Below are 461373 nucleotides of genomic sequence, written 5' to 3' on the forward strand. Positions count from 1 at the left end.
TGGCGCAGGGGCTGAAGAGCGAGGTCACCGTTCTGCTCGACGGGCAGGAGATCGTCTTCACGGTGTCCGTGCCCGGGCGGCACTACGCCCACAACGCCGTCGCCGCGCTCGCGGCCGGTGTCGCGCTCGGTGTACCGGCGGACGCGCTGGCGCCCGCGCTGGCGGCGTACACCGGCGTGAAGCGGCGCCTGCAGCTGAAGGGCGAGGCGCGGGGCGTACAGGTCATCGACTCCTACGCGCACCACCCGACCGAGATGACCGCCGACCTGGAGGCCATGCGGGCCGCCGCCGGGGACGCGCGGATCCTGGTCGTCTTCCAGCCGCACCTGTTCTCCCGCACCCAGGAACTGGGTACCGAGATGGGGCAGTCCCTGGCGCTCGCGGACGCGTCGGTCGTCCTCGACATCTACCCGGCCCGCGAGGACCCGATCCCGGGGGTCACCAGCGAGCTGATCATCGACGCGGCCCGGACCGCGGGCGCGAACGTCACCGCCCTGCACGACAAGGCCGAGGTGCCCGCCGCGATCGCGGGAATGGCGAGGCCCGGTGATCTCGTTCTCACCATGGGCGCGGGTGATGTGACGGACCTGGGCCCGCGGATCCTGGACCGTCTTTCGAGCTGAGGGGCTGAGGTGCATGTCGTACGACGTCGAGAAGCCGGACGAGCAGTGGCGTGCGGAGTTGACGCCGGCCGAGTACGCCGTGCTGCGGCAGGCCGGCACGGAGCCCGCGTTCGTCGGTGAGTACACCGACACCAAGACCAAGGGCGTCTACTCCTGTCGCGCCTGCGGTGCCGAACTCTTCACCTCCGACACGAAGTTCGAGTCGCACTGCGGCTGGCCGTCCTTCTACGACCCGAAGGACAGCGACGCGGTGGAGCTGCTGCAGGACCGGTCGCACGGGATGGTGCGCACGGAGGTGCGGTGCGCCCGGTGCGGGTCGCACCTCGGGCACGTCTTCGAGGGCGAGGGGTACGCCACCCCCACCGACCAGCGGTACTGCATCAACAGCATCTCGCTGAGGCTGACCGCCGACGAGAGCTGATCGTCGGCGGGAGCCGGGGTTGACTACGTGACTACTGTGTGAAGGGTGTTGACACGAGAGGTCTCTCGGACCGAGCCGGGGGGCCTGCCGTGAACGGACTGGTGTACTTTCTGGCGGCCGCCACCCTGTGGACCGGCTTCGCCGCCCAGATGCCCGGCCTGTGGCGCGACCGGCGAGATCCGATGAAACGCGCGCTCTGCGCCGTGATCTTCCTGGCCGGGTTCTGCTTCGCCCTCGGCGCCCCGCCCACCGTCGGCTTCGTCAACCGTGTCGTCGGCGTTCCCAACGCCGCCGCCTGCCTCGCCTACGGCGCGGTGAACGCCTTCTCCGCCGCGTCCCTCGTACTGATCGTGCACTGGCGCGGTGCCGACGACCCCGCCCGGCTGCGACGGGTCTCCCGCCGGTGGCTGCTCGCCTACGACGTGGTCATCGCGGCGCAGACGGCGCTCTTCGTCGTCGGGGACGCGCCCGTCGAGCGCCTCGCCGACTTCGACACGTACTACGCGGACACGCCGTTCATCCGCGAGATGATCGTCCTCTATCTGGTGGCCCATCTGGTGGCCGCCCTCACCACCACGTTCCTGTGCTGGCGCTGGACCTTCCAGCTCAGCGGCTGGACACGACGGGCTCTGGCCGTGCTGGCCGTCGGGTGGCTGTGCACCAGCGCGTACGGCGTGCTCAAGATGGTGGCCGTCGTGGGCCGCTGGACCGGGCAGCACTGGGACCCGCTGAGCACGCGGCTCGCGCCGATGCTGGTCACCGTGGGCGCGGTCCTCACCTCGGTCGGCTATGTCCTGCCGCTGCTCGGACCGCGCGTCGACAGCCTGGTCGCCTTCCTGCGGCTCGGGCCGCTGTTCCGGCTCGTCGGCTCCGGGAGCGCCGGCCGCATCGGACGGAACGTGCTGCTGTCCTGGCGTTCCCTCGGCGACGTCGAACTGCGGCTGACGCACCGGACGACGGCCATACGGGACGGACTGCGGGACGTGTCCGTCCACTTCGACGAGGCGGTCCGTGAGCGGGCCTACCGGCAGGCGCTGTCCCTCGGCTCCAGTGCGGGTGAGGCGGAGGCCATCGGGGACGCGGCGATGGTGGCCGTGGCCGTGATGTCGGGGACGCGGGAGCGGGTCGGGGGCCGCGGCAGGGAGGCATACAGGGGGCTTGGATTTCGCCGCTCTGGAGGTGCTCGTGGGGATCGCTGGGGGCACGTGGGGCCTGCGGGGGCGAGTGCGGGTGCGGGTTCGATGGCCGGGGGCAGGGGCTGGACACCGGGCAGTCGGCGTTGATCCGGATGTCTCGGGCGGTGCGGGCGGGGTTGTGGAGGGGCGGTACGCGCGGAGCGAAGGGCTGGTAGAGAACTGTTCTTCGGCTGCGGGCCGGAGGGGCTTCTCGCGCCCACGCGGCGGAGCCGCATGTCGATACAGCCCCGCGCCGCTCAAGGGGCGCGTCTGTTGAGGTTGTCCAGGATGCTCCGTTCTTCTGGGGTGAGCGGAGGGCCCGACAGCGGGGGGACGAGCGGACCCAGGGCCGTGGACAGCAGGAGGGTGGGGTGGAGCAGGTGGAGGGCGTCCGCCTGGAGGGTGGTCACTCTGCACATCGCCGCCGAGACCCGGTACGAGCCGGTGGCCACGCGCGTCATGCGGCCGGTGTAGGCGGACAGCAGACGGTCGGCGAGCGTGGGGGACTTGCCCCGCACCCCCGGGAACCACTGGTCCTGGCCGACCGACATGGTCCACGCCGCGTTCACCACCTTCGCGGCGGCCCGCTGTACCCGCCGGGCCAGACCGGCGGCCCCGACACCGGTCCGGTCCAGCTCCCGGCGCAGCTCGCGCGCGCCCAGCGCGGCCACCGACATGCCCTGCCCGTAGACCGGGTTGTAGGTGGCGACGGCGTCCCCGAGTGCCACCAGCCCCTCGGGCCACCGCTCGGACTTCTCGAGGTAGCGGCGTTCGTTGCGGGTGCTGCGGCTGAGGGTCACGTCGGTCAGGGGTTCGGCGCCCGCGATCAGCCGGCCCACGAGGGGGTGGCGCAGGCCCAGGGCGAAGGGGACGAAGTCCTGCGGTGCGGCGGTGGGTTCGCCGCCCCGCGTGCCGGCGAGGCTGACCAGCCAGCGGTCGCCCTCGATCGGCAGGAGAAGTCCCGACCGGCCGGGCCGGCCGCCCGTCGGGTCCGCCGTCACCTGCGCCGGGGGGAAGTCCGCCGCGGCGACGGGGGTGCGGTAGAGGCGGGTCGCGTAGACGAGCCCGGAGTCGACCACGTCCTTGCGGATGCCCGTGATGCCGAGGTCCGCGAGCCAGTGCTCGACACGGGTGCCGCGTCCGCTCGCGTCGACGACCAGGTCCGCGCGCAGACGCTCCTCGGGCGCGCCCGCCCGCGCGCCCTCGCCCCGCTCTCCCCCGGCCGTGAACCGGACGCCGGTGACGCGCTCGGCGGTGCCGAGGAGGCCGGTGGCCGAGGCGCGCCGCACGCTGACGCGGGCGGTGCTCGCGAGAACGGCCTCCCGTACGGTCCGGTCGATCAGGTCGCGGCCGGCGATGAGCAGGGGGTGGGTGTCGTGGTGGCGGGAGCGGCGGTACCAGCCCTGCGGGCCCAGGGTGACCAGGCCGGAGGTGAGACCGCGCTCCCGGGCGCCCGCCGCCAGCAGCCGTTCGCGGACCTTGCCGCCCGGCACGAGTTCGTCGATGGCGTCACGGCCGCTGGGCAGGAGGAGGTGGGCGTGGCGACCCTGCGGAAGCCCTCTGCGCGGTCGGGGTTCGTCCGGAAGCTCGTCGCGCTCCAGCACGATCACCTCGTCGACGGACCGGGCCAGAGCCGCGGCGGCGAGCATGCCGCCCATGCTCGCCCCGATGACGACCGCGGTACGCGGCATGGGGTCCCCCTGCGCTCGACTGTGCCTGCCCGCACTCGACGAAAGCCCCCAGCGGGCGTCCGTGGCGCTGCGGACCCTAGAAGATCAGTCCAACCGTGCCCCGCACAAGGGGAGTTGATGTGCGGCAGGGCCCGCCCGCGGGTGCCCGTGGGCGGGCCCTCGTTCTGCGGGCCTGGCTCTTCCGCTCGTCAGGCGGTGGCGCGTACCGCCGCGCGGATCACCGCCGCGACCTCCTTGGGGCGGGAGACCGCCACGGCGTGCGAGGCGCCTCCAGTTCGGTGACGGTGGCGCCGGCGCGCTTGGCGCCGAAGCGCTCACGTCGGGGTTGATGGCCTCGTCCGCGTCGGCGACGACGGCCCAGGACGGCTTGGTCCGCCAGGCGGCGGTGGCGGCCGTCTCGGTGAACACCGAGGTCGAGAGCGGGCGTTGGGAGACCGCGAGGATCTCGGTGACCTCGGCCGGGACGTCGGCGGCGAAGATACCCGGGAAGGCCTCGGGCGCCCAGACGATCTGCTGACCGGCCCCACCGCAGGGCGCGCCCGGCACCCGCTCCCGGGCGCGCCCGCCCCTCCGCTCCGGGCCGACGGGAGCGGGGGAGCGGAGGGACGAGGGCGCGATCAGGGTGCCGCCGCGTAACAGCGGACGGCCACCGTCTGGTCCGGGCCCCACCGCTGTTCGACCGTGGCCAGCAGTCGCCGGCCGAGCCGTTCGTACAGGGCCGCCGTCGCGGTGTCGGACGCCACCACGTCGAGCACCGGGTGCAGTCCGCGCTCCCGCGCCTCGGAGGCCGCGCGGGTGAGGAGAGTCGCCCCGAGCCCTGGCCACGGGCCGACGGCGCGACGAAGAGGCGGCTGATCACGGCGATCCGGTCGGCTCCCGTCCCCGTCCGGGCACTCCCCAGCCCTGGCGCGGCATCGCCCGCGTCGCTCCGGGACAGACCGACGTGACCGGCGATCCGGCCGCCCTGTTCCACCACCCAGGAGGCGACGAGCGAGGGCGGCGACAGCCACTCGTCGGGTCGTTCGGGCCAGTTCACCGGATAGCCGTCGCGAGCGTGGACCTCCGCGAGCACACGGACACAGTCCCCCAGGTCGCCACCGTTGCGAGGCCGCACATGCCGGTCCGGATTCCCGGGGAGCGCGTCGGCGCCGGACGCGTTCTCGGCGGGTGCGTCGGCGCTGGGCGTGCTCTCGGCGGATGCGTCGGCGCCGGACGCGTTCGCGGTCAGTCGGTCGGCGCCGGGGGCGTCGTCACCGGACACGTTTCCGTCGGCCGCGTCGGCCTCGCCACCCCCACCGGCGTCCCCAGGTCTCGCCCGCCCAGCTACCCACCGGCCTCCCTCAGGCCCCTCCCGACGCGCCCGCACCGCTCGTCATCCAGCCTCGCGGGCAATCTTGACGTCGGTGATGTTACCGGTAACACTGCCAGTGGCCCAGTCACGGAGAGGCGGAGTCCCGCGTGCCCGACACACCGACCGCGCGAGAGGTGAAGTACATCCGACCGGCCCCGGAGACGAGGGTGTTCAGCTCTGCCGCCGTGGTCGCGTCCTGTGTCGGCTTCGTCCTCATCGGCGCGCTGCAGGCGCTGTACGGCCCCGCCATCCCCGCCTTCCGCGACGCCCACGACCTGTCGCCGTCGGCTGCCGGGCTGGGGCTGAGCGCCCACTTCGTCGGCGGTGTCGTCGGCGTGCTGCTCTTCGACCGGCTCTTCGGCCGCATGGGCAACCGCCGGATCCTCGGCGCCTCCTACCTGCTGATGGCCCTCGGCGCGGCGGGCTTCGCACTCGCCCCGAACTGGCCCGCCGGACTGGTGGCCGCCCTGCTCGCCGGACTCGGGTTCGGCGGCATCGACTACGGCCTCAACCAGCTCTTCGCCGTCGGCTTCGGCCACCGTTCGACCGCCATGCTGAACATCCTCAACGCCCACTTCGGCATCGGCGCGGTCCTCGGCCCCGCCCTGATCGCCGCCGTCGGCGCCGAGCACTACCCGGCGCTCTTCCTCGCCTTCGCCGCCGCCAACCTGCCCCTCCTGCTCTGCCTGCGGGGCGTACGCGACCAGGTGCCCCCGCCCGCCTCCGCCGCACCCGCCACGACCGCCGCACCCGCCGCGGCCCGCGCTCCGGCACGGTGGCGGGCGGCTCGGTGCTCGGCCGCAGCCTCGGCTCGGTGCTCGCGGTGTTCGTCACCCTCTACGTCCTGCACGTCGGCATCGAGGCGGGCGTCGGCGGCTGGGAACCCACCCACCTGGAGACGGTCGGATACGGCGCCGGGGCCGCCGCGACCGCCACCTCCGTGTACTGGCTGATGCTGACGGTCGGCCGTTTCCTGGTCGCCCCCATCGCCCTGCGCCACTCCCCGCAGACGATCATCACCGTCTCCTGCGCCGGTATGACGGTCTGCCTGCTGCTGGCCTCGGTGCCCTCACTCGCCCCCTACGCCTACGCCGGCGTCGGCCTGTTCATCGCGCCGATCTTCCCCACCGGCCTGCCCTGGCTGAACGCTGCCGCACCCCGCGCCCGCCGGGCCGGAGCGCTCGTCATCGCGGCCTCCATGATCGGCGGAGTGGCGGCGGGCCCGGCGCTCGGCAAGGCCATCGAGTGGTCCGGCGTCCGCGCGGTCCCCCTGCTGCTCGGCGCGGTCTCGGCCGTGTGCCTGGCGGCCACCCTCTGGCTCATCCGGGCCACCCGCTCCAGCTCCGGTTCGCCGTAGCCCAGTCGCTTCCCACCATCCTGCCCGTACGTCCCAGCCGAAGGGAAACAGCCTTGCGCTCGCCCGCTCTGACCACGTCGTCCGACGGTTTCCTCCTCGACGGTGAACCGTTCCGGATCATCTCCGGCGCGATGCACTACTTCCGCATCCACCCCGACCTGTGGGCGGACCGGCTGCGCAAGGCCCGCCTGATGGGCCTCAACACCGTGGAGACGTACGTCCCCTGGAACCTCCACCAGCCCGACCCCGACAGTGCCCTCGTCCTGGACGGCCTGCTGGACCTGCCCCGTTATCTGCGGCTCGCCCGCGAGGAGGGCCTGCACGTCCTGCTGCGCCCCGGCCCGTACATCTGCGCCGAGTGGGACGGCGGCGGTCTGCCCTCGTGGCTCACCTCGGACACCGACATCCGGCTGCGCTCCAGCGACCCCCGCTTCACCGACGCCCTCGACCGCTACCTCGACATCCTGCTGCCCCCGCTGCTGCCGTACATGGCCGCGAACGGCGGCCCGGTCATCGCCGTCCAGGTCGAGAACGAGTACGGGGCGTACGGCGACGACACCGCCTACCTCAAGCACGTGCACCAGGCGCTGCGGTCGCGCGGGGTCGAGGAACTGCTGTTCACGTGTGACCAGGCGGGCTCCGCCCACCACCTGGCCGCCGGGAGCCTGCCCGGCGTCCTGTCCACCGCCACCTTCGGCGGCAGGATCGACGAGAACCTCAAGGCGCTGCGGGCCCACATGCCCGAAGGGCCGCTGATGTGCTCGGAGTTCTGGATCGGCTGGTTCGACCACTGGGGCGAGGAGCACCACGTGCGGGACGCGGAGAGCGCCGCCGCCGACCTCGACAAGCTGCTGGCCGCCGGGGCCTCCGTCAACATCTACATGTTCCACGGCGGCACCAACTTCGGCTTCACCAACGGCGCCAACCACGACCAGTGCTACGCCCCGATCGTCACCTCCTACGACTACGACGCCGCCCTCACCGAGTCCGGCGACCCGGGCCGCAAGTACCACGCCTTCCGCGAGGTGATCTCCCGCCACGCGCCGGTCCCGGACGAGCCGGTCCCGGCACCCGCGCCCAGACTCTCCGGCCTCACCGTGGAGCTGGACCGCCGGGCACCCCTGCTGCCGTACGCGACCACCCTCGCGGGCGCCGCCGTGGCGCGCAGCGAACACCCGCTCACCATGGAGGAGTTCGGCCAGCGCTCCGGTTACGCCCTGTACCGCACCACGCTCCCCGAGGCGGGCGACGGCCTGCTGCACTTCGCCGGCGGGGTCGGCGACCGTGCCCAGGTCTTCGTGGACGGCGCCCCCGTCGGCGTACTGGAACGCGAACGCCACGACGAGACGCTGCCGCTGCGCGTCCCGCGCCCCGGCGCCACGCTCGACGTGCTGGTCGAGAACATGGGCGGCGTCAACTACGGCCCCCGCATCGGCGCCGCCAAGGGACTCCTCGGCCCGGTCACCTTCAACGGCACCGCCCTGCTCGGCTGGGACACCTACCGCCTCCCGCTGGCCGACCTGTCCACGGTCCCCTTCGCGGCCGCCGACGCGACCCCGGTCACCGTCCCCGCCTTCCACCACGGCACCTTCGACGTCGACACCCCCGCCGACACCTTCCTGTCGCTGCCCGGCTGGACCAAGGGCCAGGCCTGGATCAACGGCTTCCACCTCGGCCGCTACTGGAACCGGGGCCCCCAGCGCACCCTGTACGTCCCCGGCCCGGTCCTGCGCCCGGGCAGCAACGACCTGGTCCTGCTGGAGCTCAACGCCACGACCAGCACACGAGCGGAGTTCACGGACACGCCCGACCTGGGCCCGGTGAAGCCCTGATGACGCGGCCGCACCGCGTGCGCCTCCGAGGGAGCGGCGCCCCCTCGCGGCGGGGCCACCTGCCCTTCGCCGACGCGCCCGGCGTGCCCGACCCCATCGAGGTCGGCAGCCGGGTGCTCACGCGGGGCGGCCGCCCCTGGTTCCCCGTCTCCGGCGAGTTCCACTACTCGCGCTACCCGGCGGGGGAGTGGGAGGAGGAACTGCTGAAGATGAAGGCGGGCGGGGTGACGGTCGTCGCCGCGTACGTCATCTGGATCCACCACGAGGAGCGCGAGGGCCGCGTCCGCTTCGACGGCGACCGTGACCTGCGCCGCTTCGCCGAACTCTGCGCCCGCCACGGCCTGGACTTCGTCCCCCGTATCGGCCCGTGGGTGCACGCCGAGGTACGCGACGGAGGCCTGCCCGACTGGGTGCTGGCCCGCACGGACTCCCCGCGCACCGACGATCCTGCCTACCTCGCCCCCGTCCGCACCTGGTACGCGGCCGTCGCCGAGCAGCTCCGCGGCCTGGGCCGGGCCGACGGCGGCCCGATCGTCGCGATCCAGATCGAGAACGAGCTGTACGACCAGCCGGACCATCTGCTCACCCTGAAACGCATGGCCCAGGAGGCCGGTCTGGCGGCACCCCTGTGGACGTCGACCGCCTGGGGCGGGGTGCGGCTGCCGCCGGACGAACTCGTCCCCCTCTACGGCGGCTATCCCGAGGCCTTCTGGACCGAGGCGGACGGCGGCTGGCCCGACACCTGCCGCAAGCACTTCTTCTTCACCCACCAGCGGGACGACGAGGGCATCGGCGCGGACCTGCGCCCGACGACGGCGCGGGGCGGCGACCCGGAGGTGCCGACGGATCGATTCCCCTGGGCCACCTGCGAGTTGGGCGGCGGCATGGCGGTGGCGTACCACCGTCGTCCGCGTGTCGAGGCCGCCGACGTCGGCGCCCTCGGCCTCACCAAGATCGGCTGCGGCTCGGTCTGGCAGGGCTACTACATGTTCCACGGCGGCACCAACCCGCCGGGCGACCTCACCCCCCTTCAGGAATCCCACGTCACCGGCTACCCCAACGACCTCCCCCGCCTCAGCTACGACTTCCAGGCCCCCCTCGGCGAGTACGGCCAGTACCGCCCCTCCTACGACGAACTCCGCCTCCAGCACCTGATGCTGGCGGACTTCGGCGCGCTGATCGCCCCCATGGAGTCCGTCCTGCCCGAGTCGCTCCCCGTGGGCCAGGACGACCGGGGGACACTGCGCTGGGCGGTCCGCGCCGACGACCGCTCCGGCTTCCTCTTCGTCAACAACCACCAGCCGCACGAGCCGCTGCCGGACCACCCGGACACGTCCTTCGAGGTGGAGTTCCCCGGGGACGGTGAGGTGCTGTCGCTGCCGAGCGCACCCGTCACCATCCCCCAAGGAGCCTATTTCTGCTGGCCGTTGCGGCTGGAGGTGGCTGGGCTGCGGCTCGACTGGGCCACCGCGCAACCCGTCTGCACGGTCGACGACGGCCGCGGCCGTACGATCCTGGTCCTGGCCGCGACCGACGGCATCGCCCCCGAACTCGCCCTGGACCTGCGCACCGTGACGACCGTGGCCGCGCCGCCGGGCGCCGAGGTCACGACCGCGGGCGACCGGGCCCTGGTGACGGGGCTGCGCCCCGGCACGGACGCGCTGGTGGAGGTCGACACCGCCGACGGCCGCCGGGTCGGCCTGCTGGTCCTGGACGCGGCGACGGCCCGCACCGCCTACCGGGGGCCCGCCTGGGGTGCCGAGCGGCTGGTCCTGCCGGCTGACGGCGGTGTGGTCTTCGACGCCCACGCGGACGAGGTACGCCTCCACTCCGCGGCCGGGGAGCCGTCGTTCGCCGTCCTGCCCGCACCGGAGCGGGCGCCGGTGATGACCGGGGCGACGGTGAAGGAGGCGGTGGAGGGGGTGTTCGTCCGCTACACGCTGGTGGTGGCGGCGGCGGAGGAGGAGGACGGGCGACGCGGCTCCGGTGGGTCGGACGGTGCGCTGCCCGTCACGCTGGTCCGCCCTCCCGGTGAGGCACCTCCGGTCACGACGGGTGTGCTGGGGCGGGCGAGCGTGCCGGCCGACGAGTATTTCGACACGGTGGCCGCCGAGTACGAGGTCGTCCTGCCGGACGATCCGCGGCCCGGCGCCCTCCTTCGGCTGCACTGGACCGGTGATGTGGCGCGGGCGTACGCGGGGGAGCGTCTTGTCGCCGACCAGTTCTTCTCGGGGCGGGTCTGGGAGATCGGTCTCGATCGGTTGCCCGCGGGGGTGTTGCGGCTGCGGGTGCTGCCGCTGGCGGGCGGGGCGCCGGTGTATGTGCCCGGCCGGGCGGGTGCTTCGCCGATTCCGGCGGAGGTCCTGCGGGCGGAGTACACGACGGTCCGAACCTGGCCCCTCCGGCCGGGCTGACCCCACGGCTCCCCTCGCCCCCGCCGCCCCTACCCGTCCCATCCTCAGGGGCTGCGCCCTTCGACCCCGACGTCCGCCCGGTGGGGCTTCTCGCGCAGTTCCCCGCGCCCCTCAAAAGCAGGGGCTGCGCCCCGTGCTTCTTGACGAAGGGCCGAAGGCCCTTCAGGGGCGCGGGGAACTGCGCGACCAGCCCCCACCGGACCCGCACAGGGGGTCATGGGGGCGCAGCCCCTTGAGGATGGGACGGGTAGGGGCGGCGGGGCGAAACCCTCGGACCTATCCTGTGGCCCCAAACCCCACCCCACCCCACCCCACCCCACCCCACCCCACCCCGCCCAACCCCCACCCCCGTCGAAAGGAAGCAGCCGCATGCCACCAGGCACCACGGACGGCGGTGCGGCCGGAGGCCCCGGCGGAGCCCGCCGCAGCCGCCGTAACTTCGCCGGCTCCCGCCCGGTGATGGACGACGTCGCCCGTCTCGCCGGTGTCTCCAAACAGACCGTCTCCCGCGTCCTCAACGACAACCCGGCGGTCCGGGCGGAGACCCGCGAGGCCGTGCTGGAGGCCATGCGGACGCTCGGCTACCGCCCCAGCCGCAGTGCCCGTTCACTGGCCAGCGGCCGCACCCGAATGCTCGGCGTGATCTCCTTCGACGCGGCCCGCTTCGGCCCCGCCTCCACCCTGACCGCGATCAACACGGCCGCCCAGAGGGCGGGGTACCTCGTCAGCTCCATCGCCCTCGACACGGCCGACCGGGACACCGTCGTGCAGGCGGTGGACCGGCTGTCGGCCGAGGGCGCGGACGGGATCATCGTCATCGCCCCCCAGCGGCCCGTCGCCACCGCGCTCGCGCGGGCCCGCCCGGACACCCCGCTGGTGATGCTGGACAACGGCCTCGGCGACGGCACCCCCGTGGTCTCCTCGGACTTCACGGCGGGCGCCCGGCTGGCGACCCGGCATCTGCTGGACCTCGGCCACCGCACCGTCTGGCACATCGCGGGCCCCACCGGCTGGACGTCCGCCGACCGACGCGCCGCGAGCTGGCGCGAGACCCTGCGGGACGCCGGCGCACGCGTCCACGAGCCCCTGGTCGGGGACTGGAGCGCCGACTCCGGCTACGTGCTGGGCCGGAGCCTCGCGGCCCGCCCGGACGTCACGGCCGTGTTCGTCTCCAACGACCAGATGGCGCTGGGTCTGCTGCGCGCCCTGCACGAGGCGGGACGCCGGGTGCCGGACGACGTGAGCGTGGTCGGCTACGACGACATCCCGGAGGCGGCGCACCTGTCGCCGCCGCTGACGACGATCCGTACGGACTTCTCCGAGATCGGCAGGCGGGCGCTGCGGCTGCTGCTGGCGCAGTTGGACGATCCGGAGGACGTGGGGGAGGGGTTGGAGAGGGAACCGGTGATTCCGGTCGAGCTGATCGTTCGTGACAGTACGGGGACGGCGGGGTAGGTTCCGGGCGCCCACGGGGCTGCCATGGTGGGGTTTCGGGCGACCGCGGGTTCGGTGGGGGCTGGTCGCGCAGTTCCCCGCGCCCCGTCTGGGGCCCCTGGCGGGCCCCAGACGGTCGCGCCCCCGGCCCGGCGTCGAGAAGCAGGGTCAGGGGCACGCCGTCCTAGCTCACGGCTTTCTCGCGATCGCGCCGTACATCGCGATGTCCTCGTCGCGGATGTTCTGCTCGCCCGTGCCGTCCGGGTGCCACTTGTGGACCTGGACGATGCCCGGCTCGACGAGTTCCAGGCCCTCGAAGAACTCGTGGGCCTCGTCGATGGTGCGCAGCCGCATCGGCATGTCGCGGGCCGCGTACTCGCGGGCGACCCGGCCCACCTCCTCGGGGGCGAACTCGGCGGTGCCGATGGTCATCGCCAGGTAGCTGCCCGAGGGGAGGGGTTCGAGGAGCCGGCGGACGATGCCGACCGCGTCGTCCTCGTCCAGCACGAAGTGGACGATCGCGATCACGGTGAGCGCGACCGGCTCGTTCAGGTCGAGGGTCTCCCGGAACTCGGGAGAGCCGAGGACGGTCTCCGGATCCTGGAAGTCCGCCTCGATGTACGCGGTCCTGCCCTCGGGGGTGCTGGCCAGTAACCCCTGGGACAGCGTGAGGACGATCGGGTCGTTGTCCACGTAGACGACCCGGGACTCGGGGGCCACCGACTGGGCTATCTCGTGGAGGTTGGGGGAGGTCGGGATGCCGGTTCCGATGTCGAGGAACTGGCGCATGCCCGCCTTCTCGGCGAGCCAGCGCACCGCGCGGTTCATCCAGTCGCGGTTGGCGCGCATGTGGACCGGCAGCGCCGGCCACTCGTGCGCCATCGCGTCACCGGCCTCCTTGTCGGCCGGGTAGTAGTCCTTGCCGCCGAGGATGTAGTCGTAGATACGCGCGGAGTGCGCGTGCTCGGTGTCGATCCGGTCGGCCGGCCATCCGTTGTCGGGCAACGCCGTCCCTCCCATCAAGTCGTTCTGTCCAGGTGCACGATCGGGCAGGCCCCGGGGGTTCGACAAGTGCCGGAACCCCCGGATCCACAAACAGGTGGTGCGTCAACGAGGCGTGAGAGCAAGCAGGTTGTGCGGTTCAGAGCAGGAAGTCGGCCTCGCCCGCTTTCACGCCGGCCAGGAAGGTGGTCATCTCACGGGGGGTGAAGAGCAGCGCGGGGCCGTCCGGGTCGGTCGACTGGCGTACGGCGACCCGGCCGTCGGCGAGCTTCTTCACCTCGACGCAGGCGCCGCCCGCGTCGTCGCTCCACGGCCGGTGCCAGTCCTGGGCGCCGAGGTCGCGGGCGGGCATGCCGTTGCGGACGTCGTGGTGTACTCCGGGGGTCGTTGCCTGGGATATGCGGTGGTGCACGTCAGAGCTCCTTGCGTAGCGCGCCGAGAAGGGCCTCGGTCTTGCGGGCGGGCGCCGACTGGGCGCCCAGCCGGTCCATGGCCTCGCGGTAGACGACGACGTCGTCCCCCTTGTCGAGATACACCGCGCCCACCAGACCGCTGAGGTAGACGATGTCGGGCAACTCGGGAGCCCTGAACCGGAAGAGATGGAACGCACCGGCCCGCATCGCCGGGTGCGGGCCGTTGTGGAACGGCATGAGCTGGACCGTGACATGCGGCAGCCGGTTCAGCTCGATCAGATGGTCGATCTGGGCGCGCATCACGTCCGGTCCGCCGACCGGCCATCTGAGCACCGTCTCGTCCATCACCACCCACAGCCGGGGCGGCCCCGCACGGGTGAGCAGTTCCTGTCGGCGCATCCGCAGCGCCACCCGCCGTTCGGTGTCCTCCGTCGCCGCGTGCGGGTTGCCGGCGCCGAGCAGGGCACGGGCGTACTCCTCGGTCTGGAGCAGGCCGTGCACGAACTGTGCCTCGTACGCGCGGATCTGGAGCGCGGCCTGCTCCAGGCTGAGGTAGGCGGCGAACCAGTCGGGCAGGACGTCGCGGTAGGTGTGCCACCAGCCGCGTTTGTTGGCCTCGCGGACCGACTTCAGGAAGGTCTCGATCTCCTGCTGGTCCCGTACCCCGTAGACCTGGAGCAGCTTCTCGACATCCGGCAGGCGCAACCGGGCGACCTTGGCGGACTCCAGACGGCGGATCGTGGAATGGCTGACACCGATCGCCTCACCCGCCTGCTCGAAGGTCAGGCCGGCGCGCGTGCGCAACTCCTCCAGCTGTCTGCCGAGGATCATGCGCAGGACGGAGGGGGCGCCGCCCCAGTCCGTTTCCGCGGTCACGCCCACCACCCCTCATACCGTGCCACAGAGGTCATGTCGAACTCGATTACGGGTCCTGCGCGCTTTCGTTCAAAGAATGCGCGTTGTTGTGCGAGTCGCTTCGAGAGCGCAGTCTGACACGATCTTGGCTCGATCGGGGGCAACATGCGACCCGCAACTTGCAAATTTCAACTTGCTGGTTGCGAGGTGTTGTTCACGGATGCCACAGTGGACGTACCGTCACGGCCTTGGCGAACACTCGGGCCGCGCGGCCAGGTTGGGGGAGATGTGGCCGCAACTCAGCGCTGTTCGACGCGAGTTGCCAGAGCTCGTGCCGAGCGGCGAGACGGCCGTGGCACCGGCACCCCACCGGTGCGAAGGGCCAACGAAAGGCATACGGCGATGGCTCCGCCCACCCTCCCCAGTCCCCGGACCGGTTAGCCCCGACCATGTACCCACCCCTTGGCACAGAGGCGTACGAACCCCACCGCGCGGGTGTGTTCGGACTGCCCGCGGTGCCCGCCTCCGCGGGCGAGGCGCGCAGAACCGTGCGCGAGCTGCTCGACGAGTGGGAGGTGCGTCCGGAGACCCGTGAGGACGCGCTCCTGATCACCTCCGAGCTGGTCACCAACGCGTTGACCCACACGGACAGCGAGTGGATCGTGTGCCGGCTGCACTTCACCGGCCGTCGGCTGCGGATCGAGGTGGAGGACCAGAACAGCGGTCACGCACAGCCTGCCCGGCGCCGTCCGGGCCCCGACGACCAGAATGGGCGCGGACTCATGCTGGTCGGCATGCTCAGCAGCGACTGGGGGGTGCGCGACACCCCACAACGGTCCGGTCGTGTCGTCTGGGCGGAACTGCCGTCGGAGGGCCGGGAAACCGCCGAGCCCGCCCCTCCGACGGCCTCGCACGAGAGCGGAGGGTTTCCGTTGACCGACCCGTCCTGGACGTAGACGCTCCGCCGGGAGAGCCGGATACGGCGCCCGGGGCCCGCCGAGGCACGCCGTTCGGGCTAGCTGCCACGCGTCCGCCGATGCGTGCTGTGTCGGTGGGCGGCCGCGGCGCCGACGTGGCTGGTCGCGCAGTTCCCCGCGCCCTGGCGGAGCTCGCTGTCCCGTGTTCGCCGATACACGCTGTGTCGTCGTTCGTGTGTGGCGTCGTCGTGGCCGGTCGCGCAGTTCCCCGCGCCCCTTTCGGGGCGCGGGAGTCCTTCGGACGTACGCTGCCTCCACGTCAGACCGTCGTCGCTGGAGGCGCCGTGCGCAGCGAGTCCGAGATCGATGTTCTTGTGCTGGGCGGGGCGGGCGTGGACACCATCGTCTACGTGCCCGAGCTGCCGCTCCCGTTCGCCGACAGCCATCTGGTGTCGGACATCGAGACCCGGGCCGGACAGACCGGCGACCTCATGGCGGTGGCCACGCACGCGCTCGGGCTGCGCACGCACCACTTCGACCTGCTCGGTGACGACCTCCCCCAGTTCTCGACTGCGCTCGAACCGGGGGGACCCCCCCATGGAGACCTGGTCCGCGCCCTCCACCGCGACCGGGGCATCCCGCTCACCGAGGCGCCCCTGCCGGGCGGCACCCGGCGCGCGGTGAACCTGGTCGGCCCGGACGGACGCCGCTGCTCGCTCTACGACGGCAGCCGCAGCCAGGAGGTGGACGAGCTGCCCCCGGACACGGTCCGCGCGCTGGCCGGGGCCAGCCACCACGTCCACGTCTCCATCAGCCGGCTGTGCGCGGCTTCGCTGCCCGTTCTGCGCGAGCTGGGGGCACCGTCTCGACGGATCTGCACGACTGGGACGGCGTCAACCCGTACCACGAGCCGTTCGCCCTCGCCGCCGACCTCGTCTTCCTGTCGGCGGCCGCGCTCCCCGACCCGGAGAAGACCATGCGCCGCGTCAGCGAGCGGGGCCGGGCCCGGACCGTCGTCGCCACGGACGGGGCACGGGGCGCGTACCACCTCGTCGACGGCGAGCTGAGCCATGTTCCGTCGGTGGCCCCGCCGACGCCGGTCGTGGACTCCGACGGGGCGGGCGACGCCTTCGCGGCGGGTTACCTCTTCGGCCGCCTCACCGGCGAACCACCGAGTCGGTGCGCCCTCTTCGGGGCCATCGCGGGCGCGTACGCCTGCACCGTCCCCTCGACCCGCACCGACGCATCCGCCGGTCCGAACTCTTGACCAGGGCAGCCGAGTTGACCGCCTGACCCGCCGTGCGGGGCCTCAGCCCGGGCGGAGCCCCGCCGCCACCAGGCGGGCCTCCATCCTGCGGCGGGCCGCGCCGAGCACCGCCAGCAGGAGTTCCTTGCTGGAGTGGCGCTGCCGTACGTCGCAGAGCAGGACCGGGACCTCGGGCGACAGGTCGAGCGCCTGGCGGACCTGTTCGACGTCCACCTCACGCTTCCCGTCGAAGCAGTTGACGCCGACCGCGAAGGGGACGTCGCGGGACTCGAAGAAGTCGACCGCGGGGAAACAGGCGTCGAGCTTACGGGTGTCGGCGAGGACGACGGCCCCGAGGGCACCGCTGCACAGGTCGTCCCACATGAACCAGAAGCGGTCCTGTCCCGGCGTGCCGAAGAGATACAGCACCAGCTCGGGGGAGAACGTGATGCGTCCGAAGTCCAGGGCGACGGTGGTCGAGACCTTCTTCTCGACGCCCCTCATGTCGTCCACGCGTCTGCCCGCCGCGGTGATGTGCTCCTCGGTCGCCAGCGGGGTCACCTCGCTCACCGAGCCGACCATCGTGGTCTTGCCGACGCCGAAACCGCCCGCGATGAGGATCTTCAGGGCGGTGGGTACGACCGGCCCGGAGCTGACGGACACCATCCATCACCCTTTCGACGAGTTCCAGGCCCGGCCGCTCGCGCGGCTCACGCGTCCTGCACGTAACCGGAGGAGGTTTCCGAACGGGGCGCCGCGCTCAGGTACTTGCCGACCTGTTTGACCAAGGTGCCCATCTCGAAGGCCATCATGCCGACGTCCACCTCCTCCGAGGCGATCGCGGCGAGCCGCGCGCCCCGCCCCGCGGCGGTGACGAAGAGGAACGCCCGCTCCATCTGGATGACGGTCTGCTGGACCTCGCCGCCCTGGAAGTGACGGGCCACGCCCCTGGCCAGACTGTGCATGCCCGAGCCGACGGCCGACAGGTGCTCCGCGTCGTCGAACCGGATGTCCTTCGACTTGCCGATGAGAAGGCCGTCCCCGGAGAGCACGATGGCACAGTGGATCTCGGGTATGCGTTCCACGAGTCCGTCCAGCAGCCAGTCCAGTTGGGGACCGGGTCGTTCCTGCTCAGTCATGTCGTGCGTGTTCCTCACGGTCGGTCGGCGCCAGGGGCGGCGCCGGGTCGTCGGGGCGCCTGGGGCAGCGCCCGTCAGGAGGCCTCGGGACCTGGTCGGGGTGCCGGTCGGCCGTCGGTGCTGTGGGTGCCGTGGTCGTCGCGCGGTTCGGCGAGCCGGGCCCGTGTCGAGCCCCGCTGGATCGCCACCATGACGCGGGCCAGGTCCTCGGGGCTGAGCGTGTCCTCGGCGTCGTCGCCGTCGGCCGCGGAGGTGGCCTCGGGTGCGTTCTCGCGGGACCGTGGCACGGGCGGGGCGTTCCGGGCCCGCCGGGGCAGGCCCTGCGGGAGGGGCGCGGCGCCGGTCCCGCCGCGGGGCGTGTCACCGCTCATCGGGGCCGCCGGCTCGCAGCGCGTGTGGTGCTGCCGGTGGGGGTCCCGCCGCGCGACGCGGTGTGAGCGCGGGGGAGGGTGCCTGGCATCTGATTCCTCGTACGACAGTGAACGTCCGACGGCGGTGGGGGTGCGCCCGCCAGCCGCCCGGCATCCTCTGTGCCCGGCTTGACACACCGTCGGCCGAAGTCGGCGGGCGACGGAACGGTATCAGGACCCGGGGCCCGTCGTCAGCACTTGTCCGGTCCCGGACCCGCTCGACGGCCCGACCGTAACTCGTCGCCGGGCGGGCGCACTTGGCGCGGGCCTTGAGACGGCCGGAGGGTGCCGGGGGCGGAGCGGCGGAGCGGAAGGTTCCGGAGGGCTCGGGGAAAGGGGCTCAGGGAAAACTGACTTGTCGACACAGCAGCCTCGCAGGAACGGCACTTCGTGGCCACAACCATCCTCCCGGGGGGTGGCTTGAAATCTATGATGACCTGCTCAAACCCCCGCACGGGGCGCCGCGGTTTGGTATTTGGCGGTGCACAGCGTGAACACACCTTGTGTCGTCCGGGGTTTGGCTGGTCGCCAGGTCCGCCGTCGCCTGGTCCGGAGTTGAGGCAGTCGTGCAAGTTCGGCTCGGAAAGTATCAAAATGTGGACATCGCCGTACTCGTATCTCACATTTGGGCTCATAATTCAACTGTCAATGTTTCGGCCAAACCCCCTAAACGATCTTGGCGTAAGAGGTTGATTTGTAGACCATGTTCCAGTCGGTCAGACTCCCAACCGAACCATGATCGGCGCACAGCCACCGCGTCTCCCCCGGGCGCGGGTAAACGCCTAGAAGGGCTTGGCGTGGAACACGTCTTCACAACCCAGGATCACGAAGATCTGCGGCAACGCGTACGCGAGTTCGCCGAGCGGGTGGTACGCCCCCTGATACCCGAGATGGAGGCATCCCGCACCGCGCTGGTGGGGCTCTCCCGTCTGATCGCCCAACAGGGCTGGATCGGTGCCACGATCGACCCCGTTCACGGCGGCATGGGCGCGGGCCACCTCGCCAAGACCATCATCATCGAGGAACTGTCCCGGGTGAGCGGCGCGATGGGGGCCATGGTCCAGGCCTCCCAGTTGGGCGTCGCCAAGATCATCCACTTCGGCGACGACAGCCAGAAGCGGCACTGGCTGCCGAAGATCGCCGCGGGAGAGGTGCTGCCCACCATCGCCGTCACCGAGCCGGGGTCGGGGGGCCATGTGGCCGGTATGGAGAGCAGCGCGGTACGGGACGGCGACGACTACATCCTCAACGGCCGCAAGGTCTTCGTCGGCAACAGCCATGTGGGCGACGTGCACGGGGTCGTGGTGCGCACCGGACCGGGCTCGAAGGGCATGACGGCCTTCCTCGTGGAGTCCGACCGTCCCGGCTTCTCCCTGGCGCCCCAGGTGCCCTCCATGGGCCTGCACGGGTTCAGCTTCGGGGAGCTCGTCTTCGACAACTGCCGGGTGCCGGCCGCCAACCGGCTCGGCGAGGAGGGCGAGGGGCTGGCCGTCGCCTACTCCTCGTCGGTGCTCTACGGCCGCCTCAACCTGACCGCGGTGTCCCTGGGCATCCACCAGGCGGTGTTCGAGGAGACCGCGCGGTACTGCGGGGAGACCCGGCGCTACGGCAAGCCGCTCGGTCACCTGCCCAACATCAAGATCGAGCTGGGGCGGATGCTGCAACGCCTCACTCTCGCCCGGCAGAGCGCCTATCTCGCCGCGCACCTGCTGGACAACGGGCGGCCCTGCGACGTCGAGTTGATGTCCGCGAAGCTCTACAACGTCGAGGCGTCCATCGAGTCGGCCCAGGAGTCCGTCAAGATGCACGCCGCGTGCGGCCTGTTCACCGACCGCCCGTTGGAGCGCTATCTGCGCGACGCCTTCCACATCTACGCGCCCGCCGGCACCTCCGAGATCCAGGGCCTGCGGCTGGGCGAGTTCGCGCTCGGCGAGAACAAGGGCGAGTGGTCCGAACGGCTCGCCGAGCTGGTCCGTACGCCGCAGGTCGATGAGCGGCAACAGGAACCGGTCCCGGTCGGAGAACTGGTCTGAGAACCGGCCGAAACGGTTTCCGCGGGTCCGGGCGCGGCACCGCGCCCCGCGAGGGGCGCGGGGAACTGCGCGAGAGGCTCCACCGGCCCGCAGGTCGTGACGGCGCGTCACCCGGCGTGGGGAAACGCAGAGAACCGCGGACACGACGACGTGTCCGCGGTTCTCTGCGTTTCCCGGGGCCGGAACACCCCCCGGCCCGTCTCCCCTCGACCGGGACGGACCGGCGGCGCCGGATCGGCCTCAGCGGCCGCCGGCGATGGCCTGGATCCGGTCGGACATCTCCTGGGCCATGTGCTTGATGATCTCCAGTCGCTGCCGTCCCCACGTACGGGAGTCGGTGTCGACGACGCAGATCGTGCCGAGGTTCATGCCGCCCAGCGTGTCGACCAGCGGCGCCCCCATGTAGGAGCGGATGCCGATCTCGTCGACGACCGGGTTGCCCGCGAACCGCGGGTAGTCGCAGACGTCGTCGAGCACCAGGGCCGCCGTCCGCTTGACGGTGTGCGGGCAGAAACCGTGGTCCAGGCGCATCTCCCGGCTCATCGAGGTCTCGGCCGCCTGCCCCTGCGCGATGTTCACGGGGCCGGCGTCCGGCGTGTAGAGCCCGGCGAAGAACTGACGCCGGTCGTCGACGAAGTTGACCATCGCGTACGGCGCGTCCAGCTCCAGGGCCAGCCGGCGCGCGAACGCGTCGAACTCGGCCCGGGGGGTGTCGGCGAGCCCCAGCTGGGCGAGCCGCGCGGCACGCTGCGGCGCCCCCGGATCCTCGGGGGTGAGGAGCAGGCGGTCGAGCGGTGGCTCATAGGCGGAATAGGGGCTGTTCATCAGAACTCCGTTCGAGATCGGCCGAGTTGAGCTGGTGTCAACGCAGCGCGGGCGGCTGGTGCGAAGCCACGGGTGGGGTCATGGCGAGCAGATGCTGCACGAGTTCGACGAGCACGCCCGTACCGGAGCTGCAGTGCCGGGCGTCGCAGAACACGATCGGTGCGTGGGACTTCAGGCCGATGGCGTCCCGGACCTCCTCGACGGAGTACTGGTAGGCGCCGTCGAACTCGTTCACCCCCACGACGAACGGGATGCCGCGCACCTCGAAGAAGTCCACCGCGGGGAAGCACGCGTCGAGCCGACGGGTGTCGGCGAGCACCACCGCGCCCAGCGCCCCGTCGGAGAGCTCGTCCCACATGAACCAGAACCGTTCCTGCCCCGGCGTGCCGAACAGGTACAGGACATGGTCCGAGCCGAGGGTGATCCGGCCGAAGTCGAGGGCCACCGTGGTGGTGGACTTCTCCTCGATCCCGGCGAGGCTGTCCGTGCCGGCGCTGGCCGTGGTGATGACCTCCTCGGTGCTCAGCGGCGCGATCTCGCTGACCGCCCCCACGAAGGTCGTCTTGCCCACCCCGAATCCGCCCGCCACGAGGATCTTCAGGGCGGTCGGGAACGGGTCAGAGTCGTGCGCGTAGGCCATCAAGCACCGCCTCCAGAACTTCTCGGTTGGCGGCGGAGGCCGCCTCTACGGCACGGGGCGCCCGTGCGGTGAGCGCCTCGTGCTGCACCAGGTCGGACAACAGGACTTTGGTGACCGCGATCGGCAGGTTCATCCGCGCGGCCACCTCGACCACCGGCACCGGCCTGACGCACAGCCCGAGCACCATGTCGTGATCGGGGCCGAGGTCTGCGAGCGGCCGGACACCGGTGGCCATCACCAGAGTGAGCAGGTCGAAGGATGTCGAGGGTCGAGTGCGCCCGTTGCTGACGGTGAACGGCCGGACTAAGCGTCCGGCCTCCTCGTCCAGGAACAGCTCGTCCGTCATCGCGTCACATCCCCGCGCCGGACGGCGCGATGGTCGAGCGGCGGGCAGGCGTGGCCAGGAACGGCTGCACGGCCCGGATGAGCATGCCCATCTCGTAGCCGAGCGTCTCGGTGTGCGTCGACGCGTCCGCGGTGACCGCCAGCACGGCGCCGTGGCCCGCGGAGGCCACGATGAGGATGCCGTTGTGCAGCTCCACGATGACCTGGCGCACGGTGCCGCCGTTGCCCAGCACCCTGTCGTGACCGAAGGAACGGCCCAGGGAGTTGAGCCCGGAGGCTATCGCGGCCAGCCGGTCGGCGTCGTCGGTGCTCAGATCCACATGTGCCTTGCTCAAGCCGTCGGACGAGAGCAACAGGACCTGCCGGGTACCGGGAACGGTCTTCTTGAGGTTGTCCAGCAGCCAGTCGATGTTCTGCCCGGTGGGGTGGCTATCGCTCACCATGGTGGGGTTCTTCTCCTTGCGGTTGGGGCGAGGCCCAGCGCGCGTCGTCGACGGGGATCGCGTCGGAGGTCGCGCCGGCGAGACCGAAGCCTCGATTGATTCCGGCCAGGAGGCCGGGGCTGAAGTTCAGCTCCTGCTCGGTGGTGTCGGGACGTGGCAGGGGGCCCTGGCGGAGTTCGGGCGCCAGGTGCTCCATCGCACGCCGCTTGGGCAGGTTCGGCCTGCCGGACGCGCCGGATCCGTGCGGGGCGGCCGTCGGGCGGTCGTACCCGGAGGGGCGGTACTCCGACCGTACGTCGGAGACGGGCTGGGCCTGCTCGTGCCGGGCGGCCGCCGGGGCGCGCGGGCGCGGCCGAACGCTGCGGTATGCCCGGCGGGGACCGGGGTGGGAGGCGGTGCGGGCCGGGGAGCCGCGTGCGCGTGCGACGGTGCGGCGGCCGGGGAGCCGCGTGCGGTGAGGGCTGCCAGGCGGGCGGGGCGTCTGCGCCGGCCGGGGCGGCGGGCGGCCGTGCCTGGACCGGGGCCTGCACGGGGGCCTGCCCCTCCTCGTCGCCCAGCAGACCCTGCGGAAGCACCAGGATCGCCTGCACACCGCCGTAGATGTTGCCCTGCAGCTGGACCGCGATGCCGTGCCGACGGGCCAGCGAGGAGACCACGAACAAACCGATCCGGCCGTCGGCGAGCAGCTTGGCGACGTCGATGCGGGCCGGGTCGGCGAGCAGGGTGTTGATCCGGTCCTGGTCCTCCTGGGGTATGCCCAGGCCGCGGTCCTCCACCTCGATGGCGATGCCGGCGGTCACCCGGCGGGAGCGCAGGAGGATCTGGGTGTCGGGGTGGGAGAACATCGTGGCGTTCTCGACCAGCTCGGCCAGCAGGTGGATGACGTCGGCGACCGCGTGGCCGCGCAGCGTGCCCTCGATGGGCGGCACCAGTTTGACGCGGGAGTACTGCTCGACCTCGGCGATGGAGGAGCGCAGCACCTCGGTCAGGGTCACCGGGTTCGTCCACTGGCGCCGGGAGACCGCCCCGCCGAGCACCGCGAGGTTCTCGGCGTGCCGGCGTATTCGGGTGGCCAGGTGGTCGATGCCGAAGATCCGGCGGAGCAGGTCCGGGTCCTCGACCTGGTTCTCCAGGTCGTCCAGTTCACGGATGGTGCGGTGCACCAGCGACTGGAGCCGGCGGGCCAGGTTGACGAAGACCTCGACCTTGTCGCTGTTGTCGTCGGAGGCCGCCTGGAAGTAGCTCGCCGCCCAGACGAGGGCCTCCCGGGCCCGGTGCTGGGCCTCGGTGACGTCGTACTCCAGCTTCTGGTACGGGTCCTCGCCGCGTGGGGCCTGGTAGGCGAAGCCGCGCGAGAGCAGCTGTTCGCCGCGCTTGAGGCGGGTCAGGTCCTCGTCGAGCGCCCAGTTGCCGTTGGTGATGGCCTGGCGCAGCGACTCGGCGCGCCGCGCGTCCGACCTCGCCCGCTTCCTGGCCGACAGCACGGCTCCGGCCAGACAGCCGCAGCCCAGGACCGCACCGCCCGCCAGCACTCCCCAGGTGGCGGCGTCGGCCGTGCCGTCCTGGAGCCGCAGGACCGTGCCCGTGACGGCGGTGGATATTCCGGCCATGAATGCGGCCGGGAGAACGGCGAGCCGTGTCAGTCGGGACTGTGCTGCGGAGGAGTTCGCGGAATCCGACACCCCGGGCTTTCCGTGCCGGTGACGGGACGGGGGAGTGGTGGTGTCCCGCCGACCGTGATCCGGGGTCGTTGCGAAGGGTGGGGGTTCAGGCATCGGAGTCCTCTCGATCAGCCAGTACGCGACAGAGTAGCGAAGAACGTCAACTATCTGACCAGCGGTCCTAGACGCTCAGGGGAGGTCTGTCACCTGAGGTGCCGTCAGCGCGGCAAGGGTCTGCGACGCCTTTCTACCGTCTCCGCGCAAGGCGGCGCCGGTGCAGTTCTTCACACCTCCGTCACGGCGTCGCGCCGACTGTGAAAGAGGGGCTGCCGGGAGGGGGGTCACCTGCGGATTCGGCCGTTCCGGGCGTCGTTCCCGGCCGTGGCGAACGCATGATTCTCGCCATCAGGCGGTGCGTTGCCTCGTGTCAACGACCGCCCGGACGAGCGGAGTCGGGTGCGAACGAGGCGAGGTCGCACACCGTGGGCACGACGCGCTCCAGGAACATTCACACCACGAGGGCCGGAAAGCGGCCAGGGGTCGATCGTCGGCCATGCTTTGATCAAAATTTAGACTTCATCGGAACGATACGGCAGTCCGGTGTGAGAACCTACTCACAGGTGGCTCCAGTTGTCCTGATCCCGCCCGAACTCCCTGGTCATCAGGCGGAGTTGCGTCAGCGTATGCTCTGTCGCATCTCCCGGGGGCTGACGCCGTAGCGTCGCCGGAAGGCCGTGCTCAAGGCGCTCGCCGAGGAGAATCCCGCGGCGTAGGCGAGGTCGGTGATCGTCAGGTGCTCGCACTCCGCGCACAGCAAGCGGTCCCGGACCAGGCGCAGCCGCTCCTCCCGGATCAGCTCACGGGGCGTGGTGCCCGCTTGCTGCAGGGCCAGTTGGATCTGGCGCAGCGACCAGCCGAGGGCGCGCGCCACCGCCGTACCCGTGAGATTCGGATCCGCCGCGTGGTCGCGCACATAGCGGCGGACCATCGCCTCCACCTCGCCCAGCTGCCCGGGGACGTCGGGGCGGTCGTCGCCGGCGGCCAGCATGCACACCAGCTCCACCACCCGGTCGGAGACGGCGTTGAACTCCGGGTCGGTGAGGTGCTCGCGCTCCTCGTGCAACCCCGTCAGCATCGAGCCGACGATACGGCCGAGACCGGTCGCGAGGTTCAGTCCGCTGGCCACCGGTGACCTGGTGTTGAGCCGGCCGTCCACCTCGCGGGCCGGGATGGTGAAGATGAACGCGTCGATGGCGTCGCTCTGCAGGCACTGGAACGGTGAGGCGAAGGTGACCAGCGCGGCCGTGCCCGGGGTCAGCCGGGCCTCCTCGCCCTCCTGCCGCAGCACGATCTCACCGCTCATCGGCAGCAGCAGCCGGTAGTCCTCGTCGGGATCCTGGCGTACCTGACGCATCGTGCGGGTGTACTCGATCTCGTCGGACCGGTACTTCACCAACTGATACGTGTCGGTGCGCTGCCGGAGCGTCTCGCCGCGGAAGTTCTCCGCCCGCGCGTATCTGAAGCCCATCCGGGACTGGTACGAGCCGATCTGCTCGGTCCAGAAGTCGGCCCGCTCGCGCGGGGCCAGCTCCTCGGTGGTCAGCGCCTCGACGCTGTAACTTCCCGCGGGCAACGCTCTCCCTCCTTGGTGCGGGCCCCCGACGATGTCCTCGTTGTCTTGTACGGTCCCCCGTACGAGAATCTTCAACTTCTGCTTGATCAAAGACAGTTACCGTCCGGTCGGACACGGAGGGCACCCTAGCGTGGCAAGCGGTTGCCGTGCCGCCCGGCCGAGTGGCTGAATATGCCTTTGGGAACCTCTCCCTTCGCGTCACGCCCCTTGCGCCACTCCTGCGCCCTGTGACAACTTCCCTGCGCGTCACGGAAAGTGCCCGTGCGGTGGCGCCGCTAGCGTCGTGCGCTCCGTCAACTCCCGCCGGCGTCCCGGGACCCTCCGACGCCGGGGGACTTGAGGACGTTAGGACTCGTACTTCATGACCGAACCGATATCGCAGGCGGTGATCTGGGCCCTCGCGGCAGCCCTGTTCGCCACCGCCGTACTCCTGCTGCGCCAGCACGGGATCACCAGGCGACAGCGCGGAAGGAACGCCGATCTGGCCGATGACGTGCGGGCCCGGGACGAGGAGCTGCGCCATCTGGTCACGGTCCGCCTGCCGGCCCTCGCCGACCACCCCGGCCAGAGCGTGCCCGGCGTCGGACCGCTCGACGGCCGTCTGGCCGGTACGGACTTCGGCAAGGGCCTCGACGAGGTGCTCGCCCGCTTCTCCGGCGCCGTCGAGCACGCGCAGCACCGGGCCGACCAGTCCGCCAAGGCCGCGCTCAAGGCGTCCATGCGCTCCATCCAGGCCCTCGCCAACGAGCAGCAGATGTCCATCTCCGAGATGCAGGAGCGGCACGACGACCCCGACGTGCTGCGCGACCTCCTCGAAGTCGACCACACCAACGCCCAGTTCGGGCGGCGCGCCCAGGCCATCGCCGTCCTCTGCGGCTCCTGGCCGGGCCGGCAGCGGGCCACCTCCCCGCTCGTCGAGGTCGCCCGGGGCGCCACCTCGCGCATCCGCGACTACCGGCGCGTCCGCGTCCACGGCCAGGTCGACCTCGCGGTGGAGAGCCGCGCCGTGGAACCGGTCGTCCTCGTGCTCGCCGAGCTCCTCGACAACGCCGCCCGGCACTCCCAGCCCAACACCACCGTCGAGGTCAACGTCCAGACCGTGCACAACGGCGCCTGCGTGATCGTCGACGACGCCGGTGTCGGTATGGACGCCCACGGCGTGCGGCGCGCCACCCTGCTGCTCTCCGGCGACGCCGAGGTGGACGTCACCCGCCTCGACGACCCGCCCCAGTTCGGCTTCGCCGTCATCGGGATGCTCGCCCGGCGCTACGGATTCACCGTCTCCGTGGACACGCGCTCCCCGTACGGCGGTGTCCGCGCCGTCGCCTTCCTGCCCACCGCGCTGCTCACCCACGTGGACCCCGCCGCCCCGGAGCCGCGACTCGCCCGTACGCCCGTGACCGAGGCCGCCCCCGGCCCCCGCCCGGCGACCGTCGAGACCGCCCCCGCCGCGACCACCGAGGGCGGACTGCCCAAGCGCCGTCGACGCACCCCCAGGCGGACCGGCGCCCCGGAACCGGAGCCCGTGGCACGGGCCGAGGAGCCCCCCGGCCGCTCTCCCGAGGAGAACGCCCGCCTCATGGGCGCCTTCGCCCGCGGCACCCGGTTCGGCCGCGCGGCGGGACGCATCCTCGACGAGGAGGAGTACGTGCCGAACCGCGACGGTGACCGCGACCGCGACCGCGACCGCGACGGTGACCGTGACGGTGATCGCGCCGCGGCGCCCACCCCCCACCAGAACGAAGGGACCCCCCACGCATGATCGAGCCCACGAACAACGAGCTGGGCTGGATGCTCGACGACGTGCTGAAGGTCCCCGAGGCGCGGCACGCCATCCTGCTCTCCGCCGACGGCATGCTTCGCGCCCACTCCGCCGACATCGACCGCGACGACGCCGAGCGCCTCGCCGCCGGGCTCTCGGGGCTGCAGTCCATCAGCCGCAGCACCTCCGAGTTCTGCGGCCCCGCCGACCGCCCGTGGCGACAGACCCTGATCGAGTTCGGACACGGCTTCGTCTTCCTCGTCGCGGCCGGCGAGGGCGCCTATCTCGCGGTCTCCACCGGCGACGAGGTCGACATGGAGGCGGTGACGTACCGCATGCACAAGCTCGTCGACCGCCTCGGCAAGGAACTGACCAGCCCGGCACGGCTGGACACGGGCAGCAGGGCATGACCCCCCGCCGGCCACGGGGGCGACTGGTGCGGTCGTACGTCGTCACCGACGGCCGCGCCCACCCGACCCGCAACACCCTGGACCTGGTCACGCTGCTGGTCGCCGCGACCGATCTGCCGCTGACCGGGCTCAGTCCGGAGAAGCGCCGGATGATGGACCTGTGCCGGCCCGGCTCGCTCTCCCTGGCCGAGGTGGCGAGCCGTCTGGAACTGCCGGTCAGCGTGACCAAGGTGCTGGTCGCCGACCTCATGGACAGCGGCCACATCGTCACCCGCGCCTCGTCCCCCGCGCTCGAACAGGCTCGCGCGGGTGCCTCCCTCCCGGCCGCCCGGCCGTCCGACGCGAACATCCTCCAGGAGGTCCTCGATGGGCTCCGCGCCCGCCTCTGACGACGTCTATCTGCGGCCCACGGTGAGAACGGCGGCCAAGCTGCTGGTCGTCGGTCACTTCGCGGTCGGCAAGACCACGTTCGTCGGCACGCTCTCCGAGATCCGGCCGCTGCGCACCGAGGAGGTCATGACCGAGGCCGGCGCGCTCGTCGACGACCTCGCCGGCACCCGTGACAAGACCACCACCACGGTCGCCATGGACTTCGGGCGGCTCACCCTCGACGACTCCCTGGTGCTCTACCTGTTCGGCACCCCCGGACAGCAGCGCTTCACCAGGCTCTGGCAGGACATGACCCGCGGCGCCCTCGGCGCGCTGGTCCTCGCCGACACCCGCAGGCTGTCCCACTCCTTCGAGGTGATGGGCGTCCTGGAGGAGCTCGACCTGCCGTACGCCGTCGCCGTCAACGACTTCGACGGCGCGCCCGTGCACGGCCTGGACGAGGTGCGCGAAGCGCTCGACCTGCTGGACGAGACGCCGCTGGTGCGCTGCGACGCCCGTGACCCGGACTCCTCCACCCGGGCGCTGATCGCCCTCGTCGCATACCTCCTGGACCGCAAGACCGAACTGGAGCCCGCGTGACCCCCGCACCGCAGTCCGGTCCCTCCGACCCTCTCGGTCCATCCGGCACATCCGACACATCCGGCCCGTCAGGTCCATCCGGTCCGCCGCCGGGTTGTCCGGCCCACCAGCCCATGTACGGGCCGGAGTTCGCCGCCGACCCGGCCGCGTTCTACAGGAGGGTGCGCGCGACCGGCCCGACCGCACCCGTCGAGCTGGCCCCCGGCGTACGGGCCACGCTGGTCACCTCCTACGACGCCGCCCTGCACGTGCTGCGCAGCACGGAGACCTTCTCCAAGGACCCACGCCGCTGGAACGACCTCGCGGACGGAACCGTCCCCCCGGACAGCCCTGTCGTCCCGATGATGATGTACCGGCCCAACGCCCTGTTCTCCGACGGGGAGGAGCACCGGCGGCTGCGCGGTGCCATCACCGACAGCATCGCCCGCGTCGAGCCCAACACCCTGCGCGGCTATGTCGAACGCAGCGCCGACACCCTCATCGACCGGTTCGCGCCCATGGGCGAGGCGGACCTCCTGGGGGAGTACGCCCAGGTGGTGCCCCTGCTGGTCTTCAACCACCTCTTCGGCTGTCCGGCCGAGCTGGGGCTGAAGCTGGTCGAGGGCATGTCCGGCATCTTCGACGGGGTGGACGCCGAGCGCGCGAACGAGCTGCTCACCACCACGCTCTTCGAGCTGGTCATGCTCAAGCGGAAGCAGCCCGGGGCCGACGTGACGTCCTGGCTCACCCTGCACCCGGCGGGACTCACCGACGAGGAGATGATCCACACCCTCGTCGTGCTCATGGGCGCGGGCACCGAGCCGCAGCAGAACCTCATCGCCAACGCGCTGCGGCTGCTGCTCTCCGACGACCGGTTCGCCGGTGATCTGTCCGGGGGCAGCCTCCCCGTGGAGGACGCGCTCGACGAGGTGCTGTGGACCGATCCGCCGATGGCCAACTACGCCGTGCACTACCCGAAGCGGGACGTGGTGTACGAGGGCGCGCTGCTGAGGGCCGGCGATCCGCTGGTCGTCTCGCTGGCGGCGGCCAACACCGACCCGGCCCTGACGAGCGATCAGCGGACGGGCAACCGGGCCCACTTGGCGTGGAGCGCGGGCCCGCACAACTGCCCCGCGCAGAGCGAGGCCCGGCTGATCGCGTCGGTGGCGGTGGAGAAGCTCCTGGACCGGCTGCCCGACGTCGATCTCGCCGTGCCCGTGGAGGCGTTGGAATGGCGCCCGGGCCCCTTCCACCGGGCCCTGGCGGCACTGCCGGTGACCTTCCCGCCGACGACGACGGTGGTCACGCAGCCCCCACGCCCCAGGCCGGCCACCCCGAACCGCCCCCAGGGCCCGAACGGCACCCCGGCCCCCGCCCCGCCCGCCCGAGAAACGGCTGGTCCCGCCTACTGGCCTGGTGGCGCGGAGAGTAGGGGGCCGCGCCCCCGGCGGTGGCAACCCGGGCCGGGAAGAGGCGGCAGGGCCGGCGCCGGGCTTCGTCAGGTGCGGCGGACCGGTAGGTGGCGGTGACCGTTGGAGATGAAGGACTCCACGTGACCCAACTGGTCCTCCGTGGCCACCAGTTCCAGTGCCGGGAAGCGGGCGAAGAGTGCCGGGAGTGCGATGCGGGCCTCCAGGCGGCCGAGCGGCGCGCCCAGGCAGTGGTGGACCCCGTGGCCGAAGGCGAGGTGTTCCTTGTCGGCCCGGGTGACGTCGAAGGCGTCGGCCTCCTTCCCGTGCCGCTCGGGGTCGCGTCCGGCGGCGGCGTACGCGGCCAGGATCGGCTCACCCTTGGCGATCACCACCCCCTCGGGCCCGCCCAGCTCGGCGAGGGCGAGGTCCTCCACGGCGTAGCGCAGCGGCAGGCTCGCCACCGGCGCCTGCGTCCGTAGCGTCTCCTCGATCACGTCGTCCCAGGTCGCCCGGCCCTCCCGGACATGGGCGAGCTGCTCGGGGTGGGTCAGCAGGGCGTGGACGGCCTGGTCGAGGAGGTTGACGGTGGTCTCGTGCCCGGCACTGATCATCAGCACCAGCGTGTCGATGAGTTCTTGCTCGCTGAGCCGGGTCTCGTCCTCGTCGCGGGCGGAGATCAGCCCGGAGGTGAGGTCGTCGCCGGGCGACTCCCGCTTGGCGGCGACGAGTTCGGCCAGCACGGCCTGCAACCGCCCGAACGCGGCGGTCATCTCACCGGGATCGGCGGAGGTGTCGAAGATCCTGTCCACCAACTCCCGCAGTTCCAGACCCCGTTCCTCGGGCAGCCCGAAGAGTTCGGTGATCACCTGGATCGGCAGCGGATAGCAGAACTCCTCCCGCAGATCGACGGTCCCGGCGCGCCCGAAGCCCTCCTCGATCCGGTCCAGCAGCCCTTTGGTGATCTCCTCGATACGCGGCTGGAGGGCGTTGGTGCGGCGCGCGGTGAACGCCTTGGCGACCAGCGTGCGCAGCCGTTTGTGGTCCCCGCCGTACGCGGTGAACATGTTCTGCACGGCGACCCAGGTGAACAGCGGCCACTCCGGCGTGATCTCACCGGCGGCGAACCGCGGCCAGTGCTGTCGCGCGTCCTTCGACACCCGGGGGTCGGTGAGCAGCCGCTTGAGCAGCTCGGGGCTGCTGACGGCCCAGGCCTCGACGGCCGGCGGCCCCGGCAGCACGACCCGGGTCGCCGGACCCGTCTCGCGGATGCGGGCGGCCTCGCCGTGGATGTCACGGCCGGTCGGGTCGATCACTAAGGGGCTCGGGTGGCCCATGGGGGTCCTCCTGGGTCGAAGACGGTCCAACAGCGCAACGTGCAAGCCCGGTCACGCTACGGCTCGACGGCACGGCCGGGCGAGATCGTGTCCCGCGCGCTGCGTACGACGGCAACTTCCCTGCGCGTACTCGCAAGTCGGCCGCGGAGACCGCTCCTAGGATCGGGCCCACCCCCCCCATGAAGAGCCGGTGAGTTCCATGATGGTCAGCAGGGCCCCGCGCTGGATGTGTGCCTACAGTCCCGAAGTACGCACCGTGCCCGCCGGGCGGTGGTGGAACGCCGTACGGGTGCCGGTGGCCCTCGGCGCGCCGGCCCTCGCGTCCCTCGGGGACGAGAGCGGCGCCGTCATCAAGGACGGCTACGGCGGCATCATGTACTGGCTGGTCCCGCCGGGCGACGCGTCCGCCTGGCACCTGCCCGACGTCCAGGTCCTCGGCCGGGGCAGTCACGTGGCCGTCCCGCCGCTACGCCGTACCGCCGGCCCCGGCCTCTACTGGCGCGTCCCGCTCACCCACGACACCTACTGGACGAACACGGCCCGGCTGCACCGGGCGCTGACGACAGCGTCGGCTCCCCTGTGAACGCCGAACCCCGCACCCCCCAGGGGCACGGGGAACCGCGCGAACCACCACAACGGCCGGTACCCGCCGAACAACCGCGACTACCCGAGCTCTGCGGCATGCTTCTCCGACTTCTCCGAAGCCCGCGCCGCCTTCTCCGCCCGCTTCGCCGACCGCTTCTGCCGGGGTTCCTGATCGGGCAGCCAGCCGAAGGCCAGCGTGCTGCCCACCGCCCCCATCAGCAGTCCGACGACGAACCCGCCGATGTTGGACGTGAGCCACGTGCCCAGCGAGAGCATGATCCCGAGGATGGAGTAGAACAGGCGCTGAGCGGGATTGAAGATGATCAGCAACCCGCACACGATCATCAGCGAGGGCAGGAGATAGCCCGCCAGCCCCTGCATGCCGATCTTCAGGATGACCGGGAGCGGCGCCTTCATCGTCAGCAGGATCTCGGCGCCGCCCAACGCCAGCAGCAGACCACCGGCGAACGGTCGGTGACCTCTCCATTCCCGGAAGTCGCTCACTAGTCGCAGCCCTCGCTCCGGAAGTTCATGTGCAGGTCGGGGAGCTTGAAGACGGCAGCCGTGGCGGCGTAGTTGTGCTGGTACAGGTCGGTGATCGTGACCGTGTCGGCCTGCTGGCCGTAGACACCGGGCTGACCCTTCTGGTCCACCTTGTCGAACGTGCTGGAGTCACGGCCGATCTCGATGTTGTTGAACGAGGCGTCACCCGAGATGTCGTCGGAGTCGATCGCCAGGTTCTTCACGCTCACCGGCGTGCCCTTGTTGCCGGCGGTGAGGACCAGCTGGATGCCGCCGAGGTCCACGCTCTGGCAGAGGTTCGTCAGCTTGCCGTTCTTCACGACCGAGGTCACGACCAGCACCTGACCGCCGGTGTCACCCTCGTTCGGGCTGTTCTCGATCATGTGGTCCAGCGCGCCGAACTGGGCGAAGCCCTCGCCGTCGAGCTTGTCGGCGGTGACGACGAACGGCATGCCCGAGATGGCGAACTGGACACCCAGAGCGCCCTGCGCGGTCATGATCATCAGACCGGCGGCGACCGCCGTGGCCGGCACCGCCATCACCGCGGCGCGCTTCAGACGGACCCGCCCGCGTCTGCCGGACGCTTCGGGACCCTCGGGTCTTTCGTTGGTGGACGCCGTGGCGTCCGAGGACGAGGCCATGTGTGCTCCCTGGACTTCCAAGTCATTGCAGTTGGGGCAACGGCACGTTGTCCTGGCGCGGACAGCGGTTGCGGCGCACGCCCGAGAGCACCTCCCGTGGTGCAAGGGCTTACTTGCTACGCCGCAGTAGCCATTCGGGAAGTTACCGGTGGTTACTTTCAAGGGTCAAGGTGCTTGTGGCAAAAGGATGTTGGTTGTGCCGCCCCTGTGAAAGATGAACATCTCTCACCTTCGGTTTTGTCTCCGGAGGCCACTGATCTCGGCCAACTCCGAAGCCCTGCTTGGCCATCAACTTGCTTGCGATGCCTTGACGTTGACTCTTCTTCAGGTCTACAACTCTCCCGGGTTTCCCCCACGGATCCGTGGCGCCGGATCCGACGCGCAGCGCCTGTCACCGTCCCGAACGCCCCGTCGCCGACGGGGCGTGGTGACCCACCTGAACGTGCTGCGCGGCCCACGCAGCACCACCCCTCGCCGCGGTGCCGGGCACGGTCGCCTTCCCTCCACTGGGCCGTGTCCCGGTCCCCGGCTGTCGCTGCCGGTCCGTCACGTACGGAGAAGGCGTGCCACGGATCGGCGGCGACCGTACGGCGCCGTGCGGCATCGCCGCGTTCCCCCGCGCGAACGGTGACCACTCGCGCGCCATCACCGCAGTCCACGCACCGTCGAGGGCTGTCACCCGCACTTGCCGAGGGCCCGACCGGCCCTCGCTTCCCGAGAAGAGGCACCCCCATGCGTACGCGATCCCTCCTTGCCCTCGCCGCCGGCACCGCCGCCCTGCTGGTGTCGGCCGTCAGCCCCGCCTCCGCCGCGGACACCGTGCTCACCACCGGCGGCCCCGCCGGTGACGCGGTCGCGGTCGGCGACGTCCTGAGCGCCTCGCTGGCCTCCGGCACGGCCGCCACGTTCCGCTCCAGCGCGACCGGGACGAGCGGCGTCTCCTGTGCCGCGTCGACCTTCACCGCCACGGTCACCGACAACCCGGCGGCGCCCGGCACGGCCACCGAGGCCGTGGACGCCCACACCTTCGGCAGCTGCACCAGCAACGTCTTCGGTGTGACCGGCGTCACCAGTGTCACCGTCAACAACCTGCCCTACACCACCTCCGTGACCTCCGACGGCGTCGTCACGGTCAGCCCGGCCTCGGGCTCGGTCATCCAGACCACCGTCGTGCTGCGCACGCTGCTGGGCACCATCAACTGCGTCTACCAGGCGCCCAGCATCACCGGCACCTCCAACAACACCGACAACAGCATCAACTTCACCGCCCAGGCCTTCACCAAGACCTCGGGCTCCTCGCTGTGCTTCGCCAACGGCTACTTCACGGCGAAGTACGCGCCCGTCACGGACACCGCCCAGGGCGGCGCGACGGTCTTCACCAACTGACCGCACCAGCAGGTCGGTCACCGGTCCGGCGGTCGGTGACCGGCCCGAGGCGCTGACCGGTCGTCCGGCCGGCGCCTCGATCGGCGGCCCGGTCGCTTGCCCGATCAGCCGTCGACGCGAGAGCGGCGCCCTCGTCCGCGGAGGAGGAGGGCGGCGCCCACGGTGAGCACCAGGACCGTGGCGCCGCCCGCCACCAGCGGTACGGAGGTGCCGCTTTCGTCGGTCGTGGAGGCGACGGGACTGCCGACGTCGGCCGCCCGCGCCTCGCCCCCGGCGTCGTCGGGGCCGGCGGCCGGTGCCTCGGTGGACGGTGTCGGCGTCGGCGCTGTCGTCGCGGGCCGGGGCTTCTCCTCGCTCGCCTTCCCGGTGGCCGGCTTCCCGGCCGCGGTCTCCTCGTCCTCGGCCAGTGTCCCGTCCGAACTCCCGCCGTCCGAACCGGAGTCGGCCTGTTTCGCCTTCGGGAACACCACGTCCGAGCACGAGTAGTAGGTGTCGACCGTGCTCGTGTTCTGCCAGATCGTGTAGAGCACATGGTGCCCGGCCCGATCGGCCGGCAGCTTCGCCGAGAACCGGTACGAGCCGTTCCGCAGCGGCGGGTCGGTGAGCGAGGCGAACGGCTCCTCGGGCAGATCGGACCACTTCAGCGGCTTCGTGGGGTCGTACCCCGGCTTCGTCAGGAACAGCTTGAAGGTGCCGGTGTGCGGGATCGTCGACCGGTACGTCAGATCCAGCGTGGCCCCGGGGGAGAGGCGGGTCGAGGGCCAGTCGGCGCGGGCCAGGTCGAGCCCCTGGTAGGCCGCGAGCCCTCCGCTGCACAGCCGTCCGTCGGGGACGACCTCCCGGTCCCGCCCGTACACACCGGCGATCCGCATGTTGTCCCACGCGGTGAAGGGCGCCCCGTTCGCGGCGACGGCGGCCTCGCACGCCGCCGTGCCCTGACTGTCCCCCTCCGGCGAGCACGCCGAGACCCGGCTCACCGGATCCGTCGGCGCACCGTGCGCAAAAGCTGGTCCGGCGGCGCCCACGGTGAGAAGCAGAGGGGCCACCGCGGTGGCCGCGGCGGCCATGACGACGGCGCGGCGGCCGGTGCCACGACGGGCGGTCGCGCGGTGGGCGGACAAGCGGTACATCCGTACGTCCGATCCATGGAGGTCGAGGGCTGACGGTCGGTGCACCGTGTCGTACGGGACCCATGAGCGCCGCGTTCAACGCCCCGAGCCTGTTCGACCGGCCGGATCCGGCCGGCGGGCCGTGCGGCGGCAGAGCGACGGCAAAACCGGCGAAGCGGCACATCGAGCCCCGACTCCCGGGCGGCGTAGGGGAGTTCCCCGGGGGTCGAGGGTTTTCCCCGTATCCGCATGACCTGGGCTTTGCCTAATGTCATCGCACAGCCGAACCATAGGTAACCCCTGGTGGGACGGCCCGCGCTTGGCCGGTTTCTGCGCCAACCCTTTCCGGACCCCCCGCCGCTTCGATGAAGAAGCGCTTCACCGCCGGCTCCTCCCCTGACATGAGCAGGCCACGAAAGGCGAAGCCCTTGCGTACTTCCCCCTCTCGTACCGCAGGACGGAAGCTCATCTCCGTCGCCGCGGTCTCCGTCACCCTGGTGGCGGGCATGACCTCCTCGGTCGCCGTCGCCCAGGCCCCGTCCGTGAAGGCGGACGCCGCCGCCCCCGCCGTGGCCGGTGCCACCGAGGCCGCGCCCGGCACTGTCGCCGAGCGCCTGATCGTCGGCTACAAGTCCGGCGCCGCCGAGGCCACTTCGAACAAGGCTGCCGACGCCGATGCCGTCGCCAAGGGCAAGAAGGCCGGCGAGAGCCTCGACTTCCAGCGCCGGCTCGGCAGCGGTGCCGCCCTGGTCGACCTGGGCGACGACCTCACCAAGACGGACGTCGCCGACGTCATCTCCGAGTACCAGGCCGACCCGCAGGTCGCCTATGTCGTCCCGGACCGCCTGAACAAGGCGCTGGCCACCCCGAACGACACCGAGTACACCAAGCAGTGGGACCTCTACGAGTCCACGGCTGGCATGAACCTGCCAGGCGCCTGGAACAAGACCACCGGTTCCGGTGTGACGGTCGCCGTCATCGACACCGGTTACGTCGCCCACTCGGACCTCGCCGCGAACATCGTCGGCGGCTACGACTTCATCGCCGACACCAGCGTCGCCAACGACGGCAACGGCCGCGACAGCAACCCGGCCGACCCGGGCGACTGGACCGCGGCGGGCGAGTGCGCCGCGGGCGAGCCTGCCAGCACCTCCTCCTGGCACGGCACCCACGTCGCCGGCACCATCGCCGCCGTCACCAACAACAGCAAGGGCGTGGCCGGTGTCGCCTACGGCGCCAAGGTCTCCCCGGTGCGGGTCCTCGGCAAGTGCGGCGGCTACGACTCCGACATCATCGACGCCATCACCTGGGCGTCCGGCGGCACCGTCTCCGGCGTGCCCGCCAACACCAACGTCGCCAAGGTCATCAACATGAGCCTCGGAGGGGGCGGCGCCTGCACCTCCGCGACCCAGACCGCGATCAACGCCGCCGTCAACCGCGGCACCACGGTCGTCGTCGCGGCGGGCAACAGCAACGCCAACGCGGCCAACTACTCGCCGGCCAGCTGCAACAACGTGATCTCGGTGGCGGCCACCAACCGCGCCGGCTCCCGCTCGTACTACTCCAACTACGGCTCGGTCGTCGACATCGCGGCCCCCGGCGGCGAGACCCGCACCGTCGAGACCGGCGGCATCCTGTCCACGCTGAACGCGGGCGCCTCGACCCCCGGCAGCGAGTCGTACGACTACTACCAGGGCACCAGCATGGCCGCCCCGCACATCGCGGGCCTCGCCGCGCTGGTGAAGTCGGCGAGCTCCGCGCTGACCCCGGCCCAGATCGAGTCCGCGATCAAGACCAACTCGCGTGCTCTGCCGGGTACTTGCTCGGGCGGCTGCGGCGCCGGCCTCGCCGACGCGGCCAAGACGGTGCAGGCGGTGACCGGTGGAGGTTCCACGGGGGGCACCACCTTCACCAACACCACGTCCCTGTCCATCCCGGACAACGGCGCGGCGGTCGAGTCCTCGATCTCCGTCACCGGCCGCACGGGCAACGCCCCCTCGGCCCTCCAGGTCGGCGTGGACATCACCCACACCTACCGCGGTGACCTGGTCCTGGACCTGGTGGCCCCCGACGGCTCGACCTACCGTCTGAAGAACTCCAGCTCGGACTCCGCGGACAACCTGGTCACCACCTACTCGGTGAACGCCTCCAGCGAGGTCGCCAACGGCACCTGGAAGCTGCGCGTCCAGGACGTCGCCGCAGTGGACACCGGCCGGCTGAACAGCTGGCAGCTGACCTTCTGAGTCCCGGGCCGTCAGGCCCGTGATTCCGGCCGAACGGCCGGACCCGATGGACCGCCACCCCCCACTGCCGGCGGCCGACCGATGCGAGCGGGCATCGGTCGGCCGCCGGCGCATGTACGCCGGGCGTTAGCGTATGCGCATGGCGACAGAGAAGTCCGAGGAAGCGAAGCACGCGCCGGCCGGGGGATTCGGTGCGGCCCCGGTCATGACGGTGTGCCCCCGCTGCGGCGCCTCGGGGCCGTCGGTGCGCACGGTTCCCGATGCCTGCGCCGCCCCCGACTCCCCGGGCTCCGGCCTCTCCGACCGGCTGGCGAAGGCCCCGGGCGTGGAGTCGAGGTTCGACAGCTTCACGCACTTCCTGGAAGGCATGGTCCTGGCCTTCGTCTGCGCGGGCCTCGCCCGGCACGGAGTCCAGAACGACAAACCCCTCTTCACGATCGGCGGCGCCGCCCTCGCCGTCCTCCTCTTCGTCGGCACCCTCTGGGTGGTCCGGGGCGAGGCCCGCGAACGCGCCACCGTCGCCGCGGGCAGGCCCCGCGCCGAGGAGCTCTGGACCGCCGCCTGCCACTGCGCGTCCTGCGAGTCCGTCTTCTACTCCACCGGCAGCCCGTGGCCGGGTCCGCTGACGACGGACCAGTTCCGCAAGTACGTCTGGACCGAGGCCGGCTTCACCAAGCAACTCGACGAGAAGCTGAAGCAGGTGGAACTGCCGCCCACACCCGCCGGCCCCACCGCCCCCTGAGGGAGCCCACGGCCATGCCTGACACCCCGCCCCGCCCCGGTCGTCCGCGGCGACGACCCGGCCTCCTTCCCGCACAGCGTCCTCGCCGAACGGCACCCCGCCCTCATCCGCAAGGTCCAGGACGCCACGCCCTACGGTCCACAACAGCGCCGCGCGCTGGACGAGTTGCTGCACGACACGCTCCACGGCACCGTCGCGCCACCGGCCGCCGACGACTGGTGGGACACCTGGGACGCCCGCCGCTATGCCGGCCGCTCCTGGTTCTCCCTCCCCTTCCTGGCCGCCGAGAGCTGCTTCTACCGCCAACTCCTCGGCGCCGTCGGCTACTTCGACCCCGGCCCCTGGCAGGGAGTCGACCCGTTCCGCCCCTTCAAACTGGCCGAACTGGAGACCCCCGAGGCCGCCGCCGAACTCACCGCCCTCGGCCCCCTGGCGGAACGCCCCCTGCCCGACCAGCTCGACGCCCTCCTCCACGGCTCCCTCTGGGGCAACCGGGCGGACCTCGGCTTCCGTCTCCAGAGCACTGAGGAGAAGGCCACCGACTCCCCGTTGGTCGCGGACGACAGCGACGCTCTCCTCTCCCTGCTGTCCGGCTCCGCCGGCCGCACGCTCTGCCTGGTGGCCGACAACGCGGGCCGCGAACTCATCCCCGACCTGCTGCTCGTCGACCACATCCTCACCCACGGCCACTTCGACCGCGCCCTGCTGCACCTGAAGCCGTACCCGTACTTCGTCTCGGACGCCACCACCGCCGACACCCTGGACGCGGTGCGCCACCTGATCGCGGCGAAGACGGACGCCGGGCATCGACTGCACGCGGCGCTCCGCGAAGGCCGCCTGGTCCTGCGCGCCCACCCCTTCTCCTGCGCCCCGCTGCCCTACGCGGACATGCCCGCCGACCTGCGCGCGGACTTCGCCTCCGCCGACCTGACCGTGATGAAGGGCGACCTCAACTACCGCCGCCTGGTGGGCGACCGCCTCTGGCCCCCACCACCCCTTCGCGGAGGTCACTTCCTATTCCCGGCCCCCGTGGCGGCCCTGCGCACCCTCAAGTCGGACGTCATCACAGGCCTGACCCCAGAAACGGAAACCGCCCTCACGACAACGGAGGGCCACCACTGGCGCACGAGCGGCACGAGGGCCGTGATCCAGCTGAGCACCTGAACCCCGAGGAGCGGAGCTCCTCAAGGGGCGCGGGAAACTGCGCGACCAGCCCCCACCGGACGGACGTCTGGGGGTCGCAGGGGCGAAACCCCTGAAGGATGGGACGGGTAGGGGCGGCGGGGGGCGAGAAACCCCCCAGGTTCACGCGATGGTGTGATCATGTGTCCCCATCCGGATGCCAGCCGGAGGCCACGGGTAGGGCCCGCCCATGACGCAGCCCTTCGAACTCCCGCACTTCTACCTGCCGTATCCCGCACGGCTGAACCCCCACCTCGAAGAGGCCCGCACACATTCCTCCGCGTGGGCCCGGCAGATGGGCATGCTGGAGGGCTCCGGCGTCTGGTGCCAGGCGGACCTCGACGCGCACGACTACGGTCTGCTGTGCGCGTACACCCACCCCGACTGCGACGGTCCGGCGCTCTCGCTCATCACCGACTGGTACGTGTGGGTCTTCTTCTTCGACGACCACTTCCTGGAGCTGTTCAAACGGTCCCAGGACCGCCCCGGCGGCAAGGCCCACCTCGACCGGCTCCCGCTCTTCATGCCGCTGGACCTCGCGACTCCCGTACCGGAGCCGCGGAACCCCGTGGAGGCGGGCCTCGCCGACCTCTGGGCGCGGACGGTGCCGTCGATGTCGATGGACTGGCGCCGCCGGTTCGCCGTCGCCACCGAGCACCTGCTCAACGAGTCTCTGTGGGAGTTGTCCAACATCAACGAGGGCCGGATCGCGAACCCGGTCGAGTACATCGAGATGCGCCGCAAGGTCGGCGGCGCGCCCTGGTCGGCCGGTCTCGTCGAGTACGCGACCGCCGAGGTCCCGGCGTCGGTCGCGGGATCGAGGCCGCTCAGGGTCCTGATGGAGACCTTCTCCGACGCCGTCCACCTGCGCAACGACCTGTTCTCGTACCAGCGCGAGGTCGAGGACGAGGGCGAGAACAGCAACGGCGTCCTCGTCCTGGAGACCTTCTTCGGCTGTGACACCCAGCAGGCCGCCGAGACCGTCAACGACATCCTGACCTCCCGGCTCCACCAGTTCGAGAACACCGCACTCACCGAAGTCCCCGCCCTGGCCCTGGAGAAGGACCTCACCCCGGCCGAGGTCGCCGCCGTCGCGGCGTACACGAAGGGGCTCCAGGACTGGCAGTCCGGCGGCCACGAATGGCACATGCGGTCCAGCCGGTACATGAACCAGGGTGCCGAGTCCGCGCGCGGCCCGCTCGACCTCGGCGGCGCGGTCCTCTCCGGCCCCGCCCTCCTCGCCCAGCCCGGCTTCGGCACGTCCGCCGCCGACGTCGGCGCCCTGCTGGCGACCGCCGCCGCGGAACGGCTGCGCGCCCACACCCATGTGCCGTACCAGAAGGTCGGGCCCTCACGACTGCCCGACTTCCAGCTGCCGTTCCAGGTCGAGCTCTGCCCGCACCTGGACGGCGCCCGCCCCCGCCTCACCGCGTGGACGCACGCGATGGGCATGCTGAGCGAGGGCGTCTGGGACGAGGAACGGCTCGCCGCGGCCGACCTGCCACTCTGCTCGGCCGGCCTCGACCCGGACGCCACCCCCGAGCAACTCGACCTCAGCTCCGCCTGGCTGGCCTGGGGCACCTACGGCGACGACTACTACCCCCTCGTCTTCGGCCACCGCCGCGACCTCGCCGCCGCCCGTCTGACCACGGCCCGGCTCTCCGACTGCATGCCCGTCGACGGGGAGCCGGTCCCCGTCCCGGTCAACGGCATGGAACGGGGCCTCATCGACCTCTGGGCCCGTACGACGGCGACGATGACCCCCGACGAGCGGCGCGGCCTGAAGGAGTCCGTCGACAAGATGACGGAGAGCTGGGTGTGGGAGGTGTTCAACCAGATCCAGAACCGCGTCCCCGACCCCGTCGACTACCTGGAGATGCGGCGCGCCACCTTCGGCTCCGACCTGACCCTCAGCATGTGCCGGATGGGCCACGGCCCGCAGATTCCGCCCGAGGTGTACCGCAGCGGCCCCGTCCGCTCCCTGGAGAACGCGGCCATCGACTACGGCTGCCTCATCAACGACGTCTTCTCGTACCAGAAGGAGATCGAGTACGAGGGCGAGGTCCACAACGCGATCCTCGTCGTGCAGAACTTCTTCGGCTGCGACTATCCGACCGCGCTCGGCGTGATCCATGACCTGATGACCCAGCGGATGCGGCAGTTCCAGCATGTCGTCGCCCATGAACTCCCGGTCGTCTACGACGACTTCGCGCTCTCGCGGGAAGCACGCGCCATCATGGACGGCTATGTGGCCGACCTGAGGAACTGGCTGGCCGGCATCCTCAACTGGCACCGTCAGGTCGACCGCTACAAGCCCGAGTTCCTCTCCCGCCGGGCCCACGGCTTCGTCCCGGACCGGCCACCGGTTCTCTCCTTCACCCCGGCTCACGCGGGCTGACGCGCCGCCGCCCTGGTCGCGTGTTCGACCGCGGCCCGGGCGAACGCGCGCACGATCGGGTGCGGGCGGCTGCCGTCGCCGGCCAGCTCCGGCTGGAAGAGCGTCGCCAGGAAGAAGGGGTGACCGGGGAGTTCGGCGATCCGGACGTGCCCGTCCTCGTCGTGCCCGGAGAACCGCAGACCGTGGGCGCGCAGGGTGTCGAGGTGACGGGTCGGGCCGTACGCGCAGAAGTACCGCTCGACCGACCGCTCGGCGTTCATCACGGACTGCGCGAGCGAGCCGGGTTCGATGACGACCGTCCCCTCGTGCCCGACCAGGGAGCAGGCGAGCGGCTCGATCAGGAAGTCCTCGGCGTCCGGCTCGCTCTCGGCGTGCGCGACCCGGGTGAGCCCGCACACGTTCCGGGCGTACTCCAGCAGCGCGTGCTGGAAGCCACCGCACGTGCCGAGGAACGGGATGCCCTCCTCCCGCGCGGTACGGATGGTCAAGAGCACCCCGGCCTCACTGCGGTAGGGGCTGCCCGGCACCACCCACACCGCGTCGAACCCCCGTACGGCCGCCGCGTCGGCGGCGGCGTCCTCGGAGGGGATCCAGTACGCGTCGAGGACCAGCCGGTCCTGGCCGGTGAGGGCGTCGAGGAGGAGCGGGATCCGGCTGTGCGAGACGACGTCGGGGGACCGGTCGCCGACGACGGCCAGCCGGGCGGGCGGGGCGGTTCGGGAGGGCGGGCTGCGGCGCGTTGTTCGTCATGCACGTCATCCTGGGCGCGGCCCCGACTTCACGTCCAACGATGATTTCTGCATCCCCGATAAGCAGTCCTGATGAGCGGTCCTGACAGTCCTGACGAGGGCCGCCGACGGACCCGCGGCCGGCCGGTGCGCGATCCTGTCCGCCATGGACCCGCATCTGCTGCGTACGTACGTCACCGTGGCCCGACTCGCCTCCTTCTCCGAGGCCGCGCGTGAGCTGGGCTACACCCAGTCCGCGGTGTCCCAGCACATCGCCGCGCTGGAGCAGGACCTCGGTGCCCCGCTGCTGACCCGGCGCCCCGTGCTGCCCACGGCGGCGGGCGAGCGGCTCCTCGAACACGCCGGACCCCTGCTGCTGCGTCTGGAGGCGGCCCGCGCCGACGTCGTCCGGATCGCGTCCGCACCCGAGCACGGGCTCACCCTCGCGGTGACCCCGACGGCTCTCGGCCCCCGTGTCCTCGCCGCGCTGCCCGCAGCCGGCGTGACCCTGCGGACCCTCGCCCGCGACGAGATCCCGGCGGCCGTCGCCACGGGCGCCGCCGACCTCGGTCTGGTCGACGGGCTCGCCGCCCCAGTGACCCTCCGACTCCCCGACGTGGCACCCCTGACCACCCGGGGCGTCGGCGAGGAACCCGTCTGCGTCCTGCTGCCCGCCGACCACCCCTTCGCACGCCGTCCCGGCCTCCGCCTCACCGACCTCGTCGACGCCCGCTGGCTCGACGCCCCCGGCGCCGGCCTCCCGCTGGACCGGCTCCGCACCGCGAGCGGCACCGGCGGTGTCCGCACCGCCCTCCGGTACGAGGGCACCGACCTGCGCACCCTCACCACCCTCGCCGCCGCCGGACACGGACTGACCGTCCTGCCGCGCGGCTTCGCCGTCGACGTCCCCGGCGCGGTCGCCGTGCCCCTCGTCACACCACGCCTCGTGCACCGTACGGAGATCGTCCACGGCGGAACGCCCGGCGGGGCGGCGGCGGCACTGGTGCGGGAGCTGACCGGTGCCAAGCAGCTCTAGAAGGCTCATGAAGATCTTGGGTTTTGGCCCTGCCGCGTCAGCGGCAGGGCCAGACTCGTCTTGTGGCGATGGGCGAGTGGGTCGGCGAGACCGTCGGGCCGGACGTGTGGGAAACCTGCCGGGATCTGATCCCGGCCGGGAGCGTGTTCGCGTTCCTGGCCGAGCATCGCGGCGAGTTGTTCCCGGCTGAGATGTTCGCGGACATGTACCCGTCGGTGAACGGACGGCCGAGCATGCCGCCACAAATCCTGGCCGCCGCGATCACCTTGCAGGCCCTGCACGGGCTGTCGGACTTCGAGACGGTCCAGGAACTGCGGTGCGACCTGCGCTGGAAGGCCGCATGCGGCCTGGGACTTCACGACATGGCATTCGACCCGTCGCTGCTGGCCTACTTCCGCCGCCGCTGTCCCGCTCCGCCCGCCCGAACCGGATCTTCGACGCCGTGCGCGAGGTCGTGAAAGCCACCGGCGTCCTCAAGGGCAAGCACCGCCGGGCACTGGACTCCACCGTGCTGGACGACGCGGTCGCCACCCAGGACACCGTCACCCAGATCATCGCCGCCGTCCGCGCGGTGATCCGCGAGGTCCCCGGCGCCGACGCAGTCGCCGCTGCCCAGTGCACCGCGCACGACTACACCGACCCCGGCAAGCCCCGCATCGCCTGGAACGACGAGCAGGCCCGCGCCGAACTGGTCGACGCCCTGGTCACAGACGCGCTGCGGCTGCTGGGCCACCTGCCCGAACAGCAACTCTCGGAGAAAGCCGCGAACGCGGTGGGCATTCTGGCCCTGGTCGCCGGCCAGGACGTCGAGCCCGCCGAGGACTCCGACGGCCGCGACGGACGCTGGCGCATCACCCGGGGCACCGCCCCCAACCGGATGGTCTCCACCACCGATCCAGAAGCCCGGCACGTCCACAAGACGCGCAGCCACCAGCAGGACGGCTTCAAGGCCCACCTGGCCATCGAGCCCGAGACCGGCTTATACACCGCGGTCGCCCTGCGGCCCGGCTCCGGAGCCGAACACCACGAGGCCGCCGTCGGTCTGGACCTGCTTGCCGACGAGGACAACCCGCTGGACGTCTTCGGCGACACCGCCTACTCCACCGGCGATGTCCGCCAGACCCTCCACGAGGCCGGGCACCAGCTGTTCCTCAAACCCGCCCCGCTGCGGCCTGCCGTCCCCGGCGGCTTCACCCTCGACGACTTCGCCATCGACACCGAAACGGCCGTCGTGACCTGCCCGGCCGGACACACCGTCGCCCTGTCCGACCCCGGCGGGCAGCACCACCAACGCAAAGCCTCTTTCGGGGACCTATGCGCCGGATGCCACCTGCGCGAGCGGTGCACCAAAGCCAGGGCCGGACGCATCCTGACCATCCGGCCCCACCACAACCTCCAGACAGCCGCTCGCCGCCAGGCCGCCACCGACCCCGGCTGGCAGGCCGACTACCGCCGCTGGCGGCCCCCGGTCGAACGCGCCGTCGCCTGGCTCGTCCACCACGGCAACCGGCGCCTGCGCTACCGCGGCACCATCAAGAACGACACCTGGCTCCACACCCGAGCCGCCGCCCTCAACCTCCGCCGACTGATCAACCTCGGACTCACCCACACCAGTGGCACCTGGCACATCGCACCGGCCACTACATGACCACAGGGGTTGTCCGGCCTGGCGGCCGGACAACCCTCACCAAGATCTTCATCGAACTTCTAGTAGGGCTCCGTTACGTCTGTCTGTCGGTCCTGTTTGGGGGGAACGCTGAAGGTGTGGACGCACATGAAGTGAACCGGGCTCGGGCGACGTTGGCGTTATTCGTGGCTGACGTGTTCGCGTCGGTGCCGCGTAAGGATCAGCGGGCGAAGGGCGACTGCTACCTGCGGGGACTGATGCTGGACGGACGGCGGAAGTCGATCCAGCCGATGGCGGAACGGCTGCCCGACGGCAACGAGCAGAACCTGCAGCAGTTCGTGAACCAGTCGACGTGGGATCCGGTGCCGGTGCGGCGGCGGATCGCCCAGCGGATGGTGCCGAGAATCGGCCCGGAGGCGTGGGCGGTCGATGACGTGTCGTTCCCCAAGGACGGGAAGATGTCGGTGGCGGTCGCGCGCCAGTACTGCGGGGCGCTGGGCAAGCGGGCCAACTGCCAGGTCGCGGTGAGTGTGCACGCGGTCTCCGACACCGCGTCCTGTCCGCTGCAGTGGCGGCTGTTCGTGCCCGAGGAGTGGGCGGACGATGCGGTGCGGCGGCAGAAGACCGGGATACCGCAGGAGGTCGGGCACCGGGAGAAGTGGCGTCTGGCCCTGGACATCCTCGATGAGCTGGCCGGGTGGGGTCTGGTGCCGCCGGTGGTGGTGGCCGACGCCGGCTACGGGCAGAACGCCGACTTCCGCGACGGTCTGAGCGAGCGGGGCATCGGCTATGTCGTGGCGGTCCGTTCGGACGTGACGGTCCACCCGCACGACGTGCGGCCCACCGCCCCGGCCTGGTCCGGGAACGGTCGCAGGCCGCAGCCCCGCTACCGGGACAAGCCGTCCTCGGTGGCAGCGCTGGCTCAGGAGCACGGACGGCAGGCGTTCACCGAGGTGACCTGGCGTGAAGGCTCCCGCGGGCCGATGCACTCACGCTTTCTGGCGCTGCGGGTGCGGCCGGCCGGGGTGAGGGCCCGCCGTCTGGCCCAAGCCGCCGCCACTGCCGAGCACGGCCACTGGGACGGTGTCCTGCCCGAGGTGACGCTGCTGGTCGAATGGCCCCAGGACGCCGAAGCACCCACCGACTACTGGCTGTCCAACCTGCCCGCCGACACACCGATCACCGAACTGGTCCGCCTGTCCAAGATCCGCTGGCGCATCGAGCACGATTACCGGGAACTCAAGCACGGCCTCGGCCTGGACCACTTCGAGGGCCGCTCCTGGAACGGCTGGCACCACCACGTCACCCTGGTCACCGCCGCCCACGCCTTCCTCACCGAACAGCGCCTGTCCCCAAAAGCCGATACAGCGGACTCACCCTCTACCAGATCCTCGACGCCATCCAGGACCTGCTGAACTGCTGGACCGGCACCTGCACCACCTGCCACCGCCCGCTGCCCAGAACATCCACCACCAGCCAGAACCCAAGAGCCAGAGCAACCTAACGGAGCCCTACTAGGGCGTGTTTCGGAAGTCCCTTCTGCTCTGCGACGCCCGGCACGCTCCCCCGGTCTCGGCTGGCGCTCGACCGGGAGGTACCCCCACCGCCGTACCGGACGAAAGGCCAAGTACACCCAGTACGAGGCCTTTCGTCCGGCGCGCCGAGAGCACGCACCGGACGCCGCAGAGCCGCCCTTCGGGCGACGAAGGGACTTCCGAAACGCGCCCTAGACGCCTGCTGCGACTGATGTGACGGGGCGTCAGTCTCACTCGTTCGTGGCTCGTCGTGCCATGGCGCCCCGGGTAGGTCTCCGGCCGGAGGTGGCCACCATGGAACAGACAGCGTTGCGGCCCAAACCCATGCCGGGCGGGGAGCCCTGCGGCGATCGCCCGTCCGGCCCGACCCGGCGTCCGCATGCCGCGCCCCGCCGCGCCCGGCAGCGACTCGTCACCCTGCTGCTCGCCCTGGCCGCCTGCGTCGCCCTCGTCCTGTCGGGCGTCGGGCTGGGCACGATGGGCGCCACGGTGATCGGCATGAGCAGACTTGCCGAGCTGCGGGAGCGGGCCGCGGGCGAGCGAGGAGCCGTCGGCCGCCCCGACGCCGACGCCGACGACCGGGCGCGGGGCGGCCTGCCCAAGTCGGCGCCGGGGCAGGGGAGTTCGGTGTCACCCGGCATCGGCGCGCCCACCCGCCCCACGCTCGGCGTCGAAGCCGTCGATGCTCCTGCGCCCGTGCCCGCAGCCGCACCCTCCACCGCAGCCACACCCTCGACCGCTCCCACGTCCGCGGGGGCGGCGGGTCGCGGCGCGCTCGTCGTCGGTGTCCACATCCCCGGCCCCGGCCACGCGGCCGGCCTGGTCCGCGGTGACACCGTCCTCGCCCTGGGCGGCACCCGGACCGGCTCGGCCTCCGACCTGGCGCGGGCCGTCGCCGCCGCGCGCCCCGGGGTGGCCCTGAAACTCCTCGTGCGCCACGCGAACGGCACCCGGCAGTACCTGGTCGCCGTCCCGGGCGTCGTGACCTGAGCGGCCCCGCCGCTTCCTACGCGGCCACCCTGAAGTGACTGGTCAGCCGCCCCTCGTCGTCCAGGACATGGAAGGCGAGCCCGGGCGGTGCCTCCCGGTCCGCGACCGTGTCGCCCTCCCAGGGCAGCCGCAGCGTCCAGGTGACCCCGGGTCCTACGACCAGCGGACGCCCGGCGAAGGTGGTCGCTGCCGGTGTGTGGGCGTGACCGGTGATGATCCCCGCGATCTCCGGCCGGCGTTCCAGCAGCCGGCCGAGCTTCGCGGACCGGCCCAGCCGGTACCGGTCCGGGAGCGGGTGGTGGAGCGCCACCGGCGGGTGGTGGAAGGCGAGCAGGGCGGGCCGGTCGCCGTCGAGCCCGTCCAGGGTCTCCTCGATCCAGGCGTGGGTCTGCGCGTCCAGTGCGCCCTCGTCCTGCCCCGGGATGCTGGTGTCGCACATCAGGACGGCCGCGTCCGGGAAGACGTGCACGCTGTTGACCGGCCCGTCGGTCGGCGGCTCCCCGAGCAGCGCCTTGCGGTAGGGGGCCCGGCTGTCGTGGTTGCCCGGACAGGTCAGCACCGGGAAGGGCGCCCCGCCCCCGCGCAGCCCCAGCAGACGGGCCGCCTCCTCGTACTCGGCCTCCGTGCCGTGGTCCGCGATGTCCCCCGTCACCAGCAGCGCGTCCACCGGGCCCGGCAGCCCCCACAGCAGATCCCGCACCCGCTCGGCCCGCCGGCCGGCCCGGTCGCTCCCGTCCAGATGCAGATCACTGATGTGCGCGAGTACGAGCATCGTCGTACGCCTCCCTCGGGCGTCGCCTTAATGGAACACTTGAATCCAAGCATTAGTGCTAATGGGAAGGCAACACGCAAGCATTAGCGAGGGTTGGTGGGGGAGAGCTCGGCGGCGGTGTGGAACGCACTGGCCGGAGCCGCCGCGCGGGCCGTACGACAGTTGACGCCACGTGCCAATCGGCTCGCGTGCGGTGCGGCGGAGGGGCAGGATGCTGCCCGTAGCCCCAGGGAACTCCGAGCACGCGGAGGCATGGATGAGCGCCCCCTTCACCACCGACGACCACCGGGCCCGGATGCGGCGCGCGGCGCGGGCCGCGGCGGACGCCGGGCTCGACGGGCTGCTGGTCGCGCCCGGCCCGGACCTGGTGTGGCTGACGGGGCACCGGCCGCCCGAGACCGAGCGGCTGACGATGCTGGTGCTGCGCGACGGCGAGGACCCGGTGCTGGTGGTCCCCACCCTGGAGGCCCCCGACGCCGCCGGGGCACCCGGCGGACCCGCGCTGACCCTGCGCGACTGGACCGACGGCCAGGACCCCTACGAGGCGGCTGTCTCCGCCCTCGGCCCCCGCGGCCGCTTCGGCGTCAGCGACAACGCCTGGGCCCTGCACCTGCTGGGCCTTCAGCGTCGGCTGCCGGGCACGGCGTTCGTCGCGCTCACCGAGGCGCTGCCCATGCTCCGGGCCGTGAAGGACGCGGCGGAGCTGGAGCTGATGGCGGCGGCCGGCGCGGCGGCCGACCGGGCGTACGACGAGATCCGGCAGGTGCCCTTCGCCGGGCGCCGCGAGAGCGACGTCGCCGCCGACCTCGCCGACCTGCTGCGGCGGTTCGGGCACTCCCAGGTGGACTTCACCATCGTCGCCTCGGGCCCGAACGGCGCCAACCCGCACCACGAGGCGGGCGACCGGGTCATCGGGCACGGCGACATGGTCGTCCTCGACTTCGGCGGCCTCAAGGACGGCTACGGCTCCGACACCTCCCGCACGGTCCACGTCGGCGAACCGGCCGCCGAGGAACGCGAGGTGCACGACCTCGTGCGGGCTGCCCAGGAGGCGGGGTTCAGGGCCGTGCGTCCCGGCGCGGCCTGCCAGGACGTCGACCGGGCCGCCCGCGCGGTCATCGCCGAGGCCGGGTACGGCGACCGCTTCATCCACCGCACCGGGCACGGCATCGGCGTCACCACCCACGAGCCGCCGTACATGATCGAGGGGGAGGAACGGCCCCTGGTGCCCGGCATGTGCTTCTCGGTCGAACCCGGTGTCTATCTGCCGGGCCGTTTCGGCGTCCGCATCGAGGACATCGTGACGGTCACGGAGGACGGCGGCCGGCGCCTCAACAACACATCGCGGGAGATGGCGGTGGTCGAGTGACCCTTCCCGTACCGTTCCTGGGGACTGAGTATGAGTGAGTCCGCCCAGCCGCACGCCCCGAACGGTCTTGGGCGTTCCCCCACTGCCTCAAGGGCGTGGGAGGTACCCCCAGGTCCCCGGCGTACTCAACCCCGGGGCGGCGACACGCATCCTGTACGTGGTCCGTCCCGGGAGGCCGGTTCCCTCACGACCTGGCCAGGTGGGTACGGACAGAGGGCGACGGAGAGGCCCGGGACCTTCTCTCCGGAGGAAAGGGGGCTCCGCACGCCGGCTCCGTTCCCGGTGTCCCGGATCGCCCGCTCACCGTAGCCCGAACAGCCCACACCGTCGCAAGCCCGGAAGTCGATCATCACACGATCGAGCTCATCCACCCTCGTACGCACTCCCCGGCAAGCAGCTGGCAACCCCCGCTCCCCTGACCCCCGGACGACGGCGCGACCATGACCCAGGCACCGACACCCACCGCGGACAGCGTCCGCAGGCTGGTCCGTTCCCTGCTGAAGAACGGGGCGGGCAGGCCCGGCGGCAAGGGCGCGGGCGGCCCCGACGTGCGACCCGTCGCCGGGGACGACACGCACGGCACCTGGTGGGTCGGCACCCGCCATGTCCTTCGCCTCGTGACCGACCGGCACGGCGTCGGGCCGCAACGACGCGAACTGCGGCTGCGGGACCTGGTCCGCCCGCACATCGGCGTCGCCGTGCCGGTGAGCGTCGCGCACGGCGAGTGGTCCGGAGGGCTCACCTACACACTGGACACGCGGCTGGCCGGGGGCACGGCCGAGGAGCACGAGGTGTCCGCCGTGGGCGAGGCCGACCTGGCGGCGCTCCTCACGGGGCTGCGCGAGGTGCCGCCGCGGCAGGCCGAGGCGCTCGGGGTGCCGCGGCTCGCCCCGCGCCCGCTGGAGGCGCTGCGGGCGGCGGCGGGACGGGCGGCGCGCCTGCTCGCCGAGGCCGACGAGTTCGACGCGCGGCGGCTCGGGCAGCTGACGTCGGCGACGGCGGCGCAGCTGACGGCGCCGACCGCCGTCCTGGTTCACCACGGGCTCACCGGCGACCACCTCGTCGTCAGCGCCGACGGCCGGGTCCGGGGGGTGCTCGGCTGGACCGACGCGGCCGTCGGCGACCCCGCCGAGGACATCGCCGGCCTCGCCGCGGCCGTCGGCTCACCGGCCGCCGTCCGTGCCGCGACGCTGGCCGGCTACGGCGTCCGCCCCTGTCTGCGCGGACTCTGGCTGGCCCGCTGCGACACGGTCGTCATCCTCGCGGAGGGCCTTCAGGGGCGCGCCGCCGTGCCCCTCCCCGTCCTCCGTCACCGGCTGCGTCGCGCGTGGGAGCCGATCCTGCTGGAGAGGGTGACGGATCTGCGCGGTGAGGACTGACGAAGCAGCGCCTCAGGGCTCGGGGGCGCGCGGCACAGGGCGACCGCGGGTCGGACGTGGCTGATCGCGCGGTTCCCCGCGCCCCTGAAGGGGCCTGCGGCCCCTGGTCGCCTCACGCCACCGTCAGCACCACGCACGACTCCCCGCCCAGGGTCAGCACCCCGTCGGCCCCCGGCGCCTCCACCGGATCCCACGCCGCGAGGACGCGCGCGTGGGGCACCCCGACCGGGACCTCGGCCGTCTCCTTGCCCAGGTTCAGTGCCACGAGGACATCGCCCCGGCGGAAGCCGAACCACCGGGCCTCCTCGTCGAAGGCGACCTTGACGTCGGAGAGATCGGGGTCGGAGAGATCGGGCAGGGAGTGGCGCAGGGCGATGAGAACGCGGTACCAGGACAGCATCCGGGCGTGGGGCTCGCGCGCGGGCTCCGACCAGTCGAGGCAGGAGCGGTCGCGCGTCGCGGGATCCTGGGGGTCGGGGACGTCCTCCTCGGCCCAGCCGTGCTCGGCGAACTCCCGGCGCCGGCCCCGCCGTACGGCCTCCGCGAGCTCCGGATCGGTGTGGTCGGTGAAGAACTGCCAGGGCGTGGACGCGGCCCATTCCTCGCCCATGAAGAGCATGGGCGTGAAGGGGCCGGTGAGGACGAGCGCCGCCGCGCAGGCCAGCAGGCCGGGGGAGAGGGTCGCCGCGAGCCGGTCGCCCTGGGCGCGGTTGCCGATCTGGTCGTGGGTCTGGGTGTAGCCCAGCAGCCGGTGCGCTGAGACGCTCGTACGGTCCAGGGGGCGGCCGTGGCGGCGCTCCCGGAAGGACGAGTATGTGCCGTCGTGGAAGAAGCCACCCGTCAGGGTCTTCGCCAGGCCCGCCGGGCCCGCGTGCGCGAAGTCCGCGTAGTAGCCCTGGGACTCCCCGGTCAGCGTGGTGTGCAGGGCGTGGTGGAAGTCGTCGTTCCACTGGGCGTGCAGGCCCAGTCCGCCGTGTGCGCGCGGGGTGATGAGGCGCGGGTCGTTGAGGTCCGACTCGGCGATCAGGAACAGCGGCCGACGCACTTCCTCGGCGAGCGCGTCCACCGCCGTCGTCAGCTCCTCCAGGAAGTGCAGGGCCCGGGTGTCCTTGAGCGCGTGGACCGCGTCCAGCCGCAGCCCGTCGAGACGGTGGTCGCGCAGCCAGGCCAGCGCGCTCTCCCGGAAGTACGCCCGCACCTCGTCCGAGCCCGGCGCGTCCAGATTCACCGCCGCGCCCCACGGCGTGTGGTGCCGCTCGGTGAAGTACGGCCCGAAGACGGGCAGGTAGTTGCCGGAGGGGCCCAGATGGTTGTGCACGACGTCGAGCACCACCCCGAGGCCCAGTCCGTGGGCCGCGTCCACGAACCGCTTCAGCGCCTCGGGACCGCCGTACGGTTCGTGCACGGCCCACGGCGAGACGCCCTCGTAACCCCAGCCGTGCGTCCCGGGGAAGGGGCACAGCGGCATCAACTCGACGTGGGTGACGCCCAGTTCGGCGAGGTGCCCGAGACGTTCGGCCGCCGCGTCCAGGGTGCCCTCGGGTGTGTACGTGCCGACGTGCAGCTCGTAGAGGACCGCGCCCGGCAGCCCGCGTCCGGGCCACTCCGAGCGCCAGGTGTACCGCCCCTGGTCGACGACCGCGCTCAGTCCGTCGGGGCCGTCCGGCTGCCGGCGCGAGCGCGGGTCGGGGCGCACCGGACCGTCGTCGACGGCGAAACCGTAGCGCGTGCCGTCCGGCGCCTCCGCCTCGGCCGTCCACCAGCCCGGCCGCTCCGGATCGCGCTCCATGGCGTGCGTGGTGCCCGCCCGGTGGAGGGTCAGACGGTCGGCCTGCGGTGCCCACACCTCGAACTGCACGGAACGGTTCTCCCTCGGCTGCCGGTCGTGGTCCTGGGTAGTCAGGGGGTTGCTCGTCCATCGTGGAGCAAACGAGATCGTCGCGCGCCGGGATCGGTGCTTTTGTTCTCGCGAGTCGTACCGTCCTCCCGCATGTCCGCGGATGGTCACCGTTTACGGGTTGTCTGGACACCTCCCGCCTCGCTGACCGACAATCACACGCGTGACGTCGTCCTTCGAGTTCCACACGTACCCCGCGCGGCTGTCGGACGCGGAGCGCGACCGCGCGCTGAGGGTGCTCCGTGACGGCGTCGCACTCGGCCGTCTGTCGCACGACACGTTCATCCGGCGGATGGAGCTGGCCCTCACCGCCCGCCGCTCCGACGAACTCGTCGCGCTCACCGCCGACCTGCCCGTCGAGAACCGCTGGTCCCGGCTGGTGCTCGGCACCGTGGGCGCGGTCTCCGGCTTCGGTGTGAAACTGCGCAGGGCCTGGCAGGCCGAGCGGCTCCCCAAGCTCCAGCTGCCGCACCCGGCGGGCGGCCACGCCCTGCGCATAGGCCGCGACCCGGCGAACGGGCTCCGGCTCAGCCACGAGACGGTCTCCCGGGTGCACGCCGAACTGAGCCGGCAGGGCGGCATGTGGATCCTGCGCGACCTCGGCTCCACCAACGGCACCACCGTCAACGGCCGTCGGGTGATCGGCGCGGCCGTCGTCCGCGACGGCGACCAGGTGAGTTTCGGCCGGATGGTCTTCCGCCTCTCCTCCGAATGACCTTGTGACCGACCCCACGGCAAAGCTCTGGCCTGGGATTTACGCAGCGAGTTTGTCAACTGCCCTCCCGTTCCAGGGTGTTGACGTGCGTTCTCAGCCATGACTGACTGTGCTTACACCATGCACACCAGGTGAACCGACGTCACCACATTCGTGGAGGTGTGCCCTGCCGCCACCCCTCCGCTACCCGACCGTCGACGAGTTGTCCGCCCGCGCCGCCGCCCTCGTAGCCCGCCATCCGCACCGCGCCCGACTCCGCCGCGTGGGCACCTCACGGGCGGGCACCCCGATGTGGCTGCTCTCCGTCGGACACGGCAGCCGCCACACCCTGATCGTCGCCGGCCCGCACGCCAACGAGCCCGTGGGCGGCGCCACCGTCCTCCGGCTCGCCGAACGGGCCCTGGCCGACCCCCGGTTGAGCGACGCCGCCGACACCACCTGGAACCTGCTGCTGAGCCTCGACCCCGACGGCTCCCGCCGCAACGAGGGCTGGCTCCGCGGCCCGTACACCCTCGGCCACCACTTCCGGCACTTCTTCCGCCCCGGCTTCCTGGAACAGCCCGAATGGCTGCCCGACGGCGCGGCCGGCGCCGTGCTGCCGGAGACCCGCGCCCTGCTCGACCTCCAGGACGAACTGCGGCCCTTCTTCCAGTGCTCGCTGCACGGCGTCGACGTCGGCGGCGGATTCGTCGAACTCACCCGGGACCTGCCGGGGCTCGCCGAGCGCGTCGCCCGCATCGCCGCCCGCCTCGGCATCCCCCGCGAGCTGAGACCGTACGACACCCTGTACTGGCCCTGCCTCGGCCCCGCCGTCTACCGCATCCCGCCCCCGCGCCGGGGCGACCTGGCCGCCGCCATCACCGAGGCGGCCGTCGAGTCCACCTGGTTCCACCCGCACCGCCACGGCACGGCCACCGCCGTCGTCGAGGCGCCGATGTGGGGCGTGGCCGCCGTCGAGGACGCCTCCCCGGCGCCGGACGCCGACGCCGTACTGCGCACCGTCAGCCGTGCCCTGCGCCAGGACACCCGGCTCCTGGAGGACCTCCTCACCCGCGTCCGCCCCTCGGTGAGCGGCACCCCGGACGCGGCCCGGCTGCTCGCCCCGGTCGACGACTACGTCCTGGTCGGGCCGGGCGTCGCCGACTCCTGGGACCCCGACGTCCACACCACCGCCCGGCCGCTGCCCCCGCTCGACACCGCCCGGCTCACCACCCTCGCCCTCTCCGGCCGCCGGGTCGCCCTGCGCACCGCCGGGCTGCTGCACCAGCTGGTGACCCGTGCCGGTCACGACCCGGCCGGCGTGCTGCCCGAGCTGGACCGCCTGATCGACGAGTGGTGCGCCGACTACCGCGACGGATACGGGGCCCGCTGGATCCCCGTGGCCCACCAGGCGGAGTACCAGGCCCGCGTGGTTCTCGCCGCGTTCGAGCTGGCGGCCGGGCGCCCGCACCAGCCGGGGCCCGCCCCGCTGGGGCCCTGCCCGGACTCCCGTGCGGACTCCCGTGCGGATTCCCATTCGGGTGAGCAGGGATGGAGTTCCGAGCCCGCCGTGCCGATGCACCGGGAATGACGCACCCCACCCACGCGGTACGCGGCTGCCTGCTCGCCGCCCTCGCCCTCCTCACCCTCGGCGCCTCGGCCCCCGACCGGACGAGCGCCGTCCAGAGCGACTGGCTCTACGTCACCCTCACCCGGGGCGACGCCCGCTCCTCCGACACCCGCGGCACCCTCCTCCTCTGCGACCCGCCGCAGGGCCACGGCCGGGCCGCAGAGGCGTGCGCGGAACTCCGCCGGACCGACGGCGACATCACCCGCATCCCTCACCGGAACGCCATCTGCACCGAGATCTACGCCCCCGTGCGGGCCTCGGCGGAGGGCCAGTGGGGCGGCAGACCGGTCACCTACGAGCAGACGTTCGCGAACGCGTGCGTGATGGCGGCGCGCACGGGGGCGGTGTTCGCCTTGTCGGACTGATGACCACCGGCTCTTCGAGGGGCGCGGAGAACTGCGCGACCAGCCACGACGAACCCGCACCCGCCCGACGGCACAACGCGGCACCCCAGTAGGCGAACCCGGCGCCCTCAGTCCCCGGCGCCCACCCCACCCGCGCACACGCCGCCGCCGCCAACACCGTCCGCACCTGGTGCTCGACCTGGTCGCCCACCGGCACCCACCGCGCACGGAACCGCTCGGTGAAGGACTCGCACCACTCGGCGACGAGCGCTTCCAGGAGCGGCACCCCCGGGTCGTCGGCCTCCCTCAGCACCCGCAGCAGCATCGCCGCCGCCCGCAGCGGAAGTCGCCGCCCGAACGCTTCCACACTGCCCACGTACGCCGTCGACAGATCCGCCGGCGGACCGTCCCTCCAGTCCCGGGCCAGCCCCGGTACCAGCGCCAGCGCCCACCGGGCGGCCCGCAGCAGCGGCCCCTCGGGTCCCGGCAGCCGGGGCAGCGCCTCGGCGAGGACCCCTTCCACCCGGCCCGCGTCCGTCAGCAGCCGCCGGGACAGGTGCCGCAGCGCCGCCGCCGGGGCCGGGTGCGGGGCGATGTCGTCCACCAGGTCGCTCGCCCACATCGGCACCTCCACGACCGCCGTCAGACCGCCGTACCGGTGGGCGTGGTACCAGGTGCTGTGCCGGGCGTCGTCCGGCATGCTCGGGTACGCCGCGAGGCCGCCGGGCCGGGGCATCACGAACACCCCGGGCCCGGACACGGGCCAGCCGGCGGCGTCCGACGCGCCCCTCTCCACCGGTATCCCCAGCTCGGCCGCGGACTTGGCGAACGGCTCGGCGAGCCCCGGCACGTCCTTCGTCAACTGCACCCAGCTGCCGCCCAGATCGGTGCCGTGCAGGGTCACCTGGAGGTAGGGCCGCAACTCGTCCAGCACACCCATCAGGGCGTACGTCTCGGGTGGCAGCCGTTCCGGCGGCAGCACGGACGGCGACCACTCCGGCTGCTCGGGACCGGCCGGCCGGAAGAACCCGAGGTGGTAGTCGAGCAGGGTGCGCGGCAGGGGAGTGGTGTGCAGGCTCGCCCCGTCCGGGTCCGCGCAGAGCACGAAGTGCCAGGACACACCGGACCGCAATCGCCCGTCCCGCGCCACCCGTTCGGCCAGGGCGAGCACCGTGGAGCCGCCGGTCGGCTCATTGGCGTGGGCGCCCGCGACGACCAGGACGGCGCGTCTCGCGCGCCCTACGGACAGCAGACGCAGCGGGCGGCCGGCACGCGAGGAGCCGATGCTCCGCAGTGCGCACAGCGTCGGCCGACGGGCCGTCAGGGCTCGCGCCGCCGACTCCAGTTCAGCCACCGTGGGATAACCGAGCTCCGACAGCAGACCCACCCCCGTCCCGTCCGCCTGACACCCAAGTCCGCGCGCCCGACCGGGCCGGGCGGGGGACATACCCAGTGTCCCCGCATGGCAGGGGCGGCTCCCAGGGGCGCCCAGTCGCATTCACCGTCACCCGGTACGAGGTTCACCGCTACCCGGCACGGGGTCCCCACCGAACCCGACCCGGACCCACCGAACCCGGTCCGGGTCGACCGCAACCCGGTCCGGAGTCGCCGTAGCGGGTTCGGGTCCGCCGTCGCCTGGTTCGGAGTCGCCGTAGCCGGTTCGGGCCCACCCGCCATCCGGTACGCAGCGTCACGCGCCGACCCGCTCCAGCAGCGCGACCGGCAGGGCTTCGAAGAGTTCCGCCAGCCGCACCTCGCCCGAGAACTCCCGCTCCCCGCCGAGCACTTCGCCCCACCGGCCCTCGGGCAGCGTCAGCCGGGTGTCGCCCCAGCCCCCGGCCTGGGCCAGCCGCAGCGACAAGCGGGTCACCGCCGTGACCACCTCGCCCGAGCGGCTGAAGGCGACACAGTGGCCGGCGCCCGCCCCCTCCGCCGCCAGCGGCACGTACGTCGCCGTCTCCCCGAAGACCTCCGGCCGCCGCCCGCGCAGCCGCAGCGCCGCCCCGGTGAGCCGGAACTTCTCCGACCCCTCCTCGTGCGGAGCGAAGGCCCGCCGGTTGTCCGGGTCCACCAGGGCCCGGTACTCGGCCTCCGTCCCCTGGTACACATCCGGCACCCCCGGCATCGTCAGCTGCACCAGGGCCGCGCCGAGAGCGTTCGCCCGCACGTGGGGCGCCAACTCCTCGCGCAGCGCGGCGACCCGGGCGTCCAGGGCCGGTCCCCGCGCGACGAACTCCGCCACATCCTGCTCGTAGGCCGCGTTCTGCTCGGTCCAGGAGGTGTGCAGCCCCGCCTCCCGCACATGCTTCAGCAGGGCCCCCTGAAGTCGCTCCTCGGCGTCGGGGCCGAGCCCGAACGCCGTCTGCCAGGCCGCCCACGCCAGCTGCGGATCCGGGACCCCCGGGCCGTCCCGCGTCACCTCCGCCAGCAGTTCGGCCCACCGCCCGGGGCACTCCGCGAGCACCGCGATCGCCGCCCGTACGTCCGCGCTGCGCTTGGTGTCGTGGGTCGACAGCACGGTCCCCGTGGCCGGCCAGTCGCGCTGCACCCGCGCGCAGTAGGCGTGGAAGTCCTGGGGCGACACGGCCGGGCTCCCCGGATCGCCCCCCACCTCGTTCGCCGACAGCAGCGGCACATAGCGGTAGAACGCCGTGTCCTCCACCGACTTCGCCCGCAGCGCCGACGAGGTCTGCGCGAACCGCGCCCGGAACTCCACCTCGTCCGGCCCGTCCCCCCGGCCCAGCACCAGGTCCCGTACGGCGTCCACCGACCGGGCCTCCTCGGGCACCACGAACAGCGCGCGCGCCTCGGCCGCGGCCTCCTCGGTGACGACGAGGGAGGCGTCCTCGGAGGTGTACGGCCGGTACACCTCCATCCGTGCGAGCAGCTCGCACAGCGCGGTGCGCAGCGCCCACGGCGCCTGGTCGCGCAGTGAGAGGTCCAGGGAGCGCTCGCACACCCGGTGCGCCACCCGGGTGAGCCGCTCCACCTCCGCGACCAGCTCGTGCGTGAGCACCCGGTACGCGGCCCGCCGCACGGTCGCGTCCCACTTCCCGCCCCGGTCGGACTGCGCGGCCGTGAACCGCCGGTACTGACCCAGCAGTTCACCGGCCCCCGCCGGATCGGTGAACAGCCCGTCGATGTGCCGCAGCGCGTCGTAGCCGGTGGTTCCCGCGACCGGCCAGGCCCCGGGCAGCGCCTCCCCGTCGGCCAGGATCTTCTCGACGACGGTCCACCGTCCGCCGGTCGCCTCGTGCAGCCGCCGCAGATAGGCGTCGGGATCGGCGAGCCCGTCGGGGTGGTCGACCCGCAGCCCGTCGACGACCCCCTCGTCCAGCAGCCGCAGGACCTTCGCATGGGTCGCGTCGAAGACCTCCGGCTCCTCGACCCGCACCCCGATCAGCTCGGAGATGCTGAAGAACCGCCGGTAGTTCAGCTCCGTACGGGCCAGCCGCCACCACACCGGCCGGTACCACTGCGCGTCCAGCAGCTGCGGCAGCGGCAGCTTCTCGGTGCCCTCCCGCAGCGGAAACACATGGTCGTAGTACCGCAGCTCCCGCCCGTCCACCACGAACTGCTCGATCTCCGCGCCCAGCGGCCCGCCGAGCACCGGCAGCAGCACCCGGCCGCCCTGCGCCTCCCAGTCGATGTCGAACCACCGCGCGTACGCCGATTCCGGCCCCTCCCGCAGCACCTCCCACAGGGCCCGGTTGTGCCGGGGCGCCATGGCCATGTGGTTCGGGACGATGTCCAGGACGAGCCCGAGCCCGTGGGCGCGCGCGGTCCGGGCCAGCTCCCGCAGCCCCTCCTCGCCCCCGAGCTCCTCCCGCACCCGCCCGTGATCGACCACGTCGTACCCGTGCGACGACCCCGGTACGGCCTCCAGCACAGGGGAGAGGTGCAGATGCGACACACCGAGCGAGGCGATGTACGGCACGGCGGCCGCTGCGGCGGAGAAGGGAAAGCCGGGCTGAAGCTGAAGCCGGTAGGTGGCGGCAGGCACGACAGAGGTCATGGGTTCCTACGTACCCGCCACACCGGACTTGGAGCACCCTGACACGCGAGGACGCCATGCTTTTGAGGGGCGCGGGGCTGTATCCATGTGCGGCTCCGCCGCGTGGGCGCGATCCACGCACGACCCTGTTGTCGGCAACGGTGATCAACCCCTACGGCGAATCCCCCTACGCCGGCCTCCGGAACACCACCAGACTCCGGTCCACCAACTCCACCCGCTCCCCGGCCGCCACCTTCGGCCCGTCCACCGGCACCGCGTCCTCCCGCCCCGTGTCCACCACCATCTGCCACTGCGGCCCGTGGTTCACCGGCACCACGAACTCCAGCGGCTGCGCGGACGCGTTGACCATCAACAGGAACGAGTCGTCGCTGATCCGCTCGCCTCGCGGACCCGGCTCGGAGATCGCGTTCCCGTTCAGGAACACGCTCAGCGCCCCCGCCTGCGAGGAGTCCCAGTCCCGCTGCACCATCTCCCGCCCCTCGGGCGTGAACCAGGCGATGTCCGACAGCTCGTCGTGCGTGCCCTCCACCGGCCGTCCGTGGAAGAACCGCCGCCGCCGGAAGACGGGGTGGTCCTTCCGCAGCCACACCATCGCCCGGGTGAACTCCAGCAGATCCCCGAAGACCCCACCGTCACCGTCACCCTCGTCCCCGTCCGCACCGGAGGGCCACGGCACCCAGGACACCTCGTTGTCCTGGCAGTACGCGTTGTTGTTGCCGCCCTGGGTCCGCGCGAACTCGTCGCCGTGACTGAGCATCGGCACCCCCTGCGACAGCATCAGCGTCGCGATGAGGTTCCGCACCTGCCGGACCCGCAGGGCCGTCACCCCGGGGTCGTCCGTCTCGCCCTCGGCCCCGCAGTTCCAGGACCGGTTGTGGCTCTCCCCGTCCCGGTTGTCCTCGCCGTTCGCGTCGTTGTGCTTCTCGTTGTAGGAGACGAGGTCCCGCATGGTGAACCCGTCGTGGCAGGTCACGAAGTTGATCGAGGCCAGCGGGCGGCGCCCGTCGTCCTGGTAGAGGTCGGAGGAGCCGGTCAGCCGGGACGCGAACTCCGCGAGCGTACGCGGCTCGCCCCGCCACAGGTCGCGCACCGTGTCCCGGTACTTGCCGTTCCACTCGGTCCACAGCGGCGGGAAGTTCCCCACCTGGTAGCCGCCCTCGCCGACGTCCCAGGGCTCGGCGATCAGCTTCACCTGGGAGACCACCGGGTCCTGCTGGACGAGGTCGAAGAACGACGACAGCCGGTCCACCTCGTGGAACTGCCGGGCCAGGGTCGCCGCGAGGTCGAAGCGGAACCCGTCGACGTGCATCTCGGTGACCCAGTACCGCAACGAGTCCATGATCAGCTGCAGCACGTGCGGGGACCGCATGAGCAGGGAGTTGCCCGTGCCCGTCGTGTCCATGTAGTAGCGGGGGTCGTCCGTCAGCCGGTAGTAGGACGGGTTGTCGAGGCCCTTGAAGGAGAGCGTGGGACCCAGGTGGTTGCCCTCGGCGGTGTGGTTGTAGACCACGTCGAGGATGACCTCGATGCCGGCCTCGTGCAGGGCCCGGACCGCCGACTTGAACTCCAGCACCTGCTGACCCCGGTCGCCCCAGGAGGCGTAGGCGTTGTGCGGGGCGAAGAAGCCGATGGTGTTGTAGCCCCAGTAGTTGCTGAGGCCCAGGTCGGCCAGCCGGTGGTCGTTCACGAACTGGTGTACGGGCATCAGCTCCAGCGCCGTGACGCCCAGTTCGGTCAGGTGTTCGATGATCGCCGGGTGGGCGAGCGCCGCGTAGGTGCCGCGCAGCTCCTCGGGCAGCCCCGGGTGCCGCATGGTGAGGCCCTTCACATGGGCCTCGTAGATCACCGTGTGGTGGTACTCGGTCCGGGGCCGCCGGTCGTCGCCCCAGTCGAAGTACGGGTTGACCACGACCGAGGTCAGCATGTGCGGTGCCGAGTCGAGGTCGTTGCGCTTCTCGGGCGCCCCGAAGTGATAGCCGTACACCTCCTCCCCCCACGTGACCGAGCCGCTGATGGCACGTGCGTACGGGTCGAGCAGCAGCTTCGCGGAGTTGCAGCGCAGCCCCCGCTCCGGCGCGTACGGGCCGTGCGCACGGAAGCCGTACCGTTGCCCCGGCATCACGCCGGGCAGGTACGCGTGCCGCACGAACGCGTCCGTCTCGCGCAGTTCCACCGCCGTCTCGGAGCCGTCGTCGTCCAGCAGACACAGCTCTACTCGGTGCGCGGCCTCCGAGAAGACCGCGAAGTTGGTACCGGCGCCGTCGTACGTGGCGCCGAGCGGATACGCCTGTCCAGGCCAGACCTGCATGGATACGACTCTTCCAGTTGTCGCGCGCCGCTGGGGGCGACTCCGGATGGAGTCTCCCCCAATCTGATGGAACCTCCTAGGACATACGTCCTTCCTGCCCGGAGTGGACACATCGTGACGCCCCGAGGGGCCCCCGGAGTCGCGTCCCGGTGGCCCGATCGCTATGAATCGGCTCACTCCCCGCGCGGTAGCGCCCCGGAACGACCAAGTCACGTGCGGTAGTTGAGAAACGACCTGTCCATCCGGCTGTATCGTCACCCGCTACCGGAGTACCCTTCCTTGATCGTTGCGTAGGGGTGAGCTCGGGGGAGCGGAAGGCGGTGCGTGGGTGGGCTCGGGAGGGCTGGAGTTGCCTCCTGGTGGCGCGGGCGACACGGGTCACGAGGGGGACCCCACGGATGTCCCACCCGGCGCGGTGTCCCTGGCGCGGCCGATGGAGCGGGGCTCCATCGGCCCGGAACTGGACTGGAACGCCGACGCCTGGCTCGAAGTGCGTACGCGCGCCCAGCGGGCCGGCCGCGCCTACATCTGGCTGAACCTCGTCGAGCAGCGGCTGCGCGCCGTGGTGGCCGCCGTGCTGCGGCCCATCTACGAGCCCGTCCACGGCGACGACTGGGTGGTCGCCGCCGCCGGACCCGCCGGACAGGAGTGGGTGCAGCGAGCCGTGGCGGTCCGCGAGGTCAGCCGCCGCAAGGGCTATCTGCTCGACCCGGCCGACGACAACGTGCTGAGCTTCCTCACCCTGCCGCAGCTGCGTGAGCTGATGGTGCAGCACTGGCCCTGCTTCGAGCCGTACGTCGACGAGCGGCGCGACGTGGAACTGGCCCTGGACGAGCTGGAGGTCACCCGCAACGTCGTCTCCCGCAACCGGGCCCTGTCCGAGGCCGTCCTCGCCCAGGCCGAGCGTGCCTCCGCGAAGCTGCTGGAGATCCTGGGCGCCGGCAGCGACGTGCCCTCCGCGCGTCGGCTGCCCGTCGACGCGGTCGAGGACCTCGTCGGCGACCGGTACGCGGACGTCGTCGGCGTCCACCCCGACCGGGTGCGGCTGCTGCGGCAGTTCCCCGCCGAGGACCTCTTCGGCGGGGCCCGCCGCCTGGACGCCATCGGCATAGGCCTGAACCTCCTCGTGCAGAACTTCTCCGGGCGGCGGCTGGTCCGGCTCGCCGAGTCCGGCTGCCGCGTGCGGTTGCTCTTCCTCAACCCCGCCTCCAGCGCCGTGAAGCGGCGTGAGCGTGAACTCGGCATAAAGCGCGGCGAGTTGAGTCGTGCCGTGGAGATGAACATCCTCCATATGCGCCGGGTCCGCTCCCGGCTGCGCGACCCCGGCGCCTTCGAGATCCAGGTCTTCGACGAGACCCCGCGCTTCACCGCGTACCTCGTCGACGGCGACGGCACGGACGGGGTCGCGGTCGTCCAGACCTATCTGCGGCGCACCCGGGGCATGGAGGCGCCCGTCCTCGTCCTGCGCGGCGGCAACCGGGTCCTCAAGGCGGACGAGAACGGCGAAGTCGGCCTTTTCGATACATACCGCGAGGAGTTCGAAGTGGCGTGGGCGGACTCCCGACCGGTGTCGTGACGGCCGCGACAGAGGTCGTGCGCAGGGCCGCGACGCAGTGCCCGCACGCCTGGGGCACGGCGAAGCGGAATGTGCGCCTCGGATTGTCAGTGGCCCGTGCGATGGTGGTGGTCACTGGGGGAAAGCACCACCAAGGAGGGGGGCCAGCATGGGTTGGCACCGGCAGCTGCTGATCGGCTTCGACCTGGAGACCACCGGGACGGACCCGCGCGAGGCGCGCATCGTCACGGGCGCGGTCATCGAGGTCGAGGACGGGGAGCCGGTCGGACACCGGGAATGGCTCGCCGACCCGGGCATGGAGATCCCGGAGGAGGCGGTGGCGGTGCACGGCATCACCAACGCCCGTGCGACGGCCGAGGGCAGACCCGCCGACCAGGTCGCCGACGCCATCGCCGACGTCCTCGTCTCCTACTGGAGGACGGGCGTCCCGGTCGTCGCGTACAACGCGGCCTTCGACCTGACCCTGCTCTCCGCCGAACTGCGCCGGTACGCCCTGCCGTCCCTGCGCGACAGGCTCGGCGGACTCGACCCGGCGCCCGTCGTCGACCCCTACACGATCGACCGCTCCGTCGAGCGCTACCGCCGGGGCAAACGCAACCTCGAAGCGGTCTGCGGCGAGTACGGCGTCCCCCTGGACGCCGCGCACAACGCCTGCGCCGACGCCCTGGCCGCCGCCCGCCTCGCCCGTGCGATAGCCCAGCGCCACCCGAAGGTCGCCGCCCTCGGCCCGGCCGAGCTGCACCGCCGCCAGATCGAGTGGTACGCGGAGCGGGCCGCCGACTTCCAGGCGTTCCTCCGCCGCAAGGGCAACCCGGAAGCGGTCGTGGACGCGCTCTGGCCGCTGGGCGAACTGGAGGACGAAACGGTATGAACGCCGACGAGATCTCCCTGCGCGAAGTACGCGACAGCGACCTGCCGTTCTTCTGGAGCCACGCCCGTGACCCCGAGGCACAGCGGATCGCCGCCTTCACCGGGGAGTACCACTCCGACCGGGAGTTGTTCGACGGTCACTGGGCGAAGATCCGCGCCAACCCCGACATCCTGGCCCGCACGGTGGTCGCCGGCGGCGAGGTCGTCGGCAACGCGGCGGTCTACGGCCCGCCGGACGAACGCGAGGTCACCTACTGGATCGACCGCGCCCACTGGGGCCGAGGTATCGCCACCGCCGCCCTCGCCGCGCTGATCGCCCTCGACCCGACCCGTCCGCTGTACGCCCGCGCCGCCGCCGACAACACGGGCTCGGTCCGCGTCCTGGAGAAGTGCGGCTTCGTCGTCACCGGCCACGACCGGGGCTTCGCCCTGGCCCGCGACGCCGAGATCGACGAGGTGACGCTCATACTCCGGGCCGGCTAGGCACCGTGCGGGGTCAGGAAGGACACCGGCGGCCCGTTCAGGTCCCGCCCGGGTCAGAACGGATACCAGCGAACTGTCTCGTCCCCGTCGCGCAGCGAGGCGACGCGGCGTTCGAACTCGGCCAGCGCCTTGGGGTTGCTCGGCGCGTGCTGCGCGACCCAGGCGCAGCTGGCCGTCTCACGGGCACCCCGCAGCACCGAGCAGCCGTCCCACTCCCGTACGTCCCAGCCGTACGCGGCCGTGAAGGCGTCGTACTCCCGCGTCGGCAGGCCGTAGCGGTCGTGGGAGAGGGCCATGACGACGAGGTCGTGCTCGCGGAGGTCACCGGAGAAGGTCTCCAGATCGACGAGGACCGGGCCGTCCGGGCCGATGTGCACGTTGCGGGGGAGCGCGTCGCCGTGGATCGGGCCCCGGGGCAGACGCGGGGTGAGAGCGGCCGCGGCCGCTTCGAAGCCGTCCCGGCGTTCCCGGAGATACGCCGCGTCCGCCGGGTCGATCGCGTCACCGGCGAGCCGCAGCCAGCGCTCCACACCGCCCAGCAGTTCACGGCGGGGAAGGGCGAAGGAGGTGGGAAGGGCGTGGACCGGGCGAAGGAGTTCAGCCAAATCACGCGGCTCCGCGGGGCGTACGGGATCGGGCAGGCGATGCCACACCGTCACCGGGTGCCCCTCCACGAGCAGGGCATCCGGCTCGGCGGGCCGCACCGCCGGGACACCCTGCGCGGCCAGCCACTCCGCGATGCGCACCTCGCGCCGGGCCCGGTCGAGGAGTTCGGCGTCACGGCCCACCTTCACCACCAGGTCACCGGCGGCGAACACCGCGTTCTCGCCCAGCCCGAGCAGCCGCGCCTTCCCGGCCGCACCGGGCAGCACGCCGGCCGCGACCACCACACCCCGGGCCCGAGCCTCGTCCATCCGTCGCCTCCCTGTCCGTAGCGCCGACACGCGCTCGTGGCGTCGGCTTCACGCCATCCGACGGCCAGTCTCGCATTCGCACAGGTCGGACCGTGTGCGCGGTGTCTTGACGCCCTGTCATGCCCTCAGCACCATGACGGACATGAGCTTGGCGACCGCGAAGCCGCAACGCCCGCGACCGGCCAAGCGGCGCACCCCGGCGGACGGCCGGGACCGGCGCCTGATCGACCACGGTGCCTGGTTCCTGGTGCTGCCCGCGCTGATCCCCATCCTGGTGCTGAGCGTCGGACCGCTGCTGTACGGGATCGCGCTGGCGTTCACCGACGCCCAGTCCGGCCGGACCGAGCCCACCCGGTGGATCGGCACCCTCAACTTCCAGGACCTGCTGCACGACACCCTCTTCTGGGACTCGTTCCGCATCGGCCTGCTCTGGGCGGTCGGCGTCACCGTCCCGCAGTTCCTGCTGGCCCTCGGCCTCGCGCTCCTCCTGAACCAGCCCCTGCGGCTGCGCTGGCTGGCCCGCGCGCTGGCGATCATCCCCTGGGCCATGCCCGAGGTGGTCGTCGGGATCATGTGGCGGCTCGTCTACAACGCCGACGCGGGCATCCTCAACGAGACCGTCCGGGACCTGGGCCTCGGGGACGGCCGCGACTGGCTGAGCGGACTGGCCACCGCCCTCCCCGCCGTCATACTGGTCGGGATCTGGGCGGGCATGCCGCAGACGACCGTCGCCCTGCTCGCCGGGCTGCAGAACACCCCGCGCGAACTGCACGAGGCCGCCGCGATGGACGGCGCGGGCGCCTGGCGCCGCTTCCGCACGGTCACCTGGCCCGCCATCAGACCCATCGCCCTGGCCGTCTCGGCGCTCAACCTGATCTGGAACTTCAACTCCTTCGCCCTGGTGTACGTCCTGACCAACGGCGGACCGGGCGGCCGTACCCGCCTGCCGATGCTCTTCGCCTACGAGGAGGCCTTCCGCTACGGGCAGTTCGGGTACGCCGCGGCGATGGGCTGCGTGCTGGTCGCGGTGATCTCGACCGTCCTGGCGTTCGTGCTGGTCGGCCGGCTGCGGCGGGGGGAGGACTCATGAGGACCGGCAGGGCGGCACGCACCGGGCAGTACCTGGCCCTGGTCGCGTATCTCGGCTTCCTCGCGTTCCCCTTCCTCTGGCTGGTCTCCACCGCCTTCAAACCGGCCCGCGAACTGGGCAGCCTCCACCCGACCTGGATCCCGAAGGACCCGACCCTCGCCAACTTCCGGCAGGCCTTCGACGAGCAGCCCCTGTTCGAGGCCGCGCTCAACTCGCTGGTCGCGGCGGTCGGCGCGGCCGTCGTCGCCGTACTGATCGCGACCCCGATGGCCTACGTCATGGCCCGGCACCGCACGACGCTGTCGCGGATGGCGACCGGCTGGGTGGTGGTCAGCCAGGCGTTCCCGTTCGTGCTGGTGATCATTCCGCTCTTCCTGGTGCTGAAGAACCTCCGGCTGATCAACTCCGTGCCCGGACTGATCACGGTGTACGTGGTGTGGGCGCTGCCGTTCGCGCTGTGGATGCTCGTCGGCTACGTCCGGGCGGTGCCCGCCGAGCTGGAGGAGGCGGCCGCGGTCGACGGGGCCGGGAGGCTGCGCACCCTGGTGTCGGTGACGGCGCCGTTGCTGGCGCCCGGCATCGTGGCGACGGCGCTGTTCGCGTTCGTCACCGCATGGAACGAGTTCTTCTTCGCGCTGGTCCTGCTGAAGACACCGGAGAAACAGACGCTGCCGGTCGTCCTCACCCACTTCATCGGCGCCGAGGGTGTGGCCGACCTGGGCCCGCTGGCTGCGGCGGCCTTCCTGGCGACGCTCCCTTCCCTGGTCGTCTTCGCGGTCATCCAGAAACGGATCACGGGCGGCATGCTCGCCGGGGCGGTGAAGAACTGATGCGCGCACCTCGGCTCGTCGCGGCTCTGCTGCTCTGCCTCCTCGCCGCCGGCTGCACCGACGGCGGGGCGACCTCCGACGACGGCCGGATCACCCTCCGCTTCCAGTCCCTGGCCTGGCAGGAGGAGTCCGTCGCCGTCAACAAGAAGCTGGTGCGGGAGTGGAACGCCGCCCATCCCGACGTCCAGGTCGAGTACGTCCAGGGCAGTTGGGACAGCGTCCACGACCAACTCCTCACCTCCTTCGAGGGCGGTGAGGCGCCGGACATCGTCCACGACGCCTCCGACGACCTCGCGGACTTCGCGTACGGCGGCTACCTCGCCGATCTGCGCGAGCTGCTGCCCGAACGGCTCAGGAAGGACATCCCGCGGCACAGCTGGGAGACGACGACCTTCGGCGAGGGCGTCTACGGGGTGCCGTTCCTCCAGGAACCCCGGGTCCTCATCGCCAACGCCACCTGGTTGCGTGAGTCCGGTGTGCGGCTGCCGACCCCCGAGGACCCGTGGACCTGGGCCGAGTTCCGCGAGGTGGCGAAGGAGCTGAGCGGCGCCGGGAAGTACGGCGTGGCCTGGCCGTTGAAGGAACCGGTGTCGGCCACGCTGAACCTCTCCCTCTCGGCAGGCGGACAACTGTTCCACCGGAGCGACGGCAAGGTCGAGGTCCGGTTCGAGGGCGCCGACGCGGTCGTCCCGAGGACCGTGCGCGACACGGTGAACGCCGACGGGAGCGCGCCCGCCAGCACCCTCGGCATGGGCGGCTCCGACACGTTGCCCGGCTTTTTCGGCGGCCGGTACGCGATGGTGCCGCTCGGCTTCTCCTACCGTCAGCAGATCGTCCAGCAGGCGCCGAAGGGCTTCGACTGGCAGGTGCTGCCCGCTCCCGTCGGCGCCGGCGGGCTCACCCAGGGCGTCAGCCCGCAGACGCTCTCCGTCGCCGAGGACAGCCCGCACAAGGAGCAGGCCGCCGCGTTCGTCGACTTTCTGCTGCGTCCCGAGAACATGGTCCGTCTCGCCCTCGGCGACTGGATGCTCCCGACCGGCACGGAGGCCCTCCGGGATCCCGCACTGCGCACCACCGAGCACGACTGGGCCACGGGGACCGCGCTCGCCGGGTACCTCCGGCCGGCGCCGGCGCAGTCCGTGCGGGGCTATCCGGAGTGGAAGGACAAGGTGGCCACCCCCGCGTACCAGGAGTACTACAGCGGTGCGATCGGCCTGGGTGAGCTGCGGGAGCGGTTGGAGGACGACGGGAACCGGGTGCTGGCGCGCTATCAGCGGTGAGGGGGTGGGTGGTGGCTCGGGTGCGGGTGGGTGGGCTTCGCGCAGTTCCCCGCGGCCCTGAAAGCAGGCTGCGCCCCGTGCTTTTCAGGGCGCCGCCGGTCGCCCTTCAGGGCCGCGGAGGCCTGGTCTTTTAGGGGCGCGGGGAACTGCGCGAGAAGCCCCACCCACCCGCACCCGACAACGCACCCCCCCAACGGCCACCGAAAGGAAGTTGCACGAGACGTATCGTCTCGCGTACGGTCGGGCTCATGACCTCCCACATCGCCATGTTCTCCATCGCCGCCCACGGCCACGTGAACCCGAGCCTCGAAGTGGTCCGCGAGCTGGTGGCCCGCGGTCACCGGGTCACGTACGCGATCCCGCCGGCCTTCGCGGAGAAGGTCGCCGAGACCGGTGCCGAGCCGAAGCCCTGGCACTCCACGCTGCCCGGCCCCGACGCCGACCCGGAGGCGTGGGGGAGCGCGCTCCTCGACAACGTCGAGCCCTTCCTTGAGGACGCGATCCAGGCCCAGCCGCAGCTCGTCGCGGCCTACGAGGGCGACGAGCCCGACCTCGTGCTGCACGACATCACCTCGTACCCGGCACGCGTCCTCGCCCACCGCTGGGGCGTCAAGGCGATCTCCCTCTCCCCGAACCTGGTCGCCTGGGACGGCTACGAGGAGGAGGTCGCCGAGCCCATGTGGGCCGAACCCAGGAAGACGGAACGCGGCAAGGCGTACTACGCCCGGTTCCGGGCCTGGCTGGAGGAGAACGGGATCACCGAGCACCCCGACCCGTTCGTCGGCAGGCCCGCCCGCTCCCTCGTCCTCATCCCGAAGGTGCTCCAGCCGAACGCCGACCGGGTCGACGAGAGCCGCCACACCTTCGTCGGCGCCTGCCAGGGCGACCGCTCGGCGCAGGGTGAGTGGCAGCGGCCGGCCGGCGCGGAGAAGGTGTTGCTCGTCTCGCTCGGGTCGGCCTTCACCAAGCAGCCGGACTTCTACCGCGCGTGCGTGCGGGCCTTCGGTGAGCTGCCCGGCTGGCACATGGTGCTCCAGGTCGGCCGGCACGTCGACCCGGCGGAACTGGGGGAGATCCCGGACCGGGTGGAGGTGCGGGACTGGGTGCCGCAGTTGGCGGTCCTCCGGCAGGCCGACGCGTTCATCACCCACGCGGGTGCCGGTGGCAGCCAGGAAGGGCTCGCCACCGCCACCCCGATGGTCGCCGTGCCGCAGGCCGTCGACCAGTTCGGCAACGCCGAGATGCTCCAGTCCTTGGGTGTCGCCCGCCATCTGCCCAGGGAGGAGGCGACCGCCGAGGCCCTGCGCGAGGCGGTCCTCTCCCTCGTCGACGACCCCGACGTGGCGCGCCGACTCAAGGAGATCCAGCGGGAGATGGCGGGCGAGGGCGGCACCCGACGGGCCGCCGACATCATCGAGGCGGAACTCGGAACCTCGTGACGGGGGCTGCAGAAACCCCTGATAGCCGGGCAAGCCCGTTGGTTCCACGCCTGTCGTGAAATCACGGCACTTATTAGGTCACGATCAGGTCACTCAGTAACGCTCGGATAACGTCCGGTCCGCGCGGAACGCGCACTGACTCTGTTACCGGGTTCGACCGTTACCCCCTCCGAAAGGTTGTGTTCGGCGCTTCTTGTGCCTCGGGTGAACGACTTCCAAGCTGATGATGAACTCATTTCGAACGCCAGGAAGTTGACCCATGCGCCGAGACATACCCGACCTCGCGGAAGTGCGCCGCGTCACCCAGAAGAAGCGGGACGCCTGGTGGACCGTGCTGCTCGTGGACCCGGTCGCCACCCCCCTGGTGCGGCTGACCGCGAAGTACACGAGGATCACGCCCAACCAGCTGACGTGGGGCGCCTTCCTGCTGGGTCTGGTCTCGGCCGCCTTCTTCGCGCTGGGCGACTGGCGCTGGCTGATCGCCGGCGCCGTCGTCTACCACCTGAGCTTCATCCTCGACTGCATGGACGGCAAGGTAGCCCGGCTCACCGGCCAGGGATCCGTGTTCGGTGCCTGGCTCGACTTCGTCTTCGACCGCGTCCGGGTCGCGGCGTGCTCGGTGGCCCTGATGGCCGGGCAGTACCAGCGCACGGGGGAGACCTTCTACATCTGGCTCGCCGCCGCCGTCATCGGCTGCGACGCGCTCCGCTACATCAACTCCCTGGAGACCTTCAAGGTCCGCCACACCATGCGCAAGCAGATCAAGGCCCGGCTCCGCGAGGCCCGCCGTGCCGAGAACGAGCGGGAACTCGCCTTCATGGAGGACCTGCTGCGCGAGAACCCCGAGGCCGACATCGAACAGGACCTGCGCACGGCCGCCGCGGAGGTCACCCAGGCGGCCCCGCAAACCCAGGTCGTCGACCTGCACCAGGAGTTCCGTCGCCGCTTTCCCTTCTATCTGCGCGTCCGGTCCTTCCTGCTGCGCCACCGGGTCCGCCCGCATCTGATCAGCGGCATCGAGTTCCAGATGGGCGTCTTCATGATCGGCCCGATCGTCGACTCGGTGATGACGGCGACCGTCGTCTCCGGTGTCCTGCTGCTCGTCTTCGAACTGGCCATCGTCTACAAGCTGTTGCTCTCCACCCGCGACTTCACCCGGACCCTCGACTCCTTCGACCGGGGTGACGTCGCCACGGCGGCCTGAGTCACCGGGCACGAACAGGTGCACAGACAGGTGCACGGACACGGTCGTGGGCCGGGGCGGCGATGCCACCCCGGCCCACGACCGCGCTCAGGACCCGATCAGACCCGTACCCGCTGGTCCCGGGCCGGCGGGGTCGACTCCGGCCCCGTTCCCGTTCCCGGCTCCGGGGACTCGTCGTGGGTGAGGTCCGGCAGCCGGTTCAGCCACGTCGGCAGGTACCAGTTGCGCTCGCCCAGCAGGGCCATCACGGCCGGCAGGAGCACGCCGCGGATGACCGTCGCGTCGATGAGGACGGCGGCCGCGAGGCCCACACCCATCTGCTTCATCGACTGCATGGACAGCGTCCCGAAGATCGAGAAGACGGCGACCATGATGACGGCCGCGCTGGTCACGACCCCGGCCGTGGTGACCACTCCGTGCCGGATCGCCTCCTTCGTCGTACGACCGCGCAGCCGCGCCTCACGGATCCGCGAGACCACGAACACGTGGTAGTCCATCGACAGCCCGAACAGGATCACGAACAGGAACAGCGGCAGCCAGGTGATGATGGCGCCCACACCCTCCGCGCCCACCAGCGAGGCACCCCAGCCGTGCTGGAAGACCGCGACGAGGATGCCGTACGCGGCGCCCACCGACAGCAGGTTGAGCACGATCGACGTCGCCGCGATCGTCAGCGAGCGGAACGACAGCAGCATCAGCAGGAAGGCGAAGACCACGACGAAGGCGAAGACCGGGACCACGGAACCGACCAGCTGGTCGTTGAAGTCCTGGTTGCCCGCGACCTGTCCGGTGACGGGCGCTTCGACGCCCTCGACCTTGCCGAGCGTGGCGGGCCGTACCTCGTCGCGCAGCTTGTCCAGGCTGGCGCCCGCCTTGTCCTGGTCGGAGCCGCCGACCAGCGGCACGTACACGAACGCCACGTTCCGCTCGTCGTGCACCTCGATCTCTACCGGGCCGCGCGAGGCACCCGAGGCGACGGCCTTCGCCTTGAAGTCGGCCAGTGCCGCCCGCACTTCGGGAGCGTTGATGTCCTTCGCCCTGACGACCACCTCGGCCGGCTCGGAACCGCCGGGGAAGGCCTCGTTGACCCGGTTGTAGGTCTGCACGATCGGCAGCGAGTCGCCGAACTCCTGGTCCAGGGTCAGGTTCTGCGTCTTCATCCCGAGCGCGGGCGCGGCCACGGCGAGCAGCGCGCCGGTCGCCACGACCAGCGACAGCGCCGGCTTGGCGAGCACGACCCGCAGGACGGCGTTCCAGAAGCGGCTCTCCGCACCACCCCCGGAGCGGCCGCTCTTGCGCCGCTTGTCCGGGTGCAGGAACGGGATACGGCCCTTCTCGACCCGCCCGCCCAGCAGTGACAGCAGCGCGGGCAGCACCGTGACCGAACCGGCCATCGCGACGGCCACGACCATCAGGGACGCCAGGCCCATCGCCTCGAACTCGGCGAGCCCGGTGAACAGCATGCCCGCCATGGCCACGCACACCGTGACACCGGAGACGATGATGGCGCGGCCACTGGTCGCGGCGGCCACCCGCAGCGCGGTCCGCGCGTCCCGGCCCGCCGCCCGCTCCTCGCGTTCACGGCGCAGATAGAACAGGCAGTAGTCGACACCGACGGCCAGACCCACCAGCAGCATCACGGAGTTGGCGGTGTCGCTCATCGGGATCACATGGCTGACGATGGCCATCAGCCCCATCGTCGCGATGATCGCGGTGATCGCCAGCGCCACCGGCACCAGCGCCGCCACGACCGCGCCGAACGCGATCAGCAGGATGCCGAGCGCCACCGGTACGGCCGAGTACTCGGCCTTCTGGAAGTCGTCCCCGAAGGCGTCGTCGAACGTCTTCATCATCGAGGCGCCGCCGATCTCCTCGATCCGCAGCGTCCCGTGCTCCTTCTGGACGTCCGCGACGGCCTTCAGCACCGGCTCGATCCGTTCGCCCGCCGTGTCCGACGCGCCCCGCACGTCGAACTGCACCAGCGCGCTGCGGCCGTCCTTCGAGATGGTCCCCGTGTCGTACGGCGAGGTCACGTCGGCGACCTCACCGGTCTTCCCGACGGCCTTCATCACGTCGTCGACGGCGGCCCGGAACGCGGGGTCCGTGGCCCGGGTACGGTCGTCCTTCGCCTGGATCAGGACCGTCTCGCCGGCGGGCTCCTCGATGCCCGCCTCCTCGACGATGTGCGCCGCCGTGCTGGTCTCCCCCTTGAGCTGATCGCTGTCCTTGACCTCGACCGAGCCCATCGCCGAGCCGATCCCCATGGTCAGCACCACGAACAGCAGCCAGATCCCGACGGCCGCCCAGCGGTGTTGGGCGCTCCAGCCGCCCGCCCGGGCGGCGATTCCCCGCACCCGTACCTCTCCGTTCGCCATGACGGGCCAGCCCCCTCGTATGCGATGACGACCCCCTGCCGCCACCTTTCGATTCGAAGGTATGAGCTGGATAAGGGCATCTCGTCGTGCTCTCCGGCGAACCCCATCGCCCCCGGGTCCTCCGCTCGGACCCCGCTCCCTCCCCATCAGGGAGGACAGTGGCCCCTTACACCCATCCCGGGTTCTCGGGGCCGCTGCTCAGGGTGTCACGCCGTACGGTGCTTAGGGTGAGCCCATGACGACGTACGCGGCGCTTCTGCGCGGGATCAACGTGGGCGGCAGCAAGAAGGTCCCGATGGCCGACCTCCGCACCCTGCTGACCGGCCTCGGCCACGAGGGGGTGGCCACCTACCTCCAGAGCGGCAACGCGGTCTTCACCAGCGACCACGGCGACGAGGAGTCCCTGGCCACCGAGATCACGACCGCCATCGAGGGACACTTCGGCTTCACCGTGGACGTCCTGGTACGCGACCACACGTATCTGGAGGCCGTCCGGGAGGCGTGCCCGTTCCCGGCGGCGGAGCTGGAGGGCAAGCAGCTCCATGTGACGTATCTGTCGGAGACGGTGGACGCGGGCCGCTTCGAGGGGATCGACCAACCGGCCTTCCTGCCCGAGGAGTTCAGGATCGGGGAGCGGGTGCTGTACCTGTACGCCCCCGAGGGCCTCGGCCGCTCCAAGCTCGCGGAGACCCTGTCGAAGCCCCGCCTCCTGAAGGGCCTGACCGCCACGACCCGCAACTGGAACACGGTGGTGAAACTGGCGGAGCTGACACGGGCCGGCTGACGACGCCGGCTCAGGCGGCGGTGAGCTGCCCCTGCCGGAGCGCCTCCGCGTACCGGCGCAGCAGCAGCGCGGCCAGTTCGGGGGCGGGGCCGAGCACCTCGGACAGGACGTCCGCGCCCGCCGCGTCCGCGCCGGCGGCGATCCGGTCGGGCAGCCGTCCCGGCGCGATGACGTACGGCGCCACGGCCACCCGTGCGCAGCCGAGCGCCCGCAGCTCCCGTACGGCGTCCTCCGTGCGAGGGAGGGACGCGGAGGCGAACGCGGGTCGCACGGCGCACCAGCCGGTGTGCCGCCACTCCCGCGCGATTGCTGCGATCACCGCGATCGCCTCCGGGTCGGTGGACCCCGCCGAGGCCAGCACGACCCCGGTCGAGGACTTGTCGGCGGGGCTCAGGCCCGCCTCGTACAGCCGGCGTTCGAGGGCCGACAGCAGCAGCGGCGACGGGCCGAGCACCTCCGCCTGGCGGACACGCAGGGACGGCGGCGCCTCGCGCAGGACCGCCGGGATGTCGGCCTTGGCGTGGAAGGCACGGGTCAGCAGCAGCGGCAGGGCCACCACGTCCCGTACACCCTCCGCCGCGAGCGACTCCAGCACCCCGTGGACCGAGGGGAGGTTGAAGTCCAGGAAGCCGGTCTCCACCCGCAGCCCGGGGCGCAGCGCCCGCACCCGCCGCACCAGGGCGTGCACGGTCGCGGCGTGCCGCGGGTCGCGGCTGCCGTGGGCGACGACGAGGAGGACCGGCTTCCTGACCATGTGGATCAGCTCTTCACCAGCAGGCCGCGGCCGCGCAGGACCCGCCGCTCCAGCGGGCTGAAGAGCAGCAGGTCGATGGCGATACCGACCAGCAGGATCAGGAAGATGGCGAGGAACACGGTGGCCATGTCGATGTTGGTGCGGCCGTTCTCCAGCAACTGGCCGAGACCGACCCCGAGATCGGGGTGGCTGGCGATGATCTCCGCCGCCATCAGTGAACGCCACGAGAACGCCCAGCCCTGCTTCAGACCGGCCAGATAGCCGGGCAGCGCGGCCGGCATCACGATGTGCCAGGCGCCCTGCAGTCCGGTGGCGCCCATGGTGCGGCCCGCCCGCAGATACAGCGGGGGCACCTGGTCGATGCCGGAGACCAGCCCGTTGGCGATCGAGGGGACCGCACCGAGCAGGATCACCGCGTACATCATCCCGTCGGTCAGACCCAGCCAGACCACGGCCGGCGGCACCCACGCCACCGACGGCAGCGACTGCAGCCCCGAGAGGATCGGACCGATCGCCGACCGAACGAACCGCACCCGGGCGACCAGGATGCCGAGCGGCGTGCCGATCGCCAGTGCGATCAGGAAGCCGAACAGGCCGCGCGAGACACTCGTCCAGACGTAGCCGAGCAGCTTGCCTTCCAGCCAGGCCTGCTCCGCCGCGTCCCACACGGCGGACGGCGGGGGCAGCTTGCCCGGGTCGGTGACGACGCCGAACGACACCAGTCCCTGCCACACCGCGAGCACCAGCACGACCGCGGTGATCGGCGGCACGATCTTCTGCCGGAACGTCTGGCTGAACGGAGGCCGGCCGGCGCCGGGCGTCTCCAGGGCGTCGAGGCCCGCCTCCACCGCCCCGAGCCGGTCCTTGTCGGCGACCGGGGCGTCGATCGTGTCCGTCGCCCTCGTCTCACTGCTGGCCATGACGGCGGATCTCCTCACGAAGGACATCGGTGATCTCCAAGGACAGCTCCGCCACCGGAGCGTCCTCGATACGGCGGGGCTGGGGGATGTCGACCCGCCACTCCCGGGCGATCCGCCCCGGGCGCGAGGACAGCAGCACCACGCGCTGCGCGAGCCGCACCGCCTCGCGCACGTTGTGCGTGACGAACAGGACGGAGAGCTGGGTCTCCTCCCAGATCCGGGTCAGCTCGTCGTGCAGCACGTCCCGGGTGATGGCGTCGAGCGCCGCGAACGGCTCGTCCATCAGCAGGAGCTTGCTCTCCTGGCCGAGGGCCCGCGCCAGCGCCACCCGCTGCCGCATACCGCCGGACAGCTCGTGCACCCGCTTGCCGTACGCACCCTTCAGCCGGACCAGGGAGAGCAGGTCCTCGGCGCGCTCGCGCCGTTCGTTCTTCGGAACTCCCCTGAGCTTCAGGGCGAGTTCGATGTTCTTGCCCGCGGTCAGCCACGGGAACAGGGCGTGCTCCTGGAACATCAGAGCGGGGCGCCCGTCGGTCGAGATGCTGCCCTGGGACGGGGCGTCGAGCCCCGCCACCAGGTTCAGCAGGGTGGACTTGCCACAGCCCGAGGCCCCCAGGAGGGTGACGAACTCGCCCGGAGCGACATCGAGCGTGATGTCGTCGAGCACGAGCTGCTGCCCGGTCGGTCCGGCGAAGGACTTCGATACATGCTCGATGCGGGCTGCGTGCTCCACTGCCTCGGTGTCCTCGGCCTTGGCGAGGGTGGTGGCCATGGTCGTCACCTCCTGGGGACTCGTCGGTCTACCGCGTTACTTGGCGCCGAGACCGGCGTCGTCGACCTCGGACTCGCCCTCGGACTTCAGGACCTTGTTGAGGATCGACAGGTCGTAGATGCCGTCGAGCAGCGGGTCCTTGAGCAGACCGGCCTTGACCGCGTGGTCCGCCTCGGTCTGCAGGGTGGACGCCAGCGGGTCGTCGGTGAACTGGATGGACGTCCACGCCGGGTCGAGGACCTTGGCGTCCAGTGCCTTGCCGGAGTCCTCCTTCAGCCGGGCGTTGGCCGCCTCCTTCGCCTTCTCCGTGTCGGAGTTGATGAAGGCGTTCGTCCTGACCGCGCCCCGCAGCACGGCCTCGACGACCTTGGGGTGCTCCTTCAGGAAGTCCTGCCGCACGATGATGTTCGTGATCACGAACTTCTTGTCGGGCCACAGGTCGGCCTCGTCCAGCAGCACCTTCGCGCCCTCGGCGACCAGCTTGGACGCGGTCGGCTCCGGCACCCAGGCACCGTCGATCGAGCCCGACTTGTAGGCGTCCGGGACGATCTTGTTGTCCGTGCGGACCACGGAGACGTCGCCCTTGCCGCTCTCGGCGTCGACCTTCCAGCCCTGCTCGGCGATCCAGTTGAGGAACGCCACGTCCTGCGTGTTGCCCAGCTGCGGCGTCGCGATGTTCTTGCCCTTGATGTCCTTGAGGGACTTGATCTTGTCCGGGTCGACGACGAGCTTCACACCACCGGAGGCCGAACCGCCGATGATGCGCAGGCCCTTGCCGGCGGACTTGGTGTAGCCGTTGATCGCCGGGGAGGGGCCGATCCAGCCGATGTCGATCGACTTCGAGTTCAGCGCCTCGATCTCGGAGGGGCCGGCGTTGAAGACCGCGTACTCGGCCTTGGTGGCGCCGAGCTCCTTCTGGAAGATGCCCTCCTGCCGCCCGACCAGGGCGGTGGCGTGCGTGAGGTTGCCGAAGTAGCCGATCTTGACGGTGTCGAGGCCCTCGATCTTCTTGGCGCCGGCGGCGACCTGGGCGGTCTCGTCGTCCTTGGCCTGGGAGCCGTAACCGCAGGCGGCGAGCGCCAGCAGGGGCAGCGCGGCGGCCACGGCGACGCCACGGCGGAGAAGAGCTGAGCGGTGTGCAGGCACGGGAGGTGGTCCTCTCGGAGGCCCGGCGGTCACGAACTCGACGGTCGTGGCCGGGAAATCAGGAAAAGGGTCTTCGTCGCAACCGGGACGTCGGGTGGGAGGACGGGGCGCGCATGCGGTGCGCGTACGTCATCGCACACATCGCGCCACGCCGCCCTGCCCGCTCCCGAGGGCGCCGCTGCCCACACGGCCGCCCTCCTTCGCGAACGTCGCGTAGAAGTCCGGGGGGTTCATGTCAGAAGTCCCACCCGTCGTCCTCGGCCTCGTCCTTGACGGGCTCCGGGGAGGCGAACGACTCGCCGACCATGCCGGCCGTCAGGGTCGTGCCGTCTGCGGGGTCGATCAGGATGAACGAGCCGGTGCGGCGGGAGTCGGCGTAGGAGTCGACCGGCAGCGCCTCGGCCGTGCGGACCTTCACCCGGCCGATGTCGTTGGCGACGAGCTGTCCCGGGTGCGGGTGCAGGGACAGGTCGTCGAGCGTCAGCCGGGACGGGATGTCCTTGACGATCGCCTTGACCGTACGGGTGCCGTGCTTGAGCAGCACCCGGTGGCCCACCGTGAGCGGCTGGTCGGCCACGTGGCAGACGGTCGCCTCGATGTCCTGCGTGGTCGCGGGGGCGTCCTTGCTGGGCACCAGCAGGTCGCCGCGCGAGATGTCGATGTCGTCCGCCAGCAGCAGGGTCACCGACTGCGGGGTGTGGGCCGAGTCGACCGGCTTGCCGAGCAGGTCGATGCCGGTGACCTTCGTGGTCCGGCCGGACGGCAGCACCGTCACCGAGTCGCCGACGCGGAAGGTGCCGGCCGCGATCTGGCCCGCGTACCCCCGGTAGTCCGGGTGCTCGGCGGTCTGCGGACGGATCACGTACTGCACGGGCAGCCGGGCGTGGCAGTGCGCCAGGTCGTGGCTGACCGGCACGGTCTCCAGGTGCTCCAGGACCGTGGGGCCGCCGTACCAGTCCATGTTCGCGGACGGCTCCACCACGTTGTCGCCGGCGAGCGCCGAGATCGGGATCGCGGTGATCTCCGGGACACCCAGCTCGGACGCGTACGCCGTGAACTCCTCGGCGATCCGCGCGAAGACCTGCTCCTCGTAGGCGACGAGGTCCATCTTGTTCACCGCGAGGACCACGTGCGGGACTCGCAGGAGCGCGGCGATCGCGGCGTGCCGGCGGGTCTGCTCGACGACGCCGTTGCGCGCGTCGACGAGGATCACCGTCAGTTCGGCGGTGGAGGCGCCGGTGACCATGTTGCGGGTGTACTGCACGTGGCCGGGGGTGTCGGCGAGGATGAAGCGGCGGCGGGTGGTGGCGAAGTAGCGGTAGGCGACGTCGATGGTGATGCCCTGTTCCCGTTCGGCGCGCAGGCCGTCGGTGAGGAGGGCGAGGTCGGGGCCTTCCTGGCCGCGGCTCGCGGAGACCCGTTCCACGGCTTCCAGTTGGTCGGTGAGGATCGACTTGGAGTCGTGCAGCAGGCGGCCCACCAGGGTGGACTTGCCGTCGTCGACGGAACCGGCGGTCGCGAACCGCAGCAGCGTGGTGGCCGAGAGCTCCTCGGCGGTGATCGTGCTCATGCCTAGAAGTACCCCTCACGCTTGCGGTCTTCCATCGCGGCCTCGGACATCTTGTCGTCGGCGCGGGTCGCGCCCCGCTCGGTGAGCCGGGAGGCGGCGATCTCGGTGATCACGGCGTCCAGCGTGGTCGCGTCGGAATCGACCGCGCCCGTGCAGGACATGTCGCCGACGGTGCGGTAGCGGACGAGGCGCTTCTCGACGGTCTCGCCGTCCTTGGGGCCGCCCCACTCGCCGGCGGTCAGCCACATCCCGGCCCGCTGGAACACCTCACGCTCGTGCGCGAAGTAGATCTCCGGGAGTTCGATGCCTTCGCGGGCGATGTACTGCCAGACGTCCAGCTCGGTCCAGTTGGAGAGCGGGAAGACGCGGACGTGTTCGCCGGGCGCGTGGCGGCCGTTGTAGAGGTTCCACAGCTCGGGGCGCTGGCGGCGCGGGTCCCACTGGGAGAACTCGTCGCGCAGCGAGAACACCCGCTCCTTGGCCCGTGCCTTCTCCTCGTCGCGGCGGCCGCCGCCGAAGACGGCGTCGAACTTCTCCGCCTGGATCCTCTCGGTGAGCGGCACGGTCTGCAGGGGGTTGCGGGTGCCGTCGGGGCGTTCGCGCAACACTCCGCGGTCGATGTAGTCCTGGACGGAGGCCACGTGCAGCCGCAGGCCGTGGCGGGCCACGGTGCGGTCGCGGTACTCCAGCACCTCGGGGAAGTTGTGTCCGGTGTCGACGTGCAGCAGGGAGAAGGGGACCGCGGCGGGCGCGAAGGCCTTCAGCGCCAGGTGCAGCATGACGATGGAGTCCTTGCCGCCGGAGAAGAGGATCACCGGCCGCTCGAACTCCCCCGCGACCTCACGGAAGATGTGGACCGCCTCGGACTCCAGCGCGTCCAGGTGCGACAGCGTGTACGGGGTGCCGGTCTCCCCGGAGACGGCGGCGACGGTCGTCGTCATGCCAGACCCCTCTCCGTGAGCAGCTTGTGGACCAGCGCCGCGGACTCCTGGACCGTCTGGTCCTGCGACTCGATGCGCAGGTCCGGGGTCTCGGGAGCCTCGTACGGGTCGTCGACACCGGTCAGCCCGGAGATCTCACCGGCCGCCTGCTTGGCGTACAGACCCTTCACATCGCGTTCGGAGCACACCTCGACCGGCGTCGCCACATGCACCTCGACGTACGCGGCTCCGCTCGCCGCGTGGCGCCCCCGGACCGCCTCGCGGCTGTCGGCGTAGGGCGCGATGACCGGCACGAGCGCCTTGACGCCGTTCCGGGCGAGCAACTCGGCGAGGAAGCCGATGCGCTGCACGTTGGTGTGGCGGTCGGCGCGGGTGAAGCCGAGGTCAGCGGTGAGGAACTCGCGGATCTCGTCGCCGTCGAGGACCTCCACGAGGTGGCCCTCCTCGCGCAGGCGGCCCGCGAGTTCGTAGGCGATGGTGGTCTTGCCGGCACTCGGCAGACCCGTGAGCCAGACGGTGGCTCCGGTCGTCACTGGGTTCTCCTGGTTCGTCGCGGGAGCACGGCCCGTCCCGGGGCCGGCGTTCCCGACGGTGTCGGCGGTCTCGGTCACAGGTGCAGCCCGCACTCGGTCTTGGCGTTGCCGGCCCAGCGGCCGGCCCGCGCGTCCTCGCCGGGGGCGACCCGCCGGGTGCAGGGGGCGCAGCCCACCGAGGTGTAGCCGTCCATCAGCAGGGGGTTGGTGAGCACGCCGTGCTCGGCCACGTACGCGTCCACGTCGTCCTGCGTCCAGCGGGCGATCGGGGAGACCTTGACCTTGCCGCGCTTCTCGTCCCAGCCGACGACCGGGGTGTCGGCCCGGCTCGCGGACTCGTCGCGGCGCAGTCCGGTCGCCCAGGCGTCGAAGCGGGTCAGGCCCGCTTCGAGCGGCTTGACCTTCCGCAGGAAGCAGCACAGGTCGGGGTCGCGGTCGTGCAGCTTCGGGCCGTACTCGGCGTCCTGCTCGGCGACCGTCTGCCGCGGGGTGATCGTGATGACGTTGACGTCCATCACGGCCTCGACGGCGTCCCGGGTGCCGATGGTCTCCGGGAAGTGGTAGCCGGTGTCCAGGAACACGACGTCGACGCCGGGCCTGGCGCGGGAGGCGAGGTGCGCGACGACCGCGTCCTCCATGGAGGAGGTCACGCAGAAGCGGTTGCCGAAGGTGTCCACGGCCCACTGGAGGATCTCCAGGGCCGAGGCGTCCTCCAGATCGCGGCCGGCCTGCTCGGCGAGCGCCTTGAGCTCGGCGCGCTTCGCCGCGTCCAGGTCGGTCGCCTCCTGGTCGGCCGCGTCCGCCCGGGACGCGGATGTGTCGGAATCCGCCTTGACGGCAGTCATATGTGATCCCCTCCGCTATCGGCTCGCCGAAGGCTGCTTTCTTCAAGAGCGTGAGCCGAGGGAGCGCGGCTCACGCCCCGGGTCAACAACCCGAGGAACTTCAACTGGAAGGCTCGATTGCAGGCTCCGCATTCCCAGGCCCCGTGACCTTCCTCGTTGGGGCGCAGATCCTCGTCACCGCAGTAGGGGCAGTAGAAGGGGGCGGCTCGCTCGCTCACGAGAGGGCCTCCTCGCCGGCGCGGGCGACCCACGTGGCGAAGCGCTCGCCCTCCTCGCGCTCCTCCTGGAAGCGCTTGAGCACGCGCTCGACGTAGTCGGGGAGGTCGTCGGCGGTGACCTTCAGACCGCGCACCTTGCGGCCGAAGCCGGCCTCCAGGCCGAGCGCGCCGCCCAGGTGCACCTGGTAGCCCTCGACCTGCTCGCCCGCGTCGTTGAGGACCAGCTGGCCCTTGAGACCGATGTCCGCCACCTGGATACGCGCACAGGCGTTCGGGCAGCCGTTGATGTTGATGGTGATCGGCTCGTCGAACTCCGGGATCCGGCGCTCCAGTTCGTCGATCAACAGGGAGCCGCGCGCCTTCGTCTCGACGATGGCGAGCTTGCAGTACTCGATGCCGGTGCAGGCCATCGTGCCGCGCCGGAACGGCGAGGGGTTCACCGTGAGGTCCAGGGCCTCCAGGCCCGCGACCAGCGAGTCGACCTGCTCCTCGGTGACGTCGAGCACGATCATCTTCTGCTCGACGGTGGTCCGGACCCGGCCGGAGCCGTGCGCCTCGGCAAGGTCGGCGATCTTCGTCAGCGTGGTGCCGTCCACCCGGCCCACGCGCGGGGCGAACCCGACGTAGTAGCGGCCGTCCTTCTGCTGGTGGACGCCCACGTGGTCGCGCCAGCGGGCCACCGGCTGGTCCGGCGCCGGGCCGTCGATCAGCTTGCGCTTGAGGTACTCGTCCTCCAGCACCTGGCGGAACTTCTCCGTGCCCCAGTCGGCGAGCAGGAACTTCAGCCGGGCGCGGGTGCGCAGCCGCCGGTAGCCGTAGTCACGGAAGATCGAGATGACGCCCTCGTACACGTCCGCGACCTCGTCCAGCGGCACCCAGGCTCCGAGCCGCTGCCCGATCTTGGGGTTGGTGGACAGGCCGCCGCCGACCCAGAGGTCGAAGCCGGGGCCGTGCTCGGGGTGGCGGACACCGACGAAGGCGATGTCGTTGATCTCGTGCGCCACGTCGAGCAGCGGCGAGCCGGAGATCGCGGACTTGAACTTGCGGGGCAGGTTCGAGAAGTCAGGGTTGCCGATGATCCGCCGGCCGATCTCCTCCATCGCGGGCGTGCCGTCGATGATCTCGTCGGCGGCGATCCCGGCGACGGGTGAGCCGATGATCACACGGGGGGTGTCACCGCACGCCTCGGTGGTGGACAGGCCGACGGCCTCCAGCCGCTCCCAGATCTCGGGCACGTCCTCGACGCGGATCCAGTGGTACTGCACGTTCTGCCGGTCGGTGATGTCGGCCGTGCCCCGCGCGAACTCCTGCGAGATCTCGCCGATCACCCGCAGCTGCTGGGTGGTCAGGCGTCCGCCGTCGATCCGCACCCGCAGCATGAAGTACTTGTCGTCCAGCTCCTCCGGCTCCAGGATCGCGGTCTTGCCGCCGTCGATCCCGGGCTTGCGCTGGGTGTAGAGGCCCCACCAGCGCATGCGGCCGCGCAGGTCGTTGGGGTCGATCGAGTCGAAGCCACGCTTGGAGTAGATCGTCTCAATGCGTGTCCGTACATTGAGACCGTCGTCGTCCTTCTTGAACTGCTCGTTGCCGTTCAGCGGGGTGAAGTGACCCGCGGCCCACTGTCCCTCGCCACGGTGACGGCTCACCTTGCGGCGGGGCGTGGCAGGGTTCTGCGGGGTGGCGGCCATGGTGTGTATGTCCTTCGGGAAAGGCGTGGGAATCGGCTCTGACCCGCGCTTGCGCGCACATGCGGGCACACGCGGGCAGCGTGTGCGACGCCTGCGCGTCCTTGCGCGGGCCGAAACAGAGGAGGGTGTGCGGCGCTGTCGCCCGGGGTCGTCCAACCCCTCGCGGTCGGGCTCAGCTCACCGGACAGATGGCGCTGGACATGCGGCCGAGGTCGACGTGCCGCCGACTCACCAAGGCAATTCCAGTTCCAGACATGACGGAAGCGTGGCACGCCTCTTTAGACCGAGTCCACCGTCATCCATATTCCGGACAAGGATGTCTCGCATCGTGAGACAATGTGATGTGGGTCATGGTGTGGACGGGGTCGCGCCGGGCCAGGGCCCCGGCGCCGCGGCGTCGGCCTCCTCGGTCACTTTGGTGTCGAACAGGGTGAAACCGCGCCGCAGATAGTTCGCCATCGCGTGCTCGCCGTCCCGGGAGCAGGTGTGCAGCCAGACCCGCTTGGTGGGCGGCAGCCCCGGCCACCGCTCCGCGAGGTCCCAGGCCCGGGCCGTGCCGTACGACAGCAGGTGCCCGCCGATGCGCCGCCCCCGGAACCCGGGGATCAGCCCGAAGTAGACGATCTCCGCGACCCCGCCGTCCTGCGGCTCCAGCTCCACGTAACCGGCGGGCGTACCCCGGTCGTAGGCGACCCAGGTCTCCACGCCCGGCCGCTCCAGGTGCTCCTGCCACCGCGCGTACGACCACGACAGCCGGTCGATCCACAGGACGTCCCCGCCGACGGAGGCGTACAGGAATCGGCTGAACTCGGGGGAGGGGACCTCGGCGCGCACGATACGCACGTCGTCGCCCTCGGGCGCCGCGGCGGGAAGCAGGTCGCTCGGCGAGGTCTGCTCCAGGGACCAGGTGGTGACGGGGCTGCTGCTCATGGGCCCAGGGAATCACGTGCCCCGACCCACCTCCAAGGCCGGGCCGGGTCCCCGCGAGGAAGGGGCCCGGCCTCTGGGGGGCGCGCCCTAGTCGAGCGTGCCGGTGACGTCCGACAGTCTCACCGCGTACAGCACCCGCTCCGGGATGGGGTCGGTCAGGGTCCAGAGTTCGTCGCTCTCCGGCGAGTAGGAGAGGGAGGCGGTGTGCCGTCCCCAGCAGGCGTACGACCGGATGCCCGACTTCTCGTCGGCCCCGTCCGCCGCGCACCTCGCCGCCTCGGCGCCTTCGTCGTCCTGCCGCCAGAGCGTGCCGTGGCCCTCGCGCTTCTCGGCCGCCTGGTCGACGTACCAGTCGCCCTGGTGGGAGAGGACACCCCGGACACCGGAGGCCTCGGTCTCGTACGCCTCGGTGGGGACGGCCTTGCTCGCGCGTCCCGTGGCCGGCAGGCCGGTGCGGTCGCCGGTGATGTCGAGGGCGTAGCGCCAGACCCGGGTGGGCCGTGCACCGCCCGGCGCGGGCCGCTCGCTCGCGACGACGCCGGGCGGGGTCGACGTCCGGTCGAGGGAGAGCGAGCCCAAGCAGGGCACGCCGTCGTCGTCCCGCGCGTCGCAGCCGCGGCCCCTCGGCGGGCTGTACGAGGCGATCGCCGGCAGCGCGTACCGGTAGTGATGGGCCGACCAGCCGTCGCCGGACCTGCCGATCGTCTCGCTGTCGGTCACGTCGGCGCGGAGGAAGCGGGCCAGGTCGAACACGTACAGGGAGTCGTCCTGCCCGCCCCGGCTGCGCGGGCCCCGTGCGGTGACGATCAGCTTGTCCTCGTACCAGGCCATGCCGCCGAGCCTGGCGCGCACCCCCTCGAAGCCCCGCTCGTCGGTGGTCGGCACGACCAGCAGGACCCAGCGGTACCTGAGGTTCGACGGATCACTGGCGTCGACGAACGCGACCCTGGCGAGCCCCTCGTCGTCGGCCCCGCCGGTGCGCGTGCCGGCGCCGGACGCGGAGCCGGCGGGTGTGACGCGCTCGGCGCCGCTGTGCGTCCAGCCGGACGCGATCACCTCGTTGTCCCGGGACGTGGTGACCGAGCGGGGGACCCACCGGTCGTCGACCGCGTCACCGGGCTCCCAGCAGTACGCCCGCGCGGCGACCGGCTCGACGGGCAGATTGTCCTTCTCGGTGCTGAAGCAGTCGGGCTCGCCGCGCATCACGTGGTTCGCGCTGCCCAGCACCTGGTCCAGACCGACCGCGCCGCCCATCTGCGCGGTGAGGGCGCGCAGCCCGGTGCCGTCGGTCAGGGTCTCCCGGAGCTGGAGGGCCCGCAGCTCACCGGCCGAGGTGATCGAGGTGAGGGCACCCGGCGTCTCGCCGCCCGCCGCCTGCGACGTGCTGATCAGGGTGGCCGCCGCCGTGAGCGCCAGCGCGGTGCCCGCCAGGGACGCGCGGAGCGCACGCCCCCTTCTGCGTCGTCGGTGCCTGCCGCGGTGCTTCATCAAACCTCCCGGGGACGGCCAACTGCCTACCGAGAACTAGATCTTGACGGAGAGGCAGGTGGGGCGGCCTGGCAGCGATGCTACGCCAGTGGGACACGTGTCACGCCGAGGTCCCGGGAAATACAGGGAGATCCCTCACCCCAGGGCCATGATCCGTTCACCGGTACGAGGGTCGGGGTGTTCGGTGGGGGCTCAGGAGTTCGGCCCGGCCCGCTCGTGCCCCGACGGCCCGTCCGTCCGGAGGACGCCACCCGGCGCACCACCCCGCGACCGCATCACCCCCGGCGCCACCGAGTGCGGCAACAGATCCAACGGGGTCTCGGGAAGCAGGACTTCGACGTCGGCACGCTCGGTGAAACGGTACGGCCGGTGGTCGAGGAAGGCACCGAGATAGCGGCGCACCCGGGACATCTCGGCGCGGACCGTGACGGTGCGCGCGGGGTCGCCGAACATGTCGTCGGCGAGTGCGGAGGCGCTGCGTCCGCCCCGGTGGAGGGCGAGCAGGTACAGGAGTTCGGCGTGGCGGGGCGTGAGCTCGTGGGTCCAGGAGCCCGCGCTGCCGGTGACGGTCACGGTCCAGCCGCGCGGGTGGGAGACGTCGAGCGTGATGTGCGTGGTGGTCGGGGCGGACGCGGGCTCCGCCACGGGCCGTATCAACCAGCCCGCCGGCAGCGGCTCGACGACGCACGCGCCGAGCGCCGGCAGCCGACAGCGGCCGGGGGAGAGGCACTTCGGCAGCGCGACCCGGCTGGTGTACGGCATCCCGGTGACGGCGGCCGTCCAGCCGTCCCGGTCCACGGCGATCGCGCGGCCGCCGATCCGGGCCAGCACCGGAGCCGCCACCGCGCGCAGCTGTTCGAGCGAGGCGAGGTGCAGTTCCCGCAGGTGCGCCTGGGCGAGTTTGGCGACCGAGTCGACCAGCGCGAGCGTGGACGGGTGCAGGGTCTCCAGGGGGCCGCTGATGTCGACCGCGCCGAGCAGCCGGCCGTCGCGCGGATCGATGACGGGGGCGCCGGTGCAGGTCCAGGGGTGCAGGGCGCGCACGAAGTGCTCGGCGGAGAACACCTGGACGGCACGGCGGGAGACCAGGGGCGTGCCGACACCGTTGGTGCCGACGATCTCCTCGCGCCAGTCCGAGCCGATCCCGAGTCCCTGCCCGTCCGCCTTGCGGAGCACGGCCGCGCTGCCCTCGCGCCACAGCACCCGGGCGTCCGCGTCCGCGACCATCATGATGTGCTGCGTGGTGTCCGCCAGGGAGAGCAGCCCTTCGCGGAGCACCGGCAGCACATGGCGCAGCCGCGAGGTCCGACGACGGCGCTCGACCTCGTCGCGGCCCAGCAGATCGGACCGGAAGTCGTGGTCGGGGTCCACGCCACCGCGCGCCGTGCGGCCCCAGGACTCCCGGATCACGGGGCGCGGGGCGGGTTTCGAGGTCCGCCCGTCGAGGGTGGCGGCGCGCACCTCGCCGAGGACCCGGGCCGCCCGGGCGGCGTCCGTGGCGGTCAGCCGCGTGACTTCCATCGGCAAGTGCGTCACACGTTCCTCCCCGGCAGGCCGTCCGCTCCGCGGCCCCTGGTGGCCGTGGAAGTCCGGATCCGCGCGACGGCGTCGACTGCGGGTCTCCCAGTGTGCCGTTCTTCGGCCACGGAGGGGCGGCCTCCGGCCACAGAGAGGTCGAGTTGCAACCCTCTGCAACCCTGGCGGACCGGCCCGTGCTCCTTGAAACTTGTTCAACGTCGCCCGGTGCGGCGTCTGCGCTCCGTTCCGAGGGGCCACAGAAGCGGGGGTGGTGCCGTGTCGGCGCAGCACCACCCCCGCCTCGGACGGCCCGGCCGCACCACTCGAAAGAGGGGGCGCCCGAGGTGAGAACGGGCGTACTCCGTACGGCTGCGGCTCAGCCCACCGGCCGCGCCCGGTCCACCACCGAGGCCAGATCCAGGGTGTGCGGCAGCGTGCCGAACGCCGAGCCCCAGTCCCCGCCGAGCCGGGAGGCACAGAAGGCGTCGGCGACCGCAGGGGGCGCGTACCGCGTGAGCAACGCCCCCTGGAGGACGAGCGCGAGCCGCTCCACGAGCCGGCGGGCGCGGGCCTCGATGCCGTCCAGATCGGCGAGTTCGGTCAACAGGCCCTTGATCGCGCCGTCGAGACGGTGGTCGGCGCCGCGCGCCCGGCCCACCTCCCGCAAGTAGGCGTCGAGGGCCCGCGGTTCGCGCTGCAGGGCCCGCAGCACATCGAGCGCCTGTACGTTCCCGGCGCCCTCCCAGATGGAGTTGAGCGGGGACTCGCGCAGCAGGCGCGGCATCCCGGACTCCTCGACGTAGCCGTTCCCGCCCAGACACTCGGACGCCTCCACCACCAGCGGGGCGCACCGCTTGGTGATCCAGTACTTGGCGACCGGCACCGCGAGCCGCAAGAACGAACGTTCGCTCTCGTCGCCCGCCTCGGCCGCGTCGTACGCCGAGGCCAGCCGCATCGCCAGCGTCGTCGCCGCCTCCGACTCCAGCGCCAGATCGGCCAGCACATTGCGCATCAGCGGCTTGTCCACCAACCGCCCGCCGAACGCCTCCCGGTACGTGCAGTGATGCACCGCCTGTGCGACCGCCTGCCGCATCAACGAGGCCGCGCCCAGCGCGCAGTCCAGCCGGGTGGCCGCCACCATCCCGATGATCGTGCGCACCCCCGCACCCTCGTCGCCGACCCGGCGCGCCCACGTTCCGTCGAACTCGACCTCGGCGGAGGCGTTCGACCGGTTGCCCAGCTTCTCCTTCAGCCGCTGGATGCGGAACACGTTCCGTGAACCGTCCGCCAGCACCCGGGGCACCAGGAAGCACGTCAGCCCGCCGGGCGCCCGCGCGAGCACCAGGAACCCGTCCGACATCGGCGCCGAGCAGAACCACTTGTGGCCCGTCAGCTCGTACGTCCCGTCCTCCGCCAGCGGTCGCGCCGCGGTCGTGTTCGCGCGTACGTCGCTGCCGCCCTGCTTCTCGGTCATGCCCATCCCGAAGAGGGCGCCGGCCTTCTGGTCGGCGGGCCGCAGGTCCCAGTCGTAGAGCTGCGACGTGAGCCGCGGCTCCCACTCCGCGGCGAGCGCCGGGTCCGTCCGCAGGGCGGGCACCGCCGCGTGCGTCATGGACAGCGGGCAGCCGTTGCCGGCCTCGACCTGGGTCCACACGACGAACGCCGCCGCCCGCCGTACATGACCGCCGGGCCGGGTCCAGGCCGCCGTCAGCCCCGCCGAGACCCCCTTGCCGAGCAGCCGGTGCCAGGACGGATGGAACTCGACCTCGTCCACGCGGTTCCCGTACCGGTCGTACGCCCGCAGCTTCGGCGGGTTCTCGTTCGCGAGCCGCCCCCACTCCTGCACCTGCGCGGAGCCCGCCGTACGGCCGAACCCCGTCAGTTCGTCCCGCGCCTCCTGAAGAACCTCCGGCGCCAGATGCCGCTCGACCGCCTCGGTCAGGACCTGGTCGGCGGCGAAGACGTCGTAGTCCACCAAGGGCGGAGCCTGATTGGTCACTTCGTGGGTGCTGGATGCCATATCCGGAACCTACCCGTCGGTGTCCCGTCGTCACGGCGACAGCCAGGGGTGTCCCGCGGCGGGTGCCCGGCGACGAGCTGAACCGGTCGGCGCCGGGCACCCGGAGGCCGGCTCAGACGGGCGCCGCCAGCTCGCCCGTCCCCAGGTCGCCCGCTCCGAACTCCTCCTCCGGGTCGAGCACGGCCTCGCCGTACTGCTCCAGCGGCCAGCCCGGCCGGTAGACGGTGTCCAGGTAGCGTTCGCCGAGGTCGGGCGAGATCGCCACCGCCGTGGTGTCGGGCGAGCCGTTGCGGGCCAGCCACTCACCGGCGCCGCTGACGACCGTGCCCGTGGAGCCCCCGAAGAGGAAGCCCCGGCGGGCCAGGCGGTGGCAGGTCCGTACGGTGTCGACCTCCTCCACCCGGACGACGTCGTCGACGTACGACGCGTCGAGGAGTGCCGGCGTCACGCTCGTGCCGAGCCCCGGGATCATCCGGCGTCCCGGCGCCCCGCCGAACGCGACCGACCCCACACTGTCCACGGCCACGATCCGCACCCGGCGCCGCCGCTCCCAGAACCACTGGGCGCAGCCCATCAGCGTCCCGGAGGTGCCGACCCCCACGAACAGCACGTCCAGGCGCGGGAACTGCCGGGCGATCGCGGGCGCGGTGGTGCGGTAGTGCGCCCGCCGGTTCGCCTCGTTGGTGTACTGGTCGAGCCACACGTACCGAGGATCGGTGGCGCACAGCGCGCGGACGTACGAGATCCGCGCCCCCAGGAAACCGCCGTGCGGGTCCGGCTCGGAGATGACGTGCACCCGGCTGCCCAGCGCCTCGATCACGCGCCGGGTCTGCGGATTGCACCGGGAATCGGTCACGCACAGGAACCGGTAGCCCCGGCTCGCCGCGATCATGCTCAGCGCGACGCCCAGATTGCCGGACGACGACTCCACGAGCGTCGAGCCCGGCTCGAGACGCCCCTCCCGTTCGGCGGCCCGCACCATCTCGGACGCGGCCTTGAGCTTGATCGAGCCGGCGAAGTTGAACCCCTCGCACTTCAGGAAGAGCTGCTGCCCGACGACCTGGCGCAGATCGACGTACAGCTCCTCCTCGTTGAAGTCCGTGGGAACGGATATGACTGGCACCGCTGCCCCCCTGGTTGTGCATGTCGTACTCGCTGCGCCCGGCGGTCAGCCGTGGCGGCGCAGCTCGTGGAAGAAGTCGTCCACGATCCGCAGTCCGCCGGAGCGGGCAACCTCCTCGTGGACCTGAGCGCCGACCGCGAGGTCCAGGACCCCGAGGCCGAAGGGTGAGAAGACCACCGGACGGTCCGCCGGCACGGTCGCCCGACCGGTGAGGACGTCGTGGAGCGTCCCGTCGAGGAAGTCCCGCGCTCCGGTGAGCTGTTCGGTCAGATGCGGTGACGTGTTCGCCTTGAGGCAGTGCTCGACGTCGTCGACGAAGTTCGCCGACGCGAGGATCACCTCGGGCGCGAGATCGCGCAGCGACACGTGCAGCACCAGCGGATCGTGGGCGAACCACTTCGGTTCACGGATGTGCGGCTCGCCCGCGATCGTCGCGAAGACCACCAGGTCGCTCGCCCGGATCACGTCCTCGGCGCCGTCGTACACGGTCACCCGCCCGGCCGCGCCGGACCGCTCCAGGTACCCCCGGAAGCCGGCCGCGCTGTCCGCGGCCAGGTCGCGCACCCCCACCTCCTCGAACGCGAAGCCGGTCGCCGCGAGGAACGTGTGGATGTGCCGGGCGATCAGCCCCGTGCCGACGAAGCCGACCCGCGTCGGACGCGGCGCCCCCCGGCGCGCGGCGCTCAGCCGGTCGGCCGCCAGCGCCGCCGAGGCCGCCGTCCGGGTCGCGCTGATGACCGAGGCCTCCAGACACGCGAACGGATAGCCGGTGGCGTGGTCGTTGAGGATCAGCACGGCGGAGGCGCGCGGCAGCCCGGACGCCGTGTTCTCCGGAAAGCTGGAGATCCATTTCAACCCGTCGACCTGGAACTTCCCGCCCAGCGAGGCGGGCAGCGCGATGATCCGCGAGGAGGGGCGGTCGGGGAAGCGGAGGAAGTACGACGGCGGGTTGACCGTGTCGCCCGTCCTCCCGTCGCCGTGCAACAGATAGGCGGACTCGACCAGTTCGACGATCTCCCGTTCCCGGCCCCGCAGGGCCTGCTGCACCTGGGCGCCGGAGATCACGGCGAAACCCGGAACCCCGGCCATCGGAACCTCGGTCGGCGGAACCTCGGTCATCGGAAGCTCACCTCGTCCTTCGCGTCGAACCGTTGGCAGGGGATTGCGGCAGCCGTACCGGATCGGCCAGGCCCACCAGCACCTCGCGCGGCCCCTCGAAGGGCTCACGGCTGTGGGCGCAGCGGATGTTGTCGACGAGCAGCAGGTCGCCCGCTCGCCACGGGGTGCGGACGGTGTGCCTCTCGTAGACCTCGTTGAGCGTCTCGATGACATCCGCGCCGATCGGATCGCCGCCGCCGTAGCGGGTGTTGAAGGGCAGCCCGGCGGGCCCGTACAGGTCCACCAGGTACTCGCGGACCTCGGGGTCCATGGTCCATTCGCTGAGGAACGCGATCTGGTTGAACCAGCAGCGGCGGCCGGTCACCGGATGCCGGAGCACGGCGGCCCGCCGCTGCCGGGTGTGCAGCGAGCCGTCGGGGTGCCAGGCGAACTCGATGGAGTGCGCTCGGCAGTACGCCTCGACGACCGTCCGGTCGGCGGTGCCGAACGCCTCGGCGACCGACGCACCGATCTCGTCGTTGTACGAACGCGTGAGCAGCCAGCCCTCCCGCTCGAACCGCTCGGTCACCTCGCGCGGCAGCGACGCGTGTACGGCCTCGGCGTCCGCGATCCCGGTCGCCCCGCCCCGCTCGGCCGCCTGCAGACAGGCGAAGAGCAGCAGGCCGGGGAACTCCAGCGCATAGCTCGACTCGTGGTGCATGCACATCGGCTGGTTCGACGGCCAGGTTGTCGAGGAGTGCACGCCGTCCACGTACGACCGGCGCGGCGCGAAGGCCTCCCGCTCGGCCGTCAGGGTGTCGGCCAGCTCGTGGAAGACCGCGCCGGTCTCGGCCGCGTCCCGCAGCCCGAGGCCGCGCACCAGCAGCGAGCCGTGCTCGGCGATGGCGGCCCGCAGGGCACCGCGGTGAACGGCGGCCCAGTGGGCGGCGGGTTCGGCGGGGGAGACGGTGAGGAGCGGCGGCTTGTCGGTGGAGAGTTCGATGTCCGGCAGGGCGATGGCAGCCGGGGACGGCGTCGGCGTCGATGCGTTCTCCGTCTCAGTCTCCGTGTCCCCGCGGCCGCGGCGCCCTCCGCCGCGTCGACGGCTCAGAAAGCTCATGACGACCTCCCCGTGGTGTCGGCGGCGGAGCGGGGCGCGGAGTGTGGCGTCCCGTCGACGGTGTCGGCCCCGGTCCTCGTGTCGAGCAGCCCGGCCAGCCCGGCCAGGGTCGGATGGGCGGCCACGTCCTTGGGGGACACCGCCCGGTCCACGGCGATCGCCAGCTTCACCGCCGACAGCGAGGTGCCGCCCCGGTCGAAGAAGTGGTCGTGCCGGCCGATCCGGTCCCGCGGCACCCCGAGTACCTCGGCCCACACGGCGGCCAGCCGCTGCTCGGTCGAGGTGAACGGAGGCTCGCCCGACCCGCCGCGCGCCGTGTCGAGTTCCTCGGCCAGCGCGGTCAGCGTCCGCCGGTCGGTCTTGCCGTTGGCGGTCAGCGGCAGGCTCTCCCGCCGGTGGAACACCGTCGGAACCATGTACGCCGGCAGCGTCGCCGCCAGCCGGTCCCGCAGCTCCTCGGCCGCGAGCGGCCGGCCCGAGTGGAAGGCGACCAGGTGCGCGCCCCTGGCGACCACCACCGCGCCGTCCCGGACGCCCGCCACCTTGAGCAGCGCGTTCTCCACCTCACCGATCTCGATGCGGAACCCCCGCACCTTGACCTGGGTGTCCCGGCGGCCCAGGAACTCCAGCTTGCCGTCGGGCCGCCAGCGACCGTGGTCCCCGCTGCGGTAGAGCCGCTCACCGGGCCGGTACGGATCGGTGGTGAAGGCCCGCGCGGTGCGCTCGGGGTCGTTGACGTACCCGCGCCCCACGCACACCCCGGAGAAGACGATCTCCCCGGGGGCGCCCAGCGGCACGAGGGAGAGGTGCTCGTCGACGACGTACACGCGGACGTTGCGGACGGGACGGCCCAGCGGCACCCGGTCCCCCTCCGGAGCGCGGTCCATCACCTCGTGGTTGGTGTCGTCCGAGGTCTCGGTCAGCCCGTAGGCGTTGACCAGCGGTATCCCCGGCTCGGTGGCGAACCAGCGCTGCGCCAGCTCCTTCTTCAGCGCCTCGCCGGTGACCGACACCCGGCGCAGGTCGGGCAGTTCACGGGGATGCTGCGCCAGATGGGCGAGGACCGCTTCGAGGTACGACGGCACCACCTGGACCACGTTCGCCCGGCCGCTCGCGATCCGGTCGACGAACCGCCCGACGTCCAGGATCACCTCCTGCTCCACGAGCAGGGTCCGCCCGCCGGCCAGGGGAGCGGCCAGCAGCTGCCACAGGGAGATGTCGAAGCACTGGGGCGCGGTCTGCGCGACCACGTTCCCCTCGCGGACGTCGAGGTCGTCGAGCTTGGCGTGGAGGTGGTTGACCATCCCGGCGTGCTCGCACATCGCGCCCTTCGGCTCGCCCGTGGAACCGGACGTGAAGTAGATGTACGCCAGCCGGTCCGGCCCGATGTCCAGGCCGAGGTCGGAGTCCGGGTGGGCCTCGTCGTAGGCGTCCTCGACCAGCAGCCGCCGCACGCCGGGCAGGCCGGCCAGGGCCCGGTCCAGCGTGTCCGTGCTGCCCCGTTCGGTGAGCACCAGCTCGCAGCCGGCGCGGGCGAGGACGGTGGCGACGCGTTCGGCGGGGAAGTGCGGTTCGACGGGCAGATAGGCGCCGCCCGCCTTGAACACCGCGAGGACGGCCGCCATCCAGTCCAGGTTGCGTTCGGTCACCACGGCGACGACGCCCTCGTGACCGAGGCCCCGGACCAGCAGGGCCCGACTGAGCTGGTTGGCGCGGGAGTTGAGCTCGCGGTAGGTCCAGCGCCGGTCGCCGTGGACGGCGGCGACCGCGTCCGGGTGCGCCACCACCCGCTGCTCGAACAGCTCGTGCACCCGGCGGTCGGGCAGTTCGCGTCGCGGACCGGCCAATCCGTCGCGCTGGAAGCGGAGTTCGTCGTCCGCCACCAGGCTCCGCCGCCCGTGCTCGGCGTCCGGTTCGGTGGCGAGCCGGGTGAGCGCGGTGACGTGGTACCCGGCGATCCGGGCGGCGGCCTCCTCGTCGAGCACGTCCGTGCGGTACCGCAGCCGCAGCGCGGGACCGTCGTCCCGGTGCACCAGCCCGACCCGGAGGACCACGTCCCCGGCGAGGTCGCCGTCGCCCCCGCTCGTGTCGAGCACGGTCTCGAACGGCGGTTCGTCGAGGCCGAGTTCGTGTCGCAGGGCGGCCACCGGGAAGGCGGCGTGCGTCAGCAGCTCGGTGGTGGTCCGGTGGGTGTGCGCCAGCAGGGCCCGCCAGGTGTCGCCGGGTGCGACGGTGAGCCGGCAGGGCAGCAGCCGGCCGTCCTCCAGCCAGCCGGTGGTGATCTCGACCTCGCCCGACAGCGTGGCGAGCACCCTGGCGTGCGCGGCGAGCAGTGCGGCCGTGCCGTCCGCAGCGGTCAACAGCCCATCCGCAAGGGGTACTTCGTAGGCGGCGACCCTCTTCGCCGGGTCGGTGCTCCACTGCGGTATCGCGGTCCGCCCCCCGGCGGTGAGCACCTCGTGCCAGTACTTCCGGGCAGCGTCGCCCGGCTCCGACCGTTCCATGTTCTTCCCCCGATTACCGTGTTCCGGTGGTCTCCGTCGCCGGGTTCCCGCCCCAGCGCGCGTGCGGCGGCACCTCCTCGCCCTTCATCAGGAAGGAGTCGGGTGCCAGCACGGCCCCCTCGCCCAGCGTCACGCCGTAGTGGACGAACGCCTGGACCTCCAGCGTGGTGCCGGCGCCGATGGTGATGTGGTCGGACTTGTAGGTGCCGTCCTCCTGCGAGTGCGCCTGGATCTTGCTGCCGGCGGCGAGGGTGCAGTCGTCCCCGATCTCCGTCAGCGTCCGTTCGGTGATGTACGCCCCGTCGTCGAACACCCGGCGTCCGATGCGGACCCCGAGCAGCCGCCAGACGAGGTTCTTGTACGGGGTGCCGTTGAGGATCTCCAGATGCCGGTCGGGCAGCTTCCACAGCCGCTCCTGCCGCCAGAAGACGGGGTCGTAGATGGAGCACAGCCGGGGGCGCAGCGGGCGGAAGCCGGTCAGGGTCCGTTCGACCAGCGCGTAGTAGAGGGCGTTGAAGACCAGTGCCGTCAGGGGCAGCGCGGCGAGGGCGAGCGGTGCAGCCGGGCCGTCCACGTGGCCGTACAGGTCGAAGGCCGCGAAGCCGAGGACGGTGAGCGCGAAGGTGTGCAGCCAGCGCAGGAACAGGAACAGTGCCATCGAGCGCAGGTTGAAGCGGTTCTTCGCGGCGAGCCGGCGCCGCAGCTCCGCGCCCTCGCGCAGATGGTCGAAGCGGCTGTCGCGCTCGACCGTGCGGGGTATCTCGAAGGGCGGTGAGCCGAGCAGCCCGACCCCTTCGCGGACCTCGCCGTCGAGGGGCACCAGCACCTTGGTCGCCAGCAGACAGTTCTCGCCGGTCCGGCCGCCGACCGGGTAGGCGATGGCGTTGCCCAGGAAGTTGTGCCCGCCGATCGCCGTCCGGGAGACCCGGAACGAGGTGCTGGAGTAGTCCGCGTTCATGACAGAGAGGCCGTCGGCGACCATCGTGCCGCTGCCGACCTTCACCAGGTACGGCGTCTCGTGCTGCATCGCGGTGCCGAAGTTGGACCCGGTCTGTTCGACCCGCGAGAGGTCGTATCCGAGGGCCTTGAGGTAGGGGACGATGTACGAGCTGTCGCCGCACAGCCACGTGAAGAACCTGAGGTTGGTCAGGCGGGTGATCGCGCGGTGCGTGGAGTAGTGGAAGCCGTACAGCGGATAGACGCGGTCGGGTTTCACCAGCGGGCGCAGCAGCCTCGGCACGACGAACACCAGGACGGCCCCGGCGAGGATCGAGCCCGCGAACAGCGCGAGTGACAGGGCCATCGCCTCGACGTAGAAGCGGGCCGAGGTGGCGTGCAGTGCCGCCGGGTCGAGCAGGGTGTCCAGCTCGGGCGCGGTGGTGAGCAGCAGATAGGTGCCGCCGACGGTCAGCGGCACGTACAGCAGCAGGGTCTGGAGCAGCGCGCCGAGTGCGTAGCCGGCCCGGCGCAGGGGCGGTGGGGGCGGGGGACCCGGATGTGGTCCACGTCCGTGGGGCGGGCCGGTGAGCCGTGCCAGCTCTCTCCGGCCGGGACGGACTCGCCGGCCCGCAGCGCGGAGGAGTGGCCGAGCTGGGAGCCGTCGCCGAGGGCGGTGCCGATGTCGAGGACGGTGTGCTCGCCGACGAAGGCGTCCCGGCCGAGGGTGACGGTGCCGGTGCGGATGCGCCCGGCGCGCGCCCGGTAGCAGAGGAAGTAGGAGTCCTTGCGGATGACGGTGCCCGCGCCGATGGTCAGCAGGTCGGTGCAGACCGGCAGGGTGCGGCTGAGGATGGTGACGCCCGGTCCGATGCGGGCGCCGAGGGCCCGCAGATACAGCACGTACAGCGGGTTGCCGACGAACAGGGCCATCGGGCTGGTGCGCAGCAGGGTCCTGACGAGCCAGAACCGCAGGTACGCCGGGCCCCACACGGGGAACTCCCGGGGCTTCCACCGCCCGATCAGCAGCCACTTGGCGGCGACCGGCAGGATGCACAGGGCGAGGAAGGCGAGCGCCCCGAAGACGGCCGAACGCACATAGATCTCGACCACTCCGGAGGCGTCCGCCACCCACTCGTATCCCTGTGCGTATCCGGAGGCGGCGAGCAGGCAGTAGCCGCCGAAGAGGAGCAACTGCAGCACGCCGCACAGGACGTAGCGGAACGTGCTGCCCGGGTGCACGGGCTCGGCGGGCTCGGGCGGGGCGGCCGGCGGGGCCGGTGCTTCGGTCAGCGCGGCGGCGAGGCCGCGGATCGTCGGGTGGCCGTAGACGTCCCGGATGGACACCGACGGCAGATCGGGGTGCTTCCTGACGCGGGCACAGAAATGGGCCATCGTCAGCGAGTTGGCACCGAGGTCGTCGAAGAAATGGCTTTCTGCGGGCACGTGTTCGATGTGTGCGACTCCGGCGAGAATTTCGGTGAGGAGTCGCTCGACGGCGGTGTACGATTCCGCCGCGTCCGGCTCGGCCCCCTGGACCTCGCCCGGTATTTCCGCCACGGGTCGTGGCGCTGGCAATGTCATTGAATTTCTCCGCGACAGGTATTGCGATGGAAGGCGCCCGGGGGTGAACGGGACGGCGCGCGGAATGACAGAAGGAGGGGGGAGAGTTGCAGGAACGGAGAGCGGTGACGGCTGTGGCGGAATAGATCAGGCCTGGCCGGAGCTTTGGCTGGGCCCCCGGTGTGCGCTGTGCCGGCATCTGGTCCGGAGGGGCGCAGCGGAATGCAATCCGGATTCTTTCGGTACATTCACGAACAGGTCAAGGGAGGTCGGGTAATTGACGCTTTCCCGCCCCTTCTCCGATCTCGTCCGACCTGTCGGGTCCTGGTCCCCGCCCTGTTCCAGCGGGGAACTTTCTAAAGGGGCGGTACAAACACACCCGCGCGTTCCACTTCCGTCCCCTCATCGATTCAGCCAGCACGTTCATGACAGAAAAGGAGATTCGGAATCATCTTTGATTTCTGTTGGGTTTCCCTTTGTTTGCTGCCCCGTGACGCGACCGGAGGGGGCCGTGCGCCGCACGCGCACCGTGGCGCGGCAGGCGGCACCGGGAGGTGAGGGCGGCACGCGCAGGCGGATACCGTTAGGGCGTGCAGCCAGCAAGTCAGTCACCCCCACCGCCGGAGAGCCCCCAGGGGCGTCTCCACCGCGCCCGTGCCCTCTACCGGGACGTCTCCAAGCGCAGGACCGCCTGGCTGCTCCTGAAGGACACCGTCAACTCCTGCATCGAGTACCGCATCCTGGGCCTCGCGGCCGAGGCGGCGTTCTTCACGCTGCTCTCCGTGCCGCCGCTGCTGCTCAGCATGATCGGCCTGCTCGGCTACGTCGACGACTGGACCGGCGCCGACACCATCGCCAGCCTGGAGCTCAACCTCCTGGAGGCGTCGCGCACCGTCCTGTCCGAGAAGGGCGTCACGCAGATCGCGCAGCCCATCCTGGACGACGTGATGAAGGGCGGTCGACCCGACGTCATCTCCATAGGCTTCCTGTTCGCCCTGTGGTCCGGCTCCCGCGCGGTCAATGTCTTCATCGACACCATCACCGTCATGTACGGCCTCGACGGCGTCCGCGGCATCGTCAAGACCCGGCTCATGGCGTTCCTGCTCTTCCTCGTGGCGCTGCTGATCGGCTCGATCGCGCTCCCGCTGATGGTGGCCGGCCCCGACGCCGTCGTCCGGATCGTCCCGTGGTCGGCGACCGTCGTCCAGGTCCTCTACTGGCCCGTTGTGATCGTCCTGTCCATCGTCTTCCTGACGACGCTCTACCACGTGTCGGTGCCGGTCCGTTCCCCCTGGGTGGAGGACGTCCCCGGCGCCCTGGTCGCCCTCGGCATGTGGGTGCTGGGCAGCTTCCTGCTCCGCATCTACCTGACGAACACGGTCGAGGGGGCGACGATCTACGGCTCCCTGGCGGCCGCCGTCGCCGTCCTCCTGTGGATCGGCGTGGGCGCCTTCGCCGTCCTGGTCGGCGCCGCCGTCAACGCCGCGATCGACCGTGTCTGGCCCGCCGCGGCCACGGCCGCCGCCCGCGCCGCGAACGAGCGCCTCCGCGAGGAACAGGCCGCCGAGTACGTCGCCCGCGCGGCCGCCGCCCGCTCCCACGACCCGGAGGACCCCGACATGCCCTCCGAGTTCCCCGAACGCTGGTCCCGCTTCCTTCCACCGGAGGACGTGACGTCGCGTTTGCGGTCGCCGGCGAAGAAGGGGGAGGAATAGGGCCGCGGCAGGGGGCCGTGGCCGGGCGTGGGCAGGCGGTGCGTCGTCAAGCGCCGGGTGACCCCAGGCTTTCCAGGGGCGCGGGGAACTGCGCGGGCAACCCAGCACGGTCCGCAGTCCGCAACGGTCCGCAGCCCCGTGACGGTCCGCCCCGCCCGTGACGGTCCGCAGCCCGCGACCGGCCGTGGGGCTTCGTTGGGGCCGAGGCGCTCAGACATCCGCGGGCCGGCCGTGGTTCCTCGCGCAGTTCCCCGCGCCCCCGGGCCGGCCGGGCGTAGCCCTTGGCCACAGGGCTAGCCTCTTCGTTGTGTATGTCGAAAGGGCCTCTCGGCTGGGTGGGGCCGTGGTGTGGACCGACAGCCCGAGTCGGCCGAGTCGGCCGGGCGCGGGGCGGGTGCTGCCCGACGGGTGCATGGACCTGCTCTGGAACGAGGGGCGGCTGATGGTCGCCGGCCCCGACACCCGGGCGTACGTCACCGAAGGGGCGTCCGACAGGTGGGCGGGGCTCCGGTTCTTCCCCGGCCAGGCGCCCGGCTTTCTGGGGGTGCCCGCCCACGAGTTGCGGGACCGACGGGTGGACCTGGCCGAGCTGTGGTCGCCGGCGGTCGTGCGGCGGCTCACGGCCCGGGTGAACGCGGCGCACGATCCGGCGAGCGGCCTCGAAGAGGTGGTCCTGGAACGGGCGGCAGAGGTGGGCCCGCCCGATCCGGTGCTGCGGCAGCTCGTCGGCGCCCTTGGTGCGGGCCGGTCGGTCGCGGCGACCGCCGACGAACTCGGGCTCGGGGCACGGCAGTTGCACCGAAAGTCGCTCGCCGCCTTCGGGTACGGACCCAAGACGCTGGCCCGGGTGCTGCGGCTGCAGCGGGCGCTCGCGCTGGCCCGGGACGGCGTGCCCTTCGCCGAGACGGCGGCCCGGGCCGGCTACGCCGACCAGGCGCATCTCGCCCGCGACGTAAGGGATTTGGCGGGGCTGCCCCTCGGCGAACTGCTCGGCGGGCGGTAGCCGCGACGGGCGGCCGCCCGTCGGTGGGAGGCCACCCGTGGGTGGGAGGCCACCCGTTCGCGGAAGGCCACCCGTTCGCGGGAGGCTACCCGTCGGTGGGCGTCGGCAGGGGCGCGAAGAGGTCGACGCCGTTGCCGTCGGGGTCCAGCACCACGGCGTAGCGCTGGCCCCACACCGCGTCCCACGGCTTGAGTTCGCCGTGGTACCCGGCGCCGGTCAACTCCTCGTACACCGAGTCGACTTCGGCGGGGCTGTCGCACAGCAGAGCGAGCCCGGCACCGCCGCCCGTCCCCGGGCGGTACGCCGGATGGAAGGAGCGGACGGTTTCCTCGGTGTCGAGCAACAGCCGTAGCCCGCCCGGCAGTCGGGCCTCGGCGTGCGGCAGGTTCTCGGCACCCTCGGGGAAGTCGAAACCGAGCCGGCGGTAGAAGGTGACGGAGGCGGCCATGTCCGAGGCCACCATCCCGATCGCGTCGAGTCGTGGAGTCATGCGGCCACCGTAGGGTGAGGGGCGACGCCCGGTCTTGAAGGAATCGGACACGTGCGCAAGCGCTCTCACGGAACGGAGCCTTTGGCTCACCTGTGGAACATCTGTGCGGCAGGATGGTGGGCATGTCCATGCTCCGTACCGCGCGGGTTCTGGTGCCGCTGGCGCTTCTGCCGACGCTGCTCACCGCCTGCGGGACCGAGGAGGTCGTGGTCGGGGACAGGGAGCCCCTGAAGCCGCTCCCCGACCGGGCCGAACTGCACGCCCGTGCCGAGGCGCTGGGCCTCGCGCCGGGGCTCGTCTACGTCACCGAGTCCCCCGGGTTCACGCTGGCCCGCCAGTCCGTCGGCGTGTACGGCGACGACGGGTTCTCCGCCGCCTACTGGTCCCACGAGAACAGCGCCCAGCTCCTGCTCCTCGTCGACCGGGGCAGGATGACCGCCGCCGGCTGTCCCGAGGAGCCGGTGGGCCAGGGCACGGGCGAGGCGGTCCACTGCGAGCGGGACGGGGACGCCTGGTACCGCACCTCGGCGGGACAGCACGAGTACGCCGCACCGGAGGACGGGAACCTCCTTCGGATCAGCGCCGCCGAGACCGCCGTCGACCGCGACGCCCTGCGGGCAGCCGCGCTCGCCGCCCACCGCCCCACCGACGCGGAACTGGCCTTCCTCCTCCCACACCGCCACCGCGACAGGCCCCGCCCCACGGCAGGCCGGTCGAACGCGGAGACCTGCCCCCGGCGGGCGACGGGGCCCCGCGCGAGGACGCGGGCGCCTCGGGCTGAGCCCCCGCCGACACGGGATGCCCGCCGGGCCCTGCCCGGTGTGGGGGGCCGACCGCCCGGCGGCGTGGGCCTCAACCCCCGGGGCCGCTGTTCGGGCGGATCGGCCTTCCGGAGGGGCCTCAATCCCGGGGCCGACCTGGCGGATCGGCCCTCCGGCGTGGTGCGTCGGCGATCAGGGCGTGCCGCCCGGCTGCTGCGGCCCGAACGCCGTCATGAAGCGGTCACGGAACTTGTCCATCCGCCAGGTCGGCGTGGCGTCGGCGGGCTTGAGCCCGTCCGTCCAGCCCCAGTCGGAGATCTTCTCCAGCACTACGGGGTCCTTGGCGACGACCGACACCGGTACGTCGTGGCTGGGGTTGTCGCCGGTGACCGTCTTGTTGGGCTGGTGGTCGCCGAGGAAGACCAGCACGGTGTCCTCGGAGCCGTACTTCGCGACGAAGTCGACGAGGCTGGTCACCGAGTACTGGATGGACTTGCGGTACTCGTCCCGAACGGCCAGCGGATCCTTCCAGACCTCCGTCGGGTTCTTGCCCTCGGCCTTCTGGAGGGAGTGGTAGACCGAGCCGTCACCGATCCGCTCCTCGGGGATCGTGCTCGGGATCGGTGCCCACGGGTTGTGGCTGGAGGTCAGGATGATCTCCGCCATCATCGGCTCCCGGTCCTCCTTGCCGTGCTCCAGCTCCTGGAAGGCCTTCAGCGTGTACTGGTCGGGCATCGTGGACCAGCTGAACTTCGGCCCCTGGTAGCCCAGTTGGTCGGAATCGTAGATGTGGTCCAGCCCGAAGTACTTGCCCTCGGGCCATGTCTTCTGGGTGCCGGGCACGATGCCGACCGTGCGCCAGGCACCGGTGCGGCGGAACGCCTCGGTGAGGGTGAGCCGGTCGCTCGCGACGAGGTGGTTGTACCGCGACTGGTTCTTGATCCACAGACCGGACAGGAACGTGGAGTGCCCCAGCCAGCTGCCGGCGCCCGTGATCGGGGAGCGCAGCCAGCCGCTCTGCGAGGCGTATCCGGCGTCCTTCAGCTCCTGTGTCTTCTGCGCGAGGGTCTCACCGAGCGGTTCGCCCATCCGCGGGTCGTCGATCGCGGAACGGCCGTAGCTCTCGATGAACGTGATCAGTACGTCCTTGCCGCGCAGCCCCGTCAGCAACTGGTCCGGCGGTACGTCGGCGAAGGCGTCCACCGCGGCCTGCTTGCGGAACGCCTCGCCGTCCTTCAGGCCGTTGCTGACCGCCTCGATCCGGTTCTCGACGAGGGTGGCCGCGCTGTGCGAGGCGACGGGGACGTCGGATATCTCCAGCGTCAGCGTCGAGCACGTGATCCACGCGGTCCCCAGGACGAGGAGCGTACGGCTCGCCGTGTGCCGGTTGCGCACCATCAGCCGGCTCAGTCGTACGACCGCGAGCGTCATCAGCACGGGCAGCGCCAGCGCGAGCGCGATCACGCCGACGGTCGCGGCCTGGGCGGCGGCCCCACCGAGCGAGTCCTTCATGAACGACAGCGCGTCGTCCAGCAGGATCCAGTCCAGCACCAGGTCGAAGGGGCGGTCCAGGGTCCAGTACGAGCCCATGTCCAGCACCTTGACGATGGTCAGCAGGCCGAGCACCACGCCGACCACCACGACCGCCACGCGGCGCGCCTTCGCGGGGAGGACGAGCAGCAGGCCCGCCACGAGGATGCCCTCCGCCGGGATCCGCAGGAACCGGCCGGGGTCGAGCTCGGTGATGTCGTTCGGCACGACGAGCGCGAACAGCACGAGCACGAGGGCCAGCCCCGTGGCGGCCCAGGCGAGCCACGCGCGGCCCGGGCGCCGCACGCGCCAGCCGGGGAGGGGCGGGTCCGCACCGGGGTCCGAGTCCGAGTCCGCGTCCGGGTCCGCGTCGGGAGTGGCTGTCTCGGGTGCGGAGGCGTCCGCCGCGGGTGCGGTGGTGTCCGTGTCGGGTGCGGTGGTGTCCGTCTTGGGCTCGGCGGTGGCCTCCGAGTGCTCCCGATCTGCCTTGGGGGTGGGCGCGGACTCCTCGGGTGCCTCCGCCCTCTCCGCCTTGTCAGTCGGCGTCTCCGCCTTGTCGGCCGGTGTCTCCGCCCGCGTCCCCGCCGTCGGCTCGGTCTCCGCGACCGCGTCCCGCTGCGGAGGGGCGGCGTCCTCCGGGGCCTTGTCGTCGTCCGGTGTCGGCGTCGGTCCCGGAAGCTGCGGAGAGCGTATGTGCGACAACCCGAAGGTCCTTCCCTGTGGAGCATGTGGAGCTCGGTGCTGGTGGAGCGGAGTGGCCGGGGCCTCGGGACCGCCGGGACACCCGGTTGGCCATCCCTATCCGTACGGTCCCACGACGCCCACCGTTCACCCGAACCGAGGTCCCCCGCAACCACTTGGCCGAACCGCGACGCACCCCGCCCCACAGGCTCAGACCGAGCGCGGCGCCCCCGTACTGGCCCGCTCCACCAGCCGCGTCGACAACTCGGTGCGGGTGCCCTCCGGTTGGTGGCCCTCCATCATCCGCACCAGCAGCCGTAGCGCGGTCTGGGCCATCTCCGAGAGCGGCTGGCGGACGGTGGTCAGGCGTGGGGACGCCCAGCGGGCCTCGGGAAGGTCGTCGAATCCGACCACGCTGATGTCGTCCGGCACCCGCAGCCCCCGCTCGGCCAGTGCCTCGTAGACGCCGAGGGCCATCTTGTCCGAGCAGACGAAGACGGCGGTCGGGGGCTCGGGAAGGTCGAGCAGCTGGAGCATCCGGTGCCGGGCGGTGGTCTCCATGAAGTTGCCGTAGCGGACGTACTCCGGCCGGTACGGCAGACCCGCGGCCGTGAGTGCCGAGCGGTAGCCCGCGACCCGGGCGCTGCTGCACATCTTGCGCCGGTAGCCGGCGATCACGGCGATCCGCTCGTGACCCAGGGACAGCAGATGGTCGGTGGCGGTGGTCCCGCCCTGCCAGTTGGCGGCGCCCACGGACAGGACGCCGGGCGGTGGTTCCAGAACCGGGTCGATCAGCACGAACGGGATGTGGTGCTGGGTGAGCCAGGAGTACTGGGCGGGGGACAGTTCGGCCAGGTTGAAGAGCACGCCGGCGGAGCCGCGGGCGGTCAGCTTGTCGAACCAGCCGCGTTCGGGGCGGGCGCCCCGGGTGCGCGTCAGGCCGGCCGAGACGACGACCTCCAGGCCGGCGTCGTGGGCGGCCTGTTCGACGCCGTGCAGTACGGCGCCCGACCAGGAGCTCTCCAGGGAGTGCACCACCAGGTCGACCATGCGGGGCGGCTTGGACGCCTCGAACCGGGGTCTGCGGACATAGCCGAGCCGGTCCAAGGCCTCGGTGACCCGGCGCCTGGTCTCGGGGGCCACGTCCTCACGGCCGTTGACCACCTTCGAGGCCGTGGGCACGGACACCCCGGCCTCGCGCGCCACGACCGCCAGCGTCGGCCCGGCCGTCGCGCTCCCGCCACGCACCATCGCGACTCCACCTCTCAGGGCCCCGTCCCGAGGGCCGGTGAAATTTTCGAACAGGGCTGCTCCGCGCACGGCCGATCCCGAGCCGTGTAGCAAGCGCTCTCTACGTTAAGCCCAACTCAACACGGCGGGAAGAAGCGGGAATTCGGAGGACCACCTCAACCAAAACTTTCGAAACCTCGAACAAGCGGGCAGGCCAGTGGGCCACGCGGTGGCGGAGGAGAAGGGAATCGGCCGGGTGCGCTGCGCCGGTCCTATGTGGTGCCGTCGCCCCTCCTCGCCACCGGACGTCCGTCGGGTTCGTAGTCACCGTGGGACGCCGATGTACGCCAGGTAGCCGCCGCCCCGCCCACCAGCGGTCGCCCCGGCGCGGCCGCCGTCGCCCGAACGGCCGCTCAGGACCCCGCACGACCGGAATACCGCGAAGGGATGTGGTGCTCTGAGGGGGACGACGTTCACGAGCGGGCGGCGTGAGGAGCTGGTGCGCGATGACGGCAGACCGGCAGGGCCCCGTGGTCAGGACGCCGTACGGGGACGTACGCGGCATGTACGAGTACGGGGGCGGGGACGGTCGCGGGGACCCGATCGCGGTGTTCCGGGGCGTCCCGTACGCGGCCCGCCCTTCGGCCCCGCCGGTTCCTCCCGCCCTCCCCGCCCGAGCCCTGGTCGGGGTGCGGGACGCCCTCGTCTTCGGGCCGACGCCTCCGAAACCGCCGTACTCGGAGGCGTTTGCCCGCTATCTGTCGGACCCCGTCGTCCCGGGCGACGACTGCCTCAACCTGAACGTGTGGACACCTGAGCCGGGCCCCGGGGCGCGGCTGCCGGTTCTGGTCTGGCTCCACGGCGGCGCCCTCACCCGGGGTTCGTCGGCGGTCCCGGTCTACGACGGCGCCGCCTTCGCCCGGGACGGGGTGGTGCTGGTCTCCCTCAACTACCGCCTGGGCGTGGAGGGTTACGGCCTCTTCCCGGACGCCCCGGCCAACCTCGGGCTGCGTGACCAGCTGGCCGCGCTGGAGTGGGTGCGGGACGCGATCGCGGCGTTCGGCGGTGATCCGGACCGGGTGACCCTGGCCGGCCAGTCGGCGGGCGCCATCAGCGTCGGCGCGCTGCTGGCGATGCCCCGCGCCCGGGGCCTGTTCCGGAGGGCGGTGCTGCAGAGCGGGCCGCCGGAGGCCCTGGACCGCGACAAGGTGCGCCGGATGGTCCGCCGGATGGCGAACCGGCTCAAGGTGCCGGCGACCGCCGCGGCCTTCGCCGCCGTGGACCGGACCGCGCTCGCCGAGGCGCAGGCCGAGGTCGGCCGCCTCAGCAGCCCGGTGCTCGGCGGCCCCGCCTTCGGCATCGTCGTCGACGGCGACCTGCTGCCCACCGACCCGCTCCAGGCGCTGACCGAGCACGGCGCGGCTCCGGGCATCGACCTCCTCATGGGCTGGACCCGCGACGAGCACCGCCTCTGGCTCGTCCCCGGCGGCCTCCAGGAACGCGTCGACCGCCTCGGGACGGTCGCGCTGGCCGGCGCCCGCGCCCGCTGCCACTGCGGCCCCGAGGTCCCGCGCGCCTACCGCGACCTCCACCCTGACAAGGGCACCGCCGACCTGGTGGGTCAGCTGGTCACCGACCACCTGCTCCGGGTCCCCCTGCACCGGGTGGCGGACGCCCGCGTCGACCACGCCCGGTCCTACGTCTACGAGTTCGCCTGGTCCTCCGGCATCCCCGCCCTCGGCTCCTGCCACGCCCTCGAACTCGGCTTCGTCTTCGACACCGGCGACATCGCCGCCTCCGCCAAGCTCGCCGGCGAGCACGCCCCCCGCGACCTCGCCACCGCCCTGCACGGCGCCTGGGTCCGCTTCGCGACGGCGGGCGACCCGGCCTGGCCGGTCTGGGACCACACCCATCCGGTCCGTGTCTTCGACTCCCCGGAGGCCGGGACCGTCGTCCACGGCCCCTACGACCCCGAGCTCGTCCTCTGGGCCGCGGACGCGGGGCGGCCGCGCAGGATCCAGGGCGCCGGCACCTTCGTCACTTCCGGCGGAGGTCCGCTGCCGGCCCTGCGCCGCTTCCGGCGCAGCCCCTGAGACCGGCCCCGTCCGCGGACGGCCGGCCGCCGCTACCCGTGGTCCGCGGCCGGTTCGGCGGTGCCGTCCGTGGACGTCCGGGGTTTGGTGTGCAGGATCTCGCGGGCCTGCTCGGCGGCGCGGGTGGTGTTCTCGCTGACGAAGTCGAGAAAGCGGGCGACGTTCTCCAGACGGGCGCCGGCGGGAGTGCCGGGGCCGAGGACGCCGACCCCCTGGCGGGCGGTCTCGACGACCTGGGCGATGCCGCGGGCGCTGGCGATCATCGACTGGTACCAGACGTCGTCGTCGACGATGTAGCGCTCCCGGCGGCGTTCGCCCTGCTCCCGGCGGACCATGCCCTGGCTGTCGAGGAACGCGATCGCCTTCGAGATGGAGGCCGGGCTGACCTGGAGCCGCTGGGCCAGTTCTGCCGCGGTGAGGCTGCCGCTGTCGGTGAGGGTGAGGCAGGCCATCACCCGGGCCATCATCGTGGGCATGCCCGAGGCCATCATGACGTGGGTGAACGTCTCCTCGTACTCGCGTACGGCCTCGGTGTCGCGGCCGGGAACCTGCTCGGGGGTCTGTGCGGCCCGGGGCGTGGTCCGGCGGCGCCGGTGGGCGCCGCGTTCGGTGGCGCGGTGGGCCAGGTCGGCGCGGTAGGCGGTGGGGCCGCCGTTGCGCATCACCTCACGCGTGATCGTCGAGGTGGGGCGCTCCAGGCGTCGGGCGATCTCCGCGTAGGCGAGGCCGTCGGCTAGCCCTAGAGCGATCTGCTGGCGTTCCTGCTGGGTGAGCCTGCCTCCCGGCATCGCTGTCTCCTTCGTGCTGCGTGGTGCGCCGACGCCGACTATAGCGTTCACGCCCAATTCATTGCAACGCTTCGAGTGGGGATGTTGCGTTACTCGCGAGCCCGTTGCAACGAAATTGCTACTTTGACCTGCAGAAAAGGCATATCTGTGCAACAAGAGTGTTGCTGGAACTTCGAACGCAACGTAGCTTTTCTGTTGTCGGAAACGAAGCGCGAACGGCGAGAGCCGAAGAGCAGAGTCGAAGAGCAAGAGCCGAAGCGCGACAGCTGAAGGAGAGCACCATGCAGAAGTTCGAGACCCCCGCCCCGATCTCCGCCGTCCTGAACATCCCCGCCGGGCGCGTGCGGCTCATCGCCGCCGACCGGGCCGACACCACCGTCGACGTCCGGCCCGCCGACGCCGCCAAGGGCCGGGACGTCAGGGCCGCCGAACGGACCACGGTCGACTACCGCGACGGAGTGCTGCGGATCCAGGCCCCGGCGGCGAAGAACGAACTCCTCGGCCCCTCCGGAAGTCTGGAGGTGACCGTCCAACTGCCCGCCGGCTCCCATGTCGAGGCCAAGGCGGCCGCCGCCGAGTTCCGCGGCGTCGGGCGGCTGGGCGACGTCGCCATCGACGGCGCGCACGGCCAGGTCAAGCTCGACGAGGCGGCCAGCGCCCGCCTGAACATCCTGGCCGGTGACGCACTGGTCGGCCGCCTGGACGGCTCCGCCGACATCACCAGCGGCAAGGGCGACCTGCGCATCACCGAGGCCGCCGGCGGCACCGTCACCCTGCACACCGGGTACGGCGAGATCTCCGTCGGCGCCGCCACCGGCGCCTCGGCCTCCCTGGACGCCGGCACCTCCTACGGCCGTATCCACAACTCGCTCCGGAACAGCGGGGGCACCGGCGCCCGCCTCGACATCCACGCGACCACCGGCTACGGCGACATCACCGCCCGCAGCCTCTGACGACCCCGGAAAGGGCGACACCCACCATGACGAACCAGGCCATCGCGGCACGCGGGCTGCGCAAGGCGTACGGCGAGAAGACCGTCCTCGACGGTGTCGACCTGACCGTCCCCGAGGGAACGATCTTCTCCCTGCTCGGCCCGAACGGCGCCGGCAAGACCACCGCCGTCAAGATCCTCTCCACGCTCGTCACCCCGGACGCCGGCGAGATCCGGGTCGGCGGCCACCAGCACCCCCAGGCCATCCGCTCCGTGATCGGGGTGACCGGACAGTTCTCCGCCGTCGACGGGCTGATCACCGGTGAGGAGAACATGCTCCTCATGGCGGACCTGCACCACCTGTCCAGGAAGGAGGGAGGCCGGGTCGCCGCCGATCTGCTGGAGCGCTTCGACCTCACCGAGGCCGCGCGCAAGCCCGCCTCCACCTACTCGGGCGGCATGAAGCGCCGGCTCGACATCGCCATGACCCTGGTCGGCGGCCCGCGGATCATCTTCCTCGACGAGCCGACCACCGGCCTCGACCCACGCAGCCGCCACACCATGTGGCAGATCATCCGCGAGCTGGTCTCCGACGGCGTCACCGTCTTCCTCACCACCCAGTACCTGGAGGAGGCCGACGAACTCGCCGACCGCATCGCGGTGTTGAACGGCGGTCGGATCGTGGCCGAGGGCACCGCCGACGAACTGAAGCGGCAGATACCCGGGGGCCACGTCCGCCTCCGCTTCGCCGACCCGGCCGCCTACCGCTCCGCCGCCTCCGCGCTGCGCGAGGTCACCCGGGACGACGAGGCTCTCGCCCTGCAGCTCCCCAGCGGCGGCACCCAGCGCGAACTGCGCGCCGTGCTGGACCGGTTGGACGCCGCAGGCGTCGAGGCCGACGAACTCACCGTGCACACCCCCGACCTCGACGACGTGTTCTTCGCCCTGACCGGCACCGGCGTCCCCACCCCGCAGAACCAGTCCAAGGAGACCGTCCGATGAGCGCCCCGCCCCCCGCCCGCCCGAACCCCGCCGCCCTCGCCGTCCGTGACTCCTCGACGATGCTGCGCCGCAACCTCCTGCACGCGCGGCGCTACCCCTCCCTCACGCTCAACCTGCTGCTGACCCCGATCATGCTGCTGCTGCTCTTCGTCTACATCTTCGGCGACGTGATGAGCGCGGGCATCGGCGGCAGCGACCGCTCCGACTACATCGCCTACATCGTCCCGGGCATCCTGATGATGACCATCGGCGGCACCGTCGTCGGGACCGCGGTGTCGGTCGCCACCGACATGAACGAGGGCATCATCGCCCGCTTCCGCACCATGGCGATCCACCGCGGTTCCGTCCTCGTCGGGCATGTCGCCGGCAGCGTGCTGCAGTGCGTCGCCAGTGTGGTGCTCGTCGGTGGCGTGGGTGTCGCCATCGGCTTCCGTTCCGTCGACGCCTCGGTCCTGGAGTGGCTGGCGGCGTTCGGGCTGCTCGCGCTGTTCTCCCTGGCGCTCACCTGGATCGCGGTCGGTATGGGTCTGTCCAGCCCGAACGCGGAGGCGGCCGCCAACAGCGCGCAGCCGCTGGTCCTGCTGCCGCTGATCTCCAGCGCGTTCATCCCGGCCGACACGATGCCGGGCTGGTTCCGGCCGATCGCCGAGTACCAGCCCTTCACTCCCGCCATCGAGACCCTGCGCGGACTGCTCCTCGGCACCGAGATCGGCCACAACGGCTGGCTCGCCGTGGCCTGGTGCCTGGGCCTCGCGGTTCTCGGCTACTTCTGGTCGACCTCGAAGTACGGCAGCGAGGCGAAGTAGACCCCGGAGCCCGGCCGCCCCGCGCCCCCCAGGGGCGCGGGGAACTGCGCGTTCAGCCCCCACACACCCCCTACGCACCCACGCACCCACACGCGGCCACGCACGGCGGACGCCCCGGCCGGTCAGCCCAGGGACTTCGCGATGGCCGCGATCGCTTCGGGACCCACCCGGCAGCACCCGCCGATCAGCCGGGCCCCGGCCGCCCGCCACGCCTCCACCTGCTCGGTCGTGAACGTCGACCGCCCGGTCCAGGCCCTGGTCGACGCGTCCCAGGTCTCGCCGCTGTTCGGGTACACCACCACCGGCTTGCCGGTGACCCGCGCGGCCGTCTCGATCGCGCCGTCCACATCGTCGGGCGAGCAGCAGTTCACGCCCACGGCGACGATCTCCTCGGCGTCGGCGGCGAGCGCGAAGGCCTCCTCCAGCGGCTGACCGGCGCGGGTGCGGTCACCGGCGACGGTGTACGACAGCCAGGCGGGCACGTCCAGACCCCGGACCGCCCGCAGCAGCGCCTCGGCCTCGTCGGTGTCCGGGATCGTCTCCAGCGCGAGGACGTCAGGGTGGGTGGTGGCCAGCGCCTCCAGCCGGGGCCGGTGGAACCGCTCCAGCTCGGCCACGCTCAGCCCGTACCGTCCCCGGTACTCGGAGCCGTCCGCCAGCATCGCCCCGTACGGGCCGACCGAGGCGGCTGTCAGCAGCGGGCGCGTGATGCCCCGCGCCTGCGCCTCCACCGCCGCGTCGACGGCCAACTCGACGCTCAGCGCCATGAGTTCGGCAGCCCGCTCGCGCCCGATGCCACGCCCCGCGAAACCCTCGAAGGTGGCCTGGTAGCTGGAGGTGATCGCCACGCTCGCGCCCGCCTCGAAGTAGGCGAGATGGGCCTCGGTGATCGCCTCCGGCCGCTCCGCGAGCAGCCGCGCCGACCACAGCGCGTCGCTCAGGTCGTGCCCGGCCGACTCCAACTGGTTGGACATGCCGCCGTCCAGGACGAGGACGTCGGCGGCGAGGGCCGAGGCGAAGGGGCCGACGCGGGGACCGGGGACGTGGGAGAAGCTGCCGGGTGCGTTGCTGGTCATGCCGTCGACGGTAGTCGAGGTGCCTGGACCGCCCCGAGTGTGTCCAGTACATGAACAGATTGACCACCATGTGGACCACGGCGGTACGATCACGCCCTCCCCGTCCCCACCCCGCCCCATCCCCGGGAACCGTCATGACCACGACCAGCACCCCCGAGGCCACCGAGCCCGAACCGACCTCGACCCCGGCGCGCCCGCCGCCCCAGGCCGCAAGTTCGGCCTCGCCGCCGCCACCGCCCTCGTCATGGGCAACATCATCGGCGGCGGCATCTTCACCCTCCCCGCGGCCGTCGCCCCGTACGGCACGGTCAGCCTGCTCGCCTTCGTCATCCTCTCCGTGGCCGCCGTCCTGCTGGCGCTGCTCTTCGGCAGGCTGGCCCGCCGCAGCCCGGTCACCGGCGGTCTCTACGTCTACCCGCGCGACGCCTTCGGCCCCTTCGCGGGCTTCCTGTCGGCCTGGTCGTACTGGACGATGTGCTGGGTCAGCATCGCCGCGCTCGCCGTCGGTGTCGTCGGCTACGTCGACGTGCTGATACCGCTGGGTGACAGCAAGGCGGTCCTGGCGCTGGTGGCCCTGGCCGCCCTGTGGCTGCCGGCCGCCGCGAACTTCGCGGGCACCCGCTATGTGGGCGCCGTGCAGATCGTCTCCACCGTGCTGAAGTTCGTGCCGCTGCTGCTGGTCGCCACCGTCGGCCTGTTCTTCGTCGACACCGACAACTTCGGTCCGTTCAACGCCTCCGGCGAGAGCGCCCCCGGCGCGGTCGCCGCCGCGGCCGCGCTCCTCCTCTACAGCTTCCTGGGCGTGGAGTCGGCCGCCGTCAGCGCCGGCGAGGTCAAGGATCCCGAGCGCACCGTGGGCCGCGCCAGTGTCCTCGGCACCCTCGCTTCCGCCGTGGTCTACATCCTCGGCACGGTCGCCGTGTTCGGCCTGGTCCCGCACGAGGAACTGGTCGAGTCCGGGGCGCCCTTCGCCGATGCCGTGAACGCGATGGCGGGCGGCAGCTGGGGCGGCACGGTGATCGCGCTGGTCGCCGTGGCCTCGATCGTGGGCTGCCTCAACGGCTGGGTCCTGCTCAGCGCCCAGATGCCCTACGCCGCCGCCCGTGACGGCCTCTTCCCGAAGCCGTTCGCCCGGGTCGGCAAGGGCGGTGTCCCCGGCTTCGGCGTCCTCGCCACCGCCGTCCTCGGCACGCTGCTCATCGTCGTCAACTACGCGGACGACCCGGACACCGCGTTCCGTGTCCTCGTCCTCATCACCACGTTCACCGGCTGCGTCCCCTATCTGCTCTCCGCCGCCGCCCAGCTGTACTGGCTGGCGCGCGGCACCCGGGAGCGGGTCCGCCCCGCCGGCCTGGCCCGCGACCTGATCGTCGCCGCACTCTCCTTCGCCTTCTCCTTCTGGCTGATCGCGGGCGCCGGTTACGCGGCCGTCTACCAGGGCGCGCTGTTCCTCTTCGCGGGCATCCCGGTGTACGTGTGGCTGCGGGGGCGGCAGGAGGGGGCCGAGGAAACCGGCGGCGCCTAGACACGCCGAACCGGCGGGCCCCGCGACGGGACCCGCCGGTCACCTCCTGATCAGCAGGAGGCCTGCCAACGGTGGGAGCGGATCCTGGCGCTGAAGTCGTTGTCGTATCCGCCGTCCTGCCTGAAGCAGTAGCGGGTGCCGGTGTAGTTGGCGCCGGTGTAGAGCGCGACGTAGTTGTACGAGGACGAGGTACCGCGGTTCCAGACGGACCTGACGTTCTGGGTGTCGGACCACGAACACTGGATGCTGCCGTTCCACCAGTCGGGGTCGGCGTTGCTCCAGGCGCAGCGGCTGCCCGTCCCGTTGATGTTGCTCCAGACACACACGTTCCCGGTGCCGCACTCCCACGCCTGCGGCGCGGCGCTGGCCGAGCTGGGCGCGACCAGGCCCAACGAGGCCACGGCGGCGGTGAGGCCCACGGCCGCCAGGATCCGGCGGATCCGACGAGGCCTACGGCTCTGCTTCCGGTCATTCTCCTGCTGGTGCGAGGACATCCCCGGTCCCTTCTCCTGTCTCCTGCTGGATCGTGCCGGCGGGCACGGCTGGCGGGAATTCATGTTTCCCGCACCCCTCGGCGCTGTCATGCTCATGTGAGGTGAGTGAAAACACGCAGGTCGGAGACCGACGACCATGGGGAACGGGATGCTCCGCTTTCACTTCGGACCCGAAGACCTCACCAAGGTGCGCGTGGCGACCGAGCCCCACGCGCTCTGGGAGATCGCGGTCAGCCTGCACCGGCTCCAGACACGCGAAGGCCGCTGGGCCTACGCCTCCTGGTTCCGTGACGCGCGGGCCGCGCTGCGTCAGGCCGGGCTCGACCAGACCGTGAAGAGCTTCCTGCTGCCGCTCTTCCCGCGCGCCGGGTACTTCCCCGACTTCCTGACCCCGCCGGAGGGCACGCAGGGGCTGGACGCCGGGCTGGAAGCCGTCCTGGCGACCCCGGACGAGAGGGTGGACGGCGAGGTCGAGCTGCTCCGCCGGGCCGTCGGCGCCCCGGCGTGGACCCGCAGGCTCGGCGAGCGCGGCATGCGGCAACAACTCGTGGACGCCCTGCGCGCCTACCACCGTGCCGTGATCGCCCCGCACGAGGCGCACATCGAGCAACGGCTGCGGGCCGAACGCGCCCGGCACACGCGCGCCCTGTTCCACGCCGGGACCGAGGGGATGCTCGACCAGCTGGGCCCCACGATCCGCTGGCTGCCGCCGGTCCTGGAGATCGCCCCGTACCCGGACCACCGCGACGTGCTCCTCGCGGGCCGGGGGCTGCTCCTGATCCCCTCCCACTTCTGCTGGCACGCGCCCATCGCCCTGGCCGACGCCGGGCTCCCGCCCGTGCTGCTCTACCCCCTGCACCACCAGCCGGCGGCGCCCCGTTCCGTCGGTTCGCCGCCGCTGAACGCCCTGCTCGGCACCACCCGCGCCGCCATCCTGCGGGCCGGCGAGACCGGCTGCACCACCACGGAGGCCGCCCGCCGGGCCGGTGTGACCCCCACGACGGCCAGCCATCACACCGCCGTCCTGCGCGACGCCGGCCTGATGGCCAGTCACCGCCACGCCAACACGGTCCTGCACACCCTGACCCCGCTCGGAGCCGCCCTGCTGGAGCAGAAGCCCCGGCAGGACGGCTGAGGACAGCGGCCGCCGGGCTCAGCCGGTGGCCGCGTGCCGCCCGCCCCGGCGCCGGTTGCCCCCGAGGCGCCTGGCCACCGGCACCAGCAGCCCGACGAGACCGCCGAGGGCGAGGGCGTACGGCCACCAGCCGAAGCCGCTGTCGGCGGAGGCGCTCGCGTTCTGTGTACGGGGGTCCCGCGCCTCGGAGCCGGAGCCCGCGCCGGCGGCCTTCACGGACGGGGACGGGCTGCCCTTCACCCGCGTGAGGACGACGTCGTTCCCGTCACCGCCCTTGTACCCGATCCGGTAGGTACTGTCGGCCAGCTTCACCTCGGCGCCCTCGCGCAGACCGGTGAACGTACCGACGTTCTTGCCCTTGCCCGTGCGGTTGATCACGGTGATCTTCTCGCCGGGTCCGCCGACCGCGCCCAGGGCCGCGAAGTCCAGCCCACCGGCGAGCCTCACCGCCCCGTTCACCTTCAACGGCTTCTCGCGCAGCACCAGTTCGCCCTGCTCGGTCTGGGTGTAGCCCCCGGTCACCGTGAGGCCGGCCACGACGGCGCCCGCGTTGGTCACCAAGCCCTTCACCGTGCCCTCGCCCGCCAGCGAGTGGGTCACCCGCAGGCCGGCCGTGCCCACGTCGAGCTTCGCCCCGGTCGTCGTGAGCCGTATCGCCTGGCTGCGCGCCAGCGTCGCTCCCGAGCGGAGCGCGAGCGTGCCCTTGGTGACGGTCGTCCTGCCGGTGTACGTCACCCCGCCGCCCGTCAGGGTCGTCGTCGCGGCGCCCGACTGGGTGAGCGAGCCGCTGCCGCTCACCTTGGGCAGCGTGACGGGCTTGGAGACGTTCCGGACCACCAGCCGACCGTTGTTGACCACCTTGTACAGGTCACCCTTGGTGTGGAGCCCGCCGTCGCCGCCCGCCCTGCCGCTGCCCAGCCGCAGCACCGCGCCCTTCTCGACCGTGGTCGAGCCGTTGTAGTACTGCACGGCGGCGAAGGTGACGTCGTTGCCCTTCGTCCCCTTGATGACGATGTCCCCGGCGCCGGGAGCGGAGAGCGTGTCGTGGAACACGCCGCCGCCGATGGGGGCGCCCAGGGTGACCGGCCCGTTGTAGTCGAAGGTGAGCAGCGAACGGGACCGGGCGGCGAGGAGGTTGATGTAGACCGTCTCGGCGGTGCCCGGCATGAAGATCTTGTTCGTCGTCCCGTCGCCCCACTGGACGTTCGCGCCCTTGATGTTGGTGCCGCGCTTGTTGACGTTCTTGTGCGCGGGCGTCCAGTTCAGGGCGGGGTCGCTGAGTGAGGGGTTGGTGTCGCCGCCCCGGTCCGACCAGCTGTACTGGCCGGTGAGGACCACTTTGCTGCCCGGCCGGGACTGGACGTTGATGTCGCTGCCGTACTCGCGCTGGTAGAAGTCCATCTGCTGGGTGACGGTCCGGCCCAGTGGGGTGTCCACGGTCCAGGTGCCCTGGTTGAGGACCTTGCGGGCGTTCGGCAGCGAGGTCGCGAACTCCGGGCTTCCGGCGTTCACCTGGGTGCCGTTGTCGATGACCCCGGTGAAGGGGTGGGTACCCGACAGGTCCCAGGTGGCCCAGAGGAACCTCGGCTGGCTGACCAGGCCGGAGCCGCTGATGGTGCCCAGGTTGTATGCGACGTCCTTCAGGGCGAGCCGCAGGGTGCCGTCGACCCGGATGTTGTTCTGGTTGAGCCGGAACGCCGGGGTGCCGTACGGGTAGTGGCCGATCACCCCGGTCGAGCCGCTGTTGCCGTACTGCAGGGTCGCGCCCTTCGCGACGGTCACGGCGGGCGGGTCCGGGTGGGTGACGGTGACGTACGGGTGGTTGCCGCCGAGGACGCGCACGCGCTGCCGCTGCCGGGACTTCGGCAGGGTGAAGTCGCTGTCCCGGGTGAGGACCAGCGTCCCGGTGCCGCGCACGGTGAGGGTGCCGGTGCCGCTGAACACCCCGTCGTACGTGGTCGTCCCGGACGGCACGGTGACCACCGTGTCCCCGGCGAGCGTGACGTCCCGCCCGGCCAGGACGTCGGCGGTCGCGTCGCGCGGGCCGGCGGCGGTCGCTGTCGGGGTGCCGAGCAGCAGGGCGGTGACCGCCAGGGCTCCGGCGGCCGACGCTGTCTTGTGGATATGGGTGCGCACGTCATGGGGACGGTCCGGGGCCCGCGCCGATAACAGAAATCTCGAAGAGAAACCTCGAACAAGAATCCCGCCATCCCCCGGTTCCGTTCCTGTGAGCCTGTGTTGGTCTCGCGCAACCCGTTGACCTCCCCGTAACACGCCCTTACCTTTTCGGCGTTCGGAATGAAAGATCTTGTGCGATATGTCGAACATTTCTGTTTCCTTTTGTTCCCCCCTCCGAGAGGAAGCCACAGCCCCATGGGCCGCGACCACACCGTTCCCGAACCCCCGAACCGTCGACTGCTCCTGAAGGGTGCCCTGGCCGCCGGCGCCCTCACGGCGGTGCCCGCGACCGCCGCCCACGCGGCCGGTTCCCGGCACGCGGCGGCGCCGCCGTACGTCAACCCGCTGGTCCGCAACCGCGCCGACCCGCACATCAACCGGCACACCGACGGCTTCTACTACTTCACGGCGACCGCTCCCGAGTACGACCGGATCATCCTGCGCAGGTCCCGCACCCTGCGCGGTCTGTCGACGGCCGCCGAGTCGGTGATCTGGCGCAAGCACGCCACGGGCGTGATGGGCGCGCACATCTGGGCGCCCGAGATCCACCGCGTCGACGGCAAGTGGTACATCTACTTCGCCTCCGCGCCCGCCGAGGACATCTGGGCGATCCGCATCTGGGTGCTGGAGAACTCCCACCCGAACCCCTTCCAGGGCACCTGGGTCGAGCGCGGGCAGCTGAAGACGGCCTGGGAGACCTTCTCCCTGGACGCCACCACCTTCACCCACCGGGGCTCCCGCTATCTCGCGTGGGCGCAGCACGAGCCCGGGATGAACAACAACACGGCGGTCTGGCTGTCGAGGATGGCCGACCCGCTGACGCTGACCGGACCCCAGGTGCGCCTGACGACACCGGAGTTGGACTGGGAGGTCATCGGCTTCAAGGTCAACGAGGGTCCGTCGGTCATCAAGCGCAACGGCCGGCTCTTCATGACCTACTCGGCGAGCGCGACCGACGCGAACTACTGCATGGGCCTGCTCACCGTCGACGCGGACGCCGACCTCATGAACCCCGCCAACTGGTCGAAGTCCCCCACGCCGGTCTTCACCAGCAACGACACCACCCAGCAGTACGGTCCGGGCCACAACAGCTTCACCGTCGCCGAGGACGGCCGCACCGACGTCCTCGTCTACCACGCCCGCCAGTACAAGGACATCGTCGGCGACCCCCTCGACGACCCCAACCGCCACACCCGGATCCAGCGCCTCGACTGGAAGCCCGACGGCACCCCCGACTTCGGCGTCCCCGTGGCCGACTCACCCACCCCGAACACCCGGTAAGGAGAGCTGAGATGAGACGTGCGTACGCGATGCTCCTCGCGCTCTGTCTGGCGCTGGCCGGCGCCCTCGTGACCGCCGGCCCCGCCCAGGCGGCACCGCAGACCGTCCCCAACGGCACCCAGTTCAAGGACACCTCGGGCAACCCCCTGCACGCCCACGGCGGCGGAGTCGTCAAGGTCGGTTCGTACTACTACTGGTTCGGCGAGAACCGCAACACCGACAACAGCTTCCGGTACGTCTCGGCCTACCGCTCCACGGACCTCAAGACCTGGGAGTTCCGCAACCACGTCCTGACCGAGGCCACCGACCCCGAGCTGGCGACCGCCAACATCGAGCGGCCGAAGGTCATGTACAACGCGGCCACCGGCAAGTACGTGATGTGGATGCACAAGGAGAACGGCGTCGACTACAGCGAGGCCCGCGCGGCCGTCGCCGTCTCCGACACCGTCGACGGGAACTACACCTGGCGGGGCAGCTTCCGCCCGCTCGGCACCCACATGTCCCGTGACATCACCACCTTCGTGGACACCGACGGCACCGGCTACATGATCTCCGCCGCCCGTGAGAACTACGACCTCCAGATCTACCGGCTCACCGCCGACTACACCGGCATCGCCGCCCTCGTCGCCGACCCCTGGCACGGCGGCCACCGCGAGGCGCCGGCCCTGTTCAAGCGCGATGGCGTCTACTTCATGCTCACGTCGGGCGCCACGGGCTGGAACCCCAACCAGCAGCAGTACGCCACCGCCACGAGCATCGCGGGCCCCTGGACCGCCATGGCCAACGTCGGCGACTCCACGACCTTCGGCTCGCAGACCGCATACGTGCTGCCCGTGCAGGGCACGTCGACCACCTCGTACCTCTACCTGGGCGACCGCTGGGGCAACTCCTTCGGCGGCACGGTCAACGACTCCCGCTACGTCTGGCTGCCGCTGACCTTCCCGACCTCGACCACGATGTCCATGTCCTGGTCGCCGGAGGTCACCGTCGACACGGCCACCGGCACGATCAGCGGCACCAGCGCCACGTACAACACGCTGATCGCCCGCCACTCGTCCAAGTGCGCCGACGTCACCAGCCAGTCGCAGTGGCCGGGGGCCCAGATCAAGCAGTACACCTGCAACGGCGGCACCAACCAGAAGTACTGGTTCAAGTCCGTCGGCAGCGGCTACTACCAGCTGACGACCCGGCACAGCTCCCTGTGCGTGCAGGAGAACGCCAACACGGTCACCCAGGAGAACTGCGACTCCTCGAACACCGCCCAGCAGTTCTCGCTCACCACCACCGGCTCCTACGTGAACGTCAAGTCCCGCGCGACCGGCGAGTGCCTGGACGTCAACGGCGCGTCCACCGCGGACGGCGCCGCCGTCATCACGTACACGTGCAACGGGGGCACCAACCAGCAGTGGACGCGCGGGACATGACGATACGTCAGTCCTCTGGAAACGGTCAGCTCAGCAGGTCGATCGCGTCGATCGCCGTGCCCGCACTGAGGTAGGAGGTCGTCCCCGAACCGCTCACCACGTTGATCCGCAGCACGTTGTACCGACTCGTGTCCGTCAGCCAGGCGGACGCCGGCACGCTGTAGGTGAACGTGTGGTTGTTGCCCCGGTAGGACCCGTTCGTCAGGGAGCGGGTGTTCGGCTGGGTGGGCGGCGAGGGGATCGCCGAGGTCCAGGTGTCGTTCACGACGACCTGCGGCCGGCCGTTGGCGTAAGCCGTCGTCACCCCGATGCGCAGGGTGTGGGCGGCTGCGGCCTGCGCCGCGGTCAGCCGGAAGTAGACGAGGAGTCCGCTGTTCACGTCCTTCCAGAGGTAGCAGGGGAAGGCCGAGGTCTCGGTCCCGCTGCCGATCACCACGTTGCCGGTCCAGGCGGCGGCCCGGATGTCCGAGGGGTGCGCGTACGTCATCAGGTCGGCGTTCTTGAAGCCGCTCGGCGTGCCGTTCCAGTCGTTGATCCGCCAGATCGCGGACGCGTTCGAGGGGTCGTTGGTGGACGGGATCGCGATCGAGTTCAGTGTCGTCGTACCGCCCGCCGTGACCGTCACCGACGTCGTGTACACCGCCAGCTCACCCTTGAAGACCGTGAGGGTGTACGTCCCCGGGAGCACCCCAGGGATGGAGTAGTAGCCGTCCGACGCGCGGGCCGAACCCCAGTACTGGGCGGCCGAGTTGGCGAGACCCACCGTGTACGCGTACGCAGTGTTCCGTCCGGTGATGCCGACGCCCGCCACCCGGCCCCGGCCGCTCGCGGCGACGTACCCGGACAGGCCGAGCGAGTCCGCCCACGAGGTGGTCAGGGTGCCCGGGAACAGCGACGAGGAGGGCGCCCCGCCGTCCGTGAAGGCGATGACGTACGGACCCTGGAGGCCGAACCGCTGCCCCTCGGTCTGGTTCTGGCCGTAGTACAGGATCTCGTAGAGGCCGCCGCCGTCCGCGCTCTGGTGGCGCAGCAGCGAGCGGTAGAAGGGGCCGCCGGAGGCCTTCTCGTGGTTGCTGCGGACCATCCACAGGCCGACGCCGTTCGCCGACCAGCCGACATAGTCGTAGTCCATGACCCGGAGTCTGGAGAAGTGCTTCGAGCGGGTCTGGCCGTCGGACTTCCTGAACACGTCCGAAGCCTCGATGGTGGTGGGCGCGTAGGTGTAGGAGTCGGGCTGGTCGTTGAGGAACAGGCCCGCCTTCACACGCACGATGAAGCGGGTCGCGGAGACCGAGGTGTCGGCCTTGTTGGTCCACAGGTACACGTTGTTCTCGCCGCTGCGGGCCGCGTAGTAGTGCCTCAGCGTGCCGTGGGCGACGGAGACGAGGATCGTCGAGCCGGACTGCCTGATGGTGACGGTGGAGGTGCCGAGGCCGGACTCGATGTGCGAGTTCATGCCGCCGTAGCCCTGGTACTCCACGCCCCGGTAGACCAGCGACGACAGGTCGCCGTTGCTCTTCCTGACCTTGAACACGAGGTTCGCGCCGGTGTCGATCACATAGTTGGTGCCGTCGTCGGTGTAGCCGAAGGCCGCCGCGCGGGCGGTGCCGGCCAGCGGTCCGGCGAGGGTGGCGCCGACGGCGGTGGCTGCGGTACCGACGACGAAGCCGCGTCGGCCGAGCGTCGTGCGGTCGGGGGATCCGGACATGGGGGGTGCCTCCTCGGAGGTGCGTGGGGGGAGTGCGGGTGATTCGGAAGGGTGACAGTTGAATCGTTTTCGCGAAAGGGCTTTCGCGGTGGGGAAGTTGACAATGTGCGAAAGTGGCCGGACATCTAGAAAGCGCTTGCCAAACGATGTACCGTCCAGCCGCCGGGTCATGTCACCCCTTCGAGGAGCCGCAATGAGACGTTTCACCGTCGCCGCGCTGACGGCGGCCGCGACCCTGGGCACCGTCCTGGCGGCCGCACCGGCCGAGGCGCACCGGGGCCGCCCCGCACCGGGCCTGGAGAACTGCGCCGCGAACGCCTGCCACTTCGACGTCCCGGCCGGCACGTACGACGTGACGGTCCGCCTCGGCGGGGAGAGCGCGGCGAGCACGAAGGTCACCGGAGAGACCCGCCGCACGCTGCTCGCCGAGACGGCCACGGAGGCCGGCGAGCCCGTCTCCCGCAGCTTCACCGTGAACGTCCGCACCCCCGAGGGCGAGCCCACGGGCCACGACGGCACCCCCGGCCTCGACCTCGTCATCGGCGGTACGGCGCCCGCGCTGGCCGACATCCGGGTGACCCCGGCCAAGCGCGCCCGCCAGATCTTCCTCGTCGGCGACTCCACGGTCTGCGACCAGCCCGGCGACCCCTACTCCGGCTGGGGCCAGCAGCTCCCGCAGTACCTGCGCAAGGGCGTCTCGGTCGCCAACTACGCCGACTCCGGCGAGAGCACGGTGTCCTACCTCGCCGACTCCCGGCTCTGGGCCACCGTCCAGCCGCGGATCCGCCGGGGCGACCTGGTCCTGATCCAGCTGGCCCACAACGACAAGCAGACCGACGGGCCGACCTACCGGGCCAACCTGGAGACCCTGGTCGCGGGCGTCCGCGAGAAGGGCGGCCGGCCGGTCCTGGTCACCCCGATCGTCCGCCGCTGGTTCAACGCCGACGGCACGCTGAACAACGGCACCGCCCTGCTGGTCAACGGCCTCGGCGTCGACCATCCGGCAGTCACCCGCGAGGTCGCCGCGGCGGGCGGGGTGCCGCTGATCGACCTCACCGCCGCCACGAAGGCGCTCGTGGAGTCGCTGGGGACGGAAGGGTCCAAGGCGCTGTACCTGTACAACGAGAAGCGGGACAACACCCACACGTCCGTGCACGGGGCGACGGTCTACGCCGGCCTGGTCCGTGACGGACTCGTCGCCCAGGGGCTGGTGCCCGAGGGGCGGACCAGGGTGGGGTAGAGACGCCTGGGGCGTCCCGACCGGAACCGGGGCGCCTCAGGTCTGGGGGTGGGTGGGCGTGGGGCGCGTGGAGTGCGTCGTCGGGTGCGGGTACGTCGGGGTTGCTCGCGCAGTTCCCCGCGCCCTCAAAGACCAGCCCCGCGCCCCTGAGAAGCACAGGGCGCAGCCCACGCATTTCAGGGGCGCGGGGAACTGCGCGAGAAGCCCCCTGACCCGCACCCGCCCGACGCAGCCGTACCCCCGAGCTATCAGGCGCCCTCGGCCCACAGCAGAAAGCGCAGCGCATGCCCTCGCAGCAGCCTCACGACGACCGCACCCTCAGCCCGTACACCGGCTACACCCGCGCCCACTGGGAGGCGGCGGCCGACTCACTGCTGGCCGCCGTGGAACCGTACGCGACGGCCGACGGCGCCCTCTACGACCTGCCCGGCGACCGCACCAGCTGGTCCGGCCGGCTCTCCGACGGCCTGGAGGGCTACGCCCGCACCCTCCTGCTCGCCGCCTTCCGCCGGGACGAGACCGCGCTCGCCCGCTACGCCGACGGCCTGGCCGCGGGCGTCTCGGGCGTCTGGCCGCGCATCGAGGACCGGGGCCAGCCCCTCGTCGAGGCCGCGTCGATCGCCTTCGCGCTGCGCGTGACACGCGAGCAGCTCTGGGATCACCTCGACGACACCGTCCGCCAGCGCGCGGCGGCCTGGCTCGGCGACGCGCTCACCGCCGAACCCTGGCCCTGCAACTGGGAGTTGTTCCCGGTGACCGTCGGCGGATTCCTCGAAGAGATCGGGTACGAACCGGAGCTGTCCCGCCGGGTCGTCGAGCAGCGCCTCGACCGGATCGAGCAGTGGTACCTCGGCGAGGGCTGGTACACCGACGGCGACGGCCGCAAGTTCGACTACTACAACGGCTGGGCCATGCACCTCTACCCGGTGCTGCACGCCTGGCTCGCGCACGACGACCGCCTCCTCGCCCGCTACGGCGACCGCCTCGCGGCCCATCTCGGCGACTACGCCCGCCTGTTCGGCGGCGACGGCGCCCCGCTCCACCAGGGCCGCTCCCTCACCTACCGCTTCGCGACGACCGTCCCGCTCTGGCTGGGCGCCCTCACCGGCCGTACGCCCCTGTCGCCCGGCGAGACACGACGGCTGGCCTCGGGCGCGTTGAAGTACTTCCTCGACCGGGGCGCGGTGGACGACCGGGGCCTGCTGTCCCTGGGCTGGCACGGCCCGAACCCCGATGTCCTGCAGGGCTATTCGGGACCGGCCTCCCCGTACTGGGCCAGCAAGGGCTTCCTGGGCCTGCTCCTGCCGCCGGACCACGAGGTGTGGACGGCGACCGAGGAACCGGGCCCCGTGGAGCGCGAGGACGAGCTGCGCCCCGTGGGCCCGCCCAACTGGCTGCTGCAGTCCACACGTTCGGACGGCCTGGTCCGCCTCCACAACCACGGCAGCGAGGACGTCCGCTACGACCCCTTCTACACCCGCCTCGCGTACTCGACCGTGACGGAGCCCGTGCCCCTGGCGAAGCCGGCTGGGACATACGACAACAGCGTGATCGTCGACGGCGACGCCGGACGTGTCGACATCGAGCCGCTGGGCGTGGGGCGGGGGTGGGCCGCGTCCCGGCACGCGGTCGGCGACAGCGGTGTGCGGGTCACCAGCCTCGTGGTGGCCCGGGGTGCGGTCGAGGTGCGTGCCCATCTGGTGAGCGGCGCGGCCCCCGGCACCCCGGTGCGGGTCACGGGCTGGGCGGCGGCGAAGGGCGTACGGGCCGAACTCGCGCCCGTGTACGGCCTGGGCCCGGAGGAGGCGGACGGGTCCGGACGTGCCGGCCGGACGACGGAGGACCCCACCCTCCTCGTCGCTCTCGCCCGGCTCACCGCCGACCCCGACCCCCTGCCGCTCACGGACCTGGTGTCCGTGGCGGTGGAGGGGCCGCACGACGTGGTCGTGACGTGGGCCGACGGCGAGCGGGCGGCGTTCCGCTTCGACCGGACGGCGACGGCGTCGGACGGGCGATCCGCAGGGTCTTCGTGGTCGGTGAAGCCTCGCTGAGAGAGGTCGTGCAGGACGGGGCGCCGGGCGCGTACGCCCAGGTCGGCGTCCCGTCCTTACAAGAGGGCCGGTGCGGGCCCGTAGTGCGGTTACACCCGTTCCCGGTCGTCCCCGGGCCAGTGGGTCAGGGCCACGTGCAACGCCTCCACGGCCTTGTCCCAGGACAGGCCCACGTCCCGTGCCGCGCCGAAACCGCCGCCGGCCTCCAGGGCGCAGTAGCCGTGGAAGGTGCTGCGCAGTAGGCGTACGGCGTCGGTCAGGTCGGGTTCGTCGAGGCCGTAGGCGCGGAGCATGCCGTAGGTGATCTCGGCGGTGCGGCGCAGGGCGGGGGAGTCGGTGACGAGGACCTGGTCGACGGGGAGCTGTGTGGCCGCGTACCGGCCGGGGTGGTCGAGGGCGTACTCCCGGTAGGCCCCGGCGAAGGCGGCCAGCGCGTCCCTGCCCGCGCGCCCGGCCACGGCCTCGGCGATCCGGTCGATCATCTCGCCGCCGGCCAGCAGGGCGACCCGCGTCCGCAGGTCCTGGAGGTTCTTGACGTGCGAGTACAGACTCGCGTCCTTCACCCGGAAGTGCCGCGCCAGGGCGGACAGGGTCACCTTCTCGAACCCGATCTCGTCCGCGAGATCGGCCGCGGCCTCCACGACCCGGTCGACGGTGAGCCCGGCACGGGCCATGGAGACCACCTCTTCACCTCGGGGACCCGGAACGCCAAGGCTACCGCCCGCTGATCAAGGGTCCGGAGGGCCGTGCGACGGCTGGAGCGCAGGTCAGCCGATCGGCGCGTACAGGACGCCCAGCTTGTCGATCTCGTCGCCCGCGCGGCCGGTGAAGCCCACGATCTGCCAGCCGGACGGGGCCGTGAAGGTCTTCGTGTCCGAGGTGGCCGTGCCGGCGGCGAGGGTGCGGCCCTTGTCGGTGCCGAAGGAGGCGGAGAAGATCCGGGTACGGCCGTTCTTCTGGCCCTGCGTCAGCTTCACGGAGGTGAGGTGCTCGCCGGCGGCCAGGGTGAGTGAGGTCGCCGTGCCGCCGGTGCCGCCGTGGGTCAGCGTCGTACCGCCGTCGTGCGTGAGCGAGACCGCGTCGAGGCGGGAGGCGCCGCGCAGGGTCAGGGTGCGGGGCGAGACCGTCGAGGGCAGGTTGTCGGCGTCGTTGTACGCGGTGCCGTGCGGGCCGCCGTAGAAGTCGCTGGCCCGGAGCCTGGAGTTGAGGGTCCAGGAGAAGTCGACCGCGTGCGGGAAGTGGTCGGAGAGGTTGGCGCCCGCGGAGTCGAGGAACTTGGCCCAGTCGTTGTTGTAGCGGGTGGCGGTCAGGTCCACCACGTTGCTGTCCCGGTAGAAGACCTTGTCGACGACCTCGCAGTCGTTGGTGGGGGCGGTCGTCGGGCAGACCAGCGCGTCGGCGCCCAGAGCGGGGGCGACACCGCCCTTGACCAGCTGCACCCACGGGTCCGTGAGCCCGTTCTCCGACACGAGGGAGCGGATGTTGTCGCCGGTGCGCGTGTAGCGGGTGTTGGTGTCGCCCATGACGATCACCGCGTTGCCCGCCGAGTTCGCCTTGATGAACTCGGAGAGCTGGGTGACGTTGGCGCGGCGGGCGGCGAGGGCCGCGTCGTCGGAGTCGGCGTTGGTGTGCACGTTGTAGAGGTCGACGTAGACGCCCTCGTCGAGCCGCACCCGGGCCAGGGAGAAGCCCTTCGGGGTGAGGCAGTTGGTGCCGGTGCAGTTGTTCCACTTCACGCGCTGGAAGTCGTCGAACGCGTAGTCCGACAGCGTGTTGAGACCGTCGCCGAAGGGCACGCCGCCACTGGTGGCGGTGCGGTACGGGTGGTCGTCGCCCGCGTACAGCGCCGCGTGGTAGTTGAAGTCCTCCTGGACGTTGACGATGTCGTACGCCCCGAGGCGCGGGGAGATCAGCGGGGTGTTCGTCGCCGGCTTGCCGGAGCTCAGCCCCTCCGGGAGGCCCGCGACGTTGTAGGTGAGCACGTTGAACGTGCCGGTGGTGGCGGCCGCGGCGGGGGTCGCGCCGGTGGTCGCGAGGCCGGTGACGGCGAGCGCGGCGGCCGCGAGGGTGCCGATCAGTCTTCTCATGGGGACTCTCCGAGGGCGGGGCAGGGGTGAGGGGAAGATGAACGGTGTTCAGGTTCGACGTCAACCAGTGTGACGTGCAAGGTAAGTTGGGGAAACAGTGAGGGGCGTGGCGATTCGCCGTATCCCGGGAACCGGACGGCAACTCTCTGATCGTTTAACGTTCACTTTTCGCCTCGATCCTCCACAGACGGCGCGATCGCGTCGCGGTAGGCGGCCGCGGAAGGCAGCGGCATCCAGGAGGCGTTTCATGGGACACGGGCACGCGCACCACGGCCACGGGCATCACCACCACGGGCACGACCACGATCACGAGCACGAGGCGGCGGCCGCCCTCCCCGCCGCCTTCGACACCTCCGTGCCCGACGAGGCGCTGACCCCCGAGCAGCAGTCGCGCCGCACCCTGCTGCGCCGTGCCGGTCTGCTGGGCGCGGGCCTGACCGCCGCGAGCGTCCTCGCCCCGGCGGCGACGGCCCCCGCGTACGCCGCCCCGAACAACCGCAGGCGCGGCGGCTTCCTGTGGCTGGCCGGCGACCACCACATCCACACCCAGTACAGCAACGACGGCAAGTACCGCGTCGTCGACCAGGTCCGCCAGGGCGCCAGGCACGGCATGGACTGGCTGGTCATCACCGACCACGGCAACGAGACGCACGCCAGGATCGGTGTGGAGAAGGTCAACCCGGACATCAAGGAGGCCCGGGCCGCGTACGAGGACACCCTCGTCTTCCAGGGCCTGGAGTGGAACATCCCGGCCGCCGAGCACGGCACCGTCTTCGTGCACCCCGGCAGGAACGAGGTCTCGGTCCTCAAGCAGTTCGAGACCGACTACGACGGCGGTGTGAAGAAGGCCACCGACTCGACGCCCGCCAACGAGGCCCTCGCCATCGCGGGCCTCGACTTCCTCGCGGAGCAGGTCCGGCGGCGCAAGGTCAAGGACATCCTGATGCTCGCGAACCACCCCGCACGCAAGGGCATCGACTCACCGCACGAGATCCGAGCCTGGCGCGACGCCACGTCCGCCCGCCACCGGATCGCCGTCGGCATGGAGGGCGCGCCCGGCCACCAGGCCGCCGGCATCGAGAAGTCCGTCGGCATGGGCCGCGCCCGCGGTCTGTACGACGGCAGCCCGGGCGCCAACTCCTTCGCCGGTTATCCCCTGGAGAGCTACCGCACCTGGGGCGGCTTCGACTGGATGACCGCCACCGTCGGCGGCCTGTGGGACAGCCTCCTCGCCGAGGGCAAGCCCTGGTGGATCACCGCCAACTCCGACTCCCACAACGTCTACACGGACACCGCCGAGCGCGGCGGTCCCGACAGCGACTACACCGCCAACGGCAAGCACACCGACCCCGTCTACAGCGGCAAGATCGACCTCACCGAGGGCGACTACTGGCCCGGCCAGTACAGCCGCACCCACGTCGGCGCCGACGGCTTCACCTACGCCGCCGTCATGGAGGGCATTCGCGCCGGCCGCATCTGGGTCGACCACGGCCGGCTCATCAGCGGCCTCGACGTCCGCGTCCTGGGTGGCAGCCGCTGGGCCACCCTCGGCGGCGCCCTGCACGTCAAGAAGGGCACCAAGGTCACCCTGAGCGTCGACGTGGCGCTCGCCGGTGGCCCCAACTGGGCCGGTTTCGTCCCCAAGCTGGCTCGCGTCGACGTCATCCAGGGCGATGTGACGGGCGCGGCCGCCGACAAGGACACCTTCACAGCGCCGACCGCGAAGGTCGTGAAGTCCTACGAGGTGAACAAGTCCACCGGCACGGTCCGGCTCACCTGCGAACTCGGCAAGGTGGACCGCCCGCTCTACGTCCGGCTGCGCGGCAGCGACGGCAACCGCTCGGCCGTAGGCCTGATGGGCGCGGCCGTCGACCCGGCGGGCCCCGCGATCGACGTCGTCGGCGACGCCGACCCGTGGCGCGACCTGTGGTTCTACTCCAACCCGGTATGGGTCCTGCCCTCGTGACCATGACCATGACCATGCATGCCCTCACCGTGGACGCCGAGGTCAGGGATCTGCGCGCGGCCGATCATCTGCTCCACGCGCTGGCGGCCGAACTCGCCCTCCCCGAGGGCACGTTCGGCTGCACCCACCTGGTCCGGGGGGACCGGCCACGGGTCGCCCTGTCCCTCGCGGTGCCGTCCCGGCCGCTCCTGAGCACCGTCCGGGAGCGGCTGGCGGCCCGTGCCCACGAGGTGGCGCCCGGCCTCCCGGACGCCATGGGGCGGGCCGTGATCTACCCCGGCGTCACGGCCCTGACCGGCACCCTGACGGTCGCGGACGTCCTCGACCGCTCCGCGATCACCCGGGTGGCGGTGCTGGGCACGCCCACGCAACCGTCCCCGGACACCCCGCTGATGACACAGGACCACGTGCGCCCGTACTGGCAGGACGGCGAACTGGTCCTCACCACGATGCCCGCCGTCGGCGGCACCCTCGTTCCCTTCGAGGTCCCGGAACCGACACCGTGCTGCGCGGACCACTGACGCTCGGCGGAGCCGCCACGTACGGGTGAGGGCGGCCCGGCCGAAGCCGGGCCGCCCTCACCGGGTCGCTGCCGTTCAGCCGACCGCGGAGAACACGAAGGAGAACTCCGCCGGCCCAGCCGCCAGGTGGTACTGCGGCAGCGGGCCCGGGCCGCAGGACTGGGAGCCGATGCCCATCTGGGCGTGGTCGAGGGTGACCCAGACCGTGTCGCCCGCCTGAAGGTCCGTCAGGTGCGTGGCGGCGTCCAGCTGTTCGGTGGTCCAGCGGCGGGCCGTGAACCCGAACTCCGGGTCGCCCTCGATCCGCAGACCGCCCAGCTCCGCCCAGCGGACGTCGGGCCGGACGCCGTTCTCCTGCGGGCGCACGTACGGGGTCTGGAGGTCGTCCACGGTGGAGTGGTAACGGCTCACCATGGAGGCCGACCTGGTGTCGGGGTAGCCCTCGCCGGGGCCACCGCCGTACCACGTCACCGCGTTCGCCGCCGACAGTCCGAAGCGGATGCCGAGCCTCGGCAGCGGGACGGTCCAGTCACCGTCCGGCTCCACCGACACGGTCAGCCTCAGCCGGGTGTCGTCGGTGGTCCACCGGTACGTCGCGCGCAGGCCGACCTCCCGGGCGGCCGGCGCCACCCGCGTCCGTACCGTCAGCGCGTCGGCGCCCAACTCCACACCTTCCAGGCGGTGTTGCATGCGATGCAGGCCGAGTTCCCGCCACAGCCTGCTGTAGCAGGTGTTGCCGTTCCAGGCGCCCTCGTCGTTGTCGGTGGTCGCCCGCCACACGTCCAGCCGCAGCCCCGTCACGTCGACGCCGCCGATGGTCTTCAGCGCACCCGTGCGGACGTCGAAGGAGGCCGGGCCGAGATAGATCAGCCTCTCGCTCGCCGTAGGACCGTCACCCGGCGTCACCGACGGCAACGGCCGTTCCACCGCCGGGAGTTGGACCCACGCCACCTGGTGGTCCTTCTTCCCCCAGGCGGTGTCCTCGGCCAGCAGCGCCCGTACGGTCCACAGCGCCTCGCCCACCGGTCCGTTGGCCGGCGGCTGCGGCAGCTTCACCTCGGCGGACTCACCGGGCCGGAGGGCGGGCACGGACAGGGCGCCCGCCTCCACCGTCTTCCCGTCCACCTCGTACGCCCACTCGAAGGCCAGCGAGGACAGGTCCTGGAAGTCGTACGCGTTGCGCACCCGGACCGTACCCGCCGTGCCGTCGCCCTCGATCCGGACCGGTTCGATGACCTTCTTGAACTCGATCAGGCCGGGGGAGGGCGTCCGGTCCGGGAAGACCAGGCCGTCGCAGACGAAGTTGCCGTCGTGCAGCTCCTCGCCGAAGTCACCGCCGTAGGCGTAGCCCAGCGTCGGGTGCTTGATGCCGTGGTCGATCCACTCCCAGATGAAGCCGCCCTGGAGGCGCTCGTGCGCCTCGAAGACGCGCTGGTAGTCGGCGATGCCGCCGGGACCGTTGCCCATGGCGTGCCCGTACTCGCACTGGATGAAGGGGAGTTCGCGGCGCTTGTGGGTGCCGCCGTCCAGGCGCTTGCCGATGCGCTCGACCTCGGCGTGGTCGGCGTACATGCGGGAGTAGACGTCGGTGTCCCGGCAGTCCCAGTCGCCCTCGTAGTGCACCAGGCGCGAGCCGTCGCGGCCGTGGATCCACTCGGCCATGGCGGTCAGGCCCCGGCCGGTGCCGGCCTCGTTGCCGAGGGACCACATGACCACCGAGGGGTGGTTCTTGTCGCGCTCGACCATGCGGGCCGCGCGGTCCAGCAGGGCCGGGGTCCAGCGGTCGTCGTCGACGGGGTTGTCCCGCCAGTTCTGCTCGGTGAAGCCGTGGGTCTCCAGGTCGCACTCGTCGATCACCCAGAGGCCGTACTCGTCGCACAGGTCGAGGAAGGCGGGGTGCGGCGGGTAGTGCGAGGTGCGCACGGCGTTGAGGTTGTGCCGCTTCATCAGCAGCACGTCCTCGCGCATGGTCTCCAGGTCCAGCGCGCGGCCCTTGACGGGGTGCCACTCGTGCCGGTTGACGCCCTTGAAGAGGATCGCCTTCCCGTTGACCTTCAGCAGGCCGTCCTCCAGCACCACGGTACGGAAGCCGATCCGCAGCGGGACGCGCTCGCCCGCTGTGACCAGCTCACCGTCGTACAACCGGGGTGTCTCGGCGGTCCACGGCTCGACCGGGACCGTCACCGGCTCGCCGGTGGCGACATCGATGTCGAGGGCGGGCACGAGGACCCGGCCGTCGACGTCGGAGTCGACGCGCAGGGTCCCGATGCCGCCGACGTGGTCGTAGGAGGCGTGCACGAAGAAGTCGAGGGCGCTGCCCGCCGGGCGGTGCAGCAGGGTGACGTCCCGGAAGATGCCGGGCAGCCACCACTGGTCCTGGTCCTCCAGATAGGAGCCCGCGGACCACTGGTGGACCCGGACGGCGAGGACGTTCCCCGCCGGCTTCAGCAGATGCCCGACCGCGAACTCGTGCGGCAGCCGGGAGCCCTTGAACTCACCGATGTCCGTGCCGTTCAGCCACACCCGGGCGCACGACTCCACACCGTCGAAGCGGATCACGGCGCCACCGTCCGAAGGCCACCCGTCCGGCAGGTCGAAGTACCGCAGATGGTCACCGGTCGGGTTCTCCGACGGCACACTGGGCGGGTCCACCGGGAACGGGTACAGGTGGTTGGTGTAGATCGGCGCCCCGAAGGCACCGTCGCCCTGGAGAACCCAGTGACCCGGGACGGTCACATCGGCCCAGCCGCCGGCGTCGTACCCCTCCGCCGCGAACGAGTCGTCCTCGGCGTCGGCGGTGGGGGAGAGACGGAAGCTCCAGTCGCCGTTCAGCGACAGGGAGCGGGCGTCGGAGGACGCGTACCAGGCGCGGGGCGGCAGGGCCCCGCGGCCCGGGGACACGTCCTCGACGTACGCGACGGACGAGGTGGCGGCGGCGCCGGTGGCGCCGGTGGTGCGGACAGACATCGGTCTCCTTGCTGATTTCCTAGCCCTTGATCCCAGTCTGCGCGATGCCCTGCACCAGCCAGCGCTGTAGGAAGAGGAAGACGAACACCAGGGGCAGGATGGAAATGGCCGTTGCCATGAAGATCAGGTGGAAATTGACGGTCTGGCCGGTCATGTAGTTCGAGAGCGCGACCTGGACGGTCCACGCGCTCGGGTCCTGGCCGATGACCAAGGGCCACAGGAAGGAGTTCCATCCGCTGATGAACGTGATCGTCGCCATCGCGGCGAAGAAGTTGAGCGAGTTGGGGACGACGACCCGCCAGTACGCGCCCATGTAACCGAGCCCGTCCACCCGCGCTGCCTCCTCCAGTTCCTTGGGGAACCCCAGGAAGTACTGCCGGAACAGGAAGCAGGTGAAACCACTGAAGAGACCCGGGATGATGAGACCCCGGTAGGTGTCGATCCAGCCGAGAGACGACACCAGCACGAAGCTGGGCACGAAGGTCACGGCGGTCGGGACCATCAGGGTGCCGAGGACGGCGTAGAACACCTTGTTGGCGTGCTTGTACGGGATGCGGGCCAGGCCGTAGCCGGCCAGCGAGCAGACCAGCAGCGTGCCGACGGTGTGCAGGACACCGACAACGGCCGAGTTCCACAGCGAGCGGGCGAAGTCGACCGACGGGTCGTCGAACGGCTCGCTGATGTTGCCCCACTGGATGTCGGTGGGGAACCACTTCCATTCCTCGCCCGTGATCTCCGGGTCCGTCATCAGCGCGTTGCGGACGATCAGATAGAACGGGATGAGGAAGAGGGTCGCGGCGAGGCCGGTGGCGAGGTACAGCCCGGTCGAGCCGATCACACTGCCGGTCCGGACGCGTCGCGGCTTGGCCGATACGTCGGTCCGGTCGACGCGGTCCGCCGGAGGTGTCGTGGTGGTGGTCACTTGGACTCCTCACCCCTTCCGAATCCCAGGAACTTGCCCTGGAGCAGGGTCACGAGGCAGATCAGCACGGTGAGGATCAGTGCGCCCGCGCTGCCCGCGCCGTAGTCCTGGGCGTCGCCGAGGGCCTTGTAGTACAGCTCGACCAGGGGCGGTCTGCCCCAGGTGGTCTTGTTCAGCAGGTTGAAGAACTCGTCGAAGGCCTGGTACGCGGCCACGAGGAGCAGCAGGATCACGGCGGTGGAGGTCGCCCGCAGCTGCGGCAGGGTGATGTGCCAGAAAGTCTGCCAGCCGGGCTTGGCGCCGTCGATCGAGGCGGCCTCGTACAGCTCCTGCGGGATGTTCTGCAGGGCCGCGATGAAGAGGATCATGTAGAAGCCGGCCTGCAGCCACAGACGCACGGTCAGGATGACCAGCCAGTACCACGGCGGGTCGGGGCTGGCGAGCCACGCTGTGTTGTCGATGCCGAACAGGCCCAGGAAGGTGTTCGCGAGACCGAAGCGGACACCGTTGAAGATGGACATCTTCCAGACCAGCGAGGCGGCGACATAGCTGACCGCCGTCGGCAGGAAGAACACCGAGCGGAAGAACGCCCGCATGACGCGGAGCCGGTTCACCATCAGCGCCAGCCCCAACGAGGTGCCCCAGGTCAGCGGCACGATGAAGACGGCGAAGACCGTGAAGGTGACGAGAGAGCGGATGAACTCCTCGTCGGTCAGCATCGTCACGTAGTTGTCGAGGCCGACGAACTCGCTCGGGGTGACCGTGAAGCGGGCCTCGAAGAACGACAGGTAGAGGCTCCACAGGATCGGCAGATAGACGAAGATCGCCAGGCCGATCAGGAACGGCCCGGTGAAGAGCCAGAAGTTGAACGTGGGGGAGCCCCGCAGCCCCCGCCGCGGCTTGGCCGGGGCGGCCTTGACCGGGGCGGGGCTGGAGACGCCGTCCTTGGTGATGGTCGACATGTCGTGAGTACCTGTCCGTCGGCCTAGCCGAAGAGCTTCTTCAGTTCCTTGTTGACCTTCGCGTCGGCCTTGGTGAGTTCCTTGTCCGGGTCGCCGCCCTTGCGCACGGAGTTGGCGAGGACGTCCTCGAGGGCGGTGATGCTCGCCTGGGTCCAGCCGATGTTGTCGAAGTGGCCGAACTCGTTGAAGAGCTTGACGCCCTCAGCGGGCAGACCCGACTTCAGCTTGTCGGCCGACTCCGCGATCGAGGTGCGCGGCGGAATGTGGAAGCCGTACGAGAGCGCCCAGTCCTCCTGGTACTCCTTCTGGTCGATCCACAGCCACTTCACGTATTCCTTGGTCTCGTCGACGTTCTTGCCCTTGGCGTTGACGAACATGGACCAGCCGCCGTTGTAGACGGACTGCTTGCCGGCGCTGCCGACCTTCGGGAACGGGAAGATGCCGAGGTCGTCGCCGAGCGCCTCCTGCATCTGCGGCATCGCCCACATGCCGCACCACTGGATGGCGGTCAGACCCTGGTTGATCGCCGACGGGTCCCAGAAGTCGGTCGGGGCGTCGAGCAGCAGGTCACCGCTGGTGAACAGCTTGCGCAGCTGCTTGAAGCCGTCGACGACCGCGTCCGTGTGGTAGGCGATCTGGTTCTTCTCGTCGAGGTGCTGGGCACCGGCCGACCAGATCAGCGGGTTGACCATGGAGTGCAGGGTGTTGCCGAGGTAGGCGCCCTTGACCTTGTCCGTGGTCAGCTTGGCGGCGGCCTCGGCCAGCTCCTCCAGCGTCGTCGGGACCTCGACACCGGCCTTCTCGAACATCGACTTGCGGTAGAAGAAGAACTGCGGGTCGTCGATCATCCGGATGCCGTAGATCTTGCCGTCGACCGTGTGCGACTGGATGTCGGCCTGGTTGAAGTCGTCCTTCACCGGGTCTATCAGGTCGGTCAGGTCCGCGACCTGACCGCTCTCGATCATCTGCAGCTGCGGGTGGAACTCGAAGCAGTCGGGGGCCTTGTCCGTGAGCAGCGAGGCGAACAGCTTGCTCTCGAAGTTGGAACCGGTGATCCACTGCGTGGTCACGTTCGTTTCCTTGTAGGCCTTCGCGTACCGCTTGATGGCCTGCTCGGTGCCCGCCTCGCCGTACGCGTGGAAGTACTGCGTGAGCCCGGCGCCCCCGCCGCTGCTTCGGCCGGTGTTGCCGCCGCACGCGGCCAGTCCGCCGGCGGCGGCCAGACCCAGCGCGGCCCGCAGGGCGGTACGGCGGTCGAAGTTGCTGTTCCTGAATGCCGACATGCTGACGTCCTTGTCTCGAGTACGGCTGCGGCTCTGCGCCCATGACTCGGCGGCTCAGTGCCGAACGGCTCAGTGGCTCAAAGAGGCTTGCGGTGCGGGACGTTAACCTTCGGCTAAGGCTTCGGCAAGGGGTTGGACGAAGTCTGTTCGAAGCGTTGTATTCGGTTCGGTGGTCCGAACGTCCATGCGGCGCAAAGGGGTTGACGTGGGGGGAGAGGGCCACCGGGTCAGGGTCCGGTGGCCCTCGGCTCAGGGGTGTTGGCGCAGACTCTCGCGCTCTTCGGGCCGCCCTCGGCGGCGCGCGGCGGGCCTGCTCCGCGACGCGGCCGGCGCCGCCCGGGTGCCCGGTTTCTGTCCGACCGACTGCAGCGCGCCCTCCAGTGCGAACGTCGCCGCGCCCAGGCACGCCGGATCGCTCGGGATCGGGGAGAGCACGATCTCGGTGGCCGCCATCGGACGCGGCAGCGCGTGCCGGGCGACGGCCTCGCGCACCTCCGCGACCAGCGGCTCGCCCAGGGCGGCCGCGACCCAGCTGCTGAGCACGACGACCTCGGGGTTGAAGAGGTTGACCAGGTCGGCGATGCCCGCGCCGAGATATCGGGCGGTGTCCCGCACCACCTTGACCGCCACCGGGTCGCGCCGGGCCACGCCCCGCGCCAGGGCCGCGATGGTGGCCGTCTGATCCTCGGGGTGCAGCAGCGTGCTGCGCGGACTCAGCTCCCGGAGGTTCAGCATGATCCCCGGGGCGCCCACGTACGTCTCCACGCATCCGTGGTTGCCGCAGTGGCACAGCCGCCCGTCCAGCACGATCGTCGTGTGGCCCCACTCGCCGGCGCTGTTGCTCACTCCCCGGTGCAGCCCGCCGTCCAGGACGAGCCCGGCGCCCACGCCGGTGCCGAGGGTGATCACCGCGGCGTCCCCGTGTCCGCGGGCGGCCCCGAACCACAGCTCGGCCACCGCGACCGCGCGCAGCGGATTGTCCAGGTGCAGGGGGTAGGCGATGTGCTCGGTCAGCAGATCGAGCAGCGGCACGTCGTGCCAGTCCCAGTTGGGCGCGTACTCCGAGATGCCGGTGGCGCGGTCGACCTGGCCCGGCACGCTCACCCCGACGCCGAGCACCCGGGCGCCCTCGGTACCGGCCTGCGCGACCACGGAGCCGACCGCGGCGGCGACGTGCCCCACCATCTGCTCGGGCAGGCTCTCGCCGGGGCGGACGTTCTCCTCGGCGCGGGCCAGCACGTTCAGTGCCAGGTCGAACAGCTCGACGCGGACGTAGGTCTCCGCGATGTCGACGCCGATCAACGCGCCCCCCGACGCGTTGACGGCCACCAGTCCACGGGGGCGCCCGCCCGCCGAGTCCTCGAACCCGACCTCGGTGATCATGCGGAGGTCGAGCAGCTCGCCGACGAGCGTGGCGACCGTGGCCAGGCTCAGCCCGGTGGCCGCCGCCAGCTCCTGACGGGAGGTGGGAGACTTGGCGATGATCTGGCGCAGCACCTCGTACCGGTTCGCGGTGCGGATGTCGCGTGAGGTGCGCTTCACCGACGACACGATCCCCTCGATCCCTCCAGGCCATGACGAGGCCTGCTGCCCCGGCGCGGCGCCAAGGCTATGGCGAGGAGGGGCTTTCTACAAGGGGTTAGGAAAGGGGGTTTACGAAGTCCGCCCCGACGACCCGTACACGACTCACGCGCCGAGCACCTCCCGTACGAAGGCGTTGCGGAACTTGCCCGCCGGGTCCAGGACCTCGGCCGACGCCCGGAAATCACCCAGCCGGGGGTACAGCGCCCGCAGCTCCGCCGCCGGAACCGTGAACACCTTGCCCCAGTGCGGCCGGGCCTCGAACGGCGCGAGCACCTCCTCGACCCGCCGGACCACGGGCAGCACGGGCGCCGGGTCCGCGATCCAGGTGAAGTGGAGCGCGACCGTGTCCCGGCCGTGGGCGGGACTCAGCCACTGCTCGTCGGCGGCGACCGTACGCACCTCGCACACCTGGAGCACCGGCGCGACGACATGCCGGATCCCGTCCAGCGCCCGCAGCGCCTCCCCGGCGAACGAGCGCGGCAGCAGATACTCGGACTGCAACTCGTCCCCGCTGCTCGGCGTGAACTCGGCCCGGAAGTGCGGCAGCCGCTCGTGCCACGGGCCGGGCACCCCGAACTGCTCGGTGCAGTTCACCGCCGGCATCCCCGGCACCGGATGCATCGCCTCCGTCGCGGGCGCCGCCCACGGGAAGTCCGCGGCGGTTCCGTCCACGCGCTGCTTGACCCACGCCTGGTCGAAGCCGGAGTGCCGCCAGCGGGTGAAGAGACTGACGCTGTACGCCGCCCCCGACACGGCCGCGAAGTCCAGCCCCGCCAGCGGGAGTTCACCGTAGACCCGCTGGCCGACCTCGAAGGCCGGTTCCAGGTCGAGGGTGAGCGCGGTCACGACGCCGAGCGCCCCGAGCGAGGTCACCGCCCCGCCGAAACGGTCGTCGCCGCGCGCGAGCGTCAGCGTGGTGCCGTCCGCCGTGACCAGCTCGACCGCGCGCACCGCCGCCGCGAGCGGGCCGTTCGCGTCGCCCGAGCCGTGCGTACCGGTGGCCACCGAGCCCGCGACGGAGATGTGCGGCAGGGAGGCCATGTTGTGCAGGGCGAGACCGTGGGCGTGCACCGCGCGGGCCAGCTCCGCGTAGCGGACACCGCCGCCGACGCGTACGGTCCGGGCCGCCGTGTCCACCTCGATCTCCGGGGCCAGCCCGGTCAGGGACAGCAGCACGCCCCCGGGTCCCGGCTCCGCGATCTCGTTGAACGAGTGGCCGCTGCCCAGCACCCGCACCTTTTCGCTGCCCGCGACCAGGGCCCGCAGCGTGTCCACGGACCCGGGCCGGTGCAGTTCCCCGGCGGTGTACGTGATGTTCCCGGCCCAGTTGGTGATGGTCTCGGTCGTCATGCCTGATGTCCTCCGCCGGCCGTAGCTGTCGAGGCCATCCTCTCCGCCCCGCGCCGCTGCCGGTTCATTGACCTCCCCACGACCCCCTGCCTACCGTAGAGACCGCTTACTGTCCCCTGACCTCGCCCTCTCCCGGCCCTCCCGGCCCTCCCAGTCCGCCCAGCCCTCCCAGTCCGCCCAGCCGGAAGGTCCTTCCTTGCCCGAGCGTCCCCGCGCACTGTTCGCCATGACGGCCGAGAACGTTCCGCAGGTCTTCCCGCCGGACGTGCTGGCCCGGCTGAGGGCGACCGTGGACATCGACCCGGCCCTGATCGCCGAGGACTTCGCCGATCCCCAGGTCCGGGCGGCGCTGGCGGAGGCCGAGGTGCTGGTCACCGGCTGGGGCTGCCCCCGCATCGACGCGACGGTCCTCGACGCGGCGCCGAAGCTCCGCGCGGTGCTGCACTCGGCGGGCTCGGTGAAGGGATTCGTCACCCCGGCCGTCTGGGAACGCGGCATCACCGTCTCCACGGCCGCCACCGCCAACGCCCTGCCCGTCGCCGAATACACGCTGGCCATGATCCTGCTCGCGGGCAAGGACATCCTCGGCAGCCGCGAACGCCTGCGCGCCGAGCGCGTCTCGCCGGGCTGGGGGTTCGTCCCCGGCATCGGCAACCACGGCCGCCGCGTCGGCGTCATCGGCGCCTCCCGCATCGGCCGCCGCGTCATCGAACTGCTGCGCCCCTTCGACCTGCGGGTGAGCCTCACCGACCCCTACGTCGACGAGGCCGGGGCCACCGCCCTCGGCGTCCCCCTGCTCCCGCTCGACGACCTGCTGCGCACCTCGGACATCGTCACCGTGCACGCCCCCGACACCCCGGAGACCCACCGCCTGATCGACCGCCGCGCCCTGTCCCTGATGCCCGACGGGGCCGCCCTGATCAACACCGCGCGCGGCGCCCTCGTCGACCACGACGCCCTCGTCGACGAGCTGCGCGCCGGCCGCCTCTCCGCGATCCTCGACGTCACCGACCCCGAGCCGCTGCCCGCCGACTCGCCCCTGCTCGACCTCCCGAACGCCTTCGTCACCCCGCACCTGGCGGGCTCCCAGGGCAACGAGGTCGCCCGCCTCGGCCTCGCGGTCACGCGGGAGGCGGAACGACTGGCCGCCGGGGAGGAGTTGGCGCACGCGCTCGACCGGGCGGCGCTGGAGCGGACGGCCTGAGCGCCGGCCACGGAGGCGGCGCCGCGGCCGTCGGCCGTCGGCCGTCGGCCACAAAGCTCTCACCAGCGGCTTTCGACCCTGCTCGAAAGGGGGCGCGACCATGCCTCGTGAGTCGGCAGGCTTCGGTGCGGGACACGCACGTGCTGAGGAAAGGAACACGTCCATGAGGTTTCGATGGCTGGTCGCCACCGCCGGCCTGGCCGCCGCGCTCGGCACCACCCTCGCGGCGCCGTCCGCGTCCGCCGCGACCAACTGCTGGCGGCACGAGGACGGCATCAGGTGGTGGTGCAACAACGTCTCCGGTGCCTCGGTGTACGGATCGGTGGGCAACAACCCCCTCTACCCCAACCCGAACCAGGTCGTCGGGACCATGAACACCAACCCGAGCTGGTTCTACTGCAAGCTGGACAACCAGGCATGGGTGGGCGGACCGCACCCGACCCGCTGGCTCAGGACCGTCGCCGACAACGGCCAGTCCGGCTGGATGAAGGACACCGCCATCTACAGCGAGACGAACCCGCTGCGCGACTGCTGACCCACACGAGGCGCACCGAGCCTTCGAGCCTCCGCTCCGGTGGGGGCCTGTCGCGTAGTTCCCCGCGCCCGGAGTTTCCAGGGGCGCGGGGAACTACGCGAGCAACCACGAACCACCCCGGGGGTGAGTAGTTGAGGTACAGGAAATCCCGGTGAGATTGATCTTGCTGGGCTTCTCCTACCGGTTGTCGTTCCGGGCCTGTGCGAGCAGCTGGGCCACCATGTCGTCGGACCCGTCTTCGGCCTGGCGGGCCAGGTCGTCCAGCACGGTGTCGCCGTCGAGGACCTGCGCGGTGAGCCGTTCCATCAGCGCCGGGTCGGTGTCGCTGCCGGGCCCGGTGATGCGGGCGCGGACCGGACGGCGCGGGCCGATGACCTGTGCATCGTCGGACCTGGCGGTGTCTTCGTCCTCGGCGAGCGCCCGGTACAGCGAGGCGACCGAGGGGTGCTTGCCCGCGTTCTTGGGGTCCAGTCAAGGTGAGCCCGAGAGTCAGCCGCAGTCCGTCGGCATCGGTGATCCGTAACTGCCCCGTGCGCTTCACGAACCGCCAAGACTCTGACGCGTAAATAGGTGCAGGTCAGGGCGGTGGTGGGCAGGTCTGGGTGCCCGGTGGCCGTGCTGGCCACCGGGTGTCCGGGTTTCTTGTGTCAGGCTGCGTGCTCCCTCGGGTTGAGGGTGACGGTGTAGCCGAGTTGATTGAGCTGGTTGATCGCGCGGCGGGTGGCGCGTTCGGGGTCGCGCTGGGTGAAGTAGGTGCCGCCGAGTTCGTGGTAGGGGAGGTGGTTGGTGAGCATGTGCCAGATCGCGGTGATGATCGAGTGTTCGACGGCGACCAGGGCCCTCAGGGGGCCGCGGCGGGCGGTCAGCCGCTTGTAGCGGGCCTGGAGATAGGTGTCCTTGGTTCTGACCGCGCCGAAGGCGGCCAGGCCGAGGGCGCCCTTGAGGTAGGGGTTGCCGGGCCGGACCTTGGTGTTCTTGGTGCGGCCGGCGGACTCGTGGTGGCCGGGGCAGACGCCACCCAGGAGGCGAGGTGTTTGGCGGTGGCGAACCGGGTCATGTCGCCGCCGGTCTCCGCGATGATCACTTCGGCGACGGCCCGGTTGATCCCGGGGATGGTGTCCAGGAGGTCGAGCGCAGGACGAAAGGGGGCCATCGCCTCCTCGATCCGTGCGTCCAGCTGCCCGATCGCGTCGGTGAGCTGGTCGTAGTGGTCAAGGTGCAGCCGGGTCAGGAACGCGTGGTGGGCGCGGAAGCGTCCGGTCAGGGCTTCGGTGAGTTCGGGGATCTTGTTGCGGAGCTTGCGTTTGGCCAGCTCAGCGAGGGCCTGCGGGTCGCGTTCCCCGGCGATGAGGGCTTCGAGCATGGCCCGGCCGGAGACGCCCATGATGTCGGCGGCGACCGCGGCAAGCTTGATCCCGGTGTCCTCCAGCAGCTTTTCCAGCCGCTGCACGATCTGGCCGCGCTCGCGGGTCATCTGGGTCCGGGCCCGGGTCAGGTCCCGCAACTCGCGCACCGGCTGCGGCGGGACGAACGAGGCACGGACCAGGCCGTGGGCGCCGAGCTGGGCCAGCCAGGCCGCGTCCGAGACGTCGGTCTTGCGGCCGGGCAGGTTCTTGACCTGCCGCGCGTTGACCAGGATCACGTTCAACTCGTCGGCCAGCAGGTAGTAGAAGGGCTTCCAGTAGTCCGAGGTCGCCTCGATCACCACCAGGGTGACCTGGGCGGCGAGCAGGTGATCGCGCAGGGCGAGCACGGCGTTCGTCGTCGCGCCCCAGGTCGTGGTCTGGTTCGTGAACGACCCACGCCGTTTCGTACTCGGGGTGCGGATGCACGCCTTGGCGTCCTTCTTGCTGACGTCCACACCGGCGCAGCGTTCGTGCAGTACGTCCATGTCCAGAGCCCCTCCCTCAACGGCCGAGCGGTACGCCGTTCCGGGAGGGCCAGGGTGAATCAGGAATTCTGACGCACGTGCTCACAGCAACACTCCACGGTTCCCGCGGACGGCCCTCGGCACCATGCTGACCTGCGAGCTCACCGGCATCACAGAGACCTCGGTTTCGGCCGGAACGAACCCCACCAGCCTCCCGGACCGGCATCAGCCCACGTCAGGGCACACAAGGAGCACCTCGGCGCGCGCCACGGCATTTACCACGCCCCCGGCGCGCACCGAAGGCGCGCTGCGCTGCTGATCTGCGGTGCCCCGGAGCAGCGACGTACCGGCGTGCCGTGCGAACGCCACTCGAAGACGCGCCTTGCTGCCGTAACGGTCCCGTTCGTCATGTGTCGTGGCGAACAGGACCGTTACGGCCCGCCGACGGATGTGCCGGGGACGGAGGTGTCAGGGAGTACCGAGGTAGGTGGTGGCCTGGATGTCGTGCAGGTGTATGAGGATGTCGTAGGCCTTGCCGAGTGCGGCCGTGTATTCCACGGGGTCCGGCCATCCGGCGCCGATGTTCCAGGTGACACGCTCCTTGTCCAGCCACTCGCGCACCGGCCCGGGAGCCGTGCGCATGTCGAGGATGTAGTCGTCCTGGCGGGCCTTGTCCAGGGTCTGTTCGTTGGAGTCCGGCTTCGCGCCGTCGACGTGGTAGGTGCGGATCACGTTGTCGTCGGTGCCGAACGCTTTGAAGGAGCCCTTGTAGAACGAGAAGCCGATGCCGGCGTAGCGGCTGCCCAGTGCGTCGCGGAGAAAGGCGCCCTGCGTCTTGGGGTACCGGGCGTCGAACGAGTCGTAGGACACGTGGGTGTTGTGGGCCGACAGCAGGATCTTGTTCCGGGTGTGTCGGTGCCACCACTCGACGTTCTCAGCCATCACCTGGTCGCGGAGCCTCATCATCTGGGCGATCTGGGCCTCGTCGCCGAAGTCGAAGGCGAAGCCCCTGGCCATCTGGTGGATGGCCAGGGCGTGCCGTGTCATCCACAGGTGGTTCCGCGTGTCACCGCGACCTGGGCGCTGTGCGCGCAGGAGGTCGTACACCTTCCCGGTCCGCCGCGCCCGCTCCTTGCGCTCGGAGAGTGGCAGCTTGGCGTACTCCTCGGCGAAGGTGCCGGCGTCGGTGGTCGGGGCCAGACCGCGGTACAACTCGGTTACCTGCTTCAGCAGTCGCGGGTACTTCTGGGACACGTGGTCGATGACCCGTGCGTACAGTTCCGGGCCGGCGTAGCCCATGTCGTCTCCCATGAAGCGGACCGGGTCGCCGGGGTGCTGGAGGTTGTAGTCCCGCATCCACGTGATGAGATCGATGTAGTCCTGGTTGTTCCAGATCCGGTAGGAACCCTGGAACTCCTCACGGGCGATGTCCTTGAGGTTGCCCCTGCCCTGTACCACGTACTCGTCTATCCGTACGCCGCTGCTCCAGGGGAGTTCCAGGCTGAAGGTCCGGAAGCCCTTCTTCTCGACCAGGTAGCGGAACACCCGGTGCTTCATGCGGAAGAAGTCCCGCGAACCATGGGTGGCTTCGCCCAGTCCCACCACCTCGGCGCTCTTGAGCATACGGCCCAGTGCGTCGAGGTCCCGCAGACTGCCTGCGGGGTTCGTGGTCCGCAGAGTGTGGGAGCTGCGGTCGATGCCGGCCACGACACTCTCGCCATGCCGCCAGGCAGCGAATGCCTTCGAGGCCGGGGCCGGCGAACCGTGCGCCGTGGCGCCCATGGCAGGCGTGGTGGCCGCCAGCGCACAGAGGGAGAGGAGGACCGAGGGAATGATCACTGCCTTGCGTTGCGTCATGCCCATAGATTTCTGTGCGCACAGGGTCCGTCACCAACCCATGTGCTGCCCATCCCCAGGTATCGCAGGCACTACCTGGGGACTGGGGCCACCGCCCGTACGCCGTGGCCCTGCCGCCCGGCGAAGCGGCTCCCGGACGAGGAAGAGATGCCGCGCACGGCAAAGGGCCGGGCCCGCGATACTACCGGGCCCGGCCTGGGATCACGGCGCCGACGGCGCGCCGCACCCGCTACGGCTCGGAACGGCTGTGACGGCTCCGAAGCGGCTGCCGTCACAGCCTGATCAGCTGTTCTCACATGGTTGGTTCTCGCGCGTCAGCCGATGCTCACTTGCACAGTTCGTCGTCGATCAGGTCGTTCTGGGTCTGCTGGCTGGAGGAGTCCGAAGAACCGTCGCCGGACGCGTTCAGGACCACACCACGGCGGCCGTCGGCGCTGAATCCGTTGCGTGTCGTGTAGCCGGGGATGTCGCCGCCGTGACCGTAGTAGACACCGCCGCAGGACAGCGGGACCTCCATCAGGACGAGGCCGTAGCGCGCGCCGGCCCACCCCGGGTCCAGCTCCGGGGCCCGTACCGTCGTCCTCATCGCCGCCAGTTGCGCGGGCCGCAGCAGTCTGCCGCCCAGGAGCGGCGGTGGCGGTGTCATCGTCGGCCCCGCAGGTTCCGTACGACGAGCGTGCCCACGCACAGGACGGTGACCGCGCCGCACACCAGGTGCACCCAGGTGTCGGCGTCACCGAAGGAGGCCGCCATGTTGGCAAGCCCACTGGCCACCACCACCGTCCACAGCAGAGCGCGGGCGATGTCCCCGGAGCCGAGCCGGTCGGCGGGATCGGGGGTTGTCGTGTGCTGCATGGGCTGCTCCCGGTGTCTCGTGGGGTGGTTCCGTCGTTGTCACCGACGCTATGGATCAGCACCCCCGGTGGCCGATCCCGCAGCCCGCCCGGTTCGGGGTACAGCAGGCTGTACTTGCTCGCCGCCCGGATGACGTCGAACTCGGCGACGGCATAGGGTCGTTCGTATGATGACGGGCACGAGCGGGGCAGGCGGTGGAGCGGTGGAGCGACTCGACAGCCGCGAGAGCCTCAAGGGCATCGCGCTACGGACCCTGAGCGCCGCCGGCCAGGCGATCGCCCAGCTCGCGTCCGGGCTCAACACGGCTCTGCTCGCCCTGCTGTTGCTGCTGTGCCTGACGCTCGCCGCCGCGACCGGCGTCGTGGGTGTCGGTCTGGTGACGGCGCCCGCGCTCCTGCGCACCCTGCATGCCCTGGCGGGCCGGGAACGGGCTCGACTCGACCGCTGGGGCCCCGAGGTCGCCGCCCCGAGCCCCGCCCGAGCGGCTGCGGGCCGCGCTCGTCGACCCCACCACCCGCCGCGAACTGGGTTGGCTGGTACGGCACTCGACCGTAGGGACGCTGCTCGGACTGCTTGGCGTCGTGCTGCCGGTCCTCGCCGTGCGGGACACCGCGTTCCCGCTGTACTGGACGCTCATGCCCGACGGCGCGACCGCCACCTCCGTGGGCATCGGGAACGCGCGCACCTGGCTGGATGCCTTCGCCGTGATGCTCCTGGGCGTGGGCTGGGTCGCCATCATTCTGGGCCTGGCACCCGGTATGGCACGGCTCCAGTCGGGTTCCGGGCGGCGGCTCCTGTCAGCCGGCCCCGACGCGGACCTCTCCCTGCGTGTCGCGGAACTGACCGCCACCCGTGCCGCCGCCCTGGACGCCCACGCCACCGAACTGCGCCGCATCGAACGCACGTTGCACGACGGCGCGCAGAACCGGCTCGTCTCCGTCGCCGTACTGATCGGGGCGTCCCGTCGCATGGTGGCCCGCGACCCGGCGGGCGCCGACGAACTCCTCGAACGTGCCCAGTCCGCAGCCGAACAGGCGCTGGCCGAACTGCGTACCGTCGCCCGCGGCATCCTGCCGCCGGTGCTGGCCGACCGGGGCCTCGCGGGCGCGCTCTCCGGGCTCGCCGCGGACTGCGCTGTGCCCTGCCGGATCGACGTGGACGTGCCCGAGCGCTGCGCCGCCTCCGTCGAGGCGACCGCCTACTTCGTCGTCGCCGAGGCCCTCACCAACATCGCCAAGCACAGCGGCGCCCGGCACGCCGTCGTCACGGCACGCGGCGGCCGGGGCCGGCTCCGGCTTTCGGTCGAGGACGACGGAAAGGGCGGCGCCGGGGTCACCCCCCGGGCCGTCGGCCCCGGTGAAGAGATCGGCGGCTCCGGGCTCGCCGGCATCCGTCGCCGGGTTGCCGCTCACGACGGCGGCCTCACCGTGACCAGCCCGCCCGGTGGCCCGACCGTCCTGACTGTGGATCTTCCCTGTGGAATGTGACGGCCGAAGCCCGACCTGCGGAATCTGAGCTGTGGAGCCTGACGTGCGGATTGTGATAGCTGAGGACGACGCCCTGCTCCGCGAGGGGCTCGGCCTGCTGCTGCGTGCCGAGGGGCTCGACGTGGTGGCCACTGCGGGGAACCCCGACGAGGCGCTGGATGCCATCGACGTACACAAGCCGGACGTCGCCATCCTGGACGTACGGATGCCGCCGACCCATACCGACGAGGGGATCGTCGCCGCGGTCGAGGCCCGGCGCCGACGGCCCGACCTCGCCGTGCTCGTGCTGTCCGCGTACGTCGAGCAGAGCTTCGCCACCGAACTGCTCGGCAACGGGGTGAACGGCCTCGGCTACCTGCTCAAGGAACGTGTCGGCCGCGTCGAGGAGTTCATGGACGCGCTCCGCCGCGTCGCCGGTGGCGGCACCGCCATCGACCCGGAGGTCGTCTCCCAGCTCTTCACCCGCTCCCGCCAGGACACCCGCTTGGAACGGCTCAGCCCTCGCGAACGGGACGTACTCGCCCTGATGGCCGAAGGGCTGGGCAACTCTGCCATCGCCGAGAGGCTCGTCGTCACCGACGGCGCCGTCCACAAGCACATCCGCAGCATTTTCGCGAAACTCGACCTGTCCCCGACGGACCAGGTGGACCGCCGTGTCGCGGCCGTCCTGCGGTATCTGGAGGATCTGCGGCGGTTGGCCTGAGGAGGTGGGCGGGTACGGCCACGATGTCAACGTTCCGACTTCGGGTCGGGCCGGTAGGTCGGGGTGTACCTGGCGAGCATGGTCTGGACGGCCTGTTCGACGGCGTCGTGGATGTCGGAGGCTGCGGGGTTGCAGTCGGTCAGCAGCATGCGGGGCCACAGGACGCAGGTGGCGAACATGCCGAGGAACTGGTTCGCGGCGCTCGCCGCGTCCGGGACATCAGCGTTGCCCGCCGGTCTCCTCGGCGTCGGCGAGCGCGCGGTGGACCGAGGCGACGGAGGGATGCTGTCCGGCGTTCTTCCCGGTCTTGATCGTGAGCTTCCCCGCGATCTCGGGGCCGGGGACGCCCTTGCCGGGATTCCTGTACCTCAACTACTCGCACCCCACCCCACCCGCACCCGCCGACGCACCCCTACCCCCGAGCTGGAAGGCGCCACGCCCCGAACCACCCCCACCCCTCCGTCCGACCGCCGGAGGCCGTGGGGAATGCGCGCGGGCGACCCCCGCGCGTCGTCGGGAGCGAGGAGACAACGGGATGGATGGCAGCCGCACCGCACTGGTGGAGGACCTGATGGAGAGGTTCCCGCACGTGCCACGGGAAGCCGTCTTCAAGGAGGACCTGCTCAGGGGCGGCGTGGCCTTCGATGCCTCCGCGCTGAGCGACAACGAGAAGGGCGAGGTCAAGCCGAAGTCGTACTTCATCTTCTCCTTCGACCACGGCACCCTCCCCGAGCTCGGCGAGGCCGCCCTGCGCCGCCCGCCGGAGGAGATCATCCTCACCGGCGGCCCGTACGACCTGCGGCGCACGGTCGTCTCCGTACGGGTCAACCCGTCCTCGCCCTACCGCGTGGCGTCCGACGAGGACGGCCTCCTCGGCCTGTACCTCGACGGCAAGCGCATCGCGGACGTCGGCGTCCCGCCCATGCCGGAGTACTACAAGCACACCCTCTCCAACGGGAAGTCCGTGATGGAGGTGGCCCCGACCATCCAGTGGGGCTACCTCATCTATCTCACCGTCTTCCGCGTCTGCCAGTACTTCGGCGCCAAGGAGGAGTGCCAGTACTGCGACATCAACCACAACTGGCGCCAGCACAAGGCGGCGGGCAGGCCGTACACGGGTGTGAAGGACGTCGACGAGGTCCTCGAAGCCCTGGAGATCATCGACCGGTACGACACGGCGAAGACGTCCACCGCGTACACGCTCACCGGCGGCGCCATCACCAAGACGGTCGCGGGCCGCGACGAGGCAGACTTCTACGGCCACTACGCCAAGGCCATCGAGGAGCGCTTCCCGGACCGCTGGATCGGCAAGGTCGTCGCGCAGGCGCTGCCGCTGGACGACGTCAAGCGTTTCCACGACTACGGCGTGAAGATCTACCACCCCAACTACGAGGTGTGGGACGAGTACCTGTTCAAGATGTACTGCCCCGGCAAGGAGCGGTACGTCGGCCGCGACGAGTGGCACAAGCGGATCCTGGACTCGGCCGGTGTCTTCGGCGCGCGCAATGTGATCCCCAACTTCGTGGCGGGCGTGGAGATGGCCGAGCCCTTCGGGTTCAAGACGGTCGACGAGGCGATCGCCTCGACCACCGAGGGTCTGCGTTTCTTCATGTCGCACGGCATCACGCCCCGCTTCACCACCTGGTGCCCGGAGCCCACCACCCCGCTCGGCAAGGCCAACCCGCAGGGCGCGCCGCTGGAGTACCACATCCGGCTGCTGCAGGCCTACCGCGCCACGATGGACGAGTTCGGGCTGTCGTCGCCGCCCGGATACGGCCCGCCCGGACCCGGCCGTGCCGTCTTCTCCGTCAGCTCTTTCATGGACAGTCTCCCGGCCGTCGAGGAGGTTCCCGCCGAGTAACTACTGTTCATTCCTGCGACGGTTGAGTCGATCGGGGTCGGCGTACGTACAACTCAACAGTGTGACCGCTGGTAACCGCGTTTGAAGACGTAGCTTGTCAGTTGTGTGGGAAGCGTGAAAAGCTCTGGGGCATCGCAAGGTGGTATCCCCAATTGCCTTGGATTTAAAGGGCAGTTGACTACTTTTGCCCACTTCCCCCCTCGCTCTGTTGGATGCAGGAGACCCATGCCCGACCTGCCGAAGCCCCAGGACGCCGCCGAGGCCGCGCTGTTCTCGGAGTGCTGGGACGCGGTCCTGTCGTACGCCGACCTGTGCACGTCCGGGTCGGCCGCGGCGACCCAACTGGCCACCGAGGCCTTCACGAACGGCATGCGCGAGGCACACGCCCTGGAGCACGAGGCGGGGGCCGACCGCGGTGCCGGACGGCGTGCCCTGCGCCTGCCTCGAATACCGTTCCTCCTGACCTGGGTCAGGACCAGCGCCGCGGCCTGGGAGGCGGGCGGCCAGGGCCACCGGCTCGACCCCGAGCTGCGCCTCTGGCTCCACTCGGACAAGGCCGCCCGGTACACCGGCCCGCCGCTGTACCGGCCCCTCGCCCTGCGTGCCCTGCGGGACATGCAGGAACCCGACGCGGCCCTGCTGTGGCTCGCCGAGGTCGAGTCGCTGCCGCTGGGCTCGGTGGCTCGCCGGCTCGGCCTCGACCCGGCGGTCGCGAGCACCGAACTCGGCCAGGTGCGGGCGCTGTTCCGGGACCGCTGCCACCGCGGTCAGCTCGACGCGCCCCTGCACGCCGACTGCCGCACCTACGCCCGGCTGCTCGACGCGGTCACCCGCTCGCCCGGCACCGACACCCCCGAGGACCTCTCCCGCCACCTCGCCACCTGCGTGCAGTGCGCCGAGGCCGCGGCCTGCCTCGGCCTGCACGGCGGCGGACTGCCCGCCGCCCTCGCCAACGGTGTGATCGGCTGGAGCGGACTCGCCTACCTGGAGCGCCGCCGCCGCGCTGCCGATGCCGGACTGCTCCCCGGGCGCGCGGACGCCAGCGGCACCGACCGGGGACTCTCACCGGGCAGGGAGGCGAAGCCCCGGTTCAGCCGCAACGGAGTGCTCGTCGGAGCCGGCCTCGTCTCCGTGCTGGCGCTCGCGGTCTCCCTCATGCCGTTCGGCGACGACGAGACCGTCGCGGAGGGCTCGTCCGCCCGGGACTCGTCGGTGGTGCAGCAGGACCCGAGGTTCCCGGTGACCGGCGACCCGTCCGACGGCGGGTCGTCGGAGCTGCAGAGCACGTCGCGGCCAGGCGAGACCGGTTCCGGCGACACGGACGACGAGCAGGGCGAGGGCAAGGGCGGCGGCAACAGCAACGAGGAACCCCAGGGCGACGCCTCGACGCCCGCCCGGGTCACCCACCAGCCCGTGGACCCCGGCAAGTCCTCCGACACCACCTGCCACGTCCGCTACCAGGTCGTCAACGAATGGCCCGGCGGCTTCCAGGGCACCGTCACCGTCACCTCCACCAAGGCCCTCGACGGCTGGCACGTCGCCTGGACCTACGCGGCCGACCAGCGCGTCACCCAGATGTGGGACGGCACCTTCGACCAGGAGGGCACCAAGGTCACCGCCACCTCCGCCGACTACAACAAGACGGTCGCCGCCGGCGGCACCTTCGGCGTCGGCTTCCTCGGCATCTGGGAGGGCTACGACAACCCCGCTCCCGTGGACTTCACGCTCAACGGGAAGAAGTGCGACCGGGCGGACTGAGCGCGGAACGCGACGCACGGAGCACGAGGCACGGAGCACGAGGCACGGAACGCGGCGCGGAAATTCGATTGACGGGGGCCCACGGGCCCCCGCTAGGGTGAGATCACCGAGCACGGCGGCGGTTCCGGCCGCCGTCGCTACGACGAGTGAGACAGGAGGTGTCGACCGATGGCTGTCATTGCGATGGGCGCTGCCCGCATCCAGGAATCCATCCAGTCCACCTCCGTGGCCACCGGCTGACTTCTCTCTTCTCTCGCGTCCGCTGACGCCGCCGGGCCACCCCTGTGAAGGGTCACCCTTGTCTCTCTCCTCTTTCCCGGGCTCGTCCCTGTCGTCCTCCTCCCACCCGCTCGTCCCGTACGGCTGGGACACCTCCTGGGCGGACGCCTTCGCCCCGTACGACGCCGAGGGCCTGATCGCCGGGCGGGTCGTGCGTGTCGACCGCGGGCAGTGCGACGTCGTCACCGCGGACGGTCCGCTGCGGGCCGACACGGCGTTCGTCACCCCCCACGACCCCATGCGGGTCGTCTGCACGGGCGACTGGGTCGCCGTGGAACCCGCGGGCGACCCCCGGTACGTCCGCACCTACCTGCCGCGCCGCAGCGCCTTCGTCCGCTCCACCTCCTCCAAGCGCGCCGAGGGACAGATCCTCGCCGCCAACGTCGACCACGCGATCGTCGCGGTGTCGCTCGCCGTGGAACTCGACCTCGGCCGTGTCGAACGATTCCTCGCGCTGGCCTGGGAGTCCGGGGCCCAGCCCGTGGTCGTGCTCACCAAGGCCGACCTCGTGCCGGACGCCGTCACGCTGGGGCACCTCGTGCAGGACGTGGAGACCACCGCGCCCGGCGTCCCCGTGCTGACGGTCAGCTCCACCCACGGCGAGGGTCTCGACGTCCTCGCGGCGGTGATCTCCGGCGGCACCTCCGTGCTCCTCGGACAGTCCGGCGCCGGCAAGTCGACCCTCGCCAACGCGCTGCTCGGCGACGACGTCATGGACGTCCAGGCCATCCGCGACGTGGACGGCAAGGGACGGCACACCACGACCACCCGCAACCTGCTCGCCCTGCCCGGCGGCGGAGTCCTCATCGACACCCCCGGGCTGCGCGGGGTCGGCCTCTGGGACGCCGAGACCGGGGTCGGGCAGGTCTTCGCCGAGATCGAGGAACTGGCCGCGGACTGCCGCTTCCACGACTGCGCGCACCTCGCCGAGCCCGGCTGCGCGGTCCTCGGCGCCGTCGAGTCCGGTGAACTGCCCGAGCGGCGGCTCGACAGCTACCGCAAGCTGCTCCGTGAGAACCAGCGCATCGTCGCCAAGAGCGACGCGCGGCTGCGGGCGGAGATCCGCAAGGAGTGGAAGCGGCGGGGTGCGCAGGGGCGCGCGGCGATGGAGGCGAAGAGGGGTGGGCACCGGTGATCTTCGGCCGCGGGTGAGTGGGGGCTGATCGCGCAGTTCCCCGCGCCCCTTTGGGCGCGGGGTTCAGCGCCGTGTCCGAAATCCGCCAGCCCGGCGCCTGCGCGTCGTCGACACTTGAGGGCATGAAGGACGAGGACACCAGGTACGAGGCCGTGCGGAGCAGGGACGGCCGGTTCGACGGGGAGTTCTTCTTCGCCGTCGGGACGACCGGGATCTACTGCCGGCCGAGCTGCCCGGCGGTGACGCCGAAACGGGAGAACGTCCGCTTCTACGCGACCGCGGCCGCCGCCCAGGGCGCCGGATTCCGTGCCTGCCGACGCTGCCGGCCGGACGCCGTGCCCGGTTCGGCCGAGTGGAACGTGCGCGCGGACTCGGTGGGCCGGGCCATGCGGCTCATCGGGGACGGCGTCGTGGACCGGGAGGGCGTCGCCGGGCTGGCCGTGCGGCTGGGCTACAGCGCACGGCAGGTCCAGCGGCAGCTCACCGCCGAGGTCGGCGCCGGGCCCGTCGCCCTGGCCCGCGCCCAGCGGGCGCACACCGCCCGCGTCCTGCTGCGGACCACCACCCTCCCGGTCACCGAGATCGCCTTCGCGTCCGGCTTCGCCAGCGTGCGCCAGTTCAACGACACGATCAGGGCGGTCTACGCCATGACACCCAGCGCCCTGCGCGCCGGCGCACCCCGGCGGCCCGCCGGCCCGCGGACGGCCGGAATACCGCTCCGGCTCGCGTACCGGGGCCCGTACCAGTCCACCGCCCTCTTCGACGTCCTGGCCGCCGAAGCCGTCACCGGCGTCGAGGAGACGACCGGCGAACCAGGCCACCGCACGTACCGGCGCACCCTCCGTCTCCCGTACGGCACCGGGATCGCCGAGGTCGACGAGCGGCCGGGAGGCCGTCCCACCGGCCGTTCCGGCGGCTGGCTCGACGCCCGGCTCCATCTCACCGACCCCCGCGACCTCACCACCGCCGTGCAGCGGCTGCGGCGGCTGTTCGACCTGGACGCCGACCCGTACGCCGTGGACGAGCGCCTCGGCGAGGACCCCCGGCTCGCCCCGCTCGTCGCCGCCGGACCAGGGCTGCGCTCGCCGGGCACGGCCGACCCGGAGGAGTACGCCGTACGCGCGCTCGTGGGTCACACCGAGGCGGCACCGCTCGTACAGGCGTACGGCAAGCGGCTGGACGCCCCGCAGGGGACGCTGACGCACCTGTTCCCCGAACCCGCGGCACTGGCCGACGCGGGCGGTCCGCTCGGCGCCCTCGCCACCGCCCTCACCGACGGCACCTGCCGCCTCGACGTCGGCGCCGACCGGGACGCCACCGCGACGGCCCTGCTCGCGCTGCCGGGCCTGGACGCCCGTACCGTCGCCGCGATCCGCACCCGCGCACTCGGCGACCCCGACGTGGCACCCCCGGGCGAGACCGTGCCGGACACCTGGCGGCCCTGGCGGTCGTACGCCCTCAGACATCTTCGGACCCAGGAACAGGGAGTTCAGTCGTGAGCACCGAGCAGCGGACCTACTACACCGTCGTCGACAGTCCCGTCGGGCGACTGCTCCTCACCGCCGACGAGTCCGGCGCCCTCACCTCCCTCTCCGTACCGGAGCAGAAGGGGGGCAGGGTCCCGCTGCCGGGCTGGCTGCGCGACCCGGCCCCCTTCCGGGCGGCCGAGGAACAGCTCGCCGCCTACTTCGCCGGTGAGCGGAAGGAATTCCAGCTGGAGTTGCGCGGGGAAGGCACCGAGTTCCGGCGCCGGGTCTGGGCCGCGCTCGACGACGTCCCCTACGGCGCGACCATCACGTACGGGGCCGTCGCCGCCCGGATCGGCGCACCCCGCGCGGCCGTGCGGGCCGTGGGCGGCGCGATCGGCGCGAACCCCCTCCTCATCGTCCGCCCCTGCCACCGGGTGATCGGCGCGGACGGCACCCTCACCGGCTACGCCGGCGGCCTCGACCGCAAGCGTCTCCTCCTCGGTCTGGAGGGCGTGCCGGGCGTCGCGGGGCGGACGGGAATGTGACGGCAGGCCCCGGCCGCGGCGGCCCGACCCGTCGCTGCCAGGATCAGCCGGTTCAGCCGCCGAACACCGTGCCCACCCACGCCCCCGTCACCAGCAGGCAGGCGAGGAGCTCCACCAGGACGCTCGAACCGCCCGAGCGCATGGCCGTACGGGTCGCGGCCCGCGCCGCGCCGGGGTGACCCAGGCGGAGCCGCTCGGAGAGGTAGATGCCGCCGACGAAACCGGGGATCGCGCCGAGCACGGGGACCAGGACGAAACCGAGGAAGGCCCCGGCCCCCGCGTACACGCCCATCCGGGGGGTCGCGCCGCTCTCCGCCAGGCGCCGGGGCGGCAGGCCCCAGCGGACCGCCCGGGACAGGAGCAGCACGGTGGTCGCGCCCACCAGCACCCACCACGCGATGGGCCGCGGGTCCTCCAGCGCCCACCACATGACCCCGGCCCAGACGAGCCAGGACCCCGGAATCCCGGGCACCAGCACTCCGCACAGGCCGAGCAGCAGTACGACCCCGACCAGCAGGAGTTCCCACGCTCCCATCTGCCCAGGGTGCCGGACCGTGGGAGAAGGCGCAGGTCAGTGCTGTCAGTCCCGGGTCACCCAGGCCCGCTCGTACGCGTGCCAGCCCAGCTGCAGCCGGGTCGTCACCCCGGCGAGCTCCATCAGGCGCTTCACTCGGCGCTGTACCGTCCGCAGGCCCAGCTCCAGCTGTTTGGCCACGCTCGCGTCGGTCATGCCGGCCAGCAGCAGGGAGAGGATCTCCAGATCGGTGTCGTCGGGGGCGTCCGGGACATCCTCGGTGACCCGGCCGGAGCCCAGGCGCAGGGGGAGTGCCTGCCGCCAGACCGACTCGAACAGGCCCGACAGCAGCTCCAGCAGACCGCTCGCGTGGACGACGAGCGCGGCGGGCTCGGCGGTGTGCGTGGTGAGCGGGACCATGGCGAGCGTCCGGTCGGCGATGACGAGCTTCGTGGGCACCTCGTCCATGACCCGCACCTGCTCCTCCCGCCCCAGCGCGGCCGACAGCTCGGTGAGGCCGGCGTCCTCGTCCAGGACGGCCCGCTCCACCACCACGCGGTAACCGACGCCGCGACCGGTCGTCTGCTCCTCGGCGGGGTTGTTCTCCGGCCCCGAGACCGCGATGGGAGCGCCGGTGACCATCGCGCAGACCTCCTCCGTGGCCCCGAGCTGGAGTTGCAGGAAGCGCTGCGCTATGGCCGCCGAGCCGATCACCACCTCGACCAGGTCGTGCGCCGCGGGCTCCGCCGCGCTCGCCCGGTACTCCTCGGCGAGCAGCGCCGCCGTCAGTTCGGCCTTCTCCAGCTCGTGCCGCCGCTGGGTGAGCAGGGCGCCCAGGGCCACACCAGGGGGCGCGGCGACCCAGCGGCCGGCGCGCGCGGAGGACTGGGCGGCGAGACCGTGCCGCTCCAGTCGGCGCAGCGCGCGCTCGGTGTCGTGCTCCCCGAGCGTGAGCCGGCGCGCCAGGTCCGGTACGTCGGCGGCGCCCACGGACACCAGGGCCCGGTACGCCGACTCGTGGGTCTCGTCGAGACCGATCGCTCCCAGCATCCGGCGACCCCGCCCCTCACTCGCCGCGCCCCTTGGGCACACTTCCGCGTCGGCCCATCATCACCGCACCACGCGTCCCGCCGGCAGGCGGGGTCCCACAGCGGAATCCCAGCAACGTGCCGCACACCCGGGCCGATCGGCCGACGCGCCCGCACCGCGCTCCGGTCGACCCGGCGCCGCCGGGCGGTTTCTCCTGGGGGGCACCGCCCGGCGGTCCCGAACGCGAAGTGCTCCGAAGCGCGCGTGAAGTGGTCCGCGGCGCGCTCCTGGACGCCGCACTCCCCTTCGGTTCCCGCATCTCCCGCATTTCCTTTTCCTCTATCCCCCTAATGTCCCCTATCTCCCGCACTCCTCCCGACTCCCTTGTCTCGCACCGGAGTTCGGCATGTAGTCCGACACGCCGACGGGCCGTCGGCTGCGCGGCCCGATTTTCCGGATGCCCCGTTTTCATACGGCTCCCGAGGTGGACAATCAGGGGCATGAGCCAGCAGGGGGAGAGGCCGACCGGTCACGAGGACGACTGGTGGCGGCAGTTGTACGACGACGCGAGCGGGGACACGGGCCCCTCGGTGGCGGCCGATTCCCTCGACGACCGCTTCGCCTCCGCGGCGAACACGGTCGGGGACGGGATGCCGGGTTCCCCGGGTGAACCGGGTGCGTCGACGCCGACGGGTCCGCCGGACCCGTCGAGCGCCTCGGGTGCGCCGCCGAATGCGCGGGGAGCCTGGGGAGCGGTCCCGGGGACGTCGGGAGCCTGGGCGGCTGTGCCGGGCACGGCGGCTGCCAGAGGGGAGCCAGGAGGAGGCCGAGCCGGACGGCCGGGGAGTGGGCCGAGCGGGGCGGGTGGCCCGGAAGGCTCGCCGAGCAGGGCGGATGGTTCCGGAAGAGGCCAGGGGAGGGCGCCTCGGACACCGGGACGGCCCCGCCGGGCGTCTCGCACCGGTACATACGGCTCGAACCCGGTGCCGGGCGCCCTCTCGGACCGGGTGCCGCCTCAAGGCTCACCGGGCGCGCCGTCGCACCGGGTGCCGCCCAGGAGTCGCCGGGCGGCCTCGACGGGCGCGAAGGCCAAGGCCGACGCGATGCCCCGCGGGCGTGACGGTGTAGGCGGCCGGGACGGCCTGAGCGGGCGCGGTGGCCTGAGTGGGCGTGCCGATCAAGGCGGACGGGAAGCCCCGGCTGGGCGTGACGGCCAAGGCGGGCGTGACCTGAGCGGTCGGGACGCCCCGGCCTTCGGGCCGGGCACCCCTCCCGACCCCGTACCCGCACCGCCCGCAGTCTCTCCGCGCCCCTCGTCGAGCCCGGCTGCCGCATCGCCGGTGGATGCCGGCTCCCGCGGCTCGTCCGGGGCCGGTGCCGTGCCGCCCGCAGACCCTCCGCGTCCGCCGTCCGGTTCTGGGGGCGCGTCGTCTGTGGACGACGGCGGCTCACGTGGGCCGGCCGATCCCGGCGCCGGGCCGTCCGATGTTCCGCCGCGACCTGCGGCGGTTTCCGGTCCCGACGGTGCTGCTGATGCCCGGCCTCGCCCGCCGTCCGGCACCGGCTCCGCTTCCTCCGTGGGACCCCGCTCCGCTTCGTCCGCCGAGCCCCTTCCGCGGGCGTCCTTCCCCTCCGTCCCGCGTCAGCCCCTCGACCCGTCGGCCTCCGTGCCCGTGCGGGACCCCCGGCACGGTGGGCTCACTCCGCAGCCCGCGCCCTGGGAGCCGCCGTCGGTCCAGCCCTCGGGTCCCCTGACCTTCCCGTCCGTGCCCACACCACCCGGCTTCCGCGCGGCCCTGCCATGGCGCGGCCGCCCGCCCGGAGCCCCCAGCAGCCACAGCCTCAGCCGCCCATCCCCGCGCAGCCACCCTCCGGCCCCGGTGAAGGCCCTCCCCGGCTCCCGAACCGGCCGACGCCCGGCCCTCCACCCAGCTCGACCTCCCCACCCTCCAGGCGGACGAGGGTGTCGCTCGTCGGGGAGAGCGGGCGGGTGCGGGTCGAGTACGTGGGGTCCGGCCCGCCCACCTACGACGCGGAGCCGACCGCGTTGCCACCCGCGGACCCGGAGGACCTGGGGGACCTGGTGGCGGACACGGTGCTGGACGGCGCGCGCTACGGGGCGTGCACGCTGCGCGCCGCGTCGCTGCGCGGGGACTCCGCGCGCTACCGGGGCGAGCCGCGCCGCGACGCGCTCCTCACCGCCCGCTTCGGCCTCGGCGAACAGGCGCTCGTCCTGGTGGCCATGGCCACCGGTGCCCGGGCCACCCCGGGAGCCCACCGCGCGGCGGCCGAGGCGTGCCGTTGGATCGGCCGGGCCGTCGGACTGAGCCATGTGCGGCTGGTGGAGGACATCCGGGCCGCCCGGCGAGGCGATCTGAAGTCGGGGCTGCACCGCCTCACCGACCGCAGCCTCGGCAAGCTCCGCGCCAGCGCCGTGGAACAGGGGCTCGACCCGGACGAGTACACGGCGAGCCTGCGCTGTCTGCTGCTTCCGGCCGACCCGGGGTGCCGTACACGCGTGTTCTTCGGGGTGGGCGCGGGTGGCCTGTTCCGGCTGCGGGGCGGCGAGTGGCAGGACATAGAGCCCCGGGTCGCCGACACGCCCGGGGCCCCGGTGGTCGGCTTCGGCTCGCTGCCGCACGAGACCCCCGACGGCGACCGCCTCACCATGGACCTCGGCATCACGACACCCCCGAGCCCGTACGAACCCGCTCCCGCCGCGCCCCGCGAACCCTTCCGCTTCCGCGCCTCCGTGGCCCGCGAGGACGACGTCCTGCTGCTGTGCACCGGCGGTCTGGCCGAACCGTTGCGCGGGGAGCCGCCGCTCGCCGAGCATCTGGCGGCCCGCTGGACAGCCGCCGAGCCGCCCGGACTCGCCGCCTTCCTCGCCGACGCCCAGGTCAGGGTCAAGGGGTACACGGACGACCGTACGGCCGCCGCCGTGTGGGAGACCTGACGGTGTCCACCGGCGGGCCGGGAGAGGCGTCAATCAGCCGTGCCGGGCCGCGAGTTGGCCTGTACCAGCGCTCGATTCCGGCCAATCGACATCATTGAAGGGAGTGGTCCGGCCCGGCCGGGGTATACGGCGCTCCCACGCCAGTCGTGTCCCGCTGGCATCCGACTGGATCGGCAGTCCCGCATGGGCAGTTGGGGTCCATGGGCGGGGTCGCGCCGGGTTGCCCGCAGAAGGGCGGGCGCCGGGTTCGTAGGGCTGTGCGGTGGTTTCACGAGACGGGAAGCGCTGTCACACGGTACCGGCGGCTGGCTTGACTCTGTGCGTTTGAAAGCGTACGGACGGTCGTTGACGATTCGACATGAGTGCCGCGATCCGGACCGGGCATGGATCCCCGTGTACGTGTTCGAGCAGGAGGGGACCAGTCATCGGGGCGTGGGCGGGGTCATGAAGAGGCAGGCACGAGGGGGCGGTCCCACGGCGACAGGGGCCTTCTCGGCAGAGGCGGAGGAGACGGTCGGCGACGAGGCGGACAAGGCCGGCGCCGAACAGCTCAGGCACAGACTCGGGCGGGCCGACCTGAGGGCGGTGCCCGAGGCCCGCAGGGCACTGCGGGAACTGCTGCGGCAATGGGGGCGGCCGGGAAAATCGGAGATAGCGGAGCTGCTGGCGAGCGAGCTGGTCACCAACGCGATCATCCACACCGACCATGACGCGGTGCTGACCGCGACCGTCTCGTCCGACGGACTGCACGTGGAGGTACGGGACTTCGTGGGACGCAGGCCCAGGCCGAGGGTGCCGCCCGCCGACGACAGCACGAACGGCCGCGGCCTCCTTCTCGTCCAGTCCCTCGCCGACGCCTGGGGCGTACGGGCGCACGGGGTGGGCAAGGCGGTGTGGTTCGACCTCGACGGCGGGCTGACCTGACCGGACCTCGACAACGGACAGGGGCGCGGCTCGATGCCGCGCCCCTGTCCGATGTGTCGCTCGTACCGCTCGGCCGGCTCAGCCGAACTGCTGCTCCAGGTCCTTGAGCTTGCGCTCCAGGGAGTCGAGCCGCGGCAGGGCCATGGTGTCGTCCTCCGCGGTGAGGTCGACCGTGATCGACTTGTCAGCGCCGTTGCGGACCGGCTGGAGGGAGGGACGCGTACGCACGGGCAGTTGCTCGGGCGTGGATATGGCGGAGTCCGAGGCCACCTGGGCCGCCGGGACACGCTCCACCGTGGTGTCGACCTGGCGTCCGCCACCGCCGCCACCGCCGCCGCCACGACCGGGCAGACCCCGGTGGCCCCGGCTGATCGCCTTGAGGTGGGCGCGCTCCAGACGCTCCTGCTCGCGCTTGCGCGTCCTGGTCTCTTCCTTGATCCGCTTGTCCTCGCGCACCTCGTCCACGGCCTCGTCGAGGCTGCGCACGCCCTCCAGGAGCATCAGCGACCACGCCCTGTACGTCTCACGCGGGGCCCGCAGCCAGCGGACGACACGGATCTGGGGCAGCGGACGCGGTACGAGGCCCTGCTCGCGCAGCGCGGCACGGCGGGTCTGCTTCAGCGCGCGGTCGAAGAGCACCGCGGCAGACAGGGACATGCCGGCGAAGAACTGCGGGGCGCCGTCGTGGCCGAGACCCCTGGGCGCGTGCACCCAGTTGAACCAGGCGGCCGCACCGGCGAACGTCCACACGAGTATGCGGGAACCGAGGGCGGCGTCACCGTGGCTGGCCTCGCGCACCGCGAGGACCGAGCAGAACATGGCGGCACCGTCCAGGCCGAACGGAACCAGGTACTGCCACCCGTCGGTCAGGCCCAGGTTCTGCTCACCGAAGCCGACCAGGCCGCGGAAGGAGAGCGCGGCGGCGACCGCGGCACAGCAGAAGAGGAGGATGTAGGAGGCGGTGCCGTAGAGGGCCTCCTTGCGCCGGCGGCGCTCCTCGCTGCGTTCCCACGAATCCTCTGTCTTGGCGTGCTCCCCGGAGCGCTTGCCGCGCGCGAGCACCGCAACCGCCGCCAGCATGCCCAGGAGCAGTACGGCGCCCGGAAGCAGCCAGTTCAGCGATATGTCGGTCAATCTCATCAGGGGTCCCTTGCATTGGGATAGGGCGTAACGCCCGCCATAGTGGCCCAATCCTCGCGGCCCTCAGGGGGTTTCGGGGCAAGAGACCGCCAAAGAAGTGCAATGAGTGACGCAAGGCGGCATTCTGCTCGAACTACCGCGCGAGGGACGGGAGTTGAGTGCGAGTGAGATTACCCGTTCGAGTGGTTCCACGGAAAGTTCCTGCGACAAGTGAGGAATTTGTGAACTACCTGTAACCCAACGAGGCTCCCACCCGCAGTGGATCTTACGACACATGCCACGGGCGATCGCCGGGGGGGCGCCCCTCGGGGCGCCGCCCGGCGGCGGTGAGGGGCCGTCAACCGGTGGCGGCGGCCGTCAGTTTGGAGATCCGCTCCGACTCGCAGGTGCGCGGGCAGGTGACGCAGGTGTCCTCCGGGGCCAGCGTGTAGAACATGCAGCAGCTCGCCCGGTCCCGGGTGGGCAGCGACTCGCCGCCCGGACCGGTCAGTTCACGGAAGCCCGCGGCGCCCACGTACGGCCGGGTCGCGCCGGGGAGCAACAGTTCCAGCTCGCGGCGGCAGCGCTCCTGCTCGTCGGGGCCGAGGAGTTCGGCGACGTACCAGATGCCCTCGACGACCTCGTCGGTCGCCATGCCCCACAGCGCGCGCCCGCGCCGCCGCATCCGTGGGCCGAAGCCGCCGAGGACCGGCTCTATGTGCGCGGCGAACGCGGCGCGCACCTCGGCCCGCAGTGCCTCCTCGTCCGCGACCACCCGGGCGCGGGGGTCACCGGCCGCCGGATCGTCCGGCAGGCAGCTGAACGTTTCACCGCGCACCACCAGCCGGCTCTGCTCGCGCTGGAACGCCACGTGCTCGGCAGGGAAGCGCGGCACCCGGCGCTGGAGGAACCAGGGGACCGTGAAGAGCAGGCAGGCGTACCAGGAATAGCGGTGCAGTCCGAAGGTCGCCACCACGTCCGGGCGGCCCTTTCGGCCGTGGTCCCGGAGTATCTGGGCCTCGTCCCACGCCAGGAACGCGTCCAGCTCGGCTCCCGCCGCCGCGAGTCCGGCGGCGGAGACCCACCCCCCGCCCTCGGGCAATGGATCGGCGAGGGAGAGTTCTGTCACGCTGATCATGGGCAGGACCTCGGTGAGGCGTGCGTACGCCGCCGCCACGGGCGACCTGCGTGAAGTGGGTGCCGGTGCCGGTGCTGACTGGGGCATACGGGGACCGCCGTTTCACCATCGCTGCCAAGTAAGGCTTACCTTACCCGAGGTGGTCGAGGTTTGAACTGAGGGCATGTGCGCCTATGGTGCTTTACGACCGGTAACAACCCGAGTAGTGACCTAACCGCCCCCATGTACCCCGTCGGCCGCACCGCTCGGCCCACTCGACACTCGACTCGGCTCGGAGGAGGACCCGTGGAGCAGGCCGGCCCGCGCGAGGCCACGGCCGTGAGTGCGCCGGACCCCGCCGCTCGTCCGGCGTCGGCCTATCGCGTGCCCGCGCAGCCCGGAGTCGCGGACGTCGACCGGGAGCGGGGCATCGCGGCGGACGGCACGGTGGCCGCGGTGCGCGGCGACAGCGGGCCCGGCGCCGACGCCGCCCGGGGCGAGCACACGCACAGCGAGGTCCCGATCCCGCTGCCGCGCGGACAGGGGCGTCCGGTCGTCCAGCGGGCCTCCGTGCGGGGACAGATCCTCGACGCGCTGCGGGCCGCGCTCGCCGGCGGGGAGCTGAGGCCGGGTGAGGTGTACTCCGCGCCCGCACTGGGCGAGCGGTTCGGGGTCTCCGCGACCCCCGTGCGCGAGGCGATGCAGCAACTGGCCATCGAGGGCGCGGTCGAGGTCGTGCCCAACCGGGGCTTCCGGGTCGTACGGCGGGGCGCCCGGGAGCTGGCCGAACTGGCGGAGGTACGGGCGCTGCTCCAGGTGCCGGTGATCATGCGGCTCGCGCGTACCGTGCCGGCGGACCGCTGGGGTGAACTACGGCCCCTCGCCGACGAGACGGCCCGGGCGGCGTCCTCCGGGTGCCGCGCGACGTACGGCGAGGCGGACCGGGCCTTCCACCGGGGGGTCCTGGGGCTGTCCGGCAACGAGCAGCTGCTGCAGATCACGGACGACCTCCACCGGCGTACGCAGCTGCCGTTGGGCGGCGGTCACGTGGGGTCGCCGGGGGCGGTGGCCGGGTGGAGCTGATGGCGGACGCGGCGGAGCACATCGCGTTGCTGGACGCGTTGGTGGCACAGGACCTGGAAGCGGCGTGCTGTCTGGTGGAGAGGCATTTCGGGGTGGAGGGCTGAGGGGACGTCGGCGGGTACGGGTCCGGTGGGGCCTCTCGCGCAGTTCCCCGCGCCCCTAAGGGCCTACGGCCCTTCGGGCCGAAAGCACGGGGCGCAGCCCCTGCTTTTCAGGGGCGCGGGGAACTGCGTGAGCAACCACGACGGACCCGCACCCGACAACGCACCCACACGCACCCCATGCCGGTCACGGCCCGTCACGCCGTCGCCGCCGGCGGTGGGGCCAACTGCCGTGCCAGCCACGTCGGTACACCCCCCAGCAGCCGGAACAACCGTCCCGCCTCCTCCCGCAGCCGTGACGCCTCCGGCTCCGTCTCGGTCTCGGCGAGGGAGACGAGTGCCGGGGCCGTGCCCACGAGGTAACCCAGCTCCTCCCGGATGCGCAGGGATTCGGCGAAGCCGTGCCGCGCCTCGGCCAACTCCCCCTCCCGCAGCGCGAGTCCGGCGAGATGCCGCCAGGTGAAGGACAGCAGGAGCAGGTCGTCATGGGCGGTGGCACCCGCATGGGCCCGGCGGTAGGCGGCGCGCGCGGACTGCGGCGAGCGGGCGAGGTTCTCGGCGATGAGACCCCGCCGGAAGTCGAGCAGCGCCCGGCCGGGCGCGCCGGGGGCGATCAGGGCGGCCGCCCGGCCGAGCGCGGCCCGCGCCTCGTCGGAGCGGTCCCGGATCCCGAGCAGCGTGGCCGCGTACGCCAGTTGGCCGCGTTCGCAGGCCGCCGCGCCGCGCTCGTCGTCGGTGCGGGCCTGCGCCTCCGCCGTGCGCAGCGCGTCCTCGGCGTCCTCCCAGCCCTGCTCGGTGTAGAGACAGCGCTCGACGAGCAGCGCGGTCCGCTGCAGGGACGCCCGTGGGCCGTCGGGTTCGATCAGGGCGGCGGCGTCGACCCAGCAGGCGCGTGAGCGCAGCCGCCATACCGCGGTCTGGAGTGGATCGTCACCGGCTGTCGTTCCGTCACCAGACATGGCGGTATGCGCCACGTTGCCCTCCCCGAGCACGCCCTTGAGCTTTGAGTGGTGGCGGCATCTCAGCACGAATCCCGGGGCCCGGCCAAGGGGGGTGGGTGAAGGAATTCACAAAGTCATGGGGTGCGGACGGCGCACTTCGATCTTCGTCCACCACCCCCTGGCCTCAACTCATGCGCAGGGCCAGGAAGAAGTCCAGTTTGTCCTCCAGGCGGGAGAGGTCCCGGCCCGTCAACTGCTCGATGCGGCCCACCCGGTACCGCAGCGTGTTGACGTGCAGATGGAGGCGCGCGGCGCAGCGCGTCCAGGAGCCGTCGCACTCCAGGAACGCCTCCAGGGTGGGGATCAGCTCGGCGCGGTGCCGCCGGTCGTAGTCGCGCAGCGGGTCGAGGAGCCGGGCCGTGAAGGCGCGTCGCACGTCGTCGGGGACGAAGGGGAGCAGCAACACGTGCGAGGCCAGTTCCTGGTGGCCGGCCGCGCACACCCGGCCGGAGCGGGCCGCCGCCACCCGGCGGGCGTGCCGGGCCTCCTCCAGGGCGCCGCGCAGCCCCTCGGCGGAGTGCACGGCCGCGCTGACGCCCAGGGTGAGCCGGCCGTCGTCGTCGAGGCCGGCGCCCAGCGGGTTCCGTACGGCCGCGAGGAGGACGTCGGCGTGGATGCCGGCCTCGGAGCCGTCATGCTCGGAGGAGACCGCCGGGAGGGGGACGAGGGCGATGGCCTCCTCACCCGTATGGGCGACCGCGACGCGGTCGGAGGGCTCGGGGCCCGTGGACAGCGGGTCGACGAGGATCTCCTCCAGGAGCGCCTGGGTGACCGGGCCGCTGTGGACCTCGCCGCCCTCCCACTCCACCCGGGCGACGACGACCTGCCAGTGCGGCGCCGCCCCGAGGCCGGGCAGCAGCACCGGCGCGGCCACCCGCAGCCGGGCCGCGATCTCGGCCGGGGCCGCCCCCGCCTGCACCAGCTCCAGGACCTCCTGGGCGAGCCGGCGCCGTACCGTACGGGCCGCGTCGCGGCGGTCGCGCTCGACCGCGATCAGCTGGGTGACGCCGTGCAGCAGGTCGAGCCGTTCGGCGGGCCAGTCCCCGGCGTCGGCCTCGACCGCGAGGAGCCAGTCCGACAGCAGGGTCTCGCGCACGTCGCGGGCGCCGGAGTCCGTGCCCCGGCCCGTGCCGCTGATCGGGAAGAGCGAGTACGTGCTGGTGCCGACGGCCACGCGGTGCGGTCCGCGGCGCCCGGAGCGCGTCGCCGCCAGATGCTCGGCGGACAGCCGCGCGCGCAGCTCGGCGGGGAGGGCGCCCCCGGCGTCCTCGGGGCCCGCCACGAGCCGCCCGGCGGGGGAGAGCACCCAGGCGCGCAGGTCGAGGTCGGAGCCGAGCAGGTCCAGGACCACGTCCGGCCCGCCGCCCGCCGGGCCCGAGGTCATCATCCGGCGGTGCCGGTCCACCACGGCCGCGAGGTCCCCGGCGCGCTCGCCGGAGACCTGCCGTACGACGTGTTCGGTGATGGTCGCGAAGGCGACCGACTCGTTGACCGCGAAGAGCGGCAGCCGGTGGCGCGCGCAGGCCACGACGAGGTCCTCGGGGACGTTGCCCAGCTCGGCCTCCCCGGCGGCCAGCGCGGCGACCCCGGCGCCGACCAGGATCCGGACGAACGGCTCGGAGTCGGCGGCGTCGCGGCGCCAGGCGAGGCCCGTGAGCACCAGCTCGCCGCCGGAGAGATAGCGGCTGGGATCTCTGAGGTCGGTGGTCATCACACCGCGCACGACGCGGTCCAGCTCGTCCTCGCCGCCGAGCAGCCTGAGGCCCAGCGCGTCGGTGTCCAGCAGTGCGCGCAGGCGCATTCTCGTCGCCGCCGTTCCTGTGTCGAGACCTGTCGGGAACAAGGATGTTTCCGGGGGAATACCAAGAGGTTGCAGAGGGCCTCTGTTCATACGAATCTACAAGATGCGGGCCCTGGCCAGCCAACTCCTTCATGGATTCCGTGACTGACCGGGGTGGAGGAGGGCGCTGTGTACTGAGTCCCAGAACACATGAACAGCGCATGGACGAGCCGGGCCCGCCGCACACGATCTGGCTCAAACAGAACGACTCGAGACGAAGAAGAGAGCCGGTCAGATGGACTTCCTTCGCCCCGCCAGCTGGGAGGAGGCGCTCGCCGCGAAGGCCGAGCACCCCACCGCTGTGCCGATCGCCGGCGGCACCGACGTCATGGTCGAGATCAACTTCGACCACCGTCGGCCCGAGTACCTGCTCGACCTGAACCGCGTCGGCGAACTCTCCGAGTGGGAGGTCGGCGAGGAGACGGTGCGCCTGGGCGCCTCCGTCCCGTACACCCGGATCATGGAGAACCTCCGTACCGAGCTGCCCGGCCTGGCCCTGGCCTCGCACACGGTCGCCTCTCCGCAGATCCGCAACCGCGGCGGCGTCGGCGGCAACCTCGGCACCGCCTCCCCGGCCGGCGACGCCCATCCGGCCCTCCTCGCGGCGGGCGCACAGGTCGAGGCCGAGTCCGTACGGGGCTCGCGGCTCATCCCCATCGACGACTTCTACACCGGCGTCAAGCGCAACGCCCTCGCGCCGGACGAGCTGATCCGCGCGGTGCACATCGACAAGGCGGACGGGCCCCAGCAGTACTCCAAGGTCGGCACCCGCAACGCCATGGTCATCGCCGTGTGCGCCTTCGGGCTCGCCCTGCACCCGGCCTCGCGCACCGTCCGTACCGGCATCGGCTCGGCCGCGCCGACCCCCGTCCGGGCCCGGGCCGCCGAGGAGTTCCTGAACGCGGCCCTCGACGAGGGCGGCTTCTGGGACAACGGCCGGATCATCACCCCGTCGGTCGCCAAGCAGTTCGCGGACCTGTGCGCCGGCGCCTGCAACCCGATCGACGACGTACGCGGCACCGCGAGCTACCGCCGCCACGCGGTCGGCGTCATGGCCCGCCGCACGCTCATGTGGACCTGGGAGTCGTACCGCGGCACCGCCCGCGCCACGGAGGGAGTCGCGTAATGCGCGTCAGTTTCACGGTCAACGGCCGTCCGCAGGAAGCCGACGACGTGTGGGAGGGCGAGTCCCTGCTGTACGTGCTGCGGGAGCGGATGGGCCTGCCGGGCTCCAAGAACGCCTGTGAGCAGGGCGAGTGCGGGTCCTGCACGGTCCGCCTCGACGGCGTCCCGGTGTGTTCGTGCCTGGTGGCCGCCGGCCAGGTCGAGGGCCGCGAGGTCGTCACGGTCGAGGGGCTCGCGGACTTCGCCAAGCAGCGGGCGGAGCACGGCGGTTGCGCGGCCGGGGCGTGCGGTACGACCGGTACGACGGGCAAGGCCGGTACGGCGGGTACGGGCGGGACCTCGCTCGACGAGGCCAGGCGGTGGGCGGCCGGTGGCACCGACTCGCAGACCGGCGAGGGCACCGAACTCTCCCCGATCCAGCAGGCGTTCATCGACGCCGGGGCCGTCCAGTGCGGCTTCTGCACCCCGGGTCTGCTGGTCGCCGCCGACGAGATGCTGGAACGCACCCCGAACCCGAGCGACGCGGACATCCGTGAGGCGCTGTCGGGCAACCTGTGCCGCTGCACCGGCTACGAGACGATCATGGACGCGGTCCGCCTCGCGGCCGCCCGGCAGTCCGAAGGGGTCTGAACCATGGGAACCACCGGCCTGCCCACCACCCTCACCCAGGGCTCCCGTACCAAGGGCGGCATCGGCGAGTCCACGCTCCGTCCGGACGGCACCCTCAAGGTCACCGGCGAGTTCGCGTACTCCTCCGACGTGTGGCACGAGGACATGCTCTGGGGCCAGATCCTGCGCTCCCCGGTCGCCCACGCCGAGATCGTCTCCATCGACACCGGTGAGGCCCTCGCCACGCCCGGCGTGTTCGCCGTCATGACGTACGACGACCTGCCGACCGAGGTGAAGCACTACGGCCTGGAGATCCAGGACACCCCCGTCCTCGCCCACGGCAAGGTCCGCCACCACGGCGAGCCCGTCGCCATCGTCGCCGCCGACCACCCCGAGACCGCACGGCGCGCCGCCGCCAAGATCAAGGTCGAGTACCGCGAACTGCCCGTCATCTCCGACGAGGCCTCCGCGACCGCGCCGGACGCGATCCTCCTCCACGAGAACCGCACCGACCACCACGTCGGACACGTCCCGCACCCCAACATCGTCCACCGCCAGCCCGTCATCCGCGGCGACGTGGCGAAGGCACGCGAGCGCGCCGACGTGATCGTCGAGGGCGAGTACGTCTTCGGCATGCAGGACCAGGCCTTCCTCGGCCCCGAGTCCGGCCTCGCCGTCCCCGCCGAGGACGGCGGCGTCGACCTCTACATCGCCACCCAGTGGCTGCACGCCGACCTGCGCCAGATCGCCCCCGTGCTCGGCCTGCCCGAGGACAAGGTCCGCATGACCCTGGCCGGCGTCGGCGGGGCCTTCGGCGGTCGCGAGGACCTGTCGATGCAGATCCACGCCTGCCTGCTCGCCCTGCGCACGGGCAAGCCCGTCAAGATCGTCTTCAACCGCTTCGAGTCCTTCTTCGGCCATGTCCACCGTCACCCCGCGAAGCTCCACTACGAGCACGGCGCGACGAAGGACGGCAAGCTCACCCACCTCAAGGCCCGTATCGTCCTGGACGGCGGCGCCTACGCCTCCTCCTCCCCGGCCGTCGTCGGCAACGCCGCCTCCCTCGGCGCGGGCCCGTACGTCATCGAGGACGTCGACATCGAGGCCCTCGCCCTCTACACCAACAACCCGCCCTGCGGCGCGATGCGCGGCTTCGGCGCGGTCCAGGCGTGCTTCGCCTACGAGGCGCAGATGGACAAGCTGGCGGCGAAGCTCGGCATGGACCCGGTGGAGTTCAGGCGGATCAACGCCATGGAGCAGGGCACCCTCCTGCCCACCGGCCAGGCCGTCGACTCCCCGGCCCCGGTCGCCGAACTCCTGCGCCGCGTCAAGGCGATGCCCCTGCCGCCCGAGCAGCAGTGGCTCGCGGCGGGCGAGGCGGCGGACGTACGACAGCTGCCGGGCGGCCTGTCCAACACCACGCACGGCGAAGGCGTCGTCCGAGGTGTCGGTTACGCGGTCGGCATCAAGAACGTCGGCTTCTCCGAGGGCTTCGACGACTACTCGACCGCCCGCGTCCGGATGGAGGTCGTCGGCGGTGAAGCCGTCGCCACCGTCCACACAGCCATGGCGGAGGTCGGCCAGGGCGGCATCACCGTCCACGCGCAGATCGCCCGCACCGAGCTGGGCGTCAGCCAGGTGACCATCAACCCGGCCGACACCCAGGTGGGTTCGGCCGGATCGACCTCCGCGTCCCGCCAGACGTACGTCACGGGCGGCGCTGTCCGGAACAGCTGCGAGCTGGTCCGCGAGAAGGTGCTGGAGCTGGGCCGCCGCAAGTTCGGCACGTACCACCCCGCCTGGGCCACGGCCGAGTTGCTGCTGGAGGGCGGCAAGGTCGTCACCGACGCCGGCGAGGTCCTGGCCGACCTGGTGGACGTCCTCGGGGACGAGGCCGTCGAGGTCGAGGCGGAGTGGCGGCACCGGCCGACCGAGCCGTTCGACCTGCGGACCGGGCAGGGCTTCGGCCACGTCCAGTACTCCTTCGCCGCACACCGCGCCGTCGTCGAGGTCGACACCGAGCTGGGCATGGTCAAGGTCGTCGAACTGGCCTGCGCGCAGGACGTCGGCAAGGCGCTCAACCCGCTCTCCGTGGTGGGCCAGATCCAGGGCGGCACGACCCAGGGGCTGGGCATCGCGGTCATGGAGGAGATCGTCGTCGACCCGAAGACCGCGAAGGTGCGCAACCCCTCCTTCACGGACTACCTCATCCCCACGATCCTCGACACGCCGACCATCCCCGTCGACGTGCTCGAACTCGCCGACGACCACGCGCCGTACGGGCTGCGTGGGGTGGGCGAGGCACCGACCCTGTCGTCGACTCCGGCCGTGCTCGCGGCGATTCGCTCCGCGACGGGGCTGGAGCTGAACAGGACGCCGGTACGGCCGGAGCATCTGACCGGTACGGCCTAGTCTTCGCCGGGCGCCTATGAGCTCGGGGGTGCGGGATCTTTGGCGACCGCGGGTCCGGTGGGGGCTGGTCGCGCAGTTCCCCGCGCCCCTGAAAAGCAGGGGCTGCGCCCCATGCTTTTCAGGGCCCGTAGGGCCGTTGCTTTAGGGGCGCGGGGAACTGCGCGAGAAGCCCCACCCACCCGCACCCGACAACGCACCCCACAAGCACACCCACCACGTTCGCCTCGGGCCGTCCCCCGGGTCGGGCAACTTCCCAGAACCCGCCACTGCCCAGTGCAACGGCCGCGTCCCTGTGAACCTTGGGAGAACGCCCCATGACCCAGCAGTCGCTCAAGCCGAGGACGGCCCCCGACGGAACCCCCGACCAGGTCGGCCGGTCCCGTCTCGACCGGTACTTCCACATCACCCACCGAGGATCCACGCTCGCCCGAGAGGTCCGCGGCGGCGTCACCACCTTCATGGCGATGGCGTACATCCTCCTGCTCAACCCGCTCATCCTCTCCGGCCCGGACGCGGCCGGCGCCACCCTCGGCCAGAAGACCCTGATCACGGCGACCGCGCTCGCCGCGGCCGTCAGCACGCTCCTCATGGGCGTCGTCGGCCGGGTCCCGCTCGCGCTCGCCGCCGGCCTCTCCGTCTCCGGCGTCATCGCCTCGCAGGTCGTCCCGCAGATGACCTGGCCGCAGGCGATGGGCATGTGCGTGATGTACGGCGTGATCATCATGCTCCTGGTCGTCACCGGCCTCCGCGAGATGATCATGAACGCCATCCCGCTGGCCCTGAAGCACGCGATCACCATGGGGATCGGTCTGTTCGTCGCGCTGATCGGGTTCTACAAGGCCGGATTCGTGCACCAGGGCAAGGCGACCCCGGTCAGCCTCGGCCCCACCGGCGAACTCGCCGGCTGGCCCGTCCTCCTCTTCGCGGTCACCCTCCTCGCGATCTTCATGCTCCAGGCCCGGGGCGTCCCCGGCGCGATCCTGCTCGGGATCGTCGGCGGGACGGTCGTAGCCGTGCTCCTCAACGCCCTCGACGTCATCGACCCGAAGCAATGGGCGGGCGGCGCACCCGAGTTGCACGGCAGCGCGGTCTCGATGCCGGACTTCTCGCTCTTCGGGCACGTCGAGTTCGGCGGCTGGGGCGACGTCGGCGCGATGACGGTCGGCCTGATCGTCTTCACGCTCGTCCTCGCCGGGTTCTTCGACGCGATGGCCACCATCATCGGCGTCGGCACGGAGGCGGGGCTCGCCGACGACAAGGGCCGGATGCCCGGCCTGTCCAAGGCGCTGTTCATCGACGGTGCGGGCGGCGCGATCGGCGGTGTGGCCGGCGGCTCCGGCCAGACGGTGTTCGTCGAGTCGGCGACCGGGGTCGGCGAGGGCGCCCGCACGGGCCTCTCCTCCGTCGTCACCGGCCTGTTCTTCGCGGCCTGTCTGTTCTTCACCCCGCTCACGGCGATCGTGCCCGGCGAGGTCGCCGCGGCCGCGCTCGTCGTCATCGGCGCCATGATGATGATGAACGCCCGGCACGTCGACTGGTCCGACCGTGCCACCGCGATCCCGGTCTTCCTGACCGTCGTGATCATGCCGTTCACGTACTCCATCACCGCGGGCGTCGCCGCCGGTGTCGTCTCCTACGTCGCCATCAAGCTCGCCCAGGGCCGGGCGAGGGAGATCGGCGCGTTCATGTGGGGCCTGACGGCGGTGTTCGTCGTCTTCTTCGCCCTCGACCCGATCGAGAGCTGGCTGGGCGTGCACTAGGCGGACCGGGCCTCGCGGCCCACCGCCGGGTATCGTCCGCGCAACCGTTGCCTGTGAGGAGACCGAGAGATGCTGGACATCGCCGAAGAGCTGCACCGGTGGGTCGGGCAGGGGCGTGACTTCGCCGTGGCCACCGTGGTGGCCGTCGGCGGCAGCGCCCCCCGGCAGCCGGGCGCCGCCCTCGCGGTGGACGCCGACGGCACGGCGATCGGCTCGGTCTCCGGCGGCTGCGTCGAGGGCGCCGTCTACGACCTGTGCCGCCAGGCGCTGGAGGACGGCGAACCCGTCCTCGAACGCTTCGGCTACAGCGACGAGGATGCCTTCGCCGTCGGTCTCACCTGTGGCGGGATCATCGACATCCTGGTGACACCGGTGCGGGCCGGCGACCCCGTCCGCCCGGTGGCCGCCGCCGCGCTCGCCTCCGCCGCGGGCGGGGAGGCGGCGGCCCTCGCCCGGATCGTCTCCGGCCCGGCGGAACTGCGGGGCCGGGCCCTGCTGGTCCGCCCGGACGGCTCGTACGACGGCGGGTACGGGGCTCACCCCGAACTGGACCGTACGGTCGCCGCCGAGGCCCGCGCCCTGCTGGACGCCGGCCGCACCGGCACCCTGGAGATCGGAGAGCAGGGCTCACGCTGCGGAGCGCCGCTCACGGTCCTGGTGGAGTCCTCGGTGCCGCCACCCCGGATGATCGTCTTCGGCGCGATCGACTTCGCGTCGGCGCTCGTCCGGATCGGCAAGTTCCTCGGCTACCACGTGACCGTCTGCGACGCCCGCCCCGTGTTCGCCACCCGCGCCCGCTTCCCCGAGGCGGACGAGATCGTCGTCGAGTGGCCCCACCGGTACCTGGAGCGCACCTCCGTCGACGCCCGTACGGTCCTCTGCGTCCTCACCCACGACGCCAAGTTCGACGTCCCGCTCCTGCGTCTCGCCCTGCGGCTCCCCGTCGCCTACGTCGGCGCCATGGGCTCCCGCCGCACCCACCTCGACCGCAACCAACGCCTCCGCGAAGTCGGCGTCACCGAGCTGGAGTTGGCCCGGCTCAGGTCCCCGATCGGGCTCGACCTCGGCGCCCGCACGCCGGAGGAGACGGCCCTGTCGATCGCCGCCGAGATCGTCGCCGACCGGCGTGGCGGCAGCGGGGTCCCCCTGACCGGCGCGCACACCCCGATCCACCACGACGCCCCACGCGCCCTCACGGAACTGCCGAGCCTCCGCGTCTCCTGACTCCGACCCGCGCCGCCGACTTGACCCCCCGGGAGGACAGGCCCGACCGTTGCGACAGGACAACAGCGCGACGGGGGCGGACAGTTGACCACGATGACCGGTGGGGCGCCCGCACGGGGCGGGGCCGAGAGGCGGGACGGTGGACTCGCGACGGGCGCGGAGGCGGAGGTGGAGGCGGACGAGTGGGGCGGGGCGCCGCCACCGGGGCCGCCGCGGATGACGGCACGCGGTCGAGCGGCAGCACGGCTGGGAACGCCGGCATCAGGACCGCAGGGGACGGCGAGGACGGTGACGCGCCCTCAGACCGTGACGCCGGTGGCGAGGCCAGGGCCTCGAGCGGCGACGCCGATGGCGGCGCTGCCCCGAGCACGGACGGTGACGCCCACAGCGGTGACGAGGCTCGCACCGCTGATGGCGATGACGACGGGGCCGGCGGCGGCTCGGGTGGCGACGACGGCTCGGGTGGCGGCGGCTCACGTGACGACGGCTCGGGTGGCGACGGCTCAGGCGACGACGGCTCGGGTGGCGACGCCGACTCCGCCGCCCCCGGAAGCGACGGCCCCGCTGACGACCGCCGCCGACTGTCGACCGTCTCGACGGCGATCCTGGGCCTCTTCCTCCTGACCGATGTCGTCTTCGTCTGCGGAGCCCTGGTGACCCTCTGGCCGGCGGTGCTGGCGACGGTGGAGCCCGGGGCGGAGCCCACGGCCACCGCGCGCTGGTCGCCGTTCGGGCTGGGGGACTGGTCGCTGACCGCCGACACCGCGATGCTGCTGGCCGTGGTCGTGTGCAGCGCGCTCGGCAGCTTCGTCCACGCGGCCACGTCGTTCGCGACGTACGTCGGCAACCGGCGGCTCTACGCGAGCTGGCTGTGGTGGTACCTCCTGCGCGCCGGCATCGGGGTGGCCCTCGCGCTCCTGGTCTATCTCCTGCTGCGCGGTGGCCTGTTCGCCGGCAGCTCCGGGGCCGGGGCGACCAACCCGTACGGCTTCTCCGGCATCGCCGGGCTCTGCGGACTCTTCTCCAAGCAGGCCACCGACAAGCTCCGCGAGATCTGCGACACGCTCCTCAGTACGACGGGCGACGGCGACCGCGACCGCCGCGACGGCCTGTCCACGTCCCACAACGGCGACCCGGGCCCGTCCTGACGGCGGTCGGCTCATGTCTCCCGGCCTCCTCCCGGGCACCCGGTAGTTCACTCCGGCTTGCGCGCCAGCACATACGCCTGTGGGGTGTTCGCCGGTGCGCCGGGCCCGTCGGCCTCCCGCACCAGCCGCGCCGACTCCACCAACCCTGCATCGCCGAGCAGCTCGGCGATCCGATCAGGCGGGAAGCGGTACACGTCGAGGTCGAGGGGGTGACCGTAGGCGTGCGTCAGGTGGACGGACTCGTCGCCGACCTTGTAGGCCAGCGCCAGGAGGCCCCCAGGGGTGAGCACCCGCTGGAACTCCCCGAACAATTGGGGGAGTTCAGCGAGCGGGGTGTGCACCGTGGAGTACCAGGCGACGGCTCCCGCCAGGCAGCCGTCCGCGAAGTCGAGCGCGGTCATCGTGCCCACGTCGAACCGGAGGCGCGGGTGGGCCCAGCGGGCCACGGCGACCATCTGGGGCGAGAGGTCGATGCCACAGATGTCGAGCCCCAGCGAGGCCAGATGGCCGGTGATCCGCCCCGGCCCGCATCCCAGATCCGCGACGCGTCCGCCCCCGGCATCCAGCACCCGATCGGCGAACACTCCGAGCATGGCCCGCTCGAACGGGCTCTTCGCCAACTCGTCTCTCAGCAGCATCTCGTAGTCGGTGGCGACCGTGTCGGAGGACTCCCGCGTGGTGTGGTGGTCTGTGCTCATGGTTCGGACAGTAGGGGGAGGGTCTGACAGCGAGGTCCGCACCGCGGCCGACGACAGGACTGCCGGGACGGCCGACTCAGTCCGTACGCCGGCCGTCGTCCCCGAGCAGTCCGTCCATGGCGCGGCCGAACATTCGTCTAGCCGTCCACGCCAGCGGGCGGTCGAAGGGACCCGGCAGCCATCGCACCCGCAGGTCCTCGCGCCAGACCGTGCGGGAGGCGCCGTCACCGTACGGATGGACCTCGATCTCGGCCCAGCCGGTGACGAACGAACCACGCTTGACGAGGCGGCACTTCCCGGGAGCCCCGGCCTCCGGTGGCTGCCAGAGAGTGACCTCCATCGAGTCGTCGAAGGCGAGCGGCCCCACACCGCTGCGGGCCACGAAGACCGTGCCCTCTCCGGTCGGCGGAGGCGTGCGCACGGTGACGCGGGTCAGCGGTACGACGTCCGCGTGCCGGGACCAGTCGGTCAGGAGCCGCCAGGCGCGGTCCACGGGGAGCGGGGAGAGGCGTTCCAGGAGGAAGAGAACCACGAGGTGAGCGTAAGGGAACAGCCGAGGCGGAGGCGGGTGCCGGGGCACGCGGAGGGTCGCGTCGCGCCCGGATGTCCCGACGCCCAGCCGGCCCTCCCGGCGCCTTCGGCTTCGGCACCCACACCTGCGCCGACTCGCCACTCGCCCGCGAACAACTCCGCCTGACCCTGGCGGTGTTGACCGGCCGCCTGCCGGGCCTGCGCCTGGCGGACGGCCAACGGATCGCCATGCGACCAACGGATCACCATGCGATCGACCATGATCCACCGCTCCCCGGAGCGCCTCGAACTCCTCTGGTGACCCGCCGCACCTCCTGAACGGCTCGCCACGCCCGGCCGGTCGAGGGCGAGACACTCGTGCCGCCCGCCCCGCCCCGCGCCGACCGCCCGGCGCGGGCTCACACGTCCAGCAGATCCCGCGCCATCACCGGCGCCCCCGTCTCCAGCGACCGGTTCGCCGCCAGGCCCGTCACCAGGGACCGTGCCCCGTCCACCGCGTCGGCCGCCCGCCCCAGCGCGTCCGGCACACGATCCCCGAACAGGTCGGCCAGCATGCGGACATCGCCACCGCCGTGCCCTCCCTCGGCCGTCTCGACCTTCACTTCACGAGGCGGCTCCCAGAACCGGCGTACGAGCAGCTGTGTCCTGCCCGGCTCCTCGCCCGCCTCGGCGCCGTGCAGCACCGGGCTCGCCCCGGTCACGGGGACGTGCGGCCGGGTCCACGTCGACTCCTCCACCAGCAGCTCCACACGCCCCTCGCTGCCGTTGAAGGCGATGCGGTAGCCCTCCCAGGGGGAGTAGGCCGTCAGGTGGTAGGTCAGGGTGGCGCCGGACGCGTAGCGCACCAGGACCGCCATGTCGTCCTCGATGGTCACGCCGGGGCCGAAGACGTTCTGGTCGCGGTGATAGCCGTCCGCCCCCTCGGCGTCCAGGTAGAGCGCGCTGAGGACGGGGGAGTCCGCCAGACGCAACGCGAAGGGGTCGTCCTCGGCGGCGGGGGAGCCGTGGGCGCGGGCGTAGTCGCGGGCGAGGCCCCGGCGCCGGCCCGCCTCGTCGCCGTAGAAGAAGAGGCCGCCCTGGGCGAACACGCTCTCGGGGCGGGTGCCGAGCCACCAGTTGACCAGGTCGAAGTGGTGGCTCGACTTGTGGACCAGCAGCCCACCGGAGTCGGCCTTGGCGCGGTGCCAGCGGCGGAAGTAGTCCGCGCCGTGCCGTATGTCCAGCAGCCACTCGAAGTGCACCGAGCCGACCTCGCCGATCTCCCCGCTCGCGAGCAGCTCCCGCACGGCGCAGTGGACGGGGTTGTAACGGTAGTTGAAGGCCACCCGCACCTCGCGGCCCGTCCGGCGACACGCGTCCAGGACGCGGCGGGCGCGCTCGGCGTCGGTCGTCATCGGCTTCTCCGTGACGACGTCGCAGCCCGCCTCCAGGGCCCGCACGATGTAGTGGTCGTGGGTCCGGTCCACCCCACACACCACCACCAGATCGACCCGCTCGCGCCGCAGCATCTCCTCGAACTCCCCGGCGGCGTAGGCGGGTACGGGCGCGCGGCCCGGGTGGTCGGCGGCGATCCAGGCGTTGTGGACGGCCATCCGAGGCGCGTTCGGGTCGCAGAGGCCGACCAGTTCGATCCGCTCCGCGAAGCGACCCGTCAGGGCCTCGGTGAACATCCGTGCCCGGGCACCGAGACCCACCACGGCCGCACGGCGGGGTTGTAGGGAGGTGGTGCAGGGGTCTTGTTGTGACATCCGGACCTTCCCTAGGGTCACTACGGGGGGTGGAAGCGCTTTCTAGTGAAAGAGGTGACCCACTCATGCCCCGAATCAGGACGAAGGAGTCCTGGAAACCCCGTGCGGCGGCCACCGTGCTGGCGCTCTGCGCGCTGCTCACCGGCTGCTCCGGACCGGACGGGTCGGGCGGCGTCGGCGGCGAGGTCGCCCTGCGCTACACCTGGTGGGGCAACCCCGACCGGGCTGCCAGAACCCAGGCGGCCGTCGAGCTCTTCGAGAAGAAGAACCCGGGGATCGACGTCCAGACCTCCTTCGCCGGCTACGAGGCGTACAAGCAGAAACTCGCCACCCAGGCGGCCGGCGGCGACGCCCCGGACGTGATGCAACTCGACTACCGGATGATCGACCAGTACGCGTCCGGTGGCGTCCTCCTCGACCTCGCAGAACAGCGACGCGCCCTGGACACCGCCGAGTTCGAACCGGGACTGCTCGCCACCGGCAGGGTGAACGGCAGGCAGTACGCCGTACCGCAGGGCCGCGGCACCGAGACCATGGTCTACGACACCGAGAAATGGCGGGCGGCCGGACTCGCACCGCCCCGGGTCGGCTGGACCTGGGGCGAATGGGCCGACGCCATGCGGACGGTGGCCGAGAAGACGGGGGAGCCGGGCGGCACCGACCCTGGCCAGAGCGAGGACGCCTTCGAGATCTGGCTGCGCGGCCAGGGCAAGGCCCTGTACACCGAGGACCGCCGACTGGGTTTCGACGTCGATGACTTGACCCGCTGGTGGACCTTCACCGACCGACTGCGCAGAGAGGGCGCCGTCTCGCCGGCCGAGCAGACGACCCAGCTCGACGGCTCGGTCGAGAACACCCCGCTCGGCCGGGGCAAGGCCGCCTCCGACGTCAACTGGGACGCCCCGGCCAGCGGTTACCTGGCGCTCGTCCCCACCGGGATCTCCCTCGCCCCCATGCCCGCGGGCGAGGACGGCACTGCGGGCCAGTACTTCAAGCCCTCCATGTTCATGGGGGTCGCCGCCGACTCCGGCCACCCGGAGGAGTCCGCCCGGCTCGTCGACTTCCTGCTCAACGACGACGAGGCCGCGCGGATCCTCGGCGCCACCCGGGGCATCCCCGTCAACGAGACGATCCGCGAGGACATCGCGACCGACCTCAAGGACTTCGACAGAACCATCTACGAGTACCAGGCCACGGTCGAAGGAAAGCTCGACCCGCCGCCCCAGGCGCCCCCGTCGGGCGACAGCGCCCTGCAGACCACGTTCCAGCGCGACTACGACCAGGTGTCCTACGAGCGGATGTCCCCCCGCGAGGCCGCCGAGAACTACCTCATCGAGGCGAAGGCGGAGCTGAGGTCATGACCACCACACAACTGCCGACGACCGTACGGAAGAAGGGAGTTCCCCCGCCGGAACGGCCCGGACGCCCCCGTCGGCGCGAGGGCGCGGCCTGGGTCTTCCTGTCCCCCTGGGTGCTCGGGGCCTGTGTCCTGACCCTGCTCCCGATGGCCGTCTCGCTCTACCTCTCCTTCACCGACTACGACCTCTTCAGCGCCCCGAACTGGGTGGGCCTGCGCAACTACACCCAGATGTTCACCGAGGACCCGCGATATTGGCGCTCGGTGGCGACGACCCTGATGTACGTCGTCATCGCCGTCCCGCTCCAACTGGCCCTCGCCCTCCTGGTCGCCCTGGCCCTGAGGAACATGAAACGCGGACGGGGCTTCTACCGCTCCGCCTTCTACGCCCCCTCCCTGCTCGGCGCCTCCATGTCCATCGCCCTGGTCTGGCGGGCGATCTTCAACGACGGCGGCACCGTCGACAACCTCCTCGGCACCGGCGGCTGGGTCAACCGGCCGGGCTGGGCGCTGTTCGCGGTGGCCCTGCTGACGGTGTGGCAGTTCGGCGCCCCCATGGTCATCTTCCTCGCCGGACTCCAGCAGATCCCGGGGGAGTTGTACGAGGCGGCCGAGGTGGACGGCGCGAGTGCCTGGCGCCGCTTCCTGTCGATCACGGTCCCGATGCTGTCGCCCGTGATCTTCTTCAACCTGGTCCTCCAGACCATCCAGGCCTTCCAGGTCTTCACGCCGGCCTTCGCGATCAGTGCGGGCAAGGGCGGCCCCGCCGACTCCACCCTCTTCTACACGCTCTACCTCTACGACCGGGGCTTCGTCGCCTCCCACATGGGCTACGCCTCCGCCATGGCCTGGGTGCTGCTGCTCGCCATCGGCGCGGTCACCGCGATCCTCTTCCGCACCTCCCGCTCCTGGGTCTTCTACGCCTCCGAGGGGGACCGATGACCAGCACCACACCCGCAACGCCCCTGCTGCGCAAGCCCGTTGCCTGGCGGCGGGTGGCGCTGCACGCCGGCTGTCTGGCCGCGCTCCTCGTCATGCTCTACCCGCTGGCCTGGCTGCTGGCGACCTCCGTGAAGCCCGCCGACGAGGTCATCGCCAGTCTCGACCTGCTGCCCAGCCGACTTCAGTGGTCCAACTACGAGACCGCGCTCGACGGCGTCAACGACGTGTCGGTGGGCCGACTGCTCGGCAACTCCCTGCTGATCGCCGGTGGCGCGGTCGTCGGGAACGTCCTGTCGTGCTCCCTGGCCGCGTACGCCTTCGCCCGGCTGCGCTTCCGCCTCCGGGGGCCGCTCTTCGCCTTCATGATCGCGACGATCATGCTGCCGCACCACGCCGTGCTGATCCCGCAGTACATCATCTTCAACCAGCTCGGCATGGTGAACACCTACTGGCCGCTGATCCTGCCGAAGTTCCTCGCCACGGAGGCCTTCTTCGTCTTCCTCATCGTGCAGTTCATGCGCGGACTGCCGAGGGAGCTGGAGGAGGCGGCCCGTATCGACGGATGCGGCCCGTTCCGGAGTTTCCTCTCGGTGATCCTGCCCCTCACCCGGCCCGCCCTGATCACCACCGCGATCTTCACCTTCATCTGGACCTGGAACGACTTCTTCACCCAGCTGATCTATCTCTTCTCGCCCGAGAAGTTCACCCTGACCCTGGCCCTGAGGTCCTTCGTGGACGCGTCCAGCACCTCCGCGTTCGGCCCGATGTTCGCCATGTCCGTCATCGCCCTCCTCCCGATCGTGCTGTTCTTCCTCGCCTTCCAGCGGTTCCTGGTGGAGGGCATGGCCAACTCCGGGATCAAGGGGTGACGGGGGTGCGCCCCGTGCGGACGAAGAGGGAGCCGGGCGAGATCTTCGGCCCCCGGATGACGCTGTTCGCGGACGTACTGAGCCTGGGCGTCGTGGTGGCGGTGGTGAGCCTCCCGCTGGTGACCCTGCCGGTCGCGCTCTCCACCGCCTGTGCGGTCCTGCGGGGCGTACGGGAGGACCGCCCGGTCACGGCCGCCCGGTTCCTCGGGGCGCTGCGCCGGCGGCTGCGGCTGGGCGACCTGGCCGCCGGGTTCCTCGCCCTCGCGGGCCTGGCCCTCGCCCTGGTCGACCTGGCCCTGGCCGGTGCCGGGCTCCCCGGTGGCCGGACCTTCGCCCTCCTCGCCGCCGCGCTCGGCACCGGCGCCGCCGTGATCGGTCTGCGGGCCTGCGCCCGTTCCGAGTCGGTCGACGACTGGCCCGGGGCGGTACGGGGCGCGGCCCGCGACGCGGTGCGCGATCCGGGCGGCAGCGCCCTGGTCGTCCTCGCCGTGGCGACGGCCGTGGCGAGCGCCTGGATGCTGCTGCCGCTCGTGTTCCTCGTACCGGGACTGCTGGCGCTGGCGCTCACGGCCGTCGACGTACGTGGAGAGGTACAAGGAGAGGTGCACGGACCAGTCGACGGGCGCGAAAAAGCGGTCGCCACACGGGAGGGCGTGTGATGGGCTGACCCCCTTGACGGGCCGATGCCGTGCGACGTGCCGACGCCCCGGACACGCCGAGAAGGGACAGGGCGACGGTGAACAGACGGCGGCGGAAGAAACTGTCGAGCCGGCTGGTGTCGGCCGCGACGTTCGGCGACACCGCCGCCGTCGACGCGTTGCTGCGCGCCGGAGCCCCCGCCGAGACGACGGACGCCGAGGGGACGACGCCGCTGTACGCGGCGGCCGTGAACGGTGCCGCCGACACGGTCCGCCGCCTGCTCGCGGCCGGGGCCGCGCCCGACACCGAGAGCGGACACGGCGCGGAGGGCACCCCGCTGTGCGGCGCCGCCTGCTGGGGACACACCGAGACGGTGCGCGAACTCCTCGCCCACGGCGCCGATCCCGACCTCCGCGAGGACCACGGTACGGGCCGCTCCCCGCTCGACTGGGCGGCCGCCGGCTTCCACACCGAGACGGCGGCCGTGCTGCTCACGGGCGGCGCCCGTCCTGACACGGAGTAGGACTCAGAACGCGTACGGCCCGAAGCGGCCCCAGGCCACCACGATCGCCAGGACCAGCAGCACCAGGCTCGGTGCCGTCTCCTTGGTCTCGCCCCGGCGGAGGTGGAAGACGACCGCGCCGAGCATCGTGACGGCCAGACCGGTCGCCGCGAGCGGGACGAACACCGTGGCCATGTCGAGGACCGCCGGAAGGATCAGCCCGATGGCGCCCAGGCCCTCCAGCGCGCCGATGGTCTTCACCATGCCCGGGGAGAAGGAGTCGACCCACGTCATGCCGGAGGCCGACAGCTTCTCCTTGGACTGGGCGGTCTTCATCAGGCCGGCGGCGAGGAAGGCGGCCGCGAGCAGGCCCGCGATGATCCAGAGAGTGACGTTCATGGCAGGTTCTTCCTCAGGAGGGACGAGAACGGGTGGGTTGAATGTTCAAGAGAAGTGGAGGCTCAAAACGTAGGCTGATCAACTTGAAGCGTCAAGTCATTCGACGGGCCGGAACGGGACTGGTCGATGGTGGCCGCACGTAGAGTGGGCGCCATGGAGACACCGCAGCAGTCGCGTTGGCTGACCGACGAGGAGATGGAGACCTGGCACGCGCTGGCGGGCGTGATGGTCAGGCTGCCGAGCGCGCTGGACGCGGAGCTGCAGCGGGACGCGGGTGTCAGTCACGTCGAGTACGTGGTGATGGCGATGCTGTCCCAGACCGAGGGGCGCACGCTGCGGATGAGCGACCTGGCCGGGTACGTCGGTTCGTCGCTGTCCCGGCTCTCCCACCTCGTGAAGCGGCTGGAGAAGAGCGACTGGGTGCGCCGCGAGCCGGATCCCTCCGACGGGCGCTACACCCTGGCCGTCCTCACGGACGCCGGACACGCCAAGCTCGTCGCGAGCGCGCCGGGCCACGCCGCCGCCGTACGCCGCTATGTGTTCGACGCGCTCACCCGGGCCCAGCAGCGGCAGCTGAGAGACATCGGCCGGCGCATCTGGCGGACCGTCGCGCCCGACGACCACTGCCTGCCGCCACCCAGCTGACGGCTCGTCACCCTGCCCCGGGCGCGTGCTCGACACCGACGAGCCCGGACGGCCTTTCAGCGGCCTACCGGCGGGCCGGCCGTTCTCTCACCGGCCGCCCGGCGGGCCCGTGGTCCCCCGGACCTCCAGCGTCGGCGTGGTGAGGACGACCTCGGCGGGGCGGGCCGGATCGGCGATGCGGTCCAGCAGGCACTGCGCGGCGGCGCGGCCCACGTCGTGGCTGGCGTTGTCCACGGTGGTGAGCCAGAGGTGGCGCAGCCGGGAGACGTACGTGTTGTCGTAGCCGACGAGGGACAGGTCGCGCGGCACCCTCAGGCCCAGTTCCTCGGCGGCGGAGAGCGCGCCCACACAGGCCATGTCGTTGAACGCCACGACGGCGGTGGGGGGTTCGGGGCGGTTCAGCAGCCGGACCGTGGCGCGGTAGCCGCCCTCCTCGGTCAGGTCGCCCCGCTCGACGGCCGCCAGTTCGCCCAGCCCGTGCTCGCGCATCACCGTCTCGAAACTGCGACGGCGCAGCGCCCCGACCACACCGTCCCCCGCGATGTGCGCGATGCGCCGGTGGCCGAGGCCGACGAGGTGCTCGGTGGCGAGACGGGCGCCCAGCTGGTCGTCCCCCGCGACGACGTCCACCTGGGGGAGCGCCGGCTCGCGGGCGCCCGCCACCACCGTCGGGACGAGCCCGGCCGCCGTGCGCAGGGCCTCGGAGGGCGGCAGGGTGCCGACCGCGATCAGCCCGTCGACCCGCAGCTCGGTGAAGGTGCGGGTGAGGTCCTCGCCGAGCCGCCGGTTGAGATGGCCGTCGGCCAGCAGCATGCGCAGACCGTTGTCGTGCAGCCGGGAGTTGAGGCCGTCGAGCAGCTCCACGAACCAGGGGTTGCGCATGTCGTTGAGGAGGACGCCGACCGTGCGGGTCCGGCGCTCGCTCAGGCTGCGCGCGGCGGCGTTCGGCCGGTAGCCCAGCTCGTCCACGGCGGCCAGCACCGCCTGCCGCTTCTCCTCGCGCACCTGCTGAGAGCCGCGCAGCACCAGCGAGACCAGCGACTTGGACACGCCGGCCCGCTCGGCGACGTCGCGGATCGTCGGGTTCGCGGGTCCGGATCTCATGGCCTGGACCGTTCCACAGCGGGGTGCCGGTGTCAAAGGGCTTGACAGTGCCGGAGCATGCCCGCAGTGTGAGCGGCGTACGCTTTTGGAACGGTCCAAAGAAGGGCAGTCATGGTGAGTGGGCTCGGTGTCGCCGTCGTGGGGTTCGGCTGGATGGGACGGGTGCACACCCAGGCCTACGCCCGGGTGACCCACCACTTCCCGCAGCTGGCCGTGCGGCCCGAGCTGGTCACCGTCGTCGAGGAGGTCCCCGGGCGCGCCGAGGAGGCGGCCCGGCAGTTCGGGTTCGCCCACACGGCCCAGGACTGGCGCGAGGTGCTCGACGACCCGCGGATCCAGGCGGTCAGCATCACCGCGCCGAACTTCCTGCACCGGGAGATCGGCGTCGCCATGGCCGAGGCAGGCAAGCACATCTGGATCGAGAAGCCGGTCGGGCTCACCGCCGCCGACGCCCGCGCCGTCGCCGACGCGGTCGCGAAGGCCGGCGTCCAGGGCACCGTCGGCTTCAACTACCGCAACGCGCCCGCCGTGGAAGCCGCCCGGGAACTGATCGCCACCGGGGAGATCGGCACGGTCACCCATGTCCGCATCCGCCTCTTCAGCGACTACGCGGCCCACCCGGAGGGTGCCCTGACCTGGCGGTACGAGCGGCAGCGCGGGGGCAGCGGGGTCCTCGGCGACCTCGCCTCGCACGGGGTGGACCTGGCCCGCTTCCTGCTCGGTGACATCGCCTCGCTCATCGCCGACACCGCGATCTTCGTCCCCGAGCGGGCCCGTCCCACCGGCGCCACCGCCGGCCACACCCGTGCCTCGGGCGGCGAACTCGGCCCCGTCGAGAACGAGGACTACGTCAACTGCCTGCTCCGTTTCACCTCCGGCGCCCGGGGGGTGCTGGAGGCATGCCGGGTCTCCGTCGGCGAGCAGAACAACTACGGCTTCGAGATCCACGGCACTGAGGGCACCCTCTTCTGGGACTTCCGCCGCATGGGAGAGCTGGGCGTCAGCAAGGGCGACGCCTACCAGGACCAGTCCGTCCACACCCTCTACGTCGGCCCCGGCCACGGCACGTACGCCGCGTTCCAGCCGGGCTCCGCCAACGCCATGGGCTACGACGACCTCAAGGTGATCGAGGCGTACAACTTCCTGAGCTCCATCGCCGACGGCACCCCGCACGGCACCACCCTCGCCGACGCGGTGCACAGTGCCACCGCGCTGGACGCGATGAGCCGCTCCGCCGAGTCGGGGGCCTGGGTGAACCTCTGAGAACCGTTGAACCGCCCCTGTCTCGACGTCAGTTGCGGACGAGCAGCTGGAAGTCGAAGGAGTAGCGGGAGGCCCGGTAGACGTGGGCGCCGTACTCGACGGCGCGCCCGGTGTCGTCGTACGCCGTGCGCTGCATGGTCAGCAGTGCGGCGCCCTCCGGCTCGCCGAGGCGGTCGGCCTCCTCGGCCGTGGCGATACGGGCGCCGACGCTCTGGTGGGCGCTGTGCAGGGTGATACCGGCGTTGCGCATCATCCGGTACAGGCCCGTCGACTCCAGGCGTTCGGTGTCCAGCTCCAGCAGCCCGGCCGGGACGAAGTTGGAGAGGAACGCCACCGGCTGACCGTGGGTGAGGCGCAGCCGCTCGAAGAGGTGCACATCGGCGCCCTCGGCGATGCCCAGGGCGGCCGCGACCTCGGCGGAGGCCGGCCGGATCTCGCTCAGCGACACCCTGGTCGTGGGCTGCTGGCCGGCCGCCTCCAGGTCGTCGTACAGGCTGCTCAGTTCCAGCGGCCGTTTGACCTGGCTGTGCACCACCTGCGTGCCGACGCCCCGGCGGCGTACGAGCAAGCCCTTGTCGACGAGCGACTGGATGGCCTGCCGTACCGTCGGCCGGGACAGGCCGAGACGGCCGGCCAGCTCGATCTCGTTGCCCAGGAGGCTGCCCGGGCCGAGCGCACCGCGCTCGATCGCCGACTCCAGCTGGCGGGCCAGCTGGTAGTACAGCGGCACCGGGCTGCTCCGGTCGACGCTGAGGCCGAGACTCCCTGTAGTCCCCGTAGTCGCGCTGGTCACGCCCATGAGGGTATCCGTCCGTCCGGATGACAGGAACCCCTGTCAACGCATTGTCCTTACATGGCCCGAGCATGCGGCTGGGGAGAAGCCGCCCCGGAGGGCGACGGCTCGGTCAGAGGTGGCGGCGCTGCTTGGCCACCTCGCGGTCGTACGTCGTGCGCGCCTCCACGGCCGCGGGCCGCGAGGCGGTCTCCGCGACCGGGACGTCCCACCAGGCCTCGGCCGGGGGAGCGGTGGGCGTCGGGTCGGTCTCGACGTACACACAGGTGGGCCGGTCCGAGGCGCGGGCCGCCGCCAGCGCGTCGCGCAGTTCCTTGACGGTCTTGGCGCGGATGACGTCCATGCCGAGGCTGGCCGCGTTGGCGGCGAGGTCCACCGGGAGCGGGGCGCCGGAGAAGGTGCCGTCGGCGGCGCGGTAGCGGTAGGCGGTGCCGAAGCGCTCGCCGCCGACCGACTCGGAGAGGCCGCCGATGGAGGCGTAGCCGTGGTTCTGGACGAGGACCAGATTGACCGGCAGGCCCTCCTGGACGGCCGTGACGATCTCCGTCGGCATCATCAGATAGGTGCCGTCCCCGACCAGCGACCAGACGGCCGTGCCGGGTGCCGCCTGCTGGACGCCGATCCCGGCGGGGATCTCGTAGCCCATGCAGGAGTAGCCGTACTCCAGGTGGTACTGGCGGGGGCTGCGGGCCCGCCACAGCTTGTGCAGGTCGCCGGGGAGCGAGCCGGCCGCGTTGATGACCACGTCCTCGTCGCCGACGACCGAGTCCAGGGCGCCGAGCACCTGGGTCTGGGTGGGCACGGCGTGCTCGTCGGCGGCGGTGCAGACGGCTTCGACGACCCGCTCCCAGCGCTCCTTGCCGGCCCGGTACTCGGCCTCGTACGCCTCGTCCACCCGGTGGCCGGCGAGCGCGTCCGTGAGCGCTGCGAGCCCCGCCCGCGCATCGCAGACCACCGTCCGGGCGGCCAGCTTGTGGGCGTCGAACGCGGCGACGTTGAGGTTGACGAAACGGACGTCCGGGTTCTGGAAGAGAGTGTGGGAGGCGGTGGTGAAGTCGGTGTACCGGGTGCCGACACCGACGATCAGGTCGGCCGTCCGGGCCAGGTCGTCGCAGACCGCCGTGCCGGTGTGGCCGATGCCGCCGAGATCGGCCGGGTGGTCGTGGCGCAGCGAGCCCTTGCCCGCCTGGGTGGAGGCGACCGGGATGCCCGTGGCGTCGACCAGTGCCTTCAACGCCTCCTCGGCCTCGCTGTGGTGGACGCCGCCGCCCGCGACGATCAGCGGCCGTCGCGCGGCACGGATCGCCCGCACCGCCTGCGCCAGCTCGACCGGGTCGGGCAGGGGGCGACGTACGTTCCACACGCGGTCGGCGAAGAACTCCTCCGGCCAGTCGTACGCCTCGGCCTGGACGTCCTGCGGCAGCGCGAGCGTGACGGCGCCGGTGTCGACGGGGTCGGCGAGCACCCGCATGGCGTTCAGGGCGGCCGGGATCAGCGCCTCGGGGCGGGTGATCCGGTCGAAGTACCGGGAGACCGGGCGCAGGGTGTCGTTGACCGAGACATCGGCCTCCGCGGGGTGCTCCAACTGCTGGAGCAGCGGGTCGGCGGTGCGGGTCGCGAAGGAGTCGCCGGGCAGCAGCAGTACGGGCAGCCGGTTGATGGTGGCGAGGGCGGCGCCGGTCACCAGGTTGGTGGCGCCGGGGCCGATGGAGGTGGTGACCGCCTGCGCGGAGAGCCGGTTCAGCTGGCGGGCGTACCCGACGGCGGCGTGCACCATGGACTGCTCGTTGCGGCCCTGGTGGAACGGCATCGTCTCCTCACCGCCCTCGAGCAGCGCCTGACCCAGGCCCGCGACGTTGCCGTGGCCGAAGATGCCCCAGGTTCCGGCGATCAGCCGGTGGCGCACACCGTCGCGCTCGGTGTACTGCGCGGACAGGAACCGCACCAGCGCCTGGGCGACGGTCAGCCGGCGGGTGGGGACTGGGGCATCGGGACCTCACGGGCTGGGGTGGTGGCGGGGATCTCGTACGGGTGGGCTCAGCTCGACACGCGCGACGGGGACGCCGGTCTGCAACGGATGGAGATCGATTCCGATACGGCCGTCGTGATCGGATCGAGGGATTCGGCGGGCTCGGGCATGCGCGTCGCTCCTCAGGTGGGGGGATGCGGGCCGGCGGAGACCCGCCGCGCGTGGGGGTGCGCACGCCCGGGTCCGGATGTATCCCAGGTTTAGGACCCGAACCGACCCCCTGTCAAGGCTTTGTACTGACATCCTGACCTGCTCGTGAAATGATGTCTTAACAAAGTCTTGACAGGGGGGTCCGGCAGGGGTTTGTATCCCGTCCCAACGAAACAGCGCAGTCGGCCTACCGGCACAATGATCCGGACTTCGAACGTCCGGGCCTGCGCGGGCATCCGCCCGACGCTGTCCCGTTCCCTTTCCCCCTGTCGCACAGTGAGGTGCAGGAAAGATGGACCGCACGTACTCCCGCTCGCGCAGAGTGGCCCCCTTCTTCGCCATGGCAGCGGCCTCCGCGCTGCTGATAGCCGGCTGCTCCAGCGACTCCGGCGGCAAGAAGGCCGAGGAGGGCGGGTCGAACGCCGCCGCGGGCAAGGCCGACACTCCCCAGATGACGGTCGCGATGGTGACCCACGCGGGGCAGGGCGACACCTTCTGGGACATCGTCCGCAAGGGTGCCCAGACGGCCGCCGACAAGGACAACGTCGAGCTCGTCTACTCGAACGACCCGAACGCGGCCAACCAGGCCAACCTCGTGCAGAACGCGATCGACCAGAAGGTCGACGGCATCGCCGTCACCCTCGCCAAGCCGGACGCGATGAAGGACGTCATCGCCAAGGCGGAGAAGGCCGGCATCCCCGTCGTGGGTCTCAACTCCGGTATGGAGGTGTGGCAGGAGCAGGGGCTGCTCTCCTTCTTCGGCCAGGACGAGCAGGTCTCGGGCGAGGCCTTCGGCAAGAAGCTCAACGAGACCGGCGCGAAGCACGCGGTCTGCGTCATCCACGAGCAGGGCAACGTCTCCCTGGAGGCGCGCTGCGCCGGCGTGAAGAAGACGTTCGAGGGCAAGACCGAGAACCTCTACGTCAACGGCACGGACATGCCGTCGGTGAAGTCGACCGTCACGGCGAAGCTCAAGCAGGACACCTCCATCGACGAGGTCGTCACGCTCGGCGCCCCGATCGCCCTGACCTCCGTGCAGTCCGTGGACGACGCGGGCAGCAAGGCGAAGGTGGCGACGTTCGACCTGAACAAGGAGCTGACGGACGCGATCAAGGCGGGTGACATCGAGTTCGCCGTGGACCAGCAGCCCTACCTCCAGGGCTACCTGGCCGTGGACTCGCTGTGGCTCTACAAGAACAACGGCAACTACAGCGGCGGTGGCGAGGCTCCCGTGCTGACCGGTCCGGCGTTTGTGGACAAGGACAACGTGGACCAGATCGCCAAGTTCGCCGCGAAGGGCACCCGGTGATCCGATCATGACCCACGCAACGGCACCGGCGACGGGTTCCTCCTCGTCGCCGGCTCCGCCGGCCGCCCAGAAGGACGGCCGTACCGCACAGCGTTCCCTGGGCCGGCGGCTGCTGGCCCGCCCCGAGGTCGGCGCGCTGATCGCCGCGATCGGTGTCTACGTGTTCTTCTTCGCCGTCGCCCCGTCCTTCCGTGAGGCGAGCTCGCTGGCGACGGTGCTGTACCAGGCCTCGGTGATGGGCATCATGGCCCTGCCGGTGGCGCTGCTGATGATCGGCGGCGAGTTCGACCTGTCCGCCGGTGTCGCGGTGACGACCTCCGCGCTGACGGCGGCGATCCTGAGCTTCCAGCTGACGGTGAACGTGTGGACCGGCGTGCTCGTCGCCCTGGTCGTCTCCCTGGCAGTCGGCGCGTTCAACGGCTGGCTGCTGATCAGGACGGGCCTGCCGAGCTTCCTGGTCACCCTGGGCTCGTTCCTGATCCTCCAGGGCTCCAACCTCGCGGTGACGAAGATCTTCACCGGCAACGTGGCCTCCGACTCGATCGCCGACATGGACGGCTTCGACCAGGCCAAGAGCGTCTTCGCCTCCGAGATCTCCATCGGCGGCGTCGACTTCAAGATCACGATCTTCTACTGGCTGGTCTTCGCCGCGATCGCGACCTGGCTGCTGCTGCGCACCAAGTTCGGCAACTGGATCTTCGCCGTCGGTGGCAACAAGGACAGTGCGCGGGCCGTCGGCGTGCCGGTGAACTTCACCAAGGTCGCCCTGTTCATGGGCGTGGGCGCGGGCGCCTGGTTCGTCGGCATGCACCTGCTGTTCTCGTTCAACACGGTGCAGTCCAACGAGGGCGTGGGCAACGAGTTCCTCTACATCATCGCCGCGGTGATCGGCGGCTGTCTGCTGACCGGCGGCTACGGCTCCGCGATCGGCCCGGTCATCGGCGCCTTCATCTTCGGCATGGTCAACCAGGGCATCGTCTACGCCAACTGGAATCCCGACTGGTTCAAGGCCTTCCTCGGCGTGATGCTCCTGATCGCCGCCCTCGTCAACTTGTGGGTCCGCGCCCAGGCCACCCGGAGGTGAACCACCCCATGACCACCAGCAACACCACCAGCACCCCCGAAGCGGCGGCCGACGACCAGGCGCCCGTGGTCGAACTGCGCGACACCGGCAAGGCCTACGGCAACGTCCGCGCCCTGCACGGGGTGAACCTCGCCGTCCACCCCGGCCGCGTCACCTGCGTCCTCGGCGACAACGGCGCCGGCAAGTCCACCCTGATCAAAATCATCTCCGGTCTGCACCAGCACACCGAGGGCGAGGTGCTCGTCGACGGGAACCCGGTGCGGTTCACCACCCCGCGCGAGGCCCTGGACGCCGGCATCGCCACCGTCTACCAGGACCTGGCGACCGTGCCCCTGATGCCGGTCTGGCGCAACTTCTTCCTCGGCTCCGAGTTCACCAAGGGCCCCTGGCCGATCCGCCGCCTCGACATCGAGAAGATGAAGAGGACCGCGGACGAGGAACTGCGGAACATGGGCATCGTCCTGGACGACCTCGACCAGCCCATCGGCACCCTCTCCGGCGGCCAGCGCCAGTGCGTGGCCATCGCCCGCGCCGTCTACTTCGGCGCCCGCGTCCTCATCCTGGACGAGCCCACCGCCGCGCTCGGGGTCAAGCAGTCCGGTGTGGTGCTGAAGTACGTCGCCGCCGCCCGCGACCGGGGCCTCGGCGTCATCTTCATCACCCACAACCCCCACCACGCCTACATGGTCGGCGACCACTTCAGCGTCCTGCGCCTGGGCACCCTCGAACTGAGTGCCCCCCGCGACCGGGTCAGCCTGGAGGAACTCACCAACCACATGGCGGGCGGCACCGAACTGGCCGCGCTCAAGCACGAGTTGGCCCAAGTCCGCGGCGTCGACGTCGAAGAACTTCCCGAGGAGGACGACCTCACCGCACCCGCGGTCTCCTCGAAGGACGGGGCTGCCTGACCCCGCCCGCTCCTCGTGAGCGGCCACGCGGCCGACGACACGGCGAGGGCGCCTCGCGAAGGCCCCCTCGCCGGTCGGCGAACGACTTCCCGCCGGTCAGCGGACTTGGCTTGCGATCGCCTTGCTGTTCGGTTACCGGGCCGTCACTATGAGGTGTGCCGCCCGGAGCCGTACGCCCGAGGAGACGACGCCTATGGACAGGTACGAGCAGCCCTTCGCCACGAGCGTGGTCAGGGACCTGCACGACACCTCACTGGACGAGGTGCCCGAGTCCGCGCAGGAGTCCGCCATGGCAAGGATGCTCGCAGGTGGCGGAGAGCCGGTGGCCGCCTTCCAGTCGTCGCTCTGACCGGCCTGGCCGGAACGACGAGGGATCGTACCGGTGACGGTGGCGGCGCGGCCCTTCCGCCAGTTTGTGATCAAGGTGCACAGCCGTTGCGATCTGGCCTGTGATCACTGCTACGTCTACCAGCACGCCGACCAGAGCTGGCGCGGGCGGCCGGTGACGATGTCCGACGAAACGTTTCGTCATGTGGCCGGGCGGATCGCCGAGCACGCGGCCGCGCACCGGCTCACCCGGGTGCACGTCGTCCTGCACGGCGGTGAGCCCCTGCTCGCCGGCCGGGAACGACTGCGTGGCTTCGCCCGCTCGCTCCGCTCGGCGCTGCACGGCGTGGCCGAACTCGACCTGCGCATGCAGACCAACGGCCTCCGTCTGGACGACGAGTTCTGCGCGATGCTCGTCGACGAGTCGATCGTCACCAGCATCTCGCTCGACGGCGACGAGGCGTCCAACGACCGCCACCGGATCAGACGGGACGGCTCAGGCTCCTACCGTGACGCGGTCCGCGCCGTACGTCTCCTCGGCACACCGCCCCACCGAGCAGCCTTCGGCGGACTGCTCTGCACCATCGACGTCGAGAACGACCCGGTGGAGGTGTACCGGGCGCTGGCCGAACTCCGCCCGCCGGCCGTCGACTTCCTGCTGCCGCACGCCACCTGGGAGTTCCCGCCGCCCCGCCCCGGCGGTGAGACCGACTACGCGGACTGGCTGATCGCCGTGCACAAGGAGTGGACCGCCGACGGCATGCCGATGCGCATCCGCATGTTCGAGTCCATCGGCCGGCTGACCCGGGGCCGCGGCAGCCTCACCGAGGCGCTGGGACCGGGCAGTTCGGACCTGCTCGTGATCGAGACCGACGGTGCCCTCGAACAGGCGGACTGGCTGAAGACGGCCTACCCGGGAGCCCCGGCGACCGGCATGCACCTCGCCACCCACCGCCTGGAGGAGGCCGCCGAGCACCGGGGCATCCAGGCCCGCCGCGCCGGACTGGACGGACTGAGCGCACAGTGCCGCGCCTGCCCCGTCGTCTCGGTCTGCGGCGGCGGTCTCTACGGACACCGCCACCGCGCCTCCAACGGGTTCGACAACCCCTCCGTCTACTGCGCCGACCTGCTGAAGATCATCGAGTACGTCCAGGCCACGGAGCGCAACGACGCCGACGTCCGCCACGGCTGGCACGGCCTGTCCTGGACCCACTTCGACGAACTGGCCGCCGGATACGGCGGCGCGGCGGCCGTCCGCTCCCTGGCGGCGGCCCAGAACAGCCAGCGCAGGGCACTGCTGGCGGCGGCCCGCCGCGCGGACACCCAGGGTCCGGATCCGGGCCGGGCCATGGCTCCCGGCCGAGGACCGGCCCCCGGCACCCGCTCCGGCCCGGGACTGACCGCCGGGCCGACTCCGGCGGATGCGGGCGTGGTTGCGGGTGTGGACGGGACCGCGAGCATGGGTGCGGGTGCGGGTGCGGGTGCGGGTGCGGGCCCGGGAATCGGCGATCCGGTCGACTCGGGACCCGGCTGGGAGGCGATCCTGGCCCTGCCCGCCGCCGCGCTGGACGTCCTGCTGGCCGACCCGTACCTGCGCGTGTGGGCCCTCGCGTGCGGGCAGCCGGTGCGCCGGCGGGCCGAGGGGCGGCCGGCGGAGGCCGCGCTGTCGGCCGTCGCGCGCGCCGGGGGTCGGCTGACCCTGTCCGTCCCGCTGCGGCACGAGCCCGAGGGGTCGGCGATCCATCTCCCGGGGCTGGGGCGGCTGTCGCTGGGTGCCGACAGTCGTCGTCGCCCCTCCGGAACGCTCACGGTGACGGCCGCCGACACCGCGCTCACCGTCGAAGGACGGACCCTGGGCCAGGAACTGCCCCCCGACGGGATGTGCTGGCAGCCCCTGCGCCATCTGTCCGCCGACGGACTGGAAGTGGCCCTCGACGACCTCGACCCCTCCCGGGACTGCTACGGCTACAAGCCCCTGCCCCGGCTGTCCGAGGCCGAATTCCGACGGTGGGAGACGATGTTCGGGGAGGCCTGGCAGTTGATCAGGACCCAGTACTCCGAGTACGCGCAGGGGATAGCCGCCGGGCTGACCACGGTGACCCCGCTCGTGCCGGCCGCGTCCGGGGACGACGTCAGCGCCACCTCCCGGCACGCCTTCGGGGCGGTCGGCATCGCGCTGCCCCGCTCGGCCGAGGACCTGGCCATGCTGATCGTCCACGAGTACCAGCACGTCAAACTGGGCGCGATGCTCGACATGTTCGACCTGCTCGACGGTCTCGACGAGCGCCGCTACCGCGTGCTGTGGCGTCCCGACGCCCGGCCCCTCGACGCCATCGTGCAGGGCGCGTACGCCCACCTCGCGGTCGCCGACATCTGGCGGCTCAGGGTCCGCCGCGGTGTGGCCGGGGTCGGCCCGGCCCTGTACGAACGCTCCCGCGTCGAGGCGGACAAGTGGCGCACGGCGGTACTGGACGCCCTCGACACGGTGGCCGGAACCGGCTCCCTGACCGCCCTGGGACACCGGTTCGTACGCGGGCTCCGGGGCGAGGCCGAGAGCCTGGGCGGAGTGGCCGAAACCGGCCCGATCGCCGTCTGATCTCCGGTCAACTCCCCTTTTGGGCACGGGTTTGGCACGGGTGTCCGGTGCAACTTGCTCGGGCCGACCCCTGGCACCCACAGCGGGTTTCGCGTTCCAATGGATCCTGGAGGAGATTCAGCTGTGATGCTCGGGGCGGGGAGACCCGAGGTGGGCGACGGGGGAGGGGAAAGGCGAGTCCATGATTCATCCGGCTTCTCAGGTGACACCGGCGTCGGATTCCTCCGATCCGTACGTGTTCTTCATGAGTTACGCACGGTTGCCGATAACGGGCACGAGGGCGAAGAAAGACCCGTCGGACGTGGCGCTGGAGCAGTTTCACGCCCACTTATGCAGCGACATCATGCAGCTGACGGATCACGATGGCGAGGAATCGCCGGGATTCCTCGACCAGAGCATCGATCTCGGCGAGGACTGGCAGAGCAGACTCAAACACGCCCTGGCCACCTGCCGCGTCTTCGTGCCCATCTACACCAGTCGGTACTTCAAGAGGGAATGGTGCGGAAAGGAATGGGACGCCTTCGCCCGGCGTCAGGAGGAACAGCTTCGGACCCGGCCGTACACGGGCAACGCGATCATTCCCGTCCTCTGGGTGGGACAGCAGCATCTGACACTGCCGCCGGTCGCGGCGAAGGTGCAGTACGCCCACCCCGTTCTGGGTAAGGACTACCTGCAGTCGGGCCTCTACGGACTGAAGCAGGCGGGCCGCCACGCCAAGTACCGCAGCTCCGTGTGGGCGCTCGCCCAGATGATCGTCAAGGTGGCCCAGCAGACCAGCCTGGAACCGTGCGACACGGAGCTGTTCAAAGACCTCCGGAACGTCTTCGAGGGGGAGTAGCAGGATGCCGATGTTCTTCATGAGCTATGCGCGGGTTCCTGTTCCCCGACACCGGGACGCCTCACAGGATCCGAATCGTCTGGTCTTCCAGTTCTTCGACGAACTGTGCGGCAAAGTGGCGCGGCGCGCGAGAGTGACGCGGGAGGAGGCCGGTTTCGTCGAACGGCCGGGGACGCCGGGGGAGAAGTCGGTCCAGGCGCTTCTCGACTGCCAGGTCTTCGTTCCGCTGTACTCCAAGCGGTACTTCAGCAATCCCCAGTGCGGCCGGCAGTGGACCGCCGTCACCCAGGGGGCCACCCCGGAGGACCGGCCGAGCATCGTGCCGGTGCTGTGGACACCGTACTCGCCCACGTCGCTGCCGAAGAAGGTCAAGGAGCAGTACCCGCAGGTGCCGGACGGCATCGGCGAGGCCGCCGAGAACTACGCGTCCATGGGGCTGCACCGGCTGCTCGACCAGGTGCTCGACCTGTCCGAACGGCCGGACCCGGAGGACGAGGGCGCGGCGGACCGGGTCTCCGCCCAGGTCGCCCAGGTGACCGACTGGCTGGCCCAGCGCATCGTCGACCTGGCGGCCACGAGGCCCACCCGGCCGCGGACGGCGGGCGGCGTGGGGAGGACGCCGCAGCCGGAGACGCTGGCGGGCCTGGACGACGCCTTCGCCGATCCGCCCTTCGCCTCTCCGCTGCACATCACCGTGCTCGCCCCGACCGAGGAGGGATTGCCGGTCGGCCGCGACAGCGCTCGCTACGGTCCGCGGGTGGACGACTGGCGCCCCTACGGCCCGGCCGTGGGACCGCTGGTCGAACTGCTGGAGGCGCTGGCCCGCAACCTGGGCTTCGAGCCCACCGTGAAGCCCTTCGACAAGTTCCAGACGGAGCTGCGGGACACCGAACTCCCCACCGCCCCCTGGATCCTGGTGGTGGACCCCTGGGCGTTGGAGAACTCCCAAATGGCTCGCGAGGCAAGGGAGTTCGACCGGGCCCGGCGTCCGTGGACGGCGGTGCTGAGTACTCTGGCGGGGGACGACCTCCAGACGAAGGAGCAGTCCGACCGGCTGCGTGGGCTGCTGGCGGCCAACTTCCCCCGGTTCATCAGCGAGGGCCGGGTGGGGAGCAGGAAGCCGTACGGGGCTGGCCGGGGCGGATGTCTTCACCCGGTGGTTCGGCGAACTGGCCGAGGCAACCAAGATCCGGTACTTGCGGTACATTCACTCACAATTACCCCGGGGTGACACTGCTCTCCGGGGCATCTCGGAAACCGGTGCGGACCTGCCCCGACGGCCCGACACCGGCCGGGGCGACGGGGCATCGAGCGACGGCAGTCGCGTGGAGGGCAGGCCATGACCGGCGAGGACGCGCGCAGGATCATCACGTTCTACTCGTACAAGGGCGGTACGGGGCGGACGATGGCGCTCGCCAACACGGCCTGGATCCTCTCCTCCGCGGGCAACCGCGTCCTGGTGGTCGACTGGGACCTCGACGCCCCCGGTCTGGACCGTTTCCTGCACCCCTTCCTGAGCGAGAGTCAGTTGCGGACCACGCCGGGTGTGCTCGAACTGGTCAGCAGATCCACCCAGTTCGCGCGCTCGATGCAGAGCAGGGGCGAGACCTTCCCGCAGTTCGAGCTGGGTTCCGACTACGCGAGCGCGTCCGACCTGGAGACGGCCGACGGGATCACCCTCAACAGCTGCCTCATCCAGGTCGACTGGAACTTCCCCTCGGGCGGTCAGCTCTACTACATGCCGGCGGGCACCAAGAACAAGGGCTATCTCTCGGCGTTCTCCCAGTTCGACTGGAAGGACTTCATGGACGGGCCCCTGGCCACCAGGTTCCTGGAAGGGCTCAAGCGCGAGTTCGTCGAGAACTTCGACTACGTCCTGATCGACAGCCGCACCGGACTCAACGACATCTCCGACATCTGCACGGTCAATCTGCCGCACACCGTGGTCACCTGCTTCACCCCGAGCAGCCAGAGCATCGAGGGCGCCGCCGGGGTCGCCGAGCGCATCGACGGAATGCTGTACGGCAACCGGGACATCCGTATCCTGCCCGTCCCCATGCGGGTGGAGAACGCCGAGGCGGACCGGCTCGACGCCGCCCGGGGACAGATCCAGTACCGCTTCGACCGCATCGTGCGCAAGCACATCCCCGACCGGGACCCGGAGAGCTACTGGGGGAGTGTGGAGATCCCCTACCGGCCCATCTACTCCTACGAGGAGACCCTCGCCCCGTTCAGGGAGAAGCCGGGGGACCCCAAGAGCCTGCTCGCTGCCTACGAGAGACTCACCGAGGTCATCACCGACGGCCAGGTCGAGTCGATGCCCCGCATCGACGAGTCGCTGCGCCACAAGACCCTCGACCGGTACACCCGCCACCGCCCCCCGCGTATCTCCGACGTGTACGTCAGCTTCGTCCCGCAGGACCGCAGTTGGGCCAACTGGGCGGGTGCCGTGCTGGAGCAGGCGGGCTTCAAGGTCCACCTGGCGCAGGAAGGCACCACGGAGAGCTCACAGGTGCGGGAGGAGATCGAACGGGGCGTCGAGTCGGCCTCGCACACCCTGGTCATCTTCTCCGAGGCCTACCTCAGGTCGTCCCGTTTCCGCACCACCTGGGAGGCGGTCTACGCGGAGAGCGACCGGCGGACGCACCAGCTGGTCTCGATGCAGGTCGACGACCAGGTGTCCCTGGAGGCCCCCTTCACGGAGCAGCTCGCCGACATGACGGGCTGCCACGACGGTGAGGCCGGCCGTGACGCCCTGCTGACCTGGTTCGGCCGGAGCGCCGATTCCCTGTCACACAGCCACTTCACCGGCGACGAGCCGAAACTGCCCCGCTTCCCGAAGACCGAGCCCTCGGTCTTCGGCGTCCCGTTGCGCACGTCGTCCTTCACGGGTCGTACGGAAATCCTGGAGAGCATCCGGGAGAAGCTCTGGAAGGGCGACACCCGGGCCCTGGTGCTCAAGGGCATGGGCGGAGTGGGAAAGACCCTGCTGGCCCAGGAGTTCGCCCACCGCTACAAGAGCGACTACGACGTGGTCTGGCACATCCAGGCCGAGCAGAAGATCCTGGCCGTCGAGCAGTACGCGGGCATGGCCGAGGCGCTGGGCCTGCCCGCGCGCACCAACCCCACCGACACGGCCAAGATGGTGTACGAGGCCCTCAACCACGGTGACCGGTACGACAGTTGGCTGCTGATCCTGGACAACGTCCCGGAGGCGGACCACCTGCCCGAGTACATGATGGACGGCCGCAGCGGCCACGTCCTGGTCACCAGCCAGCGCGCCGAGGGCTGGGGACGGTTCGTGGACACCGTGGACATCCCGGTGTTCGAGCGGAACGAGAGCATCGCCCACCTGCACAGCAGGCTGCCCGACTGCGGCTGGACGGAGGCCGACCAGATCGCGGAGGCCCTGGGCGACCTGCCGATCGCGATCGAACGGGCCGCGGCCTTCATCGAGCAGACCCGGGCCGACGTACGCGACTACATCAAGAAGCTCCAGCCGCAGGCCACCGGAGCCCCCGACGACAAGTCGGTGGGCGCGGTCGTCAAGTCCGGTACCAACACCTGGGAGTTCGGCCTGAGGCAGCTGCGGGAGAGCTTCCCGCCGGCGGTGAAGCTGCTGCAGATCTGCTCGTACTACAGCCCCGAGGAGATCTCCATGGATCTCCTGGAGGGCTACGAGGTCTCCCGCGCCCTGGGCGGGGTGCGCACGGTCTCCCGCGCCTACAAGGAACTCAGCAAGTTCTCCCTGGTCACACTGGACCGCAAGGCCCGGAGCGTGACGGTGCACCGGATGATGCAGAGCGCGATGCGGGAGGAGATGACCGCCGCCGAGCGCGACGCCGCACAGGAGGCCGTCTACCGCTCGCTGATCGCCGCCCGGCCGAGCGGCGACGACCCGGAGAACCCCAACACCTGGGAGAAGTACCGCATCATCTGGCCGCACCTCGGCACCCCCTGGGCCGAGATGGCCCCCGACGAGGGCATCAAGGAACTCTATGTGGACCGGGTCCGTCAGCTGCGCCGCCGGGGCGAGCTGAGCCAGGCCATGGACTACAGCCTGCGGCGGGTGGCCGCCTGGTCGGCGGAGGAGTCGCCCGACGAACGCTGGACGCTGCACATGCGCTTCCAGGTCGCCAACATCCTGCGCGCCCAGGGCAAGTACGAGGAGTCCCTCGCCCTGGACCAGGAGGTGCTGGAGCGGCAGCTGGAGGTGCTGGACGACATCGACGACCAGCACATCCTGATGACCACGAGCAGCATCGCCGCCGACCTGCGCGGCCTGGGCCGGCTGTCCGAGGCCCTGCAGTACGACGAGGAGACCTACCGCAGATACGACCAGAACTACGGCGAGGACAACGCGCGCACCCTCAGTGCGGCCAACAACCTCGCCGTTGCCCTGAGGCTCTCCGGCAACTACTACCGGGCCCGCGATCTCGACCGCAGAACACTGGAACTCCGTGAGGCGATCCAGCTCCACGACCACCCCCTGACCATCGAGTCGGCGGTGAACCTCGGCCGTGACCTGCGTGACTGCGGTGACTACGACGAGTCGGTCGCGCTGCTCAGGCGCGCCTACGAGCGCTGTCTGCGCAATCCCCGTCTCACCCAGGGCTCACCGACCGTGCTGAACACGGCCAAGGGGCTGGCCGGTTCCCTGCGCAGGGCGGGCCGGGCGGCGGAGGCCGAGGAGCTCGTACGGCACGTGCTCAGAAGCACACCGGACGGTGAGAAGTCGACCTCGGAGGAACTGCTGCTGGAGATGAGCCTGGCCGGTGACATGGCCGCCCAGGGCCGGGTCGACGAAGGACTCGACCTGATCCGCAGGGTTCAGGAGAACCTGAGGGACACGCTGGGGGAAGGCCACTCCCACACGGTGGCCTGCTCGGTCAACCACGCGGTGCTGCTCCTCCACGACATCGGGTCCATCCACCCGGAAGCCGCCACCGAGGCACGGGAGTTGCTCCGCGCGGCCCAGGCCAGGTTCACCGAACTCAACGGCGCGGAACACCCGTTCGCGCTCATCTGCCACGCGAACCTGGCCGTCGCCGAGGCGGCGCTCGGCCGCTGGGACGAGGCCCGCGGGATCAGCGTCGGGTCGTTCGAGATGCTCAGGGAGGTTCTCGACCCGCTGCACCCGTCGACCTTGACCTGTGCCGGGAACCTCGCCGTCGTCCTCAGCCATCTGGGCCAGGCGGAGAAGGCCCGCACCACCCATCACGACGCACTGGCCGCGCTCAGCAAGCGCATCGGCAGGGACCACCCCCGCGTGGTGGCCCTGAAGGACTGGAAACTCAGCTGTCTCGACCTGGAGCCGCACCCGATCTGACCCGCGGGGCGGGCACGACAGGCCCTAGTAGGGCTCCGTTAGGTTGCTCTGGCTCTTGTGCTTGGGCTGGTGGTGGATGTTCTGGGCAGGGGGCGGTGGCAGGTGGTGCAGGTGCCGGTCCAGCAGTTCAGCAGGTCCTGGATGGCGTCGAGGATCTGGTAGAGGGTGAGTCCGCTGTATCGGCTTTTGGGGACAGGCGCTGTTCGGTGAGGAAGGCGTGGGCGGCGGTGACCAGGGTGACGTGGTGGTGCCAGCCGTTCCAGGAGCGGCCCTCGAAGTGGTCCAGGCCGAGGCCGTGCTTGAGTTCCCGGTAATCGTGCTCGATGCGCCAGCGGATCTTGGACAGGCGGACCAGTTCGGTGATCGGTGTGTCGGCGGGCAGGTTGGACAGCCAGTAGTCGGTGGGTGCTTCGGCGTCCTGGGGCCATTCGACCAGCAGCGTCACCTCGGGCAGGACACCGTCCCAGTGGCCGTGCTCGGCAGTGGCGGCGGCTTGGGCCAGACGGCGGGCCCTCACCCCGGCCGGCCGCACCCGCAGCGCCAGAAAGCGTGAGTGCATCGGCCCGCGGGAGCCTTCACGCCAGGTCACCTCGGTGAACGCCTGCCGTCCGTGCTCCTGAGCCAGCGCTGCCACCGAGGACGGCTTGTCCCGGTAGCGGGGCTGCGGCCTGCGACCGTTCCCGGACCAGGCCGGGGCGGTGGGCCGCACGTCGTGCGGGTGGACCGTCACGTCCGAACGGACCGCCACGACATAGCCGATGCCCCGCTCGCTCAGACCGTCGCGGAAGTCGGCGTTCTGCCCGTAGCCGGCGTCGGCCACCACCACCGGCGGCACCAGACCCCACCCGGCCAGCTCATCGAGGATGTCCAGGGCCAGACGCCACTTCTCCCGGTGCCCGACCTCCTGCGGTATCCCGGTCTTCTGCCGCCGCACCGCATCGTCCGCCCACTCCTCGGGCACGAACATCCGCCACTGCAGCGGACAGGACGCGGTGTCGGAGACCGCGTGCACACTCACCGCGACCTGGCAGTTGGCCCGCTTGCCCAGCGCCCCGCAGTACTGGCGCGCGACCGCCACCGACATCTTCCCGTCCTTGGGGAACGACACGTCATCGACCGCCCACGCCTCCGGGCCGATTCTCGGCACCATCCGCTGGGCGATCCGCCGCCGCACCGGCACCGGATCCCACGTCGACTGGTTCACGAACTGCTGCAGGTTCTGCTCGTTGCCGTCGGGCAGCCGTTCCGCCATCGGCTGGATCGACTTCCGCCGTCCGTCCAGCATCAGTCCCCGCAGGTAGCAGTCGCCCTTCGCCCGCTGATCCTTGCGCGGCACCGACGCGAACACGTCAGCGACGAATAACGCCAACGTCGCCCGAGCACGGTTCACTTCATGTGCGTCCACACCTTCAGCGTTCCCCCAAACAGGACCGACAGACAGACGTAACGGAGCCCTACTAGGGGGTGTTTCGAAAGTCCCGCACAGCACCCACGGCGCCCGGCACGCACTCTCGCCGCACCGGCCGAAACCCCAAGTACGTCCAGTACGAGGGCTTTCGTCCGGCACGCCGAGAGCACGCACCGGACACCGCGGGCACCGCACAGGACTTTCGAAACACCCCCTAGGAGGGCCCGGCCTCGTCCCGGGCCCAGGCCAGCACCTGGGGCAGGGCGGGCAGCGCCGCGAAGTGCGCGGCGGAGGGCTGCAATCTGGGCGTGGCCGAGGGGATCTTCTTGGCCAGCCAGTGGAAATGGGCGACGGGAGCGAAGACGTCGTGTTCGCCGTGCCACAGCATCACGGGCACGGAACGGTCGATGTCCTTGAGATCGAATCCCCAGGGTCGCTGGAACGCGACCAGGTCGTCCACCCAGCCCATCGGCGCGCGGGGGTCGACAGCCTCCCCCTCGCCCACCGCCGACAGGTAGTTCCTGAGGAGGGCCTGGCGGATCCCGGCGTCCTCGACGATCACCCGGTCCACGCTCGGCATCTCGCCGCGGAGGGAGGCGAGGAACACGGTGGGGTCGCGCCGGATGGTCTCGGCGTTGCGGGCCAGCAGCGCACCCAACTCGGTCACATCGGGTGCGTGGCGCCGCAGCAGCTCGTAGGTCGACACATTGGACTCGGACATGTCCCTGTGCCACTCGGGCCAGTCGAGTCCGTCGGTGGCAGCGTCACCCGGGCTGTCGTCCTCGCTGTCGGGCTTCGGCGGAGCGAGCGAGACCAACGCGGCGACACTCGCCACCTGGCTGCCGATGTTCCGTGCCGCGCAGGCCAGGGCGTGGGGAGCGCCGCCCGATCTACCCACCACCGAGTACTTCTTGAGATCCAGTTTCTCGGCGATCGCCGCTACGTCCTCGGCGGCGTGGACCACTCTGCGGTGCTCATGGCGGTCGGAACCGCCGTACCCCGGTCGGTCGTACGCGATGAGGCGCACCCCGAGCTTGTGCAGGTCGAAGGTGCGCAGTCGGGGCCCGAGTCGGCTTCCGGGAGTTCCGTGCAGCAGAAACACCGGGTGTGCGTCCGGATCGCCCCAGGTCTCGAAGGCGATCGTCCGTTCGCCGAACAGCGACTTCACTGTCTTGACCACCCGATGCCCTCCCGTGCCAGCGGCTGTGGAGTGAAGCGCGGGACCCCCCAGCATTACGCATGGGAAGCCCCGCTCCTAGTAGCTGCTCAGCCGTTCTGGCTTGATGTGGCAAGAATTGGGTAAACGTGGGCCGCTCGGCTGTTCACGGCCCAAGGTAGTGCACAAGAACACGGGTCGCCGGACGAGGGGGGAATTCGTGGTGACCGAGTGAGCCATGGGGTATGCCTCCTCACCGTGCTCCCGAGGTCCTTTCCGCCCCCGCGCGCTGCCCGCACCTGGGTGAAGGAGCGACCACCCGTAAGGAGCAGTACGGACTCTGACGTTCCGGGAAGTGGTGCGACTCACGCCCCGGCGGGCGTTCTCCCGGCCTGTACCGACATGACGGGTGTCACGGGCGTGGTCCAGTACCGTGCCCGCGACCCGTTCCGGATGGTGGACGGGTACCCCGAACTGTGCGAAGGATCCCCGGGCGAGCCGGTGGTGGCCGTTCATCACCTGTCCGTGCGCGCGGCTCAGCCTTTTGTCCCCTTTAATACATTTGTCGGGTCAGAGGTCTGTCGGTGTCGCCCCCGGGATGGGTCCATGCGCATGAGTTCGAATGCCGCTCCGGTCGTCGCGCCCGTCGCCGTCCGGGCGGCCGCGCCGTCGAGGCCCGGCCCTGTGGCCGTGGTCGCCGGAGTCTTCACGCTGGCCCAACTCCTGCTCGTGCCACCGGGGATGGGGCTCGGGTGGGACGAGACGGTGTACGTCAGCCAGGTCAGCCCGCACGCGCCGGCGGCGTTCTTCAGCGCCCCGCGCACGCGGGGCGTGCCGCTGCTGGTGGCGCCGGTGGTCGTCTGGACGTCCTCCACCGTGGTGCTGAGGGTGTATCTGGCGGTGCTGTCGGGGGTGGGGCTCTACCTCGCCCTGCGCGCCTGGCGAGGACTCTTCCCGGCGCGTGCGCTGGCGCTCGCCGGGGCGCTGTTCGCCTCTCTGTGGGTGACTCTCTTCTACGGACCGCAGGCCATGCCCAACCACTGGGTCGCGATCGGCGCGCTCGGCTGTGTCGGGTGCTTCCTGCGGGCGCGGAACGATCCGGAGGACCGGGCGGCGTTGTGGGGCGCGGGCGCGGCCACGGCCCTGATGGCGTGGATGCGGCCCACCGACACGGTGTGGGTGACCCTCCCGCTGTTCACGCTGCTGGTCCTCGTACGGCGGTGGCGCCGGCCGCGGCTCCTGGGGGTGATGGCGGTCGGCCTCGCCACCGGCGCGCTCGCGTGGGTCGTGGAGGCGTACGCCCAGTTCGGCGGACCGGCCCGGCGGCTGGCCGTCGCGTCACGGATCCAGGGCGGGCTGGGCTGGAACATCGCGGTCGACGACCAGATGCGCAGCCTGGTGGGCCGTACGCTGTGCCGGCCGTGCACCGGCGATCTGCCGCACCCCGCGGTCATCGCCTGGTGGTTCGTCCTGCCGGTGCTGGCCGCTCTCGGCCTGGCCGTCGCGGTCCGGGCCGGACGGGCGACGCCCACGGTGGTCCCGTTGGTCTGCGCCGCCACGGCCGCCGTTCCGTACCTGTTCCTGATCGGGTACGCCGCCCCCCGCTTCCTGCTGCCCGCGTACGCCCTGCTGGCGATCCCGGTCGCCGACGCGCTGTGGGACCTCGTCAGAGGGCCGGGCGGGGCCTGGCGACCGGTCGTGGGGGCCGTGGTGGCGCTCGGGCTCGTCGGGCATCTGGCGGTGCAGTACGTGGTGCTGGAGCGCACCGTCACCCGCACCACGGCCTTCCACCGCGACTGGGACCGTGTCGCCGCCGAACTGCGGCGCCTCGGTGTACGGCCCCCTTGTCTGCTGACCGGCGACTATGCCATCCCCATCGCCTACTACGCGGGCTGTTCCTCCGGCCACACCAGCGGGAACAACGCCAACATCACCCGCGACGGCATCCTGCGCACCGCCGACCGCATGCCCGTGGCGGCGCTCGTCGCACCGGGCGGCGGACCACCCGAGTACGCGCGGGGGTGGTCGGCGCGCGAGGTCGCGGGGTTCCGGCTGCATGTGGCGCCGCCGGGAGGCCGGGCGCTCACGGGGTCCTGGCCACGGCGCCCGTGACGAAGCCGTCCTTGGCCGTGTCGAAGACGGGGCGGTAGGTGTCCCAGTCCAGGGCCGGGGCCGAGAGGTAGATGTCGTACTCCCGTTCGCCCTCGCGGCCGTATCCGAGGTCGATGGCGCGGAAGGCTCGGGCCCGGCCCTGGAAGGTGAACTCCCAGATGGCCGCCGGCTCCCCGCGGAAGGAGGTCCGCTGCATCCGCAGCCGCCGGTACGAGCCCGGGTAGTTGACCTTGGTGTTGGCCTCGATGTCCTCGAAGTGGGCCATGGGGTGCGAGCCGGCGGGGTCCACGATGCCGATCGTGAGTTCGGCGAGTGCGGTCTCGTCGGTGTACGTGACCGACTCGGACGTCCGCTTGCCGGCCTTCCAGCCGTCCGGGACGGGGAAGGAGATGCCGAGGGTCTCGTCCGTGACCAGGTGGAAGCCGTCGGGTACGGGCGAGACGGAGGGGACGGGGTGGCGGAGTTGCGGCCGCTCGGGGCGCAGACTGCCGGGCCGGGTCCCCGGTCACGTAGAGCGCGGCGCCGACGACCGTCGCGGCCACGGTCACCGCGACGGCGGGGTGACGAGCAGCCGACGCTTCTTCCGGCCGGAGCCCGCGGGCCGCCCACCGTCCGCGGGGCTCCCGTCGGCAGTGGGGAGGCTCTCCCGGCCGGTGTGCCGACCGCCGGTCCGGTCGCCGTCCGTGTCGTGCACACGGGTCGCGCGGACCCCGGCCTCGGCACCGCCGGTCCCGTGTTCGTCGTAGGGGCCCCCGTCGTACGCGTCCTCGCCCCGCGGGAGGCCGTACGAGCCTCCGGTGAGCGAGCCCCCGGTGGACATGCCTCCTCCGGCCAGGGCCCCGGCCCCCGGCGTCGGCAGCGCGACGGTCGGCTGGCCGGAGACCACGGCGCGGAGGGCTCGTTCGGTCTGTTCGGTGGTGGGCCGGTCGGCGGGTTCCTTGGCCAGGAGTGCCTCGATGAGGGGACCCAGGGCGCCGCCCCGCTCCAGGGGCTCCAAGGGGTCCACGGCGATGGCGTACGCGGCCTCCATCGCGGTGAGGCGGCGGAACGGCGGCCGGCCCTCGACCGCCTGGTAGAGCGTGGCGCCGAGGGCCCACAGGTCCGAGGCCGGGCCGGGCGTCTGGCCGCGGATGCGCTCCGGGGCCATGTAGTGGATGGAGCCGACCATCTCGCCGGTCTTGGTGAGGGTCGAGGCGTCCGCCGTCATCGCGATGCCGAAGTCGGTGAGGACGACCCGGCCCTCGGCCCCGAGCAGGACGTTGCCGGGTTTGACGTCGCGGTGCAGCACACCCGCGGCGTGCGCGGCGCGCAGCGCGGCGACCATGCCCAGACCGATATGGGCCGCCTCCTCGGGCGGGAGGGTCCGGCCGTCGGTGAGGAGATCGGCGAGGGTGGGCGCCGGGACGTACTCCATGACGATGCAGGGCCGGCCGTCAGCGTTCATGTCCAGGTGGTCGTCCACCACGTCATGGACGACGATCACGTTCGGGTGCGCGATCCGGGCCGCGCTGCGGGCCTCGCGGCGCGTGCGCTCGTACAGGGTGAGCAGGTCGTCCGGCGACAGATGCGGCTGCACATGCAGCCGCTTCAGCGCGACCTGACGGTCGAGGACCTCGTCCCCGGCCCGCCACACCGTGCCCATGCCGCCACGGCCTATCTGCTCCGTGAGCCGGTAGCGCCCGGCGACGAGCCGCCCTACGTCCGACACCACGTGCCCTCCACCAGCCCTGCGTACGTTCGATTCGCGACGTCACCATAACCGGACCCGGGTAAGGAGCAGGGAGGAGGACCGCGCCGGAGCGGCCGGGGCGCACGCGGGGCGGGAAGGCGTGCGGTGGGGCGTGCGCGGTTGTTCGGCGTACCGTCGTGACTGTGGACTCCACGGCTGACGGTCTCGTGGCCCGTGTCGCGCGTGAGCTCCTCCCCAGAGCGGAGGAGCTGACCGCCGAGGTGGAGCAGTGCCTGCGCCGCGAGATGCCCGACCTGTGGGCGCACCCCGACGCCATGGCGTCGGACAACGTCGCCGACCACGTCGTCGCGGTGCTGTCCGCCCTGCAGTACGGCCTCGGCCCGGGCGGCATCGAGGTGTCGTCCGCCGAACTGGAGCGCGTACGCCGTGTCGCCCGGCACGGGGTCCCCGTGAGCGCGGTCCTGCGGGCCTTCCGGCTCGGCGAGGGAATCATCCTCGACCACCTGCTGGCGGAGATGCCCCGGTTCACCGACGACGCGGCCCTGGTCAGCGAGGCCGCGCGCCGCCTGGTCGTGGCGGCGACCGGGTACGTGGACCGTACCTCCGAGCAGGGCGTCGTCGCCTACGAGCAGGAGCGGGACCGGCGGCTGCGCTGGCGGCTGTCCATGGTGAACGAGTCGAGCGTCCGCATCGGCACCACGCTGGACATCGCCCGCACCACGCAGGAGCTGGCGGACTTCGCCACCGAGCACTTCGCCGACCTCGCCACCGTCGACCTGCTCGACTCCGCTCTCGGCGCCCACGGCGCCGCGCCGGACGACCCGCCCGCGTCACCCGTGCTCCACCGGGTCGCCCAGCGGTCCCCGGCGCACCCCGGCCCGGCGCCCACGGCCGCTCCCGGACCGCCCACACCTTCCGCCCGGCTCCCCGCCGTCCCGCGCCCTGGCCACGGGCCAGCCGTCCAGGCACCGCCTCGACGGCGGCAACCGGCTGCCGTACGGGGCCGCCGGGTTCGCGGGCGAGGACGGCGCTGAGGGGGGCTGCGACGCGGTGGACGGTGTGGGCGCGGTGGAGACCGACGGTGACGGGGGCGGCGACGGCGAGGATGGCCGGCGCGGACGGGTCCACTCCACGCTGGTGGTGCCGTTGCGGGCGCGCGGTGTCACGCTCGGGGTCGCGCAGTTCTGCCGGGACCGCAACCGGGACGCCTTCGACGACGAGGACCTGCTCCTCGCGCAGGAGATCGCGGCGAGGGCGGCGATCGCCGTCGACAACGCCCGCCGGTACACCCATGCCCGCGCCACCGCCCTCACCCTGCAACGCAGCCTGCTCCCGCGTCGGACGCCGAAGCAGTCCGCCGTCGATGTCGCCTTCCGCTACCTCCCCGCCGACGCGCAGGGCGGCGTGGGCGGGGACTGGTACGACGTCATCCCCCTCTCCGGGGCCAGGGTCGCGCTCGTCGTCGGCGACGTGGTGGGGCACGGCATCCACGCCGCCGCCACCATGGGGCGCCTCAGGACCGCCGTACGCACCCTGGCCGACATCGATCTGCCACCCGACGAACTCCTCACCCACCTGGACGACGTCGTGCTCCGCCTCGCCGCCGAGGTGGACGAGAACGGCGAGAACGGCGAGAACGGCGAGAACGGCGAGAACGGCGAGAACGGCGAGAACGGCGAGAAGAGCGAGAAGGGTGAGAACGGCGCGGACGGCGCGGACGGCGAGGGCGGGACTGTCCGGGGCACGTCCGCCGGGCCCACGTCCGCCGGGCCCATGTCCCCCGGTCGGACCGAGCCAGGTCGGACCGCGCCCGCAGCCCCCGCTGCGACGGGTGCCGTCGCGGGAGGCGGGGACATCGGGGCCACCTGCCTCTACGCCGTGTACGACCCCGTATCGCGCCGCTGCACCGCCGCTCGTGCGGGGCACGTGCTGCCCGCCGTGGTCGGCCGGGACGGCACCGTCGACATCCTGGAGCTGCCACCGGGCCCGCCGCTCGGTTTGGGCGGGCTGCCGTTCGAGGCGGCGGAGTTCGAGCTGTCGGAGGGCAGTCTGCTCGCGCTCTACACCGACGGTCTGATCGAGGCACGGGACCACGACATCGACGCGGGCCTCACCCGGCTCCGTGACGCCCTCGCCCGGCCGGCCCCCTCCCTGGAGGCCACCTGCGACGCCGTGCTCGAAGCGCTGCTCCCGGCCAGGCCGCCCGACGACGTCGCCCTGCTCCTGGCCCGGACCCACGCCCTCGGCGCGGGCCAGGTCGCCACCTGGGACCTGGACGCCGAGCCCGCGGCCGTCGCCCGCGCCAGGGCGCACGTCACCCGGCAGCTGGGCGAGTGGGGCCTGGAGGAGCTGGAGTTCACCGCCGAGCTGGTGGTCAGCGAACTGGTCACCAACGCCATCCGCTACGGCCGGCCCCCCGTACGGCTGCGGCTCATCCACGACCGCACCCTCATCTGCGAGGTCTCCGACTCCGGTGGCACCACCCCGCACCTGCGCCGCGCCCGGGTCTTCGACGAGGGCGGCCGGGGCCTCCTCCTGGTCGCCCAGCTGGCCGAGCACTGGGGCACCCGCCGCGCCCGCCGGGGCAAGACGGTCTGGGCCGAACTGAACGACTCCGCGGTCCTCACCTTCCCGGAGCCGGCCGCCCTCCAGAACCGGACCGACGGCCATACCGCATGAAGCGGCCCGCCGGTCGTCGGCGGGCCGCTTCGCGGAGGTCGGGGCGCGGGGGGAAGTCACCCCGACCGGGCCTCCGGACCGGCCTGGGCGGCGACGGCGGGGTCCTTCGGGTTCCGGCCGACCAGATGGTCCGCGGCGGCACTGGTGGAGAGCGTGTTGAGCAGGGCGCGGCCTTCGCGTCGTCCGGCGCCCGGGGTATCACTCCGAGCGGGCCGGGAGGCGCAGTTCCACCTCGTGGCCGCCGTCGGCCGTCGGGCCCGACTCCAGGGTGCCGCCCAAAACGGGGTGGCGCAGTCGCACCATGTCGAGCAGATCGTCGGCCGTTCGCCGTGCCGGGGCCGCCGTCAGCTCGGCGAGGCGGCGGAAGGTCTCCTCGGCCGGGCGGGCGGGCCACTCGGGGGCAGGTGCCGGGCGGGGAGCCGGGGTCGGTGCGGATGGTCCACAGCCACTCGCTGACCAGCCGCAGCCGGGTGCCGATGGGGTCGTCGCCCGAGCCGCCCCCCGAGCCCAGGAGGGCCGTCCAGCGTTTGTCGAAGGTGACGTAGCGGGCGGCGATGCGCTCCAGGTCCCAGGTGTCGCGGATCATCAGCTCGATGTCGGTGGCCACGTTCGCCTGTGCGTGGAAGATCTTGACGTGCTCGGCGAGCCCCAGCTCGGTGACCTCCCCGGCGATGTCGACGTGCCCGGGGGCGATCCAGAGCCCGCTGTAGAGGGCGCCGAACCCCGACCAGGTCAGCCGCGAACGCAGGTCGTGCCGCTGGCGTTTCCACGAGTCGGGGAGGGAGAAGCCGAGGAGGGTCCAGGTGCCGTCCCAGTCGTCGTTGACCGCGCCCTGCCGCCAGATGCGGACGTGGCCGTCCCGCAGGACGCGCGTCGCCTGCGGGGTGAGGCCGAAGTACATCTTGCGGCCCTCGCGTTGGCGCCGCAGCAGACCGCGGTTGACCATCCGGGTCAGGGTGGACCGTACGGCCTGTTCACCGACGCCGACCCGGCCGAGCACGTCGATGACGCTGCCCGAGTACACGCACAGATCACCGTCGCCCTCCTCCAGCACGTTGTTGCCGAAGAAGGCGAGCATGAGCGACTGGGGGCGAGGCTGCGGGCCGTCCGAGGTGGCGCCGTCCGGGGTGTCGCTGTCCGGGGTGTCCAGGATGTCGTAGTCCTCCACGGGGGCAAGCGTACGGCCGCCCGCCCGTGCTCCGGCGGGCGGCCACCCCAGGTCGCGGGCGTCCCGTGAGGGATGCGGGAGCCGTGGGCGAGCTGCTCGGGCGCGGGCCGGTGGGGGGCTTCTCGCGCGGTTCCCCGGGCCCCTGCCATGCGTCATCTAGGAGGCCACCTCTTCCTTCGCGGCGCCCTTGGGCGCGGCCTCGGCCTCGCCCAGCGACTCCCGGTGCGTCTCGCGCACGAACCACACCGTCACCGCCGTGATCGCCGCGCCTCCGCAGATCAACAGCGACACCGGCGTGCTGGAACCCCCGTTCGCGGCCACCAGGCTCCCCGCGATCATCGGCGAGAACCCCGCCCCGATCAGCGTCGCGAGCTGGTAGCCGAGCGACGCTCCCGTGTAGCGGACCCGCGTCCCGAACATCTCCGTCAGCAACGCCCCCAGCGGTCCGTACATCACCGACTGCGCGATGCCGTGCCCCAGCACCACCGCCATGATCAGCAGCCCGGGTGAGCGTGAGTCCACCAGCGCCAGCACCGGAAACGCCAGTGCCGCCGAGGCCAGCGCACCCGCCAGGACCACCGGGCGGCGCCCCACCCGGTCCGACAGCGCCGACGCGCACGGCAGCACCACCAGCGCCACCGCCGCCGACACCGTCAGCGCCCTGAGCACCTCCGGCCGCGGATACCCGATCCCCGTCGCGTACGCGATCAGATAACTCGTGAGCAGCGACTGCGCGGTGAACGCGCCGATCCCCACGCACGCCGCCAGCACCAGCGCCCGCGGCCGGCGCACCACATCCAGCAACGGCAACCGCGCCCGGTCCTTCTTCACCTGGGTGAACAGCGGACTCTCCACGACCTTGAGCCGCACGAACAGCCCGACCCCCAGCAGCACCACACTCAGCAGGAACGGCACCCGCCACCCCCACGCCGCGAACTCATCCCGCGGCATCGCCACCACCAGCGTGACCACCAGCGACGACAACAGCGAACCCAGGGGCGCACCCATCTGGGTGAAGCTCGACCACAACCCGCGCCGCTTCTCCCCGGCGTGCTCGACGACCATCAGCGTCGCACCGCCCCACTCACCGCCGATCGCGATGCCCTGCAGCACCCGCAGCGCGATCAGCAGCACCGGCGCCCACACCCCGATGGTGTCGTAGGTGGGCAGCAGACCGATCAGGAAACTCGCACCGCCCATCAGCCCCATCGTCAGCAGCAGCATCGACTTGCGGCCCAGCCGGTCACCGAAGTGCCCGAACACGATCCCGCCCAGCGGCCGGGCCACGTACCCCGCCGCGAACGTGCCGAACGCGGCGATCGTGCCCACCGCCGGATCCGCGCCGGGAAAGAACAACTCGCCGAACACCAGCGCTGCGACCGTGCCGTAGACGAGGAAGTCGTAGAACTCCACAGCGGTACCCAGCAGCCCGGACAACGCCACACGGCGCAACTGCCGCGTGCGCTCCGCCTGTTCGGCCTGTTCGGTCTGCTCGGGGTTCGGGGGTGGTGGAGCGACAGGGGACGAAGGCATCGCGGTCTCCCTAGAGCGGGGGAAGGACACCGTGAACTTAGGTGCATGCCTGACTGTCGTCAATAAAGTGCACAACATTGAGCGTCGGGGACGGCTCCCGGACAGTGGGGGCCGTCAGTCCGTCACGCCAGGGAGGCACACACGTCATGACCGCCATCGCCGTCATCGGAGCCGGGCCGGGTCTCGGCGCGGCCGTCGCCCGTCGCTTCGGCCGTGAGGGGTTCGCCGCGGCGCTCGTCGCCCGCGATCCGGAGCGCACGACGGCGCTCGCCGCCGGCCTCGCCGACGAGGGTGTCACCGCGCAGGGGTTCGCCGCCGACGTGCGCGACCCGGAGGCCCTGACCGCCGTGCTCGACGCGGCGCACTCGGCGCTGGGGCCGATCGAGGTCCTCCAGTACAGCCCCCTGCCGCACCCGGACTTCATGCTGCCGGTGCTGGAGACGAGCCACACCGACCTGGTCGGCCCGATCGAGTTCTCCGTCTACGGCGCGGTCGCCGCCGTACGGCAGGTGCTGCCCGGTATGCGCGCCCTCGGCCGGGGCACGATCCTGCTCGTCAACGGCGGTACGGCCGTGGTCCCGCACCCCGACCGGGCGGGGACGTCCGTCGCGTTCGCCGCCGAGAGCGCGTACGGCCACCTGCTGCACGACACCCTCGGGGCCGAGGGCATCCATGTCGCGCAGCTGGTGGTGCCCGGCGCGATCGTCCCCGGGCACCACCGCAAGGACCCGGCCGTTCTCGCCGACACCCTCTGGGGCATCCACCGCGACCGCCACGGCTTCCGGCACTTCGCCGACGACCTGGACGCCTGACGGTCGGCGCGCGGACGCCCGGGGGCGGTGTCAGGCTGAAGGCACAGGAACGAGAACGCGAAGGGGAACCTTGTGATCACCACTGACCTGACGCCCGGCTCCCCCTGCTGGCTGGACCTCGGCGTCCGCGACCTGCCGGCCGCGGCGGCCTTCTACCGGGCGGTGCTGGGCTGGGAGTACGAGCCCATGGGTGGGGGCGGGGGCGAGGGGCGGAGACGGAGGGCTCGGGCGGAGTCTTCCGCAAGGAAGGCAAGGTGGTCGGCGGGCTCGGTGAACTCACCGAGCAGGGCGCGCGTTCGGCCTGGATGATCTACTACACGGTCACCGACGCGGACGCCACGACGCGGGCCGTGGAGAGCGCCGGCGGCACGGTGCGGGTGCCGTCGAGGGACCTCGGCGACTGGGGGCGGATGGCCCAGTACAGCGACCCGCTCGGCGGCCAGTTCGCCGTCTGGCAGCCGGGCACGAACGCGGGCTTCGAACTCGCGGACGAGCCGGGCTCGCTGACCTGGACGGAGCTTTACACGACCGACGCCTCGGCGGCCAAGGAGTTCTACGGCGGTGTCCTGGGCTGGCAGTTCGGCGAGATGCCGATGCCGGGCGACGCGGGCGCGTACACGCTCATCACGCCCGCCGGGCTTCCCGAGGAGCGGATGCAGGGCGGTCTCATGCAGCTGCGGGCCGAGGATCTCGCCCTGAACGGCGGGCGGCCGTACTGGCACCCCGTCTTCGCCGTCGCCGACTGCGACACGGCCGTGGCGGCGGTCACCGGGCACGGCGGCAGCGTGCAGATGGGCCCCGAGGACATGCCGGGCGTCGGCCGGCTCGCCGTCTGCCTCGACCCGTCGAACGCGGACTTCGTCCTCCTCGCCGCCGAGAGCTGACTCTTCGCGGCCCTTCTGCGCCTCCCACGCCACCGTCCTCGAAGCGGTGGCGTGCTCACCGTTGCGGAAATCGCGATCGGAGTCCATCATCCCATCAACAGGAATCCTGTTGATTCAATGTTGGAGCGATGGGTGGGTGCGATCATGTCGTTCGGTGCCAGAATCCAAGCCAGAGGGGTGCAGCTGCTGCTCAGCGGCGTCATGACCCGTGTCCACCAGGACCTGCGCTTCACCGACGTCCCGAAGCGGACGGAAACCCTCCGGGTGGAGACGGGCGCCGGGCCGGTCGACTGCACCGTCTACCGCCCGCCGACGACCACCCCCGCGCCCGCTCCCGTGTACGTCAACTTCCACGGCGGCGGCTTCATCGTGGCCCGCCCCGAACAGGACGACCACATCTGCCGTTACATCGCCGCCACGGCCGGCTGTGTCGTCGTCAACGTGGACTACGCCGTCGCCCCGCAGCGCGTCTTCCCCACCGCCGTCACCCAGGCCTACGACGTCGTCGAGTGGATCGCGGAGAACGGCGAGGCCCATGACTGGGACGGCTCGCGGATCGCCGTCGGCGGACACAGCGCGGGGGCCAACCTGACCGCCGGGGTCTGCCGGACGGCCCGCGCCCGGGGCACCTTCACACCCCGCCTCCAGATCATCGACTCCGCGCCGCTCGACATGGTCGCCGACCCGGCCACCAAGCGGTCCCGCATCGCCAAACCGCTGCTCAGCCCGCAGCTGATGCGGATCTTCACCGCCGCCTACGTCCCGGATCCGGCGGATCTCGCCGACCCGCTGGCCTCGCCCGGACTCGCCGACGACCTCGCCGGACTGCCGCCCGCCCTCGTCATCACCGCCGAGAACGACCGCCTGCGCGACGAGGGCGACGCCTACGCCGAGGCCCTGGCAGCCGCCGGGGTCCCGGTCACCCACCGTGTCTTCGAGGGCGTCGACCACTACTTCACCCACACCGGCCCGGTGCCGGCGGGCAAGGAGGCGATCGACCTGATGGCCACGACCCTGCGCACCGCCCTCGACGCGACGGTCCCTGACGCGGCCTGACGACGGTTCGCATGCGACGACGGTTCGCATGCGACGACGGTTCGCATGCGACGACGGTTCGCATGCGACGACGGCTCGCGCCGGACGGCGGCCGCTTCCGAGGGCCGCGCCTCCTCGGGAGCGAATCCGCTCGACTGCGCGCCCCACGGGCGGGAAACTGCTCACCACGCGGCAACCGGGCCCGCCGGCGACCCGGCCCGAACGACGGCGCCCATCCGGGACCGGCCGAACCGACGCCGAATCGACGAAAGGCATGACGTGCGGCTGCACACCCGGGAATGGGGCGCCGGTGAGCGGATCGCCCTGCTTGTTCACGGCATCATGTCCGACTCCCGCACCTGGCGCCGGGTCGCCCCGGCGCTCGCGGACCGCGGCTACCGGGTGATCGCCGTGGACCTGCGCGGCCACGGGCTGTCAGCGCGCGGCGAGTACAGTCCGCGGCTCTTCGCCGACGACCTCGTCGACACCCTGCCCCGACAGGCCGACCTGGCCCTGGGGCACTCCCTGGGCGGGCTCGCCCTCTCCCTCGCCGTCGAACGGCTGCGGCCCCGGCGGGCGGTCTACTCGGACCCCGCCTGGTCGTCGGCCGACCCCGACCGCCGCGTCGGCCCCGAGGTGTTCGCCTCCTTCAAACGCGCCACCCGCGCCCAGACGGCCGCGCTCAACCCGCGCTGGGACCCCGAGGACGTCGACATCGAGATGGCCACCCTGGCCGCCTGGGACGCCGGCTCCGCCCACTTCCTCGGCGGCCGCCCGCTCAGCGGCTTCGTCCCCGACCGCCTCGTCGTCCCCTCCCTCCTCCAACTCGCCGACCCCAGCTACCTGGTCGGCCCCGAGGACGCCGAGCGGCTCAGGTCCGACGGCTTCGCGATCCGTACGGTCCCCGGAGCGGGCCACACCATCCACCGGGACGACTTCGACGGCTTCATGACGTCCCTCGACGGCTGGATCTGACGGTCGCGCGCCCTCTCCACGGCGGCCACCGGGGCGGCCTGTGCGGTGCCGTGGCTACGGAGCGGTGCGGGCGCGCTCGTACAGGACGGGGTCGTGCGCGTTGACGACGGTCAGGTCGGCGTCGCGGCGGCGGTGCAGTTCGGCGAGGCGGGCGTGGTTGGCGCGCACCTGCTTCAGGTCGTGCGCCAGCAGGTTCTCCACGGCGCGCAGGGCACGGGGGACGGGGGCGAGTCCGTCGATCGTCCCCCGGTGAAAGAACGCGTCGCCGGCGTGCAGGATCCAGCCGCTTCCGGTGTCGACCGCGACGCAGGCGTGGCCGCGGGTGTGCCCCGGCAGGGACACCAGGACGACGCCCGGGGCGACGGCGTCGAGTTCCTTGGCGGCGGCGAAGCCGCGCCACGCCTCGCCGTCCGGCATGTGCTCGACGATCTTCGGCCCGTGGGCCCACTGCGCCGACCGGTACCGGAACCGCTCCCGCCGGGACGGGGAGACCATCGCCCCCAGGGCCTCGGCCGCGGTCGTGTGGACCTGGGCACCGGGGAAGTCGGAGATGCCGCCGATGTGGTCGTGGTCGAAGTGGGTGACGACGATGTGCCGCACGTCCTCCCGCCGGAACCCGAGGGCCTCGACCTGACGCGCCGCCGTCTCCTCGGCCCTGAGCACGGGCCTGATCAGACGCCGGGAGGGCCCCAGCCGACGGCCGGGCTCGGCGATGTCGCTCAGCCCGAACCCGGAGTCCACCAGCACCAGTCCGCCCGGTGCCTCGACCAGCAGGACGTGGCACACCAGCGCGCCGGTGAGCGGGAGCATCGTCCCGCAGTTGAGGTGGTGCACCTTCACGGCCGTACCCGCCTTCGGGGTGTCGGGGAGAGGCGAGCACGCGCGCGGGGCGCGGCTCGCTCCACGGCCTCCGGGGGAGGCCCGGCGCACAGCGTACGGGCCGCGTCCGGGTCTGCGTACGGCGAGTCCCCTGGCCGTTGACGGCCCGGCAGACGACATCGCTGCCCTGCCGGTAGGGGACCCGCGGCGCGGCGGAGCGCGGCATCGCCGGGTCCAGCCGCCCCGGGCCGGCAGCGGCCGCGGGTCCACGCCGTACGCGTCGACGACCAGGACGAGGTGGCGCAGGATGTTCGGCGCGACCGGCGCCCCCGCCCGTCGTGGCCGCGGCCGCGACGGCCTCCCCGGCCCTCACCAGCCCCCGGCCTCATCCCTCGTCGGCGGGCGGCGGGCCCCAGGCCGCCCCGGTGCGCAGGCGGTACGCGGCCACGGCGGACTCCACGGTGGGGTAGAAGTGCCGGGGGTCGATGGTGCGGGTCAGGCCGTAGCGTTCGATCTTGCGGCGTACGGGGTCCTTGAGCTCGGCGAACACCAGGTGCACATGCCGGGCGTTGAGCTCCTCGTCGAGTTCCTCCAGCACGTCGGCGGCGGTGGTGTCCACGTCGGTCATGGGCTCCGCCGCGATCACGATCCAGCTCGGCCGCGGCTCGGCGGCGGCCAGGCGTCTGACCTCGTCGCGGAAGGCCTTGGCGTTGGCGAAGAAGAGCGGCGCGTCGAACCGGTAGATCACCAGCCCCGGCAGCTGCCCGGCCCGCGGGTAGGAGCGGACGTCGTGGTAGCCCTCCAGGTCGGGCACCCGCCCCAGCACGGTGTTGTACGGCCACCAGGCGCGCCGGAAGACGTTGAGGACGGACAGCACCACGGCGACGGCGATCCCGGGCAGTACGCCCAGCAGCGCCACGCCCAGGAAGGCCGTGAGGCAGAGCAAGAACTCCGCCCGGCGCTGCCGCCACAGCCGTACCGTCCCCGGCACGTCGGCCAGGGAGAGCGACGCGGCGATGACCACGGCCGCCAGCGCCGGCTGCGGCAGATCGCGGAACAGCCCCGGGAACAGCACCAGCATGAGGACGATCAGCGCCGCGCCGACGACCCCGGTGAGCTGGCTCCTGGCCCCCGCGCGCTCCGCCACGGCCGTCCGGGACCCGCTCGTGCTGACCGGGAAGCCCTGGAAGAGGCCGGCCGCCAGATTCGCGATGCCGACCCCGGTCATCTCCTGGTTGCCGCGGACCTCCTGCCCCGTGCGGGCCGCGAAGGCCGACGCGTTGGAGATCGTGTCGGCCAGGGACACCAGGGCGATGCCCAGTGCTCCGCCGAGGAGCGGTACGAGGTCGGAGAGACGGATCTCGGGAATCGTGAACGGCGGGAAACCCTCGGGCAGTTCGCCGACCAGGCTGACGCCGCGGGCGCCGAGGTCGAAGGCCGTGGCCGCGGCGATCGCCAGGACCACCATCACGAGCACCGCGGGCACCTTCGGCAGGAAGCGCTGGAGCACCAGGATGACGGCGATCCCGCCGCAGCCGACCGCGGCGGCGGCCGGCACCACCGCCCCGTCGGCGAGTTCCCGGACGAACCCGGCGCACTCGCCGATCAGACCGTCCGCCTCCACCTTGAAGCCGAGCAGCTTGGGCAGCTGACCGATCAGGATGGTCAGCGCGAGGCCGTTCATATAGCCGATCATCGTCGGCTTGGAGATCAGGTCGGCGACGAAACCGAGCTTCGCCACCGACGCCAGGATCATGACGGCCGCCACCATGAGCGCGAGCATCGACGCCAGCGCGACGGCCCGGTCCGGATCCCCGTCCGCCGCCACGAGGGGTAGCACGGTGGCGGCGATCATCGGCCCGAGTGAGGAGTCCGGGCCCAGCACCAGGATCCGGGACGGCCCGCACACCGCGTACCCGAGCAGGCAGAGCACCGTCGTGTAGAGGCCGGTGATCGGCGGCAGGCCCGCCAGCTCGGCGTACGCCATCCCCTGGGGGACCAGCAGCGTGGTCAGGACGACCCCCGCGACCAGGTCCTTGACCAGCCACTCGCGCCGGTAGGACGCCACCGCTTCGACCCCGGGGACCGCCCGTACCCGGGCGAGCAGCCCTCGACTCTCGCGCTGCGTTGTCACAGACCGCCCCGTCCTTCCGTCCCGGCACCGCGCACAGCGTGGCACGCGAACGGCCGGGACCCCGGCGCGGACGGTGAAGTCTGCCGGACGGCGACGTCAGCCGAGGTCGAAGAGGTTCGGCAGCCGCAGGAGGTACCGGGTCCGGTCGTGGCGCTTGAGCGCCTCGAACTCGGGTGCCCGGTACAGCGGGGTGACGGTGCACCGCTCGGCGGACGAACCGATCCGGTCCAGCAGGGCGTTGACGGCCTGCCGGGCGGAGGTGTTGGCACCCTCCATGGTCGCCAGGTCGATGGGTACGGCCACGTAGTCGCCGGACAGGAAGAGGTTGGGGATCCTCGTGGCCGAACGCGGGCGGTGGTGGAAGGTCCCCGTCGGATGGATCAGCAACTGCTCCTCGTTGACCGGGTTCGGGGTGCCGAGTCCGTCCACGGCCGGGTCGAGGAACCAGGAGTGCAGCACGGAGTCCTTCAGGACCGTACGGCCGGTGTCGTTGAGCGCGGCCTTCAGCTGCGCCCACACCTCGCGGGCGACCTCGGCGCGGGTGCACTGCTTGGCCGTCTTCCCGTACAGGATGCCGGGCCGGTCCCACTCGGAGACGTCCACGGAGAGGCAGTCCGCGACCGTGCCGTCCCCGAAGTCGGCGGGGAAGTCGTGGCCCGGCCAGTGCTGTGCCTGTGCGATCGCCGTCAGCGACCAGGGGGAGTCGATGAGGTCGAGATGGCCGTGCAGGATCGGCGTGCGTTCGGTCAGATAGAACTGGATGCCGGTCATCCAGTCGGTCTGCAGCCGGTCGCACGCGGCGAGTTGGGGGTCGGCGGCGCGCACGGCCGGGTTCCAGGTGCGCCGGGCGTGCTCGACCGGCATGGCCGAGATGTAGTGGTCGGCGGTGACGGTTCGCCGGGTGCCCGCCGGATCCTCGATGGCGGCCGCGCCGATCCGGCCCCTCTCCAGGGTCAGGTCCCGTACGGTCCAGCCGATCCGGAACTCGACCCCGAGGGACCGCAGATGGGTCACCCACGGGTCGATCCAGGCCTCGTTGGTGGGCGCGTCGAGGATCCGGTCCAGCGGGCCGTCCGCGCCCCGCCCCAGCAGGTTGAAGGCGAAGGCCTCCAGCAGGGTGGCGACGGTACGGGTGCTGGCCTCCTCCGCCTTGGTGGCCACGATGTTGCGGGTGATGCCGACCGCGAGGATCCGCTGGTAGTCGTACGACATCTGCCCGGCCCGGACGAACTCCCACCAGGGTGTCCGCTCCCAGGTCTCGTCGCGGCGTTCGTCGCAGCTGGTGAGGAAGACCAGGAAGCGGTTGGCGAAGTAGAGGGCCTCGTGCAGGGGAAGTTTGAAGGCGGTGTCCAGCAACGCGGTGACGGCTCGGCGGATCTCGTCGGGGGTGAGGTCGGCGGGGCTGCTGTCCGGCCAGGGGAGCGGGATCCTGATGTCCTCGCGGCCGCCGGACCGGGCGAACAGCATCTCCTTGGGGGCGACGAGGTTGTCGTGCACGCCATGGGTGTTGCCCGGGAAGGGGATGCGGCGCATGGTGTCGGGCAGGTTGTGATAGATCCCCGGGATGAAGCGGAAGCCGTGTTCCCCGGGCAACGGGGCACGGCCGCCCGTACCGCTGCCCGGTACGTCGATGCTGCGGGCCTTGCCGCCGAGCGCCTTGCGTTCGTACACCGTCACCCGGAAGCCGCGCTCGGCGAGTTCGTGCGCCGCCGTGAGACCGGCGACGCCCCCGCCCAGGACCGCCACGGTGTGTGGAGCGGCCTCTTCCCGCGCCTCGTCCCGTGCCTCCGCCCGCGGCGCGGTGCCGAGGGCGACGGCACCACCTGCGGCCGACGCCGTACCCAGGAAACCTCTGCGTGTGGTGCCGCCCAGCGTGCCCATCGCCCACCCCTTACCGTCGGTAACCATTGGCGTACGAAGATAGGAGCGCCACAGCGATCCCGAAAGACGACCGACACCGCCGGGGCCACTTTGGCTTGATGCCGCGTCAGGCCACCGCAGCCGTCTTTCGCCAGCCCCCCGCCCGCCACCCCTTACGCGGCCGGTGTGGTGTGCGTCACCGCGGCCGGATTGAGTGGCAGGCCGGGGGCGTGCACGTACCCTCCCGAGACGCATGGGACCAGGACTGCGAGGATGGGGCGCGATGACCGCTGGGGGGTGTTCCCGCATGCTCAGGGCCGCCGTGTTCGCGGCCGTCTGCGTGTTGCTCACCTCCCTCGGGCACGTCCTGATGTCGGGGGCCGCGGTGCCCTGGTGGGCCATGGTCGCGGGGACGGCGGTGACCGGCGGCGCGGCCTGGTGGTCGGGCGCCCGGGAGCGCGGCCCGCTCCTGGTCGGCTCCGCCACGGTCGCCGCGCAGGCGTTCCTCCACACGGTGTTCTCGCTCGCCCACACGGTGGTGCGGCATCCCCGGGGCGCCACGGGCCCGGCCACGGACGCGTTCGGCCACGCGACGGGTGCCCCGCCCGTCCGGTCCGCCATGGCGACGATGGACCACACGACGGGAACCCCGCCCGCCTCACCGTCGACGGACCACCTGGTCGTGGCGGTCGCGCACGGGCTGGAGCACGTCATGGGCGGCCTGCCCTCGACGGGCATGCTCGCCGCCCATCTGCTGGCCGCGATGCTGTGCGGCCTCTGGCTCGCCCACGGTGAGCGTGCCGCCTTCCGTATCCTGCGGGCGCTCGCCGGATGGCTGACCGCACCCCTCCGCCCGCTCCTCGGACCGTCCGCGCCGGCGTACCGTCCGCCGGCCCGCGCCCGCCGCGCCCGTACGGACGGCGGGCCGCACCGCCATCTCCTCATCCACGCGATCACCTCCCGGGGGCCACCGGCCGGGGCCGCTGTCGCCGTCTGACGACAGCCGGTTTCCCGGGGCGTCCGCGAGCACGACGCGCTGTCGGCTCCACGCCCCGGACGCACGCCGCACCCCCGAGCGCGCCGATCGGCACCGGCCGATCCGCCCACGCCGGGGCTGCCCCGTGTCCCACCACGCCAACAGCCCACCCATTCAAGGGAGTTCCCCGTGCACCGCTCCACCCTGCTGCGCACCCTGCGTCGATCCGGCGCGCTCACCGCGATCGCCCTCGCGGCCGTCGTCGCCGTCGCGGGGCCCGCCGCGGCCCATGCGGACGTCGAGGCGAAGGGTGCCCGCGCCCTCGACCAGAACGTCGAACTGACCTTCTCCGCCGCGTCGGAGTCCACCACGGCCGGCATCACCAAGCTGGAGGTGATCCTGCCCGAGGGCATCGCCCCCGCCGACATCACCTACGAGAAGGGCCCCGACGGCTGGAAGCTCAGCCCCACCAGCCGGGGCTACACCGTCTCGGGCGAGAAGCAGGCGGTGGGGGAGGACGTCGAATACGTCGTCACCGTACGGCAGTTGCCCGACGCGAAGTCACTGGTCTTCAAGACCCTGCAGTCCTACAGCGACGGCAAGGTGGACCGCTGGATCGAACTGGAGGAGGAGTCCCAAGACGGCCACCACGGCCACCCGGCACCCCGTCTGGACCTGAAGGCCGCCGCGCCCGGCGCGAAGCCCGTCAGCCCCACGCCCACCCCTCCGAGGAGCCCACGACAGCGGCCCCCACGAAGGAGGCCACGAAGGAGCCGGACGCCGAGAAGTCGTCGGCGGAGCCCGCGGCGGCCGGCACGGACGGCGACGACGGTCTCTCCCCGGCCGTGCCGCTGGGCATCGGCGCGGTCGTCCTCGTCGCGGTCGGCGGCGGAGTGTGGTGGCTGCGCGGCCGCCGCGGCGGAACCGCCTGATCGCGGACCCACGCGAGCCGGGCTCCGGGGACGAGCCCGGCGTCGGGGGATCCCCGTCCGCGGGCGAGCCCCTTCCCGGAGCGGGCCGTGGCCGCGTCCGGCCGCGGACGCCCGTGGCGCCGGACGGTGAATCGGCCGGGAGGGGGTATGCGGATGTCGGTCAACAGCCGTGGGGAAAGGATCGAGGATGACCGACGACGCCTATCTGTTCCTGCTCGACGACGAGTCCGTACCGCTCGGCGTGGCCCCCGCCGCCGTCGAGGACCTCGCGTGCATGGAGACGCCCGCGGTCCGCGCGTGGCTGGACGCCCACGGGACCACGCCGACCTCCGCGCGCCTGCGCCTGCTGCCGCCGGAGGAGACGGCCGCCATCCCCGAGGGCACGGAGCGGGTGCCCGTCCCGCTGAGCGACGAGGAACTGAGCCGGGTCCGCCACCGGTTGGCGCCGGAGCCGCTGGCCCGGATCGAGGAGGAACTGCTCGCCTACCGCGACTGCGCGGACGGCCGGGACGGCCTGATCGGTCGCGCCCTGGCCGCGGGCGTGCCGCCGCACCGCATCGCCGAGCTGACGGGGATGGATCCCGCCACGGTGACGGCCGCGGCGAACGGCTGAGCCGCCGCGATGGGAACCGTGGTCCACGTCCCGCAGACGCGGGACATGATCGGGGAGGAGCTCTCCGGCGACGAGGCGCTGATCGCGCTGAGGCGCTACGGGGGCCGCCGGCTGCTCCTCGACGCGTTCGCCCGGTTCCGCTACGCGGACGGTTTCAGCCACTCCCGTTCGCTCGCGTTCCAGGTGGTGCTGGGCCTGGTGCCGTTCACCATCGCGCTGGTCGGTGTGGCCACCACCGTGCACACGGAGAGCGTGGGGCGGATCATCGAACTCACCGTGGGCCGGATCGTGCCGGGCGCCAGCGCGAGCCTGGTCGAGGACGCGCTGGACACCACCGCCCGCAGTGCCGGTTCGGGTGTCTGGAACGCCGTCGCCATGTGGCTGGGACTCGCCTTCGCCCTGCTCAACCTCGCCTCGGCGATGGGGCAGGTGGAGCGGGGCGCCAACCGTATCTACGGCATCGAACGCGACCGGCCCTTCCTCGCCAAGTACGGGCGGGCCCTGCTCCTCGCGCTCGCCGCGGGCATGCCGATGGTGCTGGGCTTCCTCGTGCTCGTCGCCGGGGACGCCGTGGGGAACGCGGTGGTGGAGGCCCTGGGCTGGTCGCGGGCGTGGCTCGGCCGGTGGGGCCCGCTCGAAGTGCCGCTGGGCGTCCTGCTCGCCTGGGTCGCGTCGGCGGTGATCTTCCGCTGGGCCCCGCGCAGGGACCAACCGGGCTACACCTGGCTCGCGTTCGGCTCGGCGGTCCACCTGGTCCTGTGGGTCACGGCCACCTGGCTGCTGGCGCTCTACGTCGCGAAGAGCGGGTCGTTCGGCGCCGTTTACGGGCCGCTGACGGCGTTCGTCGCCCTGTTGCTGTGGGCCAACCTGACGGGCGTGGCGCTCTTCCTGGGCATCGCGTTCGCCGCCCAGCTCGAAGCGGCCCGCGCCGGCATCACCGAGGCCGTACGACCGGATCCCGGGCCGGGGCCGTGATGCCCGGCCCGGGACCGGGCAGGCCCTCCGGCGGCCGAAGCGGGAGGCATGCATGGGACCATCGCGGGTACGGGCGCGTATGTGAGGGGGGAATGAGGGCGGGACACGTGGGATCGAATGCCGACGGCGACGGCTGTAGCGGGCCGGACACCTATCTGATGCGCGCCGGATACGCCTTGGGTGGCGAGGACGGCTGCATCGCCGATGCCCGCCACCACGCCCTCGCCTTCCTCGACCGTGCCCACGCCCAACACCACCTGCCCGTCTCGGCACGGGTACGGGACCTCACGCAGCTGGTGGTCAGCGAACTGGTCACCAACGCCCGCAAGTACGCCCCAGGGCCGGTGCTCCTGGAGTTGCGGGTCACCGCCGACGGCGTGGACATCGTCGTGTGGGACAGCGATCCCACGGTGCCCGCCGCACAGGCCGCCGACCCCGACCGGATCGGACAGCACGGGCTGGAGATCGTCAAGGCCGTCACCGAGGACCTCTTCGTCGAGCGGGAGCCGGTCGGCAAGCGCATCACGGCACGTATCGCCCTGGCCGATCCGTCCGGTGGCGGTCGGTAGCGCACGGGCCACGGTGGTTCGCGGAGCGGACGCCGGAGGGGCTCGGCGGACGTCAGAGGACCACGGCCATACCGACGAGTCCGATCACTATCAGCGCTGCCAGCACCAGGATCAGGGCGAGGGACATCGACCCCCACCCCTTGCGCGGTGCGGGCGGCTCCGGGTGGGAGATGCCGTAGGTCCCCCCTTCGCCCGGCGGAGTCTCACCGGGCGGCACACCACGGGGGGCGTCGGCTCCCGGCATCCGTCGGGGGCCGGGATCAGGGGTCGTCATGGCACACGCTCCTTCGGTGGACGCACTACTTGTTGGGCTTCGTGGAGCTGATGTCGCCGAGGGCCGACTCCGGGTCGCGCTCGATGGCCAGGTCCCCGAGGGAGACGATGCCCACCGCGTGCTGCTCCTCGTCGACGACCGGCATCCGGCGGACCGAGTGCTCACGCATCAGTTCCACCGCGCGGCGCACGTCGTCGTCCGGGCCGACCGTGACGAGGTCGTCGCTGCACGCGTCCGCCACGGTCGTCCGGTTCGGGTCGCCGCCCTCGGCCACCGTGCGGACCACCAGGTCGCGGTCGCTGACCAGCCCTCGCAGCCGATCGCCCTCGGTGACCAGGACGGCGCCGATGTCCTCGTCCCGCATCATCCGGGCCACGGTCGCCACCGACGTCTGCGGCTCGACGGTCACCGGGGCGCTTGTCATCAGGTCGCTGACATGCTGAGTCATGGGAACCCATCCCTCCGTGGAGTGGGACGGCACCTGCACCGCCGCTCGGTCTCGCGAGTACCCATAACCGACCAAACCCCACACGGTCGCTTCGGATGCCACCCCATGGGCACCCGTCCGTCTCAAACACCCCTGAAGTGAGCTCGACCACCCGGAAGTGAGCGAGCTGTCAGCAGAGATGTCCAATCCGCAGCAGCCGGAACAGCGGCGCAGTGACAAGGGCGGTGCCACACCGCAGGACGGCGCCGAGCTGAAGGCGCGGCAGTCGGACGCGAAGCGCGGCGGCCATGCCCACGGCACGGACAAGGGCGACAAGGGCGGAGGCAAGGGAGGGGGAGTGCCGCCGGGCCAGCAGCCCGATCACCCGTAGTCGCTGTGTGCTCCTCGGATCCCTGGGCACTCGGGTGAGGCCCGTGCACGGGTGATGCGAGTGGTGCGGGTGATATCCGAGATGCAAGCGAGACGGAGGTGACCGATGGCGGCGTTCACGTTGGTGTCGACGTCGACGCTGTTCCTCACCCCGCCGGGTGTGTACGCACCGCAGTGGGACACGGAGTTGCTCACACGCGCCCTGTGTCGTGAGGGTGTCGACTCGTCCACCGACGTGCTCGACCTGGGGACCGGCAGTGGCGCCGTCGCCGTACAGGCCGCGCGTCTGGGTGCCCGGGTGACCGCCGTCGACATCTCCTGGCTCTCCGTGTTCACGGCACGCGTCAACGCGCTGCTCGCCCGGCGGCGCGTGCGCGTCCGCCACGGTGACCTCACCACGGCGGCCACGGGGCGCAGGTACGACCTGGTGATCAGCAATCCGCCCTATGTGCCCTCGCCCGCCGACCGGATACCGCGCGGAGGCCGGGCCCGGGCATGGGAGGCCGGTCGGGACGGCCGTGTCTTCGTCGACCGCCTCTGCGCGGCGGCACCCGGGATGCTCCGCCCGGGCGGGGCTCTGCTGGTCGTCCACTCGGGCCTGTGCGGCACCGACGCCACGCTGCGAAGCCTTGAGGACGGCGGACTGCGTGCCTCGGTCGTCGACCGCGCCGAGGTGCCCTACGGCCCGGTACTGCGTTCCCGCCGCCCCTGGCTCGCCCGCCAGGGCCTGATCGGCGAGGGCGACGACCACGAGGAGCTGGTGGTCATCCGCGCGGAACGCCCCTGACCGAGCGGTACGCCCCTGGCCGGGCGGTACGCCCTTCGGCGCCCACCGGCATCCCTTCGACCCTTGACCTCTTCTTCCCTCCCCGGCTCCCGTCGCGCACGACGGGAGCCGGTCACGTCCTGTTCTGGCGCTGGTCGCTGCTGGCGCGGCGGAGCCGGTCGGTGTGGCGGGTGATGTCGTCGACGCGGGCCGCGATGTCGGGGTGGCCCGGCGTCAGATAGGTGTGCGTGTCGGCCAGGGGGGCGATGAGGGCGGCGGCGTCGTCGTCGGCGAGGGCGGCGGTGAGTTCGACGAGGGTGCGGGCGGCGGCGGGGAGGTCGGTCAGCGCGGTGATCCGCCCAGCGAGCCCGCGCAGGTCCGCGGCGTTGGCGCGGGCCCAGGTGGTGACGGTGCGGTCGGCGGCGCGGCGGTCGCGGGTGGCCTGTACGCGCTGTTCCCCGGTGGAACCGGGACGTCCGGGCCGTACCCGAAGGTACCGGCGCTCGGCCGCCTGACGGCTGGAGACGCCGAGGGGGTGGGCGAGGTCGGCCCAGCTGGCGCCCGCCTCCCGGGCCGCCTCGATCAGACCCGCTTCCCACTCGGCGAGTTGATCCCGGGCCTCGCGGAGCATCAGAAGCGCCGCGAGCGCCTGCTGCGAGCCGGCCGGGTCGGGTTCGGGCCGGTCCCCGTCCTGGGGTGTCCGGGCCGTGTGCAGGGCCTCGTGGATCGTGTCCAGGGCCGCGGCGGCAGCGAGGAAGGACGTGGGTGTGAGACCGCCGGGGCTGCCGTGGTCGCAGGCGGGCTGATCGGTGCTGTTCATGGGCCCTTCCAGTGCGGTGTCTTCCGAGGTGTCGGCTGAGGTGATCGTGCGTGATGTCGTCGTCTCGACGACTTCCCACTTGTCATCACTTGGATGACATGTTACAACGAAGGCAGGTGAAACGCATTGGCAGGAACGTGCCTGACCCGAACACTGGAGGTGTTTGACGATGTTGATGCGCACCGATCCGTTCCGTGAGCTGGACCGCCTCACCCAGCAGCTCCTGAACACGACCGGCACCTGGTCGCGCCCGTCGGCGATGCCGATGGACGCCTACCGCGAGGGCGAGGAGTATGTGATCGCCCTCGATCTGCCCGGTGTGTCCCCGGACGCGATCGATGTCGACGTCGAGCGGAACATGCTGACCGTCAAGGCCGAGCGGCGCCCCGTCACCAAGGCGGACGACGTGCAGATGGAGCTCTCCGAGAGGCCCCTGGGTGTCTTCTCCCGCCAGGTCGTACTGGCCGACACCCTGGACACCGAGCACATCAAGGCGGACTACGACGCGGGTGTGCTCACCCTGCGGATCCCGATCGCCGAGCGCGCCAAGCCCCGCAAGGTCGCCATCGGTGGCGGCACCACGCACCGGGAGATCAGCGGCTGAGCCCCCTGTCGGCGGCCCGGACGAGCACCCCGGGCCGCCCCTCGCTCGCGACCCCACCGCCTTCACCACCCTCACCCCTTGTGCCCCCTCGGACGAGAAAGGCGACCGCTTCACGATGTTCACCCTGCAAGAGCCGTGCCGGCAGACCGTGGGCATGACGTTCGAGCAGATGCTGGAGAGAGTGCGCTACGAAGGCGCGTACCCAACCCGCGCACGGGCCGAGGAGGCCGTGCGCACCGTCCTGGCCGCCTTCGGCCGCCGGCTCACCGGCGACGAGCGCGTGGAACTCGCGGCCAGGCTGCCGTACGAGGCCGCCCGCTGCTTCACGGCGGAGATCCCCGACACCGAACCCGTCACCGGCTGGGGCTTCGTCAAGGACCTGGCGACCCGTACGGGTGGAACGCCGGCCACGACCCGCTGGGACACCGGCACCGTCCTGCGGATCGTCGCCCAGCTCGCGGGCGACGACCTCCTCGACCGCATCCTCGCCCAACTCCCGCCCGGCTACGCCCTGCTCTTCGGCCGGGCCGAACTGCCCCCGGCACCCACGCCCTCCCTGGCCTCCGCAGGAGCCCCGACCGGCACGACGACCCTCTGAAGCCACGACGACCCTCCGTACAGCGGCGGGCCGGCCCCTCGTGGACGTGTGCAGGCCTCGCCGCTCTGGGAGGCTGAGGGGCATGACGGTGTTCGGAGTCGTGGAGTTGCGGCAGTTGACCTGTCCCGGCGAGGTCGGCGGTGACCTCAGGCAGGAGATCGTCGACTGCTGGGCGGAAGTGGCCAACGCGGGCGGTGCCGTGCTCGCCACCGAGTTCCCCCCGCTGCCGGTCACCGCCCGGGACGTCGCCCCCGTGGTCGACGGGCTCGTCGGCCGACTGCACCCGGGGCACGGCAGACTGCTCGTCGCCACCGTCGGCGGCACGCTCGCGGGCTGGCTGATCCTGCGCCGCGAGCCGCATCCCCTGGGCGCGCACTGCGGCACGGTCAACCACGTCCAGACGAGTCCGCGCCATCGGGGTCAGGGCATCGGCGCCGCCCTGATGCACCGCGTGCGTGACATCGCGCGGGACGATATGCGCCTGGAGCGGCTGTCGCTCTCCGCACGGGGTGGCGTGGGGCTGGAGGACTTCTACCGCAAGGTCGGCTGGGTTGAGGTCGGCCGGTGGCCCGGCGCGCTGCGGATCGCGCCGGGCGACGACCGGGACGCGATCCTGATGAGCCTCGCCCTCTGAAACCGGGCCGCCGGGTGCGCTCTTGGAGCCTCATCCTCTGAACCGGGCCTGCTGGTCGAGACCTTGCCCGCTGAACCTTGTCCGCTGAACCTCGCCCTCCGGGCCGCGCCCGAGCCGACCTACGTCGAGCCCGGTCGCGCCCTGGTCGACCAGTGCGGCCTCACCCTCGGCAGGGTCATGGAGGTCCGGCACCCGGAGACGGGACCGTACCTGGTGCGCCTCGCGATGAACGCGGGGGACGTCGGCTTGGAGGACCACGGAGTGCTCATGGACCCCTTGGTCCTGCCCCGCGACCCGGGCTCCGGCGAGGCGGCCGGCGCGGTCGCCGTCCACCTGATGGGCGACCTCTGTCTGGAGGCGGATCTGATCACCCGCCGCACCGTCTTCCTGCCCCGGCTCCCGCGCCCCGGCGACCTGCTCTCCTTCGTCAACACGGCCGGATACTGCGTGGACTTCGGTGCCACACACGCCCAACAGCAGCCCGTCGCCCGCAAGGTGGCGGTCCACCGGCAGGACGGTCGGTCGCAGGACGGTCCGTGGCGGTGGTGTCTGGACGAGGAGTACTGGCCGCTCGACCGCACGGGGCTCCGCAGGGATGAGGTACGACACCATCACCGACGCCATCGGCGACACGCCGCTGGTCCGTATCGACCCGGCCGTCCACGGCCTGCGCGACATCGACCTCTACGCCGAACTGGAGATGCTCAATCCCTTCGGCTCGCTGAAGGACCGGGCCGCGTGGAGCATGACCCGCCAGGACATCGCCGGAGCCAAGGAGCGCGGCGAGACGATCGTGGAGCTGTCCAGCGGCAACACCGCCAAGGCCCTCGCCCTCATCGCCGGCCTGCACGGACTGCCGTTCAAGAGCGTCACCAACCGGATGCGCGTACCGGAGATCAAGGACCTGCTCCTGCTGCTCGGCGCCGAGATCGAGGAACTGCCCACCGTCTGCGCCAGGTCGTCGGGCCGGAGGTACCGATCTGCCTGGACGCCGCGCAGAGCGTCGGGCACGTGCCGGTCTCGGTGGCCTAACTCGACGTGGACTTCGTGGTCTTCTCCGGCCGCAAGACGATGGCCCTGCCCGGTTCCGGCGCGGTCTGGGCGCGCGGCCGACACGGACCGCCGTTGCGGCCCGGCGGCTGGAACGGCACCCCAACACGGTCGGAGTGGCGGGGCTCGCGGCCGCGCTCGACTGGCTGACCGCCGCCGACCCGGCCCGCATCGAACGCTGGACCGTGGCGCTGACCACGCTGCTGACCGACCGCCTGGCCCGGATGGACGCCTACGAGGTGCTCGGCTGCCGGACGAGCCTCAGGGCCGACAGCGAGGTGCAGCGGCGCCGCACGCTCGTCACCTTCCGGCATCGCGGGATCGGCTCGCAGGCCCTCGGCTTCATCCTCTTCAGCCGCGGGTTCATGGTGCGCTCCGACGGCCACTGCCAGGCGGGCCGCGACCCGGAGGACGGCTCGGTACGGGTGAGCCTGCATGTGCACAACACCCCTGAAGCGATGGAAGAACTGCTCACCATCCTCGCCAGCCTGCAATGATTTCCATTAACAGGAACGGTTTCCGGAGACGGGGGCAGTGCGACAGGTATGGGTCTGAGTACGACGACGGCGGCGCGCTGGGTGGAGCGCTGGGAACGCCAGCAGCAGTTGTACGCGGTCGACCGTGAGGAACGGTTCGAGGTCATCGCGGATCTGGTCGAGCATGTGACCCGCGACCGGGCCGTGCCGCTCGTCCTCGATCTGGGCAGCGGCCCGGGGTGCCTGGCGGCGCGGCTCGCCGCCCGACTGCCGACCGCCGACGTGCTCGCCGTCGACGCGGACCCGCTCCTCCTGGAACTGGGCAGCGCCCACTACGGGCCCACTCTGCGCTACGTCAGAGCCGTGATCGGTGAACCCGGCTGGCTCGACGCGCTCGCCCTGGAGCGCCCGGTGGACGCGGTGGTGTCGACCACCGCCCTGCACTACCTCGGCACGCGGACCCTGCGGGGCGTCTACCGGGAACTCGCCGGGCTGCTGCGGCCCGGCGGCATCCTCATCAACGGCGACCACATCAGCCCCGACTCCACGAAGGTCTCCGAGCTCGCCCTGGACATCGGCCGCCGCCGGAGCGAACGCTCCGCCCTGCCCCTCGTCGAGGACTGGGACTCCTGGTGGGCCGGCGCCGCCGCCGACCCCGAACTCGCCCGGCTCCTCTCACACCGCGCGGACGCCGGACGCCCCCACTGCGAGGGCAACGACCTGACCCTCTCCGGCCACGTCGCCCTCCTGCGCGACGCGGGGTTCGAACACGTCGGGCCCGTCTGGCAGGTGGGCCCCAGCCATGTCCTGGCGGCCCTGCGGTGACGGCTGCCTAGACGGTCGCGAGGGAGACCTCCGTCGACTTGAACAGCGCGGTGACGGCGGAGCCCGCCGCCAGACCGAGTTCGGTGACCGCGTCCTTCGTGATCGCGGCGGTCAGCTCGCCGCCCTCGACCGAGACCCTCACCGCCGCCATGGCGGAGCCCGTGGTCACCTCGCGCACGGTGCCGGGGAGCCGGTTGCGGATGGACAGCCCGTCCACGGGGCCGGTGGCCAGCGACACGTCGGTGGCCTTGACCAGCGTGCGTACGGTCGTGCCCGCGGTCAGGCCGAGGCCTTCCACGGCGTCGAGGGTGATCGCGGCGGTGACCTCCTGTCCGCCGTCGAGGCGGACCCTGACGGTCGCCATGGCCTCCCCCGGGGTGACGGTGGTGATGGTGCCGTGCAGTTGATTGCGGATGCTCAGGCTCATGAGGGAACACCTCGCAGCGGGTGACGGATCCGACCGGTGTCGGACGGCCGGCCTCTGGACGGCCGTGCGGCCCACCGTAGCCCCGGGTGTCGCCTCGCGCCCGCGAGGCGACACCCGCGCCGTCCCTCGTCAGGCGGGGTAGGCGTGCGTCTGGCTCGCCTTGACCGTCGCCCAGATCTCCGTGCCCGGGTGGATGCCGAGCTCCGCCGCCGCGACGGTCGTCAGATCGACGGCCAGGGCGAGTTCACCGGCGAGGGAGGCCCGGATCTGGTCGCCGTGGGCCTCCATGCCGGTGACCTCGCAGTGCCAGAGGTTGCGGGCGCTGGAGCCGGTGGGCCGGTCCCGGTGGAGGGTGACGGCGCTGGGCGGAAAGGCGACGAACACCGGGCCGGTCAGGTTCTCCGTCGTCGTGATCGCCGGTCCGTCGGGGAGGTGGACGGTGTGGCCGCGCGCCTCACCCCGGTAGAGGTTGAGGCCGACGAGGTGGGCGATGTAGTCCGTACGGGGATGGCGGGCGATGTGGGAGGGGGTGCCCTCCTGGACGACGTGGCCGTCCTCGATGACGACGAGACGGTCCGCCAGGACCATGGCGTCCAGCGGGTCGTGGGTGACGAGCACGGCGACGGCCTCGAAGTCGGCCAGGTGGCGCCGGAGTTGGGCGCGGACGTCGAGGCGGGTGCGGGCGTCGAGGGCGGCGAGGGGCTCGTCGAGGAGGAGCAGCCGGGGCGGGTGGCCAGGGCGCGGGCGAGGGCCACGCGCTGCGCCTGGCCGCCGGAGAGCCGCCGGGGCTTGTTTCCGGCCTGGGCGGCGAGGCCCATCCGCTCCAGCCACTTCGCTGCCCGCGCCCGCGCCTCCGCCTTGCTCGCGCCGTGGCAGCGGGGGCCGAAGGCCACGTTGTCGAGGGCGGTGAGGTGCGGGAAGAGGAGATAGTCCTGGAAGACCACGCCGACCGGGCGTGACTCCGGTGGCCGGCCGTCCAGCTCGGCGCCGTCCAGTCGCAGCCGGCCACCGCCCGACAGCGGCACGAGCCCGGCGAGGGCCCGTAGCGCCGTCGTCTTGCCGGCGCCGTTGGGGCCGAGCAGCGCCACCACGTCACCGGGCGCGGCGGTCAGCGTCACATCGAGACGGAACGACGCGCCGCGTACGACCACCAGCCGGGCGTCGAGACCCTCGCCGGGGTTCCCGTCGTCGGTCATGAGGCGGTCATCCATCGGTCACGCAGCCCTCCGAGCACCGCGATCGACACGGCCAGCAGGACCAGGCTGAGGGCGATCGCCGCCTCCGGATCGTTCTGGAGGGCGAGGTAGACGGCGAGGGGCATGGTCTGGGTACGGCCGGGGAAGTTGCCGGCGAAGGTGATGGTCGCCCCGAACTCGCCCAGAGCGCGGGCCCACGCCAGTACGGCGCCCGCCGCGACCCCGGGCGCGATCAGCGGCAGCGTGACCCGGCGGAACGCCGTGAACCGGGAGGCCCCCAGCGTGGCCGCGGCCTCCTCGTACCGGGGGTCGGCTGCCCGTAGCGTGCCCTCCACGCTGATGACCAGGAACGGCATCGCCACGAACGCCTCGGCCACCACGACCCCGGCCGTGGTGAACGGCAGGGTGATCCCGAACCAGTCGTCCAGCCACTGCCCGACGACCCCGTTGCGGCCGAGCGCCATCAGCAGTGCCACACCGCCGACCACCGGGGGCAGGACGAGGGGGAGGGTGACGAGGGCCCGTACGAGACCGCGTCCGGGGAAGTCCACCCGGGCCAGCAGCCAGGCCAGCGGCACCCCGAGGACCAGACTCACGGCCGTGGCCGCCGTGGCGCACACGAGCGACAGCTTCAGCGCCTGCCACACCTCGGGGCTGGTGAGCAGGTCGGGCATGCTGCGCCAGGGCGCCCGGATCAGGAGGGCGACGAGCGGGAGGACGAGGAGGACGAGGCCGATCAGCGCGGGCAGGAGCAGGGGGAGCGGGACACCCCCGTGGCGCCCGGGGAACCCTCCGCGTCCGGGAAGCCACCCGCGTCCGGGGACGCGCCGACGCCGCGGACCCCCGCCCAGGGTGTCCGCGGTGCCGGCCCCCTGAGAGGAAGAGGCGGAAGGAGAAGGGGACGTCACGGCTCCAGGAACCCGGCCTCGGTCAGGACCTTCTGGCCCTCGGCGGACCGCACGAGCGCGATGAACGCCCTGGCGGCGTCGGTGTTCTCCGACTCCCTGAGCAGGGTGATGGGGTAGTCGGTGATGGCGTCGGCGGACTCGGGGAACTCCACACCCTCCACCTTCTCACCGGCCGCCCGCACATCGGTCTTGTAGACGACCGCCGCGTCGGCCTCCTTCAGCACCACCTTGTTGAGCGCGGACCTCACGTCCTCCTCGTACGACACCGGCGTGAGCTTCAGCTTGCTCGCGTCGAGGGCCTTCCGCGCGGCGGCGCCGCAGGGCACGGCCTCGTCGCAGAGCACGACCTTCAGATCGGAGCCGTTCAGATCCTCGAGGGAGGAGATCCTGTCGGGGTTGCCGGGGAGGGTGGCGATCTCCAGCTGGTTGCGGGCGAAGGTCTCGGGTGTGCTGGAGGCGTCACCGGCATCGGTCACGACGGCCATCGTCCTGGGGCTGGCGGAGGCGAACACGTCCGCCGGGGCGCCGCCGGTGATGCCGGCGGCGAGCGCGTCGCTGCCGCCGAAGTTGAACGTCACCTTCGTCCCGGGGTGCTCCTTCTCGAACTGCTCGCCCAGCGTCGTGAAGCTCTCCTTGAGCGAGGCGGCGGCGAAGACGGTCACCTCCCCGGACAGCTCGTCCGAGCCGGAGGAGTCCGACTTCGCGGAGGAGTCGGAGTCGGAGGAACCACAGGCGCTCAGGGCCAGCAGGGCGGCGCCACCGACCCCGACTGCCCGCAGGGTCCGCCTGGTCGTACGGGTCCGGCGTACGGCACGGGTCGTCACGGGTCCACTCCCTCTGGTCCTGCGCGGACTGCACGGACTGAACGGACTCGGCGACGGTCAACGCCCCTGATCAACTGGTCGACGCTCGCCGTCCCCGATTCCGTAGCTAGGTCTGCGCAGATGATAATGCCGCAAGTGCCAGGTGTATGCCATCAGTGTCATCGCATGAGCCGGGCCTTCTGATGCTCGGCATGGCATGTGCGTTCGCACAAGAGGACCGGGCGGCCGACGGGATCAGCGGCGGGACATGTAGAGGTCGAAGGCCTTGTGCAGGACCTTGTTGAGCGGGAAGTCCCACTCGCCGAGGTATTCGACGGCCTCGCCGCCGCTGCCGGACTTGAACCGCAGGAGTCCCAGCAGGTGGTTGCTCTCCTCCAGCGTGTCGGTGATGCCGCGGAAGTCGTAGACGCCGGCGCCGAGCGCGTGGGCGTCGGTCATCATCCGCCACTGGACGGCGTTGTTGGGCTGCACCTCGCGCTTGCGGCTGGTGGAGGCGCCGTAGGAGTACCAGGCGTGTGTGCCGACGGTCAGCATCGTGGCCGCCGCGAGTACCTCGCCCTCGTGGTGGGCGAGGTACAGGCGCATACGGTCGGTGTCCTCCGAGGTCAACGCGGTCCACATGCGCTGGAAGTACGCCAGGGGACGGGGGATGAACCGGTCCCGGCCGGCGGTCTCCACGTAGATCTCGTGGAAGGCGGGCAGATCCTCGTACGCGCCCCGCACGACCGTGACGCCTGCCTTCTCCGCCTTCTTGATGTTGCGGCGCCACTGCTGGTTGAGGCCCTGCTGGATCTCCTCCAACGACCGTCCCGAGAAAGGGACTTGGAAGACGTAGCGCGGCTGGCCGGCGGCGAAGCCGTCCTCGCCTCCGGGCTCGGCCGTCCGCCAGCCCATGCGGCGCAACCGGTCGGCGATGCCGGCGGACCCCGGCTCGTGCACGGTGGCCTCCACGTCCCCCAGCCGCCTCGCCCCCGGGTCGGCGATCGCCGCCTTGACCGCCTCGGCACTCCAGCGACGGGTCACCACCGGCGGCCCCATCTTCACCGAGAACGCGCCCTGCTCCTTCAGATAGCCGAGCATCGGCTCCAGCCAGCGCTGAAGATCCGGCGCGGTCCAGTCGATGACCGGCCCCTCGGGCAGGTAGGCGAGGTACCGCCGCAACTTCGGCAAGGGCCGCAGCAGCACCAGGCCCACGCCGACCAGTCGGTCGCTCTCGTCGAACCAGCCGAGGCTCCGCGCCCGCCAGTCCGGCTTCACATCGCCCCACGAGGGCACCTGCATGTGGCTGACCGAGGGCCGGGCCCGGACGAAGGCCAGATGATCCTCACGGGTGATCGCCTTCAGGCGCAGGCTCATACGCGGCGCTCCTTCGCTCGGCGCACCAGCCTACTTAAGGCGCGGGGCTCGACCGGGTCTGCGCACGTACGCGAGTCGCCGTCACGCCCGGGAGCAGGCACGGGCCGCCCCCGCGCGGTCACCGCCGTGCCCTCGATGTCCACCGTGGGCATGGGCCAGGGCCCTCCGGTGCGAAGGGCCCTGGGGCGGTGTCGGCGTCAGTTCTGGCAACCGCATCCCGAGGTGGTCTTGGCCTCGATCACGGTGAGGCCGGGGTCGACCGCGGTCTCGGCCGGCGTACAGCAGGCCTCGACGCCGCAGCACGCGGCACTCGACTCGGCGGCCGGACGGCCGCTTTCGGCGGTCACCGGCTTCGTGGCACGGACGATCGCGGAGTGCATGCCGTCGGCGACCGGGTGGGTCGGGGTGATCTCGACGTCGGTGAACCCGGCGGCTTCGAGTCCGGCGCGGTATTCGGCGAACGAGAGGGCGCCGGCGATGCAGCCGACGTAGTCGCCGCGCTCGGCCCGCTGGTCGGGCGTGAGGGTGTCGTCGGCGACGACGTCGGAGACGCCGATCCGGCCGCCGGGCCTGAGGATGCGGAAGGTCTCGGCGAAGACGGCGGGCTTGTCGGTGGACAGGTTGATCACACAGTTGGAGATGACGACGTCGATCGTGTTCGCGGGCAGCGGGATCGCCTCGATGGTGCCCTTGAGGAACTCGACGTTCGCCGCGCCGGCCTTCGCCGCGTTGGCGAGAGCCAGGGCGAGCATCTCCTCGGTCATGTCCAGCCCGTACGCCTTGCCGGTGGGGCCGACGCGGCGGGCGGAGAGCAGGACGTCGATGCCGCCGCCGGAACCGAGGTCCAGGACGCGTTCGCCTTCGCGGAGTTCGGCGACGGCGGTGGGGTTGCCGCAGCCGAGGGAGGCGGCCACGGCCTCGGCGGGCAGGGCGTCGCGCTCGTCGGCGGCGTAGAGGGTGGAGCCGAAGTTCTCGTCGACCTCGACGGGCTCGGGTCCGCAGCAGGTGGTGCCGCCTTCGGTGACCTTCACGACTGCGGCGGCGTACCGCCGGCGGACGGTTTCGCGCAGGTCGGTGGTGCTCTGCTCGCTCATGACTTCACTCCTGGATGACGGGCATGGCGGTGCCCGGAACGGCTTGAACGGCTTGTATTGACGTCCATTGATGCAATCTTTCGCCTTGAATCGAAAAACGTCAACATAGAGACATGTCGAAACAAGAGATTGCGGTGATCGGGGTCGGCCGGTGCAGCCGCCGGCCCCGTTGCCGTCCACCGGTCGGCAACGGGGCTGTGCGGGCGATCAGCCGCAGGTGGCCGACGGCGTCATGCCAGGCCGACAGCAGTGGCCGGAGACGTCAGTGCCCCGGTGACCCTGCCGACCAGTCCCTCGAAGGTGGCGGGCGCACGTGGAGTCTCGGTGGTCGAGAGTCGCGTTCCGGCCTCGGGCGGAGAAGCGGCTGTACGCAAGCTCGGCAAGGCGTCCGGTTACGACTGGTCGCCTAGTTCGCCGCGTCCCTGACTCGGCGTTGTTCCCGCCGTCTGCGAAGAGAAGCCCGCGCGCAGCTGCAACGGCGCCATGCCGTGCCAGCGGCGGACAGCCCGGCGCAGGGCGCGTTCGTCGGAGAAGCCCGCCTGGCGGGCCACCTCGCGGAGGGTGAGGTGAGGGCGGTGCAGGAGCAGTTCGACGCGCTCCCGGCGGACGCCCTCGACGATCGCCTCGTAGGAGGTGCCGCAGTCGGCCAGGCGGCGGCGCAGCGTCCGCTCGCTCGACGCGTGTCGGCGGGCCTGCTCGGAGAAGGAGGGGACGAACGGGAGGCTCTGCGCGACGGAGATCTCCAGGATCTCCAGCAGGTCCTGCTGGCGACGGCGGGAGGCCATCTGCCCTTCGAGGAGTTCGAGGGTCGCGGCGTAGGTGACCGGATCGCGGCCCGGCATCGGCCGGTTGATCCATGCCTGCGGTACCACCAGCCGGTTGTGGGAGGCGCCGAAGTGCAGGGGGCAGCGGAAGAGGTCGCGGAAGGGCTGGACGTCGCGCGGGGCGGCGAAGGCGAAGTGGACCTCCTGGGGTGCGAGGCCGGCGTCGGCGGCGAGGCGGCCCAGGGTGACGACGCTCGAAAACGCCTCCTCGACAAGGAAGACGGCGACGTTCGGGTCGATCATCGGGTCCGGGAGGTCGGCCCGGATCACGTAGTCGGAGCCCTCCCGGCCCGCCGACCAGACCGTCATCGCCCCGGACACGTTCTGGAAGCGGACCCCCGCCTCGATCGCGACCTGGAGGGTGTCGCTGGCGAGCATGGCGAAGCCCACCAGCCCCCAGGCGGTGAGGTGCTGCGCGGCTCCGACCCGCAGGCCCAGGTTCTCGTCCCCGGTGAGTTCGACAGCGCGCCGGATGACGGCACTGCCCTGGCGGTAGGAGACGCGCAGGGCCGCCGAGCGCATCAGGGTCTCGGTGAGACCGACCTGGGACAGTTCCGGCTGTAGGTCGACTCCGTACTCCTCGGTGATCTGGCCCAGATAGCGCAGAATGTTCGGGGAGATCGTCGCCGACGTGCTGCGGGTGGTGCTGTTCTCCGGACGGGTTGCCTCGGTCATGGCTTCTCTCCAGGGCCGTACTCGCGACCACCTTAGGCAGCTGTGTCCGGGTTCGGCCGCGCTAGCGGGTACGGATCCAGACGGTCTTCTCCCTTGTCCACTGCCCGAAGGCGTCGGTGGACCGCTCCGCCCCACCGAATCCGGACTGTTTCCAGCCACCGAAGGGGGCGGTGATGTCGCCCTCGCTGTAGCAGTTGACGGAGACCACTCCGGCCTGGATGCCGCGGGCGAGACGGAAGGCGGTGTCGAGGTCGTGGGTCCACAGTGAGGCGGCAAGGCCGTAGGGGGTGGCGTTCGCCGTCCGGATCGCCTCCCGCTTGGAGGCGAAGGTCTGGACGGTGACCACGGGGCCGAACAGTTCCTCGGTGAGGACCCCGCTGCCGTCGGGGGCGCCGACGACGACGGTGGGCGGGTAGTACGCCCCGTGCGGGTGCAGGCCCGCCGGCAACCCGGCGGTGTGGGCCACGGCTCCGGCGGCGACCGCCTCGTCCACGGCGCGGGCGACCCGGTCTCGCGCCGCAGTGCTGATCAGCGGTCCCGTGCGGGTGTCCGGCTCGGCCGGGTCGCCGATGACCAGGGCCCCGGCGGCGGCCGTGAACCGTGCGACGACCTCGGCGGCGATGTCCTCGTGGACCAGGATCCGGGAGCCGGCCGTGCAGTTCTGTCCCATCGTCAGGAACGCGGCTTCGATCATGTCGTCGATGAGGTCGACGCCGAAGTCGAGCGCGTCCGGCATCAGCACCTGGGGGCTCTTGCCGCCCATCTCCAGGAAGACCCGCTTGAAGTTGGTCTCCGCGGCGTCGGCCAGGATCCGCCGTCCGGTCGCCGTCGAGCCGGTGAACGAGAGCGCGCCGATCCCGGGGTGTCGGGCGAGCGCCCGGCCGGCTTGCGCGCCGTAGCCGGGCAGCACGGCGAGGGTGCCGTCCGGCAGCCCCGCCTCCGTCGCCAGCCGGGCCACGTGGAGGGCCGAGCGCGGGGTCGCCTCGGCAGGCTTGAGCAGCAGGCTGTTGCCCGCGGCGAGGGCGGGCCCGATCTTCCAGGCGGCCATGGCGAGCGGGTAGTTCCAGGGGAGGACGGCGGCGACCGCTCCGACGGGTTCCCGGCTCATCAGACCCAGGTGGTCGTGGCTGGTGGGGGCGGTGCGGCCGAAGACCTTGTCGGCCGCCTCCGCGAACCAGCGGATCGACTCGATCGCGCCCGGCACATCGCCGGTACGGCACTCCGTGATGGGTTTGCCCGCGTCCTCGCAGTCCAGGCGGGCCAGGATCTCGGCATCGCGTTCCATCAGCTCGGCGAGGCGCAGCAGGACCGCGGCCCGCTCCCGGGGCGGCCGGGCCGCCCACACCCCGCTGTCGAAGACGCGGTGCGCCTGGTCCACGGCCGTGTCCACCTCGCCCGCGGTGGCGGCGGGCAGGGTGTCGAGGATCTCCCCGGTGGCCGGGTTGATGACGGTGAGCAGGCGGTCGTCCGGGCGGGTGTTCGTGTCGGTGTTCATGTCGGCGTTCGTGTCGGTGTTCATGGTCATGCCTCCTGCACCAGTTCCCAGCGGCCGTCGACCTGCCGGGCCAGTCCTCTGCGCCGCAGGTCCTCCAGGTACCGGGCCAGGCCGCGTTCGCCGCGCTTGCGGAAGAGCGGGAGAAGGCTGGGGAGAAGGTTCGGCACCAGCATGGAGAAGCGGACCAGGAGCGCTTCGCCGACGCGTGGATACGCCTCGAGCCGCGGCCGGTCGAGCAGGCTCACCACCGCGGCGGCGACGTCGGACGGCTGCTGCGGGGGGTCCTGGAACTGCAGGGAGTTGCCGCCGCCGACGGCCTCCCGGCGCAGCATCGGGGTGTCGGTGGCCGACGGCAGCACCGAGCCGACGCGAATGCCCTTGGCGCCCAGGTCGAGGGCGATGGACAGCATCGCGCCGCGCAGCCCGAACTTCGACGCCGCGTAGATCGGAGTCTCCCCCTGGGGGAAGATGCCGGCGAGGGACACCGTGGTGACGACGCGGGGATCGGCGGAGGCCATCAGCAGGGGAATGGCCAGCCGGGTGGCCACCAGCGGAGAGATCATGTTGAGATCGATCTCCCGCTCGATGGTCTCCACCGGGCGCACGTCGAACCGCTCGGTGCTGGTCATACCGACGTTGTTGACCAGCACATCGAGGCGGCCGAAGGCGGCGGCGACCTGTTCGAAGAGGTCCGCGATCCCGGCCCGGTCCAGCAGGTCGCAGCCGAGGCCCAGGTGACCGGCGCCGGGCAGGGTGTCCGCGACCCGCCGCGCGCGCTCACCGTCGATGTCGACGACGACGCACACCGCGCCGCCGCTCGCGAACCGCCGACACAGCGCGCTGCCGATGCCACCCGCGCCGCCGGTCACCAGCATCACCTTGCCGGCGTAGTCGTAGCCGCTCATGCCACCGTCTCCTTGCTGCGGACCACCGGCACCGCCGGAGCGCGTCCCTCGGTGGGCCAGCCCAGGGCGGCGGCGACCTTGGTGACGTACTTGGTGTACGCGGCGCTGTCGACGTAGCCGGTGTGGCGCGGGGAGTCCACGAACCGCAGACCGCCGGTCAGGTCCGGGCGGTCGCTGCGAATCATGCGGGCGAAGCGCTCGGCGTTCGGCATGCCCCGGCGGCTGTCCTGGATAAACCCGGCGATCAACTGGGCCTGAGCGTCGAAGAGTTGGTAGGCGCCGGAGTTGGTCTCGATGAAGCCGACGCCGAACAGCCCCTCGTGCTCGCGGGAGAACGACGACAGGTACAGGTCGGGGTGCTGCTCGTCGCCGAAGTAGGCCTGCGCGACGGGCACTTTGTGCACATAGCCGGTCGCCAGCAGGATCAGGTCGAAGTCGTTGCTGCTGCCGTCGGTGAAGTGGACGGTGCGGCCCTCGGCGCGCAGGACGCCCGGCCGCGCGGTGATGTCGCCGTGCTGCAGGTGGTGCAGGAGCATCGAGTTGACCGTGGGGTGGGTCTCGAAGAGCTTGTGGTCCGGCTTCTGCAGGCCGAGGCGGGTCGGATCGCCGTTGACGATCCGCAGGAGTGCGCCGAACAGCCTCTGCTCCAGCCACTTCGGCATCCGGGGACCGACGCCTTCGAGGGTGTCCACGGGCCTGCCGAACAGGTGTTTGGGGATGAACCAGTAACCGCGGCGCATGCTGATCTCCGCGTGGTCGGCGGCACGGGCCGCGTCACAGGCGATGTCGCAGCCGGAGTTGCCCCCGCCGACCACCAGGACCCGCTTGCCGCGCAGCTCGTCGCTGCTGCGGTAGCCGACCGTGTGCCGGATCTCGCCGCTGAAGTCACCCGGGATCTCGGGGATGTTGGGGTGCCACTGCGAGCCGGTGCAGACCACCACCTGCGCGTGGCGGCTGGTGCGCCCGTCGGCACGGGTGACCGTCCAGGTGCCGTCCGCGTTCTTCGCCACGTCGCGCACGGCGGTGCCGAACTCGATGCGTTCCGAGAGCCCGTACGCGTCGGCGAACGACGTCAGATACGACAGGATCTGCCGCCGCGGCGGGTAGTCGGCGAAGTGGTCGGGCATCGGCCAGCCGCCGAAGCCCGAGAGGGTCTTGCTGGAGACGAAATGGGCCGACTCGTACATCGGGCTGCCCGGGTTGTCGATGTCCCACAGGCCGCCCGGACCGGTGTGCCGCTCGATGTGCGTGTAGGGGAGCCGTCGCTCACCGAGCGCTCGTGCCACTGCCAGCCCAGCGGGACCGGCACCGATGACACACGTGTCGAATTCGGACTCCTTCACGAGTCCACCTCCTCTCGTCGCCACTGTCGGCGTGGGAGGAACTTAGGCAGCACGCAAGCACCGGCGGACTGGCCCGTGCGGCCACAAAGGGGGCCGCAGCGGCCAGCCCACTGACCGCCCCGGCGCGCCACAGACCGATGCCCTGCCACCCGGCCGACGGCGAACCCGCCCCGTGAGACACCCCAGCCCGTCCGCTTCATGACCGTCGGGCTGTCGGGCTGTCGGCTCCCGGCCCCCAGCCCCCAGCCGTCCGTTTCCGGTCGCGCGCGCCCTCGGTACCTGGCCCTGGGCCTTTCGCTCTTGGCCATACCTCTCCTCCGTCTACGCCGCCTGGAGCGCCGCGGGCGTGGCTGCCGCGCTGCTGACGGCGGGCGCCTCCCGGCTGGGCTGGCCTGTCCAGTACGTCCTGACCGCGCACGCCGTACTCGTGGCACTCCTCGCGACGAAGGAGAGTGACCGGAGGGCCTGTCCGGGTTGCCGTGCCGGCTCCGCCCCCCACCGGGGTGGCCTGTGGGGGGATCGGCACGAGCCGGTGTCAGGCGTCAGGCGTCACGCGGTGCGCGGTGGCCGACGGGGGTCGGAACCGGCGCAGCGGACGCATGTGGTCGCCGCCGGGCGGATCTCCAGACGCTCGGGCGGAATCGTCGTCCCGCAGTTCTCGCACCGCCCGTACTCTCCACGTTCGAGGCGCTCCAGGGCCCGGTCCAGCTCCGCCAGATGCTCGCGGGCCTGCGCCATCAGGGAGGCCACATGGGCCCGCTCGAAGGCGGTGGTGCCTCCCTCGGGGTCGTGCTCGTCGTCCACCGCGACCAGGGCGTTCGCCGCGACGATCCCGTCGAAGTCGCGGCTCAGCGCGGCCGCGCGAGCGAGGGTCTCGGCACGGGCGGCCGCGAGGCGTGCGCGGGTGGCCGAGGAGGTGGACGGGCCGGGGTCGTCGGGACGGTGCTGGGATGCGTCACCCATGCTGCGAGAACGTCGATACGCGGTGCACGATTCCCAGGCGGCAGGCGGCAGGCGGCAGGCGGCAGGCGGCAGGCGGCAGGCGGCAGGCGGCAGGCGGCCTGCCAGCAGTCTTCGGCCGTCGGCCAGCAGCCGTCGGCCAGCAAGTCGCCGACAGTCCGGTCGCCAAGCCGGTCGGCCTCGCGGCCTCGCGGCCCCTCGACCACTCCGCTCGCGCGGAACCCTCCCATCCCTCCGTTCGCTCCCAATCGATCACGGTCGTCGGCGGCACCCTCTAGGATCCGAAGCATGGCGCTGACGACGCACGACGTGGATCGGTTCGAGGCGACGAGGCCCCGTCTGGAGGCGATCGCCTACCGCCTCCTCGGCTCGGCGGGCGAGGCGGAGGACGCCGTGCAGGAGACGTTCCTGCGCTGGCAGGCGGCCGACGTCGACCGGGTCGAGGTGCCCGAGGCCTGGCTGACGAAGGTGCTCACCAACCTGTGCCTCAACCAGCTCACCTCGGCCCGCGCACGCCGGGAGAGCTACGTGGGCCAGTGGCTGCCCGAGCCGCTGCTCGCCGGCGACCCGATGCTCGGTCCCGCCGACACCGTCGAGCAGCGCGAGTCCGTCTCGTACGCAGTCCTGACCCTGCTGGAGCGCCTCACCCCCAACGAGCGGGCGGTCTACGTGCTGAAGGAGGCCTTCGACTACCCGCACCGGGAGATCGCCGAGATCCTCGACATCAGCGAGGCGGCCAGCCAGCAGATCTTCCACCGCGCGAAGAAGCACGTGGCGGCGGGCAAGACCCGTACGGAGATCGACGAGGCGGCGGCCCGGCGGATCGTCGAGGAGTTCCTCGCGGCGGCCACCAGCGGGAAGACCGAACCGCTGGTGGCGCTGCTGACCTCGGACGCCATCGCGGTCGGCGACGGCGGCGGAAAGGTCCCGGCCCGCGCCAGGGCGTTCGAGGGCGCCCTCGCGGTCGCGAAGTTCATGCGGGGCCTGTTCAAGCCGGCCCCGCAGAAGCGGTCCCTGGTCGGCGGCTCGCCCGAGATCCACATCTCGACGGCCAACGGCGGCCCCGCGGTCCTCGCGGTCGTCGAGGGCCGCGTCGTCGGGGTCATCTGTCTGGAGATCGGTACGGAGGGCATCGTCGCGTTCCGCAGTCAGGTCAACCCCGACAAGCTGGAGCGCGCGACCGAGGTGTGGGCGGCCACCGACCACGGAGAGCCGCTGTTCCACGCGTTCTGAGCCTCTGCGCGCCTGCCCGCCCGCGTCGTCCTGAGCCCCCACGGCGGGTGTGACCTGCTTCACATTCCCTTTCTGTCAGGAAAACGCGGGCTGCCCGGTTCAAGGGGCGAGACCGAGCAACGGCAAGCATTGACCCGCGCAGACAGGAGCAGGAAATGCAGCAGCACCGCATCATCGTCCTCGGAGCCGGCTACACCGGAGCCTCCGCCGCCGGTCGCCTCGCCAAGCGGCTGCACCGCGCGGACGTCGCGATCACCCTCGTCAACGCCGAGCCCGACTTCGTCGAGCGCGTCCGGATGCACCAGCTCGCGGTCGGCCAGGAGCTCAAGCCCCGCCCCTTCGACGAGATGTTCGAGGGCACCGGCGTCGAGGTGAAGCTCGCCGAGGTCGCCGGTATCGACGCCGACCGCAGGACCGTCACCGTGGTCGACGCGCAGGGCGCCGCGCGGCAGGAACTGGAATACGACACCCTCGTCTACGCCCTCGGCAGCGGCTGGAACCCTCAGGGCGTCCCCGGTACCGCCGAGCACGCCCACGAGATCTCCAGCCGGCCCGGCGCGCTCCGGCTGCGCGAGCGGCTGGCCCGGCTGGACGCGGGACAGCCCGTGGTGATCGTCGGCGGCGGGCTCACCGGCGTGGAGGCCGCCACCGAGATCGCCGAGGCCCGCCCCGACCTGGATGTAGCCCTCGTGGCCCGCGGCGGCTTCGGCGACTGGCTCTCCGACAAGGGGCGAGGGCATCTGCGGAAGGTCTTCGCCGGGCTCGGCATCACCGTGCACGAGCACACCGCCGTCACCGCCGTCGAAGCCGACCGCGTCCTGACCGATGGGACGGCCGTCCCGGCCGCGGTCACCGTCTGGGCCACCGGCTTCGCCGTCCACCCGATCGCCGAGGCCAGCACCCTGGAGGTCTCCGGCACCGGCCAGATCGTGGTCGACGGGACCATGCGTTCGGTCTCGCACCCCGAGGTGTACGCCATCGGTGACGCGGCCTTGGTGATGGGCCCCGGCGACAAGCCGCTGCGGATGTCGTGCGCCTCCGGTGTTCCCACCTCGTGGCAGGCCGCCGACACCATCGCGGCCCGCCTGACCGGCGGAAAGCTCCCGAAGATCGGGATCCGCTACTACCAGCAGTGTGTCTCGCTCGGCCGCAAGGAGGGCCTGATCCAGTTCGTCACCGCGGACGACCGGGCCGTCCCGAAGGCCCTCACCGGCCGCCTCGCCGCCGTCTACAAGGAGTTCATCTGCAAGGGCGCGGCCTGGAGTGTCGCCAACCCGACGGTGGGCATGCCGGTCCGTCGCCGCCGCACGGTACAGCCGACCGGCAGGGTGGCCCGGGCGGCCCGGGCGGGCCGCACGGACGCGGGGTGCCCGGCAGGGCAGGCGGACTCGACGGAGAGGGTCGCGGCTTGAGCCGGACGGCCCGGCCCACCCGGCCGCACGACGGAACGGGGCCCTCGACCAGAGGGCCCCGTTCCGTCGTGCGGCCGGGTGGGCCGTCAGTCAGCATGTACGCGCGGCGGCGTGCGCGGTCGTGTTCCGCCTCGCGCAGGACCTCCCGGGTGACAGGGACGACCTCGCCCTGGCCGAAGAGGAAGAAGCGGAGGAAGTCGGCGAAGGGGCTCGGCGGTCAGCGCGGTCGACCAGTCGGTGACGACCTGGCCCTCGGTGACGACGTGCCACAGGCCGGCGAGCCCAGGAGGGTGAGGACGAAGAGCTTGCCCTTCCAGAACGTCAGCAGGCGTTCCGGCATCGCGATGGAGCCCACGCCCCGGGGACTCTCCTCCGCCACCCGCCGGTACACGGGAGGGCTCCCGCGAGGGTGACGACGACCAGCACGATGGTCGCGATGGGGGAGAGCAGACCGGCCGCCGGCGCGGCGATGCCGGGCTGGTAACCGGGAGTGGAGACATAGTCGACGCCCGTCAGGCGCATCACCCGCCACCAGGGCTGCCCCCGGCGCGCGGGCTCCGGCCGGGCGGGCGGTCCGGCGTGGCCGTCGCCCTTGCCCATGTCGGACAGACCCTCCAGCATCCAGGTGTGCAGGCGCCGTTGAGGGCGTTCGGTGGCGGCCATCGGCGTGCTCCCGGCGCATGGCTCCGTACGGGAAAAGCCATCACGCGGACGGCACCCCCAGCGTAAGCAGAGAGCGACGTCCGGGCCCATGGGAAGCGTGCTCCGAAGGCGTCGAAGGTCCGTCAAGACCTTCGCGCCTTCGCGCCTTCGCGCCTTCGCGCCTCCGTGCCTCCGTGCCTTCGTGCCGCCCTCAGCCGGTGCTGCTCAGAGGCTGCGGGCGGTGATGTCGCCCTGCATCGTGGTGGCGCGGATGTCGAGCTCGGCGGTGCCGTCGTTGCGGAGGGCGTTGCTGACGCGGCCGTACTCGGTGCCGGCGTCCAGGGCGGCCGAGACGTCGGCGGGGGCGCCGACCGTGATGTCCCCGGACTGGGTGAGCAGCACGACCTTGCCGCGCACGGCCTCGGCGATCAGGATGGAGCCCCGCTGCGTGCTGATGTCCGCGGGGCCGCCCAGCCGGCCGACCTCGACGTCGCCGTCGATCGCGGTGAGGCAGAGGCTCGCGACCTCGTCGACCTTGATCCGGCGGTACGCGCCCGTGAAGGCGACGTCACCGAGGCGTCCCTCGGTCCGCAACTCGGCGCTCTCGGACCTGGCCTCGACGTGCGAGCCGACGGGCAGGTGGACGGTGGCATCCAGGGCCCCTGAGAAGCCGACCAGCTTGCTGTCGGGGGCAGCGGTGATGACGTGCAGGACACCGTCGGCGTACGAGACGGTGGTGCGCTCGGCGGTCTTGACGTCGCGCCCCTTGGACGGGTCGGCGGGCAGGACCTCGACGGTGGTGCCGCCGCCGTCGGTGGCGACGAACCGCACGCGCCCGGCAGGGATGTCCAGGACGGCGGAGATGGGGGCGGGGGTCTCGAACTTCTGCATCATGCTCTCCTGTGAATCGAAGTTTCCGATGAAGGAAAAGCTACGTTGCGTTCGTAGATCTAGCAACATAGTTGTTGCGACATGACGCTCTCATTGCAGGTGAAGCTGGTGATTTCGTTGCAGTGGGCTTCGTGCTAAATGCAACGACGGCCGCAGAGGCATTGCAATGAGATGCATGTGAACGCTGCACTCGCTCACGACGCGCGAGAGCGCCGAACAGATCTGGCGCGGACCGGGCCGTATGGGTTCCGTCAAAGCCGGCGACCTGCCCGTAAGGGACCCGTCAACGGGCGGACTCTGCGGCCGAAGAGGGGCTTTCCTCTTAGTCGTCCGATCCTGTTCCTACCCTCTCCTAGGAGTTCGCGATGGCCGATGTGGCCTTCGTCGTCGTCACGGTCGCGGTGTTCGCGCTGGTGGCTCTGGTGGCCAAGGGGGTGACCCGGCTGTGAGCGTCGAGCATGCCGTCGGCCTGATCGTGGCCGTCTCCCTGCTGGGCTATCTCGTCCTCGCCCTGATCTTCCCGGAGAGGTTCTGACAGTGACATCAGCTGCTGCCGCAGCGGGGGGCATGGGGCCTGTACTCGCGGGCGTCCTCCAGTTGCTCGCCCTGATCGGCGCGCTGGCTCTCGCCCACATCCCCCTCGGCACCTACATGGCCAGGGTCTACTCCTCCGACCGACACTGGCGCGTCGAGAAGTGGATCTACCGGTGCATCGGTGCCGACCCCGACACCGAGATGCGCTGGCCAGCGTATCTGCGCGGAGTCCTGGCCTTCTCCGTGGTCGGTGTGCTCTTCCTCTATCTGCTCCAGCGGATCCAGGGCGTCCTGCCCGGCTCGCTCGGCTTCGCCTCGGTCGACCCGGCGCAGTCGTTCAACACGGCCGTGTCGTTCGTGACCAACACCAACTGGCAGTCGTACTACGGCGAACAGACCATGGGACATGTGGTCCAGGTCGCCGGGCTGGCGGTGCAGAACTTCGTCTCCGCGGCCGTCGGCATCGCGGTGGCCGTCGCTCTCGTACGCGGGTTCTCACGGTCCCGGACCGGTGAACTGGGCAACTTCTGGACGGACATGGTGCGCGGCACCGTCCGGGTCCTGGTGCCGCTGTCCGTGGTCGCCGCGATCGTGCTGGTGGCGTGCGGGGCGATCCAGAACTTCTCCGGCATCCACGAGGTCGGCCAGTTCTTCCATGGGCACAGCATGGGCGGCTCCCAGCAGTGGAAAGGCGGCGCGGTCGCCTCGACGGAGGCCATCAAGGAGATCGGCACGAACGGCGGCGGCATCTTCAACGCCAACTCCGCCCACCCGTTCGAGAATCCGACGCCGTTCACCAACCTCTTCGAGATCTTCCTGCTGCTCGTCATCCCGTTCTCCCTGACCCGCACCTTCGGTGTGATGGTCGGCAGCGTGCGGCAGGGGTACGCGATCCTCGCCACCATGGCCACCATCTGGGTCGGCTTCGTCGCCCTCATGATGTGGACCGAGTTCGCCCACCACGGCCCCGCGTTGCAGATCGCGGGCGGGGCGATGGAGGGCAAGGAGCAGCGCTTCGGGGTCGGCGCCTCGTCGATCTTCGCCGTGTCGACGACGCTGACCTCGACCGGCGCGGTGGACTCCTTCCACTCCTCCTTCACCGGACTCGGCGGCGGCCTCACCCTGCTCGGCATGCAGTTGGGCGAGATCGCGCCCGGCGGCACCGGCTCCGGCCTCTACGGCATGCTGATCATGGCGATCATCGCGGTGTTCATCGCCGGGCTGATGGTCGGCCGCACCCCCGAGTACCTGGGCAAGAAGATCGGCACCCGCGAGATCAAGTTCGCCGCCTGCTACATCCTCATCACACCGGCCCTGGTGCTGGTCCTCACCGCCGTCTCCATGGCCCTGCCGACCCCGCCGAACTCCATGCTGAACCCCGGAGCGCACGGCTTCTCCGAGGTGCTGTACGCCTTCACGTCCGCCGCCAACAACAACGGCTCGGCCTTCGCCGGGTTGAACGCCAACACCGACTGGTACAACACCATGACCGGACTCGCGATGCTGCTCGGCCGTTTCCTGCCGATGGTGTTCGTGCTCGCGCTGGCCGGGTCCCTCGGCGAGCAGCGGCCGGTCCCGGCCACGGCGGGCACGCTGCGCACCGAGAAGCCGCTGTTCACCGGTCTGTTGGTGGGCGCGATCCTGATCATCACCGGTCTGACCTACTTCCCGGCCCTCGCGCTCGGGCCGCTGGCCGAGGGGCTGGCGTCATGACCACCCGCACAGAGAAGCACGAGGACTCGATGTCCACAGCCACCCCGAACCGGGCGCCGCACCGTGATGTGCCGACCGGTCACAAGGACGAAGGACGGGTCGACGCGGGCCTGTTCGACCCGAAGCAGCTGCTCAGGTCGCTGCCGGACGCCTTCCGCAAGCTCGACCCCCGGGTGATGGTCAAGTCGCCCGTGATGTTCGTGGTCTGGATCGGCTCCGTGCTGACCACGGTCTTCTCCGTCAAGGATCCGGGCGACTGGTTCGGCTGGACCATCAGCGCCTGGCTGTGGCTGACCGTCGTCTTCGCCAACCTCGCCGAGGCCGTCGCCGAGGGCCGGGGCAAGGCGCAGGCCGACACCCTCCGCAAGGCCAAGACCGACACCGTGGCCCGGAGGCTCACCGAGGGCGGTGCCGACGGTGCCGAAGAGCGGGTACCCGGAACCGAGTTGAGGATCGGCGACCTGGTCGTGTGCGAGGCCGGCGACATCATCCCCGGCGACGGTGACGTCGTCGAGGGTGTCGCCTCGGTGGACGAATCGGCGATCACCGGCGAGTCCGCGCCCGTCATCCGGGAGTCCGGCGGCGACCGGTGCGCCGTCACCGGCGGCACCAAGGTCCTCTCCGACCGGATCGTCGTCAGGATCACCACCAAGCCGGGCGAGACCTTCATCGACCGGATGATCGCCCTGGTCGAGGGCGCGGCCCGGAAGAAGACCCCCAACGAGATCGCGCTCAACATCCTGCTGGCCTCGCTGACGATCGTGTTCCTGCTGGCGGTGGCGACCCTGCCGCCGTTCGCGGACCACGCGGGCACCCACCTCACGATGGTCGTGCTGGTCGCCCTGCTGGTGTGCCTCATCCCGACCACCATCGGCGCGCTCCTGTCCGCCATCGGTATCGCGGGCATGGACCGGCTCGTGCAGCGCAACGTCCTGGCGATGTCCGGCCGGGCGGTCGAGGCCGCCGGTGACGTCTCCACCCTGCTGCTCGACAAGACCGGCACCATCACCCTCGGCAACCGGCAGGCGGCGGAGTTCGTGCCCGTCCCCGGCACCACCGAGACCGACCTCGCCGACGCGGCCCAGCTCTCCTCACTGGCCGACGAGACCCCGGAGGGCCGCTCCGTCGTCGTCCTGGCGAAGACCGAGTACGGGCTGCGCGAGCGGAGTCAGGGCGAGCTGGCCGGTGCCGAGTGGATCGCCTTCAGCGCCCAGACCCGGATGTCGGGCGTGGACGTCGACGGGCGCAAGATCCGCAAGGGCGCCGCCGGATCGGTCATCGCCTGGGTGCGCGAGCAGGGCGGCACGGTCTCGGAGGACGCCGGCACGCTGGCCGACCGGATCTCCGAGGCCGGCGGCACGCCGCTGCTGGTGGCCGTCGAGGACAGCGACGGGGCACGGGTGCTGGGCGTCATCCACCTCAAGGACGTGGTCAAGGAGGGCATGCGCGAACGCTTCGAGGAGCTGCGGCGCATGGGCATCAAGACGGTCATGATCACGGGCGACAACCCGCTGACCGCCCGTGCGATCGCCGAGGAGGCGGGCGTCGACGACTTCCTCGCCGAGGCCACCCCCGAGGACAAGATGGCCCTCATCAAGCGTGAGCAGGCCGGCGGCAAGCTCGTCGCGATGACCGGCGACGGCACCAACGACGCCCCGGCCCTCGCCCAGGCGGACGTCGGCGTGGCCATGAACACCGGGACCTCCGCCGCCAAGGAGGCCGGGAACATGGTGGACCTCGACTCCAATCCGACCAAGCTCATCGAGATCGTCGAGATCGGCAAGCAACTGCTGATCACCAGGGGTGCGTTGACGACCTTCTCCATCGCCAACGACGTGGCGAAGTACTTCGCGATCATCCCGGCGCTGTTCGCGGCCGTCTACCCGGGCCTGGACAAGCTCAACATCATGGGCCTGTCCTCGCCGGACTCCGCGATCCTCTCGGCGGTCGTCTTCAACGCGCTGATCATCATCGCGCTGGTCCCGCTGTCCCTGAAGGGCGTGCGGTACCGGCCGGTCAGCGCGGACAGACTGCTCCGCCGCAACCTGACCGTCTACGGCCTCGGCGGGCTCGTCGCGCCGTTCATCGGCATCAAGCTCGTCGACCTGCTCATCTCTCTGATCCCCGGGATCGGGTGAAGGACATGAACAACTCCTTTGCGAACACTGCCCGGTTGCTGATCGCGGGCCTGCGGGCACTGCTCGTGCTGACCGTGCTCACCGGCATCGTCTATCCGCTGGCCGTCACAGGTGTGGCGCAGGCGCTCTTCCCCACCAAGGCGAACGGCTCCGAGGTGACGTACGACGGCAAGGTCGTCGGGTCTTCACTGATAGGCCAACAGGGATACAGCCTGGACTACTTCCAGCCCCGCCCGGCGAACGGACTGGGTGAGAACTCGCTCAACACCCGCTACAAGCTGATCCTGTCCGGCGCCACCAACCTGTCCGCGGACAACAAGGACCTCATCAAGCAGGTCGAGGACGCCAAGGCGAAGGTAGTCAAGGACAACTCGGTGCCCGGCTACACCGTCAGGCCGTCCGAGGTCCCCGCGGACGCGGTCACCTCCTCCGGCTCCGGTCTCGACCCGGACATCTCCCCGGCCTACGCCGATCTCCAGGTCCACCGCGTCGCCGAGCGGAACAGCCTGACCGTCGCCCAGGTGCGGAGGCTGGTCGACGAGCACACCCAGGGCCGCACCCTCGGCTTCATCGGCGAGCCCCGGGTCAACGTCCTCGAACTCAACATCGCGCTCAAACACCTCGCGGCGGACAAGTGATCGCCCCGACGCGACGCAGGTGGGTCGGCGGTCATGCGCCTCACCCTCACATCCCGCCCGAACCAGACAGCGCCCGGGGAGGAGAGATCTCCATCCCGGGCGCTGCCCCGGCTTCCGTCCCGGCTCAGGCCGAAGCCGCCCGTCAGGGGTGACGGCGTCGCCGCGGACGTCGAGGTGGACCTGGTGAACCTGGTCGACCTTCTGCATGCACTCGATCAGGACCCCGCCGAGATACAGGCGATCCCGCGCCTCACGACATCACCACGTGAGACATCCTCACAACTCCCTGCACCGAGAAGTTGATTTGCAGTAACGGAAGTTGATGGCGTGTCAGGCGAGAAGGGGGGTAACCGCGAAACGGAATCGCTTCCAGTGCGGTTCCATTCGATCACCCGCTTCGGAAGGACGACGCATGCGCAGATCACGCAGAGTGCTGATCCGGCTGGCCACGGGCTTGATGGCCCTCGCGGTGCTGGGAGGTGTGGCGACGCCGGCTTCCGCGGACGGGCCGGCCTCGTCGCAGACGGGAACGCGGCAGTACAGCGCGGACGACGACTACTTCGCCGTCTGGTCCCGCGCGGACGCATTGAAGCTCCGGCAGGACAAGACCAACACCGCCCCCCGCGTGTCGCCGGACTTCCCGGTGATGACCGACAAGGTGTGGGTGTGGGACACCTGGCCGCTCACCAAGCTCAACACCCGGACCGCCACCTATAAGGGCTGGCACGTCATCTTCTCGCTGACGGCTCCGCGCTCGGTGCCGTTCGGTGACCGGCACTGGTACGCGAAGATCGGCTACTTCTACTCGCGTGACGCCAAGAGCTGGAAGTACGGCGGTGATCTGTTCCAGCCCGGCACCTCGTTCGGCTCACGTGAGTGGGCCGGCTCGACGGCGCTCGTCGGCGACAAGGTGTACTCCTTCTACACCGCTTCCGGGCGCGACAACGGCGGTGTCGACCCCAACGACGCACTGCAGCGTCTGGCGCAGGCGACCGGCAAGATCCACGCGGACAGGAAGCGCGTGTGGTTCAGCGGCTTCCAGGACCACCGCGTCATCGCCGAGGCCGACGGCAAGCTGTACCAGACCTTGCAACAGTCCCAGGCGGGCCCGATCATCTACGCCTTCCGTGACCCGTTCGTCTTCCGGGACCCCCGGGACCGCAAGATCCACCTCCTGTTCGAGGGCAACACCGCCGGTGTCGCCGGCACGTACCGGTGCACCGAGCGCGACATAGGTGACGTCCCGGCCGGCCACGAGGTGCCGGAGGACGCGAAGTACTACACGGGCAACATCGGTCTGGCAACGGCTGACAGCGGAAGCATGGACAACTGGCGGCTGCGACCCCCGCTGCTCTCGGCCAACTGCGTGAACCAGCAGACCGAACGACCCCACCTCGTCATCCGCAACGGCAAGTACTACCTGTTCACCATCAGCCACAAGTTCACGTTCGCGCCGGGGCTGAGCGGCTGGGACGGCCTCTACGGCTTCGTCGGATCGTCCCTGCGCAGCGACTACAGGCCGCTCAACGGCAGCGCACTGGTCCTGGGCAACCCGGAGGACGCCCCGACGCAGCAGTACTCGCACTACGTGATGCCCAACGGGCTGGTGGAGAGCTTCATCGACACGGTTCCGACCGCCGACGGCGGGACCCGCTTCGGCGGCACCCTGGCCCGCACCCTCCTGGTGTCCCTGAAGGGCGACAAGACCAAACTCATCGCGCAGTTGGACTACGGCTTCATCCCGTGACCCACCCATAGTCGGGCAACCCGCCGCGGTCGGCCACGCCGTACATCGCCCCGCGGCGGGTGTGTCAATGCGACGGGTCCGGCGGTGGTCGGTGGTGACGCCGAGGAGCCGGCTCGCACCCGACATGCGGGGATCGGACGGCGGCACCGGAAGCGGTCGTGGGTGACAAGGCGTCAGGTGCCTTGTCACCCACGACCGCTTCCCCCGTTCTCTCACCGGCCCCACACCGCGCGGACGGTCACTTCGCGGGTTCCGGGCAGCGCGTCACACCTGCGTCACTTGGTCGACCCGAGTTGCTGCGCCCAGGGGGAGTACCAGTTCACGAAGGAGGCCGGCGGCCCCGTCACACTGTCGCTCAGGTACAGGACGTTGGCCACGTCCACCACGGGTATCCAGGGCAGCCGGTCGAACAGCCGCTCGTCGGCCTGGCCGAGCAGTGCCTCGCGCCTGCCGGTGTTCCCTTCCGCGGCAGCCCGCCGGATCAGCTCGCTCGCCGCGCTGTCCGTGAACTGCGAGTAGTTCGACGAGTCCTCCGGACTGCCCCACACCGAGTACAGCGCCTGCGGGTCGGCGACGGGGAGGCTCCACTGCGAGCCGAAGGCGTCGGCACCGGTGCTCTTCCAGCCCTTCGGACCGGAGAACAGGTCGTAGAACTGCCCGAGGGCCACGGGCTTGTAGGTCGTGTCGAGGCCGATCTTCTGCCCTGCCTCGGCGAGGGCCTGCAGGGTCTGGGTGAGGGTGTCGCTGATGGCGGGAGCTCCGGCGAGGACGATCTTCTCCTTGGGGGACCCCGCTTCCTTCACGAGCTTCTTGGCCTGGGCGATCTCGTCGGGGCTGCCTCCGGTGCCCTCGCTCCTGGTCGCTTCGACCGGCCCGTACACGTCGGCGGGGAGCAGGCTGCGGGAGGCGACCGCGCCGCCGCCGAAGGCGGTACGGGCGACCGCCGTCCGGTTCAGTGCCAGGAACAGGGCCTTGCGGATGCGCGGGTCCTGCAGCGGGCCGGTCTTCGCCGTGGGGACCAGGTAGAACGAGAGCAAGGACTTGCCGTAGTACACCTTGCCGTGGCTGCCGAGCGTGCTGAGGGCGGAGGTCGGGGGCTGGTACATGCCCTGGATCGCGCCGCCGGTGAGCGCCCGGGTCTGTGAGCTGTCGCCCTGCAGGAAGCTGAACTTCACCTGACGGGTCTTGGCCGTGACGCCGCGCCAGTACTTCTCGTTGCGCTCCAGCGTCAGCGCGGAGCCCGTCTTCCAGGACTTGAACGTGTACGGCCCGGAGCACATCGGCGGAACGGTCGGCTTCCCGTAGTCGGGATGGGCCTTGGAGTACCGAGCCTGGACCACGGAGCCGGCGAACGTCGCCATCATCTTCTGGAAGAGGAGATCGGGGTGCTTCAGATCGACGGTGACCTCGCGCGGCCCGGTCGCCCTGACGGCGGTGACGGCCTTGAAGTAATGGTCGTAGCGGGGTGCCTGCTGGGCTGGCGGGTGCCAGGCACGGGTCAGGCTGAAGGCGGCGTCGGCGCCCGTGACCGGTTGCCCGTCCCAGAAGCGGGCCTTGGCGTCGATCGCGTACACGAGCCGCTTTCCGCCGTTCTCGACCTTCAGTGACGCGAGGCCGTCACTGATCGAGAAGTCGGGGTTCAGCGTCTGCAGGCTCTCGCACATGTTGGCGAGGACGTCGTTGACCCCGTAGTTGTCCGCCTGCTGGGGGTCCAGCGTGGTGGGCTCGAGGATGAGGTTCCAGTTCACGCTGTCGAGGTTGCCGGTGGCCTGGGGGGTAGTGGTGGCCCAGTCCTTGACGGCGGGCGCTTTCTTCCCGGCGGGAGCGGGCCCGCCGCCGCAGGCGGTGGCGAGGGCGAGGCAGGCCGTCACAGCCGTGACCTGAACGGTCCGCCACCGCCGTGACGGTGTGCGTGGGCGGGCACGGAGAGAGGGAGGGAACGACAGCGACATGGAAGATCCCTTCGAGGAGGTCGGACCGGCGATGGGGGGGCGGGTTCGCCGGCCCGGATGTGGTCGCCGAGGCGTCATATTCAGCCACCCCGCGTTCATGGTCACGGGTGACGAACGGGGCGATTCTGCGGTGTGGAAGATGTGTCCGGAGGAAGAGGGGCGGTGGCGTCCGCGAAGGCACGCCCGGCGCGGCGACGGACATCGCCGGAACCGTACGGGACACGACAGCGGAGCGTGCGAGGACGCCGGGGCGTCGGCGGAGGGCGGGTCGACGGTCGGGCCTGGTGGCGTCAGACCGGCATCGCGGGGCTGTCGTCAGTGGGGCGGCGGGTGGGCTTCCAGCCCGGCCGGGGAACGGAGTCGCGCAGGAGGCGGGTGTAGGGGTGTTCCGGGTGGTCCAGAACCTCCTCGGCACGCCCCTGCTCCACCACGCGGCCGGATCGCATGACCAGCACGTCGTCGGCCACCTGCCGCACGACCGCCAGATCGTGGGTCACGAACAGATAGCTGACGTCCGTCTCCTCCTGGACGTCTGCCAGCAGGTTGAGGACCTGCGCCTGGACGAGCACGTCGAGCGCGGCGACGGCCTCGTCCAGGACGATCGCGCGGGGGTTCGTGGCGAGGGCTCGGGCGATGCACACGCGCTGCCGCTGGCCGCCCGACAGTTCGCGGGGCAGGGCGTCGAGCAGGGTGGGGCTCAGCCGTACCAGGTCGAACAGCTCGGCCGTGCGGGCTCTGGTGTCCGGGCGGCCGAGGTCGAAGTGGAGGCGCAGGACCTCGTCGACGGCGGCGCCCACGCTCTGCCGGGGATCGAGGGAGCGGTAGGGGTTCTGGAAGACCATCTGGATCACCCGGGCGTGGGCCCGCCGGTCGCGGGTCCGCAGCCGCCGGGGCCGCGTCTTGCCGAAGAACTCGACGGACCCGCTCGTCGGTGTCTCGATCCCCATGATCATTCTGGCCAGGGTGGTCTTGCCGGAGCCCGACTCACCGACGACGGCGAGCGTCGAACCGGCCGGCAGGGCGAAGGAGACGCCGTCCACCGCCACGACCGGGGCTCCGCCCTTCAGCAGCCCACGGGGCTGGAAGGTCTTGTGAAGATCCCGAACCCGTACGACGGGAGCGGTCGCGTCCCCCGGGTCGGCGACCGACCCCGGACGTCCTGGTGCTTCAGGTGACTGCTGTGACTCCTGGCTGATCACTGGGCGGCCCAGCCTTCCTCGAACGCGTCGGCCGGGACCGCCGGCAGCCGGTGCCGGCGCCGTGTGATGTCCGGGCGGCAGGCGAGCAACGCCTCGGTGTACGGGTGTGAGATCTTGCCGTCGTGCAGTTGTGCCGACGTCAGCTCCTCCACGATCCGGCCCCTGTACATCACCAGGATCCGATCGCAGAGGGCCCCGACGAGTTCGATGTCGTGCGTGATGAAGACCAACGACGTGCCGCGTTCGCGCCGCAGTTCGGCGATCAGGGCGACGACCTCGGCCTGCGTGGTGACGTCGAGTGCGGTCGTGGGCTCGTCCGCGAGCAGCAGGCGCGGATCGCGCATGAGGGCGGCGGCGATCATCACCCGCTGCAGCATGCCGCCGGAGAGTTCGTGCGGGAAACAGCCGAGGATCCGCGCAGGATCCTTGATGCGCACCTGGTGGAGCAGCTCCTGGGCGCGGGCGGTCGCGTCCCGGCGTTGTTCGCGGCCTTCCCTCCGGTAGGTCTCGGTGAGGAGGTCGCCGATGCGGTGGACCGGGTTGATCGCCGCGTGCGGGTCCTGGAACACCATGGCGACGTGGTCACGGCGCAGTCGCGTCAGCTCCCGAGGGGACATCGCGGGGACGGACCGCCCGTCGAACCGGATGTCGCCGTCGATCCTCGCGCTCGGCGGGTGCAGTGCGGCGACCGCCCGGATCGTCAGCGTCTTGCCGGAGCCCGACTCGCCGACGATCCCGACCGTTTCCCCGGCACCCACGGTGAACGAGACGCCGTGCAGAAGCTCCTGTTCCGGGCGGCCGGGGCCGCCGAGGGCGAGGCGAAGGCCGTCCACTTCGAGCAGCGGTGTCATCGTCGGCCCCCTTCGCGGCGCCCGGACAGGAGGTCACCGAGACTGATGAAGCACACGACGGCCAGGACCAGGGCGATCCCCGCGTACAGGGATTCCTGGGGGAAGCCACGGACGATGCTGCTCTGTCCCGTGTTGATCATCTTGCCCCAGTCGGCGGTCGGGTCCTGCACACCGAGACCGAGGAACGAGATGCCGGCCAGCTCGACCATCGCGTAGCCGAAGGACATGGTCACCTGGGCGACGATCACCGGCCACAGATTGGGCAGGACGTGCCGGACGCACAGCCTGACCGGTCCGAATCCCTGGGTGTACAGAGCCTGTACGTACGGCTCGTTCACCTCGCGCAGCGCGCTGGCGCGGACCAGCCGTCCGATGGCCGGGACGAAGGAGATGGAGACCGCGAGAGCGGCCGAGAACAGACCCGGGGACACGACCGTGACGAACAGCAGCGCCAGCAGCATCGACGGGAAGGAGAACACCAGGTCGAAGAGCCGGCCGACCAGGGAGTCGACCCAGCCGCGCTGCCAGGCGGCGAGGACACCGAGGGCCGTGCCCATCGACGTGGCGACCAGGACCACCACGAGCGGGCCGAGCAGCGCGGTCCGTGAGCCGGACACCAGGCGTGAGAACAGGTCACGGCCGGATGCGTCGGTGCCGAGCCAGTGCTCCGACGACGGAGCCTGCAGTACGGACAGGACGTCTCCGCTGTTCGGATCCTGCGGGGCGATCAGCGGGGCGCACACGGCGAGCAGCACCAGCAGCACGGCGAACGCGCCGAAACACCGGATCGCCACCGTCGTCGCGACCCCGGAGCCGCGCCGGAGCCGGAGCCGGGCCGTCACGAGGGCGCTCACCGGGTGTCACCCGTACGCGTGCGCGGGTCGATGAGCCCGTACAGGACGTCGACGAGGGCGTTCACCAGGAGGAACGCCGCGATGACCAGGATGCTCGTGCTCTGCACGACGGCATAGTCCTTCCGTGTGATGGCCTGGATCAGCAGGGAGCCCACCCCGTCGAGGCCGAAGGCGTTCTCGACGATCACCGTGCCGGCGATGAGACCGGCGGCGACGATGCCCGCGATGGTCGTGATCGGCAGCAGCGCGTTGCGGACGACGTGTCGGCGCAGAACGGTGCCCGGGTCGAGTCCGCGCGCGACGGCGGTGGTCACGTGGTCCCGCTGCTCCTCCTCCTTGACGGCGGCCCGCGTCACCCGGGCGATCGCGGCGCTGCTCGACAGCGCTAGCGTCACGGCGGGCAGGGTCAGGTGGTGCAGGCGTCCGAGCAGGCCGTCTCCGCTGCCGAAGACGGGAAACCAGTCGAGGTAGAGCGAGAAGACCGTGATCAGGAGGATCGCGATCACATAGGTCGGAGTTGCCAGGGCCACGGAGAGCAGGACGGAGATCCCGGTGTCGGCTGCCCGGCCCGCGCGGGCCGCTACGAGCCCCACCACGAAGCCGAACACCAGGACCAGGACACCTCCGTAGGCCACCAGCAGGGCGGTGGTGGGGATCCGCGCGGCGATCAGCGACGAGACGTTCTCCCGGAGGGTGAAGGAGGTGCCGAGGTCGCCGTGGAGAAGACCGGTGAGCCAGTGCCCGTACTGGACGAGCAGTGGCCGGTCGAAGTGGAACTGTGCGTTCAGGCGCTGGACGGCCTCCGGGTCGCCGGCCTTGGCACCCAGCATGATCTCGACCGGGTCGCCCGGCGCGAGTTGCAGTGCGGTGAAGATCAGGAAGCTCGCCACGAGGAGCGTGAGTGCCATCTGGGCGAGACGTCCCGCCGCCGCCACGAGCACTCCGGTCCACTGTCGGCCGGCGGAGCGGGGCAGGCTGTGTTCGACGATGGCCAAAGCTCCTCCTCTTGGTTGACCTGGGAACGGTTGCTGCACGATAGGTGCTTTTCGGCCATGTATTCCGGCGGGAAGGGCGCTGATTCTGCGACGCGGAATGACGACGCGTAATGACGAGACGGAGAGACGAGACGGAGAGACGCGGCGCCCCGCGGCGGGGCGTCGGCGTCAGCGGTGCCCGTACACCTGTCGGCCACCGATCCAGGTGCCGACGACCGCCGTCTCCGCGATCTCGTGCCGTGAGCCCAGGAAGGGGTCACGGTCGAGGAGCACCAGATCGGCCAGGTATCCGGGTTCGAGCCGTCCCGTCTGCCGTTCGCGGCCGTTGAGGTGGGCGACACCGTGGGTGTAGGCGTCCCACGCCACGACCAGCGGGAGGCGCTGGTGTGGGAGGAACGGCTCGGTGTCGGGCGGGGCGTGCTCGGCCGTGCGGTTGACGGCGACGTGCATGCCTTCCAGCGGACTGGCGCTGGTGACCGGCCAGTCGCTGCCGCCCGCCAGTACGGCGCCGGCGCGGTGCAGGTCCAGGAACGGGTACTGCCGGTCCGCCAGGGAGGGGTTCAGGAACGGGATGGTCAGCTCCGTCATCTGGGGATCGTGACGCGCCCAGAGAGGCTGGATGTTGGCGACCGCCCCGAGCCGGGCGAACCGCGGCACGTCCTCGGGCCGCACGATCTGAAGATGGGCCACGTGGTGGCGCAGGCCCGAGTCGCCGTTGACCTGCCGGGCGTGGGCGACCGCGTCCAGCGCGTCCGTCACCGCCTGGTCCCCGATGGCGTGGAAGTGCGCCTGGAAGCCGTGCGCGTCCACCGTCGCGACGACCTCCCGCAGCACGTCGCGGTCGATGAAACTGATTCCATGGTTGCCGGTGTCATGCCCACAGCGGTCCCGGTACGGCCGGCTCAGCGAGGCTGTGAAGCTCTCCGTGACCCCGTCGATCATGATCTTGACCGCGTCGGCCCGGAAGAGGTCGTCATGGCCCCGGACGCCGTTGCCCGGGCTGTCATGGCCCCGCGCGCGTTCCCGGCGGGCGACGAGGTCGGTGATCTGGCCGGTGCCGCGGTCGCGGTCCCACCACAGGGCGCCGTTGACCCGCGCCTTCAGAGCGCCGTCGGCCAGCACGTCCAGGTAGACGTCCATCGCGTCGAGCCCGGGGCCCAGCACACGCAGCAGTGCGTCCTGCCACTGGGTGATCCCCTGGGCCAGACAGTGTTCCTGGCCACGCAGCAGCCCTTCGACCAGCGCACGGCGGGTGGGCGCCGGTGCCACCCTGGCAACCAGCTGTACCGCGCCCTCGTGCAGCGTTCCCGCGGGGCCGCCGTCGGGGTCCCGTTCGATGCGGCCGTCCGCAGGGTCGGCCGTGGTCGCGTCGACGCCGGCGAGTGCGAGAGCGCGGGAGTTGGCCCAGGCGCCGTGGTGGTCACGGTTGCGCAGGAACACGGGCCGGTCGGGAACGACGCGGTCGAGGAGACTCCGGTGGGGGGTGCCTCTCGGGAAATGCGCCATGGACCATCCGCCGCCGAGGATCCAGGGTTCGTCCGGGTGGTCCGCGGCGTAGGCGGCGATCACGTCCAGGCACTCCTCGGCGGACGTGCAGTGGTCCAGGTGGCACTGCCCGAGCTGCAGTCCCCCCATGGTCGGGTGCATGTGCGAGTCACCGAAGGCGGGGCTGATCAGGCCGCCGCCGACATCGACGATCTCGGCGGCCGGGCCCGCCGCCTCGAGGACGTCGCTGTCGGGCCCGACGGCGATGATGCGCCCGTCCCGCACGGCCACCCCGCCGGGCCGGGTGCCGACTCCGGTGACGTACCGGCGGCCGTTGACGAAGGCGATGCTCATGGGCTCTCCTCGGCGGAAGTGGCGGAAGTGGTGAGGGGGGTGGACTGGCGGGCGCCGGGTCGCGCGGTCACCCGGAGGTCTCGCCGAGCGGCGGCGCGCTGAACCCGCCGACGCTCTCGGAGATCAGGCGGGCCGCGGCGATGGCGCTGCGGTCGCGGTACGGAGCGGCGACGACCTGCATGCCGACCGGCAGCCCGTGACGGTCGAGCCCGACGGGCGCCGAGACGGCCGGCAGACCGAGCACTCCCACCGCGCCGCACCAGCGCGTCAGCGCGGGCCGCCACGGATGGCGTTCGCCGTTCAGTTCGAAGCGCCTCGCTTGGACCGGCTCGCTGTGGTCGTGGGGGAGAGCGGTCGTCATGACCGTCGGGGTGACGACCACGTCGTAGTCCTCGAACAGCTCCCGCCACCGCCGGCGCAGGATCAGGCGCTGCCGGTGCAGGGACAGCCACTCCCGGTGGGTGAGGCCCAGGGCGCGGTGGTGCAGCTCGGCCATGGGCGACTCGGTACGCAGCCGCCCCAAGGCGCGGTGCAGCTCCTCGAAGCCCGCGTCGTCCGTGGCGCCGCCTACGTCCGCCATGAAGAGCAGCTCGAACAGCTCCCCGAGCCGGTCGAGGCCACCCGGCGGCAGCACGCCGTAGGTGACGCGGGCGCCGTCGTCCGCCAGGGAGCGGCAGGCCGTGTGCAGCACGTCGAGAGTCGCCGGGTCGACCCCGGTCACGGGGTCGTCGAACCAGGCGAGCACGCGCAGCTCCCGGTGCGTGGTGAACGGCGCCCTCGGCAGGTCCGGCCGGAGCCCGCCGCGATCGCCCCGGGGCGTGGTGAGCACGGTCAGGGCCAGGTCCAGATCATCGGCGCCCCGGGCCAGTGGACCGCACACGGCGACGTCGGGCACGGTCAGGTCCGTTCCTTCGGCTTCGTCCGGATGCGGAACCGCACCCCGCATCGGCACGACGCCCCAGGTGGGCTTCAGGCCGTGGACGCCGCACCAGGCGGCGGGGATGCGGATGGATCCGCCCATGTCGCTGCCGAGGTCGAGCGCGGTCATCCCGGCCGCCACCGCCGCGGCCGAGCCGCCCGAGGAGCCGCCGGTGGTGCGCTCGCGGTTCCAGGGGTTGCGGGTGGTGCCGTGCAGGGCGTTGTAGGCCTGCCCGTCGGAGGCGAACTCGGGCAGGTTCGAGCGGCCGAGGACGAGGGCCCCCGCACCCCGCAACCGGGCGACCGCCTCGGAGTCGTCCTCGGGCACGTGGTCCCGCAGACTCTCGGATCCGTACGTCGACAGGACACCACGGACCTTCTGGTCGTGTTTGACGGTGATCGGCAGGCCGTGCAGGGGGCCCACCGGGCCGCCCGCGCGGCGGGTCTCGTCGGCCCGGCGGGCTTCCGCGAGGGTGCGGTCCGCGTCGAGGGTCACGATCGCGTTGACCCAGGGATGGGCCGCGATCCGGTCCAGGTACGCCCGGACCAGCTCGACGCTGGAGAACTCACCGCGACGCAGGCCCGCAAGGGTCTGTGTCGCGGTCGCGGACTCGATCGGTTGCGTGTCCATGGGTCTGTCGCCTGCCTGGATGAACTTCGGGGACGTCCCCGTGCCGGATGCCCGGAACGGTGTGCCGCACAAGCGGACATGGCGTCCGAACATGTCAGTGGTATATGTCTCTGCGGTGGTGTTCCGGAGACCTGCGCCCGCGGGCGCCCGCCTCGGAGGCGTACGTCGCAGAACGGATGTATGTCTCAGAACGGATAGGGAGCGATGTCGGCCCGCGCGGTGAGCCACTGCGTCTCCGTGAACGCCTCGATGTTGGCGGCAGCGCCGCCGAACCGCGCACCGGTCCCCGAGGCCGCGACGCCCCCGAAGGGCACATGGGCCTCGTCCGCGACCGTCTGCTCGTTGATGTGGACGATCCCGCTGGGCACCGCGTCCGCCACCCGCATCGCCGCGCCGACCTCGCCGAGGATCCCCAGCGACAGTCCGTACTCGGTCGCGGCGGCGGCGGCGACCGCCTCGTCGACGTCGGAGAACGAACGTACCGGCGCCACCGGGCCGAAGATCTCCTCCGCCCATGCCCGGTTCCCGTCCTGGACGTCGGCCAGCACGGTCGGACGGTAGAAGAGGTCCTCGTACTGGCCGCCGGTGAGGAGTTCCGCGCCGGCGCAGACGCTGTCCTGCACCAGCTCGTGCACGCGGTCCCGCTGCGCGGAGTCGATGAGGGGGCCGAGGGCCACCTCGGCCGTATGAGGGTCCCCCACCGGCAGGTGCGACGCCTTGTCGGCGAGCAGCGCGAGGTACTGCTCGTACAGCGACTCGTGGACGAGGTGCCGGCCCGTGCTCATGCAGATCTGTCCCTGGTGCAGGAACGAGCCGAACGCCCCCGCCGAGGCGGCACGTTCCACGTCCGCGCCCGGGAGCACGATGAGCGCGTTGTTCCCGCCCAGTTCGAGATGGGTCCTCTTGAGGTGCTGGGCGCCCAGCGCGCCCACGCGCCGTCCGGCCGCGGTGGATCCGGTGAAGGACACCACGCGTACCGGCGCGGCGGTCACCGCCGCCTCACCGACGTCCGCGCCGCCCGGCAGGACCTGCAGCACGCCCGCCGGGAGGCCCGCCTCCTCGAGGATCCGCGCGAGGACCACACCGCCGCAGACGGCGGTGCGCGGGTCCGGCTTGAGCAGGACCGCGTTGCCCAGGGCCAGGGCGGGTGCGACCGAGCGGATCGAGAGGATCAGGGGGAAGTTGAAGGGGGAGATCACGGACACGACGCCCGCGGGCCGGCGACGGGCGAGGTTCCACCGGCCGGACGTGGACGCCAGCACCTCCCCGGCGGGATGCGTGGGCAGCGCCGCCGCCTCGTAGCACTCCTGCGCCGCCGTGTGCACTTCGAGGCCGGCCTTGACAGGTACCGAGCCGGCTTCGCGGACCAGCCACTCGGTCACCTCGGCGGCGTGGCTGGTCCACAGGTCCCCGGCCCGGCGCAGGAGCGCGGCCCTTTCCTCGGGCGGCGTCGCCGACCAGTCCCGCTGTGCCGCCGCCGCGATGCCGGCGGCGCGGTGCATGTCCTCGGGTGCGGCGAGACCCACGGTGCCGAGACTCCGTCCCGTGGCGGGCTCGGTGACGGCCGCCTTGCCGCCCCGGCCCTCGGTCCAGGTGTCGAGCCGGATGTGGGTGGACCACCGGCCGTCGTCGAGTAGTGCTGCCATGCCTGCTCCTTGCAGAGGATTCCGCCCCGAGGGAACGGGTGCACCGGGCGAGTCGCACGGAGGGCATCCTGCGCCGCCGGCCGGACGGTTCAGGCGGGAGCGCCCGGGAAGTTCTGCCCGGCAGAAAACGGTGCCCCGCCCGGCACCGGACACGGCCCCGCCGCCGTTGACTGACGCCGGTTCCCGACACCCGAGCGCTCAGGAGGCAGCGGTGCCCAGTGCGGCAGACGAGAAGAGGACGGCGCAGGTCGTCAGCGCGGGCCGGAGGTACCGGGCCGGGACCGCCCCGGTCGTGAACCCGGCGCGGACCGGCGAGATCGTCGGGACGTACACGCTGGCCGGCCCGCGCGTGGTGGACGAGGTGGTCGGCAACGCCGTGGCCGCCGCAGCCGTCTGGGGGTCCCTGAGTGGGGCGGAGCGAGGACGGCTCCTGCACGCCGCCGCCGACGTGCTGGAGCGGGACACGGAGTCGCGGGCCGAGTTGCTCACCCGTGAGCAGGGCAAGGTGCTGTGGGAGTCGCGGCTGGACGTCGGCGGCGCACCCAGGCTGCTGCGCTACTACGCCGACATCGCACCGGCCGTGGACGAGGAGACCGTCGTCCGCGACGAGCGGGGCACCACCGTCGTCCGGCGCCTGCCCATGGGCCCGACCGTGGTCATCGTGCCCTGGAACTACCCCGTCTACCTGTGCATGATGGTGCTGGCCCCGGCGCTGGCGGCGGGCAACCCGGTGATCGTCAAGCCGTCCGAGTTCGCTCCGCTCGCGCTGACCGAGACCCTGGCCCTGCTCGCCTCGACCCTCCCGGACGGCGTCGTGAACGTCGTGCCCGGCCTCGGCGGCGAGGCCGGAGCCGCCCTGGTCTCCCACCCCGGCGTCCGCAAGGTCCTGTTCACCGGCGGCACCGAGAGCGGACGGGCCGTGCTGCGCGGCGCCGCCGACAACATCACGAGCGTGAGTCTGGAACTCGGCGGCAACGACCCCGCGATCGTCCTCGACACCGCCGTCCTCGACGACCGGCTGATGCGGGAGATCCGCCGCTCGGTGTACACCTGCACGGGCCAGGTCTGCTTCAACATCAAGCGGCTGTACGTCCAGCGCGGTGTGTACGACGAGTTCGTCGACAAGTTCCGGGCGGCTGTCGACGAGATCGTCGTCGGTGACGGTCTCGACCCGGCCAGCACGATCGGGCCGCTCAACAACAGGCGGCAGTTCGAGTCGGTGACGGCTCTCCTGGAGTCCACCCGCGAGGCGGGCGCCCGGGTCGAGGTACTCGGGCGCCGGCTGGACGGCACCGGCTGGGACGACGGCTACTTCATGCTCCCGAGCGTCGTCACCGGCATTCCCCACGACTCGGCGCTCGTCTCCCGCGAACAGTTCGGCCCGACCGTGCCGGTCGTCCCGTTCGACGACGTCGAGGACGCGGTCCGGATGGCCAACGACACCGAGTTCGGCCTCGCGGCCTCCGTGTGGAGCGAGGACGCCGAGCACGCCCTGGCCGTGGGCCGTGGTGTCGCCGCGGGTTCCGTGTTCGTCAACTCCCACCGGGTCGGCAGCTCGGACATGACGATGCCCTTCGGCGGCATGAAGCGCAGCGGCCTGGGCCGCAACCACGGGATGTGGGCGATCGACGAGTGCAGTGAGCTGCAGGCACTGAGCCACCGGCCCGACACGTCCTCCTTTCCCGGACCCCCGATCCAGTAGGTCACGCGGTACCGGGCCGACGCGGCCCGGCCGTCACCCCTGGGCGATCCTGATCACCAGGACCGTCACCCGTCACCGGAGAGACCACCGAGCACAGAGCAGGAGAGCCACATGCCCCACACCGACCCGCACCGGCAGCCCGACAGCCTCACCCTGGAGAGCCTGGCCCGCCGGAACGCCCTCCTGGAGAGCCGGCTCCAGCGGCTGGAGGACATCGAGGAGATCAAGAGCCTGCACCGGCGCTACATCCGCAAGCTCGCGGACCGGGACTGGGAGGGCATGGCCGACTTCTTCACCGAGGACGCGGTCACGGACATCCGGTGGCACGGGCGCACCGAGGGGAAGAAGCAACTCGTCGAGGAGGTCTTCGACGAGTTGCACAACCTGGTGAAGAGCGCCGACGGCTACGTCCTGTCGTCGCCGGTCGTCGAGCTGTCCGCGGGCGCGGACCTGGCGTACGGGGAGTGGACCTGGCACCGTCACGTCTGCGAGTTCCGCACCACGGGCGGTCTGATGCGTGTGTGGGGCCCCTGGCTCGAAGGCAGGTACAAGTGCCACTACGAGCGGGTGAACGGCCGGTGGAAGTTCAAGGACATGTGGTTCCGTGTCGTGCTGCCGGACGCGGACCCGGAGCACGACGAGATGCGGGAGCGCATCGCCGCGAGCGGGACGGACCCGCACCGGAGCGGCGCCGGCCTCATCCGGCGCGACAAGGCGTGAGACGCCGGGCGCCGGGACCGGCGGGCGACGTAGCCTTGGGCGCGAGCGGCTCGGAGGTGACCATGACCGCGCAGCATGCGAACGCCGCGGGGATGCCGGGGCCGGACGGCGGTGAAGCCCCCGCCTACCACATAGCGTCCGTGGGGCGCGCGCTCACGTTGCTCAGCGCGTTCATCGAGCGCCCCCAGCTGACCGTGTCCGAGGCGGCCGGCCTCCTGTGCGTGGCCCCCTCGACCGCCCACCGGCTGCTGCAGATGCTGCTCCACCACCGTTTCGTGGAACAGGGCGAGCGGCGGGTCTACGTGCGGGGGCCCGCCCTGGTGTCGCTGACCGAGGCCGCCGACCGGGCGCCCGACGTGGAGTCCGTGGCGCTGCCCCACCTGCAGCGCCTCAGGGACGAGCTGCAGGGCACGGCTCATCTGCTGGCCCTGGAGGGCAACGGCGCGCGCTTCCTCACGGGGGTCGAGTGGCGTGACGAGACCCGGATCGCCTCCTCACGGGTCGGCTGGCTGCTGCCCGCGCACACCCTCGCCGGCGGCAAGGCCATGCTCGCCAGGCTGAGCCGGGCCCAGACCGAGTCGCTCTTCCCGGACGGTCTGCCCGTCACCCGCTACGCGCGGGTGCGGACACTGCCCCAGCTCCAGGCCGAACTCGCGGACATCCGGTCGCGGGGATACGCCCGCAGCCGGGAGGCCCACGAGAACGTCACGGCCATCGGCGTCGCGCTCCGGCTGCCGCCGGGCACGGGGCCGATGGCGCTGTCGGTGGCCTGGTCCGACACGCGGTTCCCGGGCAGGCAGGAGGACCACGTCGTGGATGCCCTGCAGGCAGCCGTTCAGAAGATCTCTCTCGAACTCGCCCAGCGGGGCGGCGGACATCTGCCGGGGGAGCCGCCCGGCCCACCGGAGTGAGCTCGGGCTCCCTTCGCGGCACCTGTCAGAAGCGCCCCGCGGAACGGCAGAAGTCCTCGACCGTGTCGGCGATGTCCTCGGGCAGGCAGCAGCCGCGCTCGGCCAGTCGCCACGCCTGCTCGCTCGCCAGCCGCCGCAGTCGTTCCGGGCTGCCGTAGCGGCGTGCCAGTTCCGCCGGTCCGAAGGGCTCGCGGTGCCAGGTCCCGATGGTCATCGGCCCGTCGGGCGCGCGCCGGGTCCGGGCGACGGGGAGGTCCACGTCGAGATGGCGCATGCCGCCCAGGGCGTGTCCGTCCGGATCGCGCAGGACGTACGTTCCGCTGTGGTCGAGGCCGTCCGCGTCGAGCCTGCTGCCGGGCCGGGCCATGACGGCGATCGGGTCGACCCGGGGCGCCGCCACGCCGTCCGCCCACCGCAGCAGGTTCTCCACGGCGGCGGCCAGAAGGTACCTGGAGGCTCCGTGACGCAGCGGGGGAGCCGGATCGACGCCCTCGGGCGCCTCGATGCCCCCGGAGGCGTCGGCACCCCCGGGCCCGTGGGCGCGAGCCTGTGCGTGGTCGGCGGCCCGGACCGACTCCTCCAGCAGCCCGGACTCGTGACCGCGCCCCGGAAGCTGGTAGCAGCGGTAGAGGTCGCCGGGGACGTCACTGTCGGGTCGCCGGTGCCACAGGTGATGCAGCGCCTCGTCCTCGCTCATCACTTCCATGACCGGTACCCGGGACCCGCCCACGGTCCTGCGGGCATCGTCCATCGGCAGCTGCACGAGCCGCCCTCCCACCGGCCGCAGATCGGCGTCGAAGGCCGTCTCGCCGTGCCGGTCCACGTTGACGTAGCCCATCGGTCCGAAGCCTCCGCTGGACACCCCGATGAGGAAGGCGTCCACGACCGTGCGGCCCGTCTCGGCGCAGTGCTGCTCGTGCAGTCCCTCGGACAGGTAGGTCCGCAGGAAGGACCCCGACTGCGACCAGCCCGTCGCGAGGATCCGCGCCGGCTCGCGCAGGCCGGGGAGCAGGCCGCCGCCGTGCGGCGACCGCAGCGTCGCCGCGAGGGAGCCGAGCAGGTCCCACACGGCCCCGTCGTGCGGGAACGACAGATCGCCGTACCGCTCCGGTGACATACGTCGCAGCGCCTCGACCGTGACGTTCTTGCACGTCATGCCGATGTAGACGTCACCGCGTCGGATCAGGTGACCGGCCAGGTCGGGCCAGTACATGGGGAAGTCGTGGCCGGTCGACGGATTGAGCAGCTCGACGTGCACGCGACCGCTGAAGGTCTCGTCGGCCACCGGCCGGACCACCAGCACACGCGTCGTGCAGGAGACCGCGCCGGTCGTTGCCGGGGGGCGGACCGCCCCCTCGGCGTACAGGCGGGCGTCTGCGGAGACCGCGTGCTCGAACACGTCGTATCCGTGGTCGGCGAGCCGGTCGTGCGGTTCGACGGGCCAGCGCGCCGGGGACAGGAAGGCGGCGTCGCGGGCCCCGTCCAGCGCGACCGCCCGCAGTGTGCTCAGCGACATGGGTGTCCCTCCTCCCGGTCGGTGCGGTGGCCGGCGAGGTCCTCGCCGTCGACCCAGGTCCCGTGCAGGCCGTTCCGCAGCCGCAGGGGCAGCCGGACGGTGGCGAGAGGCTCGCCGTCCACGTTCTCGGCGTCCAGGATCACCAGGTCGGACCGCATGTCCGCGTACCGGTTGATCAGGGCCATGACGTATCCCTCGCCCTCGCCGCCGGCGCCCCGGCGCGGGACGAACAGCGGTTCCTGAGTGGCGGACGTGTCGCCCACGTAGTGGGTGGTCGTCGTCCCGGTGGTGAGGTCCACCCTCCCGATCAGATCGAACCGCATGCCGCTCGCGCTCGACGGCATGGTGGGGTCCGGCACACCGCTCTGCATGCTCATGTAGCCGTACCGGTACGAGCGGATCGCGCGTCGCTCGTTGATGCGGGGGAACTCACCCGGCACGTCCGACAGCCTGGTCTGGGTGAAGTCGTCGGTCGGGCGCCGCAGGTCGAGCGTCCAGCGGGACATGTACGGTGTCGCGGCCTCGGGATCGAACGGGGCTCCGTTGATCTCGGGGAAGAAGGGGAAGACCACACTGTCGCCGACCGACATGTCGATGTGGATGCGGCCGTCCTCCTCGAAGGCGTTCATGGTGTGCGAGGCGAAGCGCGGATCGCCCACGAACCACCGCACCTCCGCAGCGGGATCCCGGCGCGGCAGCACCCCCAGACAGACCGGCTTCGACGGGTCCCATGCGAAGTGGGGGAGGCCGCCCTTGAGCCGCTGGAGATCACTGACGAGCGGCACGACGGGGAACACCACGTGGTTCTCGGTGACCGCGAAGTCGTGGACCATGCTGGCGTAGGGCGCGGTCAGCCACCGCTCGAAGACGATCGTTCCGTGCGCGTCGGCCTCGTGGTACGCGATGTCCGGGGTCGTCTCCCCCTTGGCCGCGTAGCCGAAGAAGACCAGTGTGCCGGTCTCGGCGTCGACCTTCGGATGCGCCGTCGCCGTGGCGCTCCTCAACGCGCCGTCGTAGTCCCACGGACCGATGGTCCGCAGGGTCAGCGGGTCGATCTCGACGGGGTGGCTGTCCTCCTTCAACGCCAGCATGCGGCCCGCATGCCAGAGGAGGTTGGTGTTCGCCGTACCGCGGCTGATCCCGCGCACACCCGGATCGTCCGTGAAGGGGTTCCGGTACGCCCCGAACAGCGAGCGCCCGGCCTCGCGCTCGGCCAGGAACTTCGGCGTGCGGACCCACCGGCACGTGAAGTCCACCCGGCCGTCCTCGAAGCGGAACATGCTGACCATGCCGTCGCCGTTGAGGAAGATGTCGTCACCGAGCAAAGGGGGGAACTGCGGGTCGGGCCCGACCCGGTAGAAGGCGCCGTCGAGGTCGGCAGGAACCTCGCCCTGCACCACCTCCAGGGCGCGGATGTCGGCTTCGAACCGCCCGGGGGCCTGGAAACCGCGGAACGTGGGTACGTCGGGGAATTTCATTGTCTCCGTCCTTCGGGTGACTGCGACCGCACCCTAGGCAGACCCCGGAGCGCCCCGGCCCGATCTCCCCACGCCGTTCCGCAGGCCAGAAAGCCCCGTGTGCCATGGCTGCGGCAACCCGGGCCTGTGGCTGGATACGCGGCAGCACCGCATTTGGCACAGCGTTCGCCACCGGCCGCTCCACGGGCCGGCCGCCACCGGCCGCTCACGGGCCGGACACCACGTGACATGGCGACACCCGGACCAGCACCCACAGGAGAGACGTGTCCAGTTCCCCGCCCCCGGCACCCTCGCGGCCCTCGGACGACGGCCGCTACCTGCGCATCGCGACGGAGGAGGCGTACGCGCCTCCCGCGCTGATCCACGAGTACCGTCGGCTGCTCGACACCCACGGAGGCGACGCGGGGTTCCGCAGCCTGTGGAGCTACTACCTGCTCAACCGGACGGCGCACACCGAGCTGTTCCGCTCACGCATCACCGACCTGGGGGACCGCCGGCTCTCCGACATGGCCGAGCTCGGCATCGACCACCAGGTGCTCTCGCTCACCACCCCCGGCGTGGAGCTGTTCGAGCTTCCGCTGGCGCGCGAACTCGCCGCCATGACCAACGAGCACATCGCGCAGGCATGCCGACAGCACCCGGCACGTTTCAGCGGACTGGCCGCCGTCGCCCTGCAAGACGTCGAGTTCTCGGTGAAGGAGCTTCGCCGGGCGGTCCGGGAGCTCGGGCTGAAAGGCGTGATCGTCAACTCGCACACGCGCGGCGAGTACCTGGACGCGCCGAAGTTCGAGGAGTTCTGGGCGACGGCCGCGGAACTCGACGTGCCGGTGTACCTGCACCCCAACACGCCGAGCGACGGGCTGATCGGCCCGCTGCTCGACTCGGGACTCGACGGGGCGATCTTCGGATTCGGAGTCGAGACCGGCATGCACCTGATCCGCATCATCTTCTCCGGGGTGTTCGACCGCCATCCGGGCCTGCGCCTCGTGGTGGGCCATCTCGGCGAGGCGCTGCCGTTCTGGGCGTTCCGGGTCGACCACTTCCACCAGGTCCAGGACAGGACCGGCCGCTACCCCTGGCGTCCGTCGCTGCGGCAGCCTCCGAGCCACTACCTGAAGACCAACATCTGGCTGACCACAAGCGGCATGGCCTGGGAGCCGGCGATCATGTTCGCCCGCCAGGTGGTCGGAGCCGACCGGGTCCTCTACGCCATGGACTACCCGTTCCAGGCCGCCTCCGCGGAGGTCGAGGTGCACGAGCGCCTGCCCGTCGGGGACGAGGAGAAGCGGACCCTGTTCGAGACGGCCGCCCGCGGTGTGTTCGGTCTGCCGCCGGAACTGGGTCGTTCGTGAGGCGCCCCGGCCGGCTCATCAGGGTGGCGACGAGGGCCCGTCACGTCGTCGGCCAGCCGACCCATAGCGCGCTCGGTCTGCTGGGCCTACGCCCGCGACGCCCTGTTCGTCGCACGCGGCGGCGAACGCGTCCGGCCGCGCCTGACGCGCGAAGCGATCGAGGGACGCGGCCGGCATGTTTTCGAGAACCTTGCCCGGATCGTCGAGCGCGGAGTCGATACCTATGACAGGCGCCAACTCGACTTGAGCATTGAGGTCTTCCTGCACGGCACCGAGGCTCTCCTCATGCAGGCCCGTGCCGCTGCCGGACCGGCGGACGGTCGAGTGCCCGACACAACGTCGTGAACTGACGAGCCTCGCCGCGTGCTCAGCAAGGTCCACACCGACCCGACCTGGGCGACCGCCCCGGTCAGGTCTCTGCTCGTCCTCACAAGCCGCGAAGTCTCCCGGTGGCCGACGACCTTCACCGAAGTCATCCACCCATGACCAGCACGAGCATCCCGAACCCCGCGCACACCAGACCCGTGACCAGCAATTTCACGATGCACAGTGCGCATTGAGCCGCACGGAGCCGCATCAAGGAGTACGCGTCCCCATGTCTACCCTGCATTCTTGGACAACCACCCCTGCGCCCGAGCACATCAGCCGCCAGGAACGGGACCAGCTCGTCGCCGTACAGCGAGAGGCATTCCGAGCCGAGGGGGGTGTTTCGAAAGTCCCGCACAGCACCCACGGCGCCCGGCACGCACTCTCGCCGCACCGGCCGAAACCCCAAGTACGTCCAGTACGAGGGCTTTCGTCCGGCACGCCGAGAGCACGCACCGGACACCGCGGGCACCGCACAGGACTTTCGAAACACCCCCTAGGCATTCCGCTGCGTGTCCTGATCAGCAGCGGGCAGCAGTGCTTTCACGTGCTGCCACGCCTGTTCGACGGTGAGCGTGGTGTCGCCCGTCAGCAGGGCCACGCTCAGCCCCTCCATGAGGGCGACCACTCGCTGGGTGAGCGTTTCGACTTCGTCGGTCAGCTCGTCGAGGATCCGGGCGATATCCGCGCGCCAGGCGGCGTCGAACTCGAGTTGAGCCTCGCGCAGGGCGGGCTCGTGCATCACCCGCGGCCACAGCTCGACCCAGAGCAGCCAGCGGGGGTCACCGGCGGCACGAGGGAAGTTGAGCATGCACAGGCTGTGCAGCCGCTCCTCGGCCGAGTCATCGGACTCCAGCAGAAGTGCCCGCTGCTCGGCCAGTTCTCCCTCGCTCCAGCGGAGCAGCTCCAGGAGCAGCCCGCTCTTGCTGCCGAAGTAGTAGGAGAGGTGACCGGCGCTCGTGTTCAGGCGACGCCCGAGCTCGGAGAGGCTCAGGTCAGCCAGACCGCGCTCGACGAGCAGCGCCCACGCCTCCTCCATGACCCGCTCGCGCGGACGCTCGAGTCGGCGGTGGCGCCTGAGATTTTGGTTGGTCACCTCTTGACTCTAGCCACGGGGAGCCGCACATTGGCGCGAGGCCCATTTTGAAAGCCTTTCAATCCGAGGAGTCGTTATGGCATCGCCCCCTGGCGAGATCACCGCCGAGCCTCCCGCCGAACCTCCCGCCCGGGCGTCGAGACGGCTGAAGCCGGTGCTCGGCGTGACTGCGGTGATCCTGCTGACCGTCTCGTGCATCACGCCGGCCTCCAGCCTCTTCATCATCGTTCCGGAGCTGCTGGCCACGCAGGGCTCGGGCGTCGTCATCTCGTTGCTCCTCGGCGTCGTGGTCTCGATCGCCGCCGGCGCCTGCTACGCCGAACTCGGCACGCGCACCCCGAGCTCGGGCGGCGAGTACGCGATGATCACCCACACGATCGGGCGCACGCTCGGCTGGCTGACCTTCGTGCTGACGGCCGCCCTCCTCGTGATCATCCCGCCGATCATCGCGCTCGGCACGGCGGACTACCTGAGCTCCATCGCCGACCTCGATCGGCCCACCACCGGTGCGGTGGTGATGCTGCTGGCCGCCTGCACGGCGATCCTCGATGTCCGCGCGAACGCGTTCGTGACCAGCTGTTTCCTCGCCCTGGAGGTCCTCGCGGCCGGGGTGGTCGCCTACCTCGGCTTCGCGCATGCCGAGCGCCCGGTGAGCACGTTGGTGCAGCCCGAGGCGCTGACCGACGGGATGCTTTCCCCGTTCACGCTCGGCGTCGTGGTGTCCGGGCTCGTCGTCGCGATGCTCATCGTCAACGGCTTCGGCACCGCGTCGTACCTGGCCGAGGAGATGATCGAGCCTCGCCGTGACGTGGCGCGTGCGGTCTTCGGCTCGATCTTCGTCGCTGCGACGGTCATCATCGTGCCGACAGCCGCCGTCGTCGTGGGCGTCGGGTCACTCAAGGACCTGGGGGTGCTGGGCTTCCCCGACTTCGTCGAGGCATGGGCCGGCCCCGGCGTCGCTGCCGCGGTGAGCGCCGGCATCGCGCTGGCGATCCTCAACGCCGTCATCGTGATGGTGCTGCAGAACGGCCGCGTGATGTACGCCTCGGGGCGCGACCAGGCGTGGCCTGCTCCGGTCAATGCCGCGCTCACCCGGCTGCATCCGCGCTTCAACACGCCGGTCGTGGCGACGCTGACGGTAGCGCTGCCCGGCGCCGTGTTCGCCTACTTCTTCGACATCGAGTCCCTGCTGGGGATCACCGGCGTCGTTGTCGCCGCCGTCTACCTGCTGCTGGCCGTCGGGGCGCTCGCTGCCCGTCGTACGCCGCATGCCGGTTGGAAGATGCCGCTGTGGCCGCTGGCTCCGGTGGTGGTGATCATCGCCCTGGCCTACGCCGTGTCCCAGTCGGCTCCGATGGACCTGGTCATCACCGCCGGGATCGTCGCCGCCGCGCTCGGCTACGAGGTGCTGTACCTGCGCCCTCGTCGCGCCACCCGCTTCCTGGTGGACGCGAGGGAGGACCGATGAACCATCGGGACTCGTCACCAGTCCTGGTCCTGACCGGCGGGAATGTGCACATCGTCGACCCGGCCGTGCCGCACACCGTCGAAGTCGCGGGGCGCGACAACCGGATCGCCCGGGTCGGCGACGCCGCTGAAGCGCCCGCGTAGGTCGTCAACGCGATGTTGGCCAGCCTCGACCGCGAGGGCACGAATGTCCATTGAGAATTCGCAACTGACAGGGGGCGTAGTGAAGATCAGCCAGCTCGACAGCCTCGATCCTGAGCTACGGGCACCGTTGGAAGAGCTCCTTGAGAACTTCCCCGGTGGGGTGTGTGCCATTGAGGACCTGGCGGAACGTAGGCGCATCGATGCCATGCATGCGGCAGAGATGGTCGAGGCGGTCAAGGCAGCTCAGACATGCTCCACCGAGGACGTGTGGGTGCCTGGTCCGGTGGGGTGCGCAGACGTGCCGGTACGCATCTACCGGCCCAGGCGGCTTGAGCGTGCCTCGCCCGCCGTGTTCTTCATCCACGGCGGCGGCATGTGCCTCGGTGACATCGACTACGAACACGGAGCGGCCGTAAAGATCTGCGAGGAACTCGGGGCACTCGTCCTCTCCACCGGCTACCGCAAGGCGCCTGAACATCCGCACCCGGCACAGGTCGACGACTGCTACGCCGCCCTCAGCTGGATGAGCAACAACGCGGCATCCCTGGACTTCGACCCAGCACGGTTGGCGGTCTTCGGGGGAAGCGCGGGTGGCAACCTGGCCCTTGCCACCGCCCTCAAGGCGAGAGACCTTGCAGGACCCGCGCTCTCCTATGTCATGGCCCTCTATCCGATGGTCGACCACCGCAACACCACACCGTCGGCTCACGAGGTCACGGAGATCGGGGTGTGGGACCGAAGGAACAACGTCGAGGCCTGGGAGTGGTTCCTCGCCGGTCAGAAGCCTGACGGATATGCCGCCCCGCTGCACGCGGAGGACCTGGCCGGTTTGCCGCCAACGTTCATCGACGTCGGAACCGCCGATGTCTTCCGAGACGAGGATCTCGCCTTGGCACAGCGGCTCCTCGCCGCCGGTGTCGCCACAGAGCTACACGTCTATCCCGGCGTCTATCACGCTGCGGAGCACTACGCGCCCGACGCGGAAGCGGCCCGCCACATGTGGACGGTCCGGTTCCGAGCGCTTCGCAGGGCTCTCGGTATGCAGCCCGTTCGGACCGACGCCGAATAGGAGCAGCCATGGCAATTGATCCCCGTCGGCGGCCCTGAGAGGGCGTTTGATCTAGCCTCGATCTTCCGCGCGCCCAGCAGACTGGAGGTCTTGATGTTGTAAGTGATCTTCGGTCGTAAGCTCGTTGTCGCCTGCCGGTGGAAGTCCGGTCCGGGTAGCTGCCAGGAGGCCCGGTAGCAGACTGGCGGCGTCGGGGCCCTCTCTGCCAGCCCTCAATGACATCACGCCGCAAAGGTCAACAACCATGCCTTTGGAGTCGCAGCCTGCCAGCCGACTTTCGTCCCTCGGGGCCTGGCCGGTGTATTTGACACGGGACGGACCCGCGACCCGCTGCTTTGCTACCCACTCATTTCCTGGCTCTTGCGCTGATCGATTGCAGATGTGATCTCATCCGGACGCGGTCAGTCGATGTCCGGATCATCGTCCTCTGCGAGGAGACGGGTGGCGAGGTCGTTGGCCCACTCCACGGCCCAAGCGCGAAGTGCCGTGATGGTGGTGTCATCGAGCCCATAGGCGGCGAAGGCTTCGTCGTCGGTCCACTCGGCGCCCGTGAGGTTTGCCTGGAGATCCTCGCGCTCGAAGCGGCCGCGGGCGGCGGCCGAACTCCTCGAGCTCGGCATTGGTCCAGCGGCGGGAGGCCGCGAACACGTCGATCAGGTCGCGGGGCGCTCCGCGGTCGGCGAGGGCGCGGACCTTGGTCCCGATCACGTCCTCCTCGGCGAGGACGGGCCCGTACGGGCTCTGGGTGACCGGCCGCCAGAAGATCTCCTTGAGGATGTCGACCTCGCATTCTTGCCCGGTGGCCGGGTCTGTCACGGTGCAGCGGGCGGACAGCGGGGCGGTCTCCAGCGCGTGCACCTTCCAGCCGCGGGACTCCAGGCCGGCGCGGAGCGTGGCGGCGATGTCGGCCATGGGCGCAGGGTTCTCGGTGGCGACGTCGAGGTCTTGGCTGGGGCGGTTCACGAGGCGATGTGCCCGCACGGCGTATCCACCGGTGAGAACCAGGGGATACGGGGAACCGAGCGCGATCACGTCCGCCAGGAGCCGCGTGTGCAGCTCGGGCATGTCCGTCACGCGGCTGCCCGGGTGCGGGAGCGAGCTGGGGGAAGGCGTCTTCGGTGCGCACGGTGCGGCCGACGAGGGTGCGCAGTACCGGCCACAGCTGGAGGAGCAGGTCCTGGTTGAGGTAGCGGGGCAGGTCGTCGTGCAGGCCCTCGTGCAGGACGGCGCGGTACAGGCCCATGCGCTGGCGCGGCTTGCCCAGGCCGTACGAGGTCATCCCGGACCAGGCCATGAGCAGCGGCAGATCCACCACACCGTGGGTGGCCCGTGCAACTCGTCCAGCGACTCCGGCAGACGGCGGCGGAACTTCTCCCGATACAGCGCGAGAGCCTCGGCGTCCGCGCCCGAGACGTCCCTCGGGGAGCGGGCGGGGTGCTGTGGGCTGGAGGGCATGACTCCATTGTGGCGGCCGGAGACAGTGCGAGGGTCATGATGTGTGAGCTGGTGTCCGGAGCGAGCGAGGGTGGATGCCCCGGTGAGCGGGTTGCCGCAGTCATGCTCAGCCCTGAGCAGGACGTCGGCCTTGACGCTCTGGGTGTCTGCACGACGGATGATGAGCCCGAAAACCGGCTCTGACCAGGGCTCTTCTGGGATCCTTCCAGGCCGGTGCCTCTCCGAATGCGCTCACATGGAGCGTGTTGCCATCCTCGAACCAGCCGCGAAGGGCTCGACCTGTTGTTTTGTCGGTGCGTGTTGTGTGCACTGATGCCCGGGAACGGGCAGTGCGAGAACGGACGGATATTCCGTCGCAGGACACGGTCGCCTCCGTGCCACCCGGTAGAAATGCCCTCCAGCAGTAGAGTCTGGCCGTCATCGAAGGTGGACTTCACAGGGTCCTTGGCGAACAGGTGCGGCCGAAAGTTCTCACTGTCTGCGTTTTGGCCGCAGCGGCGGTGACGTCGTGAGGTGGGCGAACAGGAAGTCATGCGGGCCACTTGTTGAGAAACCAAGACGGCGGCTGCCATTCGTTCTCCCCGGATTCTCCCCGGAGACTCCCCACGACCCTTCTTGGCCGGATCTGCAAGGGATACGCGAGCGAAATGCGAACGGCAACTGAGCGTCACGTCAGGATGCTAGAGCCAGTCCCGCCGCTTGAAAATCACATACAAACTAACGCAAACCACCCCCATCAGGCCGATCGCGAAGGGATAGCCGAAGCTCCAACCGAGCTCAGGCATGTCCTCGAAGTTCATCCCGTAAATAGTTCCTACGAGTGTCGGAGCAAACAGAATCGCCGCCCACGAAGAGATCTTCTTGATCTCCTCGTTCTGTTCGAAGCCCGCCTCCGCCAGGGCCCGCATCTCCGCGTTCTGCTGCTGCGTGACGAGGGTCGCGTTGACCGTGAGGATCTCCGTGAGGGCCTGGCGGAAGCCGTCCACGCGCTCGCTGGTGTGGGTGACGTGGTCGGCGACGTCACGGAGGTAGCGCTGGAGCTCCTCGTCCGTCTCGTACTTGGTGAAGCCGGCCATGAGGCCGTGGAGCATGCCGACCAACGGGCGCGTGGCGCGCTGGAACTCGACCATCTCGCGCGAGAGTTCGTAGATGCGGCGGGAGACCTCCGGGTCGCCGCGGAAGACCTCCGTCTCGATCTCGTCGATGTCGTTCTGCACCCCCGCGACGACGGGCGCGTACCCGTCGACCACGGCGTCGAGGATGGCGTAGAGGACCGCCTCGGGGCCCAGCTTCAGCAGTTCCGGGTCCTCCTCCATCCGGCGGCGCACGGCCGACAGGTCCGGTGCCGCCCCGTGCCGGACCGTGATGACGAAGTCCGGCCCCACGAAGACGTGCAGCTCGCCGAAGTCCACCTCCTCCAGCGCGTCGAGGTAGCGCGCGGCGCGCAGGACGACGAAGAGGGTGTCGCCGTAGCGCTCCAGCTTGGGGCGTTGATGCGCCTCCATCGCGTCCTCGACCGCCAACGGGTGCAGGTCGAACTCGGCGGCCAGGGAGAGGAGTTCGGCCTCGGTCGGACGCGCGAGGCCGATCCATGCCATGCCCGCCGGGGCCCGGCGGAGTTCGCGGAAGGTGTCCGCGAGGGTCGCCGGGGAGGAGACGCGTACTCCGTCCTGGTACAAGGCCGCCTCCACCACACTGGCCGCCCGCTCGGCCGCGGGCGGCGGCGACGGGTCCGGGCTCGGTGTCGTCGGCCCGCCGGGCGGTGTCGGCGGAGAGGGCAGCGCACGGCGCCAGACGGACTTCCGGCCGCTCTTGGATGTGGGGCCGGTGCTCTTCGGCGCCGGGCGGGCGCGTCGATCGGCCATCGCGGATGCCTCCCGAGGTGCGCGGACTGGTAGGACTGTGTGATCACCTCACCCATCAGGATACGGACGGGACTGCGGACAGGACGCGAACAGGGGGCCGGGCGTACGCGACACCGTCGCGCCCGTTGGTACCGGTGGCCGTGCCGGCGGCGGTGAAAACCGTGCGCCCTCGCCGTCGAGGACAGAAGTTGTCCGCGATGCCCGCTAGCGTGCACAGCATGACGAACAAGGCGCCCCAGGCCGCCGCTCCCCGGCTCGGTACCCTCGCTCTCAATCGCGCGACCCTGGCCCGTCAACTCCTCCTCGGCCGGGTGGAGATGTCCGCCCACGACGCCGTCGAGCACCTCCTCGGCCTCCAGGCGCAGAACGTCCAGCCGCCCTATTACGCGCTCGCGGCCCGCCTGGACGGCTTCGCGCCGGAGCAGTTGTCGGGGCTGATGGCCGACCGGGAGGTCGTCCGTATCGTCAGCATGCGGTCCACGATCCACACGCACACCGCCGAGGACTGCCTCACCCTGCGGCCGTTGGTGCAGCCGGCCCGGGAGCGGGAGCTGAACCTGTTCCGCAAGGGGCTGGTCGGCGTCGACCTCGACCGGCTGGAGGCCATCGCCCGCGAACTCGTCGAGGACGAGCCGCGCACGCTGAAGCAGTTGCGTGAGGCCCTGGTCATGGAGTGGCCCGACGCCGACCCGTTCGCCCTCGGTCTCGCCGCGCGCTGCCGGCTGCCGCTCGTCCAGGTCACCCCGCGCGGTCTGTGGCGCAGGAGCGGGCGGGGCGCCCTGACCACCGCCGAACACTGGCTCGGCCGGCCCGCCCAGGAGGCCCCGGCACCGGAGGCCGTGGTCCGGCGCTATCTCGCCGCCTTCGGGCCCGCCTCCGTGAAGGACATGCAGACCTGGGCGGGACTGACCCGGCTGCGTGCGGCGTTCGAACGGCTGCGCCCGGAGCTGGTCACCTTCCGGGACGAGCGCGGCACCGAGCTCTTCGACCTCCCGGACGCGCCCCGCCCGGACCCGGAGACACCGGCGCCTACCCGGCTGCTCCCCGAGTTCGACAATCTGCTTCTCTCGCACGCCGACCGTTCCCGGGTCGTGCCACCCGACCTCAAGGGCCGTTCCTGGCAGGGGAACCAGGCCCACCGCACCTTCCTCGTCGACGGTTTCCTGGCCGGCATCTGGAGGCTCGACGGCGACGACGCCCACGTCGTCACCCTCGAACCCTTCGGACGCCTCACCGGCCGGCAGCGGACGGAGCTGGTGGAGGAGGCCGCCCGCCTGCTCGAGACGCTGCACGGCACCGGCTCGTACGACATCCGCTTCGGCACGGTGGCAGCCACCGACCGGTGACCCGCCGTCGACCGGTGACCCGCCGCCCTCGTCGCACAAGTGGAGAGGGGGCGCCCCGAACCGCTCGTGGCAGGTTCGAGGCGCCCCCTGATATCACCCGAGGACGTGCCTCAGGAGTCCGTGGGCCGACTTCTTCCCGTCAGGAGTTGACCTGCGCGGCCACCGTGTTGGAGAAGGTCGTCAGCCGGGTGTAGACACCGGGGTACTGCGCGTCGGCGCAGCCGTAACCCCAGGAAACTATGCCTGCCAGGACGCCCCCGATCATCAGGGGACCGCCGCTGTCGCCCTGGCAGGTGTCAACGCCACCGGAGGAGTAGCCGGCGCAGACCATGGAGCTAGCGATGAACTCGGAGCCGTAGGAGCTGGAGCTGCCGCAGACCGAGTCGGCCACGACCGGCACGGTCGCCGTGCGCAGCTGGTTGGAGGAGGAACCGCCCGAGGAGGTGGTGCCCCAGCCGACGATGCGGGCGGTGGTGCCGGCCGCGTAGACGCCCGTCTGGGAGGCGCTGACGTAGGGCACCGTGGTGTACGGCTGCGCGACGGCGAGCGTCAGCACCGCCACGTCGCTGGTCATGGTGGAGCTGTTGTAGCTCGGGTGGATCCAGATCTTGCTGAGCGTGCTGACGGTGCCGTTCGTGCCGTTGCGGTAGGTGCGGCCACCGACGACACGGGTGTTGGAGGTCGTTCTGCCGACCATGCAGTGAGCAGCGGTGATCACCTTGGTGGGCGAGACGAGGGTGCCGCCACAGAACTGGCTCTGCGAGGCGTTCGTGATCTGCATGACGTACGGGTACGCGCTGGCGGTGGTGGTGGTGCCACCCACGATGGGCTGGGGAGCGGCGACGGCGCCGGGCGCGGTCAGGAGTGCGGCAGCGGCAGCGGCGGCGGTGGCAGCGGCGGCGACCATCGACTTCCTGGCGCGGTTGAACCCGAACATGGTTCTCCTCATGGGGGTTGCCGGTGGGGGACGCGCGGGTGGGGAGTGCACAGAGCCTGCGGTGCCGCCCCCGCTCGGGGGAGCCGAGCGGGGGCGGCGGGCCGGTCTGTGTGCCCTGGCGTGCGGCACGTCACAGAAACTAAGAGCCGGAGCGAGCCGCTCCCAAGGGGGGATCCCCCTAGGGGAGTTGAGGAGGGAAAACCCTCGATGACCCGGGCCTGGGTTTGAGCCTAGGCTGGAGCCGCAAGGTCGCCGCCCCGCACGGATGCCTCCACCGGATGCCTCCACAGTGCGCCCGCACGGATGTCTCCCCGGCGCGGCAGACGACACGCAGACGGGAATGTGACGCGACAGGGCCCAGGTCCCGGGAGGGGCTCGTCAGCCGGTCCCGGGGAGGTCAGTTCGTACGGTGTCCCGCCGCCAGACGCACGATGTCCACACGCGACCGGATACCCAGCTTCCGGTAGACGCGTGTGAGGGTCGCCTCGACCGTCTTCACGCTGATGTACAGCCGACCGGCGATCTCCCGGTTGGTCGCGCCCTCCATGACCAGCTCCGCGACCTGGCGTTCCGTCGCCGCGAGCACGGCGAGGGCGTCCAGCGCGGACGGGGCGATCACGGGCTGCGGCGGCGCCGGGGTGACCGAGGCCTCCTCCACCTGGCGCAGCCACGGCAGGGCGCGGCACCGGCGGAACAGCCGGGACGCCTCGTCGTACGCGCCCGGCGCGGGCGTCCCCCCTGGCCGCGCGGCACCGAGGCCCTGCGGGGCGGCGCGCAGCCCCGCCAGGGCGTACGCGGCCCGCGCCTCCTCCAGGCCGTGGCCGAGCTTGGCGAGCCGGTCCTGGGCCGACGTCAACTGCCGTACGGCGGCGTCCTGTTCACCCCGTGCCGCACGCACCAGGGCCTCGGCGCGGTCGAGCACGGCGAGCACGCTCTCCCGGCCGAGCCGCAGCGCCTGCTGCCGCGTGACGTCGATGACGTCCTGTGCCTCAGCCAACTCACCCACCCGCACCAGGGCTTCGGCGAGGTCGCCGTGCCACCGGCCGCGCGCGGGATCGTTGATCCCCAGCCCGTCCTCCAACTCCCGTACGCGACGCAAAGACTGGACCGTTCCCGGCGCGTCGCCCGCCACCAACTGGGCGTGCCCGAGGGCACCCAGGGCGCGGGAGAGGTACATCAGGTCGCCGTCCTGCTCGGCCCGGTCGGCGGCCTCGCGGGCGAGCGCCCGGGCCCGCTCCACATCGCCGCCGGCGGCCTCCGTGAGCGAGGTGAGCATGGCGGACGCGCCCTCGCCGATGCCGGAGTCCCGGGCCAGGACATAGCCCTCGCGGGCGAGGTCGAGGGCCCGGCCGCAGTGCCCGGAGCGCAGCTCGGTCTCGGCGAGGAAGCGCACGTAGTGCACCTCGCTCTCGACCATGCCGCGCCGGCGGACCTCCCGCAGCAGCGAGGTGATCGTGGCGCGGGCCTCGCCGAGCTGGTCGCTCATCAGCAGCCAGCGGAAGCGGGTCGCGCCCGCCCCGTTGTGGTGGCACGCGAGCAGCGGGTCCTGCGGCTCCTTCAGCGCCCGCTTGATCGTCATGGGCGCGTCCGGGTGGCCCATCAGCATCTCGGTCTGCGCCTGGAAGGCGAGCGCGAGCAGTTCGGTGCGCCGGTCCTCGGCGCGTCCGGCCAACTCGGCGGCGCGCGCGGCCTCCTCCCGGCTCTGCGCGAAGTCGCCCTCCAGGACCAGCGCCCGCCAGGCCAGCTGGTAGCGGACCAGCCCGAGCAGCCGCGGGTCGTCGCCCGCGTCGGCGAGGACCTGCGGGTAGACGGCGTCGACCTCGGCGAGGGACTGCCCGGCCGCGTCGATCACCACCATCCAGGCCCGGACCCGTTCGGCGGGCTCGGTGGCCCGGCTCAGCACCTCACGGGCGATGTCGCGGCCGAGGTCGTTCTCCCCGGCGGTGATCGCGTCCTCCGCCGCCTGCAGCCGCCGCTCGTCCGGGCCGGGTGTCGCGTCCGCCGGGGTGTGCCGGGCCGAGAGCAGACCCAGCTCGGCGGCGACCGACGGCGCGCCCCGGTCCCGGGCCACGGCGGCGGCCTCGCCGAGCCGTGCGGCGACCTGCGGATCGGTGCCCTGGGTGGCCAGCGCCAGGTGCCGGGCCCGCTCGATGGGGTCGACGGCGGCGGTGGACAGCGCGGCGTGGGCGGCCCGCCGCTCCTGCGCGGTCGCCTCGGCGTACAGCGCCGCCGAGACCAGAGGGTGCGCGAACCGCACGCCCGGCGCCTCCCGCTCCGGCGCGAGCAGGCCCAGCTCGACGGCCTGCGCGGTCTCCGCCTCGGCGTTCTCCCGCCCGGCGGCGCGCAGCAGCGCCACCGTGGGCCGGGCACCGGCGCTGGCGACCAGCAGGGTGCGGCGGGCCTCGGCGGAGAGCATGTCCAGCCGGTTCAGGACCAGGGTCCGCAGCGAGGTCGGCACGGGCAGCGGCTCGCCGGGGCGCGGCGGGGTCGAGCTGTCGGCGAGAGCGCGGCCCAGCTCCAGCGCGAACAGCGGGTTGCCGCCGCTGGTGCGGTGGATGTCGCGCACGGTCGAGCGGGGCAGACCGGTGTAGCCGCGGTTCTCCAGCAGCTCGGCGACGTGCGCCCGGGACAGCGGGGCGACCCGCAGGGCGAGGGTGTCGGGCGGGGACGCGCGTAGATACCTGTCCTGCTCGTGGCCGTGGGGGTCCGTCGACGTGCGTACGGCGCACAGCATGCGCACCGGCAGCTCCCCGAGCCGCCGCGCGGCGAACCCGAGCAGCTCCACACTGGCCGGATCCAGCCACTGGAGGTCGTCGGCGACGATCAGCACCGGGCCCTTGGCGGCCAGCGCGCGCAGCGTCGACAGCACGGCCAGCCGCAGGGCCAGCCCGTCACGCTGGAGCGTGGACTCGCCACGGCCGGTGAGTGCGGACTCCAGCGCGGTGCGCTGCGGCGCGGGCAGCTGGTCGGAGACCTCGTCCATGACCAGCCCGAGCAGGTCGGTCAGGGCGAGGAACGGCAGATGCGACTCGGACTCGGTGGCCGAGCAGCGCAGCACCGTCCGCGCCGATTCGTCGTATTCGGCGGCCAGGGCGCGCAGGACGGTCGATTTCCCGATGCCCGCGGAGCCGTGCACCAGCACGCTGCCGCCCCGCGAAAGCTGCTCGCGCGCCCCCGCGAACAGCTCCTCCCTGCCAATGACCAAGTCGGGGCGGGGTCTCCCAGGCTCCTTGAACTCCCGTCGCACGGGCCACCGCTCCCCTCGAGTGTCGTGTCCGGGCCAATATTAGGCGTCCTGTCTTTGAATTTCGGAACGCGGCCCGGTGTGGGAAATAACAGGAAGGGTACGGCATAGGGAATTTCACAGCCCCGTTACATGAATGCTCCCGGGACGCGACAGCCTCGCCCCGGAGGGGGCGCCCCGTCAGGGCGCGGGGAACCGCGCGACCAGCCCCCACCGGCCCTCACTGTGCACCGCACCGCACGCCGCTTCGCTATGGCAACACCCCGGCCCGGCGGGCGGCCACCACCGCCTCCCACCGCCCGTGCGCCCCGAGCTTCCGCATGGCCGACCGCAGATACGCCTTCACCGTCTCGGGGCGCAGCCCCAGACGCTCCGCCGCGACCTGGTTGCTCGCACCCGTCGCCACGCACGCCAGCACATCCGTCTCACGCGCCGTGAGGACGACCCGGGGCACACCCTCCGGCGGGGCGCTTCCCCCGCCGGTCACGCCGGCGAGGCGCCCGCACACCCGCAGCAGCTCCGCCCGCAGCTCCGGATCGTCGACGCGCGGGGCGAGCGCGCGCAGCGCCCCGTGTGCCTCCCGGACCTCCTCCCACGCCCCGGCCGTATCCCCCTCGGGCGTCGGGGCGGTCGCGGCCAGCAGGTTCCGCACCTCGTCGCGCACCACCAGCGTCTGCTCCATGTCCCGCGCCGCGTCCAGCGCGGCCGACACCGTGCGGTCGCCCAGCGGCTGTGCCGCGCGCAGGGCGCCGTACAGCACGCCGCGCACCTGACGCCGTACGACGACGGGGACCGCGAGGACGGAGCGGATGCCCTCGGCGGCGACCGCGGCGTCGTACTCGTGGCTGATCCGGCGCGACGCGGAGTAGTCGGTCACCCGGCACGGCCGGGCCAGGGCCACCGCCTTGCCGCCGAGACCGTTGCCCGAGTGCACGGCCAGACCCTGGAGCGAGGTGGTCCGGTTCCCCTGGAGTTCGCTGATGCGCAGTTGCCCGGGGCCGGGCTCGACGAGACCCGCGAAGGCGAGCGGCAGCCCGGTGGCCCGGCGCAGCCGGTGCAGTGCGCCGCGCAGGTCCGCCCGGCCCGACCAGGCCGGCCCGACGGAACCCGAGGGATCCAGTGCCACGAACTCGCCCCTTCCGCGCGGCGCACCCCCGTTCGGGGGTAGTGAGACGTGTATCACGCATTACACGATGTCAGGCAACGGTCCGGCAATGAGGAGGACACATGTCGGCGAGGACGAGCGCCACGGAGGAGTTCCGGGCGGCCCGGGACTTCTTGCTGGCCCATCGCGAGGACTACGCCACGGCCTGCAAGGGTTTCGACTGGCCCCGCCCCGAGTACTTCAACTGGGCGCTCGACTGGTTCGACGTGATCGCACGTGGGAACGACCGGACGGCCCTGCACATCGTGGAGGAGGACGGCACCGAGACCCGTCTCTCCTTCGCCGAGATGTCCGAACGTTCCTCCCGTGTCGCCAACTGGCTGCGGGACCGGGGCGTCCGCGCCGACGACCGTGTCCTCGTGATGCTGGGCAACCAGGCGGAGTTGTGGGAGACCGCCCTCGCCGCGATGAAGCTGCGCGCCGTCGTCATCCCCGCGACGCCGCTGCTCGGCCCCGCCGATCTGCGGGACCGCGTGGAGCGCGGCCGGGTCCGGCACGTGATCGCGCGGGCCGAGGAGGCGGCCAAGTTCGCGGACGTGCCCGGCCGTTACACCCGCACCACGGTCGGCGGCACGGTCGAGGGATGGCGGCCGTACGAGCAGGCCTACGCGGCCTCCGCCCGCTTCGAGCCGAACGGTGCGACCAACGCCACCGACCCGCTGATGCTGTACTTCACCTCGGGCACCACCGCCCGGCCCAAACTGGTCGAGCACACCCATGTGTCGTACCCCTTCGGCCACTTGGCCACCATGTACTGGATCGGTCTGCGCCCCGGCGACGTCCACCTCAACATCTCCTCGCCCGGCTGGGCCAAGCACGCCTGGTCCAACCTCTTCGCCCCGTGGAACGCGGAGGCGACCGTCTTCCTCCACAACTACACGCGCTTCGACGCGAACCGGCTGCTCGCGGAGATGGACCGCGCGCGCGTCACCACCTTCTGCGCCCCGCCCACCGTGTGGCGCATGCTCATCCAGGCCGACCTCGGTCAGCTGCGGACCCCGCCCCGTGAGGTCGTCGCGGCCGGTGAACCCCTCAATCCCGAGGTGATCGAGCAGGTCCGCCGCGCCTGGGGCGTCACCGTCCGGGACGGCTTCGGCCAGACCGAGACCGCCGTCCAGGTCTGCAACAGCCCTGGCCAGGAGCTGAAGACCGGCTCGATGGGCCGGCCCGCACCCGGCTACAAGGTCGTCCTCCTCGACCCCGTCACCGGCGCCCCCGACGCCGACGAGGGAGAGATCGCCCTCGACCTCTCGGGCCGCCCCGTCGGCCTCATGACCGGCTACCACGGAGATCCCGACCGTACGGCGGAGGCCATGGCCGGCGGCTACTACCGCACCGGCGACATCGGCTCCCGAGACCCCGACGGCTACCTCACCTACGTGGGCCGCGCGGACGACGTGTTCAAGGCCAGCGACTACAAGATCAGCCCCTTCGAGCTGGAGAGCGCCCTGCTGGAGCACGAGGCGGTCGCCGAGGCGGCCGTGGTCCCCGCGCCGGACGAGGTGCGGCTCGCCGTGCCGAAGGCGTACATCGTGCTCGCGGCCGGGTGGGAACCGGGCCCGGACACCGCGAAGGTGCTTTTCGAGCACTCCCGGACGGTCCTCGCCCCCTACAAGCGCCTGCGCCGCATCGAGTTCGGCGAACTCCCGAAGACCGTCTCCGGCAAGATCCGCCGTATCGCGCTGCGCGAGGCCACGGCCGTGGGCTCGGACGCGGAGTACCGCGAGGAGGACTTCCGGTGACCTCGTACGCCCACGGGACGAGCGCGACCCCGCTGCTCGGCGACACCATCGGCGCCAACCTCGACCGGGCCGTCGCCGCCTGGCCGGACCGTGAGGCGCTCGTCGACGTGCCGTCCGGGCGGCGCTGGACGTACGCGCGCTTCGCCTCGGACGTCGACGAGCTGGCGTACGCGCTGCTCGCGAGTGGTGTGGCCAAGGGCGACCGGGTGGGCATCTGGGCGGTCAACTGCCCCGAGTGGGTGCTGGTGCAGTACGCCACCGCCCGCATCGGCGCGATCATGGTGAACATCAACCCGGCCTACCGCACCCACGAGGTCGAGTACGTCCTCAAGCAGGCCGGGGTCTCGTTCCTGTTCGCCTCCCTCAGTCACAAGAGCAGCGACTACCGGGCCATGGTCGAGCAGGTGCGCCGCAACTGCCCTGAGTTGAGGGAGACCGTCTACGTCGGCGACCCGAGCTGGGACGCGCTGCTCGCGCGCGGGACACCGGTGCCGTACCCGGACCTGTCCTGCGACGAACCGATCAACATCCAGTACACCTCGGGCACCACGGGCTTCCCCAAGGGAGCGACCCTCTCCCATCACAACATCCTCAACAACGGTTACTTCGTGGGGGAGTTGCTCGGTTACGGCGAGCAGGACCGGATCTGTGTGCCCGTGCCGTTCCACCACTGCTTCGGCATGGTGATGGGCAACCTCGCGGCGACCTCGCACGGCGCCTGCGTCGTCGTCCCGTCCCCCTCCTTCGACCCGCGGGCCACCCTGGAGGCCGTCGAGCGGGAGCGCTGCACATCCCTGTACGGCGTACCGACCATGTTCATCGCCGAGTTGAACCTCCCGGACTTCGCCGCCCACGACCTCTCCTCCCTGCGCACCGGCATCATGGCGGGCTCGCCCTGCCCGGTGGAGGTCATGAAGCGGGTGGTCGCCGAGATGCACATGACGGAGGTCTCGATCTGCTACGGCATGACCGAGACCTCGCCCGTCTCCACCCAGACCCGGCGCGACGACGACCTGGCCCACCGCACCGGCACCGTGGGCCGCGTCCTGCCGCACATCGAGGTGAAGATCGTCGACCCGGCGACGGGGGCGACACAACCACGCGGCAGCGCGGGGGAGTTGTGCACCCGTGGCTACAGCGTGATGCTCGGCTACTGGGAGGAGACGGAGAAGACGGTCGAGGCCGTCGACGCGGGACGGTGGATGCACACCGGGGACCTGGCGACGATGCGCGAGGACGGGTACGTCGAGATCGTCGGCCGGATCAAGGACATGATCATCCGTGGTGGCGAGAACATCTACCCGCGCGAGATCGAGGAGTTCCTGTACGGCCACCCGAAGATCGCCGACGTCCAGGTGGTGGGCGTGCCGCACGAGCGGTACGGCGAGGAGGTGCTCGCCTGCGTCATCCCGCGCGAAGCCGCCGAACCGCCCACCCTGGAGGAGCTGCGGGCCTTCTGCGAGGGGCGGTTGGCGCACTACAAGATCCCCAGCGCGCTGCGCGTCCTGGACGCCTTCCCGATGACGGTGTCGGGGAAGGTGCGCAAGGTCGAACTGCGTGAGCGGTACGCCGCCGGATAGTCACGTAGCCCATGGCCGCGCGTTCGGTGCGGCGTGGTCGTCGCTCAGGTGCTCGCGCCGGTGGCGACCAGTTCCGTCGCCGCGCGGTTCATCGGCTGCGGGGTGCCCGTGAGATCCAGGACGAACAGGGAGACGCCCAGGCCGTCGGCGCGGTCGCGGGCGTCGTCCGCGTACCCGGCGAGGGAGAAGTACACGCAGTCGGTGGACTCGGTCATGGCGGTCAGCCACAGGCATTCGACGTCGCGCAGCGAGGCCGGGCGCACCGACGGGTCCACCTGGGCCAGGACGCCCCGCGCGGCGAGCCCGATCCCCGCGGGCTGGCGCTGGTCGGCGCGGCGGATGTCCTGGTAGCCCAGCCAGCGCAGATAGAGGGCGACGGCGGTGACCGCGTCGCGGGCCGTGCGGATGGTGACGGGGCGGAAGGCCGCCCGGGGGCCGTCGTCCGCTCCGGTCGTCTCCACGGCGTCGCCCGGGCCCAGCGGCCGCAGGGCGCCGGCCACGGGCACCCGCAGCACGGTCCCGCAGGAGCAGCCGAGCTCCGGGTGGGGCCACTGGTCGGCGCGACCGCAGTTCCCGCAGCGCACGGTGACCCAGTCCTCGTCCCAGGTGCGGTGGGTGACCGCGGTGGGGGCTGCGCGGTGGTCGAGGGCCGGGGCGACCGGGGCGCCGCACGCGCAGGGGTAGGCCGGGGCCGCGTACCGGTGCTCCCGCCCGCAGTCCGGGCACCGCACCGCCATGCTCTCGCTCATGCTCCCCACCCCACCGCCGGGCCCGTCGAAAACGCCTCCTCATCGTCCTCCAGCACGGGCTGTTCCGGCAGGGAAACACCCTGAGAGCCCCAGGTGGATTCCGCTGCCCACGCCCTTGACGCCCCCTGCCCCGGCTCCTACTCTGCTTCCAGATAGCAGAAATAATTTTCCGAATTACGGAAGTGCTCACCGCGGGGCGCGACGGGAGCGCGAGTCCGGCAGCTGAAGCAGGAGTACGCAATGGCTCGTATGACCGCTGCCCGCGCGGCAGTCGAGATCCTCAAGCGCGAGGGAGTCCGTGACGCTTTCGGGGTCCCCGGCGCCGCGATCAACCCGTTCTACGCGGCCCTGAAGGCGGCCGGCGGGATCCAGCACACCCTCGCCCGGCACGTCGAGGGCGCGTCGCACATGGCCGAGGGGTACACCCGCACCCGCCCCGGGAACATCGGGGTCTGTGTCGGCACCTCCGGGCCCGCCGGCACCGACATGATCACCGGGCTGTACTCGGCCATCGGGGACTCGATCCCCATCCTCTGCGTCACGGGCCAGGCGCCCACGGCCGTCATCCACAAGGAGGACTTCCAGGCGGTCGACATCGCCTCCATCGCGGGGCCCGTCACCAAGATGGCCGTCACCGTCCTGGAGGCCGCGCAGGTCCCCGGCGTCTTCCAGCAGGCCTTCCACCTGATGCGCTCCGGCCGACCCGGGCCCGTCCTCGTCGACCTTCCCGTCGACGTGCAGCTCACCGAGATCGAGTTCGACCCGGACACCTACGCGCCGCTGCCGGTCTACAAGCCCGCCGCCACCCGCGCCCAGATCGAGAAGGCGATCGGGATGCTGAACGCGTCGCAGCGGCCGCTGATCGTCGCCGGCGGCGGGATCATCAACGCCGACGCCTGCGAACTCCTCGTGGAATTCGCCGAGTTGACGGGTGTGCCGGTGGTTCCCACCCTCATGGGCTGGGGCGTCCTGCCCGACGACCACGAGCTGAACGCCGGCATGGTCGGCCTCCAGACCTCGCACCGCTACGGCAACGCCACCTTCCTGGAGTCCGACTTCGTCCTCGGTATCGGCAACCGCTGGGCCAACCGGCACACCGGGAAGCTGGACGTCTACACGGCCGGGCGGACGTTCGTCCACGTCGACATCGAGCCCACCCAGATCGGCAGGATCTTCGCTCCCGACTTCGGCATCGCCTCCGACGCCAAGGCCGCGCTGGAACTGTTCCTCGCGGTGGCACGGGAGCTGCGGGCGGCCGGCCGGCTGCCGGACCGCTCCGCGTGGGCGGCCGACGCGCAGGACCGCAGGGCCCGCCTCCAGCGGCGTACGCACTTCGACGACATCCCGATCAAGCCGCAGCGTGTCTACGAGGAGATGAACAGGGCCTTCGGGCCCGAGACCCGGTACGTCTCCACCATCGGCCTCTCCCAGATCGCCGGTGCCCAGATGCTGCACGTCCACCGCCCGCGCCACTGGATCAACTGCGGTCAGGCGGGCCCCCTGGGCTGGACCGTGCCGGCCGCGCTCGGCGTCGCCAAGGCCGACCCGGAGGCGTCCGTCGTCGCCCTCTCCGGCGACTACGACTTCCAGTTCATGATCGAGGAGTTGGCCGTCGGGGCGCAGCACCGCATCCCGTACGTCCACGTCCTGGTCAACAACTCCTACCTGGGCCTCATCCGGCAGGCCCAGCGCGCCTTCGACATCGACTTCCAGGTCAGCCTGGAGTTCGAGAACGTCAACTCGCCCGAGCTGGGGGTCTACGGCGTCGACCACGTCAAGGTCGCCGAGGGCCTCGGCTGCAAGGCGATCCGGGTGACGGACCCGGCCGACCTGGGCGCCGCGTTCGAGCAGGCCGAGAAGCTCGCGGCGCAGTACCGGGTGCCGGTGGTCGTCGAGGCCATCCTGGAGCGCGTCACCGACATCGCGATGTCCACGACGAACGACATCGCCAACGTGGTCGAGTTCGAGGAGATCGCGACGGAGCCGGGGCACGCGCCCACGTCGATCAGGGCCTTGCGGGGGTGAGACCGGCTCGGCCCGGGGATGCCGACGCCCCCGGAGGGCCGGGGCCCGGCCGCCGAGGTCCGCGGCGCGCCCGGAGCCGTCTCCATCACGCGTTCACGGGGTCCCGCGGCGAGCACCGCGCAACCGGTCGGCATCCCGCGAACGGGTGATGTCCCGGCCCTCCTGGCAAGGCAGGCTCCGAGGAGGCCGCAGCACCGCACACGACCGCTCGGCCGGATCCGTGACGGGGGAGGGACCAGTCGTGGGCATCTTGGTTCAGAAGTACGGAGGGAGTTCGCTGGCCGGGGCGGAGAGACTCCGCAGGATCTCCGAGCGGGTGGCTACGACCCGTCGTGCCGGACGGCGCACCGTGGTCGTCGTCTCGGCCCGCGGAGACACCACCGACGACCTCCTGGCCCTGGTCGACGAGGTCGGAGGGCGGGACGCCGCACGGCGTGCGCCCCGGGAGACCGACCAGTTGCTGGCGACGGGCGAGTACGCCTCGGCCGCGTTGCTGGCCCTGGCGCTGGAGCGGCTGGGAGTTCCGGCCGTCTCCCTCACCGGGCCGCAGGCGGGCATCCGGGCGGTGGGCCGCCACGGTGAGGGCATGATCGACACCATCGACACCGGGCGGCTGCGGGGCTGTCTGGACGAGGAGCGCGTGGTCGTCGTCGGGGGTTTCCAGGGGATCAACGACGTCGGTGACGTGGTCACCCTGGGCCGCGGTGGATCCGACACCACGGCCGTGGCCCTCGCGGCGGCCCTCGACGCGGGCAGCTGTGAGATCTACACGGACGTGGACGGCGTGTACACGGCCGATCCCCGTCTGGTGGAGTCGGCCCGCAGGCTCCCGTACGTGGCCTCGGACGTCATGGTCGAGATGGCCTTCTCGGGAGCGAAGGTCCTGCACTCCAGGTCGGCGGAACTGGCCGCGGCCAAGGGAGTCGAGTTGCACGTCAGAAGCTCTTTGGTGGAGAGGGAGGGGACCGTGGTGGGTCAGGGGGACACCGGGCTGCTGGAGACGGGAGGCGCGATCAGCGCCATCACGTCCGACACGGACGTGGCGCGCGTTCTCGTGCACTGCAAGGGCAAGGGCGATCCCGTCTCCACGATCCTCGGCATCCTGGCTGGAAACGCGGTCCCGGTCGACCTCGTCGCCCGGTCCGGTCCGCAGGAGGAGGAGTTCCGGATGGGCTTCACCGTTCGGCACAGTGATGTCGAGCGGATCAGGGAGCCGCTGGAGAGGGCCGTGGCCCCGTTGGGCGGCGGAGTCCGGGTGGACACGGATGTCGCCAAGGTGTCGCTGATCGGGATGGGCCTGCTGAACCGTCCGGAGTATCTGGCCCGTCTGACCATGGTGCTCTCCGGGGTGGGGATCGCCACCAGCTGGGTCTCCAGTTCCCAGCTGCGTGTCTCGGTGATCGTTCCCCGCCACGACCACGTGGAGACCCTGAAGCTCCTGCACACGGAGTTCGGCCTCGCCGAGGCCGCCACCGACGGGTGACGTCGACGCGTGGCGAACGGAAGTCCGACGGACGTCCGCCGGACTTGCGCAGGACGGACACGACGGCGCCACGGCCCGGGGGGCCGTGGCGCCGTCGTGTCCGTCCTGCGCGTCACTCCGCCAGGAGTGCCGACTCGGCGTCGTAGCCGTACAACCACTCCTGCGCGCGCAGGTTCTGGGCGCCGGCCAGAACCTGGTCGCGCTCGCGCTGCCCCTGTCCGTCGGAGAGATGGAAGGTACGGGCGTTCGCCCGGGACATCCGCTGGAGCTGGTCGGTGCGCGGTCGGCGCACGCGCTCGTAGCGGGTGAGCGCCTCGGGGATGCCGTCCCGCGTGACCCCGCGCAGGCAGTCGGCGAGCACGACCGCGTCCTCGATCGACTGGTTGGCACCCTGGGCCTGGAAGGGGAGCATGGGATGCGCCGCGTCCCCCACCACCGCGATCCTGCCGGTGGTCCAGCGCTGGAGCGGGTCGCGGTCGTGCAGGGCCCAGCGACCCACCCTGCCGAGCGCCTTGAGGACGGTGAGCACCTCCTCGTCCCAGCCCTGGTACGTCTGGACGAGGTCCTCGACACGGCCCTCGGCGGTCCATGACTCGACCGACCGGTTCCCGGCCGGGGCCGTGGCCCCGACACTGATCCACTTCCCCGCGCTCACCGGATAGCACACGCAGTGCTGGTCCGGCCCCAGCCACAGCCGTACCTTCGGGTCCTCCACGAGGAACGGCAGGTGATGGCCCGGCACCAACCCTCGGTACATGGACTGCCCGGAGAACCTGGGCTCGTCCAGGGCGAGGGTGTCACGCACCACCGAGTGGATGCCGTCGGCGCCGATCACCACGTCCGCCTCGTGCACCGAGCCGTCCTCGAAACGGAGCCGCACCGCCTCCGGCAGTTCCTCGACGCCCACGCATCGGCGGCCGATGTGCAGGTTGTTGTCGTCGATGCCGTACAGCAGCGCCTGATGCAGGTCGGCGCGGTGCACCGTGTAGTACGGCGCCCCGTACAGGTCCTCGCAGGTGTCTCCGAGTTCGGTGCGGCTGAGCAGCCGGCCGTCGTCCCAGCGGCGCATCTCCACCGCGGACGGGCGCACCGCCGTCGCGCTCAGCCGTCGATCGAGACCGAGACGGTGCAGCAGGCGGGTGGCGTTGGGCGCGATCTGCACGCCGGCGCCCACCTCGCGGAGGTTCTTCGTCTGTTCGAAGACCTCGCTGCGGATGCCGGCCCGCCCGAGGGCCAGGGCCACGGTGAGGCCGGCGATGCCGGCACCCACGATCGCGATGCGGCTCTCGCCGTGACTCCATGTGGGGTCTCTTCGACTCTGAATCATGATCACAACTCTCGACGAGCGGTCTCAGTAGTAGAGGACGGCCTTGTTCCAGTCCTCGTCGGGACCGAACAGACTTCGGGGCTTGACGACATCGGGCATGCCCGTGAGCACGTCCCTCGGCACCAGGCCGCCCGGCGCCGCCCCTTCGACCCGGCACTCGACGCCCAGCTCCCGGCGTACCGTCGCCGCGAGTTCGGCACATGCCGCGGCCTCGTGCGCGGCCTCGACCTCGATCTCGACCCGCAGATGGTCGGAGGCTGTCTGCGCCCGCCAGAAGAGCACGCCGTAGGCGTCCGGGAGCCGGTACACGAGGTCCTCCAGCCCGTGCTGGGTGACCAGGGTCCCGCCGATCCGGTGTCCGTAGACGGCCCGCCCGAGGACGGTGACGGTGGGCAGCACCCAGCCGCAGGGACACGGGTCGTAGGACACCTCGACGGCATCCTCCAGGTTGTAGCGCAGCAGCGGCATGGCCTCCCGGTGGAGCGGCGTCACGACGAGCTGCCCGGTGCCTTCGGTGCCGATCTCCCCGGTCTCCGGGTCCCGTACCTCGAACAGGACACGGTCGGCCCACAGATGCAGCCGACCCTCGGAACACTCCCCGGCCAGGCTTCCGGTCTCGGTGGAGCCGTACTCCTCCACCACCGGCACCCCCCACACCCGGCTGATCCGGGCCCGCCGGGCCGGGCTGAGCGGCTCGCCGCCGACGAACAGCGCGCGCAGTGCCGGGAAGTCCTCGTCGGGGCGGAGCCCCACGGCCTTGGCCGCGGCGGCCCACAGCAGGCACTCCGTGGGCATCGACCAGGTCAGCGTGACGCCGAGGTCGTGCAGCGCTCTGACCACCCGTGAGTACGGCATGGCCAGTGAACGGTTGTCGCCCGGGACCACCGTCGCACCGTGCGACCGCCCCGCCGCGTGCGCCAGATGCCCGGTGAGGAGCATGGCGTAGGGGGTGCGCACCAGCAGGGTGTCCGATGAGCCGATGGCGACCCGCTTGCGGGCGAAACGCTCGGCGAGATCGACCCAGTCGTCCTCCGTGTAGTAGGAGGGCGTCGGCCGGCCGGTGGAACCGCTGGACTCGTGGTACGTGGCCAGTTCGCTGTTGGCGACGCCCAGCATGCCGAACGGGTAGTTGTCGCGCAGGTCGGTCTTGGTGGTGGTGGGCAGTCGGCGGAAACCGGCGAGATCGTCCGGTATGCCGTCCGGGCCCAGCCGGGACCGGTAGAAGGGCGACTTGGCGGCCCGCGCCAGGACCTGGGGCAGCACCGCCCGCTGTCGCGCCGCGAGTTCGTCGTAAGTGGCCCAGTCCCCGATGCGGGGCAGCTTGTCCATCGTCGTCACTCCGTTCCCTCCAGTCCGAGAAGACGGCACGCGTTGCGCCACGCGATCTTCTGCCAGTCGTCGTCACCGATCCCCAGACGGCGGAGCTTGGTCAGCTCCACCTCCGGATGCTGCAGCGGGGCCTCGGAGCCGAACAGCACCCGGTCCGCGCCCAGTTGATCCACCGCGGCGCGGGCCACGCAGGTGTAGCCGCCCGATGTCTCCAGCAGCACGTTGCGCAGCGGAGCGATGGACTCGACCGCGTACAGGTCGATGTTCCCGATGCCCGCGTGTCCGAGGACGAAGGTGACCTCGGGGTGGCGTGCGGCGAGCGACACGAGGTCGGCGACCCTGCTGCCCGGCCGTTCCAGGCAGACCGTGTACACGCTGTGCCCGACGTCCCGAGCCACCTCGACGAGGTCGGCGGTGCGCGGGTCGTCCAGTGCGACGCCGTGCACCGCCGGGGAGATCTCCACGCCGCGGAAGTGCGCCGCGGCCCGGTGGTAGTGCTCCGGGTCCCGGTGCGGGTTGGCGAAGTAGAAGGGGATGAGCCGGCCGTCGGACGCGGCGCAGGCCCGCAGCACCGCCTCGTTGTCCGCGTCGGACTCGATGTGCCCGCCCTCCACCAGGAACCGGGAGAGCTGTGCGAGCGGCATGGTGCCGCCCGCACAGACCACCGCGCGGCCTATGCCGCACTCGTCCATGGTGGCGAGCAGACGGTCCGGCGCCCCGGCCACCGGCGCGAGCCGGACGTGGAAGTCCAGCACCGGTCGTCCGTCCGTCGCCACCGACATGACAGGACTCACTTCTCGAGGCAGAACTCGTCGATCGGGTAACCGACGTGCCGGTCCTCGGTGGGCAGGTAGCCCAGCACCTTGTCACCGGGCTTGAGTTCGGTGCTGTTGAGGACGACGCCACCGGGGCCGAGCACCCGCACGTGCCAGTCGTCCTGGAGGATGAGGTTGACCCGGCGGCCGTTCGGCGCGACCGCGTCGACGGAGATGAGCGGACGGGACTCGATCTTGACCCGGCCGACCGTCACCATCCGGGTCCGGCCCTTGATGTCGACGGCCATCACCTTGCTGCCCGCCTTGAGTTCGCTGAGGTAGCTGGTGCGCTCGTCCTTGGACAGGGTGTAGGAGTGGATGGCGCCCGCGTTGACGCGGAACGGGCGCGTCGGCATGTAGGGCAGCGGATGCGTCTCGCTGACGCACAGGATCATGCCCTTGGAGTGCGAGCCGACCAGGATGCCCTCGTCCTCGCGGAAGTAGGTGCAGGTGTCCACGCAGGCACGCTCACCCATGCCGATGTGCGCGGTCTCCACCACCTCCAGCTCCGTCAGGTCGAGGTCGGGCACGTCGGCCTGTGCAGCGGCCTTCAGCTTGGCCGCCTCCCCGACCGCCTTCGGCGCCATCATCACGCCGTCCGAACCGTGCTCCAGGACACCGAAGATGATCTCCGCCTCCTCGACGTCCTGGGCGACGGTGACCAGGCTGCCGGTCGCCCGGGCGGCCGCGGCGATGACGATCTCCAGCGGGATCTTGGTGGGGTCACGGAAGAGCAGCAGGCTCCACCGCTCCGTACGCGCCGACTCGCAGGCGTCCTCCAGGGTCGGCGCGTCGATGATCTCCACGAAACGGCCGAACTCCACCCCGGGGTGCTTGATGGCCAGTTCGGCCGGGGTCACACCGTGCCGGGCGGGGTCCACCACGACCACCGTGGCGTCGCCGAAGTCGTCGGGGAGGTCCTTGCCGTGCGGGAAGAGGATCTTGGTGACCGTGGGAGGCAGGTCCGCCAGATCCTTGGTGTCGTCCGCGACGATGCCCTCGACGCGGTGGTGCAGCGCCTCCTGCAGGATCGCCTCCTTGGCCTCGCCGAGGTCCCGCACGTCCAGCCAGCTGATCTTCATGTTCCGTACTCCCGTAGAGTTTTGGGGTGGTGGAGGGGTGGCAGATGTCGGTGCGGTGGCTCAGCCGGCGAGGGTCTGCAACTGCCCCGGGTGCGAGCCCTGCGTGGAGTGCCGGTCGCCGAAGGAGTGGTCGTGGACCTGGTGCAGGCGCTGCGCGATCTCCCGCGTCATCGCGCCCGGATCGGCGGACTGGAAGATGTTGCGGCCCATCGCGAAGCCGCTGACGCCACCGCGCAGGGCCTCGTCGACATAGGCGAGCACGTCGGGCACGGTGGTCTTGCGCGGTCCGCCCGCCACGATGACCGGAATGGCGGCGTCCTTGACCACGTCCGCCATCTCGTCCGGTGAGCCCACGTACGGCGTCTTGACGATGTCGGCGCCGAGTTCGGCGGCCACGGTGATGGCGTGCGACACGAGGGCCGGGTCCCGTGGATCGGTGACCTTCGGCCCCCTCGGGTAGATCATCGCCAGCAGCGGCACGTTCCACCGGTCGCAGAGGTCCGACACCCGGCCGAGGTCCGCGATCTGCTGCTGCTCCTCGGCCGAACCGAGGTTGACGTGGACGCTGACCCCGTCGGCGCCGTACCTCAGGGCCTCGTCGACGCCGCTCACGAGGTACTTGGCGTCCGGGTCCTGCGCGTGGATCGTGCTCGCGCTCAGATGGACGATCAGCGAGGTCCGCGAGAACCGGGCCGGGTGCACATGACGCAGTCCGCCCTTGTGCAGGACCACCGCGTCGGCGCCGTTGTCGGTGATCTGGCCGACCAGGGTGTCGAGTCCGCCGTCCCGCGTGATGATCGGCCCGTCGCTGATGGGGTGGTCCAGCGGCACGACGAGCAGTCGGTCGCCGTCGCCGCCGTACAGGCGCCTCAGCCGGAGTCTGCGGCCGAAAGAAAGATTGGTGAACATCACACATCCCCTCCCTGCGGATGTCGAGCAGGGAACCCCCGTAGTTCCTGGGTCCGCGTCACTCGGGTTTGCCGTGTTCCTTATGACGAGAATCCTTCGCCGACCGGCGGTGGCGTGACATCGCTCGTTCACGTGATCCCGCCCCCGCGTGTCACGCGACATTCGGGCCGGACGGCTCACCCGGTGCGAGTGTCCCGAGATGACCGGTGTGTGCGTGACCCGTACGGCCGTGCGGAGGGACCAGGAGCACTACATGCACTACGCATATATGTGCCACCGGGGGTCGAGAATTTCAGCCATGATCGAGCCGGGATCCACGAGAAATCCCAGCTCGCGGAACGTTCGGCAGCGGTTACGGTGGGCATCGAAAGCATGTGCCGACGACGAGCCGGGCCGGGAGAACAGGGCCCGTCGTCGGTCGATCACCACGGGGGAACGAGACAGAGCATGGTTGTGAAGAACGCGGGCCCAGCCGTCGGTCGGGACACCGAACTGGGCTTATTGCGCGAAGCGTTGCGGGCCACGGCGTCGGGCAGCGGACGGTGCCTCGTGGTGGAGGGACCGCCCGGCATCGGCAAGAGCCGACTGCTGCAGGAAGCGGCCCGCGAGGCGGAGCGGCTGGGGATGACCTTCGCCCTGGGCCGCGCCACCGAGCTCGACCGGGTGGCGCCGCTCGCGGTGTTGCTGTCCGCGCTGCGGGACAGCGTGCCTCCGGTCGTGGACCGGGCGGACATGTCGGCGCTCCGCGGCCTGGGCAGCCAGGAGGCCGACCGCTTCTGGCTGGTCAGCCGGCTCGGCGACCTCATCGAGGAGCACGCCCGCACCCGTCCGCTCGTCATAGCCCTGGACGACGCCCAGTCCATGGACGAACTCACGGCGTTCACCCTGCAGATCCTGGTGCCCAGGCTGCGCGCCTGTTCGGTGCAGTGGCTGCTGGCACGGCGCTCGCCGTCGGCCCAGGAGTCGAGATACGACGTGGTCGGTCGGCTCCTCCAGGACGGTGCGGAACATGTCGTCCTCGGACGACTCGACCCCGATGCCATCGTCCAGCTCTGTTCGCACGTGCTCGGCGCGGCGCCGAGCCCCGACCTGGCGGCTCTCGCCGCGCGCAGTGACGGCAACCCCTTCCTGCTCGAACAGTTGCTCAACGCGCTGGAGGACGACGACCGGCTGCTGCGTGTGGACGGCATGGTGGAGGTCGTCGGGAACGACGCCCTGCCCGACGACTTCCTGAGCGCGGTGGACTACCAGCTGCGCCACCTGTCCGCCCCGACACGCCGGCTCCTGGAAGCGGGTTCGGTGTTCGGGCGCCCGTTCCTGCCGAGCGAAGCGGCCGGTCTGCTCGGCGAGCGCGGCTTCGCCCTGCTGCCCCGGGTGGAGGAGGCGGTGGAGGCGCACGTCCTGGTCGACGACGGCACGGCACTCGCCTTCCGGCACGACCTCATCCGGGAGGCGGTCTACGACTCCCTCACCGGATCCGTCCGGCGGATCCTGCACCAGGAGGCCGCCACGGTCCTGGAGGCCGCGGGCAGCCCCCGCGCCGAGACCGCGCTGCACCTGATCCGCGGCGCCAGCCGCGACAACCCGCACACCATCGACGTGCTCTGCGCGGCAGCGGACGAGGTGGCCCCCACCTCCCCCAGCACGGCCGCCGACCTGGTTCTGGAGGCGCTCGGCCTGCTGTCCGCCGACGACCCCGAGGCGCCCGGCCTCATCGCGCGGGCGGTGAGTCTGCTGGCTTCGTCCGGCCGCATCACCGAGGCCCGTGACCTGGGTGCCGAGGCGCTGCACCGCAACATCAGCCGGGCACAGGAGGCCTCGGTGTACGTCGGGCTGGCCGAGGCGCTGAAGCATGCCGGCCAGGACGCGATGGCGGTCGAGTACACCCGCCGGGCCCTGACCCGGCCGGGCGTCCCGGACGCGGTCCGGGGGCAACTCCTCGCGGTCCAGTCGCACGCCCTGCTCAACGGCGACGACGTGAGAGGCGCGGAGGCCTCCGCGATCGAGGCGATGGCGGTCGGCGAGCCGGACACGGTGGTGTACGCGGGCGCGGCTCTCAGTGTCGCCGCGCGCATCCTGGGCCGGGTCGACGAGGCCATCTCGCTCGCCTCGGACGCCGTGCAGCTCGCCGACGACACAGGCGGCGACGCGCGGCACCGGCATCCCCGGCTGTGGCTGGGCCGGGCACTGGTCGCCGCCGACCGCTTCGGCGAGGCCGACGCCGTCCTGGAACTCGGGGAGAACGACACCCGAGCGCTGGGCTCCGCCTGGTCACTTCCCCTGTGGCACTACGGCCGAGCCGAACTTCGGCTCATGGCGGGCCAGTTGAGCGATGCCCAGGCCGAGGCCCTGGCCGGGAAGGCGGTGGCCGAACAGCTCAGTGCGCTGGCCATCGTTCCGTCCCTCCTCACCATTCTCGGGCAGGTGGCGATACACCGGGACGAACTGGTGCGGGCCCGCAAGCTGTTCACGGAGGCGCACCGTATGGCCGAGTCCGGTTACGGGGTCGTGCCGGAGGACATCGCCTGGCTGCAGGCCCAGTTGGCGTACGCCGAGGGGAACCCCCAAGCCGCGGTGACGGCTCTGTCGGGGGTGTACGAAAGACTCGACGAGCGCCCGCTGCTGCTGACCCAGGTCGCGTGGGCGGCGCCCGCCCTGGTGCGCTTCGCGCTCGACGCGGGGGCGTCCGAGGAGGCCCGGGCCGCGGCGGTCGCAGCCCGCAAACTCGCCGACGACACCCCGAAGACCCTCTCGCTGGCTGCCGCCGCCCACCACGCCGAAGGTCTCCTCGCCGACGATGTGGCGATGCTGCACGCGGCGGTGGACGCCTACCGTGCCGGCCCGCGCCATCTGGCGCGGGCCATCGCCCTGGAGGACGCCGCGCACGCCGAGACCCGGGCGGGGCGCCGGGGCCGCGCGGTGGCCCTGCTGGAGGAGGCCCTCGGCCGGTTCACCGACTGCGGTGCGACCCGGTCCATGGCACGGGTCCAGCGGGCACTGCGCGGCCTGGGCGTACGCCGCAAGAAGTGGCAGTCGGCGCAGCGGGCGCAGACGGGCTGGGACAGCCTCACCGGCGCCGAACTGCGTGTGGTGCGCCTGGTCGCCGAAGGGCTGACCAACCGGGCCGCCGCCGAGCGGCTGTTCCTGTCGCCGCACACGGTCGACACGCATCTGCGCCATGCCTTCGCCAAGCTGGGTGTCTCCAGCCGGGTGGAGCTGGCGCGGCAGGCGATGCTGCACGACGGAGGCGGTGAGGGGACCACCGCCTGACGCGCCGGGGCGTGACCGTCCCCGGCGGTCACGCCCCGGGCCCGACCTCGCTCCGCGAGCGAACGAGGGTGTCGACGATGGGCTGCACGATCCCGCCGAAGTAGCGTGAGGTCGACTCCACGAAGGAGCCGTCCCTCTCGCCCTTGGCCTTCCCCTCCGCCGAGAGCAGCACCCTGATCGTGAGCGTGGTCGCCCCCTGCTCGTCCCGCCCGATCTCGTTGTGGATCTCGGCCAGGTACGGGTCGTCGATCTGGTGGAAGACCATGAGCCGGCGATCGTGGAACACGACCCGCTCACGGGCCTTGGCCCGGCCCGCCACCGTGATCTCCCGCAGCAGTCCGTCCTCGTGGCGCTCCAGCACCTGGCACCCGGTGATGCCCGCGATGAACGGAACGGGATTCTCCGCCTTGCGCAGGAGGCCCTGCCAGACCTCCTCGGGGTCCAGCCGCCGTCTTCCCCCCTCGTCCTCTCCGACGACCGGAAGGGTCCAGCTCAGCTCGGTCATGGGTGCTCGCCTCCTGTGGTCCGGCAACTGGCGGACGCCGTACGCCGACTGCCACGGCCGCCCCGCCGACGAGCAGCCTCCCCCCGCGCGCCGCCCGAGAGCATCCCCGGTTCTCGTGAGCTTTTCCCGGCGTCGGGCCGCCGGTACTCCTGCCGGAGCGTCCGAGGATCACGTGAAGACGCGATGTGGCGGACGAGGCGTGGTTGACAGGCTGGTGATCCCGCCGCGGGGGCCGGTCGCAGCACGGGTCTCGAGCCGTCCATGGGCAGGCGGGACCGATATTCGATGGGGGAGCAGTACATGAGTGGGATATCGCGTCGAAGATTCCTGGTGACCTCCGCGGCGGCGGGGACCGTCGTCGGCGGTGCCCCGACGGCCCTAGCGGCCACCGCGGAGGCGCGGGAGGCGGTCGCCTACGGTCCTTTCACCGTCACACCGGCGGACCAGCAGTACGGGGACCTGGTCCGCGGGTTCAACCAGCGGTGGGTCGGCAAGCCCGACTCCGTCCGCATCGTGAGTTCGGCCGGCCAGGTGCTGAGCGCCGTCCAGGAGGCCGTGGGCGCGGGCAAGCGGATCGCCGTGCGCAGCGGCGGGCACTGCTACGAACCCTGGGTCAGCGACGGCATCAAGGTCGTCATCGACATGTCGCAGATGAACCAGGTGTACTTCGACTCCTCCCGCCAGGCGTTCGCGGTGGAGGCGGGCGCCACGATGGTGCAGATGTACAAAGCCCTGTACAAGGGATGGGGGATCGTCCTGCCCGGCGGTACCTGCCCCTCGGTCGGGGCGGGCGGCCACGTGGCAGGCGGCGGCTACGGGGCGCTCTCCCGGCGGCACGGGCTCATCGTCGACCACCTGTACGGGGTCGAGGTGGTCGTGGTGGACTCCGGCGGCAAGGCCCGGCTGGTCACGGCCACCAGGGACGCCTCGGACCCCCATCGGGACCTGTGGTGGGCGCACACCGGTGGCGGCGGCGGCAACTTCGGTGTGGTGACCCGCTATCTGTTCCGGTCCCCGAACGCCACGGGCTCCGCGCCCGAGAACCTGCTGCCCAAGCCTCCGGCCTCGCTGCTGGTCAGCTCCGTCTCCTGGTCCTGGGCCGACCTGACCGAGCAGTCGTTCGGCCGGATCCTGAAGAACTATGGGACCTGGTGCGAGCGGAACAGCTCCGCGTCCTCTCCCTACGCCGGGCTGTTCAGCCAGCTGAAGCCCGCGCCCAAGGCCGCCGGATCCTTCTCCCTGACCACGGAGATCGACGCGACTGTCTCCGGCGCGGACCGACTGCTCGACGACTTCCTCGCGGCCGTGAACCAGGGCACGGGTGTCTCCTTCCAGGTCGACGAACGCCGCACCCTGCCATGGCTGCACGGCGTCGAGTGGCCCGGCTTCACCGGCGGCGGCGACCCCACCAACCGCTTCAAGGGCAAGTCCGCCTACATGCGCAAGACCTTCACGGACGCCCATGTCGCGGCGTTCCACAGGCATCTGACGCGCTCCGACTACCCGTACCCCGGTGCCCTGGTGCTGATCAGTTCGTACGGCGGCAGGGTCAACTCCGTCTCCCCGACCGCGACCGCGGTGTCCCAGCGCGACTCCGTCATGAAGTTGATGTACGTGAACTTCTGGCGGGACGCGGCGCAGGACTCCTGGCACGAGGCCTGGATCCGCGAGTTCTACCGGGACGTGTACGGCGGCACCGGCGGTGTGCCCGTGTCGAACACCGTCACCGACGGCTGCTTCGTCAACTACGCCGACGGAGACCTCTCCGACCCGGCGTGGAACAAGTCGGGCGTGCCCTGGCACGACCTGTACTACGGCGTCAACTTCCCACGGCTGCAGCAGGCCAAGGCCAAGTGGGACCCCAAGAACGTCTTCCGGCACGCCCAGTCCGTACCACTACCGGGCTGAACCGGGCGCACGGAAGCGCTGTCACCACCTGTCATCCGCTCTGACCAAGGAGTCAACAGAGATGAGTCTCAACGGCAAGGTCGCCATCGTCACCGGCGCGTCGCGGGGCATCGGCCGTGCGACGGCCGAGCGCCTCGGCCGCGAGGGTGCCGCCGTCGTCGTCAACTACCAGAGCAACGCCGACGCGGCGCAGGAGACGGTGAAGGCCATCACCGGTGCCGGCGGCAAGGCCGTCGCCGTCCAGGCCGATGTGTCGGTCTCCGCCGACGTGGCCGCTCTGTACGACACCGCGGTCAAGGAGTTCGGTGGCGTCGACATCGTCGTCAACAACGCCGCGACCGTGGCCGCCGCACCGGTGGAGTACATCAGCGAGGAGGACTTCGACCGGCTGGTCGCGACCAACCTCAAGAGCGTCTTCCTCTCCCACCAGCAGGCCACCAAGCACCTGAGGGACGGCGGCCGGGTCATCAACCTCTCCGCCGGACTGCCGTCGGGCGCCATCGCCTTCCTCGGCGCCTACGGTGCCACCAAGGTGGGTGTCGAGGTCCTCACCCGGTCCCTCGCCCACGCGCTGGGCGAGCGCGGCATCACCGTCAACGCCGTGGCCCCGGGCCCGACCGACACCGACATGCTCGCTCCCGAGGCGCGGGCCAACCTCGACACCCTGATCGCCCAGACCCCGCTGCGCAAGCTCGGGCAGCCGGGCGACATCGCCGACGTCGTGGCGTTCCTCGCCGGTGAGGACGGGCGCTGGCTCACCGGCCAGACCATCCACGCCAACGGTGGTTTCGCGTAACCACCGCACCGACCGCGCGAATGCCGCGGTCCCGGGCCCTCTCACGGGTCCTGGACCGCGGCATTCCCGCATGTCCGCGGTTCAGGCCGCGGTCACCGTACGGGCCGCCGTGAGCCGTACGGTGTTCACCGTGGCGGCCGCCGTGTCGTAGAACAACAGGTCGTTCTCCGCGATGAAACCTGCCTCCTGCCGGCTCCGCTCCAGGCCCGCCGCGGACAGCGTGGCGGTGAACGTGAAGGTGAGCAGGCCCTCCGCGTCGACGCCGATCTCGTTGGTGATCTCGGTCAGCAGCGGGTTGTCCAGCTGGGTGAAGACGATGCGCCGCCCCCGCTCCAGAGTCACCCGCTCCCGCAGCAGTACCGAATGGTCGCCACGGAGCGCGATACGCCGCACGAAGCCGCCCTCGAACTCCTCCAGCACCTCCGCGAAGCTGATCGACGGCACGTACGAGACCGGGTTGGCCGCCTTGTGCACCAGGCTCTCCCAGAGCTGGTCGCGGTCGATCTCCGGGTGTTCGGGAAGGCTCGGGTCGTTGACGGGCAGCGTGTACTTGAAGATGATCACGGGTCGGCCTTTCGCGCGTTCCGGCGGCAAACGTTCTTGCCCTTCGCCGCAGCATGGCGCCCGCGCTCGCGTCCGGACATCACAGTTTCACGCGATCTGCCGCGGCCGCCTCTCGACCGCCCAAGTGCCCCGCGCGTCACGAAGGATGGCGTGATGACGTGATGCCCGGGGCACGGCGTCTGCCGACGATTGACCAGTGTGACCGCGCCACTGCTCACGTCGCAGCGAGCCGCAGCAGGCACCGACCCCGATGACACGACGAATGGGACACCTTCATGACCAACGACATCACGCCGAGCCGGAGCGGGGCCGTCGACGCCGGCTCCCCGGCGTCGGGGACGGCCGACAAGGGCGGCGGCCGCGGTCCCTGGGCGATGTTCTCGGTGCTGGCACTGATCGAGTTCATGTCGGTGATGGACGCCTCGGTGGTGAACATCGCGCTGCCCGCCATCAGGGACGACCTCGGCTTCTCGGCCACCGGCCTGGCCTGGGTCGTCGACGCCTATCTGCTCGGCTTCGCCGGCTTCCTGCTGCTGGCGGGCCGCGCCGCCGATGTCATCGGCCGACGGCGGCTCTTCACCGCGGGCGTGGCCCTCTTCACGCTCGCTTCGCTGGGCTGCGGACTCGCCGCCGACGACTGGCAGTTGGTCGTCGCGCGGCTGCTGCAGGGACTGGGGGCGGCGCTGGTCACCCCGGCGGCCCTCGCGTTGATCACGGACATCTTCCCGGAGGGGCCGGACCGCAACAAGGCGCTCGGCCTCTTCATGGGCATGGGCGGTGTCGCCGCGCCGGTCGGTCTGGTGCTCGGCGGACTGCTCACCACGGCCGGCTGGGAGTGGATCTTCATCATCAATGTCCCGATCGGCGTCGGCATCCTCCTGGCCAGCCTGCGGCTGCTCCCGGCCACCGGTCCCCAGACGGACGCCCGGCTCGACGTGGTCGGCGCGGTCACCGCCACCGGCGGTCTGCTGGCCCTCATCTTCGCCATCGCCCGCGGTGGTGCCGAGGGCTGGGGCTCGGCCGCGACCCTGGCCGGGTTCGCCGGCGCCGCGGTGCTGCTCGTCGCTTTCGTCGTCCGTCAGCGCACCGCCGACGATCCGGTCCTGCCGTCCGTGCTGCTGCGTATGCGTCCACTGGTCATCGGCAATGTGGCCTTCGCTCTGGTGGGCACCCTGCTGATCTCCACGTTCTTCATCATCACGATCTATCTGCAGCAGGTGCGCGGCTACGGTCCGGCGAAGGCGGGCCTGTCCTACGTGCCCATCCCGCTGGCCATGCTGGCCGGCACGCAGGTGGCCCCGCGGGTGCTGCGGTTCGGTCCGCAGAACGTCCTGATGGGAGGCGTCCTCGTCCAGGCCCTGGCTCTCGCCGCCTGGGCGGCGGTGATCGACGTCGACGCCGGCTATGTCACGGGCTTCCTGCTGCCCGCCGTGCTGTGGTCCTTCGGCCTGGGCGTCTCCATCGTCTCGTCCTTCGTGGTGTGCACGATGGGGCTCACCGGCCCGATCGCCGGTGCGGGCTCGGGCCTCGCGACCACGACGTACCAGGCGGGCGGGGCGATCGGCCTCGCCGGACTCGTCGCGATCGCCGACGCCCGCACCCATGCGGTGACGGACACCCAGGAACCGCTGGAGGCTCTCGTGTCCGGCTACCAGTTCGCCCTGTGGTGCTCGGTGGCCGTGGCCGTCGTCGCGGCCCTGCTCACCCGGTTCATCCGCTTCGACGCCCGGCCTCAGACCGGGGCCCAGCCCTCGTAGCGACCGGGATCGGGGCCCGGACCGCGACCGACGGTGCGGTGCCCCGACCCGACAGCCCGTTGCCTTCTCCCGCGCCGATCTCACAGGAGCATCCGTGCCCGACCACGCTTCCGCCCTCCCCGACAGCACACCCGTCCTGATCGTCGGCGCCGGACCGGTCGGTGCGACCCTCGCGCTGGAGCTGGCCCACCACGGCGTGCGCAGTACCGTCGTCGAGCGTTCCACGACCGTCTCGGCGCACCCCAAGATGGACTTCATCAACGGCCGCAGCATGGAGTTGCTGCGCCGTCTCGGCGTGACCGACGAGATTCGCCGGCGCGGTGTCGCCGCCGACGAGCCGTTCGACTTCCTCTGGATCACCGACCACGGGCAGCCGCCCGTCTCGGTGTGGACCTACCCGTCGGTGGCGGGGCTGCGCGAGAGGTTCGCCGAGGTCACCGACGGCTCCGCGCCGCTCGAGCCGTACCAGCGGCTCCAGGGCTCGCTGCTGGAGGACGTCCTGCGCCGGCAGGTGCGCGAGCATCCGCTGATCGACCTGTGCGAGGGCTGGGCCCTGCTGGATCTGGCCGACGACGGGGACGGGGTGTCAGCGCGCCTGTCCGACGAGGTCCGCGGCACCGAGCGGACCGTGCGAGCCGACTATCTCGTCGGGTGCGACGGGGGCGGCAGCACGGTGCGGCGCCGCGCCGGTATCGCGACCCAGCAGAACGGCCCGAGCACCCGCCACTGCGATGTGTACTTCCGCAGCGAGGACCCCGCCCTGTTCCGCCACGGACCGTCCTTCCTCACCATCACGGCCGGCGGAGCGACCCTGGTCAACCGGGACGGCGGACGTACCTGGACCGGCACGTTCGTCCTCCCCGAGGACACACCCGAGCCCGAGGAGCCGCTCGCCGTCGTCAAGGAACGCCTGGGATTCGACTTCGCGGTCGACGAGGTGCTCAACGTGGCGCACTGGTACGGACGGCTGGCCGTCACCGACTCCTACCGCAGCGGCAGGGTCTTCCTCGCGGGGGACTCGGCGCACCAGTTCTATCCGACCGGCGGGCACGGTGCGAACACCGGACTCGGCGACGCCTGCGACCTCGGATGGAAGCTCGCCGCCACGCTGAACGGCTGGGCCGGTCCGGGCCTGCTCGACTCCTACGAGGCCGAGCGCCGGCCCGTCGCCCTGTTCAATCGGGAGATGTGCGCCAACCTGCTCGCCGTGTGGATGAGGTTCCCGCAGCTGGCGGCCGCCGGGGCGTCGCGCCCCCAGCTGGCGGCGTACCTCGACAAGGAGAGCTTCCAGATCGACAACATGGGCATCCACTTCGGCTACCGCTACACCGGCTCCCCGGTCGTGCGGCACGAGGACGCCCCGGAGCCCGACTGGCAGTGGCAGTCGATCGTCCCGAGCACCTGGCCCGGTGGCCGCGCACCGAACGTGCGGCTGACGGACGGCACACCCCTGTTCGACCGGCTGAGCAGCGGGTTCACCCTGGTGGACCTCTCCGGTGAGAACCGGGGCAAGGACCTGGTGGAGCAGGCACGGCGCGGCGGCTTTCCGGTCGACCTGCTCACCGTCGACAGCGCCGCCGTACGCGCCGTGTGGGAGCGCGACCTGGTGCTCGTCCGGCCAGACCAGCACGTGGCCTGGCGCGGCGACGAGGCACCCGCGTCCCGGGAGTGGGGGGAGCTGCTGAACCAGGTCACCGGCAGCTGAACGACACAGGTAACTCAATCAACGGGGGAAGTGAATGTCAGGGATCGCCGACAGGTCCGCCACTCTGGCCGCCTGGACGGACGACCGCGCGGCCGAGGGCGTCCACAGGGACGCGGATCCGCCGCCGGCACGGCAGCAACCGGCCTGGGCGGATCGGGAGCTGCTCGTGCGGGTGAGACGCCGGCTCGCCGCCGCGCCCGCGCTGGTCAGGGTCGAGGACACCGACATGTTCCGCCGCTTGCTCGCGCGCGTCGCGGCCGGCGAACTCCAGGTGATCCAGGCCGGAGACTGCGCCGAGGTGCCGATGGAGTGCACGGCAGGGTCCGTCGCACGCAAGGCGGGCGTGCTCGACGCGCTGGCGGGAGTGATGAAGACCGCCTCGTCCAAGCCGGTGCTGCGCGTCGGCCGGATCGCGGGTCAGTTCGCCAAACCGCGCTCCCGCGCGACCGAACTGGTGAGCGATATGGAACTCCCGGTCTACCGCGGCCACATGGTGAACGATCCGCAGCCCGCCCCGCACGCCAGGCGCCACGACCCGGCCCGGATGCTGATGTGCTACCAGGCCGCGAGCGACGCGATGACGTTCCTCGGCTGGACCGGTGACGAACCGCCTCGCCCGTCCGGCACCCGGCCGGCACCGGAGCCGCCCGTCGAGCCGAAGGTGTGGACGAGCCACGAGGCCCTCGTACTGGACTACGAGGTCCCCCTGCTGCGGCGCACGGACGACGGGCGACTGCTGCTCGCTTCCACGCACTGGCCCTGGATAGGCGAACGGACCCGCCAGCTGGACGGCGCCCATGTCGCGCTCCTGGCCGACGTGGCGAACCCCGTCGCGTGCAAGGTGGGGCCGACGATGACCCACGACGAGCTGGTGGCCCTCTGCGAGCGCCTCGATCCGGCACGCGAGCCGGGCCGTCTGACGCTCATCGCGCGCATGGGCGCCGAGGCGGTGACCGCGAAACTGCCGCCGCTGGTCGAGGCGGTCCGCAGGGCGGGCCACCCGGTCGTCTGGCTGACCGATCCCATGCACGGCAACACCGTCAGCGGGCCGGACGGTCTGAAGACCCGGTTCATGGAGTCGATCCTGCACGAGGTCCGGGAGTTCCAGTCGGCGGTTCGCACGGCCGGCGGCGTCCCCGGCGGCATGCATCTGGAGACCACCCCCGACGAGGTCACCGAGTGCGTGGCCGACCACACGCGGCTCGACCAGGTCGGGGTCAAGTACACGAGTCTGTGCGATCCGAGGCTGAACCCCCGGCAGGCCATCGCGGTGGCCGCCGAGTGGCGGGGATGAGCGCAGGGTCGAATTCCGCGAACGACGAAGTCAACGGGGAGGTTCGTAGGGATGGAAGGCAGGACAGCAATCGTCACCGGCGCCGCGGGAGGAATCGGCGAAGCGGTCGTCCGGAGTCTGGGCGAGCGGGGCGTCAGGATCGCGGCGGTCGACAGGGACACCGACGGGCTCGAGGAGACGGTGGGGCGACTGACCGCGGAAGGACTCACGGTGGAGGCGTTCTCCACGGACGTGACCTCCGGCACGGCGGCCGACGCGCTGGTGGAGGCGGTGGAACACCGGGTGGGGGCGGTGGACTACCTGGTGAACGCGGCGGGAGTGCTGCGGCTCGGTGAGGCCCGGAAGCTGACCGACGAGGACTGGCTCAGCACCTTCGCCGTGAACACCACGGGCGTGTTCCACATGTCCCGGGCAGTGGTCAACCGGATGGTCGAGCGCGCCCGAGGGGCGATCGTCACCGTCGCCTCCAACGCGGCGGGCACGCCCCGCACGGACATGGCCGCCTACTGCGCGTCCAAGGCCGCCGCGACGATGTTCACCAAGTGCCTGGGCCTGGAGGTCGCCCGGCACGGGATCCGCTGCAACGTGGTCGCCCCGGGTTCCACCGAGACCCCGATGCTCACCTCCATGTGGCAGGACGAGTCCGGGCCCCGGCACACCGTCGAGGGTCGCCCCGAGGTGTTCCGCGTGGGCATCCCGCTGGGCCGGATCGCCCAGCCGTCCGCCGTGGCGGACGCGGTCGTCTTCCTCCTGTCCGACCAGGCGTCCCACGTCACGCTGCACGCCCTCACCGTCGACGGAGGCGCGGCGCTCGGCGCCTGACATCGCACGCACAGCCTTGTCCGGCCGCGCAGGCAAGTCCGGGCGGCCGGGACATCCTGATCACACGGGAGACGTTCATGTCCGGCATACCCCCTGTCCATTCCTACCCCCTGCCCACCGCGAGCGACCTGCCCGGCAACACGGCGTCCTGGGTGCCGGACGCCGGCCGCGCGGTCCTCCTCGTCCACGACATGCAGCGCTACTTCCTCAAGCCCCTTCCCGCGGACGGGGCGCTCCGCGACGAGTTGGTCGGCAGTGCCGCACGACTGCGCGAGCGCTGTGCCGCCGTCGGCGTCCCGGTGGCGTACACGGCGCAGCCCGGAGGCATGGACGAGCGGGAACGAGGACTGCTGAAGGACTTCTGGGGCCCCGGGATGCGCCCGGCCCCGGAGGACCGGCAGATCATCGACGAGCTGACGCCGGCCGCCACGGACCGGATGTTCACCAAGTGGCGATACAGCGCCTTCTTCCGCTCCGGTCTGCTCGACTGGATGCGGGAGCAAGGCCGTGACCAGCTCATCCTGTGCGGGGTGTACGCGCACGTCGGAGTGCTGATGACGGCCGTCGAGGCGTTCAGCCACGACATCGAGACGTTCCTGGTGGCCGACGCGGTCGCCGACTTCTCCGCGAGACACCACCGGATGGCGCTGGAGTACGCGGCCGAGCGCTGCGCGGTGGTCCTCACCACCGAGGCGCTCGTCAGCTCGCTCGACACGGTGGTGACCGCACCGTGACATCGCCAGGAGCAACCGCACCGCAGGATGTGCTGGACCGTGTCCTGGTTCCGCAGCCCCCGCCCTTCGCGTTGCTGCACCGGCCCGAAACGGTGGGACCGGGGCTGCTGGAGGTGGTGATCGGCGACGTCTCGGCGGTGGGCTCACTGGCCGAACTCCCCGTCCGCGCCCGGCCCGCGGGCCCGGGACGGGCGGCACACGAGGTGCTGGCGCTGCTTCCCTACCGTCAGATCGCCGAGCGCGGCTTCGCCTGCACCGACGACGGCGAACCGCTGCTGGCCATGACGGTCACCGACCAGGCCGTGATGACGGTCGCCGAGGCGGTGCGCCGTATCGCGGAGGTGCCGATCGAGGTCACCGGCAAGCACTTCGACGTGGACGACGAGACGTACGCCGAGATCGTGCGCACGGTGATCAGGGACGAGATCGGCGAGGGCGAGGGCGCCAACTTCGTCATCCACCGCTCGCTCGTCGCGGACATCACCGACTACACGCTCGCGCACGCCCTGTGCTTCTTCCGCCGGCTGCTGGAGTACGAGCAGGGCGCCTACTGGACGTACCTGGTGCACACCGGCGAGCGCACCCTGGTCGGTGCCAGCCCGGAACGGCATATCAGCCTGCACGACGGCGTCGCGGTGATGAACCCGATCAGCGGCACCTACCGCTATCCGGCGAGCGGTCCCACGCTGCCGGACGTGATGGCGTTCCTCGCCGATCCCAAGGAGACCGACGAACTGTACATGGTCGTCGACGAGGAACTGAAGATGATGGCCCGGATCTGCCCGGACGGTTGCCGTGTCACCGGGCCGTATCTGAAGGAAATGGCCCGGGTGGCGCACACCGAGTACTTCGTCGAGGGGCGTACCTCGCGCGATGTGCGCGAGATCCTGCGCGAGACCATGTTCGCGCCCACCGTCACCGGCAGTCCGCTGGAGAGCGCCTGCCGGGTGATCGGCCGTCATGAACCGCGAGGGCGCGGCTACTACAGCGGAGCGGTCGCCCTGATCGGACACGACGACGACGGCGGGCGCACCCTCGACTCCTCGATCCTCATCCGCACCGCCGACATCGGCGGCGACGGCCGGTTGCGCATCGGCGTGGGTGCCACGCTGGTACGGCACTCGGACCCGGGGTCCGAGGTCGAGGAGACCCGTGCCAAGGCCGCCGGGCTGCTCACCGCCCTGGAGAGCCACCGCCCGTCGGGTTTCGGCGCACATCCTCATATCAACGCGGCGCTGGCCCGCCGCAACGACATGATCGCGGGGTTCTGGCTCGCCGATGCCACCGAGCGCGAGCGCCCGGACTCGGCACTCGCCGGCCGCAGTGCGCTGATCGTCGACGCCGAGGACACCTTCACCTTCATGCTCGACCAGCAACTGCGGGCGCTGGGGCTGGCCGTGACCGTTCGCCGCTACGACGAGCCGTACGACCTCGACGCACACGACCTCGTCGTCATGGGACCCGGGCCGGGCGATCCGCGGGACATGGACCATCCCAAGATCGCCCACCTGGCCGCCGCGACCGGACGCCTGCTGGACGGCCGACGGCCCTTCCTGTCGGTCTGCCTCAGCCACCAGGTCCTCTCGGCCCGTCTCGGCTTCCCGCTGCGGCGACGCGAGGTGCCCAACCAGGGGGTACAGAAGGAGATCGACCTCTTCGGGAGCCGCGAACGCGTCGGCTTCTACAACGCCTTCGCCGCCTGGAGCGACGAGGAGAAGGCCGACTGTCCCGGAGTGGGCGTGGTCGAGATCAGTCGCTCGCCGGACACCGGGGAGATCCACGCCCTGCGCGGACCGCACTTCTCCTCCTTGCAGTTCCACGCCGAATCCCTGCTCACCCAGGACGGCCCACGGATCCTGCGCGAGGCGGCGACCCGCGTGCTGCTCGGCCGCGCCCGCGGCCGAGCGGGCTGATCCGGGACAGCACACGACCGTTCGGCATGAAAAAGCCGAGCGCCCGCGGACGACCCCCGACGTCCGCGGGCGCTCGACCCGCCCCTCCGACAGCGCGACCCCGTACGGACGGGCCGCTTCGTCGCGCTGTCACTCAAGGCATCCCCGTTCCCCGGTTCACCCCGATCCCGGGCCCCCGTTTCCCCGTTGGTTCCCCGTGGGCTCTTCCCCCGTACCCCCGTTTCCCCGTGGGGCCTTTCCCCGTCGAGGCCCGCCGCCCCCGTGCCGGCGGGCCTCGTGTGTCGAGAATGTGCCCTGCCCCAGGGGCAGTTGAAGCCCCCAGGCGTGCTTTCAGAGGTTGATTTGAGGGTTCCGTAGACGCTCTACGCAGCCTTGCGTAGGCAGCGGGCCCTGACGTCCGCCGGTGATCGGGGTGTCGCACCCTGATCGCGAAAGGCCCGGCACCGGCTGGGCGGTGCGCGGGCTGAGTGCACTCGACGGGTCGGATCGACGGGTCGGACCGCGGCGGCCGCGGCGGCTCCGGTCTCGCGTCCCTCACGTCGAGACGCGGGCCGGGGCCTTCACCACCGCACTGGCGCGCAGCGCCGCCGCGGTCCGTGCCCTGCCCGCGAGCGGCCGACGCTCACCCCTCATCCGGGTCGGTCGGAAACGGTCGCGGGCCGTGCGTCCGGTGGCTGGTGGGGGTCCACCAGGGACCGGACGCCGATCGGGGATGGCAGGGGATGGAGGAAGTCGATCGCCGGGGCGGGGCGCACGGCACACCCGTCGGCGACGGCCCCAGCTTCACCCCCCGTCAGGGGTCGTACGGCCGTCGAGGCGGGCTCGCCGACATCGCTCAGGAAGTCGGCGTACCCGGGACGGCGGTTCCGGCCCGCGGCGGCGCCTGGGCGCGACAGGACAGATGTCGGCGCCGCCGCGGACCGGAAGTGCGTGGGGTGACGCCTCAGACCTGGGCGCCGGAGAGGCGTTCCACGCCCCGCAGCAGGGCCGAGTGGTCGAGGCCGCCGTCACCCTGGGCGCGCAGCGAGGCGACCAGTTGGGCGACCACGGCGCCGACCGGCAGAGCGGCGCCCACGGTGCGGGCCGCGTCGGTGACGATGCCCATGTCCTTGTGGTGCAGGTCGATGCGGAAGCCCGGCTTGAAGTCCTGGTTCAGGAAGTTGTCCTTCTTGCGGGCCAGCACGGTCGATCCGGCGAGCCCGCCGCCCAGGACATCGAGGGCCGCCGTCAGGTCGACGCCCGACTTCTCCAGGAAGACCACGGCCTCGGCGCACGCCTGGATGTTGACGGCGACGATCAGCTGGTTCGCGGCCTTCACGGTCTGCCCCGCACCGTGCGGACCGCACAGCACGATCGTCCGGCCGAGCGCCTCGAACAGCGGCACGGCCTCGTCGAAGTCGGACCGGTCGCCGCCGACCATGATGGACAGCACGGCCTCGACGGCGCCCGCCTCACCACCGGAGACCGGGGCGTCGAGCACCCGGACGCCGTTCTCCTGCGCGGCCTTCGCCAGGTCGATCGAGGTCTGCGGGGTGATGGACGACATGTCGATCAGCAGGGTGCCGGGGCGGGCGTTGGCCAGGATGCCGTCGGGGCCGTACGCGACGGCCTCGACCTGCGGGGAGGCGGGCACCATCGTGATGACGACGTCGGCGTCGCGCACGGCCTCGGCGACGGAGGCCGCCGCGGTCCCGCCGGCGGCGGTCAGCCGGTCCAGCTTGTCCTGTTCCAGGGTGTGGCCGGTGACGTCGTATCCCGCCTTGATCAGGTTCTCGGACATGGGGGAGCCCATGATGCCGAGGCCTATCCACGCGACCTTGGGGAGATTGCTCATGGTGAGGGTGCCTCTCTGACTGCTCTGCTACGGCGGTGGGGTGGGCCTCATCGGCCTCAGCGAGCCGCGCGGGCCTCCCGGGGGAGCCACTCGAAGGCCTCGGAGCTCGGCCGGTCGCCCGGCTTGTACTCCAGGCCGACCATGCCCTCGTAACCGGCCTTGCCCAGCTGGTCGAGGAGGTCTTCCAAGGGGACGGCCCCGGTGCCGGGGACGCCGCGGCCGGGGTTGTCGGCGATCTGCACATGCCCGGTCCGCCCGGTGTGCTCGGCGATCACCCGCGGGAGGTCCTCGCCGTTCATGGACAGGTGGTAGAGGTCCATCAGGAAGCGCGCGTTGCCGAGGCCCGAGGCCTCGTTGACCTTGTCGACGACGCCGACGGCGGCCGGGGCCGACACCAGGGGATAGAGCGGTGACTCCACCTTGTTCAGGGCCTCGATCAGCAGGATCGCGCCGATCCGGTCGGCGGCCCGCGCGGCCAGGACCAGGTGGTGCAGGGCCAGGGCGTCCTGCTCGGCCGGGTCCACACCGGCGACGCGGTTGCCGTACAGCGCGTTGAGCGCCCCGCAGCCGACGGACTCGGCGAACTCCGCGACCACGTCGACGTTGGCGCGGAAGCGCTCCGCTTCCTCGCCCGGGATCGACAGCGCGCCGCGGTCCGGTCCCGGCAGCACCCCCGAGTAGAAGTTCAGCCCGGTCAGCCGTACACCCGCGTCCTCGAACGAGCCCCGCAGGGCGTCGAGTTCGGACCGAGGGGGAGTGGGGGAGTCGACCCAGGGCCACCACAGCTCGACCGCGGTGAAGCCGGCCGCGGCGGCGGCCGCGGGGCGCTCCGGGAGCGGGAGTTCCGTGAAGAGGATCGACAGGTTGACGGTGTAGCGCTGCTCCGCGAATCCCATGGGGCCTCGGACGCTCCCTTCCGTGCACTCTCCGAGTTCAACCGGATTATATTCCGTATGATGGAATTCAGTTTCTACCTAATGGAAGATTGCCGTCGGTGGCCGGAGCTTGTCAAGAGGGCTCGGTAGGGGCGTTCTCGGTTCGTTCTTCCGCGGTCCGGCGCCGTCAGGCGGTCAGCAACTCCACGCGGCGCATCACCTCCCGGCAGAACGCGCCCACCCCGTTCGGGTCGTCGGTGAACTGCGAGGGCTTGACGCAGAAGGTGGTGAAACCTTGGGCCATCTGCTCGGGGATGGCCTCGAGAGCCTGTGCCAGGTCGGCGCAGGAGCTGTCGTCGGGGAACACGGCGCGGGTGCCGCCGATCATCTCCAGGTCGGCGATGTCGCGGCCCGCGGCGGCCATCGCGGTCTCCAGCTTCCGCATGTGCTCGGGCGTCACCTTGCCCAGCGGGTTGAAGGCGTGGCCGTACCGGACGATCCTGCGGACCATCGCGTCGTGCATGCCCGCGCCGCCGAAGCACAGCCGGGGGCCGTCCGGACGGTGTGCCTTGGGCTCGAAGTAGACATCCTGGAAGGCGTAGTGGTCGCTCTCGTGGGACACGGGGGAAGGGCCCCACAACTTCGCCCAGATCTCCAGGTGTTCGTCGAGGAGCTTGCCACGCCGGGAGAACGGGACACCGAGTGCCGCGTACTCGTCCCGGCTCCAGCTGACGTTGGGCAGCACGATCAGACGGCCCTCGGAGAGAAGGTCGAGGGTGCCGAGCTCACGGGCCAGGAGCAGGGGATGGCGCAGGGGAGCGATGACCGCCGACGCGGCCAGACGCACGCGCTCGGTGACGGCGGCGATCGCGCTGAGCAGCATGAGCGAGTTGGGCCATGGGGTGTGGGGGTCCTGGTTGCCGGGCAGGGCGTAGTCGCGGGGGTTGCCCATCACACCGGCTGCTCCGGCGTCGGGGCCGAGCACGATGTGTTCGCTGATCATGACGGAGTCGAATCCGGCGTCCTCGGCCTCGCGGGCCCAGCGGATCACGGTCGGCAGATCCGCGCGGCCTGCGGTCATGGTCCAGTTCTCGCTCAGGACGAGCTGCATGCGGGGAGTGGTCATCGTGGCGATCCTCGGGAGGAGTGCGTGTGAGGGCAGTCGTGAGGGGCGGCCACTCGGTCGGGTTCGGGCGTCCCGGCGGCCGCCCCCTCTGGACGGCTGGGTCAGGCGGTCAAGCGGTCAAGCGGTCGGGCGGTCAGGCGAGGGTGACCTCGACCGGCAGCTTCTTGATGCCGTTGACGAAGTTGGAACGTACGCGCGGGACTTCGCCCGTCAGACGGATGTCCGCGATCCTCGGGATGAGCTCCTCGAACATGATGCGGATCTCGGTGCGGGCGAGCAGGTTGCCCAGGCACAGGTGCGGGCTGCCCTTGCCGAAGGTCACATGGTCGTTGTCGGCGCGGGTGACGTCGAAGTCGTACGGGTTGCCGAAGACCTCCTCGTCGCGGTTGCCGGAGGCGAACCACATGACGACCTTGTCGCCCTCCTTGATCCGCTTGCCGCCCAGTTCCACGTCACGGGTCGCCGTGCGGCGGAAGTGGTAGACGGGCGACGCCCAGCGCAGGAACTCCTCCACCGCCGTCGGGATGAGGGAGGGGTCCTCCTGGAGCCGGGCCAGCTGCTCGGGGTGCTGGAGCAGGGCCAGCATGGAGTGGGTGATGGTGTGGCGGGTGGTCTCGTTGCCGGCCACGACGAGGAGCAGGAAGTAGTTGTCGAAGTCCTGCGGCGAGAGCGGTACACCGTCCTTCGGGGTGGTGTTCACCAGCTTGGACACCAGGTCGGTGCCGTCGCCGCCACGCCGCTGCCGGGCCAGCTCACGGCCGTACTCGAAGACCTCCAGCGAGGCGGGCGAGCGGAACGGGAGGTGCCGGTACTGCTCGCTCTCCGCGCTGTGCAGCAGGACGTCGGCGTAGTCGGGGTCGGTGTTGCCGATGATGCGGTTGCCCCAGTCGATGAGCTGCTGGTTGTCCTCCGGGGGTACGTCGAGGAGGCGGGCGAGGACGTTGATGGGGAAGTCGGCGGAGACCTCCTTGACGAAGTCGAAGCTCCCCTTGGCGAGCGCCGCGTCCAGCGTGGTGGCGGTCAGGCCGCGCAGGAAGTCGGTGTAGCTGTTGATGACGTTCGCGCCGAACTGGCGCTGGAGCAGGCTGCGCATGGCGCGGTGGCGGACGCCGTCCAGTTCCAGGATGGAGGCCCGTGTCTTGATCTGGTCCTCGTCGACCTCTTCGAGGTTCACGAACTTCATGGAGGTGAAGGTCTCGGCGTCGCGGTCGACGCGGGCGATGTCCGCGTGCCGGGTCACCGACCAGAAGCCGGAGTTGGGGGCGTCCTCGGGCTGCCAGTGCACCGGGTCCTGGTGGCGCAGGGTGTGGAACATGCGCCAGGGGGTGATGCCGTCGGTGAAGTTGTCGAGGTCGGCGAGGTTGACGTCCGCCAGCGGCATCGGCTCGTGCACGGCGGCGGTCGGGGTCTCGGTCGTCATCGGATGGCTCCCAGTCGTCACAGGTGGTAGGCGTACTCGGTGAACTCCCAGTCGGTGACGTGCCGTTGGAAGCGTTCGATCTCGTTGCGCTTGTAGGAGAGGAAGGAGTCGGTGAAGTCCTTGCCGAGGACGTCGGTCAGTTCCGTGTCCGCTTCCAGGGCGTCCAGCGCGGCCGGCAGGCTCATGGGCAGCACGGCCGCCCTGGCGGTGTCGTAGCCGTACCCCTCCAAGGGGGCGGGGGGCTCCTCGCCGGCCAGGACCCCGAGCAGTGCGGCGGCGATCGCGCCCGCGATCAGCAGGTACGGGTTGGCGCTGGCGTCACCCAGGCGCAGTTCGAGTCGGGCGCCGGAGCCGCGCTCGGGCGGGATGCGGACCATGGCGCTGCGGTTGTCCAGGCCCCAGTCGATCAGCCAGGGCGCGAGGGTGTCCGGGCCGAAACGCTTGTAGGAGTTCACGGTCGGGTTGGCCAGTGCGGCCAGGGCCGGGGCGTGGGCGAGGACGCCGGCGACGGCGTGGCGTGCGGTGGCGGACAGCCCGTACGGCCCGGCGGGACCGTCGAAGGCGTTACCGGCGCCTGCCTCGTCGGAGCTGTCGCAGGACAGATGGAGGTGGAAACCGGAGCCGCCGGCGTCGTTGAACGGCTTGGCCATGAAGGTGGCGAGTTTCCCCTCCTTCCGGGCCAGCTCCTTGATGGCGGACTTGAAGCGGAAGGCGCGGTCCGCGGCGGACAGGGCGTCGGAGTGGGTGAGGTTGATCTCGAACTGGCCCCCGTCGAACTCGTGGTTTCCGCTGGTCACGCCGATGTTCATGTCCCGCAGCAGACGCAGCGTGCGGAGCAGGTGATTGTCGCCGTCGGCGCGCAGGCCGGCGGTGTAGACGACGCCGGCGGCGCCCGAGTAACGCTTCCAGCCGCTCGGGGAGGCCGGGTCCTCGTCGCAGAGGAAGTACTCGAGCTCGGGGCCGACCACCGGACGCAGGCCGTGTTCGGCACACCGGGCGAGGACGGTGCGCAGCAGATCGCGGGGTGACTCCGGTGCGGGCAGGCCGGTGGCCGGGTCGGTGACCTCGGCGAGGCAGGACGCGACGCCGGGTTCCCAGGGGAGAGGGACCAGGGTGTCGAGGTCCGGTCGCACGGTGACGTCGGGCAGGCCGGCGTCGAGACCGCCGGAGACGGGGACCACGTCGCCCTGGGGGCTGGTGTGGTAGACGGCCCGGCAGAAGGCCAGGCCGTGGTCACACGCCGACGGCAGGTGGTCCAGCAGGATGTCGCGTGCGCGGTCGGTGCCGATGAGATCGGGATAGGTCACGCGCACCACGTCGATGCCCTCGGCGGCGAGCCGCTGCATGTGCTGACGGAGGCTGGGGGTTGGGGCTGCGCTCACCGATGTCTCCTCGGGCGCTAGGGGTGTGGATCGTGAGGGAGTCAGAGGGCCGGTACGGGTGGGGGTGCGGCGTACGGACGGCTTGTTTGATGCCAAACGGTAAGAGTGCTGCGAACGCCCCGCAAGGGGGCAGGAAAAAAATTATCCGCATGGATAGGTATTGACCAGAGCTTGGCGGCTTCCTATGTTGTTTGAAGCCAAATGAGTAAGGGTCCGGTCAGTCGGCCGGGCTCTTGGCCGGGGCCCGGCCGACCGTGATTCGACGGCGGTCGGGCCCCTCTTCCTCCCTTCCTCCCGCCCCGACGCCCTCACCTCCAGGAGGACCGGCCATGAAGGTCGTCGTCGACATGAACAAGTGCCAGGACCACGGCCAGTGCGTCTTCGCCGCCCCCGATGTCTTCTCCATGGACGACAGCGGCCACCTGGCCTACGTCTCCGACCCCGACGACGCGCTGCGCGACGAGGTCGAGGAAGCCGCCGACGTGTGCCCGCTCCAGGCCATCCGTATCGAGGGATGACCATGACGCCGAGGAGTGCACGCATCGTCGTGGCCGGCGCCTCCATGGCCGGCCTGCGCGCGGCCGAGCAGTTGCGGGCCGCCGGCTGGACCGGAGCCATCACGCTCGTCGGTGACGAGCCGCACATGCCCTACAACCGGCCGCCCCTGTCCAAGGAGGTCCTGGCCGGCAAGGCGCCCTTCGAGTCCCTCGCCTTCCGCCCGCGGGCGAGCGTGGCCGACGCGGAGTGGCGGCTGGGCACCAGGGTCGTCGCCGCGCGGCTCGCTGAGAACATCGTCGAGTTCGACGACGGCGAGGCGCTCTCGTACGACGGACTGGTCGTCGCCACCGGAATGCGGCCCCGGCGCCTGCGCTGCCCCGGCCCGCTCGCGGGCCGGCACACGGTCCGCACCATCGACGACGCGCAGGGCCTGCGGCAGGCCCTCACCAGGCCCGGAGCCCGGGTGGTCGTCGTCGGAGGCGGCTTCATCGGCTGCGAGGTCGCGGCCACCGCCGTCGCTCTGGGCGCCCGCGAGGTGACCGTCGTCGACCCGCTGCCCCTGCCGATGGTCGGCCCCCTCGGCGAGCTCCTCGCCAAGGCCCTGCTGAAGCGCCACGAAGAGCGCGGTGTGCGCTTCGCCCTCGGCACGGGCGTGACCGGCTTCACCGGCGACGACCACGTCACCGGCGTCGCCCTCGCCGACGGCACCGTCCTGCCCGCCGACGTGGTGGTCGAGTCGGTCGGCTCGGTCGCCAACACCGAATGGCTGGACGGCAACGGCCTCGACCTGAGCGACGGCGTGCCCACCGACGAGCACCTGCGCGTCGGCGGACGGCCCGACGTGGTGGCCGTCGGCGACGTCGCCCGCTTCCCCAACGCCCGCTACGACGGCGTACCGCGCCGTGTGGAGCACTGGTGCATCCCCACGGACACCGCCAAGCACGCCGCGAAGACCCTCGTCGCCGCGTTGACCGGCGCCGGCCACGAGCTGTCCCCGTTCGCGCCGCTGCCCACCTTCTGGAGCGACCAGCACGACTTCCGCCTGCAGTCCTTCGGGGCGCCGGCACTCGGCAAGGAGGACGTGCGCGTACTGGAAGGCGACCTCGACGGTGACGTCGTCGTCGGCTACCACGCCGCCGGCCGGCTGGCCGGTGTCGTCGCCCTCGGCGGCCAGGCCGCGGCGGCCGCCGCCTCCCGCTACCGCGCCGAACTGCTCAAGCAGCCCGCCCTCTCCGCCTAAGGACCTTGCTGATCATGACCACCGTCCGTGGATTCTTCTTCCCCAAGACGGCGAGCGGAGCCTCGTCGCTGATCCCCTCACCGCCCTACCGGTACTCCGGGGACCTGCTCACCGTCGAGTACCGCACCGACCCGGCCCGCGTGCGTGAACTGCTTCCCGAGCCCCTGGAGCTCGCCGACGAGGACCCGGGCGCGGTGGCGCTGATCTGGGCCGACTGGCAGTCCTGCTCGGCGTCCGGCGAGGAACTGCTCGACCCGGTGCTCTCCCAGTACAAGGAGGCCTTCGCGGTGGTCCGCTGCAAGTACCGCGGGCAGACGTACTCGCGCTGCGTCTACATCTGGGTCGACAAGGACTTCGCGATCGCCCGCGGCCTGCACCAGGGCTACCCGAAGAAGCTCGGCTCGATCCACCAGACGCGCCCGCACCCGTACGGCCCCGCACCGCGCATCGAGGCGGGAGCCCGTTTCGGCGCCACGCTCGCCGCCGCCGACCGGCGCCTCGCCCACACCGTGGTCACCCTGCGCGAACCGTCGGAGACGAACGGCTTCGTCAACGCCCACCCGATGGCCCACCACCGCTGGCTGCCCTCCATCGAGAAGGGCAAGGGCCTCGCCCTGGACGAGCTGATCGAGTCGGGCGCCGCGTCCTTCGAGGCGGGACAGGCCTGGCGCGGCGACGCCGAGCTGGAGCTGTTCGAGGCGCCCACCGAAGAACTGGCCCGCCTGGAGATCCACGAGCCGATCGCCGCCTACTACCGCCAGGTCGGCGTCGTCTGGGACGGCGGCCGACTGCTGGAATCCGGCACCTCCGGCGCCGAGTAGACCCCACCACCTCGTGAGACCGGAGGAACAGAGCATGAGCGAACACACCATCACCGTGGCCGGGGTCACCGTCGACACCCGGCACTGGATCGGCGGCGAGCGCGTCGCCTCTACACAGACGTTCGAGGACGTCTCGCCCATCGACGGCGACACGATCGGTCACATCTCCCGGGGCACGCCCATGGAGGCGGCCGCTGCCGTGGCCGCCGCGAAGGCCGCGTTCCCCGCCTGGGCCGCCACCTCCCACGCGCAGCGCGCCCGCATCCTGCACGCGATCGCCGACGGGGTCGAGAAGCGCATCGAAGAGCTCGCCATCGTCGAGACCACCGACAACGGAGCCCTGCTGCGCTCCCACCGCCGCGGAGTGATGCCGCGGGTCGCCCACAACTTCCGCTTCTTCGCGGACTGGCTGCTCCAACTGGAGCACGAGGACTTCGACACGCGCGGCCACACCAACCACGTCAGCTGGGACCCGGCCGGGCCCTGCGTCCTGATCACCCCGTGGAACGCCCCGCTCATGCTGGCCACGTGGAAGGTCGCCCCGGCGCTGGCCGCCGGGAACACGGTGGTGCTGAAGCCGGCCGAGTGGTCGCCGCTGACCGCCTCCCTGCTGGCCGACATCGCCGCCGAGGCGGGGCTCCCGGCGGGTGTCCTGAACGTCGTCCAGGGCTACGGCTCCGAGATCGGCGACGCGCTGACCTCGCACCCGGACGTGCGCCGCATCAGCTTCACCGGCTCGGTGCCCACGGCCAAGCGCATCGCGGAGTCGGCGGCCGCGCAGCTCACGCCCCTGAGTCTCGAACTGGGCGGGAAGTCGCCGTTGCTGGTGTTCGCCGACGCGGACCTGGACCTCGCCGTCGACCTGGCGGTGGAGCAGTACGACAACGCCGGCCAGGTGTGCCTGGCGGGCACCCGGCTGCTGGTCGAGGAGGCGGTCGTGGAGGAGTTCACGCGCCGGTTCGTCGAGAAGGCGAGCGCGCTGAAGCAGGGCGATCCGCGCCACGAGACCACCGACATAGGGCCCAACATCCACCCCCGCCAGCTGGAGAAGATCGACGGGTTCGTGCAGCGGGCCGTGGCGGCCGGTGCCCGCGCCGTCATCGGCGGCCACCGGGGGGACGGCCAGTACTACGCGCCCACCCTGCTCACCGATGTCGCCCAGGACTCCGAGATCGTGCAGGAGGAGGTCTTCGGCCCTGTCCTGACGCTGCAGACCTTCACGGACGAGGAGGAGGCCGTCCGGCTCGCCAACGGCACCCGCTTCGGGCTGGCCGCCACCGTCTTCACGGGCGACCCCGAGCGCGCCGAGCGCGTCACCGCGCGCCTGGTCGCGGGCACGGTGTGGGTGAACTGCTTCTTCGTCCGCGACCTGCAGGCCCCCTTCGGCGGCTCCCGGCTCTCCGGCGTCGGCCGCGAGGGCGGCACCTGGAGCTTCGACTTCTACTGCGACGTCAAGAACACCGTGACCGCACCGAACGGATGGACAAACCATGGGTGAGATCGTCGGGGCGGGCCTCCTCGCCCACGTCCCCACCATCGTGCTGCCCGAAGAGGACCGGCTGGAGCTCAACGAGGGCAAGGAGATCACCCTCGTCACGGGCCTGAACCAGCTCCGTCAGGACGTCTTCGCCCGCGACGACTACGACACCGTCGTCGTCCTGGACTCCCACTGGGCCACCACCGTCGAGTTCGTCGTCACCGCGCAAGCCCGCCGCGCCGGCCTGTTCACCTCCGAGGAACTGCCACGCGGCATGTGCCGGATGCCGTACGACTTCCCCGGTGATCCCGAACTGGCCGGGAACATCGCGAAGTTCGCCGACCAGCACGGCACCTGGATCACCGCGATCGACGACGACTACCTGCCGATCTACTACGCCACCATCAACCTCTGGAAGTTCCTCGGCGAGGGCCTGCCCGACAAACGGTGGGTGACCATCGGCGTCTGCCAGACCGGCGACATGGAGGACCACCTGCGCCTCGGCCGCGCCCTGGCCGACGGCATCGCCGCCACCCCGGGGCGACGCGTGCTGCTGATCGCCTCCGGTGCCCTCTCGCACACGTTCTGGCCGTTGCGTGAGCTGCGCGACCACGAGTCCAGCGACCCGGTGCACATCTTCACACCCGAGGCGCGCGAGGCCGACCACGAGCGGATCGCCTGGTTCAAGGAGGGCCGTCACGACAAGGTCCTCGACACGATGGACGCGTTCTGGAGGTACAAGCCGGAGGCGAAGTTCTTCCACTACCTGATGATGGCCGGCGCCCTCGGCGAACGCGCCTGCGTCGCCAAGGCCCGTCAGTACGGCGAGTACGAGAACTCGATCGGCACCGGCCAGGTGCACCTCTGGTTCGACCGCCCCGAGGGCGGCTGGACCGCATCCCACACCCCCGTACAGGAGTCCGCTCATGCCTGAGTACCGCCGCATCCTGCTCGACGGCGCCGCCGTCCAGGTCACCGTCGACGGTGACGAGCTGGTCGCAGGGGACGGCCGCCGCGTCAAGACCGACGAGGCGCACCACCTGCCGCCGGTCGTCCCCTCCAAGGTGATCGCCGTCCACCTCAACCACCGTAGCCGCGTCGAGGAGTTCGGGATCGAGCTGCCGGCCACGCCCACCTACTTCCACAAGCCGACCTCGGCCCTCAACGCCCACAAGGGCGCGATCGTCCGGCCCGAGGGCTGCAAGTGGCTCAACTACGAGGGCGAGGTCGCCATCGTCATCGGGAAGACCGCGCGCAACATCTCCCCGGCCGAAGCGGGCGAGTACATCGCCGGCTACACCGTCGCCAACGACTACGGCCTGCACGACTTCCGTGACACCGACGCCGGCTCGATGCTCCGGGTCAAGGGCTCCGACACCCTGTGCCCGCTCGGTCCGGGACTGGTCACCGACTGGGACTTCCACGGCAAGAGCCTGCGGACGTATGTCAACGGCGAGGTCGTCCAGGACGGTTCGACCGACGAGATGCAATGGGACATGCACTACCTCGTCGCCGACATCGCCCGCACCATCACCCTGTACCCGGGCGACGTCCTGCTGTCGGGCACACCGGCCAACTCCCGGCCCGTACAGCCCGGTGACGTCGTTGAGGTCGAGGTGGAGGGCCTCGGACGGCTCACCAACCACGTCGTCACCGGCCCCACTCCCATCCGCGCCGATGTCGGCGCGCAGCCCACCGAGTCCGAGGAGGTGCTGTCCACCGCGCTCGGCGGCGACTGGGAGTTCCGCGGCATCCGCCCGCCGAAGCGCTGACGCCCCTGCGACGGTCTGCCGGCCCCGGCGTACGGGTAGGGTCGCGCTCATGAGCGATTCCTCCGACAAGCCCCCGGCCAGGCCCCGCAAGCGGGTGGACTACGGGACCGGCCGTGAGGCCCTGCTCAACGCGGCCGTGCGCGTGGTGGCCCGGGGCGGGCTGCGCAAGCTCACCTATCGCGCCGTCGCGGAGGAGGCGGGTGTCACGCACGGGCTCGTGGTGCACCACTTCGGTTCGCGGGACGCGCTGATCGAGGCAGCCCTCGAACACGCGGTGCGCACCAGCGCGAGTACGAGTTCCCTGGAGCCGGGTACGGGCGACATCGCGGACTTCGCGGCGGGACTGGCGGACATGGTCACGCGTGCGCCTGCCCTGCAGACGTTCCAGTACGAGCTCATGCTCGAGTCCCGGCGCAGGCCCGAGCTGCTGCCGCAGATTCGCGCACTGTACGACGAGTACTTCCAGGCCACGGAGAGGGAACTGTCCCGGAGCCTGCCCGAAGGCACCAGCCCTGCCCTGACCCGGCTCGTCTTCGCCGCTCTGGAGGGCCTCGTGCTGCACCAGTTGGTCTTCGACGAGCCGGACGTCACCGAGGCCGCGCTGAAGGAGCTGCGGTCACTGCTGACCCGGAAGTCTGGAGAGGCAGAGTAGCCGCCCATGTCGTTCTCCCCGCCATAACAGCAGGTCAGACCGAGTCCCCGTCGCCCGGCGACGGGGACTCGGCTGTTTCCGGCGGCGTAAAGAGTTGATTACCCGCCCGTGAGGTATTGACGAAATTATCCGAGTGGATAATTCTCGCGGTGCAGGGCCACTGGCCGCTTCCCCTTTGCCGCCTCCCCTTCGCCACTCCCGGCTTCCCTCCGCCTCGCGCCCGATACGAGGAGTGCCTCGCCATGACCGTCACCACGGCCGGACCCGTGTCCGCCACCGAGGACCTGCTGCCCTTCCGTGACCCCGGCTTCCGTGCGGACCCGTACCCGTACTACGCGCGGCTGCGGCAGGAGCACCCGGTCTACCGGCATCCGCTCGGCCTGTACGTCGTCTCCCGCTACGAGGACGTCGCCCGGCTGATCCGCAACCCCACCCTGAGCGTGCAGCAGCTCGACTTCGGGGTCGCCGACCCCATCCACCACACCATGCTCGGCAAGGACGCCCCCGACCACACGCGGCTGCGCCGGATCACCAACCGCTGGTTCACGCCCAAGGCCGTCGAGGAGTGGTCCAAGGTGATGCGCGCCTCCGTGGAGGCCGTGCTCGACGGGGTCGAGAAGGGCGACGGAACCCTGGACGCGGCCGACGGCCTCTCCCTGAAGTGCACCTTCGAGACGACCTGCCACATCTTCGGCATCGAGCCGACCGAGATGGACGCCATCCAGCGCAAGACCTACGAGATCGGGCTGAGCCTCGGCCCCGGCGGCAACGACGAGGAGGCCCGCGCCACCACGGAGGCGTTCGCCTGGTTCGCCGAGCACATCCGCCGGCTCGTCGCCGACAAGCGGGCCCACCCCGGCGAGGGACTGATCGACGCGTTCATCGCCGCGCAGGACGAGGGCGGGATGACCGAGGAAGAGGTCGTCCACACCATCTTCCTGTTCTTCGCCGTGGGCCACCTCGACGTCAAGCACCTGATCAATCACGGCATCTGGCTGATGACACAGCGGCCCGAGCTGTTCGCCGCCTACCGGGACGAGCCGGAGGCGCGGCCCGGCATCATCAACGAGATCCTGCGCATCGACACGCCCGAGTCGATGGTGGTGCGACTGACCACGCAGGACACCGTCATCGGCGACAGCACCGTGCCGGCCGGAGAGGCGCTGGCCCTGCTCATCGCCTCCGCCAACCGCGACGCCGAGGTCTTCGCCGACCCCGACACCTTCGACCGCACCCGCCCCCTCGCCGCCAGCCAGCACCTGGCCTTCGGCTCCGGCACGCACGGCTGCGCCGGCCAGGTCATGGCCCGCGCCGAGGCCGACATCGTCTTCAGCTCGATCGTCAACCGGTTCTCCGGTGTCGAGTTGGCGGGAGAACCCGCCTATGCGCACACCGAGTTCCTGCGCACGATCACCCACCTCCCCGTCCGTTTTCGCTGATCCCCGACCCCTTCGAGAGGCAGGAGCCGTCATGAAGGTCGAAGTCGACCTCGACAAGTGCCAGGACCACGGCCAGTGCGTCTACGCGGCCCCCGACCTGTTCGCGCTGGACGACGAGGGGCGCCTGTCCCTGCGGTCGCGGGCGACCGACGTCTACGTGGCCGACGTGGACGAGGCGAGCGCCGAGGAGCTGCACGAGGCCGCCGAGGTCTGTCCGCTGCAGGCCATCGCGGTGCACGAGTAGGGACGGGTGCCGAGTGGGCCCTTGCCGACCCCGTTGGGCGTCGACCGGAGGACACGGTCCTGTAAAGACCTCCGTGTCCGCAGAAGGATCTCACCGAAACCCCTTGCCAAACGGATAGTTCCAGCCCACCATGGGGCAACTCGTTTGGCCTAAAACAAAACTCCGCCCTCCCCGTTCCCCGGCAGGTGATTCGAGTGGACAGTCAGACCGCGGTCGCGACGCAGACCGCTGATGATGCATCCATAGCAGGCAGACTCAAGCCCAACTCTCTCGGTGTCCTCGGCATCCTCTTCTTCGTTCTCTCCGCCCAGGCGCCGCTGACCGGCATCGCCGGGGCCGTGCCCATCGCCATCGCCATCGGCAACGGGGCCGGCGCTCCGGCCGCCTATCTCGCGGCCGGCGTCATCGTCCTGCTGTTCTCCGTGGGCTTCGTCGCCATGGGCCGGCACGTCGTGGACGCCGGCGCCTTCTACACGTACATCGGCAAAGGGCTCGGCCGCTCGACCGGCTCCGGCAGCGCCGCCGTCGCGCTCTTCGCCTACTGCGCCGTCCAGGCCTGCATGTACGGGCTGTACGGAAGCATCATGAGCGGCCTGGTCGAGCACCATACCGGGGCCCACGTGGCGTGGTGGGTCTGGGCGCTGGTCACCATGGCGATCGTGCAGGTGCTCGGCGCCTCGGGCATCGAGATGGGCGCCAAGATCCTCGCCGTCTTCGTGCTCGCCGAGTTCAGCATCCTGATCGCCTTCGCCCTCGTGACCCTCTTCAAGGGCGGCGGCCCCGAGGGCCTGGGCTTCACGGAGAGCTTCTCTCCGTCCGCCGCGCTTCAGGGCGCTCCCGGTGTGGCGCTGATGTTCGCCGTGGCGTCGATGTTCGGCTTCGAGGCCACCGCCATCTACGGCGAGGAGGCCCGGGAACCCCGCAAGACCGTCCCCCGGGCCACCTACCTGTCCGTCGCGGTGATCACCGGCTTCTTCGCCTTCGCCTCGTGGATGCTGGTCTCCGCGCATGGCGCCTCCCAGGCCACGGCCGAGGCGGGCAAGGCGCTGGAGGGCGGTGACGGCGCGGCGTTCGTCTTCGCGCCGATCGCCGACCTGTTCGGCGGCTGGGTCAACGACGTGCTGCCGATCCTGCTCGCCACCTCCCTGTTCGCCGGCCTCCTGGCCTTCCACAACTCCGCCAACCGCTACCTGTTCTCGCTCGGCCGCGAAGGGCTCCTGCCGCACGGACTGACCGCCGTCAACCGGCGTCATTCGCCCTGGGTGGCCGGCGCCGTGCAGACCGCGATCGCGGTGCTCCTCGTGGTGCCCTTCGCCATCCTGGGCAAGGACCCGGTGCTGACCCTCTTCTCCTGGTTCAGCGGGGTCGCGGTCCTCGGCATCATGCTGCTGTACTTCCTGACCTCGGTCTCGGTCATCGTGTTCTTCCGCCGCTCCGGCGCCGACACCCGCCCCTGGAACACCCTGATCGCCCCCGTCCTGGGCGCCCTCGGCATCGCGGGTGCCATCTGGCTCATCATCGCCAACTTCACGACGCTGATCGGCGGTGACCAGACGACGGCCATATGGCTCCAGCTCACCGTTCCGGTGGTGCTGATCCTCGGCGTCGTCGCCGCCCGGCTGACGCGGTCCCGGACACAGACCGCCGACTGAACACCGCTTTGCCTCACCGATACGGCCGGAGCCTGCGCCCCGGCCGTATCCGGCCTTGTGCCGGAGCGCGTGAGTTGTTTTCGCCAAACGAAACGGATGAGACGGAGAGGGAGAGCGCGTGCTGAACGCCACCCACGAGGAACTGCTGCGCCGCGCCAAGGAACTCGACCTGCCCACGCAGCACCACATCGACGGCAGGAGCGAAGCCGGTGACGGTGGATCGTTCGCCGTGATCTCCCCGCGCGACGGCCAGAGCCTGGTCCAGGTCGCCGACGCGGGGGAGGCGGAGGTCGATCTCGCGGTCGCGGCGGCGCGCCGCGCCTTCGACACAGGGCCGTGGCCGCATCTGGCGCCCGCCGAGCGCGGCCGGGTCCTGCTGCGGATCGCCGAGCTGCTGGAGGAACGGCGCGAGGAACTGGCGCTGACCGTGAGCCTGGAGATGGGCAAACCGATCACGGACGCGTACGCCATCGAGCTGCGCGCCGCGATCAACACCTTCCGCTGGTACGGGCAGCTCGCCGACAAGCTCACCGACGAGTCCCCGCGCACCGCGCCGGACGCGCTCGCTCTCATCACCCGAGAGCCGACCGGTGTCGTCGGCGCCGTCGTGCCATGGAACTTCCCGCTCACGTTGGCGAGTTGGAAAGTCGCGCCCGCGCTCGCCGCCGGCTGCACGGTCGTCCTGAAGCCGTCGGAGTCCTCTCCGCTGTCCGCCCTCCTGCTCGGCCGCGCCGCCACCGACGCCGGACTGCCGCCGGGTGTCCTCAACGTCGTGACCGGTGACGGTCCGGTGGCCGGCCGGGCGCTCGGCCTCCACCCGGACGTCGATGTCCTGGCCTTCACCGGATCCACGGCCGTCGGCCGGCACTTCCTGCGCTACGCCGCCGACTCCAACCTCAAGCGCGTCTGGCTCGAACTCGGCGGCAAGTCACCGAACATCGTGCTGCCCGACGCCCCCGACCTGGAGAAGGCCGCGGCGACCGCGGCCTGGGGCATCTTCTTCAACCAGGGAGAGATGTGCACGGCGCCCTCCCGGCTGCTGGTCCACTCCTCCATCGCCGAACAGGTCACCGAGGCCGTCGTGGCGCGGGCGCACGAGCTGCGGGTGGGCGACCCGCTCGATCCGGCCACCGAGATGGGCGCACTGGTCGGCGACAGCCACCTCGGCAAGGTCCTGGAGCATGTCGCCTCCGGCCTGGACGAGGGCGCCCGGCTGCGCGTGGGCGGGGGCCGGACCCGGGCCGAGACCGGCGGCAGCTACCTGCGGCCCACCGTGTTCGACCGGGTCGACCCCGGCATGCGGCTGGCCCGCGAGGAGATCTTCGGCCCGGTCCTGTCCGTCCTGGCCTTCGACGACCTCGACGAGGCGGTACGGCTCGCCAACGCCACCGAGTACGGCCTCGCCGCCGGCCTGTGGACCTCCGACCTGTCCACCGCCCACAAGGTCTCGCGCGCGCTCAAGGCCGGGACGGTCTGGGTCAACTGCTACGAGGAGGGCGACCTGACCGTCCCCTTCGGCGGCATGAAGCAGTCCGGCAACGGCCGCGACAAGTCCGCCCACGCCATGGAGAAGTACACCGAACTGAAGACCACCTGGATCCAGCTGTGACCCGTACGCACCCGCGACCTCTGATCGCGATCCCGGCCCGGTTCGCCGCCACCACGTCCGCGCTCCGTTACGCCGCCGAGGTCAACGCCCGCGCGCTGGTCGAGGCCGTGTGGCGGGCCGGGGGTGAGCCGGTGAGCATCCATCCAGCCGATCCGGCCGGAGCCGACGTGGCCGAACGGCTTGCCCGCTTCGACGGCGTGCTGCTCCCGGGCGGCGGGGACCTGGCCCCGCACCGCTACGGCGCCACCGACACCCATGACAGCGTCTATGACGTCGACGACCTCCAGGACGTGTTCGACCTCGAAGTCGCCCGCCGGACACTGGACCTGGGACTGCCCCTGCTCGCGATCTGCCGTGGGCTGCAGGTGGTGAACGTCGCCCTCGGCGGCAGCCTGGAACAGGACATGGGCGGCGCGGACCGCGAGCACCGGCACATCGTCCACCCGGTCGCGATCCAGCGCGGCACGCTGCTCGAACAGGCCACCGGCGCCGAGAAGACGGAGGTCTCCTGCTACCACCATCAGCGCGTCGACCGCATCGGCGTCGGGCTCACGGTCACCGCGCGGGCCGCCGACGGCACCGTGGAGGGGCTCGAACTGCCCGGACACCCGGGGTGGTTCGCGGCGGTGCAGTGGCACCCCGAGGACACCGCGGACCAGGACCCGGCCCAGCAGGTCCTGTTCGACGCACTGGTTGACGCCGCCCACCACAGACACTGACAAGGACATGGCTCTCTTCGGCCCCAAGCGACAGGCACCCCGCCTCGCCCCCGAACTCGACGACGTTCCGCTGGGCCGCGTGCTGAGAGGCATCGTCGCCGCCCGCGGACCGGGACCGCAGGACCTCGCCGTCGCCCGGGATCGGGATCCTCGCCCAGGCCGCGCCCGCGCCGGCCCCCCGACCCGGATGGCCTGGCGCCGGCCCTGTGGTCCGAACTGGCGACCGACCCGCGGGAGGCCCCGGCGCTCTGCCGCGTCGCCGCCGATGCCCACCCCGCTGATCCGACCCCGTGGGTGGCCGCGCTGGCGGCGCTGCGGCTCCTGGGGCGGCCGAGTTCTGCACTTCCCCCGTCTGGCAGGAGATACGCGCGCTTGATCCATTACACGAACTACTTCGGGCGGGTGTAGGTACGCGGGCGGCTCTCCAGCCGCCCGGCGACGCATGGGGAGTGGGCAGGACCTTGCGCGGCCCGGCCCCCACGCCGTGCGGCACTCCTGCACGTCTCTGCTGATCGCTGCGGGGGAGTCCGTTAAGGTCGTGTCGGAGCGGCTGGGGCACACCGACGCCGCGATGACCTTGAACGTCTACAGCCATCTCTTCCCTGAGTCGGACGAGCGGGCAAGGGCGGCGGTGGACCGGGCTCTCCGTACGGTGACGGGCGAAGGCGCCCCCGCTGTGCCCTCTCCATCGGAGGGTTGAGGGAACGTGCAGGTCAGAGTGTTTGCCTTGGGGGCACAGTGCGATTGAGAGTGGAGTTCACGACCGAGCCCTTCGACCTCGACGAGGCCCCGGCGCACGCGCTCGTGGCGCGGGAGGTCATCGAGGCGGCCGACCTGGACGCGGTCGACGTCGGCCCGTTCGGCAACACGGCGGAGGGGCGGGCCGACGCCGTGCTGGCGGCCGTGGAGGCGCTGTTGCGCCGGACGCTGGAGTCCGGCGCCACTCGGATCTCGCTCCAGGTCAATGTGGTCGGGGAGGGCGGCGAGTGACCGGCGCCGACGACGAGCGTTTCGTCGCGGCGGTCAAGCCGCTGGTCGACGCCATGGGCGGTCTCATGCTCCCGCCGGACGAGGCCGGCCCCGACGACGTCGTCCTGGCCTGGGAGGGTGCGGACGTCGTCGCCGTACGGCTGCCGCAGCTCGCCGAGTCGCTGGATCACCTCCTCGCCGCGATGGAGCGCCAGAAGGGCAGGCCGCTCGCCGACCTCGACCGCAGGGCCAAGCAGGAGGTCGTACGGACCCTGGAGGCGCGCGGCGCCTTCTCGGTGCGCCACGGCGTGGAGACCGTCGCGAGCGCCCTCGGGGTCAGCCGCTTCACCGTCTACAACTACCTCAACCGTGACAAAGAGACCTGAGCCCCACGGGCGAGTGTCGTAACCGCGATTTTTCAACAAACTGTTGACGCAAGGTCGTCGCGGGGCGTTAGCTTGCCGTAGCCAGTCCAGCACCACGGCGACGGAGGCTCCCGTGACTTCGCGTTCCTCGACACCGGGCCTCGCCCGTTTCAACGCCCTGGAGGAGCACGTGGCCGCCGCCGCGCTCCACGAGGCGTGTGCCTCGGCCGCATGGGGGCGCAGACTCCTCGCCGGCCGCCCCTACGCCGCCGTCGAGGACCTCCTCGCCGCCAGTGACGCGGCCATGGCCGAACTGGGCGAGGAAGACCTGGCGCAGGCCATGGCCGGGCACCCCCCGATCGGCCGCCCGAAGCCGGGCGACCCGACCTCGGCCCGTGAGCAGCGCGGTATGGCCGGCGCCTCCGACGAGCTCAGGGCGGAGATGCTCGAACTGAACCTGGCCTACCAGGAGAAGTTCGGCCATGTCTTCCTGATCTGCGCCACCGGCCGGACCGGCGAGCAGATGCGCGACGCGGTCCGGGACCGGATCGGCAACGCGCCGGAGCGGGAACGCGAGATCGTCCGCACCGAACTGGGCAAGATCAACCGCATCCGCCTGGCCCGGCTCGTCGACGTCGAAGAGGAAGCCCGATCATGAGCACCAGCACGACCGCCTCGGTGTCCACGCACATCCTGGACACCTCCGTCGGGCGCCCCGCCCCGGGCGTCGCCGTCCACGTCGCCGCCCGCTCCGGACGGGAAGCGGACTGGCGGGCGCTCGGCGGCTCTGCGACCGACGCCGACGGCCGCTGCAAGGACCTCCCGGCCCTGCCGGAGGGCACCACACAGGTGCGACTCGACTTCGAGGTCGAGCCGTACCTCGCCCGGAACGCCGCACAGACCGTGCACAAGCAAGCCGATGCGCAGCAGGACGCCCCCGCGAATCGGGACAGCGGTGCCGTGTTCTTCCCCGAGGTCGTCATCACCTTCACGGTGACGCCCGGCGAGCACTACCACGTACCGCTGCTGCTCAACCCGTTCGGCTACTCCGTTTATCGAGGGAGCTAGCTATGCCCATCCTTGGACCCAACCAGTACGGCAAGGCAGAGAACCGCGTCGTACGCATCACGCGGGACGGCGCCACCCACCACATCAAGGACCTCAACGTCTCGGTCTCGCTGAGCGGCGACATGGACGAGGTCCACCTCTCGGGGTCGAACGCGAACGTCCTGCCGACGGACACCACCAAGAACACCGTGTACGCCTTCGCCAAGGAGCACGGCATCGAGTCCGCCGAACAGTTCGGCATCCATCTCGCCCGGCACTTCGTGACCTCCCAGCCGGCCATCCACCGGGCCCGTATCCGTATCGAGCAGTACGCCTGGGAGCGCATCGAGCACGGCGGCGAGGGCGCGCACTCCTTCGTCCGGCAGGGCCAGGAGACCCGGCTGACCCAGATCGCCCACGACGGCTCGTCGTGGGAGGTCGTCTCCGGTCTCAAGGACCTCACGGTCATGAACTCGACCGACTCTGAGTTCTGGGGTTACGTCAAGGACAAGTACACGACCCTGCCCGAGGCGCACGACCGCATCCTCGCCACCGAGGTCTCCGGCCGCTGGCGCTTCAACTGGACCGACGACGAGCAGCCGATGCCCGACTGGGAGACCTCCTACGAGCAGGTGAAGCAGCACCTGCTCCGGGCCTTCGCCGAGACGTACTCGCTCTCGCTCCAGCAGACCCTCTACCAGATGGGCGTACGGATCATCGACCACCGCGCGGAGATCGACGAGGTCCGCTTCTCCCTCCCGAACAAGCACCACTTCCTGGTGGACCTGGCCCCCTTCGGGCTGAAGAACGACAACGAGGTGTACTTCGCCGCCGACCGCCCCTACGGCCTGATCGAGGCCACCGTCCTGCGGGACGGGTGCGAGGCGAAGATCCCGGCGGACCTGACAAACCTCTGAAGGGCGCACCATGACATCAGTTCAGCGCATCGTGATCGAGAACTGTTCGATCGCGACCGTGGACGCCGACGACACCGAGTACGCCACCGGCCATCTCGTCATCGCCGGCGACCGCATCGAGTCGCTCGGCAGGGGGCGGGCCCCCGAGGACCTGGCGGACGTCGTACGCCGTATCGACGCGACAGGCCACCTCGTGACCCCCGGCCTGGTCAACACGCACCACCACTACTACCAGTGGATCACCCGGGGCCTCGCCACCGACCACAACCTCTTCGACTGGCTCGTCGCGCTCTACCCGACCTGGGCCCGCATCGACGAGCAGATGGTCCACGCGGCGGCCCAGGGCTCCCTGGCGATGATGGCCCGCGGCGGCGTCACCACCGCGATGGACCACCACTACGTCTACCCGAAGGACTCGGGCGACCTGTCGGGAGCGATCATCCGCGCCGCCCGCGAGACGGGCGTCCGCTTCACCCTGGCCCGCGGCTCCATGGACCGCAGCGAGAAGGACGGCGGCCTGCCCCCGGACTTCGCCGTCGAGAGCCTCGAAGGCGCCCTCGCGGCGACCGAGGCCACCGTCAAGGAGCACCACGACGCCTCCTTCGGCGCGATGACCCAGGTGGCCGTCGCGCCCTGCTCGCCGTTCTCGGTCTCCACCGAACTGCTGCGTGAGGGCGCGGAGTTGGCCCGTCGCCTCGGGGTGCGGCTGCACACCCACGGCTCGGAGACGGTCGAGGAGGAGAAGTTCTGCCACGAGCTGTTCGGCATGGGCCCGACCGACTACTTCGAGTCCACGGGCTGGCTCGGCGAGGACGTGTGGATGGCCCACTGCGTCCATATGAACGACTCCGACATCGAGGCCTTCGCCCGTACCAAGACGGGTGTCGCCCACTGCCCGTCGTCCAACGCCCGGCTGGCGGCGGGGATCGCCCGGGTCCCCGACATGCTGGCGGCCGGCGTCCCGGTCGGCCTCGGCGTCGACGGCACGGCCTCCAACGAGTCCGGCGAACTCCACACCGAGCTGCGCAACGCGCTCCTGATCAACCGCCTCGGCGCCCACCGCGAGGCCGCCCTCACCGCCCGCCAGGCCCTCCGGCTCGGCACGTTCGGCGGCGCCCAGGTCCTGGGCCGGGCGCGGGAGATCGGCTCCCTGGAGCCCGGCAAGCTCGCCGACCTGGTCCTCTGGAAGCTCGACACGCTCGCGCACGCCTCGATCGCCGACCCGGTGGCCGCCCTGGTCCTCGGCGCGGCGGCCCCGGTGACGGCGTCGTTCGTGAACGGCCGGCAGATCGTTGCGAACAACCGCCTGCTGCACGTCGACGAGGACGCGATCGCCCGCTCGACGCGGCAGGAGGCGCGGCGGCTGGCGCGGATCGCCGCCGGGGCCTGACCCGCTGAGCTCTGGTCGAGGGGGACGGCCCTCGGCCAGAGCCGTGGACCTCGGTGAGGTCCACGGCAGCCGTCTCCGGGGCGCTCACACGCGTGCGCGCCCCGGAACGGCGTCCCGGGCAGGCCGTCCCGGGTGGGCCGCACGCGCCGGCGGGGTCCGTCAGGAGAGGGCCGCGAGCCGGTCCCGGACCCGGGTCGCGACCGTGTACGTGTCGCCGGCCGGCTCGGTCGCGAGGGTCCCCGGGTTCCGCGCCCAGCGGTCCTCCAGGGCGAACCAGTCGATCTTCGCCGGCGTCCGGCCCGCGGCCAGCGCGGCCCTCAGCTCCTCGAAGTACGTCGACCAGCGCAACCGGTACAGCCCACCGACCAGTCCCGCCCACTCCCGGTTGGCGTAGTCCCGCAGCCCCGCGTCCGCTCCCTTCCGTGTTCCCCACACGGTCAGCAGCGACAGGTTGTCGTACGCCAGCTGGTCCCGCTCGGCGGCGTCCGCGCCCCAGGAGCGGGCCTCCGCCACCCAACGACCCAGCAGATGGCGGGAGTCGGTGGCCACCAGCTCGTCCAGCAGATCGATGAGCGACAGCCAGTCCGCGCTCGACCTCGCGAAGAGGGCGCTGTCCTCGGCGTCGTAGGCCGCCTTGATCCGCGGCAGCATCACCCGGCTGCGGTTGGCGAGGGCCTGGCGGGCCACGTCGAGGAGGTCGCGGCGATACGCCGCCGAGACCCGCAAGCCGGGCCGTACCAGCAGCAGTTCGTCCAGGGCAGGCTCGAACTCGGCGACGCTGTAGCGGAGTTGCTTCGGGGACCAGCGTCCGGCCCGTACGACGTTCAGGGCCGGCCGGGCGCCGAACAGGCCGTCGGCACCCTCGCTCCAGGAGTCGGCGCGGGTGGTGCCGTACGCGGTGCGGCGCAGGATGTCCCAGGCGGCCCCGGCGTGCGGATCGAGGGCGCCGTACCGGGCGTGCGCCCACTCGGCGAACCAGGCCTTCAGGTCCAACTCGCCCTCCCGCCAAGCGAGTTCCGAGAACAGGGTGAAGGCGGCCGGGTTGTTGTCCGCCGCCTCCGGCATCAGGGCGATCCCCTGCAGCCGGCTGCCGTCCTTCGTGCGCCACTTCTCGTACAGCGCGGCCCACTCGGGGGTGTTGGCGCCGAGCGCGGTGTGCCCGCCGAAGTTCCAGATGGAACCGAAGGCGTACGGGGTGTCGCCCCAGTCGGCCTCGCGGTCGGTGACCGTGGGGAAGCGGTCGGAGAGGCCGTCGACGACGAGCATGCGCTCCTTGTCGACGGCGTCGACGATCGCCCGCGGCGGGTTGTGCTGCCAGCCGAGGATCACCCAGGTGGCCCCCGGGTGCGCCCGCCGGAGCGCGCGCTCGACGCCCTTCGCCGCGTCGGCCACGGGGACGTCCCCCGGGTCGCCGCCCTCGTGCAGCAGATCCATCTTGTACAGCGTCGACGGACCGAACATCTCGTCCTGCACCCGGTAGAAGGCCGCCGCGACCGTGGCGAACTCGGCCCCGCGCGGGTCCAGCCAGTCGGGGCGCGCGAAGCCCATCCACTCGCCCTGCGGCACGGTCCGTGCCCCCGGGACCCGCTCCGCGAAGCCCGCCGGGACCGTCCCGAAGTAACCGGGGAACACCGGTGTCATCCCCAGCTCCCGGGCCCGGTCGGCGATCCGGCGGCCGAGGACGGCCCGCGCGTCCAGGAGCTGCCGGGAGACGGGTGAGGGGAAGGCGGAGAGGTTCTGCAGCAGCCACCACGGCTGGTGGGCCGGGCCCGGCACCCACGCCCGCAGCTCCTCCTCGCCGTACCCGAACTCCTGGAACACCCGGTGGTACAGCGCGTCCGCGCCCGCGTAGACGAGGACCTCGTTGTAGCCGTGCAGCGCCAGCACGTCCAGCTCGCGCTCCCAGTACCCCCAGTCCAGGTACGCGCCGGTGTAGCCGTCGTTGGTGTCGTTGAGGGCGAAGCGGTGGACGACGTTCGCCCGGCGGCGCACCGCCTGGTCGAGGCCCGGCAGCTCGCGCGGCAGGAGGTCCGTCTGCTCGCCCGCCCAGTTGATGTCGGCGTACGCGACGTGTTTCAAGTACCAGTTCAGGCCGGTGAGTTGCGTGGCCGGGGTGTCACCGGCGACGGTGATGCGGCCCGTGCTCCCCGATACCTGGAAGGTGTCCTTCTCCAGTCCCTCCAGGAAGGTGATCTGCCGCCAGTGGTCCGGCAGCAGCCTTCTGGCCGCCACCGAGGCCGTGCGCTGTGCCTTGTCGGTGCGGGGCGCGTCGTCCGAGGGAATCGCGCGGGCCGAGGTGCAGGCGGCGGCGGAACCGGCGGCGAACGCGGTGAGCAGGGCACGGCGGGCGAGCGGCATGGCGTCTCCGGGGTGCGGTGGGGGCGGTGGGGGCGGTGGGTGGCGGGTACGCCGTGGGAGGAGTACCCGCCGACACCCCACTTGTGCGCGGACACGCGGCCACACGGGGGAGAACCCGACGTGAACGGCTGCTTCCTACGCCAGTATGAGTAGATTTCCCGGTTCGGGAACCGCTCCTCGTGGCCGACGCGTTGTCGGGAAACAGTGATTTATCCGAATGATCGCTTCGCGTCCGGTGGGGGCCGGTGCCGACGGAGAGAACCGGTAAGTCCGGTTGTGACCGTTCGCGGAGCCGGGGGACAGAACGGGGACACACATGGTGCACCGACACCATCGCGAGACCTACTACGTCGTCAACGAGGGCCGGATCCTGGAGTTCGAGAAGGGGGCGGCGGTCGCGCGCGTGCCGAGCGCGACCGAGCAGCAGATGGCCTTCCGCTTCTCCCGGTTCGGTGAGAAGGGGGTCCAGCTCGACGAGGAACTGCTCGGCAAGCTGGCCGTGGCCATGACCACGGGCACCGGCGGCGCCGACCCGGACTCGGGGGAGCCCGGCGCGTCGATCCCGGCGGGGTTCACGTATCTCGGTCAGTTCGTCGACCACGACCTGACCCTGGACCGCACCCAGGTGGGCCTGGGCGAGCCGGTCCCGGTGGAGGACCTGGTGCAGGGGCGCAGCCCCGCCCTCGACCTGGACTCGCTCTACGGCATGGGCCCGCGCCACGCGGGCAGCGCCCGTTTCTACGAGCCCGGCGGCCGCCTGCGGATGGGCACGACGCTCGGCGTGGACTTCCCGCCCGAGTCGACGTCCAACATCGACCGCGAGGGCTTCGACCTGCCGAGGGTCGGCGAGGCGACCGGCGGCACCCGGGCCGACCAGCGCGCCCCGCTCATCCCGGACGCGCGCAACGACGAGAACCTCGCGGTCGGCCAGCTCCACCTGGCCTTCATCCGCTTCCACAACCGGGTCGTCGACCACCTCGCCGACCGCGGAGTGCCCGAGCACCGGCTGTTCCAGGCGGCCCGGGAGCTCGTCGTGAAGCACTACCAGTGGGTGCTGCGCACCGACTTCCTGCCGCGCATCGTCGACCCGGACATCGTCGAGCGGGTCTTCGAGCGCGGACGCAGGCACTTCGAGCGCCCCGGGTACGTTCGCCCCGGCGACTTCCCGACGATGCCCATCGAGTTCTCGGTGGCGGCCTACCGCCTCGGCCACAGCATGGTGCGCGGGGCCTACCAGTGGAACGGCGTGTTCCGCGCGGGCGGCCCCGGTCCGATCGCCTCGCTCGGGCTGCTGTTCCGCTTCAGCGGGACGGCGGGCAACCTCACCCCGGGACCGGACGACCTGAGCGACCTCGACGACCCGGACTCCGGCGAGAACCTGCGGCTGCCGAGCAACTGGATCGTCGACTTCCGCCGGCTGTTCGACTTCGGCGAGATCGGCCGGGACGACCTGGTCGTGCCGGAGCGCGAGTTCAACGTGGCCAAGCGGCTGGACACCCTGCTCGTCGACCCCCTGTCCACGCTGCCCACCGGCACCTTCGACGGTCGGGGCCGCCCGGCTCCGCCGCCCATCCAGCGCAACCTCGCGTTCCGCAACCTGGTGCGGGCCTCGATGGTCGAGCTGGCAACCGGGCCGCAACTGGCCGCCCAGATGGGCTTCAAGCCCCTGACGGAGGACCAGATCCTGCGCGGCAACGGCGGAGCCGCGCTGGAGGGCTTCACCGACGCCGAGCGCACCCAGCTCGTGGAGCACACCCCGCTGTGGTTCTACGTGCTGCGCGAGGCCGAGGTGAACGAAGCGCGCCCCGGCAGCCTCACCGGGGTCGGCGGCACCCTCGTCGCGGAGGTCTTCCACCGGGCGATAGAGGGCAGCCGGAGGTCGATCGTGAAGCACCCGGGCTGGCGCCCGAGCCTCCCGTCCCACCGGAAGGGCAGGTTCACCATGGCGGACCTGCTGCTCTTCGCCTTCGAGAACGACCCGGAGCTGCTGAACCCGCTGGGCTGAGCGGCCACCGGCCGTGAGTCCCCGGCGTCGTGGGCCGAGAGCTCGCGCTCACGGTCCACGACGCCGGGACCTGTCGCCTCGTCGAGCCCGGGGCGGCGACGCCGGGACCGTCGCCCTGTCGAGCCCCGGTCGGCGGGCGGTCCGTCGCCGGGCCTACAGCCCGAACAGGGTGGGGTCCGTCGCCAGGGCCCGGAAGTACTCCCGGGGGTCGGCCACCAGCTTGCGGATCCTCAGATCCATCAGCCCGCCGACGCCGGTGATCTCGGCGGCCACCGTGCCGTCCGTCCTGCGTACGGTCTGCTCGATGCGGAACGTCTTGCCCTCGCCCCACACGAACACGCACGTCACCTCGACCTCGTCACCGGCCAGCAGCTCGCGCCGGTAACGGACCGTCGTCTCCAGCGCAACGGGTCCGACCCCCTTCGCCAGCAGATCGGCCTGACGTATCCCGGCGGCCTGCAGCAGCGACCACCGCGCGTGTTCGCCGTACTGGAGGTACACGCTCTGGTTCAGGTGCCCCTGCACATCGGTCTCGTACCCGCGCACGGTCACCGGAACGGAAAACGGCTCGGCCATGACTCCCCCTACCTGAGGCGAACGGAACGCCCCCTAGCTTACTGAGCGCTTGCTCAGAACCGACCCGCCCGCCCCGACCCCCGCTTCGCCTCGCCCCGGCCCGATCCGGTGGTCGATCCGCTAGACCCGTCTCGGTGAAGCCAGCAGATAGCGCTCGCGCGTCCGGGGATCCGTGTGCTCGCCCGCGTGCCAGCCCGCCTCTTCCAGCGTCGCCCCGCAGGCCCGCAGTGCCTGCGCGTCGGGCTCCCGTACGGCGACGGCCTCGGGCTGGGGCGTGGCCCGCACGCGGTAACCGCCGCCCGCCGGGTCCGCTCCGGCGGGCGGATGGCCCGCGGCTTCCAGTGCCAGCGCGGCGGCCTGCACCAGATGCGTGCGCTCCCAGCCGCAGGGACGGTCCGTGGCGCCGCCGGTGTTCGTCATCCGGCGCAGCTCCAGAAGCCCCTGCCAGGCGCTGTGGACCTCCCGGGCCCGAGCCGGTCCGGTGGCGGCGGCCTCCTCACCGCCGACCCGCGCGGCGAAGACGTCCGTACCGGCGGGAACGGTGTCCGTCCGGGCCGGCTCCCGGGGGGTCGTCTCCGGAACCGGCGCCGTCTCCCGTAGGCGATGCCCGGCTGGGGTGAGGAAGTGGTCGTGCGGCGGGCGCGGATGCCGGAAGGCCAGGCCCCGCTTCACCAGGGCCGCGAGCTGGTGCTCCGTACCCGTCAGCCGCCCGGTCACGGGCTCGGCGGCGTCGATGATGCGCCGCTGGGCGGCGGTCGGCGGTCGTGTCACGGCACCCTCCCTCACCCGAACCGGCCATGGGTCACCCCCTGGGTACGGAGACTACGAGGGGGGTCTGACATTCCACCCCGCGAGGACCGGACGCCCGTGCTCCGTCCCCAGCCGGCAGACCGTGCCCGTGGCCAGCTGGAACAGCGCGCCGCCGGAGACGGGCAGTCCGAGATAGCGGGCGGTGAGCACGCGCAGGAAGTGACCGTGGGCCACGAGCACCACGCTGCCCTCCGTGTTCGCCAGCGCCGCGTGGGTCTTGGCCAGCATCCGGTCGGCACGGGCACCGACCTCCTCCGGGCTCTCCCCGGGGTGCTCCGGCGGCCCCGGCGCCACGCCGTCCGTGAAGAGGAACCACTCCGGCCGCGAGCGGTGGATCTCGACGGTGGTGACGCCCTCGTACCCGCCGTAGTCCCATTCGACGAGGTCGGCGTCGACGCGCGCTCCGGTGAGTCCGGCCAGGTCGGCGGTCTCCCGGGCGCGCTTGAGCGGGCTCACGAACACGGCTCCGACGCGGTGCGAGCCGAGCAGCGGGGCGAGGCCGCGTGCCTGCTCGCGGCCGTGGTCCGTCAGTGAGATGTCGGTCCAGCCGGTGTGCTGCCCGGACACCGACCACTCGGTCTCACCGTGCCGCACAAGAAGGAGATCACCCATGCCCCCAGGCTACGAGTCCGCGGCGCGCCCGACGGCGTCCCGCGCCTCACAGAGCACGGGCCCACCGCTCCAACTCCGTGAACTCCGCCTCCCGTAGCCCCCGGCGCGGATCGATCCGCAGCAGCAGCGCGGCGGTGTCGTGGTGCTCGGCCACATGCCGGACATCGAGGTCGGTGATCATGTCGTCGACCCAGACGAACGGCCGTCCCGCCGCCCACTCCAGAACCTGCCGGGTCTTCCAGTACAGCCCGTCCGGGTCCTCGGCGAAGAGGCCGGCGAACTCGATGACCGGCAGATCGCGGGGCAGCCCGATCACCGGGCCGATCATCTCGTTGGCCTCGTGCATCCAGGTCGTCGCCCACGCCAACTCGTAGGGCAGCGCGAGCAGTCGCTCGCCGTGCGCCGGATTGAGCCGGATCCGCAGGCCCCGGCGCAGCCGCCGGGAGTCCGGCTTCTGCCGGGAGGACCAGCAGGCCGGGCGCACCCGGTGGGTCACATAGCCGCGAGGACGCCACAGGCGGGCGCCGAACGGGTTCAGGGGGCCGTCGACGTCGAGGAGGAGCAGCGGGCGCTCAGTCATGGGGAAGGGATACCCATGCTGGGTGCGCGCCGATGCCCGGACGCCCGCGTACGCCGACGCCCCGGTCGGCGTACGCGACGGTGCCGTACCGCCGTCCACGGCCACTCGTACCCGCCGTCGACGGCCACCGGTTCCGGACGTCGATGACCACCGGTTCCGGCCGTCGGCTACTGCCGGTACCCGCTCAGGAAGCGGCCGATCCTGCTGATCGCCGCGTCCAGGTCGTCGGCGTGGGGGAGGGTGAGGATGCGGAAGTGGTCGGGGGTCGGCCAGTTGAAGCCGGTGCCCTGGACGACCTGGATCTTCTCGCGGAGGAGCAGGTCCAGGACGAACTTCTCGTCGTCGTGGATCTTGTGGACCTTGGGGTCGAGCCGGGGGAAGGCGTACAGGGCGCCCTTGGGCTTCACGCAGGAGACGCCGGGGATCTCGTTGAGCTTCTCCCACGCCACGTTGCGCTGCTCGTGGAGGCGGCCGCCGGGGGTGGTGAGGTCGGTGATCGACTGCCGCCCCCCGAGCGCGGCCTGGATGGCGTACTGGGCGGGCGCGTTGGCACACAGCCGCATGGAGGCCAGCATCGTCAGGCCCTCCAGGTAGTTGCGGGCGTGCTGCTTGGGGCCGGTGACGACCAGCCAGCCGGAGCGGAAGCCCGCGACGCGGTACGTCTTGGACAGACCGCAGAAGGTCAGGACGACCAGATCGGGGGCGAGCGCGGCGGCCGAGTGGTGGACGGCGTCGTCGTACAGGATCTGGTCGTAGATCTCGTCGGCGAAGACCATCAGGCCGTGACGGCGGGCGAGGTCGAGGATGCCCTCGATGATCTCCTTGGGGTAGACCGCGCCGGTGGGGTTGTTCGGGTTGATGACGACGACGGCCCTGGTGCGGTCGGTGATCTTCGACGCCATGTCGTCGAGGTCCGGGTACCAGTCGGCCTGTTCGTCGCAGAGGTAGTGGACCGCCTTGCCGCCGGCGAGGGTGGTCACGGCCGTCCACAGGGGGAAGTCGGGGGCGGGGATCAGGATCTCGTCGCCGTCCTCGATCAGCGCCTGTACGGCCATGGAGACCAGCTCGGAGACGCCGTTGCCGAGGAAGACGTCGTCCACGTCGACGTCGAGGCCCCGCTCCTGGTAGCGCTGGGCGACCGCGCGGCGGGCCGAGAGGATGCCGCGCGAGTCCGTGTAGCCGTGGGCCTGCGGGAGCATCCGGATCATGTCCTGGATGATCTCCCCCGGCGCCTCGAAGCCGAAGAGCGCGGGGTTGCCGGTGTTGAGGCGCAGGACGCTGTGCCCCGCCTCCTCCAGCGCGTTGGCGTGCTCGATCACGGGGCCGCGGATCTCGTAACAGACCTCGCTGAGCTTGCTCGACTGCCGGAACTCCATGCGCCCTCGCCCTCCGGTTCGTTGTGATGCTTGGTTTTACCAAGTAGGTGCTTGGAAAGTCCAACGACATGTCTAGACTGCGTCCCATGTCACCTCGCCGAAGCTACGACCAGTACTGTTCCGCCGCCCGGGCGCTCGACCTCGTCGGTGACCGTTGGACCCTGCTGATCGTGCGCGAACTGCTGGCCGGGCCGCGCCGCTACACGGATCTGCACGCGGACCTGCCGGGCGTCAGCACGGACGTGCTCGCGTCGCGACTGAAGGACATGGAACGGGACGGTCTGTCGACACGACGCCGGCTGCCGCCGCCGGGAGCGGCGTACGTGTACGAACTCACCGGCCGGGGGAGGGAGTTGCTGCCAGTGCTGCAGGCGCTGGGGGCGTGGGGAGTCGGCGCTCGGGGAACGCCGGGCCACGGACGCGGTACGGGCGCACTGGTTCGCGCTGCCGCTGCTGCGGGGCTGCGCGAGCTGGCCGGGGTGGTGCGGGCCTCGTCGAGGTCCGGCTGGAGGAAGGGGCGTTCCATGTGTGGGCCGGGGCGGAGGCGGAGGAGGGGCCGGTGTACGGGGACGGGCCCGCGCCCGGGGAGGCGGACGTACGGCTGACCCTCGACACGGACACCTGCGGTGCGCTCGGTCGGGGGAGTTGGGGCTGGGGATGCAGTGCGGGCGGGGCGGGTGGAGGTGGAGGGAGGGGCGCTGGCCAAGGAGTTGCAGGGAGGCGTGAGGGGCTGTCGAGCGCCGTGGGTGAGCTGAGGGTGCGTGGGGCTTCTCGCGCAGTTCCCCGCGCCCCTGAAGGATCAGGCCCGCGGGCCCGAAAGACCAGGGCCTGCGGGGGTGGGCAAGCTGCGGGTGCGTGGGGCTTCTCGCGGTTCCCGCCCCTTCAGGCCCTGCGGGCCTGAAGGGGGCGGGGCTGCCAGCTTGAACCGGCCGGGGCTTGGGGTTGAAAAGCAGGGGCGTAGCCTGCTTTCAGGGGCGCGAGGAACTGCGCGGGAAGCCCCACCGGGCCGCGGACGAGATCGATGGGGCGGCCCGGCGAACTCCCTACCGGACGGCGCGTCAGGCGCCCGGCGGTGGGACGCGACCCGGACGGCCCGGCCCCCGCGTCAGTGAGTACCCGGCGATACCCGCCAGTGCGGCCAGCACCGCCCCCAGCGCGGTCCACACCCACCGGTCGCTCCACCAGCCGGAGGCCCACCCGTCGTCGGGTTCGAGGGACGAGAGCACCGCCTCGGCCGAGGAGTCCTCGTCGTCCTCCTGCCGGGACGTCACCGCGATCCCCGGGACCAGCGGCTGGGCCAGCGACCCGTCGACCGCCGCCGACCCGCCGATGTCCTTGGAGTCGGCCTCGACCTCGGCGCCGACCGGCAGCCCCAGATCGGCGGTGGCCAGCCGGATCGTGGTGAGCCGGAGGTAGTACGTGCCCGGCAGCGGGTCGTCGGCCCACTCCTCCGACCACGCGCGGACCGTCCGCAGGGTGCAGGACAACTCGACGGAGCCCGCCCCCGCCCCGGCGGTTCGGGTCTGCGCCCCGTACTGGCAGGCCTGGCGGCGCCGCAGCCCGTCGTACACGTCGATCTGCCAGGTCGAGGAGGACTCGGCCCCCTCGGGCAGCTTGACGGTCGCCCGCACGGTGGGCCGTTGCCCCGCGTCGGCCGGGAACGACCAGTACAGGTAGTCACCGGTCGAGGCGTTCGCCGTCGCGGTCTGCCCCTGTTCGAACTCCGCGGCCGTACGGAAGGACGTGCCCGCCTCGGTGGGCGCGTCACCGCCGTCCGAGGGGCTCGCGGAGGGCGTGGAGTCCGCGACCGCCGGGGAGACGGCCAGGCCCAGCGCCAGCAGGGCCGCGCTCAACACACGTGTGATCCGCATCAGTTGGTCCTCCAGACCGCGACCCGCCAACGTGACAGCCAGCCCCACAGCACACCCGCGAGGAACCCGACGAGCACCAGCACACCGAGCAGCCACCAGCCGCGGCCGAGGCCGAAGGATGCCACGTCGGCGGCCTGGTCGGGCCCGTCCACGACGTCGACGGTGATCTCCAGCGGCAGACCGGGCGTGGTCTTCACACCGCTCGCCGGCGAGTAGGAGTGGGTCACCTGGAGACAGACGGTCTCGGCGACGTCCTCGTCCGCCGAGTCCTCCGCGTCCTCGGCCTCCGGCTTCGGGTGCCGCAGACCGGCGGAGATGACGTCGGTACGGCCGGTGCCGGCCGCCTCGCCGCGCACGATCTCGCGGTTCTTCGTGGTCACGGCGCGCAGCAGCACCCCGTAGTCCGGGTTGACGTCACGGTCCGCCGCGACGCTCACCGAGGCCCGCAGCTCCTGGCCCGGCTTCACGTCCACGCGGTACCAGCGCTGCTGCCCGAACTCCTGGCGGTCCGTGTAGAGACCGGACGTCAGCGTGGGCGCCTGCGCGCAACGCTCGGCGCCCTCCACGGCCTTCGGTACGACCACGGGGTCGGCGGCCCGGTCGACCAACTGGTTGACCCGGTCGGTGAGTTCGTCCCGGTGCTCGATCGAGGTGTACGTGCCGCCGGTCGCCTCGGCGATGCAGCTGAGCTGGACGCGCAGCTTGGCGTTCGGGACCAGGCCGAGTGTGTCGATGGTCAGGCCGATGCCCTTCGCCGCGATCTCACGGGCCACCTCGCACGGGTCGAGCGGGGCACAGGTGTCCTCGCCGTCGCTGATCAGCACGATCCGCTTGGTGCCCTCGCCGCCCTCCAGGTCGTCGGCCGCCTTCAGCAGCGCGGGGCCGATCGGGGTCCAGCCGGTCGGCGTCAGCGTCGCCACCGCCGTCTTCGCCTCCGTGCGGTTCAGCGGCCCCACCGGGTAGAGCTGCGCGGTGTCCTTGCAGCCCGTCTTCCGGTCGTCGCCCGGGTAGTTGGCGCCCAGCGTGCGGATGCCGAGCTGGACCTCCTCGGGCGTGGCGTCCAGCACCTCGTTGAACGCCTGCTTCGCCGCGGCCATGCGGGACTCGCCGTCGATGTCCTTGGCCCGCATCGAACCGCTGACGTCCAACAGGAGGTTGACCTTGGGCGCGGTGGCTGTGGTCTCGTCGGCGACGGCCGTGGACGGGACCGCGATCCCGGCCGTCAGGGCGGCGAGCAGGGCGAACACTCCTGCTGCCAGCCGTTGTCTTGTGATCATCGGCGGATCCTATTGATCCGGAGGGCCGTGCTTCAAAACGAGACCCGCTGTCGACGGGCCGTTCACCGCAGCGGACTCGGCACCTCCGCCCAGATGTCGCCGGGCCGCTCCGGCGAAAGTCGCATCAGCGTCAACGCCTTCGTCGGTACCGGGCCCTCCAGCAACGTGCCCATATCCGCGGTGCGCGGCAGCTCCCGTACGGCGGAGGCGAGCGCCTCGCGCAGGACGGGTGTCGAACCGGCCGTCGCGCCGAGCGTGCCCGTGATCAGGGCGCCGAACAGCTTGCGGCGCAGGGTCCTCTCGTCGTCCGTGACGATGCGGCCGGTCATCGCGGGCGCCGCGATGCCGTGCCGGGCGAGGCGTGCCGGGCTGACCCGGATGTCCGCGAGGTCGCGGTAGACGAGACGGCGGGGGGCACCCGACGGGGACAGGACCACCAGGAGGTTCTGGCCATGCGCCTCCAGGGCCACGCCCACGTCGAGCAGCCGGAGGGAGACCGTGAGTGCGAGACGGGTGAAGTCCGCCAGCCAGGACGGCGACCGCGGCAGCTCGGTCGTCGCCAGGGAGGCCACCGGCAGGACGCGTTCACCGGCCGCCGTGTCCGCGTACGAGTCCGGTGACTCGCGCAGCACCGCCGCGAGATCCGGCGAACCGGCGGTGACCGCGCCGAGTGTGCGCGTGACGTGCAGCAGTCCTTCGGTGCGGGCCGCGACCTCGGCCATGAAGTCCGACACGATCGCCGAGGTCTCGATCGAGTAGACCGAGATGTCCCGCACGGAGGAGGTCAGCCGGGCACTCAGCGCGGTCTTGACGTGCGGACCGCCGTCCGCGAGGGCGAGGGTGCGCAGCGACATCAGCGGATGGGCCTCGATCACCTCTCCCAACGGGCACTTGAGGACACGGGCCGCCTGCCACGGATGCACCGGGACCAGTACCCGTCCGCCGTCCCGCAGCGCGTTCGGCCACGCCCCGACGACCAGCGCGTCGTCGACGGGCGCCAGCCCCAGCGGCACCACCTGCCGGTGCTCCGGTCCGTAGGCGAGCTGGTCACCCGCCGAGAAGCCGGGCCGGGAGCGGCAGTTGGGGTGGAAGGGGTGACCGTCGACGATCGCCTGCTCCCACTCCCAGCCCGCCCTCGGGGCCGAGTACGCCAAGGGGGCGGACGGCGCACCCCGGTTGGCGCGCGACAGGGCCAACGAGGCGACGCTGTGGTCGAGTTCGGCGGCGAAGGCGGCACTGTGCGGAACGGCGAGCGCGCTCATCAGCCGTGCCGGACGGTCGTAGGGCCGCTCGTCGAACCACACCTGTTCGACCCGCGCCGCGGTGCCGTACGGGTCCACGGCCGGGCCGTGCAGCCGCCGGCCGTCGGCGAGGTGGAGCGTGACCCCGTCCGCTCCGGCCGTCTCCCGCCGCACCACCCAGGGCAGCGGTTCGTGGACGAGGCCGCGCCACAGCCGGGTCAGCACCGCCGCCCGGGCGCCGGGCAGCGCGGTCGTGTACGGCAGCGTCAGATCAGGGCGTACGGCGCCCAACTCGGCGCCGAGCGAGGCCTCGGCGTCGGCGTCGGCTTCGGTCGCGGGGGGACGGGCCACGGAGGGGGCTCCTCGGGTGCGTGTGCGGGTGCGACGAGTGCGGGCGCGGTGTCGGGCGGGTACGGGTGGCGACAGGGATGTCGGTTCGAACGTCGGCGTACGACCACTGCCCGTCCGCCTCCTCCGCGACGCATGACGGCATCGCGGGCGGACGCCTCATGGCTGCTTCGCGACGAGGCGTGAGGGGCAGACATACTGATCACGAGTGCACCGTAAGGAACGAATGGACCCCGTGGACGCCCACCCGCCCCGCGACAGCATCGGCGCCGTCGCCGACGCCCACGCCGCCGCACCCCTGCTCAACTGCCTTCTGCGGGAGGCGGGGAGTCGGCCGGTGCGCCGGAGGGGAGCCGACGGGCGCGCCGGAGGGAGGGCCGGGAGCGGGCCGGCCGGAGAGCCGGCCGGGGGTCGTCGGGCGTGACCGTGGTGCACCGCCTCAGGGGCAGCGGCCGCCTCCTGCGGGTGCGCGGCACCCGCCGCCCCATCCACCCCGAGGTGCGCACGGAGGGCGGCTGGCACGCGCTCACCCACACCGACCTCGTCAAACTCGTCGCCGAGGAACTGCGTGCCCTCACCGGCCTCGCCAACTCCGAACTGCCCGCCGAGATGCTGGACAGCCGCGAGGCCGTGGCCGCCCTCCTGGCCCGGCGCGCCCACGCGCCGGTGCCCGAGGACCCGTACCGGCGCTCCGAACAGTCCCTGATCACCGGTCATCCGTACCATCCCGCGCCCAAGGCGCGTGGCGGCGGGCCGGCCACCGCCTGGCTGCCGTACGCGCCGGAGGCGTATGTCCGGTTTCCGCTGGTCCTCCTCGGCGTCCGTGAGGACGCGGTGGTCGAGGAGGGCGACACCACCGCCCTCGACACCCTGGGCTCGGCCCCGCCCGGCTATCGGCTTCTTCCGGCCCACCCCTGGCAACTCGACCTGGTGGGCGACGAGTTGGCCGAGGCGTTCACGGACGGCCGCCTCGTACGGCTGGGCCGGACGCGGGGGGAGACGTGGCCGACGGCGGCGATCCGCACGGTGTACGTGCCCGAGGCGGGACCAGAGGCGGTACCTGAGGTCGTCGGCGGTCCCGGCTCCGACCTCTTCCTGAAGTTCAGCCTCGATGTGCGGATCACCAATGACATCCGCCGGCTGTGGCGGCACGACCTGCTCAGGCTGCGCCGCATCGACCGGGCGGTCACGGGGGCCTTCGCCGGGTCGCCGGGTGCCTGGCTGAGCGACCGCGGCTACCGCACCGCCGCCTTCGCGTTCGAGGAGCTGGCGGTGTTGGTGCGGGACGGCCTGGGCGGCCATGTGCCCCCCGGCACGACACCCGTCCTCGCCGCCGCCCTCACCGAGAGCGCCGGGGCCTTCCCGGGGAACCCGCTCCTGCGCGCCGCCGACCCCGAGGCCTGGTGGGAGGCGTATCTGCGGGTGGTCGTCCCCCCGGCCCTCGCCGCGTTCCACGGCCACGGCGTCGTGCTGGAGGCCCACCTGCAGAACACGGTCGTCGCCTGCGACGCCTCGGGCACCCCCGTCCAGGTGGTCTACCGCGACGCCGAGGGGGTGAAGCTCCTCCCGGACGTCACACGCGCGGCCGGCTGGGAACGGCTGGTCTACTGCCTCTTCGTCAACAACCTCCTGGAGATCGTGGCGGCCCTGACCGAACACCACCCGGCGCTCGACCCCCGGCCCGCCGTACGACGAGAGCTGGAGCGCCACGGCCACGTGCCGGAGGTCGCCGACCTGCTCGACTCGCCCACGCTGCCGGGCAAGACGAACCTGCTGCTCAGATGGACGGGCGCGGACGGCGCGGCCGCGCGCTACCTCCCCCTGCCCAACCCGTTCCGCCGACCGCCCGGTAGCGGCGGCCGGTGACCGCCACGTCGCGCACATGACGTCGGCGAAGCGCGCGTCGGCGTCGGCGGGTGGTTCCGGCAAGGGGGCCTCACGACGTGACCTTCGCGTGCAGTGTCGCCTCGCCCGTGACCCGTACGCCCGTCTCCTCCCCGAGCCTCACCGGCGGCTGGCCCGGGACGCGGATCTCGATGGGCGAGCCGTGGTCCGGGACGGTCACGGTGACCATGGCGTCGTGGCCGTAGTAGCGGATGTCCGTCACCTCGCCCCGGACGGCGCCCTCGGTGTCCGGGGCGGTGAGTCGGAGTTGTTCGGGGCGCAGGAGGACCGTGCCTTTTCGGATGCCGGTGGGCCGGCCGGTGAGGGGGAGGCGGCCCAGTGCCGTGTCGGCCGTGTTGTCGCCGCCGGTGGTGGCGGGGAGCAGCACCGCCTCCCCGACGAACGCCGCCACCCAGGGGTCCGCGGGCCGGCGGTAGAGGTCCTGGGGTGTGGCGCACTGGACGACCCGGCCCGCGTGGACGACCGCGACGAGGTCCGCGGTGGACAGGGCCTCCTGCTGGTCATGGGTGACCAGAACCGCCGTCGCGCCCGTTGCCCGGAGCGCCGCGCGCACATCCGCCCGCACTCCCGCCCGCAGGGCGCTGTCCAGGGCGTTGAACGGCTCGTCGAGGAGGACCAGTTGGGGGCGCGGGGCCAGGGCGCGGGCCAGGGAGACGCGTTGTTGCTGGCCGCCGGAGAGTTCATGGGGCATGCGGTCGCCGTAGCCGGCGAGGCCGACCAGGTCCAGCATCTCCTCCGTGCGGTTCCGGCGTTCGGTCCGGTCGGCGCCCTTGAGGCCGAAGGCCACGTTGCGGGCCACACTGAGGTGCGGGAACAGCGCGCCCTCCTGGGGCACGATGCCGATCCGGCGGCGCTCGGGCGGCAGGTGGACCCCGGGGCCGCCGATGACCCGGTCGCCGAGTCGTACGGTGCCCGCGTCCGCGCGCAGGTAGCCCGCGACGACCCGGAGCATGGTGGTCTTGCCGCAGCCGGAGGGGCCCAGGACCGCGACCAGGCTGGCGGACGGCACGGTGAGGTCGAGGCCGCGCAGGACGGGTGCGTCGGGGCCGTAGGACTTTGTCAGACCCTCGATCCGGAGAGCGTTCATGGGCGGTGCCTGCCAAGGAGGTAGGAGGGAACGGCCGCGAGCAGGATCAGCGTGGCCGCGTAGGGGGCCGCGGCCGCGAACGAGCCGGCGCCCGTCTCGGTCCACAGGCGGGTGGCCAGGGTGTCCATGCCCGTCGGCCGGAGAAGGAGGGTGGCCGGCAGCTCCTTCATGCAGACCACGAAGGTGAGGGCCGCCCCGGCCGCCACGCCGGGCGCGGCCAGCGGCACGGTGACCTCGCGCAGCACCTGCCAGGGGCGCCGGCCGAGCGAGCGGGCCACGTCCTCCAGCACGGGCGGAGCCTGGAGGACGGCGGCGCGGGTCGCGGCGACCGCGACGGGCAGGAAGAGGACGGCGTACGCGCCGACCAGCAGCGGCAGCTTCTGGTAAAGGGGGTAGGCGTAGCGGACCGCGAAGAAGACCAGAGACAGGGCGACCGTGATGCCGGGCAGTGCGTGGCCCGCGTAGGCCGACTGCTCCAACAGCCGTGCCCCGCGCCCCTTGTGGCGGGCCGCGATCACCCCGACCGGCAGGGCGAGGACCGTGGTGAGGGCGGCACCCGCGGCGGCGACCCCGAGGGTGGCCAGGGCGGTGTCCGTGAGCAGGGGCAGGTCCCAGGTGGCGGAGGTGCCGGCGGCCAGCCAGTAGCCGAGGGTGGCGAGCGGGAAGACGACCGCCACGGCGGCCACGGCGGCGCACCACAGCAGGGCGACCGGCCGCCACCGGCCGAGGGGGAGCGCGGCGGCCGGGCGGGCGGTCCCGCTGCCGGTCCGCGCGTGCCCGGCACGTCCGCGCGTACGGGCCTCGGCGGCGACCAGGGTCACCGTCATCACCACCAGCACGACGCTGAGCGCGGCGGCCGGGGTGCGGTCGAAGGAGGCGCGGTAGGAGGTGTGGATGGCGCGGGTGAACGTGTCGTAGCGCATGAGGGAGACCGCGCCGAAGTCGGAGAGGACGTAGAGCGCGACGAGCAGGGCGCCGCCCGCCGCCGAGGGGCGCAGCTGGGGCAGGGTGACGCGCCAGAACGTCCGCAGGGGTCCGTGTCCCAGGGAGCGGGCGGCCTCCTCCAGCGCCGGGTCCGTGCCGCGCAGCGCGGCGGCGACCGGCAGGAGGACGTACGGGAAGCTGACGAGGGTCAGGGCGAGCGCGGCGCCGCCGAAACCGGCGAGGTCGGGCTCGGCGGCCAGCCAGGCGAAGGCGGCCACGTAACTGGGCACGGCGAGCGGCAGCGTGGCCAGCACCGACCAGGCGCGGGCGCCGGGCAGCGCGGTGCGCACGGTCAGCCAGGCCAGGGAGACGCCGAGCACCAGACAGGCCGCCACGACGACGACGGTGAGGCCGAGGCTGCGGCCGAGGAGGGCGAGGGTGCGCTCGTCGGCGACGACGTCCCAGGCGAAGGCGGGCCCGCGTTCGAGGGCGCGCACGGCGAGGTAGCCGAGCGGCAGCAGCGCGAACAGCGCGGCGGCGCAGGCGGGGACGAGCAGGACGAGCGGCGGTCGGCGCCCGGCGTCGGAGGTGGCCCCCCGGGCGGCGCGGACCCGTCGGCGCCCGGCCGGAGCGTCCGCGCCGGCCGGGGGTGCCGTGGATGCGGTGGTGTTCACGAGTGTCAGACGAGCCCGACGTCCTGGAGCATCGCCAGGGTCTCCTGGAGGGAGTCCAGCTTGCCGAGGTCGATGTCGGGGGACTCCAGGGACTCGAACGGCGGCAGCCCCTCGACGGTGCTGGTGACACCCGCGGCCAGCGGGTACTCCTTCGTCTTGTCGGCGAAGTAGGTCTGCGCCTCCTCGGAGAGGAGGTAGTCGACGGCCTTCTGCGCGGCCTCGGTCTGTCCGCTGTCCTTCAGGATGCCCGCGCCCGCCACGTTGATCAGCGCGCCGGGGTCCCCGCCGGGCAGGAAGTGCAGCTTGGCGTTGACCTTGTCCTCGCCCTTCTCGGCGACCCGCTCGTACCAGTAGTAGTGGTTGACCAGGCCGAGGGAGACCTCACCGGCCTCGATCGCGTCGAGGGTGGCGAGGTTGTGGGCGTAGGTCTTCGCGCCGTTGGCCTTCAGGTCCGTCAGCCACTCACGGGTGGTGTCGTCGCCCTCCAGGACGCGCATGCCGGTGACGAAGGCCTGGAAGGAGGCGTTGGTGGGCGCGAACCCGACCTTGCCCTTCCACTGCGGCTTCATCACGTCGTGGACGCTGTCCGGAACCTGATCCTCGGTGAGGTCGTCGGGGTTGTAGGCGATCACCCGGACGCGTCCGGACAGGCCCACCCAATCGCCGTCGCCGCCGCGGTAGGCCTCGTCCACCCCGTCGAGCGAGGACTGCGGGAGCTTCGTCAGCATCCCCTCCTTGGAGAGGGCGCCCAGGGCGCCGGCGTCCTGGGAGAAGAACAGTCCCGCCTTCGTGCGTTCGCCCTCCTCCAGGATCTGGGCGGCGAGCTCCGCACTGTCGCCGTAGCGCACCTCGACCTTGGTGCCCACCGCCTTCTCCAGCTTGTCGAGCAGCGGCTTGACCAGCTTCTCGTTGCGTCCGGAGTAGATGACGAGGGTGGACTCGCCCCCCTCCCCGGCCGTGCTCGTGTCGTCGTCGGAGCCGCAGGCGGCGAGGGCGGGGAGCAGCAGGCCGGCCGCGACGAGCGCGGTGATCCGGCGAGCCAGGGGGCGTCGCATGGTGGTGTGCCTTCCTGCGGGAGCCACCGGCGAACCGCTGGGCGCGGGGTCGGTCGGCGGGTGGGGAACTGATGTTTTCAAGCCAACTGTGAACATGCTATGAATAAGGTAAACCTTGCCTAAGCGTCAAGGGGACTGTGCTCTTTGCGGACGCTGCCGCAGAAAGGTTGCGCGCCCGTGATCTCACCGCCCGAGCCCCTTCGTGCTGCCTCCCGGCCCCCGGCCGCGAGCCCTTTCTCGACTCCGATCCCCCTGTCGGCCCCGCCGGTCCGGACCTCCGCCGCACCGCGCGGAGTGGCCTTCGCGCGCCAGCTCGCCGCCCACGGCGACCGCGTCGCCTTCATCACGCCTTCGGGCGAGCTCAGCTATCGAGAGCTCGCCCGGCGGGTCAGCGCCACGGCCAAGCGCCTCGGTCCCGTCCGCCGCCTCGTCCTGTTGGCCGGCGCCAACCGCGTCGACGCCCTCGTCGTCCATCTCGCCGCCCTGTCCGCCGGGCACCCGGTCCTGCTCGTCCCCGGGGACAGCGACAGCACGATCGACGCGCTGACCGAGGCGTACGACCCGGACGTGGTGGCCCGTCAGGACGAGCGCGGCCACGTCACCCTCCACGAACGCAGGCCCGGCACCGCCCACACCCTCCACCCGGACCTCGCGCTGCTGCTGAGCACGTCGGGCTCGACCGGCTCCCCGAAGCTCGTACGCCTCTCGCACGACAACGTGCAGTCGAACGCCGCGTCCATCGCCGGGTACCTCGGCATCACCGACACCGACCGCGCGGCCACGACCCTGCCCCCGCACTACTGCTACGGCCTCTCCGTCATCCACAGCCACCTGGTGCGCGGCGCCGGGCTGATCCTCACCGACCGGTCGGTGGCGGACGCCGGTTTCTGGGAGGAGTTCCGCGCCGCCCGCGGCACCTCGCTGGCCGGCGTGCCGTACACCTTCGACCTCCTCGACCGCGTCGGGTTCGCCGACATGGAGCTGCCGCACCTGCGCCGCGTCACCCAGGCGGGCGGCCGGCTGGCGCCCGAACGGGTCGCCCGCTACGCCGAGCAGGGGCGCCGGGCGGGCTGGGAACTCTTCGTGATGTACGGGCAGACCGAGGCGACGGCCCGCATGGCCTATCTGCCGCCGCACCTCGCCGCGGCCCGCCCGGAAGCCGTCGGCGTGGCGATCCCCGGCGGCTCCTTCCGCCTGGCACCCGTCGACACGCCGACCGAACCGGACACCGCCCAGAACCCCGACGCGGACGACGTCGGCGAACTCGTCTACTCCGGCCCGAACGTCATGCTCGGCTACGCGGAGGGCCCGGCCGACCTCGCCCTCGGGCGCACGGTCCAGGAACTGCACACGGGCGACCTGGCACGACGCGCGCCCGACGGGCTCTACGAGATAGTCGGGCGCCGCAGCCGGTTCACGAAGATCTGCGGCCTGCGGATCGACCCCCAGCGTGTGGAGGCCCTGCTGGAACGGCACGGGATCACCGCGTTCTGTGTGGGCGACGGGGACGCGCTGGCGGTGGCGGCGCTGACGGACGGTGTCGAGAGCCGCTCCGACGAGACACGCGTGCGCCGCCTGGTGGCACAGGAGTGCGGGATCCCGCCGCGAGCCGTCCGGGTGCGCGTCGTTCCGGAGCTGCCCCGCCTGGCCAGCGGAAAACCCGACCACGAGGCCGTACGCCGTCTCACGCGTCCGCGATCCCCGGCGGCGGGCCCGGCGGGCCCGGCCGTCGCGGCGGGCGCGGACCTGGACGCCGCCCCGTGGAGCACCGACCCGGGAGCCGCGCTGCGGAGCCTCTACGCCGACATACTCGACCGCGACGACGTCACCGACGACAGCAGCTTCGTCGGTCTGGGCGGCGACTCGCTCTGCTACGTGGAGATGTCCCTGCGGCTGGAGGAGGCCCTGGGCACCCTCCCCACGGACTGGCCCGCGCGGCCGATTCGCGAACTCGCCTCCCTGGCAACGGAGTCGGGGGATCGGGCGGAGGACACCGGGGCGCGCGAGACCCGCTCCCGAGGTGCCCGGCGTTCCGTGGAGACCGGGATCGCGCTACGGGCGATCGGGATCGTCCTCGTCGTCGGCTCGCACATCCCCGTCTTCACGCTCCAGGGCGGCGCGCACATCCTGATGGGTGTCGCGGGCTACAACTTCGCCCGTTTCCACCTGACCGCCGCCGCCCACCGCGACCGCGTACGCCACCTGTGGCGCGGCGTCGCCCGCATAGCCCTGCCCAGCATGGTGTGGATCTCCTGCGCGGTCCTGCTGACCGGCCTGTACGACCCGGCCAACGCCCTGCTGGTCAACAGCCTCCTCGACCAGGGCACCGAGCGTCACGAGTGGCACTACTGGTTCGTGGAGGCGCTGGTCTACTTCATGGTCGTGCTGGGCGCGCTGCTGGCCGTGCCGCTGCTGGACCGGCTGGAGCGGCGCCACCCGTTCGCGGTCCCGCTGACGCTGGTGGCGATCGGCCTGGTCGGCCGCTACGACCTGCTGGGCCTGGCGCCCGCCCGCTTCCACCTGGGCCCGGCCGTGGTGTTCTGGCTGTTCGCGCTGGGCTGGGCGGCGGCGCGGGCGACGAGCGCGCGGCAACGGCTGCTGCTGACCGCGGTGCTCCTGCTCACCACGCCCGGCCTGTTCCAGGACCAGCCGCAGCGCACGCTCCTGGTCGTCGCGGGCCTGACCCTGCTGATCTGGGTGCCGACGCTGCCTAGCCTGGGTCCGCTCAACCGCGTCGCCGGCGTCCTGGCGAGCAGTTCCCTCTACATCTATCTGACCCACTTCCAGGTCTACCCCTTCCTCCGCGACGACTTCCCCGTCCTCGCCCTCCTCGCCTCCCTGGCGGTCGGCATCGGGTACGCCACGGTCGCCACCCGCGTGGTGCGCAGAATCCGACCGGCCGGCAGCCGCCCTCCCGCGAGCCGAACAAATCCTTTGAGCGGGACGGCTCCCGGTTGCTAGGTTCATGGCGGACCGTGAAGTCGTCGTAGGGAGGTGAGCCCCGTGAACCCAGTCACCCGTGGGTGCTCCCTCAACTCGTCACGGTCCGGCGGCTGACGTTCGGTGTCGCCGGGAGCGCCTGAGATCGAGGCACTCCTGGAGGGAGACTCCGATGAGAACGAAACCCCGCACCGCCGGTCCGGGCGAGAACGCCGTGATGATCACGCGCGTCGCGGACGGGCAATGGCACGCACTGGAAGACGACCTGGTGGTCGGCCGCGGGCACGCACGGCACCGGCCCGACGGACGGCTGTTCGTCAGCATCGATGCCTGGCACGACGAGCCCTTCGACCGGCTCGCCGAGGCGATGTCGGCGGACCTGCCGGCGCCGCTGCACATCGTTGTGGACGAGGCCGACGTGGAGCTGACGGCCCGCCTGCGGCGGGCCGGATTCACGATCCGGCGCCGGGAGTGGGAGTACGTCGTGCCGACCGACCCGCGGGCCACAGGGCTCGACGAGGTCCTGCCGCCTTCCGGCGTGACGATCGTCCCCGCCGGTCGGGGGGACGAGAGTCTGCTGCGGGCGGTGGACCGCGCGATCCGTGACGAGGTCGAGGCGACCGTCGGATGGCAGTCGATGCCCGCAGAGGTGGTGCACGGCCCCGACGGCGACACCGTCGTCGACCCGTCGACGTACGCGCTGGCCGCGGCGCCGGACCGCTACCTCGGGCTGATCCGGGTGGTGATCCCGATCCGGCCGCGGATCGGGCTGCTCGCGGTCCGGGCCGGCGAGCGGCGCCGGGGCATTGCGCGGGCGCTGCTCGCCCACGCGCTGGACACCCTGCACCGCGCCGGGTTCACCGAGGCGTGGACCGAGGTGCAGGAGTCCAACCACGCCGCCTCGGCGCTGCTCGAAAGCGTCGGCGCCCGGCGGGCCGGCAGCAACCTGGAGCTGGTGCGATGACGAGGAACAGGAACGTCATCGAGGTCGAGGGCAGGGTCGTCGAGTGCCTGCGCAGCGCCATGTTCACCGTGGAGCTGGAGAACGGCCACCAGGTGCTCGCCCACATCAGCGGGAAGATCCGCAAGAACTACATCAAGATCATGCTGGAGGACCGGGTACTGGTGGAACTCCCGCCGTACGACCTGACCCGCGGCCGGATCGTGTTCCGGTACCGGAACTAGCCGCGGCCGGCACCCGCCGGTAGCCGATCCCGAGCCCCGGTCACGGCGTCGCCGTGACCGGGGTCCGCCGGGCGGGCGACGGCGCCTGGTTACTATGTGCCTTCATGCCGAAGGCCGGGAGCGGAAGATGTTGAGAGAGGTCACCGCGACCCGCTACGTCGCCCCCCTGCGTGCCGGTGGCTCCGTGCCCGGCGTCGTCGAGGCCGACGACCTGGGCACCTATGTCGTCAAGTTCACGGGCTCGGCGCAGGGGCGCAAGGCGCTGGTCGCCGAGGTGATCGTCGGGGAGCTGGCGCGGGCGCTCGGGATGCGGTTCCCGGAGCTGGTCCTCGCGCGCTTCGACCCGGCGATCGCCGAGAGCGAGCCGCACCAGGAGGTGCGGGAACTGCACGCGGCGAGTGCCGGCCTCAACCTCGGCATGGACTATCTGCCGGGCGCCGCGGACTTCACCCCGGAGGTCGCGCGGGAGTTCCGCGTCGACCCGCTGGAAGCCGGCCGGATCGTCTGGCTCGACGCCCTCACGGTCAACGTCGACCGCACCGTGCACAGTTCGAACCTCATGATCTGGCCCACCCTCGGCATCGCGCCCCCGCGCCTCTGGCTGATCGACCACGGCGCGGCCCTCGTCTTCCACCACCGCTGGGACGCCTCGGACCCCACCAAGGCCTACGACTTCCGCCACCACGCCCTCGGCCACTACGCCCCGGACGTGCGCGCGGCCGACGCGGAGCTCGCGCCGAAGGTGACCGAGGACCTGCTGCGGCGCATCGTCGCGGAGGTCCCGGACGGCTGGCTGCCCGTCGAGGACGGCTTCACCTCGCCCGACGAGGTCCGCGACGCCTATGTGCGCTACCTCCACGCGCGCGTGGCCGCCTCCGCCGGCTGGCTCCCCACCGGCTTCCCCACCAGGGAGGAACTCGCCGCCGAGGAGGCCCTCCGCGCGGCGAGAACACAGCGAGGCCGACCGGACTGGCTGAAGCGGGTCCCCGACCTGCACGGCAAACCGGCGGCGGAACAGGATTGGTCGGTGCACCTGGGATGACGCGGACACAGCGGGTCGAGATCGAGTACTGCACCCAGTGCCGCTGGCTGCCCAGGGCAGCCTGGCTGGCCCAGGAACTGCTGACGACGTTCGAGACCGAACTGACGGAGCTGTCCCTCAAGCCCGGCACGGGCGGCGTCTTCGTGGTCCGGGTGGGCGACGAGGTCGTCTGGGACCGCCGTGACCAGGGCTTCCCCGAGCCCACCGCCGTGAAGCAGGCCGTACGCGACCGAGTGGCCCCGGGAAGGTCCCTGGGCCACTCGGACAGGATCGGAGGGTCGTAGCTCAGCCCTTGAGCTGCTCGTACGCCGGCAGGGTCAGGAAGTCGACGTAGTCCTCGTCGAGGGAGACCTCCAGCAGGAGGTCGTGGGCCTGCTGCCAGTGTCCGGCGGCGAACGCCTCCTCGCCCAACTCGGCCCGCAGGTTGGCGAGTTCCTCGGCGGCGACCTCGCGGGCCAGCTCCGGAGTGGCCTTCACCGTCTGTCCGTCGCGCTCGAACTCGACGCCCGCGTTGATCCACTGCCAGATCTGGGAGCGGGAGATCTCGGCGGTGGCCGCGTCCTCCATCAGGTTGAAGATGGCGACGGCGCCGAGGCCGCGCAGCCAGGCCTCGATGTAACGGATGCCGACCTGGACGGCGTTGACGAGTCCGGCGTACGTCGGCCTGGCGTCGAGGGAGTCGACGGCGATCAGATCGGCGGCCTTGACGTCGACGTCCTCGCGGAGGCGGTCCTTCTGGTGGGGCTTGTCGCCGAGGACGGCGTCGAAGGAGGCCATGGCGATCGGGACCAGGTCGGGGTGGGCCACCCAGGAGCCGTCGAAGCCGTCGTTCGCCTCACGGTCCTTGTCGGCCTTGACCTTCTCGAACGCGACCTTGTTGACCTCCTCGTCGCGCCGCGACGGGATGAAGGCGGCCATGCCGCCGATCGCGTGCGCGCCGCGCTTGTGGCAGGTGCGGACGAGGAGTTCGGTGTACGCGCGCATGAACGGGGCGGTCATCGTCACCGCGTTGCGGTCCGGGAGGACGAACTTGGCGCCGCCGTCACGGAAGTTCTTCACGATGGAGAAGAGGTAGTCCCAGCGGCCCGCGTTCAACCCCGAGGCGTGGTGGCGGAGTTCGTAGAGGATCTCCTCCATCTCGTACGCGGCCGTGATCGTCTCGATGAGGACGGTGGCGCGGACCGTGCCCTGCGGGATGCCGAGGTGGTCCTGCGCGAAGACGAACACCTCGTTCCAGAGACGGGCCTCCAGGTGGGACTCCGTCTTGGGGAGGTAGAAGTACGGGCCCTTGCCGAGGTCCAGCAGGCGCTGGGCGTTGTGGAAGAAGTACAGCCCGAAGTCGACGAGCGCGCCGGGCACCGCCCGGCCGTCGCCGGCGCTGTCGACGAGGTGGCGCTCGTCGAGATGCCAGCCGCGCGGGCGCATGACGACCGTCGCCAGCTCCTCGTCCGGGCGCAGCGCGTAGGTCTTGCCGGTGCGCTCGTCGGTGAAGTCGATGTTCCGTGTGTAGGCGTCGGCCATGTTCACCTGGCCGAGGACCACGTTCTCCCACGTGGGCGCGGAGGCGTCCTCGAAGTCCGCGAGCCAGATCCTCGCCCCCGAGTTCAGGGCGTTGATCGTCATCTTGCGGTCGGTGGGGCCGGTGATCTCGACACGGCGGTCGTTCAGGGCGGCCGGGGAGGGCGCCACCTTCCAGGAGTCGTCGGCGCGGATCGCGGCGGTCTCCGGGAGGAAGTCGAGCGTGGAGGTGCGGGCGATCTCGGCGCGCCGCTCCGCGCGGCGGGCCAGCAACTCGTCACGGCGGGGGTGAACCGGCGGTGCAGCTCGGCCACGAAGGCGAGGGCGGCGGGGTGAGGACCTCGTCCTGGCGGGGCAGGGGCTCGGCGTCGACGATGGCCAGCGGGGACGGCGCTGGTGCGGACATGAGCTGTCACTTCCTTCAGCGGGCGTGGCACCGGGTGTCAGTCGACCCGGGTCGGGCTGTGGGCGCCCCCGGATGGGCGGGACGCTTCTGAACAGTGGATAATAGTTTCCTCATGGTGGAAGTTCAATGTTTTGTTGATGTCGAGATTCTTCGGATCGAGGCAGGGTGGCGCTGAGTGTCACCCCGCTCACTCAAGGTGGACGAGGTCCGCCTCGGTGTCGATGTCGTACGGCCGTGCCACGTCCCCGCACTCGACGAGGGTGATCGTGTCGCCGTGCTCCTGCAGATAGGCGCGGGCCCCTCGGTCGCCGGTGGCGGTGGCGGCGATGCCGGCCCAGTGGTCGGCGCCGAAGAGGACGGGGTGGCCCCGCACGCCGTCGTACGCGGCCGCCACGAGCGACCCGCGCGAACCGTGCGCGGCGAGGACGCGGGCCACCGCCTCCGGCCCGATGCCCGGCTGGTCCACCAGCGACACCAGGGCGGCGTCCGCTCCCGTCCCCGTCAGTGACTCCAGTCCGGCTCGCAGCGAGGAGCCCATCCCCTCGGCCCAGTCCGGATTGTCGACCAGCACGCAGCCGGACAGGTCGGCGCGGGCACGCACGGCCGACGACTCCGCGCCGAGGACCACATGGACCCGGGTGCAGCCGCCCGCCCGCAGTACGCCGACCGCGTGTTCGACCAACGGGCGGCCGCGGTGGGTGAGCAGGGCCTTGGGACGGCCGCCGAGGCGCCGCCCGCCACCGGCGGCCAGCAGCAGGCCGACGATCACGCTCTCGGACGCCGGGCGGGCCGGGTCGGGGGCTGTGTCAGGGGCGGTGTCGCGGGACTGGTGGTGCGTCATGTCCCCTGCATACCCGACCGGGCGGGGGCGTCCCGTGAAGCCCCACGGACCGGGTGCCGTCTTTGTGATGCCCGGGGACTGAATTTCGGTCCCCGTGGTGGCGCTCGCCACACCGGTTGGCGTTTACTGGCCCGCGCCACCCCCGGCGCCCGACCGACGCCACGGGGCGGGCGGCCGTGCGCCGTCGCACGGCCATGACTCGTGCACGAAGGCGTGGGCGAGGGGGGAGAGGGCTGTGTTGCGGAGCTTGGGGCAGAGGCCAGTGACCGGCGGTGACGAGGATCCGAGAGTGGCGGAGCTGAGCTCGGCCGTGTCCCGGCTGCGTCGTGAACTGGCCGCGCATCCGGCGGAGTTCCCCGACCGGGGTATAGCGGAGGACGAGCTGGCGGCGCTCGCGGCGATGGCCGTCACCGGGATGCCGGAGGTGCCGCGGTTGCGGCGCTCGCTGTTGCTGATCGCGGGGTCGATCGGGTCGGTGAGTGCGTTGGCGAAGGGGTTGGCGGACGTGCGGACGGCGGTGGAGTTGTTCGGGGAGCCGCCTCGTCGCTGACCGTCGCGTCTTCCGCCCCCGCCGCCCCTACCCGTCCCGTCCTCAAGGGGCGGTGCCCCTTTGACCCCCAGGCGTCCGTCCGGTGGGGGCTGGTCGCGCAGTTCCCCGCGCCCCTGGAATAGCGGGGCTGCGCCCCTGCTTTCTCCCGGCCCGCAGGGGCCTTGCTTTTAGGGGTGCGGGGAACTGCGCGAGAAGCCCCACACACCCGCACCCGACAACGCAGAGGCCGACATCAAACGCCGCCCCGCCGCTCAGCTCCCCGCGCCCGAACTCGCCAGCGCCTCCGACAGTTCCACCGCCACCTGCTGCAGCACCGGCACGATCCGTTCCGTCGCCGTCTCCGTGACGCGTCCCGCAGGGCCGGAGATCGAAATGGCCGCGGCGGTGGGGGAGTCCGGGACGGAGACGGCGAGGCAGCGGACGCCGATCTCCTGTTCGTTGTCGTCGATCGCGTACCCCAGCCGGCGGACGTCCTCCAGGGCGCTCAGGAAGCCCTCGGGCGTGGTGATCGTCTTGTCCGTGGCCGCCGGCATGCCCGTACGGGCCAGCAGCGCGCGCACCTCGTCGGCCGGGAAGCCCGCGAGGAGCGCCTTGCCGACCCCCGTGGAGTGGGGGAGGACGCGGCGGCCCACCTCGGTGAACATCCGCATCGAGTGCTTGGACGGCACCTGGGCGACGTAGACGATCTCGTCGCCGTCCAGCAGCGCCATGTTCGCCGTCTCGCCGGTCTCCTCGACGAGACGTGCCAGGTACGGGCGGGCCCAGGTGCCGAGCAGCCGGGACGCGGACTCGCCGAGGCGGATCAGGCGCGGGCCGAGGGCGTAGCGCCGGTTGGACTGCTGGCGTACGTAGCCGCAGACGACCAGCGTCCGCATCAGCCGGTGGATCGTCGGCAGCGGCAGGCCACTGCTCGCGGACAGCTCGCTCAGGCCCACCTCGCCGCCGGCGTCCGCCATCCGCTCCAGCAGATCGAAGGCGCGCTCGAGGGACTGGACACCACCGGAGGACGACTTGGCGGAGTCGGTCGTGTGGGCGCTGGCGCTGGACATCGGCACGGGCGCGGTCCTTTCGAGATGGCGGGCGAGGTCGCAGCCTACCCGGCAGTTCGTTGACTACGAGCTCGTACGTCATTAAGTTCTGCTTAGTGGAATGATAATTCCGTCTTGTGAAAACAACCAGGATGCGTGGTGCGCGAGGCAGAGTGGAGGGTGTGCCCTTGACGGGGTGTGAGGCGGGGTGAAAACTTCTTCAACAGAACGTTGAATTCCGTTACGTGGAAGTAAATACCGTTACGTGGAAGTGAAGAGCGGTACGGCGAGAGGGGTCCCGGTGTCCGAGACTGAACTGGTGTTGCGCTCGACGCGCGTCATCACCCCCGACGGATCGCGCCCCGCCGCGGTCGCCGTCGCCGACGGCAGGATCACGGCCGTACTCCCCCACGACGCCGACATACCGTCGGGCGCGCGCCTGGAGGATCTCGGCGACCACGTCCTGCTGCCCGGCCTCGTCGACACCCACGTCCATGTGAACGACCCCGGACGCACCCACTGGGAGGGCTTCTGGACCGCCACCCGCGCGGCGGCGGCCGGAGGCATCACCACCCTCGTCGACATGCCTCTCAACTCCCTCCCCCCGACCACCACGGTCGACCACCTCCGTACCAAGCGCGAGGTCGCCGCCGACAAGGCCCACATCGACGTCGGCTTCTGGGGCGGCGCCCTGCCCGACAACGTCAAGGACCTGCGCCCGCTGCACGACAGCGGGGTCTTCGGCTTCAAGGCGTTCCTGTCGCCGTCGGGCGTGGAGGAGTTCCCGCACCTCGACCAGGACGGACTCGCCCGCTCCCTGGCCGAGATCGCGGGCTTCGGCGGACTGTTGACCGTCCACGCCGAGGACCCCCGCCACCTCGACGCGGCTCCCCGGCAGGGCGGCCCCCGGTACGCCGACTTCCTCGCCTCCCGCCCGCGTGACGCCGAGGACACCGCCATCGCGGCGCTCGTCGCCCAGGCCCGGCGGCTCGACGCACGCGTCCACGTGCTCCACCTCTCCTCCGGCGACGCCCTCCCGCTGATCGCCGAGGCCAAACGGGAGGGCGTACGGATCACCGTGGAGACCTGCCCGCACTACCTCACCCTCACCGCCGAGGAAGTCCCGGACGGGGCGAGCGAGTTCAAGTGCTGCCCGCCCATCCGGGAGTCCGCCAACCAGGACCTCCTCTGGCAGGCCCTCGCGGACGGCACCATCGACTGTGTGGTCACCGACCACTCCCCGTCGACCGCCGACCTCAAGACCGACGACTTCGCCACCGCCTGGGGCGGCATCTCCGGCCTGCAACTGAGCCTCTCGGCCGTCTGGACGGAGGCCCGCGGGCGCGGCCACGGCCTGGAGGACGTGGTCCGCTGGATGTCCACCCGCACGGCCGCCCTCGTCGGGCTGGACCGCAAGGGCGCCATCGAGCCCGGCCGTGACGCCGACTTCGCCGTCCTCGCCCCCGACGAGACCTTCACCGTCGACCCGGCCGCGCTCCAGCACCGCAACCGGGTCACCGCCTACGCCGGCAAGACCCTGTACGGCGTGGTCAAGTCCACCTGGCTGCGCGGTGAACGCATCGTCACCGACGGCGAGTTCACCGAACCGAAGGGACAACTCCTCACCCGCACAGCCTGATTCACCCCCACACCCGCGCGGCGGCCACCACCGAAAGGCAGACCTGATCATCGTGACGGCGCAGCACCACACCCCGCTCGCGAGCTTCACCGGCGACGCGAACCCCTACGGCGGCGGCGACCCGTACGCGGACTACCGCACCGCCGACTTCCCCTTCACCCAGTACGCCGACCTCGCCGACCGCAGGCTCGGCGCGGGTGTGATCGCCGCCAACGACGAGTTCTTCGCCCACCGGGAGAACCTGCTGGTGCCCGAGCGCGCCGAGTTCGACCCCGAGCACTTCGGGCACAAGGGCAAGGTCATGGACGGCTGGGAGACGCGCCGCCGCCGGGGTGCCTCCGCCGAGCATCCCTGGCCGGCGGCCGAGGACCACGACTGGGCGTTGATCCGCCTGGGCGCGCCCGGTGTGATCCGGGGGATCGTCGTCGACACGGCCCACTTCCGCGGCAACTACCCGCAGGCGGTGTCCGTCGAGGGCGCCTGCGTGGCCGGTTCCCCGTCGCCGGAGGAACTGCTCGCCGACGACGTGAAGTGGACGACGCTCGTCCCGCGCACCCCGGTCGGCGGCCACGCCGCCAACGGCTTCGCCGTCTCCGTCGAGCAGCGCTTCACCCACCTCCGCCTGAACCAGCACCCCGACGGCGGCATCGCCCGCCTCCGGGTCCACGGGGAGGTCGTACCGGACCCGGCCTGGCTCGCGGCTCTCGGCACCTTCGACGTGGTCGCCCTGGAGAACGGCGGCCGGGCCGAGGACGCCTCCAACCTCTTCTACTCGCCCGCCACCAACACCATCCAGCCCGGCCGCGCCCGGGTGATGCACGAGTGCTGGGAGACCCGGCGCCGCCGCGACCAGGGCAACGACTGGATCCGCTACCGCCTGGCCGCCCAGGCCGAGATCCGCGCCCTGGAGATCGACACGGCGTACCTCAAGGGCAATGCGGCCGGCTGGGCCACGGTCTCGGTGAGGGACGGGGACGACGGCGAGTGGACGGAAGTCCTCCCGCGCACCCGCCTCCAGCCCGACACCAACCACCGCTTCGTCCTCGCGGCCCCCGCCCTGGCCACCCACGCCCGCGTCGACATCTACCCCGACGGCGGCATCTCCCGCCTCCGCCTCTTCGGCTCCCTGACGGACCAGGGCGGCACCCACCTGTCGACCCGCCACCAGGAACTGGGCGGCTAGGGTCGTTTGGATCACGCCGGCCTCGGGCGACGGCGCCTGACGCCCCGCGGCCCAGGCGTGATCCAAACGGCAGGTCCGTCGGCCCCGGTTAACTCCCGGAAAACTTAACGGACGTGCCCGGAAAATCATGGAACTTGTCATTGACATGTCACTGTCTACGCGCGTCATCATGAGGCCATGCGATTCCCCCCACGAGCACCACGCATCGGAGTGGCGGCCGCCCTCCTGTCCGCACTCCTCGTCGGCGGCACCGTCACGGCCACACCGGCGGCCGCGGCGGTCGGCAGCATCTGCTACAGCGACCTGCCGTCGCAGGCGCACACCACGCTCGACCTGATCGCGCGGGGCGGCCCCTACCCGTACGCGCAGGACGGCAGCGTCTTCCAGAACCGTGAGCGCGTCCTGCCGTCGCGGTCCACCGGTTACTACCCGGCGTACAGCCCGACTCGTCTGCCGCTCCACATTTCCGCAGGTCAGAGGCCATGTTTTCTCGCTGAACAAACTGGCCGGGTCGAATCCGGGTCGAATTCGGGCCGTGTGGGTGGGTGACGGCGCGGAGATATACCGCTCGTATCGTCCATCCTGTCCTGTCGATAAGGGGTGGATAGGGCGTATGGGGCATCCGGCGGGTGCAAGATGCGGCCCCAGGTCAGTTGCCAGCGAGTTGGGACGCTTCGGGCGCCTTCGAAAGTATGGTGGGTCTTCAAAGTTGAGCGGTGCGGAGGTGTCCGCGGGCTCGGCGGGTGGTGACGCAGCGTGTGCGTAGGCGCTGGTTGGCGGCGTTGCGGAATCCGAAGGCGGCACGGGCGACAAGCTTGATCACGCGGTTGATGCCTTCGCTCTTGGCATTGCTGTGTCCGCTGTCGATGAACGCGGCGATCTCGGGCCACCAGCGGTCGACCGTGGTGGCGAGGGTGCGGACTTCCGGGATGTCTGCGTCCGCGCACCAGGTGAGGAACTTCCATCGTGCGCGGCCGACTTAGTGTCGGTCGGCGCCGGTGCGGGCCAGGGCGAGAAGGTTGCGCAGGGATTCCTTGGCGATCCACGCGGGCAGCAGGGTTCGTCCGATCTTCCCCTCGGCCAGCAGTGGGTTCCACATCTTCGCGAATTGCTCGTCGGTGAGTTTCTCGCGGTTGCGCAGGAGTCGTCGTCGGGCCTTCCACTCGGGGTCGGTGGCGCGTCCGCGCCGACCCCGGATTTCGGCGGTGGTGCGGCGCCGGACCAGCGACAGCATCTTGTTCGCGAGCTGCACGATGTGGAAATGGTCGACCACGACGACGGCGTTCGGCAGGCCGGTGCGGATTGCGGCCCGGTAGGTGGCCGACATGTCGATGGCCACGTGCCGGATGCTGTTGCGCCAGGTCAGGGGTGTGGTGGACAGCCAGGCCAGCACGTCGGCGACGGCGCGGCCCTCGACCTGGCCGAGCAGGCCACCGACACCGAGCGCATCGACGAACCCGGTGTGCCACCGGTCCCGCGTCAGCTGCCACTTGCCCGTTTCGAGGTCCTGCTCCCAGCGGGTCCTGCCGCGCCGGGTCTCGTCAATGCCCAGCACCCCGACCTCGGGCAGCGGCGCTTCGACGACCTCGTGGGCAACGGCCTTGAAGGCGTCCATCACGGTCGGCCAGGACAGATGCAGATCGCGGGCTGCCTGGGCGACTGTGGAACCGGCGTCCCGTATCCGACGTCCGGCCGTACTCCGTAGCCTGCCGGTCAGCCGGGCGCCGGCCGGGATCTGCGGGATCTGCTCGGTGAACGACTTGCGAGGGCAGGCCGGCTCGCGGCACCACCAGGGCCGCTTGTGCCAGAAGAACTCCAGCCCGCGCTCGCCGTAAGGGAGATCACGGGGCCGGGTGGTCGCGGAGCCTTTCACCCGGGACGCGAAGACCCCGCAGGCCGGGCATGCCCGGGCCGAGGCATCCGCCGTGGCCAGGTGGATCCGGCGGCCACCGTCCTCGCACCGCTCGACCCGGATGACGGACACCCCGTCGAGGTCCAACAGCAACGTCGTATCGTTGACCAAGCCCGTGGCTCCCCAGTGATCCTTCTGCGTAGAGAACAGAAATGATCACCCAGGACCACGGGCGTCCTACATCCAGGGCCGACAACCACCCCGCCCATCACGGAATGTGACGGGAAGTCAGCCCACACCAACGCCGCACCGCTCAAGTTCGAAGACCCGGTTTACGTCTCGTACGGACAGATCCTCATCCGCCCGCTGATCGCGCCCACGATGCAGCACCAGGCCTTCAACAGCCCGGCCCGCCGCGTATACATGAGCGCGACCCTCGGCGACGGCGGCGAACTCGAGCGCTCCTTCGGGCGAAGGAAGATCGAACGCATCCCCGTCCCCAAGGGCTGGGAGAGCCGGGGCACCGGGCGACGTTTCTTCCTCTTCCCCGAACTGACCAACGACCTGTCAACGGCGTCAACACCCGCACCAAGAAGGATCACGCGACAGATGCACGGACGCGCCGGATTCGACCTCCTCCGCCACCGCATCCTCCTGCCCTGACAAACACCCGGCGTCACCACCGACTACGGGCCAGAGCCGCTCTTTTGACAGACCCGGAACTCGGTGCGCTGGAACTGACCGGTGTGTTGGAGCTGACCAGCGGATCGCCGGGGTGGGGCTTCGCCCCGGGGCTATTCCTTGCGGACGGACAGCACCTGGGTGTTGGTGTACTCCAGCGCGCCTTCGACGCCGTTCTCGGTGCCGAGGCCGGAGGCTTTGTGGCCGCTGAACTGCTGCATCGGGGACAGCATCTGTTCCTGGTTGATCCACACCGTGCCGGTCTCGATCCGGGCGGCGAGTTCCTCGGCCGCCGCGAGGTCGCGGCTCCAGACGGTGCCGCCGAGCCCGTACTCGGAGTCGTTGGCGCGGCGGACCACCTCGTCGACGTCCCGGAACCGCAGCAGGGGGACGACCGGGCCGAACGGTTCCTGGGTGACGATCGCGGAGTCGTCGGCCGGGTTGTCCACCACGGTCGGGTGCACGAAGTAGCCGGGGCCGTCCGGGATCGAGCCCTCCACCAGCAGCTTGGCTCCGGAATCGACGGTCTCCTTGATCAGGCCGACGACCTTCTCGTACTGCGCGCGGTTCTGGATCGGGCCGAGCTGGACCCCTTCCTCCAGGCCGTTGCCGACCTTGACAGACCGCGCGATCTGCGCGAACCGCTCCGCGAACGCGTCGTAGACGTCCTCGTGCACATAGACGCGCTTGGCGGCGATGCAGATCTGGCCGCTGTTGCCGAAGCAGGTCCAGAAGACCCGCGGCGCGACTTCGTCCACGTCAACGTCGGGCAGCACGATCGCGGCGTCGTTGCCTCCCAGCTCCAGGGTGACCCGGGTGAGGCTGCGGGCGGCGGAGGCCATGACCTTGCGGCCGGTAGCGGTGGAGCCGGTGAAGGCGATCTTACGGATGCCCGGGTGCTCGGCGAGCCTCGGACCGAGGCTGTCGCCGCCGCTGATGACGTTGAGCACACCGGCGGGCACCACGTCGGCCAGCAGTTCGCCGATGCGCAGAGTGGTGAGCGGCGTGTACGGCGACGGCTTGACCACGATGGTGTTGCCGGTGAGCAGCGCCGGGGCGATCTTCCACGAGGCCTGGCCGACCGGGAAGTTCCAGGGCACGATGCCGGCGACGACACCGAGCGGCACATGACGCACCCGGACGCGGTGGGTTTCGGTCTCGGTGACCTCCTCGGCGGGGTAGTCCATGGCGGCGTGTCCGTCGAACCAGGCGACGACGGCCATGAGCTCAGCGCGCGCGTCGGCCAGCGGCTTGCCCTGCTCGGCGGTGAGCAGGGCGGCCAGCTCCTCGGTGTGCTCGCCGACGACGGCCGCGGCGGCGCGCAGCACGGCGCGGCGCTCCTCGACGGAGGATGCGCTCCAAGAGGCGAAGGCGCGCTCGGCGGACTCGACGGCGGCGTTCAGCTGGGCGTCGGTGGCGTCGGGGACGCGGCCGGCGATCTGTTCGGTGGCCGGGTTCAGTACGTCGAGCAGGTCGCTTTCGGCGCCGACGAAGCGGCCGTCGATGAGCATGCGGTGGGTGGGCTCAGTGTGGGCGGGCTCAGTGCGGGTCACTTTTTCACTTCCCTGAGGTGTGTGGCGTTTCCCCGAAGGGCGGGGCGGCGAGAAGGGCCTGGTGGAACCGTCTCGTCAGGCGGTCAGCACGATCCGGCCGGGGACCGCGCCCTTGGCCAGGTCGTCCAATGACGCGTTGACGCCCTCGGCGGTGAGCGGGCGGGTGATCAGCGGGGTGCGAGGGAGGCGGCCGGAGCGGGCCAGTTCCACGACCTCGCGCAGCTCGGTCAGGGTGCCGACGTAACTGCCCTGCAGGGTCAGCCGCTTGACCGGCATGAGGGCGGTGGGCAGGGTCAGCTCGCCGCCGAACAGGCCGACCTGGACGAGCTTGCCGTCCCGGCGCAGCGCGTCGAAGGCGAGCCGGGCCGTCGTACCGTTGTTGACGAAGTCGATGACGCCGACCGCGCCGCCGCCGGTGACCCGGCACAGCGCCTCCAGCGCACCCTCGGCGGAGCTGTCGACGGTGTCCGCCGCCCCCAACTCGCGTGCCATGGCGAGGCGTTCCGCGTTGACGTCGACCGCGGTGACGCGCCGATGCCCCAGTGCGCGCAGCACGGCCACGGCCATCAGCCCGACGCCGCCGGTGCCGAGGACGACGATCTCATCGTCCGGGTCGCCGCGCAGCGCCTTGGACACCGCCGCATAGGCAGTGAGGCCGGAGCAGGCGAGGGTGGCCGCCCAGCCGGTGTCGATCCCCGTGCTGTCCAGCAGGTAGCGCTCGTGCGGGATGTGGACCATCTCGGCGTAGCCGCCGTATGCGGTGACGCCGAGTGGGCGCTGGTCGGGGCAGCGATCGTCGTTCCCGGCGCGGCAGTCCTGGCACGTGCCGCAGCCGAGCCAGGGGAAGACCAGCCGTACGTCGCCCGGCTTCGTAGTGGTGACGTCCTCCCCCACGGCGACGACCTCACCGGCCATCTCGTGCCCCGCGACGACGGGGAACGGGAGGGTGAGATTGTCCCGGATGTGGACATCGCTGTGGCAGACACCGCTGTGGGTGAGCCGGAGCAGCACCTCGTGTCCGGACGGTCGAGGGGTCGCGACCGTCGACTCACGGGCGGGGCCGCCTGCTTCTTCGAAGGCGTAGATCTTCACCGTTCGCCCCTTTTCTTCTCTCGCCGCCCAGGTCGGCCGGGGTCGGCGACTGGCGGCGCAGCATTTCTTTCCGAACCAGTTGGTTCGGATAGCCTGGACAGTAATCACGAACCAGTTGGTTCGGCAAGGGGGGCGACGTAGGATTCGGTCCATGCGTCAAGCCGGACACGCCACGAGGAAGCGCCTGCTGGAGGCGGCCCGACAGGAGTTCACGGAGTACGGCGTCGCCGGGGCCCGGATCAACCGCATCGCCTCCGCCGCGCGCGCCAGCAAGGAGCGCCTCTACACGTACTTCCCCAGCAAGGAGGCTCTGTTCGCGGAGGTCATCCGGCTCTGGCTCCTCGAACTGGATGGCGTCGCCCAGCCCGCGCCGGCCGACATGCCCGGCTATGTGGGTCGCCTCTTCGACCATTTCGCGCAGAACCCACTGGACAGCCGCCTCTCGGCCTGGATGCAACTGGAGTTCGGCGACGAGGCCCCATCCGCGCACACGGATCTCTTGAGCAATGCCATCAAGGCGGTTGCCGAGGGGCAGGCGCAGGGCGCGATCGATCCGGTGTGGGATCCGTTCGACCTGGTGATGCTGCTGGTCGGCGTCGCGCACACCATGGCGACGACGGGCCTGTCGACGCGTGGGCTCGGCGTGGAGCGAAGCCAGGTCACCACCCAGCGACGGGCCGCGGCCGTCGCGGCCGCCCGACGTCTCATCGACGAGGCGCCGTCGTAGGAGCGGCAGGCGCGGCAGCCGGCCCCGGGTCGCGGCCGACGCGGATCCGGTGCCCGCTGATGTCCGCCGGCCAGTGGCAGGTCGGTACGTCGGCAGCGCTCACATGTGCCGCTCGCCGCCATGACCGACGCAGGGCAGACCGTCACCCAGCTGCGGGTGCCGGACAAGACCAGCGAGATCAGCTACTTCGCCGGCCTGCTCGCCCCGTTCGACCTGGCCGGAGCGACCGTGCCGGCCGACGCCCTGCACGCCCGGCGCGGCCACGTCCGCTTCCTCGTCGAGGACGAACAGGCGTACTACGCGCTGACGGTGAAGAAGAACCAGGCCGGATTCTACGAGAGGCTGCACTCCCTGCCCTGGAAGCAGGTGAGCACGAAGTTCCACGACCGCGTGAGGGCCACGGCCGCAAGGAGACCCGCGTGGTGCAGGCCCTGACCGTCGACGATCTCGACTTCCCGCACGTCGCCCAGGTCGCCCGCGTGGTCCGGCACCGCAGTTGCCTCAAGACCGGCAGGCGCAGGGGCGAGACGGCCTACGTCATCACCGACCTGACCAGCCGGCCGGCAGGCAGGCATCCCCGCAACGACTCACGAAGATCATCCGACCGCAGTGGACCGTCGAGAACCGACTCCGCTTCGTCCGCGACCACCACCTTCGCGAGGACGCCTCCAAGATCCACACCGGCCACGGCCCGGAGAACACGGCCACCCTCCGCAGCTTCGCGGTCAACCAACTCGGCACCGCCGGACACACGCACATCGCCGCAGGACTCCGGGAGATGTCCTACCAGCCGTTCACCCGCCCCCTGGCCCTCATCGGACTGGCCCGACCCGCGCGGACACATGATCACTCAGACTTTTAAACCGCCCTGGGAGCAGGCCCGGCGGGCCGAAGCTGACGGAGGGGAGGTCGGGCCGGCCGCAGTTCACCTGCCTCAGATCGCGTCTCTGCACGCGGGCCATGGTCGCGATGAGTTCCGCGCGGAGTTGGCCGCGACCGATCGTGACCGGGACGAGGTCGTCGGTGAGACCAGCGTGGTGCGCGCGGCCAACGAGCTGCTCGCCGAGGGCGGATATCCGGCGCCGACCATGGACAAGGCCGCGGCACGGGCGGGGGTGGGCAAGGCGACCGTGTACCGGCGCTGGAGGTCCCGCACAGAGCTTGCCGCCGAGGATCTGGGCATCCCGGGCGGGGTCACGTGGAGGGCCCGAGGCGCCGGGGGGACGGCGCAATCGCGCACTACTGGTGCGGGGACGTGAGGATGCCCTGGGAGAGAGCGAGGGTGACCGCTGCGGTGCGGTCGTTGACGCTCAGCTTGACGAACGTTCGCAGTAGGTGCGTCTTCACCGTCGCTTCGCCGATGTACAACTGCCGACCGATCTCGCTGTTGGACAGACCGCGCGCGACGAGGCCGAGTACCTGAACCTCGCGGGGGGTCAACTGCTCCCCGGACGGCGCCTGCATGTGGCTCACCAGCCGGGCGGCCACCGGCGGGGCGAGGACGGTTTCGCCGCGGGCGGCCGCCCGGATGGCGTCGGTCAGGGTGCCGATCGGGGTGTCCTTGAGCAGGTACCCGGTGGCGCCAGCCTCGATCGCCGGCAGGATGTCGGCGTCGCCCTCGTAGGTGGTCAGCACGAGCACGCGAATGCCGGGGTGCTCCTGGCGGATGCGCGCCGTCGCGGTGGCGCCGTCGGTACCCGGCATCCGCAGGTCCATCAGGACGACGTGCGGGCGCGTTGCGGCGGCGAGGACGATCGCCTCGTCGCCGGAGCCGGCCTCGCCGACGACCCGCAGGTCGTCGTAGGCTTCCAGCATGCCGCGGAGGCCGAAGCGTACGACGGGATGGTCGTCGACGATCAGGATGTGGACAGTCATCGAGCTGGTTCCGCCCGCTCAGTGGTCGGGTGTGGGGCCGAGATCATGCAGTAGCTGCAGGCTACGCGCCGCCTGCTCGGCCAGGGTCAGCGGCAGCTCGACCCGCACCGTGGTGCCTTGGCCAGGAGTCGATTGCACCGTGCAGGTTCCGCCGAGGCTGGAGGCGCGGGTGCGAATGCCGAGCAGGCCGTATCCACCCCGGATGACGGCCGGGGCGAAGCCCTGGCCGTCATCGGTCACTGCCAGTGCCACGAGGCCGTGGTAGTGGCGTAGTTCGATCCGTACTTTCGTGGCGTCGGCATGCTTGCCGACATTGGTCAGGGCCTCCTGCGCGGTGCGCAGCAGGGCGATGTCGGTGCCGGTGGGCGCGCCGGACCGCTCGCCGACTATCGACACCTCGACGTGCGTACCCGTGTCGCGGGTGTGCCGGGCGGCGAGCCGGTCCAGGGCATCCGCGAGGCCGCGGCCGGTCAGATCGACCGGGGCCAACGCGGCGATCAGTGAGCGTGCCTCCGCGAGGTTCTCGCGGGCGGTTTTCTCCAGGATGTCGAGCTGACCGTCGGCGGCTGTCGCATCACGGAACAGGGTCGTCCGCGCGGCCTGGGCGAGCATGAGGACGCTGGTGAAGCCCTGTGCCAGGGTGTCGTGGATCTCGGCGGCCAGGCGTTCACGTTCGGCATGGACGCCGGCCTCGTGGCCCGCGCGTTCCAGTGCGGCCCGGGTCCGGGTCAGTTCCTCGATCAGCTCGGCCCGTTTGCGGTTCTGCTCGCGGATGCCGGTCAGATAGGCGCCCGCGAGGATCGTCACGGTCATGGGTACCAGAACGGTCACGCCGGCCATCGCCAGCGTGTAGCGGCTGATGCCGACACGCGCGATCATGGCCCAGGCGAGTTCGGCGTAGAGGATCGACAGCAGTGGCAGGCGTACGCGCCACCTCGAGACCATCACGAACAGCTGCGGGCAGAGCGCGAACAGCAGTGCGCCACCGATCGGGGCGATGGCGAGCAGGAGCGGGAACGCAACCGCCAGGGCAGCGAAATAGACCGCGCCCCAACGCTCGTCGCGGTTCTCCATGGCCCGCGGAGCGACCAGGGCGTACCAGGCGACGATGACGGCGAGCGTGATGAGAGCGAGCATGCGTTGCCCGAGCGCCACGGTGACGTCGGCCGCGACGGCGACGGCAAGAGGTATCGCGACGGCGCCGACGAGGACATGCCATCCGACGCGGTAGCGGAACCCGAAGTCGACGGTGCTGCGCACTGCCACCTCCTGCCCACCTTCGCTCGCCGTGATCCGGCCGCCAGTCTACGAGCGCCCCTGTCCAAGGTGCCCGGCTCGGCGCCGGGGAACGTCCACGCACCGGTGGAGCCGTGCGTACGTCGATCGGTGGACAACGGGGTCCAACCAAGCGTTGTCGCGGCGGCGGCCACAGAACCGTCACGCTCGTTGTCGAGAACCCCGGTCCGCATCTGGAGGTACCCCATGAAGAAGAACTGGCTCGTCCTCGTCCTCGGCGCCCTGCTGATCTTTTTCGGCGTGACCTGGACCTTGCAGGGAATCGACGTCATGAAGGGCTCGGCGATGAGCGGCGTGACGCTGTGGGCGGTCGTCGGGCCGATCGTGGCGCTCGTCGGTCTGGTCGTGCTGGGTGTCGGCATCGCCCGGCGACGTCGGGTCGGCCGATGAGCGCCAAACAGCTGTCCGGCGCCGACGCGGAGGCTCAGGAGGCAGGTCGGCCGGCCCCGGAACGACCGCCCAAACAGTGGTACGGAGAGCTTGCCGGCGTCGCGGCCACCGCGCTCGCCCTGGGCGTCGGTGAGCTGGTGGCAGCCGCGACGGGCGGGCCCTCAGCGCCCCTCGTGGCGGTGGGTGGCGTCGCCGTGGACGCCGCGCCGACTCCCGTCAAGGAGTTCGCGGTCACGGTGTTCTACACGTACGACAAGCTGGCGCTGCAGGCGGGAATCGTGCTGGTGCTGGCGGTCTTCGCCGCGATCATCGGTGTCATGGCCATGCGTCGGCTCCGGTACGGGTTGGCCGGGGTCGCCGTGTTCGGGATGATCGGCGTACTTGCGTCAGCGACCCGCTCCAGCGCCACATGGGCGTACCCGCTGCCGTCGGTGGTCGGTGCACTGGCTGCCGCCGGCCTTCTGGCACTGCTGCGCCACACCCTGCCGCGCCGTGCGGCGGCATCGGCGCGGGACCTGAGCGACGACACCGGCCCGGACGGGGGCGGGGCGGCGCAGGAAGTCACCGCCCCCGTGCAGGGCGTCCGCTTGCCGTCGTCGGATACCGGCGTCCCGGTGGTGGACGGCGTGGGACAGCCACCGGGCCGGAGACGGTTTCTCGTGCTGGCGTACGGGGCGATCGGTGCGGCCGCGGTGGCCGTACCGGGCGGACGTCGGCTCTGGGCACAGCGTGTGGCCGCGGCCCGGGCCACGGTAGTTCTTCCGTCCCCGTCGAGCCCGGCACCGCCCTTGCCCGCCAAGGTCTCCGCTGACGTGCCCGGAGTGACGAAGTTCGTGACCGCGAATGCGGACTTCTACCGGATCGACACCGCGTTGACGGTGCCCCAGATGGAACCGAAGGACTGGCGGCTGAGGATTCATGGCCGGGTGAAACGGCCGCTGACGTTGACGTACGAGCAACTGCTGGCACGGCCGATGGTGGAGCGGTACATCACACTGACATGTGTGTCCAACGAGGTCGGTGGTGAGTTGGTCGGCAACGCGCGGTGGTTGGGGGTGTCGATCAAGGATCTGCTGGACGAAGTCGAGCCGGATGACGGGGCGGACCAGGTGGTGAGCCGTTCCGTGGACGGCTATACGGCCGGTACGCCGACGACGGCGTTGCGTGACGGGCGGGACGCGCTGCTGGCGGTCGGGATGAACGGGGAGCCACTGCCGGTCGAACACGGGTTTCCGGTCCGGATGGTGGTGCCCGGACTGTACGGATACGTATCGGCGACGAAGTGGCTGACGGAGCTGGAGCTGAGCAGCTTCTCGGACTTCAGCGCCTATTGGGTACGGCGGGATTACGCGGCGCTGGCTCCGGTGAAGACACAGTCGCGGATCGACACACCGACCGCGGGCAAGCGGCTGGAGCGGGGTCCGGTAATGGTGGCCGGAGTGGCGTGGGCGCAGCATCATGGAGTGAGCGCGGTGGAGGTCCGCGTGGATGACGGACCATGGCGGCAAGCAATGCTCGCGGCCGTGCCGTCGGTGGACACCTGGCGGCAGTGGAGCTGGCCGTGGCAGGCGACGCCCGGCAAGCATCGGCTGCAAGTACGCGCCATCGACCACACCGGCCAGGTGCAGACAGGGCAGGCACACAAGCCGCTTCCCGACGGGGCAACCGGCTGGCACACGATCAAGGTCACGGTCACCTGAGCAAGGTCCGCCGACGAACCTGCCGGATAGAGCGCGAAACCAGACTGGAGTATTAGTACTGCGTGGGGCTTCACCATTCCCGCTGGTCAGGAGCGTGGTTTCGAGCCTAGCGGGCTGACGGAGCGTCGGGGGGCAGTTCGGGTAAGGCGGCCGGTACGGCTGGAGAGGTCGCGCACGATCGCCAGGATCTTGCGACAGTCGCCGGGCGGCGCGCCCTCGTCGGCCGCGTCGCTGCGGTGCGGGATGAGCAGGACTGCCCGCCCGGCCACCTTCGCCGATACCGGAGCGGCAGCCCCGGCGTCGGCCGGGGCCTGCTCGGCCAGGCGGTTCAGCACCCGCTCTGCGATCGCCAGTTCATCCCGCTCGACCTGGACCTCCTGGAGTTGCTTGGCCAACTCCTCGGCGAGAGCGTCCAGTTTGCTCCGGCCGACGGTGATCCACTGCCGCCCCTGCATCCCCCGCGTTCTCACGGCGTGCTGACCTGCTGACGGATCGTAGGCGGGGGCCGGTCGTGGGCGCAGGCGAACCCGGCGTCCCGCCGGAGCCGGACCTGCCCGATGATCTACGCCATGGTCATCGGCCGCCGACCGGCACGAGTACCTAACTCGCCATTCACACCAGACCCGCGACCTGCGACTTCACGATGCACACCGCTCACTGGGGTCGGGCATGCCTGCTCTCTTCTCGCACTAGGACCACTTTGTATCGAGCTTATCGGCTCTGTTAGCGTCCTTCACGCGCGAACCCGGAACACGCTTGTATCGGGTTCTGAAGTGATCAACCTGATCGTGAGGTGGCGTAATGAAAGCTGTGGGTTTCACCGAGTTCGGCGGCCCGGAGGTCATGCGGGTTCTGGATCTGCCGGAGCCGCATGCCGGGCCCGGGCAGGTGCGGATCAAGGTGGCCGCCGCCGCTGTGCACCCGTCCGATGTCAACGCGCGGCTCGGGCTCGTCGCCGAGTACAGCCCCGAATGGTTTCCGCCCGCCGAGAAGTACGTGGTGGGGTGGGATGCGGCCGGGGTGATCGATGAGGTCGGCGAGGGAGTGCGCGCCGAATTAGCGGCCGGCGCCGAGGTGATCGCTCTGCTGGTGCCGAAACTGGCGCTGGGTGCGCAGGCGGAGTACGTGGTGGCATCGGCGGAATCGGTGGTCCGCGCACCGAAGGGGGCCGACCCGGCGGCGGCGTCGACCCTGCTGATGAACGCGCTGACCGCGCGGATGGCGTTGGAGGCCCTTGAGCCGGCGCCAGGAGCAACCGTCGCGGTGACCGGCGCGGCCGGTGCGGTCGGCGGTTACGCGGTGCAACTGGCCAAGGCCGCCGGGCTGACGGTGATCGCCGACGCGGCCCAGAGGGACCGGGACCTCGTCATCGGCCTGGGCGCCGATCACGTGCTCCCACGCGGGGGCCAGTTCGCCGAACGGGTCCGTGATCTGTGCCCCGGCGGCGCGGACGGGATCATCGACGGCGCGGTGATGAACGACACGGTCACCGCAGCGGTACGCGACGGCGGAAGCATCGCGACCGTGCAGGGATTCACCGGGATCGCGGACCGTGCTGTGCGCTGGTGCCCCGTTTTCGTGCACAACCGGGTCCGGGACACGGCGGCCCTGACGGAACTGCGCGACCAGGCCGAGGCCGGCATCCTCACGCTCCGCGTCGCGGCGACATTTCCCGTCGACCAGGCGGAAGCGGCGCACCGGCTCTTCGAAGCCGGCGGCGTACGCGGCCGTCCCGTTCTGATGTTCTGAGCCAGGACGAGGACTGACCGCCCCGCCCCGCTCGACTCGCTGACAGAGCTGCAGGATCAGTTGCCAGGCATCGGCATCAGGGGCCGGCAGGAACTGTGTGACCCATCCTGTCGGCCCCGCCGGCGGGATGGGTCACACCCCGGGCACCACCACAGCCGTGCGCAGCCCTCCGGCCTCCACCCTGTGCGGCACCCATCCGACCGCAGGGTTGACAGCAACCTGGCATCCACAATATGGTTGACATTGTCACTGAGTGAGGATGTCAATGATTGACAACAGCACCCACGTTTCGGAACTGGCCCCGGCGCTGATGCGACTCATGGCCGAGTTGACGAGAAAGACACGTGCACTCTTCGGGGACGGCGGTCTGGATTTGACGCCGGATCAGTTCGCGGTGCTCCACGCCCTTGCAGAGCACACCGACCTGATCACCCAGGCCCAGCTCGCCGCCGAGCTCGCTAGGGAGAAGACCGTCGTGCTGCGGCAGATCGACTCGCTTGAGAAGCGAGGACTGCTCGAACGGGTTGCCGACCCGGACGACCGGCGCAAGAGAGGCCTGGTCCTGACCGATGAAGGCCGTCGCGTCCACGCCGCAGCCAAGATCATCGTCGACCGGCTGATGACGGAGCTGGTCGGTGGCATGCCGGCCGAAGAACTCGGGGGCGTCGTCAAGTGTCTCGACGAGATTCGCGCGAAAACCCAGTCGCTCTGAACCGAATCCCGATCGGCCAGTGCCGGCAACGGCGTCGCCGGGCTCGACTCCACCTTGCTCTGCCCCCAGGGAGGTTCACGATGGAAGGAACGCCGAACCATGCCAGATCACTTAGTTGTCGTCGGGGCCGGACAGGCCGGCAGTGAACTCGCAACGACGTTGCGCCAGCGCGGCTGGAGCGGCAGCATCACCCTCGTCGGAGACGAGCTGAGCCCGCCGTACCAGCGCCCGCCACTCTCGAAGGGCTTCCTCCTCGGAAAGCTCTCCCGGCAACAGCTCTACCTCAAGCCTGCCGCGACGTACGAACGCTTCAACATCGCTCTGCGGCTGGGCACACGGGCGGAGGCGATCGACCGGACGGTGAAAGAACTCGTCGTCAGCGACGGCAGCCGCCTGCCGTACGACAGACTCGTCCTGGCGACAGGAGGCCGCGCGCGGCGCCTGACACTGCCGGGCGTGGACATGGACCAGTTCGACAACCTCTTCACGCTGCGCCGGATCGACGACGTCGACGCGCTGCGTCCGCATTTCGTTCCGGGCCGCAAACTCGTCCTCATCGGCGGTGGCTACGTCGGCCTGGAGATCGCTGCGGTGGCCACGCAGCTCGGCGTCGACGTCACCGTCGTCGAGGCGGCTGAGCGACTGCTGGCACGCGTGACCGGGCCGGAGGTGAGCGGCTTCCTTGAGGACGTCCACCGCTCCCACGGTGTCCGCTTCCGACTCGCCGCCACGGTGGCCGACGTGGCCGTGGACGCCTCAGGACGCCGGGTGACCGGGGTGGAGGTGTCGGCCTGCGGGGTCGTGGACCGGCTCGACGCCGACCTCGTACTCGTCGGGATCGGCATGGAGCCGAACACCGGCCTGGCTTCCGCAGCAGGTCTGCAGGTCGACAACGGCATCGTCGTCGACGAGTTCGCACGTACGAGCGACGCGGACATCCTCGCCATCGGCGACTGTGCCAACCAGCCCAGCGCCTACGCCGGCAGACGCATCCGGCTGGAGTCGGCACCCAACGCCATCGAGCACGCCAAGGTCGCCGCGGCGACCATCCTCGGCCGGCCACAGGCGTCCACGGCGACGCCGTGGTTCTGGTCGGAACAGTACGACCTGAAGCTCCAGATGGTGGGCCTGTCAGCCGGCCACGACCGGTGTATCACCCGCGGTGGTACGGACACGACGTTGTCCGCCTTCTACCTCACGGGCGACAGGGTTGTCGCCGCCGACGTCATCAGCCGGCCGGGCGACTTCGCCACCGCGCGGCAGCTCGTCACCAGCGGCCGTCCCGTCGACCCCGAGCGACTGGCCGACAGCGAGATCCCCCTGGCTCAGGCCGCACTCTGATCCCGGCCGCGCCCACGCCGGCGGTGACTGCTCCTGGGCCCGCCGAGGCGGCCAAAAGGGCCGCCTGTTCATGAAACACACCCACGCGAGGAGGGGGAGTTCCACCATGCCCAAGATCACCTTCATCGAGGACGACGGCACCGAGCACGCCGTCGAGGCAGGCGCCGACGCGTCTGTCATGCAGGCCGCGATGGACAACCTCGTCCCCGGCATCGTCGCCGAGTGCGGCGGTTACGCCAACTGCGCCACCTGCCACGTCTACATCGACCCGGCATGGGCCGACAAGCTGCCCGCGCCCGAGGAGGCCGAGGACGTCATGATCGAGGCCGCCTTCGACGTCCGGCCCACCAGCCGACTGTCCTGCCAGGTCCAGGTGACCGAGGACACCGACGGGCTGATCGTGAGGCTCCCTGCCTCCCAGACCGGCGCCTGACCCGCCCTTCCTTCCTGCGCCCGACCACCCTGACGAGAGAGGTGACACGATGACCACGAACTCCACGACGGACATCCCCGCGCACGTACCGGAAGACCGCGTCGTCGACTTCGACTACCTGCGGCCGGCCGGCATCGACGAGGACCTGCACCTGGCCTGGAAGAACGCGCAGGACACCCTGCCCGACATCTTCTGGACCCCCCGCAACGGCGGCCACTGGGTCGTCACACGCGCCGACGCCATCAAGGCGATCCAGCTCGACCACAAGCGCTTCTCGCACGCGCGCCTCACGATCGGAGGCCCGCACGTGCGCGAGGGAGCCGTCGTCCAGATGGACCCGCCACGGCACGGCTCGTACCGGATGCTCGTGTCTCCCGCTTTCTCCCCCAAGGCCGTAGCGGCCCTGGAGCCGGTCGTGCGGGAGACCACCGTGTCGATCGTCGAGGAACTGCGCCCCAAGGGTGAGTGCGAGTTCGTCGGCGATTTCGCCCAGATACTGCCCGTCGTCGTCTTCCTCGGCACTGTCGATCTTCCGCCGGAAGACCGCGACTACCTCCTGCCGCTCGCGGAGAAGGTCATTCGACCGCGGGATCGGCAGGAGCATCTTGAAAGCCAAACCGCCCTGGGCGAGTACGTCGCCCGAGCCCTGGCCGCACGGGCCGAGCGACCGGGCAGCGACCTCCTGAGCAAGATCGTGACGGCGAAGGTCGGTGGCGAGCCCATCACCTTCGAGGCGGCCGTGGCGCTGTCCCAGATCGTCCTGTCCGGCGGTCTGGACACCGTCGCCTCGATCCTCGGCTTCGTCGTACGGTTCCTCGCGCTGAACCCGGGACACCGCCGGCAGCTGATCGACGACCCCTCCCTCGTGCCCAACGCCGTCGAGGAGCTCATCCGCCGCCACGGGCTCATCAACACCGCGCGGCTGATCACGCAGGACACCGAGTTCCAGGGGATGCGGCTCAAGGAGGGGGAGCAGATCCTCGTCCCCAACCACCTCTACGGTCTCGACGAGCGGCAGGTCGACAACCCGCTCGTCGTCGACTTCACCCGGCCCCACCCCGAGCAGCACTACGCGGCCTTCGGCAACGGGCCCCACCGGTGTCCGGGCTCCTTCCTCGCCAAGCTCGAACTCACGGTGTTCCTCCAGGAATGGCTCGCCCGGATCCCGGACTTCGTCATCAAGCCCGGCACGACGCCCCGCATGGCATCCGGTTCCGTCAGCACCGTCCACGAACTCCACCTCGCGTGGGACACCGATCCCCGCTGATCTACCCGCCCAGCTAACCCCGCCGACAGGTCGGCACCATCACACCGGTCCTCCGGCGCCAAGACTCAGGAGCATCCATGTCCCAGATCACCTTCACCGATCGTGTTGTCGCGATCACGGGCGCCGGCCGAGGACTCGGCCGGGAACACGCCCTGGACTTCGCCCGCAGGGGAGCGGCAGTCGTCGTCAACGACCTCGGGGGCACCGGGTTCGGGGCGGGCGCCTCGAACAGCGCCGCCGACGAGGTCGTCGCCGAGATCCGGGCCGCCGGCGGGCGGGCCGTGGCGAACTACGACTCCGTCAGCACCCGATCGGGCGGCCAGGCGATCACCGAGTGCGCGATGGACAACTTCGGCCGCATCGACGCGGTCGTCAACAACGCCGGGTTCCTGCGCAACAAGGTGTTCGAGGACCTGGGGGCCGCCGAACTCGACGACATCATCGACGTGCACCTCAAGGCGGCGTTCTACGTCACTCAGCCCGCCTACCGTGTCATGCAGCGTGAGGGCTACGGACGCATAGTGTTCACGTCATCGGCCTCCGGCGCCTTCGGCAGCCCGGAGCAGACCAACTACGGCGCGGCCAAAGCCGGTCTGCTCGGCCTCACCAACTGCCTCGCCTGGGAAGGGCGCAAGCACGGCATTCTCGTCAACGCCGTGCTCCCCACCGCCGGCACCCGGCTGGCGCAGGAGATGAGCCAGCAGTGGTACGACGAGATGGTCGGAGAGGTCCACCCGGACGCGGCCGTCCTTGCACCCACCCATGATCCCTCCTACGTCACGCCCGTCGTGGTCTACCTCGCAAGCGAGCAGAACACGGCCACGCGCGGGTTCTACTCGGCCACCGGCGGGCGATTCGCCAAGGTCGTCCCCGCGGTGACACACGGCTGGTTCGGCCCGCTGGAGCGTCCGGCCACCGCGGAGGAGATCGCCGAGCACTTCACCGACATCGAGTCCGACCAGCACGGCTATGACCTTCCCGAGAACGTGATCGACGAGGGCCGCCCCGTGCTGGCGCGCAGGCTTCAGCAGACGGGCTCCGCGTCCGCCGGGGCCTGATCTCCCGTAGCAGGCCGCCATCGCGGCAGATCACAGCCTCGCAACCGGGCGCAACACCCGGCCACTACAGCTTCACCCTGCCAGGCGAGGTCCAGGGCCACCGCTCCGCTCCACCGCCAAACCCGAAACCGCCTCCACCACAATCCAGGAGGTCTCCTCAGCCGGCTCGTCCCTGCCCACGCGCTGGGCGAGCCGGTAGCCGACCTTCTCGTGCGACAGACCCACCTGGCCACCGATCTGTCGCACCCCCCATTATCTTCTTCGCGGTCCTGCAAGAGGGCTGCCCGGACGGGCAGGCGGGTCGGGCAGCTGCGGCTGGTCGCCTGAACGGGGCGTGTGCGGTGAGGTCGAGGAAGTCGGCGACGGGGCCCAGGCCGGATCCGCCCGGTACATGTGAGGTGTGGGCGGCACTGGGCGACGTCGACGGCGGCGTCCACGTCGCCGAGCGCCAGGATCTCGCGGCCTGGCTGGTCAACGGGACCGAGGGGCCCGGCACGGGCACCTGACGCAGGGCCGGTCAGGTGACGGGGATGACGTAGACGCGGGCGAAGTGGGTGCCGATCACGGCTTCGTGGAGGTGTCCGACGATGGCACGGTCGCCTTCGGCGCCCATGACGACGTGGAGGTGGGCGAAGCCGTTGCGGATCTCGCCGGTGCCGGTATCTCGCCGGGCAGGCGGTACTTGGTGATGGTGTCCTTGAGTGCGTCGCCTTCGGGACATGGTCGAGACGGTGAAGGAGTCGGCGGCCGCGATCAGGGAGACGATCGCGGCGTCGGTGATGCCGGCCTTGGCGGCCAGGCGGTTCAGCTCATCGGGGGAACCAGTTCACCCGTTCCTCGAACGTGAGTTGACGCGCGGGCGGCACGAAGCCCCAGGCGTTTCTGATCAGTCGCTTGCCGGTGGCCGCTGTACGCGTTCGTCAGAGCGAAGGCATGAGAATGCCGTCGACGATCGCTGCGATGTCGTCGTCGCTGATCTGCCGGCCGCGGACAAGCTGCCAGTGGAGCAGGAGAGCGAGGGCGGCGGAGACCGCGATCGGGTGTTCTCCTGACGGATCGGTCCGGCCAGGGGGCCGGTCGCCGCGCTCCACCGCGTGCGCCAGCACGCCCTCGACGGCTTGGTGCAGGGAGTCGATATAGCGCTGGCGGACGAGGCTGCACAGTTCCGGTTCCTGGCGAGCTGTGTCGAGCAGGGCTGAGAGCAGGTCGACGCGAGAGTGGTCCGGGCTCCGGGTGGCGCGGGTCATGGTCGCGATGAGTTCCGCGCGGAGTTGGCCGCGGCCGATCGTGACCGGGACGAGGTCGTCGGTGAGACCGGCGTGGTCCAGCGCCTCGGCGGCAAGCTCTGCGCGGGACCTCCAGCGCCGGTACACGGTCGCCTTGCCCACCCCCGCTCGTGCCGCGGCCTTGTCCATGGTCAGCGCCGGATATCCGCCCTCGGCGAGCAACTCGCTGGCCGCGCGCAGGATCTGGGCATCCCGGGCGGGGTCACGTGGAGGGCCAGAGGCGCCGGGGGGACGGCGCAGTCGCGCACTGGGGTCGGGCATGCCTGCTCTCTTCTCACACTGGGACCACTTTGTATCGAGCTTATCGGCTCTGTTAGCGTCCTTAACGAGCGAACCCGGAACGCACTTGTATCGGGTTCTGAATGATCAACTTGATCGTGAGGTGGCGTAGTGAAAGCTGTGGGTTTCACCGAGTTCGGCGGCCCGGAGGTCATGCGGGTTCTGGATCTGCCGGAGCCGCATGCCGGGCCCGGGCAGGTGCGGATCAAGGTGGCCGCCGCCGCTGTGCACCCGTCCGATGTCAACGCGCGGCTCGGGCTCGTCGCCGAGTACAGCCCCGAATGGTTTCCGCCCGCCGAGAAGTACGTGGTGGGGTGGGATGCGGCCGGGGTGATCGATGAGGTCGGCGAGGGAGTGCGCGCCGAATTAGCGGCCGGCGCCGAGGTGATCGCTCTGCTGGTGCCGAAACTGGCGCTGGGTGCGCAGGCGGAGTACGTGGTGGCACCGGCGGAATCGGTGGTCCGCGCACCGAAGGGGGCCGACCCGGCGGCGGCGTCGACCCTGCTGATGAACGCGCTGACCGCGCGGATGGCGTTGGAGGCCCTTGAGCCGGCGCCAGGAGCAACCGTCGCGGTGACCGGCGCGGCCGGTGCGGTCGGCGGTTACGCGGTGCAACTGGCCAAGGCCGCCGGGCTGACGGTGATCGCCGACGCGGCCCAGAGGGACCGGGACCTCGTCATCGGCCTGGGCGCCGATCACGTGCTCCCACGCGGGGGCCAGTTCGCCGAACGGGTCCGTGATCTGTGCCCCGGCGGCGCGGACGGGATCATCGACGGCGCGGTGATGAACGACACGGTCACCGCAGCGGTACGCGACGGCGGAAGCATCGCGACCGTGCAGGGATTCACCGGGATCGCGGACCGTGCTGTGCGCTGGTGCCCCGTTTTCGTGCACAACCGGGTCCGGGACACGGCGGCCCTGACGGAACTGCGCGACCAGGCCGAGGCCGGCATCCTCACACTCCGCGTCGCGGCGACATTTCCCGTCGACCAGGCGGAAGCGACGCACCGGCTCTTCGAAACCGGCGGCGTACGCGGCCGTCCCGTCCTACTGTTCTGAGCCAGAACGAGGACTGACAGTCAGGATGTGACGTGGCTTCTCCGACGGGTCTGACTCACGGACTGACCGACGTCTCGACTGTCTTGTTCAGGATTTGTCGATCCGCTCGGAGGAGCCGCCTCGCACGCGACCGGACGGGCGTTCGTGACCCTATAGGAGTCGACCGCTCACCTGCGGTGACGCCCCGCGGGCGTGAAAATCGGTACAGGGGCTGTCCGCCGACGCCGCTTGATGTTTGGGCCGTGAGCCCGCATAGGAGTCTGGTGAGGGAGCCACCCGAGGGGCCGCATACTGTCGCCTTGAGCACGCCCATCAGCTTCTCTGACCCCCTCAGGCTCCCCGGGCAGCCCCTACCCGAACCAGCACAATAGGGGGCATGTCATGGAGGAGTTGAGAGAAGACCACGACGACAGGACGGTCGCGCGGGTCGCGGCGATCGGCATTGCCAAGGCATCCGGGAGGCGCTGTCACGTTGGCTGAGCGGGTGGGATGATCTTCTGGTTGATCGCGTTGGAGGATGCTGTTCCGTCGGGGCCGTGGCTCCGTCGTACAAGGGGCACCGGTACCCGGTCGAGGTCATCTCCCACTGCGTGTGGCTGTATCACCGCTTCCCGCTGTCGTTCCGCGAGGTCGAGGAGCTGATGCTCGAGCGGGGGATCGTCGTCTCGTACGAGACGGTGCGCCGCTGGTGCGCCAAGTTCGGTCAGCGGTACGCCGATTCGCTGCGCCGCCGCCGGCCCCGGCCTGGTGACGAGTGGCACTTGGACGAGGTCTTCATCGAGATCAATGGGGAACAGAAGTATCTGTGGCGGGCGGTCGACCAGGACGGCAACGTCCTGGACATCCTGGTACCGAGCCGCCGGGACACCGCTGCAGCCAAACGCTTCTTCCGCCGCCTGCTGAAGAATCTTGTGAGCGGGGAGATATCTGGCCGTCCGCGGGGAAACCGCTGGCCATCAGTGGGGCCGTAAATGGCCGCCTATGGGGAGTTTTCGGTTCTGGATCACTTTCCGTGCCAGAGCCACGGAGGGTCACCACAACCGCGATCATGAACGGCCGTGGGTGATGTGTTCCTCCAGGACCTGTGGTTCCACCCGGTCGAAGGCGTTGTGCTCGAAAATGCAGTGGCCGACGGCGAGTTGGTGATCGTGCGGGCCCGCGCGTCGGCGGAGCGGGCTGCGTGTCCTGCTTGCTCGACGACGTCGGGCCGAGTGCACAGCCGATACGTACGCCGCCTCGCCGACACCGCAGTCGGCGGGCGTCACGTGGTGATCGAGTTACAGGTCCGGCGGTTCCGCTGCCGCGACCGCGCCTGCCGGCAGGCCACGTTCGCCGAGCAGGTCGACGGGCTGACCTTCCGGCACGGGAGACGAAGCGCCGGGCTGCAGACGGTGCTGCAAAAGGTGGCGGTGATGCTGGCGGGCCGGGCCGGCGCCCGCTTGGCGGACACGCTCGCGGTCCGGGCGAGCCGGTCGACGCTCCTGCGGCTGATACGCCGCCTTCCGGAGCCGGAAGCGCACACACCACGGGTGCTCGGAGTGGACGAGTTCGCCCTGCGCAAGGGACACAACTACGGCACGATCCTGGTGGACATCGACACGCGCCGTCCGGTTGACCTGTTGCCCGACCGGGCCACGGCGACGGTGGCCGCCTGGCTCACCGACCACCCCGGCGTCGAGGTGATATGCCGTGACCGGTCGACCGCCTACGCCGAGGCCGGACGGCTCGGCGCCCCGGATGCTATTCACGTCGCGGACCGGTGGCACATCTGGAAAAACCTGGCCGAGGCCGTCGAGAAGACGGTCATCCAGCACCGCGCCCTGCTGCGCGAGCCGGAGAACACTGCCCCGGTCCGCGCCGCCGAGCCCCTGGAGAACCCGGAGCCTGCGCCGCCTTCCCCGGAGGAACCACGACAGTCGGGCCGTCTGTCCGACCGGGTACGCGAGCAGCACGCGGCCGCCCATGCCCTGCTGGATGAGGGGCTCGGGCTGCGGCCGATCGCCCGCCGGCTGGGCCTGGCCCGCAACACCGTCCGCCGACTCGCGAATGCGGCTACCGCAGACGAGCTCCTCGTCGGACGGTGGACCGGCAGGACCAGCATCCTCGACCCCTACAAGCCCTACCTCCATCAGCGGTGGGCGGAGGGCTGCACCGTCGCCCGCCGCCTGTTCGAGGAAGTCCGCGAGCGCGGCTATCCCGGTGGCGAGAGCGTCGTGAAGAAGCACGTGCAGCGGCTCCGCAAAGCCTTCCCGCACGACGATCCGCCCCGCAAAGCGCCGTCCGTGCGGGACGTGACCAGCTGGATCACCCGTCGCCCCGACCGCCTCACCGACGACCAGGCCCAGCAGCTCAAGCAGATTCTCGCCCGCTGCCCCGCCCTCGGCAGAACCGCCGAACACGTTCGTCTCTTCGCCGAGTTGATGAACGACCGCCGGGGCAGCGAACTCGGTCAATGGATAGAACGCGTGCAGGCTGACGACTTGCCCGCCCTGCATGGCTTTGTCACCGGCCTCGGCCAGGATTTCGATGCCGTCGTCGCCGGGCTCAGCCTGCCCTACAGCTCTGGAGCGGTCGAGGGCCACAACAACAAGATCAAGATGCTGAAGCGGCAGATGTTCGGCCACGCCAACTTCGACCTGCTCCGCAAGCGGGTCCTCCTCGCAGCGTGAGGCCGTTCATGATCGCGGTTGTGGTGACCCTCCGTGGCTCTGGTACGGAAAGTGATCCAGAACCACGGTTCAGACGACGCCGACAAGGTGAGGACCTTGGGGGGTGATCGCCCAGTGTTTGGCATGGCGTGCAGGACGTCTCTGTAGCGGCAGGTAAGGCAGAGGAGGGCTGCGTTGTGGCGTTTGCTCTCCGCCCCGCCACGCAGGACCTCTCCTTCCTCCGGATCCACTATCCGTAATGCCGTTACGCGGTGAGATGGCATGACGGTGTGGGACAACCACATCGTGATCGGTTACTGGATCGCTTGAGGTGATGGCGCGCACATCAGGGAGAGGAGCCACCGGCCGGGCCGCCTCTTCCTGATGCCGGGTCTACAACCGGACCGTGTGGCGCACCGGGAAAACGGCGAATCCCGTGCGGTGCGCCAGCGTCCCCCACAGCCCCCGCGGCAGGTACAGCGAGACCACGATGGCCGCCGCGCCCACCACGATCAGGTACCAGACACCGCTCTGCGCGAAGTACTTGTCGAGGAGGAAGTACGCGATCGCGCCGACGACCGGGCCCTCGATCGTGCCGATGCCGCCGATGATCACCATGAAGACCATCAGGGCCGAGTACTGCACCCCGAAAATCTGCGTCGGCGACGCCACCCCCAGGCTGTTGACGCAGATCACCGCACCGGCGGCGGCACATCCGGCAGCCGCGGTGATGTAGATGATCCGCTTGCCGCGCGTGACGTTCACGCCGAGGGAACCGGCGGCGGTGTCGTCGTCGCGGATGGCCTGGAGGCTCAGGCCGAGCCGGCTGCGCAGGACGGCGTAGGTGCCGAGCACGGCCGCGGCCATGACGGCGAGCGCCAGCCAGTAGGTGAAGGCGCGCCGCAGCACCGGATCGGCGGTGACGTCCGACAGGGTGCGTCCGCTCGCCGCTCCGAGAAAGTCGAAGCGGACCACGATCAGGCGGACGACCTCGGCGATCACCCAGGTGCCGACGGCGAAGTAGCCGCCGCGCAGCCGGAAGGCGAGGTACGACACCGGCCAGGCGAGCAGCGCCACCAGAGCGGAGACGACGAGCGTGCCCGCGTAGACGCTCAGGCCGTGGTCGTTGACGATGAACAGGAGGTAGGCGCCCAGGCCGATGAACGCCTGCTGGCCCATCGACATCATGCCCGCGTACCCCGCGAGCAGGTTCCACATGGACGCGAGGGCCACCAGGTAGCAGAGCTTGACGAGTTGGGCCGTGACGCCGGATTCGACGAGGTAGGGAAGGGTCGCCATCGCCAGCAGGACGACGGCCGTGCCCGTGAGGCCGAGGACCGTGGCGCGGCCACCCCGGTGAACGGCCGGCAGCGCGGTCACCTCGGCAGCGGGGGCTGTCTGGACGGTCATGCGAGGACACTCCTGCCGAACAGGCCCTGCGGACGGAACACCAGGACCAGGAGGAAGACCACGTGCCCCGCGAGCAGGGGGAGGTCCGGGGAGATCTGGGCGCCGACGGACTGGGCCACACCGAGCACCACGCCACCCGCGAGCGTGCCCCACAGCGAGCCGAGACCGCCGATGATGACCGTCTCGAAGGCGAACAGGACGGTGAGCTGACTCTCGAAGGGGGTGACTCCGCCCTGCCGCATCGTGTACAGGACACCGGCCAGGGCCACCGTCGCGAAGGCGATGACCGAGGTCAGGGCATACACGCGGCGGTTGTCGACGCCCATGAGGCGGACCACCGCGCGGTCGTCGGACGTGGCCCGGACGATCCGGCCGGGCTGGGTGCGGTAGAGGAAGAGGTGGAGCGAGGAGAGGACCGCTACCGCCGCCGCGACCGTGATCAGCGGGAACCATCCGATGGCCAGGCCACCGCCGAGGTCGATGCTCGCGGTGCCGAGCGAGCCGATGGGCAGAGGCTGCGCGTCGCTGCTGAACACCTGGACCAGGACGTTCGGGATGATGACTGAGATGCCGAAGGTGACCAGCATCGGGGCGAGTTCGCCGATGCCCATCGCGCGGTCCAGCATGGAGCGTTGGACGAGGTAGCCGAGTGCGCCGACCGCGACCATCGACACGACGATGGTGACGGGGACCGGGACGCCGTAGTGCGCCGCGGTCACCGAGGCCACGTAGCCGCCGAGGATCATCAGATCCCCGTGGGCGAGGTTGGCGATCCGCATCACGCCGAAGACGAGGGACAGGCCCGCGGCGGCCATGGCGAAGATGCCGCCGAGCAGGACGCCCTGCAGGATTGCGTTGAGCCAGGTCATGGGGTCTTCACCTCCGGGAAGGCGCCGGTGCCGAAGTACGCGGCGGTCACCTGGTCGCGGGTGAGTTCGGCCGCCGTGCCGGTCAGCACGATCCGGCCCTCCAGGACACACGCGATGCGGTCCGCCACGGCGAACGTGCGGTTGAGGTCCTGTTCGACCAGGATCACGGTCGCGCCCTCGGCACGGATACCGGGCAGCGCCGTGTAGAGCTGGTCCACGACGAGCGGGGCCAGGCCCAGGGAGACCTCGTCGAGGAGCAGCAGCCGCGGATTGCCCATCAGCGCGCGGCCGATGGCGACGGCCTGCTGCTCACCGCCGGAGAGCCGGGCCGCCTTGCGGGTACGGCGGTCGGCGACGAGCGGCATCGCCTCGTACACCTTGGCCAGGTTCCAGGGGCCCTTGCGCCCGGTGGCGGCGCCCACCTGGAGGTTCTCCTCGACGGTGAGCGACGGGAAGAGCCGGCGGCCCTCCGGGACCAGGCAGACGCCCTTGCGGGCCCGGCGGATGTCCGGCTCGGCGGTGACGTCCTCACCGGCCAGGCCGATCGTGCCGCGGAAGGGCTTCAGGGCTCCCGCGATTGTTTTCAACAGGGTGGATTTACCTGCGCCGTTGGCACCGACCAGGGCGATCAGCTCACCTTCGGCCACTTCGAGGTCGATGCCGAACAAGGCCTGGAAGTCGCCGTATCCGGCATCGACGGAGGTGACCCGCAGGAGCGGGCTCAGGCTCGCGCTCACGCCGCCGTACCTCCCAGGTAGACCTCCGCGACCTCGTCGCTGGCCAGTACCTCGTGCGGGTCGCCGTCGACGCGGATCCGGCCGTACGCGAGGCAGACCAGCCGGTCAACGACCTGGACCAGGGCCTTGACGACATGCTCGATCCACAGGATCGTCACGCCGGACTCCTTCAGGGACAGCACGGTGGCGACGAGTTCCTCCGCCTCGGCCTCGGTGAGGCCGCCCGCGATCTCGTCGAGGAGCAGCAGATCGGGACCGGTGGCCAGCGCCCGTGCCAGCTCCAGCCGTTTGCGGCCGAGCAGGGGCAGGGAGCCGGCCGGCTTGTTGGCGAGGTGGAGCAGCCCGGCGGTCTCCAGCGCGCGCAGGGCCTGCTCGCGGGCGGGGCCGCCCCGCAGCCGGGCCCCCCGCTCGGCGCCGACCAGTGCGTTCTCGAACACGGTCAGGTCGCCGAACGGGCGCGGTATCTGGAAGGAGCGGCCGACGCCGAGCCGACATCGCTCGGCCGCGGAGCTGCGGGTGACATCGCGGCCCGCGAGCCGCACGCAGCCGGCGGTCGCGCGCTCGACGCCCGAGATCGCGCTGAGCAGGGTGGACTTGCCCGCGCCGTTCGGGCCGACGATACCGACGGCCTGCCCGCGCGGGACGGTCAGCTCGACGTCCTCCAGGACCCGCAACTCGCCGAAGTGCACGGCCAGATGGTCCACTTCGAGGAGTGGAGCGGTCACAGTTCCGCCGCCTTCGCGTCGGGCTTGACCATCGGCATCAAGCTGTTGCTGACAACCTTCAGTTCGTACGCGTCACCGCTCCCCTTGATCCACTGGGTGCCGACCATGGGGATGGTGGCGACGTTCTTGACCGGGTTGGCCGCACCGCCGCCGGTCCAGGAGAGGTGGCCGAGGACGGTGTCGAGGCTGGTCTTCCCGATCTGGGCGGCGACGGCCTCGCGGTCCTTGGGGTTCGCGTTGCGCAGGACGTGGTTGGCCACCTCGAACAGCGCGTGGTTGGGGCCGAGCCCCTGGTTCCACGTCCGGCCCTTCGCCAGCGGGGACTTCTCGTAGTCGTCGGCGAGCGCGGTGGCGGTCTGACCGGTGATCGTGGAGGTGAACGGGAACTGCGGCACCCACCAGCTCGCCGTGCACAGCCCGTTGCCGAGGTTGTTCGGCAGGGAGGCCACCGACGACTCGAAGAGGATGGCCTTGGAGATGGTGGCGACCGTGGGCTTGAAGTTCTGCTGTGCGGCCTGCGTCCAGAACGTCGAGAAGTCGGGCGGCGAGGGCACGCCGGCGAGGATCTCGACGCCCTCCTTCTTGAACTTCGCGATGATCGACGAGAAGTCCTTGGTGCCGGGCTCGTAGGAACCCGGGTCCACGAATGTGAAGCCCTTGGTCGGGGGCTGCGCGCGGTAACCGGTGGTCTTGTCCCGGAAGGCGTTGCCGTCGGAGTCGTTCGGCCACAGCACGCCGACCTTCTTGTTGGTGTCGTGCTGCCGCCACATGTCGCTCTCGACCCTGGCCAGGTGCTCGATGCCGTCGAAGAAGTGGAACGTGTACGTGAAGGTCTTCTTCGGCGTGCCGCCACGCCCGAAGAACCAGGCCTGCCAGGGCTCGATGGTCGAGACGCAGGGCACGCCCTCGCTCTCGCACTTGGCCGCCACCGGGTGGATCGTGTCCGGCGTCGCGGTGACGAGGACGAGGTCGACCTGCTGCTGGGAGATCAGCTCGTCCGCGATGGTGGCCGCCTGCTGCGGGTCCGAGCCCGTGTCGCGGTCCAGGATCTTCACGTCGTACTTCTTGCCGTCGTGGGTGATCCCCTTGGCGAAGAAGGCACGCACCTGCTCGAGAATGTAGGCGTCGGACTCGGCGAAGGCCGCGTAGGCGCCGGTGCGCGGGCTGACGTAACCGATCTTGATGGTGTCGCCGGTCGAACTGCCCGAGCCCTTGAGGCCGGAGGAACAGGCGGAAAGAATCGGGGAGGCCGCCACGGCAGAGACTCCGAGGCCTCTGAGGACGGTGCGGCGGGAGGGCTTGATCGCGGGGTGTTCCATGGCGGGCTCCGGAGGGCCTTGAGCCGCAGATCGCGGGCTGCGGCGAGTGGAGGAAGTGGCCGCGAACGTAGGCCCGCCGTCCGTGCCTGGACAGGGCACGGATTCGATATGCGAGACGGCTGGGCCGTCGGTGACCCTAATGAAACATCAGCTGTACGCAGGGGGACGTAGAGGAGATACAGCACGTCCATGACGGGGTGTGTGGAACTCCCGGAGACTTCCGCGTCCGGCGCCCTCGCGAGTCAGGGCGTCGCGCGGATCCGTTCGCGCAGGTCCCTGGTGTAAGCCTGGAACACCCCCACCAGGTCGACCTGGCCGGGATCGGCCAGCCACTGGTTCTCCAGGCCCTCCATGACAGCGACGATCTGCGTGGCCAGTAGCCCGCAGTCGAGGTCCCTGCGCAGCTCACCGTCGGCCATGCCCGCCTCCAGGGCCGTACGCACCAGCGTCCGCGCCTCCGCGAAGTGGCGTCTGCCGTGCTCGGCCGCGGGGTGGTCGCCGCCCGCCGATTCGGCGGCCAGGACGTGGGAGAGCTGTACGAGCCCGAAGCGATCGGCGTTGACCACCACGAGCCGGTCCAGCATGTCGAGCACCTGCAGGCCGCGCAGGGTGAAGATGTCCTCCACGCCCATGCCGTGCCGGTCGCGCAGGTCCCGCTCGGCCAGTACGGCCGCGAGCAGTGCCTGCTTGTTGGGGAAGTGGTGGAGCAGGCCGGGCTTGGACATGCCCGTGCGGCCGGCGATGTCCTGGAGGGACGCGCCCCAGAAGCCGCGGGCGGCGAACTCCTCCATCGCGACGTCGAGGATCCGCCGCTTGGCCGCCTCGCCCCGTGCGTACGTACTAGGCCTGCCACCGGTCCTGGTGCTCTCGCCGGTCCTCGTGCTGTTGTCGTCCGCCACCCGGCTCACTCTAGTGCGGCGGAAAAAATCATGGACGAAAACCTACCGACCGATAGGTAGCAATTGTAGAGTGCGGTCCCACCGGCGCGGCGAAGTCGTCCGTCCGGCCCCGGGGGAACGAGTCCCCGCTCCTTTCCGCTCTCCTGCGACTCTCGCTCGCTTTCTTCCGCTCTCTTCCGCGCTCTGGGAGATCCCCATGTCCGAAAGAACCACCCACGCTCCTTTCGCCTCCGCCGGTACGGCCACCCCGGCCGTCACCGCCCGCGTCGGCGCCGGATTCGTCTCGCTCTACGCACTCGCCTACTTCGGTATCTGGCTGGCGGTCCTCGCACCGGCCGTGGTGACCCTGCAGCTCAAGGTGTTGCGCCTGTACCCCGACGACGCCACCTCGGTGATCGGTGTCGTCGGCGGTGTGGGCGCGCTGTTCGCCCTCGTCGGCAACCCGTGGGCCGGGAAACTGTCCGACCGGTGCACGTCGCGCTTCGGCATGCGCCGGCCGTTCGTCCTCGGCGGCATGCTCGGCGGCACCCTGGCCACCTCGGTCATCATCTACGCGCCCAACATGGGCATGCTCATCGTGGGGTGCTCGCTGGCCCAGCTGGCCTACAACACCGCGCTGGCCGGCATCGTGGCGGTAGTCCCGGACCAGGTGCCCGAGGACCAGCGCGGCAAGTTCTCCGGCCTGCTCGGCCTCTGTCAGTTCCTGGCGCTCGGTGTCGCCGCGTACGTGGTGGACCTCGTCGCCGGGAACATGACGCTGATGTTCGGCGTACCGGCCCTGTTCGGCCTGCTGGCCGTCGTGCCGCTGCTGGTGGTGCTGCGGGACAGGGTGCGCACAGAGAAGCCGTCCACGCCGTACGGGGTCAAGGAGTTCCTCGCCAGTTTCTGGGTCAACCCGGTCGCGCAGCCGAGCTACGCCTGGGCCTGGCTGAGCCGCTTCCTCCTCGTACTCGGCTGGGCGACGCTCATGACGTACCAGGCCTTCCTGCTGATCGACCGGTTCGGCTACACGCCGGACAATGTCGGTGGTCAGGTCGGGGTCGTCCTGTCGGTGATGGTCGTCGGCATCCTGGCCGGTTCCGGTGGTGGCGGCTGGCTGTCGGACAAGCTCGGCCGGCGCAAACTCTTCGTCGGGCTCGCGGGTGTCATCGCCGCGATCGGTCTGCCCACCATCGCCGTCGCGCACAGCATGACCCTGCTGCTGGCCGGTGTGGCCGTCGTGGGTCTCGGTATCGGCGTCCACATGTCGGTCGACCTCGCGCTCGTGCTCGACGTCTTGCCGGACAAGACCAACGTGGCCAGGGACCTGGGCGTGTTCAACATCGCCAACGCGCTTCCGCAGTCCGTCGCCCCGGCGATCGCGCCGGTCTTCCTGGCCTTCGGGGCAGGGCAGAACTACACCGCCCTGTTCCTGGCCGCCGCGGGCTTCGCGGTGCTCGGCGCCCTGGCCGTACGGCCGGTGCGAGGAGCGCGCTGAGCGTCCCCGGACATCACGGTGTCGACACGCGGGCCGGTGGGGGCCGTCCGTGTGTCGACACCTTCTCCTGCCCGTGGTGGGCGCGACAACCGCACCGGCCACGGGCCCGAACGGGGGCGGGGCGCACCTGGACGCCCTGCCACCGCGACCCGAACGAAGGAGCACCAGCCATGACCGAAGGCACCCCGGTGACGAGCCACACCGTGAACGGGACGACCCCGCGGGCGGATCACAGCCGCCGGGACACGATCCCGGCGACCGCGGCGACCGCGGCGACCGCGGCGGACGATGACGAACTGTGCGCATGGGTGGTCGAGGGCGCTCTGGCCCGTATGGACCTCGACACCAAGGCCCGGCTGATCGCGGGCCAGGACATGTGGTCGTTGCCCGCCGTGCCCGCGGTCGGCCTGCGGTCCGTGGTCATGTCCGACGGCCCCATCGGAGTGCGGGGAACCCGGTGGTCCCCGGACGACCCCTCGGTCGCGTTGCCCAGTCCGACCGCCCTCGCCGCCACCTGGGACCCCGAACTCGCGCACCGGGCCGGCCGGTTGCTCGCGCACGAGGCCCGCCGCAAGGGCGTCGACGTACTGCTCGCGCCCACGGTCAACCTGCACCGCACTCCGCTGGGCGGCCGTCACTTCGAGTGCTTCTCGGAGGATCCCCTGCTCACCGGGGTCATCGGCGCTGGATACGTGCGCGGTGTGCAGGACGGCGGTGTCGGTACGACCGTCAAGCACTTCGTCGCCAACGACAGCGAGACCGAGCGGTTCACCCTCGACGCGCGAGTGGGCGAACGGGCGCTGCGCGAGCTGTACCTCGCCCCCTTCGAGCACATCGTCACCCACGCCGGGCCCTGGGGTGTCATGTCCGCCTACAACGGTGTCAATGGCGCCACCATGACCGAGAACCACCGCCTCCAGAACGAGGTCCTGCGCGGGGAGTGGGGCTTCGACGGCGTGATCGTCTCGGACTGGATGGCCGCCCGCGACACGGTACGCGCCGCCGAGGGCGGCCTGGACATCGCGATGCCGGGCCCGAAGACCGTCTACGGCGGCGCTCTCGCCGACGCCGTGCGCGACGGCCGCGTCGCCGAGCGGACACTCGATGAGGCGGTACGTCGCGTCCTGCGGCTGGCCGCACGTGTCGGCGCGCTCGACGGCGCCCCGCCCGCCGGAGCGTCAGGGGCCGAGGAGATCGACGGCAGGGCTCTGGCGCGCGAGATCGCCCGCCGCTCCTTCGTCCTGCTCAAGAACGACCCCGCTCCCGACGGCGGCGCGGTACTTCCCCTGAACCGGGACGCGCTGCGCAGGGTCGCCCTCATCGGCGACACCGCCCGCCACGCCCGCGTCATGGGCGGCGGCAGCGCCACCGTCTTCCCCGAGCACGTCGTCAGCCCGCTGGCCGGTCTGCGCCGCGCTCTTCCGCCGGCCGTCGAACTGGTCCACGCGCAGGGCGCCGACCCGCGTACCCGCCTCGCCCCGGCCGCCGAGTACTTCACCCTGCGCTCCCGCTACCGGGACGAGGACGGCAACGTCCTCGCCGAACTGCCCCAGCCCGACGGCCATGTGATGACGGTGGGCAGCCTGCCCATCGGGGTGACCGCACGGCAGCTCCACTCCGTGGAAATCACCGGCAGCTTCACCCCCGACCGGACCGGAACCCACACCTTCGGCGTCACGGGGTTCGGCAGCTACACCCTCGACGTCGCCGGTCACCGGCTGGCCGAGGACGTCTGCGTCCCCGACTCCGACGACCCCTTCCTCGCCTTCACCAACCCGTCCGAGCGGCGCTTCACCGTCGAGCTGACCGCGGCCGAGACCGTCGAGGTCGCCTTTCGCTTCGTCCCGTTCACCAAGGGCATGGACGACAACATCGCGGCTCTCGCCTTCGGCCTGGGGCACCGCCCGCCGACCGCCACGGACCGGGAACTCATCGAGGAGGCCGTCGCGGTCGCCACGGCCAGTGACGTCGCGGTGATCGTGGTGGCCACCACGGAGGAGACGGAGAGCGAGGGCTTCGACCGCGCGAGCCTGAAGCTGCCAGGCCACCAGGACGAACTCGTCCGCCGGGTGGCCGAGGCCAACCCGCGCACCGTCGTGGTCGTCAACACCGGCTCCCCGGTGGAGATGCCGTGGCGCGACGACGTCGCCGCCGTCCTGCTCGGCTGGTTCCCGGGGCAGGAGGCCGGGCACGCCCTCGCCGACGTCCTGCTCGGCGCCGAGGAACCCGGCGGAAGGCTCCCCACCACCTGGCCCGCGGCCATGACCGACTGCCCGGTCCTGGACACCGAGCCCGTCGACGGCCTCCTCACATACGACGAGGGCGTCTTCATCGGCTACCGGGCCTGGGCCCGCCAGGACACCCCGCCCGCCTACTGGTTCGGCCACGGCCTGGGATACACGGACTGGGCGTACGAAGAGGCCGAGTTCACGCCCGCGCCACCCGGCGCCCACGAGCTGGGCACACTGCGCGTGAAGCTACGCAACACCGGTGGGCGCCCGGGCCGTGAGGTCGTCCAGGTGTATCTGGAACCGGCGGACACGGCCACCGCCGACGCGGCCGAGCGCCCCCGACGCCGGCTCGCCGGTTTCGCCACCGCCCAGGCCGCCCCCGGAAGGACGACCGTGGTGGAGATACCGGTGCCTCGCAGGGCCGCGCAGATCTGGGACGCGGAGCTGGACACCTGGCACACGGTCCAGGGTCGCTACCGCCTGCGCGCCGGGCGCTCGCACCAGGATCTGCGTGTCGAGGCGGCATGCGACGCGCTCTGACGGCTTCGGGGCCGACGGCACGGTGGCCTCTCGACTGGGCGGCTTGGCGGCTTGAGGGTCTGGCGGCTTGGCAGTCTCGCGGCCTCACGGACCAGAGGACCGGCGTACCGCAGCCCCACGCCGCTTCGGGCACCCGCCGCCACCTCGCGAGAGGTGCTTGACGACGACCGACCGGGCGATCCCGGTCTCCCACCGCGCCGACGTCGTTCTCGGCGCGGTGGACGATCGCGTGCCGGTCCGGCTCAGCCCCGGACGGTGCCGACCAACGTATCTGGAGTCTCGCATTGCGAAACAGCCATGTTCATGAGCAGCGGAGAGGCCCTTATTGTCCGCCCATGCAGACCGCCCTCTCCAGGCTTGCCACCGGGACGCTCACCAGCGTCTCGCTCACCGAGGAACTCCTCGCGCGCGCAGAGCGGGCCGACGACCTGGGGGCCTTCGTCACCCTCGACGCCGACCGCGCACTCGCCGAGGCCGCGGCAGCGGACCGCGGCCCCGCTCGGGGCCCGCTGCACGGGCTGCCGATCGCCGTCAAGGACAACATCCACGTCGCCGGACTCCCCAACACCGCGGGCTGCGAGGCGCTCGCCGGATTCGTCCCGGACCGCGACGCGCAGGCGATCACCCGGCTGCGGGCGGTCGGCGCGATCGTGCTCGGCAAGACCAACATGCACGAGCTGGCCCTGGGAGCCACCACTGCGGGCGGCCCGTACGGCCCCGCCCGCAATCCGGCCGACCCCGACCGCTTCGCGGGCGGAAGCAGCGGCGGCACCGCCACGGCCGTCGCCGCCGGTCTGGCCCCGGCCGGGCTGGGCACCGACACCGGCGGCTCGGTCCGCGTCCCGGCCGCGCTCACCGGCATCGCCGGTCTTCGACCGACCACGGGCCGTTACCCCGCCGGGGGCGTGACGCCGCTGTCGCGGACGCGCGACACCATCGGCCCCATGGCCGCGACCGTCGCCGACCTCGTCCTGCTGGACACCATCCTCGCCGCCGACCGGGGCCCGGCCGAGGCACCCGACCCGCGCGAGGTCGTGCTCGCCGTCCCCGCACACCACTTCACCGAGCCGCTGCACCCGCGCACCGCCGAGGTGTGGGAGCACTCCCTGGACGTCCTGAGGACCGCCGGGGTCCGGCTCGTGCCGGTGCGGCTGCCGGAGGTCGAGACGGCCGAGGAACTGGCCGGATTCCCCATCACCCTCTACGAGGCCGCCAGGCAACTCCCCGGGTACCTGAGCGTGGCGACGGGCGGCACGGAACCAGCGGAACTCCTGGCCCGGATCACACACCCCGACGTACGCACGACGATGGAGCGGGTCGTGTTCCCGCAGGCGGTCACCGAGTCGGCGTACAAGGCCGCCCTCGAGGTCCGCGACCGTGTCCTGGTGGACGGCTACCGGCGGATCTTCCGCGAAACCGGAGCACACGCCGTGCTCTTCCCCACCACCCCCCTGCCCGCCGGACGCATCGACACCGACACCGAGCGGGTACGGCTGGACGGTGTCCTGCGTCCGACCTTCCCCACGTACATCCGCAACACGGGACCCGGCAGCGTCGCCGCTCTTCCCGGCCTCACCGTGCCCGTCCGGTCGGCGGGCCCGGGACTCCCGGTGGGTGTGGCGCTCGACGCGCCCTGGAACACCGACCGACGGCTCCTGGGCCTCGGCCTGCTGGTCGAAAAGCTCCTGGAAGCGGGAGCATGAAGAGAAGGAGACGATCGGACATGACAGAGACCACTCGCCGCTTCAAGGCCGCGGCCGTCCAGGCCGAGCCCGCCTGGCTCGACGCGGAGGCCGGGGTCGCCAAGACCGTCGACCTGATCGCGGAAGCGGCCCGGGGCGGGGCCTCGCTCATCGCCTTCCCCGAAGTATGGATCCCCGGCTACCCGCACTTCCTGTGGCTGGGAGCGGTCGCCGACCAGGTCCCCTTCGTCGGCCGCTACCACGCCGCCTCGCTCGCCCCCGACGGCGATGGGATGACCACGATCCGCCGCGCCGCCCGACAGCACGGCATCACCGTCGCGCTCGGATACAGCGAGAAGGACCACGGCAGCCTCTACATCACCCAGACCGTGATCGCCGCCGACGGCAGCGTGCTCCTGCACCGCCGCAAGCTCAAGCCGACCCATGTCGAGCGCAGCCTGTTCGGCGAGGGCGACGGCAGCGACCTCAAGGTCGTCGACAGCACGCTCGGCCGGCTCGGCGCGCTGAACTGCGCCGAGCACGTCCAGCCGCTCAGCAAGTACGCCCTGTACGCGCAGAACGAGCAGGTGCACGTGGCCAGTTGGCCGTGTTTCGGTCTCTACCGCGACCTCGCCTTCCAGCTCAGCGCCGAGGCCAACACCGCCGCGAGCCAGGTGTACGCCATCGAGGGCAGCACCTTCGTCCTGATGGCCACCCAGGTCATCTCCCCGGCCGGCATCGACGTCTTCGCGTCCACCCCCGAGCAGCGCCGCCTGCTCACCGCCGGCGGCGGCTGCTCCCGGATCTTCGGCCCCGACGGACGTACCCTCACCAAGGACCTCGACGAGGGTGAGGAGGCACTGGTGTACGCCGACATCGATCTCGACGAGATCGACCTCGCGAAGAACGCCTACGACCCGGCCGGGCACTACGCACGCGCCGACGCCACCTACCTCGTTCACCGTCGCGAACCCCGCCGACCCGTGGTCCGGGAAGGAAGCCCCGCCGAGACCGCGTTCCCGGCGCTGGACGACGAGATCCCCGAGCCATGACCCGACCTGCCGAAGACTCCCCGCCGCCGGGCCGGCCCCCCGTCCAGACCCTGGACCGGGGCCTTCGGCTGCTGGAAGTGATCGCGCTGTCGGACGTACCCCTGACGCTGGCCGAACTCAGCCAGCAGATGGGGCTGCACCGCTCGATCGTCTACCGGCTGCTGCGCACCCTCCAGGACCACCACCTGGTCGCCCACACCACCCACGGGTACGTCATCGGCACCCGCGCCCAGTCACTGGGCCGGCGCACCCTGCCCATGCTCCAGCGCATCGCCAAACCGGAGATCGCCAAGCTGGCCGCGTGCGTGGGCCTGACCTCCTTCTTCGTCGTCCGGGACGGCGAAGAAGCGGTCACGCTGGTCTCCGTCGAGGTCGAGAGCACCCGCTCGCGCACCGTCTACAGCCCCGGCGACCGGCATCCGCTGACCCTGGGCTCCCCGGGCATCGCCATGCTGTCCGCCGAGCCGCAACTGCTCGGTGAGCGACCGGAGATCAGCCGGGCCCGCGCCTGCGGCTACGCCACCACACGCAACGAGGTCGTGCGCGGCCTCGGGACGATCTCGGCGCCGGTCGTGTCGGCGCCCGGCCACGCCGTCGCCGCCGTGTCGATCGCCTTCACCGTCGAACACCCCGGCCCGCCACAGATCGAGGCAGTCCTCGACACCGCCCGCCTGATCACCGGCCGGCTGCGCGGAGAGCTGTCCACCGGAGCGGTCCTGCCCGGGGTCGAGTGACTCGTCCGCCGACTCGGCGACCGACTCACGTACGGCACGTTTCGCATAGTGAACGTGCCCGTGGCCCCCCGGGGTTGGGCGGCTTAGCGTCCAGTCCTGCCAGAAAGGGAACCCGCGATGACCACGGCCGCCCATACCAGGACCGTCAAGGAACAGACCTTCGACGTCCTGCGCCAGTACGACCTGACCACCCTCTTCAGCAACCCGGGCTCCACCGAGGTCGGCTTCCTCGCCGATCTGCCCGCCGACATCTCCTTCGTGCTTGGCCTGCACGAGGGCTCGGTCGTCGGGATGGCCTCCGGCAGCGCCCTGGCCACCGGTCGCCCTGCGCTCGTACTGCTGCACACCACCGCCGGATACGGCAACGCGGTCAGCGCCCTGGCCACCGCCCGCGCCAACCGCGCGCCCCTGGTGGTCATCGTGGGCCAGCAGGACCGTCGGCATCTGCCCCACGAGCCGTTCCTGGCCGGGCGGTTGGACGGACTGGCGGGGGAGTACCCCGTGTGGCAGCACACGCCAGCCCGTGCGCAGGACGTCCCCGGCGCCGTGGCCCGCGCCTGGCACGAGGCCCAGGAAGGCCGTGGTCCGGCGGTCGTCGTCGTCCCGATGGACGACTGGTTCGCCGAGGCCGACGACGACGTCGCCCAGGCCGCGCCGCGCGGACCGGTCGCGGTGCGAGGCTGTCGTACGGCCTCCGACGACGCCGTGGCCGCCCTCGCCACGCTGCTGACGGCCGCCGACTCGCCCTGTCTGGTGGCGGGCGCGGGAAACGACACGGCGGACGGCTGGCAGACGCTCGTCACGCTGGCCGAGCGCCTGGACTGCCCGGTCTACCAGGAGCCGTTCGGCGCCCGCGCCGGCTTCCCCCAGGACCACCGTCTCTTCGCCGGCCACCTGCCCGCCGCGCGTCCCGCACTGCGCGAGGTGCTCACGCCGTACGACACGGTCCTCACCGTCGGAGCCGCCGCGTTCCGCCAATACCCGTACGCCCCGGGCGACTTCACCGAGCCGGGCACCCGGGTCGCCGTCATCACGGACGACCCGGAGGAGGCCCACCGCAGCCCGGCGGAACTGGTGCTGCTCGCCGAACCGGCCGACACCGTACGCCGGTTGGCCCAGCTGGTGCCCGCCATCCCGCGTTCCTCGGCGCCGAACCGGCCGACCGCACCCCAGCCGCCCCTCCCCGGTGAACCCCTGCGAGCCGCTCACGTCCTGGCCGCTCTCGCCGAGCGGCTCCACCCGAAGGCCGTGGTGGTCGAGGAGACCCCCTCCAGCCGCCCGGACCTGCACCGGCTGCTGCCCGCCCGGGCGCCGCTCGGCTTCCTCAGCGCGGCCATGGGCGGACTGGGCTTCGCCATGCCGGCCGCGATCGGCGTCCGCCACGGCGCCCCGGACCGGCCCGTCGTGGCCGTGCTCGGCGACGGCTCCTCCCTCTACTCGATCCAGGCACTGTGGAGCGCCGCCCACTACGGCATCGGCGTCCTGTTCGTCGTCCTCGCCAACGGCCGCTACGCGATCATGGACCGCCTCTCCGAGCGCGAGGGCTCCGCCGCCCCGGCCTGGCCCGCCTTCACCGAGCTGAGCGTGTCGACCCTGGCCAAGGGCCTGCGCTGCCCGGCCGAACGGGTCGAGGACCACACCGCGTTGCTGTCCGTCCTGGACAAGGTCCTGCCGACACTGGCGGACCGGCGTGAGCCGCTCGTGCTCGAGGTCGCCGTCGAGGCCGACGCCCACTACTCCTCCTGACCCGCTGAACGGAAGGCACACACGTGAAGGTCGTCATCATCGGCGGCGCCGGCGGCATCGGCTCCTCCGCCGCGTTCAACCTGCTCTCCGCGCAGGGGACGTACGAGATCGTGCTCGTCGACACCCGGCCGAACATGATCACCAGCCACACCATGGACCTGGAGAACGCCCTCGGCCTCGGCGCCACCGCCGACACCGTCCGGGGCGGCACCCCCGAGGACGCGCTCGACGCGGACGTGGTCGTGCTGAGCGCCGCCGTCCCGCTGCGGCTGAACTCCTCCCGTTCCGTCTTCCTAGCCGACAACGCGCGGATCGTGACCGAGTGCCTGCGTCCCCTGCGGGAGGCGGGAGCGGACTTCGGCGGGCTGGTGCTCATGCTCACCAACCCCGTCGACCCGCTGCTGACCTGGGTGCACCGGCAGGGCTGGCTGCCGCGCGAGCGGCTGATCGGCTACACCCTCAACGACAGCCTCCGGCTGCGCACCGGCATCGCGTTCGCGCTCGGCGTGCCGCCGAAGGACGTCGACGCCTGGATGCTCGGCGAGCACGGCGAGGGCCAGGTCCCGCTGTACAGCCGGGTCAGGGTCGGCGGGGAGCCCGTCGTCCTCACCGACGAGCAGCGCGTGGCCGCCGAGGAGTACGTGGACACCTGGTACTCCAAGCACGTGGCCCTCGACTCGGGGCGCACCTCCACCTGGACCACAGGCCTGGGCACCGCCCGCCTCATCGAGGCGATCGCCACCGGTTCCGGGACGCTCGTCCCCGCCTCCGTCGTGCTGGACGGCGAGTACGGCGTGCACGGCACCAGCCTCACCGTGCCCGTCGAACTCGGGCCCGAGGGCGTACGCCGCATCGCGGCCTGGGACATGCCGGCCGAGGAAGCGGCCGGCATGGTCCGGGCCGCCGACCGTGTCGAGGCGGGCGCCTCCGAACTGACCGACCAGGCCGTGGCTCAACGGCCCTGACCACGCCCACCACGTATCACCACGTAAGAACGCGTATCAACGACGCTACGTAGCAAGGAGATCGACCTCATGGCCATCACCCGAGACCTGTACATCGCCGGAAGAGACGTGCCCGCCGCCTCCGGCCGGACCACCGACGACATCAACCCCTTCACCGGGGAGGTGTACGCCACCGTCGCCGCCGCCGGTCCCGAGGACGTCGTACGTGCCGTGGACGCGGCTGACGCGGCCTTCGAGGCATGGGCCGCGCTGGCCCCCTTCGCCCGTCGGGCGATCTTCCTCAAGGCAGCCGACCTGCTGGACGGGCGCGGCGCACAGGTCGCCGACCTGATGGCGCAGGAGGCGGGCGGCACCCGGCCGTGGGCGTTCTTCAACGTGATGCTGGCGGCGAACATCCTGCGCGAGGCGGCGGCCGCGATCACCGCCCCGCGCGGTGAGGTGCTCAGCGCGCAGGAGCAGGGCGCGCTAGGCCTGGCGGTGCGCGAACCGCTGGGCGTGGTCGCGGCGTTCGCGCCCTGGAACGCGCCGGTCATCCTGGGCGTGCGGGCGGTGGCGGCGCCGCTGGCGGCGGGCAACACGGTCGTCGTCAAGGCGAGCGAGGACGCGCCGATCGCCTGTGGGCTGCTGGTTGCCGATGTGCTGCGGGAGGCCGGGCTGCCGGACGGCGTGCTCAACGTCATCACCAACGCCCGTGAGGACGCTGTCGAGATCGCCGAGACGCTGATCGCCGATGAGCGGGTACGGGCGGTGAACTTCACCGGCTCCACCGCTGTCGGACGGATCGTCGGAGAGCTGGCGGCCCGTCACCTCAAGCCCGCGGTACTGGAGTTGGGCGGCAAGAACGCGGTGCTCGTCCTTGACGACGCGGACGTGGACTATGCCGTGGACGCCGTGACGTTCAGCGTGTTCATGAACGCCGGGCAGATCTGCATGTCCGGCGACCGGATCCTCGTCCACGAGTCCCTGGCGGAGGAGTTCACCCGGAAGTTCACCGCGAAGGCGGGTTCGCTGCCGGTCGGCGACCCCGGGGAGCCGTACACGGTCGTGGGCCCGCTGGTGAGCGCATCGGCCGCCCGGCGGGTGGCCGACCTGGTCGCGGACGCCGTGGCCAAGGGCGCGAAGGTCCTGGTCGGCGGCGGTGAACCGGACGGCGCGGTCCACCCGGCGACCGTCCTCACCGATGTCCCGAAGGACGCGGACCTGTACCACACCGAGGCGTTCGGCCCGGTCTGCGTGATCGAGACCTTCTCCGACGACGACACGGCGGTGGCCCTCGCCAACGACACCGACAACGGCCTGACCTGCGGCATCATCACGGAGAACGCCACCCATGGACTGACGGTGGTGCGCCGGATCCGTACGGGCATCGTGCACATCAACGACCAGTCGGTGGCCGACGAGCCGCAGGCCCCGTTCGGCGGAGCGAAGGCCTCCGGCTATGGGCGCTTCGGCGGCAGGTGGGGAATCGAGGCGTTCTCCAACACCCGCTGGGTGACCATCGCCACACAGCAAGCGCACTACCCCTTCTGAACTGACCTGTCGGACACTTCGCGACAGGCCGGGGAATACGCCGCCCCCGCGCCCCGGGAGTCATCGCCGATCCAGGGACAAGCCGGGGACTTTCACGAACGACCTGTCCGGCGGTGAATTCCTGCGTAGAGGGGTGCTGGAGCGTCGTGCTTGAGCCCGTGGTGGGCGGATCACCTCCGCTCGAGCGGAGGCAAACCGTATGACGGCAGCCCTTTAGCTGGGCGGAATGAGTGCTCACCGTCGAGAGCGCCTTTCTAACGGCCCGGTATGCCCGCGAAGGACGGTCAGCCTGAAGGCTGGCTCTGCACCGGTAGACGTCCTGGCCGTTGACAGCCAACGACACCGGTCATAGAGGCTCCGCCCCGACGGCCGGGGTGAAGCCTTCGCGCGTGGAAGGGGAATCCGCTGCTCTCGGGTTTGGAACCTGTCTCCCAGCTGGGAGACAGGCTGCTGCGGGAGCCGAACTTGTCCTTCCGGGAGGTGTTCGGGACGCAGGTTGGACACAAGGATCGGAAAAGACTGACAAGGGCCGAGAAGGAGTACGACGCCAAGCAGGCTCTGACCTGGGAAAACGGGGTCTTCGAAGTTGAGCGGTGCGCTGGTTCGGTTTGCTGACACGGCGTCACGCTCCGTGTTGGTTCGGGCTGCTTGGCCCTGGACGCAAGGTGCCCGTGGGCCTGCGTGATCATTTCTGTTCTCTACGCAGAACGATCATGCAGGAGCCACGGGCTTGCTCAACGATACGACGTTGCTGCTCGACCTCGACGGGGTGTCCGTCGTCCGGGTCGAGCGGCTGGCGGACGGGACACGCCGGGTCCACCTGGCCACGGCCGATGACAGGGCCCGGGCGTGCCCGGCCTGTGGGGTGTTCGCCACCAGGGTGAAGGGCTCGGCGGTGACGCGGCCCCGCGATCTGCCGTACGGCGAGAGCGGACTGGAGTTCCGCTGGCACAAGCGCCGCTGGTGGTGCCGGGAGGCCGGCTGCCCGCGCCGGTCCTTCACCGAGCAGATCCCGCAGCTACCGGCCGGCGCACGGATCACCATGCGACTGCGCGGTGCCGCCGGGCGGCGAATACGCGATGCCGCCTCCACCGTCATCCAGGCCGCCCGGGATCTGGGTCTGTCCTGGCCGACCGTGATGGACGCCTTCCGCGCCGTCGCACGCGAGGTCACCGAGGCCCCGCTGCCCGAGGTGAAGGTGCTGGGCATCGACGAGACTCGGCGCGGACGGTCGCGCTGGGAACAGGACCCCGCCACGGGCAAGTGGATGCTGACGCGCGATCGGTGGCACACGGGGTTCACCGACGCGCTCGGCACTGGCGGCCTGCTCGGCCAGGTCGAGGGCCGCACCGTCGCCGATGTGCTCGCCTGGCTCGCCGCCACCCCGCTGACCTGGAGAAAGAGCATCGAGTACGTGACCATCGACATGTCGGCCACCTACCGCGCCGCCGTCCGCACCGGTCTCCCGCAGGCCACCGTCGTGGTCAACCACTTCCACGTCGTCCAGCTCGCCAACAAGATGCTGTCCATGGTCCGGCGCCGCACCACCGCCGAGATGCGCGGCCGACGCGGACGCGCCAGTGACCCGGAATGGAAAGCCAGGCGGCGCCTGCTGCGCAACCGCGAGGACCTCACCGACGAGCAGTTCGCCACGATGTGGAACACGCTGCTGGGCGAGGGGACGATCGGCCAGACCCTGTTGACGGCATGGATCGCCAAGGAGAACCTGCGCAACCTCCTCGCCTTGGCGAGAACCGGCGCCGACCGCCACCAAGTCGGCCACGCCCGCTGGAAATTCCGCACGTGGTGCGCGGACTCCGACATCCCCGAGGTGCGGCAGCTCGCCGTCACCGTCGACCGCTGGTGGGCCGAGATCGCCGCATTCATCGACACCGGACACAGCAACGCCAAGAGCGAGGGCATCAACCGCGTGATCAAGCTCGTCGCCCGCAACGCGTTCGGCCTTCGCAATGCCGACAACCAACGGCTACGGACCCGCTGCGTCACCACCCGCCGGGCCCGCGGACACCTCCGCACCGCTCAACTTTGAAGACCCAGTATGGTCCGGGGTGTCCCTGCTGGCGGGACAGGGTGCAGGTCGGGTCTGTACGGTGAGCGGCTCTGTCCCGTAATCGGTGGTAACGACGAGTGACGGGCATCGTTGGCATGGTGTGCGAGATGTCAACGAGCTTGTGAGCGTGGTGTTTTCGGGGTTGTCGGCGCTGGTCATCGAGGGTGTGGCGGACGAGGGCGGCCTGATCCGGGTGACGGCGCGGACCCGGCACGATCTGGTGCCGTGCCCCGAGTGCGGCACGCCGACAGGGCGGGTGCACGGGTTCCACGGGCGGAGAGTCGCGGACGTGCCCATGGACGGACGGCGGGTCGTCGTCTCGGTGAGGTTGCGGCGGCTGGTGTGCCCGGTGCTCGGCTGCTCGCGGCAGACGTTCCGCGAGCAGGTTCCCGGCGTCGTGGAGCGCTACCAGCGCCGGACCAACCGTCTGGCCGACCAACTCGGCTCTGTGGTCAAGGAGTTAGCGGGCCGGGCGGGTGAACGCCTCTCACGCGTGCTGGCCTGCTGGATCTCTCGCTCGACCGCCCTGCGCATACTCATGCGCAGGGCGGTCCCGCCGCTGCGCGTCCCGCGCGTGCTCGGCGTCGACGATTTCGCCCTCAAGCGCCGGCACCGCTACGCCACCGTGATCATTGACGCCGAGACCGGCGAGCGGATCGACGTCCTGCCCGATCGCACCGCCGAGACCCTGGCGGTGTGGCTGCGCGAGCATCCCGGGGCCGAGTACGTCTGCCGGGACGGCTCCACTACCTATGGCGAGGCGATCCGCCAGGCCCTGCCCGAAGCAGTGCAGGTCAGCGACAGGTGGCATCTGTGGAGCAACCTCAGCAGCATGCAGCCCTTGCCGACGTTCTCGAAGCACGAGGCTGGCCCGGAGCCGGGCGACTGCTGGTCGAACTCCTGGCCGCCGATGCAGATCCTCTCGTCGACTGCCACATCGAGATAGCTGTGCCGGTACGCGTCGATCCCACGGCCAAGGTCACCTACCTCCACGACATCATCCTCCACGCAGGAACCGACAACGGAGGCCACAACCGTGACCGGTGACAGCGCCCCACCATCTCCCTCCGCACTCCTGCTGGCAGCCATCCGCGCCGCCGGCTCAGTCGCCACCCCCCGAAATGCAGACCTGCTCAAGGAAACCGCTGACGCCGCCCAACGAGCGGGCCGGACCGTGCTACAGCTCCGGGCCGCTGGGGAGACCAGGATGACGCTGCGGCTTGGATGGCCTGCGGGCAGCGCCCCGGACATCGAGCAACTGGGGGAGCAAGCTCCCGCCACGCTGCCCCGGATTCCCACCCTGGTCTGGGCCCTGTGTCTGAAGGCCGCATGGCCCGATCCCACTGTGCCGCACTACCCCGGGCAGCCCTTTTCCGCCCAGCTGATCGAGAACGCCGGCGTGCACCTGGGCGCGGATCGCAAGAGCGTCTCCACTGCTCTGGAGCGCGTACTGCCCGGGCACGGTCTCATCGTGGCGGTCGGCCCGTCGCTGCATCTGGGGCCCGCCGTGGCCACCCTGCCCGGTCCCACGATCGCCGCGCTCCGCAGAGGCCACCAACGGCTGCCTGACCCCCACCAGCAGCACACTGTGCACCCTTCACCCCCTTCCGTAGAGGCGCACGCTGACGATCCGGACACCGCTACCGCGCCGCACGAACTGACCCCGCCGGACGCGACTGCTCAACACAGCAGCGATCACATCACCCACAGCATCGTCACCGCCCTGGAGAGTGCGTGTGGCCCACTGCCCCCACGCAACCTGCCGGCGCTCACCGACCCGGACGTCCGTGCCCATGTCCAGACCGCCTTGGCCGACATTGGCCGCACACTCATCCGCACACCCCAGGGCACCTGGACCACCGGATACCCAGACCTGGTCGCCGAAGCACTCACCGCAGCCGGGATCGGCACGCTCAGCCCTGCCGAGCGAACCGTCCTCGCCCTGGTCCTCCTGCACACCGTGGCTCTGCCGCGAGCCCAAGGACGCCACACACACCCGCAATGGAACGCCACTCAGCATTCCGTCACCCTGCGAGAACTCGCCCGCAACCGGGCCCTGACCAAAACCACGATCCGCGAGGCCCTGCGCACCCTGACCGCGGCAGGGATGGTCGATACCGCAGGCCAGGGAAACTACGTCCCCGGCTCGTGCCTGCAGCGGCTGAGTGAAGCCAGCGTCGCCGCCTTGTGGGAGGACCTCATCCTCGCCGGCCGGCCCGATGGCCACCTCGCCAGCGCCATCGCGCGGCGTCGCCAAGCCGCCCGACCCGCCGTCCCGTCCCAGGAGCACCCGTGACCACCCCAACCGGCCTCGACAGTCATCTGTCCACCGGCATCATCGGCAGCCGGAAACTGGTCGCCGTCCAGACCTTCGCCATCGCCCGGCTCACCAGCGACCCGGTTGCACTGATTCCGGGCACCTTCATCGCCGTGACCGGTCGAGGCCCCAAGGACTCCAACGAATCAGGCAAGACCAGCTTCCTCGCCGCCGTGGCGTTGCTCCTGGGCGACCCTGAATGGCAGATCACCAGCAACGGCACAGCCAATACCGTCAACCTGCTCTTCGAACCCGTGATCGCCGGCGCCTCCACCCAGCTGGTCGATGCAGCGGACCGCGGCTATATCGCTGGCGTCTTCGCAGAATCCGACGGCAGCCGCCCGCACAGCGTCTGGCTGCAGATCAGCAACGACTCACCCCACGTCCAGGTACGCCACCACCCCGGTGTCCACCTGCTCACCGACGGTACAGACGACGAGCGTCACCGGGCAGCACCGGCCTTCTACCAACAACTCGGTGTCGAGGCACTGGGCTCCGGCGAATACGCCAACCAGCTCTACGGCCGATCGCCCAAGGTATTGGCCTACGTGGCGTCCCGCGGGCAGGTGCGCTCACGGCCCTCCCTGCTCAAGCTGGAAGCCGGCACCTACTCACCCGACCACATCGGTGATGCCCTGATCACCCTGTCCGGCCGCGCCAGCCTGCTCGAACACGACAAAGGACAACGCAAGGCACTGGAGGACAAGCGAGCCAAATACGCCAAGTCCCTTCAACGACACGACGAAGCACTCGCCAGGGAAGACACCATGCTTCGCGAAGCAGAGGCCCGAGACGAACTCCGCCGCAAGATCGGCAGCGCCGAAGCCGACCGCCACGCCGCCCTGGCCCGCACCCTGCTGGACGAGACCGCACGCCTGCGCAGCGCCGAGATCCTCCTGCCCCAGACTGCGGCCACCCACAAGACGACGACCGATCTTCTTGAACACCTGGAAGCCCAGAAGACCGCCGCCTCCAACCTCACAGAACTCGACCGCACCTGCAAAACAGCCGAACAGACCAAAGACCAATGCCTCACCGACTTGACCAACGCTCAGACCGAGGAACGCCACCTCGCAGAAGAACTCGCCAAGGCGCACAAGACGCTCGACGAGGCTCGGACCCTCAGCGCCACGCACGCCGGCGAAACCGCGGCCGCGCTTCAGGAACAGCTGACGCTACTCACCCAGCAGACGGCAGAAGCAGAGATCAACCGCGGCATCGCCCAACGTGACGCCCGCCATTACGCCGACCAACTCCGCAAAGCCGAGCAGGGACAAGCAGGTCTCGTCGGGGAGGTCCTGCATGCGCTGGCCGCAGAGGAGGACATCACCGGCGTAGGCCTGCTCGACCAGATCGACCTCGACGACCAGACCCGAGACATGTGGGAAGCCGCCCTTCACCCGTGGCGCGATGCCGTCTGCGTGGCACATGCCGATCTGCCCGCCGCTCTCAAAACACTGACCGCACTGCCTGGCGCAATCCTCATCACCGAGGACCCCAGTCGGACCGCAACCGCCACCTCACGCACTGGCCACAAGACCGCGTGGCCAGCCGGCATCCGCTCGGCGCCAGAACCGGCACGCCAGTTCCTGCACGCCCTCGCCGACCAGACCCAATGGACCGAACAGCCTCCGCACTCCAGCGTCGACGCCCTCGGCGTCCACATCGTCGGGTCCTTCCCCAACCCGACCGTCGGGCGGGCTGCCTTGTGCGCTCACCTGCGCGCCCGTCACGACGAGGCCCTGTTCGGCCAGCAGAAAGCGGAGAACCTCCTTGAGCATCTCGCACGTCGCATCACTCTCACAGAGGCTGAACTCAAGCGGGCCCAGGCTTTCGAAGCCCTACCGCAACTGCTGAAAGACCACCGCGAAGCCACCGACAGGCTTACCCGCAGGCGCAACACTCTTCCCCAGGTCGTAACACTTCTCGCAGACGCAGTGGACGCCTGGGCCATGGCCAAAGCCGCCCTCAGCGGCCGCAAGCAACGGATCGAAGAGCTGGAGCGGCGGATCCAGGAAACGAACGTCACGCTCCGAAACTGCGACGCCGAACTCCGCGAACAACAGGCGGTCATCGAAGGAGACGGCGCAAACACCGCGGCAGCCGATCTGGGGCTAGACCCGGAAGCTGCCCGTGCCTTGCTGAACTGGCCCGCGGACTGGCTACCCTCTCAGTACACGCGGCTTCTCACCGAAGCACCCATTCCACTCGCTGCACCCCATGGGGAACCGCCCCGGGAGCGGCGCTCCGCCGACCAACTCCACATGGCCGCCAACGCGACTGTCGACGGGTGCATGGTTGCCCTCTCCCTTCGGGCGAGCACCAGCGGATATCCCACTGTCGCCCTCGCTCGCGCCAGCCACACGGACGACACTGAGCCCGATGTGAAGGCAGATGCCGCGCTGCAGGCCCTGAGCGAGTGGCTCACCGACAACGAGGCCGCCGACGCTGACATCCACACCACCGTGGAGAAGGTGCGCACCGAGCGCCTTGAGGAGAACGCCTTCATCTCCCGATCGGTGGAGACCCTCGCCGAGGAACTCCGACACACTCAGGAAGTCATCACCCAACGCGTTGCCGGAGCCCTCGACAACATCACTGTGGCACTGGATCAACTGAACCGCGACGCTGGCCTTTTCGGCGCGGACCTGCACTATCAGATCGATCCGCCTACGGACACCGACCACAGCTGGCGCTGCTCCGTCACACCGCGATGGCGACGTAACCCCAACGGCCCGATGCTCGCTTATGACACCGTCACCAACACCGCCCAGGAAAAGCTTTTCTCCATCCACCTCGTTCTCGCCGCTCTTCTGGCAGCTCCTCACGCCCAAGGCCGAGTGCTCGTCCTGGACGAACTAGTAGTGCGTCGCTGCTTAGTTGTGGCGTGTCTGGTTGGGAGGCTGGTGTCTGGTGGGTTCCTCCTTCCCTTTTGCCGGACAGGACTGTCGTCATGGGTTCACAGAAGAAGCGGCCGGTCAGGTTGACACCGCAGGATCGTGAGGAGTTGGTCCGGGTGACCACCACGGGTGTTCGTGGGGCCTCGATGATCATGCGTGCGCGTGTACTGCTAGCACTGGACACCTCGGTGGGAGACGTGGATCCCAAGGCGGTGATCGCGGCCCGGCTCGGCGTCTCCGGTGAGACGTTACGGCTGGTCGCCAAGCGTTTCGCCGAGACCGGTGGCGATGTGCACGCCACGATCGCGCGGAAGAAGCGCGACCTCCCACCGGTGCCCTCGCCGGTGACCGGCGAGGTCGAAGCCCGGCTGATCGCGATGGCGTGCTCACAGCCACCCCAGGGCCATACCCGGTGGTCGCTGCGGCTGCTGGAGAAACATGTCGCGCTGGCCGAGGACATCCCCGATCTGGACCACTCCACCATCGGGCGGGTCTTAAAAAAACGGAACTGCGCCCTCACCTGAGAAAGTGCTGGACCATCCCACCCCGGGCGAACGCGGAGTTCGCGGCCCGGATGGAAGACGTGCTGGCCGTCTATGCCCGGCCCTACGACCCGGCACGTCCGGTGGTGTGCATGGACGAGAAGCCCTACCAGCTCCTCGGCGATGCCCGCGACCCACTCCCGGCCCGCCCTGGTCACGACGCCCGCCAGGACAGCGAGTACATCCGCTGCGGCACGTCCTCGATCTTCGTGTGGGTCGAACCCCTGCGCGGGTGGCGTCGCGTTCAGGCACTGTCCCGGCGGACCCGGATCGACTGGGCCGGCCAGGTCAAACAGTTACTGAGCGTGGACTACCCCGACGCCGAGACCGTGGTGCTGGTGATGGACAACCTCAACACCCACAACATCGCCTCGTTGTACGAGGCGTTCGAACCCGAAGAGGCATTCGCCCTGGCCCAACGCCTCGAGATCCACCACACGCCCAAGCACGGGTCATGGCTCAACATCGCCGAGATCGAACTCTCCGCACTGACCCGGCAATGCCTCGACCGCCGGATCAGCGACCTCGACACCCTCAACACCGAACTCTCAGCCTGGCAGAACGCCACCAACACCGACCAGCGTCAGGTGAACTGGCAGTTCACCACCCACGACGCACGCATCAAACTGCGCCACCTCTATCCCAAAAACTAGCCGCGACAGTCTACTAGGCGACTCCCTGGGCCAAGAACACCGCCGCGAAGTGCTGAGCGCGATCACCAAAGTCGCCACCGCCCACGGCATCACTGTCCTGGGCACGTGCCAAGACACACTGATGCGAGATGTAGCCCCCGTGTGCGGGCAAATCCTCTACTTCCAGTACCCGTCAAAGTCCGAGTACCTCAACCGGCCCACCCGCATGTTCGGGTACGACCCTCAAGTCGGCCGAGTGGAGCTCACCGCCGAACAACTGACCCGGCGACTGACCCGCTGAGACCGACCCGGCAGCAACACAACACTGCTGCCGTGCACAGCGAAGACCGTTCCGCCCTGCGTGGAACCAAGTCGGGCGCGCGGTCGTGCGACCCGCGCCAGAGCAACGTGATCAGGCTGATGCCTCAAGGGCGCTTCCCCGAGAGAGGCCCACGACGTCGTACAGGGAGTCGCCCCATGTAGCCCAGCGCTCCAGTTCCGTTGCACCGATCAAGTGGATCGCGTGATCATTGGCGAAGTCGCGCGCAGGTTCGGAGAAAGTGCCGTTGGTGACCATCAGAGCGATGTCGGCCTTGTGCTCAAGGCGAGCGGTTCCATTGAATGTTTGCACGTTCGTACTGGTCACAGTCTGCTTGGCAGCCCTGCTGGTCTGCTTGCACTGCACCACCACGCGTCGGCCGTCTGGCGTCTGAGAGATGACGTCCGCACCCCGGTCCCCGGTACCGCCATGCTGCCGGATCACCTTCATTCCGTCGCGCTGAGTGAGCCACGCGACGAGAACCTCGAAGTCCTTGCCATCGAACTCCCGGATGCGCCGGAGAGTGTAACTCTTCTGGCTCTGGGCGAAGATGTTCCTCCGGTCGTCGACGACTGCGAGACGTTCGATCTCTGCGAGTGCCCGGTCATTCATTGCCGCGAAGCGTTCTGTGCTGGGGGCGATCTTGTCCCACTGTTCGGCGATGGTGTTCAGCGGAGAGTCGACACGGCCGGGAGCGTAGCGCGTGGACAAGTCCTCTTCTGGCAGCGTACTGAGTTTCTCGAAGGCCAGGCCCGCTTGCCGCAAGGAGCCATCGATGAGGTCGAGTTCATCGCTCACCTTCATGATGAATGCATCGAAGAGCGAGTCAAGTTCGGCCCGAGTAAAGTCCCAGGTGCGCCCACGAAAGTGTGAGCTGTTCTTGAGGCTGTTGAGTTTTTCGAGATTCTTGCGGAGAGCATCTCTCTGCCTTCGCAGCGCGGTGCAGGCTTCGCGGCCGATCGAAACTTCCTGCACCCACAGGTACGCAGCGAGCAGGTCGGCGTCGTCGGCTTTACCCAACGCGTCGCCGATCCTGCTGCGTACGTCGCGGTCGGGGTAGCGGGGAGGGACGACGCGAGCGGTACGGTCAATGATCACCGGGGGAGCGTATACGCGGGCACTGACACCCCAAGGCGCCCTCCCGACCCACTGAGCGTTGTTCAACCTGAATTCGCTGGTCATGGGGCTGGCGTGGGCGGGGGCTGAGGTGCTTGTGCCAGTCGGGGGCGTGATCGGTAGCAGGTGATCATCCGACGCATCGCCGGTTCGCCGGAATCGCGATGCCGGGTTGGGAGTGCCTCGTAGGCTCCGAGGAGAGCCGGGTGGGAAGGGGCTGCTGGTGGCGGACGTACTGGTCTGGGTGATGCAGCGAAGGGTGGTGCTGGCCGATCGCGCCGAAAGGCTGCGCAAGGAACTCGCCGAGATCGATGCCGAGGTGGCCCGGCTGGAAGCCGCCGAGGTGGTGATCGGGCAGTTCATCGAGGCCGAGCGGAGCGGGCAGGCCGACGGCCCGGCCGCGGCTGAGGAGTTGGAGCGAGTGACGACTCCGGGTGCGGGCGGGATGCTGCTGGTCCCGCACCGAGAGCCGGGCACGGACGAATGTGCGCTGCCCGCCGACTACCAGGCGATCATGAAGATCGTGGCCGCAGTCTCGGAGCCGGTCCCGGCCAAGGACGTCAGCGTCCACCTCGGCAGGGGCACCCAGCCCGGGCAGGCAGGTCGAACCGGTACGCGACAAGCTCAGGCGCCTGGCCGACCGGGGCTGGCTGCACCGCACCCCCGCCGGCCGCTTCACCGCCCTGCCGCAGCCGCCGGTCTGACCGGACCCGGCCGGATTCGGGCGTAACACGTAGGACCCCGGCGGGAGTTGGGGATTCCATGCGAAAGAACACCAGTCCCGCCGAGGGCACTGAGGGGCTTGTCTACCAGTGCCGCCTGCCGCTGTCGAGCTCCACCCTGGACCTGGTCGCCGGCCTGGTCCGCAGCCACCTGAAGAAGATCCGCTCCCGCTGGCGCAAGCTCCCACCCGGCCGGATCGCCCTGATCGTCCTGGCCGTCCTCCGCCACGACCAGCGGCTTTCCGACATCGCGGGCGGCAACGACGTCTCCGCCTCCACCGTGCGCCGCTGGCTACTGGAAGTGATCGGGTTGCTGTCGGCCCGTGCCCAGCGCCTGGACCGTGCCCTGAAGAAAATCGCCCGGAAGGGTGGCGTCGTCGTCCTGCTCGACGGCACTCTCGTCCGTACTCGCCGACGCACCGGGGACGAGAACCGGCCGAACTATTCGGGCAAGCACAAGGCCCACGGCCCGCTGTTCCTCGCCCTGACCGACGAGACGGGCAACCTGGTCTGGATCTCGGCGGCAAAGCCTGGGCGCTCCAGCGAGATCACCACCGCCCGCCACAACAGGATCACTACCCGCCTGCGGGAGGCTGGTCTGGGCGCTCTGGCCGATCTCGGCTTCGTCCCGGGACGCTCACCCCTACTTCGCGACGACTCCGGCGAACCAGGCGATCTTCGATCTTGCAAGGGCCCCTGGGGCATGAGGGTGCGCCGGCTCTCGACCTGTACCGCCAGATCGGCGGCAACACCATCATCGACGGCACCGTGGCCGATCTTGACGGCGCCCACGTCGACCATGCCCGCGACGCCTTCCTGCAGTCGCTGACCGTCTTCGAGCGCCAAAGCCCGGCACACCGAGGCGACGTTCGCCGGGAACCGGCCATCCTGACCGACAGCCGGTTCCCGACCCAGCGCCGTTAGTGGCTGATCACGACCTTGCCGAAACGTGAGCCGTGCGCGAAGTGCTCGAATGCCTGTAGGGCCTCGGAGAAGGGGAAGACCCGATCGATCACGGGGCGGACGCGGTGCTGGGCTATGACGCGGTTCATCTCCTCCAGGTCGCTACGGCTTCCGACGCCGAGCGCGCGGAGTGTGGCGAAGCGGAGGGAGAGAGACATCAGGTCCATGCCCTGCCCGGCGCCGCCGAGGTGGCCGACCAGGGAGATGGTGCCGTGCAGGGCGAGGGCCTCCACGGACTGCGGGATGGTGGCGGCACCGCCGACTTCGACGACGATGTCGACGCCACGGTCGTCGGTGAGCTTGCGGACGACGGAGCCCCAGTCAGGGCTCTCGGCGTAGTTGACGACGTCGGAGGCGCCGAGTTCGCGCAGGCGCTCGGCCTTGGCCTCGCTGGAGGTGGTGGCGATGACTCGAGCGCCGGCCGTGCGGGCGAACTGCAACGCGAACAGCGACACGCCGCCGCTGCCTTGCACCAGCACGGTGTCGCCAGGCCCGACGCCGGCCACGGCGGACCAACCGGTCAGGGCCGCGCACGGCAGCGTCGCGGCCTCCTCGAAGCTGAGATGCTCGGGCATCGAGACCAGGACGTTCTCGTCGACGACGGCGTAGTCGGTGAGCCAACCGTCGATGTCGGTGCCGTACATCTGGCCCAACTTTCGCACCGGGCCGCCATACCATGTCGGGTTGAACGAGTTGACCACGCGGTCGCCGACCCGGAACCGGGTGGTGTCCGGCCCAACGGCCTCGATCACACCGGCGGCGTCGGAGAGCTGGATCAGGTTCGGCAGTGGCGGGAACGGATAGAGGCCGTTGGCGATCATCATGTCGCGGCCGTTCAGGGAGGTGGCCTTGACGCGGATCAGGACTTGGCCACGTCCGGGCGTGGGCATGGGGCCCTCTACCAGTTCGAGGACGCGGTCGGCGTTCAATCGGTATGACTGCATGATCTTGACGTTAGGATGCCCGGGCTGGACGACCAGTATCCTGGAGTCCAAAGTTTGCAACCGATCGTCCAGGGCCGAGGAGTCATGGATCTTGTCGACAGCGTGCTCACCACGATGAGCATGAGGCCCTCCCAGTACGCCCGGCTCGACGCCGGCGCACCGTGGGGCATCTCCGTGCGGTCGCGCGACTCCGCCCGGCTGGTGCTGGTCGCGGAGGGCTCCTGCTGGCTCGGCACGAAGTCGCTCGACGAACCGCAACTGCTCGTCGCCGGCGACTGCTGCCTGGTTCAGAGCAACGTCGAGTTCACGCTCCAGGACGCGCCTGGCCGCGCCCTCGTGGACTGCGAGTCGCTGTCCGAGGGCCACGTCACCGAGCACAGCGGCGATGGTGAGCGGACGGTGATCCTCTCCGGCCGGTTCTCCTTCGACACCGCCGCCGCGGAACCGCTCTTCGACGCTTTGCCGCCGTTGCTGCGCATCGATCTCGGCAACGCCGCCGGCCGGTCGCTTCGTGCCACCTTCGACCTGCTCGACGCCGAGGCGTCCGAGGGCGGCGTCGGCTCCGCGCTGATCGCCAGCCGGCTTGCCGATGTGCTTTTCGTGCAGGCGATGCGAGCCTGCTGCGCCTCCATCGGCAGCGGCGGCGTCAGCTGGCTCGCCGCGCTCCGCGACCCTCAGCTCTCCGCCGCCATGAACGCCATGCACGGCGACCTCACGCAGGCGTGGACCGTCGCCGAACTCGCCCGTACCGCCGGGATGTCCCGCTCCGCCTTCGCCGCCGCATTCCACGCCAAGGCCGGAGAGACGCCGCTGAGCTACCTCACCTCGTGGCGGCTCTACCGGGCCAAGACCCTGCTTCGCGACACCCCGTTGAGCGTGCAGGAGATCGCCGTGCGGGTCGGCTACGAGACCGGCACCGCCCTCAGCCGCGCCTTCACCCGCCGTGAAGGCGTCTCCCCGGGCACCTGGCGCAAAGATCGACGGCGCCCGCAGGCCGCTTGATCCAGGATCGGCCGTATGGCAGACGAAGGCTCCACCCATCCCCTGCCCGCCGCCTTCTACGACGTGCACGAGGGCGACCGGTTCGACCTCGACCCGTACATCGCCGTCGCCGCCGGACTGAACGCCCGGACCGTAGTGGCCATCGGTTGCGACATCGGGGTTGGCCCCGAAGCTCGCCGACCTCGGCCTGTCCGTCGTCGGCCTCGACCCGATCAGGTTCCCTCGACGTAGCCCAGGGCCAAGCCCGGCTCCGACCGTGTCTACTCATCACGCGACTGCACCGTGACCAGGTGACCGAGCCCATCACGCTCGCCGTCGCCCACATGAAGACGATGCCATGGGCGATCTATCGCGTGCGCCGGCTCTACTACGCGCCGGCCAACGCGATCCGGTCCGTGGAAGGCATCCTGCTCGGTGGACACCGCACTGTCCACACCGCGCTGACCGAAGTCAGCCGGCTCGTCGACATCGCGGTGACGAAGAGCGAGGAGATCGCCGGAGCGCCGGTCCGCGACGGTGATCAAGATACCCACCGCCGGCTGTGGCTCCGCAGAGGCTGCGACGGGATCTATCCGACTATTGGCAGGGGCCGATATTCAGGAATCGGAAGTAGGGCAGGTGGAACAGGCCCCCTTTGAGGATCTTGGCGGCCCTTGCCGATCAACGCTCATCGATGACGTTCCAGCAGGCAAGAGGCGGTGAGTGGTGTCGACCCTATGCAGGCTTGTCGATCTGTTCCTGTCCTTGTGGCCTCTCTATTGCCCCTGACGCTCCTTGAAAGCCCGCCCCATACAGCATACCGGACGTCGCTCCAGCTCAGCGGGCGCGGTTGAACCATGGTGCAGCGCATTCTCAATGAACTCGTTTCAACCTGAAGTTGCAGGTCCTGGGGCTGGCGTGGGTCGCGGTTGGGATGCTCGTGCCGGTCGGGGGTGATCGTCCGTCAGCGGTGGACCTCAGCGTTCGTTAGCACGAGGAGCGCCCGCAGCAGCGTGGTCGCGTGTCGGGCGTTCATGCGGACCTTGGTGAGAATCCGCCAGTTCTTCAGGTCGGCGAAGCCGTGCTCGTTCGCCGCTCGCTCGCGGCTGACCAGCCGGTTCGCCTCTTTCTGGGCGTCGGTGAGTGGATGGCCGCGGGTTGCCCGTCGGCCGGTGACGATGACCGGGTCGTCGGGGGCGTCGTCCAAGCCGACGAAGCCGAGATCGGCCAGAGCGCCCAGACCAGCCTCCCGCAGGCGGGTAGTGATCCTGTTGTGGCGGGCGGTGGTGATCTCGCTGGAGCGCCCAGGCTTTGCCGCCGAGATCCAGACCAGGTTGCCCGTCTCGTCGGTCAGGGCGAGGAACAGCGGGCCGTGGGCCTTGTGCTTGCCCGAATAGTTCGGCCGGTTCTCGTCCCCGGTGCGTCGGCGAGTACGGACGAGAGTGCCGTCGAGCAGGACGACGACGCCACCCTTCCGGGCGATTTTCTTCAGGGCACGGTCCAGGCGCTGGGCACGGGCCGACAGCAACCCGATCACTTCCAGTAGCCAGCGGCGCACGGTGGAGGCGGAGACGTCGTTGCCGCCCGCGATGTCGGAAAGCCGCTGGTCGTGGCGGAGGACGGCCAGGACGATCAGGGCGATCCGGCCGGGTGGGAGCTTGCGCCAGCGGGAGCGGATCTTCTTCAGGTGGCTGCGGACCAGGCCGGCGACCAGGTCCAGGGTGGAGCTCGACAGCGGCAGGCGGCACTGGTAGACAAGCCCCTCAGTGCCCTCGGCGGGACTGGTGTTCTTTCGCATGGAATCCCCAACTCCCGCCGGGGTCCTACGTGTTACGCCCGAATCCGGCCGGGTCCGGTCAGACCGGCGGCTGCGGCAGGGCGGTGAAGCGGCCGGCGGGGGTGCGGTGCAGCCAGCCCCGGTCGGCCAGGCGCCTGAGCTTGTCGCGTACCGGTTCGACCTGCCTGCCCGGGCTGGGTGCCCCTGCCGAGGTGGACGCTGACGTCCTTGGCCGGGACCGGCTCCGAGACTGCGGCCACGATCTTCATGATCGCCTGGTAGTCGGCGGGCAGCGCACATTCGTCCGTGCCCGGCTCTCGGTGCGGGACCAGCAGCATCCCGCCCGCACCCGGAGTCGTCACTCGCTCCAACTCCTCAGCCGCGGCCGGGCCGTCGGCCTGCCCGCTCCGCTCGGCCTCGATGAACTGCCCGATCACCACCTCGGCGGCTTCCAGCCGGGCCACCTCGGCATCGATCTCGGCGAGTTCCTTGCGCAGCCTTTCGGCGCGATCGGCCAGCACCACCCTTCGCTGCATCACCCAGACCAGTACGTCCGCCACCAGCAGCCCCTTCCCACCCGGCTCTCCTCGGAGCCTACGAGGCACTCCCAACCCGGCATCGCGATTCCGGCGAACCGGCGATGCGTCGGATGATCACCTGCTACCGATCACGCCCCCGACTGGCACAAGCACCTCAGCCCCCGCCCACGCCAGCCCCATGACCAGCGAATTCAGGTTGAACAACGCTCACTGTTGATACGTGAAGAGGATCCCCGGTATGGGACTGCAGTAGAGGCAAGTCCTCCCTTTGTCGTTCGTCGGCGTGCCGATCATGTTGCGGTCGTGTTGGTGGGCGGGCGGCTCGGCGGGTAGCCCCTTGCGCGGAGCCAGGTGTCGAGGGCGAGAGCGACGATGTCTCCATGCGGTACGCCCGTGTCGGCGTTGTAACGGCGGATCCGGCGCTGGAGTTGGAGGACTTCGGGGACGGCGTGGTTGAGCTGTCCGCGTTTGGTGTGCCGGTTTCTGATGACGTCCAAAGTGTCCGGATGCGGCATGAGAACGTCATCGGTCGGCTGGAACTCGGCGTCGAGCGCATCGGCGATTTCGCGTAGTCGGCGGGAGTAGGGGGACTGATCAGGCACGCGAGCTGCTCCGGTCGGTCTGACTAGGCTGATAGCTATCCGCCTATTGGGTTATTGGAATAGTCGCCACGGGGCGACCGCCCCCTTGAGTGAGGGTGGCCGCCCTGTGCCCTGCGGTCGGGTCAGAACCCGCGGGTGGTGAGCCACTCGTCCAGTGCCACCGAGACGATGTCGCCGATGGGCAGGTGATCGAGTTCGTTGTCCAGCGCGAAGCGCTTGAGTCGCTTTTTCAGCTTCAGCGCCGCGGGCACCGACGAGTCGAGACTCTCGCGCGCGATGATGCGCTGGTTGAGAACAACGGCGGCCTCAGGAATGTCCTTGGGACGGCCGGATCCCTGAGCCCACGCTGTCCCTTCGCTGGGCGCTTCCTGCGATTGCGCATCCTGTTCCTGGTGAGCCCGTGAAACATCGGTCCTCACCGGGAACCCATTGCCGCCTGCCGTCGGAGGAGCCGCAGGGCGAAGCGCCACCTCGGCGGCCGGGACTGCGCCAGGAGCCGCGGACGGGCCATGCTGCGGAACGGGCTCGGTCGGCTGCGTGGGCTGGACCGCATGTGCTGCGGGCTCGGGAGCCGGGAGCACATGCGGCACGTGCGTCTCCATTGGCTCCCCAGCGGATTCCATCCTCGCCTCCGGGGCGGCGACGCCCAGCTGACTGGCGTCTGGCTCCGGCACGGGGCCGCTCCGCGTGACCTCAACAGTCGGCTGGGTGGAGGGCTCCGCCGCTTCGGGCGCCGCATCGGTCCGGCCTCGCGCCGATGCCTCGGCGGGAGCGGCGGAAGGAGCGGGCTGCACCTGCGCCTCGCCCGCAGTGGGACGGCCTTCGCCCTGGGCGGCGGCCTGTTCGGCAGCGTACTGCTCGGGGTGAGCTCGGCGGCCGGGGGAGGCGGCGGGGCCGACTTCTTGGCCCCGCCCAGGGTGCGTCCCGTGCGGCGGGCCGGGGGCTTCATGCGCTCGCTCATGCCGTGAGCTCCTTCATCAGTTCGGCGTACTCGCTCAGCTCGGTCGGGATCTCGCCGAAGGCCTCCATGTAGTGCACCCAGGAGTGGATGACGGTCTCGGCGAGCGGGAACGGCTCGTCGCGGTCCGGGCCGATGCCCTCACCCTTCTCGGGCTCCAGCAGCTTGTCCTTCGCGTTGCGGGGCAGGCTGGTGCGGTCGTCGGCCTTGACGAGGACTACGTGGGCGGTGACGTCGCGCTCGTTGCGGGCGGCGGCGCGCTCGGCCTCGTCGAAGGTGGCCACGAGCTTGCGGCGCTCGATCTTGGTGGGGGCGACCGGCACGAGCAGCAGGTTCGCCTCGGTAACGGCCTCGTGGAACAGCTTCGCGCTGCCGCCGCCGGCGTCGACCACGATCGCGCCGAACTCGGCACGCTTCTCACGGATGTACTCGGCGATGTCATCGAACGGGTACCGCTCGACCACCAGGTTCTCCGGGATCTCGAAACCCTCGGCCTTGGCGACCTTGAACCAGTCATAGGCGGACTGGCTGGTCGCGTCCGCGTCCAGCAGCAGCGTCGGCAGCCCCAGGACGACGGCGTAGTAGAGCGCGATGAACCAGGCCGAGGTGGTCTTGCCGGTGCCGCCCTTGAGCATGCCGACGACGATGACGAAGGCGTCCCAGGCGCGGGCTGTGGCCGCTGCCAGGGTCTTGTGACGGGTGTTCTCGTTCACGTGTGCTTGATCTCCTGAAACTGGAAAGGATGCGTTGACTTCTGCGGGTCGGCGAGTGGGCCGACTTTCGGTGGCGGCTGCTTGCCGATGACGGAGGAGCCTGTGCTGCAGCGCTGCGTCCGGGATAGCGCACGGTCGACTTTCTGATCTGTCGGGCAAGGCGGGGGACACCCGACAGGGCGGGGGCGCTCATGACCGCTTTCTCGGTTCACGGGCTGGGCTGTGTCTGTGCCGGGGCCGCATGTGGGTGCCTGCTTGGTGCAGGAGCCGGTAGACGGTGGCGACCGAGTAGTTGCACTCCTGGGCGAGGTCCGGGACCGTGGCGCCGGCCTCGTACCGCGCCCGCAGGGACACCGCGAGCTTCCGCCGCTCAGCGGCCCGCGCTGCGGCGCGCATCCGCAGCGTCTGCTGCGTGGTGCGCACGGTGCCGCCGGCCTCGATCAACAGGAGCCGGGCAGCACGCCTCGTCCCTCCCGCCGCCGCGGCGAGCTCGGTGAGGGTGGCGCCGTGCTCCTCGTACAGTGTGCGGAGATGTGCTGCGAGTCGTTGGCGCGCTTGGGGGTCCTCGCGCATTCGGCGGGTCTGCCACGACGTGCGCATCACGGTCCCGGCCTCGTGCAGCCGGTTGAGGACCGTGCCGTAGGACAGGCCACTGGCGGCGACGAGTTCGTCGACCGTGGCACCGGACTCGTACTGTTTGCGCAGGACATTGGGCGTCATCGCCTCGCTGGTATCGGATGTGACTGGGGGCTCTGGGTTCATGCGGCGGACTCCCATTCGCTGAGGGCTTCGGCATGGGCGGCGGCCAGCTCGTCGTAACTGCGCTGGTCCGATGGGGTGATGAGGATCAGCCGGCCGTCGGTGGCCACGCGCCATTCGGCGTCAGGGCGGCCCGTGACCGGGTCGAGGACGCGCCCGCCCGGGGCGTGCCACGCAGAGGGAATCTCGTCGGGACGAGGTGCCGGGATCAGTACCTGACGGCCGTCGCGGACGATCACCATGGCCTTGCGGCGGTGCTCCGACAGCCGCTCCAACACATCCCGGTACGCCGCGCGCTCGACCGCGTGCAGCGCCTTGCGCCGGGCCGCGACGCCCGCGGTGGCGCACTGCCGGGCGACCGCGTCCCAGCCCTGTGCCGGGTACGCGGTCGGGCCAGGAACCGCATCCGGCAGGCTGGTACCGAAGCCCTCCAGCGCGCGAGGCGCGAGGCTCCAGGTCTCACCGCTGTGGTGCACCAGGCCGTGGTCAGCCAGGCGGCGCAGGGTCCGGTAGGCGGTGGCCCGGGACACCGATGCCGAGCCGACAAGCTCACCGACCGTCTGGGCCGGCCGGGCGTGCAGCGCGCCGATGATCATGAGCGCGGAGCTGCCGAGGCCGTGGTGGGCGAAGGCGTCGTGGCCCATCAGCCGGCCGACGACGGTGGAATCGATGTCGGCGGCCGACCCTGTCTCAGGGGTGGGCCACTCCTCAAGTGACGAGTCGGGGGGGTACTGAGTGGTCCGGAAACGAGACAGCGAAGCGGGGGCGTTGCCGTCGGCGAGGTACCAGGTGGAGCCCTCCCGGCCGTGGCCGACCCGCAGGCGGCGCAGCCAACCTTGCGGTTTGAGGACCGTCTCGTAGACGGCCCGCAGGGTCGTACGGGAGACGCCTGCTTCCTCGGCGGTCTGCCGCTCACTGGCGTGATGCAGGGGGCCGCCCGCGATCTCGGCGAAGTTCAGATGCGCCCGCAGCACCCGCAGCGCGGTCCGGCCCCGCTCCCCGCGCCAGGGCGTCGTCTCGATCCGGTCCCGCAGCGCGGCAAGAACCTCGTACGCATGCTGGCGCGACTCCAGCACCCGCGTGCTGGTCACCACCGCCGAGGCGCTGGCCCACACCCGGCGGATGTAGTCCAGGGCTCGCGCCTGCCCGGAGCGCAATGCGATGTGCCGGGCGTGCCGACCGCCTTCGTGGTCGGAGTGGAGCAGCAGCTGGGTCAGTTGGTCGGCGGTTCCGCCGGCGCGGGCGACGTGGCAGGCGATGGCCGCGGTGATCCGGTGCCCGTGCTCGGCTGCACCCTGCCGGTCTTCGCGCAGGACCACGCTCCTACCGTCGGAGCCGAGCCTGCTGTAACTGCCCGCCGCGTAGCGGCCGGTGAGGTCTCCGACCAGGACAAGGTCAGCCGCGGCCGGAGGCAGCCGGTGAAGCCCCAGTCGCTCGCGCGGGTGAAATGTCCGTCGGGATGGGTCTGCCTGGTGGGTGTGGTGTGGCACTGTGGGGTCGTCTCGCAAGGACGTGGACGCCACCCAGGCCCGCTAAAACCACGGGCGGTGTCCGGAACCGACCTCCAATATCGGTGCCAAGCGAAGCCTCCAGGATGGCCGTCCTGGAGGCCTTCGTATGCCTGGCTCCTCAGCGGAGGCAGGCGTCCCCATCGCGGCTCGACCGAGATCGACTCGGAGTGCCGCCAGAGGAGTCCTGACCCGTTCGACACCGCTCCGACCTCGGCCGATTCGGGGCCAAACAGAGGGCGATTGCCTCTGACTGGCTCCGAGCAGCTCGGGTCGAACCCGGGTCGAATCAGAGCGGTTTCCTCTGACTGCCTCCGATCGCCTCTGCAACCCGACCTAGCAGGTCACAACCGATCCGGCCCGCGAAAGCGCAGGTCAGAAAGGTGCTCCAGGAATACCACGAGTACACGGTGAAGACCCCCGGCTCCTCCACCCGCGGCGCCCGCCGCATCGTCACCGGTCAGGCCCACGAGGAGGACTACTGCACCGCCGACCACTACGCGTCCTTCGACCTGGTCGACCACGACCGCTGACCAGGCCGGCCCGCACCCCGCGCGACCGTCCGTCCTTCCCCCACCGGACGGACGGTCGCGCGGCCACCGGTCAACGGGACCTCCGGCTCTCCGCCGCCGCGAACAGGGCGACCGCCAGGACGATCAGCGCGACGCTCACATAGATCTCGTAGCCGTCCAGGGCGCTCCACTGTGTCACCCCCCACTTCAGCTTGCCGGTGAGTTCGTACACCAGACCGCCGGTGCCCTGCAGCAGGGCGATGAACCCGAGAAACTCCAACAGCTGCTTCATGTCCAGGATCCTCGCCCCGCGGTCCCCCCACGTTCATCGGCCGCGGGGCGAGGCCCGCGCGACCGGAGTACCGATCTCGGCGCGACGAACAGCCGAAAGTCGACGGCGCCACGACTTCGGTCGCGATCACCGCCGGAAGGGAGGTCTTGGGACCCGGCTCCCCGTAGATTTGTCGACCGTGAGCGGTGACAAGGCGGTATCCGAGCCCCCGAACTTCCCGGGACGGAGCTGGCTGCTGCCGTCGGCCCTCCTCGACTCCGGCGACGACACCGCGGACGGCCGACCCGGACGGCCGCCCAGGCGCACCGCGCGCGACTGGGCCGTCGACTTCACCTGCTTCCTGCTGGCCGTGTTCCTCGGCCTCCTGGGCGCGGACACCGTCAGGAACGAACCCGACCTGCCGTCGGCCTTCGCCACGTTCGACCAGGTGCTGGGCGCGCTCGCCTGCGCCGCCGTCTGGCTGCGCAGACGTTGGACGGTCGGCCTCGCCGTGGCGATGGTCCCCGTCTGCTTCGTGTCGAACACCGCGGGCGGCGCCGGTCTGATCGCCTTCTTCACCCTCACCGTGCACCGGCCCTTCCGGTACGTGGCCTGGACCGGCGGCGTGTCCCTGCTGCTGACCCGCTCTTCTTCTGGCTGCGCCCCGACCCCGACGTCCCCTACCCCTGGGCGGTCCTCCTCGTCTTCGTCCTCACCGCCGCGATCGTCGGCTGGGGCATGTTCGTGCGCTCCAAGCGGCAGCTCATGCTGAGCTTCCGGGACCGTGCCCGACGCGCCGAGACCGAGGCCGCGCTCCGGGCCGAACAGGCGCAACGGCTCGCCCGGGAGGCCATCGCGCGTGAGATGCACGACGTCCTGGCGCACCGGCTGACCCTGCTGAGCGTCCACGCGGGCGCGCTGGAGTTCCGGCCCGACGCGCCACGGGCCGAGATCGTCCGCGCTGCGGGCGTCATCCGGGAGAGCGCCCACGAGGCGCTTCAGGACCTGCGGGAGATCATCGGTGTGCTCCGCGCGGGCGATCCCGACGACGCGGGCCGCCCTCAGCCGACCCTGGCCGCGCTCGACACCCTCGTCTCCGAGTGCCGTGAGGCCGGGATGAAGGTCGTCCTCGACCAGCACGTCACCGACCGCGCCGCCGTCCCCACCTCCGTCGGCCGCACCGCCTACCGCATCGCCCAGGAATGCCTGACCAACGCCCGCAAGCACGCCCCCGGCGCCGAGGTCACCGTCACCGTCACGGGCGCCCCGGGCGACGGACTCACCCTCTGCGTACGCAACTGCCCGCCCCCGGGGGAGGTCCCGCCGGTGCCCGGCTCCGGTCAGGGCCTCATCGGCCTCACCGAACGCGCCACGCTGGCCGGGGGCCGCCTGGACCACGGCCCCGAGGACGACGGCGGCTTCGCGGTGCGCGCCAGCCTGCCCTGGGACTGACCCCGGGCACCACCCCGACCGGACACCACTATCGGGGTGCGCCGCACCATCTCGTGCCCCATGATGGCCAGTTGACCCGTACGACCGCCTCGGCACGTACGGCACACAGCACTGGAGCGTCCCGGCAACGGGACGGGAGGGGACAGCGGAGTGAGTTTCGGGGGACGGAATCCGTATCAGCCATCCTGGCCGCCACCGGACGACGGACCGTACCCACCGCATCCCCCTCACCTCCCGCCACATCTCCCGCATTTCCCACCGCATCCCCTACGGCCCGCCGCCCACCCTCGTGCGAAGGCTGCGCGAGGACGAATGGCCGCCGCTCAGGGAGTTCCTCAGCGGGCTCCGGCTGCACGGCTGCCTGTGGGTGCTGGCCGCGATGTGCGCGTGGCCGATGGTCGTCGGTCTGCTGGTGGGCTACCCGCTGGCCCGCTCGGCGCGCCGCCCCGCCCGGCGGATCTTCCCCTCCCGCTCACGCCACCGCCCCCCGGACGAGGACGTGACGCGGTTGCAGCGCAGACGCGCCTGGACGGCCACCCTCATATCACTGCTGATCCTGGCGGTGTACGGCAAGCCCGAGGACGTCGACCAGGCCCAGCAGCAGTTCATGATGCGGCTGACCATCAGCCCCTGGCTGCTGCTCCTGAGCGCACCCGTGGTCGTCGCGGCCCTGTTCCGCTGGTCGTCGCCCGACGCGCGCCGGGCCATGCGCGCCCCGCTGCGCACCGCCGGGAGATCCGCGCTGTGGTACGTCGGCGCCTTCACGACGGTCCCGCTCCTCTGCGGGGCGATCTACTACACCCGCGTCCACCTGGCACCCGACATGAACCTGTGGTCGCCCCTCGCCCTCCTCGTCCCGCTGCTCTGGGTGCTGCTCTTCATCGTCTTCGCCACCGGGCCCGCCGTCCGCAGCGCCTTCAACACCGTCGATGTGCACCCCGCGCTCCCCGCGCTGCTCACCGGCGCCCTGATCTGGGAGTTCTCCGCCATCAACCTGGCCGTCGGCGGACTGCCGCCGGGCCCGCCGCTGGTCCAGCTCGCAGCCCTCGTCGGCGGCCCGGCCTCGGTGACGGCCGTCGCGTGGTGGGAGATACGCCGGCTGCGCACCCGCCACGGCGTACGCCTGCGCGCCTGACGGGCGGCCCTGACGGGCGGCCCCGGCCCGGGTCACGCCGTACGCGGTACCACGCGCTGCCCCACTGACCCGTACACCCACGCCGACGCCTCGTCGATGAAGTCGCCGGGGAAGCCCAGGCGGAAGTCGGTGGTCTCCTCCAGCCGGGCCAGGACCTCCTCCGGGAGGACCAGCCGGGCGGCGCCCAGGTTGTCCATCAGCTGTTCGACGCGGCGGGCGCCCAGGACGGGGTGCACGGCGGGGGAGTGGGCCATGGTCCAGGCGATGGCCACCTGGGCCGGGGTGGCGCCGAGTTCGTCCGCGGCGGACTGCACGGCCTCCGCCACCGCCCGCTCGCGCGCGCCGATCGCCTCGGCGGACAGCCGGGTCGCCGTGCCCGGCGCCACCCCGCCCGGACGGGTGTACTTGCCGGACAGCACGCCGTTCTGCAACGGGCTCCACGCCGCGACCGACATGCCGAACGCCTCCGCCATCGGCAGCAGCTCCCGCTCGATGTCCCGGTTGAGCAGGCTGTACGGCACCTGGAGCGCCGACAGCGGCGACCAACCCCGCCACTCGGCCAGCGTGTTGGCGCGCGCCACCACCCACGCCGGGGCGTCCGAGATGCCGACGTACAGCACCTTCCCGGACCGTACGGCGTCGTCGAGGGCGCGCATCGTCTCCTCGACGGGGGTGTTGCGGTCCCAGATGTGCACCCAGTAGAGGTCGATGTAGTCCGTCCCGAGGCGCCGCAGACTCGTCTCCAGGGACAGGGCGAGGTTCTTGCGGTGGTTGCCCGCGGCGTTGGGGTCGGCGCCGTCCCGGGACACGGTGTACTTGGTGGACAGCACGAACCGGTCGCGCCGCCCCTTGAGCAGCTCACCGACGATCCGCTCGCTCTCCCCGCCCCGGTAGTTGACCGCCGTGTCGATCACATTGCCGCCGGCCTCCGCGTACACGTCGAGGATCCGCGCGCACTCCTGTGGGGGCGCCCCCACCCCGCCCTGTTCCCCGAACGTCATGGCGCCCAGGAACAGCTCGGAGACCCGCAGCCCCGTCCGGCCCAGGAGTCGGTAACGCACCCAAAACCTCCGTCAGTTGAATGCCGTACCGGCCGACACTAACGGGTCGGGCCGAGGCGACGCGGCGGTCCGGGCGAAGCGCCCTACGGTGGTGCTCCATGACCGACATCCGAACGGTGGGCCGATGACCGCGATCCGACTGCTCCTCGTCGACGACGACCCCCTCGTGCGCAGAGGCCTCTCGCTCATGCTGGGCGGCGCCGAAGACATCGAGATCGTGGGCGAGGGCGCCGACGGCGACGAGGTGGAGGCCCTCGTCGACCGTACGCGCCCCGACGTCGTCCTCATGGACATCCGGATGCCGACCCTCGACGGTCTCTCGGCCACCGAGCGGCTCCGCGCCCGCCCGGACGCGCCCGAGGTCGTCGTCCTCACCACCTTCCACGCCGACGACCAGGTCCTGCGTGCTCTGCGGGCCGGCGCGGCCGGCTTCGTCCTCAAGGACACCGCTCCGGCCGAGATCGCCGAGGCGGTACGGCGGGTCGCGGCCGGCGACCCCGTACTCTCGCCCGCCGTCACCCGCCGGCTCATGGCACATGCCGCGGGCCCCGGCCCCGACACCCGCCGCGCCACCGCCCGTTCGCGGGTCGCCGCCCTCAACGACCGGGAACGCGAGGTCGCCGTGGCCGTCGGCCGCGGCGCCTCCAACGCCGAGATCGCCGCCGAACTCTTCATGAGCGTCGCCACGGTCAAGACCCATGTCTCCCGCGTCCTCGCCAAGCTCGGCCTCAACAACCGTGTGCAGATCGCCCTGTTGACCTACGACGCCGGGCTGCTGGAGGAGGACGGGCACCCCTGACGGACGGTGGGCACCCCTGACGCACGGCGGGCACTCCTGAGCGACGGCGGGCGTTGGACGGGTGAAGGGGGAACCATGGGGCATGAGCATGCGATCGATCTCGGGGAGTACGGACCGGGGTTCACCGAGAACCCGCATCCCGTCTACGCCGAACTGCGGGCGCGCGGTCCCGTCCACCGGGTCCGGCTGCCCAAGCACGACGCGCACCACGAGGCCTGGCTCGTCGTCGGGTACGAGGAGGCGCGGGCGGCATTCGCCGACCCCCGGCTGTCGAAGGACGGCTCGACGATCGGGGTGACCTTCCTCGACGAGGAGCTGATCGGCAAGTACCTGCTGGTCGCCGACCCGCCCCAGCACACCCGGCTGCGCGGGCTGATCGCCCGGGAGTTCACCGGGCGCCGGGTCGAGCGGCTGCGGCCGAGGGTCCAGGAGATCACCGACGCGCTGCTGGACGAGATGCTGCCGCGCGGCCGCGCCGACCTGGTCGAGTCCTTCGCGTACCCGCTGCCCCTCACCGTCATCTGCGAACTGCTCGGGGTGCCCGAGATCGACCGGGCGGCCTTCCGTAAGCTGTCGACGGAGGCGGTGGCACCCACCAGCGGGGAGAGCGAGTACGCGGCCTTCGTCCAACTCGCCGCCTACCTGGAGGAGTTGGTCGAGGCCAAGCGGTGCGCACCGCCGGCCGACGATCTGCTGAGCGCGCTGATCCGGACGACCGACGAGGACGGCGACCGTCTGTCACCCGCGGAGCTGCGCGGGATGGCCTTCATCCTGCTGATCGCCGGCCACGAGACCACCGTCAACCTGATCACCGGTGCCGTTCACGCTCTCCTCACGCATCCCGGGCAACTCGCCGAGGTGCGGGGCGACATGAGCCTTGTGGACGCCGTCGTGGAGGAGACGCTGCGCCATGAGGGGCCGGTGGAGAACGCGACGTTCCGCTTCGCCGCCGAGTCGCTGGAGATAGGGGGCACGGTCATCCCGGCGGGGGACTCGGTGCTGATCGGGCTGGCCGCGGCAGATCGGGACGGCGCCCGTTACCCCGGCCCCGACCGCTTCGACATCCACCGCGACACGCGCGGTCATCTCGCCTTCGGCCATGGCATCCACTTCTGTCTCGGTGCGCCGCTCGCCCGGCTGGAGGCGCGGGTGGCGCTGCGCGCGCTGCTGGAGCGGTGTCCCGGGCTCGCGATGGACGGGGTGCCGGGGGAGTGGCTGCCGGGGATGTTGATACGGGGGGTGCGGAGCCTGCCGGTGCGCTGGTGAGGCGGTTCCTCGCCCCCGCCGCCCCTACCCGTCCCATCCTCGCAAGGGGCTGCGCCCCTTCGACCCCCAGACGTCCGTCCGGTGGGGGCTGGTCGCGCAGTTCCCCGCGCCCCTAAAAGCCCGCGGGGAACTGCGCGAGAAGCCCCACCGGGCCGACAGCCGCGACGAGACGTGAAGCTACTCCCGGCCCCCCGGGATCTCGCCCAGGTTGACCGGCCGATGCTCCTGCCGGGACAGCTCGCACGCCTCCGCCACCCGCAGAGCCTGCAGGGCCTCACGGCCGTCGCACGGGTTCGCCCGCTCCCCGCGCACCACCTCCACGAACGCGCCGATCTCGGCTTCGTACGCGGCCGCGAACCGCTCCAGGAAACCGGTCCACGGCTTGTCCGCCGGCGGCGGCCCGCTCGGCTCGGTGGACGCGACCGGCGTACGGTCGTCCAGCCCGACCACCACCGTGTCCAGTTCCCCGGCCAGCTCCAGCCGTACGTCGTACCCGGCCCCGTTCACCCGCGCCGCCGTGGCCGTGACGAGCGTGCCGTCCTCCAGCGTGAGCACGGCCACCGCCGTGTCGAGATCGTGCGCCTCCCGGAACATCGGGTGCCCGACGTCCGACCCGGTCGCGTACACCGTGCCGACCTCGCGTCCCGTCACCCACCGCACGATGTCGAAGTCGTGGATCAGACAGTCCCGGTAGATCCCGCCGGAGACCGGCAGATACTCCGGGGGCGGCGGCGTCTGATCGGCAGTCAGCGCCCGTACGGTGTGCAGCCGTCCGAGCCGGCCCGCGCGCACCGCCTCCCGCGCCGTGACATAGCCCGAGTCGAAGCGCCGCTGGAAGCCCATCTGCAGCACCGTCCCCGCCGCGTCGACCTCGGTCAGCGCGCTTAAGGTGCCCGGCAGGTCGACGGCGATGGGTTTCTCACAGAAGACCGGCAGTCCCGAGCGTGCTGCCCGACCGATCAGTTCGCCGTGGGCCGACGTCGCGGCCGTTATCACCACGGCGTCCACGCCCCAGGTGAAGATCTCGTCCACGCCCGGCGCCACCGTCTCGCCGAGGCGATCCGCGAGGTCATGGGCCCGAGCCCGGTCGACGTCAGTGATGATGAGGGAGCCGACATCACGGTGGCGGCTGAGGGTGGTCGCGTGAAACGTCCCGATGCGACCCGCCCCGATGAGTCCGATGCGCATGGGAAACAAAGTGGGGTCGTACCTGCCGCCGTGTCAATGGTTTGTCCGGACAACCGAACCACGCGGCTTCCCGTCACCCGGGACCGCGGTTACGCTCGGCCCGTGCCGAAACCAGAAGTGGATCCGACCGTGTCGCTCCAGCTCAGCGTCGACCGCAGCAGCCCGGTCCCGCTCTACTTCCAGCTGTCCCAGCAACTGGAGGCCGCGATCGAGCACGGCGAGCTGACCCCGGGCAGTCTGCTGGGCAACGAGATCGAACTGGCCGCCCGCCTGGGCCTGTCCCGGCCGACCGTTCGCCAGGCCATCCAGTCCCTGGTCGACAAGGGACTGCTCGTACGCCGCCGCGGCGTGGGCACCCAGGTCGTGCACAGCCAGGTCAAACGCCCCCTGGAACTCAGCAGCCTCTACGACGACCTGGAGGCCGCCGGCCAGCGCCCGGCCACCCGCGTCCTGGTCAACACCACCGTCACCGCCTCCGCCGAGGTGGCCGCCGCCCTGGCCGTCGCCGAGGGCGGCGAAGTCCACCGCATCGAGCGACTCCGTCTGGCCCATGGCGAGCCCATGGCCTACCTGTGCAACTACCTTCCGCCCGACCTGCTCGACCTCGACTCGCCCCAGCTGGAGGCCACCGGTCTCTACCGCCTCATGCGGACCGCCGGCATCACTCTCCACAGCGCCCGCCAGACCATCGGCGCGAGAACGGCCACCCCGGAGGAGGCCGACCGCCTCGCCGAACCCGAGGGTGCCCCCCTGCTGACCATGCAGCGCACGACGTTCGACGACACGGGCAGAGCGGTCGAATACGGCACCCACATCTACCGCGCCTCCCGCTACTCGTTCGACTTCCAGCTGCTCGTGAGGGCGTAGGAGATCTCCGTGCCGCGCCCCTGGAAAGCGCGGGGCGCAGCCCCCGCTTTCCAGGGGCGCGGGAACTGCGCGACCAGCCCCCACCGGACCCGCACCCGAAAAACAACCCATGGCACCCCCGCCCCCACGCCGCACCGAGCGGAGCGCTAAGGCAGAATCGGCCCGATGAGCACTTACCGCGACTTCACCCACCGCGGCTCCGCGCGGGCCACCGTCCTGCGGACCGTGGGAACGCGCGAGCGCCGCTCCCATCTGACGGCCCCGCGCGTCCCCACCGTCGGCATCGACATCGGCGGCACGAAGGTGATGGCGGGCGTCGTGGACGCCGACGGCAACATCCTGGAGAAGCTCCGCACGGAGACCCCGGACAAGTCGAAGAGCCCCCAGGTCGTCGAGGACACCATCACGGAACTGGTCCTGGACCTCTCCGACCGGCACGATGTGCACGCCGTCGGCATCGGCGCCGCCGGCTGGGTGGACGCGGACCGCAACCGCGTGCTGTTCGCCCCCCACCTGTCCTGGCGCAACGAGCCGCTGCGCGACCGCCTCGCCGGCCGGCTCGCGGTGCCCGTCCTGGTCGACAACGACGCCAACGCCGCCGCCTGGGCCGAGTGGCGCTTCGGCGCCGGCCGCGACGAGGACCACCTGGTCATGATCACGCTCGGCACCGGCATCGGCGGCGCGATCCTGGAGGACGGTCAGGTCAAGCGCGGCAAGTTCGGCGTCGCGGGTGAGTTCGGCCATATGCAGGTCGTGCCCGGCGGCCACCGCTGCCCGTGCGGCAACCGGGGCTGCTGGGAGCAGTACAGCTCGGGGAACGCCCTGGTCAGAGAGGCCCGCGAACTCGCGGCGGCCGACTCCCCGGTGGCGTACGGGATCATCGAGCACGTCAAGGGGAACATCGGCGACATCACCGGGCCGATGATCACCGAGCTGGCCCGCGAGGGCGACGCGATGTGCATCGAGCTGCTCCAGGACATCGGCCAGTGGCTCGGCGTCGGCATCGCCAACCTGGCCGCCGCCCTCGACCCGTCCTGCTTCGTCATCGGCGGCGGTGTCTCGGCCGCCGACGACCTGCTGATCGGCCCGGCCCGGGACGCCTTCCGCCGTCACCTCACCGGCCGCGGCTACCGCCCCGAGGCCCGGATCGCCCGCGCCCAGCTCGGGCCCGAGGCCGGCATGGTGGGCGCCGCCGACCTCGCGAGACTCGTCGCCCGCCGCTTCCGCCGCGCCAACCGGCGCCGGGTGGAACGGTACGAGCGTTACGCGCGGTACGTGGAGGCCCGCCGCACGACCCAGGACACCGCATGACCGCCGCGGTGCCCCACCAGGGCTCCTCCCCCGAGGAACCGGAGCGGCCGGCCGAGGACCGCCTTCACGTGATCCGCCGCCGGGCGATCACCCTGGCGATCATCGTGCTGCTCATCGGCGTACCGGCCGGCTATCTGGTGATCTCCGCCAACCAGAGCCGCGACAGCGGCAAGGACAAGGAGAAGAAGTACTCGGCGACCGGCCTCACCGCCCACTGGCCCTCCCGGATCCAGCAGCGCCTCTATGAGGTGCCGATCCCGCCGTACTCCAAGCACGTCGCGTACTACGAGACGAACAACTGGCGGACCAGCCGTCTCTACGTGCAGTTCTACACGAGCAACGAGGGCCTGGAGAGCTTCCTCGACCAGATCGGCGTCGGCACCGGCGACCTGGTCGAGGACAAGGCGGCGATCAACGCCCGTGACCGGGGCATCGTCGGCTGGGACTTCACCGGGACCGGCCCCTGGTACGGCCTCGTCAACGTCCAGAAGAACCCCGCGCCCACCCACAACATCGTCGTGAACCGGTCCAACCCGGACCATCCGATGGTGTACGTGGTGTCCCGAACCGTCCCCTGACCTGCCCGGACACGGTCGCGGCCGGGCCTTCGCCCGCTCGTCGCGGCCGATTGTCAGACCCCGCCCGTAGAGTCGGAGACAGCTGATCGAGTCGCATCGTCGAGCCACGTGGCCGAGCCACGTGGTCCAGTCGCACGGCCGAGTCGAGAGCGGCTGACGGGAGTCTGACCGGAGAAGGCTCATCCGACGAGGGGCGGGAGGTGACCGGAGGTATGCGGGACATGGCTGTGCCCGAGGCCGACACGTCCGTACCCGCGGGGACGTCCGTCCCCGTCCGGCTGGCCGCCGTCTTCCTCCCCGCCCCGCTGCCCCGGCACAGCAGGTTCGCCTTCTGGGACCCGGCGGGGGCGGAGCCGTCCCCGGGCGCCGCCGAGGACCTCACCGTCATACGACCTCACGGCTCCGGCGCCCGCCGGGGCACCGTCCCCGCACTGTGCCTGCCGGTCGGCGAGGCCCTTCCCCTGCTCACCCGAGCCCGCCGCGACCCCGCCGCCCACCCCGCCACGGCCTGCTGGGGCGCGGCCGCGCTGCACGCGTTGCGGCTGGTCGCGCGGGGGCGGCTGCTGCCCGGGCTGACCGCCGACGGATACGACGCCTGGCGCGCGGGACCGCTCGACCCGGACGACATCGCCCACCTCAGAGCCGTCGCCGCGGCCCTGCCGTACGAGGGCCACGCCGTCCCGCTGCCCGGCAAGGGGCCGCTCCGGCTGCCCGAGCCGGAGGCACTGATGCGGTCCTTCCTGGACGCGGTCGCCGACACCCTCCCACGCGGCCCGGCGGCGCCCTACGTCTCCGGGAAACCCTTCGCCGCGCACTCCGGACAGCGCCTGCCGCACGCGCGCGACTGGGCGGCCGAGGTCGCCGCGGGCATGGACGCGGGCGTACGGATCTCCCTGCGCCTGGACCTGTCGGCGTACGACCTCTTCGACGACGTCGAGCGGGCCCCGCGCGCGGGCGCCGCCGTCGTCCAGGTGCACAGCCTCGCCGACCCCACCCTCGTCGTCGACGCGGCGGCGCTCTGGGCGGGCGACGCGGACGCGGCGTTCGGGCCCCGCGCGCGCGTGGACGCTGCCCTCGCCGTACGCCGCGCGGCCCGGGTCTGGCCGCCCCTGGACCGCCTCTGCGAACAGGACGTCCCCGATGTCCTCGCCCTCTCCGAGGACGAACTGTCCGACCTGCTCGGGGTCGCCGCGACCCGGCTCGGCGCGGCCGGTGTCGCGGTGCACTGGCCCCGGGACCTGGCCCACGACCTCAGCGCCCGCGCCGAGGTGCGCCCCGCGCCCGGCTCCGCCACGGACGGCACCGGCTTCTTCGAGAGCGAGGAACTGCTGCGGTTCCGCTGGCAGTTGGCGATCGGCGGCGACCCGCTCACCGAGACCGAGATGGACACCCTCGCCGAGGCACACCGCCCGATCGTCCGCCTCCGCGACCAGTGGGTCCTCGTCGACCCGGCCCTCGTGCGCAAGGCCCGCAAGCGCGAACTGGGCCTGCTCGACCCGGTGGACGCCCTGTCCGTGGCCCTCACCGGCCAGGCGGAGGTCGACGGCGAGACGGTGGAGGCGGTACCGGTCGGGGCACTGGCGTCCCTCCGCGACCGCCTGACGGCCGGCCTCGGCCCGGTCGAACCGCCTCCGGGCCTCGCGGCCACCCTCCGCGACTACCAACTCCGGGGCCTGGCCTGGCTCGACCTCATGACCTCCCTCGGCCTCGGCGGCTGCCTCGCCGACGACATGGGCCTCGGCAAGACGATCACGGTCATCGCGCTGCATCTGCGCCGGGCCCGCCCCGAGCCCACGCTGGTCGTCTGCCCCGCCTCCCTGCTGGGCAACTGGCAGCGGGAGATCACCCGCTTCGCCCCCGGTGTCCCCGTGCGCCGGTACCACGGCACCGACCGTTCCCTGGACGACATCGACGGCGGTTTCGTCCTCACCACCTACGGCACCATGCGCTCGGCCGCCCCGCACCTGGCCGACCAGCGCTGGGGCATGGTCGTCGCCGACGAGGCCCAGCACGTCAAGAACCCCTACTCGGCGACGGCGAAGGCCCTGCGCACGATCCCGACGCCCGCGCGTGTGGCCCTCACCGGCACCCCGGTCGAGAACAACCTCTCCGAACTCTGGGCCCTCCTGGACTGGACGACCCCGGGGCTCCTCGGCCCGCTGAAGTCCTTCCGGGCCCGGCACGCCCGCGCCGTGGAGAACGGCGAGGACCAGGAGGCGGTCACCCGCCTTGCCCGTCTGGTCCGCCCGTTCCTCCTGCGCCGCAAGAAGTCGGATCCGGGCATCGTGCCCGAACTCCCGCCCAAGACCGAGACGGACCACCCTGTCCCCCTCACCCGCGAACAGGCCGCCCTGTACGAGGCCGTCGTCCGCGAGTCGATGCTGGCCATCGAGACCGCGGAGGGCATCGCGCGCAGGGGTCTCGTCCTGAAGCTGCTCGGTGCCCTCAAACAGATCTGCGACCACCCCGCGCTGTATCTGAAGGAGGAGGCGGGAGCCGCCGCCGGAGACCGCCTGGCCGCCCGCTCCGGCAAACTCGCCCTGCTGGACGAGCTGTTGGACACGGTGCTCGCCGAGGACGGCTCGGCGCTGGTCTTCACCCAGTACGTCGGCATGGCCCGGCTGATCACCGCCCACCTCGCCGCCCGCGCGGTCCCCGTCGAACTGCTCCACGGCGGTACACCGGTCAGGGAGCGCGAGCACATGGTGGACCGCTTCCAGAGCGGAGCGACACCGGTCCTCGTCCTGTCGCTGAAGGCGGCGGGCACCGGCCTCAACCTCACCCGCGCGGGCCATGTCGTGCACTTCGACCGCTGGTGGAACCCGGCCGTCGAGGAACAGGCGACCGACCGCGCCTACCGCATCGGCCAGACCCAGCCCGTCCAGGTCCACCGTCTGATCACCGAGGGCACGATCGAGGACCGCATCGCCGAGATGCTGGAGTCCAAGCGCGCCCTCTCCGACGCCATCCTCGGCTCCGGTGAGGCGGCCCTCACGGAACTGACCGACCGAGAACTGACCGACCTGGTGTCGCTGCGGAGGTCGTCGTGAGCGGGGGTACGGGGACGCCGGGCGGGGTGCCCGGCCGGGCCGGGGCGAGCGCGCGGAGCGGGGAAGAGGGCCGGGGAGCCGAGGTGGAGGGGACTCCTCCGGCGGAGACGGACGATGCGCCGTTGTCCGATGAGGCAGAGGTGGGAGAGCCTGCGGAGGTGGGAGAGCCGACAGGTTCGGTCGGGCCTGATTCCGGTGCCGGGCCCCGGCCTGCCGACGCGGCTCGTCGGGCGCTGCGGGCGGCACGGGTACGGGACGGGCAGGGAGCTGAGCCCGGCGACGGCCAGGGCTCGGCGGCCGCGCCCGGTACCGGCGTGGCCGGGCCGAACAGCGCGGCGGACGTCCGGACGGCGGCGAGGCCCGGCGTCCGGCCCGGAGACGTGGCACGGGAGGCCCTGCGCAGGGCTCGGTCGGCGGATGTGGAGGGGCCGACGGAGGAGTGGGGTGTGGCCGCGCTGAGCGGAGCGAGTGCCTCCGGCGCGCGGACGGCGGAAGACGCCTCGGCGCAGGCGAGCCCGTCGGACGTACCCACGCCCACGCCCACCACCGGTGAGGGCGAGGACGGTCCGTCCGGCGCAGTCCCCGGCTCGGCAAGTGCCACGGGCTCACAGCCCGGTTCGCCGGAGAGGCCGAGCGCCGTCCCCGGCGAGCCAACTGCCTTCGACGCTCACTCCGATGACGGTGCAGCCGTGCGGGCCGGCGAAGGCGATGCGGCCGGCGCCGGCCGCGGTGACGCGGGCAGGGCCGGTCGGCGGCCCGGTGACGTCGCCCGGGAGGCTTTGCGGGCGGCGCGTGATGCTGAGCGAGCCCGGGTCGAGGCGGAGGGCGTCCGGGCCGCGGGCCAGGGCGGCCGGGCCGCGCGGCGGGCGGGGCGTCGTCGGCCCGGTCGCGGGCGGACCGGGGGCGTCCCCGAGCCCCGACAGTGGTGGGATCGGCGACGGGGCGGCGAGGCAGCGGGACGCGGGCTCCGTGGGACACCCCGCGTGGCCGGGCACCCGGAGGGGTCCACGAGGAGCGCCGCTCGGGAGGCACCCCCGCAGGCCGAACCCTGCGCGACCGTACGCGCGACCTGCGCGAACTGCTCGCCGGTGCCTTCGAGTTGCCGGTCGAGGAGCCCGACCCCGGTGAGACCTCGGCCGTGGAGCCGTACACCGGCAACGGCACTGGCACCGGCGCTGACAACGACATCGACACCACCATCGGGTGGGACCGTGCGGCCGACGAGCCGGTGCCGCCGCACGAGCGCGCACCCGGCGACCGCGCGTCGCGCGCCCCGCCGCTCCGGCCCGGGGCCCGGACCTGGCCCGGGTTCCGGACCCGACCTGCCCGGGACCCCGCCCCCGGACCCCGCCCTCCCCGCGGCCCACGTCCCGGACGCCCCCACCACCCCGCGTTCCCCGCACGATGGCCGCGCCCTCACGGGACGGTGAACTGCGGCGCACCTTCCGCCCGTTCCGCCCCGCCCCTCCGCCGGGGAGGCGTTCGCGGAGAGCTGGTGGGGCAACGCGTGGGTGATGGCGCTGGAAGAGGGCGCGCTGGACACGGCACGGCTGGCGCGCGGCCGGGCGTACGCCGACAGGGGGAACGTCGACGCGATCACCGTCACGCCGGGGCTGGTGCTGGCGTATGTGCACGGCAGCAGGCCCCGGCCGTACCGGGTGCAGCTCCGGCTGCGGACGCTGGACGACGCCGAATGGGACCGCTTCCTGGACGCGGCGGCGGAACAGCCGGGCCACATCGCCGCGTTGCTGGACAAGGAACTGCCCCACACCCTGGCCGGGCCCGGGGCCCGGCCAGGAGGCGGATCCGGAGGCCGGGGCGTGCGCCTGCTGCCGGGCGCGGGCGAGCTCGAACCCCGGTGCAGCTGCCCCGACTTCGGGCACCCCTGCAAGCACGCGGCGGCGCTCTGCTACCAGACGGCGCGGCTGTTGGACGAGGACCCCTTCGTGCTGTTGCTGCTGCGCGGCCGGGGCGAGCGGGAGTTGATCGACGCGCTGTCACGGCGCAACGCGGCCCGCGCGGCGCGCGCCGCGCAGGAGCAGGAGCCCGCGCCGCTGCCGGGCGTACGGGCCCGTGACGCCCTGGCCCCGCGCGCCCTCCCGCCGTTGCCCGCCCCGGCGCCCCCACCGCCGCACCCGGAACAACCGCCGGTCTACCTGGCGCGCGGCGGCCCCGACCCGTTCGCGCTGGACCAGCTGGCCACCGACGCGGCGGCCCGCGCGCACGCGTTGCTCACCACGGGTCGGGACCCGGTGGCCGAACTGACGCTCTGGCAGGACGCGGTGCGGCTCGCCGCCGCCCGCCCCGGCTCCGGTCTCACCGCCACCACCCGCGCCCTCTACTCCTCGCTGGCCGCCGCCACCGGTCGTACCCCGGCCGACCTGGCCCGCGCGGTCGCCGCCTGGCGCCAGGGCGGTCTCGAAGGGCTGGCCGTGCTGGAGCAGCCCTGGGACCCGCCGGCCGGCCGCTTCGACCGCGCCCGCCCCTGCTGCTCGCCGCCGACTTCCCGGCCTTCCGCCCCTGGCGCAACCATCTCACCCACCCCCACGGCCACATGCAACTCCGCCTCGGCCAGGACGGCCTGTGGTACGCGTACGAGTCCGAACCGGGCCACGACGACTGGTGGCCGAGAGGCACTCCGGACCTCGACCCGGTGGGCGCCCTGACCGTCCTGGGACCGGCCGACGACGACTGACCACACCCCGCCACCGCAAGCCCGCCGACCTCCGGCAGCCACCGACGCGGCCGTGCCCCCGCCCCTCGCCCGCCCCTTCCCGCCGGGTTCGGTCGTGCGACACGCGGGGATGTTTGTTAGACCCCTGTACCGGTCGTCGCGTGGAGACGGCGTGAGCGGCGTGTGACCTGCGTTGCGGACGACGCCCCCGGTCCTGATCCTCGGGCCCTCGCTCGGCACGACCTGGCACACGTCGTAGATGCCGTCCAGGAGATATGGCGCGCGCTGAGCCTCGGCGTACAAGGACCTCATCGACCGTGGCGACTGCAGGCTGAACCACCTGGGCATCACGGTGCTGGACGAGGCCCGCCACCTTGGACCGTAACGTCGACCTGCTGGTTCGCCGCTATCGGACCGACCCCGTCGTGCAATCGGGGCCATGACTCAGCTCGGCTTCACCCGCCGCGCCCTCCCCAAGGTCGCGCCGCTGGGCATCCCCGGCTCGCTGCAGCACGCCTGCGCGATGCTCGGCACCCCCGTGACGGTCTGACCGGGTAATCAGGCACAAGCCGACATCTGACCACCGGTGTGGGCCCGACCGGTACGCCGGTCGGGCCCACACTGCGTGCAGCGGGTCCCGTCGCCGTCGCTCAGTGGTCGGAATAACTGAAGTCGCCCACGGTCCAGGCGCTGACGTCCTTGATCGCAACCCGGTACATCCCGCCTGTCTCCGGGATCCCCATAGCGCCCTGGAGGATCCGGGCGACATGGAAGTGCAGATGCGTAGGCGGCCCGTTCGTCGCGGGAGTGTTGAAGACAGCGGCGAACTCGCCCAGGCGGGCGGAATCCGTCAGTACCTCCGAGACCCTCTGTCGCCACACTGCTTCGGGAGCCAGCCGACCGGTGATGACAGCACCACCGGTGACCACGGTCAGGGACATCTGGTTGCTCTGGCCGGACTCCACCAGGGCGGCGAGGTCAACCAGCAGTTCGTCAGGCTTCGACACGAGACAGATTATATTCGCCGCCATCCGGCTGCTTGAGCGGTGACGCCACCGGGCAAGGCAGGCACTCACGGTCTTGCCGCCGGAGGCCCGGCGGGTGACCGCCGTGGCGCAGGGCATTGGTGACGAACTCGGACACGACCAGGACAACACTGGCCGCTGCGTCAGGGGCCGCGGCCGGCTGCCGCAAACCTTCGAGGAAGGCCCGCACCGTATCGCGTGCGTCGGCAAAGGCCGTTGCGGAACGAACGGCTGCGGTGTCGGCGATCACCGTGATCATCAGGGCCACCCTGGTCTCCGCGACGATGCCACCGGCTGGGCGAGCACGAGAGAGTGGCCGCGGACGAGGAGGCAGATCCTCGCTACGGCGCTGAGGCGGCAGCAGGAGCGTCGACCCGCGGATCGCGGCACCCGAGTGCACACTTCCACGAGCTGCTCGATCGTCCCGGGATCGTCGAGGGCGGCGCAGACCCGGTCGAGGCGGATTACCTCGTCTTCGAGTGCGCGAAAATCTATGTTGGCCAGAGTAGACATTGGACGGCGGTGTGGTTAAGGTTTCTCTCGTAGCCGAGATCGAGCGAGGCTGGCAGAGATGAACTGCCGGTCAGTAGTGCAGTAGTTGCAGTCGCAGGACGGTGCGGTGGTGGAGTTCCGAAGCCAGAGTGGTTGCAGGACGGCGACGGGACTGACGACCGGACCGGGTGGCCCGCAGTGATCAGGGGCCGCCATGAGCAGTACCGCAGTGGCAGTACCCGTAAGTGCAAGTTCGCAGTACCCAGCAGTGAGGTCATTGAGCAGTACCTCGGTGAAGGCGTCGGCTGCGGGCGCGCGCATCGGGAGGTTCGGCAGTGGGGTTCCAAGCCAGAGCAGACGAAGGACGGGCGACGGGGCTGGCTGCCGAAGAGTGGCGCTGTTCGAGGCCACCAGCAGTTTGCGGTACCAGCAATTCGCAGTTTCCGTCAGTGAGTAGTTGATCAAGAGGGAGAACGGAGGAGCCGAGCGCCATCAGGATCGCCCGGGCGGAAGTCTTGGACCCGGGTACCGCAGGACATCGATAGTGAGGTGGTCTCCGGTCAAGCAACCGCGATCCCCGCGTCCCCGACAGCGTCTCGGTCGGGCTTGCGGAAACAGAGGGCCGGTGCAGTATCAGGGCCGGCGGATGGTGTAGTTCCTTCGGGGCCCTGGTGCCAGTACGGCGCCAGGGCCCCTCGACGCGTTCCGCAGAGAGGTGCAATGACAGCAGACGACACGTTCGGCCGTCTCGACGACGACGATTACCCCGCCTACACCATGGGCCGGGCCGCCGAGATGCTCGGCACCACACAGGGCTTCCTCCGCGCCATCGGCGAAGCCCGCCTCATCACCCCGCTCCGCTCCGCAGGTGGCCACCGCCGCTACTCCCGCTACCAGTTGCGCATCGCCGCCCGGGCTCGGGAACTCGTCGACCACGGGACTCCCATCGAGGCCGCCTGCCGGATCATCATCCTCGAAGACCAGCTCGAGGAAGCCCAGCGCATCAACGCCGAATATCGTCGCGCCGCCGAATCAGCGAACCCGACGGCAGCGGCATGAGATGAGCGTGCCCGTCAGCCGGCGTCGGCGGGCACCGCACGCACGGTCTCGTGCGCGGCGTGATCATTCCTGTGGTGACCCGGTGTGTCGGCGTGTAACGTCTGCGTCAGCTGTCGTGGTTCGGAATTCTCTGCCCGCGCCGTTGGTGTGGGCGTTTTGCTGTGCTGTGCCGCAGGGACCAGGGCGATCACCTCCGTCTGCCACATGGAGTGGGAGGCGTTCATCGACTGGAAGGCATGAGGCATGGCAACGGGAACTGTGAAGTGGTTCAACGCGGAGAAGGGCTTCGGCTTCATCGCCCAGGACGGCGGCGGCCCGGATGTCTTCGCGCACTACTCCGCGATCAACTCCACCGGCTTTCGTGAGCTCCAGGAGGGCCAGGCCGTGACGTTCGACGTCACTCAGGGCCAGAAGGGGCCGCAGGCCGAGAACATCAACCTGGTCTGACCTCGCAGACCTGCCCGAGCGGTTGCGCACACCGCGTCAGGTGGCCGCCGCCCGTGCAGCAACGGCTCCGCGGCCCCCTGATCTGTGGAGGCCCGGGGCCGCGGTGCGGCGGCTCGTCGTGGTGACCCTGGCCGGCCTGCGTCCCCAGGGCTGACGTCCGATCGCCGTGCCGGGCGCCCGGCCCTGGTGATCGGCTCCGCCATACGCCGGTCAGTGTCCGCCACTCGATTCGACGGCGAGGCGCTTGCGGAAGGTCTTGCCGCCGTCCTTCGACTCGTGGACGCCGTCCTGGGGGGCGGCCAGGACGTGAGGTCGCCGGCCTCGATGGCCGCGTCGGTGCCGGTGCCCATGGCCAGGCCGAGGCCGGTGGTGGCCAGGGCGGCCGCGTCGTTGACGCCGTCGCCGACCATCGCGACGGAGCGCCCCTCGGTCTGCAGTCGCTTGACGACGTCCACCTTGTCCTGGGGGAGGGCCTCGGCGATGACCTCGTCGATGCCGACGGTCTTCGCCACGGACTCGGCGACGAGCTGGTTGTCGCCGGTCAGCAGGACGGGCTTCAGGCCCAGCCTGCGCAGCTCGGCGACCGCCTCGGCGCTGGTCTCCTTGATCGCGTCGGCGACGGTCAGGACGCCGCGGGCCTCGCCGTCCCAGGCGACGGCGACTGCTGTACGGCCCTCGGCCTCCGCTGCGGCCTTGGCCTCAGCCAGCTCGCGCGGCAGCTCGATCACCCTCCCCCACTCTCGACTTGGAGGCGCAGTTAAAGGGGAACCTAGCTGTGACCTGGGGAAACGATGGTTTCGGGTTCGATTTCGGGCCGTGTAACCGATGCGGAGCCGTGACCAGCGTAAGTGATGCTACACACTTGGCCCCTTACGTCGGGCGGGCAGCTGACCAACTCCTAGAAGCACCAATCCAGAGAACATGAGCGCGTTCATGCTGAAGAAGCGGACTTCCCAAGACGGGACCGGCAGCACGCCGAAATAGAACAACCCTTGCAGCACAAAAGACGTTCCCATCAAGAGTGCTCCAGCCCCGTAGACACGGGGGTGCCTGATGTGGCGGCGCGCCCACGGCAACGTCCAGCCTGTACGTATCGAGGCCACCCCCAAGGCGAAGATCAGTAGGCCCAGGAACAAGCCAACTCCAACGACCCATTCCATAGGTCCTCCTCCGAACAGCGGGCGAAAGTATCAGGGGTGCCCCGATCGGGACGCATGCATGATCACAGCACTCGTTGCGGGCAGCAATGCCAGACTCCGGCAATAATCTGCGAGCTTCACGGCGGTGGCATGGCAAGAGGCCCCCAACAGGGCCTTTGCGGTCGCCTGCTGGGGGCGTTGCCCGCACCGGACGGGGGAGGCCGGTACGGGTGTCCTGCGTGCTGCCCTTGTGCCTCGCGACACCCCGGAGCGGCAGCCATCGGGTTTGGTGCTAGCGCGCTAGACGCCCTGGGCGTCGCTCTCGCGGTACGGGTTGTCTCCCGTGGGAGTCACGCGCCAGAACGTCTCTGCCGTCGCCTTGAACTGACGATGTGTCGGATTCAGGCCCGTGTGCTTCAACGCCCACACTTCAACTGGCAAGCACTCATTGTCAGTTGGCTGAGCCTGCGCCCCGCACGTGATGCACTCGGCTGAGTAGATGCCCTGCGTAGCGCCCTGGGCGGTTTCCGGCCCTAGCGTCCATTCAGCGGCTTTGATGATCGAGCGCGTCACAGGTCCCCCCTGCTACGGCGGTTTGCTTCGGCCACAAGGGAATGCAGCCTGCCCCTGCTGCCCTTGCCCCTACAGCGCGAGCAGGCACACGGCGGATATGAGCTGGAGTAATCCGGCACGGTCGACGGCTTCACGGTGTGCTCGGCGCGTACGAGGGTCCGGGTGCCTGTCTGCGGATCGATCCGGTACACAGCGATGGTCATCACTGGACGCACCCCCAAGGGTCGCCCTGGGCGCCTGTGCGCGCATTCCTGGGCGCCTCGCCCAGTGCTGCGACATAGGGGCGCACAAGGGCGCCTGTGTGTTCCCAGTCGGCAGGCGGGAACCATTCGGCGCGCGCGTGCGGCCGGGGCTGCCATGCCTCGCCCTGGGCGCGCTCCGCGCGGTGCCTGCGAGCAATGACCAGCCTCGCGCCCAGTACGCCGGGGGCGAGCCACGTACGGGGCGGCGCCTGGGGCACATGCGCGCTGCTGTGCCTGCCGGGCGTGCGTCGCCGGAATACGGCTCTCACCCGTTCGAACGTCTGTGATAGGTAGTGCATTGTCGTCGCTCCTTCGAAGCGTCGGCCACGCCCCAGGGCCGTTCGCGCGGTCGCTGGGGTCCTTGCTGTCTGGCCATGCTGACGACTCATCAAGGACGTATCTGGCCAGGTCTGGCGACACCTGGGACGTCTCGGCGGTAGCGTGGAAGAACGCCCAAACGTCCCAGGGGGAGACTTGAATACGGCTCTAAGATCAGCTATGCAGTCCGCGAACCTGTCGCCAAGGCAACTCGCGGTTCGCGTAGGCGTTTCTGGCAAGACCGTTGAAAGGTGGGTTGCGGACGCTGAGCTAATCCCGCACGCCAGAAACCGCGAAGACGCCTGTCAGGCGTTGGGAGTTGACGAAGAAATGCTGTGGCCCAAAGCGGTTAAGGACCGGATTAAGACCGGCGGTGACCGGGAAATTGTTCGCTCGTATCCCTATCGGTCGTCCTGCCCTTCGACCGTTTGGGGCGAGCTAATCGCCGATGCCTCAAAGGAATTGTTCTTCGCGGGCTACACCAATTATTTCCTGTGGCTCGACCAGCCTGCATTCGTTTCCACCCTGCGTCAGAAACTCGACAACGGATGCCGCGTGCGCTTCCTCCTGGGCGACCCAGACGGCGAGGTAACGCGCAACCGCGAGGAAATCGAAGATGTGGCGCTAACAGTGTCCACGCGTATTCGCATCACGCTTGAACACCTGGGCAAGCTGGGTTCCCATGAGGGACTAGAGACGCGTTTCTCTGCCCCTGGGGATGCGACAAACCATGTGTCCCTGTCGGTATTCAGGTTCGACAATGAGGCGCTAGTTACTCCTCACCTCGCCCGACTGGTCGGGCATGACTCGCCCCTCCTGCACTTGAGGCAATACGAGGATGGCGGCATGTTCGCTCGATTTGCTGAGCATGCAGAGGAGTTGTGGTCAAGGGGCGTTCCGATCGAGCCTGCGACCAAGGCAGTCTGAGGCACCGCCAACGCAGAAAACGGCCCCGGTACCGCCCCGCAAACGCGAGGGATACCGGGGCCGTTTCATGGCCGAACAGGTCAGAACGTCGGTGTGACCAGACCGGTGCCCGCCACCTTTGCCATGGCGCCGGACGGATACCGCTGGAACGTGTACGCGAAATAGCTGTACGCGACCAGGAGCACGCCCAGGGAAGCGGCGGCGGGCTGTTCCGCGCGGATGAACATTGGGGCGTTCGGGTCCTCCCAAAGGTGGCATTCACGCTGCGGGACAACATAAATCTCGTCCTCATTCGTGCCCCCGCCGAAATTGGTCGCAATGTTGTTGTCCACCACGACCAGGAGCCCGGACGACAGCTTGGCGCGCACGGCAGGGCCGTACTCGTTCGTGAGCGTCAAACCGCCGGCGTTTACCGGCATTCCACCCGTCGACACAAACGGCCACGAAGAGCCGACTTGCGAAGCAAGCCAGTTCCAGCGGCGGGAATGCATCACCGCATGCGTGGCATAGCCCATGTTCAACAGCGTGGCTTCCACAGTGGACGCGCCGCCCTGAATCTTCGGCCACAATTCCGCCGCAGTCGGCGACGCGTCGGTATAGGCCGTGGCCGAAGCAACGTTCGTCAGACCGGTGGTGGCCTGATTCAACAGTGTGGAATCCAGCGTGGTCGCCACACGGTCGAAAAGGTCTTGCATTGTCACGTCGTCGATACCGGTACCGCGCTCGATTGCCTGCCTCGAAATGGTCTGCTGACCAGCCGCAGTCTGCACGGGAACGGACAACTGAGTGTCGTCCATGTTGGTTTCCGAAACGGCCGTGTTCTGCGTGGTCTGAAGCGCAGCGCTTGAAGAGGTAGTGATGCGGCTGATCTCGATGGTCATACCGGATGCGGGCAGCGGGTGAGGAGCACAGGCAGCGTCCGCGAACGGGCGCAGCGAGGCCGTACCGGGGGCGAACATTTCCGTGAGGTACTGCGGCACCGTCAGGCCCGCGAACGCGCCTGTACCGACCGCACGCGTCAGGTACTCGCCGCGCTCCACCCGCTCTTCCTGCATGTGCCGCGCCAGGCGCTCGTTCGCGCCCACATCCCCGAACATGAACTGCCGGGAGATGTCCATCAGGAAGTTGCGGCCTGCCGGGTCCTCGTCGGGCCGGTAGGTTCGCTGCTCCATCCCGATACGGGCCACACGGTCATAAGCAGGCTTGCGAACCTGCGTGGGCGTGATCTGATTCGCCCTCTGGGCGTACGTGACCTCTTCGAGCTGCACGGCGCGCAACTGTTCCAGATCACGCGCCGCATTCCGCACCTCGATAACCGCAGCGTCACGGGCTTCGGTGAACTCCTGAACGGCTCGGTCTTCCTCGGCAGTCAGGTGAGTGCGTCCGGCGCTTTGCGCAGCGTCGAGAACGCGTTCCGCCTGCTTCTGTGCCATGTCCTTGCGGTGGCGCGCGTTGTCGCGAACGCCTTCAACCTTGCGAATCTGGTCGGCGAGTGTGGGCATAATCCACCCCTTGAATAAGTGCGCGGAAGAATGGCGCGTGCCCGCTGCAAGGGGTCGGCCGTCGGGGCATCTGCCCGACCGGCCCGGACTCACCACCCACCCGGACCATCTGACCGGCGAGGGGTGCCCGTGGCACTGGGAATCCGGCTGGACCACGCCCCCAGGGATATCTACCAGGGGGGGGCGCGGTCCATGCCTGGAACCGTCTGAATTGTAAATCAATGAGCATTCATTTGTCGCTGCACCTCCGCGAGTGCAGCGTCCCAATTCTCCACTGACCCGTTTTTGGTGGAGATCCCGTACTCATTCGCCCATGCCGCAATGGCGAATATCAGCATGAGGGGGTCGGAGTTGTCCACGATCACGGCGGCGCCGGTCTCGTCTCCGGCCAGGCAGGCGCGGAGCAGAGCCGGGACAGTTGCGGGCTCAAGGGTCTTACCGTCCATGGTGACTCCTTCAAGATCATCTCAGGTACTCGGCATCGGGGAGATAAAAATTAGCTCGGGCAGGGGCTGAGAAGGGGGCAGATTTCTAAAAATCGGAGCGCTCCGGCCCGCCTCTCGCCTTGTGACGAGAGGCTTTCAGGTTCCAGCGCCCAGCATTGCCACCATGCCGTGATCTTGCTTCCTACCTTCGGCCTTTCTCTGCCCGTTCCTTGCCCTGCCGCCTGCCCTGCCTTATAGGCAGGGGCAGGGAGGCAGGGTTGCAAAGGGACATACGACCCTGCCGCGCGGCAGGGTTAAGGCAGGGTTCCGGCAGGGTCGGCAGGGTAGTGCTTATTAGCCTGGCCGACACTTTTAATGATCACCTGGGCGTGATCTATAAGCCATTCCAGCGCCCAGTCAATCTCTGCGTTTCCGCCTGTGACTCCTCGGCGTATCGCGCTCTTACTCGCCCCTGGGTTGTGTTGGACAAATCCCAGGACGGCAGTACGTAGCTTCTCCGGAGGCTCCGCCCTATATCCCTTTTCATCTGCTGGGCGTGCTGGCCATAGTTTGGCTATGGGCATAGGTTTTTCCTTGAAATCGATCACTAGGTCTGCGAAGTGCTGCGGAGTCTTGCCCGGTACGGCATGGGCCCTTACCCATGCTGGCCGGTCTTTCTCGACTCGGAGCCTGCTTTTTCCGGTTGCGCCTTTGCCTATCGGATGGACAGGGTCAAGGAGATAGGACACGCCTGTAAGGGCAGACTTTTTGTGCTGTGATCCGATGGCGCGCTTACCGTCGTGCGGCACGTGGTCGAGCACAACGACGGCCCATTGAGCGGCAGCGAACGGCTTTGTCATCTTGGAATGCCATGCCGCTACGTCCTCCGCTTTGATGCCGTCCAAGCCTTCAAGGGCCATTGCCTCTGTCATGCCGTCGAATATGGCGAGACTGCCGTCAAGAGAAACGAGCCTCCGAAACTCGCTTTCCTCGGCGTCTGTAAGCGGCCCCGTAGGGTTGCAGTAGGTGAAGAACTGGGCTATATCCTCACGGCTTGCCCCAAGCAATTTTAGTCGTCGGACAATAGAGGCTGAGTCATCTTCGAAGTCGATATAGACCACATGTCGGCGTGCCCGGATTTCCTGTACGGCTACCAGACACACTAGCCAGGACTTGCCCGCTTCCGACTCGGCATGGACGCCGTTTATCTTTCCACGGTAGAAAATACCTAGGGGCATATCGCCGGACAGGTGGCCGACGTCGGTTTGTGTCTCGCTCTCTGCCGCTTCCCATACTGAGTCAATGTCTGCCGGTGTCCATGATGGGCCCTTGCCGTTCTCCTCCAGTAGGATTCTCTTGGCCCGTTTCTTTGCCCTCTCATAACTAACTATGTCATTTGCTTTGTCTATCTCTGCCCCCTCGCGCTCAAATGCCTCGATACGTGCCTCTGTTTCGGCATCTAGGCCCCTCGTGGGCAGCTTCGATGCAACGCGTGAGACGATGCGCTGTACGTCATCGCTGAATGACTCCAGGGGTGCTGTCTGCGGATTGAGGAGCCACGCGAGGGCGAGGCGAATGTCTATCTCCGATTTGTGCAACTCTTCTGGCGTTGTCTCAGTCACTCAGCGCCTCCGCCGAGTGGGCCAGTTATGACCCCTGTCATTCCGCCTGTGGCTACGGCTGCCCGGAATGTGTCAGGAACGTCTGTGAGGGTGCCTCGCAATACCGGGCAGCTCGCATCATGACACACCGTCATGCGCCACATCCCGGACGGGTCCTTAGTGATGCCGTCAACGCTTGACCGGCAATGCGAACAACGGTATTGCCGGGCAAATTCTTTGACCGATTTCGGGGGTCCGCTCGGCGCCGGCTTCGGCTTTCTTGGTCGGTTCTTTTTGGGCATAGATATCCCTCCTGATTTCACGTAAACGGTACTTTCAATGGTCGTCAGCTCATCACCTGACCGCCTTACCGCTCTTGCACTGACGTACTCGGCGCGACGCTTCCCAGCGTGGCTACCGGCGCTCATGCTTCAACCCGTGTCTATTCGCTTCAACGGGCGCTCGGGCGTATGGAGTTGTGGGCAGGGGTGATTACTCGACCGGGGGCAGGAGTGCCCGGAGCCGTTCTATCTGTTCGGGGGTGAGGGGCGGTGCGCTTTCGACGTCACGCCTGATGCGCTCTGCAAGGGCAAGTGCCCTCAACTCGCGTTGTTCTTCGGTGACATCAGCGTCAGGGTTCTGCCGCCTGCGCCCAGCGATGCGGGCGCGAAGGTGTGCCTTCTCGGGAGAGATGGGCATGGGGGACTCCGGGATATGCCCAGTTACGGGCTAGGAGGTGAGTCCGTGCGCTGCGCGAGGCAGGCGGAAACAGCTTTATCCGGAAGGTGGCCCGAGCGCAAGAAAGCACGTGCGTGTAATTCTCCTGTACGGCCCCCAGGAACGCCGAAGCGCCCCCGTCCCAGGAAAGGGACGGGGGCGCCGTTGGCGGACCGTTACGCGGCCGTACAGCCGTTGCAGGCGGTCTTGTGCAGGTGTGCGCGGTCGGCAGGGTCAACGCGCCTGCCCGGACCAACCGGCATGATGCGCACCTCGCCCAGCACCGAGGGAGCGAGCACCATGCGCGCGACGGCACGCCGTGCCGCCACGGGGGCAGCGGCCCAGCGTCGCGCCACGTCCTTACCAGGCGTGATCATGTCGGCGAGTTGTGCGGGCGCCCGCAGCTTCTGTTCCTCGGCCCGAAGACGCTCGATGTCCTCCGTCAGGGAGTCCACGAGTCGGCCCATGGCGAGCGCCTCGCCCACCGTGGCCGTCTTCGTGCCCTCCGCCTCGCGCCGTTCGCCCTCCAGCCGCTCTCTCTCGGTGCGGATCTCCTCGGCGCGCGCCTCGTCCTCCGGGGCGGCAGTGAACGCCGCGTACACCCGGCTTTCGTCGCCCAGGAACGAAAGGATCTCGCCGGGGCTCTCCTCGGTGCCGATCAGGAGTTCATCAATGCGCGCCTGGGGAACCTGGACGCACCCGTGATCGCGGCACGCGTAACTGGGCACGCCCTTGACCTGTACGGCACGCGTGGGGCCACCGCACTTCCCGCAACGGATGATCCGGGTCAGTTCATACTGTGCGCGGCCGTCCGGGCGCCGCTTCTGGCTCTGCGTCCTGGTCGTCAGCATGCGGACCACTGCCCGGTAGTCCGCCTCTGAGACAAGCCCCTTCCACGTTCCGGGGCGCTCCATGCCATGGTGCGAGCGGATTCCGGCGTACGCGCACTTCACTGCCATGCTCCGCAGGTGCTGCGGCACGAACGGGCGCCCCGACCCGTTGCGGATGCCCCGCTCCGCGAAGTCACGGGCAATGGCGCCCATGGAGTGCCCCGCCTTGATCCGCCGGAACAGTTCACGGACCATGTCCGCCTTACTCAGCCCCGGAACGGCCTCGGTGTCGTCGGCTATCCAGTCCGTGAGCTTCCCCGTGCGCGTGTCGTGCACAGGCACGTAGCCGTAGGGGGCGCGGCCGGTCGGACGGCCGTCCGCAGCATTCGAGGCGGCATTGCGCGCGGTGCGGGTGTGGACCTTGTACGACTCGTACTGAGAGTCAACGGCGTCTTCCTGCAAGCTGCGGACATCGCGGCCGTTGCGCGGGTCGTAGGTGCGTCCATGGCTGGTCACATGAATTAGCTTGCCCTGCTCCTCGCACAACTCGATGAGATACGCCCACTCTGAGACCTTGCGGGACCCACGCGACGACTCCCAGATGATCAGAACGTCGTCGGTGAACGCGCCGGAAGTCAGGTCCTTGACCAGCCGCGCGAAGTCGCCGCGCTGCTTCCGGCTGTACTTGCTGGCCGATATGCCGTCGTCGATGTACGGGGCGGCACTGATCATGATGCGGTGCGTTTCGGCACTGCGGATGTTGTCGGCGTGCTGCTCGTCGCAGCTCTGCCCCTTCTTCTTGCTGACTCGGAGGTACTCGCGGCCGGTGATCTGCTGTGTCGTCGTCATGCATCACAGCATGCCAAAGAGGTTCCCCTTTAGCTGCGTCCCCTTCGCTCGAGCGGGGGACCCCCATGGCGAAAAGCTTCAGGCGTCCGACAAGGACGGCGTGCCCGTCGACGACTCCCTGAACGCCGAGGCCGGGGACGTTCTCGAAGTCCTCGGGCACCGGCAGGCTGCCGGCCCGCTCGATCGCTCCGGCGGCGATGGCCTGGGCGATCGGGTGCTCGGAGGCGTGCTCCAGCGAGCCCGCCAGCCGCAGCAGTTCGAGCTCGTCGACGCCTTCGGCGACGTACACGTCCTGGAGTGTCATCCGGCCGGTGGTGACGGTGCCGGTCTTGTCCAGGACGACGGTGTCGACGCGGCGGGACAAGGGCTTTGGTGAG

372 protein-coding genes and 33 pseudogenes (1 of these 405 only partly in view) are annotated in these 461373 nt (G+C 71.1%); 214 read left to right on the forward strand and 191 right to left on the reverse strand.

Annotation, left to right across the window (positions count from 1 at the left end; genetic code table 11):
- From murC to E4N62_RS07880, 3 genes are all read left to right on the forward strand, one after another.
- Positions 1 to 623, forward strand: the end of a protein-coding gene (gene murC / locus E4N62_RS07870) for a UDP-N-acetylmuramate--L-alanine ligase (protein ID WP_230213180.1). The gene continues 763 nt to the left of window position 1, outside the view; 623 of the gene's 1386 nt are visible here — the last part of the coding sequence; its start codon lies beyond the left edge, outside the window; its stop codon occupies positions 621 to 623.
- A gap of 13 nt (positions 624 to 636) precedes the next feature.
- Positions 637 to 1044 (forward strand): peptide-methionine (R)-S-oxide reductase MsrB, encoded by a 408-nt coding sequence (gene msrB, locus E4N62_RS07875; protein WP_184900575.1) that lies wholly within the window; start codon positions 637 to 639, stop codon positions 1042 to 1044.
- Positions 1045 to 1133: 89 nt separating this feature from the next.
- Complete coding sequence (locus tag E4N62_RS07880) at positions 1134 to 2327, forward strand: MAB_1171c family putative transporter (RefSeq protein ID WP_230213183.1); 1194 nt, start codon at positions 1134 to 1136, stop codon at positions 2325 to 2327.
- 149 nt (positions 2328 to 2476) lie between these two features.
- On the opposite strand, the gene E4N62_RS07885 is transcribed toward E4N62_RS07880, so the two are convergent.
- From E4N62_RS07885 to E4N62_RS49310, 3 genes and pseudogenes are all read right to left on the reverse strand, one after another.
- Positions 2477 to 3910, reverse strand: a complete 1434-nt coding sequence (locus E4N62_RS07885; protein ID WP_230213185.1) for an NAD(P)/FAD-dependent oxidoreductase — start codon at positions 3908 to 3910, stop codon at positions 2477 to 2479.
- A gap of 188 nt (positions 3911 to 4098) precedes the next feature.
- Positions 4099 to 4411 (reverse strand): annotated as a pseudogene (locus tag E4N62_RS07890) (alpha/beta fold hydrolase); the annotation flags it as partial.
- Between the two features lie 116 nt (positions 4412 to 4527).
- A pseudogene (locus E4N62_RS49310) lies at positions 4528 to 4982 on the reverse strand (GNAT family N-acetyltransferase).
- Positions 4983 to 5428: 446 nt separating this feature from the next.
- On the opposite strand from E4N62_RS49310, the pseudogene E4N62_RS07900 reads away from it, so the two are divergent.
- The 4 genes and pseudogenes from E4N62_RS07900 (at position 5429) to E4N62_RS07915 (ending at position 12319) form a co-directional block, all read left to right on the forward strand.
- Positions 5429 to 6618 (forward strand): annotated as a pseudogene (locus tag E4N62_RS07900) (sugar MFS transporter).
- Positions 6619 to 6671: 53 nt separating this feature from the next.
- Positions 6672 to 8450: a beta-galactosidase family protein gene (locus tag E4N62_RS07905; RefSeq protein WP_230213188.1), complete on the forward strand. Its 1779-nt coding sequence runs from the start codon at positions 6672 to 6674 to the stop codon at positions 8448 to 8450.
- The gene (locus E4N62_RS07910; protein ID WP_230213190.1) at positions 8450 to 10864 is read left to right on the forward strand and encodes a beta-galactosidase; all 2415 of its coding nucleotides are present in this window, start codon (positions 8450 to 8452) and stop codon (positions 10862 to 10864) included. Before E4N62_RS07905 ends, E4N62_RS07910 begins: the two co-directional genes overlap by 1 nt.
- 369 nt (positions 10865 to 11233) lie before the next feature.
- The gene (locus E4N62_RS07915) at positions 11234 to 12319 is read left to right on the forward strand and encodes a LacI family DNA-binding transcriptional regulator (RefSeq protein ID WP_230213192.1); all 1086 of its coding nucleotides are present in this window, start codon (positions 11234 to 11236) and stop codon (positions 12317 to 12319) included.
- Between the two features lie 168 nt (positions 12320 to 12487).
- Here the strand turns inward: E4N62_RS07915 and E4N62_RS07920 are convergent, their stop codons facing one another.
- The 3 genes from E4N62_RS07920 to E4N62_RS07930 form a co-directional block, all read right to left on the reverse strand.
- Positions 12488 to 13303, reverse strand: coding sequence for an SAM-dependent methyltransferase (locus E4N62_RS07920; RefSeq protein ID WP_184900595.1), 816 nt, complete (start codon positions 13301 to 13303; stop codon positions 12488 to 12490).
- Positions 13304 to 13439: 136 nt separating this feature from the next.
- Complete coding sequence (locus E4N62_RS07925; RefSeq protein WP_045559951.1) at positions 13440 to 13652, reverse strand: DUF397 domain-containing protein; 213 nt, start codon at positions 13650 to 13652, stop codon at positions 13440 to 13442.
- A 61-nt stretch (positions 13653 to 13713) separates the two neighbouring features.
- Positions 13714 to 14589, reverse strand: a complete 876-nt coding sequence (locus tag E4N62_RS07930) for a helix-turn-helix transcriptional regulator (RefSeq protein WP_230213194.1) — start codon at positions 14587 to 14589, stop codon at positions 13714 to 13716.
- A gap of 476 nt (positions 14590 to 15065) precedes the next feature.
- On the opposite strand from E4N62_RS07930, the gene E4N62_RS07935 reads away from it, so the two are divergent.
- Complete coding sequence (locus E4N62_RS07935; RefSeq protein ID WP_230213196.1) at positions 15066 to 15524, forward strand: ATP-binding protein; 459 nt, start codon at positions 15066 to 15068, stop codon at positions 15522 to 15524.
- Positions 15525 to 15829: 305 nt separating this feature from the next.
- Positions 15830 to 16778: pseudogene (locus E4N62_RS07940) on the forward strand (adenosine kinase).
- 16 nt (positions 16779 to 16794) lie between these two features.
- Here the strand turns inward: E4N62_RS07940 and E4N62_RS07945 are convergent.
- The 3 genes from E4N62_RS07945 to E4N62_RS07955 form a co-directional block, all read right to left on the reverse strand.
- Positions 16795 to 17397 (reverse strand): ATP/GTP-binding protein, encoded by a 603-nt coding sequence (locus E4N62_RS07945; RefSeq protein ID WP_230213198.1) that lies wholly within the window; start codon positions 17395 to 17397, stop codon positions 16795 to 16797.
- 44 nt (positions 17398 to 17441) lie between these two features.
- On the reverse strand, positions 17442 to 17870 hold the full coding sequence (locus tag E4N62_RS07950; protein WP_230213200.1) for a roadblock/LC7 domain-containing protein: 429 nt from the start codon (positions 17868 to 17870) through the stop codon (positions 17442 to 17444).
- A 74-nt stretch (positions 17871 to 17944) separates the two neighbouring features.
- Entirely contained in the window at positions 17945 to 18241 is a 297-nt protein-coding gene (locus E4N62_RS07955) for a hypothetical protein (RefSeq protein WP_230213203.1), read from the reverse strand.
- 836 nt (positions 18242 to 19077) lie between these two features.
- On the opposite strand from E4N62_RS07955, the gene E4N62_RS07960 reads away from it, so the two are divergent.
- Positions 19078 to 20313, forward strand: coding sequence for an acyl-CoA dehydrogenase family protein (locus E4N62_RS07960; protein ID WP_230213205.1), 1236 nt, complete (start codon positions 19078 to 19080; stop codon positions 20311 to 20313).
- A 240-nt stretch (positions 20314 to 20553) separates the two neighbouring features.
- On the opposite strand, the gene E4N62_RS07965 is transcribed toward E4N62_RS07960, so the two are convergent.
- The 6 genes from E4N62_RS07965 to E4N62_RS07990 all read right to left on the reverse strand — a co-directional run bounded on the left by E4N62_RS07965 (position 20554) and on the right by E4N62_RS07990 (position 25860).
- Entirely contained in the window at positions 20554 to 21138 is a 585-nt protein-coding gene (locus E4N62_RS07965; RefSeq protein ID WP_230213207.1) for a GAF domain-containing protein, read from the reverse strand.
- A gap of 37 nt (positions 21139 to 21175) precedes the next feature.
- The gene (locus E4N62_RS07970) at positions 21176 to 21778 is read right to left on the reverse strand and encodes an ATP/GTP-binding protein (RefSeq protein WP_184900608.1); all 603 of its coding nucleotides are present in this window, start codon (positions 21776 to 21778) and stop codon (positions 21176 to 21178) included.
- Positions 21756 to 22124, reverse strand: a complete 369-nt coding sequence (locus E4N62_RS07975; protein ID WP_033529367.1) for a DUF742 domain-containing protein — start codon at positions 22122 to 22124, stop codon at positions 21756 to 21758. Before E4N62_RS07975 ends, E4N62_RS07970 begins: the two co-directional genes overlap by 23 nt.
- Positions 22125 to 22128: 4 nt before the next feature.
- Positions 22129 to 22566, reverse strand: coding sequence for a roadblock/LC7 domain-containing protein (locus E4N62_RS07980; RefSeq protein WP_184900610.1), 438 nt, complete (start codon positions 22564 to 22566; stop codon positions 22129 to 22131).
- The gene (locus E4N62_RS48600) at positions 22560 to 24248 is read right to left on the reverse strand and encodes a sensor histidine kinase KdpD (protein WP_230213209.1); all 1689 of its coding nucleotides are present in this window, start codon (positions 24246 to 24248) and stop codon (positions 22560 to 22562) included. The genes E4N62_RS07980 and E4N62_RS48600 overlap by 7 nt, the downstream gene beginning before the upstream one ends.
- A 655-nt stretch (positions 24249 to 24903) precedes the next feature.
- A complete protein-coding gene (locus tag E4N62_RS07990; protein ID WP_230213210.1) occupies positions 24904 to 25860 on the reverse strand; it encodes an AraC family transcriptional regulator in 957 nt (318 codons plus the stop codon).
- Positions 25861 to 26221: 361 nt separating this feature from the next.
- Between E4N62_RS07990 and E4N62_RS07995 the strand changes: the two genes are divergently transcribed.
- From E4N62_RS07995 to E4N62_RS08015, 5 genes are all read left to right on the forward strand, one after another.
- Positions 26222 to 27622, forward strand: a complete 1401-nt coding sequence (locus E4N62_RS07995; RefSeq protein WP_230213213.1) for an ATP-binding protein — start codon at positions 26222 to 26224, stop codon at positions 27620 to 27622.
- Positions 27619 to 28032: a roadblock/LC7 domain-containing protein gene (locus tag E4N62_RS08000; protein ID WP_033529364.1), complete on the forward strand. Its 414-nt coding sequence runs from the start codon at positions 27619 to 27621 to the stop codon at positions 28030 to 28032. The genes E4N62_RS07995 and E4N62_RS08000 overlap by 4 nt, the downstream gene beginning before the upstream one ends.
- The gene (locus E4N62_RS08005) at positions 28029 to 28421 is read left to right on the forward strand and encodes a DUF742 domain-containing protein (protein ID WP_230213215.1); all 393 of its coding nucleotides are present in this window, start codon (positions 28029 to 28031) and stop codon (positions 28419 to 28421) included. The genes E4N62_RS08000 and E4N62_RS08005 overlap by 4 nt, the downstream gene beginning before the upstream one ends.
- Positions 28399 to 29001: an ATP/GTP-binding protein gene (locus E4N62_RS08010; protein WP_230213217.1), complete on the forward strand. Its 603-nt coding sequence runs from the start codon at positions 28399 to 28401 to the stop codon at positions 28999 to 29001. Before E4N62_RS08005 ends, E4N62_RS08010 begins: the two co-directional genes overlap by 23 nt.
- Before the next feature lie 113 nt (positions 29002 to 29114).
- Entirely contained in the window at positions 29115 to 30509 is a 1395-nt protein-coding gene (locus E4N62_RS08015) for a cytochrome P450 (RefSeq protein WP_230213219.1), read from the forward strand.
- On the opposite strand, the gene E4N62_RS08020 is transcribed toward E4N62_RS08015, so the two are convergent.
- Positions 30479 to 31726 carry a cytochrome P450 gene (locus tag E4N62_RS08020; protein ID WP_230213221.1) on the reverse strand — a complete coding sequence of 416 codons (1248 nt, stop codon included), beginning with the start codon at positions 31724 to 31726 and terminating at the stop codon, positions 30479 to 30481. The two genes, E4N62_RS08015 and E4N62_RS08020, sit on opposite strands and share 31 nt — an antisense overlap.
- 199 nt (positions 31727 to 31925) lie before the next feature.
- Here E4N62_RS08020 and E4N62_RS08025 point away from each other — a divergent pair, with 199 nt between their 5' ends.
- Positions 31926 to 32309 (forward strand): hypothetical protein, encoded by a 384-nt coding sequence (locus E4N62_RS08025; RefSeq protein ID WP_230214062.1) that lies wholly within the window; start codon positions 31926 to 31928, stop codon positions 32307 to 32309.
- An 80-nt stretch (positions 32310 to 32389) separates the two neighbouring features.
- Here E4N62_RS08025 and E4N62_RS08030 read toward each other — a convergent pair whose 3' ends face one another.
- Together E4N62_RS08030 and E4N62_RS08035 are read right to left on the reverse strand one after the other, a co-directional pair.
- Positions 32390 to 32815 carry a DUF6114 domain-containing protein gene (locus E4N62_RS08030; RefSeq protein WP_230213223.1) on the reverse strand — a complete coding sequence of 142 codons (426 nt, stop codon included), beginning with the start codon at positions 32813 to 32815 and terminating at the stop codon, positions 32390 to 32392.
- Positions 32815 to 33474 carry a DUF6230 family protein gene (locus tag E4N62_RS08035; protein WP_184900622.1) on the reverse strand — a complete coding sequence of 220 codons (660 nt, stop codon included), beginning with the start codon at positions 33472 to 33474 and terminating at the stop codon, positions 32815 to 32817. Before E4N62_RS08035 ends, E4N62_RS08030 begins: the two co-directional genes overlap by 1 nt.
- A gap of 732 nt (positions 33475 to 34206) precedes the next feature.
- Between E4N62_RS08035 and E4N62_RS08040 the strand changes: the two genes are divergently transcribed.
- Entirely contained in the window at positions 34207 to 34860 is a 654-nt protein-coding gene (locus E4N62_RS08040; RefSeq protein ID WP_230213226.1) for a Tat pathway signal sequence domain protein, read from the forward strand.
- A gap of 104 nt (positions 34861 to 34964) precedes the next feature.
- On the opposite strand, the gene E4N62_RS08045 is transcribed toward E4N62_RS08040, so the two are convergent.
- Positions 34965 to 35990, reverse strand: coding sequence for a lytic polysaccharide monooxygenase (locus E4N62_RS08045; RefSeq protein WP_374116953.1), 1026 nt, complete (start codon positions 35988 to 35990; stop codon positions 34965 to 34967).
- Positions 35991 to 36397: 407 nt separating this feature from the next.
- Here E4N62_RS08045 and E4N62_RS08050 point away from each other — a divergent pair, with 407 nt between their 5' ends.
- The 4 genes from E4N62_RS08050 (at position 36398) to cyc2 (ending at position 42534) form a co-directional block, all read left to right on the forward strand.
- Positions 36398 to 38212 (forward strand): S8 family serine peptidase, encoded by a 1815-nt coding sequence (locus E4N62_RS08050; RefSeq protein WP_230213228.1) that lies wholly within the window; start codon positions 36398 to 36400, stop codon positions 38210 to 38212.
- Between the two features lie 139 nt (positions 38213 to 38351).
- Complete coding sequence (locus tag E4N62_RS08055; protein WP_308184879.1) at positions 38352 to 38954, forward strand: hypothetical protein; 603 nt, start codon at positions 38352 to 38354, stop codon at positions 38952 to 38954.
- Positions 38955 to 38972: 18 nt separating this feature from the next.
- On the forward strand, positions 38973 to 40118 hold the full coding sequence (locus E4N62_RS08060) for a damage-control phosphatase ARMT1 family protein (RefSeq protein ID WP_230214064.1): 1146 nt from the start codon (positions 38973 to 38975) through the stop codon (positions 40116 to 40118).
- Between the two features lie 208 nt (positions 40119 to 40326).
- Entirely contained in the window at positions 40327 to 42534 is a 2208-nt protein-coding gene (cyc2, locus tag E4N62_RS08065; RefSeq protein WP_230213233.1) for a germacradienol/geosmin synthase Cyc2, read from the forward strand.
- Here the strand turns inward: cyc2 and E4N62_RS08070 are convergent.
- Positions 42522 to 43238: pseudogene (locus E4N62_RS08070) on the reverse strand (hypothetical protein); the annotation flags it as partial. The gene cyc2 and the pseudogene E4N62_RS08070 sit on opposite strands and share 13 nt — an antisense overlap.
- A 190-nt stretch (positions 43239 to 43428) precedes the next feature.
- On the opposite strand from E4N62_RS08070, the gene E4N62_RS08075 reads away from it, so the two are divergent.
- The 4 genes and pseudogenes from E4N62_RS08075 to E4N62_RS08090 all read left to right on the forward strand — a co-directional run bounded on the left by E4N62_RS08075 (position 43429) and on the right by E4N62_RS08090 (position 48450).
- Positions 43429 to 44298, forward strand: a complete 870-nt coding sequence (locus E4N62_RS08075; RefSeq protein WP_230213235.1) for a LysR family transcriptional regulator — start codon at positions 43429 to 43431, stop codon at positions 44296 to 44298.
- A 68-nt stretch (positions 44299 to 44366) separates the two neighbouring features.
- Positions 44367 to 45946, forward strand: a pseudogene (locus tag E4N62_RS08080) (IS1182 family transposase).
- A gap of 116 nt (positions 45947 to 46062) precedes the next feature.
- On the forward strand, positions 46063 to 47340 hold the full coding sequence (locus E4N62_RS08085; RefSeq protein WP_230213238.1) for an IS701 family transposase: 1278 nt from the start codon (positions 46063 to 46065) through the stop codon (positions 47338 to 47340).
- Positions 47341 to 47754: 414 nt separating this feature from the next.
- Positions 47755 to 48450 carry a PDZ domain-containing protein gene (locus E4N62_RS08090; RefSeq protein WP_230213240.1) on the forward strand — a complete coding sequence of 232 codons (696 nt, stop codon included), beginning with the start codon at positions 47755 to 47757 and terminating at the stop codon, positions 48448 to 48450.
- Positions 48451 to 48466: 16 nt separating this feature from the next.
- Here E4N62_RS08090 and E4N62_RS08095 read toward each other — a convergent pair whose 3' ends face one another.
- A complete protein-coding gene (locus tag E4N62_RS08095; RefSeq protein WP_230213242.1) occupies positions 48467 to 49222 on the reverse strand; it encodes a phosphodiesterase in 756 nt (251 codons plus the stop codon).
- Positions 49223 to 49478: 256 nt separating this feature from the next.
- Between E4N62_RS08095 and E4N62_RS08100 the strand changes: the two genes are divergently transcribed.
- Positions 49479 to 50591, forward strand: coding sequence for an aminopeptidase P family protein (locus E4N62_RS08100; protein ID WP_230213244.1), 1113 nt, complete (start codon positions 49479 to 49481; stop codon positions 50589 to 50591).
- A gap of 440 nt (positions 50592 to 51031) precedes the next feature.
- Complete coding sequence (locus E4N62_RS08105) at positions 51032 to 51970, forward strand: aminoglycoside phosphotransferase family protein (protein WP_230213246.1); 939 nt, start codon at positions 51032 to 51034, stop codon at positions 51968 to 51970.
- 112 nt (positions 51971 to 52082) lie between these two features.
- Here E4N62_RS08105 and treZ read toward each other — a convergent pair whose 3' ends face one another.
- Positions 52083 to 53828: a malto-oligosyltrehalose trehalohydrolase gene (gene treZ, locus E4N62_RS08110; RefSeq protein ID WP_230213249.1), complete on the reverse strand. Its 1746-nt coding sequence runs from the start codon at positions 53826 to 53828 to the stop codon at positions 52083 to 52085.
- 202 nt (positions 53829 to 54030) lie between these two features.
- Here treZ and E4N62_RS08115 point away from each other — a divergent pair, with 202 nt between their 5' ends.
- From E4N62_RS08115 to E4N62_RS08125, 3 genes are all read left to right on the forward strand, one after another.
- On the forward strand, positions 54031 to 54582 hold the full coding sequence (locus tag E4N62_RS08115) for a DUF1707 and FHA domain-containing protein (RefSeq protein WP_230213259.1): 552 nt from the start codon (positions 54031 to 54033) through the stop codon (positions 54580 to 54582).
- Between the two features lie 202 nt (positions 54583 to 54784).
- Positions 54785 to 56152 carry a M14 family zinc carboxypeptidase gene (locus tag E4N62_RS08120; protein ID WP_230213261.1) on the forward strand — a complete coding sequence of 456 codons (1368 nt, stop codon included), beginning with the start codon at positions 54785 to 54787 and terminating at the stop codon, positions 56150 to 56152.
- Positions 56149 to 56556, forward strand: a complete 408-nt coding sequence (locus E4N62_RS08125; protein WP_230213263.1) for an SSI family serine proteinase inhibitor — start codon at positions 56149 to 56151, stop codon at positions 56554 to 56556. The genes E4N62_RS08120 and E4N62_RS08125 overlap by 4 nt, the downstream gene beginning before the upstream one ends.
- Before the next feature lie 130 nt (positions 56557 to 56686).
- Here E4N62_RS08125 and E4N62_RS08130 read toward each other — a convergent pair.
- From E4N62_RS08130 to glgX, 3 genes and pseudogenes are all read right to left on the reverse strand, one after another.
- Positions 56687 to 57922 (reverse strand): annotated as a pseudogene (locus E4N62_RS08130) (M14 family zinc carboxypeptidase); the annotation flags it as partial.
- A 303-nt stretch (positions 57923 to 58225) separates the two neighbouring features.
- Positions 58226 to 60550 carry a malto-oligosyltrehalose synthase gene (gene treY / locus E4N62_RS08135; RefSeq protein ID WP_230213264.1) on the reverse strand — a complete coding sequence of 775 codons (2325 nt, stop codon included), beginning with the start codon at positions 60548 to 60550 and terminating at the stop codon, positions 58226 to 58228.
- A gap of 166 nt (positions 60551 to 60716) precedes the next feature.
- On the reverse strand, positions 60717 to 62858 hold the full coding sequence (gene glgX / locus E4N62_RS08140; protein WP_230213265.1) for a glycogen debranching protein GlgX: 2142 nt from the start codon (positions 62856 to 62858) through the stop codon (positions 60717 to 60719).
- 328 nt (positions 62859 to 63186) lie between these two features.
- Between glgX and E4N62_RS08145 the strand changes: the two genes are divergently transcribed.
- The 3 genes from E4N62_RS08145 (at position 63187) to E4N62_RS08155 (ending at position 65787) form a co-directional block, all read left to right on the forward strand.
- Positions 63187 to 64434 carry an SAV2148 family HEPN domain-containing protein gene (locus tag E4N62_RS08145; RefSeq protein ID WP_230213266.1) on the forward strand — a complete coding sequence of 416 codons (1248 nt, stop codon included), beginning with the start codon at positions 63187 to 63189 and terminating at the stop codon, positions 64432 to 64434.
- Between the two features lie 148 nt (positions 64435 to 64582).
- On the forward strand, positions 64583 to 65305 hold the full coding sequence (locus tag E4N62_RS08150) for a 3'-5' exonuclease (RefSeq protein ID WP_230213267.1): 723 nt from the start codon (positions 64583 to 64585) through the stop codon (positions 65303 to 65305).
- Positions 65302 to 65787: a GNAT family N-acetyltransferase gene (locus E4N62_RS08155; RefSeq protein WP_230213268.1), complete on the forward strand. Its 486-nt coding sequence runs from the start codon at positions 65302 to 65304 to the stop codon at positions 65785 to 65787. The genes E4N62_RS08150 and E4N62_RS08155 overlap by 4 nt, the downstream gene beginning before the upstream one ends.
- Positions 65788 to 65840: 53 nt before the next feature.
- Here the strand turns inward: E4N62_RS08155 and E4N62_RS08160 are convergent, their stop codons facing one another.
- Complete coding sequence (locus E4N62_RS08160; protein ID WP_230213269.1) at positions 65841 to 66701, reverse strand: phosphotransferase enzyme family protein; 861 nt, start codon at positions 66699 to 66701, stop codon at positions 65841 to 65843.
- 142 nt (positions 66702 to 66843) lie between these two features.
- Here E4N62_RS08160 and E4N62_RS08165 point away from each other — a divergent pair, with 142 nt between their 5' ends.
- The 5 genes and pseudogenes from E4N62_RS08165 to E4N62_RS08185 all read left to right on the forward strand — a co-directional run bounded on the left by E4N62_RS08165 (position 66844) and on the right by E4N62_RS08185 (position 72544).
- Positions 66844 to 67791: a carbohydrate ABC transporter permease gene (locus E4N62_RS08165; protein ID WP_230213270.1), complete on the forward strand. Its 948-nt coding sequence runs from the start codon at positions 66844 to 66846 to the stop codon at positions 67789 to 67791.
- On the forward strand, positions 67788 to 68621 hold the full coding sequence (locus E4N62_RS08170; protein ID WP_230213271.1) for a carbohydrate ABC transporter permease: 834 nt from the start codon (positions 67788 to 67790) through the stop codon (positions 68619 to 68621). Before E4N62_RS08165 ends, E4N62_RS08170 begins: the two co-directional genes overlap by 4 nt.
- Positions 68621 to 69901: an ABC transporter substrate-binding protein gene (locus tag E4N62_RS08175; protein WP_230213272.1), complete on the forward strand. Its 1281-nt coding sequence runs from the start codon at positions 68621 to 68623 to the stop codon at positions 69899 to 69901. Before E4N62_RS08170 ends, E4N62_RS08175 begins: the two co-directional genes overlap by 1 nt.
- Before the next feature lie 211 nt (positions 69902 to 70112).
- Positions 70113 to 71340 (forward strand): annotated as a pseudogene (gene mgt / locus E4N62_RS08180) (macrolide-inactivating glycosyltransferase).
- A gap of 259 nt (positions 71341 to 71599) precedes the next feature.
- Positions 71600 to 72544 (forward strand): CDP-alcohol phosphatidyltransferase family protein, encoded by a 945-nt coding sequence (locus tag E4N62_RS08185; protein ID WP_230213273.1) that lies wholly within the window; start codon positions 71600 to 71602, stop codon positions 72542 to 72544.
- A gap of 98 nt (positions 72545 to 72642) precedes the next feature.
- Here E4N62_RS08185 and E4N62_RS08190 read toward each other — a convergent pair whose 3' ends face one another.
- On the reverse strand, positions 72643 to 74919 hold the full coding sequence (locus tag E4N62_RS08190) for an MMPL family transporter (protein WP_230213274.1): 2277 nt from the start codon (positions 74917 to 74919) through the stop codon (positions 72643 to 72645).
- Between the two features lie 235 nt (positions 74920 to 75154).
- Here E4N62_RS08190 and E4N62_RS08195 point away from each other — a divergent pair, with 235 nt between their 5' ends.
- Positions 75155 to 75703, forward strand: a complete 549-nt coding sequence (locus E4N62_RS08195) for a DUF1697 domain-containing protein (RefSeq protein WP_230213275.1) — start codon at positions 75155 to 75157, stop codon at positions 75701 to 75703.
- Between the two features lie 10 nt (positions 75704 to 75713).
- On the opposite strand, the gene E4N62_RS08200 is transcribed toward E4N62_RS08195, so the two are convergent.
- The 20 genes and pseudogenes from E4N62_RS08200 to E4N62_RS08295 all read right to left on the reverse strand — a co-directional run bounded on the left by E4N62_RS08200 (position 75714) and on the right by E4N62_RS08295 (position 99411).
- Complete coding sequence (locus E4N62_RS08200; protein WP_230213276.1) at positions 75714 to 76457, reverse strand: sirohydrochlorin chelatase; 744 nt, start codon at positions 76455 to 76457, stop codon at positions 75714 to 75716.
- A 5-nt stretch (positions 76458 to 76462) separates the two neighbouring features.
- Positions 76463 to 77377, reverse strand: coding sequence for an ABC transporter permease (locus E4N62_RS08205; protein WP_230213277.1), 915 nt, complete (start codon positions 77375 to 77377; stop codon positions 76463 to 76465).
- Complete coding sequence (locus E4N62_RS08210; protein ID WP_184900681.1) at positions 77364 to 78149, reverse strand: ABC transporter ATP-binding protein; 786 nt, start codon at positions 78147 to 78149, stop codon at positions 77364 to 77366. Before E4N62_RS08210 ends, E4N62_RS08205 begins: the two co-directional genes overlap by 14 nt.
- 36 nt (positions 78150 to 78185) lie before the next feature.
- Positions 78186 to 79295, reverse strand: coding sequence for an aliphatic sulfonate ABC transporter substrate-binding protein (locus E4N62_RS08215; RefSeq protein ID WP_230213278.1), 1110 nt, complete (start codon positions 79293 to 79295; stop codon positions 78186 to 78188).
- 235 nt (positions 79296 to 79530) lie between these two features.
- Positions 79531 to 80865 (reverse strand): sulfate adenylyltransferase subunit 1, encoded by a 1335-nt coding sequence (locus tag E4N62_RS08225; RefSeq protein WP_230213280.1) that lies wholly within the window; start codon positions 80863 to 80865, stop codon positions 79531 to 79533.
- A 2-nt stretch (positions 80866 to 80867) separates the two neighbouring features.
- Positions 80868 to 81806, reverse strand: a complete 939-nt coding sequence (gene cysD / locus E4N62_RS08230) for a sulfate adenylyltransferase subunit CysD (RefSeq protein ID WP_230213281.1) — start codon at positions 81804 to 81806, stop codon at positions 80868 to 80870.
- Positions 81803 to 82339 carry an adenylyl-sulfate kinase gene (gene cysC, locus E4N62_RS08235; protein ID WP_230213282.1) on the reverse strand — a complete coding sequence of 179 codons (537 nt, stop codon included), beginning with the start codon at positions 82337 to 82339 and terminating at the stop codon, positions 81803 to 81805. The genes cysD and cysC overlap by 4 nt, the downstream gene beginning before the upstream one ends.
- Positions 82340 to 82413: 74 nt before the next feature.
- On the reverse strand, positions 82414 to 83184 hold the full coding sequence (locus E4N62_RS08240) for a phosphoadenylyl-sulfate reductase (RefSeq protein ID WP_230213283.1): 771 nt from the start codon (positions 83182 to 83184) through the stop codon (positions 82414 to 82416).
- Positions 83181 to 83402 (reverse strand): hypothetical protein, encoded by a 222-nt coding sequence (locus tag E4N62_RS08245; protein ID WP_230213284.1) that lies wholly within the window; start codon positions 83400 to 83402, stop codon positions 83181 to 83183. Before E4N62_RS08245 ends, E4N62_RS08240 begins: the two co-directional genes overlap by 4 nt.
- Positions 83399 to 85090 (reverse strand): nitrite/sulfite reductase, encoded by a 1692-nt coding sequence (locus E4N62_RS08250; RefSeq protein WP_230213285.1) that lies wholly within the window; start codon positions 85088 to 85090, stop codon positions 83399 to 83401. The genes E4N62_RS08245 and E4N62_RS08250 overlap by 4 nt, the downstream gene beginning before the upstream one ends.
- Positions 85091 to 85262: 172 nt before the next feature.
- Positions 85263 to 85346: a putative leader peptide gene (locus E4N62_RS49315; RefSeq protein ID WP_309474722.1), complete on the reverse strand. Its 84-nt coding sequence runs from the start codon at positions 85344 to 85346 to the stop codon at positions 85263 to 85265.
- Positions 85347 to 85438: 92 nt separating this feature from the next.
- Positions 85439 to 86020 carry a GNAT family N-acetyltransferase gene (locus E4N62_RS08255; protein WP_230213286.1) on the reverse strand — a complete coding sequence of 194 codons (582 nt, stop codon included), beginning with the start codon at positions 86018 to 86020 and terminating at the stop codon, positions 85439 to 85441.
- Between the two features lie 87 nt (positions 86021 to 86107).
- The gene (locus tag E4N62_RS08260; RefSeq protein ID WP_230213287.1) at positions 86108 to 87508 is read right to left on the reverse strand and encodes a hypothetical protein; all 1401 of its coding nucleotides are present in this window, start codon (positions 87506 to 87508) and stop codon (positions 86108 to 86110) included.
- 192 nt (positions 87509 to 87700) lie between these two features.
- Positions 87701 to 89029: a helix-turn-helix domain-containing protein gene (locus E4N62_RS08265; protein ID WP_230214066.1), complete on the reverse strand. Its 1329-nt coding sequence runs from the start codon at positions 89027 to 89029 to the stop codon at positions 87701 to 87703.
- Between the two features lie 373 nt (positions 89030 to 89402).
- Positions 89403 to 91046, reverse strand: a complete 1644-nt coding sequence (locus E4N62_RS08270; protein WP_230213288.1) for an acyl-CoA dehydrogenase family protein — start codon at positions 91044 to 91046, stop codon at positions 89403 to 89405.
- A 112-nt stretch (positions 91047 to 91158) separates the two neighbouring features.
- On the reverse strand, positions 91159 to 92169 hold the full coding sequence (sbnA, locus tag E4N62_RS08275; RefSeq protein WP_230213289.1) for a 2,3-diaminopropionate biosynthesis protein SbnA: 1011 nt from the start codon (positions 92167 to 92169) through the stop codon (positions 91159 to 91161).
- Positions 92170 to 92214: 45 nt separating this feature from the next.
- Positions 92215 to 93258 (reverse strand): 2,3-diaminopropionate biosynthesis protein SbnB, encoded by a 1044-nt coding sequence (sbnB, locus tag E4N62_RS08280; RefSeq protein ID WP_230214067.1) that lies wholly within the window; start codon positions 93256 to 93258, stop codon positions 92215 to 92217.
- A gap of 37 nt (positions 93259 to 93295) precedes the next feature.
- Positions 93296 to 94387, reverse strand: coding sequence for a TauD/TfdA family dioxygenase (locus E4N62_RS08285; RefSeq protein WP_230213290.1), 1092 nt, complete (start codon positions 94385 to 94387; stop codon positions 93296 to 93298).
- Positions 94384 to 96891: an amino acid adenylation domain-containing protein gene (locus tag E4N62_RS08290; protein ID WP_230213291.1), complete on the reverse strand. Its 2508-nt coding sequence runs from the start codon at positions 96889 to 96891 to the stop codon at positions 94384 to 94386. The genes E4N62_RS08285 and E4N62_RS08290 overlap by 4 nt, the downstream gene beginning before the upstream one ends.
- A gap of 13 nt (positions 96892 to 96904) precedes the next feature.
- Positions 96905 to 99411: pseudogene (locus E4N62_RS08295) on the reverse strand (Pls/PosA family non-ribosomal peptide synthetase).
- Between the two features lie 569 nt (positions 99412 to 99980).
- Here E4N62_RS08295 and E4N62_RS08300 point away from each other — a divergent pair.
- Together E4N62_RS08300 and E4N62_RS08305 are read left to right on the forward strand one after the other, a co-directional pair.
- Positions 99981 to 101105: a YihY/virulence factor BrkB family protein gene (locus tag E4N62_RS08300; protein WP_230213292.1), complete on the forward strand. Its 1125-nt coding sequence runs from the start codon at positions 99981 to 99983 to the stop codon at positions 101103 to 101105.
- A 307-nt stretch (positions 101106 to 101412) separates the two neighbouring features.
- A complete protein-coding gene (locus tag E4N62_RS08305; protein ID WP_230213293.1) occupies positions 101413 to 102108 on the forward strand; it encodes a helix-turn-helix domain-containing protein in 696 nt (231 codons plus the stop codon).
- An 85-nt stretch (positions 102109 to 102193) separates the two neighbouring features.
- Here E4N62_RS08305 and E4N62_RS08310 read toward each other — a convergent pair whose 3' ends face one another.
- From E4N62_RS08310 to E4N62_RS08325, 4 genes are all read right to left on the reverse strand, one after another.
- Positions 102194 to 102598 carry a VOC family protein gene (locus E4N62_RS08310; RefSeq protein ID WP_230213294.1) on the reverse strand — a complete coding sequence of 135 codons (405 nt, stop codon included), beginning with the start codon at positions 102596 to 102598 and terminating at the stop codon, positions 102194 to 102196.
- Between the two features lie 86 nt (positions 102599 to 102684).
- Positions 102685 to 103275, reverse strand: coding sequence for a hypothetical protein (locus E4N62_RS47860; RefSeq protein ID WP_268269142.1), 591 nt, complete (start codon positions 103273 to 103275; stop codon positions 102685 to 102687).
- A gap of 276 nt (positions 103276 to 103551) precedes the next feature.
- Positions 103552 to 105591, reverse strand: a complete 2040-nt coding sequence (locus E4N62_RS08320) for a sulfatase (RefSeq protein WP_230213295.1) — start codon at positions 105589 to 105591, stop codon at positions 103552 to 103554.
- A 189-nt stretch (positions 105592 to 105780) separates the two neighbouring features.
- Positions 105781 to 106821 carry a LacI family DNA-binding transcriptional regulator gene (locus E4N62_RS08325; protein WP_230213296.1) on the reverse strand — a complete coding sequence of 347 codons (1041 nt, stop codon included), beginning with the start codon at positions 106819 to 106821 and terminating at the stop codon, positions 105781 to 105783.
- A 485-nt stretch (positions 106822 to 107306) separates the two neighbouring features.
- Here E4N62_RS08325 and E4N62_RS08330 point away from each other — a divergent pair, with 485 nt between their 5' ends.
- Positions 107307 to 108893 carry a carboxylesterase/lipase family protein gene (locus E4N62_RS08330; protein ID WP_230213297.1) on the forward strand — a complete coding sequence of 529 codons (1587 nt, stop codon included), beginning with the start codon at positions 107307 to 107309 and terminating at the stop codon, positions 108891 to 108893.
- Positions 108894 to 108925: 32 nt separating this feature from the next.
- Here the strand turns inward: E4N62_RS08330 and E4N62_RS08335 are convergent, their stop codons facing one another.
- Positions 108926 to 109681, reverse strand: a complete 756-nt coding sequence (locus tag E4N62_RS08335) for a GbsR/MarR family transcriptional regulator (RefSeq protein WP_230213298.1) — start codon at positions 109679 to 109681, stop codon at positions 108926 to 108928.
- Positions 109682 to 109962: 281 nt separating this feature from the next.
- Here E4N62_RS08335 and E4N62_RS08340 point away from each other — a divergent pair, with 281 nt between their 5' ends.
- Genes E4N62_RS08340 through E4N62_RS08350 form a run of 3 tightly spaced genes read left to right on the forward strand, consistent with a single transcriptional unit; the run spans position 109963 to position 112420 of the window.
- Positions 109963 to 110634 (forward strand): DUF4097 family beta strand repeat-containing protein, encoded by a 672-nt coding sequence (locus E4N62_RS08340; protein ID WP_230213299.1) that lies wholly within the window; start codon positions 109963 to 109965, stop codon positions 110632 to 110634.
- A 26-nt stretch (positions 110635 to 110660) separates the two neighbouring features.
- Positions 110661 to 111614 (forward strand): ATP-binding cassette domain-containing protein, encoded by a 954-nt coding sequence (locus E4N62_RS08345; protein ID WP_230213300.1) that lies wholly within the window; start codon positions 110661 to 110663, stop codon positions 111612 to 111614.
- Complete coding sequence (locus E4N62_RS08350) at positions 111611 to 112420, forward strand: ABC transporter permease (RefSeq protein WP_230213301.1); 810 nt, start codon at positions 111611 to 111613, stop codon at positions 112418 to 112420. Before E4N62_RS08345 ends, E4N62_RS08350 begins: the two co-directional genes overlap by 4 nt.
- A 122-nt stretch (positions 112421 to 112542) precedes the next feature.
- On the opposite strand, the gene mmuM is transcribed toward E4N62_RS08350, so the two are convergent.
- On the reverse strand, positions 112543 to 113496 hold the full coding sequence (mmuM, locus tag E4N62_RS08355; RefSeq protein ID WP_230213302.1) for a homocysteine S-methyltransferase: 954 nt from the start codon (positions 113494 to 113496) through the stop codon (positions 112543 to 112545).
- Between the two features lie 70 nt (positions 113497 to 113566).
- Here mmuM and E4N62_RS08360 point away from each other — a divergent pair, with 70 nt between their 5' ends.
- The gene (locus tag E4N62_RS08360) at positions 113567 to 115021 is read left to right on the forward strand and encodes an amino acid permease (protein ID WP_230213303.1); all 1455 of its coding nucleotides are present in this window, start codon (positions 113567 to 113569) and stop codon (positions 115019 to 115021) included.
- A 50-nt stretch (positions 115022 to 115071) separates the two neighbouring features.
- Here E4N62_RS08360 and E4N62_RS08365 read toward each other — a convergent pair whose 3' ends face one another.
- Entirely contained in the window at positions 115072 to 115515 is a 444-nt protein-coding gene (locus E4N62_RS08365; RefSeq protein WP_230213304.1) for a peptidase inhibitor family I36 protein, read from the reverse strand.
- Between the two features lie 148 nt (positions 115516 to 115663).
- Here E4N62_RS08365 and E4N62_RS08370 point away from each other — a divergent pair, with 148 nt between their 5' ends.
- Positions 115664 to 116650: a helix-turn-helix transcriptional regulator gene (locus E4N62_RS08370; RefSeq protein ID WP_230213305.1), complete on the forward strand. Its 987-nt coding sequence runs from the start codon at positions 115664 to 115666 to the stop codon at positions 116648 to 116650.
- Positions 116651 to 116668: 18 nt separating this feature from the next.
- On the opposite strand, the gene E4N62_RS08375 is transcribed toward E4N62_RS08370, so the two are convergent.
- Positions 116669 to 118786, reverse strand: a complete 2118-nt coding sequence (locus tag E4N62_RS08375) for an autotransporter (protein WP_230213306.1) — start codon at positions 118784 to 118786, stop codon at positions 116669 to 116671.
- Between the two features lie 237 nt (positions 118787 to 119023).
- Here E4N62_RS08375 and E4N62_RS08380 point away from each other — a divergent pair, with 237 nt between their 5' ends.
- Together E4N62_RS08380 and E4N62_RS08385 are read left to right on the forward strand one after the other, a co-directional pair.
- Positions 119024 to 120109, forward strand: coding sequence for a family 43 glycosylhydrolase (locus E4N62_RS08380; RefSeq protein WP_230213307.1), 1086 nt, complete (start codon positions 119024 to 119026; stop codon positions 120107 to 120109).
- Between the two features lie 11 nt (positions 120110 to 120120).
- Positions 120121 to 121533, forward strand: coding sequence for an RICIN domain-containing protein (locus E4N62_RS08385; RefSeq protein ID WP_230213308.1), 1413 nt, complete (start codon positions 120121 to 120123; stop codon positions 121531 to 121533).
- Between the two features lie 25 nt (positions 121534 to 121558).
- On the opposite strand, the gene E4N62_RS08390 is transcribed toward E4N62_RS08385, so the two are convergent.
- Entirely contained in the window at positions 121559 to 123241 is a 1683-nt protein-coding gene (locus tag E4N62_RS08390; protein ID WP_230213309.1) for a rhamnogalacturonan lyase B N-terminal domain-containing protein, read from the reverse strand.
- 193 nt (positions 123242 to 123434) lie between these two features.
- Between E4N62_RS08390 and E4N62_RS08395 the strand changes: the two genes are divergently transcribed.
- Together E4N62_RS08395 and E4N62_RS08400 are read left to right on the forward strand one after the other, a co-directional pair.
- Positions 123435 to 124481, forward strand: coding sequence for a rhamnogalacturonan acetylesterase (locus E4N62_RS08395; protein WP_230213310.1), 1047 nt, complete (start codon positions 123435 to 123437; stop codon positions 124479 to 124481).
- Positions 124482 to 124765: 284 nt separating this feature from the next.
- Positions 124766 to 126532, forward strand: coding sequence for a DUF2264 domain-containing protein (locus tag E4N62_RS08400; protein WP_230213311.1), 1767 nt, complete (start codon positions 124766 to 124768; stop codon positions 126530 to 126532).
- 89 nt (positions 126533 to 126621) lie between these two features.
- Here the strand turns inward: E4N62_RS08400 and E4N62_RS08405 are convergent, their stop codons facing one another.
- Together E4N62_RS08405 and E4N62_RS08410 are read right to left on the reverse strand one after the other, a co-directional pair.
- Positions 126622 to 127206: a TetR/AcrR family transcriptional regulator gene (locus E4N62_RS08405; protein ID WP_230213312.1), complete on the reverse strand. Its 585-nt coding sequence runs from the start codon at positions 127204 to 127206 to the stop codon at positions 126622 to 126624.
- A gap of 93 nt (positions 127207 to 127299) precedes the next feature.
- Entirely contained in the window at positions 127300 to 128619 is a 1320-nt protein-coding gene (locus tag E4N62_RS08410) for a jacalin-like lectin (RefSeq protein WP_230213313.1), read from the reverse strand.
- A 247-nt stretch (positions 128620 to 128866) separates the two neighbouring features.
- Between E4N62_RS08410 and E4N62_RS08415 the strand changes: the two genes are divergently transcribed.
- The gene (locus tag E4N62_RS08415) at positions 128867 to 130585 is read left to right on the forward strand and encodes a PHP domain-containing protein (protein ID WP_230213314.1); all 1719 of its coding nucleotides are present in this window, start codon (positions 128867 to 128869) and stop codon (positions 130583 to 130585) included.
- 8 nt (positions 130586 to 130593) lie between these two features.
- Positions 130594 to 131106, forward strand: coding sequence for a hypothetical protein (locus E4N62_RS08420; protein ID WP_230214068.1), 513 nt, complete (start codon positions 130594 to 130596; stop codon positions 131104 to 131106).
- Between the two features lie 75 nt (positions 131107 to 131181).
- Here the strand turns inward: E4N62_RS08420 and E4N62_RS08425 are convergent, their stop codons facing one another.
- From E4N62_RS08425 to E4N62_RS08450, 6 genes are all read right to left on the reverse strand, one after another.
- Positions 131182 to 134073 (reverse strand): glycoside hydrolase family 2 TIM barrel-domain containing protein, encoded by a 2892-nt coding sequence (locus E4N62_RS08425; protein WP_230213315.1) that lies wholly within the window; start codon positions 134071 to 134073, stop codon positions 131182 to 131184.
- Positions 134074 to 134092: 19 nt separating this feature from the next.
- Entirely contained in the window at positions 134093 to 134995 is a 903-nt protein-coding gene (locus E4N62_RS08430) for a carbohydrate ABC transporter permease (RefSeq protein WP_230213316.1), read from the reverse strand.
- Positions 134992 to 135957 (reverse strand): carbohydrate ABC transporter permease, encoded by a 966-nt coding sequence (locus tag E4N62_RS08435; RefSeq protein ID WP_230213317.1) that lies wholly within the window; start codon positions 135955 to 135957, stop codon positions 134992 to 134994. The genes E4N62_RS08430 and E4N62_RS08435 overlap by 4 nt, the downstream gene beginning before the upstream one ends.
- A gap of 23 nt (positions 135958 to 135980) precedes the next feature.
- Positions 135981 to 137240, reverse strand: coding sequence for an ABC transporter substrate-binding protein (locus tag E4N62_RS08440; RefSeq protein WP_230213318.1), 1260 nt, complete (start codon positions 137238 to 137240; stop codon positions 135981 to 135983).
- Between the two features lie 249 nt (positions 137241 to 137489).
- Positions 137490 to 138791 (reverse strand): ROK family transcriptional regulator, encoded by a 1302-nt coding sequence (locus E4N62_RS08445; RefSeq protein ID WP_374116955.1) that lies wholly within the window; start codon positions 138789 to 138791, stop codon positions 137490 to 137492.
- Positions 138792 to 138926: 135 nt separating this feature from the next.
- Positions 138927 to 140174, reverse strand: coding sequence for an FAD-binding protein (locus E4N62_RS08450; protein WP_230213320.1), 1248 nt, complete (start codon positions 140172 to 140174; stop codon positions 138927 to 138929).
- A gap of 196 nt (positions 140175 to 140370) precedes the next feature.
- On the opposite strand from E4N62_RS08450, the gene E4N62_RS08455 reads away from it, so the two are divergent.
- Both E4N62_RS08455 and E4N62_RS08460 read left to right on the forward strand, forming a co-directional pair.
- The gene (locus tag E4N62_RS08455) at positions 140371 to 141378 is read left to right on the forward strand and encodes a hydroxyacid dehydrogenase (RefSeq protein ID WP_230213321.1); all 1008 of its coding nucleotides are present in this window, start codon (positions 140371 to 140373) and stop codon (positions 141376 to 141378) included.
- A gap of 163 nt (positions 141379 to 141541) precedes the next feature.
- Entirely contained in the window at positions 141542 to 141913 is a 372-nt protein-coding gene (locus E4N62_RS08460) for a hypothetical protein (RefSeq protein WP_230213322.1), read from the forward strand.
- Between the two features lie 177 nt (positions 141914 to 142090).
- Here E4N62_RS08460 and E4N62_RS47865 read toward each other — a convergent pair whose 3' ends face one another.
- The 6 genes and pseudogenes from E4N62_RS47865 to E4N62_RS08480 all read right to left on the reverse strand — a co-directional run bounded on the left by E4N62_RS47865 (position 142091) and on the right by E4N62_RS08480 (position 146495).
- Complete coding sequence (locus tag E4N62_RS47865; RefSeq protein ID WP_268269143.1) at positions 142091 to 142219, reverse strand: hypothetical protein; 129 nt, start codon at positions 142217 to 142219, stop codon at positions 142091 to 142093.
- A gap of 341 nt (positions 142220 to 142560) precedes the next feature.
- Entirely contained in the window at positions 142561 to 142707 is a 147-nt protein-coding gene (locus E4N62_RS49320) for a hypothetical protein (RefSeq protein ID WP_374116983.1), read from the reverse strand.
- Between the two features lie 138 nt (positions 142708 to 142845).
- A pseudogene (locus E4N62_RS08465) lies at positions 142846 to 143804 on the reverse strand (IS110 family transposase); the annotation flags it as partial.
- A 447-nt stretch (positions 143805 to 144251) separates the two neighbouring features.
- Complete coding sequence (locus E4N62_RS08470; protein ID WP_230213323.1) at positions 144252 to 145640, reverse strand: erythromycin esterase family protein; 1389 nt, start codon at positions 145638 to 145640, stop codon at positions 144252 to 144254.
- A 325-nt stretch (positions 145641 to 145965) separates the two neighbouring features.
- Positions 145966 to 146286, reverse strand: coding sequence for a hypothetical protein (locus tag E4N62_RS08475; protein ID WP_230213324.1), 321 nt, complete (start codon positions 146284 to 146286; stop codon positions 145966 to 145968).
- A complete protein-coding gene (locus E4N62_RS08480) occupies positions 146283 to 146495 on the reverse strand; it encodes a hypothetical protein (protein ID WP_184900817.1) in 213 nt (70 codons plus the stop codon). The genes E4N62_RS08475 and E4N62_RS08480 overlap by 4 nt, the downstream gene beginning before the upstream one ends.
- A 169-nt stretch (positions 146496 to 146664) precedes the next feature.
- Between E4N62_RS08480 and E4N62_RS08485 the strand changes: the two are divergent.
- Both E4N62_RS08485 and E4N62_RS08490 read left to right on the forward strand, forming a co-directional pair.
- Positions 146665 to 147982, forward strand: a pseudogene (locus E4N62_RS08485) (sensor histidine kinase).
- Positions 147983 to 148025: 43 nt separating this feature from the next.
- Positions 148026 to 148685, forward strand: coding sequence for a response regulator transcription factor (locus E4N62_RS08490; RefSeq protein WP_230213325.1), 660 nt, complete (start codon positions 148026 to 148028; stop codon positions 148683 to 148685).
- A 26-nt stretch (positions 148686 to 148711) separates the two neighbouring features.
- On the opposite strand, the gene E4N62_RS08495 is transcribed toward E4N62_RS08490, so the two are convergent.
- Together E4N62_RS08495 and E4N62_RS08500 are read right to left on the reverse strand one after the other, a co-directional pair.
- Positions 148712 to 148864 carry a TetR/AcrR family transcriptional regulator C-terminal domain-containing protein gene (locus E4N62_RS08495; protein ID WP_230213326.1) on the reverse strand — a complete coding sequence of 51 codons (153 nt, stop codon included), beginning with the start codon at positions 148862 to 148864 and terminating at the stop codon, positions 148712 to 148714.
- A 40-nt stretch (positions 148865 to 148904) separates the two neighbouring features.
- Positions 148905 to 149057 (reverse strand): hypothetical protein, encoded by a 153-nt coding sequence (locus E4N62_RS08500; protein WP_230213327.1) that lies wholly within the window; start codon positions 149055 to 149057, stop codon positions 148905 to 148907.
- Between the two features lie 163 nt (positions 149058 to 149220).
- On the opposite strand from E4N62_RS08500, the gene E4N62_RS08505 reads away from it, so the two are divergent.
- The 5 genes from E4N62_RS08505 (at position 149221) to E4N62_RS08525 (ending at position 155732) form a co-directional block, all read left to right on the forward strand.
- Positions 149221 to 150546, forward strand: coding sequence for a radical SAM protein (locus tag E4N62_RS08505; protein WP_230213328.1), 1326 nt, complete (start codon positions 149221 to 149223; stop codon positions 150544 to 150546).
- 225 nt (positions 150547 to 150771) lie between these two features.
- Complete coding sequence (locus E4N62_RS08510; RefSeq protein ID WP_230213329.1) at positions 150772 to 152304, forward strand: cellulose-binding domain-containing protein; 1533 nt, start codon at positions 150772 to 150774, stop codon at positions 152302 to 152304.
- A gap of 298 nt (positions 152305 to 152602) precedes the next feature.
- Positions 152603 to 153718 (forward strand): ribosome small subunit-dependent GTPase A, encoded by a 1116-nt coding sequence (gene rsgA / locus E4N62_RS08515; RefSeq protein WP_230213330.1) that lies wholly within the window; start codon positions 152603 to 152605, stop codon positions 153716 to 153718.
- 122 nt (positions 153719 to 153840) lie between these two features.
- A complete protein-coding gene (locus tag E4N62_RS08520) occupies positions 153841 to 155217 on the forward strand; it encodes a bifunctional transcriptional activator/DNA repair enzyme AdaA (protein ID WP_230213331.1) in 1377 nt (458 codons plus the stop codon).
- Positions 155214 to 155732: a methylated-DNA--[protein]-cysteine S-methyltransferase gene (locus E4N62_RS08525; protein WP_230213332.1), complete on the forward strand. Its 519-nt coding sequence runs from the start codon at positions 155214 to 155216 to the stop codon at positions 155730 to 155732. Before E4N62_RS08520 ends, E4N62_RS08525 begins: the two co-directional genes overlap by 4 nt.
- 52 nt (positions 155733 to 155784) lie before the next feature.
- Here the strand turns inward: E4N62_RS08525 and E4N62_RS08530 are convergent, their stop codons facing one another.
- From E4N62_RS08530 to E4N62_RS08540, 3 genes are all read right to left on the reverse strand, one after another.
- On the reverse strand, positions 155785 to 156267 hold the full coding sequence (locus tag E4N62_RS08530; protein WP_230213333.1) for a DUF456 domain-containing protein: 483 nt from the start codon (positions 156265 to 156267) through the stop codon (positions 155785 to 155787).
- Between the two features lie 45 nt (positions 156268 to 156312).
- Positions 156313 to 157296 (reverse strand): LuxR family transcriptional regulator, encoded by a 984-nt coding sequence (locus tag E4N62_RS08535; RefSeq protein ID WP_230213334.1) that lies wholly within the window; start codon positions 157294 to 157296, stop codon positions 156313 to 156315.
- 508 nt (positions 157297 to 157804) lie between these two features.
- Positions 157805 to 158071 (reverse strand): hypothetical protein, encoded by a 267-nt coding sequence (locus E4N62_RS08540; protein WP_230213335.1) that lies wholly within the window; start codon positions 158069 to 158071, stop codon positions 157805 to 157807.
- A gap of 1167 nt (positions 158072 to 159238) precedes the next feature.
- On the opposite strand from E4N62_RS08540, the gene E4N62_RS08545 reads away from it, so the two are divergent.
- Together E4N62_RS08545 and E4N62_RS08550 are read left to right on the forward strand one after the other, a co-directional pair.
- Positions 159239 to 160231, forward strand: a complete 993-nt coding sequence (locus E4N62_RS08545) for a protein phosphatase 2C domain-containing protein (protein ID WP_230213336.1) — start codon at positions 159239 to 159241, stop codon at positions 160229 to 160231.
- A 444-nt stretch (positions 160232 to 160675) separates the two neighbouring features.
- Positions 160676 to 161155 (forward strand): ATP-binding protein, encoded by a 480-nt coding sequence (locus tag E4N62_RS08550; RefSeq protein WP_230213337.1) that lies wholly within the window; start codon positions 160676 to 160678, stop codon positions 161153 to 161155.
- Between the two features lie 78 nt (positions 161156 to 161233).
- Here E4N62_RS08550 and E4N62_RS08555 read toward each other — a convergent pair whose 3' ends face one another.
- Together E4N62_RS08555 and E4N62_RS08560 are read right to left on the reverse strand one after the other, a co-directional pair.
- Positions 161234 to 162295 carry a DUF2637 domain-containing protein gene (locus E4N62_RS08555; RefSeq protein WP_230213338.1) on the reverse strand — a complete coding sequence of 354 codons (1062 nt, stop codon included), beginning with the start codon at positions 162293 to 162295 and terminating at the stop codon, positions 161234 to 161236.
- Between the two features lie 337 nt (positions 162296 to 162632).
- A complete protein-coding gene (locus E4N62_RS08560; RefSeq protein ID WP_230213339.1) occupies positions 162633 to 163499 on the reverse strand; it encodes a (2Fe-2S)-binding protein in 867 nt (288 codons plus the stop codon).
- A gap of 198 nt (positions 163500 to 163697) precedes the next feature.
- On the opposite strand from E4N62_RS08560, the pseudogene E4N62_RS08565 reads away from it, so the two are divergent.
- A pseudogene (locus E4N62_RS08565) lies at positions 163698 to 164578 on the forward strand (GntR family transcriptional regulator).
- 194 nt (positions 164579 to 164772) lie between these two features.
- On the opposite strand, the gene E4N62_RS08570 reads toward E4N62_RS08565, so the two are convergent.
- Positions 164773 to 165549: a hypothetical protein gene (locus E4N62_RS08570; RefSeq protein ID WP_230213340.1), complete on the reverse strand. Its 777-nt coding sequence runs from the start codon at positions 165547 to 165549 to the stop codon at positions 164773 to 164775.
- 151 nt (positions 165550 to 165700) lie between these two features.
- Positions 165701 to 167377: a PucR family transcriptional regulator ligand-binding domain-containing protein gene (locus E4N62_RS08575; protein WP_230213341.1), complete on the reverse strand. Its 1677-nt coding sequence runs from the start codon at positions 167375 to 167377 to the stop codon at positions 165701 to 165703.
- Between the two features lie 274 nt (positions 167378 to 167651).
- Between E4N62_RS08575 and E4N62_RS08580 the strand changes: the two genes are divergently transcribed.
- The 6 genes from E4N62_RS08580 to E4N62_RS08605 all read left to right on the forward strand — a co-directional run bounded on the left by E4N62_RS08580 (position 167652) and on the right by E4N62_RS08605 (position 175694).
- Entirely contained in the window at positions 167652 to 168542 is an 891-nt protein-coding gene (locus E4N62_RS08580; protein ID WP_230213342.1) for a xanthine dehydrogenase family protein subunit M, read from the forward strand.
- Positions 168542 to 169171 (forward strand): (2Fe-2S)-binding protein, encoded by a 630-nt coding sequence (locus E4N62_RS08585; protein WP_230213343.1) that lies wholly within the window; start codon positions 168542 to 168544, stop codon positions 169169 to 169171. The genes E4N62_RS08580 and E4N62_RS08585 overlap by 1 nt, the downstream gene beginning before the upstream one ends.
- A 3-nt stretch (positions 169172 to 169174) precedes the next feature.
- Positions 169175 to 171562 carry a xanthine dehydrogenase family protein molybdopterin-binding subunit gene (locus tag E4N62_RS08590; protein ID WP_230213344.1) on the forward strand — a complete coding sequence of 796 codons (2388 nt, stop codon included), beginning with the start codon at positions 169175 to 169177 and terminating at the stop codon, positions 171560 to 171562.
- Positions 171563 to 171876: 314 nt separating this feature from the next.
- Complete coding sequence (locus E4N62_RS08595; protein ID WP_230213345.1) at positions 171877 to 173322, forward strand: NCS2 family permease; 1446 nt, start codon at positions 171877 to 171879, stop codon at positions 173320 to 173322.
- 69 nt (positions 173323 to 173391) lie between these two features.
- Positions 173392 to 174546 carry an XdhC/CoxI family protein gene (locus tag E4N62_RS08600; protein WP_230213346.1) on the forward strand — a complete coding sequence of 385 codons (1155 nt, stop codon included), beginning with the start codon at positions 173392 to 173394 and terminating at the stop codon, positions 174544 to 174546.
- A gap of 182 nt (positions 174547 to 174728) precedes the next feature.
- A complete protein-coding gene (locus tag E4N62_RS08605) occupies positions 174729 to 175694 on the forward strand; it encodes a hypothetical protein (RefSeq protein ID WP_230213347.1) in 966 nt (321 codons plus the stop codon).
- A gap of 47 nt (positions 175695 to 175741) precedes the next feature.
- Here E4N62_RS08605 and E4N62_RS08610 read toward each other — a convergent pair whose 3' ends face one another.
- The 3 genes from E4N62_RS08610 to E4N62_RS08620 form a co-directional block, all read right to left on the reverse strand.
- Positions 175742 to 176392, reverse strand: a complete 651-nt coding sequence (locus tag E4N62_RS08610) for a class I SAM-dependent methyltransferase (RefSeq protein ID WP_230213348.1) — start codon at positions 176390 to 176392, stop codon at positions 175742 to 175744.
- A gap of 76 nt (positions 176393 to 176468) precedes the next feature.
- A complete protein-coding gene (locus tag E4N62_RS08615) occupies positions 176469 to 176924 on the reverse strand; it encodes an SRPBCC family protein (RefSeq protein ID WP_230213349.1) in 456 nt (151 codons plus the stop codon).
- 397 nt (positions 176925 to 177321) lie between these two features.
- On the reverse strand, positions 177322 to 178671 hold the full coding sequence (locus E4N62_RS08620) for a Gfo/Idh/MocA family protein (protein ID WP_230213350.1): 1350 nt from the start codon (positions 178669 to 178671) through the stop codon (positions 177322 to 177324).
- A gap of 65 nt (positions 178672 to 178736) precedes the next feature.
- On the opposite strand from E4N62_RS08620, the gene E4N62_RS08625 reads away from it, so the two are divergent.
- The 5 genes from E4N62_RS08625 to E4N62_RS08645 all read left to right on the forward strand — a co-directional run bounded on the left by E4N62_RS08625 (position 178737) and on the right by E4N62_RS08645 (position 183001).
- Complete coding sequence (locus E4N62_RS08625; protein WP_230213351.1) at positions 178737 to 180032, forward strand: ABC transporter substrate-binding protein; 1296 nt, start codon at positions 178737 to 178739, stop codon at positions 180030 to 180032.
- Complete coding sequence (locus E4N62_RS08630; RefSeq protein WP_230213352.1) at positions 180029 to 180970, forward strand: carbohydrate ABC transporter permease; 942 nt, start codon at positions 180029 to 180031, stop codon at positions 180968 to 180970. Before E4N62_RS08625 ends, E4N62_RS08630 begins: the two co-directional genes overlap by 4 nt.
- On the forward strand, positions 180967 to 181839 hold the full coding sequence (locus tag E4N62_RS08635; RefSeq protein ID WP_230213353.1) for a carbohydrate ABC transporter permease: 873 nt from the start codon (positions 180967 to 180969) through the stop codon (positions 181837 to 181839). The genes E4N62_RS08630 and E4N62_RS08635 overlap by 4 nt, the downstream gene beginning before the upstream one ends.
- A gap of 14 nt (positions 181840 to 181853) precedes the next feature.
- Complete coding sequence (locus E4N62_RS08640) at positions 181854 to 182498, forward strand: hypothetical protein (RefSeq protein ID WP_230213354.1); 645 nt, start codon at positions 181854 to 181856, stop codon at positions 182496 to 182498.
- A gap of 77 nt (positions 182499 to 182575) precedes the next feature.
- The gene (locus E4N62_RS08645; protein WP_230213355.1) at positions 182576 to 183001 is read left to right on the forward strand and encodes an ankyrin repeat domain-containing protein; all 426 of its coding nucleotides are present in this window, start codon (positions 182576 to 182578) and stop codon (positions 182999 to 183001) included.
- A 3-nt stretch (positions 183002 to 183004) separates the two neighbouring features.
- Here E4N62_RS08645 and E4N62_RS08650 read toward each other — a convergent pair whose 3' ends face one another.
- On the reverse strand, positions 183005 to 183379 hold the full coding sequence (locus E4N62_RS08650; RefSeq protein ID WP_230213356.1) for a DoxX family protein: 375 nt from the start codon (positions 183377 to 183379) through the stop codon (positions 183005 to 183007).
- 153 nt (positions 183380 to 183532) lie between these two features.
- Here E4N62_RS08650 and E4N62_RS08655 point away from each other — a divergent pair, with 153 nt between their 5' ends.
- Positions 183533 to 184024 carry a MarR family winged helix-turn-helix transcriptional regulator gene (locus E4N62_RS08655; protein ID WP_230213357.1) on the forward strand — a complete coding sequence of 164 codons (492 nt, stop codon included), beginning with the start codon at positions 183533 to 183535 and terminating at the stop codon, positions 184022 to 184024.
- An 87-nt stretch (positions 184025 to 184111) separates the two neighbouring features.
- On the opposite strand, the gene E4N62_RS08660 is transcribed toward E4N62_RS08655, so the two are convergent.
- A complete protein-coding gene (locus tag E4N62_RS08660) occupies positions 184112 to 185128 on the reverse strand; it encodes a LacI family DNA-binding transcriptional regulator (protein ID WP_230213358.1) in 1017 nt (338 codons plus the stop codon).
- Between the two features lie 111 nt (positions 185129 to 185239).
- Between E4N62_RS08660 and E4N62_RS08665 the strand changes: the two genes are divergently transcribed.
- A complete protein-coding gene (locus tag E4N62_RS08665) occupies positions 185240 to 186391 on the forward strand; it encodes a Gfo/Idh/MocA family protein (protein WP_230213359.1) in 1152 nt (383 codons plus the stop codon).
- Between the two features lie 28 nt (positions 186392 to 186419).
- Here E4N62_RS08665 and E4N62_RS08670 read toward each other — a convergent pair whose 3' ends face one another.
- Together E4N62_RS08670 and iolD are read right to left on the reverse strand one after the other, a co-directional pair.
- A complete protein-coding gene (locus E4N62_RS08670; RefSeq protein WP_230213360.1) occupies positions 186420 to 187190 on the reverse strand; it encodes a GntR family transcriptional regulator in 771 nt (256 codons plus the stop codon).
- 106 nt (positions 187191 to 187296) lie between these two features.
- Positions 187297 to 189129 (reverse strand): 3D-(3,5/4)-trihydroxycyclohexane-1,2-dione acylhydrolase (decyclizing), encoded by a 1833-nt coding sequence (gene iolD, locus E4N62_RS08675; RefSeq protein ID WP_230213361.1) that lies wholly within the window; start codon positions 189127 to 189129, stop codon positions 187297 to 187299.
- Between the two features lie 526 nt (positions 189130 to 189655).
- Here iolD and E4N62_RS08680 point away from each other — a divergent pair.
- The 8 genes from E4N62_RS08680 (at position 189656) to fxsT (ending at position 201754) form a co-directional block, all read left to right on the forward strand.
- Positions 189656 to 190672 carry a sugar ABC transporter substrate-binding protein gene (locus tag E4N62_RS08680; protein WP_230213362.1) on the forward strand — a complete coding sequence of 339 codons (1017 nt, stop codon included), beginning with the start codon at positions 189656 to 189658 and terminating at the stop codon, positions 190670 to 190672.
- A 7-nt stretch (positions 190673 to 190679) separates the two neighbouring features.
- Entirely contained in the window at positions 190680 to 191756 is a 1077-nt protein-coding gene (locus tag E4N62_RS08685) for an ABC transporter permease (protein WP_230213363.1), read from the forward strand.
- An 8-nt stretch (positions 191757 to 191764) separates the two neighbouring features.
- On the forward strand, positions 191765 to 192664 hold the full coding sequence (locus tag E4N62_RS08690) for an ATP-binding cassette domain-containing protein (RefSeq protein ID WP_230213364.1): 900 nt from the start codon (positions 191765 to 191767) through the stop codon (positions 192662 to 192664).
- 193 nt (positions 192665 to 192857) lie between these two features.
- A complete protein-coding gene (gene fxsA / locus E4N62_RS08695; protein ID WP_005482117.1) occupies positions 192858 to 193013 on the forward strand; it encodes an FxSxx-COOH cyclophane-containing RiPP peptide in 156 nt (51 codons plus the stop codon).
- Positions 193014 to 193046: 33 nt separating this feature from the next.
- On the forward strand, positions 193047 to 195587 hold the full coding sequence (locus E4N62_RS08700; protein WP_230213365.1) for an FxsB family cyclophane-forming radical SAM/SPASM peptide maturase: 2541 nt from the start codon (positions 193047 to 193049) through the stop codon (positions 195585 to 195587).
- Positions 195588 to 195831: 244 nt separating this feature from the next.
- On the forward strand, positions 195832 to 196425 hold the full coding sequence (locus E4N62_RS08705; protein ID WP_230214069.1) for a TIR-like protein FxsC: 594 nt from the start codon (positions 195832 to 195834) through the stop codon (positions 196423 to 196425).
- A gap of 4 nt (positions 196426 to 196429) precedes the next feature.
- Positions 196430 to 197656: a TIR-like protein FxsC gene (locus tag E4N62_RS08710; protein ID WP_230213366.1), complete on the forward strand. Its 1227-nt coding sequence runs from the start codon at positions 196430 to 196432 to the stop codon at positions 197654 to 197656.
- Positions 197657 to 197764: 108 nt separating this feature from the next.
- Entirely contained in the window at positions 197765 to 201754 is a 3990-nt protein-coding gene (gene fxsT / locus E4N62_RS08715; protein ID WP_230213367.1) for an FxSxx-COOH system tetratricopeptide repeat protein, read from the forward strand.
- A 127-nt stretch (positions 201755 to 201881) separates the two neighbouring features.
- On the opposite strand, the gene E4N62_RS08720 is transcribed toward fxsT, so the two are convergent.
- Together E4N62_RS08720 and E4N62_RS08725 are read right to left on the reverse strand one after the other, a co-directional pair.
- Entirely contained in the window at positions 201882 to 203159 is a 1278-nt protein-coding gene (locus E4N62_RS08720) for an IS701 family transposase (protein WP_230213368.1), read from the reverse strand.
- A gap of 217 nt (positions 203160 to 203376) precedes the next feature.
- Entirely contained in the window at positions 203377 to 204342 is a 966-nt protein-coding gene (locus E4N62_RS08725; RefSeq protein WP_230213369.1) for an alpha/beta fold hydrolase, read from the reverse strand.
- A gap of 582 nt (positions 204343 to 204924) precedes the next feature.
- Between E4N62_RS08725 and E4N62_RS08730 the strand changes: the two genes are divergently transcribed.
- Entirely contained in the window at positions 204925 to 206430 is a 1506-nt protein-coding gene (locus tag E4N62_RS08730; RefSeq protein ID WP_230213370.1) for a hypothetical protein, read from the forward strand.
- Here the strand turns inward: E4N62_RS08730 and E4N62_RS48605 are convergent.
- Positions 206402 to 208138: pseudogene (locus E4N62_RS48605) on the reverse strand (serine/threonine-protein kinase). The gene E4N62_RS08730 and the pseudogene E4N62_RS48605 overlap by 29 nt on opposite strands.
- A 164-nt stretch (positions 208139 to 208302) precedes the next feature.
- Here E4N62_RS48605 and E4N62_RS49325 point away from each other — a divergent pair.
- Positions 208303 to 210799 (forward strand): annotated as a pseudogene (locus tag E4N62_RS49325) (SpoIIE family protein phosphatase).
- A 198-nt stretch (positions 210800 to 210997) separates the two neighbouring features.
- Here E4N62_RS49325 and E4N62_RS08755 read toward each other — a convergent pair.
- Together E4N62_RS08755 and E4N62_RS08760 are read right to left on the reverse strand one after the other, a co-directional pair.
- Positions 210998 to 211967 (reverse strand): annotated as a pseudogene (locus E4N62_RS08755) (PaaX family transcriptional regulator C-terminal domain-containing protein).
- A 156-nt stretch (positions 211968 to 212123) separates the two neighbouring features.
- On the reverse strand, positions 212124 to 213500 hold the full coding sequence (locus E4N62_RS08760) for an MFS transporter (RefSeq protein WP_230213373.1): 1377 nt from the start codon (positions 213498 to 213500) through the stop codon (positions 212124 to 212126).
- Between the two features lie 146 nt (positions 213501 to 213646).
- Between E4N62_RS08760 and E4N62_RS08765 the strand changes: the two genes are divergently transcribed.
- The 4 genes and pseudogenes from E4N62_RS08765 to E4N62_RS08780 all read left to right on the forward strand — a co-directional run bounded on the left by E4N62_RS08765 (position 213647) and on the right by E4N62_RS08780 (position 217206).
- The gene (locus E4N62_RS08765; RefSeq protein ID WP_230213374.1) at positions 213647 to 214312 is read left to right on the forward strand and encodes an SDR family NAD(P)-dependent oxidoreductase; all 666 of its coding nucleotides are present in this window, start codon (positions 213647 to 213649) and stop codon (positions 214310 to 214312) included.
- 72 nt (positions 214313 to 214384) lie between these two features.
- A pseudogene (locus tag E4N62_RS08770) lies at positions 214385 to 215196 on the forward strand (VOC family protein).
- A gap of 144 nt (positions 215197 to 215340) precedes the next feature.
- Positions 215341 to 216252 (forward strand): alpha/beta hydrolase, encoded by a 912-nt coding sequence (locus E4N62_RS08775; RefSeq protein ID WP_230213375.1) that lies wholly within the window; start codon positions 215341 to 215343, stop codon positions 216250 to 216252.
- Positions 216253 to 216510: 258 nt separating this feature from the next.
- Entirely contained in the window at positions 216511 to 217206 is a 696-nt protein-coding gene (locus E4N62_RS08780) for an alpha/beta fold hydrolase (protein ID WP_230213376.1), read from the forward strand.
- A gap of 54 nt (positions 217207 to 217260) precedes the next feature.
- Here the strand turns inward: E4N62_RS08780 and E4N62_RS08785 are convergent, their stop codons facing one another.
- From E4N62_RS08785 to E4N62_RS08795, 3 genes are all read right to left on the reverse strand, one after another.
- Positions 217261 to 218046 (reverse strand): MBL fold metallo-hydrolase, encoded by a 786-nt coding sequence (locus tag E4N62_RS08785; RefSeq protein ID WP_230213377.1) that lies wholly within the window; start codon positions 218044 to 218046, stop codon positions 217261 to 217263.
- Between the two features lie 364 nt (positions 218047 to 218410).
- Complete coding sequence (locus tag E4N62_RS08790; RefSeq protein WP_268269229.1) at positions 218411 to 220132, reverse strand: sulfate permease; 1722 nt, start codon at positions 220130 to 220132, stop codon at positions 218411 to 218413.
- A gap of 123 nt (positions 220133 to 220255) precedes the next feature.
- A complete protein-coding gene (locus tag E4N62_RS08795) occupies positions 220256 to 222031 on the reverse strand; it encodes an FAD-dependent oxidoreductase (RefSeq protein ID WP_374116978.1) in 1776 nt (591 codons plus the stop codon).
- A gap of 271 nt (positions 222032 to 222302) precedes the next feature.
- On the opposite strand from E4N62_RS08795, the gene E4N62_RS08800 reads away from it, so the two are divergent.
- From E4N62_RS08800 to E4N62_RS08820, 5 genes and pseudogenes are all read left to right on the forward strand, one after another.
- A complete protein-coding gene (locus tag E4N62_RS08800; RefSeq protein WP_230213380.1) occupies positions 222303 to 223016 on the forward strand; it encodes a hypothetical protein in 714 nt (237 codons plus the stop codon).
- Positions 223017 to 223184: 168 nt separating this feature from the next.
- Positions 223185 to 223927: pseudogene (locus E4N62_RS08805) on the forward strand (DUF1775 domain-containing protein).
- Between the two features lie 187 nt (positions 223928 to 224114).
- Positions 224115 to 224540, forward strand: coding sequence for a DUF6003 family protein (locus tag E4N62_RS08810; RefSeq protein WP_230213381.1), 426 nt, complete (start codon positions 224115 to 224117; stop codon positions 224538 to 224540).
- 9 nt (positions 224541 to 224549) lie between these two features.
- Positions 224550 to 225515 (forward strand): YihY/virulence factor BrkB family protein, encoded by a 966-nt coding sequence (locus E4N62_RS08815; RefSeq protein ID WP_230213382.1) that lies wholly within the window; start codon positions 224550 to 224552, stop codon positions 225513 to 225515.
- 107 nt (positions 225516 to 225622) lie between these two features.
- Positions 225623 to 226084, forward strand: coding sequence for an ATP-binding protein (locus tag E4N62_RS08820; protein WP_230213383.1), 462 nt, complete (start codon positions 225623 to 225625; stop codon positions 226082 to 226084).
- Between the two features lie 52 nt (positions 226085 to 226136).
- Here the strand turns inward: E4N62_RS08820 and E4N62_RS08825 are convergent, their stop codons facing one another.
- Together E4N62_RS08825 and E4N62_RS08830 are read right to left on the reverse strand one after the other, a co-directional pair.
- Entirely contained in the window at positions 226137 to 226358 is a 222-nt protein-coding gene (locus E4N62_RS08825) for a DUF6480 family protein (RefSeq protein ID WP_230213384.1), read from the reverse strand.
- 25 nt (positions 226359 to 226383) lie between these two features.
- The gene (locus tag E4N62_RS08830; protein ID WP_184900936.1) at positions 226384 to 226806 is read right to left on the reverse strand and encodes a CBS domain-containing protein; all 423 of its coding nucleotides are present in this window, start codon (positions 226804 to 226806) and stop codon (positions 226384 to 226386) included.
- Between the two features lie 157 nt (positions 226807 to 226963).
- Here E4N62_RS08830 and E4N62_RS08835 point away from each other — a divergent pair, with 157 nt between their 5' ends.
- Positions 226964 to 227176 carry a hypothetical protein gene (locus tag E4N62_RS08835; protein ID WP_230213385.1) on the forward strand — a complete coding sequence of 71 codons (213 nt, stop codon included), beginning with the start codon at positions 226964 to 226966 and terminating at the stop codon, positions 227174 to 227176.
- A 105-nt stretch (positions 227177 to 227281) separates the two neighbouring features.
- A complete protein-coding gene (locus E4N62_RS08840; RefSeq protein ID WP_230213386.1) occupies positions 227282 to 227962 on the forward strand; it encodes a HemK2/MTQ2 family protein methyltransferase in 681 nt (226 codons plus the stop codon).
- Positions 227963 to 228074: 112 nt separating this feature from the next.
- Here E4N62_RS08840 and E4N62_RS08845 read toward each other — a convergent pair whose 3' ends face one another.
- The gene (locus tag E4N62_RS08845) at positions 228075 to 228761 is read right to left on the reverse strand and encodes a type III effector protein (protein ID WP_230213387.1); all 687 of its coding nucleotides are present in this window, start codon (positions 228759 to 228761) and stop codon (positions 228075 to 228077) included.
- Positions 228762 to 228930: 169 nt separating this feature from the next.
- Between E4N62_RS08845 and E4N62_RS08850 the strand changes: the two genes are divergently transcribed.
- The 7 genes and pseudogenes from E4N62_RS08850 (at position 228931) to E4N62_RS08880 (ending at position 232948) form a co-directional block, all read left to right on the forward strand.
- Positions 228931 to 229365 (forward strand): Hsp20/alpha crystallin family protein, encoded by a 435-nt coding sequence (locus E4N62_RS08850; protein ID WP_184900944.1) that lies wholly within the window; start codon positions 228931 to 228933, stop codon positions 229363 to 229365.
- A gap of 115 nt (positions 229366 to 229480) precedes the next feature.
- A complete protein-coding gene (locus E4N62_RS08855; RefSeq protein ID WP_230213388.1) occupies positions 229481 to 229963 on the forward strand; it encodes a DUF2267 domain-containing protein in 483 nt (160 codons plus the stop codon).
- Between the two features lie 82 nt (positions 229964 to 230045).
- Entirely contained in the window at positions 230046 to 230597 is a 552-nt protein-coding gene (locus E4N62_RS08860) for a GNAT family N-acetyltransferase (protein WP_230213389.1), read from the forward strand.
- 48 nt (positions 230598 to 230645) lie between these two features.
- Positions 230646 to 231182: pseudogene (locus E4N62_RS08865) on the forward strand (Y4yA family PLP-dependent enzyme); the annotation flags it as partial.
- Between the two features lie 10 nt (positions 231183 to 231192).
- Positions 231193 to 231540, forward strand: a pseudogene (locus E4N62_RS08870) (pyridoxal-phosphate dependent enzyme); the annotation flags it as partial.
- Positions 231540 to 232144, forward strand: a pseudogene (locus tag E4N62_RS08875) (aminotransferase class V-fold PLP-dependent enzyme); the annotation flags it as partial. The pseudogenes E4N62_RS08870 and E4N62_RS08875, both read left to right, overlap by 1 nt.
- Before the next feature lie 48 nt (positions 232145 to 232192).
- Positions 232193 to 232948, forward strand: a complete 756-nt coding sequence (locus E4N62_RS08880) for a trans-aconitate 2-methyltransferase (RefSeq protein ID WP_230213390.1) — start codon at positions 232193 to 232195, stop codon at positions 232946 to 232948.
- Positions 232949 to 232955: 7 nt separating this feature from the next.
- On the opposite strand, the gene E4N62_RS08885 is transcribed toward E4N62_RS08880, so the two are convergent.
- From E4N62_RS08885 to E4N62_RS08935, 11 genes and pseudogenes are all read right to left on the reverse strand, one after another.
- A complete protein-coding gene (locus tag E4N62_RS08885; protein WP_230213391.1) occupies positions 232956 to 233375 on the reverse strand; it encodes a molybdopterin-binding protein in 420 nt (139 codons plus the stop codon).
- Positions 233376 to 233504: 129 nt separating this feature from the next.
- Positions 233505 to 234586: pseudogene (locus E4N62_RS08890) on the reverse strand (ABC transporter ATP-binding protein).
- On the reverse strand, positions 234568 to 235479 hold the full coding sequence (locus tag E4N62_RS08895) for an ABC transporter permease (protein WP_230213392.1): 912 nt from the start codon (positions 235477 to 235479) through the stop codon (positions 234568 to 234570). Before E4N62_RS08895 ends, E4N62_RS08890 begins: the two are co-directional and overlap by 19 nt.
- A complete protein-coding gene (gene modA, locus E4N62_RS08900) occupies positions 235476 to 236303 on the reverse strand; it encodes a molybdate ABC transporter substrate-binding protein (protein WP_230213393.1) in 828 nt (275 codons plus the stop codon). Before modA ends, E4N62_RS08895 begins: the two co-directional genes overlap by 4 nt.
- Positions 236304 to 236537: 234 nt before the next feature.
- Positions 236538 to 237659 carry a peptidoglycan bridge formation glycyltransferase FemA/FemB family protein gene (locus tag E4N62_RS08905; protein ID WP_230213394.1) on the reverse strand — a complete coding sequence of 374 codons (1122 nt, stop codon included), beginning with the start codon at positions 237657 to 237659 and terminating at the stop codon, positions 236538 to 236540.
- Positions 237660 to 237856: 197 nt separating this feature from the next.
- Positions 237857 to 238753: an arsenite methyltransferase gene (gene arsM, locus E4N62_RS08910; RefSeq protein WP_230213395.1), complete on the reverse strand. Its 897-nt coding sequence runs from the start codon at positions 238751 to 238753 to the stop codon at positions 237857 to 237859.
- A 392-nt stretch (positions 238754 to 239145) separates the two neighbouring features.
- The gene (locus E4N62_RS08915; protein WP_230213396.1) at positions 239146 to 240252 is read right to left on the reverse strand and encodes an AraC family transcriptional regulator; all 1107 of its coding nucleotides are present in this window, start codon (positions 240250 to 240252) and stop codon (positions 239146 to 239148) included.
- Between the two features lie 61 nt (positions 240253 to 240313).
- On the reverse strand, positions 240314 to 241747 hold the full coding sequence (locus E4N62_RS08920) for an aldehyde dehydrogenase family protein (protein WP_230214070.1): 1434 nt from the start codon (positions 241745 to 241747) through the stop codon (positions 240314 to 240316).
- Positions 241748 to 241773: 26 nt separating this feature from the next.
- A complete protein-coding gene (locus E4N62_RS08925; RefSeq protein WP_230213397.1) occupies positions 241774 to 242652 on the reverse strand; it encodes an SDR family NAD(P)-dependent oxidoreductase in 879 nt (292 codons plus the stop codon).
- Positions 242649 to 243995: an NAD(P)/FAD-dependent oxidoreductase gene (locus E4N62_RS08930; protein ID WP_230213398.1), complete on the reverse strand. Its 1347-nt coding sequence runs from the start codon at positions 243993 to 243995 to the stop codon at positions 242649 to 242651. Before E4N62_RS08930 ends, E4N62_RS08925 begins: the two co-directional genes overlap by 4 nt.
- 549 nt (positions 243996 to 244544) lie before the next feature.
- Entirely contained in the window at positions 244545 to 244958 is a 414-nt protein-coding gene (locus E4N62_RS08935) for a TraR/DksA C4-type zinc finger protein (protein ID WP_230213399.1), read from the reverse strand.
- A gap of 285 nt (positions 244959 to 245243) precedes the next feature.
- Here E4N62_RS08935 and E4N62_RS08940 point away from each other — a divergent pair, with 285 nt between their 5' ends.
- Positions 245244 to 246188, forward strand: a complete 945-nt coding sequence (locus tag E4N62_RS08940) for an RNA polymerase sigma-70 factor (protein WP_230213400.1) — start codon at positions 245244 to 245246, stop codon at positions 246186 to 246188.
- 155 nt (positions 246189 to 246343) lie between these two features.
- Positions 246344 to 247600 carry an NAD(P)/FAD-dependent oxidoreductase gene (locus tag E4N62_RS08945; protein ID WP_230213401.1) on the forward strand — a complete coding sequence of 419 codons (1257 nt, stop codon included), beginning with the start codon at positions 246344 to 246346 and terminating at the stop codon, positions 247598 to 247600.
- 271 nt (positions 247601 to 247871) lie between these two features.
- Here the strand turns inward: E4N62_RS08945 and E4N62_RS08950 are convergent.
- Positions 247872 to 248263: pseudogene (locus tag E4N62_RS08950) on the reverse strand (amino acid transporter); the annotation flags it as partial.
- A 204-nt stretch (positions 248264 to 248467) separates the two neighbouring features.
- A complete protein-coding gene (locus E4N62_RS08955; protein ID WP_230214071.1) occupies positions 248468 to 249133 on the reverse strand; it encodes a DUF4097 family beta strand repeat-containing protein in 666 nt (221 codons plus the stop codon).
- 445 nt (positions 249134 to 249578) lie between these two features.
- Between E4N62_RS08955 and kdpF the strand changes: the two genes are divergently transcribed.
- The 5 genes from kdpF (at position 249579) to E4N62_RS08980 (ending at position 255903) form a co-directional block, all read left to right on the forward strand.
- Positions 249579 to 249668, forward strand: coding sequence for a K(+)-transporting ATPase subunit F (gene kdpF / locus E4N62_RS08960; RefSeq protein WP_230213402.1), 90 nt, complete (start codon positions 249579 to 249581; stop codon positions 249666 to 249668).
- A gap of 32 nt (positions 249669 to 249700) precedes the next feature.
- On the forward strand, positions 249701 to 251380 hold the full coding sequence (gene kdpA / locus E4N62_RS08965) for a potassium-transporting ATPase subunit KdpA (RefSeq protein WP_230213403.1): 1680 nt from the start codon (positions 249701 to 249703) through the stop codon (positions 251378 to 251380).
- Complete coding sequence (kdpB, locus tag E4N62_RS08970) at positions 251377 to 253518, forward strand: potassium-transporting ATPase subunit KdpB (RefSeq protein ID WP_230213404.1); 2142 nt, start codon at positions 251377 to 251379, stop codon at positions 253516 to 253518. The genes kdpA and kdpB overlap by 4 nt, the downstream gene beginning before the upstream one ends.
- Before the next feature lie 5 nt (positions 253519 to 253523).
- On the forward strand, positions 253524 to 254156 hold the full coding sequence (locus tag E4N62_RS08975) for a potassium-transporting ATPase subunit C (protein ID WP_230213405.1): 633 nt from the start codon (positions 253524 to 253526) through the stop codon (positions 254154 to 254156).
- Positions 254157 to 254568: 412 nt separating this feature from the next.
- Positions 254569 to 255903: a glycoside hydrolase family 68 protein gene (locus tag E4N62_RS08980; protein WP_230213406.1), complete on the forward strand. Its 1335-nt coding sequence runs from the start codon at positions 254569 to 254571 to the stop codon at positions 255901 to 255903.
- 275 nt (positions 255904 to 256178) lie between these two features.
- On the opposite strand, the gene E4N62_RS08985 is transcribed toward E4N62_RS08980, so the two are convergent.
- The 8 genes from E4N62_RS08985 to E4N62_RS09020 all read right to left on the reverse strand — a co-directional run bounded on the left by E4N62_RS08985 (position 256179) and on the right by E4N62_RS09020 (position 266788).
- Positions 256179 to 257774 carry an ABC transporter substrate-binding protein gene (locus E4N62_RS08985; protein WP_230213407.1) on the reverse strand — a complete coding sequence of 532 codons (1596 nt, stop codon included), beginning with the start codon at positions 257772 to 257774 and terminating at the stop codon, positions 256179 to 256181.
- A gap of 371 nt (positions 257775 to 258145) precedes the next feature.
- The gene (locus E4N62_RS08990; protein WP_374116958.1) at positions 258146 to 259054 is read right to left on the reverse strand and encodes an ABC transporter ATP-binding protein; all 909 of its coding nucleotides are present in this window, start codon (positions 259052 to 259054) and stop codon (positions 258146 to 258148) included.
- On the reverse strand, positions 259051 to 259905 hold the full coding sequence (locus E4N62_RS08995; RefSeq protein WP_230213408.1) for an ABC transporter ATP-binding protein: 855 nt from the start codon (positions 259903 to 259905) through the stop codon (positions 259051 to 259053). Before E4N62_RS08995 ends, E4N62_RS08990 begins: the two co-directional genes overlap by 4 nt.
- Positions 259902 to 260759: an ABC transporter permease gene (locus E4N62_RS09000; protein WP_230213409.1), complete on the reverse strand. Its 858-nt coding sequence runs from the start codon at positions 260757 to 260759 to the stop codon at positions 259902 to 259904. The genes E4N62_RS08995 and E4N62_RS09000 overlap by 4 nt, the downstream gene beginning before the upstream one ends.
- The gene (locus E4N62_RS09005) at positions 260756 to 261754 is read right to left on the reverse strand and encodes an ABC transporter permease (protein ID WP_230213410.1); all 999 of its coding nucleotides are present in this window, start codon (positions 261752 to 261754) and stop codon (positions 260756 to 260758) included. Before E4N62_RS09005 ends, E4N62_RS09000 begins: the two co-directional genes overlap by 4 nt.
- 168 nt (positions 261755 to 261922) lie before the next feature.
- Positions 261923 to 263593 (reverse strand): amidohydrolase, encoded by a 1671-nt coding sequence (locus tag E4N62_RS09010; RefSeq protein WP_230213411.1) that lies wholly within the window; start codon positions 263591 to 263593, stop codon positions 261923 to 261925.
- Positions 263594 to 263660: 67 nt separating this feature from the next.
- Positions 263661 to 265142: an amidase family protein gene (locus E4N62_RS09015; RefSeq protein ID WP_230213412.1), complete on the reverse strand. Its 1482-nt coding sequence runs from the start codon at positions 265140 to 265142 to the stop codon at positions 263661 to 263663.
- Between the two features lie 185 nt (positions 265143 to 265327).
- Complete coding sequence (locus E4N62_RS09020) at positions 265328 to 266788, reverse strand: benzaldehyde dehydrogenase (RefSeq protein WP_230213413.1); 1461 nt, start codon at positions 266786 to 266788, stop codon at positions 265328 to 265330.
- Between the two features lie 211 nt (positions 266789 to 266999).
- Between E4N62_RS09020 and E4N62_RS09025 the strand changes: the two genes are divergently transcribed.
- The 3 genes from E4N62_RS09025 to E4N62_RS09035 all read left to right on the forward strand — a co-directional run bounded on the left by E4N62_RS09025 (position 267000) and on the right by E4N62_RS09035 (position 270121).
- Positions 267000 to 268490 carry an aldehyde dehydrogenase family protein gene (locus tag E4N62_RS09025; RefSeq protein ID WP_230213414.1) on the forward strand — a complete coding sequence of 497 codons (1491 nt, stop codon included), beginning with the start codon at positions 267000 to 267002 and terminating at the stop codon, positions 268488 to 268490.
- 111 nt (positions 268491 to 268601) lie between these two features.
- Positions 268602 to 269210 (forward strand): nuclear transport factor 2 family protein, encoded by a 609-nt coding sequence (locus E4N62_RS09030; RefSeq protein ID WP_230213415.1) that lies wholly within the window; start codon positions 268602 to 268604, stop codon positions 269208 to 269210.
- Between the two features lie 62 nt (positions 269211 to 269272).
- Positions 269273 to 270121: an IclR family transcriptional regulator gene (locus E4N62_RS09035; RefSeq protein ID WP_230213416.1), complete on the forward strand. Its 849-nt coding sequence runs from the start codon at positions 269273 to 269275 to the stop codon at positions 270119 to 270121.
- Positions 270122 to 270146: 25 nt separating this feature from the next.
- Here the strand turns inward: E4N62_RS09035 and E4N62_RS09040 are convergent, their stop codons facing one another.
- The gene (locus E4N62_RS09040; protein WP_230213417.1) at positions 270147 to 271637 is read right to left on the reverse strand and encodes an alpha/beta hydrolase domain-containing protein; all 1491 of its coding nucleotides are present in this window, start codon (positions 271635 to 271637) and stop codon (positions 270147 to 270149) included.
- Positions 271628 to 273115 carry a carotenoid oxygenase family protein gene (locus E4N62_RS09045; protein ID WP_230213418.1) on the reverse strand — a complete coding sequence of 496 codons (1488 nt, stop codon included), beginning with the start codon at positions 273113 to 273115 and terminating at the stop codon, positions 271628 to 271630. The genes E4N62_RS09040 and E4N62_RS09045 overlap by 10 nt, the downstream gene beginning before the upstream one ends.
- 263 nt (positions 273116 to 273378) lie before the next feature.
- Here E4N62_RS09045 and E4N62_RS09050 point away from each other — a divergent pair, with 263 nt between their 5' ends.
- Positions 273379 to 274467 carry an amidohydrolase family protein gene (locus E4N62_RS09050; RefSeq protein WP_230213419.1) on the forward strand — a complete coding sequence of 363 codons (1089 nt, stop codon included), beginning with the start codon at positions 273379 to 273381 and terminating at the stop codon, positions 274465 to 274467.
- 18 nt (positions 274468 to 274485) lie between these two features.
- Here E4N62_RS09050 and E4N62_RS09055 read toward each other — a convergent pair whose 3' ends face one another.
- Complete coding sequence (locus tag E4N62_RS09055) at positions 274486 to 274734, reverse strand: hypothetical protein (RefSeq protein ID WP_230213420.1); 249 nt, start codon at positions 274732 to 274734, stop codon at positions 274486 to 274488.
- Positions 274735 to 275329: 595 nt separating this feature from the next.
- Positions 275330 to 275929, reverse strand: coding sequence for a TetR/AcrR family transcriptional regulator (locus tag E4N62_RS09060; protein WP_230213421.1), 600 nt, complete (start codon positions 275927 to 275929; stop codon positions 275330 to 275332).
- Between the two features lie 76 nt (positions 275930 to 276005).
- Between E4N62_RS09060 and E4N62_RS09065 the strand changes: the two genes are divergently transcribed.
- The 3 genes from E4N62_RS09065 (at position 276006) to E4N62_RS09075 (ending at position 278609) form a co-directional block, all read left to right on the forward strand.
- Positions 276006 to 277397: an APC family permease gene (locus tag E4N62_RS09065; RefSeq protein WP_230213422.1), complete on the forward strand. Its 1392-nt coding sequence runs from the start codon at positions 276006 to 276008 to the stop codon at positions 277395 to 277397.
- Positions 277394 to 277540 carry a hypothetical protein gene (locus E4N62_RS09070; protein ID WP_230213423.1) on the forward strand — a complete coding sequence of 49 codons (147 nt, stop codon included), beginning with the start codon at positions 277394 to 277396 and terminating at the stop codon, positions 277538 to 277540. The genes E4N62_RS09065 and E4N62_RS09070 overlap by 4 nt, the downstream gene beginning before the upstream one ends.
- Before the next feature lie 79 nt (positions 277541 to 277619).
- Positions 277620 to 278609: an alpha/beta hydrolase gene (locus E4N62_RS09075; RefSeq protein ID WP_230213424.1), complete on the forward strand. Its 990-nt coding sequence runs from the start codon at positions 277620 to 277622 to the stop codon at positions 278607 to 278609.
- A 401-nt stretch (positions 278610 to 279010) separates the two neighbouring features.
- Here the strand turns inward: E4N62_RS09075 and E4N62_RS09080 are convergent.
- From E4N62_RS09080 to E4N62_RS09090, 3 genes and pseudogenes are all read right to left on the reverse strand, one after another.
- Positions 279011 to 279674 (reverse strand): annotated as a pseudogene (locus E4N62_RS09080) (nucleotidyl transferase AbiEii/AbiGii toxin family protein).
- A 210-nt stretch (positions 279675 to 279884) separates the two neighbouring features.
- Entirely contained in the window at positions 279885 to 280064 is a 180-nt protein-coding gene (locus E4N62_RS09085) for a hypothetical protein (RefSeq protein ID WP_230213425.1), read from the reverse strand.
- A gap of 680 nt (positions 280065 to 280744) precedes the next feature.
- Entirely contained in the window at positions 280745 to 281929 is a 1185-nt protein-coding gene (locus tag E4N62_RS09090) for a magnesium and cobalt transport protein CorA (protein WP_230213426.1), read from the reverse strand.
- Between the two features lie 218 nt (positions 281930 to 282147).
- Here E4N62_RS09090 and E4N62_RS09095 point away from each other — a divergent pair, with 218 nt between their 5' ends.
- Positions 282148 to 283275 carry a winged helix DNA-binding domain-containing protein gene (locus E4N62_RS09095; protein ID WP_230213427.1) on the forward strand — a complete coding sequence of 376 codons (1128 nt, stop codon included), beginning with the start codon at positions 282148 to 282150 and terminating at the stop codon, positions 283273 to 283275.
- 139 nt (positions 283276 to 283414) lie between these two features.
- Here E4N62_RS09095 and E4N62_RS09100 read toward each other — a convergent pair whose 3' ends face one another.
- The 3 genes from E4N62_RS09100 to E4N62_RS09110 form a co-directional block, all read right to left on the reverse strand.
- The gene (locus E4N62_RS09100; protein ID WP_230213428.1) at positions 283415 to 284212 is read right to left on the reverse strand and encodes a serine protease; all 798 of its coding nucleotides are present in this window, start codon (positions 284210 to 284212) and stop codon (positions 283415 to 283417) included.
- Positions 284213 to 284609: 397 nt separating this feature from the next.
- Positions 284610 to 287459 carry an AAA family ATPase gene (locus tag E4N62_RS09105; RefSeq protein WP_230213429.1) on the reverse strand — a complete coding sequence of 950 codons (2850 nt, stop codon included), beginning with the start codon at positions 287457 to 287459 and terminating at the stop codon, positions 284610 to 284612.
- Positions 287460 to 287706: 247 nt separating this feature from the next.
- Positions 287707 to 288582: a response regulator transcription factor gene (locus tag E4N62_RS09110; RefSeq protein ID WP_230213430.1), complete on the reverse strand. Its 876-nt coding sequence runs from the start codon at positions 288580 to 288582 to the stop codon at positions 287707 to 287709.
- Between the two features lie 101 nt (positions 288583 to 288683).
- Between E4N62_RS09110 and E4N62_RS09115 the strand changes: the two genes are divergently transcribed.
- Positions 288684 to 290363: an AMP-binding protein gene (locus E4N62_RS09115; protein WP_230213431.1), complete on the forward strand. Its 1680-nt coding sequence runs from the start codon at positions 288684 to 288686 to the stop codon at positions 290361 to 290363.
- On the forward strand, positions 290360 to 291943 hold the full coding sequence (locus tag E4N62_RS09120) for an AMP-binding protein (RefSeq protein WP_230213432.1): 1584 nt from the start codon (positions 290360 to 290362) through the stop codon (positions 291941 to 291943). Before E4N62_RS09115 ends, E4N62_RS09120 begins: the two co-directional genes overlap by 4 nt.
- A 44-nt stretch (positions 291944 to 291987) precedes the next feature.
- Here the strand turns inward: E4N62_RS09120 and E4N62_RS09125 are convergent, their stop codons facing one another.
- Complete coding sequence (locus tag E4N62_RS09125; protein ID WP_230213433.1) at positions 291988 to 292692, reverse strand: hypothetical protein; 705 nt, start codon at positions 292690 to 292692, stop codon at positions 291988 to 291990.
- Between the two features lie 240 nt (positions 292693 to 292932).
- Between E4N62_RS09125 and gcl the strand changes: the two genes are divergently transcribed.
- Both gcl and E4N62_RS09135 read left to right on the forward strand, forming a co-directional pair.
- Positions 292933 to 294717, forward strand: a complete 1785-nt coding sequence (gcl, locus tag E4N62_RS09130; RefSeq protein ID WP_230213434.1) for a glyoxylate carboligase — start codon at positions 292933 to 292935, stop codon at positions 294715 to 294717.
- 241 nt (positions 294718 to 294958) lie between these two features.
- Positions 294959 to 296200, forward strand: coding sequence for an aspartate kinase (locus E4N62_RS09135; protein ID WP_230213435.1), 1242 nt, complete (start codon positions 294959 to 294961; stop codon positions 296198 to 296200).
- 112 nt (positions 296201 to 296312) lie between these two features.
- Here the strand turns inward: E4N62_RS09135 and E4N62_RS09140 are convergent, their stop codons facing one another.
- Genes E4N62_RS09140 through E4N62_RS09160 form a run of 5 tightly spaced genes read right to left on the reverse strand, consistent with a single transcriptional unit; the run spans position 296313 to position 301662 of the window.
- A complete protein-coding gene (locus E4N62_RS09140) occupies positions 296313 to 297527 on the reverse strand; it encodes an FAD-dependent monooxygenase (protein WP_230213436.1) in 1215 nt (404 codons plus the stop codon).
- A gap of 24 nt (positions 297528 to 297551) precedes the next feature.
- Entirely contained in the window at positions 297552 to 298856 is a 1305-nt protein-coding gene (locus E4N62_RS09145; RefSeq protein WP_230213437.1) for a phenylacetate--CoA ligase family protein, read from the reverse strand.
- Between the two features lie 5 nt (positions 298857 to 298861).
- Positions 298862 to 299638, reverse strand: coding sequence for an amidohydrolase family protein (locus E4N62_RS09150; RefSeq protein WP_230213438.1), 777 nt, complete (start codon positions 299636 to 299638; stop codon positions 298862 to 298864).
- An 8-nt stretch (positions 299639 to 299646) separates the two neighbouring features.
- Positions 299647 to 300753 carry a 3-amino-4-hydroxybenzoic acid synthase gene (gene griH, locus E4N62_RS09155; RefSeq protein WP_230213439.1) on the reverse strand — a complete coding sequence of 369 codons (1107 nt, stop codon included), beginning with the start codon at positions 300751 to 300753 and terminating at the stop codon, positions 299647 to 299649.
- Between the two features lie 60 nt (positions 300754 to 300813).
- Entirely contained in the window at positions 300814 to 301662 is an 849-nt protein-coding gene (locus E4N62_RS09160; protein WP_230213440.1) for a 2-amino-3,7-dideoxy-D-threo-hept-6-ulosonate synthase, read from the reverse strand.
- A 447-nt stretch (positions 301663 to 302109) separates the two neighbouring features.
- Between E4N62_RS09160 and E4N62_RS09165 the strand changes: the two genes are divergently transcribed.
- A complete protein-coding gene (locus E4N62_RS09165; RefSeq protein ID WP_230213441.1) occupies positions 302110 to 304932 on the forward strand; it encodes a helix-turn-helix transcriptional regulator in 2823 nt (940 codons plus the stop codon).
- A gap of 28 nt (positions 304933 to 304960) precedes the next feature.
- On the opposite strand, the gene E4N62_RS09170 is transcribed toward E4N62_RS09165, so the two are convergent.
- On the reverse strand, positions 304961 to 305437 hold the full coding sequence (locus E4N62_RS09170; RefSeq protein ID WP_230213442.1) for an AtaL-like protein: 477 nt from the start codon (positions 305435 to 305437) through the stop codon (positions 304961 to 304963).
- Positions 305438 to 305737: 300 nt separating this feature from the next.
- On the opposite strand from E4N62_RS09170, the gene E4N62_RS09175 reads away from it, so the two are divergent.
- Together E4N62_RS09175 and E4N62_RS09180 are read left to right on the forward strand one after the other, a co-directional pair.
- A complete protein-coding gene (locus tag E4N62_RS09175) occupies positions 305738 to 307345 on the forward strand; it encodes an FAD-binding oxidoreductase (RefSeq protein WP_230213443.1) in 1608 nt (535 codons plus the stop codon).
- A gap of 61 nt (positions 307346 to 307406) precedes the next feature.
- Positions 307407 to 308141, forward strand: a complete 735-nt coding sequence (locus tag E4N62_RS09180) for an SDR family oxidoreductase (protein WP_184901018.1) — start codon at positions 307407 to 307409, stop codon at positions 308139 to 308141.
- An 81-nt stretch (positions 308142 to 308222) separates the two neighbouring features.
- Here the strand turns inward: E4N62_RS09180 and E4N62_RS09185 are convergent, their stop codons facing one another.
- Positions 308223 to 308705: an SRPBCC family protein gene (locus E4N62_RS09185; protein ID WP_184901019.1), complete on the reverse strand. Its 483-nt coding sequence runs from the start codon at positions 308703 to 308705 to the stop codon at positions 308223 to 308225.
- Positions 308706 to 308980: 275 nt separating this feature from the next.
- Here E4N62_RS09185 and E4N62_RS09190 point away from each other — a divergent pair, with 275 nt between their 5' ends.
- The 6 genes from E4N62_RS09190 (at position 308981) to E4N62_RS09215 (ending at position 316930) form a co-directional block, all read left to right on the forward strand.
- On the forward strand, positions 308981 to 310462 hold the full coding sequence (locus tag E4N62_RS09190; RefSeq protein ID WP_230213444.1) for an MFS transporter: 1482 nt from the start codon (positions 308981 to 308983) through the stop codon (positions 310460 to 310462).
- A 94-nt stretch (positions 310463 to 310556) separates the two neighbouring features.
- Complete coding sequence (locus tag E4N62_RS09195; RefSeq protein ID WP_230213445.1) at positions 310557 to 312167, forward strand: FAD-dependent monooxygenase; 1611 nt, start codon at positions 310557 to 310559, stop codon at positions 312165 to 312167.
- Between the two features lie 34 nt (positions 312168 to 312201).
- Positions 312202 to 313461, forward strand: coding sequence for a 3-deoxy-7-phosphoheptulonate synthase (locus E4N62_RS09200; RefSeq protein ID WP_230213446.1), 1260 nt, complete (start codon positions 312202 to 312204; stop codon positions 313459 to 313461).
- A 51-nt stretch (positions 313462 to 313512) separates the two neighbouring features.
- Positions 313513 to 314283 (forward strand): 2,3-dihydro-2,3-dihydroxybenzoate dehydrogenase, encoded by a 771-nt coding sequence (locus tag E4N62_RS09205; protein ID WP_230213447.1) that lies wholly within the window; start codon positions 313513 to 313515, stop codon positions 314281 to 314283.
- Between the two features lie 77 nt (positions 314284 to 314360).
- On the forward strand, positions 314361 to 315017 hold the full coding sequence (locus tag E4N62_RS09210) for an isochorismatase family protein (RefSeq protein ID WP_230213448.1): 657 nt from the start codon (positions 314361 to 314363) through the stop codon (positions 315015 to 315017).
- Entirely contained in the window at positions 315014 to 316930 is a 1917-nt protein-coding gene (locus E4N62_RS09215; RefSeq protein ID WP_230213449.1) for an anthranilate synthase family protein, read from the forward strand. Before E4N62_RS09210 ends, E4N62_RS09215 begins: the two co-directional genes overlap by 4 nt.
- Before the next feature lie 943 nt (positions 316931 to 317873).
- Here the strand turns inward: E4N62_RS09215 and E4N62_RS09220 are convergent.
- From E4N62_RS09220 to E4N62_RS09240, 5 genes are all read right to left on the reverse strand, one after another.
- A complete protein-coding gene (locus E4N62_RS09220) occupies positions 317874 to 318764 on the reverse strand; it encodes a 2-hydroxy-3-oxopropionate reductase (protein ID WP_230213450.1) in 891 nt (296 codons plus the stop codon).
- 56 nt (positions 318765 to 318820) lie between these two features.
- On the reverse strand, positions 318821 to 319660 hold the full coding sequence (locus tag E4N62_RS09225) for a TIM barrel protein (RefSeq protein WP_230213451.1): 840 nt from the start codon (positions 319658 to 319660) through the stop codon (positions 318821 to 318823).
- A gap of 166 nt (positions 319661 to 319826) precedes the next feature.
- Positions 319827 to 320765, reverse strand: coding sequence for a TIGR03619 family F420-dependent LLM class oxidoreductase (locus E4N62_RS09230; RefSeq protein WP_230213452.1), 939 nt, complete (start codon positions 320763 to 320765; stop codon positions 319827 to 319829).
- Positions 320766 to 320898: 133 nt separating this feature from the next.
- Entirely contained in the window at positions 320899 to 322185 is a 1287-nt protein-coding gene (locus tag E4N62_RS09235) for a cytochrome P450 (protein WP_230213453.1), read from the reverse strand.
- A 17-nt stretch (positions 322186 to 322202) separates the two neighbouring features.
- Positions 322203 to 323531, reverse strand: a complete 1329-nt coding sequence (locus E4N62_RS09240; RefSeq protein WP_268269244.1) for a glutamine synthetase family protein — start codon at positions 323529 to 323531, stop codon at positions 322203 to 322205.
- Positions 323532 to 323896: 365 nt separating this feature from the next.
- Here E4N62_RS09240 and E4N62_RS09245 point away from each other — a divergent pair, with 365 nt between their 5' ends.
- The 19 genes from E4N62_RS09245 to E4N62_RS09335 all read left to right on the forward strand — a co-directional run bounded on the left by E4N62_RS09245 (position 323897) and on the right by E4N62_RS09335 (position 340378).
- Positions 323897 to 324085, forward strand: a complete 189-nt coding sequence (locus tag E4N62_RS09245; protein ID WP_059082805.1) for a ferredoxin — start codon at positions 323897 to 323899, stop codon at positions 324083 to 324085.
- Between the two features lie 2 nt (positions 324086 to 324087).
- Positions 324088 to 325305 carry an NAD(P)/FAD-dependent oxidoreductase gene (locus E4N62_RS09250; protein ID WP_230213455.1) on the forward strand — a complete coding sequence of 406 codons (1218 nt, stop codon included), beginning with the start codon at positions 324088 to 324090 and terminating at the stop codon, positions 325303 to 325305.
- 14 nt (positions 325306 to 325319) lie between these two features.
- Positions 325320 to 326126, forward strand: a complete 807-nt coding sequence (locus tag E4N62_RS09255; RefSeq protein ID WP_230213456.1) for an acetoacetate decarboxylase family protein — start codon at positions 325320 to 325322, stop codon at positions 326124 to 326126.
- A gap of 34 nt (positions 326127 to 326160) precedes the next feature.
- Entirely contained in the window at positions 326161 to 327624 is a 1464-nt protein-coding gene (locus E4N62_RS09260) for an aldehyde dehydrogenase (protein ID WP_230213457.1), read from the forward strand.
- Positions 327617 to 328537, forward strand: coding sequence for a 3,4-dihydroxyphenylacetate 2,3-dioxygenase (locus E4N62_RS09265; RefSeq protein WP_230213458.1), 921 nt, complete (start codon positions 327617 to 327619; stop codon positions 328535 to 328537). Before E4N62_RS09260 ends, E4N62_RS09265 begins: the two co-directional genes overlap by 8 nt.
- A complete protein-coding gene (locus E4N62_RS09270; RefSeq protein WP_230213459.1) occupies positions 328530 to 329375 on the forward strand; it encodes a fumarylacetoacetate hydrolase family protein in 846 nt (281 codons plus the stop codon). The genes E4N62_RS09265 and E4N62_RS09270 overlap by 8 nt, the downstream gene beginning before the upstream one ends.
- Positions 329376 to 329424: 49 nt before the next feature.
- Positions 329425 to 330027 carry a TetR/AcrR family transcriptional regulator gene (locus tag E4N62_RS09275; RefSeq protein WP_230213460.1) on the forward strand — a complete coding sequence of 201 codons (603 nt, stop codon included), beginning with the start codon at positions 329425 to 329427 and terminating at the stop codon, positions 330025 to 330027.
- Between the two features lie 242 nt (positions 330028 to 330269).
- The gene (locus tag E4N62_RS09280; protein WP_230213461.1) at positions 330270 to 331466 is read left to right on the forward strand and encodes a cytochrome P450; all 1197 of its coding nucleotides are present in this window, start codon (positions 330270 to 330272) and stop codon (positions 331464 to 331466) included.
- A gap of 31 nt (positions 331467 to 331497) precedes the next feature.
- Positions 331498 to 331710 (forward strand): ferredoxin, encoded by a 213-nt coding sequence (locus E4N62_RS09285; RefSeq protein ID WP_230213462.1) that lies wholly within the window; start codon positions 331498 to 331500, stop codon positions 331708 to 331710.
- 194 nt (positions 331711 to 331904) lie between these two features.
- Positions 331905 to 333362, forward strand: coding sequence for an APC family permease (locus E4N62_RS09290; RefSeq protein WP_230213463.1), 1458 nt, complete (start codon positions 331905 to 331907; stop codon positions 333360 to 333362).
- Between the two features lie 118 nt (positions 333363 to 333480).
- Entirely contained in the window at positions 333481 to 334971 is a 1491-nt protein-coding gene (locus tag E4N62_RS09295) for an aldehyde dehydrogenase (RefSeq protein ID WP_230213464.1), read from the forward strand.
- The gene (locus E4N62_RS09300) at positions 334968 to 335690 is read left to right on the forward strand and encodes a gamma-glutamyl-gamma-aminobutyrate hydrolase family protein (RefSeq protein WP_230213465.1); all 723 of its coding nucleotides are present in this window, start codon (positions 334968 to 334970) and stop codon (positions 335688 to 335690) included. Before E4N62_RS09295 ends, E4N62_RS09300 begins: the two co-directional genes overlap by 4 nt.
- Before the next feature lie 442 nt (positions 335691 to 336132).
- The gene (locus E4N62_RS09305; protein WP_230213466.1) at positions 336133 to 336390 is read left to right on the forward strand and encodes a tyrosine-type recombinase/integrase; all 258 of its coding nucleotides are present in this window, start codon (positions 336133 to 336135) and stop codon (positions 336388 to 336390) included.
- Positions 336391 to 336428: 38 nt separating this feature from the next.
- Complete coding sequence (locus E4N62_RS09310; RefSeq protein ID WP_230213467.1) at positions 336429 to 336680, forward strand: thiamine-binding protein; 252 nt, start codon at positions 336429 to 336431, stop codon at positions 336678 to 336680.
- A complete protein-coding gene (locus E4N62_RS09315) occupies positions 336677 to 337045 on the forward strand; it encodes a helix-turn-helix domain-containing protein (RefSeq protein ID WP_230213468.1) in 369 nt (122 codons plus the stop codon). Before E4N62_RS09310 ends, E4N62_RS09315 begins: the two co-directional genes overlap by 4 nt.
- A gap of 112 nt (positions 337046 to 337157) precedes the next feature.
- Positions 337158 to 337682: a 2-oxo-4-hydroxy-4-carboxy-5-ureidoimidazoline decarboxylase gene (gene uraD, locus E4N62_RS09320; protein WP_230213469.1), complete on the forward strand. Its 525-nt coding sequence runs from the start codon at positions 337158 to 337160 to the stop codon at positions 337680 to 337682.
- Complete coding sequence (gene uraH / locus E4N62_RS09325; protein WP_230213470.1) at positions 337679 to 338092, forward strand: hydroxyisourate hydrolase; 414 nt, start codon at positions 337679 to 337681, stop codon at positions 338090 to 338092. The genes uraD and uraH overlap by 4 nt, the downstream gene beginning before the upstream one ends.
- A 2-nt stretch (positions 338093 to 338094) precedes the next feature.
- Positions 338095 to 338988, forward strand: coding sequence for a factor-independent urate hydroxylase (pucL, locus tag E4N62_RS09330; RefSeq protein ID WP_230213471.1), 894 nt, complete (start codon positions 338095 to 338097; stop codon positions 338986 to 338988).
- A gap of 10 nt (positions 338989 to 338998) precedes the next feature.
- Positions 338999 to 340378 (forward strand): 8-oxoguanine deaminase, encoded by a 1380-nt coding sequence (locus tag E4N62_RS09335; protein ID WP_230213472.1) that lies wholly within the window; start codon positions 338999 to 339001, stop codon positions 340376 to 340378.
- A 159-nt stretch (positions 340379 to 340537) separates the two neighbouring features.
- Here the strand turns inward: E4N62_RS09335 and E4N62_RS09340 are convergent, their stop codons facing one another.
- Entirely contained in the window at positions 340538 to 342736 is a 2199-nt protein-coding gene (locus tag E4N62_RS09340) for an alpha-N-acetylglucosaminidase (RefSeq protein ID WP_230213473.1), read from the reverse strand.
- Positions 342737 to 343052: 316 nt separating this feature from the next.
- On the opposite strand from E4N62_RS09340, the gene E4N62_RS09345 reads away from it, so the two are divergent.
- Positions 343053 to 344741 carry a heme peroxidase family protein gene (locus tag E4N62_RS09345; RefSeq protein ID WP_230213474.1) on the forward strand — a complete coding sequence of 563 codons (1689 nt, stop codon included), beginning with the start codon at positions 343053 to 343055 and terminating at the stop codon, positions 344739 to 344741.
- Between the two features lie 153 nt (positions 344742 to 344894).
- On the opposite strand, the gene E4N62_RS09350 is transcribed toward E4N62_RS09345, so the two are convergent.
- The 5 genes from E4N62_RS09350 to E4N62_RS09370 all read right to left on the reverse strand — a co-directional run bounded on the left by E4N62_RS09350 (position 344895) and on the right by E4N62_RS09370 (position 348695).
- Positions 344895 to 345317 (reverse strand): thioesterase family protein, encoded by a 423-nt coding sequence (locus E4N62_RS09350; RefSeq protein WP_184901076.1) that lies wholly within the window; start codon positions 345315 to 345317, stop codon positions 344895 to 344897.
- Positions 345318 to 345437: 120 nt separating this feature from the next.
- Positions 345438 to 346088 (reverse strand): hypothetical protein, encoded by a 651-nt coding sequence (locus E4N62_RS09355; RefSeq protein WP_230213475.1) that lies wholly within the window; start codon positions 346086 to 346088, stop codon positions 345438 to 345440.
- Positions 346089 to 346139: 51 nt separating this feature from the next.
- Positions 346140 to 346739, reverse strand: a complete 600-nt coding sequence (locus E4N62_RS09360) for a histidine phosphatase family protein (RefSeq protein WP_230213476.1) — start codon at positions 346737 to 346739, stop codon at positions 346140 to 346142.
- Positions 346740 to 346785: 46 nt separating this feature from the next.
- Complete coding sequence (locus E4N62_RS09365; RefSeq protein ID WP_230213477.1) at positions 346786 to 347319, reverse strand: HAD domain-containing protein; 534 nt, start codon at positions 347317 to 347319, stop codon at positions 346786 to 346788.
- Positions 347320 to 347486: 167 nt separating this feature from the next.
- Positions 347487 to 348695 carry a pyridoxal phosphate-dependent aminotransferase gene (locus E4N62_RS09370; protein WP_230213478.1) on the reverse strand — a complete coding sequence of 403 codons (1209 nt, stop codon included), beginning with the start codon at positions 348693 to 348695 and terminating at the stop codon, positions 347487 to 347489.
- Between the two features lie 86 nt (positions 348696 to 348781).
- On the opposite strand from E4N62_RS09370, the pseudogene E4N62_RS09375 reads away from it, so the two are divergent.
- A pseudogene (locus E4N62_RS09375) lies at positions 348782 to 349450 on the forward strand (winged helix-turn-helix transcriptional regulator).
- Between the two features lie 303 nt (positions 349451 to 349753).
- On the opposite strand, the gene E4N62_RS09380 reads toward E4N62_RS09375, so the two are convergent.
- The 3 genes from E4N62_RS09380 to E4N62_RS09390 all read right to left on the reverse strand — a co-directional run bounded on the left by E4N62_RS09380 (position 349754) and on the right by E4N62_RS09390 (position 353435).
- Complete coding sequence (locus E4N62_RS09380) at positions 349754 to 350566, reverse strand: hypothetical protein (protein WP_230213479.1); 813 nt, start codon at positions 350564 to 350566, stop codon at positions 349754 to 349756.
- A complete protein-coding gene (locus tag E4N62_RS09385) occupies positions 350566 to 351843 on the reverse strand; it encodes a VWA domain-containing protein (protein ID WP_230213480.1) in 1278 nt (425 codons plus the stop codon). Before E4N62_RS09385 ends, E4N62_RS09380 begins: the two co-directional genes overlap by 1 nt.
- A gap of 62 nt (positions 351844 to 351905) precedes the next feature.
- The gene (locus tag E4N62_RS09390) at positions 351906 to 353435 is read right to left on the reverse strand and encodes an IucA/IucC family protein (protein WP_230213481.1); all 1530 of its coding nucleotides are present in this window, start codon (positions 353433 to 353435) and stop codon (positions 351906 to 351908) included.
- A gap of 223 nt (positions 353436 to 353658) precedes the next feature.
- On the opposite strand from E4N62_RS09390, the pseudogene E4N62_RS09395 reads away from it, so the two are divergent.
- A pseudogene (locus E4N62_RS09395) lies at positions 353659 to 355298 on the forward strand (IucA/IucC family siderophore biosynthesis protein).
- 70 nt (positions 355299 to 355368) lie between these two features.
- Here E4N62_RS09395 and E4N62_RS09400 read toward each other — a convergent pair.
- From E4N62_RS09400 to E4N62_RS09410, 3 genes are read right to left on the reverse strand one after another with little or no spacing between them, the layout of a single operon-like run.
- Positions 355369 to 356424, reverse strand: a complete 1056-nt coding sequence (locus E4N62_RS09400; RefSeq protein ID WP_230213482.1) for an ABC transporter ATP-binding protein — start codon at positions 356422 to 356424, stop codon at positions 355369 to 355371.
- Positions 356421 to 358022: an ABC transporter permease gene (locus tag E4N62_RS09405; RefSeq protein ID WP_374116959.1), complete on the reverse strand. Its 1602-nt coding sequence runs from the start codon at positions 358020 to 358022 to the stop codon at positions 356421 to 356423. Before E4N62_RS09405 ends, E4N62_RS09400 begins: the two co-directional genes overlap by 4 nt.
- 5 nt (positions 358023 to 358027) lie before the next feature.
- Positions 358028 to 359077 carry an iron ABC transporter substrate-binding protein gene (locus E4N62_RS09410; protein ID WP_230213483.1) on the reverse strand — a complete coding sequence of 350 codons (1050 nt, stop codon included), beginning with the start codon at positions 359075 to 359077 and terminating at the stop codon, positions 358028 to 358030.
- Positions 359078 to 359371: 294 nt separating this feature from the next.
- On the opposite strand from E4N62_RS09410, the gene E4N62_RS09415 reads away from it, so the two are divergent.
- The 5 genes from E4N62_RS09415 to E4N62_RS09435 all read left to right on the forward strand — a co-directional run bounded on the left by E4N62_RS09415 (position 359372) and on the right by E4N62_RS09435 (position 364528).
- Entirely contained in the window at positions 359372 to 362038 is a 2667-nt protein-coding gene (locus E4N62_RS09415) for an AMP-binding protein (protein WP_230213484.1), read from the forward strand.
- A 151-nt stretch (positions 362039 to 362189) separates the two neighbouring features.
- Entirely contained in the window at positions 362190 to 362981 is a 792-nt protein-coding gene (locus E4N62_RS09420; RefSeq protein WP_230213485.1) for an N-acetyltransferase, read from the forward strand.
- Positions 362978 to 363202 carry a translation initiation factor IF-1 gene (gene infA, locus E4N62_RS09425; protein WP_152167066.1) on the forward strand — a complete coding sequence of 75 codons (225 nt, stop codon included), beginning with the start codon at positions 362978 to 362980 and terminating at the stop codon, positions 363200 to 363202. The genes E4N62_RS09420 and infA overlap by 4 nt, the downstream gene beginning before the upstream one ends.
- A gap of 127 nt (positions 363203 to 363329) precedes the next feature.
- Positions 363330 to 364244: a HipA family kinase gene (locus E4N62_RS09430; protein ID WP_230213486.1), complete on the forward strand. Its 915-nt coding sequence runs from the start codon at positions 363330 to 363332 to the stop codon at positions 364242 to 364244.
- The gene (locus E4N62_RS09435; RefSeq protein ID WP_184901107.1) at positions 364241 to 364528 is read left to right on the forward strand and encodes a SelT/SelW/SelH family protein; all 288 of its coding nucleotides are present in this window, start codon (positions 364241 to 364243) and stop codon (positions 364526 to 364528) included. The genes E4N62_RS09430 and E4N62_RS09435 overlap by 4 nt, the downstream gene beginning before the upstream one ends.
- 1 nt (position 364529) lies before the next feature.
- Here the strand turns inward: E4N62_RS09435 and aceB are convergent.
- Positions 364530 to 366168, reverse strand: a pseudogene (gene aceB, locus E4N62_RS09440) (malate synthase A).
- 187 nt (positions 366169 to 366355) lie between these two features.
- Entirely contained in the window at positions 366356 to 367009 is a 654-nt protein-coding gene (locus tag E4N62_RS09445) for an NTP transferase domain-containing protein (RefSeq protein ID WP_230213487.1), read from the reverse strand.
- A 235-nt stretch (positions 367010 to 367244) separates the two neighbouring features.
- Between E4N62_RS09445 and E4N62_RS09450 the strand changes: the two genes are divergently transcribed.
- The gene (locus E4N62_RS09450; RefSeq protein WP_230213488.1) at positions 367245 to 367559 is read left to right on the forward strand and encodes a DUF5955 family protein; all 315 of its coding nucleotides are present in this window, start codon (positions 367245 to 367247) and stop codon (positions 367557 to 367559) included.
- A gap of 251 nt (positions 367560 to 367810) precedes the next feature.
- Here E4N62_RS09450 and E4N62_RS09455 read toward each other — a convergent pair whose 3' ends face one another.
- The gene (locus tag E4N62_RS09455) at positions 367811 to 368608 is read right to left on the reverse strand and encodes an IclR family transcriptional regulator (RefSeq protein ID WP_230214074.1); all 798 of its coding nucleotides are present in this window, start codon (positions 368606 to 368608) and stop codon (positions 367811 to 367813) included.
- A 280-nt stretch (positions 368609 to 368888) separates the two neighbouring features.
- Between E4N62_RS09455 and allB the strand changes: the two genes are divergently transcribed.
- The 3 genes from allB (at position 368889) to E4N62_RS09470 (ending at position 371958) form a co-directional block, all read left to right on the forward strand.
- The gene (gene allB / locus E4N62_RS09460) at positions 368889 to 370226 is read left to right on the forward strand and encodes an allantoinase AllB (RefSeq protein WP_230213489.1); all 1338 of its coding nucleotides are present in this window, start codon (positions 368889 to 368891) and stop codon (positions 370224 to 370226) included.
- A 52-nt stretch (positions 370227 to 370278) separates the two neighbouring features.
- Positions 370279 to 371409 (forward strand): allantoicase, encoded by a 1131-nt coding sequence (alc, locus tag E4N62_RS09465; RefSeq protein WP_230213490.1) that lies wholly within the window; start codon positions 370279 to 370281, stop codon positions 371407 to 371409.
- A gap of 177 nt (positions 371410 to 371586) precedes the next feature.
- Entirely contained in the window at positions 371587 to 371958 is a 372-nt protein-coding gene (locus E4N62_RS09470) for a ribonuclease domain-containing protein (protein ID WP_230213491.1), read from the forward strand.
- Between the two features lie 154 nt (positions 371959 to 372112).
- Here the strand turns inward: E4N62_RS09470 and E4N62_RS09475 are convergent.
- Positions 372113 to 373393: pseudogene (locus tag E4N62_RS09475) on the reverse strand (ISL3 family transposase).
- 249 nt (positions 373394 to 373642) lie between these two features.
- On the opposite strand from E4N62_RS09475, the gene E4N62_RS09480 reads away from it, so the two are divergent.
- Entirely contained in the window at positions 373643 to 373924 is a 282-nt protein-coding gene (locus tag E4N62_RS09480; protein ID WP_230213492.1) for a hypothetical protein, read from the forward strand.
- 131 nt (positions 373925 to 374055) lie between these two features.
- Here E4N62_RS09480 and E4N62_RS09485 read toward each other — a convergent pair whose 3' ends face one another.
- Positions 374056 to 375495, reverse strand: a complete 1440-nt coding sequence (locus E4N62_RS09485) for an aldehyde dehydrogenase family protein (protein WP_230213493.1) — start codon at positions 375493 to 375495, stop codon at positions 374056 to 374058.
- 75 nt (positions 375496 to 375570) lie between these two features.
- The gene (locus E4N62_RS09490; RefSeq protein WP_230213494.1) at positions 375571 to 376587 is read right to left on the reverse strand and encodes an alcohol dehydrogenase; all 1017 of its coding nucleotides are present in this window, start codon (positions 376585 to 376587) and stop codon (positions 375571 to 375573) included.
- Between the two features lie 151 nt (positions 376588 to 376738).
- Here E4N62_RS09490 and E4N62_RS09495 point away from each other — a divergent pair, with 151 nt between their 5' ends.
- From E4N62_RS09495 to E4N62_RS09510, 4 genes are all read left to right on the forward strand, one after another.
- Positions 376739 to 377314, forward strand: coding sequence for a TetR/AcrR family transcriptional regulator (locus E4N62_RS09495; RefSeq protein ID WP_230213495.1), 576 nt, complete (start codon positions 376739 to 376741; stop codon positions 377312 to 377314).
- Between the two features lie 120 nt (positions 377315 to 377434).
- A complete protein-coding gene (locus tag E4N62_RS09500; protein WP_230213496.1) occupies positions 377435 to 377749 on the forward strand; it encodes a hypothetical protein in 315 nt (104 codons plus the stop codon).
- 61 nt (positions 377750 to 377810) lie between these two features.
- Complete coding sequence (locus tag E4N62_RS09505) at positions 377811 to 378176, forward strand: hypothetical protein (protein WP_230213497.1); 366 nt, start codon at positions 377811 to 377813, stop codon at positions 378174 to 378176.
- A gap of 124 nt (positions 378177 to 378300) precedes the next feature.
- Positions 378301 to 378573 carry a helix-turn-helix domain-containing protein gene (locus E4N62_RS09510; protein ID WP_230213498.1) on the forward strand — a complete coding sequence of 91 codons (273 nt, stop codon included), beginning with the start codon at positions 378301 to 378303 and terminating at the stop codon, positions 378571 to 378573.
- Here E4N62_RS09510 and E4N62_RS09515 read toward each other — a convergent pair.
- Together E4N62_RS09515 and E4N62_RS48610 are read right to left on the reverse strand one after the other, a co-directional pair.
- Entirely contained in the window at positions 378554 to 379189 is a 636-nt protein-coding gene (locus tag E4N62_RS09515; protein WP_230213499.1) for a response regulator transcription factor, read from the reverse strand. The two genes, E4N62_RS09510 and E4N62_RS09515, sit on opposite strands and share 20 nt — an antisense overlap.
- A gap of 18 nt (positions 379190 to 379207) precedes the next feature.
- Entirely contained in the window at positions 379208 to 380449 is a 1242-nt protein-coding gene (locus E4N62_RS48610) for a sensor histidine kinase (protein WP_230213500.1), read from the reverse strand.
- A gap of 222 nt (positions 380450 to 380671) precedes the next feature.
- On the opposite strand from E4N62_RS48610, the gene E4N62_RS09525 reads away from it, so the two are divergent.
- Entirely contained in the window at positions 380672 to 380875 is a 204-nt protein-coding gene (locus E4N62_RS09525) for a hypothetical protein (RefSeq protein WP_230213501.1), read from the forward strand.
- Positions 380872 to 382575 (forward strand): molybdopterin-dependent oxidoreductase, encoded by a 1704-nt coding sequence (locus tag E4N62_RS09530; RefSeq protein ID WP_230213502.1) that lies wholly within the window; start codon positions 380872 to 380874, stop codon positions 382573 to 382575. The genes E4N62_RS09525 and E4N62_RS09530 overlap by 4 nt, the downstream gene beginning before the upstream one ends.
- Positions 382576 to 382661: 86 nt before the next feature.
- Here the strand turns inward: E4N62_RS09530 and E4N62_RS09535 are convergent, their stop codons facing one another.
- A complete protein-coding gene (locus E4N62_RS09535) occupies positions 382662 to 383030 on the reverse strand; it encodes a hypothetical protein (protein WP_230213503.1) in 369 nt (122 codons plus the stop codon).
- Between the two features lie 346 nt (positions 383031 to 383376).
- Between E4N62_RS09535 and E4N62_RS09540 the strand changes: the two genes are divergently transcribed.
- From E4N62_RS09540 to E4N62_RS09565, 6 genes are all read left to right on the forward strand, one after another.
- Positions 383377 to 384324 carry an NADP-dependent oxidoreductase gene (locus E4N62_RS09540; RefSeq protein ID WP_230213504.1) on the forward strand — a complete coding sequence of 316 codons (948 nt, stop codon included), beginning with the start codon at positions 383377 to 383379 and terminating at the stop codon, positions 384322 to 384324.
- 265 nt (positions 384325 to 384589) lie between these two features.
- The gene (locus tag E4N62_RS09545; RefSeq protein WP_230213505.1) at positions 384590 to 385036 is read left to right on the forward strand and encodes a MarR family winged helix-turn-helix transcriptional regulator; all 447 of its coding nucleotides are present in this window, start codon (positions 384590 to 384592) and stop codon (positions 385034 to 385036) included.
- Positions 385037 to 385135: 99 nt separating this feature from the next.
- Positions 385136 to 386377 (forward strand): NAD(P)/FAD-dependent oxidoreductase, encoded by a 1242-nt coding sequence (locus E4N62_RS09550; protein WP_230213506.1) that lies wholly within the window; start codon positions 385136 to 385138, stop codon positions 386375 to 386377.
- Positions 386378 to 386483: 106 nt separating this feature from the next.
- On the forward strand, positions 386484 to 386810 hold the full coding sequence (locus E4N62_RS09555) for a 2Fe-2S iron-sulfur cluster-binding protein (protein ID WP_230213507.1): 327 nt from the start codon (positions 386484 to 386486) through the stop codon (positions 386808 to 386810).
- 49 nt (positions 386811 to 386859) lie between these two features.
- Entirely contained in the window at positions 386860 to 388077 is a 1218-nt protein-coding gene (locus tag E4N62_RS09560; protein WP_230213508.1) for a cytochrome P450, read from the forward strand.
- A gap of 77 nt (positions 388078 to 388154) precedes the next feature.
- Positions 388155 to 389135 carry an SDR family NAD(P)-dependent oxidoreductase gene (locus E4N62_RS09565; protein ID WP_230213509.1) on the forward strand — a complete coding sequence of 327 codons (981 nt, stop codon included), beginning with the start codon at positions 388155 to 388157 and terminating at the stop codon, positions 389133 to 389135.
- Positions 389136 to 389652: 517 nt separating this feature from the next.
- Here the strand turns inward: E4N62_RS09565 and E4N62_RS09570 are convergent.
- Entirely contained in the window at positions 389653 to 389943 is a 291-nt protein-coding gene (locus tag E4N62_RS09570; RefSeq protein WP_374116979.1) for a DUF296 domain-containing protein, read from the reverse strand.
- Positions 389944 to 390055: 112 nt separating this feature from the next.
- A complete protein-coding gene (locus tag E4N62_RS09575) occupies positions 390056 to 390682 on the reverse strand; it encodes a TetR/AcrR family transcriptional regulator (protein ID WP_230213511.1) in 627 nt (208 codons plus the stop codon).
- Positions 390683 to 390811: 129 nt separating this feature from the next.
- On the opposite strand from E4N62_RS09575, the gene E4N62_RS09580 reads away from it, so the two are divergent.
- The 3 genes and pseudogenes from E4N62_RS09580 to E4N62_RS09590 all read left to right on the forward strand — a co-directional run bounded on the left by E4N62_RS09580 (position 390812) and on the right by E4N62_RS09590 (position 394428).
- Positions 390812 to 391759: an NADP-dependent oxidoreductase gene (locus E4N62_RS09580; protein ID WP_230213512.1), complete on the forward strand. Its 948-nt coding sequence runs from the start codon at positions 390812 to 390814 to the stop codon at positions 391757 to 391759.
- Between the two features lie 536 nt (positions 391760 to 392295).
- Positions 392296 to 392664 (forward strand): annotated as a pseudogene (locus E4N62_RS09585) (IS6 family transposase); the annotation flags it as partial.
- 153 nt (positions 392665 to 392817) lie between these two features.
- A complete protein-coding gene (locus E4N62_RS09590) occupies positions 392818 to 394428 on the forward strand; it encodes an ISL3 family transposase (protein WP_230213513.1) in 1611 nt (536 codons plus the stop codon).
- A gap of 372 nt (positions 394429 to 394800) precedes the next feature.
- Here the strand turns inward: E4N62_RS09590 and E4N62_RS09595 are convergent, their stop codons facing one another.
- The 6 genes from E4N62_RS09595 to E4N62_RS48615 form a co-directional block, all read right to left on the reverse strand.
- Positions 394801 to 395817 carry a branched-chain amino acid ABC transporter permease gene (locus E4N62_RS09595; protein WP_230213514.1) on the reverse strand — a complete coding sequence of 339 codons (1017 nt, stop codon included), beginning with the start codon at positions 395815 to 395817 and terminating at the stop codon, positions 394801 to 394803.
- Entirely contained in the window at positions 395814 to 396686 is an 873-nt protein-coding gene (locus E4N62_RS09600; protein WP_230213515.1) for a branched-chain amino acid ABC transporter permease, read from the reverse strand. The genes E4N62_RS09595 and E4N62_RS09600 overlap by 4 nt, the downstream gene beginning before the upstream one ends.
- The gene (locus E4N62_RS09605; protein ID WP_230213516.1) at positions 396683 to 397423 is read right to left on the reverse strand and encodes an ABC transporter ATP-binding protein; all 741 of its coding nucleotides are present in this window, start codon (positions 397421 to 397423) and stop codon (positions 396683 to 396685) included. The genes E4N62_RS09600 and E4N62_RS09605 overlap by 4 nt, the downstream gene beginning before the upstream one ends.
- Positions 397420 to 398148 carry an ABC transporter ATP-binding protein gene (locus E4N62_RS09610; RefSeq protein ID WP_230213517.1) on the reverse strand — a complete coding sequence of 243 codons (729 nt, stop codon included), beginning with the start codon at positions 398146 to 398148 and terminating at the stop codon, positions 397420 to 397422. The genes E4N62_RS09605 and E4N62_RS09610 overlap by 4 nt, the downstream gene beginning before the upstream one ends.
- Entirely contained in the window at positions 398145 to 399467 is a 1323-nt protein-coding gene (locus E4N62_RS09615; protein WP_230213518.1) for an ABC transporter substrate-binding protein, read from the reverse strand. Before E4N62_RS09615 ends, E4N62_RS09610 begins: the two co-directional genes overlap by 4 nt.
- A gap of 242 nt (positions 399468 to 399709) precedes the next feature.
- Positions 399710 to 400375 (reverse strand): helix-turn-helix domain-containing protein, encoded by a 666-nt coding sequence (locus E4N62_RS48615; RefSeq protein WP_308184882.1) that lies wholly within the window; start codon positions 400373 to 400375, stop codon positions 399710 to 399712.
- Positions 400376 to 400562: 187 nt separating this feature from the next.
- On the opposite strand from E4N62_RS48615, the gene E4N62_RS09625 reads away from it, so the two are divergent.
- The 15 genes and pseudogenes from E4N62_RS09625 (at position 400563) to E4N62_RS09695 (ending at position 421086) form a co-directional block, all read left to right on the forward strand.
- Complete coding sequence (locus E4N62_RS09625; RefSeq protein ID WP_230213520.1) at positions 400563 to 401843, forward strand: MFS transporter; 1281 nt, start codon at positions 400563 to 400565, stop codon at positions 401841 to 401843.
- Positions 401844 to 402013: 170 nt separating this feature from the next.
- Positions 402014 to 404614, forward strand: a complete 2601-nt coding sequence (locus tag E4N62_RS09630) for a glycoside hydrolase family 3 protein (RefSeq protein WP_374116960.1) — start codon at positions 402014 to 402016, stop codon at positions 404612 to 404614.
- 335 nt (positions 404615 to 404949) lie between these two features.
- Complete coding sequence (locus E4N62_RS09635; protein ID WP_230213521.1) at positions 404950 to 406317, forward strand: amidase family protein; 1368 nt, start codon at positions 404950 to 404952, stop codon at positions 406315 to 406317.
- Between the two features lie 20 nt (positions 406318 to 406337).
- Positions 406338 to 407348 carry a carbon-nitrogen hydrolase family protein gene (locus tag E4N62_RS09640; RefSeq protein WP_230213522.1) on the forward strand — a complete coding sequence of 337 codons (1011 nt, stop codon included), beginning with the start codon at positions 406338 to 406340 and terminating at the stop codon, positions 407346 to 407348.
- Complete coding sequence (locus E4N62_RS09645) at positions 407345 to 408082, forward strand: IclR family transcriptional regulator (RefSeq protein ID WP_230213523.1); 738 nt, start codon at positions 407345 to 407347, stop codon at positions 408080 to 408082. The genes E4N62_RS09640 and E4N62_RS09645 overlap by 4 nt, the downstream gene beginning before the upstream one ends.
- A gap of 117 nt (positions 408083 to 408199) precedes the next feature.
- Complete coding sequence (locus E4N62_RS09650; RefSeq protein ID WP_230213524.1) at positions 408200 to 409828, forward strand: thiamine pyrophosphate-dependent enzyme; 1629 nt, start codon at positions 408200 to 408202, stop codon at positions 409826 to 409828.
- A gap of 23 nt (positions 409829 to 409851) precedes the next feature.
- Positions 409852 to 410793 (forward strand): malate dehydrogenase, encoded by a 942-nt coding sequence (locus E4N62_RS48620; protein WP_230213525.1) that lies wholly within the window; start codon positions 409852 to 409854, stop codon positions 410791 to 410793.
- 69 nt (positions 410794 to 410862) lie between these two features.
- Positions 410863 to 412323: an aldehyde dehydrogenase family protein gene (locus E4N62_RS09660; protein ID WP_230213526.1), complete on the forward strand. Its 1461-nt coding sequence runs from the start codon at positions 410863 to 410865 to the stop codon at positions 412321 to 412323.
- A gap of 730 nt (positions 412324 to 413053) precedes the next feature.
- Positions 413054 to 414373: an ISL3 family transposase gene (locus E4N62_RS09665; RefSeq protein ID WP_230213527.1), complete on the forward strand. Its 1320-nt coding sequence runs from the start codon at positions 413054 to 413056 to the stop codon at positions 414371 to 414373.
- A gap of 151 nt (positions 414374 to 414524) precedes the next feature.
- A pseudogene (locus E4N62_RS09670) lies at positions 414525 to 415220 on the forward strand (ISL3 family transposase); the annotation flags it as partial.
- A 381-nt stretch (positions 415221 to 415601) separates the two neighbouring features.
- Positions 415602 to 416690: a hypothetical protein gene (locus E4N62_RS09675; protein WP_230213528.1), complete on the forward strand. Its 1089-nt coding sequence runs from the start codon at positions 415602 to 415604 to the stop codon at positions 416688 to 416690.
- Positions 416687 to 419698 carry a hypothetical protein gene (locus E4N62_RS09680; RefSeq protein WP_230213529.1) on the forward strand — a complete coding sequence of 1004 codons (3012 nt, stop codon included), beginning with the start codon at positions 416687 to 416689 and terminating at the stop codon, positions 419696 to 419698. The genes E4N62_RS09675 and E4N62_RS09680 overlap by 4 nt, the downstream gene beginning before the upstream one ends.
- Complete coding sequence (locus tag E4N62_RS09685) at positions 419665 to 420135, forward strand: helix-turn-helix domain-containing protein (RefSeq protein WP_230211441.1); 471 nt, start codon at positions 419665 to 419667, stop codon at positions 420133 to 420135. The genes E4N62_RS09680 and E4N62_RS09685 overlap by 34 nt, the downstream gene beginning before the upstream one ends.
- Positions 420024 to 420806 (forward strand): IS630 family transposase, encoded by a 783-nt coding sequence (locus E4N62_RS09690; RefSeq protein ID WP_230213530.1) that lies wholly within the window; start codon positions 420024 to 420026, stop codon positions 420804 to 420806. The genes E4N62_RS09685 and E4N62_RS09690 overlap by 112 nt, the downstream gene beginning before the upstream one ends.
- A 121-nt stretch (positions 420807 to 420927) precedes the next feature.
- The gene (locus E4N62_RS09695) at positions 420928 to 421086 is read left to right on the forward strand and encodes a hypothetical protein (RefSeq protein ID WP_230213531.1); all 159 of its coding nucleotides are present in this window, start codon (positions 420928 to 420930) and stop codon (positions 421084 to 421086) included.
- A gap of 111 nt (positions 421087 to 421197) precedes the next feature.
- Here E4N62_RS09695 and E4N62_RS48625 read toward each other — a convergent pair whose 3' ends face one another.
- Positions 421198 to 422202: a restriction endonuclease gene (locus E4N62_RS48625; RefSeq protein WP_230213532.1), complete on the reverse strand. Its 1005-nt coding sequence runs from the start codon at positions 422200 to 422202 to the stop codon at positions 421198 to 421200.
- A 241-nt stretch (positions 422203 to 422443) separates the two neighbouring features.
- On the opposite strand from E4N62_RS48625, the gene E4N62_RS09705 reads away from it, so the two are divergent.
- On the forward strand, positions 422444 to 422950 hold the full coding sequence (locus E4N62_RS09705; protein WP_230213533.1) for a hypothetical protein: 507 nt from the start codon (positions 422444 to 422446) through the stop codon (positions 422948 to 422950).
- A 32-nt stretch (positions 422951 to 422982) separates the two neighbouring features.
- Entirely contained in the window at positions 422983 to 423771 is a 789-nt protein-coding gene (locus tag E4N62_RS09710; protein WP_230213534.1) for a transposase family protein, read from the forward strand.
- 91 nt (positions 423772 to 423862) lie between these two features.
- On the opposite strand, the gene E4N62_RS09715 is transcribed toward E4N62_RS09710, so the two are convergent.
- Complete coding sequence (locus E4N62_RS09715) at positions 423863 to 424849, reverse strand: NAD(P)-dependent alcohol dehydrogenase (RefSeq protein WP_230213535.1); 987 nt, start codon at positions 424847 to 424849, stop codon at positions 423863 to 423865.
- 84 nt (positions 424850 to 424933) lie between these two features.
- Between E4N62_RS09715 and E4N62_RS09720 the strand changes: the two genes are divergently transcribed.
- Genes E4N62_RS09720 through E4N62_RS09730 form a run of 3 tightly spaced genes read left to right on the forward strand, consistent with a single transcriptional unit; the run spans position 424934 to position 426489 of the window.
- Positions 424934 to 425851: an AraC family transcriptional regulator gene (locus E4N62_RS09720; RefSeq protein WP_230213536.1), complete on the forward strand. Its 918-nt coding sequence runs from the start codon at positions 424934 to 424936 to the stop codon at positions 425849 to 425851.
- Positions 425852 to 425866: 15 nt separating this feature from the next.
- Positions 425867 to 426082: a hypothetical protein gene (locus E4N62_RS09725; RefSeq protein WP_230213537.1), complete on the forward strand. Its 216-nt coding sequence runs from the start codon at positions 425867 to 425869 to the stop codon at positions 426080 to 426082.
- Between the two features lie 59 nt (positions 426083 to 426141).
- Positions 426142 to 426489: a hypothetical protein gene (locus tag E4N62_RS09730; RefSeq protein WP_230213538.1), complete on the forward strand. Its 348-nt coding sequence runs from the start codon at positions 426142 to 426144 to the stop codon at positions 426487 to 426489.
- Between the two features lie 305 nt (positions 426490 to 426794).
- Here the strand turns inward: E4N62_RS09730 and E4N62_RS09735 are convergent, their stop codons facing one another.
- From E4N62_RS09735 to E4N62_RS09765, 7 genes are all read right to left on the reverse strand, one after another.
- On the reverse strand, positions 426795 to 427628 hold the full coding sequence (locus E4N62_RS09735) for a transposase family protein (RefSeq protein WP_230213539.1): 834 nt from the start codon (positions 427626 to 427628) through the stop codon (positions 426795 to 426797).
- Positions 427629 to 427660: 32 nt separating this feature from the next.
- Positions 427661 to 428167 (reverse strand): hypothetical protein, encoded by a 507-nt coding sequence (locus E4N62_RS09740; protein WP_230213533.1) that lies wholly within the window; start codon positions 428165 to 428167, stop codon positions 427661 to 427663.
- A gap of 269 nt (positions 428168 to 428436) precedes the next feature.
- A complete protein-coding gene (locus tag E4N62_RS09745) occupies positions 428437 to 428748 on the reverse strand; it encodes a hypothetical protein (protein WP_230213540.1) in 312 nt (103 codons plus the stop codon).
- Between the two features lie 122 nt (positions 428749 to 428870).
- On the reverse strand, positions 428871 to 429167 hold the full coding sequence (locus E4N62_RS09750; RefSeq protein WP_230213541.1) for a hypothetical protein: 297 nt from the start codon (positions 429165 to 429167) through the stop codon (positions 428871 to 428873).
- A 538-nt stretch (positions 429168 to 429705) separates the two neighbouring features.
- Complete coding sequence (locus E4N62_RS09755) at positions 429706 to 430419, reverse strand: ParA family protein (protein ID WP_230213542.1); 714 nt, start codon at positions 430417 to 430419, stop codon at positions 429706 to 429708.
- A 189-nt stretch (positions 430420 to 430608) separates the two neighbouring features.
- Entirely contained in the window at positions 430609 to 431139 is a 531-nt protein-coding gene (locus E4N62_RS09760) for a helix-turn-helix domain-containing protein (protein WP_230213543.1), read from the reverse strand.
- Between the two features lie 38 nt (positions 431140 to 431177).
- Positions 431178 to 432497, reverse strand: coding sequence for a helix-turn-helix domain-containing protein (locus E4N62_RS09765; RefSeq protein ID WP_230213544.1), 1320 nt, complete (start codon positions 432495 to 432497; stop codon positions 431178 to 431180).
- Between the two features lie 584 nt (positions 432498 to 433081).
- Here E4N62_RS09765 and E4N62_RS09770 point away from each other — a divergent pair.
- A pseudogene (locus E4N62_RS09770) lies at positions 433082 to 433219 on the forward strand (ribonuclease domain-containing protein); the annotation flags it as partial.
- A 70-nt stretch (positions 433220 to 433289) separates the two neighbouring features.
- On the opposite strand, the gene E4N62_RS09775 reads toward E4N62_RS09770, so the two are convergent.
- A complete protein-coding gene (locus E4N62_RS09775) occupies positions 433290 to 433490 on the reverse strand; it encodes a hypothetical protein (protein ID WP_230213545.1) in 201 nt (66 codons plus the stop codon).
- A gap of 178 nt (positions 433491 to 433668) precedes the next feature.
- On the opposite strand from E4N62_RS09775, the pseudogene E4N62_RS09780 reads away from it, so the two are divergent.
- A pseudogene (locus tag E4N62_RS09780) lies at positions 433669 to 434921 on the forward strand (sensor histidine kinase).
- Between the two features lie 289 nt (positions 434922 to 435210).
- Positions 435211 to 436056 (forward strand): hypothetical protein, encoded by an 846-nt coding sequence (locus E4N62_RS09785; RefSeq protein ID WP_230213546.1) that lies wholly within the window; start codon positions 435211 to 435213, stop codon positions 436054 to 436056.
- Between the two features lie 32 nt (positions 436057 to 436088).
- Here E4N62_RS09785 and E4N62_RS09790 read toward each other — a convergent pair whose 3' ends face one another.
- Positions 436089 to 437117, reverse strand: a complete 1029-nt coding sequence (locus tag E4N62_RS09790) for an aldo/keto reductase (RefSeq protein ID WP_230213547.1) — start codon at positions 437115 to 437117, stop codon at positions 436089 to 436091.
- Between the two features lie 124 nt (positions 437118 to 437241).
- Here E4N62_RS09790 and E4N62_RS09795 point away from each other — a divergent pair, with 124 nt between their 5' ends.
- Complete coding sequence (locus E4N62_RS09795) at positions 437242 to 437916, forward strand: response regulator transcription factor (RefSeq protein WP_230213548.1); 675 nt, start codon at positions 437242 to 437244, stop codon at positions 437914 to 437916.
- 75 nt (positions 437917 to 437991) lie between these two features.
- Positions 437992 to 439182: a cytochrome P450 gene (locus E4N62_RS09800; protein ID WP_230213549.1), complete on the forward strand. Its 1191-nt coding sequence runs from the start codon at positions 437992 to 437994 to the stop codon at positions 439180 to 439182.
- A 177-nt stretch (positions 439183 to 439359) separates the two neighbouring features.
- Here the strand turns inward: E4N62_RS09800 and E4N62_RS09805 are convergent, their stop codons facing one another.
- Positions 439360 to 440370, reverse strand: a complete 1011-nt coding sequence (locus tag E4N62_RS09805) for a Gfo/Idh/MocA family oxidoreductase (protein WP_230213550.1) — start codon at positions 440368 to 440370, stop codon at positions 439360 to 439362.
- 129 nt (positions 440371 to 440499) lie between these two features.
- Here E4N62_RS09805 and E4N62_RS09810 point away from each other — a divergent pair, with 129 nt between their 5' ends.
- From E4N62_RS09810 to E4N62_RS09825, 4 genes are all read left to right on the forward strand, one after another.
- Complete coding sequence (locus E4N62_RS09810) at positions 440500 to 441237, forward strand: GntR family transcriptional regulator (RefSeq protein WP_184903873.1); 738 nt, start codon at positions 440500 to 440502, stop codon at positions 441235 to 441237.
- A 165-nt stretch (positions 441238 to 441402) separates the two neighbouring features.
- Positions 441403 to 442548: an ROK family glucokinase gene (locus E4N62_RS09815; RefSeq protein WP_012999673.1), complete on the forward strand. Its 1146-nt coding sequence runs from the start codon at positions 441403 to 441405 to the stop codon at positions 442546 to 442548.
- A complete protein-coding gene (locus tag E4N62_RS09820) occupies positions 442545 to 443126 on the forward strand; it encodes a sugar kinase (RefSeq protein WP_230213551.1) in 582 nt (193 codons plus the stop codon). The genes E4N62_RS09815 and E4N62_RS09820 overlap by 4 nt, the downstream gene beginning before the upstream one ends.
- Positions 443127 to 443338: 212 nt before the next feature.
- Positions 443339 to 446176 carry a DEAD/DEAH box helicase gene (locus tag E4N62_RS09825; protein ID WP_230213552.1) on the forward strand — a complete coding sequence of 946 codons (2838 nt, stop codon included), beginning with the start codon at positions 443339 to 443341 and terminating at the stop codon, positions 446174 to 446176.
- A gap of 605 nt (positions 446177 to 446781) precedes the next feature.
- On the opposite strand, the gene E4N62_RS09830 is transcribed toward E4N62_RS09825, so the two are convergent.
- The gene (locus E4N62_RS09830; RefSeq protein ID WP_230213553.1) at positions 446782 to 447171 is read right to left on the reverse strand and encodes a hypothetical protein; all 390 of its coding nucleotides are present in this window, start codon (positions 447169 to 447171) and stop codon (positions 446782 to 446784) included.
- 519 nt (positions 447172 to 447690) lie between these two features.
- Between E4N62_RS09830 and E4N62_RS09835 the strand changes: the two genes are divergently transcribed.
- Positions 447691 to 448842, forward strand: a complete 1152-nt coding sequence (locus tag E4N62_RS09835; protein ID WP_230213554.1) for an SWIM zinc finger family protein — start codon at positions 447691 to 447693, stop codon at positions 448840 to 448842.
- A 658-nt stretch (positions 448843 to 449500) separates the two neighbouring features.
- Here the strand turns inward: E4N62_RS09835 and E4N62_RS09845 are convergent.
- Entirely contained in the window at positions 449501 to 449857 is a 357-nt protein-coding gene (locus E4N62_RS09845) for a hypothetical protein (RefSeq protein WP_184901134.1), read from the reverse strand.
- Positions 449844 to 450134, reverse strand: coding sequence for a hypothetical protein (locus tag E4N62_RS48630; RefSeq protein WP_308184883.1), 291 nt, complete (start codon positions 450132 to 450134; stop codon positions 449844 to 449846). Before E4N62_RS48630 ends, E4N62_RS09845 begins: the two co-directional genes overlap by 14 nt.
- Positions 450135 to 451087: 953 nt before the next feature.
- Here E4N62_RS48630 and E4N62_RS09855 point away from each other — a divergent pair.
- Together E4N62_RS09855 and E4N62_RS09860 are read left to right on the forward strand one after the other, a co-directional pair.
- Positions 451088 to 451426 carry a MerR family transcriptional regulator gene (locus tag E4N62_RS09855; protein WP_230213555.1) on the forward strand — a complete coding sequence of 113 codons (339 nt, stop codon included), beginning with the start codon at positions 451088 to 451090 and terminating at the stop codon, positions 451424 to 451426.
- Between the two features lie 243 nt (positions 451427 to 451669).
- A complete protein-coding gene (locus E4N62_RS09860; RefSeq protein WP_055495910.1) occupies positions 451670 to 451873 on the forward strand; it encodes a cold-shock protein in 204 nt (67 codons plus the stop codon).
- 305 nt (positions 451874 to 452178) lie between these two features.
- Here E4N62_RS09860 and E4N62_RS09865 read toward each other — a convergent pair.
- Positions 452179 to 452601 (reverse strand): annotated as a pseudogene (locus E4N62_RS09865) (HAD-IC family P-type ATPase); the annotation flags it as partial.
- Between the two features lie 1667 nt (positions 452602 to 454268).
- On the opposite strand from E4N62_RS09865, the gene E4N62_RS09870 reads away from it, so the two are divergent.
- Positions 454269 to 455072: a helix-turn-helix transcriptional regulator gene (locus tag E4N62_RS09870; protein ID WP_308184884.1), complete on the forward strand. Its 804-nt coding sequence runs from the start codon at positions 454269 to 454271 to the stop codon at positions 455070 to 455072.
- A gap of 80 nt (positions 455073 to 455152) precedes the next feature.
- Here E4N62_RS09870 and E4N62_RS09875 read toward each other — a convergent pair whose 3' ends face one another.
- The 5 genes and pseudogenes from E4N62_RS09875 to E4N62_RS09895 all read right to left on the reverse strand — a co-directional run.
- Positions 455153 to 456574: a hypothetical protein gene (locus E4N62_RS09875; protein ID WP_230213557.1), complete on the reverse strand. Its 1422-nt coding sequence runs from the start codon at positions 456572 to 456574 to the stop codon at positions 455153 to 455155.
- Between the two features lie 218 nt (positions 456575 to 456792).
- Positions 456793 to 457020: a hypothetical protein gene (locus tag E4N62_RS09880; RefSeq protein WP_230213558.1), complete on the reverse strand. Its 228-nt coding sequence runs from the start codon at positions 457018 to 457020 to the stop codon at positions 456793 to 456795.
- A gap of 293 nt (positions 457021 to 457313) precedes the next feature.
- Positions 457314 to 458621 (reverse strand): AAA family ATPase, encoded by a 1308-nt coding sequence (locus E4N62_RS09885; RefSeq protein ID WP_230213559.1) that lies wholly within the window; start codon positions 458619 to 458621, stop codon positions 457314 to 457316.
- 872 nt (positions 458622 to 459493) lie between these two features.
- Entirely contained in the window at positions 459494 to 460996 is a 1503-nt protein-coding gene (locus tag E4N62_RS09890; RefSeq protein ID WP_230213560.1) for a recombinase family protein, read from the reverse strand.
- 67 nt (positions 460997 to 461063) lie between these two features.
- A pseudogene (locus E4N62_RS09895) lies at positions 461064 to 461357 on the reverse strand (HAD family hydrolase); the annotation flags it as partial.
- Between the last annotated feature and the right edge of the window lie 16 nt (positions 461358 to 461373).

The sequence above is a fragment of the Streptomyces sp. MNU76 genome (assembly GCF_020982545.1).
Lineage (GTDB): Bacteria > Actinomycetota > Actinomycetes > Streptomycetales > Streptomycetaceae > Streptomyces.

Coding starts and splice junctions, on each gene's coding strand:
- msrB (WP_184900575.1), top strand. CDS start 637: ATGTCGTACGACGTCGAGAAGCCGGACGAGCAGTGGCGTGCGGAGTTG.
- E4N62_RS07885 (WP_230213185.1), bottom strand. CDS start 3,910: ATGCCGCGTACCGCGGTCGTCATCGGGGCGAGCATGGGCGGCATGCTC.
- E4N62_RS07910 (WP_230213190.1), top strand. CDS start 8,450: ATGACGCGGCCGCACCGCGTGCGCCTCCGAGGGAGCGGCGCCCCCTCG.
- E4N62_RS07915 (WP_230213192.1), top strand. CDS start 11,234: ATGCCACCAGGCACCACGGACGGCGGTGCGGCCGGAGGCCCCGGCGGA.
- E4N62_RS07925 (WP_045559951.1), bottom strand. CDS start 13,652: ATGCCCGCCCGCGACCTCGGCGCCCAGGACTGGCACCGGCCGTGGAGC.
- E4N62_RS07945 (WP_230213198.1), bottom strand. CDS start 17,397: ATGGTGTCCGTCAGCTCCGGGCCGGTCGTACCCACCGCCCTGAAGATC.
- E4N62_RS07950 (WP_230213200.1), bottom strand. CDS start 17,870: ATGACTGAGCAGGAACGACCCGGTCCCCAACTGGACTGGCTGCTGGAC.
- E4N62_RS07955 (WP_230213203.1), bottom strand. CDS start 18,241: ATGAGCGGTGACACGCCCCGCGGCGGGACCGGCGCCGCGCCCCTCCCG.
- E4N62_RS07965 (WP_230213207.1), bottom strand. CDS start 21,138: ATGAACAGCCCCTATTCCGCCTATGAGCCACCGCTCGACCGCCTGCTC.
- E4N62_RS07970 (WP_184900608.1), bottom strand. CDS start 21,778: ATGGCCTACGCGCACGACTCTGACCCGTTCCCGACCGCCCTGAAGATC.
- E4N62_RS07975 (WP_033529367.1), bottom strand. CDS start 22,124: ATGACGGACGAGCTGTTCCTGGACGAGGAGGCCGGACGCTTAGTCCGG.
- E4N62_RS07980 (WP_184900610.1), bottom strand. CDS start 22,566: ATGGTGAGCGATAGCCACCCCACCGGGCAGAACATCGACTGGCTGCTG.
- E4N62_RS07995 (WP_230213213.1), top strand. CDS start 26,222: ATGACCGAACCGATATCGCAGGCGGTGATCTGGGCCCTCGCGGCAGCC.
- E4N62_RS08000 (WP_033529364.1), top strand. CDS start 27,619: ATGATCGAGCCCACGAACAACGAGCTGGGCTGGATGCTCGACGACGTG.
- E4N62_RS08005 (WP_230213215.1), top strand. CDS start 28,029: ATGACCCCCCGCCGGCCACGGGGGCGACTGGTGCGGTCGTACGTCGTC.
- E4N62_RS08010 (WP_230213217.1), top strand. CDS start 28,399: ATGGGCTCCGCGCCCGCCTCTGACGACGTCTATCTGCGGCCCACGGTG.
- E4N62_RS08015 (WP_230213219.1), top strand. CDS start 29,115: ATGTACGGGCCGGAGTTCGCCGCCGACCCGGCCGCGTTCTACAGGAGG.
- E4N62_RS08020 (WP_230213221.1), bottom strand. CDS start 31,726: ATGGGCCACCCGAGCCCCTTAGTGATCGACCCGACCGGCCGTGACATC.
- E4N62_RS08025 (WP_230214062.1), top strand. CDS start 31,926: ATGATGGTCAGCAGGGCCCCGCGCTGGATGTGTGCCTACAGTCCCGAA.
- E4N62_RS08035 (WP_184900622.1), bottom strand. CDS start 33,474: ATGGCCTCGTCCTCGGACGCCACGGCGTCCACCAACGAAAGACCCGAG.
- E4N62_RS08040 (WP_230213226.1), top strand. CDS start 34,207: ATGCGTACGCGATCCCTCCTTGCCCTCGCCGCCGGCACCGCCGCCCTG.
- E4N62_RS08045 (WP_374116953.1), bottom strand. CDS start 35,990: ATGTACCGCTTGTCCGCCCACCGCGCGACCGCCCGTCGTGGCACCGGC.
- E4N62_RS08055 (WP_308184879.1), top strand. CDS start 38,352: ATGGCGACAGAGAAGTCCGAGGAAGCGAAGCACGCGCCGGCCGGGGGA.
- cyc2 (WP_230213233.1), top strand. CDS start 40,327: ATGACGCAGCCCTTCGAACTCCCGCACTTCTACCTGCCGTATCCCGCA.
- E4N62_RS08075 (WP_230213235.1), top strand. CDS start 43,429: ATGGACCCGCATCTGCTGCGTACGTACGTCACCGTGGCCCGACTCGCC.
- E4N62_RS08090 (WP_230213240.1), top strand. CDS start 47,755: ATGGAACAGACAGCGTTGCGGCCCAAACCCATGCCGGGCGGGGAGCCC.
- E4N62_RS08095 (WP_230213242.1), bottom strand. CDS start 49,222: ATGCTCGTACTCGCGCACATCAGTGATCTGCATCTGGACGGGAGCGAC.
- E4N62_RS08100 (WP_230213244.1), top strand. CDS start 49,479: ATGAGCGCCCCCTTCACCACCGACGACCACCGGGCCCGGATGCGGCGC.
- E4N62_RS08105 (WP_230213246.1), top strand. CDS start 51,032: ATGACCCAGGCACCGACACCCACCGCGGACAGCGTCCGCAGGCTGGTC.
- E4N62_RS08125 (WP_230213263.1), top strand. CDS start 56,149: ATGACGCACCCCACCCACGCGGTACGCGGCTGCCTGCTCGCCGCCCTC.
- treY (WP_230213264.1), bottom strand. CDS start 60,550: ATGACCTCTGTCGTGCCTGCCGCCACCTACCGGCTTCAGCTTCAGCCC.
- glgX (WP_230213265.1), bottom strand. CDS start 62,858: ATGCAGGTCTGGCCTGGACAGGCGTATCCGCTCGGCGCCACGTACGAC.
- E4N62_RS08150 (WP_230213267.1), top strand. CDS start 64,583: ATGGGTTGGCACCGGCAGCTGCTGATCGGCTTCGACCTGGAGACCACC.
- E4N62_RS08155 (WP_230213268.1), top strand. CDS start 65,302: ATGAACGCCGACGAGATCTCCCTGCGCGAAGTACGCGACAGCGACCTG.
- E4N62_RS08160 (WP_230213269.1), bottom strand. CDS start 66,701: ATGGACGAGGCTCGGGCCCGGGGTGTGGTGGTCGCGGCCGGCGTGCTG.
- E4N62_RS08165 (WP_230213270.1), top strand. CDS start 66,844: ATGAGCTTGGCGACCGCGAAGCCGCAACGCCCGCGACCGGCCAAGCGG.
- E4N62_RS08170 (WP_230213271.1), top strand. CDS start 67,788: ATGAGGACCGGCAGGGCGGCACGCACCGGGCAGTACCTGGCCCTGGTC.
- E4N62_RS08175 (WP_230213272.1), top strand. CDS start 68,621: ATGCGCGCACCTCGGCTCGTCGCGGCTCTGCTGCTCTGCCTCCTCGCC.
- E4N62_RS08185 (WP_230213273.1), top strand. CDS start 71,600: ATGCGCCGAGACATACCCGACCTCGCGGAAGTGCGCCGCGTCACCCAG.
- E4N62_RS08190 (WP_230213274.1), bottom strand. CDS start 74,919: ATGGCGAACGGAGAGGTACGGGTGCGGGGAATCGCCGCCCGGGCGGGC.
- E4N62_RS08195 (WP_230213275.1), top strand. CDS start 75,155: ATGACGACGTACGCGGCGCTTCTGCGCGGGATCAACGTGGGCGGCAGC.
- E4N62_RS08200 (WP_230213276.1), bottom strand. CDS start 76,457: ATGGTCAGGAAGCCGGTCCTCCTCGTCGTCGCCCACGGCAGCCGCGAC.
- E4N62_RS08205 (WP_230213277.1), bottom strand. CDS start 77,377: ATGGCCAGCAGTGAGACGAGGGCGACGGACACGATCGACGCCCCGGTC.
- E4N62_RS08210 (WP_184900681.1), bottom strand. CDS start 78,149: ATGGCCACCACCCTCGCCAAGGCCGAGGACACCGAGGCAGTGGAGCAC.
- E4N62_RS08225 (WP_230213280.1), bottom strand. CDS start 80,865: ATGAGCACGATCACCGCCGAGGAGCTCTCGGCCACCACGCTGCTGCGG.
- cysD (WP_230213281.1), bottom strand. CDS start 81,806: ATGACGACGACCGTCGCCGCCGTCTCCGGGGAGACCGGCACCCCGTAC.
- E4N62_RS08240 (WP_230213283.1), bottom strand. CDS start 83,184: ATGACTGCCGTCAAGGCGGATTCCGACACATCCGCGTCCCGGGCGGAC.
- E4N62_RS08250 (WP_230213285.1), bottom strand. CDS start 85,090: ATGGCCGCCACCCCGCAGAACCCTGCCACGCCCCGCCGCAAGGTGAGC.
- E4N62_RS49315 (WP_309474722.1), bottom strand. CDS start 85,346: ATGTCTGGAACTGGAATTGCCTTGGTGAGTCGGCGGCACGTCGACCTC.
- E4N62_RS08255 (WP_230213286.1), bottom strand. CDS start 86,020: ATGAGCAGCAGCCCCGTCACCACCTGGTCCCTGGAGCAGACCTCGCCG.
- E4N62_RS08260 (WP_230213287.1), bottom strand. CDS start 87,508: ATGAAGCACCGCGGCAGGCACCGACGACGCAGAAGGGGGCGTGCGCTC.
- E4N62_RS08265 (WP_230214066.1), bottom strand. CDS start 89,029: ATGGAAGTCACGCGGCTGACCGCCACGGACGCCGCCCGGGCGGCCCGG.
- E4N62_RS08270 (WP_230213288.1), bottom strand. CDS start 91,046: ATGGCATCCAGCACCCACGAAGTGACCAATCAGGCTCCGCCCTTGGTG.
- sbnB (WP_230214067.1), bottom strand. CDS start 93,258: ATGGCCGGGGTTCCGGGTTTCGCCGTGATCTCCGGCGCCCAGGTGCAG.
- E4N62_RS08285 (WP_230213290.1), bottom strand. CDS start 94,387: ATGAGCTTTCTGAGCCGTCGACGCGGCGGAGGGCGCCGCGGCCGCGGG.
- E4N62_RS08290 (WP_230213291.1), bottom strand. CDS start 96,891: ATGGAACGGTCGGAGCCGGGCGACGCTGCCCGGAAGTACTGGCACGAG.
- E4N62_RS08310 (WP_230213294.1), bottom strand. CDS start 102,598: ATGACTCCACGACTCGACGCGATCGGGATGGTGGCCTCGGACATGGCC.
- E4N62_RS08325 (WP_230213296.1), bottom strand. CDS start 106,821: ATGGTGCGTGGCGGGAGCGCGACGGCCGGGCCGACGCTGGCGGTCGTG.
- E4N62_RS08330 (WP_230213297.1), top strand. CDS start 107,307: ATGACGGCAGACCGGCAGGGCCCCGTGGTCAGGACGCCGTACGGGGAC.
- E4N62_RS08335 (WP_230213298.1), bottom strand. CDS start 109,681: ATGCCGGGAGGCAGGCTCACCCAGCAGGAACGCCAGCAGATCGCTCTA.
- E4N62_RS08340 (WP_230213299.1), top strand. CDS start 109,963: ATGCAGAAGTTCGAGACCCCCGCCCCGATCTCCGCCGTCCTGAACATC.
- E4N62_RS08345 (WP_230213300.1), top strand. CDS start 110,661: ATGACGAACCAGGCCATCGCGGCACGCGGGCTGCGCAAGGCGTACGGC.
- E4N62_RS08350 (WP_230213301.1), top strand. CDS start 111,611: ATGAGCGCCCCGCCCCCCGCCCGCCCGAACCCCGCCGCCCTCGCCGTC.
- mmuM (WP_230213302.1), bottom strand. CDS start 113,496: ATGACCAGCAACGCACCCGGCAGCTTCTCCCACGTCCCCGGTCCCCGC.
- E4N62_RS08365 (WP_230213304.1), bottom strand. CDS start 115,515: ATGTCCTCGCACCAGCAGGAGAATGACCGGAAGCAGAGCCGTAGGCCT.
- E4N62_RS08370 (WP_230213305.1), top strand. CDS start 115,664: ATGCTCCGCTTTCACTTCGGACCCGAAGACCTCACCAAGGTGCGCGTG.
- E4N62_RS08380 (WP_230213307.1), top strand. CDS start 119,024: ATGGGCCGCGACCACACCGTTCCCGAACCCCCGAACCGTCGACTGCTC.
- E4N62_RS08385 (WP_230213308.1), top strand. CDS start 120,121: ATGAGACGTGCGTACGCGATGCTCCTCGCGCTCTGTCTGGCGCTGGCC.
- E4N62_RS08390 (WP_230213309.1), bottom strand. CDS start 123,241: ATGTCCGGATCCCCCGACCGCACGACGCTCGGCCGACGCGGCTTCGTC.
- E4N62_RS08395 (WP_230213310.1), top strand. CDS start 123,435: ATGAGACGTTTCACCGTCGCCGCGCTGACGGCGGCCGCGACCCTGGGC.
- E4N62_RS08400 (WP_230213311.1), top strand. CDS start 124,766: ATGCCCTCGCAGCAGCCTCACGACGACCGCACCCTCAGCCCGTACACC.
- E4N62_RS08405 (WP_230213312.1), bottom strand. CDS start 127,206: ATGGCCCGTGCCGGGCTCACCGTCGACCGGGTCGTGGAGGCCGCGGCC.
- E4N62_RS08410 (WP_230213313.1), bottom strand. CDS start 128,619: ATGAGAAGACTGATCGGCACCCTCGCGGCCGCCGCGCTCGCCGTCACC.
- E4N62_RS08415 (WP_230213314.1), top strand. CDS start 128,867: ATGGGACACGGGCACGCGCACCACGGCCACGGGCATCACCACCACGGG.
- E4N62_RS08420 (WP_230214068.1), top strand. CDS start 130,594: ATGACCATGCATGCCCTCACCGTGGACGCCGAGGTCAGGGATCTGCGC.
- E4N62_RS08425 (WP_230213315.1), bottom strand. CDS start 134,073: ATGTCTGTCCGCACCACCGGCGCCACCGGCGCCGCCGCCACCTCGTCC.
- E4N62_RS08435 (WP_230213317.1), bottom strand. CDS start 135,957: ATGTCGACCATCACCAAGGACGGCGTCTCCAGCCCCGCCCCGGTCAAG.
- E4N62_RS08440 (WP_230213318.1), bottom strand. CDS start 137,240: ATGTCGGCATTCAGGAACAGCAACTTCGACCGCCGTACCGCCCTGCGG.
- E4N62_RS08450 (WP_230213320.1), bottom strand. CDS start 140,174: ATGACGACCGAGACCATCACCAACTGGGCCGGGAACATCACGTACACC.
- E4N62_RS08460 (WP_230213322.1), top strand. CDS start 141,542: ATGAGGTTTCGATGGCTGGTCGCCACCGCCGGCCTGGCCGCCGCGCTC.
- E4N62_RS47865 (WP_268269143.1), bottom strand. CDS start 142,219: ATGGAACGGCTCACCGCGCAGGTCCTCGACGGCGACACCGTGCTGGAC.
- E4N62_RS49320 (WP_374116983.1), bottom strand. CDS start 142,707: ATGCTCACCAACCACCTCCCCTACCACGAACTCGGCGGCACCTACTTC.
- E4N62_RS08470 (WP_230213323.1), bottom strand. CDS start 145,640: ATGACGCAACGCAAGGCAGTGATCATTCCCTCGGTCCTCCTCTCCCTC.
- E4N62_RS08475 (WP_230213324.1), bottom strand. CDS start 146,286: ATGACACCGCCACCGCCGCTCCTGGGCGGCAGACTGCTGCGGCCCGCG.
- E4N62_RS08480 (WP_184900817.1), bottom strand. CDS start 146,495: ATGCAGCACACGACAACCCCCGATCCCGCCGACCGGCTCGGCTCCGGG.
- E4N62_RS08495 (WP_230213326.1), bottom strand. CDS start 148,864: ATGTTCGCCACCTGCGTCCTGTGGCCCCGCATGCTGCTGACCGACTGC.
- E4N62_RS08505 (WP_230213328.1), top strand. CDS start 149,221: ATGGATGGCAGCCGCACCGCACTGGTGGAGGACCTGATGGAGAGGTTC.
- E4N62_RS08510 (WP_230213329.1), top strand. CDS start 150,772: ATGCCCGACCTGCCGAAGCCCCAGGACGCCGCCGAGGCCGCGCTGTTC.
- E4N62_RS08520 (WP_230213331.1), top strand. CDS start 153,841: ATGAAGGACGAGGACACCAGGTACGAGGCCGTGCGGAGCAGGGACGGC.
- E4N62_RS08530 (WP_230213333.1), bottom strand. CDS start 156,267: ATGGGAGCGTGGGAACTCCTGCTGGTCGGGGTCGTACTGCTGCTCGGC.
- E4N62_RS08535 (WP_230213334.1), bottom strand. CDS start 157,296: ATGCTGGGAGCGATCGGTCTCGACGAGACCCACGAGTCGGCGTACCGG.
- E4N62_RS08550 (WP_230213337.1), top strand. CDS start 160,676: ATGAAGAGGCAGGCACGAGGGGGCGGTCCCACGGCGACAGGGGCCTTC.
- E4N62_RS08555 (WP_230213338.1), bottom strand. CDS start 162,295: ATGAGATTGACCGACATATCGCTGAACTGGCTGCTTCCGGGCGCCGTA.
- E4N62_RS08560 (WP_230213339.1), bottom strand. CDS start 163,499: ATGCCCCAGTCAGCACCGGCACCGGCACCCACTTCACGCAGGTCGCCC.
- E4N62_RS08575 (WP_230213341.1), bottom strand. CDS start 167,377: ATGCGCCTGCGCGCACTGCTGGACACCGACGCGCTGGGCCTCAGGCTG.
- E4N62_RS08580 (WP_230213342.1), top strand. CDS start 167,652: ATGGACTTCCTTCGCCCCGCCAGCTGGGAGGAGGCGCTCGCCGCGAAG.
- E4N62_RS08585 (WP_230213343.1), top strand. CDS start 168,542: ATGCGCGTCAGTTTCACGGTCAACGGCCGTCCGCAGGAAGCCGACGAC.
- E4N62_RS08590 (WP_230213344.1), top strand. CDS start 169,175: ATGGGAACCACCGGCCTGCCCACCACCCTCACCCAGGGCTCCCGTACC.
- E4N62_RS08595 (WP_230213345.1), top strand. CDS start 171,877: ATGACCCAGCAGTCGCTCAAGCCGAGGACGGCCCCCGACGGAACCCCC.
- E4N62_RS08600 (WP_230213346.1), top strand. CDS start 173,392: ATGCTGGACATCGCCGAAGAGCTGCACCGGTGGGTCGGGCAGGGGCGT.
- E4N62_RS08610 (WP_230213348.1), bottom strand. CDS start 176,392: ATGAGCACAGACCACCACACCACGCGGGAGTCCTCCGACACGGTCGCC.
- E4N62_RS08620 (WP_230213350.1), bottom strand. CDS start 178,671: ATGTCACAACAAGACCCCTGCACCACCTCCCTACAACCCCGCCGTGCG.
- E4N62_RS08625 (WP_230213351.1), top strand. CDS start 178,737: ATGCCCCGAATCAGGACGAAGGAGTCCTGGAAACCCCGTGCGGCGGCC.
- E4N62_RS08630 (WP_230213352.1), top strand. CDS start 180,029: ATGACCACCACACAACTGCCGACGACCGTACGGAAGAAGGGAGTTCCC.
- E4N62_RS08635 (WP_230213353.1), top strand. CDS start 180,967: ATGACCAGCACCACACCCGCAACGCCCCTGCTGCGCAAGCCCGTTGCC.
- E4N62_RS08650 (WP_230213356.1), bottom strand. CDS start 183,379: ATGAACGTCACTCTCTGGATCATCGCGGGCCTGCTCGCGGCCGCCTTC.
- E4N62_RS08655 (WP_230213357.1), top strand. CDS start 183,533: ATGGAGACACCGCAGCAGTCGCGTTGGCTGACCGACGAGGAGATGGAG.
- E4N62_RS08660 (WP_230213358.1), bottom strand. CDS start 185,128: ATGAGATCCGGACCCGCGAACCCGACGATCCGCGACGTCGCCGAGCGG.
- E4N62_RS08665 (WP_230213359.1), top strand. CDS start 185,240: ATGGTGAGTGGGCTCGGTGTCGCCGTCGTGGGGTTCGGCTGGATGGGA.
- E4N62_RS08670 (WP_230213360.1), bottom strand. CDS start 187,190: ATGGGCGTGACCAGCGCGACTACGGGGACTACAGGGAGTCTCGGCCTC.
- E4N62_RS08680 (WP_230213362.1), top strand. CDS start 189,656: ATGGACCGCACGTACTCCCGCTCGCGCAGAGTGGCCCCCTTCTTCGCC.
- E4N62_RS08685 (WP_230213363.1), top strand. CDS start 190,680: ATGACCCACGCAACGGCACCGGCGACGGGTTCCTCCTCGTCGCCGGCT.
- E4N62_RS08690 (WP_230213364.1), top strand. CDS start 191,765: ATGACCACCAGCAACACCACCAGCACCCCCGAAGCGGCGGCCGACGAC.
- fxsA (WP_005482117.1), top strand. CDS start 192,858: ATGGACAGGTACGAGCAGCCCTTCGCCACGAGCGTGGTCAGGGACCTG.
- E4N62_RS08705 (WP_230214069.1), top strand. CDS start 195,832: ATGAGTTACGCACGGTTGCCGATAACGGGCACGAGGGCGAAGAAAGAC.
- E4N62_RS08710 (WP_230213366.1), top strand. CDS start 196,430: ATGCCGATGTTCTTCATGAGCTATGCGCGGGTTCCTGTTCCCCGACAC.
- fxsT (WP_230213367.1), top strand. CDS start 197,765: ATGACCGGCGAGGACGCGCGCAGGATCATCACGTTCTACTCGTACAAG.
- E4N62_RS08730 (WP_230213370.1), top strand. CDS start 204,925: ATGCGCATGAGTTCGAATGCCGCTCCGGTCGTCGCGCCCGTCGCCGTC.
- E4N62_RS08760 (WP_230213373.1), bottom strand. CDS start 213,500: ATGCCTTCGTCCCCTGTCGCTCCACCACCCCCGAACCCCGAGCAGACC.
- E4N62_RS08765 (WP_230213374.1), top strand. CDS start 213,647: ATGACCGCCATCGCCGTCATCGGAGCCGGGCCGGGTCTCGGCGCGGCC.
- E4N62_RS08775 (WP_230213375.1), top strand. CDS start 215,341: ATGTCGTTCGGTGCCAGAATCCAAGCCAGAGGGGTGCAGCTGCTGCTC.
- E4N62_RS08800 (WP_230213380.1), top strand. CDS start 222,303: ATGACCGCTGGGGGGTGTTCCCGCATGCTCAGGGCCGCCGTGTTCGCG.
- E4N62_RS08810 (WP_230213381.1), top strand. CDS start 224,115: ATGACCGACGACGCCTATCTGTTCCTGCTCGACGACGAGTCCGTACCG.
- E4N62_RS08815 (WP_230213382.1), top strand. CDS start 224,550: ATGGGAACCGTGGTCCACGTCCCGCAGACGCGGGACATGATCGGGGAG.
- E4N62_RS08825 (WP_230213384.1), bottom strand. CDS start 226,358: ATGACGACCCCTGATCCCGGCCCCCGACGGATGCCGGGAGCCGACGCC.
- E4N62_RS08830 (WP_184900936.1), bottom strand. CDS start 226,806: ATGACTCAGCATGTCAGCGACCTGATGACAAGCGCCCCGGTGACCGTC.
- E4N62_RS08840 (WP_230213386.1), top strand. CDS start 227,282: ATGGCGGCGTTCACGTTGGTGTCGACGTCGACGCTGTTCCTCACCCCG.
- E4N62_RS08845 (WP_230213387.1), bottom strand. CDS start 228,761: ATGAACAGCACCGATCAGCCCGCCTGCGACCACGGCAGCCCCGGCGGT.
- E4N62_RS08850 (WP_184900944.1), top strand. CDS start 228,931: ATGTTGATGCGCACCGATCCGTTCCGTGAGCTGGACCGCCTCACCCAG.
- E4N62_RS08855 (WP_230213388.1), top strand. CDS start 229,481: ATGTTCACCCTGCAAGAGCCGTGCCGGCAGACCGTGGGCATGACGTTC.
- E4N62_RS08860 (WP_230213389.1), top strand. CDS start 230,046: ATGACGGTGTTCGGAGTCGTGGAGTTGCGGCAGTTGACCTGTCCCGGC.
- E4N62_RS08880 (WP_230213390.1), top strand. CDS start 232,193: ATGGGTCTGAGTACGACGACGGCGGCGCGCTGGGTGGAGCGCTGGGAA.
- E4N62_RS08885 (WP_230213391.1), bottom strand. CDS start 233,375: ATGAGCCTGAGCATCCGCAATCAACTGCACGGCACCATCACCACCGTC.
- E4N62_RS08905 (WP_230213394.1), bottom strand. CDS start 237,659: ATGAGCCTGCGCCTGAAGGCGATCACCCGTGAGGATCATCTGGCCTTC.
- arsM (WP_230213395.1), bottom strand. CDS start 238,753: ATGAGCGAGCAGAGCACCACCGACCTGCGCGAAACCGTCCGCCGGCGG.
- E4N62_RS08915 (WP_230213396.1), bottom strand. CDS start 240,252: ATGACCGAGGCAACCCGTCCGGAGAACAGCACCACCCGCAGCACGTCG.
- E4N62_RS08920 (WP_230214070.1), bottom strand. CDS start 241,747: ATGAACACCGACACGAACACCCGCCCGGACGACCGCCTGCTCACCGTC.
- E4N62_RS08925 (WP_230213397.1), bottom strand. CDS start 242,652: ATGAGCGGCTACGACTACGCCGGCAAGGTGATGCTGGTGACCGGCGGC.
- E4N62_RS08935 (WP_230213399.1), bottom strand. CDS start 244,958: ATGGGTGACGCATCCCAGCACCGTCCCGACGACCCCGGCCCGTCCACC.
- E4N62_RS08940 (WP_230213400.1), top strand. CDS start 245,244: ATGGCGCTGACGACGCACGACGTGGATCGGTTCGAGGCGACGAGGCCC.
- E4N62_RS08945 (WP_230213401.1), top strand. CDS start 246,344: ATGCAGCAGCACCGCATCATCGTCCTCGGAGCCGGCTACACCGGAGCC.
- E4N62_RS08955 (WP_230214071.1), bottom strand. CDS start 249,133: ATGCAGAAGTTCGAGACCCCCGCCCCCATCTCCGCCGTCCTGGACATC.
- kdpA (WP_230213403.1), top strand. CDS start 249,701: ATGGGGCCTGTACTCGCGGGCGTCCTCCAGTTGCTCGCCCTGATCGGC.
- kdpB (WP_230213404.1), top strand. CDS start 251,377: ATGACCACCCGCACAGAGAAGCACGAGGACTCGATGTCCACAGCCACC.
- E4N62_RS08975 (WP_230213405.1), top strand. CDS start 253,524: ATGAACAACTCCTTTGCGAACACTGCCCGGTTGCTGATCGCGGGCCTG.
- E4N62_RS08980 (WP_230213406.1), top strand. CDS start 254,569: ATGCGCAGATCACGCAGAGTGCTGATCCGGCTGGCCACGGGCTTGATG.
- E4N62_RS08995 (WP_230213408.1), bottom strand. CDS start 259,905: ATGACACCGCTGCTCGAAGTGGACGGCCTTCGCCTCGCCCTCGGCGGC.
- E4N62_RS09010 (WP_230213411.1), bottom strand. CDS start 263,593: ATGAGCATCGCCTTCGTCAACGGCCGCCGGTACGTCACCGGAGTCGGC.
- E4N62_RS09015 (WP_230213412.1), bottom strand. CDS start 265,142: ATGGACACGCAACCGATCGAGTCCGCGACCGCGACACAGACCCTTGCG.
- E4N62_RS09020 (WP_230213413.1), bottom strand. CDS start 266,788: ATGGCAGCACTACTCGACGACGGCCGGTGGTCCACCCACATCCGGCTC.
- E4N62_RS09030 (WP_230213415.1), top strand. CDS start 268,602: ATGCCCCACACCGACCCGCACCGGCAGCCCGACAGCCTCACCCTGGAG.
- E4N62_RS09035 (WP_230213416.1), top strand. CDS start 269,273: ATGACCGCGCAGCATGCGAACGCCGCGGGGATGCCGGGGCCGGACGGC.
- E4N62_RS09040 (WP_230213417.1), bottom strand. CDS start 271,637: ATGTCGCTGAGCACACTGCGGGCGGTCGCGCTGGACGGGGCCCGCGAC.
- E4N62_RS09045 (WP_230213418.1), bottom strand. CDS start 273,115: ATGAAATTCCCCGACGTACCCACGTTCCGCGGTTTCCAGGCCCCCGGG.
- E4N62_RS09065 (WP_230213422.1), top strand. CDS start 276,006: ATGGCATCGCCCCCTGGCGAGATCACCGCCGAGCCTCCCGCCGAACCT.
- E4N62_RS09070 (WP_230213423.1), top strand. CDS start 277,394: ATGAACCATCGGGACTCGTCACCAGTCCTGGTCCTGACCGGCGGGAAT.
- E4N62_RS09085 (WP_230213425.1), bottom strand. CDS start 280,064: ATGCCCTCCAGCCCACAGCACCCCGCCCGCTCCCCGAGGGACGTCTCG.
- E4N62_RS09090 (WP_230213426.1), bottom strand. CDS start 281,929: ATGGCCGATCGACGCGCCCGCCCGGCGCCGAAGAGCACCGGCCCCACA.
- E4N62_RS09095 (WP_230213427.1), top strand. CDS start 282,148: ATGACGAACAAGGCGCCCCAGGCCGCCGCTCCCCGGCTCGGTACCCTC.
- E4N62_RS09100 (WP_230213428.1), bottom strand. CDS start 284,212: ATGTTCGGGTTCAACCGCGCCAGGAAGTCGATGGTCGCCGCCGCTGCC.
- E4N62_RS09115 (WP_230213431.1), top strand. CDS start 288,684: ATGTCGGCGAGGACGAGCGCCACGGAGGAGTTCCGGGCGGCCCGGGAC.
- E4N62_RS09125 (WP_230213433.1), bottom strand. CDS start 292,692: ATGAGCGAGAGCATGGCGGTGCGGTGCCCGGACTGCGGGCGGGAGCAC.
- gcl (WP_230213434.1), top strand. CDS start 292,933: ATGGCTCGTATGACCGCTGCCCGCGCGGCAGTCGAGATCCTCAAGCGC.
- E4N62_RS09140 (WP_230213436.1), bottom strand. CDS start 297,527: ATGATTCAGAGTCGAAGAGACCCCACATGGAGTCACGGCGAGAGCCGC.
- E4N62_RS09145 (WP_230213437.1), bottom strand. CDS start 298,856: ATGGACAAGCTGCCCCGCATCGGGGACTGGGCCACTTACGACGAACTC.
- E4N62_RS09150 (WP_230213438.1), bottom strand. CDS start 299,638: ATGTCGGTGGCGACGGACGGACGACCGGTGCTGGACTTCCACGTCCGG.
- griH (WP_230213439.1), bottom strand. CDS start 300,753: ATGAAGATCAGCTGGCTGGACGTGCGGGACCTCGGCGAGGCCAAGGAG.
- E4N62_RS09160 (WP_230213440.1), bottom strand. CDS start 301,662: ATGTTCACCAATCTTTCTTTCGGCCGCAGACTCCGGCTGAGGCGCCTG.
- E4N62_RS09165 (WP_230213441.1), top strand. CDS start 302,110: ATGGTTGTGAAGAACGCGGGCCCAGCCGTCGGTCGGGACACCGAACTG.
- E4N62_RS09170 (WP_230213442.1), bottom strand. CDS start 305,437: ATGACCGAGCTGAGCTGGACCCTTCCGGTCGTCGGAGAGGACGAGGGG.
- E4N62_RS09175 (WP_230213443.1), top strand. CDS start 305,738: ATGAGTGGGATATCGCGTCGAAGATTCCTGGTGACCTCCGCGGCGGCG.
- E4N62_RS09180 (WP_184901018.1), top strand. CDS start 307,407: ATGAGTCTCAACGGCAAGGTCGCCATCGTCACCGGCGCGTCGCGGGGC.
- E4N62_RS09190 (WP_230213444.1), top strand. CDS start 308,981: ATGACCAACGACATCACGCCGAGCCGGAGCGGGGCCGTCGACGCCGGC.
- E4N62_RS09200 (WP_230213446.1), top strand. CDS start 312,202: ATGTCAGGGATCGCCGACAGGTCCGCCACTCTGGCCGCCTGGACGGAC.
- E4N62_RS09205 (WP_230213447.1), top strand. CDS start 313,513: ATGGAAGGCAGGACAGCAATCGTCACCGGCGCCGCGGGAGGAATCGGC.
- E4N62_RS09210 (WP_230213448.1), top strand. CDS start 314,361: ATGTCCGGCATACCCCCTGTCCATTCCTACCCCCTGCCCACCGCGAGC.
- E4N62_RS09220 (WP_230213450.1), bottom strand. CDS start 318,764: ATGAGCAATCTCCCCAAGGTCGCGTGGATAGGCCTCGGCATCATGGGC.
- E4N62_RS09225 (WP_230213451.1), bottom strand. CDS start 319,660: ATGGGATTCGCGGAGCAGCGCTACACCGTCAACCTGTCGATCCTCTTC.
- E4N62_RS09230 (WP_230213452.1), bottom strand. CDS start 320,765: ATGACCACTCCCCGCATGCAGCTCGTCCTGAGCGAGAACTGGACCATG.
- E4N62_RS09235 (WP_230213453.1), bottom strand. CDS start 322,185: ATGACGACCGAGACCCCGACCGCCGCCGTGCACGAGCCGATGCCGCTG.
- E4N62_RS09240 (WP_268269244.1), bottom strand. CDS start 323,531: ATGCAGCGGCTCGCCGCCGAGGGCATCGACGTGGTGCGCGTGACCTAT.
- E4N62_RS09245 (WP_059082805.1), top strand. CDS start 323,897: ATGAAGGTCGTCGTCGACATGAACAAGTGCCAGGACCACGGCCAGTGC.
- E4N62_RS09250 (WP_230213455.1), top strand. CDS start 324,088: ATGACGCCGAGGAGTGCACGCATCGTCGTGGCCGGCGCCTCCATGGCC.
- E4N62_RS09255 (WP_230213456.1), top strand. CDS start 325,320: ATGACCACCGTCCGTGGATTCTTCTTCCCCAAGACGGCGAGCGGAGCC.
- E4N62_RS09260 (WP_230213457.1), top strand. CDS start 326,161: ATGAGCGAACACACCATCACCGTGGCCGGGGTCACCGTCGACACCCGG.
- E4N62_RS09265 (WP_230213458.1), top strand. CDS start 327,617: ATGGGTGAGATCGTCGGGGCGGGCCTCCTCGCCCACGTCCCCACCATC.
- E4N62_RS09270 (WP_230213459.1), top strand. CDS start 328,530: ATGCCTGAGTACCGCCGCATCCTGCTCGACGGCGCCGCCGTCCAGGTC.
- E4N62_RS09275 (WP_230213460.1), top strand. CDS start 329,425: ATGAGCGATTCCTCCGACAAGCCCCCGGCCAGGCCCCGCAAGCGGGTG.
- E4N62_RS09280 (WP_230213461.1), top strand. CDS start 330,270: ATGACCGTCACCACGGCCGGACCCGTGTCCGCCACCGAGGACCTGCTG.
- E4N62_RS09285 (WP_230213462.1), top strand. CDS start 331,498: ATGAAGGTCGAAGTCGACCTCGACAAGTGCCAGGACCACGGCCAGTGC.
- E4N62_RS09305 (WP_230213466.1), top strand. CDS start 336,133: ATGGGGAGTGGGCAGGACCTTGCGCGGCCCGGCCCCCACGCCGTGCGG.
- uraH (WP_230213470.1), top strand. CDS start 337,679: ATGAGCACCAGCACGACCGCCTCGGTGTCCACGCACATCCTGGACACC.
- pucL (WP_230213471.1), top strand. CDS start 338,095: ATGCCCATCCTTGGACCCAACCAGTACGGCAAGGCAGAGAACCGCGTC.
- E4N62_RS09335 (WP_230213472.1), top strand. CDS start 338,999: ATGACATCAGTTCAGCGCATCGTGATCGAGAACTGTTCGATCGCGACC.
- E4N62_RS09340 (WP_230213473.1), bottom strand. CDS start 342,736: ATGCCGCTCGCCCGCCGTGCCCTGCTCACCGCGTTCGCCGCCGGTTCC.
- E4N62_RS09345 (WP_230213474.1), top strand. CDS start 343,053: ATGGTGCACCGACACCATCGCGAGACCTACTACGTCGTCAACGAGGGC.
- E4N62_RS09350 (WP_184901076.1), bottom strand. CDS start 345,317: ATGGCCGAGCCGTTTTCCGTTCCGGTGACCGTGCGCGGGTACGAGACC.
- E4N62_RS09360 (WP_230213476.1), bottom strand. CDS start 346,739: ATGGGTGATCTCCTTCTTGTGCGGCACGGTGAGACCGAGTGGTCGGTG.
- E4N62_RS09365 (WP_230213477.1), bottom strand. CDS start 347,319: ATGACTGAGCGCCCGCTGCTCCTCCTCGACGTCGACGGCCCCCTGAAC.
- E4N62_RS09370 (WP_230213478.1), bottom strand. CDS start 348,695: ATGGAGTTCCGGCAGTCGAGCAAGCTCAGCGAGGTCTGTTACGAGATC.
- E4N62_RS09380 (WP_230213479.1), bottom strand. CDS start 350,566: ATGCGGATCACACGTGTGTTGAGCGCGGCCCTGCTGGCGCTGGGCCTG.
- E4N62_RS09385 (WP_230213480.1), bottom strand. CDS start 351,843: ATGATCACAAGACAACGGCTGGCAGCAGGAGTGTTCGCCCTGCTCGCC.
- E4N62_RS09400 (WP_230213482.1), bottom strand. CDS start 356,424: ATGAACGCTCTCCGGATCGAGGGTCTGACAAAGTCCTACGGCCCCGAC.
- E4N62_RS09410 (WP_230213483.1), bottom strand. CDS start 359,077: ATGCGACGCCCCCTGGCTCGCCGGATCACCGCGCTCGTCGCGGCCGGC.
- E4N62_RS09420 (WP_230213485.1), top strand. CDS start 362,190: ATGAGAACGAAACCCCGCACCGCCGGTCCGGGCGAGAACGCCGTGATG.
- infA (WP_152167066.1), top strand. CDS start 362,978: ATGACGAGGAACAGGAACGTCATCGAGGTCGAGGGCAGGGTCGTCGAG.
- E4N62_RS09430 (WP_230213486.1), top strand. CDS start 363,330: ATGTTGAGAGAGGTCACCGCGACCCGCTACGTCGCCCCCCTGCGTGCC.
- E4N62_RS09435 (WP_184901107.1), top strand. CDS start 364,241: ATGACGCGGACACAGCGGGTCGAGATCGAGTACTGCACCCAGTGCCGC.
- E4N62_RS09445 (WP_230213487.1), bottom strand. CDS start 367,009: ATGACGCACCACCAGTCCCGCGACACCGCCCCTGACACAGCCCCCGAC.
- E4N62_RS09455 (WP_230214074.1), bottom strand. CDS start 368,608: ATGTCCAGCGCCAGCGCCCACACGACCGACTCCGCCAAGTCGTCCTCC.
- E4N62_RS09470 (WP_230213491.1), top strand. CDS start 371,587: ATGCGATTCCCCCCACGAGCACCACGCATCGGAGTGGCGGCCGCCCTC.
- E4N62_RS09480 (WP_230213492.1), top strand. CDS start 373,643: ATGCAGCACCAGGCCTTCAACAGCCCGGCCCGCCGCGTATACATGAGC.
- E4N62_RS09495 (WP_230213495.1), top strand. CDS start 376,739: ATGCGTCAAGCCGGACACGCCACGAGGAAGCGCCTGCTGGAGGCGGCC.
- E4N62_RS09500 (WP_230213496.1), top strand. CDS start 377,435: ATGACCGACGCAGGGCAGACCGTCACCCAGCTGCGGGTGCCGGACAAG.
- E4N62_RS09515 (WP_230213499.1), bottom strand. CDS start 379,189: ATGACTGTCCACATCCTGATCGTCGACGACCATCCCGTCGTACGCTTC.
- E4N62_RS09525 (WP_230213501.1), top strand. CDS start 380,672: ATGAAGAAGAACTGGCTCGTCCTCGTCCTCGGCGCCCTGCTGATCTTT.
- E4N62_RS09530 (WP_230213502.1), top strand. CDS start 380,872: ATGAGCGCCAAACAGCTGTCCGGCGCCGACGCGGAGGCTCAGGAGGCA.
- E4N62_RS09535 (WP_230213503.1), bottom strand. CDS start 383,030: ATGCAGGGGCGGCAGTGGATCACCGTCGGCCGGAGCAAACTGGACGCT.
- E4N62_RS09540 (WP_230213504.1), top strand. CDS start 383,377: ATGAAAGCTGTGGGTTTCACCGAGTTCGGCGGCCCGGAGGTCATGCGG.
- E4N62_RS09545 (WP_230213505.1), top strand. CDS start 384,590: ATGATTGACAACAGCACCCACGTTTCGGAACTGGCCCCGGCGCTGATG.
- E4N62_RS09550 (WP_230213506.1), top strand. CDS start 385,136: ATGCCAGATCACTTAGTTGTCGTCGGGGCCGGACAGGCCGGCAGTGAA.
- E4N62_RS09555 (WP_230213507.1), top strand. CDS start 386,484: ATGCCCAAGATCACCTTCATCGAGGACGACGGCACCGAGCACGCCGTC.
- E4N62_RS09560 (WP_230213508.1), top strand. CDS start 386,860: ATGACCACGAACTCCACGACGGACATCCCCGCGCACGTACCGGAAGAC.
- E4N62_RS09565 (WP_230213509.1), top strand. CDS start 388,155: ATGTCCCAGATCACCTTCACCGATCGTGTTGTCGCGATCACGGGCGCC.
- E4N62_RS09575 (WP_230213511.1), bottom strand. CDS start 390,682: ATGCCCGACCCCAGTGCGCGACTGCGCCGTCCCCCCGGCGCCTCTGGC.
- E4N62_RS09595 (WP_230213514.1), bottom strand. CDS start 395,817: ATGACCGTCCAGACAGCCCCCGCTGCCGAGGTGACCGCGCTGCCGGCC.
- E4N62_RS09600 (WP_230213515.1), bottom strand. CDS start 396,686: ATGACCTGGCTCAACGCAATCCTGCAGGGCGTCCTGCTCGGCGGCATC.
- E4N62_RS09615 (WP_230213518.1), bottom strand. CDS start 399,467: ATGGAACACCCCGCGATCAAGCCCTCCCGCCGCACCGTCCTCAGAGGC.
- E4N62_RS09625 (WP_230213520.1), top strand. CDS start 400,563: ATGTCCGAAAGAACCACCCACGCTCCTTTCGCCTCCGCCGGTACGGCC.
- E4N62_RS09630 (WP_374116960.1), top strand. CDS start 402,014: ATGACCGAAGGCACCCCGGTGACGAGCCACACCGTGAACGGGACGACC.
- E4N62_RS09635 (WP_230213521.1), top strand. CDS start 404,950: ATGCAGACCGCCCTCTCCAGGCTTGCCACCGGGACGCTCACCAGCGTC.
- E4N62_RS09640 (WP_230213522.1), top strand. CDS start 406,338: ATGACAGAGACCACTCGCCGCTTCAAGGCCGCGGCCGTCCAGGCCGAG.
- E4N62_RS09645 (WP_230213523.1), top strand. CDS start 407,345: ATGACCCGACCTGCCGAAGACTCCCCGCCGCCGGGCCGGCCCCCCGTC.
- E4N62_RS09650 (WP_230213524.1), top strand. CDS start 408,200: ATGACCACGGCCGCCCATACCAGGACCGTCAAGGAACAGACCTTCGAC.
- E4N62_RS09660 (WP_230213526.1), top strand. CDS start 410,863: ATGGCCATCACCCGAGACCTGTACATCGCCGGAAGAGACGTGCCCGCC.
- E4N62_RS09675 (WP_230213528.1), top strand. CDS start 415,602: ATGACGCTGCGGCTTGGATGGCCTGCGGGCAGCGCCCCGGACATCGAG.
- E4N62_RS09685 (WP_230211441.1), top strand. CDS start 419,665: ATGGGTTCACAGAAGAAGCGGCCGGTCAGGTTGACACCGCAGGATCGT.
- E4N62_RS09695 (WP_230213531.1), top strand. CDS start 420,928: ATGCGAGATGTAGCCCCCGTGTGCGGGCAAATCCTCTACTTCCAGTAC.
- E4N62_RS09710 (WP_230213534.1), top strand. CDS start 422,983: ATGCGAAAGAACACCAGTCCCGCCGAGGGCACTGAGGGGCTTGTCTAC.
- E4N62_RS09715 (WP_230213535.1), bottom strand. CDS start 424,849: ATGCAGTCATACCGATTGAACGCCGACCGCGTCCTCGAACTGGTAGAG.
- E4N62_RS09720 (WP_230213536.1), top strand. CDS start 424,934: ATGGATCTTGTCGACAGCGTGCTCACCACGATGAGCATGAGGCCCTCC.
- E4N62_RS09725 (WP_230213537.1), top strand. CDS start 425,867: ATGGCAGACGAAGGCTCCACCCATCCCCTGCCCGCCGCCTTCTACGAC.
- E4N62_RS09735 (WP_230213539.1), bottom strand. CDS start 427,628: ATGCGAAAGAACACCAGTCCCGCCGAGGGCACTGAGGGGCTTGTCTAC.
- E4N62_RS09760 (WP_230213543.1), bottom strand. CDS start 431,139: ATGACGCCCAATGTCCTGCGCAAACAGTACGAGTCCGGTGCCACGGTC.
- E4N62_RS09775 (WP_230213545.1), bottom strand. CDS start 433,490: ATGAAGCAGCTGTTGGAGTTTCTCGGGTTCATCGCCCTGCTGCAGGGC.
- E4N62_RS09795 (WP_230213548.1), top strand. CDS start 437,242: ATGACCGCGATCCGACTGCTCCTCGTCGACGACGACCCCCTCGTGCGC.
- E4N62_RS09800 (WP_230213549.1), top strand. CDS start 437,992: ATGGGGCATGAGCATGCGATCGATCTCGGGGAGTACGGACCGGGGTTC.
- E4N62_RS09805 (WP_230213550.1), bottom strand. CDS start 440,370: ATGCGCATCGGACTCATCGGGGCGGGTCGCATCGGGACGTTTCACGCG.
- E4N62_RS09815 (WP_012999673.1), top strand. CDS start 441,403: ATGAGCACTTACCGCGACTTCACCCACCGCGGCTCCGCGCGGGCCACC.
- E4N62_RS09820 (WP_230213551.1), top strand. CDS start 442,545: ATGACCGCCGCGGTGCCCCACCAGGGCTCCTCCCCCGAGGAACCGGAG.
- E4N62_RS09825 (WP_230213552.1), top strand. CDS start 443,339: ATGCGGGACATGGCTGTGCCCGAGGCCGACACGTCCGTACCCGCGGGG.
- E4N62_RS09835 (WP_230213554.1), top strand. CDS start 447,691: ATGGCGCTGGAAGAGGGCGCGCTGGACACGGCACGGCTGGCGCGCGGC.
- E4N62_RS48630 (WP_308184883.1), bottom strand. CDS start 450,134: ATGATCACGGTGATCGCCGACACCGCAGCCGTTCGTTCCGCAACGGCC.
- E4N62_RS09855 (WP_230213555.1), top strand. CDS start 451,088: ATGACAGCAGACGACACGTTCGGCCGTCTCGACGACGACGATTACCCC.
- E4N62_RS09860 (WP_055495910.1), top strand. CDS start 451,670: ATGGCAACGGGAACTGTGAAGTGGTTCAACGCGGAGAAGGGCTTCGGC.
- E4N62_RS09875 (WP_230213557.1), bottom strand. CDS start 456,574: ATGCCCACACTCGCCGACCAGATTCGCAAGGTTGAAGGCGTTCGCGAC.
- E4N62_RS09880 (WP_230213558.1), bottom strand. CDS start 457,020: ATGGACGGTAAGACCCTTGAGCCCGCAACTGTCCCGGCTCTGCTCCGC.
- E4N62_RS09890 (WP_230213560.1), bottom strand. CDS start 460,996: ATGACGACGACACAGCAGATCACCGGCCGCGAGTACCTCCGAGTCAGC.